Annotated in this window: 394 protein-coding genes, 2 tRNA genes, 1 other RNA gene, 3 pseudogenes and 2 riboswitches (2 of these 402 only partly in view); of the genes and pseudogenes, 183 read left to right on the plus strand and 217 right to left on the minus strand. The window is 62.9% G+C overall.

What is annotated here, in order from left to right; genetic code table 11:
• The 6 genes from carB to grpE form a co-directional block, all read right to left on the minus strand.
• Window positions 1-612, minus strand: partial view of a carbamoyl-phosphate synthase large subunit gene (carB, locus tag LOY53_RS23255; RefSeq protein WP_099430479.1) — the start only. The gene continues 2,610 nt to the left of window position 1, outside the view; only the first 612 of its 3,222 coding nucleotides appear in the window; the start codon lies at window positions 610-612; its stop codon lies off the left edge, out of view.
• A 106-nt stretch (window positions 613-718) separates the two neighbouring features.
• Window positions 719-1,855, minus strand: coding sequence for a glutamine-hydrolyzing carbamoyl-phosphate synthase small subunit (gene carA / locus LOY53_RS23260; protein WP_258703329.1), 1,137 nt, complete (start codon window positions 1,853-1,855; stop codon window positions 719-721).
• Window positions 1,856-2,178: 323 nt separating this feature from the next.
• On the minus strand, window positions 2,179-2,982 hold the full coding sequence (gene dapB / locus LOY53_RS23265) for a 4-hydroxy-tetrahydrodipicolinate reductase (protein ID WP_027595037.1): 804 nt from the start codon (window positions 2,980-2,982) through the stop codon (window positions 2,179-2,181).
• Window positions 2,983-2,995: 13 nt separating this feature from the next.
• The gene (gene dnaJ, locus LOY53_RS23270) at window positions 2,996-4,126 is read right to left on the minus strand and encodes a molecular chaperone DnaJ (protein ID WP_027595038.1); all 1,131 of its coding nucleotides are present in this window, start codon (window positions 4,124-4,126) and stop codon (window positions 2,996-2,998) included.
• A 197-nt stretch (window positions 4,127-4,323) separates the two neighbouring features.
• Window positions 4,324-6,249, minus strand: a complete 1,926-nt coding sequence (gene dnaK, locus LOY53_RS23275) for a molecular chaperone DnaK (RefSeq protein ID WP_252825898.1) — start codon at window positions 6,247-6,249, stop codon at window positions 4,324-4,326.
• A 101-nt stretch (window positions 6,250-6,350) separates the two neighbouring features.
• Entirely contained in the window at window positions 6,351-6,905 is a 555-nt protein-coding gene (gene grpE / locus LOY53_RS23280; RefSeq protein WP_186683017.1) for a nucleotide exchange factor GrpE, read from the minus strand.
• Between the two features lie 193 nt (window positions 6,906-7,098).
• Here grpE and recN point away from each other — a divergent pair, with 193 nt between their 5' ends.
• A complete protein-coding gene (recN, locus tag LOY53_RS23285; RefSeq protein ID WP_099455350.1) occupies window positions 7,099-8,772 on the plus strand; it encodes a DNA repair protein RecN in 1,674 nt (557 codons plus the stop codon).
• 255 nt (window positions 8,773-9,027) lie between these two features.
• Here the strand turns inward: recN and fur are convergent, their stop codons facing one another.
• A complete protein-coding gene (fur, locus tag LOY53_RS23290) occupies window positions 9,028-9,432 on the minus strand; it encodes a ferric iron uptake transcriptional regulator (protein WP_016391775.1) in 405 nt (134 codons plus the stop codon).
• 97 nt (window positions 9,433-9,529) lie between these two features.
• Between fur and bamE (LOY53_RS23295) the strand changes: the two genes are divergently transcribed.
• Complete coding sequence (bamE, locus tag LOY53_RS23295) at window positions 9,530-10,063, plus strand: outer membrane protein assembly factor BamE (RefSeq protein ID WP_027595043.1); 534 nt, start codon at window positions 9,530-9,532, stop codon at window positions 10,061-10,063.
• Between the two features lie 57 nt (window positions 10,064-10,120).
• Here bamE (LOY53_RS23295) and LOY53_RS23300 read toward each other — a convergent pair whose 3' ends face one another.
• Window positions 10,121-10,555, minus strand: coding sequence for a type II toxin-antitoxin system RatA family toxin (locus tag LOY53_RS23300; protein ID WP_027595044.1), 435 nt, complete (start codon window positions 10,553-10,555; stop codon window positions 10,121-10,123).
• Between the two features lie 163 nt (window positions 10,556-10,718).
• Between LOY53_RS23300 and smpB the strand changes: the two genes are divergently transcribed.
• A complete protein-coding gene (gene smpB / locus LOY53_RS23305) occupies window positions 10,719-11,201 on the plus strand; it encodes an SsrA-binding protein SmpB (protein WP_012312633.1) in 483 nt (160 codons plus the stop codon).
• Between the two features lie 117 nt (window positions 11,202-11,318).
• Here the strand turns inward: smpB and LOY53_RS23310 are convergent, their stop codons facing one another.
• Window positions 11,319-12,086 carry an FCD domain-containing protein gene (locus LOY53_RS23310; protein ID WP_258703330.1) on the minus strand — a complete coding sequence of 256 codons (768 nt, stop codon included), beginning with the start codon at window positions 12,084-12,086 and terminating at the stop codon, window positions 11,319-11,321.
• A gap of 254 nt (window positions 12,087-12,340) precedes the next feature.
• Here LOY53_RS23310 and LOY53_RS23315 point away from each other — a divergent pair, with 254 nt between their 5' ends.
• The 3 genes from LOY53_RS23315 (at window position 12,341) to LOY53_RS23325 (ending at window position 18,108) form a co-directional block, all read left to right on the plus strand.
• The gene (locus LOY53_RS23315; RefSeq protein ID WP_027595046.1) at window positions 12,341-14,011 is read left to right on the plus strand and encodes a lactate permease LctP family transporter; all 1,671 of its coding nucleotides are present in this window, start codon (window positions 12,341-12,343) and stop codon (window positions 14,009-14,011) included.
• Window positions 14,012-14,074: 63 nt separating this feature from the next.
• On the plus strand, window positions 14,075-15,220 hold the full coding sequence (lldD, locus tag LOY53_RS23320; protein ID WP_258703331.1) for an FMN-dependent L-lactate dehydrogenase LldD: 1,146 nt from the start codon (window positions 14,075-14,077) through the stop codon (window positions 15,218-15,220).
• 77 nt (window positions 15,221-15,297) lie between these two features.
• The gene (locus LOY53_RS23325; RefSeq protein WP_258703332.1) at window positions 15,298-18,108 is read left to right on the plus strand and encodes an FAD-binding and (Fe-S)-binding domain-containing protein; all 2,811 of its coding nucleotides are present in this window, start codon (window positions 15,298-15,300) and stop codon (window positions 18,106-18,108) included.
• 308 nt (window positions 18,109-18,416) lie between these two features.
• Here the strand turns inward: LOY53_RS23325 and LOY53_RS23330 are convergent, their stop codons facing one another.
• The gene (locus tag LOY53_RS23330) at window positions 18,417-18,665 is read right to left on the minus strand and encodes a hypothetical protein (RefSeq protein ID WP_238215330.1); all 249 of its coding nucleotides are present in this window, start codon (window positions 18,663-18,665) and stop codon (window positions 18,417-18,419) included.
• A 421-nt stretch (window positions 18,666-19,086) separates the two neighbouring features.
• On the opposite strand from LOY53_RS23330, the gene LOY53_RS23335 reads away from it, so the two are divergent.
• From LOY53_RS23335 to LOY53_RS23375, 9 genes are all read left to right on the plus strand, one after another.
• Window positions 19,087-19,371: a hypothetical protein gene (locus LOY53_RS23335; protein ID WP_085274245.1), complete on the plus strand. Its 285-nt coding sequence runs from the start codon at window positions 19,087-19,089 to the stop codon at window positions 19,369-19,371.
• A gap of 97 nt (window positions 19,372-19,468) precedes the next feature.
• Window positions 19,469-19,860: a transfer-messenger RNA gene (gene ssrA, locus LOY53_RS23340) on the plus strand.
• Between the two features lie 187 nt (window positions 19,861-20,047).
• Window positions 20,048-21,304 carry an integrase domain-containing protein gene (locus LOY53_RS23345; protein WP_258703333.1) on the plus strand — a complete coding sequence of 419 codons (1,257 nt, stop codon included), beginning with the start codon at window positions 20,048-20,050 and terminating at the stop codon, window positions 21,302-21,304.
• Between the two features lie 949 nt (window positions 21,305-22,253).
• Entirely contained in the window at window positions 22,254-23,234 is a 981-nt protein-coding gene (locus LOY53_RS23350) for an integrase domain-containing protein (protein ID WP_258703334.1), read from the plus strand.
• Window positions 23,231-23,530, plus strand: coding sequence for a hypothetical protein (locus LOY53_RS23355; RefSeq protein WP_258703335.1), 300 nt, complete (start codon window positions 23,231-23,233; stop codon window positions 23,528-23,530). Before LOY53_RS23350 ends, LOY53_RS23355 begins: the two co-directional genes overlap by 4 nt.
• A 90-nt stretch (window positions 23,531-23,620) precedes the next feature.
• A complete protein-coding gene (gene hsdR, locus LOY53_RS23360; RefSeq protein WP_258703336.1) occupies window positions 23,621-25,987 on the plus strand; it encodes an EcoAI/FtnUII family type I restriction enzme subunit R in 2,367 nt (788 codons plus the stop codon).
• An 86-nt stretch (window positions 25,988-26,073) separates the two neighbouring features.
• Complete coding sequence (locus LOY53_RS23365; RefSeq protein ID WP_258703337.1) at window positions 26,074-27,543, plus strand: class I SAM-dependent DNA methyltransferase; 1,470 nt, start codon at window positions 26,074-26,076, stop codon at window positions 27,541-27,543.
• Window positions 27,540-29,861: a restriction endonuclease subunit S gene (locus LOY53_RS23370; RefSeq protein WP_258703338.1), complete on the plus strand. Its 2,322-nt coding sequence runs from the start codon at window positions 27,540-27,542 to the stop codon at window positions 29,859-29,861. The genes LOY53_RS23365 and LOY53_RS23370 overlap by 4 nt, the downstream gene beginning before the upstream one ends.
• Before the next feature lie 360 nt (window positions 29,862-30,221).
• Window positions 30,222-32,075 carry a 3'-5' exonuclease gene (locus LOY53_RS23375; protein WP_258703339.1) on the plus strand — a complete coding sequence of 618 codons (1,854 nt, stop codon included), beginning with the start codon at window positions 30,222-30,224 and terminating at the stop codon, window positions 32,073-32,075.
• Between the two features lie 95 nt (window positions 32,076-32,170).
• On the opposite strand, the gene LOY53_RS23380 is transcribed toward LOY53_RS23375, so the two are convergent.
• The 3 genes from LOY53_RS23380 to LOY53_RS23390 form a co-directional block, all read right to left on the minus strand.
• Complete coding sequence (locus LOY53_RS23380) at window positions 32,171-34,564, minus strand: TonB-dependent siderophore receptor (protein WP_252825914.1); 2,394 nt, start codon at window positions 34,562-34,564, stop codon at window positions 32,171-32,173.
• Window positions 34,565-34,728: 164 nt separating this feature from the next.
• Window positions 34,729-35,196 carry a hypothetical protein gene (locus tag LOY53_RS23385; RefSeq protein WP_099430509.1) on the minus strand — a complete coding sequence of 156 codons (468 nt, stop codon included), beginning with the start codon at window positions 35,194-35,196 and terminating at the stop codon, window positions 34,729-34,731.
• Window positions 35,197-35,303: 107 nt separating this feature from the next.
• Entirely contained in the window at window positions 35,304-36,845 is a 1,542-nt protein-coding gene (locus LOY53_RS23390) for an MFS transporter (RefSeq protein WP_258703340.1), read from the minus strand.
• Between the two features lie 285 nt (window positions 36,846-37,130).
• Between LOY53_RS23390 and LOY53_RS23395 the strand changes: the two genes are divergently transcribed.
• On the plus strand, window positions 37,131-38,003 hold the full coding sequence (locus LOY53_RS23395; RefSeq protein ID WP_252825917.1) for a LysR family transcriptional regulator: 873 nt from the start codon (window positions 37,131-37,133) through the stop codon (window positions 38,001-38,003).
• Window positions 38,004-38,039: 36 nt separating this feature from the next.
• Here the strand turns inward: LOY53_RS23395 and gabP are convergent, their stop codons facing one another.
• The 3 genes from gabP to LOY53_RS23410 form a co-directional block, all read right to left on the minus strand.
• Window positions 38,040-39,440, minus strand: a complete 1,401-nt coding sequence (gabP, locus tag LOY53_RS23400) for a GABA permease (protein ID WP_027595068.1) — start codon at window positions 39,438-39,440, stop codon at window positions 38,040-38,042.
• Between the two features lie 496 nt (window positions 39,441-39,936).
• Window positions 39,937-41,292: a glucarate dehydratase gene (gudD, locus tag LOY53_RS23405; protein WP_258703341.1), complete on the minus strand. Its 1,356-nt coding sequence runs from the start codon at window positions 41,290-41,292 to the stop codon at window positions 39,937-39,939.
• 18 nt (window positions 41,293-41,310) lie between these two features.
• Window positions 41,311-42,663 (minus strand): MFS transporter, encoded by a 1,353-nt coding sequence (locus LOY53_RS23410; protein WP_252825919.1) that lies wholly within the window; start codon window positions 42,661-42,663, stop codon window positions 41,311-41,313.
• 255 nt (window positions 42,664-42,918) lie between these two features.
• On the opposite strand from LOY53_RS23410, the gene LOY53_RS23415 reads away from it, so the two are divergent.
• The gene (locus tag LOY53_RS23415; protein WP_252825921.1) at window positions 42,919-43,620 is read left to right on the plus strand and encodes a FadR/GntR family transcriptional regulator; all 702 of its coding nucleotides are present in this window, start codon (window positions 42,919-42,921) and stop codon (window positions 43,618-43,620) included.
• A 135-nt stretch (window positions 43,621-43,755) separates the two neighbouring features.
• Here the strand turns inward: LOY53_RS23415 and LOY53_RS23420 are convergent, their stop codons facing one another.
• From LOY53_RS23420 to LOY53_RS23440, 5 genes are all read right to left on the minus strand, one after another.
• Entirely contained in the window at window positions 43,756-44,766 is a 1,011-nt protein-coding gene (locus LOY53_RS23420; protein WP_085272362.1) for an NAD(P)-dependent alcohol dehydrogenase, read from the minus strand.
• Window positions 44,767-44,878: 112 nt separating this feature from the next.
• Complete coding sequence (locus LOY53_RS23425) at window positions 44,879-45,469, minus strand: HAD family hydrolase (protein ID WP_027595073.1); 591 nt, start codon at window positions 45,467-45,469, stop codon at window positions 44,879-44,881.
• On the minus strand, window positions 45,466-46,335 hold the full coding sequence (tesB, locus tag LOY53_RS23430; protein WP_033701677.1) for an acyl-CoA thioesterase II: 870 nt from the start codon (window positions 46,333-46,335) through the stop codon (window positions 45,466-45,468). The genes LOY53_RS23425 and tesB overlap by 4 nt, the downstream gene beginning before the upstream one ends.
• 95 nt (window positions 46,336-46,430) lie before the next feature.
• Window positions 46,431-47,000 (minus strand): GNAT family N-acetyltransferase, encoded by a 570-nt coding sequence (locus LOY53_RS23435; protein WP_252825923.1) that lies wholly within the window; start codon window positions 46,998-47,000, stop codon window positions 46,431-46,433.
• The gene (locus LOY53_RS23440; RefSeq protein WP_252825925.1) at window positions 46,997-47,182 is read right to left on the minus strand and encodes a hypothetical protein; all 186 of its coding nucleotides are present in this window, start codon (window positions 47,180-47,182) and stop codon (window positions 46,997-46,999) included. The genes LOY53_RS23435 and LOY53_RS23440 overlap by 4 nt, the downstream gene beginning before the upstream one ends.
• Here LOY53_RS23440 and LOY53_RS23445 point away from each other — a divergent pair.
• From LOY53_RS23445 to LOY53_RS23455, 3 genes are all read left to right on the plus strand, one after another.
• Entirely contained in the window at window positions 47,181-47,867 is a 687-nt protein-coding gene (locus LOY53_RS23445; RefSeq protein ID WP_099455373.1) for a histidine phosphatase family protein, read from the plus strand. The genes LOY53_RS23440 and LOY53_RS23445 overlap by 2 nt on opposite strands.
• A gap of 77 nt (window positions 47,868-47,944) precedes the next feature.
• The gene (locus LOY53_RS23450; protein WP_258703342.1) at window positions 47,945-48,859 is read left to right on the plus strand and encodes a histone deacetylase; all 915 of its coding nucleotides are present in this window, start codon (window positions 47,945-47,947) and stop codon (window positions 48,857-48,859) included.
• A gap of 148 nt (window positions 48,860-49,007) precedes the next feature.
• Window positions 49,008-50,252: a TIGR03862 family flavoprotein gene (locus LOY53_RS23455; protein WP_252825928.1), complete on the plus strand. Its 1,245-nt coding sequence runs from the start codon at window positions 49,008-49,010 to the stop codon at window positions 50,250-50,252.
• A gap of 110 nt (window positions 50,253-50,362) precedes the next feature.
• On the opposite strand, the gene LOY53_RS23460 is transcribed toward LOY53_RS23455, so the two are convergent.
• The 4 genes from LOY53_RS23460 to LOY53_RS23475 form a co-directional block, all read right to left on the minus strand.
• Window positions 50,363-51,694, minus strand: a complete 1,332-nt coding sequence (locus LOY53_RS23460) for a DEAD/DEAH box helicase (RefSeq protein ID WP_258703343.1) — start codon at window positions 51,692-51,694, stop codon at window positions 50,363-50,365.
• 55 nt (window positions 51,695-51,749) lie between these two features.
• A complete protein-coding gene (yedA, locus tag LOY53_RS23465) occupies window positions 51,750-52,670 on the minus strand; it encodes a drug/metabolite exporter YedA (RefSeq protein ID WP_099455376.1) in 921 nt (306 codons plus the stop codon).
• A 467-nt stretch (window positions 52,671-53,137) separates the two neighbouring features.
• Window positions 53,138-53,617, minus strand: coding sequence for an NYN domain-containing protein (locus tag LOY53_RS23470; RefSeq protein ID WP_027595082.1), 480 nt, complete (start codon window positions 53,615-53,617; stop codon window positions 53,138-53,140).
• Between the two features lie 69 nt (window positions 53,618-53,686).
• Window positions 53,687-54,454: a DUF2076 domain-containing protein gene (locus tag LOY53_RS23475; protein ID WP_258703344.1), complete on the minus strand. Its 768-nt coding sequence runs from the start codon at window positions 54,452-54,454 to the stop codon at window positions 53,687-53,689.
• 166 nt (window positions 54,455-54,620) lie between these two features.
• Between LOY53_RS23475 and LOY53_RS23480 the strand changes: the two genes are divergently transcribed.
• Entirely contained in the window at window positions 54,621-55,277 is a 657-nt protein-coding gene (locus LOY53_RS23480; RefSeq protein ID WP_099455378.1) for a YciC family protein, read from the plus strand.
• Between the two features lie 88 nt (window positions 55,278-55,365).
• Window positions 55,366-55,854, plus strand: coding sequence for a hypothetical protein (locus LOY53_RS23485; RefSeq protein WP_099455379.1), 489 nt, complete (start codon window positions 55,366-55,368; stop codon window positions 55,852-55,854).
• A gap of 10 nt (window positions 55,855-55,864) precedes the next feature.
• Here the strand turns inward: LOY53_RS23485 and hrpB are convergent, their stop codons facing one another.
• On the minus strand, window positions 55,865-58,393 hold the full coding sequence (hrpB, locus tag LOY53_RS23490; RefSeq protein ID WP_258703345.1) for an ATP-dependent helicase HrpB: 2,529 nt from the start codon (window positions 58,391-58,393) through the stop codon (window positions 55,865-55,867).
• A 116-nt stretch (window positions 58,394-58,509) separates the two neighbouring features.
• On the opposite strand from hrpB, the gene LOY53_RS23495 reads away from it, so the two are divergent.
• Both LOY53_RS23495 and LOY53_RS23500 read left to right on the plus strand, forming a co-directional pair.
• Window positions 58,510-58,929, plus strand: a complete 420-nt coding sequence (locus LOY53_RS23495) for a hypothetical protein (protein WP_027592641.1) — start codon at window positions 58,510-58,512, stop codon at window positions 58,927-58,929.
• Between the two features lie 24 nt (window positions 58,930-58,953).
• Window positions 58,954-59,823, plus strand: a complete 870-nt coding sequence (locus tag LOY53_RS23500; RefSeq protein WP_027592640.1) for a cation diffusion facilitator family transporter — start codon at window positions 58,954-58,956, stop codon at window positions 59,821-59,823.
• A gap of 215 nt (window positions 59,824-60,038) precedes the next feature.
• Here the strand turns inward: LOY53_RS23500 and LOY53_RS23505 are convergent, their stop codons facing one another.
• Window positions 60,039-60,884 (minus strand): DUF6515 family protein, encoded by an 846-nt coding sequence (locus LOY53_RS23505; protein ID WP_252825932.1) that lies wholly within the window; start codon window positions 60,882-60,884, stop codon window positions 60,039-60,041.
• 397 nt (window positions 60,885-61,281) lie between these two features.
• Between LOY53_RS23505 and LOY53_RS23510 the strand changes: the two genes are divergently transcribed.
• Both LOY53_RS23510 and LOY53_RS23515 read left to right on the plus strand, forming a co-directional pair.
• A complete protein-coding gene (locus tag LOY53_RS23510) occupies window positions 61,282-61,758 on the plus strand; it encodes an Lrp/AsnC family transcriptional regulator (protein WP_003249795.1) in 477 nt (158 codons plus the stop codon).
• A gap of 53 nt (window positions 61,759-61,811) precedes the next feature.
• On the plus strand, window positions 61,812-62,015 hold the full coding sequence (locus tag LOY53_RS23515) for a DUF2788 domain-containing protein (RefSeq protein WP_027592638.1): 204 nt from the start codon (window positions 61,812-61,814) through the stop codon (window positions 62,013-62,015).
• Between the two features lie 234 nt (window positions 62,016-62,249).
• Here the strand turns inward: LOY53_RS23515 and LOY53_RS23520 are convergent, their stop codons facing one another.
• From LOY53_RS23520 to LOY53_RS23530, 3 genes are all read right to left on the minus strand, one after another.
• Window positions 62,250-62,918, minus strand: coding sequence for a pseudouridine synthase (locus LOY53_RS23520; RefSeq protein ID WP_258703346.1), 669 nt, complete (start codon window positions 62,916-62,918; stop codon window positions 62,250-62,252).
• Window positions 62,919-62,924: 6 nt separating this feature from the next.
• Window positions 62,925-64,388, minus strand: a complete 1,464-nt coding sequence (gene amn / locus LOY53_RS23525; protein WP_027592636.1) for an AMP nucleosidase — start codon at window positions 64,386-64,388, stop codon at window positions 62,925-62,927.
• A gap of 71 nt (window positions 64,389-64,459) precedes the next feature.
• Window positions 64,460-66,112 (minus strand): acyl-CoA dehydrogenase family protein, encoded by a 1,653-nt coding sequence (locus tag LOY53_RS23530; protein WP_252825936.1) that lies wholly within the window; start codon window positions 66,110-66,112, stop codon window positions 64,460-64,462.
• A 232-nt stretch (window positions 66,113-66,344) separates the two neighbouring features.
• On the opposite strand from LOY53_RS23530, the gene LOY53_RS23535 reads away from it, so the two are divergent.
• The 3 genes from LOY53_RS23535 to LOY53_RS23545 are packed head-to-tail and all read left to right on the plus strand — an operon-like array spanning window position 66,345 to window position 68,740.
• Entirely contained in the window at window positions 66,345-67,751 is a 1,407-nt protein-coding gene (locus LOY53_RS23535) for a PAAR domain-containing protein (RefSeq protein WP_258703347.1), read from the plus strand.
• Window positions 67,744-68,121 carry a hypothetical protein gene (locus LOY53_RS23540; RefSeq protein ID WP_252825945.1) on the plus strand — a complete coding sequence of 126 codons (378 nt, stop codon included), beginning with the start codon at window positions 67,744-67,746 and terminating at the stop codon, window positions 68,119-68,121. Before LOY53_RS23535 ends, LOY53_RS23540 begins: the two co-directional genes overlap by 8 nt.
• Before the next feature lie 22 nt (window positions 68,122-68,143).
• On the plus strand, window positions 68,144-68,740 hold the full coding sequence (locus tag LOY53_RS23545) for a hypothetical protein (RefSeq protein ID WP_258703348.1): 597 nt from the start codon (window positions 68,144-68,146) through the stop codon (window positions 68,738-68,740).
• Window positions 68,741-69,209: 469 nt separating this feature from the next.
• Here LOY53_RS23545 and LOY53_RS23550 read toward each other — a convergent pair whose 3' ends face one another.
• Window positions 69,210-71,198, minus strand: a complete 1,989-nt coding sequence (locus LOY53_RS23550) for a hybrid sensor histidine kinase/response regulator (protein ID WP_027592632.1) — start codon at window positions 71,196-71,198, stop codon at window positions 69,210-69,212.
• A gap of 265 nt (window positions 71,199-71,463) precedes the next feature.
• Here LOY53_RS23550 and LOY53_RS23555 point away from each other — a divergent pair, with 265 nt between their 5' ends.
• The 4 genes from LOY53_RS23555 (at window position 71,464) to LOY53_RS23570 (ending at window position 74,934) form a co-directional block, all read left to right on the plus strand.
• The gene (locus LOY53_RS23555) at window positions 71,464-72,261 is read left to right on the plus strand and encodes a hydroxymethylpyrimidine/phosphomethylpyrimidine kinase (protein WP_258703349.1); all 798 of its coding nucleotides are present in this window, start codon (window positions 71,464-71,466) and stop codon (window positions 72,259-72,261) included.
• Between the two features lie 14 nt (window positions 72,262-72,275).
• Complete coding sequence (thiE, locus tag LOY53_RS23560) at window positions 72,276-72,899, plus strand: thiamine phosphate synthase (RefSeq protein ID WP_099455386.1); 624 nt, start codon at window positions 72,276-72,278, stop codon at window positions 72,897-72,899.
• A 17-nt stretch (window positions 72,900-72,916) separates the two neighbouring features.
• Window positions 72,917-74,200, plus strand: a complete 1,284-nt coding sequence (hemL, locus tag LOY53_RS23565) for a glutamate-1-semialdehyde 2,1-aminomutase (RefSeq protein ID WP_085272346.1) — start codon at window positions 72,917-72,919, stop codon at window positions 74,198-74,200.
• 188 nt (window positions 74,201-74,388) lie between these two features.
• Complete coding sequence (locus LOY53_RS23570) at window positions 74,389-74,934, plus strand: tetratricopeptide repeat protein (RefSeq protein ID WP_027592628.1); 546 nt, start codon at window positions 74,389-74,391, stop codon at window positions 74,932-74,934.
• Between the two features lie 6 nt (window positions 74,935-74,940).
• On the opposite strand, the gene LOY53_RS23575 is transcribed toward LOY53_RS23570, so the two are convergent.
• A complete protein-coding gene (locus LOY53_RS23575) occupies window positions 74,941-75,267 on the minus strand; it encodes a DUF1820 family protein (RefSeq protein WP_027592627.1) in 327 nt (108 codons plus the stop codon).
• Between the two features lie 250 nt (window positions 75,268-75,517).
• On the opposite strand from LOY53_RS23575, the gene LOY53_RS23580 reads away from it, so the two are divergent.
• From LOY53_RS23580 to lnt, 4 genes are read left to right on the plus strand one after another with little or no spacing between them, the layout of a single operon-like run.
• Complete coding sequence (locus tag LOY53_RS23580) at window positions 75,518-76,516, plus strand: PhoH family protein (RefSeq protein WP_258703350.1); 999 nt, start codon at window positions 75,518-75,520, stop codon at window positions 76,514-76,516.
• Window positions 76,509-76,982: an rRNA maturation RNase YbeY gene (gene ybeY, locus LOY53_RS23585; protein WP_258703351.1), complete on the plus strand. Its 474-nt coding sequence runs from the start codon at window positions 76,509-76,511 to the stop codon at window positions 76,980-76,982. Before LOY53_RS23580 ends, ybeY begins: the two co-directional genes overlap by 8 nt.
• Before the next feature lie 25 nt (window positions 76,983-77,007).
• Window positions 77,008-77,847 carry an HlyC/CorC family transporter gene (locus LOY53_RS23590; RefSeq protein WP_027592624.1) on the plus strand — a complete coding sequence of 280 codons (840 nt, stop codon included), beginning with the start codon at window positions 77,008-77,010 and terminating at the stop codon, window positions 77,845-77,847.
• 8 nt (window positions 77,848-77,855) lie between these two features.
• On the plus strand, window positions 77,856-79,373 hold the full coding sequence (gene lnt, locus LOY53_RS23595; protein ID WP_252825948.1) for an apolipoprotein N-acyltransferase: 1,518 nt from the start codon (window positions 77,856-77,858) through the stop codon (window positions 79,371-79,373).
• A 126-nt stretch (window positions 79,374-79,499) separates the two neighbouring features.
• Here the strand turns inward: lnt and LOY53_RS23600 are convergent, their stop codons facing one another.
• Together LOY53_RS23600 and LOY53_RS23605 are read right to left on the minus strand one after the other, a co-directional pair.
• On the minus strand, window positions 79,500-80,261 hold the full coding sequence (locus tag LOY53_RS23600) for a YdcF family protein (protein ID WP_258703352.1): 762 nt from the start codon (window positions 80,259-80,261) through the stop codon (window positions 79,500-79,502).
• Between the two features lie 132 nt (window positions 80,262-80,393).
• A complete protein-coding gene (locus LOY53_RS23605) occupies window positions 80,394-80,708 on the minus strand; it encodes a hypothetical protein (RefSeq protein WP_027592621.1) in 315 nt (104 codons plus the stop codon).
• Window positions 80,709-80,935: 227 nt separating this feature from the next.
• Between LOY53_RS23605 and leuS the strand changes: the two genes are divergently transcribed.
• From leuS to LOY53_RS23630, 5 genes are all read left to right on the plus strand, one after another.
• Window positions 80,936-83,542, plus strand: coding sequence for a leucine--tRNA ligase (gene leuS / locus LOY53_RS23610; RefSeq protein ID WP_027592620.1), 2,607 nt, complete (start codon window positions 80,936-80,938; stop codon window positions 83,540-83,542).
• A 60-nt stretch (window positions 83,543-83,602) separates the two neighbouring features.
• Complete coding sequence (gene lptE, locus LOY53_RS23615; RefSeq protein ID WP_252825951.1) at window positions 83,603-84,208, plus strand: LPS assembly lipoprotein LptE; 606 nt, start codon at window positions 83,603-83,605, stop codon at window positions 84,206-84,208.
• A 38-nt stretch (window positions 84,209-84,246) separates the two neighbouring features.
• Window positions 84,247-85,284 (plus strand): DNA polymerase III subunit delta, encoded by a 1,038-nt coding sequence (gene holA, locus LOY53_RS23620; protein ID WP_258703353.1) that lies wholly within the window; start codon window positions 84,247-84,249, stop codon window positions 85,282-85,284.
• A gap of 188 nt (window positions 85,285-85,472) precedes the next feature.
• On the plus strand, window positions 85,473-85,637 hold the full coding sequence (arfA, locus tag LOY53_RS23625; protein WP_016501800.1) for an alternative ribosome rescue factor ArfA: 165 nt from the start codon (window positions 85,473-85,475) through the stop codon (window positions 85,635-85,637).
• A 60-nt stretch (window positions 85,638-85,697) separates the two neighbouring features.
• On the plus strand, window positions 85,698-87,017 hold the full coding sequence (locus LOY53_RS23630; protein ID WP_258703354.1) for a lytic murein transglycosylase: 1,320 nt from the start codon (window positions 85,698-85,700) through the stop codon (window positions 87,015-87,017).
• An 83-nt stretch (window positions 87,018-87,100) separates the two neighbouring features.
• Here the strand turns inward: LOY53_RS23630 and LOY53_RS23635 are convergent, their stop codons facing one another.
• From LOY53_RS23635 to LOY53_RS23695, 13 genes are all read right to left on the minus strand, one after another.
• Entirely contained in the window at window positions 87,101-88,039 is a 939-nt protein-coding gene (locus LOY53_RS23635) for an LD-carboxypeptidase (protein WP_258703355.1), read from the minus strand.
• An 86-nt stretch (window positions 88,040-88,125) separates the two neighbouring features.
• Window positions 88,126-89,142 (minus strand): lipoyl synthase, encoded by a 1,017-nt coding sequence (lipA, locus tag LOY53_RS23640; protein ID WP_027592615.1) that lies wholly within the window; start codon window positions 89,140-89,142, stop codon window positions 88,126-88,128.
• A 2-nt stretch (window positions 89,143-89,144) separates the two neighbouring features.
• Window positions 89,145-89,792, minus strand: a complete 648-nt coding sequence (lipB, locus tag LOY53_RS23645; RefSeq protein WP_027592614.1) for a lipoyl(octanoyl) transferase LipB — start codon at window positions 89,790-89,792, stop codon at window positions 89,145-89,147.
• On the minus strand, window positions 89,792-90,067 hold the full coding sequence (locus LOY53_RS23650) for a DUF493 domain-containing protein (RefSeq protein WP_012312556.1): 276 nt from the start codon (window positions 90,065-90,067) through the stop codon (window positions 89,792-89,794). The genes lipB and LOY53_RS23650 overlap by 1 nt, the downstream gene beginning before the upstream one ends.
• Before the next feature lie 75 nt (window positions 90,068-90,142).
• Entirely contained in the window at window positions 90,143-91,303 is a 1,161-nt protein-coding gene (locus LOY53_RS23655) for a D-alanyl-D-alanine carboxypeptidase family protein (protein WP_027592613.1), read from the minus strand.
• Window positions 91,304-91,497: 194 nt separating this feature from the next.
• Window positions 91,498-92,502 (minus strand): septal ring lytic transglycosylase RlpA family protein, encoded by a 1,005-nt coding sequence (locus tag LOY53_RS23660; RefSeq protein WP_027592612.1) that lies wholly within the window; start codon window positions 92,500-92,502, stop codon window positions 91,498-91,500.
• Window positions 92,502-93,512: a lytic murein transglycosylase B gene (gene mltB, locus LOY53_RS23665; protein WP_085272343.1), complete on the minus strand. Its 1,011-nt coding sequence runs from the start codon at window positions 93,510-93,512 to the stop codon at window positions 92,502-92,504. Before mltB ends, LOY53_RS23660 begins: the two co-directional genes overlap by 1 nt.
• 17 nt (window positions 93,513-93,529) lie before the next feature.
• Window positions 93,530-94,633: a rod shape-determining protein RodA gene (rodA, locus tag LOY53_RS23670; protein ID WP_050580719.1), complete on the minus strand. Its 1,104-nt coding sequence runs from the start codon at window positions 94,631-94,633 to the stop codon at window positions 93,530-93,532.
• 38 nt (window positions 94,634-94,671) lie between these two features.
• Window positions 94,672-96,561 (minus strand): penicillin-binding protein 2, encoded by a 1,890-nt coding sequence (mrdA, locus tag LOY53_RS23675; protein ID WP_027592609.1) that lies wholly within the window; start codon window positions 96,559-96,561, stop codon window positions 94,672-94,674.
• A gap of 16 nt (window positions 96,562-96,577) precedes the next feature.
• Window positions 96,578-97,045 (minus strand): 23S rRNA (pseudouridine(1915)-N(3))-methyltransferase RlmH, encoded by a 468-nt coding sequence (gene rlmH / locus LOY53_RS23680; RefSeq protein ID WP_023382530.1) that lies wholly within the window; start codon window positions 97,043-97,045, stop codon window positions 96,578-96,580.
• 9 nt (window positions 97,046-97,054) lie between these two features.
• Window positions 97,055-97,474, minus strand: coding sequence for a ribosome silencing factor (gene rsfS, locus LOY53_RS23685; RefSeq protein ID WP_252825956.1), 420 nt, complete (start codon window positions 97,472-97,474; stop codon window positions 97,055-97,057).
• Between the two features lie 42 nt (window positions 97,475-97,516).
• The gene (gene nadD, locus LOY53_RS23690) at window positions 97,517-98,176 is read right to left on the minus strand and encodes a nicotinate-nucleotide adenylyltransferase (protein ID WP_027592607.1); all 660 of its coding nucleotides are present in this window, start codon (window positions 98,174-98,176) and stop codon (window positions 97,517-97,519) included.
• Window position 98,177: 1 nt separating this feature from the next.
• Window positions 98,178-99,449 (minus strand): glutamate-5-semialdehyde dehydrogenase, encoded by a 1,272-nt coding sequence (locus LOY53_RS23695; RefSeq protein WP_252825958.1) that lies wholly within the window; start codon window positions 99,447-99,449, stop codon window positions 98,178-98,180.
• A 293-nt stretch (window positions 99,450-99,742) separates the two neighbouring features.
• Between LOY53_RS23695 and LOY53_RS23700 the strand changes: the two genes are divergently transcribed.
• Both LOY53_RS23700 and LOY53_RS23705 read left to right on the plus strand, forming a co-directional pair.
• The gene (locus LOY53_RS23700) at window positions 99,743-100,411 is read left to right on the plus strand and encodes a DNA-3-methyladenine glycosylase (RefSeq protein ID WP_258703356.1); all 669 of its coding nucleotides are present in this window, start codon (window positions 99,743-99,745) and stop codon (window positions 100,409-100,411) included.
• Window positions 100,412-100,414: 3 nt separating this feature from the next.
• On the plus strand, window positions 100,415-101,731 hold the full coding sequence (locus LOY53_RS23705; RefSeq protein ID WP_252825960.1) for a bifunctional DedA family/phosphatase PAP2 family protein: 1,317 nt from the start codon (window positions 100,415-100,417) through the stop codon (window positions 101,729-101,731).
• 119 nt (window positions 101,732-101,850) lie between these two features.
• Here the strand turns inward: LOY53_RS23705 and LOY53_RS23710 are convergent, their stop codons facing one another.
• From LOY53_RS23710 to LOY53_RS23720, 3 genes are read right to left on the minus strand one after another with little or no spacing between them, the layout of a single operon-like run.
• The gene (locus tag LOY53_RS23710) at window positions 101,851-102,441 is read right to left on the minus strand and encodes an LON peptidase substrate-binding domain-containing protein (RefSeq protein ID WP_252825961.1); all 591 of its coding nucleotides are present in this window, start codon (window positions 102,439-102,441) and stop codon (window positions 101,851-101,853) included.
• A gap of 9 nt (window positions 102,442-102,450) precedes the next feature.
• Entirely contained in the window at window positions 102,451-103,167 is a 717-nt protein-coding gene (locus LOY53_RS23715; protein WP_027592602.1) for an LrgB family protein, read from the minus strand.
• Window positions 103,164-103,526: a CidA/LrgA family protein gene (locus LOY53_RS23720; RefSeq protein WP_099455399.1), complete on the minus strand. Its 363-nt coding sequence runs from the start codon at window positions 103,524-103,526 to the stop codon at window positions 103,164-103,166. The genes LOY53_RS23715 and LOY53_RS23720 overlap by 4 nt, the downstream gene beginning before the upstream one ends.
• Before the next feature lie 143 nt (window positions 103,527-103,669).
• Between LOY53_RS23720 and LOY53_RS23725 the strand changes: the two genes are divergently transcribed.
• From LOY53_RS23725 to LOY53_RS23765, 9 genes are all read left to right on the plus strand, one after another.
• Window positions 103,670-104,125 carry a MaoC family dehydratase gene (locus LOY53_RS23725; protein WP_027592600.1) on the plus strand — a complete coding sequence of 152 codons (456 nt, stop codon included), beginning with the start codon at window positions 103,670-103,672 and terminating at the stop codon, window positions 104,123-104,125.
• A gap of 134 nt (window positions 104,126-104,259) precedes the next feature.
• On the plus strand, window positions 104,260-105,138 hold the full coding sequence (gene prmA, locus LOY53_RS23730) for a 50S ribosomal protein L11 methyltransferase (protein ID WP_027592599.1): 879 nt from the start codon (window positions 104,260-104,262) through the stop codon (window positions 105,136-105,138).
• A gap of 39 nt (window positions 105,139-105,177) precedes the next feature.
• The gene (locus LOY53_RS23735; RefSeq protein WP_258703357.1) at window positions 105,178-106,590 is read left to right on the plus strand and encodes a DUF3426 domain-containing protein; all 1,413 of its coding nucleotides are present in this window, start codon (window positions 105,178-105,180) and stop codon (window positions 106,588-106,590) included.
• Window positions 106,591-106,764: 174 nt separating this feature from the next.
• Entirely contained in the window at window positions 106,765-107,778 is a 1,014-nt protein-coding gene (gene dusB, locus LOY53_RS23740) for a tRNA dihydrouridine synthase DusB (protein WP_027592597.1), read from the plus strand.
• Window positions 107,775-108,095 (plus strand): DNA-binding transcriptional regulator Fis, encoded by a 321-nt coding sequence (fis, locus tag LOY53_RS23745; protein ID WP_012274390.1) that lies wholly within the window; start codon window positions 107,775-107,777, stop codon window positions 108,093-108,095. Before dusB ends, fis begins: the two co-directional genes overlap by 4 nt.
• Window positions 108,096-108,175: 80 nt before the next feature.
• Window positions 108,176-109,783, plus strand: a complete 1,608-nt coding sequence (purH, locus tag LOY53_RS23750) for a bifunctional phosphoribosylaminoimidazolecarboxamide formyltransferase/IMP cyclohydrolase (protein WP_252825964.1) — start codon at window positions 108,176-108,178, stop codon at window positions 109,781-109,783.
• A gap of 135 nt (window positions 109,784-109,918) precedes the next feature.
• Complete coding sequence (purD, locus tag LOY53_RS23755; RefSeq protein WP_186677431.1) at window positions 109,919-111,214, plus strand: phosphoribosylamine--glycine ligase; 1,296 nt, start codon at window positions 109,919-109,921, stop codon at window positions 111,212-111,214.
• A 135-nt stretch (window positions 111,215-111,349) separates the two neighbouring features.
• A complete protein-coding gene (locus LOY53_RS23760; RefSeq protein WP_252825965.1) occupies window positions 111,350-114,121 on the plus strand; it encodes a hybrid sensor histidine kinase/response regulator in 2,772 nt (923 codons plus the stop codon).
• 53 nt (window positions 114,122-114,174) lie between these two features.
• A complete protein-coding gene (locus LOY53_RS23765) occupies window positions 114,175-114,771 on the plus strand; it encodes a MarC family protein (protein WP_099455402.1) in 597 nt (198 codons plus the stop codon).
• Here the strand turns inward: LOY53_RS23765 and LOY53_RS23770 are convergent.
• The 7 genes from LOY53_RS23770 to cobG form a co-directional block, all read right to left on the minus strand.
• A complete protein-coding gene (locus tag LOY53_RS23770; RefSeq protein WP_258703358.1) occupies window positions 114,749-115,390 on the minus strand; it encodes a hypothetical protein in 642 nt (213 codons plus the stop codon). The genes LOY53_RS23765 and LOY53_RS23770 overlap by 23 nt on opposite strands.
• On the minus strand, window positions 115,377-116,027 hold the full coding sequence (locus LOY53_RS23775) for a hypothetical protein (protein WP_258703359.1): 651 nt from the start codon (window positions 116,025-116,027) through the stop codon (window positions 115,377-115,379). Before LOY53_RS23775 ends, LOY53_RS23770 begins: the two co-directional genes overlap by 14 nt.
• Window positions 116,028-116,090: 63 nt before the next feature.
• A complete protein-coding gene (locus LOY53_RS23780; protein ID WP_252825970.1) occupies window positions 116,091-116,774 on the minus strand; it encodes a hypothetical protein in 684 nt (227 codons plus the stop codon).
• A gap of 100 nt (window positions 116,775-116,874) precedes the next feature.
• Window positions 116,875-118,572 (minus strand): precorrin-3B C(17)-methyltransferase, encoded by a 1,698-nt coding sequence (gene cobJ, locus LOY53_RS23785; RefSeq protein ID WP_258703360.1) that lies wholly within the window; start codon window positions 118,570-118,572, stop codon window positions 116,875-116,877.
• Window positions 118,560-119,294 carry a precorrin-2 C(20)-methyltransferase gene (locus LOY53_RS23790; RefSeq protein WP_027592588.1) on the minus strand — a complete coding sequence of 245 codons (735 nt, stop codon included), beginning with the start codon at window positions 119,292-119,294 and terminating at the stop codon, window positions 118,560-118,562. Before LOY53_RS23790 ends, cobJ begins: the two co-directional genes overlap by 13 nt.
• A complete protein-coding gene (locus tag LOY53_RS23795) occupies window positions 119,291-119,917 on the minus strand; it encodes a precorrin-8X methylmutase (protein WP_027592587.1) in 627 nt (208 codons plus the stop codon). Before LOY53_RS23795 ends, LOY53_RS23790 begins: the two co-directional genes overlap by 4 nt.
• On the minus strand, window positions 119,910-121,241 hold the full coding sequence (cobG, locus tag LOY53_RS23800) for a precorrin-3B synthase (RefSeq protein WP_276534107.1): 1,332 nt from the start codon (window positions 121,239-121,241) through the stop codon (window positions 119,910-119,912). Before cobG ends, LOY53_RS23795 begins: the two co-directional genes overlap by 8 nt.
• Before the next feature lie 132 nt (window positions 121,242-121,373).
• Here cobG and cbiE point away from each other — a divergent pair, with 132 nt between their 5' ends.
• From cbiE to LOY53_RS23885, 17 genes are all read left to right on the plus strand, one after another.
• On the plus strand, window positions 121,374-122,585 hold the full coding sequence (gene cbiE, locus LOY53_RS23805) for a precorrin-6y C5,15-methyltransferase (decarboxylating) subunit CbiE (protein WP_258703361.1): 1,212 nt from the start codon (window positions 121,374-121,376) through the stop codon (window positions 122,583-122,585).
• On the plus strand, window positions 122,578-123,672 hold the full coding sequence (locus tag LOY53_RS23810) for a cobalt-precorrin-5B (C(1))-methyltransferase (RefSeq protein WP_252825973.1): 1,095 nt from the start codon (window positions 122,578-122,580) through the stop codon (window positions 123,670-123,672). The genes cbiE and LOY53_RS23810 overlap by 8 nt, the downstream gene beginning before the upstream one ends.
• Window positions 123,669-124,403: a cobalt-precorrin-6A reductase gene (locus tag LOY53_RS23815; RefSeq protein WP_252825974.1), complete on the plus strand. Its 735-nt coding sequence runs from the start codon at window positions 123,669-123,671 to the stop codon at window positions 124,401-124,403. The genes LOY53_RS23810 and LOY53_RS23815 overlap by 4 nt, the downstream gene beginning before the upstream one ends.
• A gap of 158 nt (window positions 124,404-124,561) precedes the next feature.
• On the plus strand, window positions 124,562-124,999 hold the full coding sequence (locus LOY53_RS23820) for an NfeD family protein (RefSeq protein ID WP_252825975.1): 438 nt from the start codon (window positions 124,562-124,564) through the stop codon (window positions 124,997-124,999).
• A 26-nt stretch (window positions 125,000-125,025) separates the two neighbouring features.
• Window positions 125,026-125,880 (plus strand): SPFH domain-containing protein, encoded by an 855-nt coding sequence (locus LOY53_RS23825; RefSeq protein ID WP_252825976.1) that lies wholly within the window; start codon window positions 125,026-125,028, stop codon window positions 125,878-125,880.
• Between the two features lie 189 nt (window positions 125,881-126,069).
• Complete coding sequence (locus LOY53_RS23830) at window positions 126,070-126,459, plus strand: DUF2946 domain-containing protein (protein WP_085272329.1); 390 nt, start codon at window positions 126,070-126,072, stop codon at window positions 126,457-126,459.
• Window positions 126,460-126,505: 46 nt separating this feature from the next.
• Window positions 126,506-126,991 carry a copper chaperone PCu(A)C gene (locus LOY53_RS23835; protein ID WP_027592577.1) on the plus strand — a complete coding sequence of 162 codons (486 nt, stop codon included), beginning with the start codon at window positions 126,506-126,508 and terminating at the stop codon, window positions 126,989-126,991.
• Window positions 126,992-127,014: 23 nt separating this feature from the next.
• On the plus strand, window positions 127,015-127,446 hold the full coding sequence (locus LOY53_RS23840) for a DUF2946 domain-containing protein (RefSeq protein WP_252825977.1): 432 nt from the start codon (window positions 127,015-127,017) through the stop codon (window positions 127,444-127,446).
• 65 nt (window positions 127,447-127,511) lie between these two features.
• On the plus strand, window positions 127,512-129,578 hold the full coding sequence (locus LOY53_RS23845; protein ID WP_258703362.1) for a TonB-dependent copper receptor: 2,067 nt from the start codon (window positions 127,512-127,514) through the stop codon (window positions 129,576-129,578).
• A 58-nt stretch (window positions 129,579-129,636) separates the two neighbouring features.
• A complete protein-coding gene (locus tag LOY53_RS23850; protein ID WP_252825979.1) occupies window positions 129,637-131,001 on the plus strand; it encodes a PepSY domain-containing protein in 1,365 nt (454 codons plus the stop codon).
• A gap of 129 nt (window positions 131,002-131,130) precedes the next feature.
• The gene (cycA, locus tag LOY53_RS23855) at window positions 131,131-132,537 is read left to right on the plus strand and encodes a D-serine/D-alanine/glycine transporter (protein WP_099455417.1); all 1,407 of its coding nucleotides are present in this window, start codon (window positions 131,131-131,133) and stop codon (window positions 132,535-132,537) included.
• 269 nt (window positions 132,538-132,806) lie between these two features.
• A complete protein-coding gene (gene urtA, locus LOY53_RS23860; protein ID WP_027592572.1) occupies window positions 132,807-134,072 on the plus strand; it encodes an urea ABC transporter substrate-binding protein in 1,266 nt (421 codons plus the stop codon).
• Between the two features lie 130 nt (window positions 134,073-134,202).
• Window positions 134,203-135,690, plus strand: a complete 1,488-nt coding sequence (urtB, locus tag LOY53_RS23865) for an urea ABC transporter permease subunit UrtB (RefSeq protein ID WP_258703363.1) — start codon at window positions 134,203-134,205, stop codon at window positions 135,688-135,690.
• Complete coding sequence (urtC, locus tag LOY53_RS23870) at window positions 135,690-136,769, plus strand: urea ABC transporter permease subunit UrtC (protein ID WP_252825983.1); 1,080 nt, start codon at window positions 135,690-135,692, stop codon at window positions 136,767-136,769. Before urtB ends, urtC begins: the two co-directional genes overlap by 1 nt.
• Entirely contained in the window at window positions 136,766-137,623 is an 858-nt protein-coding gene (gene urtD / locus LOY53_RS23875; protein WP_027592569.1) for an urea ABC transporter ATP-binding protein UrtD, read from the plus strand. Before urtC ends, urtD begins: the two co-directional genes overlap by 4 nt.
• 62 nt (window positions 137,624-137,685) lie before the next feature.
• Window positions 137,686-138,384 (plus strand): urea ABC transporter ATP-binding subunit UrtE, encoded by a 699-nt coding sequence (urtE, locus tag LOY53_RS23880; RefSeq protein ID WP_027592568.1) that lies wholly within the window; start codon window positions 137,686-137,688, stop codon window positions 138,382-138,384.
• Between the two features lie 31 nt (window positions 138,385-138,415).
• Window positions 138,416-138,931 carry a GNAT family N-acetyltransferase gene (locus tag LOY53_RS23885; protein ID WP_252825984.1) on the plus strand — a complete coding sequence of 172 codons (516 nt, stop codon included), beginning with the start codon at window positions 138,416-138,418 and terminating at the stop codon, window positions 138,929-138,931.
• 126 nt (window positions 138,932-139,057) lie between these two features.
• On the opposite strand, the gene LOY53_RS23890 is transcribed toward LOY53_RS23885, so the two are convergent.
• Both LOY53_RS23890 and cbpA read right to left on the minus strand, forming a co-directional pair.
• Window positions 139,058-139,363 (minus strand): chaperone modulator CbpM, encoded by a 306-nt coding sequence (locus LOY53_RS23890; protein ID WP_027592566.1) that lies wholly within the window; start codon window positions 139,361-139,363, stop codon window positions 139,058-139,060.
• A 2-nt stretch (window positions 139,364-139,365) separates the two neighbouring features.
• A complete protein-coding gene (gene cbpA, locus LOY53_RS23895) occupies window positions 139,366-140,322 on the minus strand; it encodes a curved DNA-binding protein (RefSeq protein WP_027592565.1) in 957 nt (318 codons plus the stop codon).
• 164 nt (window positions 140,323-140,486) lie between these two features.
• Here cbpA and LOY53_RS23900 point away from each other — a divergent pair, with 164 nt between their 5' ends.
• Complete coding sequence (locus LOY53_RS23900) at window positions 140,487-141,758, plus strand: Hsp70 family protein (RefSeq protein WP_252825986.1); 1,272 nt, start codon at window positions 140,487-140,489, stop codon at window positions 141,756-141,758.
• 63 nt (window positions 141,759-141,821) lie between these two features.
• On the opposite strand, the gene LOY53_RS23905 is transcribed toward LOY53_RS23900, so the two are convergent.
• From LOY53_RS23905 to LOY53_RS23915, 3 genes are all read right to left on the minus strand, one after another.
• Window positions 141,822-142,829: an AI-2E family transporter gene (locus tag LOY53_RS23905; protein ID WP_027592563.1), complete on the minus strand. Its 1,008-nt coding sequence runs from the start codon at window positions 142,827-142,829 to the stop codon at window positions 141,822-141,824.
• Window positions 142,830-142,900: 71 nt separating this feature from the next.
• Window positions 142,901-143,185: a PsiF family protein gene (locus LOY53_RS23910; RefSeq protein ID WP_027592562.1), complete on the minus strand. Its 285-nt coding sequence runs from the start codon at window positions 143,183-143,185 to the stop codon at window positions 142,901-142,903.
• Between the two features lie 63 nt (window positions 143,186-143,248).
• The gene (locus LOY53_RS23915; RefSeq protein ID WP_252825988.1) at window positions 143,249-144,037 is read right to left on the minus strand and encodes a helix-turn-helix transcriptional regulator; all 789 of its coding nucleotides are present in this window, start codon (window positions 144,035-144,037) and stop codon (window positions 143,249-143,251) included.
• Between the two features lie 189 nt (window positions 144,038-144,226).
• On the opposite strand from LOY53_RS23915, the gene LOY53_RS23920 reads away from it, so the two are divergent.
• The gene (locus LOY53_RS23920; protein ID WP_258703364.1) at window positions 144,227-145,120 is read left to right on the plus strand and encodes a DMT family transporter; all 894 of its coding nucleotides are present in this window, start codon (window positions 144,227-144,229) and stop codon (window positions 145,118-145,120) included.
• On the opposite strand, the gene LOY53_RS23925 is transcribed toward LOY53_RS23920, so the two are convergent.
• Window positions 145,101-145,991 (minus strand): triacylglycerol lipase, encoded by an 891-nt coding sequence (locus LOY53_RS23925; RefSeq protein WP_252825990.1) that lies wholly within the window; start codon window positions 145,989-145,991, stop codon window positions 145,101-145,103. The genes LOY53_RS23920 and LOY53_RS23925 overlap by 20 nt on opposite strands.
• Window positions 145,992-146,114: 123 nt before the next feature.
• Between LOY53_RS23925 and osmE the strand changes: the two genes are divergently transcribed.
• Together osmE and LOY53_RS23935 are read left to right on the plus strand one after the other, a co-directional pair.
• Window positions 146,115-146,456 (plus strand): osmotically-inducible lipoprotein OsmE, encoded by a 342-nt coding sequence (gene osmE, locus LOY53_RS23930; protein WP_027592558.1) that lies wholly within the window; start codon window positions 146,115-146,117, stop codon window positions 146,454-146,456.
• A 48-nt stretch (window positions 146,457-146,504) separates the two neighbouring features.
• Window positions 146,505-147,035, plus strand: coding sequence for a bacterioferritin (locus LOY53_RS23935; RefSeq protein ID WP_027592557.1), 531 nt, complete (start codon window positions 146,505-146,507; stop codon window positions 147,033-147,035).
• A 116-nt stretch (window positions 147,036-147,151) separates the two neighbouring features.
• Here the strand turns inward: LOY53_RS23935 and LOY53_RS23940 are convergent, their stop codons facing one another.
• Window positions 147,152-149,218, minus strand: coding sequence for an AsmA family protein (locus LOY53_RS23940; RefSeq protein WP_252825991.1), 2,067 nt, complete (start codon window positions 149,216-149,218; stop codon window positions 147,152-147,154).
• A gap of 339 nt (window positions 149,219-149,557) precedes the next feature.
• On the opposite strand from LOY53_RS23940, the gene LOY53_RS23945 reads away from it, so the two are divergent.
• The 3 genes from LOY53_RS23945 (at window position 149,558) to LOY53_RS23955 (ending at window position 151,934) form a co-directional block, all read left to right on the plus strand.
• Complete coding sequence (locus tag LOY53_RS23945) at window positions 149,558-149,965, plus strand: hypothetical protein (protein WP_027592555.1); 408 nt, start codon at window positions 149,558-149,560, stop codon at window positions 149,963-149,965.
• 124 nt (window positions 149,966-150,089) lie between these two features.
• A complete protein-coding gene (locus LOY53_RS23950) occupies window positions 150,090-150,722 on the plus strand; it encodes a TetR family transcriptional regulator (protein ID WP_027592554.1) in 633 nt (210 codons plus the stop codon).
• 114 nt (window positions 150,723-150,836) lie between these two features.
• On the plus strand, window positions 150,837-151,934 hold the full coding sequence (locus tag LOY53_RS23955) for an AGE family epimerase/isomerase (RefSeq protein ID WP_258703365.1): 1,098 nt from the start codon (window positions 150,837-150,839) through the stop codon (window positions 151,932-151,934).
• Between the two features lie 99 nt (window positions 151,935-152,033).
• Here LOY53_RS23955 and LOY53_RS23960 read toward each other — a convergent pair whose 3' ends face one another.
• The 6 genes from LOY53_RS23960 to LOY53_RS23985 all read right to left on the minus strand — a co-directional run bounded on the left by LOY53_RS23960 (window position 152,034) and on the right by LOY53_RS23985 (window position 158,504).
• On the minus strand, window positions 152,034-152,801 hold the full coding sequence (locus LOY53_RS23960; RefSeq protein WP_258703366.1) for an SDR family oxidoreductase: 768 nt from the start codon (window positions 152,799-152,801) through the stop codon (window positions 152,034-152,036).
• Between the two features lie 604 nt (window positions 152,802-153,405).
• Complete coding sequence (locus LOY53_RS23965; protein ID WP_027592551.1) at window positions 153,406-154,122, minus strand: ABC transporter ATP-binding protein; 717 nt, start codon at window positions 154,120-154,122, stop codon at window positions 153,406-153,408.
• Complete coding sequence (locus tag LOY53_RS23970; RefSeq protein WP_252825994.1) at window positions 154,119-154,994, minus strand: ABC transporter ATP-binding protein; 876 nt, start codon at window positions 154,992-154,994, stop codon at window positions 154,119-154,121. The genes LOY53_RS23965 and LOY53_RS23970 overlap by 4 nt, the downstream gene beginning before the upstream one ends.
• Entirely contained in the window at window positions 154,991-156,292 is a 1,302-nt protein-coding gene (gene livM / locus LOY53_RS23975) for a high-affinity branched-chain amino acid ABC transporter permease LivM (protein ID WP_258703367.1), read from the minus strand. The genes LOY53_RS23970 and livM overlap by 4 nt, the downstream gene beginning before the upstream one ends.
• A gap of 2 nt (window positions 156,293-156,294) precedes the next feature.
• Window positions 156,295-157,209, minus strand: a complete 915-nt coding sequence (locus LOY53_RS23980) for an ABC transporter permease subunit (RefSeq protein ID WP_016489422.1) — start codon at window positions 157,207-157,209, stop codon at window positions 156,295-156,297.
• A gap of 158 nt (window positions 157,210-157,367) precedes the next feature.
• Window positions 157,368-158,504, minus strand: coding sequence for a branched-chain amino acid ABC transporter substrate-binding protein (locus LOY53_RS23985; RefSeq protein WP_027592548.1), 1,137 nt, complete (start codon window positions 158,502-158,504; stop codon window positions 157,368-157,370).
• Between the two features lie 470 nt (window positions 158,505-158,974).
• Here LOY53_RS23985 and pncB point away from each other — a divergent pair, with 470 nt between their 5' ends.
• Window positions 158,975-160,180, plus strand: a complete 1,206-nt coding sequence (gene pncB / locus LOY53_RS23990) for a nicotinate phosphoribosyltransferase (protein ID WP_085272316.1) — start codon at window positions 158,975-158,977, stop codon at window positions 160,178-160,180.
• A 3-nt stretch (window positions 160,181-160,183) separates the two neighbouring features.
• Entirely contained in the window at window positions 160,184-161,011 is an 828-nt protein-coding gene (nadE, locus tag LOY53_RS23995; protein ID WP_186702388.1) for an ammonia-dependent NAD(+) synthetase, read from the plus strand.
• A 119-nt stretch (window positions 161,012-161,130) separates the two neighbouring features.
• Here the strand turns inward: nadE and azu are convergent, their stop codons facing one another.
• Window positions 161,131-161,580, minus strand: a complete 450-nt coding sequence (gene azu / locus LOY53_RS24000; protein ID WP_027592545.1) for an azurin — start codon at window positions 161,578-161,580, stop codon at window positions 161,131-161,133.
• A 349-nt stretch (window positions 161,581-161,929) separates the two neighbouring features.
• Here azu and LOY53_RS24005 point away from each other — a divergent pair, with 349 nt between their 5' ends.
• Window positions 161,930-162,517: a TIGR00730 family Rossman fold protein gene (locus LOY53_RS24005; RefSeq protein ID WP_252825997.1), complete on the plus strand. Its 588-nt coding sequence runs from the start codon at window positions 161,930-161,932 to the stop codon at window positions 162,515-162,517.
• A 134-nt stretch (window positions 162,518-162,651) separates the two neighbouring features.
• On the opposite strand, the gene LOY53_RS24010 is transcribed toward LOY53_RS24005, so the two are convergent.
• From LOY53_RS24010 to rnr, 8 genes are all read right to left on the minus strand, one after another.
• A complete protein-coding gene (locus tag LOY53_RS24010) occupies window positions 162,652-164,952 on the minus strand; it encodes a YgiQ family radical SAM protein (RefSeq protein WP_099455486.1) in 2,301 nt (766 codons plus the stop codon).
• Window positions 164,953-165,064: 112 nt separating this feature from the next.
• Entirely contained in the window at window positions 165,065-166,462 is a 1,398-nt protein-coding gene (dnaB, locus tag LOY53_RS24015; RefSeq protein WP_027592542.1) for a replicative DNA helicase, read from the minus strand.
• Between the two features lie 113 nt (window positions 166,463-166,575).
• Complete coding sequence (gene rplI, locus LOY53_RS24020) at window positions 166,576-167,022, minus strand: 50S ribosomal protein L9 (RefSeq protein ID WP_012316464.1); 447 nt, start codon at window positions 167,020-167,022, stop codon at window positions 166,576-166,578.
• Between the two features lie 20 nt (window positions 167,023-167,042).
• Entirely contained in the window at window positions 167,043-167,906 is an 864-nt protein-coding gene (locus LOY53_RS24025) for a hypothetical protein (protein WP_085272312.1), read from the minus strand.
• A gap of 33 nt (window positions 167,907-167,939) precedes the next feature.
• A complete protein-coding gene (rpsR, locus tag LOY53_RS24030) occupies window positions 167,940-168,170 on the minus strand; it encodes a 30S ribosomal protein S18 (RefSeq protein ID WP_003249563.1) in 231 nt (76 codons plus the stop codon).
• Window positions 168,171-168,198: 28 nt separating this feature from the next.
• Entirely contained in the window at window positions 168,199-168,624 is a 426-nt protein-coding gene (rpsF, locus tag LOY53_RS24035) for a 30S ribosomal protein S6 (RefSeq protein WP_003249557.1), read from the minus strand.
• 287 nt (window positions 168,625-168,911) lie between these two features.
• Entirely contained in the window at window positions 168,912-169,658 is a 747-nt protein-coding gene (gene rlmB / locus LOY53_RS24040) for a 23S rRNA (guanosine(2251)-2'-O)-methyltransferase RlmB (protein WP_027592540.1), read from the minus strand.
• Window positions 169,655-172,234 carry a ribonuclease R gene (gene rnr / locus LOY53_RS24045; protein WP_085272311.1) on the minus strand — a complete coding sequence of 860 codons (2,580 nt, stop codon included), beginning with the start codon at window positions 172,232-172,234 and terminating at the stop codon, window positions 169,655-169,657. The genes rlmB and rnr overlap by 4 nt, the downstream gene beginning before the upstream one ends.
• Window positions 172,235-172,509: 275 nt before the next feature.
• Between rnr and LOY53_RS24050 the strand changes: the two genes are divergently transcribed.
• The 4 genes from LOY53_RS24050 to LOY53_RS24065 all read left to right on the plus strand — a co-directional run bounded on the left by LOY53_RS24050 (window position 172,510) and on the right by LOY53_RS24065 (window position 175,549).
• Window positions 172,510-172,596 (plus strand) — tRNA-Leu (locus LOY53_RS24050).
• A gap of 88 nt (window positions 172,597-172,684) precedes the next feature.
• Window positions 172,685-172,771, plus strand: a tRNA-Leu gene (locus LOY53_RS24055).
• 199 nt (window positions 172,772-172,970) lie between these two features.
• On the plus strand, window positions 172,971-173,984 hold the full coding sequence (locus LOY53_RS24060) for an extracellular solute-binding protein (protein ID WP_085272310.1): 1,014 nt from the start codon (window positions 172,971-172,973) through the stop codon (window positions 173,982-173,984).
• Window positions 173,984-175,549, plus strand: coding sequence for an iron ABC transporter permease (locus LOY53_RS24065; RefSeq protein WP_252825999.1), 1,566 nt, complete (start codon window positions 173,984-173,986; stop codon window positions 175,547-175,549). Before LOY53_RS24060 ends, LOY53_RS24065 begins: the two co-directional genes overlap by 1 nt.
• A 33-nt stretch (window positions 175,550-175,582) precedes the next feature.
• On the opposite strand, the gene LOY53_RS26965 is transcribed toward LOY53_RS24065, so the two are convergent.
• From LOY53_RS26965 to LOY53_RS24125, 13 genes and pseudogenes are all read right to left on the minus strand, one after another.
• Window positions 175,583-176,467 (minus strand): methyl-accepting chemotaxis protein, encoded by an 885-nt coding sequence (locus LOY53_RS26965; RefSeq protein ID WP_408981383.1) that lies wholly within the window; start codon window positions 176,465-176,467, stop codon window positions 175,583-175,585.
• A gap of 21 nt (window positions 176,468-176,488) precedes the next feature.
• A pseudogene (locus LOY53_RS26970) lies at window positions 176,489-177,181 on the minus strand (methyl-accepting chemotaxis protein); the annotation flags it as partial.
• 517 nt (window positions 177,182-177,698) lie between these two features.
• A complete protein-coding gene (locus LOY53_RS24075) occupies window positions 177,699-178,991 on the minus strand; it encodes an adenylosuccinate synthase (protein WP_027592535.1) in 1,293 nt (430 codons plus the stop codon).
• A gap of 56 nt (window positions 178,992-179,047) precedes the next feature.
• Window positions 179,048-180,235, minus strand: a complete 1,188-nt coding sequence (locus LOY53_RS24080; protein ID WP_027592534.1) for an ATP phosphoribosyltransferase regulatory subunit — start codon at window positions 180,233-180,235, stop codon at window positions 179,048-179,050.
• A 300-nt stretch (window positions 180,236-180,535) separates the two neighbouring features.
• The gene (gene hflC / locus LOY53_RS24085; protein WP_027592533.1) at window positions 180,536-181,405 is read right to left on the minus strand and encodes a protease modulator HflC; all 870 of its coding nucleotides are present in this window, start codon (window positions 181,403-181,405) and stop codon (window positions 180,536-180,538) included.
• Entirely contained in the window at window positions 181,405-182,586 is a 1,182-nt protein-coding gene (gene hflK, locus LOY53_RS24090) for an FtsH protease activity modulator HflK (RefSeq protein ID WP_252826001.1), read from the minus strand. The genes hflC and hflK overlap by 1 nt, the downstream gene beginning before the upstream one ends.
• A 96-nt stretch (window positions 182,587-182,682) precedes the next feature.
• A complete protein-coding gene (gene hflX, locus LOY53_RS24095) occupies window positions 182,683-183,984 on the minus strand; it encodes a ribosome rescue GTPase HflX (protein ID WP_099455491.1) in 1,302 nt (433 codons plus the stop codon).
• Between the two features lie 12 nt (window positions 183,985-183,996).
• Window positions 183,997-184,257 (minus strand): RNA chaperone Hfq, encoded by a 261-nt coding sequence (gene hfq / locus LOY53_RS24100; RefSeq protein ID WP_003258160.1) that lies wholly within the window; start codon window positions 184,255-184,257, stop codon window positions 183,997-183,999.
• A gap of 94 nt (window positions 184,258-184,351) precedes the next feature.
• Window positions 184,352-185,323 (minus strand): tRNA (adenosine(37)-N6)-dimethylallyltransferase MiaA, encoded by a 972-nt coding sequence (gene miaA, locus LOY53_RS24105; protein WP_238215759.1) that lies wholly within the window; start codon window positions 185,321-185,323, stop codon window positions 184,352-184,354.
• A gap of 1 nt (window position 185,324) precedes the next feature.
• Window positions 185,325-187,223, minus strand: coding sequence for a DNA mismatch repair endonuclease MutL (mutL, locus tag LOY53_RS24110; RefSeq protein ID WP_252826002.1), 1,899 nt, complete (start codon window positions 187,221-187,223; stop codon window positions 185,325-185,327).
• Window positions 187,220-188,653 (minus strand): N-acetylmuramoyl-L-alanine amidase, encoded by a 1,434-nt coding sequence (locus LOY53_RS24115; protein ID WP_027592528.1) that lies wholly within the window; start codon window positions 188,651-188,653, stop codon window positions 187,220-187,222. Before LOY53_RS24115 ends, mutL begins: the two co-directional genes overlap by 4 nt.
• 19 nt (window positions 188,654-188,672) lie before the next feature.
• The gene (gene tsaE, locus LOY53_RS24120) at window positions 188,673-189,137 is read right to left on the minus strand and encodes a tRNA (adenosine(37)-N6)-threonylcarbamoyltransferase complex ATPase subunit type 1 TsaE (RefSeq protein WP_085272304.1); all 465 of its coding nucleotides are present in this window, start codon (window positions 189,135-189,137) and stop codon (window positions 188,673-188,675) included.
• Window positions 189,125-189,985: an NAD(P)H-hydrate dehydratase gene (locus LOY53_RS24125; RefSeq protein ID WP_252826003.1), complete on the minus strand. Its 861-nt coding sequence runs from the start codon at window positions 189,983-189,985 to the stop codon at window positions 189,125-189,127. The genes tsaE and LOY53_RS24125 overlap by 13 nt, the downstream gene beginning before the upstream one ends.
• A 64-nt stretch (window positions 189,986-190,049) precedes the next feature.
• Between LOY53_RS24125 and queG the strand changes: the two genes are divergently transcribed.
• Window positions 190,050-191,114, plus strand: coding sequence for a tRNA epoxyqueuosine(34) reductase QueG (gene queG, locus LOY53_RS24130; protein WP_252826004.1), 1,065 nt, complete (start codon window positions 190,050-190,052; stop codon window positions 191,112-191,114).
• 124 nt (window positions 191,115-191,238) lie between these two features.
• On the opposite strand, the gene LOY53_RS24135 is transcribed toward queG, so the two are convergent.
• Together LOY53_RS24135 and orn are read right to left on the minus strand one after the other, a co-directional pair.
• A complete protein-coding gene (locus LOY53_RS24135) occupies window positions 191,239-191,850 on the minus strand; it encodes a trimeric intracellular cation channel family protein (protein WP_027592524.1) in 612 nt (203 codons plus the stop codon).
• A gap of 91 nt (window positions 191,851-191,941) precedes the next feature.
• The gene (gene orn, locus LOY53_RS24140) at window positions 191,942-192,484 is read right to left on the minus strand and encodes an oligoribonuclease (protein ID WP_252826005.1); all 543 of its coding nucleotides are present in this window, start codon (window positions 192,482-192,484) and stop codon (window positions 191,942-191,944) included.
• Between the two features lie 148 nt (window positions 192,485-192,632).
• On the opposite strand from orn, the gene rsgA reads away from it, so the two are divergent.
• Window positions 192,633-193,664, plus strand: a complete 1,032-nt coding sequence (gene rsgA / locus LOY53_RS24145) for a small ribosomal subunit biogenesis GTPase RsgA (RefSeq protein ID WP_027592522.1) — start codon at window positions 192,633-192,635, stop codon at window positions 193,662-193,664.
• A 122-nt stretch (window positions 193,665-193,786) separates the two neighbouring features.
• Window positions 193,787-194,266, plus strand: coding sequence for a molecular chaperone Tir (locus LOY53_RS24150; RefSeq protein WP_099455497.1), 480 nt, complete (start codon window positions 193,787-193,789; stop codon window positions 194,264-194,266).
• Between the two features lie 130 nt (window positions 194,267-194,396).
• Here LOY53_RS24150 and motB read toward each other — a convergent pair whose 3' ends face one another.
• Window positions 194,397-195,425, minus strand: coding sequence for a flagellar motor protein MotB (motB, locus tag LOY53_RS24155; protein ID WP_099455498.1), 1,029 nt, complete (start codon window positions 195,423-195,425; stop codon window positions 194,397-194,399).
• A 3-nt stretch (window positions 195,426-195,428) separates the two neighbouring features.
• Window positions 195,429-196,280: a flagellar motor stator protein MotA gene (gene motA / locus LOY53_RS24160; protein WP_027592519.1), complete on the minus strand. Its 852-nt coding sequence runs from the start codon at window positions 196,278-196,280 to the stop codon at window positions 195,429-195,431.
• Window positions 196,281-196,411: 131 nt separating this feature from the next.
• Between motA and LOY53_RS24165 the strand changes: the two genes are divergently transcribed.
• Genes LOY53_RS24165 through asd form a run of 3 tightly spaced genes read left to right on the plus strand, consistent with a single transcriptional unit; the run spans window position 196,412 to window position 199,674 of the window.
• On the plus strand, window positions 196,412-197,947 hold the full coding sequence (locus LOY53_RS24165; protein WP_258703369.1) for an HDOD domain-containing protein: 1,536 nt from the start codon (window positions 196,412-196,414) through the stop codon (window positions 197,945-197,947).
• A 44-nt stretch (window positions 197,948-197,991) separates the two neighbouring features.
• Complete coding sequence (locus LOY53_RS24170; RefSeq protein ID WP_099455500.1) at window positions 197,992-198,801, plus strand: rhodanese-like domain-containing protein; 810 nt, start codon at window positions 197,992-197,994, stop codon at window positions 198,799-198,801.
• 9 nt (window positions 198,802-198,810) lie between these two features.
• Window positions 198,811-199,674 (plus strand): archaetidylserine decarboxylase, encoded by an 864-nt coding sequence (gene asd, locus LOY53_RS24175; RefSeq protein ID WP_099430587.1) that lies wholly within the window; start codon window positions 198,811-198,813, stop codon window positions 199,672-199,674.
• Between the two features lie 152 nt (window positions 199,675-199,826).
• Here the strand turns inward: asd and serB are convergent, their stop codons facing one another.
• Entirely contained in the window at window positions 199,827-201,041 is a 1,215-nt protein-coding gene (gene serB / locus LOY53_RS24180) for a phosphoserine phosphatase SerB (RefSeq protein WP_027592515.1), read from the minus strand.
• Between the two features lie 135 nt (window positions 201,042-201,176).
• Here serB and LOY53_RS24185 point away from each other — a divergent pair, with 135 nt between their 5' ends.
• A complete protein-coding gene (locus LOY53_RS24185; protein ID WP_252826007.1) occupies window positions 201,177-202,646 on the plus strand; it encodes an AhpA/YtjB family protein in 1,470 nt (489 codons plus the stop codon).
• A 160-nt stretch (window positions 202,647-202,806) separates the two neighbouring features.
• Here LOY53_RS24185 and LOY53_RS24190 read toward each other — a convergent pair whose 3' ends face one another.
• From LOY53_RS24190 to LOY53_RS24230, 9 genes are all read right to left on the minus strand, one after another.
• On the minus strand, window positions 202,807-203,517 hold the full coding sequence (locus tag LOY53_RS24190) for a membrane integrity-associated transporter subunit PqiC (RefSeq protein WP_099430589.1): 711 nt from the start codon (window positions 203,515-203,517) through the stop codon (window positions 202,807-202,809).
• A gap of 173 nt (window positions 203,518-203,690) precedes the next feature.
• The gene (parC, locus tag LOY53_RS24195) at window positions 203,691-205,949 is read right to left on the minus strand and encodes a DNA topoisomerase IV subunit A (RefSeq protein WP_027592512.1); all 2,259 of its coding nucleotides are present in this window, start codon (window positions 205,947-205,949) and stop codon (window positions 203,691-203,693) included.
• A 10-nt stretch (window positions 205,950-205,959) separates the two neighbouring features.
• A complete protein-coding gene (locus LOY53_RS24200; protein ID WP_252826008.1) occupies window positions 205,960-206,478 on the minus strand; it encodes a TIGR02281 family clan AA aspartic protease in 519 nt (172 codons plus the stop codon).
• A complete protein-coding gene (locus tag LOY53_RS24205) occupies window positions 206,475-207,461 on the minus strand; it encodes an esterase-like activity of phytase family protein (protein WP_252826010.1) in 987 nt (328 codons plus the stop codon). The genes LOY53_RS24200 and LOY53_RS24205 overlap by 4 nt, the downstream gene beginning before the upstream one ends.
• Window positions 207,458-209,362, minus strand: coding sequence for a DNA topoisomerase IV subunit B (gene parE / locus LOY53_RS24210; RefSeq protein ID WP_027592509.1), 1,905 nt, complete (start codon window positions 209,360-209,362; stop codon window positions 207,458-207,460). The genes LOY53_RS24205 and parE overlap by 4 nt, the downstream gene beginning before the upstream one ends.
• Window positions 209,363-209,410: 48 nt before the next feature.
• On the minus strand, window positions 209,411-210,019 hold the full coding sequence (locus tag LOY53_RS24215) for a YqiA/YcfP family alpha/beta fold hydrolase (protein WP_258703370.1): 609 nt from the start codon (window positions 210,017-210,019) through the stop codon (window positions 209,411-209,413).
• Window positions 210,020-210,282: 263 nt separating this feature from the next.
• The gene (cpdA, locus tag LOY53_RS24220; RefSeq protein ID WP_258703371.1) at window positions 210,283-211,083 is read right to left on the minus strand and encodes a 3',5'-cyclic-AMP phosphodiesterase; all 801 of its coding nucleotides are present in this window, start codon (window positions 211,081-211,083) and stop codon (window positions 210,283-210,285) included.
• An 85-nt stretch (window positions 211,084-211,168) separates the two neighbouring features.
• Window positions 211,169-211,621: a DUF1249 domain-containing protein gene (locus LOY53_RS24225; RefSeq protein ID WP_027592506.1), complete on the minus strand. Its 453-nt coding sequence runs from the start codon at window positions 211,619-211,621 to the stop codon at window positions 211,169-211,171.
• Window positions 211,612-212,229: an NUDIX domain-containing protein gene (locus tag LOY53_RS24230; RefSeq protein WP_252826016.1), complete on the minus strand. Its 618-nt coding sequence runs from the start codon at window positions 212,227-212,229 to the stop codon at window positions 211,612-211,614. The genes LOY53_RS24225 and LOY53_RS24230 overlap by 10 nt, the downstream gene beginning before the upstream one ends.
• A gap of 185 nt (window positions 212,230-212,414) precedes the next feature.
• On the opposite strand from LOY53_RS24230, the gene LOY53_RS24235 reads away from it, so the two are divergent.
• Window positions 212,415-213,161, plus strand: coding sequence for an RsiV family protein (locus LOY53_RS24235; RefSeq protein ID WP_099430592.1), 747 nt, complete (start codon window positions 212,415-212,417; stop codon window positions 213,159-213,161).
• On the opposite strand, the gene cytX is transcribed toward LOY53_RS24235, so the two are convergent.
• Both cytX and thiC read right to left on the minus strand, forming a co-directional pair.
• Window positions 213,130-214,413, minus strand: coding sequence for a putative hydroxymethylpyrimidine transporter CytX (cytX, locus tag LOY53_RS24240; RefSeq protein WP_027592503.1), 1,284 nt, complete (start codon window positions 214,411-214,413; stop codon window positions 213,130-213,132). The genes LOY53_RS24235 and cytX overlap by 32 nt on opposite strands.
• Before the next feature lie 147 nt (window positions 214,414-214,560).
• Window positions 214,561-216,441, minus strand: coding sequence for a phosphomethylpyrimidine synthase ThiC (thiC, locus tag LOY53_RS24245; RefSeq protein WP_027592502.1), 1,881 nt, complete (start codon window positions 216,439-216,441; stop codon window positions 214,561-214,563).
• A 160-nt stretch (window positions 216,442-216,601) separates the two neighbouring features.
• Window positions 216,602-216,708: riboswitch (TPP riboswitch) on the minus strand.
• A 161-nt stretch (window positions 216,709-216,869) separates the two neighbouring features.
• On the opposite strand from thiC, the gene LOY53_RS24250 reads away from it, so the two are divergent.
• Window positions 216,870-218,306: a TolC family outer membrane protein gene (locus LOY53_RS24250; RefSeq protein ID WP_252826018.1), complete on the plus strand. Its 1,437-nt coding sequence runs from the start codon at window positions 216,870-216,872 to the stop codon at window positions 218,304-218,306.
• Window positions 218,307-218,457: 151 nt separating this feature from the next.
• Here LOY53_RS24250 and waaA read toward each other — a convergent pair whose 3' ends face one another.
• Window positions 218,458-219,729 (minus strand): lipid IV(A) 3-deoxy-D-manno-octulosonic acid transferase, encoded by a 1,272-nt coding sequence (gene waaA, locus LOY53_RS24255; RefSeq protein ID WP_258703372.1) that lies wholly within the window; start codon window positions 219,727-219,729, stop codon window positions 218,458-218,460.
• An 11-nt stretch (window positions 219,730-219,740) separates the two neighbouring features.
• A complete protein-coding gene (locus LOY53_RS24260; protein ID WP_252826020.1) occupies window positions 219,741-220,631 on the minus strand; it encodes a LysR family transcriptional regulator in 891 nt (296 codons plus the stop codon).
• Window positions 220,632-220,716: 85 nt separating this feature from the next.
• On the opposite strand from LOY53_RS24260, the gene LOY53_RS24265 reads away from it, so the two are divergent.
• The 4 genes from LOY53_RS24265 to LOY53_RS24280 all read left to right on the plus strand — a co-directional run bounded on the left by LOY53_RS24265 (window position 220,717) and on the right by LOY53_RS24280 (window position 224,201).
• Window positions 220,717-221,049: a multidrug efflux SMR transporter gene (locus tag LOY53_RS24265; RefSeq protein ID WP_008095055.1), complete on the plus strand. Its 333-nt coding sequence runs from the start codon at window positions 220,717-220,719 to the stop codon at window positions 221,047-221,049.
• Window positions 221,050-221,210: 161 nt separating this feature from the next.
• Window positions 221,211-222,386: an FAD-binding oxidoreductase gene (locus LOY53_RS24270; RefSeq protein ID WP_027592498.1), complete on the plus strand. Its 1,176-nt coding sequence runs from the start codon at window positions 221,211-221,213 to the stop codon at window positions 222,384-222,386.
• Window positions 222,383-223,195 carry an aldo/keto reductase gene (locus LOY53_RS24275; RefSeq protein ID WP_099430597.1) on the plus strand — a complete coding sequence of 271 codons (813 nt, stop codon included), beginning with the start codon at window positions 222,383-222,385 and terminating at the stop codon, window positions 223,193-223,195. The genes LOY53_RS24270 and LOY53_RS24275 overlap by 4 nt, the downstream gene beginning before the upstream one ends.
• Before the next feature lie 37 nt (window positions 223,196-223,232).
• Window positions 223,233-224,201: a metal ABC transporter ATPase gene (locus LOY53_RS24280; RefSeq protein ID WP_258703373.1), complete on the plus strand. Its 969-nt coding sequence runs from the start codon at window positions 223,233-223,235 to the stop codon at window positions 224,199-224,201.
• A gap of 183 nt (window positions 224,202-224,384) precedes the next feature.
• Here LOY53_RS24280 and hldE read toward each other — a convergent pair whose 3' ends face one another.
• The 3 genes from hldE to LOY53_RS24295 form a co-directional block, all read right to left on the minus strand.
• Entirely contained in the window at window positions 224,385-225,806 is a 1,422-nt protein-coding gene (hldE, locus tag LOY53_RS24285; RefSeq protein WP_252826021.1) for a bifunctional D-glycero-beta-D-manno-heptose-7-phosphate kinase/D-glycero-beta-D-manno-heptose 1-phosphate adenylyltransferase HldE, read from the minus strand.
• A gap of 130 nt (window positions 225,807-225,936) precedes the next feature.
• The gene (gene msbA / locus LOY53_RS24290; RefSeq protein WP_027592494.1) at window positions 225,937-227,745 is read right to left on the minus strand and encodes a lipid A export permease/ATP-binding protein MsbA; all 1,809 of its coding nucleotides are present in this window, start codon (window positions 227,743-227,745) and stop codon (window positions 225,937-225,939) included.
• A 15-nt stretch (window positions 227,746-227,760) separates the two neighbouring features.
• The gene (locus tag LOY53_RS24295; RefSeq protein WP_258703374.1) at window positions 227,761-228,936 is read right to left on the minus strand and encodes an O-antigen ligase; all 1,176 of its coding nucleotides are present in this window, start codon (window positions 228,934-228,936) and stop codon (window positions 227,761-227,763) included.
• Between the two features lie 100 nt (window positions 228,937-229,036).
• On the opposite strand from LOY53_RS24295, the gene LOY53_RS24300 reads away from it, so the two are divergent.
• Window positions 229,037-229,642 (plus strand): hypothetical protein, encoded by a 606-nt coding sequence (locus LOY53_RS24300; RefSeq protein WP_027592492.1) that lies wholly within the window; start codon window positions 229,037-229,039, stop codon window positions 229,640-229,642.
• A gap of 3 nt (window positions 229,643-229,645) precedes the next feature.
• Here LOY53_RS24300 and LOY53_RS24305 read toward each other — a convergent pair whose 3' ends face one another.
• From LOY53_RS24305 to putP, 9 genes are all read right to left on the minus strand, one after another.
• Entirely contained in the window at window positions 229,646-230,737 is a 1,092-nt protein-coding gene (locus LOY53_RS24305) for a glycosyltransferase (RefSeq protein ID WP_252826023.1), read from the minus strand.
• Between the two features lie 45 nt (window positions 230,738-230,782).
• Complete coding sequence (locus LOY53_RS24310; protein WP_099455513.1) at window positions 230,783-231,556, minus strand: glycosyltransferase family 2 protein; 774 nt, start codon at window positions 231,554-231,556, stop codon at window positions 230,783-230,785.
• 64 nt (window positions 231,557-231,620) lie between these two features.
• Window positions 231,621-232,577: a glycosyltransferase gene (locus tag LOY53_RS24315; RefSeq protein ID WP_099455514.1), complete on the minus strand. Its 957-nt coding sequence runs from the start codon at window positions 232,575-232,577 to the stop codon at window positions 231,621-231,623.
• Window positions 232,578-232,625: 48 nt separating this feature from the next.
• Window positions 232,626-234,029 (minus strand): PIG-L deacetylase family protein, encoded by a 1,404-nt coding sequence (locus LOY53_RS24320; RefSeq protein WP_258703375.1) that lies wholly within the window; start codon window positions 234,027-234,029, stop codon window positions 232,626-232,628.
• Window positions 234,026-234,922, minus strand: coding sequence for an antimicrobial resistance protein Mig-14 (locus tag LOY53_RS24325; protein ID WP_258703376.1), 897 nt, complete (start codon window positions 234,920-234,922; stop codon window positions 234,026-234,028). The genes LOY53_RS24320 and LOY53_RS24325 overlap by 4 nt, the downstream gene beginning before the upstream one ends.
• Window positions 234,922-236,052 carry a glycosyltransferase gene (locus tag LOY53_RS24330; RefSeq protein WP_258703377.1) on the minus strand — a complete coding sequence of 377 codons (1,131 nt, stop codon included), beginning with the start codon at window positions 236,050-236,052 and terminating at the stop codon, window positions 234,922-234,924. The genes LOY53_RS24325 and LOY53_RS24330 overlap by 1 nt, the downstream gene beginning before the upstream one ends.
• The gene (locus LOY53_RS24335; protein WP_027592485.1) at window positions 236,036-237,793 is read right to left on the minus strand and encodes a carbamoyltransferase; all 1,758 of its coding nucleotides are present in this window, start codon (window positions 237,791-237,793) and stop codon (window positions 236,036-236,038) included. Before LOY53_RS24335 ends, LOY53_RS24330 begins: the two co-directional genes overlap by 17 nt.
• A 202-nt stretch (window positions 237,794-237,995) precedes the next feature.
• Window positions 237,996-238,832 (minus strand): 23S rRNA (adenine(2030)-N(6))-methyltransferase RlmJ, encoded by an 837-nt coding sequence (locus LOY53_RS24340; RefSeq protein WP_027592484.1) that lies wholly within the window; start codon window positions 238,830-238,832, stop codon window positions 237,996-237,998.
• Between the two features lie 106 nt (window positions 238,833-238,938).
• Window positions 238,939-240,417, minus strand: a complete 1,479-nt coding sequence (gene putP / locus LOY53_RS24345) for a sodium/proline symporter PutP (RefSeq protein WP_252826027.1) — start codon at window positions 240,415-240,417, stop codon at window positions 238,939-238,941.
• A gap of 358 nt (window positions 240,418-240,775) precedes the next feature.
• Here putP and putA point away from each other — a divergent pair, with 358 nt between their 5' ends.
• Window positions 240,776-244,729 (plus strand): trifunctional transcriptional regulator/proline dehydrogenase/L-glutamate gamma-semialdehyde dehydrogenase, encoded by a 3,954-nt coding sequence (gene putA / locus LOY53_RS24350; protein ID WP_252826028.1) that lies wholly within the window; start codon window positions 240,776-240,778, stop codon window positions 244,727-244,729.
• An 819-nt stretch (window positions 244,730-245,548) separates the two neighbouring features.
• Here the strand turns inward: putA and LOY53_RS24355 are convergent.
• A complete protein-coding gene (locus tag LOY53_RS24355) occupies window positions 245,549-246,238 on the minus strand; it encodes a hypothetical protein (protein WP_252826029.1) in 690 nt (229 codons plus the stop codon).
• A 237-nt stretch (window positions 246,239-246,475) separates the two neighbouring features.
• Here LOY53_RS24355 and LOY53_RS24360 point away from each other — a divergent pair, with 237 nt between their 5' ends.
• From LOY53_RS24360 to yccS, 7 genes are all read left to right on the plus strand, one after another.
• A complete protein-coding gene (locus LOY53_RS24360) occupies window positions 246,476-248,278 on the plus strand; it encodes an acyl-CoA dehydrogenase (protein ID WP_258703378.1) in 1,803 nt (600 codons plus the stop codon).
• Between the two features lie 32 nt (window positions 248,279-248,310).
• On the plus strand, window positions 248,311-249,753 hold the full coding sequence (locus tag LOY53_RS24365) for a TldD/PmbA family protein (protein ID WP_252826033.1): 1,443 nt from the start codon (window positions 248,311-248,313) through the stop codon (window positions 249,751-249,753).
• Window positions 249,753-251,084, plus strand: coding sequence for a TldD/PmbA family protein (locus tag LOY53_RS24370; RefSeq protein WP_258703379.1), 1,332 nt, complete (start codon window positions 249,753-249,755; stop codon window positions 251,082-251,084). The genes LOY53_RS24365 and LOY53_RS24370 overlap by 1 nt, the downstream gene beginning before the upstream one ends.
• 129 nt (window positions 251,085-251,213) lie before the next feature.
• Window positions 251,214-252,641, plus strand: a complete 1,428-nt coding sequence (mdtD, locus tag LOY53_RS24375; RefSeq protein WP_099430611.1) for a multidrug transporter subunit MdtD — start codon at window positions 251,214-251,216, stop codon at window positions 252,639-252,641.
• 112 nt (window positions 252,642-252,753) lie between these two features.
• On the plus strand, window positions 252,754-254,091 hold the full coding sequence (gene dbpA / locus LOY53_RS24380) for an ATP-dependent RNA helicase DbpA (protein ID WP_258704185.1): 1,338 nt from the start codon (window positions 252,754-252,756) through the stop codon (window positions 254,089-254,091).
• Between the two features lie 147 nt (window positions 254,092-254,238).
• A complete protein-coding gene (locus LOY53_RS24385; RefSeq protein ID WP_099455527.1) occupies window positions 254,239-255,420 on the plus strand; it encodes an NAD(P)/FAD-dependent oxidoreductase in 1,182 nt (393 codons plus the stop codon).
• 82 nt (window positions 255,421-255,502) lie between these two features.
• Window positions 255,503-257,686: a YccS family putative transporter gene (gene yccS / locus LOY53_RS24390; protein ID WP_099455528.1), complete on the plus strand. Its 2,184-nt coding sequence runs from the start codon at window positions 255,503-255,505 to the stop codon at window positions 257,684-257,686.
• An 11-nt stretch (window positions 257,687-257,697) separates the two neighbouring features.
• On the opposite strand, the gene LOY53_RS24395 is transcribed toward yccS, so the two are convergent.
• The gene (locus tag LOY53_RS24395) at window positions 257,698-258,435 is read right to left on the minus strand and encodes an ABC transporter substrate-binding protein (RefSeq protein ID WP_252826037.1); all 738 of its coding nucleotides are present in this window, start codon (window positions 258,433-258,435) and stop codon (window positions 257,698-257,700) included.
• A gap of 220 nt (window positions 258,436-258,655) precedes the next feature.
• On the opposite strand from LOY53_RS24395, the gene LOY53_RS24400 reads away from it, so the two are divergent.
• Entirely contained in the window at window positions 258,656-259,108 is a 453-nt protein-coding gene (locus LOY53_RS24400) for a GNAT family N-acetyltransferase (protein ID WP_252826038.1), read from the plus strand.
• A gap of 29 nt (window positions 259,109-259,137) precedes the next feature.
• Here the strand turns inward: LOY53_RS24400 and LOY53_RS24405 are convergent, their stop codons facing one another.
• The 9 genes from LOY53_RS24405 to tkt all read right to left on the minus strand — a co-directional run bounded on the left by LOY53_RS24405 (window position 259,138) and on the right by tkt (window position 268,636).
• On the minus strand, window positions 259,138-259,434 hold the full coding sequence (locus LOY53_RS24405; protein WP_003249396.1) for a helix-turn-helix domain-containing protein: 297 nt from the start codon (window positions 259,432-259,434) through the stop codon (window positions 259,138-259,140).
• 12 nt (window positions 259,435-259,446) lie between these two features.
• Window positions 259,447-259,947, minus strand: a complete 501-nt coding sequence (locus tag LOY53_RS24410) for a M48 family metallopeptidase (RefSeq protein ID WP_252826040.1) — start codon at window positions 259,945-259,947, stop codon at window positions 259,447-259,449.
• Between the two features lie 39 nt (window positions 259,948-259,986).
• Entirely contained in the window at window positions 259,987-262,116 is a 2,130-nt protein-coding gene (locus LOY53_RS24415; RefSeq protein WP_258703380.1) for a bifunctional diguanylate cyclase/phosphodiesterase, read from the minus strand.
• Window positions 262,117-262,324: 208 nt separating this feature from the next.
• The gene (gene fba, locus LOY53_RS24420; RefSeq protein WP_008093958.1) at window positions 262,325-263,389 is read right to left on the minus strand and encodes a class II fructose-bisphosphate aldolase; all 1,065 of its coding nucleotides are present in this window, start codon (window positions 263,387-263,389) and stop codon (window positions 262,325-262,327) included.
• Between the two features lie 100 nt (window positions 263,390-263,489).
• Window positions 263,490-263,819: an MliC family protein gene (locus tag LOY53_RS24425; RefSeq protein WP_027592466.1), complete on the minus strand. Its 330-nt coding sequence runs from the start codon at window positions 263,817-263,819 to the stop codon at window positions 263,490-263,492.
• A 178-nt stretch (window positions 263,820-263,997) separates the two neighbouring features.
• Window positions 263,998-264,249: a hypothetical protein gene (locus LOY53_RS24430; protein WP_099430618.1), complete on the minus strand. Its 252-nt coding sequence runs from the start codon at window positions 264,247-264,249 to the stop codon at window positions 263,998-264,000.
• Window positions 264,249-265,412 carry a phosphoglycerate kinase gene (locus LOY53_RS24435; protein ID WP_027592464.1) on the minus strand — a complete coding sequence of 388 codons (1,164 nt, stop codon included), beginning with the start codon at window positions 265,410-265,412 and terminating at the stop codon, window positions 264,249-264,251. The genes LOY53_RS24430 and LOY53_RS24435 overlap by 1 nt, the downstream gene beginning before the upstream one ends.
• A gap of 12 nt (window positions 265,413-265,424) precedes the next feature.
• Window positions 265,425-266,486 carry an erythrose-4-phosphate dehydrogenase gene (gene epd / locus LOY53_RS24440; protein WP_027592463.1) on the minus strand — a complete coding sequence of 354 codons (1,062 nt, stop codon included), beginning with the start codon at window positions 266,484-266,486 and terminating at the stop codon, window positions 265,425-265,427.
• Between the two features lie 152 nt (window positions 266,487-266,638).
• Entirely contained in the window at window positions 266,639-268,636 is a 1,998-nt protein-coding gene (tkt, locus tag LOY53_RS24445) for a transketolase (RefSeq protein ID WP_258703381.1), read from the minus strand.
• Window positions 268,637-268,861: 225 nt separating this feature from the next.
• Between tkt and LOY53_RS24450 the strand changes: the two genes are divergently transcribed.
• The 4 genes from LOY53_RS24450 to LOY53_RS24465 all read left to right on the plus strand — a co-directional run bounded on the left by LOY53_RS24450 (window position 268,862) and on the right by LOY53_RS24465 (window position 273,432).
• On the plus strand, window positions 268,862-269,854 hold the full coding sequence (locus tag LOY53_RS24450; protein WP_027592461.1) for a metalloregulator ArsR/SmtB family transcription factor: 993 nt from the start codon (window positions 268,862-268,864) through the stop codon (window positions 269,852-269,854).
• 19 nt (window positions 269,855-269,873) lie between these two features.
• Window positions 269,874-271,064: a methionine adenosyltransferase gene (gene metK / locus LOY53_RS24455; RefSeq protein ID WP_027592460.1), complete on the plus strand. Its 1,191-nt coding sequence runs from the start codon at window positions 269,874-269,876 to the stop codon at window positions 271,062-271,064.
• 143 nt (window positions 271,065-271,207) lie between these two features.
• On the plus strand, window positions 271,208-272,908 hold the full coding sequence (gene ligB / locus LOY53_RS24460; RefSeq protein WP_252826046.1) for an NAD-dependent DNA ligase LigB: 1,701 nt from the start codon (window positions 271,208-271,210) through the stop codon (window positions 272,906-272,908).
• 131 nt (window positions 272,909-273,039) lie between these two features.
• The gene (locus LOY53_RS24465; RefSeq protein ID WP_027592459.1) at window positions 273,040-273,432 is read left to right on the plus strand and encodes a DUF1090 domain-containing protein; all 393 of its coding nucleotides are present in this window, start codon (window positions 273,040-273,042) and stop codon (window positions 273,430-273,432) included.
• Between the two features lie 122 nt (window positions 273,433-273,554).
• On the opposite strand, the gene LOY53_RS24470 is transcribed toward LOY53_RS24465, so the two are convergent.
• Entirely contained in the window at window positions 273,555-274,001 is a 447-nt protein-coding gene (locus tag LOY53_RS24470; protein WP_258703382.1) for a cytochrome c, read from the minus strand.
• A 119-nt stretch (window positions 274,002-274,120) separates the two neighbouring features.
• Here LOY53_RS24470 and LOY53_RS24475 point away from each other — a divergent pair, with 119 nt between their 5' ends.
• Window positions 274,121-275,272 (plus strand): murein transglycosylase A, encoded by a 1,152-nt coding sequence (locus LOY53_RS24475; RefSeq protein ID WP_252826049.1) that lies wholly within the window; start codon window positions 274,121-274,123, stop codon window positions 275,270-275,272.
• Window positions 275,273-275,321: 49 nt separating this feature from the next.
• Here LOY53_RS24475 and LOY53_RS24480 read toward each other — a convergent pair whose 3' ends face one another.
• Window positions 275,322-275,708, minus strand: a complete 387-nt coding sequence (locus tag LOY53_RS24480) for an MAPEG family protein (RefSeq protein ID WP_252826051.1) — start codon at window positions 275,706-275,708, stop codon at window positions 275,322-275,324.
• 28 nt (window positions 275,709-275,736) lie between these two features.
• Window positions 275,737-276,570 (minus strand): EamA family transporter, encoded by an 834-nt coding sequence (locus LOY53_RS24485; RefSeq protein ID WP_099430625.1) that lies wholly within the window; start codon window positions 276,568-276,570, stop codon window positions 275,737-275,739.
• A 264-nt stretch (window positions 276,571-276,834) separates the two neighbouring features.
• Here LOY53_RS24485 and LOY53_RS24490 point away from each other — a divergent pair, with 264 nt between their 5' ends.
• Window positions 276,835-278,070, plus strand: coding sequence for a sodium:proton antiporter (locus LOY53_RS24490; RefSeq protein ID WP_027592454.1), 1,236 nt, complete (start codon window positions 276,835-276,837; stop codon window positions 278,068-278,070).
• A 139-nt stretch (window positions 278,071-278,209) separates the two neighbouring features.
• Here LOY53_RS24490 and LOY53_RS24495 read toward each other — a convergent pair whose 3' ends face one another.
• Window positions 278,210-278,611 carry an acyl-CoA thioesterase gene (locus tag LOY53_RS24495; protein WP_027592453.1) on the minus strand — a complete coding sequence of 134 codons (402 nt, stop codon included), beginning with the start codon at window positions 278,609-278,611 and terminating at the stop codon, window positions 278,210-278,212.
• 179 nt (window positions 278,612-278,790) lie between these two features.
• Window positions 278,791-278,887: riboswitch (S-adenosyl-L-homocysteine riboswitch) on the plus strand.
• A gap of 20 nt (window positions 278,888-278,907) precedes the next feature.
• Between LOY53_RS24495 and ahcY the strand changes: the two genes are divergently transcribed.
• The 5 genes from ahcY (at window position 278,908) to LOY53_RS24520 (ending at window position 285,413) form a co-directional block, all read left to right on the plus strand.
• The gene (ahcY, locus tag LOY53_RS24500) at window positions 278,908-280,317 is read left to right on the plus strand and encodes an adenosylhomocysteinase (protein WP_099455538.1); all 1,410 of its coding nucleotides are present in this window, start codon (window positions 278,908-278,910) and stop codon (window positions 280,315-280,317) included.
• A 137-nt stretch (window positions 280,318-280,454) separates the two neighbouring features.
• Window positions 280,455-281,300, plus strand: a complete 846-nt coding sequence (gene metF, locus LOY53_RS24505; RefSeq protein ID WP_027592451.1) for a methylenetetrahydrofolate reductase [NAD(P)H] — start codon at window positions 280,455-280,457, stop codon at window positions 281,298-281,300.
• A 93-nt stretch (window positions 281,301-281,393) separates the two neighbouring features.
• Entirely contained in the window at window positions 281,394-282,470 is a 1,077-nt protein-coding gene (locus tag LOY53_RS24510) for a hypothetical protein (protein WP_258703383.1), read from the plus strand.
• Between the two features lie 52 nt (window positions 282,471-282,522).
• Complete coding sequence (locus LOY53_RS24515; protein ID WP_252826053.1) at window positions 282,523-283,311, plus strand: ABC transporter substrate-binding protein; 789 nt, start codon at window positions 282,523-282,525, stop codon at window positions 283,309-283,311.
• A 218-nt stretch (window positions 283,312-283,529) separates the two neighbouring features.
• Window positions 283,530-285,413: a DEAD/DEAH box helicase gene (locus LOY53_RS24520; protein WP_099455541.1), complete on the plus strand. Its 1,884-nt coding sequence runs from the start codon at window positions 283,530-283,532 to the stop codon at window positions 285,411-285,413.
• A gap of 138 nt (window positions 285,414-285,551) precedes the next feature.
• Here LOY53_RS24520 and LOY53_RS24525 read toward each other — a convergent pair whose 3' ends face one another.
• The 3 genes from LOY53_RS24525 to LOY53_RS24535 all read right to left on the minus strand — a co-directional run bounded on the left by LOY53_RS24525 (window position 285,552) and on the right by LOY53_RS24535 (window position 288,814).
• Window positions 285,552-286,130, minus strand: a complete 579-nt coding sequence (locus tag LOY53_RS24525; RefSeq protein ID WP_027592446.1) for a YceI family protein — start codon at window positions 286,128-286,130, stop codon at window positions 285,552-285,554.
• Window positions 286,131-286,161: 31 nt separating this feature from the next.
• Window positions 286,162-286,713, minus strand: a complete 552-nt coding sequence (locus tag LOY53_RS24530) for a cytochrome b (protein ID WP_099430628.1) — start codon at window positions 286,711-286,713, stop codon at window positions 286,162-286,164.
• Between the two features lie 223 nt (window positions 286,714-286,936).
• The gene (locus LOY53_RS24535; RefSeq protein WP_252826054.1) at window positions 286,937-288,814 is read right to left on the minus strand and encodes a flavin monoamine oxidase family protein; all 1,878 of its coding nucleotides are present in this window, start codon (window positions 288,812-288,814) and stop codon (window positions 286,937-286,939) included.
• A gap of 209 nt (window positions 288,815-289,023) precedes the next feature.
• On the opposite strand from LOY53_RS24535, the gene LOY53_RS24540 reads away from it, so the two are divergent.
• The 3 genes from LOY53_RS24540 to LOY53_RS24550 all read left to right on the plus strand — a co-directional run bounded on the left by LOY53_RS24540 (window position 289,024) and on the right by LOY53_RS24550 (window position 291,806).
• On the plus strand, window positions 289,024-289,515 hold the full coding sequence (locus LOY53_RS24540) for a hypothetical protein (RefSeq protein WP_252826055.1): 492 nt from the start codon (window positions 289,024-289,026) through the stop codon (window positions 289,513-289,515).
• A gap of 79 nt (window positions 289,516-289,594) precedes the next feature.
• Window positions 289,595-291,001 carry an adenosylmethionine--8-amino-7-oxononanoate transaminase gene (locus tag LOY53_RS24545; protein ID WP_027592442.1) on the plus strand — a complete coding sequence of 469 codons (1,407 nt, stop codon included), beginning with the start codon at window positions 289,595-289,597 and terminating at the stop codon, window positions 290,999-291,001.
• A gap of 85 nt (window positions 291,002-291,086) precedes the next feature.
• Window positions 291,087-291,806 carry a 16S rRNA (uracil(1498)-N(3))-methyltransferase gene (locus LOY53_RS24550; RefSeq protein WP_252826056.1) on the plus strand — a complete coding sequence of 240 codons (720 nt, stop codon included), beginning with the start codon at window positions 291,087-291,089 and terminating at the stop codon, window positions 291,804-291,806.
• Window positions 291,807-291,814: 8 nt separating this feature from the next.
• Here the strand turns inward: LOY53_RS24550 and LOY53_RS24555 are convergent, their stop codons facing one another.
• The 7 genes from LOY53_RS24555 to LOY53_RS24585 form a co-directional block, all read right to left on the minus strand.
• On the minus strand, window positions 291,815-292,432 hold the full coding sequence (locus LOY53_RS24555) for a PAQR family membrane homeostasis protein TrhA (protein ID WP_252826057.1): 618 nt from the start codon (window positions 292,430-292,432) through the stop codon (window positions 291,815-291,817).
• 185 nt (window positions 292,433-292,617) lie between these two features.
• Complete coding sequence (locus tag LOY53_RS24560; RefSeq protein WP_252826058.1) at window positions 292,618-293,091, minus strand: chemotaxis protein CheW; 474 nt, start codon at window positions 293,089-293,091, stop codon at window positions 292,618-292,620.
• A complete protein-coding gene (locus LOY53_RS24565) occupies window positions 293,084-298,027 on the minus strand; it encodes an Hpt domain-containing protein (protein WP_258703384.1) in 4,944 nt (1,647 codons plus the stop codon). The genes LOY53_RS24560 and LOY53_RS24565 overlap by 8 nt, the downstream gene beginning before the upstream one ends.
• Before the next feature lie 9 nt (window positions 298,028-298,036).
• Entirely contained in the window at window positions 298,037-300,061 is a 2,025-nt protein-coding gene (locus tag LOY53_RS24570; protein ID WP_189662490.1) for a methyl-accepting chemotaxis protein, read from the minus strand.
• 47 nt (window positions 300,062-300,108) lie between these two features.
• The gene (locus tag LOY53_RS24575) at window positions 300,109-300,663 is read right to left on the minus strand and encodes a chemotaxis protein CheW (protein WP_027592436.1); all 555 of its coding nucleotides are present in this window, start codon (window positions 300,661-300,663) and stop codon (window positions 300,109-300,111) included.
• Window positions 300,660-301,025: a twitching motility response regulator PilH gene (gene pilH, locus LOY53_RS24580; RefSeq protein WP_099455550.1), complete on the minus strand. Its 366-nt coding sequence runs from the start codon at window positions 301,023-301,025 to the stop codon at window positions 300,660-300,662. The genes LOY53_RS24575 and pilH overlap by 4 nt, the downstream gene beginning before the upstream one ends.
• Before the next feature lie 46 nt (window positions 301,026-301,071).
• Window positions 301,072-301,473 carry a PleD family two-component system response regulator gene (locus LOY53_RS24585; RefSeq protein WP_027592434.1) on the minus strand — a complete coding sequence of 134 codons (402 nt, stop codon included), beginning with the start codon at window positions 301,471-301,473 and terminating at the stop codon, window positions 301,072-301,074.
• Window positions 301,474-301,705: 232 nt separating this feature from the next.
• On the opposite strand from LOY53_RS24585, the gene gshB reads away from it, so the two are divergent.
• The 14 genes from gshB (at window position 301,706) to LOY53_RS24655 (ending at window position 315,733) form a co-directional block, all read left to right on the plus strand.
• Entirely contained in the window at window positions 301,706-302,659 is a 954-nt protein-coding gene (gene gshB, locus LOY53_RS24590; protein ID WP_099430635.1) for a glutathione synthase, read from the plus strand.
• A 91-nt stretch (window positions 302,660-302,750) separates the two neighbouring features.
• Window positions 302,751-303,656 (plus strand): energy transducer TonB, encoded by a 906-nt coding sequence (locus LOY53_RS24595; protein WP_099455551.1) that lies wholly within the window; start codon window positions 302,751-302,753, stop codon window positions 303,654-303,656.
• Between the two features lie 171 nt (window positions 303,657-303,827).
• Window positions 303,828-304,397, plus strand: coding sequence for a YqgE/AlgH family protein (locus tag LOY53_RS24600; protein ID WP_258703385.1), 570 nt, complete (start codon window positions 303,828-303,830; stop codon window positions 304,395-304,397).
• Window positions 304,397-304,822, plus strand: a complete 426-nt coding sequence (gene ruvX, locus LOY53_RS24605) for a Holliday junction resolvase RuvX (protein ID WP_027592430.1) — start codon at window positions 304,397-304,399, stop codon at window positions 304,820-304,822. Before LOY53_RS24600 ends, ruvX begins: the two co-directional genes overlap by 1 nt.
• Window positions 304,823-304,868: 46 nt before the next feature.
• Window positions 304,869-305,387, plus strand: a complete 519-nt coding sequence (pyrR, locus tag LOY53_RS24610) for a bifunctional pyr operon transcriptional regulator/uracil phosphoribosyltransferase PyrR (protein ID WP_027592429.1) — start codon at window positions 304,869-304,871, stop codon at window positions 305,385-305,387.
• Window positions 305,388-305,399: 12 nt separating this feature from the next.
• Window positions 305,400-306,404, plus strand: a complete 1,005-nt coding sequence (locus LOY53_RS24615) for an aspartate carbamoyltransferase catalytic subunit (protein ID WP_027592428.1) — start codon at window positions 305,400-305,402, stop codon at window positions 306,402-306,404.
• Window positions 306,401-307,672 carry a dihydroorotase gene (locus LOY53_RS24620; protein WP_085272269.1) on the plus strand — a complete coding sequence of 424 codons (1,272 nt, stop codon included), beginning with the start codon at window positions 306,401-306,403 and terminating at the stop codon, window positions 307,670-307,672. Before LOY53_RS24615 ends, LOY53_RS24620 begins: the two co-directional genes overlap by 4 nt.
• A 234-nt stretch (window positions 307,673-307,906) precedes the next feature.
• Entirely contained in the window at window positions 307,907-308,437 is a 531-nt protein-coding gene (gene hslV, locus LOY53_RS24625; RefSeq protein ID WP_003249309.1) for an ATP-dependent protease subunit HslV, read from the plus strand.
• Between the two features lie 73 nt (window positions 308,438-308,510).
• Window positions 308,511-309,854, plus strand: coding sequence for an ATP-dependent protease ATPase subunit HslU (gene hslU, locus LOY53_RS24630; protein ID WP_099430637.1), 1,344 nt, complete (start codon window positions 308,511-308,513; stop codon window positions 309,852-309,854).
• Window positions 309,855-310,036: 182 nt separating this feature from the next.
• Window positions 310,037-310,414: a gamma-butyrobetaine hydroxylase-like domain-containing protein gene (locus LOY53_RS24635; RefSeq protein ID WP_099455553.1), complete on the plus strand. Its 378-nt coding sequence runs from the start codon at window positions 310,037-310,039 to the stop codon at window positions 310,412-310,414.
• 352 nt (window positions 310,415-310,766) lie between these two features.
• Window positions 310,767-312,446, plus strand: coding sequence for a class II poly(R)-hydroxyalkanoic acid synthase (phaC, locus tag LOY53_RS24640; RefSeq protein WP_252826061.1), 1,680 nt, complete (start codon window positions 310,767-310,769; stop codon window positions 312,444-312,446).
• Window positions 312,447-312,509: 63 nt separating this feature from the next.
• Window positions 312,510-313,361 carry a poly(3-hydroxyalkanoate) depolymerase gene (gene phaZ, locus LOY53_RS24645; RefSeq protein WP_252826063.1) on the plus strand — a complete coding sequence of 284 codons (852 nt, stop codon included), beginning with the start codon at window positions 312,510-312,512 and terminating at the stop codon, window positions 313,359-313,361.
• Between the two features lie 61 nt (window positions 313,362-313,422).
• Window positions 313,423-315,105 (plus strand): class II poly(R)-hydroxyalkanoic acid synthase, encoded by a 1,683-nt coding sequence (phaC, locus tag LOY53_RS24650; protein ID WP_252826065.1) that lies wholly within the window; start codon window positions 313,423-313,425, stop codon window positions 315,103-315,105.
• A 13-nt stretch (window positions 315,106-315,118) separates the two neighbouring features.
• Window positions 315,119-315,733 (plus strand): TetR/AcrR family transcriptional regulator, encoded by a 615-nt coding sequence (locus LOY53_RS24655; RefSeq protein ID WP_027592421.1) that lies wholly within the window; start codon window positions 315,119-315,121, stop codon window positions 315,731-315,733.
• A gap of 144 nt (window positions 315,734-315,877) precedes the next feature.
• Here LOY53_RS24655 and LOY53_RS24660 read toward each other — a convergent pair whose 3' ends face one another.
• Complete coding sequence (locus LOY53_RS24660) at window positions 315,878-316,666, minus strand: phasin family protein (RefSeq protein WP_252826066.1); 789 nt, start codon at window positions 316,664-316,666, stop codon at window positions 315,878-315,880.
• 10 nt (window positions 316,667-316,676) lie between these two features.
• Window positions 316,677-317,096, minus strand: a complete 420-nt coding sequence (locus LOY53_RS24665) for a phasin family protein (RefSeq protein ID WP_027592419.1) — start codon at window positions 317,094-317,096, stop codon at window positions 316,677-316,679.
• A gap of 187 nt (window positions 317,097-317,283) precedes the next feature.
• On the opposite strand from LOY53_RS24665, the gene LOY53_RS24670 reads away from it, so the two are divergent.
• The gene (locus tag LOY53_RS24670; RefSeq protein ID WP_258703386.1) at window positions 317,284-322,041 is read left to right on the plus strand and encodes a dermonecrotic toxin domain-containing protein; all 4,758 of its coding nucleotides are present in this window, start codon (window positions 317,284-317,286) and stop codon (window positions 322,039-322,041) included.
• A 28-nt stretch (window positions 322,042-322,069) separates the two neighbouring features.
• On the opposite strand, the gene LOY53_RS24675 is transcribed toward LOY53_RS24670, so the two are convergent.
• Complete coding sequence (locus LOY53_RS24675; protein ID WP_027592417.1) at window positions 322,070-322,345, minus strand: polyhydroxyalkanoic acid system family protein; 276 nt, start codon at window positions 322,343-322,345, stop codon at window positions 322,070-322,072.
• 124 nt (window positions 322,346-322,469) lie between these two features.
• Here LOY53_RS24675 and ubiE point away from each other — a divergent pair, with 124 nt between their 5' ends.
• The 12 genes and pseudogenes from ubiE to LOY53_RS24730 all read left to right on the plus strand — a co-directional run bounded on the left by ubiE (window position 322,470) and on the right by LOY53_RS24730 (window position 332,687).
• A complete protein-coding gene (gene ubiE / locus LOY53_RS24680; protein ID WP_012312396.1) occupies window positions 322,470-323,240 on the plus strand; it encodes a bifunctional demethylmenaquinone methyltransferase/2-methoxy-6-polyprenyl-1,4-benzoquinol methylase UbiE in 771 nt (256 codons plus the stop codon).
• On the plus strand, window positions 323,240-323,863 hold the full coding sequence (locus LOY53_RS24685; RefSeq protein WP_099455558.1) for an SCP2 domain-containing protein: 624 nt from the start codon (window positions 323,240-323,242) through the stop codon (window positions 323,861-323,863). Before ubiE ends, LOY53_RS24685 begins: the two co-directional genes overlap by 1 nt.
• Entirely contained in the window at window positions 323,860-325,479 is a 1,620-nt protein-coding gene (gene ubiB, locus LOY53_RS24690) for a ubiquinone biosynthesis regulatory protein kinase UbiB (RefSeq protein ID WP_027592415.1), read from the plus strand. Before LOY53_RS24685 ends, ubiB begins: the two co-directional genes overlap by 4 nt.
• Before the next feature lie 72 nt (window positions 325,480-325,551).
• Window positions 325,552-325,944, plus strand: coding sequence for a phosphoribosyl-AMP cyclohydrolase (hisI, locus tag LOY53_RS24695; protein WP_027592414.1), 393 nt, complete (start codon window positions 325,552-325,554; stop codon window positions 325,942-325,944).
• Between the two features lies 1 nt (window position 325,945).
• Window positions 325,946-326,281, plus strand: coding sequence for a phosphoribosyl-ATP diphosphatase (locus LOY53_RS24700; protein WP_099430647.1), 336 nt, complete (start codon window positions 325,946-325,948; stop codon window positions 326,279-326,281).
• A 25-nt stretch (window positions 326,282-326,306) separates the two neighbouring features.
• A complete protein-coding gene (locus LOY53_RS24705; protein WP_258703387.1) occupies window positions 326,307-326,582 on the plus strand; it encodes a twin-arginine translocase TatA/TatE family subunit in 276 nt (91 codons plus the stop codon).
• A gap of 3 nt (window positions 326,583-326,585) precedes the next feature.
• The gene (gene tatB / locus LOY53_RS24710; protein ID WP_027592412.1) at window positions 326,586-326,972 is read left to right on the plus strand and encodes a Sec-independent protein translocase protein TatB; all 387 of its coding nucleotides are present in this window, start codon (window positions 326,586-326,588) and stop codon (window positions 326,970-326,972) included.
• Entirely contained in the window at window positions 326,969-327,757 is a 789-nt protein-coding gene (gene tatC, locus LOY53_RS24715) for a twin-arginine translocase subunit TatC (RefSeq protein ID WP_027592411.1), read from the plus strand. The genes tatB and tatC overlap by 4 nt, the downstream gene beginning before the upstream one ends.
• Window positions 327,754-328,461, plus strand: a complete 708-nt coding sequence (locus LOY53_RS24720) for a 16S rRNA (uracil(1498)-N(3))-methyltransferase (protein WP_252826073.1) — start codon at window positions 327,754-327,756, stop codon at window positions 328,459-328,461. The genes tatC and LOY53_RS24720 overlap by 4 nt, the downstream gene beginning before the upstream one ends.
• Window positions 328,462-328,563: 102 nt before the next feature.
• Window positions 328,564-329,625, plus strand: a pseudogene (locus LOY53_RS26975) (methyl-accepting chemotaxis protein); the annotation flags it as partial.
• A gap of 141 nt (window positions 329,626-329,766) precedes the next feature.
• On the plus strand, window positions 329,767-330,480 hold the full coding sequence (locus tag LOY53_RS26980) for a methyl-accepting chemotaxis protein (protein WP_408981384.1): 714 nt from the start codon (window positions 329,767-329,769) through the stop codon (window positions 330,478-330,480).
• A gap of 263 nt (window positions 330,481-330,743) precedes the next feature.
• Window positions 330,744-332,687, plus strand: a complete 1,944-nt coding sequence (locus tag LOY53_RS24730) for a methyl-accepting chemotaxis protein (RefSeq protein ID WP_252826077.1) — start codon at window positions 330,744-330,746, stop codon at window positions 332,685-332,687.
• 129 nt (window positions 332,688-332,816) lie between these two features.
• Here LOY53_RS24730 and LOY53_RS24735 read toward each other — a convergent pair whose 3' ends face one another.
• The 7 genes from LOY53_RS24735 to pip all read right to left on the minus strand — a co-directional run bounded on the left by LOY53_RS24735 (window position 332,817) and on the right by pip (window position 341,612).
• On the minus strand, window positions 332,817-333,551 hold the full coding sequence (locus LOY53_RS24735; RefSeq protein WP_027592407.1) for an amino acid ABC transporter ATP-binding protein: 735 nt from the start codon (window positions 333,549-333,551) through the stop codon (window positions 332,817-332,819).
• Window positions 333,544-334,506: an amino acid ABC transporter permease gene (locus tag LOY53_RS24740; RefSeq protein ID WP_027592406.1), complete on the minus strand. Its 963-nt coding sequence runs from the start codon at window positions 334,504-334,506 to the stop codon at window positions 333,544-333,546. Before LOY53_RS24740 ends, LOY53_RS24735 begins: the two co-directional genes overlap by 8 nt.
• A gap of 78 nt (window positions 334,507-334,584) precedes the next feature.
• Window positions 334,585-335,382 (minus strand): transporter substrate-binding domain-containing protein, encoded by a 798-nt coding sequence (locus LOY53_RS24745; protein WP_099455914.1) that lies wholly within the window; start codon window positions 335,380-335,382, stop codon window positions 334,585-334,587.
• 271 nt (window positions 335,383-335,653) lie between these two features.
• A complete protein-coding gene (gene mdoH, locus LOY53_RS24750; RefSeq protein WP_252826078.1) occupies window positions 335,654-338,227 on the minus strand; it encodes a glucans biosynthesis glucosyltransferase MdoH in 2,574 nt (857 codons plus the stop codon).
• On the minus strand, window positions 338,220-339,944 hold the full coding sequence (locus tag LOY53_RS24755; protein WP_309475936.1) for a glucan biosynthesis protein G: 1,725 nt from the start codon (window positions 339,942-339,944) through the stop codon (window positions 338,220-338,222). The genes mdoH and LOY53_RS24755 overlap by 8 nt, the downstream gene beginning before the upstream one ends.
• 262 nt (window positions 339,945-340,206) lie before the next feature.
• Window positions 340,207-340,644, minus strand: a complete 438-nt coding sequence (gene dtd, locus LOY53_RS24760) for a D-aminoacyl-tRNA deacylase (protein WP_186677192.1) — start codon at window positions 340,642-340,644, stop codon at window positions 340,207-340,209.
• Entirely contained in the window at window positions 340,641-341,612 is a 972-nt protein-coding gene (pip, locus tag LOY53_RS24765) for a prolyl aminopeptidase (protein WP_099455566.1), read from the minus strand. Before pip ends, dtd begins: the two co-directional genes overlap by 4 nt.
• A 206-nt stretch (window positions 341,613-341,818) precedes the next feature.
• Between pip and LOY53_RS24770 the strand changes: the two genes are divergently transcribed.
• Window positions 341,819-347,383, plus strand: a complete 5,565-nt coding sequence (locus tag LOY53_RS24770; protein WP_258703390.1) for a dermonecrotic toxin domain-containing protein — start codon at window positions 341,819-341,821, stop codon at window positions 347,381-347,383.
• A gap of 95 nt (window positions 347,384-347,478) precedes the next feature.
• Window positions 347,479-353,136, plus strand: a complete 5,658-nt coding sequence (locus tag LOY53_RS24775; protein WP_258703391.1) for an NEL domain-containing protein — start codon at window positions 347,479-347,481, stop codon at window positions 353,134-353,136.
• A 38-nt stretch (window positions 353,137-353,174) separates the two neighbouring features.
• Here the strand turns inward: LOY53_RS24775 and hutG are convergent, their stop codons facing one another.
• The 7 genes from hutG to hutC form a co-directional block, all read right to left on the minus strand.
• Complete coding sequence (hutG, locus tag LOY53_RS24780) at window positions 353,175-353,978, minus strand: N-formylglutamate deformylase (protein ID WP_252826085.1); 804 nt, start codon at window positions 353,976-353,978, stop codon at window positions 353,175-353,177.
• Window positions 353,979-353,988: 10 nt separating this feature from the next.
• Entirely contained in the window at window positions 353,989-355,194 is a 1,206-nt protein-coding gene (gene hutI / locus LOY53_RS24785) for an imidazolonepropionase (protein WP_252826087.1), read from the minus strand.
• Window positions 355,195-355,210: 16 nt separating this feature from the next.
• The gene (locus LOY53_RS24790; RefSeq protein ID WP_252826088.1) at window positions 355,211-356,614 is read right to left on the minus strand and encodes an amino acid permease; all 1,404 of its coding nucleotides are present in this window, start codon (window positions 356,612-356,614) and stop codon (window positions 355,211-355,213) included.
• Between the two features lie 151 nt (window positions 356,615-356,765).
• Window positions 356,766-358,298, minus strand: coding sequence for a histidine ammonia-lyase (gene hutH / locus LOY53_RS24795; RefSeq protein WP_027592396.1), 1,533 nt, complete (start codon window positions 358,296-358,298; stop codon window positions 356,766-356,768).
• A 69-nt stretch (window positions 358,299-358,367) separates the two neighbouring features.
• Window positions 358,368-360,041 carry a urocanate hydratase gene (gene hutU / locus LOY53_RS24800; protein WP_027592395.1) on the minus strand — a complete coding sequence of 558 codons (1,674 nt, stop codon included), beginning with the start codon at window positions 360,039-360,041 and terminating at the stop codon, window positions 358,368-358,370.
• Window positions 360,042-360,231: 190 nt separating this feature from the next.
• Complete coding sequence (locus LOY53_RS24805; protein WP_252826089.1) at window positions 360,232-360,804, minus strand: HutD family protein; 573 nt, start codon at window positions 360,802-360,804, stop codon at window positions 360,232-360,234.
• Window positions 360,801-361,511, minus strand: a complete 711-nt coding sequence (gene hutC / locus LOY53_RS24810) for a histidine utilization repressor (RefSeq protein ID WP_172960436.1) — start codon at window positions 361,509-361,511, stop codon at window positions 360,801-360,803. The genes LOY53_RS24805 and hutC overlap by 4 nt, the downstream gene beginning before the upstream one ends.
• A gap of 143 nt (window positions 361,512-361,654) precedes the next feature.
• Here hutC and LOY53_RS24815 point away from each other — a divergent pair, with 143 nt between their 5' ends.
• Window positions 361,655-363,019 carry a formimidoylglutamate deiminase gene (locus LOY53_RS24815; RefSeq protein WP_258703392.1) on the plus strand — a complete coding sequence of 455 codons (1,365 nt, stop codon included), beginning with the start codon at window positions 361,655-361,657 and terminating at the stop codon, window positions 363,017-363,019.
• Between the two features lie 113 nt (window positions 363,020-363,132).
• Here LOY53_RS24815 and LOY53_RS24820 read toward each other — a convergent pair whose 3' ends face one another.
• From LOY53_RS24820 to LOY53_RS24840, 5 genes are all read right to left on the minus strand, one after another.
• Window positions 363,133-363,705 carry a lipocalin family protein gene (locus tag LOY53_RS24820; protein WP_099455575.1) on the minus strand — a complete coding sequence of 191 codons (573 nt, stop codon included), beginning with the start codon at window positions 363,703-363,705 and terminating at the stop codon, window positions 363,133-363,135.
• Window positions 363,702-363,956 carry an outer membrane protein assembly factor BamE gene (gene bamE, locus LOY53_RS24825; RefSeq protein ID WP_252826091.1) on the minus strand — a complete coding sequence of 85 codons (255 nt, stop codon included), beginning with the start codon at window positions 363,954-363,956 and terminating at the stop codon, window positions 363,702-363,704. The genes LOY53_RS24820 and bamE (LOY53_RS24825) overlap by 4 nt, the downstream gene beginning before the upstream one ends.
• A 203-nt stretch (window positions 363,957-364,159) precedes the next feature.
• Window positions 364,160-364,756, minus strand: coding sequence for a DUF924 family protein (locus tag LOY53_RS24830; RefSeq protein ID WP_252826092.1), 597 nt, complete (start codon window positions 364,754-364,756; stop codon window positions 364,160-364,162).
• Window positions 364,757-364,759: 3 nt separating this feature from the next.
• Complete coding sequence (locus tag LOY53_RS24835) at window positions 364,760-365,770, minus strand: class 1 fructose-bisphosphatase (RefSeq protein ID WP_027592388.1); 1,011 nt, start codon at window positions 365,768-365,770, stop codon at window positions 364,760-364,762.
• A gap of 268 nt (window positions 365,771-366,038) precedes the next feature.
• Entirely contained in the window at window positions 366,039-368,489 is a 2,451-nt protein-coding gene (locus LOY53_RS24840; RefSeq protein ID WP_027592387.1) for a glycogen/starch/alpha-glucan phosphorylase, read from the minus strand.
• Between the two features lie 198 nt (window positions 368,490-368,687).
• Between LOY53_RS24840 and LOY53_RS24845 the strand changes: the two genes are divergently transcribed.
• Window positions 368,688-369,092, plus strand: coding sequence for a YkgJ family cysteine cluster protein (locus LOY53_RS24845; protein ID WP_252826093.1), 405 nt, complete (start codon window positions 368,688-368,690; stop codon window positions 369,090-369,092).
• Between the two features lie 79 nt (window positions 369,093-369,171).
• Here the strand turns inward: LOY53_RS24845 and LOY53_RS24850 are convergent, their stop codons facing one another.
• The 3 genes from LOY53_RS24850 to thiI form a co-directional block, all read right to left on the minus strand.
• A complete protein-coding gene (locus tag LOY53_RS24850) occupies window positions 369,172-369,693 on the minus strand; it encodes a hypothetical protein (protein WP_258703393.1) in 522 nt (173 codons plus the stop codon).
• An 875-nt stretch (window positions 369,694-370,568) separates the two neighbouring features.
• Window positions 370,569-372,392: a translational GTPase TypA gene (gene typA / locus LOY53_RS24855; protein ID WP_027592386.1), complete on the minus strand. Its 1,824-nt coding sequence runs from the start codon at window positions 372,390-372,392 to the stop codon at window positions 370,569-370,571.
• 128 nt (window positions 372,393-372,520) lie between these two features.
• Window positions 372,521-373,975 carry a tRNA uracil 4-sulfurtransferase ThiI gene (gene thiI / locus LOY53_RS24860; protein WP_027592385.1) on the minus strand — a complete coding sequence of 485 codons (1,455 nt, stop codon included), beginning with the start codon at window positions 373,973-373,975 and terminating at the stop codon, window positions 372,521-372,523.
• Between the two features lie 491 nt (window positions 373,976-374,466).
• On the opposite strand from thiI, the gene glnA reads away from it, so the two are divergent.
• From glnA to ntrC, 4 genes are all read left to right on the plus strand, one after another.
• Window positions 374,467-375,873, plus strand: a complete 1,407-nt coding sequence (glnA, locus tag LOY53_RS24865; RefSeq protein WP_008095432.1) for a type I glutamate--ammonia ligase — start codon at window positions 374,467-374,469, stop codon at window positions 375,871-375,873.
• A gap of 150 nt (window positions 375,874-376,023) precedes the next feature.
• Entirely contained in the window at window positions 376,024-376,569 is a 546-nt protein-coding gene (aroQ, locus tag LOY53_RS24870) for a gamma subclass chorismate mutase AroQ (RefSeq protein WP_252826095.1), read from the plus strand.
• Window positions 376,570-376,823: 254 nt separating this feature from the next.
• Entirely contained in the window at window positions 376,824-377,909 is a 1,086-nt protein-coding gene (gene glnL, locus LOY53_RS24875; RefSeq protein WP_027592384.1) for a nitrogen regulation protein NR(II), read from the plus strand.
• Complete coding sequence (gene ntrC, locus LOY53_RS24880; protein ID WP_027592383.1) at window positions 377,906-379,342, plus strand: nitrogen regulation protein NR(I); 1,437 nt, start codon at window positions 377,906-377,908, stop codon at window positions 379,340-379,342. The genes glnL and ntrC overlap by 4 nt, the downstream gene beginning before the upstream one ends.
• Window positions 379,343-379,641: 299 nt before the next feature.
• Here ntrC and LOY53_RS24885 read toward each other — a convergent pair whose 3' ends face one another.
• Window positions 379,642-380,079 carry a hypothetical protein gene (locus tag LOY53_RS24885; protein ID WP_027592382.1) on the minus strand — a complete coding sequence of 146 codons (438 nt, stop codon included), beginning with the start codon at window positions 380,077-380,079 and terminating at the stop codon, window positions 379,642-379,644.
• Here LOY53_RS24885 and trmL point away from each other — a divergent pair.
• Complete coding sequence (gene trmL / locus LOY53_RS24890; protein WP_099455580.1) at window positions 380,078-380,539, plus strand: tRNA (uridine(34)/cytosine(34)/5-carboxymethylaminomethyluridine(34)-2'-O)-methyltransferase TrmL; 462 nt, start codon at window positions 380,078-380,080, stop codon at window positions 380,537-380,539. The two genes, LOY53_RS24885 and trmL, sit on opposite strands and share 2 nt — an antisense overlap.
• Before the next feature lie 125 nt (window positions 380,540-380,664).
• On the opposite strand, the gene secB is transcribed toward trmL, so the two are convergent.
• The 3 genes from secB to LOY53_RS24905 are packed head-to-tail and all read right to left on the minus strand — an operon-like array spanning window position 380,665 to window position 381,859.
• A complete protein-coding gene (gene secB, locus LOY53_RS24895) occupies window positions 380,665-381,150 on the minus strand; it encodes a protein-export chaperone SecB (RefSeq protein ID WP_027592380.1) in 486 nt (161 codons plus the stop codon).
• Window positions 381,151-381,189: 39 nt separating this feature from the next.
• Window positions 381,190-381,444, minus strand: coding sequence for a glutaredoxin 3 (gene grxC, locus LOY53_RS24900; RefSeq protein WP_258703394.1), 255 nt, complete (start codon window positions 381,442-381,444; stop codon window positions 381,190-381,192).
• Window position 381,445: 1 nt separating this feature from the next.
• Complete coding sequence (locus LOY53_RS24905) at window positions 381,446-381,859, minus strand: rhodanese-like domain-containing protein (protein ID WP_027592379.1); 414 nt, start codon at window positions 381,857-381,859, stop codon at window positions 381,446-381,448.
• Between the two features lie 206 nt (window positions 381,860-382,065).
• Here LOY53_RS24905 and gpmI point away from each other — a divergent pair, with 206 nt between their 5' ends.
• The 4 genes from gpmI to LOY53_RS24925 all read left to right on the plus strand — a co-directional run bounded on the left by gpmI (window position 382,066) and on the right by LOY53_RS24925 (window position 387,307).
• Window positions 382,066-383,601, plus strand: a complete 1,536-nt coding sequence (gene gpmI / locus LOY53_RS24910; protein WP_099455581.1) for a 2,3-bisphosphoglycerate-independent phosphoglycerate mutase — start codon at window positions 382,066-382,068, stop codon at window positions 383,599-383,601.
• A gap of 206 nt (window positions 383,602-383,807) precedes the next feature.
• On the plus strand, window positions 383,808-385,112 hold the full coding sequence (locus tag LOY53_RS24915) for a murein hydrolase activator EnvC (RefSeq protein ID WP_258703395.1): 1,305 nt from the start codon (window positions 383,808-383,810) through the stop codon (window positions 385,110-385,112).
• A 102-nt stretch (window positions 385,113-385,214) separates the two neighbouring features.
• On the plus strand, window positions 385,215-386,531 hold the full coding sequence (locus LOY53_RS24920; RefSeq protein WP_027592376.1) for a S41 family peptidase: 1,317 nt from the start codon (window positions 385,215-385,217) through the stop codon (window positions 386,529-386,531).
• A gap of 8 nt (window positions 386,532-386,539) precedes the next feature.
• Window positions 386,540-387,307, plus strand: coding sequence for a divergent polysaccharide deacetylase family protein (locus LOY53_RS24925; protein WP_252826100.1), 768 nt, complete (start codon window positions 386,540-386,542; stop codon window positions 387,305-387,307).
• A gap of 5 nt (window positions 387,308-387,312) precedes the next feature.
• Here LOY53_RS24925 and LOY53_RS24930 read toward each other — a convergent pair whose 3' ends face one another.
• From LOY53_RS24930 to LOY53_RS24935, 3 genes and pseudogenes are all read right to left on the minus strand, one after another.
• Window positions 387,313-391,191, minus strand: coding sequence for a dermonecrotic toxin domain-containing protein (locus LOY53_RS24930; RefSeq protein WP_309475946.1), 3,879 nt, complete (start codon window positions 391,189-391,191; stop codon window positions 387,313-387,315).
• On the minus strand, window positions 391,098-391,967 hold the full coding sequence (locus LOY53_RS26745) for a hypothetical protein (RefSeq protein ID WP_309475937.1): 870 nt from the start codon (window positions 391,965-391,967) through the stop codon (window positions 391,098-391,100). Before LOY53_RS26745 ends, LOY53_RS24930 begins: the two co-directional genes overlap by 94 nt.
• Before the next feature lie 261 nt (window positions 391,968-392,228).
• Window positions 392,229-394,231: pseudogene (locus LOY53_RS24935) on the minus strand (BCCT family transporter).
• Window positions 394,232-394,709: 478 nt separating this feature from the next.
• Here LOY53_RS24935 and betI point away from each other — a divergent pair.
• The 6 genes from betI to selO all read left to right on the plus strand — a co-directional run bounded on the left by betI (window position 394,710) and on the right by selO (window position 405,639).
• Complete coding sequence (betI, locus tag LOY53_RS24940) at window positions 394,710-395,366, plus strand: transcriptional regulator BetI (protein ID WP_027592372.1); 657 nt, start codon at window positions 394,710-394,712, stop codon at window positions 395,364-395,366.
• Between the two features lie 38 nt (window positions 395,367-395,404).
• On the plus strand, window positions 395,405-396,877 hold the full coding sequence (gene betB, locus LOY53_RS24945) for a betaine-aldehyde dehydrogenase (RefSeq protein ID WP_258703397.1): 1,473 nt from the start codon (window positions 395,405-395,407) through the stop codon (window positions 396,875-396,877).
• A gap of 76 nt (window positions 396,878-396,953) precedes the next feature.
• The gene (gene betA / locus LOY53_RS24950) at window positions 396,954-398,651 is read left to right on the plus strand and encodes a choline dehydrogenase (RefSeq protein WP_099430670.1); all 1,698 of its coding nucleotides are present in this window, start codon (window positions 396,954-396,956) and stop codon (window positions 398,649-398,651) included.
• 250 nt (window positions 398,652-398,901) lie between these two features.
• Entirely contained in the window at window positions 398,902-400,644 is a 1,743-nt protein-coding gene (locus LOY53_RS24955; protein WP_027592369.1) for a potassium/proton antiporter, read from the plus strand.
• Between the two features lie 36 nt (window positions 400,645-400,680).
• On the plus strand, window positions 400,681-403,998 hold the full coding sequence (gene mscK / locus LOY53_RS24960) for a mechanosensitive channel MscK (RefSeq protein ID WP_099430671.1): 3,318 nt from the start codon (window positions 400,681-400,683) through the stop codon (window positions 403,996-403,998).
• A gap of 180 nt (window positions 403,999-404,178) precedes the next feature.
• Window positions 404,179-405,639 (plus strand): protein adenylyltransferase SelO, encoded by a 1,461-nt coding sequence (gene selO / locus LOY53_RS24965; RefSeq protein WP_258703398.1) that lies wholly within the window; start codon window positions 404,179-404,181, stop codon window positions 405,637-405,639.
• A 193-nt stretch (window positions 405,640-405,832) separates the two neighbouring features.
• Here the strand turns inward: selO and LOY53_RS24970 are convergent, their stop codons facing one another.
• Both LOY53_RS24970 and LOY53_RS24975 read right to left on the minus strand, forming a co-directional pair.
• A complete protein-coding gene (locus LOY53_RS24970; RefSeq protein WP_258703399.1) occupies window positions 405,833-406,606 on the minus strand; it encodes a ParA family protein in 774 nt (257 codons plus the stop codon).
• Window positions 406,607-406,716: 110 nt separating this feature from the next.
• The gene (locus LOY53_RS24975; RefSeq protein ID WP_099455590.1) at window positions 406,717-407,616 is read right to left on the minus strand and encodes a LysR family transcriptional regulator; all 900 of its coding nucleotides are present in this window, start codon (window positions 407,614-407,616) and stop codon (window positions 406,717-406,719) included.
• Window positions 407,617-407,781: 165 nt separating this feature from the next.
• Between LOY53_RS24975 and LOY53_RS24980 the strand changes: the two genes are divergently transcribed.
• Complete coding sequence (locus LOY53_RS24980; protein WP_252827364.1) at window positions 407,782-408,969, plus strand: MFS transporter; 1,188 nt, start codon at window positions 407,782-407,784, stop codon at window positions 408,967-408,969.
• A gap of 13 nt (window positions 408,970-408,982) precedes the next feature.
• Here the strand turns inward: LOY53_RS24980 and gspM are convergent, their stop codons facing one another.
• From gspM to pilM, 24 genes are all read right to left on the minus strand, one after another.
• A complete protein-coding gene (gene gspM, locus LOY53_RS24985) occupies window positions 408,983-409,453 on the minus strand; it encodes a type II secretion system protein GspM (RefSeq protein ID WP_252826110.1) in 471 nt (156 codons plus the stop codon).
• Window positions 409,450-410,562 carry a type II secretion system protein GspL gene (gene gspL, locus LOY53_RS24990; RefSeq protein ID WP_252826111.1) on the minus strand — a complete coding sequence of 371 codons (1,113 nt, stop codon included), beginning with the start codon at window positions 410,560-410,562 and terminating at the stop codon, window positions 409,450-409,452. The genes gspM and gspL overlap by 4 nt, the downstream gene beginning before the upstream one ends.
• Entirely contained in the window at window positions 410,555-411,412 is an 858-nt protein-coding gene (locus LOY53_RS24995) for a general secretion pathway protein GspK (RefSeq protein ID WP_252826112.1), read from the minus strand. Before LOY53_RS24995 ends, gspL begins: the two co-directional genes overlap by 8 nt.
• Window positions 411,409-411,993: a type II secretion system minor pseudopilin GspJ gene (gene gspJ, locus LOY53_RS25000; RefSeq protein ID WP_258703400.1), complete on the minus strand. Its 585-nt coding sequence runs from the start codon at window positions 411,991-411,993 to the stop codon at window positions 411,409-411,411. Before gspJ ends, LOY53_RS24995 begins: the two co-directional genes overlap by 4 nt.
• Window positions 411,980-412,363, minus strand: a complete 384-nt coding sequence (gene gspI / locus LOY53_RS25005; protein WP_252826114.1) for a type II secretion system minor pseudopilin GspI — start codon at window positions 412,361-412,363, stop codon at window positions 411,980-411,982. The genes gspJ and gspI overlap by 14 nt, the downstream gene beginning before the upstream one ends.
• The gene (gene gspH / locus LOY53_RS25010) at window positions 412,341-412,805 is read right to left on the minus strand and encodes a type II secretion system minor pseudopilin GspH (RefSeq protein WP_252826115.1); all 465 of its coding nucleotides are present in this window, start codon (window positions 412,803-412,805) and stop codon (window positions 412,341-412,343) included. The genes gspI and gspH overlap by 23 nt, the downstream gene beginning before the upstream one ends.
• Window positions 412,802-413,248 carry a type II secretion system major pseudopilin GspG gene (gene gspG / locus LOY53_RS25015; protein ID WP_258703401.1) on the minus strand — a complete coding sequence of 149 codons (447 nt, stop codon included), beginning with the start codon at window positions 413,246-413,248 and terminating at the stop codon, window positions 412,802-412,804. Before gspG ends, gspH begins: the two co-directional genes overlap by 4 nt.
• Before the next feature lies 1 nt (window position 413,249).
• Window positions 413,250-414,455, minus strand: coding sequence for a type II secretion system inner membrane protein GspF (gene gspF, locus LOY53_RS25020; protein ID WP_258703402.1), 1,206 nt, complete (start codon window positions 414,453-414,455; stop codon window positions 413,250-413,252).
• 2 nt (window positions 414,456-414,457) lie between these two features.
• A complete protein-coding gene (gene gspE, locus LOY53_RS25025; protein WP_258703403.1) occupies window positions 414,458-415,921 on the minus strand; it encodes a type II secretion system ATPase GspE in 1,464 nt (487 codons plus the stop codon).
• A complete protein-coding gene (gene gspD, locus LOY53_RS25030; protein WP_252826119.1) occupies window positions 415,918-417,759 on the minus strand; it encodes a type II secretion system secretin GspD in 1,842 nt (613 codons plus the stop codon). Before gspD ends, gspE begins: the two co-directional genes overlap by 4 nt.
• On the minus strand, window positions 417,756-418,253 hold the full coding sequence (locus LOY53_RS25035; RefSeq protein WP_258703404.1) for a hypothetical protein: 498 nt from the start codon (window positions 418,251-418,253) through the stop codon (window positions 417,756-417,758). The genes gspD and LOY53_RS25035 overlap by 4 nt, the downstream gene beginning before the upstream one ends.
• Window positions 418,254-418,257: 4 nt before the next feature.
• Window positions 418,258-418,740 carry a cytochrome b gene (locus tag LOY53_RS25040; RefSeq protein ID WP_258703405.1) on the minus strand — a complete coding sequence of 161 codons (483 nt, stop codon included), beginning with the start codon at window positions 418,738-418,740 and terminating at the stop codon, window positions 418,258-418,260.
• Between the two features lie 84 nt (window positions 418,741-418,824).
• Entirely contained in the window at window positions 418,825-420,291 is a 1,467-nt protein-coding gene (gene gbpA, locus LOY53_RS25045; protein WP_258703406.1) for an N-acetylglucosamine-binding protein GbpA, read from the minus strand.
• Between the two features lie 130 nt (window positions 420,292-420,421).
• Window positions 420,422-420,769: a YgiW/YdeI family stress tolerance OB fold protein gene (locus LOY53_RS25050; protein WP_252826123.1), complete on the minus strand. Its 348-nt coding sequence runs from the start codon at window positions 420,767-420,769 to the stop codon at window positions 420,422-420,424.
• 113 nt (window positions 420,770-420,882) lie between these two features.
• The gene (gene hemE / locus LOY53_RS25055; RefSeq protein WP_099455606.1) at window positions 420,883-421,947 is read right to left on the minus strand and encodes a uroporphyrinogen decarboxylase; all 1,065 of its coding nucleotides are present in this window, start codon (window positions 421,945-421,947) and stop codon (window positions 420,883-420,885) included.
• Window positions 421,948-422,098: 151 nt separating this feature from the next.
• Window positions 422,099-423,517: an FAD-dependent oxidoreductase gene (locus LOY53_RS25060; protein ID WP_099430676.1), complete on the minus strand. Its 1,419-nt coding sequence runs from the start codon at window positions 423,515-423,517 to the stop codon at window positions 422,099-422,101.
• A 123-nt stretch (window positions 423,518-423,640) separates the two neighbouring features.
• Window positions 423,641-428,086, minus strand: a complete 4,446-nt coding sequence (gene gltB / locus LOY53_RS25065) for a glutamate synthase large subunit (protein WP_252826124.1) — start codon at window positions 428,084-428,086, stop codon at window positions 423,641-423,643.
• Window positions 428,087-428,458: 372 nt separating this feature from the next.
• On the minus strand, window positions 428,459-430,084 hold the full coding sequence (locus LOY53_RS25070) for an AAA family ATPase (protein WP_252826125.1): 1,626 nt from the start codon (window positions 430,082-430,084) through the stop codon (window positions 428,459-428,461).
• Window positions 430,085-430,099: 15 nt separating this feature from the next.
• Window positions 430,100-431,197: a 3-dehydroquinate synthase gene (gene aroB / locus LOY53_RS25075; protein WP_099455610.1), complete on the minus strand. Its 1,098-nt coding sequence runs from the start codon at window positions 431,195-431,197 to the stop codon at window positions 430,100-430,102.
• A gap of 96 nt (window positions 431,198-431,293) precedes the next feature.
• Entirely contained in the window at window positions 431,294-431,812 is a 519-nt protein-coding gene (gene aroK / locus LOY53_RS25080; protein ID WP_027592357.1) for a shikimate kinase AroK, read from the minus strand.
• Between the two features lie 4 nt (window positions 431,813-431,816).
• On the minus strand, window positions 431,817-433,085 hold the full coding sequence (locus tag LOY53_RS25085; RefSeq protein ID WP_252826126.1) for a type IV pilus secretin PilQ: 1,269 nt from the start codon (window positions 433,083-433,085) through the stop codon (window positions 431,817-431,819).
• Window positions 433,009-433,992, minus strand: coding sequence for a pilus assembly protein PilP (locus LOY53_RS25090; protein WP_252826127.1), 984 nt, complete (start codon window positions 433,990-433,992; stop codon window positions 433,009-433,011). The genes LOY53_RS25085 and LOY53_RS25090 overlap by 77 nt, the downstream gene beginning before the upstream one ends.
• Window positions 433,993-434,021: 29 nt before the next feature.
• Entirely contained in the window at window positions 434,022-434,558 is a 537-nt protein-coding gene (locus LOY53_RS25095; RefSeq protein ID WP_252826128.1) for a PilN domain-containing protein, read from the minus strand.
• A complete protein-coding gene (gene pilM / locus LOY53_RS25100) occupies window positions 434,555-435,418 on the minus strand; it encodes a type IV pilus biogenesis protein PilM (RefSeq protein WP_252826129.1) in 864 nt (287 codons plus the stop codon). The genes LOY53_RS25095 and pilM overlap by 4 nt, the downstream gene beginning before the upstream one ends.
• Before the next feature lie 181 nt (window positions 435,419-435,599).
• Here pilM and LOY53_RS25105 point away from each other — a divergent pair, with 181 nt between their 5' ends.
• On the plus strand, window positions 435,600-438,050 hold the full coding sequence (locus LOY53_RS25105; RefSeq protein ID WP_371918104.1) for a penicillin-binding protein 1A: 2,451 nt from the start codon (window positions 435,600-435,602) through the stop codon (window positions 438,048-438,050).
• 903 nt (window positions 438,051-438,953) lie between these two features.
• Here LOY53_RS25105 and LOY53_RS25110 read toward each other — a convergent pair.
• The 3 genes from LOY53_RS25110 to rpmE all read right to left on the minus strand — a co-directional run bounded on the left by LOY53_RS25110 (window position 438,954) and on the right by rpmE (window position 441,440).
• Complete coding sequence (locus tag LOY53_RS25110; RefSeq protein WP_027592351.1) at window positions 438,954-440,222, minus strand: malic enzyme-like NAD(P)-binding protein; 1,269 nt, start codon at window positions 440,220-440,222, stop codon at window positions 438,954-438,956.
• 178 nt (window positions 440,223-440,400) lie between these two features.
• Window positions 440,401-441,222 carry a thermonuclease family protein gene (locus tag LOY53_RS25115; protein WP_099455614.1) on the minus strand — a complete coding sequence of 274 codons (822 nt, stop codon included), beginning with the start codon at window positions 441,220-441,222 and terminating at the stop codon, window positions 440,401-440,403.
• Between the two features lie 2 nt (window positions 441,223-441,224).
• Entirely contained in the window at window positions 441,225-441,440 is a 216-nt protein-coding gene (gene rpmE / locus LOY53_RS25120) for a 50S ribosomal protein L31 (protein ID WP_027592349.1), read from the minus strand.
• A 168-nt stretch (window positions 441,441-441,608) separates the two neighbouring features.
• On the opposite strand from rpmE, the gene LOY53_RS25125 reads away from it, so the two are divergent.
• The 3 genes from LOY53_RS25125 to LOY53_RS25135 all read left to right on the plus strand — a co-directional run bounded on the left by LOY53_RS25125 (window position 441,609) and on the right by LOY53_RS25135 (window position 446,378).
• Complete coding sequence (locus LOY53_RS25125; RefSeq protein ID WP_252826130.1) at window positions 441,609-443,828, plus strand: primosomal protein N'; 2,220 nt, start codon at window positions 441,609-441,611, stop codon at window positions 443,826-443,828.
• Window positions 443,829-443,941: 113 nt separating this feature from the next.
• A complete protein-coding gene (gene argS, locus LOY53_RS25130) occupies window positions 443,942-445,678 on the plus strand; it encodes an arginine--tRNA ligase (RefSeq protein ID WP_099430684.1) in 1,737 nt (578 codons plus the stop codon).
• Window position 445,679: 1 nt separating this feature from the next.
• Complete coding sequence (locus LOY53_RS25135) at window positions 445,680-446,378, plus strand: SPOR domain-containing protein (protein WP_027592346.1); 699 nt, start codon at window positions 445,680-445,682, stop codon at window positions 446,376-446,378.
• A 111-nt stretch (window positions 446,379-446,489) separates the two neighbouring features.
• Here the strand turns inward: LOY53_RS25135 and LOY53_RS25140 are convergent, their stop codons facing one another.
• Window positions 446,490-446,909, minus strand: coding sequence for a TM2 domain-containing protein (locus LOY53_RS25140; protein WP_085272247.1), 420 nt, complete (start codon window positions 446,907-446,909; stop codon window positions 446,490-446,492).
• Between the two features lie 167 nt (window positions 446,910-447,076).
• Between LOY53_RS25140 and LOY53_RS25145 the strand changes: the two genes are divergently transcribed.
• On the plus strand, window positions 447,077-447,703 hold the full coding sequence (locus LOY53_RS25145; protein ID WP_027592344.1) for a C40 family peptidase: 627 nt from the start codon (window positions 447,077-447,079) through the stop codon (window positions 447,701-447,703).
• Window positions 447,704-447,815: 112 nt separating this feature from the next.
• Here the strand turns inward: LOY53_RS25145 and LOY53_RS25150 are convergent, their stop codons facing one another.
• Window positions 447,816-448,805 carry a type IV pilus twitching motility protein PilT gene (locus LOY53_RS25150; protein ID WP_252826131.1) on the minus strand — a complete coding sequence of 330 codons (990 nt, stop codon included), beginning with the start codon at window positions 448,803-448,805 and terminating at the stop codon, window positions 447,816-447,818.
• Between the two features lie 65 nt (window positions 448,806-448,870).
• Here LOY53_RS25150 and LOY53_RS25155 point away from each other — a divergent pair, with 65 nt between their 5' ends.
• The 9 genes from LOY53_RS25155 to LOY53_RS25195 all read left to right on the plus strand — a co-directional run bounded on the left by LOY53_RS25155 (window position 448,871) and on the right by LOY53_RS25195 (window position 455,456).
• Entirely contained in the window at window positions 448,871-449,557 is a 687-nt protein-coding gene (locus tag LOY53_RS25155; RefSeq protein WP_099455618.1) for a YggS family pyridoxal phosphate-dependent enzyme, read from the plus strand.
• Between the two features lie 38 nt (window positions 449,558-449,595).
• Window positions 449,596-450,414 (plus strand): pyrroline-5-carboxylate reductase, encoded by an 819-nt coding sequence (proC, locus tag LOY53_RS25160; protein WP_252826132.1) that lies wholly within the window; start codon window positions 449,596-449,598, stop codon window positions 450,412-450,414.
• A 10-nt stretch (window positions 450,415-450,424) separates the two neighbouring features.
• On the plus strand, window positions 450,425-451,015 hold the full coding sequence (locus tag LOY53_RS25165; protein ID WP_027592340.1) for a YggT family protein: 591 nt from the start codon (window positions 450,425-450,427) through the stop codon (window positions 451,013-451,015).
• Window positions 451,016-451,118: 103 nt separating this feature from the next.
• Window positions 451,119-452,258, plus strand: a complete 1,140-nt coding sequence (locus LOY53_RS25170; protein ID WP_099430689.1) for a homoserine O-acetyltransferase — start codon at window positions 451,119-451,121, stop codon at window positions 452,256-452,258.
• A gap of 7 nt (window positions 452,259-452,265) precedes the next feature.
• Entirely contained in the window at window positions 452,266-452,886 is a 621-nt protein-coding gene (gene metW, locus LOY53_RS25175; protein ID WP_008092977.1) for a methionine biosynthesis protein MetW, read from the plus strand.
• A 22-nt stretch (window positions 452,887-452,908) separates the two neighbouring features.
• The gene (locus tag LOY53_RS25180; RefSeq protein WP_252826133.1) at window positions 452,909-453,343 is read left to right on the plus strand and encodes a DUF4426 domain-containing protein; all 435 of its coding nucleotides are present in this window, start codon (window positions 452,909-452,911) and stop codon (window positions 453,341-453,343) included.
• A complete protein-coding gene (rdgB, locus tag LOY53_RS25185) occupies window positions 453,340-453,936 on the plus strand; it encodes an RdgB/HAM1 family non-canonical purine NTP pyrophosphatase (protein WP_099430691.1) in 597 nt (198 codons plus the stop codon). Before LOY53_RS25180 ends, rdgB begins: the two co-directional genes overlap by 4 nt.
• The gene (hemW, locus tag LOY53_RS25190; protein ID WP_258703407.1) at window positions 453,933-455,120 is read left to right on the plus strand and encodes a radical SAM family heme chaperone HemW; all 1,188 of its coding nucleotides are present in this window, start codon (window positions 453,933-453,935) and stop codon (window positions 455,118-455,120) included. The genes rdgB and hemW overlap by 4 nt, the downstream gene beginning before the upstream one ends.
• 9 nt (window positions 455,121-455,129) lie before the next feature.
• Window positions 455,130-455,456: a DUF3392 domain-containing protein gene (locus LOY53_RS25195; protein ID WP_258703408.1), complete on the plus strand. Its 327-nt coding sequence runs from the start codon at window positions 455,130-455,132 to the stop codon at window positions 455,454-455,456.
• A 630-nt stretch (window positions 455,457-456,086) separates the two neighbouring features.
• Here LOY53_RS25195 and trmB read toward each other — a convergent pair.
• The 4 genes from trmB to LOY53_RS25215 all read right to left on the minus strand — a co-directional run bounded on the left by trmB (window position 456,087) and on the right by LOY53_RS25215 (window position 458,342).
• On the minus strand, window positions 456,087-456,809 hold the full coding sequence (trmB, locus tag LOY53_RS25200) for a tRNA (guanosine(46)-N7)-methyltransferase TrmB (protein WP_027592334.1): 723 nt from the start codon (window positions 456,807-456,809) through the stop codon (window positions 456,087-456,089).
• Between the two features lie 9 nt (window positions 456,810-456,818).
• On the minus strand, window positions 456,819-457,613 hold the full coding sequence (locus LOY53_RS25205; protein WP_027592333.1) for a thiazole synthase: 795 nt from the start codon (window positions 457,611-457,613) through the stop codon (window positions 456,819-456,821).
• A gap of 54 nt (window positions 457,614-457,667) precedes the next feature.
• On the minus strand, window positions 457,668-457,868 hold the full coding sequence (gene thiS / locus LOY53_RS25210; RefSeq protein ID WP_033693942.1) for a sulfur carrier protein ThiS: 201 nt from the start codon (window positions 457,866-457,868) through the stop codon (window positions 457,668-457,670).
• A gap of 102 nt (window positions 457,869-457,970) precedes the next feature.
• Window positions 457,971-458,342, minus strand: a complete 372-nt coding sequence (locus tag LOY53_RS25215) for a DUF423 domain-containing protein (RefSeq protein WP_099455624.1) — start codon at window positions 458,340-458,342, stop codon at window positions 457,971-457,973.
• A 64-nt stretch (window positions 458,343-458,406) separates the two neighbouring features.
• Between LOY53_RS25215 and mtgA the strand changes: the two genes are divergently transcribed.
• Complete coding sequence (mtgA, locus tag LOY53_RS25220) at window positions 458,407-459,117, plus strand: monofunctional biosynthetic peptidoglycan transglycosylase (protein WP_099430693.1); 711 nt, start codon at window positions 458,407-458,409, stop codon at window positions 459,115-459,117.
• 171 nt (window positions 459,118-459,288) lie between these two features.
• On the opposite strand, the gene rpoH is transcribed toward mtgA, so the two are convergent.
• The 3 genes from rpoH to ftsE all read right to left on the minus strand — a co-directional run.
• A complete protein-coding gene (rpoH, locus tag LOY53_RS25225) occupies window positions 459,289-460,143 on the minus strand; it encodes an RNA polymerase sigma factor RpoH (RefSeq protein ID WP_023378197.1) in 855 nt (284 codons plus the stop codon).
• Between the two features lie 113 nt (window positions 460,144-460,256).
• Complete coding sequence (gene ftsX, locus LOY53_RS25230) at window positions 460,257-461,279, minus strand: permease-like cell division protein FtsX (RefSeq protein WP_085272240.1); 1,023 nt, start codon at window positions 461,277-461,279, stop codon at window positions 460,257-460,259.
• Window positions 461,276-461,373, minus strand: partial view of a cell division ATP-binding protein FtsE gene (gene ftsE, locus LOY53_RS25235; RefSeq protein WP_027592328.1) — the 3' portion only. It continues 574 nt past the right edge of the window; 98 of the gene's 672 nt are visible here — the last part of the coding sequence; its start codon lies off the right edge, out of view — the gene reads right to left on this strand; it ends in the stop codon at window positions 461,276-461,278. The genes ftsX and ftsE overlap by 4 nt, the downstream gene beginning before the upstream one ends.

A 461,373-nucleotide genomic window follows, 5' to 3' on the forward strand; every position in this document is an offset into this window, starting at 1 on the left:
CAGCTCTTTGGTCGGCGACAGGTCCAGACCACGGGCGCAGATTTCTTCGAATTCTTCACGGTTGTAGGCGATACCACCACCGGTGCCGCCCATGGTGAACGACGGGCGGATGATGCACGGGAAGCCGAGCTTCTCGAGGACCGCATTGGCCTCTTCCATGCTGTGGGCGATACCGGAGCGCGGGCACTCCAGGCCGATGTCCTTCATCGCCTTGTCAAAGCGCGAGCGGTCTTCTGCCTTGTCGATGGTGTCGGCGTTGGCGCCGATCATCTCTACGCCGAACTTTTCCAGAACGCCATGGCGCTCCAGGTCCAGGGCGCAGTTCAGCGCGGTCTGGCCACCCATGGTCGGCAGCACCGCGTCTGGGCGCTCTTTTTCGATGATCTTGGCCACCGACTGCCATTTGATCGGCTCGATGTAGGTGGCGTCGGCCATGTCCGGGTCGGTCATGATGGTGGCCGGGTTGGAGTTCACCAGGATGACGCGGAAACCTTCCTCGCGCAGGGCTTTGCAAGCCTGGGCGCCGGAGTAGTCGAATTCGCAGGCCTGGCCGATCACGATCGGGCCAGCGCCGAGAATCAGGATGCTTTTGATGTCTGTACGTTTTGGCATGGTTGTCACTCAAATCCGCGGGTCAGTCGGCAAGCCGTCTTGAACAATCTGGGTCAGGCGCTTCCGGGCGCGGCGCAAGCCGGCCCGGGGCCTTGATGCAGGATGCTCAGCGGCGCTTGGCCATGGCATCGGTGAAACGATCGAACAGTGGCGCGACGTCAGTCGGGCCTGGGCTCGCTTCAGGGTGGCCCTGGAAGCTGAACGCGCTCTTGTCGGTGCGCTCGATACCCTGCAGGGTGCCGTCGAACAGCGACTTGTGGATGGCGCGGACGTTGCCCGGCAGGGTGGCTTCGTCGACGGCGAAACCGTGGTTCTGGCTGGTGATCATGACCACGCCGGTGTCCAGGTCCTGGACCGGGTGGTTGGCACCGTGGTGGCCGTGGCCCATCTTGACGGTCTTGGCGCCGGAGGCCAGGGCCAGCAGCTGGTGGCCGAGGCAGATGCCGAACACCGGGATCTCGGTTTCAAGGATTTCCTTGATTGCCTGGATCGCGTAGTCGCAAGGCTCCGGATCACCAGGGCCGTTGGACAGGAACACGCCATCGGGGTTGAGCGCTAGCACTTCGCTGGCCGGGGTCTGGGCAGGCACCACGGTCACGCGGCAGCCACGGGCCACCAGCATGCGCAGGATGTTCAGCTTGACGCCGTAGTCGAAGGCGACCACGTGGTACGGCAGCTCGGAGGCTTCGATGGTTGGATGGCTGTCGGTTTTCAGTTCCCACACGCTGGAGCGCCACTCGTAGCGCTCTTTGGTGGAGACGACCTTGGCCAGGTCCATGCCCTTGAGGCCTGGGAAGGCGCGGGCGGCGGCGATGGCGGCTTCTTCGCTGATGTTGTCACCGGCGAGGATGCAGCCGTTCTGAGCGCCCTTTTCACGCAGGATACGGGTCAGGCGACGGGTGTCGATGCCAGCGATGGCGACGACGTTGTTGGCCTTGAGGTAGTCCGGCAGCGACTGGGTGTTACGCCAGTTGCTGGCCAGCAGCGGCAGGTCACGGATGACCAGGCCGGCAGACCAGACACGGTTCGACTCGGCGTCTTCCGGGGTAGTACCGGTGTTGCCGATGTGCGGATAGGTCAGGGTAACGATTTGCTGGGCGTAGGAAGGGTCTGTAAGGATTTCCTGGTAGCCGGTCATAGCGGTGTTGAACACCACCTCACCAACGGTCTGACCGTCGGCACCGATGGCTTCACCGCGAAAAATACTGCCGTCGGCAAGGGCGAGTATGGCTGGCTTTGTCAAGAAGACCTCCCGTAAATCAAGCATGAAAGGGCGATCGCAGGTTGCAAAAAAGCGGAGTGACGTATGGACACGTCACCCCGCTTTCATGTGCTGAATTCAATTCGCTGCGCGCTTTTAGTGGACACACTAAAGCTGTAGCTTACAGAAAAGTGCTTTTTGGGTCTACCGTATATGTGCCTCTAAAACACATGATTGCGACAGGGGGTGCCTTGCACCCCATCGCCGGCAAGCCGGCTCCCACCAGTCAGCACCAACCCGAAGGCTTGCACTCCCCTGTGGGAGCCGGCTTGCCGGCGATTGGGCCATCAGCAACACAGTAAGGATCAGTGCAGCCCCAGAACGTCCTGCATGTCGTACAGGCCTGGCTCGCGCCCGTCCAGCCACAGCGCGGCACGTACCGCACCCTTGGCGAACGTCATGCGGCTCGACGCTTTGTGGGTGATCTCCAGGCGCTCGCCTTCAGCAGCGAACAGCACGGTGTGGTCACCCACCACATCACCGGCACGCACGGTGGCGAAGCCGATGGTCTTACGATCACGCGCGCCGGTCTGGCCTTCACGGCCATACACCGCCACTTCCTGCAGGTTACGGCCCAACGCATTGGCAACCACTTCGCCCATGCGCAGCGCAGTACCCGACGGCGCATCGACCTTGTGACGGTGGTGCGCTTCGATGATCTCGATGTCGACATCATCACCCAGCACCCGCGCCGCCATGTCCAGCAGCTTGAGGCTGAGGTTGACGCCCACACTGAAGTTGGCAGCGAACACGATCGGGATTTCCTTGCCCGCGTCAGCCAGCAATTGCTTCTCTTCGACGCTGAAACCAGTGGTGCCGATGATCATCGCCTTGCCGTGCTTGCGGCAGAAGGCCAGGTTCTTCAGGGTTACCGAAGGGTGGGTGAAGTCGATCAGCACATCGAATTCGTCGGCAACCTTGGCCAGGTCATCGGACAGCAGCACGCCGATCCGACCGAGGGCCGCCAGCTCACCTGCATCAGCCCCGACCAGCGAGCTGTCAGGGCGATCGATCGCCGCCGTCAGCCCGGCTCCCGGCGTTTGCTGCACGGCCTCGATGAGGGTCTTGCCCATCCGCCCTGCTGCACCCATCACTGCAATACGTCGCATCGCTATTTCCTTGTCAGAGATCGCCGAAGAAGCGCTTTACACCGTCGAACCAGCCACTGGCCTTGGGCGAATGGGAGCTGTCGCCTTCCAGCGAATCACGCAGCTCTTCGAGCAACTCGCGCTGGCGACGGCTGAGGTTGACCGGGGTTTCCACAGCTACACGGCACAGCAGGTCACCGGCACCGCCACCGCGCACCGGCGCAACACCCTTGCCACGCAAGCGGAACTGCTTGCCGGTCTGGGTACCTTCCGGAATCTTCAGCTTCACGCGGCCATCGAGGGTTGGCACTTCCAGCTCGCCACCCAGCGCTGCATCGGTATAGCTGATCGGCACTTCGCAGTACAGGTGCTTGCCATCACGCTGGAAGATCTCGTGCTCACGCACGTTGATCACCACGTACAGGTCGCCAGTCGGGCCACCGTGGGTGCCAGCCTCGCCTTCGCCCGACAGGCGAATGCGGTCGCCGGTGTCGACACCTGCCGGCACCTTGACCGACAGCGTCTTGTATTCCTCGACACGGCCTTCGCCATGGCACGAATTGCATGGGTCGGTAATGATCTTGCCCTGGCCATGGCAGCGGGGGCAGGTCTGCTGCACCGAGAAGAAGCCTTGCTGCATACGTACTTGGCCAATACCGCCGCACGTCGGGCAGGTCGACGGGGTCGAGCCCTTCTTCGCGCCAGAACCGTCGCAAGGCGTGCAATTGACCAGCGTCGGCACGCGGATACTGACCGTGGTGCCACGCACCGCTTCTTCCAGGTTCAGCTCCAGGGTGTAGCGCAGGTCGCTGCCACGCTGGGCACCACCACGACCACCGCCACGGCCGCCGCCGCCACCGAAGAAGTCACTGAACACATCACCAAAGATGTCGGAGAAGTTGGCGCCGCCGAAGCCTGCACCACCGCCGCCCATGCTTGGGTCGACGCCGGCGTGGCCGTACTGGTCGAACGCCGCGCGCTTGCTGGCGTCAGACAGCACTTCGTAGGCCTCGTTGGCCTCCTTGAACTTGTCTTCCGACTCTTTGTCGCCTGGGTTGCGGTCCGGGTGGAACTTCATCGCCAGGCGGCGATAGGCCTTTTTCAGGTCAGCTTCACTGGCGCCGCGCTCGACACCCAGGACCTCATAATAATCACGCTTGGACATAGGTCATTTGCACCTTGTTGGGCGTTCGGCATCTGCGCCGCGCCATCAGCACCCGCCCAAACACCACGAATGGCCCTGACAGATGCTGTAAAAATTCTCGAATTCCAGATACGCCAACGCGGGAGCAAGCCCCCGCGCGGCGACATCCTACCAGCTCACCGACAACCGCCGGTGAGCTGGCCGACAACATGCAACGATTACTTCTTGTCGTCGCCTTTTACTTCTTCGAACTCGGCGTCAACCACGTCATCGTGCTTGGCTTCCGGCTCGGCCTGCTGCGCGCCGCCCTGAGGCTGTTCGGCCGACTGCTCGGCGTACATCTTCTGGGCAACCGGTGCCGACACCTTGGACAGCTCTTCGACCTTGGCGTCGATCGCAGCCTTGTCGTCGCCTTTCACAGCGGCTTCCAGGGCAACGACGGCAGCTTCGATGGCAGCTTTTTCTTCAGCGGTGACCTTGTCACCTGCATCAGCGACCATCTTGCGGGTCGAGTGAACCAGCGCGTCACCCTGGTTACGGGCACCGGCCAGCTCTTCGAACTTGCGGTCTTCCTCGGCGTTGGCCTCGGCATCACGCACCATTTTCTCGATTTCATCGTCGGACAGGCCGGAGTTGGCCTTGATCACGATCGACTGGGTCTTGCCGGTGGCCTTGTCTTTCGCGCCAACGTGCAGGATGCCGTTGGCGTCGATGTCGAAGGTCACTTCGATCTGCGGAACACCACGCGGTGCTGGCGGGATGTCAGCCAGGTCGAACTTGCCCAGCGACTTGTTCTGCGAAGCTTGCTTACGCTCGCCCTGCAGCACGTGAATGGTCACTGCGCCCTGGTTGTCGTCGGCCGTCGAGAACACCTGCGACTTCTTGGTCGGGATGGTGGTGTTTTTCTCGATCAGCGCGGTCATCACGCCACCCATGGTTTCGATACCCAGGGTCAGCGGGCTGACGTCCAGCAGCAGAACGTCTTTGACGTCACCGGCCAGAACGGCACCCTGGATAGCAGCGCCCATGGCGACGGCTTCGTCCGGGTTGACGTCCTTACGTGCTTCCTTGCCGAAGAAGTCAGCAACGGTTTTCTGTACCAGCGGCATACGGGTCTGGCCGCCGACCAGGATCACGTCGTCGATCTTGCTGGCGTCGATGCCGGCGTCTTTCAGCGCGATGCGGCAAGGCTCGATGGTGCGCTGCACCAGCTCTTCTACCAGCGACTCCAGCTTGGCACGGGAGATCTTCACGTTCAGGTGCTTAGGACCGGTGGCGTCTGCAGTGATGTACGGCAGGTTGACGTCGGTCGACTGAGCGGAAGACAGCTCGATCTTGGCTTTTTCCGCGGCTTCTTTCAGACGCTGCATGGCCAGAGGGTCGCCCTTCAGGTTCATGCCGGACTCTTTCTTGAACTCTTCGACCAGGTAGTCGATCAGCAGCATGTCGAAGTCTTCGCCACCCAGGAAGGTGTCACCGTTGGTCGCCAGTACTTCGAACTGGTGCTCACCGTCGACTTCGGCGATTTCGATGACCGAAACGTCGAAGGTACCGCCACCCAGGTCATAAACGATGACAGTGTGGTCGCCCTTGGCCTTGTCCATGCCGTACGCCAGTGCAGCAGCGGTCGGCTCGTTGATGATGCGCTTGACGTCCAGACCGGCGATGCGGCCGGCGTCTTTGGTAGCCTGGCGCTGGCTGTCGTTGAAGTAGGCCGGAACGGTGATGACCGCTTCGGTGACAGGCTCGCCGAGGTAGTCTTCGGCGGTCTTCTTCATTTTCTTCAGCACTTCGGCGCTGATTTGCGGCGGTGCCATTTTCTGGCCGTTGACTTCAACCCAGGCGTCACCGTTGTCGGCCTTGGCGATCTTGTACGGAACCAGCTGAATGTCTTTTTGCACGACTTGCTCTTCGAAGCGGCGGCCAATCAGGCGCTTCACTGCGAACAGGGTGTTGTGCGGGTTGGTGACAGCCTGGCGCTTGGCCGACTGACCCACCAGGATTTCGCCATCGTTGGCGTACGCCACGATCGAAGGGGTAGTACGCGCACCCTCGGCGTTTTCGATGACTTTGACGTTACCGTTTTCCAGGATGGAGACGCACGAGTTGGTGGTCCCCAGGTCGATACCGATGATTTTACCCATGTTAACTCTCCCGAAACTTGAATTTGGTAGCAGCGACTACTTTGGCCAACTGCGGTAATACTTGAAGGCTTGACACCTAGATGGGGTTGCCCCGGCGGATTTCAAGCCTGTTCATTGATCGAAGGCTGAGCTGCGCTTGGCGCCTTGCTGACCACCACCATGGCGGGGCGCAGCAGGCGGCCGTTGAGCAGGTAGCCTTTCTGGAACACGTTCAACACGCTGTTCGGCTCTACTTCGCCGTTTTCCTGCATGGCCATGGCCTGGTGGTGCTCTGGATTGAACGGCTCACCATGCGGATCGACGACTTCGAGGTTGTAGCGCTTGAGGGTGTCCTGGAACATCTTGAGGGTCAGCTTGACGCCTTCACGGATGGCCTTGACCTGCTCATCTTCGTCACTGGAATGCGTCAGGGCCAGTTCCAGGCTGTCGATCACTGGCAGCAGGTCGCTGGAGAACTTCTCCAGGGCGAACTTGTGGGCCTTCTCGACATCCTGCTCGGCGCGACGGCGCACGTTCTGCAAATCGGCAACAGCGCGCAGCGACTGATCCTTGGCGGCGGCCAGCTGTTCCTCGAGCTCCAGAACACGGGCGCCGACAGCATCTGCACCGGTTTCTTCGACGTTAAGGTCTTTCTCATTCAGCTGTTCGTCAGCCATTGGGTCTCTCCTGCGCAAATTTCTGGATTACGAGCCAGGCTCGCCTTTGTTGTCGGCTATATGGGGCCGGAAAAACCAGCTTCAAGGGGCAGCGTGGTTTTCCGGCCCACATGAGAATCTGTGAGCGGGCATTGTCAGGGTGGAAAAAAGTACTGTATAAATAACCAGACCTGAACCTTCGGGAGCCGCCCCCATGCTGGTGCACCTGTCCATTCACAACTACGCCATCGTCGAACACCTCGACCTCGAGCTTGCCCGCGGCATGTCCGTCATCACCGGCGAGACCGGCGCAGGCAAATCGATCATGCTCGACGCCCTCGGCCTGGCCCTCGGCGACCGCGCAGACAGCGGCGTGGTGCGCCCCGGTGCAGACAAGGCGGACATCCTCGCCACCTTCGACCTGGCAGACATCCCCGAAGCCCGCACCTGGCTGGCCGAGCGTGACCTGGACAACGACGGCCCGTGCATCCTGCGCCGCGTGATCACCGCCGAAGGCCGCAGCCGTGGCTACATCAACGGCACGCCCTGCCCACTCAGCGACCTCAAATCGCTCGGCGAACTGCTGATCGACATCCACAGCCAGCACGAGCACCAGTCGCTGCTCAAAACCGACACCCATCGGCGCCTGCTGGACGAATACGCCGGCGCCATCGACCTGGCCCGCCAGGTGCAACTGGCCGCCAAGCGCTGGAACCAGACCCGCCTGGAGCTGGAGCGCCTTTCCAATTCCGGTGACGAGCAACGCGCCCGCCACCAACTGCTTAGCTACCAGCTCGAGGAGCTGGACAACCTCGGCCTGGGCGAAAACGAGCTGGTACAGCTGGAGCAGGAACACAAAAACCTGACCAATGCCGAAGCCCTGTTCGGCATCTGCCGCCAGGTCATCGACCAGTGCAGCGAGAGCGACTCGGGCAACGTGCTCAGCGCCCTCACCTCCAGCCTCAATCGGCTGGGCGCCGCCACCAACTCACCCAAGGCGCTGGGCGAAGCCGCCAACCTGATTGCCAGCGCGCAGATTCAGGTCGAAGAAGCCGTGGGCGAGCTCAACCGCTTCCTGGATCACTTCGACGCCGACCCCATGCGCCTGCAGGCCCTGGAAGAGCGCCTCGACACTATCTACACCCTGGCCCGCAAACACCGCGTGCACCCCACCGAACTGCCGCATCTGCAGCAGCGCTTGATGGAAGAGCTGGAAGGCTTGAACGCCAGCGACGAATCGATCGAGCGCCTGGGCGAAGAGCTGGCCGCCTATGCCCAGCACTATAAAGAGCGGGCTCGCGAGCTGAGCGCCTTGCGCCAGCAGGCCGCGCAACAGTTGGCGGTCGCGGTCGAGCAAGAAGTCCAACGCCTGGGTATGCCGGGTGGTCGCTTCTGCATCGAGCTTACCCCCAACGAAGGCAACGACCTGTCGCCGCACGGCCTCGAGCAGATCGAACTGCTGGTGAGCGCCAACCCCGGCCAGCCACTCAAAGGCCTGGCCAAAGTCGCGTCGGGTGGCGAGCTGTCACGCATCAGCCTGGCGATCCAGGTGATCACTGCACAGACCTCGCGCATCCCCACTCTGGTGTTTGACGAAGTCGACGTCGGCATCGGCGGCCCCACCGCCGAGATCGTCGGCCAACTGCTGCGCCGGCTGGGTGACCGCGGCCAGGTACTGACCGTAACCCATCTGCCGCAGGTCGCGGCACAAGGGCATCACCACCTGTTCGTGCACAAGGTGCGCCACAGCGACACCACCCACACGGCGGTGGCCAGCCTGGGTAAACGCGAACGGGTCGAGGAAGTGGCGCGCATGCTGGGCGGCATCGACCTGACCAAGGAATCACTGGCACATGCACGCAAGATGGTAGTCAGCGGCAAGGCTTAATGACTGGCCTATGCATTAGCTGCTTAATGGACTGGCCTACGCCTCACCTGCTTAATGACTGACCTATGCGTTACCTGCTTAATGACTGGCCTACGCATTACCTGTAGGAGCAGCCTTGTGCTGCGAAGAGGCCGGTGGCAGCGGCACAGCCCTACTGTGTTTTCACCGGCCTCTTCGCAGCACAAGGCTGCTCCTACACCAAAAGCACAAAGGCGACCCGAAGGTCGCCTTTGCTATTTATAACGATCGAAATCGTTACTTTTTCTTACGCACATAGAGGACCAGGTTGTGGTCCACCAGCTCGTAGCCATGCTCGGCCACGATCTCGCGCTGACGCCGCTCGATTTCAGCATCCATGAACTCGATGACTTCACTGGTCTCCACGTTGACCATGTGGTCGTGGTGACCGCCATCCGCCAGTTCGAAGACCGCATGACCGCCGTCGAAGTTGTGGCGAACCACCAGACCCGCCGCTTCGAACTGGGTCAGCACGCGGTAGACGGTGGCCAGGCCGACGTCCTCACCAGCTTCCATCAAGGCCTTGTAGACATCCTCGGCACTCATGTGACGCTGCTCGGTAGAATCGAGCATCTGAAGGATCTTTACTCGAGGCAGGGTAACCTTGAGACCGGCTTTGCGTAATTCGCTATTTTCAACCATGGTCAGCTTTCTCGCCGATGCTGCTTCGCAGCTTCTCTTAATACGGGTATGATCGGGGTTTACGTTGTCCAGCCAAGATAGTGGAAGTCGCCCACCGATGCAAAACACCAAGCTCTTGCTAACCAGCCTCACCCTAGTGGGACTGCTCGCACTCGCCGGTTGCTCGTTTCCCGGGGTTTACAAAATCGACATCCAGCAGGGCAATGTCGTCACGCAGGACATGATAGACCAATTACGCCCGGGAATGACCCGACGGCAAGTAAGGTTTATCATGGGCAACCCCCTGATTCAGGACACGTTCAACACCAACCGTTGGGACTACCTGTACAGCCTGCAGCCTGGTGGCGGAAAACGCCAGCAAGAGCGCATGAGCATTTTCTTCAACGAAAGCGACCAGTTGGTCAGCCTGTCTGGCGACTTCATGCCAGGCGTGAGCCGCGACCAGGAAATCCTCGGTGGCAGCAGCGACACCACGGTCAGCCCGGCGACCCAGCCAGAGCAGGCCACGCCGCAGCCTGAAGAGAAACCGGCCAAACCCGGTTCGGTGGAAGAATCCATCCAGCGCGAGATCGACACCATCGAGACCACTCCGGTCCCGACGCCGGCACCGCTGGAAACCTCCCCGCAGTAAGCGCGGCGGTCATAAAAAAGCCCGGGCCTTGGCCCGGGCTTTTTTATGCGCCACGACTCAGCTATTGAGCTGCTTGGCGCGCTGGCAGAAGGCATCTACCAAGGTGTTGGCGGCCTGATTGAACAGCGGCCCCAACGTGGCCCGCACCAGCGGCCCGGCATAATCGAAGGACAAGTCCAGGCTGATCTTGCAGGCCTTCTCGCCCAGCGGTTTGAACACCCACACACCGTGCAGCTGGGAGAACGGCCCCTCTTCCAGGTTCATTTCGATGGACTGCCCAGGCACCAGCACATTGCGCGTGACGAAATGCTGGCTCATGCCACCTTTGGCAACCTCCAGCTTGGCGCGCATGTGCGTGTCACTGGCCTCGATGACCGTCGATGCCGAGCACCACGGCAAGAATTGCGGGTAGCTGGCCACGTCATTGACCAGATCGTAAAGCGCCTGGGCGGGATACGGCAGCAGGGCGGAGCGTTGAATATGGGTAGTCATCCAGGCGTCACTTCCAAGGCTGGGTGGCGGCGCTTCGCAGCGTGCCAAAAGCAGGTTCTGTACCTACGACAGGGCCTGTATTGTCCGGTATTCATTGCGGTGGCTCAAGCACACCGAAATCCCATAGCCGACCACGCATCGAGTTGCCTATAATGCCGCCCCTATGGCTAAACAAAAGAAACATCCGACCGGGACCATCGCGCAAAACAAGAAAGCGCGACACGATTACTTCATCGAACACAAGTTCGAGGCCGGGCTGGTCCTGTCCGGTTGGGAAGTAAAGAGCCTGCGGGCCGGCAAGGCGCACCTGACCGACAGCTACGTGCTGCTCAAGGATGGCGAAGCCTGGCTGTTCGGCAGCCACATCACCCCGCTGACCACGGCCAGCACCCACGTCATCGCCGACCCTATCCGCTCACGCAAGCTGCTGCTGAACAAGCGCGAGCTCGAGCGGGTGGAAGCGGCCGTGGCGCAAAAAGGCTACACCTGTGTGGCCTTGGCGCTGTACTGGAGCAAGCACCTGATCAAGTGCGAGATCGCGCTTGGCAAGGGCAAGAAGGAATTCGACAAGCGCGACACCGTGCGCGAACGCGATTCCAACCGCGAGCTGCAGCGTGCCGTGCGTAACAAGGGCAAGGAAGACTAGATCTTCTTTAGCCTGTTCGGGCCTCTTCGCGGGGCAAGCCCGCTCCCACAGGCTTCTGCACATAGCCTGTGGGAGCGGGCTTGCCCCGCGAAGAGGCCCGTGCTGCAAACGCAAACTTCAGCGCCCGCTGCGCCGCTCCGCCCGCGCCACGCGCTGGGCCTCTTCGTGCGCCTCCTCCAGCACCTCCTGCACATACAAAATGTGCCGGCTGGAAACCTCCCGCGCATCCTCCGCCCTGCCCTCGACAATCGCCAGGTACAGCTCCCGGTGCTGACTGATCAGCATGTCCCGCGTTTCAGTCCTCTGCTGATACATCCCACCGATATTGGTCACCACGTTCCGCTTTAGCAGGTCAAACAAGCCGCGGATGGTATGCAGCAAAACCGCGTTATGGCTGGCCTCGGCTATCGCCAAATGGAAGCGCGCATCGGCCGCGCCCTCCTCTGCCCGGGTCACTTCGTCAACGCGGGTGTAGCAGTCCTGCAGCGTGTCAAAAGCCTCTTTCAGCCGTGCACGGTCAGGCTCGGTCGCGCGCTGGGCCGCGTAATACGCGCAGGACGCCTCGAGGGTATGGCGAAATTCGAGCAGGTCGCGCTGCGCTTCAGGGCTGTGCTCAAGCAACTGCAACAGCGGGTCGCTGAACGTCGACCCCAGCGATTCAGCGACAAAGTTGCCACCGCCCTGGCGGCTGATCAGCAGCCCCTTGGCCACCAGCTTCTGAATCGCCTCACGCAGTGACGGGCGCGACACACCGAACTGCTCGGCCAGAACGCGCTCAGCCGGCAAGCGCTGGCCCGAGCTCAGCGTGCCTTCGAGAATCATCCCTTCCAACCGATCGACGATGTCGTCGGACAGGCGCCGTTGGCGGACCTGATCAAAAACCATCACATGCTCTCCACAAACCCCCGGCAGATTTCAGGGGGCCCTATTCTCGCCGATCCGCGCCGCACGCACACCCATCACCCTGGGTTTTTCCAAGGCCATCAGACGCCCGCTCATCGGCACGCGACCAAAGTTTTGTGTCGGACAAATTGACACACCCACGACAGCGCTTTTAACCTAGCGCCCAGACATTGTAAATTGGTCTTACCAATTATCCAATGCCAGTGCTGACCAACAACAATTAGGGGTCACCCCATATGCAAACCTGGCAACAACTCTATAGCCCGCTTGGTAGTCTTGGCCTGTCCGCACTGGCGGCGGTCATCCCTATCGTGTTCTTCTTCCTCGCCCTCGCCGTGTTCCGCCTCAAAGGCCACGTCGCCGGCAGCATCACCCTCGCGCTGTCGATCCTGGTGGCGATCTTCGCCTTCCAGATGCCTGTCGACATGGCCTTCGCCGCCGCGGGTTATGGCTTCCTCTACGGCCTCTGGCCGATTGCCTGGATCATCGTTGCCGCGGTGTTCCTGTACAAACTCACGGTCAAGAGCGGCCAGTTCGAAGTGATCCGCAGCTCGGTGCTGTCGATCACCGACGACCAGCGCCTGCAAGTGTTGCTGATCGGCTTCTGCTTCGGTGCCTTCCTCGAAGGCGCGGCCGGCTTCGGCGCCCCGGTGGCCATCACTGCCGCACTGCTGGTGGGCCTAGGCTTCAACCCGCTGTACGCCGCCGGCCTGTGCCTGATCGCCAACACCGCGCCGGTCGCCTTCGGCGCGCTGGGCATCCCGATCATCGTGGCCGGCCAGGTCACCGGCATCGACGCCTTCCACATTGGCGCCATGACCGGCCGCCAACTGCCACTGCTGTCGCTGTTCGTGCCGTTCTGGCTGGTGTTCATGATGGACGGCCTGCGCGGCGTGAAAGAAACCTGGCCCGCCGCCCTGGTCGCCGGCCTGAGCTTCGCCGTCACCCAGTACTTCACCTCGAACTTCATCGGCCCAGAGCTGCCGGACATCACCTCGGCCCTGGCCAGCCTGATCTGCCTGACCCTATTCCTCAAAGTCTGGCAGCCCAAGCGTTCGTTCGCACAAGCCAAGGGCAGCGTCGGCGCCGCCGTCGTGCAATCCGGCGGCAGCCAGCCAAGCCCTTACAGCTTCGGCGAGATCTTCAAGGCCTGGTCGCCGTTCCTGATCCTCACCGTGCTGGTCACTATCTGGACCTTGAAGCCATTCAAGGCCGCATTCGCGCCAGGCGGTGCGATGTACAACTTCGTGTTCAACTTCGCCATCCCGCACCTTGACCAACTGGTGATCAAGACCGCGCCGATCGTTGCCGCGCCGACCGCCATGCCAGCGGTGTTCAAGCTCGACCCGATCTCCGCCACCGGCACCGCGATCTTCCTCTCGGCGCTGATCTCCATGGCAGTGCTCAAGATCAACTTCAAAACTGGTCTGACCACTTTCAAAGAGACGTTCTGGGAACTGCGCTGGCCCATCCTGTCGATCGGCATGGTGCTGGCCTTCGCCTTCGTCACCAACTACTCGGGCATGTCCTCGACCATGGCCCTGGTCCTGGCCGGCACCGGCGCCGCGTTCCCGTTCTTCTCGCCGTTCCTCGGCTGGCTGGGCGTATTCCTGACCGGCTCGGACACCTCGTCCAACGCCCTGTTCAGCTCGCTGCAAGCCACCACCGCACACCAGATCGGGGTCAACGACACCCTGCTGGTGGCCGCCAACACCAGCGGCGGCGTGACCGGCAAGATGATCTCGCCACAATCCATTGCCGTGGCCTGCGCCGCCACCGGCCTGGTGGGCAAGGAATCCGACCTGTTCCGCTTCACCGTCAAGCACAGCCTGTTCTTCGCCACCATCGTGGGCCTGATCACCCTGATCCAGGCTTACTGGCTGACCGGCATGCTGGTTCATCACTAAAGTGAAAGGGGCCGGGCGCCACGCTGCGCCCGGCAATCCCCTCAAGCAACGCTGCGAGAATCCATGATCATTTCCGCCTCTACCGACTATCGCGCCGCGGCCCAACGCAAGCTGCCCCCCTTCCTCTTCCACTACGCCGACGGCGGCGCTTACGCTGAGCACACGCTGCGCCACAACGTCTCGGACCTGGCCAGCATCGCCCTGCGCCAGCGCGTGTTGAAGAACATGTCCGAGCTCAGCCTGGAAACCCAGCTGTTCGACGAAACCCTGAGCATGCCCGTGGCCCTGGCCCCGGTCGGCCTGACCGGCATGTACGCCCGCCGTGGCGAAGTCCAGGCCGCACGCGCCGCTGCGGCCCACGGCATCCCGTTCACCATGTCGACAGTGTCGGTGTGCCCGATCGAGGAAGTCGCCCCGGCCATCAACCGGCCGATGTGGTTCCAGCTGTACGTGCTCAAGGACCGCGGCTTCATGCGCAATGCGCTGGAGCGGGCCAAGGCAGCCGGGGTCAAGACCCTGGTGTTCACCGTCGACATGCCCGTACCCGGCGCCCGCTACCGCGACGCCCACTCCGGCATGAGCGGCAAAAACGGGCCGATGCGCCGTGTGCTACAAGCCATGACCCACCCTGAATGGGCGTGGGACGTCGGCGTGATGGGCCGCCCGCACGACCTCGGCAACATCTCCAAATACCGTGGCAACCCCACAGGCCTAGCCGACTACATCGGCTGGCTGGGCAACAACTTCGACCCGTCGATCTCCTGGAAAGACCTGGAGTGGATCCGCGACTTCTGGGAAGGCCCGATGATCATCAAGGGCATCCTGGATGCCGACGATGCCCGCGACGCGGTCAAGTTCGGTGCTGACGGCATCGTCGTGTCCAACCACGGCGGCCGCCAGCTCGACGGCGTGTTGTCCAGCGCCCGCGCCCTGCCGGCAATTGCCGACGCGGTGAAAGGCGACCTGAAGATCCTCGCCGACTCCGGCATCCGCAGCGGCCTCGACGTGGTGCGCATGATCGCCATGGGCGCCGACACCGTGCTGATCGGCCGCGCCTTCCTCTGGGCCCTCGCCGTGCATGGCGAAGCTGGGGTGAAGAACCTGCTCGAACTGTTCGAGAAAGAAATGCGCGTGGCCATGGTGCTGACCGGTACCAAGTCGATCAGCGAGATCACCCGCGACTCGCTGGTCCGCGAACTGGGCGCCTGAACGCGCCCCCACGAAACACCGCCTGATTGACCGGGGCACGCGGCGCACCAGACGCCGTGGCCCCGCGAGGAGATTGCATGAGCCTGCCCGCTGCGTTCCTGCGTGATGTCGAGCGCCTGATACCTGCCGAACGCCGTTTCGATGACCCGACCTCCACCCTGGCCTTTGGCACCGATGCCAGCTTCTATCGGCTGATCCCCAAGCTGGTGGTGCGCGTCGAGTCTGAAGACGAAGTGGTCGGCCTGCTGCAGCTGGCCCAGCGCGAGCGTGTGCCGGTGACCTTCCGCGCTGCCGGCACCAGCCTGTCTGGGCAGGCCATCAGCGACTCGGTACTGATTGTGCTCGGCGACAACTGGAACGGCCGTGAGATTCGCGGCCAAGGTGAGCAAATTCGCTTGCAGCCCGGCGTCATCGGCGCCCAGGCCAACGCTTGGCTGGCCCCCTACGGCCGCAAGATCGGCCCAGACCCCGCCTCGATCAACGCCTGCAAAATCGGCGGCATCGTCGCCAACAACGCCAGCGGCATGTGCTGCGGCACTGCGCAAAACACCTATCACACCCTCGCGGGCCTGCGCTTGGTACTGGCCGACGGCACCCGCCTGGACAGCGAAGACCCGGCCAGCGTCGCGGCCTTCGAGCACAGCCATGCCGACCTGCTGGAAGCCCTGGCCCGCCTGGGCCGCGAAACCCGCGCCAACACCGAACTGGCAGACCGCATCCGCCACAAGTACCGGCTGAAGAACACCACCGGCCTGTCGCTCAATGCGCTGGTGGACTACGACCAGCCACTCGATATCCTGCAGCACTTGCTGGTCGGGTCTGAAGGCACGCTGGGCTTCATCAGCGCCGTCACCTACGACACCGTGCCCGACCACCCGCACAAGGCCAGCGCACTGCTGGTGTTCCCCAGCGTCGAGAGCTGCTGCCGCGCGGTAACCGTGCTCAAGCGCCAGCCCGTTTCCGCCGTCGAACTGCTCGACCGCCGCAGCCTGCGCTCGGTGCAAAACATGCCCGGCATGCCCCTGTGGGTAAAAGGCCTGTCAGACAATGCCTGCGCGCTGCTGATCGAATCCCGCGCCGCCAGCCAGACGCTGCTGCACGAACAACTGCACCACGTGATGGCATCGATTGCCGACTACCCCCTGGAGCAGAAGGTCGAGTTCAGCGAAGACCCAGCGGTGTACAACCAGCTGTGGAAAATCCGCAAAGACACCTTCCCCGCCGTCGGCGCCGTGCGCCAGACCGGCACAACAGTGATCATCGAAGACGTGACCTTCCCCGTCGAGCAACTGGCCGAGGGCGTCAACCGCCTGATCCAGCTGTTCGACAAGCACCGCTACGACGAGGCGATCATTTTCGGCCATGCCCTCGAGGGCAACCTGCACTTCGTCTTCACCCAGGGCTTCAACAGCGCCGATGAAGTCGCGCGTTACCAAGCCTTCATGGACGACGTGGCACAGCTGGTGGCCGTGGAGTTCGGTGGCTCGTTGAAGGCCGAGCACGGCACCGGGCGCAACATGGCGCCGTTCGTAGAACTGGAGTGGGGCCATGACGCCTACCAGTTGATGTGGGCACTCAAACGCCTGCTCGACCCCAATGGCATCCTCAACCCCGACGTAGTGTTGAGCATCGATCCAGACATCCACCTGAAAAACCTCAAGCCCCTGCCGGCTGCCGACGAAATCGTCGACAAGTGCATCGAGTGCGGCTTCTGCGAACCCGTGTGCCCCTCCAAAGGCCTGACCCTCAGCCCACGCCAGCGCATCGTCATGTGGCGTGATATCCAGGCCAAAAAGCGCGCCGGCGTCGATACCCGCGAACTGCTCAAGACCTACCAATACCAAGGCCTCGACACCTGCGCCGCCACCGGCCTGTGCGCCCAGCGCTGCCCGGTCGGCATCAACACCGGCGAGCTGGTGAAGAAGCTGCGCAGCCAGGCCGCCGAACACGAAAAAACCGCCGACTGGCTGGCCGACCATTTCCACACGGCCTTGAGTGGCGCCCGCCTGACCCTCACCGCCGCCAACACCGCCCGCAAACTGCTCGGCGCCCCACGCCTAAGCCGCCTGACCGCATCGCTGAGCAACGCCAGCAACGGCCGGCTACCCCAATGGACGCCCGCCATGCCCCAGCCGCTGCGCGCCATCGACTTCGGCCCAGCGAGCAACGACGCCCGCCCCCGCGTCGTGTACCTGGCCGCCTGCGTCTCGCGCGTGATGGGCCCCGCCTATGCCGACCGCGAACAAAGCTCGCTGCTGGACAAGACCCGCGCCCTGCTGGAAAAAGCCGGTTACCAAGTCGTGTTCCCCGACAACGCCGACAGCCTCTGCTGCGGCCAACCGTTCGCCTCCAAAGGTTACCCAGAGCAGGCCGAGCACAAACGCCAAGAACTGATCAACGCCCTGCTGCACGCCAGCCGCGGCGGCCTCGACCCGATCTACTGCGACACCAGCCCATGCACCCTGCGCCTGGTGCAAGACCTGGGCGACACCCGCCTGGACCTGTACGACCCCGTGCGCTTCATCCGCACCCACCTGCTGGACAAACTGGAGTTCACCCCCCAAGACGAGCCGGTGGCCGTGCACGTGACCTGCAGCACCCAGCACCTGGGCGAAAGCCAAGCGCTGATCGACCTGGCGCGGCGTTGCAGCAACCAGGTGGTGATCCCGGAAGGTATTCACTGCTGCGGGTTTGCCGGTGATAAAGGCTTCACCACGCCAGAGCTCAATGCCCACGCGCTGCGCAGCCTGAAGGGTGCGGTGCAGTATTGCAGCGAAGGCATTTCCACCAGCCGCACTTGCGAAATCGGGTTGTCGAGCCACAGCGGCATCGACTATCACGGCCTGGTGTACCTGGTAGACCGCGTCACCCGCCCACGCACAATCTAAAAGCGGGTGCGGCCATTGTAGAAGGGGGCTGCTGCGCAGCCCATCGCAGGCAAGCCAGCTCCTACAAGGGCTGTGCAGCTCTCAAGACCCGTGCTACCCCTGTAGGAGCTGGCTTGCCTGCGAAGGGTCGCGCAGCGACCCCAATGGCCTCAACCGACTAACACCAGGGCTCGCGCGCCTGCCAACGCCCTGCTCATCTACTTCTACCTCAGGACTAACACTGCCCTTGAGAGCTGCACGCCCCCTGTAGGAGCTGGCTTGCCTGCGAAGGGTCGCGCAGCGACCCCACTGGCCTCAACTGACTAACATCATGGCTCGCGCCCCAACACCAGCTCAGCCAACGCCCTGCTCATCTGCACGTTATGCACCGAATTGACCAGCATGCCGATACCCGGCTCACCGGCATTGCCGCAAATGTATTCGTCCAAGGTGTCTTCAATCCCGCGCATCAGCTGAATGGCGTACAGCAACGCCTCCGGTGAAGGGACCTTGTTGTCGATGGTATAGAACGAACGTGGCGACGTTTGGCTGGGTGGATCAGGAACAATCTTCTTCATATTTCTCTCTCGTTTGATTGCATGAGGCCCCACCCATTCCCTCTCACAGGAATAGGTGGCAGCTGTACGCGGGGTGAGAGACCGGCCAAACAAGGAGGAAAACCGGCCAGGCACAAGGCCTGCCCGCGCACAGCTACCATGACGGTAAATCTCTTGAATGGAACGGGCTCTCACACCCGATCGCCAAACCTCAGCGACCCAGGGAAACTAGCCCCAACGCCCATCATCGACAACAGAGAAACCGCTGCAGCGCCAGTAGGATAATTCCCAAACCCATCCACCACGAAGCATTTAGTTTCAAGTTCAGAATCCCCCTACAGCCGCATCATATCGCCCTGCCAGCATCCCGATTGAACCCACGCCAAATCTGCGTAGTCCACTTAACAGGCCCACCTTCCAGAGGCCTTAGAAGGAGACACCCATGAAAGGTACCGCGCTATCGGCCCTGTTCGCGGCCGCCACCTTGTTGGCATCGCCGGTGTTTGCCGCCGACGACCTCTGCACCACCAACCTGCAAAAGATCGATGACAGCATGGCCACCGCCGGCGCCACCTCCGAAGGCCTGGACAAAGCCCTGACCGAGCACGTCGACAAAGCCAAGGCCGCGCAGGCCTCGGGCGACACCAAAGAATGCATCGCCATCACCAGCAAAGTGCTGGAGCGCCTGGAAAAAACCGAAAAAGGCAGCGGCGGCAGCGGTTCGTGACCCCTGGTGCGGGCGACCGGACCAGTTGTCGACGTCGCCCGCGCAATGGCGTATACTCGCCTCACGTGCCGTAAGGTGCGTTAGCTAGAGCTAGTGTGGGGCCGATTAGGATTCGACGCCGGTAGCGAAACTCTAGGTGCATGCCGAGTTGGTAACAGAACTCGTAAATCCACTGTTGCAACTTTCTATAGTTGCCAATGACGAAAACTACGAGGGTTACGCTCTCGCTGCGTAAGCAGCTGAGCCCGCTCTCCTGGTAGCTTCGGCTCCAGCAATCATCAGGGGATGCCTGTAAACCCGAAATGATTGTCATACAGAACAGGATCGTCGTGTAGCACGTTGGGGGCAAAGCGACTAAAACTTACCCAACTCATCCAAAGCACCCTGCCCGTCGGGCGGCTGCGGATTAAATCAGTAGACACGGCTAAGCATGTAGTACCGACAGCGGAGTACTGGCGGACGGGGGTTCAAATCCCCCCGGCTCCACCAAATGATCAAACAAAGACGTCCACGTACGTCTTTTTTTGTGCCTGAAATCCAGTAAATACGCGGCATCCAGCGCTTTTGCGGTCTTTCAAGAGCTTTTGAGTTCCAGCCATTCGGGTATTCCCGGTGGTATTCCAGCCTACCTGGGGCTAATCTTGGGAATACCAAAAGGTGTCAGGGAGCTCATCGTATGTGCGCTCAAACAGCTCGTCTCTCCGACCGCCAGCTCAAGGCAGTCAAGCCCAAAGACAAGGACTATGTCCTCACGGATGGCGACGGCCTCCAGCTCCGAGTTCGGGTCAACCGCTCGATGCAGTGGAATTTCAACTACAGGCACCCGGTCACCAAAAATCGAATCAACATGGCGCTCGGCTCCTACCCCGAGGTCTCTCTGGCGCAAGCTCGGCGGAAAGCGGTTGATGCTAGGGAAGTACTTGCGCAGGGGATCGACCCCAAAGCTCAGCGCAATGATCTCGCGCAGGCCAAGCTAGCCGAGACGGAACATACGTTCGAAAAAGTAGCTAGCGCCTGGTTCGAGCTGAAAAAGGACTCGGTCACGCCGGCCTATGCCGAAGACATCTGGCGCTCACTCACGCTGCACGTTTTTCCGAGCATGAGATCGACACCGATCTCGGAAGTCAGTGCACCGATGGTGATCAAGATCCTTCGACCGATCGAGGCCAAAGGCAGCTTGGAAACCGTGAAACGGCTTAGCCAGCGCCTCAACGAGATCATGACCTACGGTGTCAATTCGGGAATGATCTTCGCGAACCCGCTCAGCGGGATTCGAGCGGTGTTCAAGAAACCGAAGAAAGAAAACATGGCGGCGCTTCCTCCCGAGGAGCTTCCTGAGCTCATGCTGGAAATTGCGAACGCCAGCATCAAACGCACGACCCGCTGCCTGATCGAATGGCAGTTGCACACGATGACTCGCCCCGCCGAGGCGGCGACTACTCGCTGGGCAGACATCGACTTTGAAAGGCGTGTCTGGACTATCCCTCCGGAGCGGATGAAGAAGCGCCGACCACATAGCATCCCGTTGAGTGATCACGCTGTCGCACTGCTGGAGTCACTGAAGACTCACAGCGGCCATCGCGAATACGTCTTCCCAGCAGACAGAAATCCGCGCACCCACGCCAATAGCCAAACGGCCAACATGGCGTTGAAACGCATGGGCTTCCAGGACCGCTTGGTCAGTCACGGCATGCGCTCTATGGCCAGCACCATCTTAAATGAACATGGGTGGGACCCCGAGCTAATCGAAGTGGCACTGGCGCACGTCGACAAGGATGAGGTGCGCAGCGCCTACAACCGAGCCGACTACATCGAGCGCCGGCGCCCGATGATGGCTTGGTGGAGTGAGTACATCCAGAAGGCCGCCACCGGCAGCCTGCTTGCCTCAGCTTACGGCCAAGTTAGAGACAAGAACGTGGTACCGATTCGCTAGCTCTGTACGGCGCAAGAACGGCAGCAGCAACAACTGAACGTCAAGATTCGGGGCAAGCAACCTCGCTCATCCGCTTCTCAGCACGGGTCCTTCCAAACAGGGCTGCAAAGCCGCCCTGTTTGGAAGGACCTCACTTTGAAGAGCTAAAAGCGAACACGTTGTCCAGGATTTACCACGGAAATCCAGCGGTGGATAACCGCTCTTAAAGTCCAAAGCGGCGCTGAGTTTCGAACCTTGACCGCGTTTATCCACAGGCGTAGAACTGGCCGTGCAAACGCTGTCGATGACAGCAACCCAGGTGGCCCGAGCCTTGAAGGTCACGCCGCTCTTGCGGTGGTTCTCCCCTAAATGGCGATTCGCATCCGGCAGCTCGCCCGATCACCTCCCCGGTGATGGATGCCTACTTCAGATCATGGCCCTCGTGCGCCAGATGACACTTCCTACTTCGCTGCCCTGCAGCAACCTATCCGCTTGGCCGAATCTTGCGCCAACCTGCGCCCGTCTCTTTCTGTGGAAAGAGACGGGCGCTTCTAACACTGCTGCAGCCCTGATCGCATAAGGCTTTGCGGCAATCCCCCTCGTGACAACCGGCGTGACAAACGCCGTTGTCACCAGCAACAGCGCTGTAGATGATGGTGCCGCAGATCACGGAATGGACTGCACCTGACTGACAGTCAGGCATGCCCCGGTCATCGCACCGCTGCGTTCACCCGACTCAGGATCTTCAGGCGCTGGTCTCGTCAGCCAGTGCTGCCTCCACCCGCCCACCGGTAACGGTGCTCAGGAGGCCAGATCATGAGATGCCCTTGCTCCCGGTCGTAAGGAGCCGCCAGTCCTGCGTTAGAGGACACCCCACAGGTCGCAGGGGCCTTGATCCCTGATAACACTCAGCATTCTTGGCGGGATGACGTGGGGCAAGGATCGGAGATCGGATGATGAGGTGACTGACATGGCAATGGTGGGTAGACGCGATGGTCGTAATTTTGGTTACGGCAGGCAATTGAGTTACGCGGGGCCGCAGGCGCTGAAAGACATGTTTGGCGGCGGCCACTACGGCACGGTGAAAGCGCACAGTGATCGGTGGTTGGCATTCGTGAAGTGGTGCCGCTCGGAACAAGGGCCGGGTATCAATGATGCGCGGCAGATTGATCGGAAGGTGTTGGCCTATTACGCAGCGTATCTGCGCGACATGGTTAAGCGCGGTGATCTCTCCGTCAGCACCGCGCAAAATCGACTATCCAGCGTTAACAGGACTATGGCGGCGCTTCGCGGTGACCAGTGCGTGAAGTTGCCCAGTCCGAGTAAGGCGTTGGGCATGCAACGCAGCGGAGTTCGAGACTCAGCGCCGCAGGGTCAAGACCGCAAACAGGTTAAGCAGATTGTCGATGTGCTTTGCAGTCAGCATCAGGTACGGGCCGCCGCAATAGTCCTGTTGGCAAGAGCCACCGGCATGCGCTTGCGTGAGGCCATCTTGGCTGACCTGCCACGGCTAAGCCGTGAGGCTAACGACCTGGGCTGGATTAACATCCAGGATGGCACCAAAGGCGGCCGAGCTGGTGCCTCAGCGCCACGATGGATTGCCGTGGACCACCATGTTCAAGACGCACTTGGGTTTGCACGGCAGGTGTCGCCTGCGAGTAGCCGCAACCTGATTGCGCCAGACGAAAGCTATCTGAATGTTCTGCAGGAAATCGTCCGCCCAGCGTGGGACGTGCTGCATGCACACAAGCTCAAAGGCTTCCATGAGCTACGAGCGGCGTATGCATGTGAACGCTATGAGCAAATCACCCAACACCGCGCGCCTATCAATGGCGGCCACTGTTGTCAGGTAGATAGGAACCTTGATCGTGAGGCCCGGAAGCAAATCAGCTACGAGTTGGGGCACGGTCGGATCGATGTGGTCTCTGCCTACGTTGGAGGGCGGACATGAGTAAGCCATTCGACATGGAACTGTTCTTGGCTGGAGTGCTGACGGGATCGCACGCAACCCATCAACGCCATGTGCGACAGGCGAAAATCATCCAGACTGAAATAGCAGAGCGCTGGCAGCGAGAAACGCCTTGGGCCTGGCAGAGAAAGCATTTGGTTTGGTTTCTCGATCAACGCCTGAAAGAGCGAAGTGGAGCGTCACACTATTACTATCTACTGACCGTACGGCTTCTCGTCCGACGATTAGAAAAGCCATGGGTTTTCAACCGCTGTCAGGGCAGACGCAGGCCTGACTGACGATCCTGAGAATGCCGGCCCTCAATACTGGCAGCATGCCTCCAGCCCTTCTGATAAAGTTCGCAGCACGTCATAGGGACACAGTGAGCCATGGACAAGAAATCACTTTCCGAGCGGGACATCTGCAGTAAGTACATCTCCCCTGCCATCCAGCAAGCTGGCTGGGACATGCTCAAGCAGGTGCGCGAGGAAGTTTATTTCACCAAAGGCCGCATTATCGTGCGGGGCAAGCTTCACAGTCGCGGCGAAGCGAGCCGTGCAGATTTCATTCTCTACCATCAAGCCAACCTGCCTATCGCTGTAATCGAGGCGAAGGATAACAACCACTCTGTTGGCTCCGGCATGCAGCAGGCTCTTCGCTATGCAGAGGCGCTGGATGTACCGTTCGTATTCTCCAGCAATGGCGATGCCTTCCTGTTCCATGATCGCAGTGGTACGGGCAGCAAGGTAGAAACGGACCTCCCCATGGATCAATTCCCTAGTCCTATCGAGCTTTGGCAGCGCTACTGCCAATGGAAAGGGCTGGATACTGCGGTTCAACACAAGATCGTAGCGCCATACTACGACGACGGCTCCGGGCGCATGCCGCGCTATTACCAAACGAACGCCATTAACCGCACCGTTGAGGCGGTAGCGCGCGGGCAGGACCGTATCCTGATGGTGATGGCCACAGGCACTGGCAAAACCTACACCGCCTTTCAAATCATCTGGCGACTGTGGAAATCAAAACAGAAAAAGAGAATTCTGTTCCTTGCTGACCGCAACATTCTTGTCGACCAGACGAAGAACAACGACTTCAAACCCTTTGGCCAAGCGATGACCAAAATCGCCAAACGCCAGATCGACACCTCTTATGAGATCTACCTATCGCTCTATCAGGCCGTCACTGGCACTGACGAAGAGATGAACATCTACAAGCAGTTCTCCCGCGACTTCTTCGACTTGATCGTGATCGACGAGTGTCACCGTGGCAGCGCTGCCGAGGATTCCGCCTGGCGCGAAATTCTCGACTATTTCTCCAGCGCCACCCATGTCGGCCTAACCGCCACACCAAAGGAAACCAAAGAGGTGTCAAGCATCACCTACTTCGGTGAGCCGGTGTACAGCTACACCCTCAAACAGGGCATCGAGGACGGTTTTCTTGCGCCATATAAAGTGGTGCGCATCGACTTCGACAAAGACTTGCAAGGCTGGCGCCCACCCAAGGGCATGCTCGACAAGAACGGCGAACTGATCGAAGACCGCATCTACAACCTGAAGGACATGGATCGCAGCCTGGTCATCGAGGCGCGGACTCAACTGGTCGCGCAGAAGGTCACCGAGTTCCTCAAGGCCTCAGACCCATTCCAGAAAACAATCGTCTTCTGCGACGACATCAATCACGCCGAACGCATGCGCCAAGCCTTGGTCAACCTCAACCCGGAGCGCGTGGCTGAGAACCGCAAGTACGTCATGCGCATTACCGGCGATGACCAGGAGGGCAAAGCCGAACTGGACAACTTCATCAACCCGGAAATGCGCTACCCGGTCATCGCCACCACCAGCAAACTAATGACCACCGGCGTAGATGCGCAGACCTGCAAGCTGATCGTGCTCGACCAGCACATCAAATCTATGACCGAGTTCAAGCAGATCATCGGTCGTGGCACCCGCATCAACGAGGAATTCGGTAAGTACTGGTTCACCATAATGGATTTCAAAAAGGCCACCGAGCTGTTTGCCGACCCGGCCTTCGACGGAGACCCAGTGGTGATCTACGCCCCAGAGATCGATGACTCCCCCGTACCGCCAGATGAGCCAATAGCCGATCAAGAAGGCTCCAGCGCTGGCAACGATAACGAGGGTGATGAACCAGATTTCACCGGCGAGGATGAAGGTAAAAAACGCATCCGGTATATCATCAACAACGTACCAGTCTATGTCGTCGCTGAACGGGTGCAGTACTACGGTCCTGATGGCCGGCTGATCACCGAGTCACTGCATGATTACACCCGTACCTGCGTACAAAAGCAGTTCGCCTCATTGGATGACTTCCTCCGGCGCTGGGGCGATGCCGAGCAAAAGAAAGTCATCATCGAGGAGATGGCCATCCAAGGCGTAATTTGGGAGGCGTTGGCCGAAGAAGTAGAAAAGAAACAAGGCAAGCAGCTCGATCCGTTCGACCTGATCTGCCACGTAGCCTTCGATCAGCCTGCCTTATCACGCCGTGAGCGAGCCGAGCAGGTAAAAAAGCGCAACTATTTCGCCAAGTATTCAGGCGCAGCCCGCCAGGTGTTGGAGGCGCTACTGGATAAATACGCCGATACCGGGATCGAGCATATCGAGGACATCAAAATCCTTCAGCTTGACCCTTTCAGCCAGATCGGCGCACCTATCGAGCTGGTCAAAGCCTTTGGCGGCAAAGCGGGGTACACCAAGGCGATTCATGAATTGGAGGGTGAGCTTTACGCAAGCTAGGGCTAAGCACCGACGACATGACAAAGCAGTCTCCTCCACGATCCGGTAGAATCTTGCCCCCCCGCGTTACGTGTTGAGAGACCTTCATGTCCATTAGCTCCACCATCAAGTCCATCCAGGACATCATGCGCAAAGACGTTGGCGTAGACGGCGACGCCCAGCGCATTGGCCAGCTAGTGTGGCTGTTGTTCCTGAAGATCTTTGATGACCGCGAGCTTGAATGGGAGCTAATGGACGACAACTACCGATCGCCCATTCCCGAGAGCTGCCGCTGGCGCACTTGGGCGGCTGACCCGGAAGGTATGACCGGCGATGCGCTGAAGGACTTTATTGACAACAACCTGTTTCCCCAGTTGCAGAACCTGCACGAGTACAGCAACACACCGTCAGCCTTCGTAGTACGCAGCGTATTTGAAGACGCATACAACTACATGAAATCCGGCCAGCTGCTGCGCCAGGTGATCAACAAGATTCAGGAAGGTGTGGACTTCAACAAAGCCCAAGAACGCCATGAGTTCGGCAACCTCTACGAGCAATTGCTGCGCGACCTGCAGAACGCCGGTAACGCCGGTGAGTTCTACACCCCGCGTCCGGTCACCGAATTCATGGTGCGCATGGTCGATCCCAAGCTGGATGAGAAGGTCATGGACCCGGCCTGCGGCACTGGCGGCTTTTTAACCTGCGCCATCGAGCACAAACGCAGCCGCTATGTAAAAACCGCCGAGGACGAACGCACCCTGCAGGCCAGCATCTTCGGCGTGGAAAAGAAGCCGCTGCCGCACCTGCTGGCAACCACCAATATGATCCTGCACGGCATCGAAGTGCCAAGCCAGATCCGCCACGACAACACCCTGAGCAAACCGCTGATCAGTTGGGGCCCGAGCGAACGCGTGCACTGCATCGTCGCCAACCCGCCGTTCGGCGGCATGGAAGAAGACGGCATCGAAACCAACTTCCCCGCAGCCTTCCGCACCCGCGAAACCGCCGACCTGTTTCTGGTGCTGATCATGCAGCTGCTCAAAGACGGTGGCCGCGCCGCCGTGGTACTGCCCGATGGTTTTCTGTTTGGCGAAGGCATCAAAAGCCGCATAAAGGAAAAGCTGCTCACCGAGTGCAACCTGCACACCATCGTTCGCCTGCCCAACGGCGTGTTCAACCCCTACACCGGCATCAAAACCAACCTGCTGTTCTTCACCAAGGGCACGCCGACCAAACAGGTGTGGTTCTACGAACACCAGTATCCGGCCGGAGTGAAGAATTACTCCAAGACCCGCCCCATGCGCATCGAAGAGTTCTCAGTGGAAGAGGCCTGGTGGGGCAGCGAGGCCGATGGCTTTGCCGCACGGGTGGAGAACGAATTTGCCTGGCAGGTCAGCCTCGAAGAGCTGCAAGCGCGCAACTGGAACCTGGACTGCAAAAACCCGCATATCGGAGAACAAATCAACCACGACCCGGACGAACTGCTGCGCAACTACGCCACGCTGCAAGGCGAGATCAGCGACCTGCGCGACCAGCTTAAGGCCGTGCTGGCTGAAGCCCTGGAGCGCGAGGTATGACGACGCTGCTTACCGATAACCTGCCACTGCTGGCTGGTGCGCCAAACGGTATAAAAAAGCTGCGTGAACTGATTCTGGAACTGGCGGTGCGCGGCAAGTTGGTGCCGCAAGATCCAAGTGATGAGCCGGCCAGTGAGTTGCTCAAGCGCATTGCCGAGGAAAAGGCACGGTTGGTGGCTGAGGGCAAGATCAGGAAACAGAAGGCGCTGTCTGAAAGAGATGCCGAAGATCCAGCATTTGAGCTGCCAGCGGGCTGGGCGTGGGCTCGACTTGCTGATGTTGTGAATGTTCTTAATGGTAGGGCCTACAAGAAAGAAGAGCTGCTAGACGCAGGTACGCCCGTCCTGCGAGTTGGGAATCTATTTACATCCAATCATTGGTATTACTCGACCCTCACCCTTGAAGAGGATAAGTACTGCAATCCGGGAGACTTACTGTTTGCTTGGTCTGCATCCTTCGGACCATTCATTTGGCATGGTGAGCGCTCAATCTATCACTACCACATCTGGAAGCTCGATTTTTACGCCAAAGGTCAGCTCAGCAAGCATTACCTATACAACTATTTGCTGGAGCAAACGCAAGATATCAAGGCTGCTGGCCATGGCGTATCTATGGTCCACATGACCAAAGAGAAAATGGAAAAGCTGGTAGTGCCAGTGCCCCCGCTCGCCGAACAAGAACGCATCGTCGCCAAAGTCGATGATCTGATGGCCCTGTGCGACCGCCTGGAAGCCCAGCAAGCCGAGTCCGAAAGCGCCCGCGCCCAACTGGTGCAAGTGCTGCTCGACGGCCTTACTCAAACAAGCGACGCCATCGAATTCGCCATCAACTGGCAGCGCCTGGCTGAAAACTTCCAGTCCCTGTTCACCACTGAGACCAGCATCGAAACCCTCAGAAAAAATCTGTTGCAATTAGCTATGATGGGCAAGCTAGTACAGCAAAATCCCTACGATGAGCGGGCTTTCGAAACGCTCAAGCGGGTCGAGGAAAAGAATCAACTAGCCGCGAATTCCTGCAAATCAAAAAAAACAAAACAGACAACTGAAGCAACCCCAGAAATTGCCTCATTTGATCTGCCTAACGGCTGGACGATAGCAAGCGTTGCTCAAGTTGGTGAAATCAAACTTGGGCGTCAACGATCCCCGAAGGATCACTTTGGCGAGCACATGACACCCTATCTACGCGTAGCCAACGTCAAAGAAAACGCGCTCGACTTGTCAGACGTTAAAGAGATGAACTTCACCCCCGCAGAGCAGGAAATCTTTCGGTTACAACCCGGAGACATCCTTTTAAACGAAGGGCAGAGCAAAGAGTTGGTAGGCCGCCCAGCACTATTTAATGGAGAAATACCTGGAGCTTGCTTTCAAAACACATTACTGCGCTTCCGAGTATACGAATGCGTAACACCAATATATGCATTGCGATATTTTCAATCGTGTATGCACAGCGGTCGTTTTCAACAGGCGGCACAGCAGACCACAAATATTGCTCACTTAAGCGCATCGAGACTTGCAGCGATTGAATTCCCTTTACCCCCTCTTCCAGAACAACATCGTATCGTCGCCAAAGTCGACCAACTCATTGGCTTCTGCGACCAACTCAAAATGCGCCTAAACCAGGCGCGCCAGTTGAACGACCATCTGGCCAACAAGCTGGTCGAAAGTGCGCTTGTCGAAAATACTCAGCAAGCTCTCGTTACCCTGGATCGACAAGTAGCCCGCACCTTGCTCGCCGCAGAAATCACTCATCAGTTGCATAGCCAACACACCTTCGGCCAACGCAAACTGCAGAAAGTTATTTACTTAGTCGAACATACAGCCAGGCTCGCCGCTATCCAAGGTAACTACCTGCGTGACGCCGCTGGCCCCCACGATCGCCATCTGATGAATAAGGTTGAAGGCGAGCTGCAAAACCATCAGTGGTACGAACGCATTGAGCGCGAGACTGTTGGCCATGCTTACCGCCCGCTTTCCCAAGCAGGGCAGCATCGGCAGGCATATATCAGCGCCTGGTCGGTCATTGAGAGGGCCACCATTGAACAGGTCATCGAGCTAATGCGGGACTGGGATACGGATCGTTGCGAAATGACTGTGACGCTCTATGCCGCCTGGAACGATTTTATCCTCGAAGGTCGCCCAGTTACCGATGAAGCCATCGTGGACGAAGTCATGCATAGCTGGAACGTCACCAAGCTGCGCTTCGGCAAAAACCAATGGTTCGCGGTACTCGCAGAGATGAAAAAGCACAAAATGCTAATGCCCAGCGGCTTTGGCAAGCGCACCGAAGGCGGCATGCGCAGCTTGCCCGGTTTTGAATAAGATTAATCTTTTCGCCAGTCTCTGCAGAATAACAAACCGAGGCATATCGCTAATTTCAGCTTGCCTCGGCATTCCAATCGGTATTCCAAAGAAATTTATTAACCAATATATTTCAGAAAAATCAAAGAGTTAATGGCTCAGCTCAAGTTACCCCGGCTCAAGAAAAATGTGACACGCCCCACGACTCTCTTTTTTCGCACCGAGTTTCCAGCTCTTTGTTCGCGCTGCTTCCCCTGGTATCTCGCCCAGTGAACCTACCGTATCCCCCAAAAAAACCCACGCCCCCCTCACCTTTTTCATTGCACCCCGCAGCTATAAATCCTACCGTGCATGTCGTTTTTGGATATGGAGGCTAAGGATATGGCCCAACTCTTCCCCGCACTCAGTGCCTGCCGCTTCGACGCCCCAGGCGAAAAACGACTCGCCGAACGACTCGAAAAAAAGCTCTCAGACGACTGGTTGTGCTGGTTCAACGTGCCAGTCGGGCCAAAAGGCCTGCAACCTGATTTCGTCCTCTTGCACCCCAATATCGGGCTGCTAGTGCTTGAGGTCAAAGACTGGAAAATCACTTCGCTGATCTCGATGACGGCCAGCGATGTAAAAAAATACGATGACGGCCAGGAAAAAACCGTTATCAACCCGCTGGCCCAAGCCCGCAAAAATGCCTTTGAAACGGTCCAGGCATTGGAAAAAGACAGCGCCTTAACCCAAGGTGTTGGGGCTTACCGGCCTGGCAAGCTCATCATGCCGTACAGCTGGGGGGTGGTCCTCACCGAGATCACCCGCAAAGAGTTCGATGCAAAGAAGCTCGGCGCAGCGATGGAAGGCACGCGGGTAATCTGCAAAGACGAAATGTTTGAAACTGCAGACAGCACGGTATTCGAACAGCAGGTGTGCAAGATGCTCGTACATCAGTTCCCGGTGCACTTGCAGCCGGAGCAAATTGACCGAGTGCGCTACCATCTGTTTCCCGAGATTCGGTTAAACCCGGCACGTGCTCAGTTCGGGTTGTTCAGTGAACAAGATGCTCCCCTTCCCAGCCTGCTTAAGGTGATGGACCTTCAGCAAGAGCAGCTGGCACGTTCCATGGGTGATGGCCATCGGGTGATCCACGGTGTCGCCGGTAGCGGTAAAACCATGATCTTGGTCTATCGCTGCTTGTACCTAGCTCGCGTAGCTACCAAACCGGTTTTGGTCTTGTGCTTCAACAAAACGCTTGCCGCGCGTTTGAGCCAAGTACTGCAGCAGCACCGTCAGGACCACAAGGTAACGATCATGGGCTTCCATGCCTGGTGCCACGGTTTACTGACCCATGCAAAGCTAAGTCTTCCTGAAATGAAAGGGGCGAAGTTCGTTCAAGCATTGGAAGAAGAAGTGCTTCGGCACATGGAAAGCGGCGCCCTAGCCCCAGAGCAATACGCCGCCATCCTCATTGACGAAGGGCACGACTTTAAACCCGAGTGGTTTCGCTTGGTCGTCCATCAGGTGGATCGCGAGCGTGAAGACCTGTTGGTACTGTATGACGACGCTCAAGCCATCTATCGCGGCAAGACGACGGGCACGGCCAAAATGGCGTTCAGCTTTGCCAGCGTAGGCATCAAGGCCTCTGGCCGGACCACAGTGCTGCGTACCAATTACCGCAACACCTTAGAAGTACTCTCGGTGGCCCATGCATTCTCCAAGGATCTGCTGAGCGCACGTGATGCCGAAGACGATCATGTACCGGTGCTTGCACCTCAAAGTGCGGGGCGTCGGGGTGAGATGCCACAGCTTTTAAGCTTCTCTCAGCCAGCTCAAGAAGCACAGTGCCTGGCGATGAGGTTAAGGGCAGAACATGAAAACGGCAGAGCCTGGGAAGACATGGCGGTGATTTACCGACATACCAGTCAAGCCAGCTGGGTTGAGGAGGCGCTGAAAGCGGCAGGTATTCCTTACACCAGTGCCAGGGTGATCTCTCAGCGTACAAAGCTCTATGCCGAAAACTCGGTAAAAGTCGTCAGCATGCATTCCAGCAAAGGGCTGGAGTTTGGTTTTGTGATGATCCCGCGCCTGCATGAAATGCCAGGAAAAGGTGAGGATGAGGCCGACGAGATGCGCTTGCTGTACGTAGCGATGACACGGGCAGTTGATCGCCTGGTGATGAGCCATCAAGGCCAGTCGGGTTTCACCGAGCGCCTTGGGGAGGCGGTGGCCCAGGTAAAAGCCAGCCTTTAGGCCGCTGCTTAAATCAGTGCCCTATTCACCATGCGTGAAGGAGCCAACGTAGGTGCCCGCCATATAGCGGGCACCTCACAATCCAGCCCCCCGCCTTACCAGCTATAACTCAACTTAGCCGTAACCTCCCGCCCCGGGTTGTAATAATTCGCCGTCCCCGACCCCACCACATGCTGCTCATCAAACAGATTGCTCACATTCAGCGCAAGGTCGGTCCCCTTGGCAATCTTGTAATTCAAAGCCGCATCAAACAGCGTGGTGCCATCGCTTTTCTTGGTATTGGCCGCATCCATGTAATACCCGCCCACATACCGCGCCCCCAGCCCAACGCTCACGTCAGTATCAGGAATGCTGTAGTAGCTCCAAAGCGAAGCAGAATGCTTCGGCGCCGTGGTGAATTCCTTACCCTTCAGCGACGAGCCGTCATACAACGACCCACGCAGCACTTCAGACTCCATATACGAATAAGCCCCGATCACGCTGATGTCTTGCGTCACCTGCGCCTTGGCTTCCAGGTCCAGGCCGCGCACGCGAGACTCACCCACCGTCTGCTGCTCGATGATGCCGCTCGGCAACACCACGGCAATGGTGACGTTCTCCTGCGTCAGGTCATAAATGGCTGCAGAGAACAACGCATCCATCCCCATGGGCGAATACTTAACGCCCACTTCGTACTGCCGGCCCGTTTGCGGGGTAACGCCAACCTGTGGCGGTGAAACGGATTCCACCATGCTCACATAGGTCGACACTTCATCGTTGACGATGTAGGTCAACGCGCCGCGGTAAGAGGTTTCGGAGAAGCTGTCGTTTTCACTCGAGGCGCCGCCGATGTACTCCTTGCTGGACAGGTCCATGGAGTCGTTACGCACACCGGCGGTAGCAATGACGCGGTCGTAGAACGACAGGTTCTGCTGCAGGAAAACAGCCTTGGTCGTGGCGTCGTTCTTTTTGCGGGTATACGGCGAGATATCGCCCGGCACGCCGGTGAAGATTGGGTTGGCGATATCGATGGAAGGCGCCAGGCCGTAGACGGAGCTTTGCTTGGTGGTGGAGTCGAGGTACTCCACACCCACCAGGGTGCTGCTGTCGATGTGCTCGAACTGGGCATCGTATTGCAGCATCAGGTTGCCGTTGAGTTGGTCGGCATCGCTGTCGGTACCAAACACGTAGCGTGGGATCGTGGTGCCAACACGCGTAGGGCTGTCGCTCAGGTAGGCGTAGCCGAAGTCATCGCTCAGCTCGCTGTAACGTAGGTTGCTGCGCAGCACGAAGCCGTTGTCGAAGTCGTGGGTGATGTTGCCGCTGAGGCTGGTGCGCTCGACGTTGTGGAAGTTGTAGCTGGGCTCACCGTAAAAATCGCTGCGGTCGTATTCCTTGTCCAGCGGGTAGCCACCGCTGTTGGGCGAGCTGTCAGTTTTCAGGTAGTCCAGGATCACGGTGGCCGAGGTGTAGTCGGTCGGCGCCCAGGTTAGGCCACCCATCACGAAGCGGTTGTCGTCTTGCGAGTGGTCGTACTCGCGGTCGCTGTTCTGCATCTTGGCGGTGAAGCGGCCGGCGACGGTTTTTTCGTCGTTCAGCGCATCGCCAACATCGATGCCGGTCTCGGCATGGTCGTAGGAGCCGTAAGTGACGTAGCCCTGGCCGAACTGCTCGAAGCGGGGCTGTTTGGTCACGAAGTTCACCGAGCCACCGGGGTCGGCCGGGCCGAACAGGGTGGAGTTGGCGCCGCGCAAAATTTCGATGCGCTCGTAGGCGTAGGGGTCTTCGCGCACACCGCGCATCGAGCTTAAGGTCAGACCGTCGCGGTAGGTGGTGGCCTGGAAGCCGCGGATCTGGAAGTAGTCGTTGCGGTCGTCCGAGCCGTAGAAGTCGCTGATGACGCCTGGGGTGTAGAGCAGGGCCTCTTCGGTGGTGCTGACGCTGCGCTGCTCCATCTCCTTGCGGGTAACCACCGACACGGACGCGGGCGTGTTGAGGATGCTGGTCGCGACTTTGCCACCCACCCACAGCTCTTTAGCGACCACCGAGTCGGCGTCGTCGTCAGCACTGGCTTTGACCTTGGCATTGATGATGACGGGCGCCAGGCGATAGTCCTCGGTCGCGCCCAGTTCGAGCGGGCCGGCAGGCTTGGTTTGCGGAATGATCAGGTAGGCATTCGGGCCTTGCTGCTCTGGCTGCAACTCGGTGCCCTGCAACAATGACGACAGTGCTGCCGGCGTCTCGAGCGTGCCTTGGACACCTTGGGTCGTGCGGTTGCCGATGCTCTGCGCATCGTAGGACAGGCTGATGCCCGCCTGGCGCGCAAAGCGGTCGAGCGCCGGCGCCAGCGGGCCACCCGGGATGTTCCACTGCTGCAGCTGGTTGGTGTGATCAGAGGCCAAGGGTTGCGCAAGCGACGGCAAGGCATAGCTGCTGACAACCAGGCCCAAGAAGGCGCCGTGCAGGGCACGATTCAAGGGGTGGCGCTGTGGAACCGGGGTCGAACTCATTTTCTCGCTCCGTGGGGTGCTGGCAGACTGGCCTGTATTCCGGCCTTCTCTACAGGCCGAACGAGAATGAGAAAACACCTCATTTATTTTCAGGTTTCTGCGCAGAACACGTCACACGCGCGCTATTGAGCCTCCCACACCGCCGTCCAGGCTTACCGTGCGCCCTATTCCTGCGTTGAATGTGCCCCGTCGTCGCGGTCATTCAACTTCAGAATGTGCGCTTTGATGGAAGTACCCGCCAGGCTGACGAACGTCATATAAAAGTCCTTACCCAGATGCAGCAATGGCGAGCCTTTCAAGGATTCGGCGGCAGCCTTTATTGCAAATACCCCGAACTGTTCCGAGATGATTTCGACGCTGCGCGCACGCTTGGAGGGCTCGTCATAGGGCTTCTGATACCAGGTGGCGATTTGGTAGTCGACATCTTCTCGTTCAAACACCGCATACACATGGCTGACCAGGGCTATGCTGGTTTCGCGAATCAAGCCAGGGTCGACATTGTGTTGTTCAAGCAGCGCTTCGATGGGCTGGTTCATGACAAACAGCAGGTCTGCATTCGTATAACCGGGCATCGGAGGGAACACGCCGGGAGGCAGTTCGATGGTTGGGGCAGGTACGTCGTCATTGTGCATGTGAAGCTCCTTCTTCAGCCTGAATTGGCGCGCAGTCAATGACATTTGCCAATTGAATTAGTTGCGCGTCAAGAAGAAACAATCGCATTGCGCCCGCGACCTCATCACTAGCCTTCGATTAAACGTGCATCCTGCAGGGCCGGCAGGGGTCGGCTCAGTAACACGCCGACCAGCACCGCGAACAGCAGCGCCGCCACGCCTGCCACTTGCAACACGGCTTCAAACCCTCCGATGAAGGCCTGGCGGGCCAAAGGCGCGACTGCCTCACGCAGGCCAGGGTCCAGCACGGCTAAAGCCGCCTGCAGGTCGCCCGCAGCAACGCGCGTGGCCATCGTGGCAACCTCGTCCAAATGCGCGGGCGCCACGGCGGCCATGGCGTCGTGCAGCAGTTGGCCACTGCGGGCCGCCAGCACGCCGCCGAGCACTCCGATGGCCAACACGATCGCGCCGAAGCGCGTGGTGGTGCTCAGCCCTGAGGCCATGCCGGTACGCTCACGGGGCACGCAGGCCATGATGTTTTTCTGCGTATCGCCATTGAGCAGCCCTGCCCCCGCGCCCAGCACCACGCTGGCCAGGGCAAAAGCGCTGTAACCGCCGTAGCCAGCGGCCCAGGCACACAGCAGGTTGCCCGCGCCCACCAGCAACAGGCCGAGGGCGAACACCTGGGCCGGGCTCAAGTGAGCCGCCAGGCGCATGCCCAGGCGGGGTGTCAGCAGCATGGCCACGGCGAACGGCAGCATCCCCGCCCCTGCCGCCAGGGCCGAAAGCTGCAGGCCGTTTTGCAGGTAGAGCGGCAGCAGGGTCATCATCACCTGGGCGCAGGCCGCATAGCCAAACATGCCCAACAGGGCACCCACGAAACGCCCGCTGCGCATCAGCCGCAGGTCGATCATCGGCCTTGCCTGGCTGCGTTCGACCATGATGAACAGGCCGAACAGGAATGCGCTGATCAGCAGCCGCGCCAGGGTCTGGGCGCTGCCCCAACCGACTTGGTTGGCGTCGATCATTGCCCAGATCAGGTAGCCCAGGCTGCCTGCGAAGGTCAGGCTACCCCAAGGGTCGAGGCGTGCTGCGGCGCTGTCGCGGGACGGCTCGACGCTGCGCAGTACCATCACGGCCAGCACCGCGACCAATGGCAGGTTGATGTAGAAGATCCAGCGCCAGCCCAGCGTGCTGGCGATCACCCCGCCGAGCAGCGGCGCGAAGGTGATGGTAGCGCCCATGCAGGCACCCCAGAAGGCCCAGGCGCGCAGGCGTTCCTGGGGTTCGTGGAAGCGGTGGCCGATGGCGGCGAGTGCTGAGGTCAGCAGCATGGCAGCGCCGATGCCCTTGGCCGCTCTGGCCAGGTTGAGGAACATTAAGCTGGGGGCTGCGCCGCAGGCCAGCGAGGCGATGCCGAACACGGCCAGGCCGATCAGCAGCAGGCGGCGTCGGCCAAAGCGGTCGGCCAGGCTGCCGGCTGGCAGCAGGCAGGCGGCGAAGGCCAGCAGGTAGGCGCTGACCACCCATTCGATATCGGCGAACGCGCCGGACAAATCGCGGGCGATGCTGGGCAGGCTGACGGCGACGATGTTGGTGTCGAGGATGATCAGGGCGCAGACCAGTGAGGCGGTGAGCAGGGTGAAGCGCGGGGAAGCAGGCGTGGGCATGGCAAGGCTCCGAAGGCTGGCTGGGTCTTTGGGGCCGCTGCGCGCCCCTTCGCAGCACAAGGCTGCTCCTACAGGTGCAGCGCATGCCTTGGGTGCTGCGCTGCACCTGTAGGAGCAGCCTTGTGCTGCGAAGGGGCGCGCAGCGGCCCCGGCAATATCACTCACAGCACCGATACCTTTGCCGCCATGGCACCAGCCTTGTAGTGTTGTCTTCACCCTAACGCCATCAGCCCCACGGCTTGTTAGCCGCAGTGGCCCGCGTCATTAGCTTGCAGGTAACACCGCATGGAAATCCGCCATTTCCGCTACTTCCTCTGCGTCGCCCAGCACGGCCATTTCACCCGTGCCGCAGAACAGTTGGGCATCGCTCCGCCTACCCTCAGCCGGCAGATCCAGGACATGGAACGCGAGCTGGGCGTGCGCCTGTTCGAGCGCAGCCAACGCGAGGTGAACCTCACCGCTGCAGGCCAGGCGTTGCTGATCGAAGCCGAACAGGCCGTACGCCAATTCGATGCCGCGCAACTGGGCGCGCAGCGTGCAGGGCGCGGCGAAAGCGGGCGTATCGAAATGGGCTATGTGGCCTCTGCCGCGTATTCGGGCATGCTGCAGCGGCAGGTGACCGGCTTCAGCGAAAGCCACCCGGACGTACGCCTGAACATCCGCGAGCTGCCCATGGTGGAGTTGCCTGGACAGGTGCGCGATGGCCTGCTCGACCTCGCCTACGTGCGCTCGCCAATGGAGCTGCCGGAAGAACTGGAAGCCATCGCCCTGCACCAGGAAGGTTTCGTTCTCGCCCTGCCTGCCAACTCGCGGATCAATGAGTTGCCACAGATCCCTGCATCCCGCCTGGCCAATGAGACCTTCATCCTCCCCGAGCAGATTTCCGGCACGCTCGAGGTCTCGGCACAAGGTGGTTTCGTGCCACGGCTCGGCCCGCAACCTGGGAGCCTGGTCGCGGTCATCACGTTGGTTTCGTTGGGCCAGGGCATTGCCGTGGTGCCGGAGTCGGTCGTGCAGCGCATCAGCCTGGCGCAGGTGAATTACCGGCGCATTGCCGATTGCCAGGCCAGCTCATGGCTGAGCCTGATTCATCGGCGTTTCGAAAAGGCCCCTGCGGTGATCAGGTACATCGAGATGATGCGCTGCCCTGCGCAGTAAAAGTCTCACCAGGGGTGAGACTTTTGGCTTGGACGATTAAGCCGATCCCCTCACCGACCGCGCCGCCACTGCCTGCGTATGCCCACGCGATGTGACTATCCCCAGGAAGGAAATCACAATCGCCAGGCCCAGTGTCGAGCTCACTTCCACCCGGTGCTCAGGTGTATACATCATCACCGCCAGCGCCGCGGCGATGAAGATGATCACCGCCCAGGTCAGCCATGGGAACAGCCACATACGGAACTTCAGTTCGGCGTTCTCGCGCTCCAGGCGGCGTCGCATGCGCAGCTGGGAGATGGCGATGACCATGTACACCAGCAAGGCGATGGCGCCAGAGCTGGCCAGCAGGAACTCGAACACGCCTTTGGGCGCGAAGTAGTTGAGGATGGCGATGGCCGCGCCAATCAGGGTGCTGCCAAATACCGCCGAGCGCGGCACGCCGACCTTGGAGGTCTTGTTCAGGAAGGCCGGTGCGTCACCGCGCTTGGCCAGCGAATACATCATCCGCGAGGCAATGTAGATCGACGAGTTCATGCAGCTGGTAACAGCCACCAGCACCACCAGGTCGACCATGAAGGCTGCGTTGGGGATGTTCATGATCTCCAGCGCACGCTGGTAGGAGCCCACCACCGCCAATTGCGGATCGTTCCACGGCACCACCGAGATGATCACGAAGATCGACAGGATGTAGAAGGTGCTGATCCGCCAGATCACCGAGCGCGTAGCCTTGGCGATGTTGCGTGACGGGTCGCTGGATTCGGAGGCGGCGATGGTCACGGCCTCGGTACCGATGAAGCTGAACATCACGGTGATGAAGGCACCGATGACGGCAGACCAGCCCTTGGGCGCGAAACCGCCGTGCTCAGCGACCAACGTGCTCAAACCGCTGACTTCTCGGTTTGGCAGCCAACCCATCAAGGCCGCGAAGCCCAGGCCGATGAAGCCGAGGATGGCGGTGACCTTGAGAATCGCGAACCAGAACTCGAACTCACCGTACTTGGCCACGCTGAACAGGTTGGTACCTGCCAACAGCAGCACCGAGGCCAGTGCGAAGATCCAGCTGTCCACCTGCGGGAACCAGGCGTTCAGTACATGCCCCGCCGCCAGTGCCTCGATGGGGATGACCAACACCCAGAACCACCAGTACAACCAGCCAATGGTGTAGCCAGCCCAGCGGCCAATGGCCTGGTCGGCGTAGGTGGAGAAGGACCCGGTATCAGGGTGCGCGACGGCCATTTCGCCGAGCATGCGCATGACCAGCACCACCAGGGTGCCGGCCACGAAGTAAGAAATTAGGGTGGCTGGCCCGGCCGCGGCAATCGCGTGCCCGGAGCCTACGAATAGTCCTGCACCGATAATGCCCGCGATGGACAACATCGTTACATGACGTGGCTTGAAACCTTGTGCAAGGTTGCCATCAGATCCCACGGTGTTCATTGATCTTGTTCTCTTTTTGCTGACACAAGGAAGGACGGGGGGCAGGCGTAGGCGAACATTATCTCCTAGAGAGTCCATCGGAATGACACATCACTCACGCGCTGTTGTTGGCCTTTTGCACGCATTCAGAGCAACGCACCAGCAGAATTCGAGGTCCATTTAAGCCCCGTAAGGCGTAGGAAAATTACACGAGAACGTCCCGCAGGTGTGCGATCACGACAACGCTTTTCCATTCCCGCCAGATGTCGCGATTGGCATGTCCAAACGCGCCATCGGGCCGTCTGAAGCTATCGTTTTTCATTTGGGTGTGCATCGCCCTGCAACGCTAGCTGCATCGTCAGGGCTCGGATTCTTGCACTGTAGGAGCAGCCTTGTGCTGCGAAGAGGCCGGTAAACACAGCAAAGATTCACTGTGTGCTCACCGGCCTCTTCGCAGCACAAGGCTGCTCCTACAGAGAGGGTGTGTTGGGCGCTTGGGCAGCGCGCTAGAAAGGGCTCAGCGCACCAGGCAAGGGCGCTTGTTGTCGAACTGCCAGCCCGGTATCAGAAACTGCATCGCCACGCTGTCATCCCGCGCCCCGAGGCCCATGTTGCGGTAGCACTCGTGCGCCTTGGCCAGCTGGTCTTCATCGATCTCCACACCCAACCCAGGCCGCGCCGGCACGCGCACATGGCCGTCGACGATACGCAGCGGCTCACGCGTCAGGCGCTGGCCGTCCTGCCAGATCCAGTGGGTGTCGATGGCGGTGATTTCACCCGGCGCGGCGGCAGCCACCTGGGTGAACATGGCCAGGGAGATGTCGAAGTGGTTGTTGGAATGCGAGCCCCAGGTCAGCCCCCAGTCATTGCACATCTGCGCCACGCGAACCGAGCCCTGCAAGGTCCAGAAGTGCGGGTCGGCCAGCGGGATGTCCACCGATTGCAGCTGGATCGCATGGCCCATCTGCCGCCAGTCGGTGGCGATCATGTTGGTGGCAGTAGGCAGCCCCGTGGCACGACGGAACTCGGCCATCACCTCGCGGCCCGAGTAGCCGTTTTCGGCGCCGCAGGGGTCTTCGGCATAGGCCAGTACGTCGTGCTTGTCACGGCACAGGGCGATGGCCTCTTTAAGCGACCAGGCGCCGTTCGGGTCGAGGGTGATGCGCGCATCGGGGAAGCGTTCGGCCAAAGCGGTCACTGCCTCCATCTCTTCCTCACCGCGCAGTACGCCACCCTTGAGCTTGAAGTCACTGAAGCCATAGCGCTGCCTGGCGGCTTCGGCCAGGCACACGACCGCGTCCGGGGTCAGGGCCTTCTCGTGGCGCAGGCGGAACCAGTCATCGTCCGCCTCCGCTTCGCTGCGGTAGGCCAGGTCGGTCTGCTGGCGGTCGCCGATGTAGAACAGGTAACCGAGCATCTTCACCGCCTCGCGCTGCTGTCCTTCGCCGAGCAGTGCGGCCATGGGCACGTTCAGGTGCTGGCCAAGCAGGTCGAGCAATGCAGATTCGATGGCTGTCACTGCGTGCACGGTGATGCGCAGGTCGAAAGTCTGCAGGCCGCGGCCGCCGGCATCGCGGTTGGCGAAGGCCTGGCGCATGGCGTTGAGCACGCGCTGGTAATGGCCGATGGGCTGGCCTACGACCAAGCTGCGGGCATCTTCCAAGGTCTGGCGAATTTTCTCGCCACCCGGCACCTCGCCCAGGCCAGTGTTGCCAGCGCTGTCGCGCAGCACTACCACGTTGCGGGTGAAGTACGGGCCATGGGCGCCACTGAGGTTGAGCAGCATGCTGTCGTGGCCAGCCACCGGGATCACGCGCAAATCGGTGACCAAGGGGGTGGTGGTGTGAACGGCGGGAGTCGTCTGCATGTTCATGGTTTTATCTCGCAGTCATCAGTGGGTCTGGCCCAGGGCCGAAGGCGCCTTGAGCTCATCGGAAGGAGCGCCCTTGGGGCGAGTGCGTACGAAGAACACGGCGATGGCTGCCAGCACCGACGTCACCGCCAGGCCATACAAGCCGCCCTGGATCGAGCCGGTCTGCTGCTCGAGCAGGCCGAAGGTGGTGGGGGCCACGAAACCGCCGAGGTTGCCGACCGAGTTGATCAGGGCAATCACTGCCGCCGCGATGCGGGCGTCCAGGTAGCCCTGAGGGATCGGCCAGAACAGCGACGAGGCCGACTTGAAACCGATGGCGGCAAAACAGATGGCGACAAAGGCGAACACCGGCCCACCGGTGGTGGACATGAACATGCCGATGGCGGCGACCACCAGCGCGGCGGCTACCCAGGCCTGCTGGAACTTCCAGCGTACCGAGCCGGACGCGAAGGCGTACATCGCCAGGATCGAGATCAGCCAGGGGATCGAGTTGAAGAAGCCAACCTGCAGGTCGCTGAGGTCGCCCATGCGCTTGATGATGCTCGGCAGCCAGAAGGTCGCGGCATAAATGGTCAGCTGGATGCAGAAGTAGATCAGGCAGAACAGCACGATCTGGCGGTCTTTGAGCAGGCTCCAGGCCGAGGTCTTGACGCTACCGACAGCCTCCCGCTCACGCTGCTCGCGGTCGATGGTGTGCACCAGCGCATCCTGCTCGGCCTGGCTCAGCCACTTGGCATCCTGCGGCTTGGAGTCGAGCCAGAAGAACACGAAGAAGCACAGCGTTACCGAGGCCATGCCTTCGATGAACAGCATCCACTGCCAGCCATGCAGGCCAAGGCCCTGGATTTGCATCAAGGCCCCGGCCAGCGGGCCGGAGATCAGCGACGCCAGCGCCGAACCACTGAGAAAAATCGCAATCGCCTTGCCGCGCTCGGCGCCGGGCAACCAACGGGTGAAGTAGTAGATCACCCCAGGGAAGAACCCGGCCTCGGCGACGCCCAACAAAAACCGCAGCACATAGAACTGGGTTTCGGTCTGGACAAAGGCCATGGCCGTGGCTACCAACCCCCAGGTGAACATGATGCGGGTCAGCCACAGCCGGGCGCCGACCCGCTGCAGGAGCATGTTCGAGGGCACTTCGAACAGTGCGTAGCCGATGAAGAACAGCCCGGCGCCAAACCCATAGGCAGCGGCACTGATGCCCAGGTCGCTTTCCAGGTGTGGGCGGACGAAGCCGATGTTGACGCGGTCGAGGTAGTTGACGATGAACATGATGACGAACAGCGGTAGGACGTGGCGCTTGACCTTGGCCACGGCACTGGCCAGAGCGTCGCCATCATTCCCGGCAGACGGAGCGAGGGTGTCGTTCACTTGCGGATCTCCCACTAGTTGTTTTTATGCGGGTTGTCTGACATGACAGTGGGGTGGAGCATATGCCCCGCGCAGTTGTACGACAATATCGATAAAGTCGACAAAAGCTCAAAATACAAGCTGTAAAAATGAGTATTAGCTGCGAACGTGCAAAAACAACCACGCACGAGGTGGTCTTCTCGATCAGAAAAATCAGCGGAAAATATTTTTGTGTTTTAACTTGTCGTACAAGCTATCGATACCACGGAGCACACCATGGACTCAGCACACACCCGTGTGCGCGGCCACAGCCGCGCCCACGACCTGGTCTCCAGCCTGACGCAGCAGATTTTGCTGGGCACCTTCAAGCCAGGCGACAAGTTGCCCTCGGAAAACACCCTGGTGCGTGAACATGGGGTCAGCCGCACCGTGGTGCGCGAAGCCTTGTCCAAGCTGCAGGCCTCAGGGCTGGTGGAGCCCCGTCACGGGATCGGTACCTTTGTGATAGAGCGCCAGCCCCAGGCAGGGCTGCGCGTTGGCGCCGAAAACGCCGCCAGCGTACGCGACCTGCTGGAGCTGCGCATCGGCCTGGAAGGCCAGGCCGCCGCCCTCGCCGCAGTGCGCCGCGACGACGGGCACGTGGCACGCATGCGCCAGGCGCTGGACGACTATCAAGATTTGGCGGCCGCTGGCGACAGCTGCATCGAGGCCGACCGGCGCTTTCACCTGCTGATCGCCGAGGCCACCGGCAACCTGTATTTCAGCGAAATGATGGCCCAGCTCGGCAGCGGCCTGATCCCCCGCAACCGCATGGCCCTGGCCGAACGCGCCGGCGCCAAGCTGGCCAGGCATGCGTACCTGGCCAATTTGGAGCATGAGGCGATACTCAATGCCATCCGCCGCCAGGACCCGGATGCGGCACGGGCGGCGATGTGCCTGCACCTGTCCAACAGCCGCGACAGATTACTGCCCGACTAGGGGCCGCGATGCGGCCCATTCGCGGGCAAGCCCGCTCCCACCCGAACCGTATAGCCTCCAAGGCTAGCGCCGCACCTGTGGGAGCTGGCTTGCCAGCGATGAGGCCGGACAAGGCAATCGCACTCACGGGTGCGATTACCAGGTCAGGCAGATCTTGCCGAAATGCCGGTTGCTCTCTTGGTAGCGGAACGCGTCGACGATCTGCTCCAGTTCAAAGTGCTTGTCCACCACCGGCCGCAGGCCATTGGCATCGATCGCCCGCACCATCGCCTGCTGCTGCGCACGGCTGCCGACCAGCACGCCCTGCAGGCGGATTTGCCGCACCAGTGCCTGAACCAACGGCAACTGCCCCGCTACCCCGGTGAGAATGCCGATCAACGACACATGCCCGCCGATGCGCGTGGCAATCATCGACTGCTCCAGGGTCGCCGGCCCGCCCACTTCGATCACATGGTCGACCCCGCGGTTGTGGGTCAGCTCACGCACCTTCTCACCCCAGGCCGGGGTGCTCTTGTAGTTGATCAGGTGGTCGGCGCCGAGGGCCTTGAGGCGCTCGAGCTTGGCATCGCTGGAGGAGGTCGCAATCACCGTGGCACCCGCCAGCTTGGCGAACTGCAAGGCGAAGATCGACACCCCGCCCGTGCCCTGCACCAGCACGGTATCGCCGGGCTTGAGGTGGTCATCGCTCATCAAGGCACGCCAGGCCGTCAGCCCTGCGGTGGTCAGCGTGGCTGCCTCGGCGTGGCTGTAACCCTTGGGCGCCAGGGTGAAGGCCGTGGCGCGGGCAGTGACCTGTTCACGGGCGTAGCCGTCGAGGCCATCGCCCGGCACCCGGGCAAACCCTTCGACATTGGCCTGGCCGTCGAGCCAATCCGGGAAGAAAGTGCTGACGACGTTGTCGCCGACCTGGAACTCGCTGACACCCGGCCCCACTGCCGTGACTTCGCCGGCACCGTCGGCCATGGGGATACGCCGCTCGCTCGGCCCCCACATGCCGCTGACCACGGCGAAGTCGTGGTAGTTGAGGGAACTGGCGTGCAGACGCACAGTGATTTCGCCGGCCTGTGGCGCAGGCGCCTCGCAGGTGCCGACCTGGACGTTGTCGTAGCCGCCGCCAGGTTGGACGTAGATGGCCTTGCTGCTCATGGCTGGGTCTCCATTCAGGGAAAAACTGCGGTTCAGCATAGCCACTGCAGGCTGCCTCCTCCCGTATGGGAGCGGGTTTACCCGCGAAGAGGCCCGCACGGCCAACAAAAAATCAGCCAAGCATCGCGCGCAACGCTCGGCAATCCGCCGCATGCCAATCCACCAGATGCGGCCAGGGGTTATCCGGCAAGTTGACCAATACGGTACGCGCCCCGGCCGCACGCCCACAATCCAGGTCAAAGCGATAGTCACCCACCATGACCAGCTCGCTCGGCGCCACACCCCACGCCTCTGCAATCTTCAGCAGGCCATCCGGGCTAGGCTTGGGTTCGGCCTCATCACGGCCAAGCACATGTTCCACCGGGAAGCAGTCAGCCAGGCCGATGGCCTCCAGGGTGACATGCGCCAACTCCCGGGCATTGCGGGTCAGGATCGCCAGCCGGCAGCCACGCCCGGCCAGTTCGCGCACCAACTCCACCGCCCCCGTCGCGGCCGTCGAAGCCAGCGCCAGGTCGCGTTCATGCTCCAGCAGCCAGGCGTGCTTGGCCGCCGCTTGCGCCGCCGGCAAGGCCGCCAGGTGGGTCAGGATGTCGTCTTCAGGCGGTATCTCCAGCGCTTCGCGAATCGCCGCAAAGTCATGCACCGCCACGGTCAGGGTGCCGTCCATGTCGAACACCCAGTTACGTACCTCGCCCAGGCTCATGCCCAATCCTTGCGATGGCGAATCAGGCCTTCCTGGCACGACGACGCCACCAGTTGCCCGGCCTGGTTGAAGATGCTGCCACGGCAGAAGCCACGGGCATTGCCGGCCCATGGGCTGTCGGTGGCGTACAGTAACCACTCGTCGGCACGCAGGTTGCCATGGAACCACAGCGAATGATCGAGGCTGGCGATCTGCATGTCGCGCTGCCACACCGATTTGCCATGGGGCAGCAAGGCGGTGGTCAGCAGGCCGAAGTCCGAGGCGTAAGCCAGCAGGTACTTGTGCAGCGCAGGCACGTCCGGCAGGTTGCCGTCGGCACGGAACCAGGCGTACTTAACCGGGTCGCCGGGCTTGGGGTTAAACGGGTCACGCTCGGTCACCGGGCGGATCTCGATCGGCTTGGCGCACAGCACCTTGTCGCGGATGCGCTCAGGCAGGTGCTCAGCCATGGCACTGGCCAGTTCGACTTCGCTGGGCAGGTTTTCCGGGCCGACCACATCGGGCATCTGCGCCTGGTGCTCGAAGCCCTCTTCGTCGTACTGGAACGACGCGCTGCAAGTGAAGATGGTGTGGCCCTTCTGGATCGCCGTCACCCGCCGGGTGCTGAAGCTGCCGCCGTCACGCACGCGGTCTACCGAATAGACCACCGGCAAACTGGCATCGCCAGGGCGCAGAAAGTAACCGTGCAGCGAATGCACATGGCGCGCATCTTCGACCGTCTGGCTCGCCGCCGACAATGACTGGCCCAGCACTTGCCCGCCGTACAACTGGCGGAAGCCCAGGTCCTGGCTGCGTCCACGGAACAGGTTCTCCTCGATGGACTCGAGGCTCAACAGGTCGACCAGGTCGTCCAACACATGACTCATCGGGGGTTCTCCTAGCAAGGCAACACGGCTCTACAGCGCTTTCATGAAGGCGAATGATACAGGGTTTGTCATTCGCACCGCGCATGCCCATCCATTCAGCCGCGCAGGGTCTGCTCCCAGTGTGCGCGGTCGATGCGGTACAGCACATGAGGGCGCAACGGGTGGCCGGCAGGCAGGCGCGGGTGTTCGAAACTGCCGCTCGGGTCATGCTGCATGCCGATGGCCTGCATCACTTTCTGCGAGGGCAAGTTGCTCTCGCTAGTGAACGATACCACCTCGTCCAGGCGCAATTGGGCGAAGGCACAACGCAGGCAGGTCCAGGCCGCTTCACTGGCAAACCCCAAGCCCCAGTGGCGACGCGCCAGGCGCCAGCCGATTTCTACTGCGGGCGCAAAATCGGCATCGAAGCTGACGTTCAGCAGCCCGGTCATGCCGATGAAGGCGCCGCTGTCTTTGCGCTCCAGCGCCCACAGGCCAAAGCCATGCTCATTGAAATGGCCACGGATACGCCCGATCAGTGCGGCCGCCTCCAGGCGCGTCAGGGGCGCCGGAAAATACTGCATCACGTGCGGGTCGGCGCACAGCGCGGCGAACTCGCGCAGGTCGTCGTCGTGCCATTGGCGCAGCACCAGCCGTGCGCTTTCCAGGTGAAGAATCGGGGTCATCGGGCGTGCTCCGGTTTTGCTGTCTTGCAGTTTACAGCGTAGGCGCGGGCGACCGTTTCACTCAAGCGGCAGCGCCTGAATGCATTTTTCACAATGCCTTCACCACCACCCGACAGGCCGCTCACCAGAATGTCGCCAGCCACGACCACACCCGGCGCGGCCATGCCATCGGAGTCACGCATGCTATCGAGCAATACCCTAGGCCACCCTGCCATCCACGCCCGACGTAAGCGACGTTTGTCACGCAAGGCCCTCGGTGCCGCTCTGGGCCTGTGCATGGTCGTGGCGGCGTTGACCACCTGGCTGGCGACGAGGACGCACATCGTGGACCTTGGCAACGAGCAACAGTTGAGTGACAGCGGCCTGCTGCAGGATTGGGCCGAAGGCGCAGTGATCGTGATGATCCGCCATGCCGAACGCTGCGACAGCGCACCCGGGCCGTGCCTGGATGACCCCACCGGCATCACCGTGGCCGGTACCCAGGCGGCCACCCGCGTCGGCCAGGGTTTGCACACGCTGGGCTTAAGCAATGCCGATGTGCTGAGCAGCCCTAAAGTGCGGACTCGCCAGACCGCGCACTTCATTCTAGGCCAGGCCGTGCCGAGCGCTGCCTGGCTGGAGAGCTGCGACAACCAGTTCGCCGAAGAAGCCCTGGCGCGCAAGCGCCCTGGGCACAACCTGGTGTTGGTGACCCACAACGGTTGCATCGACCACTTCCAGCGCCAGCAGCGGGTGGTGGGCGGGGAGCGGGAAAGCGGCTACGCCAGTGCGCTGTTCGTGTCGGTCGACGGCAACGGCAAGGCGCGGATTCTCGGGCGCTTGAACGAGCCGGATTGGCAGCGAGTACTGGCCAGCACCGGCAAATGACACGCTAATATCACAAGCCGGTTGCACGGCGCCCCACAACTGGCAAGATCAGCACTGGCCCCGATTGCGAACCGACCATGCCGTTGCCGCTGATCTACCACGATGACTACAGCCCGGAATTCCCCGCCGAGCACCGCTTCCCGATGGACAAGTTTCGCTTGCTGCGCGACCACCTGGTCGACAGCGGCCTGACCCGTGACCAGGACCTGTTGCGCCCGCAAATCTGCCCCAACGACATCCTTGCCCTGGCCCACGACCGAAGCTACATCGAACGCTACATGAGCGGCGACCTGTCCCGCGAGGACCAGCGTCGCCTCGGCCTGCCCTGGAGCGATGCGCTGGCCCGGCGCACCGTGCGCGCCGTGGGCGGTTCGCTGCTGAGCGCCGAGCTGGCCCTGCAGCATGGCATCGCCTGCCACTTGGCCGGCGGCACCCACCACGCCCATTACGACCACCCAGCAGGCTTTTGCATCTTCAACGACCTGGCCGTGATCAGCCGCTACCTGCTGGAAGCCGGGCGGGTGCACCGGGTGCTGATCTTCGACTGCGACGTGCACCAGGGCGACGGCACCGCGCGAATTCTGCACGACATCCCCGACGCAATTACCGTGTCCCTGCACTGTGAACAGAACTTCCCGGCCCGCAAGGCCCAGAGCGACTGGGACATCCCCCTGCCCCGTGGCATGGGCGACGCGGCCTACCTCAAGGTGGTCGATGACGCCCTCAACTACCTGTTGCCGCTCTACCAGCCAGACCTGGTGCTGTACGACGCCGGCGTCGATGTGCACAAGGACGATGCCCTGGGCTACCTGCAGCTGACCGATGAGGGCCTGGCGGCACGCGACGAATTGGTGATGCGCCAGTGCCTGGGCCGCGACATCCCGGTGGTGGGCGTGATCGGTGGCGGCTACAGCAAGGACCGCGTGGCCCTGGCACGGCGCCACGGCATCCTGCACCACAGCGCGGCGCGGGTCATAGGTTGTTCACAATGACTGTGGAACCGCCTGTGGATAAGCTGCTGGAAAGCGGCTGCAGCCCTTTAGCTACGCCACTTGTAGAGTATTGATCATTTTTTGATCAGTGCTTCCGCCTACCGGCCTGCGCTAGAATGCGCGCTCTTTTCCACAGCCTGCCGCCCCCATGCCCGATCTACACCACTGCACCCCTCCCCTTGTCGCCGTCATCGGTGGCGGCCCTGCCGGCCTGATGGCCGCCGAAGCGCTGGCCCAGGCGGGCTTGGCGGTCGAGGTGTTCGATGCCATGCCCTCGGTCGGCCGCAAGTTCCTGCTGGCTGGTGTCGGCGGCATGAACATCACCCATTCCGAGCCCTACCCGGCCTTTGTCGCACGCTACGCCGAACGCCAGGGCGAGATTGACGGCCTGCTGCGCGGCTTCGATGCCGACGCGCTGCGCCAGTGGATTCACGGCCTGGGCATCGAAACCTTCGTTGGTACCTCGGGCCGGGTCTTCCCGCGCGACATGAAGGCCGCGCCCTTGCTGCGCGCCTGGCTCAAGCGCCTGCGCGACAGCGGTGTAGTTATCCACACCCGTCATCGCTGGCTGGGCTGGCATGACGATGGCAGCCTGCGGATCGCTTATCCACAGGGTGAACGCCAGGTGCACGCGGCCGCTGTGGTGCTGGCGCTGGGTGGGGGTAGCTGGGCGCGCCTGGGTTCGGACGGTGCGTGGCAGCCGCTGCTGGCTGAGCGGGCTGTGGATATCTCGCCCTTGCAGCCGAGCAACTGTGGGTTTGAAGTCGAAGCCTGGAGCACCTTGCTCAAAGACAAGTTTGCCGGCGCACCGCTGAAGAATATTGCCCTGAGCGTGCCCGGCAGCCTGCCGCGCAAAGGTGAGTTCATCCTCACTGCGCAAGGTGTCGAAGGCAGCCTGGTGTATGCCTGGTCGGCGCCGGTGCGTGAGGCCATCACGCGGGAGGGCCGAGGTGTGCTGCTGCTCGACCTGCTGCCGGACAAGGCTGTGGATAACATCGCACGGGCATTGGCCAAGCCACGCGGCTCGCGCTCCATGGCCAAGCACCTGCACAGCCAGTTGGGCATCGATGGGGTCAAGGCGGCGTTGTTACGGGAGCTGACCGATCAGGCCACGTTCGCCGATCCACAGGCGCTGGCACGGGCCATCAAGGCGTTGCCGATCACCTTGGTGCGTACCCGGCCGCTGGATGAGGCCATCAGCAGTGCTGGCGGCGTGCGTTTCGAGGGGCTGAGCGAGGGGTTGATGGTCAAGGCATTGCCGGGGGTATTTTGTGCCGGCGAGATGCTGGACTGGGAGGCGCCGACCGGGGGGTATTTACTGACGGCGTGTTTTGCCAGCGGGCTGCGCGCCGGGCGGGCGGCGGCGCAATGGGTGACGGCGGGGGCGGCCTGATAGATCGCCGGGGCTGCTGCGCAGCCCATCGCCGGCAAGCCAGCTCCTACAGGAGCGGCGTTTGCTGTACCTGTGGGAGCCGGCTTGCCGGCGATGGGGCTAGTAGGCCTTCAAGGCTTACGCTTACGCGGCCCACCATTGAAGCTCGGCACCTTACGCACCGCTTTCACTGACGGCGCCGGGCTCGCCGCCTCGGCACTGTCCATCCAGCGCCCCAAACCACGCTTCGCGCTGTTCTCTTTCGGCTTTTTAGGCTTCTTCGGCTTCTTGATCACCTGGCCACTGGCATCGGTTATCGGCACGCGGTGCTCTGGGATAAAGTCCGGCTCTTCATGCCGCGGCAAGGTCTGGCGGATCAATGTCTCGATCGATGCCAGCATCTGCACTTCGTCGGCACACACCAGCGAAATCGCCTCCCCTTTGTTGCCGGCGCGGCCAGTACGGCCAATGCGGTGCACATAGTCTTCGGCGACGATCGGTAGGTCGAGGTTGACCACCAGCGGCAGGTCGTCGATATCCAGCCCGCGTGCGGCAACATCAGTCGCCACCAACACCTGGATCTCACGGGCCTTGAAGGTATCCAGCGCACGTTGGCGCGTGGCCTGCGGGCGATCGCCATGGATGCCGTCGGCGTTGATACCCTCGCTCAACAAGCGCTCCACCAACTGGTCGACACCGTTGCGGGTCTTGGCAAACACCAGCACCTGGCTCCAGCGCTGCTTGCGCAGCAAATGGCAGAACAGGTCGGCCTTGCGCTTTTTGTCCACAGGCACCAACCACTGTTTGACCGTGTTGGCGGCGGCATTGCGTGGGCTGACTTCAATGCTCAGCGGGTCGTTCAGGGCCAGGCCGGCGAGGACCCGGATCTGGTCCGAGAAGGTCGCGGAAAACAGCAAGGTCTGGCGCTTGCGTGGCAGCGCGGCGTACACCGACTGCAGCTCTTCGGCAAAACCCAGGTCGAGCATGCGGTCGGCTTCGTCGAGCACCAGGGTTTGCACCTGGTTGAACTTCACCGCGTTCTGCCGGAACAGGTCGAGCAAGCGGCCCGGGGTGGCCACCAGCAGGTCGACGCCACGGCGCAGGCGCATCATCTGCGGGTTAATGCTCACCCCGCCGTACACCGCATAGGTGCTCAGCGGCAGGTTCTCGGCATACTCGCGCACATTGTTGTGCACCTGCTCGGCCAGCTCGCGGGTCGGTACCAGCACCAGCGCGCGGATCGAGTTGCTGGCAACCTTCTCACCTTCCAGCGCCAGGCGCTGCAGCACCGGCAGGGCGAAGCCTGCGGTCTTGCCGGTACCGGTCTGGGCCGCAGCCATCAGGTCGCGGCCGGCCAGCACGGCGGGGATGGCCTGGGCCTGGACCGGGGTCGGGGTGGTGTAGTCCAGCTGCTGCAGGGTACGCAGCAAGGGTTCGATCAGGCCGAGTTTGGCGAAATTCATGGCAATACCGTCAGGGGGTTCAGCGAAGGCGGCAAGTTTACCGCAACACCCCCGTCTACTTGCAGATTTCGCCCTTCAACGGTTGCACAGGCGCGGGTGCCTTGCGCCACTGAGGCAGGCCGATCAGCACCACTGCGCCAATGATCACCGCCATGGCCACGCATTCTTCGGCGCCGATCTGTTCGCCGGCGAAGACGATCCCCAACAGCACCGCCACCGCCGGGTTGACGTAGGCATAGCTGGTAGCCGCCGCCGGGCGCACATGCTTGAGCAGGTACATGTAGGCACTGAACGCCAGGATCGAGCCGAAGAACACCAGGTAGGCCAGCGCGCCCCAACCGGCAGCGGTGGGCATCTGGGTCATGCGCTCGCCCGACAGCACACTGCCGAGCAGCAACACAGCACCGCCCACCAGCATTTCGGCGGCACTGGCCATCGGCCCCTGCGGCAGCGGCAAGCTTTTGCTCCATACCGAACCAAATGCCCACGACGCCGCCGCGAACAGAATCAGTGCCGCGCCAATCGGGCTGGCCTGCAAGTTGGAGCCGAGGTTGAGCAGTGCGATACCGGCCAGCCCGAGGCCGATCCCCGCCCATTCGAGCCGCGAGTTGCGGTGGCCGAACAGCAGGCCGAAGACCAGGGTGAACAGCGGCACCGTCGCTACCGCCAAAGCCGCCACCCCGGACGCCACACCGGCGTGTTCGGCCACGGTCACACCGCCGTTACCACAGCTGAGCAACAGAAAGCCGATTGCCCCTGCGGCCCGCCATTGCGGCCAGGTCGGCGCCGGCACACCGCGCCAGCGCAAAAAGCCATACAACAGGCCCCCGGCGATCAGAAAGCGCACGCCTGCCATGAGCATCGGTGGCCACGATTCGACGCCGATGCGAATGAACAGGTAGGTGGACCCCCAGACCAGGTACAGGGCCATGAAGGCACCGATGAGCAGGAGTGGGAAGCGGCGGGAGGCAGGCATGGCTAAGTACTCGAAATCCGTTTACGGGTGACTTAGTTTAGAAAGGTCACTGCGTAAACTTAAGTTACAAAACCGGAATAAATGAGCGACACACTTGGTGGGGGTACGTTGAGGTTGTGGGTAGGCCTGGGTGGTTGGCTTGAGGTTTTTGGGGTGGTTGAGATCGAGCGCCGCCCGCGCGGCGCTTCGCAGCACAAGGCTGCTCCTACATCTGTTTCGGGCCAGTCAGGCCTGTGGTATCTGCGCGCGACCGCCTTGTTTACCGGACTCGATATCGCGCCATGCCCCGGGGGCCCGCGCGCCAATGCCCCAAGAATAACTGGCCCAAAACAGATGTAGGAGCAGCCTTGTGCTGCGAAGCGCCGCGCGGGCGGCGCTCGATCTCCCAGGCGCTAAAAACCTAACGCCATGCCCCTCTTCGCCCTGACGCCATCAACACCGCTCCACCTCGCGCCCCGACCCCGCGCTCAATGCCGCAACAACAACCGTCCCTCAATAGGCACATAACGGCTCGCAGCACGGATCAGTGACATCGCCGTAAGCCCAGGCACGCCATACACCACCGCTTCGGCACCATGGCGCTGGATAACCCGCTCCAGCAACAAATCGAAGTCGCCATCACCGGAGGCCAACACCACCTGGTCCACGCGGCTGGCGGCGTCGATCACATCCAGGGTGATGCCCACATCCCAGTCACCTTTGGCCGAGCCGTCGCTACGCTGGATGTACGGTTTAAGGCGTACCTCGAACCCGAGGTTACGCAAGATCTGCTGGAACTGCTGTTGCTTGCTGTCACCGCGATCGATGGCATAGGCCACGGCTTCGACGATCTGCCCTTCACGGCTGACCTCGGCCCACAACGCGGCGTAGTTGAAATGGCAGCCATGCGCCTGGCGCACGGTGTAGTAGAGGTTCTGCACGTCGGCGAACAACGCGATCTTTTTCACGGGAACCTCATGGTCTGATGGAACCGGGGCTGCCGTGCAGCCCCAAATGCCAGCAGTATGCCAGACCCGTCAGACGTAGGAATCGTCGTCGGAGAAGAACCCACCGTCACCACTGCCGTAGTCGGTATCAGCGTAACCGCCCTGGTCATTGCCCCAACCGCCGTTGTCGGCCACCTGCTGCTGCCCGCCCTGGTCGTTCCAGCCGCCGCTGTCGCTGGCCGGTGTCGGCTCTTCCTTGATCACTTCCACCACTTCCTCTGGCTGCGAGTTGTGGTTGAACAGGCTGCTGATCCCTTGGGCCAGCAACACCCCGCCGGCCACGCCGGCAGCGGTCTGCATCGCACCGCCGAGGAAGCTGCTGGCGCCCCCTCGCGCCGGCGCTGCGCCAAAGCCAGCTTGCTGCTGTTGCTGCGGTTGCTGCGGGCTAAAGCCCGGCGCCGACGGTTCACGCCAGCCACCCCCGCCAGCAACGGGCGCCGAGGGGCGCTGCGGTTGCACGGCCGGTGGCGTGTTACGCCCACCCGAACCAAAGATGCTCGACAGAAAACCACCGCCACCGTTGCTGGTGGGGCTGCTGTTACCGGCGCGGCTGGCTTCTACCTGTGCGCGAGCTTGCTGGAGCTCCGCCTCCAGTTGCTTGTTCTGCTCGTCAAGGCGCTTGATCGCGGCTTCTTGAACGAGGATCGCCTGGGCCATGTAGTAAGGCGCTGCCGGCTGCTGACGCACATGCGCTTCGATGCACGCCTGGGCCTGCGCGTCACGCGGCTGGCTCGGGTCTTCCGCCTGCTTGATGCGGCCGAACAGGCTATCGATCAGGGTTTGTTCTTCAGTGTTCATGAAGCTACCTCATGGGGAAGCGGGACAACGGACAGCGTCAAAGATGGGGCGTTCAGGCACTGGATTCAATCACCTCGGCGGTGAAACTTTTTTCAGCAAGTGACAGCTACACGCCTGCTTTGGGCTAAAGTACACCCCTGCTTTTACTGCCATGCGATGTTGACCGATGAATCCGCTGAGCGTTCTGCGCGACTCCCTGTACTTCTTCCGCCGCCACCTGCCGAACATCCTCCCGCTGTGCCTGCCGCTGGTGGTGCTCGAAGCCTTGCTCACCCAGCTGCTGTACCGGCAAATGGGCGACCAGGCGTCGCCGGCCTACGGCATGCTGGTCAGCTTGCTGTTGTACCCGCTGTACAGCGCGGCGCTGATCCTTTACCTCGACACCCGCAGCAATGGCCAGGAGATCGCCAAGCGCGACCTGTTTGCCCGGGCCGTGCAACTGTGGCCGCAGCTGGCCCTGCTGATTCTCATCAGCTCCCTGCTGATCATGGCGGGCTTGGCGTTGTTCATCTTCCCGGGCGTGTGGATCATGATCAACCTGGTGTTCGCCGAGTACCTGCTGGTACTGCGGGGCCTGCCAGTGGTGCAGTCGATGCGCGAAAGTGCGCGGATGACCACCGGCAACTTCCTGCGCATCATGATTTGCGTGCTGGCGGTGCTGGCGCCGATCTGGCTGATCGACGGGCTGCTGCTGATGGCTTTCCCAGCGCCGTCCCCCGGCATGGAACTGGCCATGGACAGCCTCAGCGGCTTCTTGCAGCTGTTCAGCACCGTGGTGCTGTACCGCCTGTTCATGCTGCTGGAGTCTCCTGCCAGCAGCTGAGAACAGCGCCGTGAAAAGGTTCACGGTGCCCCCACCTGCCATGCCTGTCTACCGTGCGTGCTTCTTCAATTGAATTCGAGAAAGCACCATGGACGAAGACATTCAAGCGAGCCACGCCAAGTCGTTCCGCGGCAAACTGTACATGCAGTCGGGCGGCCGCAATATTCCGCTGCGGTTGAGCCGCAACAGCGACAATCCCACCTGGGGCACACCCGAAGAGGACTGGCTGCAAGTTGGAGGACGAGAAGACTCGCCAACTGTGGACTTCCATTTCGACTCCCAGACCGAGGATCGACTGCATTATCACCTCTGCATTCCATGGTATCCGCGCACCAAGAAACTGGGCGTTAGCCGCAACGGCTACCTCGGGTTCTACTGGAACGCCGAGGTCACCGACTTCTGGAAAGTCGAACCCTTGCAAATGACCGAGGACGGCCTCGTTTGCTATCTACGTGACCACAGGGGCCACCGGGTTGGCGCGCTGCACAATGATCCGCATTTCAACGGGGACCGGATTGCATTTCTCAACGTAGAGGAAGGCGTGGTCGCCACCTTCCTGCTCAAGCAGCTCGGTTGAAGGCAGTAGGTCAGGTACCTCGCGGTTTGGCCCGCGCCGTGGCCTCGGCCACCAGCGGGTCATCCGGCCAATAGTGCTTGGGATACCGGCCCTTGAGGTCCTTCTTCACTTCGGCATAGGTCGTGCGCCAGAAGTTGGCCAGATCTTGGGTCACTTGCACGGGCCGGCGTGCTGGCGATAGCAGGTGCAACTTGACCTGCTGTCGCCCTTGGGCGATGCGTGGCGTGTCTGCCAGACCAAACAGCTCCTGCAGGCGCACGGCGAGGATGGGCGGGTTTTCGCTGTAGTCCAGCCGTATGTGCGAGCCGGACGGCACGGCCAGGTGTGCCGGCGCCCATTCGTCCAGGCGCTGCGGCAAGGGCCATGGCAACAGGTTGCGCAGCATCGACGACAGGTCCAGCGCGGCAAAATGGCTCAAGCGGGACACCTTGCCCAGGTAGGGTTGCAGCCAGCCTTCCAAGTTCGCCAGCAGGGCTTCGTCGCTCAAGTCTGGCCATTCACTTTGCCCGGTCTTGTCCAGGTCCAGCTGACGTAACAACGCCACCCGCGCCTGCCACTGGCGTAACTCGGGCGTCCAGGTCAGCAGGTTCAAGCCTTTACGCCGTACCAGGCCGAGCAGGGCCCTGGCGCGGGCGTCGTCGTCCAGGCCAGGCAACGGCTCGCGGCTGAGCACTAGCTCGCCGACCTTAATCTGGCGCTCGGCGCACAGCACCTGCTCGCGGTCGTCCCAGTCGAGGATATCAATACGCTCGACCTGCTCGGCCAGCACGTCGTCCAGCAGTGCGGGGTCGAACTCGGCAGCCAGGTAAATGCGTTCTTCCCGCTGGCCTTGGCGGCTGCCCAGGTCGGCAACCACCAGCCAGGGGCACTTCATCAGCGCATCGACCTCGGCGAACAGGGCCGCGCGGCCATTGGCCAGGCGATACTCGGCACCGCCCTCGCGGCGCTGCTGGGCAACCCGGTCTGGGTAGGCCAGTGCCAACAGTGCGCCCAACCAGCGTGGATGATCAGGGTCGGCAACCCCAGCGCCTGCCTTGCCACGCAGCAGCCCACGGTACTGGCGGGCCAGCTGCCGCGCACGCTGCACGCCGCCCTGCCCGCCTCGCGCTGTTTTGCTTTCACCGCTGATCAGCGCCAGCCGGCTGTGCAGGTCGGCGCCACCCCCGCGCTGGATATCACGCTCACCCAACAAGGCCGCGACATCACAGGCCATGGCCGCCAAGCCTAGATCCTGCCCGCGCAGCAGCAAATGGGCGATACGTGGGTGGGCCGGCAGTTCGGCCATGGCCTGGCCGTGCTCGCTGAGGTTGTCGCGGCTGCCCGCCTTGAATGCACTGAGCCGTGCCAACAGGTCCTGGGCCTGGGAGAACGCCGCTGCGGGCGGCCGGTCCAGCCAGCGCAGTTGATCAGGGGTGACGCCCCACCGGGCCAGTTGCAAGGCCAGGCCGGCGAGGTCGGCCTGGAGGATTTCTGCGCTGCCATGCGCCGCCAATTGGTCATGCTGGGCCTCGGACCACAGCCGGTAGCACACCCCCGGCTCCAGGCGTCCAGCCCGGCCGGCGCGCTGGGTGGCGCTGGCGCGCGAGATACGCTGGGTGTCGAGCCGCGTCATGCCGCTGCCGGGGTCGAAGCGCGGCACCCGTGCCAAGCCGGTATCAACCACCACGCGCACACCGTCGATGGTCAGGCTGGTTTCGGCGATGTTGGTCGCCAGCACCACTTTGCGCTTGCCGGCAGGGGCCGGGTCGATCGCCGCACGCTGGGCATTGAGGTCGAGCTCGCCGTGCAATGGGCAAAGCAGGATGTCGGAACGTTCGCCCAGCATGTCCTGAAGGCTCTGATGAACGCGGCGGATTTCGGCCTGGCCGGGCAGGAATACCAGCACGCTGCCGGTCTGGTCCGCCAGCGCCTGGAGCACGCAATCGACGACCCGCGGCTCGATGAACTCGCCCGGCTGGAACGGCCGACCCCAGCGGATATCCACCGGGTACATGCGGCCTTCGCTGCTGACCACCGGCGCATCGTCGAGCAGCCGCGACAGCCGCTCGCCCTCCAGCGTCGCCGACATCAGCAAGATTTTCAGGGGCGGCTCGTCACGTAGCAGTTCACGCCCATTGAGGCTCAAGGCCAGGGCCAGGTCAGCGTCCAGGCTGCGTTCGTGGAACTCGTCGAAGATCAACAGCCCCACGCCATCCAGCGCGGGGTCTGCCTGCAAGCGGCGTGTGAGGATACCCTCGGTGACCACCTCGATGCGGGTCTTCGGCCCGACCTTGCTGTCCAGGCGAATGCGGTAGCCCACGGTCTCCCCGACCTTTTCACCCAGCTCGCTGGCCAGCCTTTCGGCCGCCGCGCGGGCGGCCAGGCGGCGTGGCTCGAGCATCACGATGGTTTGCCCGGCCAGCCACGGCGCGTCCAGCAATGCCAAGGGCACACGGGTGGTCTTGCCGGCGCCGGGCGGTGCTTCGAGCACGGCTTCGTCGCGGTTTTCCAGGGCCTGGCGCAAGGCGGGCAAAACAGTATCGATCGGTAATGAAATCATGGTGGTCCTCGAACAGTCGGGCGAGTATAACGGCGAACCCAGCCTGCTCTATCATGGTCTTAGCATCAGGTGCTGGCGCTTCGCTTGCCCTGCTGAATACCTTTTCGGAGATTTACATGCGTATCCCATCCCGTGTCATCGGCGGCGCCCTCATCGTCACCTTGCTGACCCAGCTGACGGCCTGCGGCACGCTGTTCTACCCAGACCGCCGCGGCCAGATCGACGGCAAGATCGACCCCGTGGTCGCCGCCATGGATGCCATCGGCATTCTCTTCTACGTGATCCCCGGGCTGATCGCCTTCGGCATCGACTTTGCCACCGGCGCCATCTACTACCCGGGTGGCCGCACAGCTCAGGTCGCCCCAGAGAAACTGCGCGAAGCGGTAAGCCCGGACGGCAAGGTCGACAACCTCAAGCTGCAGGCCATTCTTGAAAGCGAACTGGGCCAGCGCCTGCCGCTGAACGACCCGCGGCTGATCCAGCACCGTGGTAGCGTCGAGCAACTGGCCGCCTACCAGTTGGTACCGGCTGCCTGACCCAGACAAGGACATCGCCCCGGCATGATCACCCCGGCTGAACACCAGCGCCTGCTGCGCCTGGCCACCCGCGCGTCACTGGCGGTGGCCAGCATCCTGGTCGTGAGCAAGGCGCTGGCCTGGTGGCTGAGCGGCTCGGTCAGCCTGTTGGCCGGGTTGACCGATTCGGCACTGGACGCTGTCGCCTCGTTTCTCAACTTGCTCGCCGTGCATTACGCCCTGCGCCCGGCCGATGATGACCATCGGTTTGGCCACGGCAAGGCCGAGGCCTTGGCGGGTATGGCCCAGGCGCTGTTCATCGCAGTCAGCGCAGTGCTGATCGGGGTACAGGCGGTCGAACGCCTGCAAACCCCACAACCCTTGGGTGACACGGGCGTCGGCATCGCGGTCATGCTGCTTTCACTGGCCTTGACCGTTGCCTTGCTGGCGTTGCAGCACAAGGTCATACGCCTGACCGGCTCCACTGCGGTGCGGGCCGACTCCCTGCACTACCGCTCAGACCTGCTGCTGAACGGCAGCATCTTGCTGGCTTTGCTGCTGACCCAATTTGGCTGGTCGCAACTGGATGCCCTGTTCGGCTTGGGCATTGCCTTCTACATTCTCTGGAGTGCGCTGCAGATCGCGCGGGAAAGCACCGCCATCCTGATGGACAAGGAGCTGCCGGGCGATGTGGGCGAGGCCATGTCCGCCCTGGTGCTGGCCATCCCTGGCGTGAAGGGGGTGCATGATGTGCGTACACGGGTTTCGGGCAACCAATGGTTCGTGCAGTTGCACCTGGAGTTACCGGGCGAGCTGGCGCTGCATGAGGCGCACAGTCTGTGCGTGGCGGCATCGGAGGTGATTCGCCAGCGTTATCCACAGGCGGATGTGATGGTGCACGCGGACCCGGTGTAATCCTGTCCGGCCCTATCGCCGGCAAGCCGGCTCCCACCCGAACTGTGTAGCCTCGAAGGCTAGCGCCGCACCTGTGGGAGCTGGCTTGCCAGCGATGAGGCCGGCACAAGCACCACAAGACAGTTGCTCCCACAGGAAAACCCAGGCCTTGAGCACTGCACAGTTCTGTGGGAGCCGGCTTGCCGGCGATAGGGCCGGATCATTCAGCGACAATTTCAGTTGATGCTGTAACCCCGCCCGCTGAAACAGGCCCCCAGCGCACGCCGGTAGGTATCGGTCACATTCAAAGGGGGTGCATAGGCCGCTGTCGCCGGGTCAAAGCCTGACTGGCTCACCGCCCAACGGTGGCACTGGTAGCGGTCCTGTTCCTGCTGTTCCTGGCCCTGGCCATACATCGGATAAGCCACCACGTCGTAGCCGCCAACTGCGGGTGGCACAGGCGCGGGTGCAGCCATCGGCGGGTTGACCACCACATACTCGCGGCTATCCGCCAGGTACTGGTAATAGGTATCGGCCACCAGGAAGAACAGCGCCCCACCCAGCCACACCTCACGGGCATACGCCGGCAGGTACTCCACCCGCGCACCATAAGGCGGTGCCACGACGATGTAACTGCCGCCGTGCGGTCGATACCAATAGCCGCCCGAATAGAAGTAGTCGTGCCCGCGGTAAGGCACCTTCCAGTAGCGATCCGGGAAGCGGTCGATGGTCTGCCCTGGGCGATACTGCGGCCCTGGCCCCCAGCCATTGCCATGGCCGTCCGGGCGCCCCTGCCAGTCACCGCCCGGCCGCTGCCCCGGCCCACCGGCTTGCCAATAGCGGTTATCGCCATTGTGCCGGGGGATGTCCTGGTAATAACCCTGGCGCGGGGGCTGCGTCTGGCGTACTTCGTCGCGCGAGTTGAGCGGGGAGCGGCCTGCGGCAGCGCCGTTCGGGTCCTGTGGCCCGTTGCCGCCATGGCCCCCGCCATGCCCCTCATCAGGCCCCTGCGCCACAGCGCCAAGGCTGATGCTCAACGTAACCAAACCAACACCTGCCCACTGCCAGATGCGCGACTTCATGGTGCCCCTCTCGATCAAAATGACTGCAGCCGCTGCCAGTCTACCGCGCCGTCCACACCGGCAACTTAAAATCGCGGACATGAAAAAAGGGAGGCCATTGGGCCTCCCTTTGGGAATTGTCGTCCGTGCTCGGCACTTGTGGCGCCGGCTCACCTCACGCCGTCTTCTGGACGGTGTGTAGCCCGGGGGCCTGGCGGATCCTGTTGGATGGCTGGGCCGCGACCGCTCGCCTAGAGCGCGTCGCCGTGGACTGATGTCCGGGCAGTGATTCTGTGGATAAAGATACCGGGCAGCGGGCGACAGAGGATTGCGAAGATTGCTCAGATAAATAGCACTTGCGCAATTTTTCACCTTAGATTGATAATTCACCGCAATCTGAACAGAAAAGGCATATTCCATGAGCAAACTTGACCGCTACGACCTGAGCATCCTCGCCGAACTGCAGCGCGATGCGCGCATTTCCAACCAGGAGCTGGCCGAACGCATCGGCTTGTCGCCTTCGCCGTGCTCGCGTCGGGTCAAACAACTTGAGGACGACGGCTACATCTCGCGCCAGGTTGCCCTGCTCGATCGCAAGAAGCTGGGGTTGAGCCTGACCGCCTATGTCCTGATCGGCATGGACCGCCACACCCCAGAGCGCTTCGAGACCTTCGAGGCCGCCATCCGCAACTTGCCCCAGGTGCTTGAATGCAGCCTGGTCACCGGTATGGACGCCGACTACCAGCTCAAGGTGGTGGTACCGGACATGGACCACTATCAGAAATTGCTACTCGGCAGCCTGACCCGTATCGAAGGCGTCACCAGCGTGCGTTCGAGCTTCGTGCTCAACCAGGTACTGGCCAGTACCGAGCTTCCATTGACCCACCTGCGTTGAATACTTCATCGCCCGGCGTATGATCGAGCGCTCAGCCTGCCTGGAGAACACTGATGGATCCCGCCGTATTCGAAGAATGGATGATGATCATCCTCGTCACCGTGTTGATCGGTTTCATGGGCTTTATCGTCTGGGACCTGGCGAAAAAGTCCAAGGCCGGGCGGTTTGGCACCCTGATCCTGTTCTTCGTCCTGGGGCTTGGGGTACTGGCCTTTATCATCAAGAGCGTGGTGGTGGCGTTTCTGGAAGGGGTGTAACAGCCGGGCATGGGCCAGGGACCTGTGGGAGCTGGCTTGCCAGCGATCACCGGCGAAGCCGGTGCCATACACCCCAGCGCCTGCATCGCCGGCAAGCCGGCTCCCACCCGAACTATGTAGCCTGCAAGTCTAGCGCCGCACCTGTGGGAGCTGGCTTGCCAGCGATGAGGCCGGAACAAGCACCACAAGACAGTTGCTCCCACAGAGACTTGAGCAGGCTTCGAGGTTTCCCCGTTATCTCGGCAGTTTGGCTGGGACTTCGCGCCAACAGCCTTGGTCCAGGCCGTCCAGCGTCCAGTCGCCAATCCGCACCCGCACCAGGCGCAAGGTCGGCAACCCCACCGCCGCCGTCATCCGCCGCACCTGGCGGTTGCGCCCTTCGCGAATCACCAGCTCCAGCCAATGGGTCGGCACGCTCTTGCGAAAACGTACCGGTGGGTTGCGCGGCCACAGTTCAGGTTCCTCCAGGCGGCGGGCCTCGGCCGGCAAGGTTGGGCCGTCATTGAGCGTCACCCCCTCGCGCAGGCGTTGCAGCTGCTCGTCGCTCGGCTCACCTTCCACTTGTACCCAGTAGGTCTTGGCCAGCTTGTGCTTGGGGTCGGCGATGCGCGCCTGCAGGCCGCCATGGTTGGTCAGCAGTAGCAGGCCTTCACTGTCGCGGTCCAGGCGCCCGGCCGGGTAGACGCCCGGGATGTCGATGAAGTCCTTGAGGGTCGCGCGCCCTTCGCCATCGCTGAACTGGGTCAGCACGTCGAACGGTTTGTTGAACAGGATCAGGCGTGGCTCGGCCGGCGGCGCTTTGGGCTGGCGACGCGGGTCGGCAGGCCGCGCTTTGGGCTGGCGACGCGGGTCGGCAGGCCGCGCCTGAGGGCGGCGCGGCTTGTTACGGGGTGGCAGGGGCATGGATCCTCAGCGGAACGGCGGCTCATCGAAGCTGCGCAGTTTACGCGAGTGCAACGAATTGAGCTCGGTACGTAGCAGGTCGAGGGCGGCAATGCCGATCTTCAAATGCTGGCTGACCGCCCGGTTGTAGAACGCGTTGGCCGAGCCCGGCAGCTTGATCTCGCTGTGCAGCGGCTTGTCGGAGACACACAGCAACGTGCCGTACGGCACCCGCAAGCGGTAGCCTTGGGCGGCAATGGTGCCACTCTCCATGTCCACCGCCACCGCACGTGACAGGTTGATCAATGGCCGCTCCTGGGCCCAGCGCAGTTCCCAGTTACGGTCGTCATAGGTCAACACGGTGCCGGTGCGCAGACGCTTTTTCAGCTGTTCGCCGCGCTCGCCGGTCACCTGTGCTGCCGCCTCCTGCAAGGCCATCTGCACCTCGGCCAGGGCCGGGATCGGAATGTTTGGCGGCACCACACGGTCAAGAATGCCGTCGCGCCGCATGTACGCATGCGCCAGCACATAGTCACCGATGGTCTGCGACTGACGCAGGCCGCCGCAGTGGCCGATCATCAGCCAGCAGTGCGGGCGCAGCACGGCCAGGTGGTCGGTGATGTTCTTGGCATTGGAAGGGCCGACGCCGATGTTGACCAAGGTCACGCCGTCGCCATCGGCGGCGATCAGGTGGTAGGCCGGCATCTGGTAACGGTGCCAGACCACGCTGGCCACCAGGGCCTGGGTTTCGCCATGGTCCATACCCTTTTCGATCACCACGTTGCCCGGCAGCACCATGCGCACGAAACGCGGGTCGTCACGCAGTTGCTCAAGGCCATGGCTGATGAACTGGTCGACATAGCGGTGGTAGTTGGTCAGCAAAATCCACGGCTGTACATGCCGCCAATCACTGCCGGTGTAGTGCACCAGGCGACGCAGCGAGAAGTCGACACGCGCGGCATCGAACAGCGCCAGCGGCAGGGTTTCGGTGCTGTCCCAGTCGTACAGGCCATCGGCGATGTTGTCGGTGGCTGCCGACAAGTCAGTGCTGGGGAACACCCGCGCCAGCTGGGCGGCGGTGATGCCGCTGCCGGCCAGTTCGTCGCCCTGATCAACCACGTACGGGTACGGGATGTTCTGCTCGCTCACACCCACTTCCACTGTCACGGTGTAGTCGTGCATGAGCGGGCGCAGTTGCTCGAGCAGATAGCCACGGAACGCGGCTGGCTGGGTGACGGTGACGCTGTAGGTGCCGGCGACCTGGACCTTGGCGTAGGCACGCGTGGTGGCCGCGACCTCCCCCTGGCTGTAATAGGTCAGGCGCAGCGCGGGATAACGGAACAGCCCGCGCTCGTCGGCATCGGGCTCGGTTCGGTCCTTGAGGTAGCGCTTGAGGGCTTGGCTGAGGGCACCGGTGGCCTGTTCATGCAGGGCCGCCAGACGGTCGACGGCCTGTTCTGGGGTATCAACGACTACAAAAGCGTGGCTCACACTGTGCTTCCTGTCTGGACATGCATGTGGACCATCTTGCCTGCCTTCGTGGGTAAATACACCCCCATTGATCAGTCTTGCCAGACCGGCGTGGCCCTTGCCACCAGCGCCTGCACATCCACACCCCGCGGCAGCGCGCCATAGGCCCGACCCCCACCGGCAAGGCGGCTGCCGATGAACGCGTCGCTGACCACCGCATTACCCGCCTCCAGCAGCAGCTTGGCCTGCAGCGCCAGTGCAATGTCCTCGGTCAGCTGACGGGCGCGGTACTGGATGTCGGTGGTGTCGGCGAACGCCCCCTTGAGGTTGCCAATGTGCGCAGCCAGCCGTGGGTCGCCATGGCCATCACCCAGCTCGGCGAACAGCGCGTCCAGCACCCCCGGCTCCTTGGACAGCGCCCGCAACACATCCAGGCACTGCACATTGCCCGAGCCTTCCCAGGTCGAGTTGACCGGTGCTTCGCGGTACAACCGCGGCAGGATGCTGTCTTCGACGTACCCGGCCCCGCCCAGGCATTCGGCGGCCTCGTTGATCATTGCCGGGGCACGCTTGCAGATCCAGTACTTGCCCACCGCTGTGACCAGCCGGGCAAAATGCGCCTGCTGCGGGTCATCAAGCTGCTCCAGGGCCTGCCCCATGCGCAGGCTCAAGGCCAGCGCCGCCTCGCTCTCCAGCGCCAGGTCGGCCAGCACGTTTTGCATCAGCGGCTGCTCGTTCAATACCCGGCCGCCGACCTTGCGGAACGCGCAATGATGGGCGGCCTGGGTGAGGGCCTGGCGCATCAGGGCACTGGAGCCGACCATGCAGTCGAAACGGGTCATGGCGACCATCTCGATAATGGTCGGCACACCCCGCCCTTCTTCACCCACCATCCACGCCAGGGCGCCCCGAAACTCGACTTCACTGGACGCATTGGAGCTGTTGCCCAGCTTGTTTTTCAAGCGCTGGATATAGAACTGGTTGCGGTTGTCATCCGGGCGATGGCGGGGCAACAGGAAGCAGCTCAGGCCTTTTTCGGTCTGGGCCAGGGTAAGAAAGGCATCGCACATCGGCGCCGAGCAAAACCACTTGTGCCCGACCAGTTCATACGCCTGGCCTGGGCCCGGCGCACCGACCGGGTAGGCGCGCGTGGTGTTGGCACGCACGTCGGTGCCGCCCTGCTTCTCAGTCATGGCCATGCCCAGGGTAACCCCGGCCTTGTGCCGGTCCCCGACGTTGCGCGGGTCATATTCGCAGGCCAGGATTTTCGGCAGCCAGTACTCGGCCAGTTCGGGCTGAAGGCGCAGCGCCGGCACGGCGGCGAAGGTCATGGTCAGCGGGCAGCCAGTGCCAGCTTCGGCCTGGCTGTGCAGGTAGGTCATCGAAGCCCGCGCTACGTGGGCACCGGCGCGGGGTTCTGCCCATGGCAACGAGGGCAGTCCATGTTCGACCGCGGTGCGCATCAGCTCGTGATAGGCCGGGTGAAACTCGACCAGGTCTATACGGTGGCCATAACGGTCGTGGCTGCTGAATTCCGGCTTGTACGCGTTGGCCAAGAAGCCCGCAGCCATCAGCGGCCCACCGGCCAAGGCACCGTAGGCATCGATCCGCGACTCGGCCCAGCCAGCGCCAAAACGCCGCGACCACTCCTGCAAGGGTTGGTCAAGGCGGTACAGGTTGGCGCCGTCGAGGGACGGCGGCTGGTTGGTGACTTCGTGGGTTTCAGCGTACTGGTGCAGGTTCATTGGCAGCTCCTGGATCCGTGCAGGCCTGAAAGTCCCAGTGAAGCACTCCCTGGGGGTCAGTCAAAGTGACAAAAATGACTAATCGGGATGGCATTTGGCTGCGGCGGTGATTATCGGACGACATCCAAATCTGCATTTCGTGTAGGAGATTTCCTAAACCATTCTTCCAGTGAAATGGGCGGTTTCCAGAGTGCTAGGTTCCGGCTTCCACCCTTTTAGGAAGCGTCGAACCATGAGCCAGCGTATGAACATCCTTGGCAAAGGCCAGGGACTCGACGGCGACCAGACCACCACAGGCGCCCTCTGTATCGCCGGCCAGGCACGTGGGCGTGTACACGGGAGCGGCTGGCTGCTGGTGGGCGACAAAACAACACCCTGCCCACTCTGCGGTAACGAAGGGACCATCGTTGAAGGTGAACATCGATGGAAGCAGGACGGGATACCGACCGCCGTGGATGGCGCACTGGTCCAGTGCGGCTGCCCCATAGGCAGCAATCGATTGGTTGCGCGGGCACCCAATGGGCCGACCCCGCGCAGAGCGCCCGCACCTGCGACCATCTATGAGGCACAGCCACAGGCCCAAACGAGTAACCCGACGCGCAGTAGCTACCGACCTGAGGGGTTTCAGCCCTCGCCCGCTACGCAAGCCATGGAACCTGGCTTTTATATCCTCCCGCGCTGCATGACCTACCAGGAAGTCCTGGCAGAGCTCGGCGCGCCACAGGCCAACTTGCCGCGTTCAATCCTGGAACGGCTGAACCCGACGTATCAGAGTGGCTTCAAGGCAGGCGAAATCTTTGTCATCGGCGACGGCCAGAGGCGCCCGGTGTGCACCCGTGAAGAGCTACAGGTGATGAGTGCGGCGAAGCAGGCACGGGAAGCGTTGGCGAGCCTGACACCAGAAGAAGCCGATTTCATGATGCGTCATCAGGCCGAGATTGCCGGTCTGCTCAGTGATGTGAGCCTGGCGATGGGTGTGAGCGAGGCGATGGTTGCCAAGTCGATGGATGAACTCAGCACCATTTTGCAAAAAATCGAACATCTTCATAAAGACCAATTCTTCAAGCACGGGCATCTTCGGCACCCTGAGTTCTTTGCAGAACGTCAAAAGCTGTTCACGCAATTGAGTGCGAACTTGAAAGCGACCGTTCTGAACAAACGCCTCAACCTCGGAAACTATCAAAGTCTGCGGCGGGACTTGGGAATCTCGTCGAGAAGCTTGGTGCACCACTGGAGCAAGGCGGGAGGACCTACACATATCCCTGGCTACGCGACACATTTGGATAAGCTGGCCAAGATGGCCAAATATTTGAAAACAGGTGGACGTATAGGGATTACCATTGGTGGCATCGGCTCGGCAATTAAAGTCTCTGAAGTATGTAAAGAGGGAAACTCCAAAGCTTGCGAAAAAGTCAAAGTTACTGAGGCAAGTAATTTCTCTGGCGGCTTAGCTGGCGGCTGGGCGGCCGGCAAAATATCAGTCAGAGTCTCTGCGAATGTTTGCTGGAGATTCGGACCTGGGACTCTCGCATGTGGAGTAGTAATCACTGGCGCAGGTGCCTTGGCTGGCAGCGTCGCCGGCATGGAATATGGTGAAAAACTAGGCGAATTAGTCTTCGAGGTCTTTGCAGATGATTGAGCACCTTGACTTAAAACTAAGACTATTCTTGCTAGCAACACCTGCATGCCTAATTTTGATCGGCCTTGCTACTGATGTTCATATCGCCTGCTCTCGCCAATATAAAGAGATGACTTCGGCACTCCAACGGAGTGCGTGCCTTCCATTTGCGACCGGCATATGGGGGGAGAAAAAGATTGGCTCCAGAGTGCTAGTAATTTCTGTAATCGCTGGCGCCATCGGATCACCAAACTCAAGTATTCGCAGAGGGATTATGGATGAGCGAGACTACCTACAATTCCCTAAGAAGCTAAAAAGCAAAATACTTTTTTCATCATCATTGAACATCATCGGCATCATCTGGATAGCCGTAAATTTCCTCATCGAATAGCCTATCTGAGAGACCACCCCTTATGACCTCAGCCCAGAAGCACCATCCCGAATCGCCAACCACCTCACACCCACAAGAAACACAACTCTATATCATTTCCATTTCAAAACTCATAATCATGGCTTCTTTATCAATGGGCCTGTACCTTTACTACTGGTACTATCGACACTGGTTACTCATCAGAGGTCAGCATGGCCTCAGACTCATCCCGCTGCTTTGTACAATTTTCGGCGCTGTAACAATCTACTTCCTAATGAAAAAAATCGTCGCGCGCTGCACTCAAGCGAACCGGCCTGTAGAAGGTAGTGCGGTCGGTGTCACTCTGATGTTTTACGCACCCATCCTGATGATAGTGGGCTGGGAATTCTATATATCCGAAAAGTTATTCGATAGCCTGCCACTCTCAGCTTTCACCCTAATCCCGATTATGCTCACACTCCTCTACACCACCTTTTTCTCGGTGGCAATGGTACAGATACAGCAATCAGTCAATGTTTGTGAGGGTGATGCGTGTGGGTTTGAAAATTCAAAAATAACTTGGGCAAATGTTCTATGGCTGATTGTCTGCTGGATGCCCATTACCGCTCTTTTTGGCTATTTGTCGGCTTACGTACCATGAATGCAGTAACCCGCGCTGCCTAGCCTTGGCTGAGGCGTATCATCCAGCAACGCCTTGGCCATGGCTCCTGTGCAGATGCGTAGGAAGAGGCTGGAGTTGTTGTAGGTCGCGGGTGCAAGTCTTGAGAATGCATCAGGGCTGATAGGTGCTCGCCACAACACATTCAGCGCCTATGAGATCGAGCGCCGCCCGCGCGGCGCATCGCGAGCAACGCTCGCTCCTACGTTTGTTTCGGGCCAGTAACGCCTGTGGCAGGCGCGCGCGACCGCCTGGTGTGTACGACGCGATATAGAGCCATGCGCCAAGGCGTACGCGCGCAAAACCCACAGGAATAATTGGCCCGAAACAAACGTAGGAGCGAGCGTTGCTCGCGATGCGCCGCGCGGGCGGCGCTCGATTTCCCAGGCGCTATACCTCCCGTGGCGGGCGCCTGTCAGCCCCAAACGCGTCCTGCCCGCTATCGATACACCTAGAAGGAGCGACGCGTCTGCTGAGAGTGCGGAGGCAACTGCACCTGCGATATCGCGACTTTCATCGTCAACTCGAACCGGCTCCCCAACCCGCGCGTAGATTCATGCGACAGCGTGGCCCCCAGCAACTCGCCCATCTGCCTGCAAATCGACAAGCCGATGCCCAGCCCGCCATAACGCCGGGTCATAGAACCATCAACCTGGAAAAAACGCTGATAAAGCGTGGCCTGGTCGAGATCATCAAAGCCGATGCCACTGTCACTGACCGTGAAGGTAAGCGCCAGGTTGTCCGGCCCCAAACGCTGACCGCGCACCTGCAGCATGACCCCGCCCTGATCGGTGAACTTCAGGCCGTTGTCCAGCAGGCAACCCAGGCAACGGGCCAGTTTTTGCGCATCGGACAGCAGCGCGTCTGGCAGATCGGCAGGTATGTCCAGGCTCAGGTACAACCCTTTGCCCAGCGCCTGGCCAGCGTGTGCGGCTCGCAAGCCTTGCAGCATGTTACGCAGGCTGAAGGGCGCGGCCTGCACACGCAAGCGGCCGCCCTGCAGCTCGGAGAGGGTGAGGATGTCGTCGACCATGTCCATCATGCTCTGCGCCGACGTGACCGCTGTGCGATGGTACTGGGCCATTTCGGCCTCCATCGGCAGGGTGTGCATCAATTCAAGCGAGCCGATCACACCATTCATCGGGGTGCGCAGTTCATGGGTGACCGTGGCCAGGAACTCGTCCTTCAAGCGGTTGCTCCTGGCCAGTTGCAGGTTCAACTGCTCCAGGGTTCGACCGGTTTCACGCAGGGTCTGCGCCTGTTGCTCGCGCAGGCTGTTGATACGGTCGGCCAGCGCCAGCGACAGCAGCGCCACCTCCAGCGCCGAGCCCAACTGGCTGGCATACATCGTGATAAACACGTTCGGCAAGTAACCCAACACCATCAAGGTGTTGACCAGCCCGCCCAGCAAAAACGCCGACCAGGCGATGATGAACCAGCGCGCCACCCGCAAACCGCGCGACCAGGCATACACGCCAGCGGCAAAGATGCTGACGGTGAACAGCAACGCCAGCACGGTGGCCATGCGCAGGGCGATGCCATACGGCATGCTCACGGCCAGTACCATCACCAGCCCACCGCCCAGCATCAGCAGTTGCAACAACCGGTCGAAGCCACGGCTGATCTTGCCCAATTGCAGAAAATGCCGGGCGAACTGGCAGCCGAACAAACCGGCAGCGCCAATGAACAAGGGCGTCGAGGCATTCGCCCACCAGGGGCTGTCCGGCCAGAAGTAGGCGACCCCCGCACCGTTCACCGAAACCTGATAAAGACCGAACGAGGCGATGTAGAGGATGTAGTAGAGGTAGCTGACATCCCGCACGCTGAGGTAGATGAACAGGTTGTACACCAGCATCACCAGCAACACGCCGTAGATCATGCCCAATACGTACAGGCGCGTGGGCTGGTCCTCCATGTAGGCCTCGGCCGACCATAGCGCCAGCGGCGCCTGCACCGAACCCTGGCTGTGCAAGCGCAAGTAGACGGTGGTCGCCTGGCCTGGGGGCAGCGGCAACTCGAACAGGTAGTTGTTCTGCCGGATCTGCCGGCTGGCGTAGGGCAAGGCGTCGCCCGTGCGCTGGGCCAGGCGGTAAGTACCGGTGCTGTCGGGCAGGTACAACTCGAGGTGATCCAGGGGTGGGTAGGCCAGTTCCAGCAGCCATTGGCGGGGGGTGGCAGTGGCCGACGGCAGGTAACGCAGGTCGATCTTCAACCAGAACACCGACGTGGAATAACCAGCGTTCAACACAGGCTCGTGATGGGCCCGAAAGTGGTTGGCGAACGTGGGCTCACTGACTTGGGCAATGCTGGTACTGCCATCAGGGTCTTCGAAGACCTGAAGGGTTTCGCCCAGCGGAAGATGGCGGGTAGCGTCGTCGAAGTCGACCGCAACGGCCAGCACGGGCAACAAGCCCAGAAGCACAATCAGCAAATAGCGCATACAGCCCCAGCATGGCCTGTCCGGTCGCGTCGCGGTTGCCTCCCATCCGTTTGAGACGACGTAATCCGGCAGAACCCGTTTGTCGAGTTATCCGAGCACTCTAGCATAGCTTTCCTACCTGGCAATCGGCCATCCCGAATTACGGCCAAAAGGCTCTAAATCAATACTTTCAGCAGAACAACACACCTGAATCTGACCAGTCGATCAGCAAAACTCGTTTGTAGGACGATCCCCACAAATGGGTTTGGTGGTAAGCTCGCCGCCCATGAATACCTACAGCTCCCGCCCCGTTGTCCTCTGTCTCTCCGGCCACGACCCCAGTGGCGGCGCCGGCTTGCAGGCAGATATCGAAGCCCTGATCGCCCAAGGCTGTCACGCCGCACCCGCGGTGACCGCCCTGACCGTCCAGGATACCGTCAATGTTTCCGACTTCCGCGTGCTCGACCGCGAGTGGGTGCTGGCCCAGGCCAACGCCGTGCTGGCTGACTCCACGGTAGCGGCCGTCAAGCTGGGCATGCTCGGTTCGATCGACATGGTCGACACCGTCGCCGAACTGCTTGCCGCCCACCCGCACCTGCCGCTGGTCTGCGACCCGGTCCTGCGTGCCGGTGGCGGTGGCCGCCTGGGCAAGGACGAAGTGGGTTACGCCGTGCGCGAACGCCTGCTGCCGCTGGCGACCATCGCCACGCCGAACCTGCCGGAAGCGCGCATTCTCGCCGAGCTGCCTGAAGGCACTGCCGACGAGTGTGCCGAGAAACTGTTGCCGTTCTGTAGACACCTGTTGATTACCGGGGGTCACGGCGACGAAGACGAAATCCACAACCGCCTGTACAGCCGCGATGGCCAACGCCTGACCTGGACCTGCCAACGCCTGCCGGGCAGCTACCACGGTTCCGGCTGCACCCTGGCCAGCGCCCTGGCCGGTCGACTGGCCCTGGGCGAAGCACTGCAAAGCGCTGTGCGCAGTGCCCTGGAATACACCTGGCGCACCCTGCGTGACGCCGAGCAACTGGGCAAGGGCCAGTACGTGCCGCGCCGCCTGCCCCTGGATTTCTGCTCCTGATACGAGGCTTTCAGATGAAGCTACGCGGTCTGTACGCAATCACCGACAGCCAGCTGCTCGCCGGCCGTTTTCTGTCCCATGTCGAAGCGGCCCTGGACGGCGGGGTGCGACTGTTGCAGTACCGCGACAAGAGTGACGACGCCGCGCGTCGCCTGCGCGAAGCCGAAGCCTTGAAGCAACTGTGCGAGCGCTACGACACCCAGCTGATCATCAACGACGACGCCGAACTGGCCGCACGCCTGGGTGTCGGCGTGCACCTGGGCCAGACCGACGGCCCGCTGACCCCGGCCCGTGCGCTGCTGGGCCGCGACGCCATCATCGGCTCGACCTGCCACGCGCAGCTCGACCTGGCCCGCCAGGCCGCCAGCGAAGGCGCCAGCTACGTGGCCTTCGGTCGCTTTTTCAACTCCGTGACCAAGCCGGGCGCACCGGCCGCCAGCCTCGACCTGCTGGAACAGGCCCGCGCCCAGGTCAAGCTGCCGATCGCCGTGATCGGCGGCGTCACCCTCGACAACGCTGCCCCGTTGGTCGCCCATGGCGCCGACCTGCTGGCGGTGATCCACGGCCTGTTTGGTACCGATAGCGCGCAGGAAGTCACCCGCCGCGCCCGTGCCTTCAACGCCCTGTTCGCTTCCTGATTTCGAGAGAAGATCCCATGTCCCGTTCCGAAACCCTGTTCGCCCAAGCCCAGAAGCACATCCCGGGCGGCGTCAACTCGCCTGTCCGCGCGTTCAAGAGCGTTGGCGGCACGCCGTTGTTCTTCAAGCACGCCGAAGGCGCCTACGTCGTTGACGAAGACGACAAGCGCTACGTCGACTACGTGGGTTCCTGGGGCCCGATGATCCTCGGCCACGGCCACCCTGAAGTGCTCGATGCGGTGCGCAACCAGCTGCAACACGGCCTGTCCTACGGCGCCCCTACCGCCATGGAAACCGAGATGGCCGACCTGGTCTGCTCGCTCGTGCCGTCGATGGAAATGGTCCGCATGGTCAGCTCCGGCACCGAAGCCACCATGAGCGCCATCCGCCTGGCCCGTGGCTACACCGGCCGCGACGCCATCATCAAGTTTGAAGGCTGCTACCACGGCCACTCCGACAGCCTGCTGGTAAAAGCCGGCTCGGGCCTGCTGACCCAAGGCGTGCCAAGCTCGGCGGGCGTGCCGGCGGACTTCGCCAAACACACCCTGACCCTGCCGTTCAACGACATTGCCGCGGTCGAAAAAACCCTGGCTGACGTCGGCCAGACCGTGGCGTGCATCATTGTCGAGCCGGTCGCCGGCAACATGAACTGCGTACCGCCAGCCCCGGGCTTCCTCGAAGGCCTGCGCGAGCAGTGCGACAAGCACGGCGTGGTGTTGATCTTCGACGAAGTGATGACCGGCTTCCGCGTCTCCCTGGGCGGCGCTCAAGGCTACTATGGCATCACCCCTGACCTGTCGACCTTCGGCAAGATCGTCGGCGGCGGCATGCCGGTCGGCTGCTTCGGCGGCAAGCGCGAGATCATGGGCTGCATCGCCCCGCTGGGCCCGGTCTACCAGGCCGGTACCCTGTCGGGCAACCCGCTGGCCATGGCCGCCGGCCTGACCACGCTGAAACTGATCAGCCGCCCAGGCTTCCACGCCGAACTGACCGATTTCACCAGCCGCATGCTTGATGGCCTGCAACAGCGTGCCGATGCTGCTGGCGTACCGTTCGTCACCACGCAGGCGGGTGCCATGTTCGGCCTGTACTTCAGCGGCGCCGATGACATCGTCACCTTCGACGACGTGATGGCCAGCGATGCGGATCGCTTCAAGCGCTTCTTCCACCTGATGCTCGACGGTGGCGTGTACCTGGCGCCGAGTGCGTTCGAGGCGGGCTTCACCTCCATCGCCCATGGCGACAAGGAGCTGCAGATCACCCTGGATGCCGCTGAAAAGGCCTTTGCTGCACTGAAGTAAACCGCCACATTTGCCCCTGTAGGAGCGCCCTTGCAGCCCTTTCGCGAAGTAAGGCCGCTCCTACACAATCAGCTGACTTCCCCAACCCGACAGAATTTCGCGTAAAACTTTGTAAGGTTGGCGCTGCTTATCCCATAATGTGCCACCAGAGACATTGGCCGCAGCTTTGCAGAGGTAAGTCGATCCCCATGAACCGCACCGGCCGCGCCCTGACCCTGGGCTGCCTGTTGCTTCTACAGCCCCTGCTGGCCCTGGCGGAGGGTGGTAACTCATTGCTGATTCCAGCGACGAGCCGCTGCACCCTGAATGTTCAGCCAGAAGACCTCGCCAATGCCCTCAAGGCCTGCGAGCAGACGGCGACGACGGGGGATGCCCAGGCGCAGTTCGAACTGGGCGAGTACTACTACACCCAGACGCCCAAAGACCTGAACAAGGCCCTGAACTGGTTTCAGCAGGCCTCGTTGCAAGGCCACGCCCAGGCCCAATACCGGCTTGGCGCCATGTTCTTCCGCGGCGAAGGGGTCAAAGCCAATAACGTGCAGGCCTACATTCTGCTGAAGATGGCGGCGGTCAACGGCGCCGAAGACGCGCTGGACATGGCCGACGAAGTGACCGAGCAGATGCCCCGCGACGAGCTGGAACACGCGACCCAGGTGCTCGGCCAGATCTTCCGCAAGTACCTGCTTGAACTGCAGAACGCCGAAGGGCGCTCGCCGTTCTCGCCACTTCCCTGAAACGCCCTACTTCTCTGGCATCGGCATGGGGAACGGCATCACATTGCCGCCGCCCTTGGCCTCGCTGATCTTCGCCGTGCCCAAGCGCTCGACCTCGTCGATGCGCACGATCGAATGCATCGGCACGAAGCTGCGGATCACGCCCTCGAACTGGCTCTTGAGCTTCTCTTCGCTGGGGTCGACCACCACCTGGGTGCGCTCGCCGAAGACGAACTCCTCGATTTCCAGGAAGCCCCACAGGTCGCTCTGGTAGATCTGCTTGGCATACATCTCGAAGACCTGCCCCTGGTTGAGGAAGATCACTTTATAGATGGCGGGTTCGCGTTTGCTCATGGTTGGCGGGATAACACATGCGTAAGAAAAGGTGCGCATCATAGCAGTGCCGGCCTATTCGCGGGTAAACCCGCTCCCACAGGCTCTCCACCGCCCTTGAAACCTGTGCAGTACCTGTGGGAGCGGGTTCACCCGCGAATAGGCCAGAACAGGCCCTACATACCGTTGAACGTTTCAGTGCTTTCGCCACTGCCATTCAAGGGTTATTCTTGAGCTCACACCCATTGCCGTCGGGCGGCTAAAAACGACCTTGAACGCACCCATAGAACCTCATCGTTTCATCCTCGAACCTTTCGAGGCCCACCGTTTCGCCAACTTGTGCGGCCAGTTCGACGAGCACTTGCGCCTCATCGAGCAACGCCTGGCCATCGAGATCCGCAACCGCGGCAATCAGTTCGAACTGATCGGCGAACCCAAGACCACCTCCGCTGCCGAGCAACTGCTGCGCCGCCTCTACCGAGAGGCCAAGGCCACCGACTTGTCGCCAGAAACGGTCCACCTGTACCTGCAGGAATCGACCGTCGAGAACATCGACAACCCGGCGGTCAACGAGGTCAGCGTCTCGTTGCGCACGCGCAAGGGCAACATTCGCCCGCGCGGCGCCAATCAGCAGCGGTACGTCAAGGAAATCCTGGCCAACGACATCAACTTCGGCATCGGCCCGGCCGGTACCGGCAAGACGTACCTGGCCGTGGCCTGTGCCGTGGATGCCTTGGAGCGCGAGCAAGTGCGCCGCATCCTGCTGGTACGCCCGGCAGTCGAAGCGGGCGAAAAGCTCGGTTTCCTGCCCGGTGACCTGGCACAGAAGATCGACCCGTACCTGCGCCCGCTGTACGACGCCCTGTACGAAATGCTCGGCTTCGAACACGTGGCCAAGCTGATCGAACGCCAGGTGATCGAGATCGCCCCGCTGGCCTATATGCGTGGCCGTACCCTGAACAACAGCTTCATCATCCTCGACGAAAGCCAAAACACCACGCTCGAGCAGATGAAAATGTTCCTCACCCGCATCGGCTTCGGCTCGACGGCGGTGATCACCGGTGACATCACCCAGGTCGACCTGCCCCGTGGCACGAAGTCGGGCCTGGCGCACGTGATCGAGGTGCTCCGGGACGTTCCGGGTATCAGCTTTACCCATTTCCAACCCAAAGATGTGGTTCGTCACCCACTGGTGCAACGCATCGTCGAGGCCTACGACCGCTTCGAAGGCCGTCAGGCCAAGCCAGAGGCACCCGGCAAAGATGCTTGAACTTGACCTGCAACGGGCCACGGACGCCACCGCCCCTGACGATGCTGCCTTCCGCCGCTGGTGCGAGCTGGCCCTGCGCCAGCGCAGCGCCGACTCGGAGATGACCATCCGCCTGGTCGACGAAGCCGAAGGCCGCGAGCTGAACCACACCTACCGGCACAAGGACTACGCGACCAATGTGCTGTCGTTCCCGGCCGACGTGCCTGATGACCTGCTCGATATCCCCTTGCTGGGCGACCTGGTGATCTGCGTGGCGGTGGTCGAGCGCGAAGCCGCCGAACAGGGCAAAACCCTGGAGGCCCACTGGGCGCACCTGGTCATCCACGGCTGCCTGCACCTGCTCGGCTACGACCACATCGATGATGAGGAAGCCGAGGAAATGGAAGCGTTGGAACGAGAATTGCTGGCAGAACTGGGTCACCCTGATCCGTATGCCGACGATGAAGACGAAACCATCACACACTGATACTGCAAGGATCACGAGAACCGCCATGAGCGAAGATCGATCGAGCAACGGGCAAAAGTCCTGGCTGGGTAAACTGACCCAGGCTTTTGCCCATGAGCCGAAAAACCGCCAGGAGCTCCTTGAGCTGCTGCGCGAAGCCCATCAGAACAAGCTGCTCGACAGCGAAGCGCTGACCATCGTTGAAGGCGCCATCCAGGTTGCTGACCTGCAGGTGCGCGACATCATGGTACCGCGCTCGCAAATGATCAGCATCAAGGCCAGCCAGTCGCCTCGCGAGTTCTTGCCGGCGGTGATCGACGCCGCGCACTCGCGTTACCCGGTGATCGGCGAAAGCCACGATGATGTGCTGGGCATCCTGCTCGCCAAGGACCTGCTGCCGCTGATCCTCAAAGAGAACGGCGACAGCTTCAACATCAAGGACCTGCTGCGCCCGGCCACCTTCGTGCCGGAGTCCAAGCGCCTGAACGTGCTGCTGCGCGAGTTCCGCGCCAACCATAACCACATGGCCGTCGTCATCGACGAATACGGCGGTGTGGCAGGCCTGGTGACCATCGAGGATGTGCTCGAACAGATCGTTGGTGACATCGAAGACGAACACGACGTCGAGGAAGACAGCTACATCAAGCCGCTGCCCAGCGGCGACTTCCTGGTCAAGGCGCTGACCCCGATCGAGAACTTCAACGAGTTCTTCGACAGCACCTTCTCCGATGACGAATTCGACACCGTGGGCGGCCTGGTGATGAGCGCGTTCGGGCACCTGCCCAAGCGCAACGAAACCACCGAGATCGGTGCCTACAAGTTCCGCATTCTCAATGCCGACAGCCGGCGGATTCACCTGCTGCGCCTGACACCGATCACCCGCTAAGGACAATCATGCGTTGGATCACCCGCCCCGGCTGGCCCGGTAACCTGCTGGCCATGGCGGCCGGCGCTTCCACCCTCCTGGCCCTGGCGCCGTTCAACATCTGGCCACTGGCCCTGTTGTCCATCGCCCTGCTTTACCTTGGCCTGCGCGAGCTCAGCCCGCGCCAGGCCATGGGCCGCGGCTGGTGTTTCGGCTTTGGCCTGTACGGCGCCGGCACCTGGTGGATCTACGTCAGCATGAACACCTACGGCGGCGCTTCGCCGCTGCTGGCGATCCTGCTGCTGCTGGCGTTCTTCGCCGCCCTTGCCTGGTTCTTCGCCCTGCCCACGTGGCTGTGGGCGCGCTGGCTGCGGCGCAACGAGGCGCCGCTGGCCGATGCCTTGTGCTTCGCTGCCCTGTGGCTGTTGCAAGAGGCCTTCCGGGGCTGGTTCTTGACCGGCTTCCCCTGGCTTTATGCGGGCTACAGCCAGCTCGATGGCCCCTTGGCGGGCTTGGCGCCGCTAGGCGGCGTGTGGCTGATTTCCTTCACCCTGGCGCTTAGCGCTGCCTTGCTGTGCAACCTGCATCGGCTACGCGCCCGGCCCTCGTTCCTGGCCGTCGCCGGCGTGCTGCTGCTCGCCCCGTGGGTACTGGGCATGGCCCTCAAGGGGCACGCCTGGACCAAGCCTGCGGGTGATCCACTCAAGGTGGCCGCCATCCAAGGCAACGTCGAGCAGGAGGTGAAATGGGACCCCGCGCACATCGACGCGCAGCTGGCGCTGTACCGCGACATGACCTTCACCTCGAAGCCCGTAGACCTGCTGATCTGGCCCGAAACCGCGGTGCCGGTGCTCAAGGACCAGGCCCAGGGCTACATCGACGTGATGGGCCGCTTTGCCGCCGAGCGGCATTCGGCGTTGATCACCGGCGTCCCCGTACGTGAGGTGGTGCACCACCAGCGCCGCTATTACAACGGCATCACCGTGACCGGCGAAGGCGACGGCACCTACCTCAAGCAGAAACTGGTGCCGTTTGGCGAGTACGTGCCGCTGCAGGACATGCTGCGTGGCGCGATCGAGTTCTTCAACCTGCCCATGTCGGACTTTGCCCGGGGCCCCGAAGACCAGCCGCTGTTGCAGGCCAAGGGTTACCAGATCGCGCCGTACATCTGCTACGAAGTGGTCTATCCCGAGTTCGCGGCGAGCCTGGCGGCGCGCAGCGACCTGCTGCTGACCATCAGCAACGACACCTGGTTCGGCACCTCCATCGGCCCCCTGCAACACCTGCAGATGGCGCAGATGCGGGCACTGGAAGCTGGCCGCTGGATGATCCGCGCCACCAACAACGGCATAACCGCGCTGATCGACCCGTTCGGGCGTATTACCACGCAAATTCCGCAGTTCCAGCAGGCGGTGCTGTATGGCGAGGTGGTGCCGATGCAGCAATTGACGCCTTACCTGCAGTGGCGCTCGTGGCCGCTGGCGATCCTCTGTGTGCTGTTGCTGGGCTGGGCGTTGCTGGCCGGGCGCATCGCCAAGACCGTTTGAGTTCTCCTGCACCGGCCTCTTCGCGGGTAAACCCGCTCCCACAGGATCTCCACTGGCCTCGACGACAGTGGAGACCCTGTGGGAGCGGGCTTGCCCCGCGAAGAGGCCGGCACAGGCAACCTAGATTCAATAGAACACCCGATACCCCACCAACCCCACCGCCTCATTCAGCAACTGCCCGCTCTGCCACATCGCCCGGCTCTCTGGCAGCAACCCGGCAAACGGCCGGGCATGATCACGCCCCAGGAACCCCATCGGCGCTGGCACCACCTCGAACCCCGCCTGCTCAAAGCTGAAACGCGAACGCTGCATGTGCCAGGCCTGGGTCACCACCACCACGCGACGAATACCCAGCGGCTGCAGAATATCCGCCGTGAACCGCGCATTTTCCCAGGTGGTACGGCTGCCCTCCTCTTGCCACTTCACCTCGACGCCAAAGTCTTCACGCAAGCGATCGGCCATCAACCGCGCCTCGCTCGGCGGCGTGCCGTAGTGCAAGCCACCGCTGGTCAGCACCGGCAACCCCGAAGCCTTGGCCAGCCGCGCAGCAAAGCGCATGCGCTCAAGGGCCGTTGCCGTAGGCTGGTCATCCCCACCCCAGGCCGGGTCGCCGCGCTCACGCCCGGCACCTAGCACGACGATGGCATCCGCCCTCCCGGCAAGGCCCGCCCACTCGCTGACCTGCAAAGGCGGTTCGGTTTCCAGCAACCGTGCCGACTCCTGCACCACCAGGGGCAAACTCATCAGCCACAGGCCACCCAGCCCCACTGCAAAGCACAGCGCCGCCAGCCGCGGGCGGCGGGTACGCAGCCACCAGGCGGCCAGCAGCAACAGCAACAGGACGCCCGGCGGCATCAGCCATTGTTTGATGAAGAATCGAATGGGCATCGGCTACACCTCCATGGAAGGCGTGCAGCCTAAGAGGATCGACGCCGGGCAACAAGTGTGCGGCCGGCGACGATCGTGAGAAGTGTATTGAAGAACCGGCGCGCGATGGCCTGCGCCTGGCGTCCTGAACGGCTAACGATGCGGCAGCGTCCTGGATCTCGCCGTGCTGGCGGGGCGTTTCTTGTCCTTGAGCCAGATGATCTTGGCCGATGTCGGCTCCGCTTGCGGGTAACTGCCGGCACAGGCATTTTGGCGCTCCGGAAGGGATTCCAGGTAGGCCTTGATCACTTCGAACTCTGCGTGGCTAAGGCCGCGCAACTCCAGCTCGGCTGGACTCTCGTCGCGCAATCGTACCGACGTCCGGGCAACTTCCAATGCCAGGCCAAGGCGGTCGATCAGGCGTTCGTAAAGCTCCGGTTTGATTGCGGGTAGCTGCGTCTCTCCCATCCGTTCACCTCATTGAAGATAAAAATATCTCCCCCCACACCTGAGCTTAGCGTCACTCTAAAAAGCAGCCGTTTGCCGCGACCAGCGGGCATTCGCAATCAAGGTTTCCCACGATGCGCAGCGCTGCTGTATGCTACGGCGTTCACTCTAAACGACACCGGAGTACCGGTTGCAGCGAGGTTCCGCTGCCTGGAACAAGGTCTCTTCTCTCTCAGCCAAAAGTAGCCATGCACGAACAATACACGCCCCGTGATATCGAAGCCGCCGCCCAGAACTTCTGGGACGAGCAACAATCGTTCGCTGTTACCGAACAGCCAGGCAAAGACACCTACTATTGCCTATCGATGTTCCCGTACCCGAGCGGCAAGCTACACATGGGCCACGTGCGCAACTACACCATCGGTGACGTGATTGCCCGCTACCAGCGCATGCTGGGCAAAAACGTCCTGCAGCCGATGGGCTGGGACGCCTTCGGTATGCCCGCAGAAAACGCGGCGATGAAAAACAACGTCGCCCCGGCCAAGTGGACGTACGAAAACATCGACTACATGAAGACCCAGCTCAAGAGCCTGGGCCTGGCCATCGACTGGGCACGTGAAGTCACCACCTGCAAGCCGGACTACTACCGCTGGGAACAGTGGCTGTTCACCCGCCTGTTCGAAAAGGGCGTCATCTACCGTAAGAACGGTACCGTGAACTGGGACCCGGCCGACCAGACCGTACTCGCCAACGAGCAGGTCATCGACGGCCGCGGCTGGCGTTCGGGCGCGCTGATCGAAAAGCGCGAAATCCCGATGTACTACTTCCGCATCACCGACTACGCCGACGAGCTGCTCGAGAGCCTCGACGAGCTGCCGGGCTGGCCTGAACAGGTCAAGACCATGCAGCGTAACTGGATCGGCAAGTCGCGCGGCATGGAAGTCCAGTTCCCGTTCGACCAGGCCAGCATTGGCCACGAAGGCGCCCTGAAGGTCTTCACCACCCGTCCTGACACGCTGATGGGCGCCACCTACGTCGCCGTCGCCGCCGAACACCCGCTGGCCACCCAGGCTGCCCAAGGCAACCCGGCGCTGCAGGCGTTCATCGACGAGTGCAAGAGCGGCAGCGTCGCCGAGGCCGACATGGCCACCCAGGAGAAGAAGGGCATGCCCACTTCCCTGCTGGTCGAACACCCGCTGACCGGCGAGAAGCTGCCGGTCTGGGTCGCCAACTACGTGCTGATGCACTACGGTGATGGCGCCGTGATGGCCGTGCCGGCCCACGACGAGCGCGACTTCGAATTCGCCCACAAGTACAACCTGCCGGTCAAAGCCGTGGTGCGCACCAGCGCTGGCGATGAAGTCGGCAACGAGTGGCAGGCTGCCTACGGCGAGCATGGCCAACTGATCAACTCCGGCGAGTTTGACGGCCTGGACTTCGCCGGCGCCTTCGACGCCATCGAAGCCGCCCTGATCCGCAAGGAACTCGGCAAGTCGCGCACCCAGTTCCGCCTGCGCGACTGGGGCATCAGCCGTCAGCGTTACTGGGGCTGCCCGATCCCGATTATCCACTGCCCGTCCTGCGGCGACGTGCCGGTGCCGGAAGACCAGCTGCCGGTCACCCTGCCCGAAAACGTGGTACCGGACGGCGCCGGCTCGCCGCTGGCACGCATGCCCGAGTTCTACGAATGCACCTGCCCGAAATGCGGCACGGCGGCCAAGCGCGAAACCGACACCATGGACACCTTCGTCGAGTCGTCCTGGTACTTCGCCCGCTACGCCTCGCCAAACTACGACCAAGGCCTGGTCGACCCTAAAGCCGCCAACCACTGGCTGCCGGTCGACCAGTACATCGGCGGTATCGAGCACGCGATCCTGCACCTGCTGTACGCGCGCTTCTTCCACAAGCTGATGCGTGACGAAGGCCTGGTCACCTCGAACGAGCCGTTCAAGAACCTGCTGACGCAGGGCATGGTGGTCGCCGAGACCTACTACCGCGTTGCCAGCAACGGCGGCAAGGACTGGTTCAACCCGGCCGACGTCGAGATCGAACGTGACGCCAAGGCCAAGATCATTGGCGCCCGCCTGAAGACCGACGGCCTGCCGGTGGAAATCGGCGGCACCGAGAAGATGTCGAAGTCGAAGAACAACGGCGTCGACCCGCAATCGATGATCGAAGCCTACGGCGCCGATACCTGCCGCCTGTTCATGATGTTCGCATCGCCGCCCGACATGAGCCTGGAGTGGTCCGATTCCGGCGTCGAAGGCGCAAGCCGCTTCCTGCGTCGTGTCTGGCGCCTGGCCCAAGGCCACGTCAGCCAGGGCCTGCCGGGCAAGCTGGACGTCGCCACGCTGGACGACGCGCAAAAGGTCATCCGCCGCGCCATCCACGCCGCGATCAAGCAGGCCAGCACCGACGTGGGCCAGTACCACAAGTTCAACACCGCCATCGCCCAGGTGATGACCGTGATGAACGTCCTGGAAAAGGCCCCGCAAGCCACCGAACAGGACCGTGCCCTGCTGCAGGAAGGCCTTGAAGCCGTCACCCTGCTGCTGGCGCCGATCACCCCGCACATCTCCCACGAACTGTGGAAGGCGCTGGGCCACGACCAGGCGGTCATCGATGCTGGCTGGCCAGCCGTCGACGAGAGCGCACTGGTACAGGACAGCATCGTCCTGGTGGTGCAGGTCAACGGCAAGCTGCGTGGCCAGGTCGAAATGCCGGCCGCCGCCAGCCGCGAAGAAATCGAAGCCGCCGCCCGCAGCAACGAGAATGTCCTGCGCTTCATCGATGGCCTGACCATTCGCAAGGTCATCGTGGTACCGGGCAAGCTGGTCAACATCGTCGCCAATTGATGGCACGCCCGCCCGCAGGTTCTGCGGGCGGGCGGTACAGGCCCAAGAGGGAGCAACAACATGATCAAACGCAATCTGCTGGTAATCGGCCTGGCCGTCGTGCTCAGCGCCTGCGGTTTCCAGCTGCGTGGCACCGGCACCACCGAGCTGAGCGTCAAAGAGATGGACGTCAGCGCGCGCAATGCCTATGGCGAAACCGTGACCCAGCTGCGTCAGGTTCTGGAGCGTAACGGCGTCAACCTGCACGCGGGCGCGCCTTACCGCCTGGTGCTGACCAACGAGCAGGAAAACGAACGCGCCGCGACCTACACCGGTGGCAGCCGCTCGGCCGAGTACGAGCTGACCACGGTACTGAACTACAGCATCCAGGGCCTGAACAACCTGGAACTGCTCAGCGACAAACTGGAAGTGCGCAAGGTCTACGTGCGTGACGGTTCCAACATCACCGGCTCCGAGCAGGAAGCCAAACGGGCACGTGAAGAAATGCGCCGCGACCTGGTCAACGCCATGGTCGTACGCCTGCAGATGCTGACCCCGACGCAACTCGACGAACTGCAGCGTAAAGCCGACGAACGCGCCCAGGCTGAAGCCGCCGCGCTGGAAGCCGCTCGCCGTCAGCAGGCGGAAACGCCTCAGCAGTCGCCACTGGAAGTTCCGGGCAACTAAGCCCGTGCGGGGCACCTTAGGTGCCCCGCCTGTTTCCGATGAAACTCGCCCCCGCCCAACTCAACAAGCACCTGCAAGGCGCCCTGGCACCGGTTTACGTGGTCAGCGGCGACGATCCATTGCTGTGCCAGGAAGCCGCTGACGCCATCCGCAGCGTCGCACGCCAACAAGGCTTCGACGAACGCCAGGTGTTCAGCGCCGACGCCAATTTCGACTGGGGCACCTTGCTCCAGGCGGGCGCCAGCCTGTCCCTGTTCGCCCAGCGCCGCCTGCTGGAACTGCGCTTGCCCTCCGGCAAGCCCGGTGACAAGGGTGCTGCCGCCTTGATGGAATACTGCGCCAGGCCGGCCGAAGACACGCTGCTGCTGATCAGCCTGCCCAAGCTCGACGGCAGCGCGCAGAAGACCAAGTGGGGCAAGGCCCTGATCGAAGGCGCCCATTGCCAGTTCATCCAGATCTGGCCGGTGGATGCGCACCAGTTGCCGCAGTGGATCAACCAGCGGCTGTCGCAGGCAGGCCTTTCGGCTCAACGCGATGCCGTGGACCTGATCGCCGCCCGGGTCGAAGGCAACCTGCTGGCTGCCGCCCAGGAAATCGAAAAACTCAAGCTGCTGGCCGACGGTAACCAGATCACCGTCGAGACCGTACAGGCGGCGGTCGCCGACAGCGCCCGCTTCGATGTCTTCGGCCTGGTCGATGCCATTCTCAATGGCGAAGCCGCGCACGCCCTGCGCATGCTTGAAGGCCTGCGCGGCGAAGGCGTGGAGCCGCCGGTGATTCTGTGGGCATTGGCGCGCGAACTGCGCCAACTGGCAGGGCTGGCCCAGCAGTTCAGCCAGGGTGTACCGCTGGACAAGGCCTTCAGCCAAGCGCGGCCACCGGTGTGGGATAAACGCCGCCCACTGGTCAGCAAAGCCCTGCAGCGCCTCTCGGCGCAACGCTGGGCCCAGCTGTTGCAGGATGCTCAGCGGATCGATGCGCAGATCAAGGGGCAGGCCGAGGGTTCGCCCTGGACTGGGCTGGCACGGCTGTCGCTGCTGATGGCCGGGCAGCGGCTAGCGCTGCCTTCCGAGTAATAGTCAAAGCCGCTATCGCCGGCAAGCCGGCTCCCACAGGTAAATCACAGGCCTTGAAGGCGGTGCCGTACCTGTGGGAGCCGGCTTGCCGGCGATAGGGCCTTCGAATCATATACACAATCAATTGGCCCTCACCCATCGACAGGCCTACAGTGCGCCCCGAAAGCCACCCACCGGGAATCCGCACCATGAGCAAAAAACCGAAGAAGCACGGGCCCAACAAGGCCAAGTCGATCGTCGCCCAGCCACTGTTCCGCTGCCGCCAGGAACAACCGGACAAGGGCAAAGGCAGCTACCGCCGCGAAGCCTTCCAATCGAGAGATTGGGAGGCTTCTTACTTTTTGGCGGCATGAAAGCATCGAAAGCGCAGGCATGGTATGGTCGTCACCTGACCTGAAATTCTGGATCTGTGCATGCTCCTCAGCCTTCTCCCCCGTTGGAAATCCCGCCAGCTGATCGCGGCCTCCAGCTTCATCCTGCTCGTCGCCTGCGCGGAAAAACCCACCGCCGCCGATGCCTTGCCGCTGGCACCTGCCCAGCCCGCCCCGGTGGTGAACGTGCCTGGTGCAACACCCGACACCAGCGCTACTGAGATCCAGCCCCTGCAAACCTTCGCGCAATGGCAGGCCGGCTTCCGCCAACAAGCCTTGCAGGCTGGCATTTCGCCAAACACTTTCGACCGTGCATTCCTCGGTGTCACCCCCGACATGGATGTGATCAAGGCCGACCGCAGCCAGCCAGAATTCACCCGACCGGTGTGGGAATACCTGGAAGGCGCACTGTCGCCACTGCGCGTGCGCAACGGCAAGAAGCTGATGGAGCAGAATGCAGAACTGTTGAACCGCATCGAACAGCGCTATGGCGTGGACCGCCAAGTGCTGGTTTCGGTCTGGGGCATGGAGAGCAACTTCGGCCAGTTCCAGGGCAGCAAGTCGGTCATTCGCTCACTGGCGACCCTGGCCTACGAAGGCCGCCGCCCCCAATTCGCTCAAGACCAGCTGATCGCCGCCCTGCAAATCCTGCAGAACGGTGATATCCAGCCAGAGGCCATGCGTGGCTCGTGGGCTGGCGCCATGGGCCAGACCCAGTTCATCCCGACCACTTACAACACCCATGCAGTGGATTTCGACGGTGATGGCCGCCGGGATATCTGGAACAGCACCCCCGATGCTCTGGCCTCCACAGCGCACTACCTGCAGAGCTCTGGCTGGAAACGCGGCCAGCCTTGGGGCTTTGAAGTGCAAGTACCGGCCGGGTTCGACTTCTGGCTGGCCGACGGGTCGCTGCGCAAGCCGGTGAGCGAGTGGCTGCAACTGGGCGTGAAGCTGCCAGCCGGTACTCAGCTGCCCGCCAACAGCAATCAGCTGTCTGCCGCCCTGCTGCTGCCTGCAGGTGCGCGCGGCCCGGCGTTCCTGGTGCTGGACAACTTCCGCGCCATCCTCAAGTACAACAACTCGTCGTCCTATGCACTGGCCGTAAGCCTGCTGGGTGACCGGTTCTCGGGCTGGGGCTTCATTGCCGGCAGTTGGCCGAAAGAGGACCTGCCTTTGAGCCGCAGCGAGCGCATGGAGCTGCAACACCTGCTCAATGCCAGCGGGCATGACGCGGGCAATGCCGATGGCATCATTGGCGCCAACACCCGCAAGGCCATTCGCAATGCCCAGCAGGGGTTGGGATGGCCCGCGGATGGGTATCCAACCCATAAGCTGCTCGAGAGCCTGCGCCAGCAGTAATACCCTTGCGGCCATTCGCAGGTGAACCCGCTCCTGTAGGAGCTGGCTTGCCTGCGATGGGCCGCAAAGCGGCCCCGACGCCCTCAGCCTATAAACAAATCCTGCTGCAACACCAGCCTCATCTCCCCACTGTCCAGCACCACCTCAGCCCCCAGCGGCAAGCACACGTTCGGATCACAATGCCCACTGCGCCACCCGGCCAGCACCGGCACGCCCAGCGGCCCGAAAATGTCCTGCAGCAGCGGCGTCAACGCCGCCACGGTGATCCCGGCAAAATCCCCCACCAGCACCCCCTTCACCCCGGCAAGCTTGCCCGCCAGGCGCAACTGGGTCAGCAAACGATCCACCCTGAACAACGGCTCGTTGACGTCTTCGATAAACAGGATGCAGCCCTGCGTATCGATCTCTGCCACCGTTCCCAGGGTCGCCCCCAGCATCGACAGGTTGCCCCCCAGCAAACGCCCGTGGGCAACCCCCGGCACCACGCAGCTCAACGCAAAGTCGGCGGGATGCGCGATCGCATCCCCCGCCCCCACCTGCCCAATCAGCTGCGCCAGCAGCGACGACTCGGTCGGCTCGAGTTTGGCGCCCAACAGGTCGGCATTCAGCATCGCCCCATGAAAGGTCAGTAACCCGGTTTTGCGCTGGATAGCCGTGTGCAGCGCGGTGATGTCGCTGTAGCCGATCAACGGCTTGGGGTTGCAACGGATCAGGTCAAAGTCGAGGCTGTCGAGCAGGCGCATGCTGCCATAGCCGCCGCGCATGCACAGGATGGCGTCGATGGCCGGGTCGGCAAAAGCATCGTGCAGGTCCTGCAGCCGTTGCTGATCGGGCCCTGCCAGGTAGCCCTGCGCCTGTTCAACGCCCGGGTAGATACGGCAGCGGTAGCCACGCTCGGTGAACCACTGGCTGGCCTTTTGCGCATCCAGCCGCGCCGGCCCGGCCGGGGCGACGATGGCAAAGCAGGCGTTCTCCCCCAGGGCAGCGGGCAGTCGGGACTCAAAGGTTTCAGCGCAATTCATCGCAACTCCTTGCAGTACAGGGCACACAAACAAAAATGCCGATGCCGCCTTTCGGCGCGCATCGGCACGGGTGCTTCAGACCAGGCTCAGAGCTTGATCTTGGCTTCGTGAGCCTGCTGGTCAGCGTGGTACGAAGAACGCACCAGCGGGCCGGAAGCCACGTTCTTGAAGCCCATCTTGTAGCCTTCTTCGGCGAACCAAGCGAAGGTGTCCGGGTGCACGAAACGCTGTACCGGCAAGTGGCTGCGCGACGGCTGCAGGTACTGGCCGAGGGTCAGCATGTCGATGTCATGCTCGCGCATGCGGTGCATCACTTCGATGACTTCTTCGTCGGTCTCGCCCAGGCCGAGCATCAGGCCCGATTTGGTCGGTACGTGCGGGACCATCTGCTTGAACTTCTGCAGCAGGTCCAGCGACCAGTCGTAGTCCGACCCCGGACGCGCGGCCTTGTACAGGCGCGGTACGGTTTCCAGGTTGTGGTTGAAGACATCCGGCGGCTCTTGCGCGGTGATCTCCAGGGCCACGTCCATACGGCCACGGTAGTCCGGGACCAGGGTTTCCAGTTGCACACCCGGCGACAAGGCGCGGATCTCGCGGATGCAGTCGGCAAAGTGCTGGGCACCGCCATCACGCAGGTCGTCGCGGTCCACCGAAGTGATCACCACGTACTTCAGGCGCAGGTCGGCGATGGCGACGGCGAGGTTCTTCGGCTCATCGAGGTCCAGTGGCTTCGGTCGGCCGTGGCCAACGTCGCAGAATGGGCAACGACGGGTGCAGATGTCACCCATGATCATGAAGGTCGCGGTACCGCCCGAGAAGCACTCGCCCAGGTTCGGGCAAGAGGCCTCTTCGCAGACGCTGTGCAGCTTGTGCTTGCGCAGCAGTTGCTTGATGCGGTCTACCTCGGGTGAGACCGGGATGCGCACGCGGATCCAGTCGGGCTTTTTCGGCAGTTCATCGGTAGGGATGATCTTTACCGGGATGCGCGCGACCTTGTCGGCACCACGCAGTTTGACCCCAGCTTCCACCTTCTTCGGCGCTGGGCGCGGGGTGGCATCCTGGGTAGGTATCAGGTTCGGCACGGCTTCTTGCACAGTTGTCATATTCAGTCGATTCCGCCCGTGAGGGTCGTCTGCTCAGCGTAGTCGAGGTGCTTGACCAGCTGTCCGCGCAGCCTTGTCCTGACCTCGTTGAGTTCGATCGGGCCTGCCAGATCGCGTAGCTGGGTCATGGCCAGCCCCGCATAACCGCAGGGGTTGATTCGGCGGAATGGCGCAAGGTCCATGTCCACGTTCAGGGCAAGGCCGTGGAACGAACGGCCGTTGCGGATTCGCAGGCCGAGGGAGGCGATTTTCGCTCCATCGACATAGACACCCGGGGCGTCGGGCTTGGCCGCCGCCTGGACATCGTAACTGGCAAGCAGGTCGATCAGGGTCTGCTCGATACGGCTGACCAGCTCACGTACCCCAAAACCCAGCCGCCGCACATCCAGCAGCAGGTAGGCCACCAGTTGCCCGGGGCCATGGTAGGTCACCTGGCCACCGCGGTCGGTCTGCACCACCGGGATATCACCCGGAATCAGCAGGTGCTCGGCCTTGCCGGCCTGGCCCTGGGTGAAGACCGAGGGGTGTTCGACCAGCCAGATTTCATCCTGGCTGTCGGGCCCTCGCTGCTCGGTAAAGCGACGCATGGCTTCCAGCACCGGTTCATAGGGCTGCAGGCCAAGATCGCGAAAACCGAGACAGGCGGACATCAGAGCACCATTTTCACGATGCCGGTAGCGCGCAGGGCGCTGTTGATATCGTGCAGCTGGTTCTCGCTCTCGGCAACGATGTGCAGTTGCACCGTGGTGTACTTGCCTTCCTTGCTCTGGCGCTCGGCCAGCGTGGCGAGGTCGACCTTGGCGTGTTTGCTGAGGACTTCGATGACCATGTCCTTGAAACCGACAACGGTATCGCCGATGACCTTGATCGGGTAGTCGGCGCAGGGGAATTCGATTTTGTGCGACTTGACGTCAGGTTCGCTCATAGCGGAAACGGCCTCGTAAGCCGTGGCAACAACAACGCTCCCGCCTGAACAGCGGGAGCGTGGCAGGTCACGTTATCAGTTGAACAACCCGTAGAAGAATAGACGGATGCTATCCCACATACGGCGGAAGAAACCACCTTCCTCGACGCCATCGAGGGCGATCAGGTCGGCGCTGTGAACCACGTTCTCGTCCAGTTTGACTTCCACTTTGCCGATCACGTCACCTTTGGCGATCGGTGCGGTGAGCTGCGGGTTCATGGTCATCGAAGCCTGAAGGCGCTTCAATTGGCCTTTAGGCATAGTCATGGTCAGGTCGTTGGCCAGGCCAGCTTTAACCTGGCTGGTGGCGCCCTTCCAGACTGGAGCCTGGGTCAGCTCGGTGCCTTTCTGATAGAAGGTCTGAGTTTCGAAGAAGCGGAAGCCGTAGGTCAGCAGCTTCTGGGTCTCGGCAGCACGGGACTGCTCGCTGTTGGTGCCGAACACTACGGCGATCAGGCGCTGGCCGTCACGTACGGCCGAAGCCACCATGCAGTAACCGGCTTCGTCGGTGTGGCCAGTTTTCAGGCCGTCGACGGTCTTGTCACGCCACAGCAGCAGGTTGCGGTTCGGCTGTTTGATGTTGTTCCAGAAGAACTCTTTCTGCGAGTAAATCGCATAGTGGGCCGGGTCGACGTCGATGATCGCGCGCGCCAGCAGGGCCATGTCGTGCGCCGAGGAGTAGTGCTCGGGGTTCGGCAGGCCGGTCGGGTTCATGAAGTGGCTGTTGGACATGCCCAGGTCAGCGGCCGTCTTGTTCATCATGTCGGCGAAGGCGTCTTCGCTGCCGGCAATGTGCTCGGCCAGAGCGACGGACGCATCGTTACCCGACTGGATGATGATGCCGTGCAGCAGGTCGCTGACAGTCACCTGGCTGCCGACCTTGATGAACATGCGCGAACCGCCGGTACGCCAGGCGTTTTCGCTGACGGTGACCGGGTCGTTTTCACCGATCTGGCCGCGGCGAATGTCCAGGGTGGCGATGTAGGCGGTCATCAGCTTGGTCAAGCTGGCTGGCGGCAGGCGCTCGTCACCGTTGTTCTCGACCAGCACGTTGCCGCTGGACGCGTCCATGAGTACGTAGGACTTGGCTGCCAGTTGCGGTGGTGCCGGCATCATCTGCTCTGCCGCGAAAGCAGCAGGCGTGATCATCAGCAGTACGGGCAGGCAAAGTCGTTTGGCAAGGTTGGTGATGTTCATCCGTCTCTCGAAAATCGCTAATGGTCTGAGATGTTGCCTGGGCCACATCGTGTGCCCAGCGCCAGTCAGTCTAGTTTTTAAGGCCTTGGGCCAAGCCCGCACACTGCGGCTTTATGTCGCTGCGGGCAAAAGCGGACATTGTACATGCCCGCGCCCGTCAATTCATGACAAAACCGACAGTTTGGCCGGTGCGGTCAGTCAGCTGTGACCAGCTTCGCCTGCCCCAAGTTCGCCAGGCGAATGCTGTTCTGCGCCTGCTGGATCTCGCCCTGGCTGCTGATCGGCCCCAAACGCACGCGGTGCAGGGTTTGCTGGTTACGCACGATGGAGCTGATGAACACCGGCGCGCTGACCATGGTGCTCAGTTTCGAACGCAGCAGTTCAGCAGCGTCCGGGTTGGCGAAGGCGCCCACCTGCAAGAAGCTGCCGCCGTTGCCTGCCGGCACATTGTTGCCGCCGACTTGAACGGGCACTACGGGGGCTGCGTGCTGCTGGGGTGGCGGGGTCCACTGCTCGACTCGGCCGGTGCTGGCCGGGATCGACTGGGTCTGAGCAACCTGGGGCTCCTTCAGCACCAACGGTGGCTGCTGGCCGCGCTGGGCCCACCATTGTTGCGGGTCGATACCTTCGACGCGCACATGCGCAGTGCCGATTTCGGCGTAGCCGAGCTTCTTCGCCGCCGCGTAGGACAGGTCGATGATACGGTCGGAGTAGAACGGGCCACGGTCGTTGACCCGCAGGACCACGCTGCGGCCGTTGGCCAGGTTGGTCACCCGCACATAGGCCGGCAGCGGCAAGGTCTTGTGCGCCGCGCTCATGCCGTACAGGTCATAAAGCTCGCCGTTGGCCGTGTTCTGCCCGTGAAACTTGGTGCCATACCACGACGCGGTACCCTCGGCGCGGTAGTTGCGCGAGTCCTGCATCGGGTAGTAGGTCTTGCCCAGTACCGTGTAGGGGTTGGCCTTGTAGTTGCCGGTGTGCACGGTTGGCGTGGCGTCGGGGATCTTGTTGACGTCCACGTCCCACCACGGCGCACCGTCCTTGTGGGCACGGTTGATGTCCAGGCCGGGCTGGGCGCGGACTGTATTACCGCTTTTCTGGGTAGTGGTCGGGCGGCTGGAAGAGCAGCTGACCAACAGCATGCCGACAGTCATGCAGGTCAGCAGCTTGAAGGTAGTGGCAGAGATGATTGCGCGCATTACTTGACGCCCCGTGCTTGGACCAGCTGTTCCGAAAGCTGATGCACCGCCATGGCGTACATCACGCTGCGGTTGTAGCGAGTGATCGCGTAGAAGTTCTTCAGGCCCATCCAGTACTCGGGGCCGTTTTCGCCTTCCAGGCGGAAGGCGGTGACCGGCAGATCATCGCGCAGCGCATCATGACTCGACCAGCCCAGCGCCCGCAACTCCCCGACAGTCTTCACCGGCTCGATACCGGTGGTCAGGCCTTCATCAACCCGCTCGCCCTGCACCCTGGCGCGGCTGACCACGCCTTCGCCGGCCACCCAGCCATGGCGCTTGAAGTAGCTGGCTACGCTGCCGATGGCATCGTCCGGGTTGTTCCAGATATTGATGTGGCCATCGCCGTCGAAGTCCACGGCATAGTTGCGGAAGCTGCTCGGCATGAACTGCGGCAAGCCCATTGCCCCCGCATAGGAGCCTTTGAGCGTGAGCGGGTCAAGCTGCTCGGCACGGGCCAGCAGCAGGAACTCGCGCAACTCCTTGCGGAAGAACTCGGCCCGCGGCGGGTAGTCGAAGCCCAGCGTCGAGAGGGCGTCGATGACCCGGTAATTGCCGGTATTGCGACCGAAAAAGGTCTCTACGCCGATGATCGCGACGATAACTTGCGCCGGCACACCGTATTCCTGCTCGGCCCGCGCCAACACCGCTTCGTGCTGGCGCCAGAAGTCCACACCGCGGGCGATACGCGCGTCGGTGATGAACATCGGCCGGTAGTCCTTCCACGGCTTGACCCGTTCGGCCGGCCGCGAAATGGCATCGAGAATTGACTGTTTACGCTGGACCTCACGGAACACGCCCATCAGCTGCTCGCTGGCAAAGCCGTAGTCGCGGGTCATTTCGCCAACGAACTCGGCCACTTGGGGCGAGCCTTCGTAGTCGCCGGCATGGGCCAGCTGGACAGCGCCGAACAGGCCCACCGCGCCGATCCACGGCGCACAACGGGCAGCCCAGTTACGCACTGCTTGCATGAAATTCTTCACCTTATTCAAACCTGTGCGATCCATTTACGGTGCGTATGGATCGACATCAGAACGCCAAACGCTGACAGCAGCGTCACCAACGAAGTTCCGCCATAGCTGATGAAGGGCAGCGGCACGCCCACCACGGGCAGAAGGCCGCTGACCATACCGATATTGACGAACACGTATACAAAGAAGGTCATCGTCAAGCTGCCCGCCAGCAGCTTGCCGAACAGGGTCTGCGCCTGGGCCGTGATCATCAGGCCGCGACCAATCAGCAGCAGGTAGACGATCAGCAGCAGGCAGATGCCGACCAGGCCGAACTCCTCACCGAGCACGGCGATGATGAAGTCGGTGTGGCTCTCGGGCAAAAAGTCCAGGTGCGACTGGGTACCCAGCAGCCAGCCCTTGCCGAATACCCCGCCCGAACCGATCGCAGCCTTGGACTGGATGATGTTCCAGCCGGTGCCCAAGGGGTCGCTTTCCGGGTCGAGGAAGGTCAGCACGCGCTGCTTCTGGTAGTCGTGCATGACGAAGAACCACATGGCCACTGCCACCGGCACCGCCGCCGCCACCACACTGACAATCCAGCGCCAGCGCAGCCCGCCCATGAACAGCACGAATGCACCGGAGGCCAGAATCAACAGCGCCGTGCCCAGGTCGGGCTGGCGAACGATGAGGATGAACGGCACGCCGATCAGCACCAGGCTGATCGCCACATGCTTGAGGTGTGGCGGCAAGGTGCGCTTGGACAGGTACCAGGCGATGGTCGCCGGCATGATGATCTTGAGAAATTCCGAGGGCTGGAAGCGAATCACCCCGGGGATGTTGATCCACCGGGTGGCACCCATGGCGTTGTGGCCCATCACGTCCACCACCACCAGCAACAGCACCCCGGTGACGTAGGCCAATGGCACCCAGCGCGCCATGAACCGCGGCTCCAGCTGGGCGATGACGAACATCGACACCAGGCCGATGCCGAACGAAGTCGCCTGCTTGAGCAGCAGATCCCAGTTCTTGCCACTGGCCGAATACAGCACGAACAGGCTGCCGGCCGCGAGGGTCAGGAGGATGACCAGCAAGGGGCCATCGATATGGATGCGCTGCAGGAAGCTGGCGCGCCGACGCATCACATCCTCGCTGGAGAGCATGCGATCGAAATTGTTCATCACAGGGCCGATTCCTGGGTAACGGTGGCGGGAGCGAACTCGGACTTGAGCCGGCCGTGCTCATCGAGCAACCAGGCGTCCATGATCTGGCGCACCACGGGTGCGGCGACGCCAGAGCCGGATTCGCCGTTCTCGACCATCACCGACACCACGATCTTCGGGTCGTCGGCCGGGGCGAAGGCGACGAACAGGGCGTGGTCGCGGTGGCGTTCCTGAAGTTTGTTGCGGTCGTATTTCTCGCCTTGCTTGATCGCCACCACCTGGGCAGTACCGCTCTTGCCGGCGATGCGGTACTGGGCACCAGCAGCAGCCTTGCGCGCGGTACCACGGGCGTTGTGCATCACCTGCTCCATGCCGTGGGTCACCTTGGCCCAGTCCGACTTGTCACGCAGGATGATGTTTTCCATCGGGTTCTCGTCCACCGGCGGTTGCCCTTCGATGGTCTTGGCCAGGTGCGGGCGGTTCCACACGCCTTTGTTGGCGATCAACGCGGTGGCCTGGGCCAGCTGCAGCGGCGTCGCCTGCATGTAGCCCTGGCCGATCCCGAGAATCAGGGTTTCGCCGGGGAACCAGGCCTGGCGGCGGGTGGCACGCTTCCATTCGCGAGACGGCATCAGGCCGGCGGACTCTTCGAACATGTCGAGCGAAACCCGCTGGCCGATGCCGAACTTGTTCATATAGCTGGACAAGCGATCGATGCCCATCTTGTGGGCAAGGTCGTAAAAGTAGGTGTCGTTGGAGCGCATGATCGCGGTATCCAGGTCGACCCAGCCATCGCCTGAGCGGTTCCAGTTACGGTATTTGTGATCGTAGTTGGGCAGCTGGTAATAGCCCGGGTCGAATACCCGGCTGCCGGCATTGACCACGCCACTGTCCAAACCGGCGATGGCCACCGCTGGCTTGATGGTCGAGCCAGGCGGGTAAAGCCCGCGCAGTACGCGGTTGAACAAGGGCCGGTCGATCGAATCCCGCAGCTCGGCATAGGCCTTGAAGCTGATGCCGGTGACGAACAGGTTAGGGTCGAAGCTTGGCTGGCTGACCATCGCCAGCACTTCGCCGGTACGCGGGTCGAGCGCCACCACCGCGCCACGACGGCCACCCAAGGCGGCCTCGGCGGCTTCCTGCAGCTTGATGTCGAGGCTCAGGACAATGTCCTTGCCAGGCTTGGGGTCGGTACGCTTGAGCACCCGCAGCACGCGGCCTCGGGCGTTGGTCTCGACTTCCTCGTAACCGACCTGGCCGTGCAACGCATCTTCGTAGAAACGCTCGATACCAGTCTTGCCGATATGGTGCGTACCGCTGTAGTTCACAGGGTCGAGGGTTTTCAGCTCTTTCTCGTTGATGCGCCCGACATACCCCACCGAATGCGCAAAATGCGCACCTTGTGGGTAATGCCGCACCAACTGCGCGACCACTTCCACGCCGGGCAGGCGGAACTGGTTCACCGCTACCCGGGCGATCTGCTCTTCGCTCAGTTCGAACAGGATGGGCACCGGCTCGAACGGCCGACGGCCCTGGCGCATGCGCTTCTCGAAGAGGGCGCGGTCGTCGTCAGTCAGCTCCAGCACTTCGACGATATTGTCCAGCACTTCCTGCCAGTTACCCGCACGTTCACGGGTCATGGACAGGCTGAAGCTGGGCCGGTTATCGGCGATGATCACCCCATTGCGGTCGAAGATCAGCCCACGGGTCGGCGGGATCGGCTGCACATGCACCCGGTTGTTCTCCGACAGCGTCGAGTGATAGTCGTACTGGATGATCTGCAGGTAATACAGCCGCGCGATCAAAACGCAGATAAGCAGCATGATCGCCACCGCGCCGACCACGACGCGGTTACGCACCAGGCGGGCGTCTTTCTCGTGGTCCTTGAGACGGATCGGCTGCGACATCGGACTGCTTACAGGCTCATTTGTGGTAAGGATGCCCGGACAACACGGTCCAGGCGCGATAGATCTGCTCGCCGATGAGTATCCTTACCAACGGGTGCGGCAACGTCAGCGGCGACAGCGACCAGCGTTGCTCGGCGCGTGCGCAAACCTCAGGCGCCAGCCCTTCCGGGCCGCCCACCATCAAATTCACCGTGCGCGCATCCAGGCGCCAGCGGTCCAGCTCGGTCGCCAACTGCTCGGTACTCCAAGGCTTGCCATGGACCTCGAGGGTGACGATGCGTTCCCCAGGCTGAACCTTGCTCAGCATGGCTTCGCCCTCCTGACGGATCAGGCGAGCGACGTCGGCATTCTTGCCACGGGTATTCAGCGGGATTTCCACCAGCTCAAGCGACAGCTCCGGGGGCAGGCGCTTGGCATATTCATGCCAACCGTCCTCGACCCACTTGGGCATGCGCGAGCCGACCGCGATCAGGCGCAGACGCACGACGCTTCCTTATTCCCGGTCTTTGAGCTTGTCGGAGTACTCGTGGGCATGGTCCGGGCTGTGGTGCTTGCCATCGGCGGCACGGCTTTGCTCGGCACCCTGCCACAGACGCTCCAGGTCGTAGAACTGGCGGGCAGCGGCGGTCATCATGTGCACGATGACATCGTTCAGGTCCAGCAGCACCCAGTCGCTGTCGCCCTTGCCTTCTTCACCCAGGGGTTGAGCACCCTTGGCCTTGACGGCTTCACGGACCTTTTCGGCCATCGCGTTGATCTGGCGGTTGGAGGTACCGGTGGCAATGATCATGAAGTCGGTCAGGCTGTGCTTTTCACGCACGTCGATGACCTGGATATCCTGGGCCTTGACGTCTTCCAGCGCTGCCTTGGTCACTTGGACCAGTTCTTCGCCGTAAATTTTCTGCTTGGTCATATAAAACTCGTTCAACTTGTTGGATGAGGTGCCGGAGCACCGTCAGTTAGGCACACGATACAGTTCGTGTGCCTCGATGTAGGCCAGTACGGCGTCCGGCACCAGGAACCTCACCGATTTGCCGCTGGCCAGCAGCTGTCGGATCTGTGTAGCCGACACCGCAAGCGGTGTCTGCCAGACGAACGAAATATTTCCCGCCGGGCCGGACATGGCGGTGGGATCGCTCTCGGAGCGCGCAGCCAACAGGTTGCGCAGCTCGTCAGGGGGTTCAACGTCGGCATCCGGGCGTTGCAGCACCAGGATGTGACAGTGTTGCAGCAGCTCTTCCCAGCGGTGCCAGGCGGGCAGGCCACAAAAGGCATCCCAACCCAACACCAGGAACAGCTGGTCGTCAGCGCCCAATTCGGCGCGGATCGACTCCAGGGTGTCGATGGTGTACGACGGCTTGTCGCGGGCAAGCTCGCGGGCATCCACGCTCAGGCAGGCGACGCCCTGCACGGCGCTGCGCACCATGGCCAAGCGATCTTGCGCGGCCACTTGCGGGGTGTCGCGGTGCGGCGGCCGGGCATTGGGCAACAGGCGCAACTCGTCCAACGCCATCAACTCGGCCACTTCCAGCGCGCTGCGCAGGTGGCCGATGTGAACGGGGTCGAAGGTGCCGCCTAGAATGCCGATGCGCCGGACTGCCTGGGCCTTGCTCAACTCAGCAGGACTCCTGGCCGCGTAGCTGGCCGTCGCCGATCACCACGTACTTCTCGCAGGTCAGGCCTTCCAGGCCAACCGGGCCGCGGGCATGCAGCTTGTCGGTGGAGATACCGATCTCCGCGCCCAGGCCGTACTCGAAACCGTCGGCGAAGCAGGTTGGGGTATTGAGCATCACCGACGCCGAGTCGACCTCTGCCATGAACTGGCGGGCCTGGCCCTGGTGCTCGGTGATGATCGAATCGGTGTGGTGCGAGCCATAGTGATTGATGTGTTCGATGGCCTGGTCCAGATCATCCACTACACGAATCGACAGGATCGCATCCAGGTATTCGGTGTGCCAGTCGTCTTCGCTGGCCGGTTTGGCCTCGATGAGCGCACGCGTGCGCTCACAGCCACGCAGCTCGACGCCCTTTTCCTGGAAACGGCGGGCCATTTCCGGCAGGAAGCGCTCGGCCACACGCTGGTCGACCAGCAGGGTTTCCATGGCGCCACAGATGCCGTAGCGGTAGGTTTTGGCGTTAAAGGCGACGCGCCAGGCCTTGTCCAGGTCGGCATGCTCGCTGACGTAGACATGGCAGATGCCGTCCAGGTGCTTGATGACCGGCACCCGCGCATCGCGGCTGATACGTTCGATCAGGCCACGGCCACCGCGCGGCACGATCACATCGACGAACTCGGGCATGCTGATCAGCGCGCCCACGGCTTCGCGATCGGTGGTCTCGACCACTTGCACTACCGCGGCCGGCAGGCCGGCCTCGGCCAGGCCACGCTGGATGCAGGTGGCGATGGCACGGTTGGAGTGGATGGCCTCGGAGCCACCACGCAAGATGGTCGCATTGCCGGACTTCAGGCACAGGCTGGCGGCATCGATGGTCACGTTCGGGCGCGATTCGTAGATGATCCCGATCACCCCCAGGGGTGCACGCATCTTGCCGACCTGAATACCCGATGGGCGGTAGCTCATGTCGCGGATGGCGCCGACCGGGTCCGGCAGGCTGGCCACCTGGCGCAGGCCCGTGATCATGCCGTCGATACGCGCGGGGGTCAGCGCCAGGCGGTCGAGCAGTGCGGGCTCCAGGCCATTGGCACGGCCTGCGGCGAGGTCCAGCGCGTTGGCGGCGGTCAACTCGGCGCGGGCAGCGTCCAGTGCATCGGCAGCCGCTTGCAGGGCGCGGTTCTTCTGCGCGGTGCTGGCACGGCCGATCACCCGGGAAGCCTGGCGAGCAGCGCGACCCAAACGGGTCATGTAGTCAAGAACGGACTCAGTCATGGGTTCGGTGTCTTGGCGAAGGGGAAATCGGCTGATTATAACTGTCGCGCAGGTATACGCCCAGCGGCGGGTGGCGGATGGTAGAAAATGGTGGGCTTGGCTTGGTTTTTAGCACCCGGCAGGTCGGGCGCCGCATGCGCGGCGCCCGATCTCCCAGGCGCAAAATCCCCCAAGACGAACACCTCTCAGCCCCCAAAGAAACATACAGATACCATTCAACCACCCACCCGGTTCAGCCTCGATTAAGCCATTCATTGCTATCATCCAGGCCTTTGAAGCCACGAACAGCCAGCATGCCAGCCCTGCCCGACCGCTTTTTCGACCGTGACGCCCAAACCCTGGCCAAGGAGCTGCTGGGCAAGGTCATCCGCCATCGCCAGGGCGACCTGTGGCTGGCCGCGCGCATCATCGAGACCGAGGCCTACTACCTGACCGACAAAGGCAGCCATGCCTCGCTCGGGTATACGGAAAAGCGCAAGGCCCTGTTCCTCGACGGCGGGCACATCTACATGTACTACGCCCGCGGTGGCGACTCGTTGAACTTCAGCGCCCATGGCCCGGGCAATGCGGTGCTAATCAAGTCCGCCTACCCTTGGCAGGATGACCTTTCGAACGCCAACAGCCTGGCGCAGATGCAACTGAACAACCCCGACGCCAGCGGCAACCTGCGCCCCGCCGAGCGGCTGTGCGCAGGCCAGACCCTGTTATGCCGTGCACTGGGCCTGAAAGTGCCGCGCTGGGACGCGCAGCGGTTCGACCATGAGCACCTGTACGTCGACGACTGCGGCATCGCCGTGCCACGGGTGATCCAGGCTGCGCGCCTGGGCATCCCGCAGGGCCGCGACGAGCACCTGCCATACCGCTTCGTCGATGCCGAATACGCCCGCTTCTGTACACGGAACCCGCTGCGACGCGGCCAAGTCGAAGGCCGAGACTTCTTCATTCATCAACAAGGAAACTGACACATGGGCCAATGGCTCGACAGCCTGACCGGCTGGCTAAGCGCCAACCCCCAGTGGCTTGGCCTGGCGATTTTCCTGGTGGCCTGCATCGAATGCCTGGCCATTGCCGGCATCATCGTGCCCGGCACCGTGCTGCTGTTCGCGGTCGCCGTGCTGGCCGGCAGCGGCACCTTCAGCCTGGGCGAAACGCTGTTGCTGGGTTTTCTCGGTGGCTTGCTGGGTGATGCACTGTCGTACACCGTCGGCAAGTATTTCCACCAGAACATCCGCCGCCTGCCACTGCTGCGCAATCACCCGGAATGGATCGGCAGCGCCGAAACCTACTTCCAGCGTTATGGCATCGCCAGCTTGTTGGTCGGGCGCTTCATCGGGCCGCTGCGGCCCATGCTGCCGATGGTCGCTGGCATGTTCGACATGCCGTTGCCGCGCTTCATCGCCGTCAGCCTGGTGGCAGGCGCCGGCTGGTCGGTTGCCTACCTGCTGCCTGGCTGGGCCACGGGCGCCGCCATGCGCCTGCCTTTACCGGAAGGCTTCTGGCTGGATGCGGGCATCCTTGCCGGTGCGTTGGCGGTGCTCATCGGCCTGAGCCTGAACAGCAGCATCCGCGATCAACGCCACGGCACTCGGCTGATCGCCGGCTTGAGCTTCGCGGCCCTGGCCGGGGTATTCCTGGGCTGGCCGTACCTGCACGAATTCGATCAGGGCGTGATGACACTGGTGCAGGAACACCGCAGCCAAGTCATCGACGGCACCGTGGTGCTGGTGACACGGCTGGGTGATTTTCGCACGCAGTTTTTCCTCGGTGGGCTGCTGACCGGCCTGCTGCTGCTCGCCCAACAATGGCGCCATGCACTGTTTGCGGGCGGCGCATTGATGGGTACGGCGATTGCCAATGGCACGCTCAAGTGGCTGTTCGCCCGCGCGCGGCCCGAGGTGCTGACCGACCCACTGACCAGCTACAGCATGCCCAGCGGCCACAGTTCGGCGTCTTTTGCGTTCTTTTTGGTAATGGCGGTGCTGGCAGGGCGTGGCCAGCCGCCGCGGATGCGCCTGACCTGGGTACTGCTGGGGTGCATTCCTGCCTTGGCGATTGCGTTGTCGCGGGTTTACCTGGGGGCGCACTGGCCGACCGATATTCTGGCCGGCGCCTTGCTGGCGTGCTGCGTCTGCGCGGTTAGCCTGACCTTGGTGCAGCATCGCCAGCCGCTTCCAGCGCTGCCGCTGCGGGTGTGGTGGCTGGTGCTGCCGGCGTGTATCGCGCTGCTGGCGTTTTTTGCCATGCACGCGCTGCCGCAGGCTTTGGAACGGTATCAGTATTGATGTTGCCTGTTCTGGCCTCTTCGCGGGGCAAGCCCGCTCCCACAGGCAGTCTGCAATGCACCACACCTGTGGGAGCGGGCTTGCCCCGCGAAGAGGCCACAACAAGCCACAGTGATCAGTCAGGCAAACAACTCACCCTGAATCCGCTCCAACAGCCTTTGAATCTCTTCCAGCCGCAACTGCGGCGAGTCTATGCTCAGCAGGTCCAGCTTGTCCTCTTCCATAAACGGCAGCAGATACGCCAGCTGATTGGCCAACGCCTGCTGCCCATCCACCGGCCGCGGCATGTCCAGCGCCTCGACCATCGGGTGCTCACCCAGGGCAACCAGCAACGCCAGCAGGTCTTCGTCCGCCTCGCCCAAGGGGCTATCAGCAAGCTCTGGCAACCACTGCACCTGCCCGACCAGTAACTGGTCCTTCTGCACCTCGGTATGCTCCAGGTTGAAACGCCGCACCCCTTCGACACGGATACCCAGCAAGCCGTTATCCTGCTGCACGAAGTCGCGGATCATCGCCTCGCAACCGATCGAAGCAACCACCGGTGGCGCCTTGCCAACCTGCTCCCCTTCCAGGATGCACACCACCCCAAAGCCCTCGCCCTGCTTCATGCAGCGGCCAATCATGTCCAGGTAGCGCGCCTCGAAAATCTGCAAATCGAGGAAGCACCCCGGAAACAGCACGGTATTGAGGGGAAACAGCGGTAGCGTCATCACAACTCCTCAAGCCACCAGGCTGACCGCCAGCGGTAGGAACACCGCCGTGGCCACCCCCATCAGGCTCATCGCCAGCGCGGCGAAAGCGCCGCATTCATCACTTTCCTGCAGGGCCACCGAAGTGCCCACCGCATGCGCGGTCACGCCCAGCGACATGCCGCGCGCCTCAGGGCTGTGCACACCAAGGCGGGTCAACAGCGCCGGGCCGAAGATCGCGCCGATGACCCCGGTGATCAGCACGAACACCGCAGCCAGCGCCGCCACACCACCAATCTGCTCGGCCACCAGCATGGCGATCGGCGAAGTCACCGACTTCGGCGCCATGGTCATCAGGATCATGTGCTCGGCGCCGAACCACCAACCCAGCAGCAGGCAGCACACGGTGGCGAACAGGCCTCCGATTACCAGCGTAGTAAATGTCGGCCAGAACAGTTGGCGAATACGCCGCAGGTTGAGATAGAGCGGCACGGCCAGGGCCACGGTGGCAGGCCCCAGGAGCGTGTTCATGATCTCGGTGCGCTGGCGGTACTCGCTGTAGTCGATGCCGCACACCAGCAGCACGCCGATCACCAGCAGCATCGACACCAGTACCGGCTGCAGGAAGATCCAGCGGGTTTTCTCATAGCCCGCAAGCACGACCTGATAGGCCCCCAGGGTAATGCCGATGCCAAACAAAGGATGGTGGATGACTGCATCGAGCGCGCCTTGCCAGTCGAGCATCATGGCTGCTCCTCGCGCTTGCCTTGGCGGTGGATGAGCTTCTGCATCAACACGCCGACGAACACCAGGGTCAGCAGGCACGAAATGAACAGTGCACCGGCAATCGCCCAGAAGTCCGCGGCGATGTCCTTGGCATACACCATTACCCCCACCGCCGGCGGCACCAGCAGCAGTGGCAGGTAGCGCAGCAGGCTGCTGGCCGCCTCATTGAGGGGTTTGCCGACCTCTCCCCTGGCCATCAGGAAGCACAGCAACAGCAACAGGCCGATGATCGGCCCCGGCAAAAACGGCACAAACAGGTGATTGATCGCCGTACCCAGCAGTTGAAACAGCACCAGCCAGGTCAAACCACGCAACAGCATAAGCACCTCCCTCGGGCATGGCGGCCATTATAAGCACGCTAAGGGTATAAGCCGATAATCGCCGAAAAACGCGCAACTTGACTGAAACGGTGGGTCGTGCTGATCTTGCACCTTCGTACCAACTTACAACCTGGAGAGTCGCGATGCCCTATGTACCGGTTACAGAGCTTTCGCAGTACGTTGGCAAGGAACTGGGCCGTTCTGCCTGGCTGAAAATCGACCAGCAACGCATTAACCTGTTTGCCGAAGCCACAGGCGATTTTCAGTTCATCCATGTCGACCCGGAGAAGGCGGCGAAAACACCGTTTGGCTGCACGATCGCCCATGGTTTCCTGACGTTGTCGCTTATCCCCACGCTGATGGAGGACATCCTGGTCCTGCCGCAAGGGTTGAAGATGGTCGTGAACTACGGGTTGGACAGCGTGCGGTTCATTCAACCGGTCAAGGTCGACAGCCAGGTGCGGCTGAAGATCGATCTCGCCGAAGTGCTTGAGAAAAAACCCGGTCAGTGGCTGCTCAAGGCAATCGCCACGCTGGAAATCGAAGGGGAAGAGAAGCCTGCTTATATAGCCGAGTCCCTGTCGCTCTGTTTTGTCTGAGTGATCGCCGGGGCGCTGTGCGCCCCATTCGCGGCAGGCCCCCGATACAATCCACAAACTCCGCGCACTCGCGTAAACTGCCAGCCTTCGCGCAGCCTCGGGCTGCCCCTGTCGATTTACCAAAGGTGCCCGCCATGCCCTGGCTGCAAGTACGCCTGGCCATCAGCCCGGAACAAGCCGAAACCTACGAAGACGCCCTGCTTGAAGTCGGCGCCGTCTCGGTCACGTTCGTGGACGCAGAAGATCAGCCGATCTTCGAACCCGACCTCAACACCACACCGCTGTGGTCGCACACTCACCTGCTGGCCCTGTTCGAGGCCGATGCCGAGCCCGAGCAGGTGTTCGCCCATGTCCGCCTGCTGACCGGCGCCGAACTGCCCGAGCACCAGGCTGAAGTGATCGAAGATCAGGACTGGGAGCGCAGCTGGATGGACAACTTCCAGCCCATGCGCTTCGGCCGTCGCCTGTGGATCGTGCCAAGCTGGCACGAAGCGCCGGACAAGGACGCGGTAAACTTGCTGCTCGACCCGGGCCTGGCGTTCGGCACCGGTACCCACCCGACCACCGCCCTGTGCCTGGAATGGCTCGACGGCCAGCAACTCGAAGGCACCCAGGTGCTGGACTTTGGCTGCGGCTCGGGGATTCTGGCCATTGCCGCCCTGCTGCTGGGCGCGCGCGAAGCGGTCGGTACCGACATCGACGTGCAGGCCATTGAAGCCTCGCGCGACAATGCCCAGCGCAATGGCATCGCCGACGAGAAGCTGGCGCTGTACCTGCCCGAGCACATGCCGGCCATGCAAGCCGACGTACTGGTCGCCAACATCCTGGCCGGCCCGCTGGTCTCGCTGGCGCCGCAGTTGTCTGGCCTGGTCCGCCCTGGTGGCCTGCTGGCCCTCTCGGGCATCCTTGCCGAACAAGGCGATGAAGTGGCCGCTGCTTACGCCGCCGACTTCGAGCTGGACCCGATCGCCGTACGCGATGGTTGGGTGCGCATCAGTGGTCGCCGCCGTTAAGCGCGCTAGAATAACTTTTGTACAACCCCGGATCGCCGCATGACCGACAGTTTCGTCACCCAGTGCCCGCATTGCCAGACCAGCTTTCGCGTCACCCATCACCAGTTGAGTGTGGCGCGCGGCGTGGTGCGGTGCGGCCATTGCCTGCAGGTGTTCAACGCTGCAAAGCAACTGCTGGAGCAGAACCGCGCCGGTGATGCCAGCGTGCCTGTGGAACCTAAGGTGCCCGTGGCGCCAGTGGTACCCGTCGCACCCGCAGCGCTTGCCGAGCCGATTGCCGAGCCTGCGGTCACGCCCGATCCCCCCGCCAGCGAACGCCCAGCGCCCCCTGAGGACGACTGGGCGCTCACGGCCCAGGCCCTGGATGAACTGGACCTGGACCAAGAGCTGGCCCGCCTTGAACGTCGTGGCGAACCTGCCGCCGCTCGCCCGCCCAGCGCGGACAACGGTTTGCAGGCCCGCCGTGAAGAACATCAGCCAGACGCCCATACCGATGAGCTGTTTGGCAACGCCACCGACGACCGCTTCGAGCCTGAACAGGCGCCTGAACCTGCACCCACGCTACTGACACAGCACGCGCTGGAACAGGAAGCGTTCGAGCAGGAGTCACTGGACCTGGAGCCCGCCCCGGGCGATCGCACCGAACCGACCCTGGGCGGCCACCTGGACCTGGACATCGACGACGAGCCCCCCGTACGGCGGGACATCGAGGCCGACGAGCACCATGCATTCGTCAGCGAGCACTTCGCTGCCAGCCACGATCCAGCCCCGGAAAAGGGCCTCAGCGCGCGCGACGATGACGAACTGGACCTGCACCTGTCGGCCCACGACGACGACCCTGTAGAGCCGTTGCCCGGTGAACGCCTGGAGCCTGGCCTGTCCAGCAAGCCCGAGCGTGCGCCGCGCAAGGAACCGCTGGTCGACGTGGTCGACGACCCGCTGCAACTGGGCTGGGAAAAGCCCAAGCCCAACTGGGGCAAGCGCTTGCTGTGGGGCTTCCTGACGCTGCTGGCTGCAGGCCTGCTGGCGTTCCAGTACGTGTGGTTCCATTTCGATGAAATGGCCCGCCAGGACCAGTACCGGCCGATCTTCCAGCAGGTATGCCCGCTGTTCGGCTGCGAAGTGCCGACCCGCGTCGACATCGCCCGCATCAAGAGCAGCAACCTGGTGGTGCGCAGCCACCCTGACTTCAAGGGTGCGCTGATCGTTGATGCGATCATCTACAACCGCGCCCCCTTCGCCCAGCCGTTCCCGCTGCTCGAGCTGCGTTTCGCCGACCTCAATGGCCAACTGATCGCCAGCCGGCGCTTTAAGCCCAGCGAGTACCTTTCCGGCGAACTGGCCGGGCGCGGCGAGATGCCCAGCCAGACCCCGATACACATCGCCCTGGACATCCTCGACCCGGGCCCCAAGGCCGTGAACTACAGCCTGAGCTTCCGCTCGCCGGAGTAATCGGCTGATCCTGGGGGCACTTTGTGCCCCCACCCTCGCCTACCCACACCAAAAGTCATAAGCCGACAACTGTTCAGATTTTATCCAAATCCATCTTTATCCGGTCACCGAGAGCGGGTATCATGCCCACCCTTTTTCGAACTCCAAGATTCGGCCCCACAACAGGGATCACCTATGTCGGCGGTACGCATCGGCCCATACACACTGCGAAACAACCTGATCCTCGCCCCCATGGCCGGGGTCACGGACCAGCCTTTCCGAACACTTTGCAAGCGCCTGGGCGCAGGCATGGTGGTGTCGGAGATGGTGTCCAGCGACATGAGCCTGTGGAACAGCCGCAAGTCGAGCCTGCGCCGCATTCACGAAGGCGATCCCGAGCCGCGCTCGGTGCAGATCGCCGGCGGGGATGCCCAGATGATGGCAGCGGCGGCAAAGGCCAACGTCGAAGCGGGTGCCCAGATCATCGACATCAACATGGGCTGCCCGGCAAAAAAAGTCTGCAACAAAGCTGCAGGCTCTGCTTTATTGAGAGATGAAGCCTTGGTCAGCGAGATTCTCCACGCCGTGGTAGGCGCCGTGGACGTCCCGGTGACGCTGAAGATCCGCACGGGGTGGGATCGGGCGAACAAGAACGGCCTGAATGTGGCGAAGATCGCTGAACAGGCCGGCATCCAGGCGCTAGCGGTGCATGGCCGCACACGCGCCGACCTGTACACAGGCGAAGCCGAATACGACACCATCGCTGCCATCAAGCAGGCGGTGTCTATCCCGGTATTTGCCAACGGCGATATCACCTCGCCAGAAAAGGCCCGGGCGGTACTGGACGCCACCGGGGTCGATGGCCTGTTGATCGGCCGCGCTGCCCAAGGGCGGCCCTGGATCTTTCGCGAGATCGAGCATTACCTGCGGACCGGCGAACAGTTGCCGGCCCCGCAGCTGGACGAAGTGGAACGCATCCTGCTAGAGCACCTGGCCGCGCTGCATGCCTTCTATGGCGATGTCATGGGCGTACGTATCGCCCGCAAGCACGTTGGCTGGTACCTGGCAACACGACCCGGCGGCAAGGAGTTTCGCTCCCGGTTCAATGCTTTGGAAGACACACAAGCGCAGTGCGCCAACGTTCGCGCGTTTTTCAGTGAACGTCGACAGAGCCTTGAGACAGAGGACGGACAAGGGGTGGCCGCATGACGATGATGACCGAGACATTTGTGAGTGGAACAACGCCCGTGAGCGACAACGCCAACCTGAAACAGCACCTCAACACGCCGAGCGAAGAGGGCCAGACCCTTCGCGACAGCGTCGAGAAGGCGCTGCACAACTACTTCGCCCACCTGGAAGGCGCGACCGTCACGGACGTGTACAACCTGGTGCTCTCCGAAGTCGAGGCGCCCCTGCTTGAAAGCGTGATGAACTACGTGAAGGGCAACCAGACCAAGGCCAGCGAGATGCTCGGACTCAACCGAGGCACCCTGCGCAAGAAGCTCAAGCAGTACGACTTGTTGTAAGCCAGAATCCCAATCAGAAAAGGCGGCTCCCTGAACAGAGGCGCCTTTTTTGCTGACTCCACCGCGTTATGGAATCCGAAATGACCGACCAGACTACCCGCCTGCCGATCCGCCGCGCCCTGATCAGCGTCTCCGACAAGACCGGTATCCTCGAATTCGCCCGTGAGCTGCAGCAGCTCGGTGTCGAGATCCTGTCCACCGGCGGCACCTACAAGCTGCTCAAGGATAACGGCGTGAACGCGGTGGAAGTGGCCGACTACACCGGCTTCGCCGAAATGATGGATGGCCGGGTCAAGACCCTGCACCCGAAAATCCACGGTGGCATTCTGGGCCGTCGCGGCATCGACGACGCCATCATGAACGAGCACGGCATCAAGCCGATCGACCTGGTCGCCGTCAACCTGTATCCCTTCGAAGCCACCATCTCCAAGCCAGGCTGTGACCTGCCGACCGCGATCGAGAACATCGACATCGGCGGCCCGACCATGGTCCGCTCCGCTGCCAAAAACCACAAAGACGTTGCCATCGTGGTCAATGCCAGCGACTACGCCAGCGTCCTCGACGGCCTGAAAGCCGGCGGCCTGACCTACGCCCAGCGCTTCGACCTGATGCTCAAGGCGTTCGAACACACCGCCGCCTATGACGGCATGATCGCCAACTACATGGGCACCATCGACCAGGCCAAGGACACCCTGAGCACTGAAGCACGCAGCGAATTCCCGCGCACCTTCAACAGCCAGTTCGTCAAAGCCCAGGAAATGCGCTACGGCGAGAACCCGCACCAAAGCGCGGCGTTCTACGTCGAAGCCAAGAAGGGTGAAGCCAGCATCTCCACCGCCATCCAGCTGCAAGGCAAGGAACTGTCGTTCAACAACGTGGCCGACACCGACGCTGCGCTGGAGTGCGTGAAGAGCTTCGTCAAACCTGCCTGCGTCATCGTCAAGCACGCCAACCCGTGCGGCGTGGCCGTGGTACCGGAAGACGAAGGCGGCATCCGCAAGGCCTACGACCTGGCCTACGCCACCGACACCGAGTCGGCCTTTGGCGGCATCATCGCCTTCAACCGCGAGCTCGATGGCGAAACCGCCAAGGCCATCGTCGAACGCCAGTTCGTCGAAGTGATCATCGCCCCGAAAATCTCCCAGGCCGCCCGCGAGGTGGTCGCCGCCAAGCAGAACGTTCGCCTGCTGGAATGCGGCGAATGGCCAGCTGAGCGTGCAGCCGGCTGGGACTTCAAGCGCGTCAACGGTGGTTTGCTGGTGCAGAGCCGCGATATCGGCATGATCACCGCCGATGACCTGAAAATCGTTACCAAGCGTGCCCCGACCGAGCAAGAAATCCACGACCTGGTGTTTGCCTGGAAAGTGGCCAAGTTCGTCAAGTCCAACGCCATCGTCTACGCCAAGCAGCGCCAGACCATCGGCGTCGGCGCCGGCCAGATGAGCCGCGTCAACTCCGCTCGCATTGCTGCAATCAAGGCCGAACATGCTGGCCTGCAGGTTCAAGGCGCGGTCATGGCGTCGGATGCGTTCTTCCCGTTCCGTGACGGCATCGACAATGCGGCTAAAGTGGGTATCAGCGCCGTGATTCAGCCAGGTGGTTCGATGCGTGATGCCGAAGTCATCGCCGCAGCCGACGAAGCCGGCATCGCGATGGTGTTCACCGGTATGCGCCACTTCCGCCACTAATCAAGATGGCCGGCCGTACCTCGGCCCCTGTGGGAGCGGGTTCACCCGCGAATGCGGCGGTAAACCCAGCATCGCATTCGCGGGTGAACCCGCTCCCACAGCGGGCGAAGTACGCCGCCAAACAGAGGTTTTGACATGAAAGTTTTGATCATCGGCAGCGGCGGCCGTGAGCACGCCCTGGCCTGGAAAGTCGCCCAAGACCCACGCGTCGAGAAAGTCTTCGTTGCCCCAGGCAACGCTGGCACCGCCACTGAAGCCAAGTGCGAAAACGTCGCCATCGACGTCAACGCCCTGGAGCAACTGGCCGACTTCGCCGAACAGAACGTGCAACTGACCATCGTCGGCCCTGAAGCGCCACTGGTCGCTGGTGTCGTCGACCTGTTCCGCAGCCGTAACCTGGACTGCTTCGGGCCCACCAAAGGCGCCGCACAGCTTGAAGGCTCCAAGGCCTTCACCAAGGATTTCCTGGCGCGTCACAAGATCCCGACCGCCGACTACCAGAATTTCACCGAAATCGAGCCTGCCCTGGCCTACCTGCAGGAAAAGGGTGCGCCGATCGTGATCAAGGCCGACGGCCTGGCTGCGGGCAAAGGCGTGATCGTCGCCATGACCCTGCAGGAAGCCGAAGACGCCGTGCGTGACATGCTGGCCGGCAACGCCTTTGGCGATGCGGGTTCGCGTGTGGTCATCGAAGAGTTCCTGGACGGCGAAGAAGCCAGCTTCATCGTCATGGTCGACGGCCACAACGTGCTGCCAATGGCCACCAGCCAGGACCACAAGCGCGTCGGCGACGCCGACACCGGCCCAAACACCGGTGGCATGGGCGCCTACTCGCCTGCCCCAGTCGTGACCGCCGACGTGCACCAGCGCGTGATGGACCAAGTCATCTGGCCGACCGTGCGCGGCATGGCCGAGGAAGGCAACGTCTACACCGGCTTCCTTTATGCCGGCCTGATGATCGACAAGGCGGGCAACCCCAAGGTCATCGAGTTCAACTGCCGCTTCGGTGACCCGGAAACCCAACCGGTCATGTTGCGCCTGGAGTCGAGCCTGGTGCTGCTGATCGAAGCCGCCTTCGCCAAGGCCCTGGACAAGGTTGAAGCCCAGTGGGACCCACGGCCGAGCCTGGGCGTCGTGCTGGCTGCCGGTGGCTATCCGGGCGACTATGCCAAAGGTGACGCGATCAGCGGCCTGGACGCAGCCGCCAAGCTCGAAGGCAAGGTGTTCCATGCCGGTACCACCCTGAAAGACGGCCAAGTGGTTACCGCCGGCGGCCGTGTGCTCTGCGCCACCGCCCTGGGCCAAACCGTCGAAGCCGCTCAGCAGCAGGCCTACCGCCTGGCAGAGCAGGTTAAGTGGGACGGCAGCTTCTACCGTACCGACATCGGCTACCGGGCCATTGCCCGCGAGCGCGGTGAACACCAGCAGTAACCTTTACCGAAGCGCCGTGACGCCTTGCGCCCACGGCCTTCGGCTCGTCGACAGGGCCCTTTCTGGGCCTTGCCTTCGACTTGGCGCGCCGCGCATAGTTAGTATCCGGCACATCGGCTAAGAAGGGATTTCGTAGTGCGTCGGCTTCGGATTGCCACAGCTCTGATCGTCAGCTTGCTGACCCTGCTCTGCCTGCTCCCGGCTTCGGCCGAAGAAGGCGGAGGCTGGTCCGTTCTGCTCGACGAACAGGCCAACCTGCAATTAAGCGACGTGCGCTCCGATCGCTACCGCAACCAGTTCAGCCCGCTGCTGCTCAGCGACCTGGATGCCGCCCCTGCCGAACAAGCCCTGTGGCTGCACTATCGCCTGGAACCCGGCGATCAGGAGCAACTGCTACGGGTGTTTGCCCCAGACCTGTCAGGCCTGGACCTCTACGCCCTCGAGGGCGACAAATTACTGCGTCAGCTGCACCACGGGCGCCAGGCCGGCAATGCCAGCCCGACCCTGCGCGGCAGCGACCATGTGCTGCCATTGCCTAACAGCCGGCAGCCGCTGGACATCTACCTGCGCCTGGTGTCCGAGCACCAACTGCGCCCGGCCATCAACCTTGAGCCCGCGGCCGTGGCCGCTTCCGACCAGACCCAACCGCTGCTGTTCGGCATGCTGTTCGGCGGCCTGGTGATGCTGATCCTGCACAACCTGATCCGCTTCCTCTATGGCCGCTCCACCACCACGTTGATTTTGGCGCTCTACCACGGCCTGATGCTGCTCAGCGGGTTGATCCTGCTCAACCTCAGCGGCCCCTGGTGGCACGTGTGGCACAGTGCGCAAACGCCAGCGGCCTACCTCACCCTGGTCCTTGCAGGCCTGGCTGGCCTGTATTTCACCCTGCATTTCTTCTCGCCGTGCCATTCGCCGCGGCTCAACCGCCTGTTGCAGGGCGAGATGCTGGTGGCTGCGGTCAGCGGCCTGGTGCTGCTGTTCGTCGACACCTTGCCACTCAACCTGATGACCTATGCCCTGCTGGCCCTGGGCAGCGTCAGCATGCTGCTGGTCAGCGCCTATCACTGGTACAAGGGCTACGCGCCCGCACGCCTGTTCACCCTTGCCATGGGGGTCTACAACCTTGGCGGCCTGGTGCTGTTGCCGGCGCTTCTGGGCCTGACCCGCACGTCGACGCCGTGGCTGCTGTGCGTGCTCATGGGCTTGACCGTCATTTGCGGCCTGCTGCTTAACCTGGCCGTCAGCGAACGCCTGCGACGCATGAGCGAAGAGCGCTTCAGCGCCAGCCGCGCCCTGGCCGCCAGCGATGCCGAGATCAACGCCAAGGCCGAGTTCCTGGCCAAGATCAGCCACGAAATCCGCACACCCATGAACGGCGTGCTGGGCATGACCGAGCTGCTGCTCGGCACGCCGCTGTCGGTCAAACAGCGCGACTACGTGCAGACCATCCACAGCGCCGGCAACGAGCTGCTGACGCTGATCAACGAGATTCTCGACATCTCCAAGCTTGAGTCCCGGCAGATCGAACTGGACGATGTGCAGTTCGACCTCAATGCATTGATCGAGGACTGCCTGAACATCTTCCGGGCCAAGGCCGAACAGCAGAACATCGAGCTGATCAGCTTCACCCAGCCACAAGTGCCTCGCGTGATCAGTGGCGACCCAACGCGCCTGCGCCAGGCACTGTCGAGCCTGCTGGAAAATGCCCTGAAAAACACCGACCAGGGGGAGATCCTACTGGTGGTGGCACTCGACCAACGTGGCGAAGCGCCGCGTTTGCGCATTGCCGTGCAGGACAGCGGCGAACCGTTGCCCGCCGCCGAGCGCGAAGCCTTGTTGCAAGCCGAGCTGCACAGCCATCACTTCCTTTCCAGCAACAAGCTTGGCGGCCACCTCGGGCTGGTCATCGCCAAGCAGTTGATCGGCCTGATGCAGGGCGAATTCGGCATCAAGAGCAGCAGCGGCATGGGCAACACCCTGTGGCTGACCCTGCCGCTGGACCCTTCGCGCCTGGAACAACCGCCCGCCGACCTCGATGGCCCATTGCGCGACGCGCGGGTACTGGTGGTGGACGACAACGACACCTGCCGCAAGGTGCTGGTGCAGCAGTGCAGCGCCTGGGGCATGAATGTCAGCGCGGTGCCTTCCGGCAAAGAAGCGCTGGCATTGCTGCGCACCAAGGCGCACCTGCGCGACTACTTCGATGCCGTGCTGCTGGACCAGAACATGCCTGGCATGACGGGCATGCAATTGGCGGCCAAGATCAAGGAAGACCCTAGCCTTAACCACGACATCCTGGTGGTAATGCTCACGGGCATCAGCAACGCGCCGAGCAAGGTCATCGCACGCAATGCCGGGGTCAAGCGGATACTCGCCAAACCGGTGGCAGGCTATACGCTGAAGACCACACTGGCCGAAGAGCTGGCCCAACGCGGCCGTGAGCAAGCGGTGCCGGCCACCCCTCCCGGTGTGCCGCAGGCACTGGACCTGCCCCGCGACTTCCGTGTGCTGGTCGCCGAGGACAACAGTATCTCGACCAAAGTGATCCGCGGCATGCTCGGCAAGCTCAACCTCGAGCCAGACACGGCCTGCAATGGTGAAGAAGCGTTGCAAGCCATGAAGGCGCAGCGCTATGACCTGGTGCTGATGGATTGCGAAATGCCCGTGCTGGATGGCTTCTCGGCCACCCAGCAACTGCGCGCATGGGAAGCCGCGCACCAGCGCCCACGTACGCCCGTGGTGGCGCTGACCGCGCACATCCTTGCCGAGCATAAGGAGCGCGCCAAGTTGGCGGGCATGGATGGGCACATGGCCAAACCGGTGGAGTTGTCGCAATTGCGCGAGCTGATCCAGTATTGGGCGAATCACCGGGAAGCCAAGACGGATCCGGCGCCTATCCCGTAAGCAATGCCGACGATGCATCGACAGGCACCCACCGCAGCCGAGGATCCCAACCCATGCTCCATGAGTTGTTCAGTGTCTACCTGAAGATGCTCGTGCTCTACAGCCCATTCTTCGTGCTGTCGTGCTTCATCAGCCTGACCCGCGGCCATTCCAGCAAGGAACGCAAGCAACTGGCCTGGAAGGTTGCCTTCGCCGCCCTGGTCGCCAGCGTGCTGTTGTACCTGTTCGGCCGGGCGATCTTCGGCATTTTCGGCATCACCGCCGACGCCTTCCGCATCGGTGCCGGCAGCGTGCTGTTCATCTCGGCGTTGGGCATGGCGCAGGGCAAACCGGCGGTGCAGGCCGACAACGTTCAGCAGGACGTGACCATCGTGCCCTTGACCATCCCCTTGACCGTCGGCCCCGGCACCATCGGTGCCCTGTTGGTGATGGGCGTGGGCCAGCCGCATTGGGACGACAAGTTGCTGGCCATCGCCAGTATCGCGCTGGCCAGCTTCACCGTGGGCCTGGTGCTGTACCTCTCGCACGGCATTGAGCGGATTCTCGGCGACCAGGGCCTGCAGATCGTCAGCCGTTTGATGGGGCTGTTTGTCTGTGCCCTGGCGGCGCAGATCATCTTTACCGGGATCAAGGGCTACCTGGTGCCCTAAAGTCGGCCTTCTTGATTTCCTCCAGCGCGATTTTCACCAGCGCACGTTCCACCCCGCTGCGACGCTCTTGGTCGAACAGGCGCGTATTGAACCGCACCAGCTCTGCCATCACGCGCATGTTGCGGCGCTCACGAAACAGAAAACCAGCCGTGAAGGCAGCGCGGCCGCCAGCCTCGTGATACAGCACAATGTCTACGTAGTTGGCACTTACGGGCGCACAGGACATCAGCTGAAACTTCCCCTGTTCACTGCTGCGCTTTTCAAAATGCAGCAACGGTATGTCGTTGTTCTTCAACTTCTCCAACGCCAGTGCCATGTAGGTTGAATGGCTATCCCCCGCGACCGCATCGATCGCACTCAGCACTTGATCGACTACCACCACGCGCTGAGGGTCAGGCCAGTGGACCTCTTCTGCGGTCTTCGCATCCCACCCAAGAAACATCAGCTTCTTGCGGTAGTAGTGGTATTGATCCTTGGCAGCTTCCTCTTTCATGTCCGTCAAGGTCACGGTCTCAGCCCACAACGCGGCAAGCTTGATGGCATTGCGCTGCCGAAGACTGACCCCAGGAATGAATGAAACCAGGCTTGCGCCGACTACGTCGACTTCATGTGCTTGCATGGTCGTTCTCCGGTGTGAGTAGGCCCAGGTTCCTGATGTGTACCGCTCGCTGCTTGCGCTCAAGCAAGTCATGCAGGTCTTTGCGATTGGCTTCAGTCACGAAATCACCCAGCGTTGCACCGCTGGCGCGCAGGTCGATGCCGTCACCTGAAGGCAACGGGGTCTTGCACGCCACGCCACACAGGTCCAGAACAGCACCGGGCAGCAACACGCCCAACTCTTGAACGACTTGAGTGGTATTGTCCTGCGTGGCCTGGGTAAACGGCCTCACGTATTGCTGCACCTCATCGTGTGAAAGCGTGTTGATGGCCGCCTTTAAATGGCCTGTCAGGTTGGGGTGTCGAGACTGCAAATAGTCGATGGGGCCGTCCGCTGGGGCTCGCGTGGTGCCGTCATGCATACGCAGGTGATCACTGTGGCTCAACGTAATGATCCAACCACGCTCTTGCAGGGCCTTTCGATAGTCGCTGTACCAGAGCCTGTAGCGGGCAAAACGTGAACCGTTCAATTTGTCCGCACGCAGTTGGGCAAACAGTACCGAGTCCAACGCATATTGCAGGGCGGGCTGAGCCGTATCGTCGTCGACCAACAAGGCCGTGCCGCCAACGAGCCACAAGGAATAGGCTTCCTTACTCATCGGGTTTCCTCGCATTTCAAACACGCAGAGAGAAGTACGGGGCTCGAAAGGCCCCGTTCAATGTCAGAAGTCTTGTTCGGTGGCCGCCTTGATGGCCCTGTCGATCAACCGCTTCTCGATCGCTGCACGCACCTCGGCGGTGTAGACCACTTCGTTGAAGCTGAGTACGGCTGAACCGCAGTAGCGGTCCTTGCTCGAACTCTTCCATTCGAACACCGTAGTATTCAGGTCGTTTTCGCTCGGCGAGGCACTGAACGCGTTGACCAGCATGAACAGCTCACCCTCGGGGGTTTCGATGCATGCCCCCAGCCCCGTGGTCGCAACCGGATTACCTTTGAGGTTTTGCTGGAAGATCTTCTGCGCTTCCTCGATATTGCCCAGCGCATTGATGGCATCACCAGCCAGCTTAGCCATGGCTTCGCCCACTGGCCCACCGAGCAGTGCTTTACCCGCGGCACTGGCGACCTTGAAGGCAATCGGGCCCAGGGTCAGCGAACGGCTAGTGTCATAGTCGCGCTCGTAGGAACGTTTGCCCGCAACCCAACCCACGGTGCGCATGGTTTCCAGGAACTTGTTGAACCAGGCTTCGGACTCACCGTCGCGGTTATACAGTTTGGAGGCCACGAGAGACGAAAACTGGAAGGTGGTTTTGGCATCGCGCCGGCTTTGCGCCGACATGCCTGCGCTGAGCGCCAGCAGCGATTGTTCGACAACAGCCAAGCTGCGGTTAGTGCTTTCTTCGGTCATGTGCAGAATCCTTGAAGGCCCCCGACGGGTATCGTCGAGGGGCCTTCACCCTATGCTGCAAACGACCGGGGTACAGGCATGAACGGGTTCCCTCGGCGCCTCACCCGGCGGTCGGGTACCAACGCGGCGTGTACACCCACTGGGTGCCATCGGCTTTGGCGAACTGACAGGTCGTGGAAGAACCCAGCAAGACCATGGTGCGCATGTCGACCATTTCTGGCACCAGTTCGGCCAGGGAGACCACCTTGAGTGTCTGCCCTGGCCTACCGATGTCGCGGCCAAGGACTACAGGTGTGTTCCCATCGCGGTGCTGTCGCACGATCTCCAGCGCACGCCCCAGCTGCCAAGGCCGCGAGCGGGAAATCGGGTTGTAGAACGCCAGGACCAGGTCGGCCTGGGCCGCCAGGTCCAGGCGATGCTCGATGACCGACCACGGCTTGAGGTTGTCCGACAGCGACATCACGCAGAAGTCGTGCCCCAGCGGTGCCCCCGCCTGGGCGGCGGTGGCCAGCGACGCCGAAACACCCGGCAGGATCTCCAGATCGACCCGCTGCCAGGCCGGGTCGCTGGAGGCGTGCAGTGCTTCGAGCACGGCGGCGGCCATGGCGAAGACACCCGGGTCACCCGACGACACCACCACCACCGAGCGCCCTTGTGCAGCAAGCTCGAAAGCATGGCGAGCACGCTGCATCTCTTCGCGGTTGTCGGTGCAATGCTGCACTTGGTCTGCACGGAACGGCCCGGCCATGCGCACGTAGGTTTCGTAGCCGAGGATGTCCTGGGCGCGTGCCAGCTCTGCCTTGACCGCCGGCACCATCAACTCGGCAGCGCCAGGGCCGAGGCCGATCACCGCCAAGCGGCCACGGCGGCGGCCAATCAGCTCGGCATCCACCGGTGCCGAAGCCACTGCGATGACGGCATTGGCCTGCTCGATCAACTGCGCGTCAGGCAGCGCCTGGGCCACCATGCCACGCAGGTCGCCAGGCTTGACCGCGAAACGCAGCGCCACACCAAGCGCCTGCGCCGCCTCGTGCAAGGCGGCATCGGCCATGGCGTGCTCGCTCGCCAGCAGGCAGGCCAACGACTGCTCGGCAATGCCCGCGTCATTTAGCGCTGCGCGAATGCCCTGCAGGTCAGCAGTATCGACGCCCACCACCACCGAACGTGGGTGGATCAGCAACTCGTCCCAGCTGCTCGCGCGTGCCTGATGGCCGACATGAATCGTGCGCCGGGCCAATTCGCTGGCAGGCAACTGCGCCTTATCCAGCCACGGCGCATCCCCTTCGACGCGCACCGTCTCGCCGGCCAACAGGTCGGAGACAAAGCGCTTGCCTTGCTCGATATCCGCCAGCGCATAGCCCTGTGGCGGGTTCAGCAGGCAGGTGCCGAAACGCAGCTCGCCACTGGTGGTGATCGCAGCCGCCACGCCCAGTGCCTCGCCAATCTCGCGCGCCATCACGTTCACACCACTCAAGCCACCGAGCAGCGGCACGACTGCGCTGCCATCCTCAGCCACCGCCAGTACGGGCGGCTCGACGCCTTTCTCGCTGAGCACGCTGGCCAAGCTGCGGATGACGATACCGGCGGCGCACAGGGCGATGATCGGGGTGTCCTGCTGATACAGCGTGCGCAGGGTGTCGCCAAACGAGGCGTACGCTTGATCGGCGCCCTCGACACGGCCACTCAGGCCATGAATCACCGCCTGTGGATAACGCTGCTGAATACGCTGCGCCGTGGCCAGGCTGCCTGGGCCCAAGATGACGATTGCCGGTGCCTGGTGCATGCTCATCCCTGCCATTTTTCACCCGGCACGATGATCAGCGAAAAGTACGGCGACGACAGGGGGTCGACGTCCGCCAGCGGCACGATCTTCTGGTTGGCCATGGTCGCGCGCTCGACATACAGCGCACGCTCGTCCAGGCCGAGCTCGGCCAGCACGTCACGCACCTTGGGGAAGTTGCGGCCCAGCTTCATGATCACCGCGGCGTCAGCATCGGCCAGGCGCCGCTTGAGCTCCTCGGCCGGCAGCACGCCCGACAGCACTGACAGGCTCTGGTTGCGGTACACCAACGGCGCGCCGAGCACCGAGGCGCCCCCGAGCATCGAGCAGACGCCAGGAATCACCTCAGCCTCATAGCGCTGCGCCAGGCGGTCATGCAGGTACATGTAGGAGCCGTAGAAGAACGGGTCGCCCTCGCAGATCACCGCCACATCGCGGCCGGCGTCCAGGTGCTCGGCAACCTGCACGCTGGCTTCATCATAGAAGTCGCTGATCACCTGTTCATAGGACAGCGGTGCCGGCAGGGCCTCGGTGGTGACCGGGTAGACCAGCGGCAGCAAGGTCTGCTCTGGCTGCAGGTGCGCCTCGATGATGCCAAACGCATTGCCGCGCTTGCCCTTGGCCACGAAGTAGCCAACCACCGGCGCCTCGCGCAACAGGCGCAGCGCCTTGACGGTGATCAGTTCAGGGTCGCCGGGGCCTACGCCCAGGCCGAGCAGACGTCCACGTGGCGCCATCATTCCACCTCCGTGGCAAGGGCGTTGACTGCGGCGGCGGCCATCGCGCTACCGCCCAGGCGGCCTTGCATGATCACGAACGGCACGCCACGGCTGTCGGCGGCGAGCATCGCCTTGGATTCGGCCGCACCGACGAAACCGACCGGGAAGCCGAGGATGAGCGCAGGCTTGGGTGCGCCGGCGTCGATCATCTCCAGCAGGTAGAACAGCGCGGTCGGGGCGTTGCCGATCACCACCACGCTGCCTTCCAGGTACGGCCGCCACAGCTCCAGGGCCACGGCGGAACGGGTATTGCCGGCGTCTTTGGCCAGGCCAGGCACGCTCGGGTCGCGCAAGGTGCAGACCACTTTGTTGTCGGCGGGCAGGCGCGCGCGGGTGATGCCTTCGGCGACCATGTGCGCATCGCAGAGGATCGGCGCGCCCTTGGCCAGGGCTTCACGGCCGGCGCGGCCGGCCCCTTCGGAGAACTGCAGGCCGTCGATAGCTTCGACCATGCCGCAGGCATGGATCACGCGCACGGCGAGCTTTTCGAGGTCTGCGGGTATCCGCTCGAGTCGGGCTTCCTCACGGATGATACGGAAGGAATTGCGATAGATCTCCTGACCATCGCGGATGTAGTCAATCATCAAGGTGCTCCGTCGGCAGGTCGAGCATGGCGCCTGCTTCGTTCAAGGTGAGGTCGATGCCACGCAGGGCGCCGAAGCCCGGCAGGCGCGCATCGCGCATATACAGGTCGTAACGGCCCGGTGAACGGGCCAGCAAGGTGGCCGGGGCAACATGGGCCACGGCGCAGGATCGGGGGCAACCGGAGAGGTGCACGCTGCCCGGCACGCCAGGGCCCAGCAGCGCGGCCAAGGCCACGGCATCGGCCTTGGTCTCGCCCTGTGCCTTGGCGCAGCCACTGCTGCCGGTGCAGGCGCTGATGCGGGCCAGTGGCTCATGGCAGTGGCACAGCAGGCCCAGCGTGGACAACTCGCCCTGGGCTTGCGTGATCTGGTCCGGGTCGAGATTGGTCAGCACCAGGCTTTGCCAAGGGCTCAGGCGCAGGCTGCCGTCGCCCAGGTGCCGGGCGATGCGCGCGGCACCCCGCAGCATCTCGGGGGTCAAGCGGCCCTGCGGCGGAGCAACGCCCAGGGCGAGACCGTGGGCTTGTGGCAACACACCCAGCCACTCGGGCTGGCGCGTCGGGCGGCGCCATTCAAGCACGGCGGCATCGCGGCGGATGTCCAGGCCGAGCCCTTCGACGAACGACGCGGGGGAACAGCATTCGAGCAGCTGGCGCATGCGCGACTGGTCCACAGCGGCCAGGTCAAGGAAGCGCTCCAGCACCGCGCGCACCAGAGCAAGGCCCTGCTCCACCGGCACCGCCCCGAGCACCTGGCCATCGGCGGGGCAGCCCGCCAGGCCAAACGCCAGCCACGTCCGCTGCTCGATAGGCAGCGCCGAGAGCCACAGGTCATGCGGGTGCTCAAGCATCGCCAAGCCTTCGCCGGCATCCAGTAGCACGGCGAACTTCGCCGACAACTGGTGAAACCGCGGTGTGCCTTCCAGCAGGTCGAGGATCTGCCCCGCCAGCGGCCGGGCATCCAGCAACATGGCGGGGTCATGCCCGGCCAGCGGGCTGAGCATCAGGTTGCGCACATCGTCACCGGCGGCTTCGCGCGGGCCCAGGCCCGCCGCGAGCAGCCTGGCGACCAGGCCCTGGTGGTCGCTGCCAATACCGCGAATCTGCAGGTTGCCGCGGTTGGTTGCCTCGATCACGCCACCGGCAAAGCGCTCGGCAGCCTCGGCCACGGCATCGGCCTGGTCGGCCAGCAGCAGGCCACCCGGCAGCTTGATGCGGCAAATCCCGCCATCACGGGCACTGACGATGCGCCACAACCCCGGGCAGGCCGAGGGGCGAGGTGAAACGTCGGGGGCTTGGGCCTGCTTCAAAGGGGTGTCCGGCAATCTGTGAAAGTGCGCTTGAGTGTAGAAGGCGCGGTATTATGCCTGCTTTGTCCGGCGGCATGAAAAGCCGGTGGTCGAGCTTATCGTTTACCCGGGGCGCGAAGCGGCCTCAGAAATGGCGGATTGAAACACATGGCACCCTGGCTGACAGTAGTAGGCATCGGCGAAGACGGCTTCAATGGCCTTGGCAAGCAGGCCCGGCGTGCCCTGCTGGGCGCTTCGCGGATCTTCGGCAGCTCGCGCCAACTGGCTTTACTGCCGCGCTGTGTGGTCGGCGAGCGGCTGCTTTGGCCAACCCCTTTCTCTTTGGCGCCCGTGCTGGCCCAGCGCGGCGAACCGGTCTGCGTGTTGGCCAGCGGCGACCCGATGTTCTTCGGCGTCGGTGCCAGCCTGGCGCGCCAGGTGTCCGCCAGCGAGATGCAGGTGCTGTCGATGCCGTCCTCGTGTGCACTGGCCGCCGCCCGCCTCGGCTGGCCGCTGCAGGACGTGCTGGTGGTGTCGGTGGTCGCCCGGCCGCTGGCGGCGCTCAATGCACACCTGCACAGCGGCGCCCGCCTGCTAGTACTGAGCAACGACGGTGACAGCCCCGCAGCAATCGCCGCACAACTGTGCGAGCGTGGCTTCGGGCCGAGCCGCCTGCGTGTGTTCGAACACCTGGGTGGCACCGATGAACGCGCACTGGCCGGCACCGCCCAGGACTGGCCTCACACCCAGGTTGCAGCGCTCAACCTGGTGGCCATCGAATGCCTCGCCGCGCCCGATGCCCCGCGCCTGCCGCGGGTCGCCGGGCTGCCGGACAGCGCCTTCCAGCACGACGGCCAACTGACCAAGCGCGATGTCCGCGCCATCACCCTGGCCCGCCTCGCCCCCCTGCCCGGCGAGCTGCTGTGGGACGTGGGCGCCGGCTGCGGCTCGATCGGCATCGAGTGGATGCGCGCCCACCCCGCCTGCCGAGCGCTGGCCATCGAGGCCGACGCAGGGCGCCAGGGGTTTATCGAGCACAATCGCGATGCGCTGGGCGTGCCCGGCCTGCAACTGGTCCGTGGCAAGGCGCCTGAAGCCTTGGCAGGGCTTGAGCAGCCCGACGCGGTCTTCATTGGCGGCGGGGTAACGCGTGAAGGCGTGCTCGACCTGTGCTGGCAGCGGCTGCGCCCCGGCGGACGACTGGTGGCCAACGCGGTCACCCTGCAAAGCGAACTGGCTCTGGCGCACTTTCGCGAGCGACACGGTGGTGAACTGACCCGTATTCATGTTGCCCATGCGCAGCCGCTGGGCACGTTCGACACCTGGCGCCAGGCACTGCCAATCACCTTGCTCGATGTGGTGAAGCCCCTCGATGCGTGAAGAAACCCACGAGCAGCCCGCGCCCCTGCGCAGCGGCCTGACCACCGGCAGCTGCGCCACCGCCACCAGCCTCGCGGCGGCGCGTCTGCTGCTGACCGGCGTCTGCAGCGACGCCGTGAGCATCACCCTGCCCAAGGGCAAGGTCGTGCAGATGCGCCTGGAGTTTTGCCGCCGTGACGGCGAAAGCGCCGAAGCCGGCACGCTCAAGGACGCCGGCGACGACCCCGACGTAACCCATGGTGCCCTGCTGTTCAGCCAGGTCCGCCTGCTGGCAGAGCCCGGCATCCGCTTCGTCGCAGGCCAAGGCGTCGGCACCGTGACACGCCCGGGGCTGGTGCTGGCAGTGGGCGAACCGGCGATCAACCCAGTGCCCCGGCGCATGATGGGCGAACACCTGCAACGCCTGGCTGACGAGTGCGCCTACCGCGGCGGTTTCGAAGTCACGGTCAATGTTCAGGGCGGTGAACAGCTGGCACTGAAAACCATGAACCCGCGCCTGGGCATCCTCGGCGGGCTGTCGATTCTGGGCACTAGCGGTATCGTCAGGCCGTTTTCCTGCGCGGCCTACATCGCCTCGATCCATCAGGGCATCGACGTCGCCCACACCAACGGCTACACGCACATCGCCGCCTGCACCGGCAACGCCAGCGAAGACACCATGCGCCGGGTTTACGGCCTGCCGGAAATCGCCCTGATCGAGATGGGCGACTTCGTCGGCGCCGTGCTCAAGCACCTGCGCAAGGTGCCGGTACCACGCCTGAGCCTGTGCGGGGGGTTCGGCAAGATCAGCAAGCTGGCGGCCGGGCACATGGACCTGCACAGCCGCCACTCAAGCATCGACCTGCCGCAGTTGGCCGGCTGGGCGGCGAATATCGGCGCCGACGCAAACCTTCAGGCCGCGATCATCGCCGCCAACACCAGCCAGCAAGCCCTGGCGCTGGCGCATGCTGCAGGCATCGCCCTGGGCGACGCCGTCTGCGCGCACGCGCTGGCCTTCGCTCGCAGCGTGGTGCCGCCGCAGGTGCAGGTAGAGGTGTTCGCCATCGACCGCCAAGGCGGCATCGTCGGCCAGGCAGGTGTGCAATGAGCGCGCGCATCCTGCTGCTGGGCGGCGTTACCGAGGCCCTGGCCATCGCCCGCCAGTTGGGCCCGCAGCACGTCTACAGCCTCGCGGGCATCGGCCGCGTACCACAGGACCTGACCTGCCAGGTGCGCGTCGGTGGCTATGGCGGTGCTGAAGGCCTTGCCCAATACCTGCGCGAGGCGGGCATTACCCTGCTGATCGATGCCACCCACCCTTATGCCGCACAGATCAGCCGCAACGCCGCCCTCGCTTCACGTAGCGCAGGTATCCCCTGCTGGGCGCTGCGCCGCCCCGCCTGGCAGGCACAGCCGGGTGACGATTGGCGCGAAGTGGACGACTGGGCGGGGCTGATCGAGGCGCTCGCGCCATTCCGGCGGCCGCTGTTCACCCTGGGCCGCGAGCCGCTGCAACACCTGGCAGAGATCCCGCCGGACCAGTTCTGGTCCTTGCGCGCACTGGAGGCCTGCCCCGGTAATGAACGTTGCGAGATCATCGGTGCCCGGGGACCATTTCGCATTGAAGACGAACGGAACCTTTTTGAAACGCGAGGTATTGATGTGCTCATCAGCAAGAACAGCGGCAGCCTAGCGACAGAGCCGAAGCTTGAGGTGGCGAGAGAACTTGGGGTTCCCGTATTGATTCTGAAGCGTCCAGCTCTGCCTGATGTGGACCGCGAGTATGCCTCTGGAGAAGCGTTGATGGCTGCAGTCCAAGCAGAGCGAGAAGCGATGTAGGCCTTCGGAAAGACCGCAAGTTGCTTTGGCGCCCACCGTACGCACGCCCGGCCCCGAAAATCGGCCTGTTCCTACATCAAACTTCATTCTGTCTGAATAGCCTTTAGCCTAACCGCTGCCTTAGACTTCAGCCCTCTCCCCCGGAAGGCTTCACTCATATGGACATGCAATGGTGGATCTGGCTGGTCTTCGGTATCGCGCTGATCCTGCTCGAACTGGTCCTGCCCACGTTCTTCATTCTCTGGTTCGGCATCGGCGCCGTGCTGGTTTCGCTCATCTCGCTCGCCGCGCCCAGCTTGCAACTGGATATGCAGATGCTGCTGTGGGTGCTGCTTTCTTCAGTCACCACTGCGCTGTGGTTCAAGGTGTTTCGAAACAAGAAGCCAGATGTGCGCTGGACAGCCGACAGCGTGATTGGCGAAGTCGGCCTGCTAACCGCCAGCGTTTCCGAATTCCAGAAAGGCCGCGTGCGTTTCCAGAAGCCAATCCTCGGCAACGAAGAATGGGTATGCGTCGCCGACACTGACATCCCGTCCGGCGAGCGCGTACGCCTTACCGCCATCGAAGGGAACACCGCCCGCGTCATCCGGGCCTGAATCCGTACTAAAAGGAAGTTCGTATCATGACCAGCCTTATCGTCGTGGGCGCCCTCGCCCTGTTCGTCCTGATCACCGTGTTCAAGGGGGTGCGTATCGTGCCTCAGGGCGAAGAGTGGATCGTCGAGCGCCTGGGCCGCTACAACAACACACTCAAGCCCGGCCTGAACATCGTCATTCCTTACGTGGACGTGGTCGCCTACCGCCTGCCCACCAAAGACATCATCCTCGATGTGCAAGAGCAGGAAATCATCACCAAAGACAACGCGGTGATCGTCGCCAATGCCCTGTGCTTCGCCAAAGTAGTCGACCCACAGAAGGCCTCCTACGGCGTGCAGAACTTCTCCTTCGCTGTCACCAGCCTGACCATGACCTCGCTGCGTGCCATCGTCGGGGCCATGGACCTGGACGAGGCCCTGTCCAGCCGTGAGCAGATCAAAGCACGCCTGCGCGAAGCGATGTCCGAGCAGACCGAAGACTGGGGCGTGACTGTGCGCTCGGTAGAAATCCAGGACATCAAGCCGTCACAGAACATGCAACTGGCCATGGAGCGCCAGGCCGCCGCCGAGCGTGAGCGTAAAGCCGACGTGACCCGCGCCGAAGGTGCCAAACAGGCCGCGATCCTCGAGGCAGAAGCGCGCCTGCAATCGGCCAAGCTGGACGCCGAGGCGCAAATCAACCTGGCCGAGGCTTCGGCGCGGGCGATTTCGCTGGTCAAGGACGCGGTGGGTAACGAGACCGTGCCGGCCATGTACTTGCTGGGCGAACGGTACATCGGCGCGATGGAGAACCTGGCCAGCAGCGACAATGCCAAAGTCGTGGTGCTGCCGGCTGACCTGCAGGAAACCGTGCGCGGCTTGATGGGCCGCAACAAGGCTTGAGAATGCCGGGGCCGCTCTGCGGCCATTCGCGGGGCTGTACGCTGCACTTGTGGGAGCGGGCTTGCCCCGCGAATGGGCTGCAGAGCAGCCCCAGAAACCCCCGCCAACTGCGTCACTTCACCGCACCCCACCTTTTTTACCTATACTGCGCCTTACAATAGCCACCACGATTCCTGACCGGATCTCTCCATGCCCCCACGTCGGCACATTGCCTGGATAGCCTGCCTAGCAGTGCTGTTCAACCTGCTGGCCATGCCGCTGTCCTCTGCCGCGCCCAAGGGCCCGGCCGAGCAGTTGCTGTGGGGGGCGTTCTGTTCCAGCATGGCCAACAAGGCCAAGGTCGACGTCCAGGCCCTGGCCAAGATCGACCTCGGCCCGCAGAGCGATGACAGCGCGAGCATGATGAACTGCTGGTGTTGCTCCGGTGCCGCCCCGCTGCTGGCCTTGCCGGGCTATCCGCCACAGCTGCATAACCCGCCGCCCCTGCACGCCGGGCACTCGCCGCAGCTTGCCGATTACCAACCCACGCCGCGCCAGCTATGGCCCGCGCTCAACCCCCGCGCCTCCCCTTTGGTCTGAGTTGCTCACGCTGTCTGCCTGAACCTGAACAGATCGGAGACTCACCATGCTCAAGCACGCTCTCGTCGTGGCTGCCCTGCTGCTGCCCAGCGCCTTCGCCACTGCCCACGAATACACCGTGGGCGACCTGCACATCGCGCACCCCTGGTCGCTGCAACTGCCACCGAATGCACCCAACGTCGCCGCGTATTTCGTCGTGCACAACAATGGCCAGGCGGATGATCGCCTGCTCAGTGTCGACAGCCCTATCAGCGACGACGCCCAATTGCACGAGCACGCCATGACGGCCAGCGGCACCATGAAGATGCAGCAGGTGCCCAACGTGGTAGTGCCCGCTGGCAAGGAGGTGACCTTCGCCCCCAGCGCCTACCACGTGATGCTGATGCAGCCGAAAGACCGCAGCCTGCTCACCGACGGCAAGCGTTTCCCGCTGACCCTGCATTTTGAAAAAGCCGGTGACGTCACCGTCGAAGTCGCTGTGCAGAAAGAGGCGCCCTCGGGAACGCCCCAGGCCCACGAACACGCGCACTGACCATTAGCTGACAGGCACTCGCCATGAGCCTGCCGCGCAACAGCCTCAGCCGTACCACCCGCCCTGAACGCAGGCGCGTCGGTGGCGGATGGCTGAGCCTGTTCGCCATGTGGATGATCTTCATCGGACCGCTGATTTCCCAGTCGATGCCGATGGATCACCACGCCGGCATGAACATGCCGATGGACATGTCGATGCCCACCGGGCATCAGCATGGCGCCGCCCCCCATCACGGCCACGGTGACGATGGCCAATTGCATGTGATGTGGGAAAAGTGCGGTTACTGCAGCCTGCTGTTCAACTGCCCCGCACTGCCACAAACCCTCAGCCCGCTCAGTGCCAGCATCGTAGTACCCACCACCCACCTTACTGCCGCCACGCACCAGGGGCATGCCCGGCAGGCTGTATTCCCTGGCGCACGCAGCCGCGCACCGCCTTCCTCGATCAGCGTCTGAAACCCATTGTTCGCACGGAGCCAGGAGGCTTCGCGCCCACTCATGACTGATCGACTGGAATCATTATGTCCGGCTGCACCCCTGTTTTTGCCCTGTCCCTGCGTGGGGCCATCGCCGCCGTATGCGGTTCGCTGCTCGCGCCCGTGGCCCTGGCCAGCGACCTCGGCCACGCTGACCACGCGCACGACGCACCCGAGTTGAGCCCGACGGTGATCACTGCCGTGGCGCCCAGCTCGCCGCTGACCGTGGTCACCAACCCGAAAGACCCTCGCCAGCCGGTACCGGCCAGCGACGGGGCCGACTACCTCAAGACCATCCCCGGCTTCTCGGCCATCCGCTCCGGCGGCACCAACGGCGACCCGGTATTGCGCGGCATGTTCGGTTCACGCCTGAACATCCTCACCAATGGCGGCGTCATGCTGGGCGCCTGCCCCAACCGCATGGATGCCCCCACCTCGTACATCTCCCCAGAAACCTACGACCGCCTGACCGTGATCAAAGGCCCGCAAAGCGTGATCTGGGGGCCTGGCGGTTCGGCCGGCACCATCCTCTTCGAGCGTGAGCCCGAACAGTTCGGCACCCTCGGCAGCCGCGTCAACGCAAGCCTGTTGGCCGGCTCCAATGGCCGCTTCGACAAAGTGCTGGACGCCGCCGCAGGCAACAGCCAGGCCTACGCCCGCTTCGTCGGCAACCAGTCGCGCTCGGACGACTACCACGCCGGCAACGATGACACCGTGCCCTCGCGCTGGGACAAGTGGAACGGCGATGTGACCCTTGGCTGGACCCCCGACCAGGACACCCTGCTGGAACTCACCGCGGGCAAGGGCGATGGCGAAGCACGCTATGCCGGGCGCGGCATGGACGGCTCGCAGTTCAAGCGTGAAAGCCTTGGGCTGCGCTTCGAGAAGTCCAACCTCGGCGAGGTGCTCGACAAGGTCGAGGCACAGGTCTACTACAACTACGCCGACCACGTGATGGACAACTACAGCCTGCGCACGCCCTCGGGCAGCGGCATGATGGGCATGCCGATGGTCAGCAACGTCGACCGCCGTACGATGGGCGCCAGGGTCAAGGCGACCTGGCGCTGGGCCGACGTGCAACTGGTCAGCGGTATCGATGCGCAGACCAACGAACACCGCAAGCGCGGCGGCATGGGCGTCGATGCGCACAAAGGTCAGGCCTGGACCAAGGATGCCGATTTCCACAACTACGGTGCCTTCAGTGAGCTGACCTGGTACGTCAGTGACGAGGACCGGCTGATCACCGGCGCCCGCCTGGACCGCGCCTCGGCCCGCGACTTCCGCAAAGGCAGCGCCACCGAAGGCGACACCCGCGCAGACACCCTGCCCAGCGGTTTCGTCCGTTACGAACATGACCTGGCGGCCATCCCCGCCACCACCTACGTCGGCCTCGGCCACGCCCAGCGCTTCCCCGACTACTGGGAGCTGTTCTCGCCCAAGTTGGCGCCAGCCGGCGCAGCCAACGCCTTCGACGGCATCAAGCCAGAAAAGACCACCCAGCTCGACTTCGGCATCCAGTACCGCGACGCCCGCCTCGAAGCCTGGGCCTCGGGTTATGTCGGGCAAATCCGTGACTACATCCTGTTCGACTACCGCACTGGCATGATGGGCATGAGCACGTCCCAGGCCCAGAACATCGACGCCCGCATCATGGGCGGCGAAGTGGGCGCGGCTTACAAGCTCAGCGAAAACTGGAAGGCCGACGCTACCCTGGCCTACGCTTGGGGCAAGAACAGCAGTGATGGCAAAGCGCTACCTCAAATGCCGCCCCTGGAAAGCCGCCTGGGCCTGACCTACAGCCGCGACGTCTGGAGTGTGGGTGCACTGTGGCGGCTGGTGGCCGCGCAAAACCGCATCGCCGAGAACCAAGGCAACGTGGTCGGCAAGGACTACGAAAAGAGCGCGGGCTTTGGTGTGTTCTCGCTCAATGGTGCCTACAAGGTGAACAACAACCTCAAGCTCAGCGCAGGGGTCGACAACCTGTTCGACAACACCTACGCCGAGCACTTGAACCTGGCCGGGAACGCCGGGTTCGGCTACCCGGCCACAGATCCACAGCCGGTGAACGAGCCAGGCAGGACCTTCTGGACCAAGGTCGATTTCAGCTTCTGACAACAACAACGGGCGCGGCCACGGTCGCGCCCCTCACCTGGTCAAACAGGAGGTTCCCATGCGCGGAACACGCATCTCTTTCTACAACCTGGCCTGGCGTTGGCACTTTTACGCGGGGCTGTTCGTCGCCCCGTTCATGATCCTGCTGGCGCTCACCGGGATCATCTACCTGTTCAAGCCGCAGCTCGACCCGCTGCTGTACCGCGACCTGATGGTGGTCGAAGCCGGCCATCACCGACAGGCCGCGGATGTGATGCTGGCCGAGGTACGCCAGGCGTATCCGCAAGGCCATGTGGGGCAGTACCTGCCGCCCCTGAATGGCGAACGTAGCGCGCAGTTCGTGGTGCATGACGGCGGCCGTGAACTGAACGTGTTCGTCGACCCCTACAGCGGCAAACTGCTCGGTGCGCAGGACGGCAAGCAGAACCTGCAAGCGATAGCCCGTGCCTTGCACGGCGAGTTGATGGTCGGCACGGTCGGTGACCGCCTGGTGGAGCTGGCGGCAGGCTGGGGCATCGTGCTGGTGGTGTCCGGCCTGTACCTCTGGTGGCCACGTGGGCGCAACAGCGCGGGCGTGCTGTGGCCGCGTTTTTCCGCACGCGGTCGGCTGCTGTGGCGTGACCTGCATGCAGTGACGGGGTTTTGGGGCTCGGCCCTGCTGCTGCTGATGCTGCTCAGTGGCATGACCTGGACTGGCCTGTGGGGCAAGCAATACGCCGATCTGTGGAACCGCTTCCCGGCCGCGATGTGGAACGACGTACCCAAGTCCGATCAGCAGGCAGGTGAGCTCAACAGCGCCCATCGCCAGACCGTGCCCTGGGCAATGGAAAACACCCCCATGCCGCAGTCCGGCGCCCATGCCGAACATGCCGGGCATCACATGATGTCGAATGCCCCGGCAGCGCCGCAGGTGAGCCTGCAGCAGGTCGAGGACATCGCCACTGCGCGCCAGGTCGAACCGGGCTACAGCATTACCTTGCCGACCACGGCCGACGGCGTGTTCACCGTTGCGGTATTCGCCGATGACCCGCGCAACGATGCCACCCTGCATGTCGACCAGTACACCGGCAAGGTGCTGGCCGACGTGCGCTGGCAGGATTACAGCCCGGTTGCGCGTGCCACCGAGCTGGGCGTGATGCTGCATGAGGGCAAGATGTTTGGGGCGTTCAACCAGGTCATCATTCTGCTGGTGTGCCTGATGATCTTGCTGGGTTCGGTCAGTGGCCTGGTGATGTGGTGGAAACGCCGGCCGGCTGGCGGCCTGGGAGTGCCGCCGCTGCGCCATGACCTGCCGCGCTGGAAAACGGCGGTTGGGGTGATGGTGGTGTTGGGGGTGATGTTCCCGCTGGTGGGGGTGTCGATGGTGGTGATGTGGCTGGTCGATAGCCTGGTGGTGCGGCGCAGGGTAATGGCCAGCGCCTGAGGACTAGGGGCTGCTTTGCAGCCCCCTGCACCGCAAAGGTCGTGTCGATCTGTCGCGCCCCGAATTGGGACGCCCGTGTTAGCCTACTCGGCTTTCACAAAAAGACTGACCCTCAATGGAATGCAGCCAATGACCCGGACCTCTTCCCCGCCCGCTGAAGAGCAGCATCTGCAGCGCAACCTGACCAACCGTCACATTCAGCTCATCGCCATCGGTGGCGCGATCGGCACCGGCCTGTTCATGGGCTCGGGCAAGACCATCAGCCTCGCCGGCCCGTCGATCATCTTCGTCTACATGATCATCGGCTTCATGCTGTTCTTCGTCATGCGCGCCATGGGCGAATTGCTGCTGTCGAACCTCAACTACAAGTCGTTCATCGACTTCTCGGCCGACCTGCTCGGCCCCTGGGCCGGCTACTTCACTGGCTGGACCTACTGGTTCTGCTGGGTAGTCACCGGTATTGCCGACGTGGTCGCGATCGCCGCCTACACGCAATTCTGGTTCCCCGACCTGCCGCAGTGGATACCCGCGCTGACCTGCGTGGCGGTGCTGCTGTCGCTGAACCTGGTTACCGTGAAGATGTTCGGCGAGCTCGAGTTCTGGTTCGCGCTGATCAAGATCGTCGCCATCCTCGGCCTGGTCGCCACCGGCCTGTACATGGTCATCAGCGGCTTCGAATCGCCGAGCGGGCGCACCGCGCAACTGGCCAACCTGTGGAATGACGGCGGTATGTTCCCCAATGGCCTGATGGGCTTCTTCGCCGGGTTCCAGATTGCCGTGTTCGCCTTCGTCGGTATCGAGCTGGTCGGCACCACCGCCGCGGAAGCGAAGAACCCCGAACGCACCTTGCCACGGGCGATCAACTCGATCCCGATCCGTATCATCGTGTTCTACGTGCTGGCACTGATCGCGATCATGGCCGTGACCCCGTGGCGCGATGTGGTGCCGGGCAAGAGCCCATTCGTCGAACTGTTCGTGCTGGCCGGCCTGCCAGCGGCGGCCAGCATCATCAACTTCGTGGTGCTGACCTCGGCCGCCTCGTCGGCCAACAGTGGCGTGTTCTCTACCAGCCGCATGCTGTTCGGCCTCGCCCAGGAAGGCGATGCACCCCGCGCGTTCGAGAAGCTGTCGCGGCGCGCCGTGCCGGCCAACGGCCTGTACTTTTCCTGCACCTGCCTGCTGTTGGGCGCGGTGCTGATCTACCTGGTGCCCGATGTGGTCGAGGCGTTCACCCTGGTCACCACGGTGTCGGCGGTGCTGTTCATGTTCGTCTGGACGCTGATCCTGCTGTCGTACCTTAGCTACCGCAAACGCCGCGCCGCGCTGCACCAGGCGTCGAAGTACAAAATGCCCGGCGGGCGCTTCATGTGCTACGTGTGCCTGGTGTTCTTTGCCGGCATTCTGGTGCTGCTCAGCCTGGAAGACGACACCCGCGCAGCGCTGCTGGTGACGCCGATCTGGTTCGTGCTGCTGGCAGTGACCTACCAGGGTGTGCGCAGTAAGCGCCATCCGCGCACGGCGGTGCGCAACAGCTGATGCCGCATGGGGCTGCTTTGCAGCCCATCGCAGGCAAGCCAGCTCCTACAGACGACCGCGATCTCTTGTAGGAGCTGGCTTGCCTGCGATGGGCCGCACAGCGGCCCCAATCCTGTGCACATCACTGTCCCGGGCACCAACCTGGACCTCGCTAACGCCCCAACACCTCGCACACCCCCTCTATTACGCACCTTCCGCCACTCGGCACACCCCTTGCAACGCCCCTCCCGCTTGGCCAACACCATAAAAAATCTCAGCGGAGAGAGCACATGAAGCGTCGCAGTCTGATCAAGGCCTTTACCCTCAGCGCATCGATTGCGGCGATGGGTCTTAGCTGGAGCATCCAGGCCGCCGAGACCATCAAGGTCGGCATCCTGCATTCGCTGTCCGGGACCATGGCCATTTCCGAAACGTCGCTCAAGGACATGGCGCTGATGACCATCGACCAGATCAACGCCAAGGGCGGTGTGAACGGCAAGATGCTCGAAGCGGTGGTGGTCGACCCAGCGTCCAACTGGCCACTGTTCGCCGAAAAGAGCCGCCAGCTGCTGACCCAGGACAAGGTCGCCGTGGTGTTCGGCTGCTGGACCTCGGTATCGCGCAAATCGGTGCTGCCGGTGTTCGAGGAGCTCAACGGCCTGCTGTTCTACCCGGTGCAGTACGAAGGCGAAGAGATGTCGCCGAACGTGTTCTACACCGGCGCCGCGCCTAACCAGCAGGCCATTCCCGCCGTGGAATACGTGATGAGCGAAGAAGGCGGCAGCGCCAAGCGCTTCTTCCTGCTGGGCACCGACTACGTCTACCCGCGCACCACCAATAAGATCCTGCGCGCCTTCCTGCACAGCAAGGGCGTGGCCGACAAGGACATCGAAGAGGTCTACACCCCGTTCGGCCACGCCGATTACCAAACCATCGTCGCCAACATCAAAAAGTTCTCCGCGGGTGGCAAGACAGCGGTCATCTCCACCGTCAACGGCGACTCCAACGTGCCGTTCTACAAAGAGCTGGCCAACCAAGGCCTGAAGGCCACCGACGTGCCCGTGGTGGCCTTCTCGGTGGGTGAGGAAGAACTGCGCGGCATCGACACCAAGCCGCTGGTGGGCCACCTGGCCGCGTGGAACTACTTCGAGTCGGTGGATAACCCGGTCAACCAGAAGTTCGTCGCCGACTGGAAGGCCTACGCCAAGGCCAAGAACCTGCCGGGCGCCGACAAGGCGGTGACCAACGACCCGATGGAAGCCACTTATGTGGGCATCCACATGTGGGCGCAGGCGGCTGAGAAAGCCAAGTCCACCGATGTCGACAAGGTGCGCGAGGCACTGGCTGGCCAGAGCTTCCAGGCGCCGTCCGGTTTCACCCTGACCATGGACAAGACCAACCACCACCTGCACAAGCCGGTGATGATCGGCGAGATCCAAGATGACGGGCAGTTCAGCGTGGTCTGGGAAACCGAGCAGCCGCTGCGGGCGCAGCCTTGGAGCCCGTTCATCCCGGGCAACGACAAACGCCCTGACTATGCGGTGAAAGGTAACTGAGTGCACTGGGGCTGCTTTGCAGCCCATTCGCTGGCAAGCCAGCTCCCACAGGGTCCCGAGAACAGCACCAGACCTGTGGGAGCGGGCTTGCTCCGCGAAGAATCCACCGCCGATTTCCAGGATTACCCGCATGCTCAGACTCCTGCTCACCCTGCTGCTCCTGCTGCCCCTGGCAACCCAGGCCAGCGAGGGCGAATTCTTCCTCACCGCCAAGCCCGCCGAGCAAGCCCGCCTGCTCGAAGGCTGGGCAGCCCAACCCGATGCCGCGCGCCTGCCGCTGCTGGAAAACCTGCGCCAAGGCCGCATCGCCGAGGGCGACACCCGCAAGGTGCGCCTGAACAACCGCCTGCGCAGCCTGATCGACAACGCCCTGGCCAGCCACCAGTTGCTCAGTGACAACAGCGACACTCGCCTGGCCGCCGCCCAGCAACTGCAAAAGAGCGCGCAACCCGCACAGATGGCCTTCCTCGACCGGCGCTTTGCCGGCGAACCGGACGCAGCGGTACACGCAGCCCTGGGCCTGGCCCTGGCCAACCTGCAACTGGGTGCCAGCGAACCTGCCGTACGCCTGGCCGCCGTGCGCTTGCTGGGCGAGACCGGCGACCCGGTCGCCCGTACGCGCCTGGAAGCGCTGCTGCAGCCCGGCGTCGAAAGCGACGCCGCCGTGCGCACGGCCGCTGAAACCAGCCTTGCCCAGGTCAAACGCAAGCTCATGGTCGGCGAACTGCTCGGCCAAGCCTTCAGCGGCCTGTCGCTGGGTTCGATCCTGCTGCTGGCAGCCCTGGGCCTGGCGATTACCTTCGGCCTGCTCGGGGTGATCAACATGGCCCATGGCGAGATGCTCATGCTCGGGGCCTACAGCACCTACATGGTCCAGGTGCTGCTGCAGCGTTACGCCCCCGGCGCGATCGAGTTCTACCCACTGATCGCCCTGCCCGTGGCCTTCGCCGCCAGCGCCGGGGTCGGCATGGCGCTGGAGCGCACGGTGATCCGTCACCTTTACGGCCGCCCACTGGAAACCTTGTTGGCGACCTGGGGGATCAGCCTGATTCTGATCCAGGCCATCCGCCTGCTGTTCGGCGCGCAGAACGTCGAAGTCAGCAACCCGGCGTGGTTATCCGGGGGTGTTCAACTGCTGCCCAACCTGGTGCTGCCGTACAACCGGCTGGTGATCATCGGCTTCGCCCTCGCCGTGGTGTTGCTCACCTGGCTGCTGCTCAACCGCACGCGGCTTGGCCTGAACGTGCGCGCAGTGACCCAGAACCGCAACATGGCCGCCTGCTGTGGCGTGTCCACCGGGCGCGTCGACATGCTCGCCTTTGGCCTAGGGTCGGGCATCGCCGGGCTGGGTGGCGTGGCCTTGAGCCAGGTCGGCAACGTTGGCCCGGACCTTGGCCAAAGCTACATCATCGACTCGTTCCTGGTGGTGGTGCTCGGCGGTGTCGGGCAACTGGCCGGAAGCCTCTGGGCCGCCTTCGGTCTCGGCATCGCCAACAAGCTGCTGGAGCCGCAGATCGGCGCGGTGCTTGGCAAGATCCTTATCCTTGCGTTGATCATTCTGTTCATTCAGAAGCGCCCGCAAGGCCTGTTCGCCCTCAAGGGACGGGTAATCGACTGATGAACCAGCCACTGCTTGTCACCGCTTCGCAAAAAGCCGGGCCGCGCCTGTCGCTGGCCATCGGCGCAGTCGTCGTCCTGCTGTTGCTGGCCCTGCCGCTGCTGTCGTTGTTGCCGGCGGACCATGCCCTGCAGGTTTCGGCCTACACCCTGACACTGGTCGGCAAGATCCTCTGCTATGCCATCGTCGCCCTGGCCTTGGACCTGGTCTGGGGCTATGCCGGGCTGCTGTCGCTGGGCCACGGTCTGTTCTTCGCCCTCGGCGGCTACGCCATGGGCATGTACCTGATGCGCCAGGCCGCCGGGGACGGGCTGCCGGGTTTCATGACCTTTCTGTCGTGGACCGAACTGCCTTGGTACTGGGCCGGTACTCAGCATTTTGCCTGGGCACTATGCCTGGTGGTGCTGGCGCCGGGCCTGCTGGCGCTGCTGTTCGGCTTTTTCGCCTTCCGTTCGCGGATCAAGGGCGTGTACTTCTCGATCATGACCCAGGCCCTGACCTTTGCCGGCATGCTGCTGTTCTTCCGCAACGAAACCGGGTTTGGCGGCAACAACGGCTTCACCAGCTTCCGCACCATCCTGGGCTTCGACATCGCCGCGCAAGGCACCCGTGCGGTGCTGTTCCTGCTCACTGTCGGCCTGCTGTTGGCCAGCCTGTACCTGTGTTGGCGCCTGACCCAAAGTAAATTCGGCCGCCTGCTCACCGCCGTGCGCGACGCCGAAAACCGCCTGATGTTCTGCGGCTACGACCCACGCGGTTTCAAGCTGCTGGTGTGGGTGCTGAGCGCCGTGCTGTGCGGCCTTGCCGGTGCGCTGTACGTGCCTCAGGTGGGCATCATCAACCCCAGCGAGATGTCGCCGACCAACTCCATCGAAGCCGCCGTGTGGGTCGCCCTTGGCGGGCGTGGCACGTTGATTGGCCCGCTGCTCGGCGCTGGCCTGGTCAACGGCATGAAGAGCTGGTTCACCGTGGCCTTCCCGGAGTTCTGGCTGTTCTTCCTCGGTGCGCTGTTCATTCTCGTCACCCTGTACCTGCCCAAGGGCGTGGTCGGTCTGTTGAAGAAAAGGAGCCAACCATGAGAGGCGTGCCCCCTGTGCATCCAGAATTCATGCTTGAACCGGTGTTCGACAACCTCGGCGCCGGCCGCGACGCCATCGGCCTGGGCAGCCGCCGTACAGCGGGCCTGGACACCCGCCATGGCACGGTGCTGAGCCTGGAAGACATCAGCGTCAGCTTCGATGGTTTCAAGGCCCTCAACGCGCTCAACCTGTACATCGGCGTCGGTGAACTGCGCTGCATCATTGGCCCCAACGGTGCCGGCAAGACCACGATGATGGACGTGATCACCGGCAAGACCCGCCCCGACACCGGCAGCGCGTTCTTTGGCGACACCCTCGACCTGACCCGCATGAGCGAATACCAGATCGCCCAGGCCGGCATCGGCCGCAAGTTCCAGAAGCCGACGGTGTTCGAAGCACTGACCGTGTTCGAGAACCTGGAGCTGGCCCTGAAGACCGACAAATCGGTGTGGGCCAGCCTGGCCGCGCGGCTGAGTGGTGAGCAACAGCAGCGCATCGACGAGGTGCTCGCCACCTTGCGCCTGCAATCCCTGGCGCAGCGCCAGGCGGGGCTGCTGTCCCACGGCCAGAAGCAGTTTCTGGAGATCGGCATGTTGCTGGTGCAAGAACCACAACTGCTGCTGCTCGATGAACCGGTGGCCGGCATGACCGACGCCGAGACCGAGTTCACCGCCGAACTGTTCAAGGGCCTGGCCGGCAAGCATTCGCTGATGGTGGTGGAGCACGACATGGGGTTTGTCGGGAGCATTGCCGACCATGTGACCGTGCTGCACCAAGGTAGCGTGCTGGCGGAGGGGTCGCTGGAGCAGGTGCAGGCGGATGAGCGCGTGGTCGAGGTGTACCTGGGCCGATGATTCAAACAGCCTGCCCCGCGAAGAGGCCGGTGCAGCCACAACAAGAAACTCAGGGACATGACATGCTCAAAATCGACACCCTGCACCAATACTACGGCGGCAGCCACATCCTGCGCGGCCTGTCCTTCGAGGCCAAGGTCGGCGAAGTCACCTGCCTGCTGGGCCGCAACGGCGTGGGCAAGACCACCCTGCTGCGTTGCCTGATGGGCCTGGTCGCCGCCCGCGAAGGCAGCGTCGAATGGGAGGGCAAGCCGATCACCACGCTCAAGCCCCAGCAACGGGTCCACGCCGGCATCGCCTACGTGCCCCAAGGCCGGGAAATCTTCCCGCGCCTGACCGTGGAAGAGAACCTGCTGATGGGCCTGTCGCGCTTTCCCGCCCGCGAGGCCCGCGAAGTGCCCGCCTTCATCTACGAGCTGTTCCCGGTACTGGAACAGATGAAACAGCGCCGCGGCGGCGACTTGTCCGGGGGCCAGCAGCAACAACTGGCCATTGGCCGTGCCCTGGCCAGCCGCCCGCGCCTGCTGATTCTCGACGAGCCCACCGAAGGCATCCAGCCCTCGGTGATCAAGGAAATCGGCGCGGTCATCCGGCGCCTGGCCGAGCGTGGCGACATGGCCATCCTGCTGGTCGAGCAGTTCTACGACTTTGCCGAGGAACTGGCCGATCAGTACCTGGTGATGGCGCGTGGCGAGATCATCCAGCGTGGGCGCGGGGAAAACATGCAAGCCGAGGGTGTGCGCGGGCTGGTAACCATTTAATCTGCGCCCATCGACCTTGTGAGACGCTGCAATGAGCCACGAAATCCGAGACGCCTTGCCCGCCGACGTGCCGGGCATCCTCGACATTTACAACGACGCCGTGCGCAACACCACGGCGATCTGGAACGAAACCCCGGTGGACCTGGCCAACCGCCAGGCCTGGTTCGAGGCCCGTGCGCAACAGGGCTACCCGATCCTGGTGGCGGTGGATGAGACCGGCGTGCTGGGGTATGCATCGTTCGGCGACTGGCGGCCGTTCGAGGGTTTTCGCCATACCGTCGAGCACTCGGTGTATATCCGTGGCGACCAGCGCGGCAAGGGTTTGGGGCCGCTGTTGATGGCCGCCTTGATCGAGCGTGCGCGGCGCTGTGGCAAGCACGTGATGGTGGCAGCGATCGAAAGTGGCAATGCGGCGTCGGTACGCCTGCATGAGCGGCTGGGGTTCGTGGTGACCGGGCAGATGCCGCAGGTGGGGGTGAAGTTTGGCCGCTGGCTGGACCTGACCTTCATGCAACTGGTGCTGAACCTGGGTGCCGATCCAACCTGAGATTGATGTTGGCTGTACTGGCCTTTTCGCGGGTGAACCCGCTCCCACAGGGACCATGCAGGGCCTGAGGCCAGTACCGTACTTGTGGGAGCGGGTTCACCCGCGAAGAGGCCGGGCCAGCAACCTTCACATCTGGATAAACCTGCCCAACCGCTGCTTCAGCATGCTGTTCTCACTGCGCAACTGCTGCACTTCCTGCAGCAGCTCCAGCGCCAGCGCCACGCCTTCCCACTCCAGCTCCAACTCTTGGTGCAGCTTCGCCGCACGCTTGGCCAACAGCGGCGCCTGATCGTCGAACAACCAATCCTCGGGCGTTCGCCCAGAGGGTTCGACGATGCCGTGTTCGACAATTTCGATCACGTAGTCGGCCGTAATATCGGCCTCCTGGCAGAGGGTGCGCATGTCCAGTTGAACGATCAAGGTGCTGCTCATGATCACTTACTCCATTGTGCCCTCGGGTTGAACGCGGCCTTCTCGGAAAGCTTGGCCCACAGTTCACGGGTAGACTCGTCGGATGCCGTCGGCATCACCACTTTGAGCTGCGCGTAGAGGTTGCCGCGCTCGCCCTGCTTGTTGGCCAGGCCCTTGCCCGGTACCCGCAGGCGTTGGCCGCTCTGGCTGTCGGGGCGGATGGTCAGGTTGATCTTGCCGTCCAGGGTCGGCACCGCCACCTTGGTGCCCAGCGCAGCCTCCCACGGTGCCAATGGCACGGTGATGATCAAGTCATGACCTTCGACATCGAACAGCGGATGCGGTGCCATGCGGATGGTCAGGAACAGGTCGCCATTGGGCCCACCGCCACTGCCCGGCGCACCCTGGCCCTTGAGGCGAATGCGCTCGCCGTCGGTCACCCCGGCAGGGATCTTGACGTTCAGGGTCTTGGTGGTGAACCCGGTGCGCTGCCCGGCGGCATTGGTTTGCGGCACCTGGAAGCTGATCTGCTTGGATTCCTTGCTCAGGGTCTCCTCAAGGAAAACCGCCAGTTCCAGCTCCACGTCCTGCCCTCGCCTGCCTGCACTGCGCTGTTGCCGGGCGCCACCAAAGGGGTTGCCCCCGCGGGCGCCAAAAATCGAGCTGAAGAAGTCGGAGAAGTCGCCGCCTTCGAAACCACCGCCAGCACCACCGCCCCGGTTTTCCCAGCCCGGTGGCGCCTGGAACGGCCGGCCATGCTGGCCGCCGTACTTGCGGATTTCGTCGAATTCGGCACGTTTCTGCGCGTCGCCCAGCACTTCGTAGGCCTCGTTGGCCTCTTTGAACTTGTCCTCGGCGTCGCGCTCCTTGCTGACATCGGGGTGATACTTGCGCGCCAGCTTGCGGTACGCGGCCTTGATCGCCTTGTCATCCGCCGTGGGCTCTACGCCGAGTATCTTGTAATAGTCTTTGAAGTCCATCTGTGGATCACCAATGTGAAATTGCGTGTTGCAACTGAAGATAGGGGTCAAGCATAGCCTTTCAAGGCCCACTTGGGATTGCTGCATGGCAGACGACTGGTCTTGATTCTCTTGCCAACTGGCATAAACTGCGCGGCCGTTTTGCCTCCGGAAGCCCTTTTCCCATGTCTGACGTATCCCCGGCCCGCGCCCTGGGCATCGACTTTGGCACCTCTAACTCCACGGTCGGCTGGCACCGCCCTGGTACTGAGTCGCTGATCGCCCTGGAAGACGGCAAGATCACCCTGCCTTCGGTGGTCTTCTTCAACATCGAGGAGCGTCGCCCGGTGTATGGTCGCCTGGCGTTGCACGAGTACCTGGAAGGCTACGAAGGCCGCCTGATGCGCTCGCTCAAGAGCCTGCTCGGCTCCAAGCTGATCAAGCACGACACCAGCGTGCTGGGCAGCGCCCTGCCGTTCAAGGACCTGTTGGGCATGTTTATCGGCGAGCTGAAAAAGCGCGCCGAAACCGCCGCCGAGCGCAGCTTCGACCAGGTGGTGCTGGGCCGTCCGGTGTTTTTCGTCGATGAAGACCCGGCCGCCGACCAGGAGGCCGAGGACACCTTGGCCGACGTGGCACGCAAGATCGGTTTCAAGGACGTGTCGTTCCAGTACGAACCGATTGCCGCAGCCTTCGACTACGAGTCGAGCATCAGCCGTGAAGAGCTGGTACTGATCGTCGATATCGGCGGTGGTACCTCCGACTTTACCCTGATCCGCCTGTCGCCCGAGCGCCACCTGGTGGCCGAACGCCAAAGCGACATTCTCGCCACCGGCGGCGTGCACATTGGCGGTACCGACTTCGACAAGCAACTGAGCCTGCAGGGCGTGATGCCGCTGTTCGGCTATGGCAGCCGGATGAAGAGCGGCGCACTGATGCCGACCAGCTATCACCTCAACCTGGCCACCTGGCACACCATCAACGCCCTGTATTCGCAGAAGTCGCAGCTGGCCTTGGGCAACATGCGCTACGACATCGAAGACACCCTGGGCATCGACCGCCTGTTCAAGCTGATCGAACAACGCGCCGGCCACTGGCTGGCGATGGAAGTGGAAGCCAGCAAGATCGAGCTGACCGAGCACGACAGCCGCCATATCGACCTGCGTCGGGTAGAGCCGGAGCTGACAGCGGAACTGACCCGTGCCGTGTTCGAAGCGGCGATCGACGGCCTGCTGGAGCGCGTGCGCGGCAGCGTCAGCGAGCTGCTGAACAAGGCGGGCGTCAGCGAAGGGCAGGTGGATACCGTGTTCTTCACCGGGGGTTCGAGCGGGATCCCGGCGCTGCGTAACAGCGTGGCGGCGATGCTGCCCAACGCCCGGCATGTGGAAGGCAACATCTTCGGCAGCATTGGTAGCGGGTTGGCGATTGAGGCGCGTAAGCGCTACGGGACAGCCTGAGGTTTACTCTACCGCCTGAACTGGCCTCTTCGCGGGGCAAGCCCGCGAAGAGGCCCGTACGGGTTAAACCAGCTCCACCCGCCGCAGCTCACTCTTCAGGTAGGCATAGTAGATCGGCCCCGCCACCACCCCCGGCAAGCCGAAGGCCGCCTCGAACACCAGCATCGCCAGCAACAGTTCCCACGACTTGGCACTGATCTGCCCGCCGACGATCCGCGCGTTGAGGAAATACTCGACCTTGTGGATAACGATCAGATAGCCCAACGCCGCCAGCGCCACCCAGATCGACAACGACAACCCGACGATAGTGATCAGGGTGTTGGACATCAGGTTGCCAATCACCGGCAGCAGCCCGAGCAGGAAGGTCAGCACGATCAGCGTCTTGGTCAGCGGCAGGTGCACACCGAACAGCGGCAGCACCACGGCCAGGAAGATGCCGGTGAAGGTGGTGTTGAGCAGCGAAATCTTGATCTGCGCGAAGACAATGTTACGAAACGCCTGCACCAGCAGGTTCAGGCGTTCGAACAGCGCTGCCGCCAACGGCTTGCGCCGCGAGATGTCAGGGATGCGCTGCAGGGCAACGATGGCGCCGAGGATCATGCCGATCAGCAAGGTGACGAACATGTGCGCCATGCCCTTGCCCACCAGTTGCAGCTCACCCAGGTGGCTCTTGAGCCAGTCACCGATGGCCACTTTGAACTCGGCGGCACTGGCCGGCAGGTAGCCTTCGATGAACGGCGGCAACTGCCCACGGGCCCGCTCGACCAGGGCCATGAACTTGTCCAGCGAAGCCCCGGGGTTTTCTGCCTCGTGCAGCAGGAAGCTGAACGCGCCGGCAATCAGCAAGGTCAAGGTGGTGACGACCAACGTGCCGAGCAGGGCCACGGCCAGCCAACGCGCACGTTGCCCGGCGATCAGCGGCTGCAGCCGTGGCGTCAGCATGTTGACCAGTTCGAACACCAGCAAACCGGCTAACAGGCTCGGCAGCAACTTCAGGGGCAACGCCAGCAGCAGGCCGGCAAACACGATGATCCAGCTGGCCAGGGTGACCTGGCGGGGGGTGAAAGTCATACAGCCTCAGGGGCAGACAACGGAAAAGACCCGCAGTCTGCCAGCCTTCGTCCTACAGGCATAGGCGCAGGTCATTTCTTCTTCAGGCAGTCGCTCATGAACGCTTTGCGCTCATCACCCTTGAGTGCCTTGGTGCTGGCGTCGGCGTTGCAGGTCTTCATCTTTTCCTGCTGGGTGGCAGGCACGCTCTTCTTCAGGCAGTTGCTCATGAACGCCTTGCGTTCATCGCCCTTGAGCGCTTTGGCGGTGGCGTCGGCATTGCACGAGGTCATCTTTTCCTGCTGCGCGGTGGCGGCGAACCCTTGCGCGCTGAACAACACAGCCAACACCAGCAGTGGCATTTGCAACAGCTTCATGGAGTGGTCTCCCTGTTTCCGCGCCCGATGCGCGGTGGTGCCACTGAGTGTAGACAAGAATTTTTACAGCTCAGCCCGCGACTGGCGCCGGTACTGCTCCGGCGTGCAGTGGGCCTGGCGCTGGAACATGGCGATGAAGGCCGAGCCGCTGCTGTAGCCAAGGTCGAAGGCAATGGCCTGAATCGGCAAGCCCGCTTCCAGCGCCTCGATGGCGCGTAAAAAGCGCAGGCGTAGGCGCCATTCGCCGAAACTGATGCCCAGTTCGCGAAGAAACTGGCGGGCCAGGGTACGTTCGCTGACATGCACCTGCGCGGCCCAGTCGGCCAGCGGGCGGTTGTCACCCGGGGCGTGGCTCAAGGCGTCGAGCACCTGGCCCAAGCCCTCGCTGCGGGCGAAAGGCAGGTAGCAGGTTTGGGTCGGGGCCAGCAGCAACTGGTCGAGCAGTACCTGCACCAGGCGCTGGTCGCGTTCATCTTGCGCCACCTTCAGGTCACGCCGGGCGAAGTCGCCAAGGATGGCTTTGAGGATGTCGCTGATGACCAGGCTGCACGGTTGTTGCGGCAGGTCGGCGCACAGGCTGCGCGCCAGGTAGACCGAGCGGTAGACGATGGCCTGGGGGTTGTAACAGCCATGCTCGGTGCCCGGCGGCACCCAGACGGCGTACTGCGGCGGCGAGAGAAAGCGCTGGCCTTCGACGTCCAGGTGCATGACGCCGTGGGCCGCGTAGTTCAGTTGGCCCCAGGTGTGGCGGTGTGGCGCGCTGTGGGTGTCGGCGCCAAATTCGTCATGGCGGAAGTACACCGGCGCCGGGAGTAGGTCGAAACCGGGGATGTCGAGGTATTTGCGCGGCATGCTGTCTGCTTCAAAGGGTGGGTTGTCTGGATACAAGTATAGGCTTGCGGACAGACAGCGGATAATAGCGGGCTATCGGGGCCTGCTGCACAGGCCTTCGCGGGCAAGCCCGCTCCTACAGGTACAGCGCTGCCTACAAACTGCGCGCTGCAAAGCAGGCCCAACCTTGCCAAACCGAGTAACCGCGACATGAACTACACCTTCCCCCTCCTCGCCATCCTCATCTGGGCCGGCAACACCGTCGTCACCAAGCTGTCGGCCGGTGCCATCCACCCTGCCGAGATCGGCTTCTATCGCTGGCTGCTGGCCGGCCTGCTGTTTACCCCCTTCCTGCTACCGGCCGTGTGGCGCAACCGCGCCGCCATCCGCCCGTACCTGGGCAAAGTCTTCGTCCTTGGCGTGCTGGGCATGGCCCTGTACCAGAGCCTGGCGTACTTCGCCGCCAGCATCACCAGCGCCACCAACATGGGCATCATTCTCTCGCTGATGCCGTTGATGTCGCTGGCCCTGTCCATCGCCTGGCTCGGCCAGCGCCTGACCTTCGGCGCCTTGATCGGCGCCCTGGTGTCGTTTTTCGGCGTGCTCGAGGTGGTCTCCGCCGGCCACCCCGGGGCGCTGTTGGAACAGGGCCTGAACGGCGGCGACCTGCTGATGCTGGTGGCCACCCTGGCCTACGCGCTGTACAGCTTCCTGCTGAAGAAATGGCAATTGCGCCTGCCGCCCTTGCAGCTGCTGTACCTGCAGGTGCTGGTGGCTATCATCGTGCTGCTGCCGTTGTTCCTGCTGTCGGACAAGACCGGCCTGAACGCCCACAACGTCGGCCTGGTGCTGTACGCCTGCGTGCTGGCTTCGATGATCGCGCCGCTGGTATGGATGCAGGCCGTGCACCGCCTGGGGCCAAGCCGTACCACGCTGTTCTTCAACCTGCTGCCGCTGGTCACCGCGCTGATCGCCGCCGTGGTGCTGGATGAACAACTGGCCCGCTATCACCTGATCGGCGGCCTGCTGACCCTGGCCGGGGTGATCCTTGCCGAACGCTGGACCACACCGGTGCGCCGCCGCGTCATAGCCCCGCAGCCTTGAGCCGGGCCGCGTGTTCGGTGAACAGCCGCACCGGTTCGGCGCCCTTGCCGACTGCCCCCAGCGACTGGTTGACGATGTCCAGGTGATCGAGCGGGTAGTCATCGCCGATCACCTGCCCCAGGTGCGCGCTAAAGCGCCCGACCATGCCGTCGCAGTGGCCCTTTTCCTTGACGAAGCTGCGGGCGAACAAGCGGCAGAAGCGGTTGCTGCCGTCAAAACGGTTGCGCCCTTGGTCAGTCAGGCCAGGCTGCAAGGTGCCTGACCAGGAGTAGTAGCGCACGCCGTTGACCTGCGCGGGCCCTTCACCGCCCCAGGTGTCGGGCAGGCCCTGTGGATAAGCCTGGTTGAACAGCGCCACCCCGGCGCTGGTCAGCGACTGGTGCGAGGCATGTACATCGATGGGCAGCGGGTCGCGCCGCCAGCCGGTTTCCAGCCACACCAGCAGCACTGCCACGCCATGCAGCACGGCCTTGAGAATGCGCCCTTGGGGTGAATCGCCCGGCGCAGTGCGTTCCAGGTGGTCAGCCAGTTCGGAGCCATGGTTGGGCCCCGCCACCGACGTCACCGAAGCCACCCGGTCGGGCCGTTTGGCGGCCGCATAGCGCGCATCCAAGGCGCCTTGGCTGTGGCCGATGAGGTTGACCTTGGCCGCGCCGCTGCGCTGGCAGATGTCTTCGATGATCGCCAGCAACTGCTCGCCGCGCACTTCGCTGGAATGCAACGGCGACACCTGCACGGCATGCACCTGCGCGCCGCCCTTGCGCAAGGCCGGCACGATTCCGAACCAGTAGGGATAAAGCAGTACCCGCACGAAACCGAGCATGCCCGGCACCAGCACCACAGGGTATCGCGTAGCCAGTTCCTGCCCCATTGCCCTGCCCCTCTCCGTGGACGACGGCCCACACTACAGCGGCTTCGATGACCATCGCAATCGAACTCCTGGCGCGCCGTGCGGTTCCAAACCAGAACAGACCCTTGAGCAAGGAGCGGGACCATGTACAAGCAGACCCTGGCAATCCTTCTGGCCAGTGCAACCCTGGCCGCCTGCGGCAGCCGCCCGGAAAACCCGGTGGATTACGTCACCTATCGCGACGAGCCGCTGGTCAAGCAGGTCGAGCACGGCATGACCATGCAGAAGGTCATTGCCATCGGCGGCAGCCCGTCGAACGTGATCGACTTGCCGCACGGGGGCACCTGCAACGACTACATCCTCAACCGCGACGGCAAACAGCAGCCCTACTACGTGCGTTTCGACGCCACCGGGCATGTCGACGCCAAGGGCTTCAAGACGTGCAAACAACGACAAGAGGACAGCGACGCCGTCCACGGCGCGTGAGCCTTCGTTACCACTTGACCCCCCGTCCTGATTCGTTTGGAGATAACCATGAGCAACGTTGAACTGACCGATGTGAAAACCCTGCGCGAACGTGCCCGTCAGCACGTGGAACAAGGCGCGGTGACCGAGGGTTACCACGCCGACCGTACCGAGATCCTGCGCCTGCTCAATGAGTCGCTGGCCACCGAGCTGGTCTGCGTGCTGCGTTACAAGCGCCACTACTTCATGGCCAGCGGCATCAAGGCCAGCGTTGCGGCCGAAGAGTTTCTGGAGCATGCCAACCAGGAAGCCGAGCATGCTGACAAGCTGGCCGAGCGGATTGTCCAACTGGGTGGCGAGCCGGACTTCAACCCGGACAACCTGACCAAGAACTCCCATGCCCAGTACGTGGCAGGTAGCAACTTGAAAGAAATGGTGCTGGAAGACCTGGTGGCCGAGCGCATTGCGATCGACAGCTACCGCGAGATCATTCAGTACATTGGTGATAGCGACCCGACCACGCGCCGTATTTTTGAAGACATTTTGGCGCAGGAAGAAGAGCACGCGGACGATATGTCTGATCTGTTGCAAGGGTTGTAATCGTACGGGGCTGCGTTGCAGCCCATTCGCGGCACAAGGCCGCTCCTACAGGAGATCGCATTCCCCTGTAGGAGCGGCCTTGTGCCGCGAATGGGCCGCAAAGCGGCCCCCTTCACTCATTTCTTGCCTTTCACCTCAGTCGGCGCCTTGCCCGCCCTCATCTGCTGCAACAACGGCGTGCACTGATTAGGCTCATCCCCACTGCTCGGCGCGATCAATGCCAGCAACCCCGCCGCCGGCCCCGCGACCACCCCTAGCGCCACCATCCCCGCGCCACGCAACGCCAATGGCACTGCCTGCACCCCGGCACTGGGCTTGGCAAACGGCCCGCGCACGTATAAAGGCGAACGCAGCGAGAACAGCCGCAGCCCTTTCGACTCCGGGGTGATCTTCAGGTCAAGCTGCTCGCTGGCAAAGTTCGCCGTGCCGTTGATGTAGATGATCGCGTTCTCGGTATCGAAGATGAACAGGCGTGTCGTCGCCAGCCCGTCCTTGATGCCGACATCGGCCGCCGCGCAGTTGATCTGCACGTCCTCGTCACCGAACAACTTGCCAATCACGTAGTTGCCCACGTTCAGCCCGGCGATTTCCATCAGGCTGCGGCTCACCGCACCATCGTTGATCAACATGCGCAGGTCGCCATTGGCCGTGCCCAGCAGTGCCGCCACCGAGTTACCGCGGCCGGTGATGTCGGCATCGCCGTTCAGCTCGCCAAAACTGGTCTGCATCGGTGCGAAGGTGGGGAACAGTTGCTTGAGCTTGAAGCCCCGCGCAGTCAGCTGTGCCCGGCCTTGCAAGGGTACGCTGCGGCCATCCAGGCGGATCCTGGACGCCAGGTTGCCGCCGGCCACGCCAAAGCGCAGCGGTGCCATGCGCAGCAGGCCGTCTTCGAGAATCACGTGGGCAGACAGGTCGTTGAACGGCAATTGCTCACTGTGGACGATGCGCTTGCCGGCAAATTCGACGTCGGCGTCCATGGCGCGCCAGCGGTCGGTGCGAAACTCCTCCACCGGCAGCACTTTGCCCGTCGGCTGCTTGCTGGCTCCGCCGCGGGCTTTCTGCTCGGCGTTGGAATCGGCACCGATCAGCGGCGCCAGGTCCTTGAACAAGAGCTGGTTGGAGACCAGCTTGCCGGAGAGTTTGGGCCGTGGCTGGCTGGCCACGAAGGCCAGGTCGCCGTGGATGTCGCTGTCGCCGATCTTGCCGTTGAACCCTTGGTAATTGAACGTGGCGCCTTGCTCGGCATGCAGGTTGGCGCTGAGGTGGCCATCGGTGGCATAAGCTGGGGTGTCCGGCAGGGTCACGCCGGTCAATGGGTAAAGGTTGCCCAGGCTATTGCCGGACAGGCGCAGGCGCAGGTCGAGCGCGCCGAGGTTGCGCGGGTCAGTCAGGGTACCGGCAAGCACTACGTGTGTATCCGCGATGCGCACATCGGCCTGCAACGGGAACGGTTGGCTGGCATCCTGCAGCGCCAGCAGGCCACCGATCTTGCCGGTGCCGGACACTGGCTGGCCCTTGTAGCGGCCTTGGGCCTTGAAGCCGAAAGCGTAGTCCTGGGCGCCGCCGGTTTTCTCGGCACGCGCCTTGCCGACGATGTCGCTGAACGGGATCGGCTTGCCCAGCGGGTCGACCTGCACCTTCATGCTGGTCTTCAGGGTCTGGTCATCGAGGCTGACGTTGCCTTGGTCAAAACCGATGGCCCCGATGTCCAACTCCCATTTCGAGGGTTGCGCGTTTTCGTCTTTGGGGCCGAAGTCAAAGGTCCAGTTAGCGCGTCCGTCGGCCAGGCGAGTGAGGCTGGCCGTCGGTTTAGTCAGGTTGATGCGGGGGATGACAATCTGCTGGAACACCAGCGGCAGCGGCGCCAGGCGGAATTCCACACGCTCGAGGCCAACCATTTTCGGCTCCTTGAGCCAATCGGGGTTGCCCAGGGTAAGGTCCTCGGCAATGAAGTGCGGCCAGGGCACCCACGCGCGCCAACCACCTTCTTCAGGTTCGGTGCGCCACTGCACGGCAAGGTTGCCATTGATCGCGAACGGCCGGTGCAGGGCTTCGGATACCTTCTCGTTGAGCAACGGCTTGACGCGGTTCCAGTCGAAGGTGGCGATTACCACCACCAGTATCGCCACGAGGGTCAACAGGGTGGCAAGGGTCCAGACGAGGATTCTGGCGGGTCGCGTCATTGCGTGATTCTCCTGACGGCATGGCACAAAGCGGGCGCCGATGGCACTCATTAACTCGGACTGATGAAAACCCGCTGGGTTTTATCCGTGGCGCCATGATAGCGAAGTTTTTCCTGGCTTCTTGTTCAGCATTTGCGCTCGGCAAAGGCGTTACCCTGGCCCTAGAGCGTGAAGCCAAAAAGCCATCAACCACCTCAAGACACCTGCACTAGAGCCTTCACCAGCCTCTATCAATGCTGTCGATTGTTACCATTATCCTTATGAACTTTTCTCTGGCGTTCCCGGGCGTAGCATTGGCTCCGTACCCACTTTCCAGCCCCCCAGAGGAGCACCGAAATCATGAAACGCCACCTGCTGACCCTGACCCTGTCCCTGCTTGCTGCCAACGCGTTTGCCCTGCCGGCCGCTGAACAGCACCTGACCGCCGAATCGCGTTCCAGCGCCGCAGAAATCGCCCAGCCTCTGAAAACCGTTGCCGAAGGCGGCTCCGATCGCCTGATCGAACGCACTGGCCGTGTAGCCGAAGGCGGCTCCGATCGCTTGATCGAACGCACTGGCCGTGTAGCCGAAGGCGGCTCTGATCGCCTGATCGAACGCACTGGCCGGGTTGCCGAAGGTGGCTCCGATCGCCTGATCGAGCGTGCTGGCCAAGTCGCCGAAGGCGGTGCCGACCGTTTGATCGAACGCAGTGGCCGCGTAGCTGAAGGTGGCTCGGATCGCCTGGTTGAACTCAGCCGTGTGAGCTGATCGCCATGGCCGAAAAGAACAACCTGCAGCACATTGCCTGCTCACCTCCAAGCCCGGTCCATTGACCGGGCTTCGTTTTTTTAACTAGAGTGCCCAGCCTCGACCGACACAGAATCCTGCCCCCATGCTGCCGCGCGCCGAACAGAAGCTACAGACCCGCCAGGCCCTGCTCGATGCCGCCTGCCAGCTCATGGAGAGTGGCCGTGGTTTCGGCAGCATCAGCCTGCGCGAAGTGGCGAAAACGGCGGGTATCGTACCGACCGGTTTCTACCGGCATTTCCCCGACATGGACGCACTGGGCCTGGCCCTGGTGGCCGAGGTCGATACCACCTTCCGCCAGACCATCCGCCTGGTGCGCCAGAACGAATTCGAATTTGGTGGCATTACCGATGCCTCGGTACGCATCTTCCTCGACGTGGTCGCCGCCCACCGCGCCCAGTTCCTGTTCCTGGCCCGTGAACAATACGGGGGCTCGCAGGCGGTCCGCCAGGCGATTGCCCGCCTGCGCCAGGACATCAGCGACGACCTGGCCACCGACCTGGCACGCATGAAGCGCTGGCAGCACCTGGACGCTGCGGCACTGGCGGTGATGGCCGACCTGGTGGTGAAGACCGTGTTTGCCACCCTGCCGGAACTGATCGACAGCCCCGACGCGGGTTATCCACAGGCCCTGACCGCGCAGGAAAAGATCACCCAGCAGCTGCGCTTCATCTTCGTCGGCGCACGCCATTGGCAAGGCTTGGGTAACCCGAGCTGATCTGTTGGCTACACGGGCCTCTTCGCGGGCAAGCCCGCGAAGAGGCCCGTGTAAACAACCCAAAACCCCAGTTCTGCTACCATGGCGCACTGCCCGATTGTGACGAGCGCTTTCATGTCCGACCCCCGCCCCACTCCGCCCGAACTGGCCCGCTTCAACCAGCACTTCGCCGAGCGTATCGTGCCGCTGTGGCAAGGCCCGGGCTGGAACGACGAAATGGCCCTGCCCTTCGAAGCCCTGGACGCCCAGCACCGGCCATTGCCCGTGCAACGCTACCGGGCGATGGCCTGCGCTCGCCAGCTGTACCTGTTCAGCAGCCGCATCGAGCAACCCGGCGCGGCAGCGCGAGCGGCGGCGTTGTTCCGTTCGTTGCAGCGGCATTTTCACGATGCCGAGCACGGTGGCTGGTTCTACAGCGTCGATGCCGAAGGCAAGCCGCTGGACCGCCGCAAAGACCTCTACACCCATGCGTTCATCGTGTTTGCCTGCGCCCATTACTGGGGCAAGGTTCGCGAGAGCCTGGTGGAGGCTGCACTGAACGCTGCGCTGGAAATCGTCAGCGAGCAGTTCGCCCGCGACGACGGCCTATACGAAGCCAGCCTGGGTGAAGACTGGTCCGACCTGGGCAGCGGCCCGCTGCAGAATCCGCAGATGCACCTGGCCGAAGCGTTCCTGCAAGTGCTTGCCGTGCGTGAGGATGAAGGCGTGCAGCAGGCCCTGCTGCACCTGTGCGAAGCCCTGCAGGCGCAGTTCATCGAACCGCAGCATGGCCTGATGCTGGAAAAGCCAAACGGCGCTGTGGATAACTGGTTCGAGCCGGGTCATCAGTTCGAGTGGTTCTACCTACTCGATACCTCGCCCCTGCTACGTGGCACGCCCCTGCATGGCTCCATTGCCCGCGCCTTCGAATACGCCGAGCAGTACGGGGTTAAAGATTCAGCGGTGCTGTCGATGCTGGCGGTGGACGGCAAGGTGCTCGATGCCACCCAGCGGATCTGGGCCCAGGCGGAGTACCTGCGGGCGCTGGCGTTGCGGTCAGAGAATGAGGCGAAACTGGCTGCGCAGTTGCAGGCGATGGAGCAGCGGTTCCTGCATGACGGCGGCTGGTATGAGTGCCGAGATGGCGAGGGTGCGGTTAGCCGGCATGACATGCCTTCGACTACGCCCTATCACCTGGCGACCTGCCTGGAAGGCCTGCAGCGCCTGAGCTGACGCATTCGCGGGGCAAGCCCGCTCCCACAGGATTACCGCTGTGCTCAACTGAGCGGGAAATCTGTGGGAGCGGGCTTGCCCTGCGAAGAGGCCTTCGGACTAACCTTTGACCGACCGGTCGATCGAGAACCCTGCCCAGTCCTGACTCACCGGCATCAGCTCCAGGCTGTTGATGTTGATGTGCGCCGGCTGGTTGAGAATCCAGAAGATGGTCTCGGCGATATCCTGCGGCTGGATCGGCTCGGCACCTGCGTAGGTGGCGTCGTACTTGGCCTGGTCGCCACCGAAACGCACCAGCGAGAACTCGCTCTCGCACAGCCCCGGCTCGATGTTGCTGACGCGCACGCCCGTGCCGCGCAGGTCGCAACGCAGGCTCAGCGAGAACTGCCCAACGAACGCCTTGGTGCCGCCATACACGTTGCTGCCCGGGTACGGGTAATTGCCCGCCACCGAGCCGACGTTGAGGATCGACGCACCACGCCCGTGGGCGATCAACCGGGGCAGCAGCAGGCGCGTGGTGTACATCAGGCCCTTGATGTTGGTGTCGACCATGGTTTCCCAGTCGTCCAGGCTGCAGTTCTGCGCCGCATCCACGCCCAGGGCCAGGCCAGCGTTGTTGACCAGGCCACGCAGTTTATCGAACCCAGGCGGCAGGTTACCGATGGCCGCCTCCATGGCGTTGCGGTCGCGCACATCGAGCACCAGGCCGTGCACCTCGGTTTGGCCTGACAGTTCTGCGCAGAGCGCATCCAGGCGCTCCTTGCGGCGACCGGTGAGGATCAGCTTCCAGCCGGCCTGTGCAAAACGTCGGGCGGTGGCCTCGCCGAAACCGGAAGTCGCGCCAGTGATGAATACGGTGGACGTCATGCTGTGTTCCTCGCTGTGGATTATTTTCGGCAGGGTTTGCAGCATGCCTTCGTACCACGCAGGCAGCAAGCCATTGAAGCCATTGGTCAAAAAATGATCATACCTGCCAAAGCCGCGTAGCAGAGGGCCTCGCGCCAGCTATGCGCACGTTATCCACAAGGCTTTCCCCACGGATTGGGGGCAACTTGTCGAGTTCGCGGAACCCTTTCAGCGATCCACGGTCGGTGGATATCTCTGAGGTGATGGCGCAAGGCTTTCAACCATGCCGCTTGCAGCGGTCTGTCCAAGGTTTTTGCACAGACTTACCCACAGGTTTTACAAGGCCTCGAACGCTGCACCCTGTGAGTAAAAAACCGTGAAAAATCATCCACAAGGGCAAAGCGATCAAAAAATGATCAACGCCCTGCAAGGCTTGATAACAAAGGCCTGTAGCGAGGTGCACCCATGTTTTCCACAGGCGGTTCCACATTATCCGTGGGTAAAACAAGGCTGTGGAAACAATGGCTTGCGAAGGGTTTTTGGAGAGGCTGAAGAAGGGTGTGCGACAAGTTGTCCACATTCGGCTTGAAGCACTGGGGCCACTATGCGGCCCCAGTGTTGCCACTCAGTGCCCGCCCAAATAGGCGCTGCGCACTTCCTCGTTCACCAACAACTCCTGGCCGGTGCCCGTCATGCGGATCTGCCCGTTGACCATCACATACGCCCGGTCCGACAACTTCAGCGCATGGTTGGCGTTCTGCTCAACGAGGAAGATGGTCATCCCCGTCTTGGCCAACTCACGCAAGGTGGCGAAGATCTGCTTGACCACGATCGGCGCCAGCCCCAGCGAGGGCTCATCGAGCAGCAACAGCTTCGGCCGGCTCATCAGCGCGCGGGCGATGGCGAGCATCTGCTGCTCGCCCCCCGACATGGTCATGGCCCGCTGGGTGCGCCGCTCCTTCAGCCGCGGGAACAGCTCGTACATCCGCTCCATGTCCTCCTTGGCGTATTTGTCGCCAATCGGGATGGTGCCCATCATCAGGTTTTCCTCGACCGTCATGTCGGGGAACACCCGCCGCCCTTCGGGAGACTGAGCAATGCCGTTGGAAGCGATATAGTGGGACGACTTGCGGGTGATGTCTGTCCCCCGGTAAACGATGTGCCCGGAAGACGCGCGCGGCTGGCCGAAAATCGACATCAGCAAGGTCGACTTGCCGGCACCGTTGGCACCGATCAGGCTCACCGTCTCGCCTTCGTTGATGTGCATCGACACCTTCTTCAGGGCCTGGATCGGCCCGTAGAACACATCCAGCTCCTTCAGCTCGAGAATGGGTGCACTCATACCAGTTCCTCTTCGTCTGCACCCAGGTAGGCGGCAATCACCGTCGGGTTGTTGCGGATTTCCTGTGGCGCGCCTTCGGCGATCACGTTGCCATGGTCAAGCACGACGATATGGTCGGAAATGCTCATGACCATGCCCATGTCGTGTTCGATCAGCACCACGGTGATGTCGTGCTCGTCACGCAGCACGCGGATCATGCCACTGAGCGCCTCGGTTTCCTGCGGGTTGAGGCCGGCAGCCGGTTCGTCCAGGCAGATGATCTTCGGCCGCGTGCACATGGCCCGGGCGATTTCCAGGCGACGCTGCTGGCCATAAGACAACTCACCGGCCAAGCGGTTGGCGCAATCGACCAGGTCGACCACTTCCAGCCAATAGAACGCATGGTCGAGGGCATCGCTCTCGGCCTTGCGGTAGGCCTTGGTGTTGAGCACCCCGGCCAGCAGGTTGCGGTTGACCCACATGTGCTGGGCCACCAACAGGTTCTCCACCACCGACATTTCCTTGAACAGGCGAATGTTCTGGAAGGTTCGGGCGAGGCCGGCGCGGTTCACCAAGTGAGTGCCGCCGAACATCTTGTAGTACAGGCGGTTGGCAAAGCGCGCGGGCGAAACGAAGTCCGCCGCCTGGAAGCGTTCGCCGAGCAACTGGATGACGTTGGTCTGGCTGCCGCGCACGTTCAGTTCGATACGCCCGCCGCTGGCTTTGTAGAAGCCGGTCAGGCAGTTGAACACCGTGGTCTTGCCCGCACCGTTGGGGCCGATCAGCGCGAAGATCTGGTTGCGCCGTACCTTGAGGCTCACGTCACTCAGCGCCTTGATGCCGCCAAACTGCATCATCAGGTTGTCGACCGACAGAATGATATCGTCGTTCATGGCGCCACTCCTTTACGCGGGACCACACCGGTACGGCTGATGCGGATCAGCCCACGCGGTCGCCAGATCATCATCAACACCATCAATACGCCAAACAGCAGCACGCGGTATTCGGAGAAGCTGCGCAGCAGCTCTGGCGCCACGGTCAGCACGAACGCTGCGATCACCACACCGACGGTCGAGCCCATGCCACCCAACACGACGATGGCGAGGATCAGCGCCGACTCGAAGAAGGTGAACGACGACGGGTTGACGAAGCCCTGGTACGTGGCGAAGAACACACCCGCCAGGCCTGCAGTGGAGGCCCCCAGGGTGAACGCAGAGAGCTTGACCAGCACGTGGTTCAGGCCCATCGAGCGGCAGGCGATCTCGTCTTCACGCAGGGCCTCCCAGGCGCGGCCGACCGGCATGCGGGTCAACCGGTGCTTGATGTACAGCACTGCCAACACCACCAGGAACAGCACAGCGTAGATGAACACGAACTTCAGGTTGGCGTTGTAATCGATGCCAAGAAACTCATGGATCGGCACCCCACCGTCCTTGGCCCGGCGGCCAAATTCAAGGCCAAAGAAGGTCGGCGAAGGCGCCGGCATGCCGTTCGGGCCGCCGGTGAACGACAGCCAGTTGTTCAGCACCAGGCGGATGATCTCGCCAAAGCCCAGGGTCACGATCGCCAGGTAGTCACCGTGCATGCGTAACACCGGGAAGCCGAGTATGCACCCCGCCAGCGACGCCGCGATGGCCGCCAGCGGCAGCACGCTCCAGAAGCCCAGGCCCAGGTACTGGTAGCCCAGCGCCAGGCCATAGGCGCCGATGGCGTAGAACGCCACGTAACCCAGGTCGAGCAGGCCCGCCAGGCCGACCACGATGTTCAGGCCAAGGCCCAGCAGCACGTAGATCAGGCCGAGGATGACCACGGTCAGCAGGTACTTGTTAGCAAAGATTGGGAAGACGATGGCAATCACCACCAGCGCCGGGATGATGTAGCGCAGCCGCGACTTGTAGTCCGGCGCATTCACATGCACGCCCGAGCCGCCGTTGTCGAAGCCTTGGAGCATGCGCCGCCCGGCGCCTGTCTGCAGGTACAGGCTGAGCAGGAAGCGCCCGACCATTACCCCGCCAACCAGCCACGCCACGCGGCGGGGTTCGGCATTGAAGCTGTAGCCGTCGAGCACCACGCCGACGACCGGGCCAAAGACAATGAGCGCCAGCAGGCCGGCGACGATGGTCTCCAGCAGGCTGCGTTTGAGGTCGAAACCATGGGTTTCGGAAACAGGGGCAGTTTTGGCAGTGGACATGTTCACACCTTAGCCACGAGCGGGCGACCCAGCAGGCCTTGGGGACGGAAGATGAGGATCATCACCAGCAGCGAGAAGCTGAATACGTCCTTGTAGTCGGAGTTGATCAGGCCAGAGAACAGCGACTCGGAGATGCCGAGGATGATGCCGCCGAGCATGGCCCCCGGTAGCGAACCGATGCCGCCCAATACCGCCGCCGTGAACGCCTTGATGCCGATGATGAAGCCGGCATAGAAGTCGAAGGTGCCGTAGTTCATGGTGATCAGCACACCCGCCAGTGCGGCCATGACTGCACCGATGACGAATACGTAGGAAATCACCCGATCGGTGTTGATGCCCAGGATCGAAGCCATCTTGCGATCTTGCTGCGTGGCGCGGCACATGCGGCCGAGCTTGGTGTACTTGATCACATAGGTCAGCAGGCCCATGCCGACGAATGCGGCAATCAGGATGAAGATCTTGGTGTAGGTCAATTGCACGAAGCCGGTGCCGACTTCTACCCGCAAGGCACCTTCAAGCAGGGTTGGCACGCCTTGCTGGCGGGCGCCCTGGCTGATCTGTGCATAGTTTTGCAGGATCAGCGAGATGCCGATGGCACTGATCAGCGGTGCCAGACGGGTGGAGTTGCGCAGGGGTTTGTAGGCGATGCGTTCGATGGTGAAGCCATAGACGCCCGTGACGACGACGGTGAACAACAGCGTGCCCAGCATCAGAAGCGGGAACGATTCGACGCCGAAATAGGCCAGCAATGCCAGGCTGATCGCCGCGAGGTACGCGGAAATCATATACACCTCGCCGTGCGCGAAGTTGATCATGCCGATGATGCCATAGACCATTGTGTAGCCGATGGCGATCAGGCCATAGACCGACCCGAGGGTCAGGCCATTGACCAGTTGCTGCAGAAAAATACCATCCATAACGCAATCTCACCTGATTGAGATTGCACGAGCGCCTACCACGGCGGGCCCTGAATGCAGCGGCCCTCGCAGCGCAGAACTGTGCAGATCTACGGATAAAGACAGGTACCGCGGGGGCTGCAGCCCGGGGCAGTAAGCACCCGGGCCGGTAGCCGTTATTATTTTTGTTTTTCCAGCTGGTGGTATTTACCGTCTTTGTCCCACTGGTAGACCACGTAGTCGGAGACGGTCAGGTCGCCCTTGCTGTCCCATTTCTTCTCGCCCATGACGGTCTTGACCGGGTTGGCCTTGAGCCATTTGGCGGCGTCTTCGCCTTTGTTCGACTTGGCACCGTTGAACGCGGCGGCAAGCGCCTGCAGCGAGGCATAGGCGTACAGGGTGTAGCCTTCAGGCTCGGTACCGTTCTTGCGGAACTCTTCCACCACGGCCTTGCTGTCCGGCAGCAGGCGTGGGTCGGCGCCGAAGGTCATGTACACGCCATCGACGTACTGCGCGCCACCCGCCGTGGACACCAGTTCGTCGGTGACGATGCCGTCATCGGACATGAACTTGACGTCCTTCAGGCCTTGTTCACGCAGCTGGCGTACCAGTGGGCCGGCTTCCGGGTGCAGGCCACCGAAATAGACCACGTCGGCGCCGGTGGAGCGGATCTTGGTGACCACGGCGCTGAAGTCTTTCTCGCCGCGGGTCAGGCCTTCGTACAGCACAGGCTTCACGCCACGCTTCTCGAGCTGCGCCTTGGTGGCATCGGCCAGGCCTTGGCCGTAGGTGTCCTTGTCGTGCAGTACGGCCACCTTCTTGCCTTTGAGCACATCGACGATGTAGTCACCGGCAACGATGCCCTGCTGGTCGTCACGGCCACACATGCGGAACATCGCGGAAAGGCCGCGCTCGGTCACCTGCGGGTTGGTCGAGCCTGGGGTGATGGCGATCACACCGGCTTCGTCGTACACCTCGGAAGCAGGGATGGTGTTGGAGGAGCAGAAGTGGCCGACCACCCCTGCCACTTTGTCCTGGTCGACCAGGCGGTTGGCCACGGCCACGGCTTGCTTCGGTTCGCAGGCGTCATCCCCTTTCACCAGGACGATCTTCTCGCCGTTGACCCCACCTTCGGCGTTGATCTTGTCGGCTGCCGCCTGGGCACCTTTCATGTACTGCTCGCCAAACGCTGCGTTGGCACCGGTCATCGGGCCTGCGACGCCGATCTTGATGTCGGCCTGAACATACGAAGAAATACCCAGTGCCGTAGCGACGGCCAGAGCCAGGAAACCTTTCTTGTAAAACGTCTGCGACATGAGGTGGTGCTCCTAGAGTTTTTTTTGGTTGGCACTACAACTTCTCAACCCTGTGCTCAGAGCAAGGGCCGTGCCATTGGTTTTGTATTCCGGGAAATCACACAGCAAGGGTGGCTGGCAGGCGACCGACGGCCTTTTCTTTATTGAGCGTGCAACCGTCTGCCGCGCGGCAGGCGCCACCACACGTACAGACAAGGAGCAACCGTGGAGTGCCATCATTGCAACCCTGGCAAGTGTTTACGTGCAACCGCCCTGTAACAGCCGACGTCACCGAAGTGCACACCGCTGGTGCGCGACTGCTACAGGCAGCACCGTTTCAAGGCTAGCGGGCGCACGGAAAAACACCTCTGTTTTGGCCGTTATGCCGGCTAGATGGGAGCGGCTTGCCCGCGAATGGGCCGCAGCCGAAACATGAAAATGCAAAAGGCTGGCACAATGGCCGCCATTCGCCGCTTCCGGAGCCACCCTTGATGAGCGAGAGCGCATTCGCCGAGCGCATCGTGCACAACCTGCTCGACACCGACTTCTACAAACTCACCATGATGCAGGGTGTGCTGCACAACTACCCGGACGCCGACGTGGAATGGGAGTTTCGCTGCCGCAACGGCGAAGACCTGCGCCCCTACCTCGGCGAGATCCGCAACCAGCTCGAACTGTTAAGCGACCTGACCCTGGATGAAGGCCAACTGGGCTTTCTGGAACGTATCAGCTTTCTCAAGCCAGACTTCCTGCGGTTTCTGCGCCTGTTCCGCTTCAACCTGCGCTACGTGCGCATCGGCATCGAAAACGATCAACTGTTTCTACGCCTGCGTGGTCCCTGGCTGCACGTGATCCTGTTTGAAGTGCCCTTGTTGGCCATCATCAGCGAAGTGCGCAACCGCCACCTGCACCCACACATGCGCTTGGCCGAAGCCCGCGACCAGCTGTACCGCAAGTTCGACTGGCTGCGCGCGCACGCCAGTGACGACGAGCTGGCCGACCTGCAGGTGGCCGATTTCGGCACCCGCCGGCGGTTTTCCAGCCGTGTTCAGGAAGAGGTGGTACGGGTGCTGCGTGATGACTTCCCGGCCCGTTTCGTGGGCACCAGCAACGTCGACCTGGCATGGAAACTGGATATCAAGCCGCTGGGCACCATGGCCCACGAATGGATCATGGCTCACCAACAGCTCGGCCCGCGCTTGATCGACAGCCAGAGCGCCGCACTGGACTGCTGGGTACGCGAGTACCGCGGCCTGCTGGGCATCGCCCTGACCGACTGCATCACCATGGACGCCTTCCTCGGCGATTTCGATTTGTACTTCGCCAAGCTGTTCGACGGCCTGCGCCACGATTCGGGCGAGCCAGTGGCCTGGGCGGAAAAAGCCATCGTCCATTACCAGAAGCTGGGTATCGACCCGATGACCAAGACCCTGGTGTTTTCCGACGGCCTCAACCTGACCCGTTCGCTGGAAATCTTCCGTGCCCTGCGCGGCCGCATCAACGTCAGTTTCGGCATCGGCACCAACCTGACCTGCGACATACCGGGTGTGGCGCCGATGAACATCGTGCTTAAAATGACCGACTGCAATGGCTCGCCGGTGGCGAAAATCTCTGACGAGGCGGCCAAGACCCAGTGCCGCGACGAGAACTTCGTTGCCTACATGCGCCACGTTTTCAAAATCCCCAGCAAGGAGTAACCCATGCAAGCCGTTCAGCGAGAGATTGCCCAAGCGCTCAAGGTGCAGCCACCGTTCGCCGATGCCGCCGCGCTCGACAACGAAGTGGCTCGGCGCGTGGCGTTCATCAAGGAGTGCCTGGCCAATGCCCGGCTCAAGACGCTGGTATTGGGCATCAGTGGCGGTGTCGACTCACTGACCGCTGCCCTGCTTGCCCAGCGCGCGATCAACGAGCTGCGTGCCGAAACCGGCGATAAGGCCTACACCTTCATTGCCGTGCGCTTGCCCTATCAGGTGCAGCATGACGAGCATGACGCCCAGGCGTGCCTTGACGTGATCAAGGCCGATGAGGTGCACACCGTCGACATTGCCCCGGCAGTAAAGGCGTTGGCAGCTGAGGTGGTGGAACTGAAAAACGGCTCGCCGACGCTGGTGGACTTCGTTGTCGGCAACGTCAAGGCGCGTACCCGCATGGTCGCCCAATACACCATCGCCGGCGCCCGTGCAGGCCTGGTGATCGGCACTGACCATGCCGCCGAAGCGGTAATGGGCTTCTTTACCAAGTTTGGTGATGGTGCCTGCGACCTGGCCCCGCTGAGCGGGCTGGTGAAAAACCAGGTACGGGCCATTGCGCGCCGCTTTGGTGCGCCGGAATCGCTGGTGGAGAAGGTGCCGACAGCAGACCTGGAAGACCTTGAGCCGGGCAAGCCGGACGAGGCGTCACATGGCGTGACGTATCAGCAGATCGATGCGTTCCTGCAGGGGCAGCCGGTTGATCAGGCAGCGTTCGATATAATCGTAGCGACCTACCGCAAGACCCAGCACAAGCGCGAACTGCCGTTCGCGCCTTGAGGGCCTGGGGCCGCTTTGCGCCCCATTCGCAGCGCAAGGCTGCTCCTACAAGCGAATGCAATCGCTTGTAGGAGCAGCTTTGCGCTGCGAATGGAGGGCAAAGCCCTCCCCTAACTCAATTACTTGACGACAACCTTGCCCTTCATCATCGAGATGTGGCCCGGGAAGGTGCAGAAGAAGCTGTAGTCGCCACCGGCTTCCAGCTTGGACGTGTCGAACTTCACTTCGGTTTCTTTCTCAGGCGCACCGATCATCGCGGTGTGGGCGATGATGTTGGCGTTGTCTTCTTTCAGGTAGCCCTTCTCGATGCCCTGGCTCATGCCTTCGGTGGCAATCGCCTGCATGTCAGCAGTCTTGCTGATCACCAGGTTATGGCCCATGACGTTCTTCGGCAGGTTGCCGGAGTGGGTCAGTTTGACGGTGAACTCCTTGCAGCTCTTGTCGACGGTGAATTCCTTGGTGGTATAGGACATCTGGTCCGTCGATTCGACAGTCACCGAGCATTCGGCTGCGAAGACAGAGGCGCTGGCGAGGGTCAGCAGGGATACCGCTACAGCTTTCGCAAACATCATGAATCTCCTTGGCAGGGTTTTATCAATTGCGAGACTGCCTGAAACCGTTCAGCCCCTTTCTGATATGGGTCAAGGGGGTGTCAAGTGGCCAGCCAGTAGAATTGTTCAATGGATTGTATACAACCAATCTAAGGGCACATCATGCCCTTTTATTGGAGGATGGGACAACCTCTCATTTAGGAGCAATACCAAATGCGCATTTCCAGCTTCATGAACAGCCTGCTTGCCGCCTATGCCCAGGGTGCCACGGGTGCTGTCTGCGAATTCTCCCGGCCGGAATGACACCGGCCTTGGAACTGCCAGGCATGCGCCGTACCCTGTCATTCTGAGTGATTGGAGATGAGCAATGCTTGTACGTTCCGTGTGTGTCTTCTGCGGCGCCAGCATCGGCGCCAACCCTGCTTACCGTGAAGCGGCCGTCGCCCTTGGCCAGGCCATTGCCCGGCGCGGTCTGACCCTGGTTTATGGTGGCGGCGCTGTGGGCTTGATGGGCGTCGTGGCCGACGCTGCCATGGCTGCGGGAGGCGAAGTGGTCGGGATCATCCCGCAAAGCCTGCTGGACGCCGAGGTGGGCCACAAGGGCCTGAGCCGCCTGGAGGTGGTCGATGGCATGCACGCGCGCAAGGCGCGCATGGCCGAACTCAGCGATGCCTTCATCGCGCTGCCGGGTGGGCTGGGTACGCTGGAGGAGTTGTTCGAGGTGTGGACGTGGGGGCAACTGGGCTATCACGCCAAGCCGCTGGGCCTGCTCGATGTGAATGGCTTTTATGAAAAGCTGGGCGGGTTCCTTGACCATATCGTCGAGGAAGGTTTCGTGCGGCCGCAGCATCGGGCGATGTTGCTGCTGGGGCAGCAGGCGGATGCATTGCTGGATGGGATGAATGAATTCGTCGCGCCGGTGGCGCCGAAGTGGGTCGACAAGCAGCCGGATTGAACTGAAAGGGGCTGCTTTGCAGCCCATCGCAGGCAAGCCAGCTCCTACAGATACAATGCAGCATTCAAGGCCTGCGCTGTACCTGTAGGAGCTGGCTTGCCTGCGATGGGCCGCAACGCGGCCCCCTTCAAGCCTCAGCGCGGAATAACGGGCTGACGCGGCTTCTTACCCTTGCCGCCACCCTTGGCCGCTTCCTTGCGCTCCTTGGCCGCCTGCTGGTTGCGGGCAAATGCCTCGGCCTTGGCCTTCTCACGCTTGTCCCACGGCTTGCTGCCATCGCTGCCACGCGGTGGCAGGCCGGTGTGCTGGGTCAGGATCTTCTGCTCCTTGCCCACCTTGTGGCTGCCAGCCGGCGTCGAGTTCTTGCGGCGGGCGCTCTGGTAGCTGTCGGACTGCGGCTGGTGCAGCGGAATCAGCTGGTGCTTGCCTGGCCCGATCAAATCGGCACGGCCCATGCGCTCCAGCGCCTCACGCAGCATCGGCCAGCCCTTCGGATCGTGATAGCGCAAGAACGCCTTGTGCAGACGGCGCTGCTCCTCGCTCTTGACGATCTCCACGCCTTCGCTCTTGTAGGTCACCTTGCGCAGCGGGTTCTTGCCCGAGTGGTACATGGCCGTGGCCGACGCCATGGGCGACGGGTAGAAGGCCTGCACCTGGTCGGCGCGGAAGCCGTTGCCCTTGAGCCACAGGGCCAGGTTCATCATGTCTTCGTCGGTGGTGCCTGGGTGGGCAGCGATGAAGTACGGGATCAGGTACTGCTCCTTGCCCGCCTCTTTCGAGAACTTCTCGAACATGCGCTTGAAGCGGTCATAGGTGCCGATGCCCGGCTTCATCATCTTGTCCAGCGGGCCACGCTCGGTGTGCTCCGGGGCAATCTTCAGGTAGCCGCCCACGTGGTGGGTGACCAGCTCCTTGACGTACTCCGGCGACTCGACCGCCAGGTCGTAACGCAGGCCCGAGGCGATCAGGATCTTCTTCACACCCGGCAAGGCACGCGCCTTGCGGTACAGCTCGATCAACGAGCTGTGGTCGGTGTTGAGGTTTTCACAGATACCCGGGAACACGCACGACGGCTTGCGGCAGTGCTTCTCGATCTCGTGGCTCTTGCAGGCGATGCGGTACATGTTGGCGGTCGGGCCGCCAAGGTCGGAAACCACGCCGGTGAAGCCCGGCACCTTGTCACGCATCTCCTCGATCTCGTGCAGGATCGATTCGTGGGAGCGGTTCTGGATGATCCGCCCTTCGTGCTCGGTGATCGAGCAGAAGGTGCAGCCACCGAAGCAGCCACGCATGATGTTCACCGAGAAGCGGATCATCTCGTACGCCGGGATGCGCTCTTTGCCATAGGCCGGGTGCGGAATACGTGCGTAAGGCATGCCAAACACGTAGTCCATCTCTTCGGTAGTCATGGGGATGGGTGGCGGGTTGAACCACACGTCCACTTCGCCATGCTTCTGCACCAGGGCGCGGGCGTTGCCTGGGTTGGTTTCCAAGTGCAGCACGCGGTTGGCGTGGGCATACAGCACGGGGTCGTTACGCACCTTCTCGAACGACGGCAGGCGGATCACCGACTTGTCGCGGGTCATGCCCGGGCTGTCGAGAATCTGCACCACCTTGGCTTCGTTCGGGTCTTCCACGTCACCTTTGGCTTGCTCGATGGCACACGCCTGGGTGTCTTGGGTGTTGACGTAGGGGTTGATGATCTTGTCGACGCGGCCAGGGCGGTCGATGCGGGTGGAGTCGATCTCGAACCAGCCCTGCGGCGTGTCACGGCGCACGAACGCGGTGCCGCGCACGTCGGTGATGTGTTCGATGCTCTCACCCTGGGACAGGCGCTGGGCGACTTCGACAATGGCCCGCTCGGCGTTGCCGTACAGCAGGATGTCGGCGCTGGCGTCGATCAGGATCGAATGGCGGACCTTGTCCTGCCAGTAATCATAATGGGCGATGCGGCGCAGCGAGGCCTCGATGCCACCGAGCACGATCGGCACGTGCTTGTAGGCTTCCTTGCAACGCTGGCTGTACACCAGGCTGGCGCGGTCCGGGCGCTTGCCGGCCATGCCGCCTGGGGTGTAGGCGTCGTCGGAACGGATCTTCTTGTCCGCGGTGTAGCGGTTGATCATCGAGTCCATGTTGCCGGCCGCGACGCCGAAGAACAGGTTCGGCTCGCCCAGCTTCATGAAGTCGTCTTTGGACTGCCAGTTTGGCTGGGCGATGATGCCCACGCGGAAGCCCTGGGCTTCCAGCAGACGGCCGATGATGGCCATGCCGAACGACGCGTGGTCGACGTAGGCGTCCCCGGTCACGATGATGATGTCGCAGGAATCCCAGCCGAGCTGATCCATCTCCTCCCTGCTCATGGGCAGGAACGGTGCTGGCCCGAAGCATTCGGCCCAGTACTTGGGATAGTCGTAGAGTGGTTTGGCTGCTTGCATGTCAGTGACCGGTTCTGGTGTTCAGGGAAATCGCGGGCGCGGAATATAGCACAAATTTTGATCAAATCCGACGGCAGAGGTCGGATTCATCTGCAATACGCAAACCCTGCGCTTATTCGTCGTCGTCGAAGTTGTACATGCCCGGCGCGAGGTTCTCGAAGCGGGTGTACTTGCCGATGAAGGCCAGGCGGATGAAGCCGATGGGGCCGTTACGCTGTTTACCGATGATGATCTCGGCAATGCCCTTGTGCTCGGTTTCCGGGTGATACACCTCGTCGCGGTAGACGAACATGATCACGTCGGCGTCCTGCTCGATTGCACCCGATTCACGCAAGTCGGAGTTCACCGGGCGCTTGTTCGGCCGCTGTTCCAGGGAGCGGTTCAGCTGCGACAGGGCGATCACCGGGCAGTTGAATTCCTTGGCCAGGGCCTTGAGCGAGCGGGAGATCTCGGAAATCTCGTTGGTCCGGTTGTCGCCGGCAGAACCCGGGATCTGCATCAGCTGCAGGTAGTCGACCATGATCATGCCAATTTCACCGTGCTCACGCGCCAGGCGGCGGGTACGCGCACGCATTTCCGATGGGCTGATGCCGGCGGTATCGTCGATGAACAGCTTGCGGTCGTTGAGCAGGTTGACCGCCGAGGTCAGGCGCGGCCAGTCGTCGTCGTCCAGCTGGCCGGAACGGACCTTGGTCTGGTCGATGCGCCCGAGGGACGAGAGCATACGCATGATCAGCGATTCGCCTGGCATCTCGAGGGAGAACACCAGCACCGCCTTGTCGCTGCGCAGCACGGCGTTTTCCACCAGGTTCATGGCGAAGGTGGTCTTACCCATCGATGGACGGCCGGCGACGATGATCAGGTCGGCTGCCTGCAAGCCACTGGTCTTCTCGTCCAGGTCGGTATACCCGGTGGAGATACCCGTGATATCGCTGTCGGAGTTGAACAGCGTGTCGATCCGGTCGATGGCCTTGGTCAACAGCTCGTTGACCCCTACCGGGCCACCGGTCTTCGGCCGGGCCTCGGCGATCTGGAAGATCTGCCGCTCGGCGTCGTCGAGGATCTCTTCGGCGTTGCGCCCTTGCGGGTTGAACGCGTTGTCGGCGATGTCGGTGCTGATGCTGATCAGCTGACGCAACGTGGCCCGCTCGCGAATGATCGCGGCGTAGGCCTTGATGTTGGCCACCGACGGGGTGTTCTTGGCCAGCTCCGCCAGGTAGGCCAGGCCGCCGACTTGCGACGACACGCCCTCCTTGTCCAACTGCTCGTGCAACGTGACCACATCGAACGGATGGTTCAGGTCGACCAGCTTGTGGATGGCGCGGAAGATCAGGCGGTGGTCATGCCGATAGAAATCGCCATCCGACACCTGATCCAGTACCCGCTCCCAGGCGTTGTTGTCCAGCATCAGGCCACCGAGCACAGCCTGTTCGGCCTCGATGGAATGCGGCGGCACCTTCAGGGATGCGGTTTGCAGGTCAAGCTGTTCGGAGGTGGTGATCTCGTTCATGGCCACGAATAAATTCTGGGGGACGAAAAAGACAAAGGGCACGGCCTGTGAAAGACAGGACCGTGCCCGATGTTAACCGGCTGGGCCGCGTGCGGCCAGCCAGTCAGCGCAGCTTAGGCAGCTACGACGACCACACGTACGGTGGCTTCAACGTCGCTGTGCAGGTGCACGGCTACGTCGTATTCGCCAACCTGACGGATGGTGCCGTTCGGCAGACGAACTTCAGCTTTGGCCACTTCAACGCCGGAGGCGGTCAGGGCGTCAGCGATGTCGTGGGTGCCGATCGAACCGAACAGCTTGCCTTCGTCGCCAGCGGTGGCAGTGATGGTCACTTCCAGCTCGGCCAGTTGGGCAGCGCGGCTTTCAGCCGACGATTTACGGTCAGCAGCTGCTTTTTCCAGCTCGGCGCGACGCTCTTCGAACGCAGCCAGGTTGGCGGCGTTGGCAACGGTGGCCTTGCCGAATGGCAGCAGGAAGTTACGGCCGTAACCAGCCTTAACTTTTACTTTGTCGCCCAGGTTGCCCAGGTTAGCGACTTTTTCCAGCAGGATCAGTTCCATTTGGTAAAACCTCTTAACTTTTAACCTTCACCGTTCGCGGAGTCATTCCCCTCAGGGGACTTGCGACCGCGAAAATCAATCAGGCTGTCGACAATGGCCAAAACCACGAGCAACGGATAAATCAGCTGCATGATCAGCGGCAGCGTCACGTACATGCCCACCAGCCAGAAACCGGCCAATCGGCCCTGTGCCACCAGCCCATGCATCAAGGCGATGCCGGCCAGGACGAGCACCAGGCTGGACGCAGAGGCCAGGACGATGAACTGCGGCCCGATGAACGGACCCAGCACCATCATGGCCACCAAAGCCAGCATGGTTACCCGCGGCAACTTCAAGGCGCGAAACTCGCGACCGAAGCCTCCAGGGTTGTACAACGCAGCCTGCCAATAACGCGCCAGCATCAAAGCCAGCACGCTGAACAGCTGCAGCATCACCGCCGTTGAAGCGACCAGCACAGGGCCGATCAGCTCACCGGGGATCACCGGCTTGCCTTCGATTTGTGGCAGGGCTTGTACAAGCGCCTTGGCCAACACCTCGAAGGTTTCACGCAGTACCGTGTCCAGGATGAGGCTGTAAACCAGCCCCAACACAACACTGAACATCAACACCCGGCTCCAGGAATGCCCGGCACGCAACAAGGCGGCCAGCCCCAGCGTCCCCAACAGCACCAGCAAGGTACTGGGGTCGCCAAAGGCCCAGATGGCCACCGCGGGCAAAAGCCCAAACGCGATGACCGTTGAAGCATCCTTGAACCCGCGCCGCAGAAGCACGAGGCTTCCGGCAGCGGCACTCAACCAGAACAACAGCGGTAACACTGCACTGATGACCACCACCAGGGTGGCCTGCACACGACCGCGCATGATGAAATCAGCTAACGCTCGCATGCTTATCCCTTACTGCTTGTCGACGACCCGGTCTCAGCGGCCGTGGCTGTCGGTGTAGGGCAGCAGGGCCAGGAAGCGGGCGCGCTTGATAGCGGTAGCCAGCTGACGCTGATAACGAGCTTTGGTACCGGTGATACGGCTTGGAACGATCTTGCCGGTTTCGGATACGTAAGCTTTCAGGGTGTTGAGATCTTTGAAGTCGATCTCTTTCACGTCTTCAGCAGTGAAGCGGCAGAATTTACGACGACGGAAGAAACGTGCCATGTAATAGGCTCCTCAAAAGGTCCGTGGATTACTCGTCAGCGTTATCGCTGGAGTCGCTGTCATTGCTGTCATCGCCTTCGGCGGAGTCAGCATGCTCAGGACGCTCACGACGCTCACGGCGCTCGCTGCGGTTCTCTTCTGCCTTCAGCATCTCGGACTGACCGGTTACGGCTTCGTCGCGACGGATGACCAGGTTACGGATCACGGCATCGTTGTAGCGGAAGTTGTCTTCCAGCTCGGCCAGGGCCTTGCCGGTGCACTCAACGTTCAGCATCACGTAGTGAGCCTTGTGAACATTGTTGATTGCGTAGGCCAGTTGACGACGGCCCCAGTCTTCCAGGCGGTGGATTTTGCCACCATCTTCTTCGATCAGCTTGGTGTAACGCTCAACCATGCCGCCGACTTGCTCGCTCTGGTCCGGGTGAACCAGAAAGATGATTTCGTAATGACGCATGAATGCTCCTTACGGGTTAGTAGTCTGCCAGAACGCTGGTCAGACAAGGAGTGAATGACACTGTATGTCTTGCCATGGAGGGGAGGCACATGAGCGCCTGCCAGCTCGGCAAGGGGCGCAATTGTAGAGAAGGCGGGGCGGACAAGCAAGGTAATTGGCGATTATTTGAACAGCCAGAAACACATTAGCCTGCACTGTCCGCTTCGCGGGTAAACCCGCTCCTACAGGGATCTCACCGGACCCTGTGGGAGCGGGCTTGCCCGCAAAGAGGCCCGCGCAGGTATGAATCAGCGCTTGGCTTGACGCTGGCGCACTGCCTCGAACAAGCAAACACCGGTCGCCACCGAAACGTTCAGGCTGCTGACGCTACCGCCCATCGGCAACTTGACCAGGAAATCGCAATGCTCCCGGGTCAGGCGGCGCATGCCCTTGCCTTCTGCCCCCATGATCATCACCAGCGGCCCGGTCAGGTCCTGCTGGTAGATCTCCTGCTCGGCCTCACCGGCCGTGCCGACCACCCACAGGCCACGCTGCTGAAGCTTTTCAAGCGTGCGCGCCAGGTTGGTCACGGCCACCAACGGAATCACTTCCGCAGCGCCGCAGGCCACCTTGCGCACCACCGGCGTCAGGGTCGCGGACTTGTCCTTGGGCACCACCACCGCCGTGGCACCGGCGGCATCGGCGGTGCGCAGGCAGGCGCCGAGGTTGTGCGGGTCGGTGACGCCGTCCAGGACCAGGATCAGCGGTGGCGTTTCGGTGCGCTCGAGCAACTCCTCGAGCATCAACTCACCCCACACCTGGCTCGGGCTGACCTCGGCGACCACACCCTGGTGCACACCTTCGACCCAGGCATCCAGTTCGCGGCGCTCGGCCTGGCCGACCGCTACGCGGTTTTCTGCGGCCAGCTCCAGCAGCTTCTGCAGGCGCGGTTCGCTGCGCCCTTCCGACAGCCAGACCTGCTTGACCCGCTTGGGGTGGTGCTGCAACAACGCCTGCACGGCGTGTACGCCGTAGATCTTTTCCAGCTGACTCATGACTTGCTCTTGCTCTTGCGGGGCGCACCGGACTTCGGCGGGCCTTTGCGATGCTTGGTCGGCTTGCCGGATGGCTTGCCACCCTTCTCCGACTTGCTGCCGGCACTGCTGCGAGCGTCGGTCATCAACGCCTTCTTCATCTCGCGGCTCTTGCGCACTTCAGCGTTGCGCTGCACGGCATCTTTAGGGAAGTAAGCCTCGGACGCCTCGCTCTTGCGGCTGCGCGGCTTGGGCGTGGCTTTCGCCTCGGTGGCCGGTTGCGGCTGCTCGGGCTTGCCGTCTGCGGACGCTGCGGCGCCACGCTGCTTGCGACCGATCGGCCCGCTGAGGGTCTTCTCGGAGACTTCGAAGTCGATCTTGCGCTCGTCCAGGTCGACGCGCATAACCTTGACTTCGATCGTGTCGCCCAGGCGGAAGCTACGCCCGGTACGCTCGCCGGACAGGCGATGATGAACCGGGTCGAAGTGGTAGTAGTCGCCCGGCAGCGCACTGACGTGCACCAGGCCTTCTACGTAGATGTCCGTCAGCTCGACGAACAAGCCGAAACCGGTCACCGCGGTAATCACACCCGGGAAGGTCTCGCCTACGCGGTCCTTCATGAACTCGCACTTGAGCCAGTTGACCACATCGCGCGTTGCCTCGTCGGCACGGCGTTCGGTCATCGAGCACTGCTCGCCGAGCTGCTCGAGGGTGTTCTCGTCGTACGGGTAGATGCGCGCCTTGGGAATGCTCATGGCGCCAGCACGCTTGACGTGCGGGGTATCCACCTTGGAGCGGATGATGCTGCGGATGGCACGGTGCACCAGCAGGTCCGGGTAACGACGAATCGGCGAGGTGAAGTGGGTGTAAGCCTCGTAATTCAGGCCGAAGTGGCCGTTGTTGTCGGTGCTGTACACCGCCTGGCTCAGCGAGCGCAGCATCACGGTCTGGATCAGGTGGAAGTCTGGGCGCTCGGAAATGCTCGCCAGCAGGGCCTGGTAGTCCTTCGGCGACGGGTCCTTGCCCTTGTGCAGCGACAAGCCCAGTTCACCGAGAAAGGCGCGCAGTTTTTCCAGGCGCTCCGGCGGCGGGCCATCGTGCACGCGGTACAGCGCCGGCACGCCGTGCTTCTGCAGGAACTCGGCGGTGGCCACGTTGGCCGCCAGCATGCATTCCTCGATCAGCTTGTGGGCATCGTTGCGCACGGTCGGGCGGATCTCGGCGATCTTGCGTTGGTCGCCAAAGATGATGCGGGTTTCTTGGGTCTCGAAGTCGATCGCGCCGCGGGTGTGGCGCGCGTCCAGCAGCACCTTGTAGAGCGCGTAGAGGCTCTTCAGGTCCGGCAGGACTTCCTTGTACTCCTCGCGCAGCGCCTTCCCTTCACGGGTGCGGGCATGCTCGAGCATGCTGCTGACTTTGTTGTAGGTCAGGCGGGCATGGGAGTGGATCACGCCTTCGTAGAACTGGTAGTCGACCATCTGGCCGGCTTTGTTGATGGTCATTTCGCAGACCATGGCCAGGCGATCGACGTGCGGGTTCAGCGAGCACAGGCCGTTGGACAGCTCTTCGGGGAGCATCGGCACCACGCGCTCGGGGAAGTACACCGAGTTGCCACGCTGCTGGGCCTCGACGTCCAGGGCAGAACCCAGGCGCACGTAGCTGGAAACGTCGGCAATCGCCACGTACAGGCGCCAGCCACCGGAGAACAGGCGCAGCTTGCCCAGCGGCTCGCAATACACCGCATCGTCGAAGTCACGGGCATCTTCGCCGTCGATGGTGACGAAAGGCAGGTGGCGCAGGTCAATGCGCTTTTCCTTGTCCTTCTCTTCCACTTCGGAGCGGAACTTGCGCGCCTCCTTGACCACGTCATCGGGCCAGACGTGCGGAATGTCGTAGCTGCGCAGGGCAACGTCGATTTCCATGCCCGGCGCCATGTAGTTGCCGATCACTTCGATCACATCGCCTTGCGGCTGGAAGCGCGGGGTGGGCCAGTGCGTGATCTTGATCTCGACGAACTGGCCGATCTTGGCGCCGCCATTGCGACCGGCGGTCACCAGCACTTCCTGCTGGATCTTCGGGTTGTCCGGCGTCACGTAGCCGATACCGCCCTCTTCGAAGTAACGCCCGACCACGCTTTCATGCGCGCGGGAGATGACTTCTACCAATACACCTTCACGGCGGCCACGGCGGTCGGTGCCGGACACACGCGCCAGGGCGCGGTCGCCATCGAATACCAGGCGCATCTGCGAAGGGCTGAGGAACAGGTCGTCGCTCTTGTCATCAGGGATGAGGAAGCCAAAACCGTCGCGGTGGCCGGAAATGCGGCCACAGATAAGGTCCAGCTTATCTACCGGGGCATAGGTGCCACGCCGGGTATAGATAAGCTGGCCGTCGCGCTCCATGGCACGCAGGCGGCGGCGCAGGGCTTCAATCTGGTCTTCCTCGTACAGACCGAATTCTGCCGCCAGCTCCTCGCGGGCGGCCGGCTCGCCACGATCGGCAAGACGCTGGAGGATCAGCTCACGGCTGGGGATAGGGTTGTCGTATTTTTCCGCTTCGCGAGCGGCCTCGGGATCGAGGGATTGCCAATCGGCCATCAGAAGGGGTTCACCTTGGGGTATATAGATAGGAATTCTGGCATAGGCGTATTGAAACCGGAAATGACAGCCTTGGACAGCCCCCCGGCGATGAGCCGAGGAAGGTGTAATAGGGCTGAAGAATCAACAAGTTGAAAAATTTGAAATTTTTTTTGATCAGGGGGTTTACAGCCCTCAGGACCGTCCGTATAGTGCGCACCACAACGACGGACAGACGACGTTGTAGTTGAGATGAAACGCGATGTAAAGCATCATGTGACCTCGACGAAATGTGTGCCCAGGTGGCGGAATTGGTAGACGCGCTGGTTTCAGGTATCAGTGACTTAACGGTCGTGGAAGTTCGAGTCTTCTCCTGGGCACCAAGTATTATCAAGTAATAGATGACCAAGGATCTATTACTACTGTGTGAAAGCGAACGATAGTCGCCTTCACCAGCTGATGTAAAGCTTTGCCCAGGTGGCGGAATTGGTAGACGCGCTGGTTTCAGGTATCAGTGACTTAACGGTCGTGGAAGTTCGAGTCTTCTCCTGGGCACCATATAAAAACCCACTAGCTTGCTAGTGGGTTTTTTCTTGCCTGCGTTTTTTGCTCCACCCGCTACGCCCTCCCCTCCGGCCAAAAAATTCAGCTGCTCGACGATCGTCTGCCCATGAATTTCTTGTCACACGGCCACTTGAGAAACGATTTCGTTTACCATTGTTTCCAAATATGTAGCCGTAAGCGAGGAAGTACCCGCATGACGATCCGTCCGCAACCGCTGATGCGCACCCTGGCCGCCGCTGTATTGAGCCTGGTGATCGGCGCCCCGGCCGCCATGGCAGACGCCCCGGTCACACTGACCATGTACAACGGCCAGCACAAGGAAATCGGCGAGGCCATCGCCAAGGCCTATGAGGCCAAGACCGGCATTCACATCAATATCCGCAAGGGCAGCAGCAACCAGCTGGCCAGCCAGATCATCGAAGAAGGCGAGCGCTCGCCGGCCGACATCATCTATACCGAAGAGTCGCCACCCCTGAACAACCTGGGCGAGCTGGGCCTACTGGCGAAAATCGACGACGCCACCCTGAACATGCTGCCCAAAGAATACGTAGCCGCCAACGGCACGTGGATGGGCGTCACCGCGCGTACCCGCGTGGTGGTGTTCAACCCGAAAAAGATCGATGAGAAAGACTTGCCGCAATCGGTCATGGACTTCGCCGACCCTGAATGGGATGGCCGTGTCGGTTTCGTGCCGACCAGTGGCGCCTTCCAAGAACAGGCTGTAGCCATCCTCAAGATGCACGGGCGTGATGCGGCCGAAGAGTGGCTGACCGGCCTTAAGGCCTTCGGCAAGACCTACACCAACAACATGGTCGCCCTGAAGGCTGTTGAAAAAGGCGAAGTCGCCGCCGTACTGGTGAACAACTACTACTGGTATGCCCTGGAGCGTGAGCGCGGCAAGCTGGATTCCAAGCTGTATTACCTGGCCGACGGCGATGCAGGTGGCCTGGTAACCATCTCCGGCGCCGCCGCGGTCAAGGCCAGCAAGCACCCGAAAGAAGCCCAGGCCCTGCTCAACTGGATGGCCAGCGAAGAAGGCCAGCGTGTGATCACCCAGACCACTGCCGAGTATCCGCTGCACAAGGGCATGGTTTCTGACCGTGGCCTGAAGCCCTTTGAAGACCTGCGCCCACCGAAGATCTCCCCGGCCGACCTTGGCAATGCCGAAGAAGCCCTGGAACTTGAACGTGAGGTCGGTCTGCTCTGATGACTGCCGCCCTGTCCGAGCCGGCGCCGGTACGTTTCGTGCCGCGCCGCAAGCGCCCCTCGATCTGGGTGGTGCTGCCTGTGCTGTTCCTGGTGGCAATGAGTTTGCTGCCACTGGCGTATGTCGCCCTCAAAGCCTGGGAAGCAGGCTGGCGAGAAGCCCTGCACCTGCTGTGGCGCCCGTTCGTCTGGGGCCTGATGCGCAACACCTTGATGCTGATGTTCGGGGTGACGCTGGTGTGCATGGTGGTCGGCCTGGCCCTGGCCTGGCTGCTCGAACGCAGCAACCTGGCGGGGCGTCGCCTGTGGGGCGTGGTGCTGTGCCTGCCGTTTGCAGTGCCATCATTCGTCAGCAGCTTCACCTGGGTGTCGCTGAGCTCGGACTTCGAAGGCCTTGGCGGGGCCATTCTGGTCATGGCCTTGTCCAAGTATCCGCTGGTGTTCCTGCCGGTGGCAGCCACCCTGCGCAACGTCGACACCTCGCTTGAAGAGTCGGCGCGTACGCTGGGGTGCAGCCGTTGGGGCGTGTTCATCAAGGTGACCTTGCCGTTGCTGTGGCCCTCGATGCTGGGCGGCGCCCTGCTGATTGCCCTGCACATGCTGGTGGAATTTGGCGCACTGTCGATCCTCGGCCTGCAGACCTTCACCACGGCGATCTACCAGCAGTTCGAACTGGAATTCAGCAACGCCAACGCGGCGATGCTTTCGGCCGTGCTGCTGGCGCTGTGCATGATCATGTTGTGGCTGGAACTGCGCGTGCGTGGCAAGGCCCGCCACGTTCGTATCGGCCAAGGCGTTGCGCGCCGCGCACAGCCTGTGCACCTGCGCGGCTGGGCGCCCTTGGCGCAGCTGTTCTGCGTAGGCCTGGCGGTGCTGGGCAGCGGCATTCCGCTGGCCATGCTCGGTTATTGGCTGAGTGTTGGCTCGTCGGCGGCGTTCCCGGTCGCCGAAATCTCCAAGGCACTGCTCACGTCGTTGTCGGTGTCGCTTGGCGGCGCAGGGTTCTGTGTGTTGCTGGCATTGCCGATCAGCTTCCTGGTGGTGCGCTACAAGGGCCGCCTGGCGATCTGGGCTGAGCGCCTGCCGTACCTGCTGCATGCCCTGCCGGGCCTGGTGATCGCGCTGACGCTGGTATTCTTCGCCCTGCACTACGTGCCTGCGATGTACCAGACCACTGCGCTGTTGCTGCTGGCCTACGCACTGCTGTTCCTGCCGCTGGCCCAGGCGCCGGTACGCACCGCCTTGAACAAGGCTTCGCCGACGCTCGAAGAGGCTGCCCGCACCCTGGGCGCGAGCAGCTTCACCGCGTTCTGCCGGGTGACCTTGCCGATCATCTTCCCGGCCCTGGCCGCGGCCTTCGCCCTGGTGTTCCTCGATGCCATGAAAGAGCTGACGGCCACACTGCTGCTGAGCCCGACCGGCATGACCACCCTGGCCACTGAGGTCTGGGCCCATACCGCCAACGTCGAGTTCGCGGCAGCGGCGCCATATGCGGCACTGCTAATCGTGGTATCGGGGTTGCCGGTGTACCTGCTGACCACACGGATGTACCTCAACAAGGCGTGAGTTTTGTAGGAGCGCCCCCCCTCAAAGGGGGCGTTACGCCCTGAACTGCCCCAGGCTGGCCCGCAGTTGCGCTGCCAGGTCATCCAGTACCTTGCTGCTGGCCGTGGTCTGCATCACCACTTCAGCCGAGCGTTCGGCCTGGGCGTGGATGGTCTCCACCCGGCCGCGCACCGCTTGCGCGCCGTGCGCTTGCTGTTCGGCCGCGCGGGTAGCCAGCCCGATCGCTGCATGCACTTGCTCGACCGCCGCCTGCACCGACTGCTGGCGGCGCTCGTTCTCGCGCAACACCAACAACCCTTCGCTGGCCTTGAGCCCTGCCTGACTGATAGTGGCAACGGCCTCCTTAGCACCTTTCTGCAGCGCAGCAATATGCGCCTGGATATCCCCGGTCGAGCTTTGCGTCTTGCTCGCCAACGCGCGCACTTCATCAGCCACCACGGCAAAGCCGCGCCCCGTCTCGCCAGCACGCGCCGCCTCGATGGCCGCATTCAATGCCAACAGGTTGGTCTGTTCGGCAATGCCGTGGATCACTGTCAGCACCACCTCGATCTGCTCACTCTGCTTGGCCAGCCGTTCGATCACATGCGAGCCGGTTTCCACCTGCCCTGCCAAGCTTTCGATCAGGCCGGCGAGCTGGGTCGAAGTCCGGCTGTTCTCCTCCGTGGCCTGGCGAATATCCACCACTTGTTGCAAGGCGGACTGCATGGCATGGCTCTCGGCTTGGGCTTCGTCGGCCATGCTCGACAGGTCACGCAGGCTGGCGGCCACTTCATCGCGCTGCAGCGCAGCCGCGGCGTCAGCACCGGCATTGCGCTGGGCCATGGCGCCAATCTCGACACCCGTACGCTGCGCCACCTCACCGGCCTCGCGGACGATGGGCTGCAACTTGTCGACGAAACGGTTGACCGCCGAGGCCATGTCACCGATCTCGTCGCGACTGTCGAGGGTCACGCGCTTGGTCAGGTCACCCTCACCGGCAGCCAGGTCGTTCAGGGCGGTGATCAACAGGCGCAGCTTGCTGAGCACCCGTCGACCAAGCACCAACGCGACTACCAGCAACACGCCAAGGCCCACCAACACCAGGCCCAGGCCAATACGCCAGCGCAGCTCGGCAGCAGCTTCACGCACCGTCTGCGCGGTATTGGCCTGCATCGCGGTGGCACTGCTCTGGGCAGTCTCCAGGCGTTCGCGCAGGGTCTTGCCGCTGTCGGCGGCGGCGGCCCCGAGGCTGTCACCCACCAGCTGCTCACCACTGGCGATCAAGGCGGCGAAGCGCTGGTCAAGGGCCGCGAGCTCCTGATCGACGCCAGCCGTGGAAACGCCCATCAGCACCTTGCCGATCTCCGCACCATTGGGGTTGATCGACGCTTCGACGAAATACACCGCCGGATCGCGGCGAGCCGCATCGATCACCTTGTCCAGCGCCCGCTCGCCCTGCCCCTTTTCCATCAACGCCTGGTTGATCGGGTTTTGCCGGTTGAGGTAGCGGGTCAGGTGCTGGCCCTGGGCGTCGTCGTAGACCACGAACAGCACGTTGGGATTGCGCTGAGCGCGACGGGCGAAGTCAGAGAGCACCGGCACATCGTTGTCCCAGATAGCCCGCGGGGCGACCGAGGCCAGCAGTTCGGCCATGTCGTTGGCAGAATCCTTGAGGTTCTTTTCCAGCGTGGTGCGCAGTTGCTGCTGCTCGCTTTGCAGGCGTGTCGACAACCCTGCGCTCAAACGCTGACGGGTGCTGCTAGACAGGCTATCGAGCCCCGAACGCACATCCTGCCCGGCCTGCTCCAGCTCGCTGGCCAGCTTGCGGCTGTCATTGCCCAATCGCTCACCCAGGTCGGCCTCCAGCGCGGTGACCGTGCTTCGGGTCAGCGCAACGGCCACCAGCACCTGCACCAAAAGAGCGATACCAAGGGCAACAAACACAGGCCGCAAAAGGCGGCTTCGTAACAGTGAGAGGATGGCAGACACGGTGTAACCCTCGTGTTTTCTGGCGCCACTATTTTGATGGCAACTACAGAAACTTCTTACAGCAAGGGTTATGCCGGGAACAGCAGGGATATGTGCCAAGGTCTAGCAAGGTGCAGGCCTACAAATGAAAACGCCGCGACCCCTTTCAGGGCCGCGGCGTCAGATCAGCCGTAAAAGCGGATCAGGCGAACGGATGACGCAGCACGATGGTCTCGTTGCGGTCCGGGCCGGTGGAGATGATGTCGATCGGCGCACCGACCAGCTCCTCGATGCGCTTGATGTAAGCGCGAGCAGCTTCTGGCAGCGCTTCCAGGGTCTTGGCACCCAGGGTCGACTCGCTCCAGCCTGGCATCTCTTCGTACACCGGCTCCAGGCCGATGTAGCTGTCGGCGTCGGAAGGGGCGTCGATGACCGCACCGTTCTCGTTCTTGTAGCCAACGCAGATGTTGATGGTTTCCAGGCCGTCCAGTACGTCCAGCTTGGTCAGGCAGATGCCCGAGATGCTGTTGACGTCGATGGCGCGACGCAGGATAACGGCATCGAACCAGCCGCAACGACGGGCACGGCCGGTGGTCGAACCGAACTCGTGACCACGCTTGGCCAGGGTAGCGCCGGTTTCATCGAACAGTTCGGTCGGGAACGGGCCGGAACCTACGCGCGTGGTGTAGGCCTTGGTGATACCCAGGATGTAGTCCAGGTACATCGGGCCAACGCCGGAACCGGTGGAGATACCGCCGGCAGTGGTGTTGGAGCTGGTGACGTACGGGTAGGTACCGTGGTCGATGTCCAGCAGCGAGCCCTGGGCACCTTCGAACATGATGTCCTTGCCGGCGCGACGCAGGTTATGCAGCTCGGCGGTGACGTCGAGCATCATCGGCTTGAGCTGCTCGGCGTAGGCCATGCACTCGTCCAGGGTCTGCTGGAAGTCGATGGCCGGCTCTTTGTAATAGTTCACCAGCTGGAAGTTGTGGTAGTCCAGCAGCTCACCGAGCTTGGCAGCGAAACGCTCACGGTGGAACAGGTCGCCAACGCGCAGGCCCCGGCGTGCGACTTTGTCTTCGTACGCTGGGCCGATACCACGGCCGGTGGTGCCGATCTTGGCTTCGCCACGGGCTTTCTCGCGGGCCTGGTCCAGGGCCACGTGGTACGACAGGATCAGCGGAGCAGCCGGGCTGATGCGCAGGCGCTCACGCACCGGTACGCCCTTCTCTTCCAGCTTGGTGATTTCACGCATCAGGGCATCTGGAGCAACGACCACGCCGTTGCCGATCAGGCACTGAACGCCTTCACGCAGGATGCCGGACGGAATCAGGTGCAAAACGGTTTTTTCACCGTTGATCACCAGGGTGTGGCCCGCGTTGTGGCCACCCTGGTAGCGCACTACGGCGGCAGCATGTTCGGTCAGCAGATCGACGATCTTGCCTTTGCCCTCATCACCCCATTGGGTGCCCAGGACGACGACATTCTTACCCATTACATTGGTCCTCATTCACGCAAACTTGGTTGCCGGCCTTTTGCCGACGCAGAAACTCAATGGGTCAGCGGCAGTACCTGCCAGCGCCCGTCTTGCTGAATCAATTGCCGATCACAATCCGCCTCGAGAGCAGCACTCAACGGCTGGCCAGGCAAAGCCTGAACCACACGCTGGCCCTCGCTGCGCAACTGGCAGACCTGCTGCCAGAGGGCCGCGTCACCACTGTCGGGCATCCAGATGCCGCCAGTTGGCAATACGACCTCCGCTCGCCCCAGTGTGACCAGGGTCTTCAAATCCGTGGAGAAACCAGTGGCCGGGCGTGCCCGGCCGAAATCAGCGCCGATATCGTCATAACGGCCGCCCTGGGCGATCGATTGACCTTCGCCCGGCACGAACACGGCGAACACCACACCGGTGTGGTAGTGGTAGCCACGCAGCTCGCCGAGGTCGAAGTACAACGGCAGGTCTGGGTAGCGCGACGCCAGGCGATCAGCGATCGCCAAGAGGTCGTCCAGCGCCGCCAGCACACTGGCCGGGGCACGGCCCAGGCGCACGCGGGCTTCGGCCAGCACTTCACGGCCACCACACAGCTCGACCAGAGCGCGCAGCATGTTGCCCAGGTCTTTCGGCAGGTCGGCGGTCAGTGCCTGTACTTCGTCGACCGACTTGCGCTGCAGGGCGTCGAACAGCTGCTGCTCGACCGCGCCGGACAGGCCAGCGGCACGCGCCAAGCCACGGTAGATACCGACATGGCCGAGGTCCATGTGCACGTCGGCGACATCCGTCAGTTGCAGCGTGGCGAGCATCAGGCTGATGACTTCGACATCGCTGGTGGGGCTGGCATCGCCGTACAACTCGGCACCGAGTTGGATCGGGCTGCGCGAGGTGGACAGCGCACGCGGCTGAGCATGCAGCACGCTGCCGGCATAGCACAGGCGGCTCGGGCCTTCACGGCGCAGGGTATGGGCGTCGATACGCGCCACCTGCGGGGTGAAGTCGGCGCGGAAGCCCATCAGGCGACCGGACTGCGGGTCGACCACCTTGAAGGTGCGCTGATCCAGGTCCTGGCCGGCGCCGGTCAACAGCGACTCCAGGTACTCGATATGCGGGGTGACGACCAGTTCGTAGCCCCAACTCTGGAACAGGTCCAACACCTGGCGACGCGCGATCTCGATGCGCGCAGCCTCAGGTGGCAGTACTTCCTCGATGCCATCTGGCAGCAGCCAGCGGTCTACCGTTGCCATTACGCCATTTCCCCTCTGGTCCGGGCGGCCTGCCTGTGGCGAGCCGTCAGTAAAGCAGGTATCGCGCACAGCAGCGGGCAGCACTGATCCCAGCGCAGCCACCGTACCCAATACCCTCGAATTGCCTTGCGCGCTGACCAAACCGTCAACTGGCGGCTTGCCAATCAACCTTGCAGACGCAAAAAAGCCGGGAAATTTCCCGGCTGCCTCATCATACACCCCTTTTCATTCAGGATGCACCCCGCCTGGTGTTTTAGCTGCCAGGCGGGGCGGAGCCCCAATGAAAACGGGCTCAGAGCATCAAGGCTTGCTCTTGTCCAGGAAGCGGAAGAACTCGTTCTTCGGGTCCAGGACCAGCACGTCGCTCTTGTTCGAGAAGCTCTCGCGGTACGCCTGCAGGCTACGGTTGAACGCATAGAAATCAGCGTCCTGGCTGTAGGCCTTGGCGTAGATGGCAGCCGCCTGGGCGTCGCCGTCACCGCGGGTTTCTTCAGCTTCACGATAGGCTTCGGCCAGCAGTACACGGCGCTGACGATCGGCATCCGCACGGATACCTTCGGCCAGCTCGTTACCTTTGGCGCGATGCTCGCGGGCTTCACGCTCACGCTCGGTGCTCATGCGATCGAACACGCTGCGGTTAACTTCCTTCGGCAGGTCGATGGCCTTGACGCGCACATCGATGACCTCGATACCCAGCTCTTTGTTAGCCATGCGGTTCAGCGAAGCGGTGATGTCAGCCATCAGCGCGTCACGTTCACCGGAAACCACCTCGTGCAGGGTACGCTTACCGAACTGGTCACGCAGGCCGCTTTCCAGACGACGCGACAGACGCTCATCGGCGATCTGCTTGAGGCCGGAAGTGGCGGTGTAGAAGCGCTCGGCATCCTTGACGCGCCACTTGGCGTAGGCGTCGACCATGACCGCTTTCTTCTCCAGGGTCAGGAACCGCTGGGTCGGAGCATCAAGGGTCATCAGGCGGGCGTCGAACTTGCGCACCTGGTTCACGTAAGGAACCTTCACATGCAGGCCTGGCTGAACATCAGCCTGAACCACACGGCCGAATTGCAGCAATACGGCACGTTCGGTCTGCGACACGATGTAGAAGCAGTTCCAGGCCACGACGGCCAGCACCACAGCGGCGATCAGGGCGATCAGCGATCTATTGCTCATCAGCGGCTCTCCCTAGTGCGCGGCGGCTGTTGTTGCTGTTGCAGGTCCTGCGCCGCACGCGCGGCCGCATCGTTGACCGACGCAGATACACCACTGGCCGGTGCGGACGTGTTGCGGCTGCCTTCGACCATCTTGTCCAGTGGCAGGTAGAGCAGGTTGTTCTGCCCGTCCTTGGTAGCCACCATGACCTTGCTCGAGTTGCTGTAGACCTCTTGCATGGTTTCCAGGTACAGACGCTGACGGGTGATGTCCGGCGCCTTGTGATACTCGGTCACCAACTTGCTGAAGCGGTCGGCCTCACCCTTGGCGCGAGCGATCACTTCATCGCGGTAACCGTTGGCGTCCTCGATGATGCGCTGGGCCTGACCACGGGCTTCTGGCACCACGCCATTGGCGTAGGACTCGGCCTGGTTGCGGGCACGCTGCTCATCTTCGCGAGCACGGATCACGTCGTCGAAGGCTTCCTGCACTTCACGCGGGGCTGCCGCGCTCTGTACGTTGACCTGGGTGACGGTGATACCGGTACGGTAGTTGTCGAGGAAGCGCTGCAGGCGTTCGCGGATATCCACGGCCATTTGCTCACGGCCTTCGGTCAGCACTTGGTCCATGGAGGTGGAACCCACCACATGGCGCAGGGCACTGTCGGTCGCATGCTGCAGGCTCACCTCTGGCTGGTCGACGTTGAGCACGAAGTCCTGCAGGTTGGTGATCTTGTACTGGACGGTCAGCGGTACCTCGACGATGTTCTCGTCTTCGGTCAGCATCTGCCCCTGCTTGGTGTAGGCACGCTCACGCGTGACGTTTTCCATGTACTTGCGATCGATGGGCGGGAAGTAGATGTTCAGGCCGGGACCGACCGTCTCATAGTACTTGCCGAAGCGCAGCACTACGGCCTGCTCCTGCTCGTCGACCACGTACACGGCGCTGTACAGCCAGATGGCAGCCAACACCGCCAGGCCGATGCCCAGCAGGCCGTAGCCGCCACCCTTGCCGACATTGCGGTCACCGCCGCCACGTTTCTTGCCGCTGCCGAACATGCCGTTCAGGCTGTCCTGCAGTTTGCGGAAGGCCTCGTCCAGATCCGGCGGGCCTTTTTTATCGCCACCACCGCCGCCGCCACCACGGCGACCGCCCCAGGGATCCTGATTGTTCGAGTTGCCACCCGGCTCGTTCCAAGCCATAGCGCTCTCCATCTGATAAAGCAAAGACGCGCCCACGGCGCGCCGTCCAATGCTACAGAATGCCTGTCACTGCTGCCCGGCGACCTCGACGAGCATTTATTGCAAAGTGTGTTGCTCGACAAACATTTGCGGCTCCATGCCTTCGCGGCTGACCAGACGATTCAACTCGACCTTGGGCAGTCGCACGCTCAGCAGGCTGCGCCCTTCTTCATCATGCTCTTCACTCTGCACGGCACCCAGGGCAAAGAATTGCGCGCGCAAGCGGGCAAAACGCTGCTCCAGGCACAGGGTACCGACAAACAGATCATCCCCCAGCAACTCGGCAATCGCCTGGCCAACCAGCTCCAGGCCACGCCCATCGCGTGCCGATACCCAGACCCGCTCCGGCTTGCCATCGGCATCGCGCTGGATCTGCGGCTCGACATCTTCGAGCAGGTCGAGTTTGTTATAGACCTCAAGGATCGGCAAGCCTTCGGCACCGATCTCGCCCAATACCGCCAACACCTGCTCGATCTGCTCCATGCGGTCTGGCTCATGCGCGTCGATCACATGCAGCAGCAGGTCAGAGTTGCTCGACTCTTCGAGCGTAGCCCGAAAAGCCTCGACCAGCTTGTGCGGCAGGTGACGAATGAAGCCGACGGTGTCGGCCAGCACGATCGGCCCAAGGTCGTTCAGCTCGAGCCGGCGCAAGGTCGGGTCGAGGGTGGCGAAGAGCTGATCGGCGGCGTAGACCTCGGATTGGGTCAGGGCGTTGAACAGGGTGGACTTGCCGGCGTTGGTGTAACCCACCAGCGAAACCGACGGGATCTCGGCGCGGCGCCGGCCGCGACGGGCCTGCTCGCGCTGGCTGCGCACCTTCTCTAGGCGTGCCTTGATCTGACGCAGGCGCACCCGCAGCAGGCGGCGGTCGGTTTCAAGCTGAGTTTCACCCGGGCCGCGCAGGCCGATACCGCCTTTTTGCCGCTCAAGGTGAGTCCAGCCGCGTACCAGTCGCGTGCTCATGTGCTCGAGCTGGGCCAGTTCGACCTGCAGCTTGCCTTCATGGGTACGCGCCCGCTGGGCGAAGATATCCAGGATCAGCCCGGTGCGATCCAGCACGCGACACTCGAAGACACGTTCGAGGTTGCGTTCCTGGCTGGGCGTGAGGGTGTGATTGAAAATCACCAGATCGACCTCATCGGCTTTGACTTGGTCGCGTAGCTCTTCGACCTTGCCGCTGCCAATCAGGTATTTGGCCGTAGGCTGATGCCGTGAAATGGTCACCAGCGAGACGATGTCCGCCCCGGCCGACAATGCCAACTCCTGAAACTCCTGCGGGTCTTCGCGCGCCTCAGGGTTCTGACCTTCCAAGTGAACGAGCAACGCCCGTTCACCACCACCGTGGCGCTCAAAGAACAATGCAGGCTCCTATCAGGCGTTGCCTGGCTCGCTGTCACCGTGTTCGGAATCGGACGGGCTTGGCAGGCGAACCGGACGTGCAGGAACCACGGTCGAAATAGCGTGCTTGTAGACCATCTGGCTGACAGTGTTCTTCAGCAGCACAACGAACTGGTCGAAAGATTCGATCGAGCCCTGCAGCTTGATCCCGTTGACCAGGTAGATGGAAACCGGAACCTTTTCTTTTCTCAAAGTGTTCAAGTAAGGGTCTTGTAGCGAATGCCCTTTTGACATATGCCGCACTCCTGTAAGGATAAATAATAGAAAATCAAGAAAATCGATAAATTAGGCCGCCCCTTCGCAAGAATAGACGGCAATTAGCAGGGACTCAGCTCAATATGGAGACGCTTCCCAGGTATTTCAAGGTGCGGGACAGATTGTCGCAGGCAAGGCTGTCAAGCCAGTGCACGTCAGACCAACCGCGCAACCAGGTGAACTGCCGCTTGGCCAGCTGGCGAGTGGCAATGATACCGCGTTCTCGCATCTCATTCTCACTTAGCCTGCCGTCGAGGTAGTCCCAGACTTGCCTGTACCCCACTGCCCGTATAGACGGCAACCCGGCGTGCAAGTCACTTCTGGCTCGCAGCGATCGGACCTCGTCGATGAAGCCCTGTTCCAACATCTGCGAAAATCGTAACGCAATTCGCTGATGCAAAATGTGACGATCTGTAGGAGCGATCGCCAAACTCGCGACAGTATAGGGCAAATGTCCGCCAGCGCCTGCGTCTGCGCCGCGACTTTCCGCGAATTGACGCTGGCGATGAGCCGTCATGCTCTCGCCGCTCACCCGGTAAACCTCAAGCGCACGGATCAGCCGCTGGGGGTCATTCGGATGGATGCGCGCCGCCGACTCAGGGTCCACTTCGGCCAACTGGCGGTGCAGCTCGACCAGGCCTAGCTCCCGGGCCTGCGCTTCGAGTTCGGCACGCACGCTGGCGTCGGCCGGCGGCATGTCAGCCAAGCCATCGATCAAGGCCTTGTAATACAGCATGGTGCCACCCACCAGCAGCGGGATCTTGCCCCGTGCGGTGATTTCCGCCATGGCTTGCAAGGCATCGGTGCAAAAGTGCGCGGCAGAGTAGCTTTCGGCCGGGTCGAGAATGTCGATCAGCCGGTGCGGGTGCGCGGCCAGCAGTTCCTTGGAAGGCTTGGCGGTACCGATGTCCATGCCACGGTAGACCAGCGCCGAGTCGACACTGATCAACTCGCAGGGCAGGACCTTGGTCAGCTCGATGGCAAGGTCAGTCTTGCCGGCCGCCGTCGGACCCATGAGAAATATTGCTGGGGGCTTGCCGCTCATGTCATCGACCGCGCAGGAAAAGTTTGTCCAGGTCGTCCAGGCCCATTTGGGTCCAGGTCGGTCGGCCGTGGTTGCACTGGCCGCTGCGCTCGGTGCTTTCCATGTCGCGCAGCAGTGCGTTCATCTCAGGGATGGCCAAGCGCCGGTTGGCGCGCACGGCGCCGTGGCAGGCCATGGTGCCGAGCAGTTCGTTGAGGTGCGCCTGAATGCGGTCACTGGTGCCGTATTCCATCAGGTCGGCGAGCACATCCTGCACGAGGCGGTTGGCCTCGGCTTGCTTGAGCAACGCCGGGATCTGCCGGATCGCCAAGGTCTCCGGGCCCAGGCGCTGCAACTCGAAGCCCAGGCGTTGGAACCATTGGGCGTGCTCTTCGGCGCAGTCAGCTTCGCGCTGGCTCAAGGCCAACGACTCAGGCACCAGCAGCGGCTGACCGCTCAGGCCTTCGCTGGCCATGGCCACCTTGAGCCGCTCGTACATGATCCGCTCATGCGCAGCGTGCATGTCCACCAACACCAGGCCGACAGCATTCTCGGCCAAGATGTAGATGCCCTTGAGCTGAGCCAGGGCATAACCCAGCGGTGGAATGTCACCCTGGCTTTCCGGCAGCGACGAAGGCGCAGCCGCGCCATCGTTCAGCGGCTTGTAGAACTCGCGATAGACCGCTTGCGACTCGGCGGCCGGCAGTGGCTGCGACGGACGCGGGCTGTACTGGGACTGATAGCCCGAGCCACTGCCACCATTGGAAATCGAAAACTGCGGCGCACGAGGCTGCTCAAGCACCGGCGAGGCCAGGCGCATCTCGCCTTGAGGGCCAAATTCACCGGCCTGCTGACCACTGGGGCGGACGATGTCGGCAGCCGCAGCGGGCGCAGCCAACTGGTCCTCGGGGCGCACGTCGGCCAGGGCGCGGTGCAAGGTGCCATACAGGAAGTCATGCACCGAACGCCCTTCACGGAAGCGCACTTCGTGCTTGGTCGGGTGCACGTTGACGTCCACGCCGTTGGGCTCGAGTTCGAGGAACAGCACAAAGGTTGGGTGCCGGCCATTGAACAGCACGTCGCGGTACGCCTGGCGCACGGCGTGGGCGACCAGCTTGTCGCGCACTGCCCGGCCATTGACGAAGAAGTACTGCAGGTCGGCCTGGCTCCGCGAGAATGTCGGCAGCCCCACCCAGCCCCACAAACGCAGGCCGTTGCGCTCGACATCGATGGGCAGCGCCTGCTCCATGAAGCCCGGCCCGCAGATAGCGCCGACGCGCCGCGCACGTGCGGTTTCATCGTGGGCCTCATGCAGGCTGAGGATGCTCTTGCCGTTATGGCGCAGGTGGAAGCCGACATCGAAGCGGGCCAGGGCCAGGCGACGGATAACTTCCTGCAGGTGATCGAATTCGGTTTTCTCGGCCTTGAGGAACTTGCGCCGGGCCGGGGTATTGAAGAACAGGTCACGCACTTCCACTGAGGTACCGACCGGGTGCGCAGCCGGTTGCACGCGCGGGGTCATGTCGCGGCCTTCGGTCTCGACCTGCCAGGCTTCGCTGGCATTGGCCGTGCGTGACGTCAGGGTCAGGCGCGCCACCGAGCTGATCGAGGCCAGGGCCTCGCCGCGGAAACCCAGGCTCAGTACGCCTTCGAGGTCTTCCAGTTCTCGGATCTTGCTGGTGGCGTGACGGGCCAGCGCCAGCGGCAGGTCATCGGCAGAAATCCCGCCGCCATCGTCACGTACCCGAAGCAGCTTGACGCCGCCCTGCTCGACTTCGACATCGATGCGCCGGGCACCGGAGTCGAGGCTGTTTTCCAGCAACTCCTTGGCCACGGAGGCCGGGCGCTCGACCACCTCCCCCGCAGCAATCTGGTTAGCCAGCCGCGGGCTGAGCAGCTGGATGCGTGAACCACCACTCATTGCTGCGAAGCCAGGGTAGTGGCCGGCACGTCGAGACGCTGGCCGACTTTCAGCTCATCGGTCTTGAGGCTGTTTGTGCTGCGCAGGCTGGCCACGCTGACCTGATAGCGCACCGCGAGCATGGCCAGGGTCTCACCTGGGCGCACCGTGTGTTCACGTGGGCCGGCCGCAATTTTGCCGGTGTCGCGCAGCCAGGCAATGTAAGTGCCCGGCGGTGGGTTTTGCTGGAAGAACTGGCGCACGCCGGTATGGATCGAGCGGGCCAGGGCCTGCTGATGGCTGCGGGTGGCCAGCTTGGCGGCTTCGTTGGCGTTGGAGATAAACCCGGTTTCAACGAGGATCGACGGGATATCCGGCGACTTGAGCACCATAAAGCCTGCCTGCTCCACACGCTGCTTGTGCAGCGAGGTGATGCGGCCCATGTTGCCCAACACCTTCTGGCCCACATTGAGGCTGGAGCTGAGCGTGGCGGTCATCGACAGGTCGAGCAACACGCCTGCAAGCATACGGTCCTTGTCGTCGAGGCTGACGTTGCCGGCGCCGCCGATCAGGTCGGAGCGGTTTTCCGTGTCGGCCAGCCAGCGTGCGGTCTCGGACGTGGCGCCACGGTCGGACAATGCAAAGACCGAGGCACCGAAGGCGGCCTTGGACGGCGCGGCGTCAGCGTGGATCGAGACGAACAGGTCGGCACCCTTCTTACGGGCGATTTCGGTGCGTTTGCGCAGCGGGATGAAGTAGTCACCGGTGCGGGTCAGCTCGGCGCGGAAGCCTTTTTCGCTGTTGATCTGGCGCTGCAACTCCTGAGCGATCTGCAGGACGATGTCTTTTTCATGCTGGCCGCGCGAGCCGGAAGCGCCCGGGTCTTCGCCGCCATGGCCGGCGTCGATCGCGACCACGATGTCACGTTTGCCGCTGGGCACCGGTGGCAGCTTGATGGCCGGCTGGGCCGGGCTGACCGGCACCGCAGGCGTGGTCACCGGCGTTTGCACTGGCGTCGGCGGCGGAGGCGGTGTACTGGCAGCGACTGCGTCGGCTTCCTGGTCGTAAAGGTCGACCACCAGGCGGTTACCGTACTGGGCATTGGGCGCCAAGGTGAAGCTCTTGGGCGTGACCGACTTTTTCAGGTCGACCACCACACGCAGGTCGGTAGGCGTACGCTGGGCCGAACGCACGCTGCTGATCGGCGTGTTGGACGTCGCTACGTTCAACGGCGCGGCCAGGGTCGCACCATTGATGTCGATGACCAGGCGGTCTGGCGCGCTGAGGGTGAAGACGCTGTGCTGCACGGGGCCAGACAGGTCGAAGACCAGCCGCGTGTTGTCCGGCGCGCGCCACAGGCGCATGCTCTTGACTTGAGTGACGGCCAGAGCGTCAACGGTCACCGTTGTCAGCAGCAGCCCAACGATGGCGACCAGTGCGCGTATGCGCATACCTACCCCACTTACAGTTTTAGTGTTTGCCCAGTGCAACGCACCAAGCCTCGCCGCGAGCCCCCTGCGGCGAAAGGTTCAGCGAGCGTCCGCTCGCTTGGGGGCTTATGGTAATGGTCAGGTCAGGCTTTGGCAAAACGCCCGCACCCTTTTGTGGCCACTCGAACAGGCACAGCGCATCGCCCTCGAAGTAGTCACGTATGCCCATGTACTCCAGCTCCTCCGGATCGACCAGGCGATACAGGTCGAAATGGAAAGCACGCACCTCACCCATCTCGTACGGTTCGACCACGGTAAAGGTCGGGCTCTTGACTGCACCAGTATGGCCCAAGCCACGGATCAGGCCACGCGAGAGCGTGGTCTTGCCCGCCCCCAGGTCACCTTCGAGAAAAATCACGCCATGACCGCCGGTCACTTCGGCAAGCCGCGCACCAAACGCGACCATGGCCGCTTCATCGGCCAGAAACAGGTTTAAGCCAGACACGCAGAATGCTCCTCCAACAACTCACGAATGACCGGCGCCAGATCACTGGCTGCCAGGCCTCTACCTTTGACGCCCAGGCGCTCGCCCGCACAGGCATGCAGCCACGCCCCCAAGCAGGCGGCCTCCCAGGCCCCCAAGCCTTGAGCCAGCAGCGCCGCCAGCACGCCGGTCAACACATCGCCCAGACCAGCGCCGGCCATGGCCGGGTGCCCACGGTCACACCGCGCCAGCTGCCCGCTCGGGTCGGCCACCAGGGTACCGGCGCCCTTCAGCACGCAGACGCTGGCATAGCGGCGGGCTAGCTTGCGCGCAGCACCTGGGCGGTCGGCTTGCACGGCCTCGGTGGAAATCCCCAGCAACCGCGCCGCCTCACCCGGGTGCGGGGTGAGGATGCTGCCGCTGGGCAGGGCCAGGGGCGTGCGCGCCAGCAGGTTCAAGGCATCGGCATCCCAGACCTGCGGTTGCTCAGCGTTGGCCACTGCCGACAACAGGCTACGGCCCCACGCCGCCTGCCCCAGCCCCGGGCCGACCACCAGCACCGAGGCACGCTCCAGCACGCCCATCAGCTGATTGGCCGAGCTCACGCCCAGGCACATGGCTTCCGGCAGGCGGGCCAGGCTTGCGCCGACATGTTCAGGCCGCGTCGCCACACTGATCAACCCGGCACCACAGCGCAGCGCGGCTTCGGCACTCAGTAGCACCGCACCGCCCGTACCGAGGTCGCCGCCAACCACCAGCACATGGCCGAAGTCACTTTTATGGGCATGCGCAGGCCTTGCCGGCAGGTGCGCGACGGTCACGCTGCTGAGCAGTTGCGGGGCATGAGCGGGTTGTTTGGTCTGGGGCATGGGGTCAAAGGCTCCAATGTCTGGCAGAATTATACGCACCTGAGCCCGTATTGCCTGCCCATCCATGTCCGCTTGCACACTTGACCTCGCCGCCCTGGCCCAATCCATCAAGATCTGGGGCCAAGAACTCGGTTTTGCCCATGTCGGCATTGCCGGGGTGGACCTTGGCGAGCACGAAAAGCACCTGCAGCGCTGGCTAGACGCCGGCTATCAGGGCGAGATGGAATACCTGGCCGCTCACGATGGCAAACGCGCACACCCCGACCAGTTGATCCCCGGCACGGTACGGGTGGTCTCGCTGCGCATGGATTACTTGCCCGGCGACACGCAGATGGCGCAACGCCTGGCCCAGCCGGAAAAGGCCTACGTGTCGCGTTACGCCCTTGGCCGCGACTACCACAAGCTGGTGCGCAAGCGCGTGCAGCACCTGGCCGATCGCATCCAGGAAGCCATCGGCCCGTTCGGCTACCGAGCCTTCGTCGACAGCGCCCCGGTGCTGGAAAAGGCGATTGCCGAGCAAGCCGGGTTGGGCTGGATCGGCAAGAACACCCTGCTGCTCAACCGCAAGGCCGGCAGCTACTTCTTTTTGGCCGAGCTGTTCGTCGACTTGCCGTTGCCGGTGGACGACGCGCACACCAGCGAGCACTGCGGGCGTTGCGAGGCGTGCCTGGACATCTGCCCGACCAAAGCCTTTGTCGGGCCGTATGTGCTGGATGCCCGGCGCTGTATTTCCTACCTGACCATCGAGCTCAAAGGGGCGATCCCCGTCGAGTTGCGCTCGATGATGGGCAACCGGGTGTTTGGTTGCGACGACTGCCAGATCGTCTGCCCGTGGAACCGCTTTGCCCGGCCCACACAGGAGCATGACTTCCAGCCCCGGCATGGGTTGGAAAATGCCGCGCTGGCCGAGATGTTCTTGTGGGACGAGAAGACCTTCCTGCGCAAGACCGAAGGCGGGCCGTTGCGGCGCGCGGGTTATGAGCGCTGGTTGCGTAACCTGGCCGTGGGGTTAGGCAATGCGCCTTCGACGATCCCGGTGATCGAGGCCCTGAAGGCACGGCGCGAGGATGCCTCGGCGCTGGTGCGCGAGCATGTGGAGTGGGCGCTGGAACGGCACGGTATCCAGTAGCCACGCCATCCCTGTGGGAGCGGGTTCACCCGCGAACACCGGCAGAGCCGGTGCCCTACGCCGCGGTGCCTGCTTCGCGGGTAAACCCGCTCCCACAGTGACCGCGTCGCACCTGAAGGCGGCTCTATTGCTGGTCGTTGTAGTGGAACTTGGGCATTTCCCAGTGGAACCGGATCGCCAGCAAGCGCAGCAGAAACCCGCCAAACAAGGTCAGCAACATGGCCTGCTCTGCTGGTAACTGGAAGTGCACACACCCCAGATAGAACCACGCCGCCGCGAACGACACACTGGCATACAGCTCACGACGGAACACCAGCGGGATGTCGTTACAGAAGATATCGCGCAAGATCCCCCCGAATACCCCGGTGATCACGCCGCTGATCGACGCCACCAGCATGCCCTGCCCCATCTCCAGCGCCGTCATGCAACCGATCAAGGTAAAGGCCACCAACCCCAGGGCGTCTAGCACCAGGAACATCGAGCGCAAGCGGCGCATCATGGGGGCGATGAAAATCGTCAGCAGTGCCGCGCAACTGGTCAGCACCAGGTACTCGGGGTGCTTGACCCAGGTCAGCGGGTAATGCCCGAGCAGCACGTCGCGTACCGAGCCGCCACCCAGGGCCGTGACGCAGGCAATCAGCACCACGCCGAACCAGTCCATGCCGCGGCGGCCGGCAGACAACGCGCCGGTCATGGCTTCAGCGGTGATGGCAATGAGGTAGAGCATCAACAACATGGTGCGAGTCCGTGCGAGAAAGGCGCGCAGTCTAACCAGTTGCCCAGGGCACCAAAAGAGGGCACAGACACAATATCTGCGCCCTCACGCTTCACACCTTGATGAAGTGCTCGCGGTAATGGCGCAGTTCGGCAATCGACTCGCGGATATCGTCCAGCGCCAAGTGGGTGCCACCCTTCTTGAAACTGTCGCGCACATTCGGCGCCCAGCGTGCGGCCAGCTCTTTAAGGGTCGAGACGTCGAGGTTGCGGTAGTGGAAGTAGTTTTCCAGGTTGCGCATGTGGCGATACAGGAACCGGCGGTCCTGGCAGATGCTGTTGCCGCAGATCGGCGACTTGCCTTTGGGCACCCATTGCTCGAGGAAGGCGATGGTCTGGGCCTCGGCCTCGGCCATGCTGACCTTGCTCTCGCGCACGCGCTGGGTCAGGCCCGAGTTGCCGTGGGTACGGGTATTCCATTCGTCCATGCGCGCCAGCACTTCGTCACTGTGGTGAATGGCGATCACCGGGCCTTCGGCCAGGGTGTTCAGATCGCTGTCGGTGACAATCGTGGCCATCTCGATGATGACGTCGCTGTCCGGATCCAGGCCGGTCATTTCCAGGTCGATCCAGATCAGGTTCTGTGGGTTTTGCATGCAGGGGCTCCTCGTATAGGCCGTCATAGTAGCCTAGCGAGTGCGGCGGGCGCATGTGCGGCGCGCGGTGCAAAGGTAAGCAGAATGGTCGAGCGCCCGGCGTGCTAAACTGCCTGCCGTTTTCAATCTGTCCCAGCACGGAATCTTCATGGCCAAACGCCAGCTCAATCGTCGCCAAAACTGGCGTATCGAAAAAATCCAGAACGAGCGCGCCGCTCGCGCCGCCAAACGCGAGCAGCACACGCTGCAGGAGCTGGAAGGCGGCGACCTGGGGCCAGAGCAACTGGGCCTGGTGATCGCGCACTTTGGGGTGCAGGTCGAAGTCGAGGCCCAGGACGGCGACGTAGCTGGGCAGATCTTCCGCTGCCACCTGCGGGCCAACCTGCCTGCGCTAGTCACCGGCGACCGCGTGGTCTGGCGGGCGGGCAACCAAGGCATCGGCGTTATCGTCGCGCAGATGCCGCGCAGCACCGAGCTGTGCCGGCCAAACAACCACGGCCAGCTCAAGCCGGTGGCGGCCAACGTAGACCTGATCGTGATCGTCTTCGCGCCAGCCCCCGAGCCCCACCCGAACCTGATCGACCGCTACCTGGTAGCCGCCGAACACGCAGGCATCCGCCCGTTGCTGCTGCTGAACAAGGCCGACCTGATCAACGACGAGAACGCCCCGGCGTTGCAGGCGCTACTCGAGGTCTATCGCGACCTCGGCTACCCGCTGCTGGAGGTTTCGGCCCACCAGGGTGACGGCATGCAGCGCCTGCAGCAGATGCTGGACGGGCACATCAGCGTGTTCGTCGGCCAGTCGGGCGTGGGCAAGTCGTCGCTGGTCAACAGCCTGCTGCCCGCTGCCGACACCCGCGTCGGCGACCTGTCTGAATGGTCGGGCCAAGGCACGCACACCACCACCACCGCGCGCCTGTACCACTTCCCCAACGGCGGCGACCTGATCGACTCGCCGGGTATTCGCGAGTTCGGCCTGGGCCATGTCAGCCGCGATGACGTGGAAGGGGGGTTCATCGAGTTCCGCGACCTGTTCGGCACCTGCCGCTTCCGCGACTGCAAGCATGACCGCGAGCCGGGCTGTGCGCTGCTCAAGGCGCTGGACGAAGGCCGGATCAAGCAGCAACGCATGAACAGCTACCGCTCGATCATCGCCAGCCTGCCAGAAGACAGCTACTAACCCGCCTGATCTGTAGGAAATATTACCGGAGCGCGTAAGACCGCTCCGGTTTTAGCGTCGTCTATTGCCCCTTCTCCTGCTTTCGCTGATGGTCATGGCTTCTATCAGGGAGGGCAACTGCCATGCCGGTTCTTATCAGCTACCGCCACGAAGAGCGGCTCGACGCGTTCATCCTCAATGAGCGCCTGCTGCTCGAAGGCATTCCCACCCAGCTGGTGCAATACGACAGCGATGGGCAAACCCGCGATGACCTCTATGGCAGTTTCTGCCAGCAGATGAGCGATGCCACCCATTGGGTCGGCGTGTTGCCGGCCAGCGTCGGCGAACAATGGTGGACTGCCTGGCTGCTGGGGGCTGCGGCAATGGGCTGCCGCCGGGTGAGTTTCTACCGCAAAGGGCCAGGCACACTGCCTGAATGCCTGGGCAAATGGCCGATCATGCGCGAGCGCCCACACATCGACCTGTTCGTGCGTGCGTATCACGATGAACGCACGTTCGAGCGGGCCATGTCATTGCCGCCAGGGCGAGGATTGGGGGCTGACCGGGATAATGCCGACTACTTTCATGCCGACCTCAAGGCCAAGATCCGCCGGGGGTTTTGAATGCACTGGGGCCGCTACGCGCCCCATCGCCGGCAAGCCGGCTCCCACAGATAGGGTGTGGGCCTGAGCTTCGCACAACCCCTGTGGGAGCTGGCTTGCCAGCGATGGGCCGCAGAGCGGCCCCAGTCACTTACTGCTCCTTGGCTTCGTCCATCTTCAGCGTGCCATCCTCGAAGATGTTCAGCTTCTGGCGCAGCTCGCGTGGCTGCATCGGTGCTTGCTCAGCGCCTGGCACAGCAGGCGCCGAAGACGCCCCTGGCGCGGCGCCGGCAGGCGGTGCTGGCTGGGCTGGTGGCGCTTCGGGCGCGGCCTGCTCACCTTCGATGTCACGCTGGGCCTTCTTGGTCAGCACGATGATGTCGATACGCCGGTTGACCGGGTTGAACGGGTTCTTGCGGTCGAACAACGACGACGACGCATAACCCACCACCCGGGCCACTTGCCCATCCGGATAGCCACCGGCAACCAGCGCACGCCGCGCCGCGTTGGCGCGGTTGGCCGACAACTCCCAGTTACCGAACTCACCGGTGCCGGCGAACGGCTTGGCATCGGTGTGGCCGCTGACGCTGATCTTGTTCGGCACCGCCTTGATGGTGTCGGCCATGGCCAGCAGGATGTCTTCGAAATACGGCTGCAAACGCGCACTGCCGAGGTCGAACATCGGCCGGTTCTCGGCATCCATGATCTGGATACGCAAACCGTCCTGGGTGATCTCAAACAGGATCTGGTCCTTGAACTTCTGCAGTTGCGGGTTTTCTTCTACCTTGTTCTGCAGCTCCTGCAGCAGCAGCTCAAGGCGCTCGCGCTCGACCTGTTCGGCCATGGTCTCGACCTGGTCCTTGTTCAGCTGAACCGTGGACTCCTGTGTCGGCTCGGTCTTCACCTCAGGGTTGATGGTCTTTTCCGGCGCCATCTCGGGCGAGCCGCCCAAGTCGATCACGTAGGGCGTGCCACTTTCGGAGAAGCCGATCGGGTCCTGGAAGTAACCGGCAATGGCGATTTTCTGCTCGGGGGTGGCTGTGGATAACAGCCACAGCACCAGGAAAAACGCCATCATCGCCGTGGCGAAGTCGGCAAAGGCGATTTTCCAGGCGCCGCCATGATGGCCGCCGCCGAAGCGCTTGACGCGCTTGATGATGATCGGCTGATTGTTTTCCATGACTCAGCGACCGCGAACCGCTTGTTCCAGCTCGGCAAAACTTGGGCGGTGTTTCGGGTAGAGCACCTTGCGCCCGAATTCCACAGCCAGGGATGGCGGCATGCCAGAAGCCGACGCGACCAGCGAGGCCTTGATCGACTCATAAAGGTTGAGCTCTTCCTTGGCATCGTGCTCCAGACACTTGGCCAAGGGGCCGAAGAAGCCATAGGCCGCCAAGATACCGAAGAACGTACCGACCAGCGCCGCACCGACGTGCATGCCGATGGCCGCCTGGTCGCCGTCGCCGAGCGAGGCCATGGTCACCACGATACCCAGTACCGCCGCAACGATACCGAAGCCGGGCATGCCGTCGGCAATGCCGGTCACCGCATGGGAGGGGTGTTCGAGCTCTTCCTTCATGCTCAGCAGCTCCATGTCGAACAAGCCTTCGAGCTCGTGCGGGGCCATGTTGCCGGTCGACATGATGCGCAAGTAGTCGCAGACGAACGCCGTCATGCGCTCATCCGCCAGCACGGTGGGGTACTTGGCGAAGATCGGGCTGGCTGCGGCGTCCTCGATATCACTCTCGATGGCCATCATGCCTTCACGACGGCTCTTGTTGAGGATCTCGTACACCAGGCCCAGCACTTCCAGGTAGAAGGCATGGGAGAAGCGCGAGCCGAACATCTTCATCGACTTCTTGATGACGTGCATGGTCATGTGGCCAGGGTTGGCCTGCAAGAATGCACCGAAGGCCGCACCGCCGATGATCAGTACTTCGAACGGCTGGATCAGCGCCGCAATCTTGCCGTGGGAGAGCACGTATCCGCCGAGCACGCTCGCGAATACGACGATGATGCCGATAATTTTAGCCATAGGTTCAAAGCACTTGCTGTCGTGGTCGGGGTATGAGACTGGGAGCTTTAAAACTCTTCTTCTACTTATCGGCAGAACTGCGCCAGACTATAGCCACTCAAAGCGAAAAGCCAGTTCGGACTGATGTCAAAATGCCAATTGAAACCAAGGTGCCCGCTCAGCCGCCGCGTACGTTAGAGGCCTGGGTAAAGCTGCTGGAGAGTGTCCGCATCCCCGTGCCGAAGCACAGTCACGACCGGGTAATCGCTGCCATCAATGACAGCCGCCGCTCGCTGCGCGATATCGCCGAACTGATGCAGGACAGCCCGGCATTGGTGCTTTCCGTGATGCGTGAGGCCAATCACCCGACCAACGCCAGCCAGGCCGAGCCTGCCGAGAGCCTGGAAATCGCCCTTAACCGGCTGGGCCTGGCTCGCACCGAGCAGTTGCTCAAGCGCCTGCCCTCCGTGCCCGTCGAAGAAATCCCGCCAGTGCTCAGCCAGTTCCAACTGATCAGCCAGCACGCTTCGCAGCAGGCCAGCGGCTTGTTCGCCAGCCGCCTGGCACGGCTGTGGCAGGAAATTCACTGGGGCAGCCTGCTGTTCCTGTCACCCCTGTGGCCGCTGGCACTGGCCTACCCCAAGCTGCTCGACACCTGGGAGCTGCGGGTTATCCACAAGGGCGAGGATGCCGCCCAGGTTGAGGAAGAGCTGTTTGGCGTGCGCATCATGGCGCTGTGCCAGACCATGGCGGAGTACTGGCGCCTGCCGCAGTGGGTAACCCAGGGTTACCGCTTGCTGCTGGAAGAACGCGAACAACTGGCCCAGGTGCTGAGCATCGCCCGCGACGAAGACCTGCTCAGCCAGCAACACCGCCTGGATGACGAGCCCGGCCTGCGCCGCTGGTTCAACCAGCCGGCTAACACCGTGCTGCTGGCCAACAACCTGGCGCTGGCGGCGCAGGTGGGCTGGGACAACCCGCACCTGCTACGTTGGCAGCTGCTGACAGCGCTCTACCTGCAAACCTCGCTGGAAGACGTTCAGCAGCAAGTGCACCAGCAGGCTGCGGCCAGCGCCCGCCGCCACGCCAGGCATGCCCTGTTCCACCCGGCTGAAGCACTGATCTGGCCCTGGCACCAGCGCCGCCCGCACCCGGACATGCTGGCCCCACCGCCGCCCAGTAGCGACGACCTGGCGCGCTGGCGCAAGCTGTGCCAGGACCTGTTGGCCCAGCCCAGCCCGTTCACCAATACCGTGCACCTGGCCACCCAGGCTCGCGAAGCCCTGCTGGCCTGCGGCATGCAACGCATCTTGCTGTTGAGCCTGGACAAGGCCAGCGACTACCTGCGCGTGCAACAGACCGCCGGCTTGCCCAAAGAAACCGGGGCCCTGGCCCTGCAAGTGCCGCAAAACAAACTGCTGCAAAAGTTAATGGCCCAGGCGGGACAGCTGCGCATCACCCCAGAAAACCACAGCCAGTTCTCGGCCCTGCTGCCCGCCCCGCTGCGTGCCCTGTTCCGCAGCGAGCACGTGCTGCTGCGCTCGCTGGCGGTAAACGATCAGGTGCTGATGCTGATGGTGGCCGACCAGGGCTGCCGGCCATTGGCCGATATCAGCGTGCAAGCCTTTGGTAAAACCGCGCAATGCATCGAGCGCGCGCTGTCGGTGTTTGCCAACCGCAAGGGCTGAGCCTTGCGCTACAATCGCCCCTCTTTCCACACTGGAGACCGTGGATGACTGACTTTTCCGGCCTGCCCCTGGTGATCGAAGCCGCAGACCTGCTGCCGCGCCTGGATTCGCCACAGCTGATCCTGGTCGACCTGAGCAGCGCCAACCGCTATGTCAGCGGCCATATCCCCGGCGCACGCTTCGTCGAGGGCAAGCGCACCCAGCTGGGCCAGCCACCTGCCCCCGGCCTGGTACCGGCCTTGGGCGACCTGGAAAAACTGTTCAGTGAACTCGGCCACCGCAATGATGCCGTCTATGTGGTGTATGACGATGAAGGCGGCGGCTGGGCCGGGCGCTTCATCTGGTTGCTCGACGTGATCGGCCACAAGGCCTACCACTACCTCAATGGTGGTATCCAGGCCTGGCCGGCAGACACGCTGGTGACCGACGTACCGGCACCGGCTAACACGCCCGTACGCTTGCACGTGCATGGCGAGCCAACCGCCACCCGCGAATACCTGCAAAGCCGCCTGGGCGCCGATGACCTGGTCATCTGGGATGCCCGCGGCCCGCAGGAATACAGCGGCGAGAAGGTTCTGGCGGCCAAAGGGGGTCATATCCCCGGCGCGATCAACTTCGAGTGGACCGCCGGCATGGACCTCAATGACCACCTGCGCATCCGCCAGGACATCGCCGACGTCCTCGAAAAGCTGGGCATCACCCCCGACAAGGAAGTGATCACCCACTGCCAGACCCACCGCCGCTCCGGTTTCACCTACCTGGTGGCCAAATCCCTCGGCTACCCACGCGTCAAGGCCTACGCCGGCTCGTGGAGCGAATGGGGCAACCACCCGGACACGCCTGTAGAAGTCTAAGGAACCTGCATGAAATCCCGTTTGTTCATCATCAGCCAGTACCTGCTGCCGCACCACCTGCTGTCGCGGCTGGCCGGCTGCATCGCCGAGTGCCGTGCACGCTGGTTCAAAAACGCCTTCACCGCCTGGTTTGCCAAGCGCTACCAGGTGAACATGTCCGAGGCCCTGGTCGAAGACCTGAGCGCTTACGAACACTTCAACGCCTTCTTCACCCGTGCCCTGAAGCCCGGCGCCCGTCCGCTGGACGAAACGCCCGGTGCCATCCTGTGCCCGGCCGACGGCGCGGTCAGCCAGCTTGGCCCGATCGAGCACGGCCGTATCTTCCAGGCCAAGGGCCACGGTTTCAGCGCGCAAGAGCTGCTGGGCGGCGATCCGGCAATGGCTGCGCCGTTCATGGGTGGTGAATTTGCCACCATCTACCTGTCGCCGAAGGACTACCATCGCGTGCACATGCCGCTGGCCGGTACCCTGCGCGAGATGGTGTATGTGCCGGGCCGCCTGTTCTCGGTGAACCAGACCACTGCGGAAAACGTCCCCGAGCTGTTTGCCCGTAACGAGCGTGTGGTGTGCCTGTTCGACACCGAGCGTGGGCCGATGGCCGTGGTGCTGGTGGGTGCGATGATTGTCGCTTCGATCGAAACGGTCTGGGCCGGCTTGGTAACCCCGCCCAAGCGTGAGCTGAAGACCTTCCGTTACGACGAAGGCAGCCGCGCGCCGATCCACTTGGAAAAAGGCGCCGAACTGGGCCGCTTCAAACTGGGTTCGACCGCCATCGTGCTGTTCGGGCCAGAGCAGGTGAAGTGGGCAGAAAGCCTGGGTGCCGGGTCGGCGGTGCGCATGGGGCAGCTACTGGCAGCGCCTGCCGAAGCCTGAGGCCAGCAGGTACACATGCCCCTGTAGGAGCAGCCTTGTGCTGCGATGTGGCCAGCGAAGACAGCTAAATATTCGCCGCTTCGCCGGCCTCTTCGCAGCACAAGGCTGCTGCTACAGACATCAGGGCTGCAACGCAGCCCCAAAATCTCGAATCAGCCGCGCGCGTCGCGGTCTCGCAGCCCCAGCAGGTACAGCACACCGTCCAACCCCAGGGTCGAAATCGCCTGCTTGGCCGATTGACGTACCAGCGGCTTGGCGCGGAACGCCACGCCCAGGCCCGCCAGCGACAGCATCGGCAGGTCATTGGCGCCATCACCCACGGCGATGGTCTGGTCCAGTTGCAAGCCCTCTTCGCGGGCCAACTGCTGCAGCAGCTCGGCCTTGCGCTGCGCATCGACGATAGGCTCAACGGCCACGCCAGTCACCTTGCCATCGACCACTTCCAGCTCGTTGGCGAACACGTAATCGATGCCCAGGCGCGCCTGCACCTGACGGGCGAAATACGTAAAGCCACCCGACAGGATCGCAGTCTTGTAGCCCAGGCGCTTGAGCTCGGCGAACAGGTTCTCGGCACCTTCGGTCAGGCGCAGCGAGGCACCGATCTCATCCAGCACGCCCACGTCCAGGCCCTTGAGCAACGCCATGCGCTCTTTGAAGCTGGCGCGGAAGTCGAGCTCACCGCGCATGGCCCGCTCGGTGATCGCAGCTACTTGCTCGCCGACGCCGGCGGCCTTGGCCAGTTCGTCGATGACCTCGGCCTCGATCAAGGTCGAGTCCATGTCGAACACCGCCAGGCGGCGGTTGCGACGGAACAGGTCGTCCTTCTGGAAGGCGATGTCGATGCTCAGCGCTTCAGCCAGGGCAAAGAAGTCTGCACGCAAGGCCTGGGCATCGCTCGGCTCGCCGCGCACGGAAATCTCGACGGCCGCCTTGCCCTTCTCGGTGTCGGCATCCAGGCCCACACGGGCAGACAGGCGCTCGATGCGCTCAATGGTCAGGCCGTACTGGCTGATGACCGCGCTGACCCGTTGCAGCTGCTCTGGGGTGATCTTGCGGCTGAGCAGGGTGACGATATGACGCGCCTCCCCGTGGCCATCGGCCCAATGCTGGTAATCGGCCTCGGAAATCGGCGTGTAACGTGCCTGCAGATTCAGTTCATGGGCCTTGGCCTGCACGCTTTGCAGCAGATTGGTGGCCACTTCGTTGTCCGGAATATCGACCAGAATGCCGAACGACAAGGTGCCGTGCATGACCGCCAGGCCGATGTCGAGGATGTTCACACCACCCTGCAGCAGGACGCCGGTGATGGCCGCGGTGAGACCGGGACGGTCTTCACCTGTGATGTTGATCAGGACGATTTCGCGCAAGACCGGACTCCGACTTCGATGAAAAATGCGCATTCTACCGATTTTCCGTGACCATCGGGCACGAACGATACTTTGCCGAAAAAACCGGGGTCGCTATACTGCCCCTCACTTTTATGCCATTAAGAGCCGAGCTCTGTGAACCGGCCCACCCCCGTCAAGCCAGACAACTTCTTCCTGATGATCTATCGTGCCCTGAGTCAACGTCGCGTCCCTCTGGCGCTGCGCATCGCCTTCACCAACATTTTCCTGGTGGCGCTGGCGCTGGTCATCTATGCCTGCGTGATGGGCCTGCAGTTCAAGCAGGCCATGCACGAGCAGGCGGATGCGCTCGGCCAGAGCCTGACCACGCAGACGGCCACGTCGGCCACGGAGCTGTTGGTGTCCAACGACATCCTCAGCCTCAACGTGCTGCTGGGTAACCTGGTGAAAAACCCATTGGTGGCCCATGCGGCGATCTACAGCGTGGACAACCGCATCCTCGCCGAAGCTGGCCAGCGCCCGCGCAACAGCCTGCTGGGCGAGGCCGAAGGCCTGTACCAGACCAAGATCACCTTCCAGGACGTCACCGCCGGGCAGCTGCGCATCAGCCTGGACATGGGCCAGTTCCAGCAGCCAATGCTGATCAGCCTGCAGAGCATGGGCATCCTCGCCGCCATCCTGCTGGCCCTGGCACTGAGCCTGAGCCTGCGCCAGGCCCGCCATATCACCCTGCCGCTGCTGCAGCTGCGAGTCTGGCTGCGCGACCCGCACCCCTACACCCCGGCCACCGACCGTCAGGACGAGATCGGAGACATCGCTCGCCAGTTGCACACTCGCCTGGCCCCGCCGCCACCGCCTGAACCCGAGCCAGAGCCGGAAGACGAGGACGACGAAGACACCTTCGACGACCTGCACGAGGCCGCCCCTGCGCCCAAGGCTGCACCGCGCGCCAAGGCTGTCGCCCAGGCAGACGACGAGGACGATGAAGCCTTCGCCGGGTTGCTCGACAACGAGGACAGCGCGCCGAAGGCGGTGCCGTTCGAGTCTGACGAGCCGCAAAACAGTGCTGTGCTGGCCGTGCAGCTCGGCTCGCAAGAGCAACTGCGCCGCCTGCCGCGCACGCGCCTGACCGAGTTGCTAGAGCGCTACCGCGACTGCCTGGAGCATGCCGCCTCGCTGTATGAGGGCGAAACCCACACGCTCAACGACGGCAGCACCCTGGTGCTGTTCCACAGCCGCGACTGTGGCGAGGACTACCTGACCAATGCGATCTGCTGTGGCGAGCTGCTGCGCGCACTGGGCCATGCCTTGCAGATCGAAGTCGCAGACAGTGGCATTACCCTGCAACTGCAGCTAGGCCTGGCCCTGGGTAACGACCTGCACGGGCTGGAGCTGGTCGACCTGCTGATGGCTGAAAAAGCTCAGGATGCCCTGGCGCTGTCGCAGCACAGCCGCAACCTGTTGCTGGTGGAGCGTCAGATCAGCGACGACGCACTGATTCGTCAGCGCGCGCGGATCCGCCCGATTGCCAGCCCGGAGGGCGCATGCTGCGTGGAGCGGCTGATGGAGCCCTATCCTTCGATGCTGGAACGGCAACTGGCGCGGATGCACGAGCGCCGAGCCTGATTGTAGGAGCAGCCTTGTGCTGCGAAGGGGCCGGGGCTGGCAATGCATCTTTGTTGCCAGGACTGGCCCCTTCGCAGCACAAGGCTGCTCCTACAGAGATCACCTAGCAGATACGAAAAAGCCCGCACATGTGCGGGCTTTTTCGTATCTGGCGGAACCGTCAGAACCGATAGACTTCCATATCGGTACGAATTGGCGAAGCCATCGGAATCTTGGATTTCTCCGGCGCCTTCTTCACCTGTACCGGTGCAGCTGGCTTTTTCGGCGTTTCTTCGGCAATGGCAGGCTGATTGGCCAACGGTTTGACCGCCGTGCTCAATTGCTCAGCCAGCTTTTGCAGCAATTGCCCTTGGGCCTGCACCTGCGACGCCTCGCTACCTTCGTGCTGCTGCTCGAGGTGAACGATGCGGTTGTCGCGCACATGGCCACGACGGTCGAGCAGACGCCATTGGGCATCGAGAATCGCCGGCTGGTCCTTGCCAGAATCCAGGCGGGTAATCGACAGCAAGACTTGCACGTCCGGGCTGAAACCAGCGGTTGCCGGTGCCAGGACCACGCGCTGGCTGTCCAGGCGCCAGGCCAGCTGGCGAACCAGCAACTGGTCAATGTCCGACGAGAGGCTGCCCGCCCAACGACCGTCGGTCGCCGAACTCAGGCTGCCATCGGCCTGACGCTGCAGGAACGTCTCGCGTTGCAGGTAATCGGCAACCGACACCGGGCCGAGCACCACGGCCATGCCCGCGCTTTGCGACGGCTGGCCAGGATCACCGCTGTCGAGCTGGTACAAGGCAACCGGCTGATGCATGCTGCATCCGCCCAGCCCCAAAAGGCCCGTCATCAACAGCGCAAATGGAAGGCGCAGAAGTTTCATCATCCCATCCAGGCGGTCGCCACAGGCAGACCGCAGTGATACTCATGTAGATTCAATCGGGCACACGGCTACGCCGGCACCGCAGGGGCCATATCATCCGCGAAATAGCTGTCCGACTCCAGCATTTCTGCCTGGAACGGCGCTGAAATTGCCGTTCCAGACATTTCACCGGGTTACGCCGGACCTTCCACCTGCAACCCATCGACACGCTGGAAGCCGCGTGGCAGCTTGCTGCCGCGCCGGCCCCGTTCGCCCTTGTAGTGCTCCAGGTCGTCCGCTTTCAGAGATAGGGTACGCTTGCCGGCTTGCAATACAAGGGTCGCCCCTTCGGCCATCACCGCCAGGTCGGTGACAAATTCTTCACGGCTGGCCACCCGATCACCGGGCACGCCGATGATCTTGTTGCCCTTGCCTTTACCCAGTTGCGGCAAGTCGCTGACCTTGAACACCAGCAGCCGGCCCTCGGTGGTTACCGCCGCCAGCCAATCCTGCTCGCGGTTGGCCACGGGGCGTGGCGTCATCACTTTTGCCCCGTTGGGCAAGCTGAGCAGGCCCTTGCCGGCCTTGTTCTTGGCCTGCAGGTCTTCACCCTTGACCACGAACCCGTAGCCGGCGTCCGACGCCACCACATACAGGGCGTCATCGTCAGGCAACAGCACACACTCGAAGGTTGCCCCAGGTGGCGGTGTCAGGCGGCCGGTCAGCGGCTCGCCCTGCCCGCGGGCCGACGGCAGGGTATGTGCGGCCACCGAATAGCTGCGGCCCGTGGAGTCGATCAGCACGGCAAACTGGTTGGAGCGCCCGGCAGCGGCGGCCTTGAAGCCATCGCCCGCCTTGTACGAGAGGCCGGTGGCATCGATGTCGTGGCCCTTGGCGCAACGCACCCAGCCCTTTTCCGACAGCACGACGGTGACCGGCTCGGTCGGCATCAGCTCGTTTTCCGACAGCGCCTTGGCCTCAGCACGCTCAACGATTGGCGAACGGCGGTCATCGCCATAGGTTTCGGCGTCCTTGATCAGCTCGGTGCGCACCAGCTTGCGCAGCTTGGCATCGCTGCCGAGCAGGGCCAGCAGCTTGGCTTGCTCTTTGAGCAGTTCGTCCTGCTCGCCGCGAATCTTCATTTCTTCAAGGCGCGCCAGCTGACGCAGGCGGGTCTCGAGGATGTAGTCGGCCTGGATTTCAGTCAGTTGGAAGCGGTCGATCAACGCCTGCTTGGGATGCTCCTCGGTGCGGATGATGTGAATCACTTCATCCAGGTTGAGGAAGGCCGTCAACAAGCCCTCAAGCAGGTGCAGGCGACGCTCAACCTTGTCCAGGCGGTGTTGCAGCCGGCGACGGACGGTAGTGGTACGGAACTCCAGCCACTCCAGCAACAGGGCGCGCAGGTTCTTCAGCTGCGGCCGGCCGTCGAGGCCGATGATGTTGACGTTGACCCGGTAACTGCTTTCCAAGTCGGTGGTGGCGAACAAATGCTGCATCAGTTCGTCGGCATCCACCCGGTTGGAGCGCGGGATGATGACAATGCGGCACGGGTTCTCGTGGTCCGACTCGTCACGCAGGTCGGCCACCATCGGCAGCTTCTTGGCCTGCATCTGGGCGGCAATCTGCTCCAGTACCTTGGCCCCGGAGACCTGGTGCGGCAGTGCGGTGACCACCACATCGCCATCTTCTACACGATAAACGGCGCGCATGCGGATCGAGCCGCGGCCAGTTTCGTAGATCTTCAGGATCTCGGCGCGCGGGGTGATGATCTCTGCTTCGGTCGGGTAGTCCGGGCCCTGGATGTGCTCGCACAGCTGCTCGATCGTGGCCTTGGGCTCGTCGAGCAAACGGACGCAGGCACTGGCCACTTCACGCAGGTTGTGCGGCGGCACGTCGGTGGCCATGCCCACGGCGATACCGGTGGTGCCGTTGAGCAGGATGTTGGGCAGGCGCGCTGGCAATACCGCGGGCTCCTGCAGGGTACCGTCGAAGTTCGGCACCCAGTCCACGGTGCCTTGGCCCACTTCGTTGAGCAGCACTTCGGCGTAGCGCGACAGCCTTGCTTCGGTATAACGCATGGCGGCGAACGACTTCGGATCGTCGGGCGCACCCCAGTTACCCTGGCCATCGACCAGGGTGTAGCGGTAACTGAACGGCTGCGCCATCAACACCATGGCTTCGTAGCAGGCCGAGTCGCCGTGGGGGTGGAACTTGCCGAGCACGTCGCCGACGGTACGCGCCGACTTCTTGTGCTTGGCATCGGCATCGAGCCCCAACTCGCTCATGGCGTAGACGATGCGTCGCTGCACCGGCTTCAGGCCGTCGCCGATGTGCGGCAGGGCCCGGTCCATGATCACGTACATGGAGTAGTTGAGGTAGGCCTGTTCGGTGAAGTCCGCCAGCGAGCGGCGTTCGACGCCGTCGAGGCTGAGTTCCAGTGAGTCGCTCATGCGGGCCTCGTCATTTCAGGTTCTGGCGCAGCAGCATGGTGCCGCCGCGCTGGGTAAATTCAAGTTGTTTCAGGGCGCTCATGCCGAGCAGCACGGTCTGCCCGTCCAGGCCTGGCACCACGGTGGCACGCACGTCCTGCAGGCGGATATCACCCAGCTGCAGGGTATCCAGGCGCGTGCGGTAACCTTCGGTGCGGCCGTTTGCGGTACTGAGCAGCACCGGGCTGCCGCGCGCAAGCGCCAGCGTGCGGGCCAAGGCCTCGGGTATCGCCACGTCGGTCGCCCCGGTGTCGAGCATGAAATGCACGGCCTGGCCATTGATCGCGCCATCCACCACGAAGTGCCCCTGGCCATTGCTCAGCAGGCGCACCTCGATAAAGCCTTCGCCACGTGAAGACTGCACCTGGGCATTAGGGTTGCGCTGGCTGTCTTCCCATTGGCCAAAATAACGCGTGGCAAGGAACAACGCCGCCGCCCAGGCGACGATCATCAGTAGCTTGCCGGCACGCTTGCCCGGAGCCTGGCTCATGGCTTGGCGCTCCAGCCGCCGGCGGGTGCGTCAAAGCGCCAGACGATCGGGCGTGCCTCGCTATCGGCGCGCACGCCATTGTTGTTGTCCAGGCCAATCCAGGCGCCTTTGGCATCGATTACCAGCGCTTCTGCCAGGCCGTACGGCTGATCGTACCGGCGCGATTCCACCAGCGCATCGGCAGCGAACGACCAGCAACGCTCGACCACGCCGCTGTCCGCGTCGCGGCGACAAATGCGGTAGGCATTACGCTCAAGGGTGTACAGCTTGCCCTCGAACCAGGCCAGGTCGGCAAAATCACGCGACAGCGCCCGGGGGTTGGGCATCTGCGGCGGCTGCATCTCGACGCCAGCCTCGCTCAGCAGCACGCAACTGCGCCCGCAGGTCCACACCGACTGCTGACGTTCGATCGCCACCAACCCCCGGCGCTCGCGCTCGGCGGCCAGCCAGATGCGGTCACCCGCCGGGTTGATCGCCAGGCCTTCGAACAAGGCATTGAAGTTAAGCAGCATGCCACTGGCCCGCGCCTGTCGAACCATGGCCGGGTCGATCTTCAACCAGTCCGGCTCACCCTCGAGCGGGATGCGCAACACGCCAGCATGCGCCTCGCTGACCAGGTAGAGGCTACCGGCCTGGTCACAGGTGATGCCTTCAAAATCCAGCTCGCCACCGCGCACATAGGACGCCGCCCAGTTGCGCGACTTCAGCCCCCACGGCAAGCCGCTCTCGGGGACGGGCGGCGGGGTGAAGGTCAGCGGTTGCGCACGCCACACCGCGCTTTGCTGATCGAAGCGATAGACCCGGTCATCGTCACGGTCGGACACCCCCCACAACGCCCCCCGGCACTGCACCAACCCAGACAAGTTGCCGCCGCGCATTCCTTCGACGGGGTATTCGGCAGTCATCTTCAACTGCGGCCAGTCGCCCGCCACGCTCGGCAAGGTAACCAGTGCAAGGCAAGCGGCGAGAAACAGCCGAATCAAACCATGACCTCGGCAAGGTTACCTTTGGTTTCCAGCCAGCTCTTGCGGTCGCCGGCGCGCTTCTTGGCCAGCAGTTTGTCCATCAACTCGCAGGTGGCCTGCACATCGTCCAGCGTCAGCTGCACCAGGCGCCGGGTGTTCGGGTCCATGGTGGTTTCGCGCAGCTGTGGCGGGTTCATTTCACCCAGCCCCTTGAATCGCGTGACTTGCGGCTTGCCGCGCTTCTTCTCGGCCACCAGGCGATCGAGGATGCCGTCGCGCTCGGCTTCGTCCAGGGCGTAGTAAATTTCTTTGCCGAGGTCGATGCGGTACAGCGGCGGCATGGCCACGTAGACATGGCCGGCCTCCACCAGTGGGCGGAAATGCTGCACGAACAGTGCGCACAGCAGCGTGGCAATGTGCAAGCCGTCGGAGTCGGCGTCGGCGAGAATGCAGATTTTGCCGTAGCGCAGCTGCGACAGGTCGGCAGCCCCCGGGTCGACACCGATGGCCACAGCAATGTTGTGCACTTCCTGGCTGGCCAGGACTTCGCCACCGTCCACTTCCCAGGTGTTGAGGATCTTCCCGCGTAGCGGCAGGATCGCCTGGAACTCTTTGTCTCGCGCCTGCTTGGCCGAACCACCGGCAGAGTCACCCTCGACCAGGAACAGCTCGGCGCGCATCGGGTCCTGGCCTGCGCAATCCGCCAGTTTGCCCGGCAGCGCCGGGCCTTGGGTGATGCGCTTGCGTTCGACCTTCTTGCTGGCCTTGAGACGACGGCCGGCGTTGCTGATGGCCAGTTCAGCCAATTGCATGCCCAGCTCGGGGTGGGCATTGAGCCACAGGCTGAATGCGTCCTTGACCACACCGGAAACGAAGGCGGCCGCCTCACGGGACGACAGGCGCTCTTTGGTCTGCCCGGAGAACTGCGGCTCCTGCATCTTCATCGACAGCACGAAGGTGATGCGTTCCCAGACGTCTTCAGGCGCCAGCTTGACCCCGCGGGGCAGCAAGTTGCGGAACTCGCAGAACTCGCGCATGGCATCCAGCAGGCCTTGGCGCAGGCCGTTGACATGGGTGCCGCCCTGGGCGGTGGGGATCAGGTTGACGTAGCTTTCCTGTACGCTGTCGCCGCCTTCAGGCAGCCACAGCAAGGCCCAGTCCACGGCCTCCTTGTTACCGGCCAGGCTGCCGCAGAACGGCTCGTCGGGCAGGCGCAGGTACTCGCTGACCGAGTCGACCAGGTAGGAACGCAGGCCATCCTCGTAGTGCCACTCGACCTTCTCGCCGCTGCCTTTGTCCTCGAAGCTGACCAGCAGGCCCGGGCACAGCACGGCCTTGGCCTTGAGCACGTGCTTGAGGCGGCTGATGGAGAATTTCGGCGAATCGAAGTACTTCGGGTCGGGGCTGAAGTACACGCTGGTGCCGGTGTTGCGCTTGCCGACCGAGCCCACCACTTCCAGCTCGCTGGCCTTGAAGCCATCGGCGAAGGTCATCTGGTACTCGTTGCCGTCACGCTTGACGCGCACGCGCACCTGGGTCGACAGGGCATTGACCACCGAGATACCCACGCCGTGCAGGCCACCGGAGAACTGGTAGTTCTTGTTGGAGAACTTGCCGCCGGCGTGCAGCTTGGTCAGGATCAGCTCGACCCCGGACACGCCTTCTTCGGGGTGGATGTCCACCGGCATGCCGCGGCCATCGTCGCTGACTTCCAGCGAGTGGTCGGCGTGGAGGATGACCTGCACCGAACGGGCGTGACCGGCCAGGGCTTCGTCGACACTGTTGTCGATGACTTCCTGGGCCAAGTGGTTCGGTCGGCTGGTGTCGGTGTACATGCCCGGTCGCTTGCGGACCGGATCAAGGCCCGAGAGGACTTCGATGGCGTCTGCGTTATAGGCGCTAGCGCTGGGATTGGCCATGGGGTCTCGTCGTCAGTCAGGTGAATGCAAAAGTGCTGGGTACAAAGCTCAGAGCACGGAAAAGTCGAGCGCCGCATACGCGCTCGGGGCAATCCCGGCAAAGGCCAGCAGTGCCGGAAGGCGCTCGACAAAGCCCTGGAAGCTGTGGTCGCCACCGGCCTGGATGCGCAATGCACACGCTCGGTAATAGCGCTCGGCGTGGCGATAATCCAAGGTTTCGTCAGCGGTCTGCAACCACACTTGGTAGCGGTTGGCATCCTCGGGGGCTGGCACTTCCAGCTCGGCCAGGGCCTGCACGTGATCGTGGGTCAGTTCCCAGGCCTCATCGGTGTAAAGGTTGCGCTGGGTGCCAAGGTAGCCATCGAACAACCTGTGGGGTGCCACCGCTGGGTTGATCAGCAAGGCCTTGAGGCCGTGGCGCTCTGCCAGATAGGTGGCATAGTAGCCGCCGAGCGAACTGCCGACCAGCAAGGGCGCACCCAGTTCGGCGATGGCGCCCTGCAATTGGGCGATGGCCTGGCGTGGGTGATGGTGCAACGCCGGCACACGCAATTGGTCGGACAAGCCCAACAGCTGCATGACTGCCTCGAGCTGGCGCGCCTTCTTGGACAGCGGCGAGCTGTTGAAGCCATGGATATAGAGGATGGAACCCGACATGCTGCCCCCGGAATCTGCGGCGTCGCGCCCTTGTTGCGGGCGCAGGGACGCGCAGTGTAGCGCGTTCGCCGGGTTTTGACGCAGTGAGGGGGATTTCGCAACACTTTCTTCAGGCACTTGCGGGCATTCAAGGGGCGCTTTCCTTGTAGGAGCAGCCTTGTGCTGCGAAGAGGCCGGTGGCAAGACCCAAGATCTGTGTTTTTGCAGCTGGCCTCTTCGCAGCACAAGGCTGCTCCTACAAGAAAGATGTATTGCCTGAAACCTCAATAGCCCGGGCTGTCGAAGTCCAGTTTCACCTCGAAGTCCCGCGCCCGCTCCACGCCGGTTTCCAACCGCCCGTCGGCATGCAAGCGCAACCAGCGATAGCCAGGCTGCTCTTCGCTCACCTTGAAGTCCTCGCTTTGCGCCGCGAACTGAATGCAGGTCGACGGCGTGGCCATCAAGCGCAGCCCATCGCGCATTTCATCCCAGCTCTGATGCACATGCCCCCAGAGCAACGCTCGCACCTGTGGATAACGTTCGACGATGGCGAACAGTGCCTGGGCATTGCGCAACCCGATGGGCGCGATCCAGGCGCAGCCGATGTCCACCGGCTGATGGTGAAAGCACACCAGGCAATGGCGCTCACCGGCCTGTTTCAAGGCTGATTCCAGCGCGGCCAGTTGGTCGTCTTCAAGAAAACCGTGGGTAGCACCGTGCACGGCCGTATTGAGCATGACAACGCGCCATGCGCCAATGTCGGTTACCGCCTGCACCAGCTCCGGCGCTACCTGCGCCATTACCTGCGCCTCGTCATGGTTGCCCGGCAACCAGCGGGTGGGCACGGCAAACGGTGCGGTCAGCTCACGGAACGCCTCATAGGAGGCCACGCTGGCATCCTGGGACAGATCGCCGGTGCACAGCAGCAAATCGATGGGCAGCTGCTCGCGGCGCACTTGGGCGACCACATGGCGCAGGCTGTCACGGGTGTTCAGGCCAAGCAGGGTGCCGGCCGGGTCGGCGAACAAGTGGGCATCGGTGAGTTGCACCACATGCACGGGGCGGGTTGGGTCTAGGTGCGGCAACGGCCGTCTCCTCGAACGGATTCAGCACGAATTATGGCTGCGCAACGGTTGCGAGCAAACACCCGAAACCGACGCGCATCACATTTCAGCGAACACTTGCCAGTTCATGACCGCAGGCCAGGCAATGGCTCAGCCATTCGCCGAGGAACAGGTTGAGCTGCGCTTTTTCGTCCGGCTGGTGCATACCCGCATTCGGATAAGGGTAAATGCTGCGCAAGCGCCGGGCATGCTCGGCGCTGACTACCTCGGCCATGCGTGCATCGTGGTACACCTGCACCTCAAGGTGCGGCACCGGCAGCCACGGCAAGCTGTGCTCCTGGCGCACGTGCAGGGTGGTGGTATAAGGGCAGGCCAGCACGACATCGAGCACCAGCACACCAAGCATCTGGTCGCCCTGGGTCATGCCGATGCGACGCGAGCTCTGGGTAGTGCGCATGTCTGGTAACAAACGCATCAGCCGGGCGTAATTGGCCTCGCAGGCTGCTTGCAGCCCGACCAGGTCAACCCGATATCGCTCGCGCAGCAGGTTCACTTCCACATACCTCGAACTTCGTCTCTGTTAAGCGCCAGCCATTGCAGGCCGATGATCGTCGCGGCGTTGCAGATACGGCCGTCACGCACGGCCTGCAAGGCATCCTCGAACGACCACACGCGCACGCGAATGTCTTCGCCCTCTTCTTCCAGGCCATGCAGGCCGCCCGCGCCTTCGCTGATGCAGCGCCCCAAAAACAGGTGGACGAATTCGTCACTGCCACCGGGCGATGGGAAGTAGCGGGTCATTGGCCACAAAGCGCTGAACGTAAGCCCAGCCTCTTCTTCTGCCTCGCGGTGTGCGACCTCTTCAGGTTGCTCGTCCTTGTCGATCAGCCCGGCGACCATCTCGATCAGCCAAGGGTTGGCGACCTTGTCGAGCGCACCGACACGAAACTGCTCGATCAGCACCACCTCGTCACGCTGTGGATCGTAGGGCAATACACAAACCGCATCGTGGCGCACGAACAGTTCGCGGCTGATCTCGCGGCCCATGCCCCCGGCGAACAGTTCATGGCGCAGGCGAAGCTTGTCGAGCTTATAAAAGCCCTGGAAGCAATTGGCCCGCTCGATGATCTCGAAGCCCTTGGGCACTGAATTCAACGCGTCTGACATGGAAATCCTCATGACCTCAAATACTGCATCGCGCCATCCTACTCCGCACTTTGGCGCGTTTCACCCCTTTCCGGCAACCGTTCGCGCAGTCGGGACAGCGCGCCTTCTGTCTGTTAGCTTAGTGGCGAACTGACGGTCGCGCCGACGGTCAAAGGCCGACTTTTCCCTGTTCTGCAAGGATCATCATGACACTTGTCAAACTGACTTCCGTGGCTGTGCTGGCACTGGCCCTGGGTGCCTGCCAGAGCCTGTTCACGCCCAACTACCGGGCCCCGCTCGAGGTCAAGCGTGACGCCTGGGAGCACGTCAAACCCGGCTGCAGCGAAAGCGACTGCCCGCTGGTGAACATCGACACCATTCACTTCCCGGCCCAGCCCAAGCTCGACGCCATCGTCGAACAGCGCCTGCTGCAGCTGACCGAAGACAACCAGCACGGCGCCGCGCCAACCACCCTGCAGGCGTATGAGCAGCAGTACCTGGCCAGCGCCGACAAGCGCAACAGCAGCTATTTGCAAGCCAAGGTACGCGAACAGCATGACGGGCTGGTGATCATCGAACTGTCCAGCTACCTGGACAGCGGTGGCGCCCATGGCATGCCAGGGCGCGGCTTCATCAACTATTCGCGCAAGCTGGACAAGGTACTGACCCTGCAGGACATGCTGGTGCCCGGCCAGGAAGAGACCTTCTGGAAGACCGTCGAAGAGTCGCACCGCGCGTGGATGATCAGCGTCGGCATGGACAAGGACGCCGACTTCGTCAAGACCTGGCCCTTCAAGCGGTCGCCGCACATCGCCCTGACGTACGGCGCGGTGGTGGTCAAGTATGAGGTCTATGCCATCGCGCCCTACTCCATGGGCCACGTCGAGCTGAAGATCCCCTACCCGCGCCTGAACGGCGTGATCAAGCCCGAGCTGTTTCCCGGCCGCGGCTGAAGCTCAGTAGCGCATGCAGCACACCTGCCAGCACTAGCGCCGGCAGGGTTGCGCCCAGGTCCGGTGCTTGCGCGGCAATCAGGTGATAAGCCGCCACACCCACGGCCCAGGCCAGCAACGCCTGCCAGTGCAAACCATCGACCTGTGACGGCAGGCGGCGGTGACGGATCACGTAGTGGTCCATCAGCACCACGCCGAACAGCGGCGCAAATACCGAACCGATCAGCAGCAAGAAGTTTTCGTACTGGGCCAGTGGCGCGAACAGCGCGATCAGGGTGCACAGCACACCAATGGCCAGCGCCAGGTGCTCGACTTTCAGGCGTACCAGCACGCCGGTGGAAACGGCGGCCGAATGGATGTCGGCAAAGGCTTTTTCCGACTCGTCCAGCAGAATCAACAGCAACGGAATACCCAGCCCAGCACCTGCCAAGGCCAGCAGCAAGGCATTGGCTTCGCCGCTGGGGGCAAAGGCCAAGGTGTAGGCGACGCCCAGGCTCATCAGCCAGGTATTGCCGATGAAGTAGCCCAGCACGGTACCGCCGAACACACGCTTGCCACTGCGGGCAAACCGCGAGTAGTCGGCGATCAGCGGCAACCACGATAGCGGCATGGCGATGACGATGTCGAAGCCGACGGCCAGCGACATCGAGCCGTCACCGGCGCGTTGCCACAGGTCGGCCAGGTCGGCTTTGGCGAACAGGTTCCAGGTCAGCCACAGGCACGCGCCCAACAGCACCCAGATGCCCCACGTGCGCAACACCTTGCGCACGAACGCCAGCGGCCCGCTGACTGCAAGCAGGGTCGCCAGGGCGCCGAAGCACAGGGTCCAGAGCATAGGGCTGTTCCACGCACTGCCTTCACCGAACGTACGCGCGCCGAGCAGGCTGGCCGCGTCGCGCATGACGATGATCTCGAACGCCCCCCAACCCACCAGCTGCAGCAGGTTGAGCACTGCCGGCAAGCGGGCGCCATGGCTGCCCAGGCTGAGCCGCAGGGTACCCATGGCCGACAGGCCGGTGTCGCTGCCGATGACGCCAGCCGCCCCGAGTAACAGCACGCCCACACCGGTGCCAAGGGCGATGGCCAGCACCGCGCTGGCAAGGCCCATGCCTGGGGCGAGCATGGCGCCAACTTGCAGCACCATCAAGCCGATGCCGAGGGAGAACCACAGAGAGAACAGGTCGCCGAAGCCGAAGATGCGTTGGCTGGTGGGGACCGGGTGGTCCGGGGAAAAATGGCTGGGGGTGGTCATTGTTGTGATCGCCGCAGAGATTGAGATGAACAGGCATCCAACGGTGGGAGCGGGCTTGCCCCGCGAAGGCGTCTGGCCTGCCAATCGCGCTGGCCCAGCTGACGCTTTCGCGGGGCAAGCCCGCTCCCACGGTGGTGACGGATTGCCTTACACTTTTTTGTACAACTGGCTGCCTTCCTGGCGGAATCGCTCGGCCTGCTCACGCATGCCTTCTTCAACCGTCACGTCCACGGCTTCGATCTTGGCGGCGTACTCACGTACTTCCTGGGTGATTTTCATCGAGCAGAACTTCGGCCCGCACATCGAGCAGAAGTGCGCGACCTTGGCCGATTCCTTAGGCAAGGTTTCGTCGTGGTACGCGCGGGCGGTGTCCGGGTCGAGGCCCAGGTTGAACTGGTCTTCCCAGCGGAACTCGAAACGCGCCTTGGACAAGGCGTTGTCACGAATCTGCGCGCCTGGGTGGCCTTTGGCAAGGTCGGCGGCATGGGCGGCGATCTTGTAGGTGATGATGCCGGTCTTGACGTCATCCTTGTTCGGCAGGCCCAGGTGTTCCTTGGGCGTCACGTAGCACAGCATGGCGCAACCAAACCAGCCGATCATCGCCGCGCCGATACCGGAGGTGATGTGGTCGTAACCCGGCGCAATGTCGGTGGTCAGCGGGCCAAGGGTGTAGAACGGCGCCTCGTCGCAGCATTCGAGCTGCTTGTCCATGTTCTCCTTGATCAACTGCATCGGCACGTGGCCCGGGCCTTCGATCATGCACTGCACGTCGTGCTTCCAGGCGATCTTGGTCAGCTCGCCGAGGGTTTCCAGCTCACCGAACTGCGCAGCATCGTTGGCGTCGGCAATCGAGCCCGGACGCAGGCCGTCGCCCAGCGAGAAGCTGACGTCGTAGGCCTTCATGATCTCGCAGATTTCGTCGAAGTGGGTGTACAGGAAGTTTTCCTGGTGATGCGCCAGGCACCACTTGGCCATGATCGAGCCGCCCCGGCTGACGATGCCGGTAACGCGCTTGGCGGTCAGCGGCACATAGCGCAGCAGCACACCGGCGTGGATGGTGAAGTAGTCCACGCCCTGCTCGGCCTGCTCGATCAGGGTGTCGCGGAACAGCTCCCAGGTCAGGTCTTCAGCGACACCGCCGACTTTTTCCAGGGCCTGGTAGATCGGCACGGTACCGATCGGCACGGGCGAGTTACGGATGATCCACTCGCGGGTTTCGTGAATGTGCTTGCCGGTGGACAGGTCCATGACCGTGTCCGAACCCCAGCGAATCCCCCAGGTCAGCTTGGCCACTTCTTCCTCGATCGAGGAGCCCAGGGCGCTGTTGCCGATGTTGCCGTTGATCTTCACCAGGAAGTTGCGGCCGATGATCATCGGCTCCAACTCGGTGTGGTTGATGTTGGCCGGGATGATCGCGCGGCCGCGGGCGATTTCTTCGCGGACGAACTCGGGGGTGATTTCTTTCGGGATGTTGGCGCCGAAGCTGTGGCCCGCGTGCTGCTGGTCAAGCAGGCCGGCGGCGCGGGCTTCCTGCAGCTTCATGTTCTCGCGGATGGCAACGTATTCCATCTCGGCGGTGATGATGCCCTGGCGGGCATAGTGCATCTGCGAGACGTTGACGCCCGCCTTGGCGCGGCGCGGGTTGCGCACGTGGTTGAAGCGCAGCTTGGCCAGCTCTGCATCGTTCAGGCGCTGTTGGCCGAAGTCGGAACTCAAGCCGCCCAGGCGCTCGGTGTCGCCACGCGCGTCGATCCAGGCCGAACGCACGTCGGCCAGGCCTTTGCGCACGTCGATGATGACGTTAGGGTCGGTGTAGGGGCCAGAAGTGTCGTAGACCAGCACCGGGGCGTTGGTCTCGCCGCCGAAATCGGTAGGGGTGTCGTGCAGGCTGATTTCGCGCATGGGCACCCGGATGTCCGGGCGGGAGCCTTCGACATAGACCTTGCGCGAACGGGGGAACGGTTGCACGGATTGCTGATCGACTTGTGCCGATTCGCTGAGGTTGATCGTTTTTTCTTGTTTGCTCATCACGGGCTCTCCAGACAGCTTCCTAGCGGATGGAATGTCGGGGAGAACCTGAAAGACGCGGACGCACCCCTTTACGGGTGTGCAGTGCCGGATACATGGGGGTGCCGTGAGCTGCTTGCAGCTGAGACATTCCCGGACCTGGCACAAGAGGCTCCCCGGGAAGGCGAGCAATCTTGTTCCCTACGCAGGCGCTAACCTGATCAGGTTCAACGGGATCCGCAACTTTGCGATCTCAGCCTTTGCTTCAAGGCACCCCGACAAGAACATGCGCAGTCTAGACTGGAGTGGTCGGCAAAGCCAAGCGGGTAAATACGGGTGATGATGAAAGGCGCACTGGGCGATTGTTGCCGGGGGCGCATGGCACTACACTGGCCCATCGCTCGATACTCAACAGTTCAGTAATTATATTTCGTACAAGGATTGCCTCTATGCTGCGCAAACTCTCACTGGCGATAGCCGTGTCTTGTGCGTCCAACGGAATGGCCTGGGCAGCAGAAATGCCCATGACGGTTAAAACCGACCTGGTCAGCGTCTACCAGGAAGCGGTCGACAACAACGCCGATCTTGCGGCAGCCCGCGCCGATTATGGCGCCCGCCGCGAAGTCGTTCCGCAGGCCCGCGCCGGCCTGCTGCCGAACCTGTCGGCGGGTGCCGAGATGATGAACACTCGCACCAAGCTCGACGAGCCGTCCCTCACCGCCAACCGCAGCGGCAACGCCTGGAGCGCCACCCTGGCGCAGCCGGTGTTCCGTGCCGACCGCTGGTTCCAGTTGCAGGCGGCCGAGGCGGTCAACGAACAGGCGGCGCTGGAATTGTCTGCCACTGAGCAGAACCTGATCCTGCAGACCGCGCAAAACTACTTTGCCGTGCTCCGGGCCCAGGATAACCTGGCCGCGACCAAGGCCGAGGAATCCGCCTTCAAGCGCCAGCTTGACCAGTCCAACGAACGTTTCGATGTGGGCCTTTCCGACAAGACTGACGTCTTGCAGTCCCAGGCCAGCTACGACACGGCCCGAGCCAACCGGATCATCGCCGAGCGCCAGGTGCAGGATGCCTTCGAGGCGCTGGTGACGTTGACCAATCGCGAATACTCGTCGATCCAAGGTGTGGTCCACACCCTGCCGATCCAGGTGCCTATGCCCAATGACGCCAAGTCCTGGGTAGAAACCGCTGCCCGCCAGAACCTCAACCTGCTGGCGACCAACTACGCCGTCGATGCCGCCGAAGAAACCCTGCGCCAGCGCAAGGCCGGCCATGCCCCAACCGTGGATGCGGTCGCCAAATACCAGAAAGGCGATAACGACAGCTTGGGCTTCACCAACTCGCCCGCGCAGCCAAACGTGCGTTACGGCAGTGATGTGGAACAGACCAGCATCGGCCTGCAACTGAACATCCCGATCTACAGCGGCGGCCTGACCAGCTCGCAAGTGCGCGAGGCTTACCAGCGCTTGAGCCAGAGCGAACAACAGCGCGAAAGCCTGCGCCGCCAGGTGGTGGAAAACACCCGCAACCTGCACCGCGCGGTAAACACCGATGTGGAACAGGTGCAGGCACGCAAACAGTCGATCATTTCCAACCAGAGCGCGCTCGAAGCCACCGAAATCGGCTACCAGGTCGGTACCCGTAACATCGTCGACGTGCTCGACGCCCAGCGCCAGCTGTACACCTCGGTGCGTGATTACAACAACAGCCGCTATGACTACATTCTCGACAACCTGAGCCTGAAGCAGGCCGCGGGAACCCTGAGCCCGCAAGACCTGCAAGACCTCGGGCGCTACCTGAAGCCTGACTACAACCCGGACAAGGACTTCCTGCCACCGGACCTGGCGGCGGCGGCGGCGAAGAACTTCGAGCGCAGGCCCTGAGCTAGGAGGGACACTTCACAGGCCGGGTTGTTTTTGATGGCCCTATCGCTGGCAAGCCAGCTCCCACAGGCTCTTCACTGGCCTCAAGCCATGTACAGTCCCTGTGGGAGCTGGCGTGCCAGCGATAGGGCCAGGAAAACCAATGCAGGCGTCAGCGGATAAGCGCGCCCAGCCCATCCAGTAAGCGCTGCAATGCCCCTTGGTTTGCCCGCATCACCGCCCTGCCCGCCTCGCCCATGCGCTGACGATCCTGCGGCAACTCGATCAACCGCCGCACCGCCTCGGCCAGCCCGTCGGCATCTTCGATCTGCTGCAACGCCCCGGCGTCCTTCAGCATCGCGCTGATCTCCAGGAAGTTGAACACATGCGGCCCCATGATCACCGGCAAAGCCAGTGCTGCGGGCTCGAGCGGGTTGTGGCCGCCGGTGGCGACCAGGCTGCCGCCGACGAAGGCGATGTCGGCCAAGGCATAGAGGAACAGCAACTCGCCCATGGTATCGCCAAGCAGCACGCGGGCCTGGTCATCGACCGGGGTGCCGGCAGAGCGGCGCACGGTGGTGAACTGCTCGCTGCACAGGGCATGCACTGCATCGAACCGCTCCGGGTGGCGTGGCACCAGGATCAGCAGCGCATCGCCATGCACCTGCAGCAGCTTCTGATGTGCTTGCAGGATCAGCGCGTCCTCACCTTCATGGGTGCTGGCGGCAATCCATACCGGGCGCTGGCTGGCGCCCCATTGCTCGCGCAGCGCCTTGGCGCGCGGCAGCAACTGGTCATCGACCTTCAGGTCGAACTTGATCGAACCGGTCACCTGCACGCATTCAGGGCTCGCGCCCAGGTCGCGAAAACGTTGCGCTTCGGTTTCGGTCTGTACCGCGATCAGGTTCATCTCGGCGAGCATCGGCCGGGTCAACTTGGCAAAACGCCCATAACCACGGGCCGAGCGCTCGGACAACCGCGCATTGGCCAGCGCCACCGGGATGCCACGCTTGGCACACTGGTGAATGTGATTCGGCCACAGCTCGGTTTCCATGATGATGCCCAGCTTAGGCTGCACATGGTCGAGAAAACGCCCGGCCGCCCACGGCAGGTCGTAGGGCAGGTAGCAATGCTGCACACGCGGTTCATCGGCGAACATCGCACGAATGCGCTCGGACCCGGTCGGGGTCATGCAGGTAAGCGTGATCGGCAGGCCTGGGTAGGCCTTCAGCAGCGCCCGTACCATGGGCGCGGCGGCAATGCTTTCGCCCACCGACACCGCATGCACCCAAATGCCGCCCTGGCGCATGGGCGGCAGGCTGAAGGCAAAGCGCTCGCCGATGCGCTGGCCATAGGCCGGTGCCTTGCGCGCCCGCAGGAACAGGCGCAGCGCAACCAGTGGCAGGCCCAAGTGAAACAGCAAGGTATAAAGAGTTCTGTTCATGGCGGCGAAGTTTACCCGATCGCGCGCAGGTGCACTGCAAAGCGCTCGGCCAGCCATTGCGCAGCCGGCCCAAGTGGCTCGTCACGGCGCCAGGCCAGTTCTACGACCAGTGCCGGCGGCCGCCACTCGCTGGCGAGCTCGACCATGTGCGCCTGGTAAGTGGGGTACTGGACTACGTGCCGGGGCAACCACGCCCAGCCCAGGCCGCGCATCAGCAGCTCGGCCATGGCGTAGAAGCTGTCGGCACGCCAGACCTGCGGGCTAATCGCCTCGCCGCCGGGGTAGCCACTCTGTTGCGGGGTGATCAATAGCTGGCGATGGCGTGCCAACTGCTGGCGGTTGACCTTGGCCTGCTGCGCCAGTGGATGGCCGACCGCGCACACCGTGACCATTTCCACACTGCCCAAGGCACGACGCTCCAGCGATGCCGGCATGCTTTCGTGATGAAAGAACAGGCCAAGGTCGGCACGCCGCTCCACCAGCTTGCGCGCCACATCGCCCTGGGCGCCGCTGGCCAGTTGCACTTCCAGGTACGGGTAGCGGCTGGCCAGTTCATCGAGGCTGTCGATCACCGGTTGATAGGGCATGGCCTCGTCCTGGGCGACACGCAGCAAGGCTTCCTGCCCACGCATCAGGGCCAGGGCACGGCCGTCGAGGCGCTCGCATTGGCGCAGCAGCTCGCGGGCGTCCTCCAGCAGCGCGGTACCGTTTTCGGTCAACTTGGGCTGGCGGCCGCTGCTGCGGTCGAACAGGGTCACGCCCAGGTCGGCTTCAAGCATGGCGATTGCAGTGCTGATTGCCGACTGCGCCTTGCGCTGCTCACGGGCAACGGCGGAGAACGAGCGCAGCTCGACGACGCGGACGAAGGTGCGCAGTTGATCGAGGTTCCAGTGTTCCGCCATCAACCTATCTCCCATGGTGATAGGTAATGACTTTACCGCATCCAGGTGGCGTCTAGAATGCCAGACCAGTCACCGGAGAATTGCCATGAACGCCTACACCTACCTCGCTATTGCCATCTGCGCCGAAGTCATCGCCACTGCCTCCATGAAAGCAGTGAAGGGCCTGAGCACGCCGTTGCCATTGCTGTTGATGGTGGTCGGTTATGGCATTGCCTTCTGGATGCTGACCCTGGTGGTGCGCAGCATTCCGGTGGGTATTGCTTATGCCATCTGGTCGGGGCTGGGGATTGTGCTGATCAGCGTGGCAGCGCTGGTGATCTATGGGCAGAAGCTGGATGTGCCCGCAATGCTGGGCATGGCGATGATCGTTGGCGGGGTGGTTGTGATTCAGCTGTTTTCGAAAACTGCCGGGCATTGATGCAACCTGAATTGGCCTCATCGCCGGCAAGCCGGCTCCCACAGGGGTAGCATTGGCCTCTGACTCAACGCCGTACCTGTGGGAGCCGGCTTGCCGGCGATAGGGCCGTCTCAGGTATAGCCTGTATACTTGCCAGCTGTCCCAGTCTTCGAGGTACCGCCATGCCAACCGCCATTTCCACTGACGTGCTGATCGTCGGCGCCGGGGTCGCAGGCCTCTGGCTCAATGCCCGGTTGCGCCGCCAGGGCTATTCGACCGTGCTGGTGGAACGCGCCAGCCTGGGTGGCGAGCAGACCATCAAGTCCCAGGGCATCATCCACGGCGGCACCAAGTACGCCCTGCACGGCGCCCTGACCGGCGCCTCGGAAGCGATCGCCGACATGCCGCGACGCTGGCGCGAGGCCTTGGCGGGCGATGGCGAGCTGCCGCTGGGCAAGACCCGCCTGCTGTCCGACGCGCACTACCTCTGGTCCCCCGGCACCCTGGCCGGCAACCTCACCAGCTTCTTCGCCAGCAAGGCCGTGCGCGGCCGCGTCGATCAGGTTAAGGGTGAGCAACTGCCACCCGCCCTGCAGGACCGCGACTTCAAGGGCAAGGTCTATCGCCTGGCCGAGTTGGTCATCGACGTGCCCAGCCTGCTGGCCAACCTGGCCGAGCTGGCCGGCGACAGCCTGCTCGCCGGCGAACGTATCGAACCCCTGCGTGACGGCGATGAGCTAGTTGGCCTGCGCGTGGACGACCGTGAAATCCGTGCGCAACGTATCGTGCTCAGCGCCGGCGCCGGCACCGAAGACGTGCTGCACGCCTTGGGCCTGAGCCAGCCGGCCATGCAACGTCGCCCGTTGCACATGGTCATGGCCAAGGGGCCGAACCTCAAGCCGCTGTATGCACACTGCCTGGGCGGCGGGCCCAAGCCACGGGTCACCATCACCACCCACCCGGCGGCGGATGGCCAGTGGGTCTGGTACCTCGGCGGCGACCTGGCCGAGGCCGATGGCGTAGCGCGTGAGCCTGCCGCGCAGATTGCCGCGGCGCAAAAGGAAATCGGCAACCTGCTGCCGTGGGTCGACCAAAGCCAGATTCGCTGGGCCACCCTGCGCGTCGACCGTGCCGAACCGGCACAGTCGGGCCTGGTACGCCCGGACAACGCGTTTATTGCCGACCAGCAACGCCTGCTGGTGGGCTGGCCGACCAAGTTGGCGCTGGCCCCGGACTTCAGCGACCGGGTAATCGCCAAGCTTGAGCGCGACGGCATACGCCCCAGTGCGCAAGCCGACCTCTCTGGCCTGCCACGCCCTGCGCTGGGCGTGCCTGCTTGGGAGCAACTGCTGCCATGAGCCTGCCGACCCTGCACGACTTCCATCGCCCCCTGGGCAGCACCGGCCTCACGGTTTCGCCCCTGGGCCTGGGCACGGTCAAGTTGGGCCGCGACCAAGGCGTGAAGTACCCGACCGGTTTCACCATCCCCGGCGATGACGAGGCCCGCATGCTGCTGGCCCAGGCGCGCGAACTGGGGATCAACCTGATCGACACCGCCCCGGCCTATGGCCGCAGCGAAGAGCGCCTTGGCCCGCTGCTGCGCGGCCAGCGTGATGAGTGGGTGATCGTCAGCAAGGTCGGCGAAGAGTTCGACAACGGCCACTCCCACTTCGACTTCAGCGCCGCCCATACCCGCCGCTCGGTCGAACGCAGCCTGCGCCTGCTGGAAACCGACCACATCGAACTGGTGCTGGTGCATTCCGACGGTAATGACTTGGCCATCCTCGAACAGCAAGAGGTCTACCAGACACTGGCCGCCCTCAAGCAGGAAGGCAAGATCCTCGGCTACGGGCTGTCCGGCAAGACCGTCGCTGGCGGCCTCAAAGCCCTGGAACAGGGCGACTGCGCCATGGTCACCTACAACCTGAACGAGCAGGCAGAACGCCCAGTGCTGGACTACGCTGCCGAGCACGGCAAGGCGATCCTGGTTAAAAAAGCCTTGGCCAGCGGGCACATCTGCCTGGCACCTGGGGTTGACCCGGTGCAGGCCAGTTTCGAGCTGCTGTTCTCCCACCCGGGCGTCAGCAGTGCTATCGTCGGCACCATCAATCCGTTGCACCTGGCCCATAACGTGGCCACCGTAGCCCGAATTCTGGGCCAGCATTGAGCCGCCCTCGCGGGCGTCCGACAGGAGGAGGAACCTCGTGCCGCGTACGCTGATCCGCAAGAACCCGAGCAACTTCAAGACACTGCCGCTGCATGTCGAGGCTAGCGCCGAAGGCCTGGTCTACCAGAGCATCGGCATGCCGCTGAACTTCGCCCAGACCCAACAGCGGCGCAGGGCCATCCAGTTGCCCGACACACAGCGTTTCGTGGCCGAGCTGGCCAACCTGGGCGTTTCGGTACGCCTGACCCTGCATTGGCAAAACCGTGATTACTGGGTACTGGTGCGCCAACGGCGCCAGGACCGTGGCGACGTGGTGCTGAAGCTGATTTCAGGCTACGTCCCCGCTCAAGAGCTCAACTTGCCGCTGCACACCGCTGTCCAGGAAGTGGCCGAGGAGTGTTTGCTGGAAACACCGGAAGGCTGGCTGGGCGGGCGCTTCAACGACACCTGGCTACCGGCGCCCTACGCCGCCGCACTGCACTACCGCGAAGCGCTGCCTTTTGTGCTGACGCCGGAGTCTGGCGCGGCACGGCCGGTGCATTGCGGCAAGCTGATGCTGCTGGAGCGACCACGGGCTTACGTGCACCTGCCGACCGCCTCGTTGCAGCTGATCTATGACATGCGCCTGCAGGTACCCAAGGACGCCAAAAAACTCAGCTTGTTCCATGTCGACGAACGCCTGGAAGGTGACCAGTTGGTGGCCCGGCTGAATCGCAAGCGCCCTGACCTGTACCTGATGCCATTGGAAGAAGGCCGACCGTTGGCCGAACTCTATACGCTGAAAAAGGACGAGCTGGTGCCGGCGAGCACACGCGGGCTTTACCTGGCGGAGAGCTTTGCCCGGCAGGAAGGCTGGGTGGTCACCGATGAGCGGATTCGCTGGCGGGATTGGGTGAAGCAGCAGGGCTTGGTGGAGGCCAAGCCAGGGCGGGCTTCACACCTGCAGCGGTTTGGCGACAAGGCACGGGCGCTGCTAGCGCGGGCGCGGACTTCGCTTAACAAATAAATTCACACGCGCGCCTGTAGGAGCAGCCTTGTGCTGCGAAGAGGCCGGTGACAGCACCCTCAATCTATGGTGCTTTCACCGGCCTCTTCGCAGCACAAGGCTGCTCCTACAATGACCGCGCATTGCACAGGTACAAGGACCGCGCATTGTGCGGGTACAACAAAGGCGCAGTGCGCAGGCACATCAATGCTTGCGGATCTTCTCGACAATCGCCGTGGTCGAGCTGTTTTCAACCAGCCCGAGCACTTTCACGGTCCCGCCATAGGCCTTGACGATATCGGCGCCGACCACCTGGTCGATACCATAGTCGCCGCCTTTGACCAGCACATCCGGCTTCACCTGGCTCAGCAGGTTTTCCGGCGTACCTTCCGGGAAGCTGATCACCCAATCTACCGCGCCCAGCCCCGCCAGTACCGCCATGCGGCGGTCGACGCTGTTGATTGGGCGGCCAGGCCCCTTCAGACGGCTGACCGACGCATCGTCGTTGACCGCGACGATCAGCCGATCGCCCTGGGCCCGCGCCTGCTCCAGGTAGGTGACGTGGCCGGCATGCAGAATATCGAAGCAGCCGTTGGTGAAGACGATTTTCTCCTTGTGCGCACGCGCATCATCGATCGCCAGCAACAGTTGCTCCAGGCCCAGCACACCGCGCTCGGAACCTTCTTCGCGCTGGATCGCCCGGCGCAGCTCAGGCGCGCTGATTGCCGCCGTGCCCAGTTTGCCCACCACGATGCCCGCAGCCAGATTGGCCAAGGCAACCGCGTGTGGCAGTTCTTCACCGGCCGCGATGGCTGCCGCCAGGGTAGAGATCACGGTATCGCCGGCACCGGTCACATCGAACACTTCACGCGCCCGGGCCGGCAAGTGCAATGCGGGTTGGCCGGTACGCAGCAGGGTCATGCCATGCTCGCCACGGGTGACCAGCAAGGCGCCCAGGTCGAGGTCCAGCAGCAGCTGCAGGCCCTTGGCGACCAGCTCCGCCTCATCGGCGCAACGGCCGACGATGGCTTCGAACTCGCTGAGGTTCGGGGTAATCAGGCTGGCACCGCGGTAGATGGAAAAATCCTTGCCCTTGGGGTCGGCCAACACCGGAATGCCCTTGGCACGTGCGGCCTGGATCAGGCTCTGGTGGTTTTTCAACGCACCTTTGCCGTAGTCGGACAACACCAACACCTTGACGCCATCGAGCAGGCTGTCGACCTCCGCGCCCAACGACAGCGGGTCGGTGGCGAACGGTTCTTCGAAGTCGATACGCAGCAGTTGCTGGTGGCGGCTCATGACCCGCAACTTGACGATGGTCGGCTGGTGCGCGATGCGTTGGAACACCGAGCGCACGCCCGCTGCTTGCAGGCTGTTGGCCAGGCTGTCGGCGGCCTCGTCCTGGCCGGTGACACCGATCAGCGACGCCGGCGCGCCCAGGGCGGCGATGTTCAAGGCAACGTTGGCCGCGCCGCCGGGGCGATCCTCGATCTGATCGACCTTGACCACCGGGACTGGCGCTTCAGGCGAGATACGCGAAGTACCGCCATGCCAGTAGCGGTCGAGCATGACATCGCCGACCACCAGTACCGGGGCTTGATCGAAACGCGGCATGGACAACTTCATGGGCAACCCATATGAAAATAATGAACAGGGGCAGGATATTAGCACAGGGTAAGCGACGGCTTTATGGCCAGATCGGGCCCTTGAAAATTCCGGTGACAATCGGGGCCGGCGAGGCCCCGATCAAAGAGGTTCAGGTGATATCGGCCTTGGCCGGCTCATCCAGCCCCATCGCATGCAGGCGGGCATAATGGCCATTCGCCTGAAGCAACTCGGCATGGGTACCGCGCTCTACTAAGCGGCCCTGGTCCATCACCAGAATCAGGTCGGCCTTCTCGATGGTCGACAGGCGGTGGGCGATGACCAAGGTGGTCCGCCCTTCCATCACGTGATCCAGTGCGGCCTGGATATGCCGCTCGGACTCGGTATCCAGTGCCGAGGTTGCCTCGTCGAGGATCAGCAATGGCGCGTCCTTAAGCAACGCCCGGGCAATCGCCAGACGCTGGCGCTGGCCGCCGGACAGCAACACGCCGTTCTCGCCAACCTCGGTATCGAAGCCCTTCGGCAGCTTGTCGACGAACTCCTTGGCATAGGCATCGGCAGCCGCCGCCTCGATGTCCTCGCGCGGTGCACCGGCCAGGTCGCCATAGGCGATGTTGTTGGCGACCGTGTCATTGAACAAGGTGACGTGCTGGGTGACCTGAGACACATGACGACGCAAATTACGCAGGCGATAGTTCTCGATCTCCTCGCCATCGAGCAAAATCTGCCCTTTGTCGTGGTGATAGAAGCGCGGAATCAACGCCGCCAGGGTCGACTTGCCACTGCCGGAGCGGCCTACCAAGGCAATCATCTGCCCCGGCTCGGCGACGAAGCTGATGTCGCTCAGCACCTCACGGTCGGTGCCGGGGTAGGTGAAGCTGAGGTTGCGCACTTCCAGACGGCCTTCCACCTGCGCCTTCTCGAGGGTGCCTGTGTCTACCTCGGGCTCTTCGTCGAGCTGCTCGAAAATGCTTTCTGCACCGGCAAGGCCTTTCTGGATGGTCGAGCTGACTTCGGACAGCTGGCGGATCGGTTTCGGCAGCAGGCCAGCCGCAGTGATGTAGGCCACCAGGTCACCGGCGGTCGAGTCACCACGGAGGTACAGTACCAGGAACATCAAGGCCGCCATGGCGGTGTAGATCACCAACTGCAGCATCGGCGTGTACAGCGAGCCGGTCTTGGTCATGCGCAGTTGCTTGTCGGTATTACTTTGGCTCGCGCGGCCAAAACGCTGCTGTTCGTAAGCCTCGCCGCCGAAGCTGCGCACCACGCGATAGCCCTGGATGGTCTCGGACGCCACGTGGGTTACGTCGCCCATGGCCACCTGGATCTTTTTGCTCTGCTTGCGGAATTTCTTGCTGGCAACGCTCACCATCACCGCAATCACCGGCAGGATGGCAACCATCACCAAGGTCAGGTGCCAGTTCATCCACAACAGGTAGGCAAACAGGAAGACCACCGTCAGGCCTTCGCGGATCACGACCTTGATCGCGTCGGTCGCAGCGCCGGTGACCATGGTCACGTTGAAGGTGATACGCGAGATCAGATGCCCCGAGTTGTGGTTGTCGAAGTAGCGGTTGGGCAACACCAGCAACTTGTTGAACAACTCGACACGCAGGTCATGCACCAGGCACAGGGAAACCTTGGCCAGGAAGTAGTTGCCCAGAAACGAACCCAACCCCTGCCAGGCCGCGATCAGGATGATCAGCAACGGCACCGCCTGCAGCAGCTGCAGGTCGCGCAGGTAAGGCACGGTAGGGAACAACACGGCTTGCGGATTGCTCAGGCCATCGACGAAATACTTGAGGATCCCGGCCAGCATCGGCTGGGTCGAGGCGAAGATCACGAAACCGACGATGCTCAGCAGGAAAATGCCGGCATAGGGTTTCACGTAGCTCAGCAGCCGGAAGTAGATCTTCAGGCTGGAGGTATGCTCCGCGGTTCGCGGTGTTTCGGCCATCATCGAGCTCGCTGTTCAGGTTGAACCGGAAATTTTACCACAGGCGTCATTTTCGGCACGCCCCCAAGGCAACATCATGGCCAGGCCGACCGGCAGCCAGCTGATGAACCACTCTGCACGCGGTGTACCGGTAAGGCTGGCGGCATCGAACTGCATGGCCAGGGTCGAGTAGACCCAGAAGCACAGCAGGATCTTGCCGAACAGCGTGCCGCGTGCCCGGACGATTTCCGCCAGGGTGTACAGCCACACGGCCACCCACAGCAGCATGCCGGGCAGGCCCATTTCCACGGCAACGTGGGTGAACATGTTGTGGGTATGGTCGAAGTGCATACCCACGGCGCTCACATCGTACGCCGCGCCCAGCCCCAGCCCTGTCCAAGGGTGGGCGGCGATCATGCTCAGCACCGCATGGAAAATCTCCGGGCGGTACGAAGAGCCGCGCTGGGCGATCAGGCTGTACAGGGTGTAGAAGGCCGCAGCGGTGGCGATCATGGCGAGGATGGCGAACAGCCGGCTGTGGCGGTCGCGGAACCACAGCGGGGCCAGCACCACGGTGACAACCAGGGCCAGCACCGCGCCACGGCTCTGGCTAAGCACCGCGAAGGCCCCCAGGCAGGCCAGCGCCACCAGCCAGGCCAACTGCAGGCCGCGATGACGCGGCGGCTGGTAAAGCAGCAGCAGCGCGGCAGCGCCAATCACATAAGCGCCCAGGATCGGGTGCGAAATCTCGCCGATCCCTCCCAGCCTTGCTGGCAGCGGGTTGCCCTGCACACCATAGAAGTTGATGATCGAGATCAGCGCGGCAAGGCCCAGCAAGCCGCTGCCAAACGCCAACAAATGGCTAATTCGCCGCTGACCACGCTGCGCCAACAGCGGGAATGCCATCAGAAATACCAGGATATAAATCAGCCGCTTGATTTCGCGCCCGGGTTCCTCAGACGGCGACCAGGCCAAACTGATCCCGCTCCAGGCCAGCAACAGCAGCACGCTCGCCCACAAGGCCGGCTGACGCCGCCAAGCCTCGGCCAGCACCTGCCGGGCAGACCACGCCAACAGCAACGTCGGCAACCACAAGAACAGCACCAGCCCTTGCTGATACAGCTTATTGCTGGGCGCCAGCGCAATCGCCGCCAAGAACCAGACCAGACCCAATCCTAACCAGGCGCGCGCCCAGTTTTTTTCATACAACATCCTTTCCCCCGATGAATCAAAGACACCATCCATGGTGCTACCGCATTATTTTCGGCATTATTGCCGGTCATTTTGCTCGCCAGACGACAAGGCCCTATTCATGCAATGCTCCCGGCTCACCCAGGTCGAATTCGATCAGCTGACACTAGGCGCACAGGTGCTAGAGGCAGACAGCCATGGCGCCAAAGTCTACCTGCTCGAGAATGGTAATTTCCTCAAGGTTTTTCGTCGCAAGCGACTGATTTCATCTGCGCTGCTGCGCCCCTACTCCCAGCGCTTCGTCGATAACGCCGCGCGCCTGGCGCAATTGGGTATCCCTACCCTTGAGGTGATCAGCCAGCACAAGCTTGACCTGCCCGGCAGAACGGCGGTGCTGTACCGCCCGCTGCCTGGGCGCACGCTGCTGCAGATGTCGCGCGATGCTGACTTCAGCTGGGACACTTACCTGCCGCGGTTGATCGAGTTGATCCGCCAACTGCACCGCAGCGGTGTCTACTTCCGCTCGTTGCACCTGGGCAATGTCGTGGTCACCCCCGACCAGCGCCTGGGCCTGATCGACGTGGCCGACATGCGCTTCCTGCGCCCACCGCTGTCTGCACGCATGATTCGGCGCAACGTGCAGCACATGGTGAACTACATTCAGCGGGAGAACCTGGGTGACCGGTTCCCCCTCGCCGACTTCGAGGCCGCCCTGCTGGCCCGCTGACACTCAACCGCGCAGCAGGCTTTGCGACCCGTTCTGGAACGCCTGCCAGGCCTGCTCCGGCGCCAATGCCTGGCGTTGCCGGGCAGCCAGGGCGGTGGCGCCAGGCACGCTGCAGCGTTCTATCGCCTCAGCCCAGGCAGACTGATCGGCAATGGGCAGGTAGCCACCGGTGTCCAGCAACTGCTCACGGAAGACCAACAGGTCGCTGCAGACCACCGGCACATCGGCCATCACCGCCTCTTGCACGACCAACCCCAGGCCTTCTGACCGCGAAGGCACCAGTAGCCAGTCAAACGCGCGGTAGAGCTGCTGCAAGTCTTCACGGTGACCGCACAGGTGCACACGCCCGGCCAGGCCCAACGCGTCGATGCGCGCTTGCAGCACGGCATGCAAGGGGCCTTCACCGATGATTGCCAGTTGCAGATCAGGCTTGTGGACAGCGGCCTTGGCAAACGCCTCGATCAGCATTTCAAAGCCTTTGCTCTCGACCAGCCGCCCCACTGCACCCAACACCTGCCCATTGCCGGGCTGCAACGCCAGCGCTTGCCGGGCCTGCTCGCGGCTCAACAGCGGCTCGACGAACGCCCGTGGGTCCAGCGCCATGCGCAGGGTCTGTACGGGCCTGCCGAGATCACGCTCAAGGGCTTCGGCAAGCGTATGGGAAACCGCCGCAATGCTCAGGCGCTCGGCGGGCAGCGTGCGCAACAAGCGGATGTCGCTTGCCGTCAGCCGTGTCTTGCCATGGAACAGCACCTTGGCGCGTACATGGGGAATCTGCTGCAACAGCGGCAGCACCAGCCTGGCGACACCGACACCATCGAGCAGCACGATTTCGGCCTGGGCCTCGGCCAGCGCCCTGCGCAGACGCATGCGCAGCCACGGGCGCAGCAGGCGCCACAAGTGCCGGCCCTTGAGCGCACGCGGTGGCATATGCCACTCCCGGGTCGAACCGAGCCCACAGCAAAGCCCGCTGCCTAGCAGCAGCCAATTGCTGATCCTGGCATCGGGGCCCGCATGAGAAAGCACCTGTCGATGAACCTTGTGGATGGACATGTACGGCGAACCGCCTGCCCACATCATATTGACGATGTTCATGGGGTTAGCGCCCCTCTCCCGCTCAAGTCAGGTGGGACTGCGACTTCATTGAACAAAAATGGTGATACCCATGCCGATTACGGCACCCGCCACCAGCGTCAATGCCAGCTTTACTCGATCACGTTGACGACGTTTGGCCTTGCGCTCTACTTCTACCGGCAAGGTCACGTGATTACCAAATCCTGTGTGCAATACTGCATCACCCTCCAAGGTGACCGCTGTCAGATTTAACTCTGAATAGCGACGGGAAAGCGCCTTTTCTCCAGCATAGGCGGCAAATGGCGCACAGCGCTGATAATCGCTCAGTCGACGCAGGCCGGGGTTGAGCGAAAACGCTTGCCAGTCGGCCTTCTCGGACAGCAATGGATAGCACGGCACGCCCGCGATCACCTGGCGATCGCCCAGGTGGATGTAGGGGCTGTGCACGGCCAGGTCGTGGGCATGGCTGCGCAGCCACACCTGCAGCAGGTTGGGGCTGACCTCCAGGATGGCCCGGGAGTCTTCGACAAAGCCCTGCCGATAGAAATGCCAGTCATCCTCGCAGTGGAAGATGTAGGGCGTCTTGACGTGACTGTAAGCCAGGTCGATCGACGGCAGCTGGCCCAGTTTTGGCCGGTTGACGAACACCGTGCAGTGCGGTTTCCAGTGCTCCGGCACTGCCCCATGCACGGCCTCGTCACCTGAATCTTCGGTGATGAAGACTTCGCGAATGGGCGCGGTGTTGTAGCGATCGAAACTCTCAAGGGTATCTTTGAGCAGATCGAACCGCCCACAACTTGTCACGACCAGCGTGACGTCACTCTCATTTGAAAAGCGCACCGGACTCCCTCCGCATTGCGACAATCGACTTCCAGCGCCCGCTCCGTAGGCACGAAAGCTCTTTTTAAATACCCAGCTTCAGGCGTAGCCGCTGCCAGGCAGACAACGGCGGATGAGGCCTGAGCGCAGGGCGCATGTGGTCGACGATGCTACGTCCAACTTCACCGAAACTGAAACGGGAAACCGCCAGATGGCGGCCATTTTCTGCAATCCGCTGTGCCAGCGCAGGGTCGGCCCGCAAACGGCCAAGCTTTTCCTGGAGGGTCGGAATGCTGTCGTAGAACACCACGTTGTGCATGTCTTGCAGGCCCAGGGCGCGGTTTTCTTCCTCGCCCTGGTCGAACGCCAGCAACACACAGCCACAGGCCATGGCTTCGAAGTTCTTGATCATGTACTCGCCCATGCCGACGTCGGCACTGACGAAGAAACGAATACGGTTGAGCGTGTTGCAGTAGTCCTCGCCCGACTTGGTGCGGGTCACTACCAGGTTCTCGACCCGCCCCAACTCGTCCAGCAGCGCCTTGCGCCCACTGTAGGCAACGCTGTTGGTGCTGCCCACGAACGCCAGTTCGATGTCGCGCTCACGCCCTTGATCGGTCAGCAGCCGCTCATCGTAGCCCTTGGGCACGAATACCGCGTCGAAGCCTTCCTGGCGCAGGCGCTCACTGACCATGTAGCCCGAACTGATCACCCGCGCCCACGGCAGCTTGCGGTAATGCGCGCTGAACTTGCCGGTGTACTTGCAGGGGATGTAGTTCTGGTAGGCGTCGTGCTCGAGGATGACCAGGTTTGGCACCGTCTGGATGAACGCCACCTGGCGGATCTCCTGCTTGAAGCGCAGGAAGAACACGATGCGGTCATAACGCTCCACCTGCACTTCACGCTTGAAGTAGCGGCGCAGGTTACGCTGGTCTTCACTGGTCAGCCAGCGCAGGTCACATTCGCAGTTGGCCGCGACGCCATCGTACAGGCGGTCGAGGATCGCCCGCTGTTCCTTCTGCACCAGAAATAAGACTTTCATTGCGTTCCTTGGGCGCTCAGCGCCATCGCGGTCAACCAGGGGGCGCGCCTACAGCTCACGCCGCCAGAACAGTTCATGTCGGCGCACGGCCTTGCGGAAGAATTCGTTCTCGCCATAGGGCGATGGCCGGCGCCCGGCCAGCCAGCGTTGCAACAGCCGGCGCAGGCGGCGCTTGAACGGCGCCGGGGGCTGCAGGTCGTGCATCATGCCCAGGGCCATGGCCTTGTCGTGTTGGGTCGGCAGGCCCAGCACCAGCGCGCACGGCGCCCACGGCTGGTCGGCACTGAGTTGTGGCGGCAACGCCACACCGTCGCCGCTGTCACCCATCGGCCAGCGGTCGTTGTCATGCAGGTGGTTGGCGTAGCACAGCAATGTTTGCGGCTGCCACTCCAGGCCCTGCAAGGCTTCCAGTACGGCCGCCTGAGCACAGATATGATCGGGGTGCGGGTCGAGTTGCGGGTGCGGCATGACCAGCACTTCGGGCTTGGCCATGGCCAGCAACGCGCGCAGGTCGGCCAGCAGGTTGTGCCAGGTCGGCGCACCATCACTGTCGGCGGGCAGCACGAAGGGATTGAACTGGCGGAACGGGCGGATATCGGCCATGTCGGCTTCGCGTGAAGCGGCCGGCACATCCGGCGCGGCCTGCATGGCTGGCAGTTGCAGACAGAAGTAGCCCAACTGCACACAGCGCGATTCCGGCACCCCCGCCCAGCGCGGCACGGCAATGCTGTCCCAAGCACGCAAACGCCCTTTGAGGCGCGCCGCCTCGGCCTTGCCCAGGCCCATCTGTTGATAGTGCTCGGCTTCGATTTCGCCGGCAGTCAGGGTGACTACCCAGGTTTCGTCGGCTTGGCTGTACAGGCCATAAGCTGCCAGCTCAGCGTCATCGGCATGGGGCGCAATGACCATCACGCGACGGCGCTGCAACTCGACGCTGGGGGTTATCCACAGGCGCGGCTCGCCTTGCAGCCGGCAATGGCGACCCCGCATACGCAGCGTACCGGCCTGGAGCGGCGCGGCCAGGCCGGTCAGGTTGAGGAAGCGAACCCCGTCGACACCGCGCTCGAACGCCTGCCGATCCGTCAGCTCATCCGCCAACAGCTCCACCCGTGGGTCGAGAAACCGCCCCAACCAGGTGCTCTTTACCCGCAGCTCCAGGACCAGGGTTTCGTCGCCTTGCAGCGCTGCGTCGGCCTTCAACAGGCCGTTTTGCAGACTGGCCGAGGCTGCACGGGCCTGCTCACCGAAGTTGTAGGCATAGTCCTCGGTGGGCGCGTAGAACAGGTGGTCCGCGAACCAGGCCTCGTGTGCGGCCCACACCAGCGGCAGCAGCAACAGCGGCAGCCACCACCAGGTGAAGACCCCCAACGCGATCAGCGCGAGCAGGCCTGTAAGCAAGCCCAGGCGCTTGTTGCGCCGGTGGCGCTTGAGCAACTGCTGCTTGCGGCTCACGCCTGGAACACCGGTACAGGGTTGCACCAGCGGTCCTTGTACTCGCGGTCGGCGCGACCGAACGAGAACCGCAGCGGTTTGTTACGCGCCCGAGCGTCTTCCCAGGCCGCCTGGGTATTCAGGAAGCTCAGCACGCTACCGGGGCTGAACGCCTTGGTTTCAGGGTCGACACCGCCGTTGACGTACTCGACGCTGATCCACTCGGGCGCTTCGACGCGATACACCAACTGAATCGCGATGGGCTTGTCGTCGAGCAACAGCACCGAACCGATCAACAGCTCGCGCAAACGCTCGAGCACCTCGTCAATGCGCTCGGCACCGGTGGCCGGGAAGCCCCAGCGACGCTGGAACAGGTCACGGTACATAGCGGCAACCTGGCCGGCGTCAAAGTCACTGATCGGCCGCACCACCCCGCCCGCTTCTTCCAGCAAACGCAACTCGCGGCGCTGGTTGTAGCGAAACTTCTTCGACAGGTCCTCGTGGGCACGGGCCATGGCCAACTGCTCGGTCTGCGCCTTGAGCCCTGTGAAGCGGCCCTGGTTCAGCTCGGACAGGTAACGCGCGGCATGGCGCAATGGCGCGCCAGCATCGGCGGCGGCCGGCAGGATGATCTCGGCGTTACCGAGGTCGAACAGGCCTTTCTTGCCCGCGCGTTTGAGCACGTCCTTGGACAGCGCCAGGTGGCGCCCCCACGTCGGGATCGCTGCCTTCAGCTCGCCGCCTTGCAGCCAACCCAGGTAGCGCACGGGAATTTGCGCCAGCTCGGCCAACTGCTCGACCACCAGCGGGTGCGTAGCCACGCTGCCGCCAAAACGTGCCCAAGCCTCGGCATACGCCTTGGCGTCGATGACTTGCCAGCCGCGTTCGCGGAAGGCTTGGATATGATTGAGCATCACGCCTGCGCCACCAGGGCACGCACCTGCGGCAACTGCCAGAAGGCCTCGCGCACCGCCGGGTCAGAGAAGCGCTGGTGCAAGCGTTGCAGCATGTGCTCGGCGCACGCTTCACGCTGCTGCTCATCCAGCGTGGCCATGTGCTTCAGGCCTTGGGCTAGCTGCGCAGCGTCACCGAGCGGGAACAGCACACCCACACCTTCGACCACTTCGCGGGCACCGCCGCAGGCCGTGGCCAGCACCGGTACGCCCGCGACCATGGCTTCGAGCAGGACCATGCCGAACGGCTCGTGGTCCGAACTCAAGGCGAACACATCGAACGCGGTGAAATAGCGGCGGGCATCCGGCACCTGGCCGAGGAAGTCCACCTGCCCGGCGATACCCAGCTCGGCAGCCAGTGCCTTGAGCTCGGCTTCCAGGCGACCTTTGCCCAGTATCGCCAGGCGAGCGCCAGCAGGCAGCCCCGGCAGCGCTTGGGCAAAACCGCGCAGCAGCGTGGCCTGGTCCTTGTCCGGGTGCAGGCGGCCGACGTTGCCGACGATCCACGCCTGAGGGTCGAGGCCAAGTGCCTCGCGCGCCGCGTCCGGAGGCACCAATGCAGCCTGCAGGGCCTCGATGTCGATGCGGTTATACAGGGTCTGGATACGGTCGGCCGGCCATGCGGGCAGGCAGCGGCGCATGTCGTCCCGCACCGCATCGGAAACGCCGAGCAGGCTCAGGCGCTTGCTGAACAGGTTGGCAAACAGCCGCCGCCCTTTGCGCTGATAGTCGCCAAAGGCGTGGTGAACACCGATCACCGGCAGGCCAGTGCCCAACAAGGCGACATAGATCGGTTTGAACCGGTGGGCGATGCAGAAACTGAAATGGCGCTCAGCCGCGATCCGCCGTAAAGCACGGATGGCGCCAAGCTTCAGCCCACGCACGGCCTTGGAGCTGAACTCCAGGAACAGCACCTCGTCCGACGCGCAGCCGGCCGCGACCTGCGGGTCGGCGGCGCCGGTGAGAAACACCGTGGTGACCTGGTAGCCACGCCCCTGAAACAGGCTGGCGTACTGACGGGCACAGTCCAGAAACGGCCCGTCATAGCCATGGCAGAACTGCAGGATGCGCGGTTCAGAGCGGCTGGTCATACGCGGCCGCGCCGTCCTTCACTACCAGGATGTCTTCCATGATCAGGTACTGCAGGTCCGAGCCGAAGAACATGTTCAGGGCATCGGTCGGCGAGCAGATCATCGGCTCACCCCGGCGGTTCAGCGAGGTGTTCAGCGACACGCCGTTGCCGGTCAGGTTTTCCAGCGCCTTCATCATGTCGTAGTAACGCGGGTTGTATTCGCGCTTGAGCACCTGGGCACGCGAAGTGCCGTCCTCGTGGACCACCTCCGGTACGCGGGTTTTCCACTCTTCAGCCACTTCGAAGGTGAAGGTCATGAACGGCGCCGGGTGATCGACCTTGATCATCTGCGGGGCGACGGTGTCGAGCATCGATGGGCAGAAAGGTCTCCAGCGCTCGCGGAACTTGATCTGGTGGTTGATGCGGTCAGCTACGCCTTCGACGCTCGGGCAGCCGATGATCGAACGACCACCCAGGGCGCGCGGGCCGAATTCCATGCGGCCCTGGAACCAGGCTACCGGGTTGCCGTCGACCATGATCTTGGCAATCTGCTCGGGCATGTTGTCGAGCTTGCGCCACTTCGGCTGGTCCGGGTGACGGGCACAGGCGGCGATCACGTCCTCGTTGGAGTACGACGGGCCGAGGTAGACGTGTTCCATCTTCTCGACCGGCACGCCACGGGCATGCGACACATAGGCTGCGGCGCCCACCGCAGTACCGGCATCACCGGAAGCAGGCTGAACGAACAGCTCCTTCACATCCGGGCGAGCAATGATCTTCTGGTTGAGCTTGACGTTCAGCGCACAGCCGCCGGCAAAGGCCAGCTTGCCGGTCTGCTTCAAGGTATCGCCCAGGTAATGGTCGATCATTTGCAGGGCCAGCTTCTCGAACAGCGCCTGCATGCTGGCGGCGTAGTGGATGTACGGCTCGTCGGCGATATCGCCTTCGCGCTTGGGGCCCAGCCACTCGATCAGCTTCGGCGAGAAGTAGAAACCCTTGCCCTTCTCTTTATAGCGGCGCAGGCCGATGACGTTGGCGTATTCGGTGTTGATTACCAGCTCGCCGTTCTCGAAGCTGGCCAGGCGCGAGAAGTCATATTTGCTGGCGTCGCCGTACGGCGCCATGCCCATGACCTTGAACTCGCCGTCGAGCATTTCGAAACCAAGGAACTCAGTGATCGCGCCATACAGGCCGCCCAGGGAGTCCGGGTCGAAGAACTCCTTGATCTTGTGGATCTTGCCGTTTTCGCCATAGCCGAAGAAGGTCGTGGCGTACTCGCCCTTACCGTCGATACCCAGGATCGCGGTCTTTTCCTTGAAACCCGAGCAGTGGTAGGCGCTGGAGGCGTGAGCCAGGTGGTGCTCGACCGGTTCGATCTTGACCTTTTTCGGGTCGAAGCCCAGTTGCTCCAGGCACCAGACGATCTTCTTGCGGTAGCGCTTGTAGCGACGGTTGCCCATCAGGATCGCGTCGAGGGCGCGGTCCGGGGCATACCAGTAGCGCTTGGCATAGTGCCAGCGGGCCTTGCCGAACAGGCTGATCGGGGCGAACGGAATGGCTACCACGTCGACGTCGGATGGCTTGATGCCTGCCTGTTCCAGGCAGAACTTCGCCGACTCGTAGGGCATGCGGTTCTTCGCATGCTTGTCACGCACGAAGCGCTCTTCTTCGGCGGCGGCAATCAGCTTGCCGTCAATGTACAGGGCCGCGGAAGGGTCATGGCTAAGGGCGCCGGACAGGCCAAGAATCGTCAATGCCAAGGGATTAGCCTCTTCTTTCGGTAGAGATGCGCCAGCGGCCTCGTGGGCGGATGGCGGCTAAAGGGCGAGATTATAACGCAAACAATTCCAACTGGCCCTATCGCCGGCAAGCCGGCTCCCACAGGTACGGCGCAGCCCCTAAGAGCAGCGCCGTACCTGTGGGAGCCGACTTGCCGGCGATAGGGCCAGCTGGGGAACCGCTCTACTCGGCGATCAGCCAGTCCATCCGGTAGCTGCCCGCCGTCTGTGCCAGCTCCTTGGCGAGCCAGGGCAGCAGCTCCTTCAGCTCTTCCTCCAGCCCCCACGGCGGGTTGGCAATGGCCAGGCCAGAGCCGTTGAGCCCCTGCGGGCTGTCCTGGTGGTGCACATACAACTCGACGCGCAGCAACTTGGGCGCGCCAGTGCTGGTGAGGTCCTGATAGAAGCGGGTCAGCGAGCGCTGGTCCTTGATCGGGTACCAGATGGCCGCGACGGTCTGGCGCATGCGGCCGATCGCCTCTTTCATCGAAGTGGTGCAGCGCTTGAGCTCATCGGCCTGCTCGAACGGCGGGTCGATCAGCATGATCGCGCGTTTTTCCTGCACCGGCAGCAAGGCGCGCGGCACATGCCAGCCCTCGCCCAGGTGAACAAAGACGCGTGGGTCTTTCTTCATGTTTTCTTTGAGCAGCGGCCCGTCTTCGGGGTGCTTCTCGTTGAGCAGGGCGCGGTCCTGCTGACGCATCAGGCGGCGGGCCAGCTCTGGCGAACCTGGGTAGTAGCGCAATTCGCCATCGGCATTGAGGCGCTTGATGATGCGCAGGTAATCGCCTGCCATGGCCGGCAGGTCGTCGCGGTTCCACAACCGGGCAACGCCTTCGAGGTATTCACCGGTGCGGGTCGCCTGGTCGCCCTGCAAGTCATACAGACCAAGGCCTGCGTGGGTATCGATATAGGCGAACGGCTGTTCCTTGCGCGACATCAGGGCGATGAGGCGGGTCAACACGATGTGTTTGAGGACGTCGGCGTGGTTGCCGGCGTGGAAGGCGTGACGATAGTTCATGGCAACTCCTGCGGGGGTGGCAAGTTTACCTTGCCTTGCAGGCGGAGTCAGGCCTGGCTGTCGATCGGCGGCGCCTGCTTCGCGGGCGCCGCCTGTTCAACGGGTATTACTTGTCAGCGTGATACGCCGCATCAGCCGTTTCGAAGCGCTGAATCATCGCCGTCGACGGGCTACCCAGCTTGCTCACCACGAAGATGGCGATGCTGGCGAAGAGGAAGCCTGGAATGATTTCGTACAGCCCAAGGGTGTCGAATTGCTTCCACAGGATCACGGTCAATGCACCCACCACGATACCGGCAAGGGCGCCGTTACGGGTCATGCCTTTCCACAGTACCGAGATCAGCACTACCGGACCAAAGGCGGCACCGAAGCCCGCCCAGGCGTAGGCCACCAGGCCCAGCACGCGGTTTTCCGGGTTGGCTGCCATGGCGATGGCAATCAGGGCAACCGCCAGCACCATCAGACGACCGACCCACACCAGCTCACGCTGCGAAGCGCCCTTGCGCAGGAAGGCTTTGTAGAAGTCTTCGGTCAAGGCACTGGAGCACACCAGCAGCTGGCAGCTCAGGGTACTCATCACCGCCGCCAGGATGGCCGACAGCAGCACACCCGCGATCCATGGGTTGAACAGGATCTTCGCCAGCTCGATGAACACACGCTCGCGGTTCTCGGTGACCGGGCCTGCAAGGTCAGGGTTGGCCGAGAAGTAGGCGATGCCGAAGAAGCCCACGGCACAGGTACCGGCCAGGCACAGGATCATCCAGGTCATGGAAATGCGACGGGCCTTGGCGATCGACTTGACCGAGTCAGCGGCCATGAAGCGCGCCAGGATGTGCGGCTGGCCGAAGTAACCCAGGCCCCAACCCATCAGCGAGATGATGCCGATGAAGGTTGCACCTTTGAGCATGTCGAAGTTCGCCGGGTTCTGCGCTTCGATAGCCAGGAAGGTGGTGTCGAAACCACCGGTCGAGATCAGCACGATCACCGGGGTGAGGATCAGCGCGAAAATCATCAGCGAAGCCTGCACGGTGTCGGTCCAGCTCACCGCCAGGAAGCCACCGACGAAGGTGTAGGCGATGGTGGCGGCAGCGCCGGCCCACAGCGCCGTCTCGTACGGCATGCCGAAGGTGCTTTCGAACAGACGCGCACCAGCGACGATGCCCGACGCGCAATAGATGGTGAAGAACACCAAAATGACGATGGCCGAGATGATCCGCAGCAGGCCACTCTGGTCTTCGAAACGGCTGGAGAAGTAGTCCGGCAGCGTCAAGGCATCGCCGTTGTGCTCGGTCTGCACCCGCAGGCGACCCGCAACGAACAGCCAGTTCAGGTAGGCGCCTACGGTCAGGCCGATGGCGATCCAGGCTTCGGAAAGGCCGGAGAAGTAGATGGCGCCCGGCAGGCCCATCAACAGCCAGCCGCTCATGTCCGAAGCACCGGCAGAGAGCGCGGTGACCACGCTGCCCAGGCTGCGACCGCCCAGGATGTAGTCGGAAAGGTTATTGGTGGCGCGATAGGCAGCGAAGCCGATCAGTACCATTGCGGCGATGTAGATCACGAAGGTGATCGTTAGTGGATTGCCCATGCGTGTGCCCTGGCGTTTGTTTTTATCTCTTGCGAACTGGCAGTCAAGCCGGTTGCACCCAGGCGGCGAATGCTATGCAACAACGGGAAGCAGGTGCAACCATTTTTCAGTTACCAGTTGCACCCACTCGGTCATTTTCAGTAAATGCCGCTTTTTTGCTCCCTTTTGGAGCAAAAACCGTGCTTTTCAGAAGAAAGCGCACCGCAAACGCCCCTTTTTAGTGTGTGGAAAAATGCTTCGGACGAGTTGCACCTCTTACACAAAAAATTAGGGTTGCACCTGGTTGCACCCGAAATGTCCTACAAGATACTCTTGGCGTCAGCTTAGGCCACAGCCGTGGCAATAACGAGGATAAGAAATGGCGACGACCACCCTTGGGGTCAAACTCGATGACCCTACCCGTGAGCGACTCAAAGCAGCTGCGCAGTCCATCGACCGCACGCCGCATTGGTTGATCAAGCAAGCGATCTTCAATTACCTGGAGAAGCTCGAGGGTGGTGCCACCCTGACCGAACTCAACGGTCATGCCAGCAACCTGGTCGACGATGCTGGCGAAGTCCAACCGGACCATGCTCACCAATGCTTCCTCGAATTCGCCGAGAGCATCCTGCCGCAATCGGTACTGCGCTCGGCCATCACCGCCGCTTACCGCCGCCCCGAGCAGGAAGTCATTCCGATGCTGCTGGAGCAGGCTCGCTTGAGCGCGCCACTGGCAGAGGCCACCAACAAACTGGCGGCCGGCATCGCCGAAAAACTGCGCAACCAGAAGAGCGCTGGCGGCCGCGCAGGCATCGTCCAGGGCCTGCTGCAAGAGTTCTCGCTGTCATCCCAGGAAGGCGTGGCACTGATGTGCCTGGCCGAAGCCTTGCTGCGCATCCCAGACAAAGGCACCCGCGATGCGCTGATCCGCGACAAGATCAGCACCGGCAACTGGCAGCCGCACCTGGGCAACAGCCCATCGCTGTTCGTCAACGCCGCCACCTGGGGCCTGCTGCTGACCGGCAAGCTGGTGTCCACCCATAACGAATCCGGCCTCACCTCCTCGCTTACCCGCATCATCGGCAAAAGCGGCGAGCCGATGATCCGCAAGGGCGTCGACATGGCCATGCGCCTGATGGGCGAGCAGTTCGTTACCGGTGAAACCATCGCCGAAGCCCTGGCCAACGCCAGCCGTTTCGAGGCCAAGGGCTTCCGTTATTCCTACGACATGCTTGGTGAAGCCGCCCTGACCGAGCACGACGCGCAGAAGTACCTGGCGTCCTACGAGCAAGCGATCCACTCGATCGGCAAAGCCTCGCATGGCCGCGGCATCTATGAAGGCCCGGGCATCTCGATCAAGCTGTCGGCCCTGCACCCGCGCTACAGCCGCGCCCAGTACGAGCGCGTGATGGAAGAGCTGTACCCGCGCCTGCTGTCGCTGACCCTGCTGGCCAAGCAATACGATATCGGCCTGAACATCGACGCCGAAGAAGCCGACCGCCTGGAGCTGTCGCTCGACCTGCTCGAACGCCTGTGCTTCGAACCCTCGCTGGCAGGCTGGAACGGTATTGGCTTCGTCATCCAGGCCTACCAGAAGCGCTGCCCGTATGTGATCGACTACGTGATCGACCTGGCCAAGCGCAGCCGCCACCGCCTGATGATCCGCCTGGTGAAAGGCGCCTACTGGGACAGCGAAATCAAGCGCGCCCAGGTCGAAGGCCTGGAAGGCTACCCGGTCTACACCCGCAAGGTGTACACCGATGTGTCCTACGTCGCCTGCGCACGCAAACTGCTGGCCGTACCCGAAGCCATCTACCCGCAGTTCGCCACCCACAACGCCCACACCCTGTCGGCCATCTACCACATCGCCGGTCAGAACTATTACCCCGGCCAGTACGAATTCCAGTGCCTTCACGGCATGGGTGAGCCGCTGTACGAGCAAGTGGTCGGCAAGATTTCCGACGGCAAGCTGAACCGTCCGTGCCGCGTCTATGCACCGGTCGGCACCCACGAAACCCTGCTTGCGTACCTGGTTCGTCGGCTGCTGGAAAACGGCGCCAACACCTCGTTCGTCAACCGCATCGCCGACCACTCGATCTCCATCCAGGAATTGGTTGCCGACCCGGTCGCCAGCATCGAGCGCATGGCCACCCAGGAAGGCGGCATCGGCCTGCCACACCCGCGCATCCCTTTGCCGCGTGACCTGTACGGCACTGAGCGGGCCAACTCGGCCGGTATCGACATGGCCAACGAACACCGCCTGGCGTCGCTGTCCTGCGCCATGCTGGCCACTGCCCACAACGACTGGAAAGCCACCCCGCTGCTGGCCTGCGCCGCCAGCGAATCGGCTGCTGTGCCGGTGCTGAACCCAGCCGACCACCGCGATGTGGTCGGCCACGTCCAGGAAGCCACGGTTGCCGACGTCGACAACGCCATCCAGTGCGCCCTCAACGCCGCACCGATCTGGCAGGCCACCCCACCCGCCGAGCGTGCTGCGATCCTTGAGCGCACCGCCGACCTGATGGAGGCCGAGATCCAGCCGCTGATGGGCCTGCTCATCCGCGAGGCCGGTAAAACCTTCGCCAACGCCATCGCCGAAGTGCGCGAGGCCGTGGACTTCCTGCGCTACTACGCGGTGCAAGCCCGCAACGACTTCAGCAATGACGCCCACCGCCCATTGGGCCCAGTGGTGTGCATCAGCCCATGGAACTTCCCGCTGGCAATCTTCAGCGGCCAGGTCGCCGCTGCACTCGCCGCGGGCAACCCGGTACTGGCCAAGCCCGCCGAGCAAACCCCGCTGATTGCCGCCCAGGCCGTGCGCCTGCTGCTGGAAGCTGGCATTCCGGAAGGCGTCCTGCAACTGCTGCCAGGCCGCGGCGAGACTGTCGGTGCCGGCCTGGTTGGTGACGAGCGCGTCAAAGGCGTGATGTTCACCGGCTCCACCGAAGTGGCCCGCCTGCTGCAACGTAACGTCGCCGGCCGTCTGGACAACCAGGGCCGCCCGATTCCGCTGATCGCCGAAACCGGCGGCCAGAACGCGATGATCGTCGACTCCTCGGCCCTGACCGAGCAGGTGGTGATCGACGTGGTGTCCTCGGCCTTCGACAGCGCCGGCCAGCGCTGCTCGGCACTGCGCGTGCTGTGCCTGCAGGAAGATTCCGCCGACCGCGTGATCGAGATGCTCAAGGGTGCCATGGCCGAAAGCCGCCTGGGCAACCCGGACCGCCTGGCCGTGGACATCGGCCCGGTGATTGATGCCGAAGCCAAGGCCGGCATCGAGAAGCACATCCAGGGCATGCGCGAAAAAGGCCGCTCGGTCTACCAGGTTGCCATCGCCGATGCGGCCGAGGTCAAGCGCGGCACCTTCGTCATGCCAACCCTGATCGAGCTGGACAGCTTCGACGAGCTCAAACGCGAGATCTTCGGCCCGGTGCTGCACGTGGTGCGCTACAACCGCCGCAACCTCGACCAACTGATCGAGCAGATCAACAATTCTGGTTACGGCCTGACCCTCGGCGTGCACACCCGTATCGACGAGACCATCGCCAAAGTCGTAGAAACCGCCAACGCCGGCAACATGTACGTCAACCGCAACATCGTTGGTGCAGTGGTTGGCGTGCAACCGTTCGGTGGTGAAGGCCTGTCCGGTACCGGCCCGAAAGCCGGTGGCCCGCTGTACCTGTACCGCCTGCTGTCGACCCGTCCCGCCGACGCCATTGGCCGTCACTTCCAGCAGCAGGATGGCGAAGGCACGCCTGACCGCACCCTGCACGAGCAACTGATCAAACCGCTGCACAGCCTCAAGGCCTGGGCCGAGAGTAACCAGCAGGCCGACCTGGCTGCGCTGTGCAGCCAATTTGCCGGCCAGTCGCAGAGCGGCATCGCCCGCCTGCTGCCAGGCCCAACCGGCGAGCGCAACAGCTACACCATCCTGCCGCGCGAACATGTGCTGTGCCTGGCGGACAACGAAGCCGACCTGCTGGCGCAGTTTGCTGCCGTGCTGGCGGTTGGCAGCTCGGCGGTATGGGCTGACGGCGAACCGGGCAAAGCCCTGCGCGCCCGCCTGCCGAAAGAGCTGCAGGCCAAGGTCAAGCTGGTGGCTGATTGGAATAAGGATGAGGTGGCGTTCGACGCCGTGATCCACCATGGCGATTCGGACCAACTGCGTAGCGTGTGCCAACAAGTGGCCAAGCGTGCCGGGGCGATCGTCGGTGTGCACGGGCTGTCCAGCGGCGACCACCAGATTGCGCTGGAGCGCTTGGTGATCGAGCGGGCGGTGAGTGTGAATACTGCTGCTGCGGGGGGTAATGCGAGCCTGATGACCATTGGTTGATGGCTGAGGGTCGTTAATGAAGAAGGAGAGCTTTGGCTCTCCTTTTTTTATGGGGTTTATTTAGAGTTTGAGTGTGTGGTTGGGCTGCCAGGTGCCTGGCTTGGTTTCTTCAGTGCGGCGTAGATCGAGCGCCGCCCGCGCGGCGCTTCGCAGCACAAGGCTGCTCCTACATCTGTTTCGGGCCAGTCTCGCTTGTACCAGCGCGCGCGACCCGTTGTCGCCCGCCTCAATACCACGTCGGATGAACAAGGCGGTCGCGCGCCAATATCACAGGCTTCATTGGCACAAAACAAATGTAGGAGCAGCCTTGTGCTGCGAAGCGCCGCGCGGGCGGCGCTCGATTTCATAGGCGCAGAAAGAGGAATGGCAGGCACCTTTATGCCCTAAGTCCTTCACGTGCGCCTTCGCCAGAGCCACCAAAGACTCCAGACTTTAGCCCCCTCAGATGCAACGACAAGGGTCAACCAAATCCACGTGCTGGTATCAGGCAATAGCAAAATCAAGGAAAACGATGGAATTATAAAAAAATGCGAAAAGGAAATTGAATACCAGCCAAGTAGACTCCGGAGACTCTTCCCAAGCAAAGCAATATACTGCTGGCCACAAGGGATATCTGGACGACTAGCCCCATCCAAATCATCAACTCAAGCCCTCCCCCCCACTGCTCCATGTTTGCAAGGGCAGAATTGAGGTCACTCAGAAAGGGTGTCACACCTCTATTCAAGCTACTGAATACCACGAAAGAAATATAAAAAGCATCCATACCACCCCAAAACAAACCGACCAATCGCGTTGACCTTCTCAAACCCATGCCCCAGGTCATTTGTGTTTGAACTCATATTCTTCGTTTGCGACTACTGGCCGCCAATGCCATGAAGCCCCTGACACATCCCAGGCATCATCAGCCTCCACATAAATTTGCGTGACTGTACGCTCCATACCGAATCTATGGATTGCAGAAGAAAACGCAAAGTTTCGCTCCTCAGTGTCAAGCGGCACCCACTCCTGAATTACCGTTCGCGTCGTATTCGCATAATCTTTCCCTGACGACAAGAAGGCTCGACCTTCATCGCCTCTCGACACCAGAAAATTCGCAACAAAGGCAGCACTCGAAGCACGTTTATTAACACGTATAGACGTTATCTTCCATTTACCCGGACCACTCACCTCAGAGACCGTGTTAATCAAAAAATCGCCAGCATTTTGCCTGCTACAAATTCTCGCATACCGATTCTCTTCGGTATTTATCGGCTTGAATGGTTCATCTTTAATCAGCATCCACGCACCTGACGCAACCGGCCTGAGTGCTCTATCAATTTGATCGTTCATGAGGCTAACCGAGCTGTAATACAGACCACACTCCTTTAAGAGCTCGGTTACACCACGCACCTCCCGAACATTACCTCTACTTTTCAAGTTATCTCTAATTAATGAGACCGCAAAGAATGGATCTTCGACCTTGTACAGATCCTCTTTCCTGACATCCGTCCAGCGAGCAATCTTTTCCATTGCCAATCCTCTATTCCAAAGACTGACATTTACAGGATTCAACACAAGATACCCGCATGGCAACGTCCGAAAATATTGTGGGGAATTTCCTTGTTTTGCATGGAAAAAAAGATCTCAACGGATGCCAGACCGCTAGGTCTCATTGCACTTTCTAAACCCATATCACCCAAACCTATTAACCTCCCCCCACTCCACCCGATTCCTTACACTCGCAGCATCCCGCTAAGGACCGCCCCCATGCCCGAGACCCTGCTCAGCCCCCGCAACCTCGCCTTCGAACTCTACGAAGTCCTCGACGCCGAAGCCCTCACCCAGCGCCCACGCTTCGCCGAGCACAGCCGCGAAACCTTCGACGCGGCGCTGACCACCGCCCGCACCATCGCCGAAAAGTACTTTGCCCCGCACAACCGCAAGGCCGACGAAAACGAGCCGCGCTATGTCGACGGCCGCGCAGAGCTGATCGCCGAGGTGAAGCCCGCCGTCGACGCCTTCCTTGAGGCGGGCTTCCTCAATGCCAACAGGGACTTCGAGGTCGGCGGCATGCAGTTGCCCAGCCTGGTCTCACAAGCCTGCTTCGCGCACTTCCAGGCCGCCAACGCTGGCACCACGGCCTACCCGTTCCTGACCATGGGCGCGGCCAACCTGATCGAAAGCTTCGGCACCGACGAACAAAAACGCCTGTTCCTGCAGCCGATGATCAACGGCCGCTACTTCGGCACCATGGCGTTGACCGAGCCGCATGCGGGCTCGTCCCTGGCCGATATCCGCACCCGCGCCGAACCCGCTGGCGATGGCAGCTACCGGCTCAAGGGCAACAAGATCTTCATCTCTGGCGGCGACCACGAGCTGTCGGAAAACATCGTGCACATGGTGCTGGCCAAGCTGCCGGATGCGCCTCCCGGAGTGAAGGGCATCTCGCTGTTCATCGTGCCCAAGTACCGGGTGAACCCGGATGGCAGCCGTGGCGAGCGTAACGATGTGCTGCTGGCTGGCCTGTTCCACAAGATGGGTTGGCGCGGCACCACCTCGACGGCGTTGAACTTCGGCGACAACGGCCAGTGCATCGGCTACCTGGTCGGCCAACCGCATCAGGGCCTGGCCTGCATGTTCCAGATGATGAACGAGGCGCGCATCGGCGTTGGCATGGGCGCGGTGATGCTCGGTTATGCCGGCTATCTGTATTCGCTGGACTACGCGCGCCAGCGGCCACAAGGGCGGTTGCCAGACAACAAGGACCCGCACAGCCCTGCCGTGCCGATCATCGGGCATACCGACGTCAAGCGCATGCTGCTGACGCAGAAGGCTTACGTTGAAGGCGCCTTCGACCTTGGCCTGTACGCCGCACGCCTGTTCGACGACACCCAGACAGCCGACGACGAGAGCGCCCGGCAACACGCCCAGGCACTGCTCGACCTGTTGACCCCGATCGTCAAGTCCTGGCCATCGGCCTTCTGCCTCAAAGCCAACGAGTTAGCGATCCAGGTCCTCGGCGGCCATGGCTACACCCGCGAATACCCCGTTGAGCAGTATTACCGCGACAACCGCCTGAACCCGATTCACGAGGGCACTGAAGGTATACAGTCGCTCGACCTGCTCGGCCGCAAGCTTGCGCAAAACGGCGGCGCCGGGCTCAAGCAACTGATCCGCCTGATCGCCAGCACAGCCGAGCGCGCCAGCCACCACCCTGGCCTCGACACCCTGCGCCAGCCGCTGGAGCAGTTGGTCAATCGCCTGCAAGCCGTCACCCTTGCCCTGCTGGGTGACATGGCCCAGGGCAACGTCAGCACCGCCCTGGCCAACTCGGCCCTGTACCTCAAGGCCTTCGGCCACTGCGTGGTCGGCTGGCGCTGGCTGGAACAGGCGATCCACGCCGAGCTTGGCCTGCTCAAAGGCAACGCCGCCGACCGCGACTTCTACCTCGGCAAGCTGCAGGCCGCGCGTTATTTCCTAACCTGGGAAGTACCAGGCTGCCATAATGAGCTGGCATTGCTCGAGGCGCGCGATGGCACTTGCCTCGTCATGCAGGACGAGTGGTTCTAAGGGGGAGCCACCGTGTACACGGAGGCTTTCGCATGTTCGATTCCAGCGCCCTGTTGCGCCAGCGCTTTGCTGGGCTACGCAGCACGGCCGAGTTGTTTTCCCTGCGTCATGTGAAGCAGTCGTACCAGGCATTGTCTGTGCGTCGCAATGTGGCCGAGCCGCCGTTTTTCAGCCAGGACGAGGGCGCCATGCTCACCGTGCGGGTCAACGGCGTTGAGGCCTATGCGGCCACCGCCGACCTGTCCCAACAAGGCTTGCAGCAGGCGCTCGAACGCGCCGAAGCGCTGGCCCGGCAGATCGCCAGGCATAGCCTGCTGGACCTGCGCGACCAACCGGTGACCAGCGCACGCCACGACCATGTCTCGCCCAACTTCGACCAGCCACTGCCCAACCTTGCCGATTGCCTGGGCCTGCTCGCCGCCGAGTCGGCCAGCGTGCCCCAGGACAGCCGCCTGGTGGATTGGCAGGCCGGCCTGGACATCACCCTGGTCGAACAGACCTACCTCAACTCCGCCGGCGCCGAGCTGCGCCACGCCCAGCGCTTCCTGTTCCCAGGCCTGAGCGTGACGGCCAGTGACGGCCAAGACAGCCAGAGCCGCAGCCTGGGCCGGGACAACTTCGGCCAGCAGGGCGGCTTCGAGGTCATCGAGCGCTGTGGCCTGATCGGCGCCGCTCGGCGGGTCGCCGACGAGGCGCTGCAACTGCTGTTGGCGCCCAATACGCCCAGCGGCCCACGTGACCTGCTGCTGATGCCCGACCAGATGATGCTGCAGATTCACGAGTCCATCGGCCACCCGCTGGAGATGGACCGCATTCTCGGCGACGAGCGCAACTACGCCGGCACCAGTTTCGTCAACGCCAGTGACTTCGGCCACCTGCAATACGGCTCGAAGCTGCTCAACGTGACCTTCGACCCGACCATCGGCGAAGAACTCGCCAGCTACAGCTACGACGATGACGGCACCCAGGCCAGCAAGCAGTTCCTGATCCGCGATGGCTTGTTGCTGCGCCCGTTGGGCGGTGCCCTGTCGCAGTTCCGCTCCGGCCTGGACGGCGTGGCCAACAGCCGCGCCTGTGGCTGGAACCGCGCACCGATCGACCGCATGGCCAACCTCAACATCGAGCCGGGCGACCGCTCGCTGGCGCAGTTGGTCAAGGGCATCGAGCACGGCATCCTGATGCGCACCAACCGCTCCTGGTCCATCGACGATGCCCGCAACAAGTTCCAGTTCGGCTGCGAGTGGGGCCAACTGATCGAAAACGGCGAGCTCAAGGGCATCGTCAAGAACCCTAACTACCGCGGCATCTCGGCGCAGTTCTGGTGCAACTTGTCCGCGGTCGGCGACGCCAGCACCTTCCAGGTGCTCGGTACGCCCAACTGCGGCAAAGGCGAGCCCAACCAGGTGGTGCGGGTTGGCCATGCTTCGCCGGCCTGCGTGTTCAGCCAGATCGATGTCTTCGGAGGCGACGCCTGATGAGCGCCACACCCCAACACCGTTTCGAGAGCCTGCTTGGCGCCCTGCGCGATGCCCTGCAGCCGGGCGAACAGTTCACCTTCGGCTACAACGCCGAGCAGTCGCAGTTCGTGCGCTTCAACCACGCCAAGGTGCGCCAGGCCGGCGAGGTGAGCCAGGCCAGTGTGCAGCTGCGCCTGATCTGTGATGGCCGCCAGGCCGAGCAGTTGATCACCTTGGGCGATGATGCCGTGCTGGACCGCGCGCGCCTGGCCGATGCCCTGGGCCAACTGCGCCAGACCCTGCCCCTGCTGGCCGTCGACCCCTACCTGCGCCTGGACGAAACCCCGTGGAACAGCCACAGCCAGCAAGACCACACGCTACCGGAACTGGATGAAGTGCTGGCCTTGATCGAGCGGGAAGCCGGCGACCTGGACCTGGTCGGCATCTACGCCGCCGGGCCGATCTGTCGCGGCTTCGCCAGCTCGTTCGGGGCCTTTGGCTGGCACCAGGCCAACAGTTTCAACATGGACTGGAGCCTGTTTCACAGCAACGGCCAGGCCGTGAAAGCCAACTATGCCGGGCAGGCCTGGAGCGCTGACGAGTTCGTCGCGCGCCTGCGCCAGGCCCGCGATCAACTGGCGTTCCTGGGCCGCCCCGCCATCACCTTGAAACCGGGCAGTTACCGCGCCTACCTGGCGCCAGCGGCCATGGACGAGATCGCCGGTATGCTGTGCTGGGGCGGGTTTTCTGCGCAGGCCCTGGCCACTGGCAACAGCGCCCTGCAGCGCCTGTATAACGGCGATGCCCAGCTGAGCCCGCTGGTCAGTTTCGACGAGCAGGTCAGCGGTTCGCTGAGCCCGGCGTTTTCGGATGAGGGGTCACCCCGCCTCGATGTGCCGCTGATCCAGCAAGGCCAAGCCGTGCAGCGCCTGATCAGCGCACGCAGTGCGGCCGAGTTCGCGCTGGTGGCGAATGGCGCCGACAGCTACGAGTCGCCCTGCGCCTTGAGCCTGGCGGCGGGCAACCTGGCCAGTGAAGCAATCCTCGAACGGCTGGGCACCGGGCTGTATATCAGCAACCTGTGGTACCTGAACTACTCGGACCTGCCAGCAGCACGCATGACCGGCCTGACCCGTTTTGCCACTTTCTGGGTGGAGAATGGCCAGATTCAGGGGCCGGTAAGTACCATGCGCTTCGATGACAGCCTGTACAGTTTGCTGGGCAGCCAGCTGGAGGACCTGACCCGCGAGCGCGAGATGATCCTGTCTACCAGTACCTATGGACAGCGCAGTACTGGGTCGAGTCATTTGCCAGGGGCGCTGGTCAAAGGCCTGACCCTGACATTGTGATAGGCATTACCGGCCCTTTCGCGGGGCAAGCCCGCTCCCACAGCGATGTCACCCTATTCGAGGGCGGTGGAGATCCTGTGGGAACGGGCGTGCTCCGCGAAGAGGCCGGCACTGACAAACGAGGACGTCATGCCCGAACGCACCCCGCTAGACCCCGTCACCGCCCGCTGGATCCCCTGGGTCGTGGCCATCGCTTTCTTCATGCAGTCCCTGGACGGCACCATTCTCAACACCGCGCTGCCGGCCATGGCCCGCTCGCTGGAAGAGGACCCGCTGCGCATGCAAGGCGTAATCATCGCCTACATGCTCACCGTGGCCTTGCTGATTCCCGCCTCCGGCTGGATCGCCGACCGCTTTGGCACCAAACGCATCTTCTTCAGCGCAATCCTGTTATTCAGCTTCGGCTCGCTGTTGTGCGCCGCCGCCAACAGCCTGGGCTTTCTGATCCTGGCACGCGTCGTTCAAGGCCTGGGCGGTGCGTTGATGCTGCCGGTAGGGCGGCTAGTGGTGCTGCGCGCCTACCCCCGCACCGAGCTGGTGCGGATCATGAGCTTCATCACCATCCCCGGCCTGCTCGGCCCCCTGCTCGGCCCAACGGTCGGTGGCTGGCTGGTGGAAATCCTCAGCTGGCACTGGATCTTCCTGCTCAACCTGCCGGTCGGTGCCATCGGCTGTTATGCCGTGTGGAAGTTCATCCCTGACCTGCGCGGCGCCGAGCGCACCAGCTTCGATGGCCCGGGCTTCCTCTTGTTCGGCGCGGCGATGGTGCTGATCACCATCGCCATGGAAGGCTTGGGCGAGTTGCACTTGCCGCACTTGCGGGTGATGTTGCTGCTGTTCGCTGGCATGGCCTGCCTGGCCGCCTACTGGCTGCGGGCCGGGCGCGATCCCGAGCCGCTGTTCTCGCCCAGCCTGTTCCGCGTGCGCACCTTTGCCATCGGCATCCTCGGCAACCTGTTCGCGCGCCTGGGCAGCGGCGCCCTGCCCTTCCTCGTACCCTTGCTGCTGCAGGTGGCACTGGGCTATTCGCCAGCCCAGGCAGGCATGAGCATGATCCCGCTGGCTGCAGCGGCGATGCTGGCCAAGTCCATCGCCCGGCCGCTGATCGAGCGTTTCGGCTACCGCATCATCCTCACCGGCAATACCCTGCTGCTGGGCCTGCTGCTGGCCAGCCTCGGCCTGGTCGACGAGCAGACGCCCTACGCCGTGCTGCTGATACAGCTGGGCCTGCTCGGCGCCGTCAACTCCATGCAGTTCACGGCCATGAACACGGTGACCCTGATCGACCTCGACGATGCCAGCGCCAGCAGTGGCAACAGCCTGCTGTCGGTGGTCGCGCAACTGGCGCTGAGCCTGGGTGTGGCTTGCGCCGGTGCATTGCTGGGCGGCTTCACGGCGGCCGGCAGCGCCGAGGGGGTGGAAAGCACCTTGGGCGCCTTCCAGCTGACCTTTGTGACCATCGGCATCATGGCCATGCTGGCTGCGGCGATCTTCCTGCAACTGGCGCCGACAGACGGAAGGCGTGCCCGTCGTCCGGAACAACACATGGAGTCGTAGGGCGAATGGCCATGAGGCTGGTAGACTGTGCGGCATTTTTCGCTTCGCCACACAGGCCCGCCTCGTGACCACCGAATCCACCGCCTTTGCCACCCTGCCGCTGTCCGCCGCCATGCTGGCCAACCTGGACGCCCTCGGCTATGCCTCGATGACGCCGATCCAGGCCCAGAGCCTGCCGGTCATCCTCAAGGGCCAGGACCTGATCGCCCAGGCCAAGACCGGCAGCGGCAAGACCGCTGCGTTCGGCATCGGCCTGCTGAACCCGATCAACCCGCGCTACTTCGGTTGCCAGGCGCTGGTCCTGTGCCCGACCCGCGAGCTCGCCGACCAGGTCGCCAAAGAGTTGCGCCGGCTGGCCCGCGCCGAAGACAACATCAAGATCCTGACCCTCTGCGGCGGCGTTTCGCTCGGCCCCCAGATCGCGTCGCTGGAGCACGGTGCGCACATCATCGTCGGCACCCCGGGGCGCATCCAGCAGCATCTGGATAAAGGCACCCTGGTACTCGACGGGCTCAACACGCTGATCCTCGACGAAGCCGACCGCATGCTCGACATGGGCTTTTTCGACGCCATCGCCAGCATCATCGGCAAGACCCCAGCCCGCCGCCAGACCCTGCTGTTCTCGGCCACCTACCCCTCTGGCATCAAGCAGCTTGCCGCAGACTTCATGCGCAACCCGCAGCAGGTCAAGGTCGAAAGCCTGCACACCGACAACCAGATCGAACAACGCTTCATCGAAATCGACGCGCAACAGCGCCTCGAAGCGGTGACCCGCGTGCTCGGCCACTATCGCCCGCAATCGTGCGTGGCGTTCTGCTTCACCAAGCAGCAGTGCGAAGACGTGGTCGCCCACCTCACGGCCAAAGGCATCGTCGCCCAGGCCCTGCACGGTGACCTCGAACAGCGCGACCGCGACCAAGTGCTGGCCATGTTCGCCAACCGCAGCAGCTCGGTGCTGGTGGCGACCGACGTAGCCGCGCGCGGCCTGGACATCGACGGCCTGGACATGGTGCTCAACGTCGAGCTGGCGCGTGACGCCGAGATCCATGTGCACCGTGTCGGCCGTACCGGCCGTGCCGGTGAGAAGGGCGTTGCGGTCAGCCTGGTGGCCCCGGCCGAAGGCCACCGCGCCCAGGCCATCGAAGCGCTGCAGAAGAGCCCGCTGCGCTGGGACCAGCTGGACAGCCTGAAAAATAAAGGTGGCGAGCCGCTGCTGCCGGTGATGAGCACCTTGTGCATCGCTGCCGGGCGCAAGGACAAACTGCGCCCGGGTGACATCCTCGGCGCATTGACCGGCGATGCCGGCATCCCGGGCAAGCAGGTGGGCAAGATCGCCATCTTCGATTTCCAGGCCTTCGTGGCGGTGGAACGGGCACTCGCCAAGCAGGCGATGCAGCGCCTGAACAGCGGCAAGATCAAGGGCCGCGTTCTCAAAGTCCGCATTCTCTGATGATTTTTTGGGGCTGCTCTGCAGCCCTTTGCAGGCAAGCCAGCGCCTACAGGGGCCGCGACAGCCAGAAAAAGGCGCGGTCCCTGTAGGAGCTGGCTTGCCTGCGAAGGGCCGCACAGCGGCCCCAGCTACCAATGAGGTAACACCGTGCACACCACCGACGTGATCATCCTCGGCGCCGGCGCCGCCGGCCTGATGTGCGCCCAGCTCAGCGCCCGCCGTGGCCGCCGGGTACTGCTGCTCGACCACGCCAACAAGCCAGGCAAGAAAATCTTGATGTCCGGCGGCGGGCGCTGCAACTTCACCAACATGTACACTGAGCCTGCCAACTTCCTTTCGCACAACGCGCACTTCTGCAAGTCGGCGCTGGCCCGCTACACCCAGTGGGACTTCATCGAGCTGGTGGCCAAGCACGGCGTGCCGTATCACGAGAAGAAGCTCGGGCAGCTGTTCTGCGACAACAAGGCCAGCGACATCCTCAACATGCTCCTGGCCGAGTGCGACGAGGCCGGTGCCGAGTTGCGCATGGACACCAGCATCTCGCACATCGAGAAAACCGAAAACGGCTACCTGCTGCAAACCAGTGCCGGGCAGTTCGCCTGCCAGTCGCTGGTGATCGCCACCGGCGGCCTGTCGATCCCGACCCTGGGTGCTACCGGTTTCGGCTACCAGGTGGCGCGCCAGTTCGGCCATACCCTGCTGCCGACCCGCGCCGGTCTGGTGCCCTTCACTATCACCGAGCCCCAACTCAAGGCACTGTGCACTGAACTGTCGGGCACCTCGCTAGACTGCACGGCCAGCTGCAACGGCACCAGTTTCCGCGAGAACCTGCTGTTTACCCACCGCGGCCTGAGCGGCCCGGCGATTCTGCAGATCTCCTCGTTCTGGGAGGCCGGCGACACGGTGGAGATCAACCTGCTGCCGGACCGCGATGCACTGACCTGGCTGCAACAGCAGCAGGCCGAGCGCGCCAACGCGGAACTGAAGACGGTGCTCGGCGAGGTGTTCACCCGCAAGCTGGCCAACCTGTTGGCCGAGCAGTGGTTCGAATCGAAGCCGATGAAGCAGTACACCCCGGCAGAACTGGCCCAGATCGCCGAGAAACTGGCAGCCTGGCAGGTGGTACCGGCTGGCACCGAGGGCTATCGCACCGCCGAAGTGACGCTGGGCGGCGTGGACACCCGCGAGGTGTCGTCCAAGACCATGGAGTCGCTCAAAGCCCCGGGGCTGTACTTCATTGGCGAAGTGCTGGATGTCACTGGCCACTTGGGCGGTTTCAATTTCCAGTGGGCATGGGCATCGGCTAACGCTGCGGCGCAGTTCGTGTAGAGTAGAATCCATTCAGCAGCACGGAACGCTTCTTGCTGGTCCGTGCGGCACTGTATTCATTCGATCACAGCCCAAGGCCATCATGTCATCGAGCTCGTTCCGTCAGTCACTGCGTCGCCTGTGGGGCCAAGACAAGTTCAGCTACAGCATTCGGGTTACGGTCGCCCTTACCGGCAGCATGGCCTTGTGCTGGTACCAGGATGAAATGGCCCTGCTGATCCCACTGTTCCTGGGCATCATCGCCAGCGCCCTGGCCGAGACCGACGACAGCTGGCAAGGCCGCCTCAGCGCGCTGGCGGTAACCCTGGTGTGTTTTGCCATCGCCGCGCTGTCGGTCGAGTTACTGTTCCCCTACCCCTGGATCTTCGCCGGCGCCCTGGCCCTGGCGGCCTTCGGCCTGACCATGCTCGGTGCACTGGGCGAGCGCTATGGTGCGATCGCTTCAGCCACGCTGATTCTGTCGGTGTACACCATGATCGGCGTGGACCAACGCGGCGGCCAGGTGAATGACTTCTGGCACGAGCCGATGCTGCTGGTGGCGGGCGCGGCCTGGTACGGCCTGCTGTCGGTGCTGTGGCAAGCGTTGTTCTCCAATCAGCCGGTGCAGCAAAGCCTGGCCAAGCTGTTTTTCGAGCTGGGGCGCTACCTCAAGCTCAAGGCCAACCTGTTCGAACCCATCCGCAACCTCGACCTGGAGGCCCGCCGCCTGGAACTGGCCCAGCAAAATGGCAAGGTGGTTGCGGCGCTCAACGCCGCCAAGGAAATCATCCTGCACCGGGTCGGCAACAGCCAGCCAAATTCCAAGGTCAGCCGTTACCTGAAGCTGTACTTCCTGGCCCAAGACATCCACGAGCGCGTCAGCGCCTCGCATTACCCGTACAACGCGCTGGCCGAAGCGTTCTTCCACAGCGACGTGATGTTCCGCTGCCAGCGCCTGCTGCGCCATCAAGGCTCCGCCTGCCAAGACTTGGCGCGCTCGATCCGCCTGCGCCAGCCGTTCGTGCTCGACAGCCGGTTTGCCGACACTCTAGAAGACCTCAACGCCTCGCTGGAGCACTTGCGCAACCAGAACAACCCGGCCTGGCGTAGCCTGCTGCGGTCGTTGCGGGCGCTGGCGGCCAACCTTGCCACCCTGGACCGCCTGCTGGGCGCCGCCAGCAACCCCGACAGCCTGGCCGATGCCAGTGACAGCAGCCTACTCGACCGTTCGCCACGCTCGCTCAAGGATGTGTTGAGCCGCCTGCGCACCCAGCTCACGCCGACCTCGCTGCTGTTCCGCCACGCCCTGCGCTTGTCGCTGGCACTGTCGATCGGCTACGGCATGGTGCATTTGATTCACCCGACCCAGGGCTACTGGATCATCCTCACCACGCTGTTCGTCTGCCAGCCCAACTACGGCGCGACCCGGCGCAAGCTGGTGCAGCGGGTGTTCGGCACGGCCATCGGTTTGACGGTTGGCTGGGCCCTGTTCGACCTGTTCCCCAGCCCGATCATCCAGTCGATGTTCGCCGTGGTCGCCGGGGTGGTGTTCTTCGTCAACCGCACCACCCGGTACACCTTGGCAACCGCAGCGATCACCTTGATGGTGCTGTTCTGCTTCAACCAGATCGGCGACGGCTACGGCCTGTTCCTGCCGCGCCTATTCGATACCCTGGTGGGCAGCCTGATCGCCATTCTGGCGGTGTTCCTGTTCCTGCCCGACTGGCAAGGCCGGCGCTTGAACAAGGCGCTGGCCAACACCTTGGCCTGCGCCAGCGTGTACCTGCGCCAGATCATGCAGCAGTATGCCCACGGCAAACGCGACGACCTCGCCTACCGCCTGGCCCGCCGCAATGCCCACAACGCCGATGCGGCGCTGTCGACCACGCTGGCCAACATGCTCATGGAGCCGGGGCACTTCCGCAAGGAAGCGGACGTTGGCTTCCGTTTCCTGGTGTTGTCGCACACGCTGCTCAGCTACCTCTCCGGGCTTGGCGCGCACCGCGACACCGCCTTGCCGGCGGAGGTGCAGGAGCTGTTGATCGAGGGCGCGGGGCAAAGCCTGGCCAACAGCTTGGATGAGATCGCCAATGGCCTGGCGGCGCGGCTACCGGTGGCGATCCACAGTGATGCCGAAGAAGCGCTGGCCAACGACCTGGAACAGATGCCGGAAGAGCTGGATGAGCACCAGCGGTTGGTGCAGACCCAGCTGGCACTGATTTGCAGGCAGTTGGGGCCATTGCGCACGCTGGCAGCGCACCTGGTCAAGGAAAGCGCTCCGGCCTGATTTTTTATCGCTCAAAAGCCATGCTGGCGTAACAAGCGCGCATAACTGCCATCAGCTTTCATCGCCGCAATCGCCTGCTCGAACCGTTCGACAATCTGCTGGTGTTGCGGGTGTTTCAGGCTGACCAGAATATGCAGGCTGTTCTGCGCCAGTGGCGGGTCGATCAGTTCCACACCATCACGCACCGCCTGCGGCTCGCGCTGCAGGTTGTAACGGGCCACGTATTCATCTTCTACCGCCAGGCTCACCCGGCCTGCCGCCAACATGCGCACGGCTGACGAGAAGTTGCGCACAGGCACCTTGTGCAAGCGGGTGTCGCCGTCGAAATCGGGCGAGTAGGCATAGTCGCGCACCACGGCAATGCTGTACGGGTACAAATCGGCAGCATGCTGATAGTCAAACGCCTCGCCCTTGCGCTTGAGCAAGCGGATGCGGTTAGTCAGGTAGGCGTCGGAAAACTGCCCAATGCGCGCACGCGCGTCGTTGCGCCAGGCATTGATCAGCACGTCGTAACGCCCTTCGCTGACGCCCATCAAGGCCCGCGCCCAGGGCACTTCTTCGAACGCGCTGGTGTATCCGGCTCGGGCCAGCGCAGTGGTGACGATGCTGGTCGCCAAACCGCCGCCGGGCATGCTGGTGTCGGTAAACGGTGGCCAGTTGTCCGCCACAAGCCGCAGCTTGCCGTGACCCTGGGCGGGCGAGGCCAGCATCACTGCCAGCAACCCCAGAACACAAAGCAGTGGCCGCATGCTCAAGTCCTTTCGCAATGGAGGGCACACACTGTGTAGGCGGTCTTCACCACAACTGCCGCTGAGCGTACACAAAGCTGCGGCCGAAGGCAGCGGACAATAGTGTCATTTTGCCTCTATTTTGGCCGAAGGCTGCATGACACCGCCTGCAGCAATCAGCCACTCGTCGATAGCCTTGGGATTTGCGATGATCGGCGGATCATTCAAGGAGTTCGTGCCCATGTCCATCGACTGGCTTTGCAAGCACCACACTGATCTCGGCAAGGAGCAGCTCTATGCCATCCTGCAATTGCGCACTGAAGTGTTCGTGGTCGAGCAACGCTGCAGCTACCAGGAAGTCGATGGCCAGGACCTGACCGGCGACACCCTGCACCTGATGGCCTGGCAAGACGACAAGCTGGTGGCCTACCTGCGCCTGCTCGACCCGCAATCCCAAGGGGGCGATGTGGTCATCGGCCGCGTGGTCACGTCACCTGCGGCGCGCGGGCTCAAACTGGGGCATGCGTTGCTGCTCAAAGGGCTGGAGGCGGCGGAGCATTGCTGGCCGGGGACGCCGGTGTATCTGTCGGCACAGGCACATCTGCAAGGGTTTTATGCAGGGCATGGGTTTGAGGCGGTGGGTGAGGAATACCTTGAGGATGACATTGCGCATATTGGTATGCGTAAAGGCTGAAAAAGCCAGGGGGCACTTTGCCCCCCGCATCACGGATACCCCAGCACTTCGCGGATCTGCCGCAAATGCCGAATGATCCACTGCTTGTCGATCGCGCCCCAGTCATGAATGCGGTAATGCCCGGCATGATTGCGCGCGCCCTCCTGCTGCTCGAACTCACAGACGATGTCCAGGTCGGCCAGGGCGGCGATGGTGTCCTGGGCCGTGCGGCGTGGCATGCCGGTGGCCTCCATCAGCGCCGGCACGCTGGTCGCGGTCTGGCTGTCGATCAGCCAGGCCACGTATAGGCGGCGGTAGAAGCTGCTCTTGGTCTTGCTCACTTCCATGCTGCGTGGTCCTTAACAGTTGCCCGGCAGCTCCCGATAGGTCAGGTAGACGCGCAGGTCGAATTCCAGTTGATGGTAGTCCGGCTCCATGTGCTGACAGAGCTGGTAGAACGCCTTGTTATGGTCGCGCTCACGCAGGTGCGCCAACTCGTGCACCACGATCATGCGCAAAAACTGCGGCGCGGCCTCCTTGAACAAAGCGGCGATGCGGATTTCCTTCTTCGCCTTGAGCTTGCCACCCTGCACCCGGGATACCGCCGTGTTCAGCCCCAACGCACGGTGGGTCAGGTCCAGGCGGTTGTCGAACACTACTTTGTCCAGGTTGGGCGCACTGCGCAGGTACTGCTGCCGCAACGCCTGGGCATAACCGTACAGCGCCTTGTCGCTCTGCACGTCATGGCGGTCGGGGTAGCGACGCTGCAGGTACTCGCCCAGGCGGTCGCTGTCGATCATCTGCCGCACCTGCTCTTGCAGGTGCGGCGGGTAGGCTTGCAAGTAACGTAATACGGTCATGGCAGTGCATTCGGCGTGACGAAGGGCGATTCTAGCCAATCATGGCCGAGGCCAGGAGAAAATCGCCGGGAAGCCGCTGGCATCCGCTGCAGTCATGGGGTGTGCCACCAGAAAACCCTGCACGTAGGCGCAACCGTTTGCCTTCAGCCACGCAGCCTGGGCCGGGGTTTCCACGCCTTCGGCGATCACTGTGATGCGGTAGTCGGCGCACAGGCTCACCACGCTGCGCACCAGTGCGGCGTCCACGGCAGAGTCCGGCAGGCGTGCCACCAGGTGGCGGTCCAACTTCAGGGTATCGATCGGCAAGTCCCGCAGCATGCGCAACGAGCAGTCACCTGCGCCAAAATCATCCAGCGCCACCCGCACGCCCAGCTCACGCAGGCGGTGTATCTGCTTCACCGCCGCGTCGATGTTGTACATCAGCGACGTCTCCGCCACCTCGACTTCGAGCTGCGCGGGGTCCAACTGATAGTCCAGGATCACCCGTTGCAGCTCCTCGACCAGGCCCGGCATGACGAACTGAGCACGGCTCAGGCTGATACCCAGCACCAGGTCGCGGGGGAAACGATCGCACCAGGCCTGGCGCTGCGCTGCCCCCTGGCGGTAGATCCAACTGGCCAAACGGTTGATCAGCCGGGCCTCTTCCAGCAGGGGTATGAACAGCCCCGGCGGCACATCGCCAACGCTGGGGTGCTGCCAGCGCAACAACGCTTCGAAACCACGCAAGTGGCCATCGGCGAAGCCAACCTGGGGTTGATACACCAGGCTGAAGTCCTGCTGTTCGATCGCTGCGCGCACACCGTCTTCAAGCATCAACCGTGAACGAGCGCGGCCATTGAGCTCGTGGTCATAGAAGCGGTATTGCTGGCGGCCAGCCTGCTTGGCCGCGTACATCGCCGCATCGGCTGCGCGCAGCAGGCCCTCGACGGTGGCGCCGCAGTCGGGGTAGGTGGCAATACCGATGCTGACCCCAAGGCACACATCCAGCCCTTCCACCTGCTGGCTGATGGCGATGCGCTCGAGCAAGCGCTCGGCGTAACGCCCGGCCTGCTCGGGGTAAGGCAAGCTGTCGAACAACGCCGTGAACTCATCACCGCCCATCCGTGCCAGCAGCGCTTCGCTGCCCAGGCAGTCCTTGATCTGCTCGGCAACCCAGCGCAGCACGCGATCACCCGCTTCATGGCCCAACGAGTCGTTGATCCGCTTGAAGCCATCCAGGTCCATGTACATCAGCGCCTGCGCCTTGTCCGAGCGCTCGTTGCGCAGCAGCACGCCCTCGGCGGCCTGGTAGAAACCGCGGCGGTTGAGCAGGCCGGTCAGCGGGTCGGTCACCGCCTGGTACTCGAGCTGTTGGTGGAGGTTGCGCACCACCGACATGTCCAACACCGTCACCACCATCGCCTGCTGATCGGCTGGCAAGGGGGCACACGACAGCGCGACCGGTACCAGCTCGCCCGCCAGGGTGCGTAACTGGGCATCGTGCACACGGAAGATCTGCCGCCCCAAGTAGGCCTGGTAGAAATCCGACTCACTCCACAGGTTGGCGTTGGTCATTTGCACCAGGTCAAGCAACTGGGCGCCCTGCAACTGCTCCACTGGCGCTGCCAGCAAGCGTGAAATGGCTGGGTTGGCGAAACTGATGGTGCCGGCGGCATTCACCACCAGAATTCCTTCGGCGGCGTTTTCCAGAATCGAAGCGTTGAACGCCCGGGCCGTTTCCAGCTCGCGGGTCAGTTGCTGCAACATGCGCCGGTTGCGTTGCTGATCGAGCAGGGCCTGGACCTTGGGCTTGAGAATCTGCGGGTCGAAGGGTTTGAACATGTAGTCCACCGCGCCACTGGCGTACCCCTTCAGCACAGCAGCATCGGACTGTTCGTTAGCGGTAAGGAAGATGATCGGGGTCAGCCGCGTGCGCTGGCTGCCGCGCATCAGCCGGGCGACTTCGAAGCCGTCCATTTCCGGCATCTGTACATCCAGCAAAACCAAGTCGACGTCGTGTTCGAGCAAGGCACTCAGGGCTTCCACCCCCGAACTTGCGGTCAACACTTGCCAATCCTGCCGGGCCAGCAATGCCCGCATACTGATGAGGTTCTCGGGGTAATCATCTACCACCAGTAGAACCGAGCTGCCACCATCCCGTGGCTGTGGTTGAGGGTGAGCGCCATCCATGCTGCTTCTCTATTGTGTGACCGACTTCAAATCACGATTGGATCCGATAAGTACTCTAGACCCGGGCCTGTAACTCGCAATGCAATCAGAACGCTATCAGTGCATAAACTGTACGGTAGCCGACTAACGGTTGCTCTGCCGTGAATACACGTTATCGCAGGCATAAAAAAACCCGCATCTCTGCGGGTTTTTCAGTACTACCAGCGAATCAATTGACCTTGGCGGCCAATTCACCTTTCAGGTAACGCTGGAACATGCCTTCCAGGGAGATCGGCTTGATCTTGGAGGCATTGCCGGCGGTGCCGAAGGCTTCGTAACGGGCGATGCACACGTCACGCATGGCTTTGACGGTTTCACCGAAGAACTTGCGCGGGTCGAACTCGCTTGGGTTCTGGGCCATCAGGCGACGCATGGCACCGGTAGAGGCCAGGCGCAGGTCGGTGTCGATGTTGACCTTGCGCACGCCGTGCTTGATGCCTTCGACGATTTCTTCAACCGGTACGCCGTAGGTTTCTTTGATGTCGCCGCCGTACTGGTTGATGATCGCCAGCCACTCTTGCGGTACCGAAGAGGAACCGTGCATCACCAGGTGGGTGTTAGGGATGCGCTTGTGGATTTCCTTGATGCGGTCGATCGCCAGCACGTCACCGGTCGGTGGCTTGGTGAACTTGTAGGCGCCGTGGCTGGTGCCGATGGCGATGGCCAGGGCATCGACCTGGGTCTTCTTGACGAAGTCGGCGGCTTCTTCCGGGTCGGTCAGCATCTGGCTGTGATCCAGCACGCCTTCAGCGCCGATACCGTCTTCTTCACCGGCCATGCCGGTTTCCAGCGAACCCAGGCAGCCCAGCTCGCCTTCTACCGAAACGCCGCAGGCGTGTGCCATGGCAACGGTCTGCTGAGTAACGCGGACGTTGTACTCGTAGTCGGTTGGGGTTTTGCCGTCTTCACCCAGCGAGCCGTCCATCATGACCGAGCTGAAGCCCAGCTGGATCGAACGCTGGCACACGTCAGGGCTGGTGCCGTGGTCCTGGTGCATGCACACCGGGATGTGCGGGAACTCTTCGATCGCAGCCAGGATCAGGTGGCGCAGGAAGGGTGCACCGGCGTACTTACGGGCACCTGCCGAAGCCTGCACGATGACCGGAGAGTCGGTCTTGTCGGCGGCTTCCATGATTGCGCGCATTTGCTCGAGGTTGTTGACGTTGAAAGCTGGAACGCCGTAACCGAACTCGGCGGCGTGGTCCAGCATCTGGCGCATGCTAATGAGTGCCATTGTGTATCTCTCTCCCGACAAGCGTCGTTTGTTTCGTGCAAGCCTGCCGCAGGGGCGGTTGCTGTTCAAGTAGTGTGGGCCACCTGGGCGGCCCGGCCAGTCACGGTGCCTTGCAGCCCCGCCCTATCAGATCGTTGGTTGCCACCCAGTACACCAGGCCTTCTTCGCCTTTGGTGTGGAAGGCCAGCACGCCATCGCTGTACATCGCGCCCGACGCGCTCGGCTCGGATTTGAGCCGGTAGACCTGGTCGCCGCCGCCAAGGCGTACGTCGACCGAATCTTGTTGTGCATCCGCGAAGCGCCACAGCACTTCAGTCTGGGTGTCACAGACCCAACGGGTCCAGTTGTCTGCCGGGGCGGGTTGCGCCGGCTGCAGCAGTGAGCATCCTGCCAGTGTCGCCAGGGCCGCTATGGCCATAAGCGCTTTCATCGCATTACTCCGCTAAGGGCTGCTTTGCAGCCCATCGCCGGCAAGCCGGCTCCCACAGGTACCGTATCACCCTAAGGGCATGTGCAAGGCCTGTTGGAGCTGGCTTGCCGGCGATGGGCCGGACAGCGGCCCCAGTGTTGAAGACCTTCAAACCCAGCTTAGGTGCCCGAGAACCCGATCAAGGGCAACCAGGCGCCTTGTGCTGGTGGTCTTCGTCGTACTTTTCCAGGCCATCCGGACCCAGGCGCTTGTTGATGACCGGTACGGTCTCAGCCTGCCACTCAGACTGGTAGCAGCCGCCCTTGGGCGACCGCGACGCGGCTTCATCCGAAGACGGGCTGCTGGAGCACGCGCTCAGCATCCCGGCCAGAATCATCACAGGCAATTGCTTGACCATCAGGTCGCTCCCTTTGCCAAGCGCCAACGTCATCAGGCCTTGGCCCGCTCTTCCAGAATTGCCACAGCCGGCAGGACCTTGCCCTCGACGAACTCGAGGAACGCGCCACCACCGGTAGAAATGTAGGAGATATCGGCGCCAACGCCATATTTGTCGATCGCCGCCAGGGTGTCACCACCGCCCGCGATGGAGAATGCGGCGCTTTCGGCGATGGCTTTGGCCAGCACTTTGGTGCCGTTGCCGAACTGGTCGAACTCGAACACGCCAACCGGGCCGTTCCACAGAATGGTCTGCGACGACTTCAGCAGCTCGGCGAAGTTAGCAGCGGTCTGCGGGCCGATGTCCAGGATCATGTCGTCAGCGGCAACGTCGGCAATGGCCTTGACGGTCGCTTCGGCGCTTTCGGCGAATTCCTTGGCAACCACCACGTCGACCGGCAGCGGTACGTTGACCTTGGCAGCGATGGCCTTGGCGGTGTCGACCAAGTCAGGCTCGTACAGCGATTTGCCGACGGGGTGGCCAGCGGCCGCCAGGAAGGTGTTGGCGATGCCACCACCGACGATCAGCAGGTCGCAAACGGTGCTCAGGCTGTTCAGCACGTCGAGCTTGGTCGACACCTTGGAGCCAGCGACGATGGCCGCCATCGGCTTGGCCGGGGCTTTCAGCGCCTTGCCCAGGGCATCCAGCTCGGCGGCCAGCAGTGGGCCGGCAGCGGCGACTTTGGCGAACTTGGCCACGCCATGGGTCGAACCTTCGGCGCGGTGGGCAGTGCCGAACGCGTCCATCACGAACACGTCGCACAGGGCAGCGTATTTCTGCGCCAGTTCGTCGGCGTTCTTTTTCTCGCCCTTGTTGAAGCGCACGTTCTCGAACAGCACCAGGTCACCGGCCTTGACCTCGACACCTTCCAGGTAGTCGGCGATCAGCGGCACGTCACGGCCCAGGGCTTTGCTCAAGTAGTCGGCGACCGGCTTGAGGCTGTTCTCGGCGGAGAATTCACCTTCGGTCGGGCGGCCCAGGTGCGAGCAGACCATTACCGCTGCACCCTTCTCCAGGGCCAGCTTGATGGTCGGCAGCGCTGCCAGGATACGCGCGTCGCTGGCTACCACACCGTCCTTCACAGGCACGTTGAGGTCTTCGCGGATCAGTACGCGTTTACCTTGCAGGTCGAGGTCGGTCATCTTCAACACGGTCATGAATGCAGTCCTTCAGGGCTGTTTGTTGCGGGTTGGTTGAACGACGTGCAGATAGTGTTCGGCAACGTCGAGCATACGGTTGGCGAACCCCCATTCGTTGTCGAACCAAGCCAGCAGGTTTACCAGGCGGGGGCCGGAAACACGGGTCTGGCTGGCATCGACGATCGCCGAATGCGGGTCGTGGTTGAAATCACAGCTGGCGTGAGGCAGCTCGGTATAGGCCAGCAATCCTTTGAGCGGGCCCTCCAGCGCTGCCTCGCGCAGCACCCGGTTGACCTCGGCGGCGCTGGTGTCGCGGGCGGTCTGCAGCGTGATGTCCAGGCATGAGACGTTGACGGTCGGCACGCGCACCGCTTTGGCCTGAATTCGCCCGGCAAGTTCCGGCAGCAGCCGCTCGATGCCGCGCGCAAGGCCAGTGGACACCGGGATCACCGACTGGAACGCAGAGCGCGTACGGCGTAGGTCTTCGTGGTGGTAAGCGTCGATCACCGGCTGGTCGTTCATCGCCGAGTGGATGGTGGTGATCTGCACGTATTCGATGCCGAACGCCTGGTCCAGCACGCGTAACAGCGGCACGCCGCAGTTGGTGGTGCAGGACGCGTTGGACACCAGGCGTTCGCTGCCGGTCAGGCATGCCTGGTTGATGCCATAGACCACCGTGGCATCCACGTCCGCCTCGCTGGCCATGGGCTGCGAGAACAGCACCCGTGGCGCGCCGGCATCTAGAAAACGCTGGCCATCGGCGCGGGTGTTGTAGGCGCCGGAGCACTCCAGCACCAGGTCGATGTCCAGGGCGGCCCAGTCGATGCCTTCCGGTGTGGCGCTGCGCATCACCTTCACGCAGTCGCCGTTAATATGCAGACAGTCGCCGTCGACCCTCACTTCACCGGGGAAACGCCCGTGGGTGGAGTCGAAGCGTGTCAGGTACTCGAGGCTGGCCTGATCGGCCAGGTCGTTCAACGCAACAATCTCGAAACCGGCCTTCGCCCCCCGCTCGAACAACGCGCGCAGGACACAGCGGCCGATGCGGCCATAACCGTTGAGTGCAACTTTGTAGGGACGCGGGTGGGGCATAGGTGGCTCTTGAAATCCGTCGGTTGAAAGGGGCCGCCATACGGCCCATTCGCGGCACAAGGCCGCTCCCACAAGGTACTGCGGCGTATGCAGATCCTGTGGGAGCGGCCTTGTGCCGCGAACGAGGGCCAAAGGCCCTCGCTTTGCCTGTATCAGTCTTCCAGCAGCTCTTCGGCGGTGCCCAGGATGTTCTCCAGGGTGAAGCCGAATTCTTCGAACAGTGCAGAGGCCGGGGCCGACTCACCGTAGGTGGTCATGCCGATGATACGGCCTTCCAGGCCGACGTACTTGTACCAGAAGTCGGCGTGGGCAGCTTCGATGGCGATGCGCGCACCCACTTCCAGTGGCAGTACAGACTGCTTGTAGGCAGCGTCCTGGGCGTCGAACACGCTGGTGCACGGCATGGAAACCACGCGGACCTTGCGGCCTTGCTCGCTCAGCTTGTCGAAGGCCTGAACCGCCAGGCCCACTTCGGAACCGGTGGCGATCAGGATCAGCTCTGGCTCGCCAGCACAGTCCTTGAGGATGTAGCCACCACGGCTGATGTCAGCGATCTGCTGGGCGTCACGGTCCTGATGCTGCAGGTTCTGACGCGAGAAGATCAGCGCCGATGGGCCGTCTTTGCGCTCCAGGGCGTTTTTCCAGGACACGGCAGATTCGACCGCGTCAGCTGGGCGCCAGGTGTCCAGGTTCGGCGTGCTGCGCAGGCTGGTCAGTTGCTCGATCGGCTGGTGAGTCGGGCCGTCTTCGCCCAGGCCGATGGAGTCGTGGGTGTAGACGTGGATCACGCGCTGCTTCATCAGGGCCGACATGCGCACTGCGTTGCGGGCGTATTCCATGAACATCAGGAAGGTCGCGCCGTAAGGCACCAGGCCGCCGTGCAGGGCAACGCCGTTCATGATCGCGGTCATGCCGAACTCGCGCACGCCGTAGTACACGTAGTTGCCGTTGGCGTCATGGGCTTCGACGCCCTTACAGCCTTTCCACAGGGTCAGGTTGGAACCGGCCAGGTCAGCCGAACCGCCGAGGAACTCGGGCAGCAGCGGGCCGAAGGCGTTCAGGGCATTCTGGCTGGCCTTGCGGCTGGCAATGGTCTCGCCTTTGGCAGCGACTTCGTTGATGTAGGCCTGGGCCTTCTCGGAGAAGTCGGCCGGCAGCTCGCCACTGTCACGGCGCTTGAACTCGGCAGCCAGCTCTGGATACGCCTTGGCGTAGGCGTCGAAGCGCTGGTTCCACTCGGCTTCAGCCTTGGCACCGGCGGCCTTGGCATCCCACTCGGCATAGATGTCGGCCGGGATTTCGAACGGGCCGTGGTTCCAATTCAGTTCTTTGCGGGCCAGGGCGATTTCGTCGTTGCCCAGCGGTGCGCCGTGGCAGTCTTCCTTGCCCTGCTTGTTCGGCGAACCGAAGCCGATGATGGTCTTGCAGCAGATCAGGGTCGGCTGCTCGCTTTTGCGTGCAGTCTCGATCGCGGTCTTGATCTCGTCGGCGTCATGGCCGTCGACGTTGCGGATCACCTGCCAGTTGTAGGCTTCGAAACGCTTCGGCGTGTCGTCGGTGAACCAGCCTTCGACTTCGCCGTCGATGGAGATGCCGTTGTCGTCATAGAAGGCAATCAGCTTGCCCAGGCCCAGGGTGCCGGCCAAAGCGGCGACTTCGTGGGAGATACCTTCCATCATGCAGCCGTCGCCGAGGAACACGTAGGTGTTGTGGTCGACGATGTTGTGGCCTTCACGGTTGAACTGTGCGCCCAGGACTTTTTCCGCCAGGGCGAAGCCCACGGCGTTGGCCAGGCCTTGGCCCAGTGGGCCGGTGGTGGTCTCTACGCCTGGGGTGTAGCCGTATTCCGGGTGGCCCGGGGTACGGCTGTGCAGCTGGCGGAAGGCCTTGAGGTCGTCGATAGACAGGTCGTAGCCGGTCAGGTGCAGCAGCGAGTAGATCAGCATCGAGCCGTGGCCGTTGGACAGCACGAAGCGGTCACGGTCGGCGAAGCTTGGGTTGCTCGGGTTGTGCTTCAGGTAGTCACGCCAAAGCACTTCGGCGATATCCGCCATGCCCATAGGGGCACCTGGGTGGCCGCTGTTAGCCTTTTGCACGGCATCCATGCTGAGGGCACGAATGGCGTTGGCACGTTCACGACGGCTGGGCATCGCTGATCTCCTGGGGCTGAAAGGTTGTGATACGAAAAAAGGCGGCCATTTTCGCCCACTGGGGGGCTGGGGGCAAACATTTAAGCGTCAAGCGGCACGCTTTAAGCGGCAAGGTGCATGCAAGCATGGGCTGGGGCCGCTCTATCCTTGCAGCTCATCGCCAATATCAAAACTTTTTGATATTGGCCTTGCGGGTGCCACGATGCCTGTCTAGACTGCCGCCCCATGAACCTCCGTGCGCAATCGATCCCTCAGCGAAGCGACACCCTGGCCGCCCTGTGCAAAGCCAGTGGCGACGCGCTGCGCCTGAATGTTTTGCGCGCATTGGCCAGCGATTCGTTTGGCGTGCTCGAACTGGCGCAAATCTTCGACATCGGCCAGTCCGGCATGAGCCATCACCTGAAGGTGCTGGCCCAGGCCGAGCTGGTGGCGACCCGGCGCGAGGGCAACGCGATTTTCTACCGCCGCGCCCTGCCCGACAGCCTACGCCTGGGCGGGCGTCTGCACACGGCGTTGCTCGAAGAAGTCGACGACCTGACCTTGCCACCTGCGGTGCAGGCGCGCATCGCCCAGGTACAGCAACGCCGCGCAGCCACCAGCCAGGACTTTTTCCTGCGCGTGGAAGAAAAATTCCGCGCCCAGCAAGACCTGATCGCCGGCCTGCCGCAGTACCGCGAAAGCCTGCTGGCGCTGCTCGACAAGCTGAACTTCGCGCCCACTGCCAGCGCCCTGGAAGTAGGCCCCGGCGACGGCGGCTTCCTGCCAGACCTGGCACGGCGCTTCGCCACGGTGACTGCCCTGGACAACAGCCCGACCATGCTCGAGCTGGCCCGCCAGGTCTGCCAGCGTGAGCGCCTGGACAACGTGAACCTGCAGTTGGCCGATGCACTGAATGCAACGGATGTGGCAGCCGACTGCGTTGTGCTGAACATGGTGCTGCACCATTTCAGCGACCCGGCCCTGGCCCTGCGCCAGCTGGCCAAACGGGTGAAAGCGGGCGGCAGCCTGCTGGTCACCGAGCTGTGCAGCCATGACCAGGGGTGGGCGCGCGATGCCTGCGGCGACCTCTGGCTGGGCTTCGAACAGGACGACCTGGCCCGTTGGGCCAATAGTGCCGGGCTGGTCCCCGGGGACAGCCTCTATGTGGGCTTGCGCAACGGTTTCCAGATACAGGTCCGCCATTTTCAGCGGGCGACTGGCGACATACACCATCGGTAAATTTTAGGAACCCTTCGAGATGAGCGAATACTCCCTTTTCACCTCCGAGTCCGTGTCCGAAGGGCATCCGGACAAGATCGCCGACCAGATTTCGGACGCTGTCCTTGATGCCATCATCGCTCAGGACAAATACGCCCGCGTGGCCTGCGAAACCTTGGTCAAGACCGGTGTCGCCATCATCGCAGGCGAAGTGTCCACGTCCGCCTGGGTCGACCTCGAAGAACTGGTACGTAAAGTCATCATCGACATCGGCTACAACAGCTCCGACGTCGGCTTCGACGGCGCCACCTGCGCGGTGATGAACATCATCGGCAAGCAGTCCGTGGACATCGCCCAGGGCGTCGACCGCTCCAAGCCGGAAGACCAGGGCGCTGGCGACCAGGGCCTGATGTTCGGTTACGCCAGCAACGAAACCGACGTGCTGATGCCAGCACCGATCTGCTTCTCGCACCGTCTGGTCGAGCGCCAGGCCGAAGCGCGCAAGTCGCGCCTGCTGCCGTGGCTGCGCCCGGACGCCAAGTCGCAGGTCACCTGCCGTTACGAAAATGGCAAGGTAGTCGGCATCGACGCGGTGGTCCTGTCGACCCAGCACAACCCTGAGGTCTCGCAAAAAGACCTGCAGGAAGCGGTGATGGAGCTGATCGTCAAGCACACCCTGCCGGCCGAACTGCTGCACAAAGATACCCAGTACCACATCAACCCGACCGGCAACTTCATCATCGGTGGCCCGGTGGGTGACTGTGGCCTGACCGGCCGCAAGATCATCGTCGACTCCTACGGCGGCATGGCCCGCCACGGTGGTGGCGCGTTCTCCGGCAAGGACCCGTCCAAGGTCGACCGTTCCGCCGCCTACGCCGGTCGCTACGTGGCCAAGAACATCGTCGCCGCCGGCCTGGCCGAGCGTTGCGAGATCCAGGTGTCCTACGCCATTGGCGTGGCTCAACCAACCTCCATCTCGATCAACACCTTCGGTACCGGCAAGGTCTCCGACGACAAGATCGTCCAGCTGGTGCGCGAGTGCTTCGACCTGCGTCCGTACGCGATCACCAAGATGCTCGACCTGCTCCACCCGATGTACCAGGAAACCGCTGCCTACGGCCACTTCGGCCGTACCCCGCAGCAGAAGACGGTCGGCGACGACACCTTCACCACCTTCACCTGGGAACGCACCGACCGCGCCCAGTCGCTGCGTGACGCTGCCGGCCTGTAAGTTTCCTACAGCGCTGGACGAAAGCCCCTGCCGAGCAATCGGCAGGGGCTTTTTTGTGACATATCGGCTGACAACTGTTCACGGCAATCGGCACCCAGCCTGCCTAGGCTGAGGGTTCCCACCCGCCATGCAGGATGCTGGCCATGCCGTTCATGCTGTTGTTCGCACTGCTGCTATCGCTACATGCCTCGCTGGCGCACGCCAGCCCCTGCCCCGACTGGGACGCCAAACAGGTCGACGCCGAGGTCACCCACCTGCGCAACACGATTGCCCAATGGGACGACAACTACCATCGCCTGGGCATCGCCCAGGTGGCAGATGAACTGTATGACCAGAGCCAGCAACGCCTGGAACACTGGCAGCAATGCTTCGGCCTGTTGGCGCAACCCACGCCACTGGCCACGGCGCGCGGCCCGATTACCCACCCCGTCCCGCATACCGGCGTCGACAAGCTGGGCGACGAGCAGGCCGTCGGCCGCTGGATGGCCGGCAAGGCTGGCCTATGGGTGCAGCCGAAGGTCGATGGGGTGGCGGTGTCCTTGCTCTACCGACAGGGGCAACTCGTACAGCTGCTGAGCCGGGGTGACGGGGCCCAGGGGCACGACTGGAGCCGCCACATCCCGCGCCTCGATTCCATTACCCGGCAACTGCCCCAGGCCCTTGACCTGGTGTTGCAGGGTGAACTGTATCTGCGCCTGGACCAGCACGTGCAAGCCCAGGCGGGCAGCGCCAAGGCACGGGGCACCGTGGCAGGGCTGCTCGCCCGCAAGCAGCTCAGCGCTGAACAAGGCACCAGCATCGGCCTGTTCGTCTGGGATTGGCCACAGGGCCCCAGCAGCCAGGCCGAGCGCCTCTCGCAGCTGGCACAACTGGGCTTCCCCGACAGCCAGCGCTACAGCGTTGCCATCGACGCCACCGCCGATGCCGCACACTGGCGCCTGCACTGGTACCGCTCGCCCCTGCCCTTCGCCACCGATGGCGTCATCCTGCGCCAGAGCAGTCGGCCACCCGCCGAGCGTTGGCAGGCCAAGCCGCCCTATTGGCTGGCAGCCTGGAAATACCCCTACGCCCAAGCCTTGGCAGAGGTGCGTGAGGTACGCTTCCGGGTCGGTCGCACGGGCAGGGTCACGCCGGTGCTGCGCCTGCACCCGGTCAAACTGGACGACCGGCTGATCACACAGGTCAGCCTGGGCTCACTGGCACGCTGGCAGCGCCTCGACATTGCCCCCGGTGATCAGGTGGCAATCAGCCTGGCCGGCCTGGCCATTCCCCGTTTCGAGCACGTGGTGCACCGCGCAGTCTGGCGCCAGCCGGTGGAGGCGCCGCAACCGGGGCACTATCACCCTCATAGCTGCTGGCACGCAGACGACGGTTGCAACGAGCAGTTCATTGCGCGGCTTACGTGGCTCAGTGGCAAGCAGGGGCTGGCAATGCCGCGCACCGGGCCAGGTACCTGGCAGCGCCTGGTCGAGGCAGGGTTGGTTACTTCGATGACGGATTGGCTGCAACTCGATGCTCAGCGCCTGGGCCAGGTACCGGGTATCAGTGACGCCACCGCCACCCAGTTGCTGCACGCCTTCGAAGGCGCCCGATCACAGCCCTTCTCCCGCTGGCTACGCGCGCTTGGCGCACCCGCCCCCGGCGGCATGCAGCTCGACGGTGACTGGGCAGAGCTGTCCTCGCGCACGGCCGGTGACTGGCACGCCATGCCGGGTATCGGCGCGGTGCGCGCGCGCCAGCTTGAAGCGTTTTTTACGGCCAACGAAACTCAAGCCATCGCGACACAGTTAAACGAGGCAGGCGTAAACGCGTTCCAAACCCGCAATAAACCGCTCGCGCAATGATTTTTTACCAAATCACATGTAGGGAAAGTCTGAGTTTCAGCCAGAAAAAACCAACAAGGGTTTCTAAATAGGAAAAACCAAGGCAGGATTTCTCCCAACTTTTCTGCCCCGCCCCGTTCAGGAGGCTTTTCATGAAACGTATTTCGACTCTTTTCTTGCTCGCAACACTGGGTCTGGCTGCTGGCGCCGTGCAGGCTGCCGAGCCGGACGCCGGCCTGACGGGCTGCGCGGCCAAACGCAGCGCCATCGAGAACCAACTGAAGATTGCCCGCGAACACGGCAACAGTGACCAGGTCGCGGGGCTCGAGCAGGCACTGGAAGGTGCAAAAAACTGTACAGAAACTAGCCTGCGCAAAGAGCGTGAACAAAAGGTGCTCGATGCGCGCCATGAAGTCGCGCAGCGCGAAAAAGACCTGAAGAAAGCCGAAAAGAAAGGCGATGCTGAAAAGATAAACAAGCGTAAAGACAAACTCGCCGAGTCGCGCAAAGAACTGCAGGAAGCGGTCGACGAACTCGACCGCTGAGGTGCTGCGTCCGTGAGCGCCTTATCGCCGGCAAGCCGGCTCCCACAGGTACTCCACTGCTCTCAAGGGCTGTGTGTTTCCTGTGGGAGCCGGCTTGCCGGCGATAAGGCCCTCACAGGCGATCAATGATTGCGGAATTCGGTATGGCAAGCCTTGCACGCAGCCTCGACCCTGTCCATCGGCCCCTTCAACTGCGCCGCCTCCAGCGGCTGGCCCCGGGTAGCATCGACCAATTCACCGGTCACGCCCTCCAGTTGCCGGGCAAGTTCATGGAAACGCGCTTGACGCTCCCACACCTCCGCTCGCGCGCTGCTTTCACCGCCATCTCGCGCTTGGGGGAAGTGCTGCCACGGCTGGTGCGACAGGCTGTCGAGCTTCACAGCCCCTTCGGAGAACTTCACCCCGTCGAACGGCAAACGGCCGCGCAACATGCCCCCCAGGTCCTCGCTGGTCTTGAGCATGTCCTTGAAGATGACCTTGCGCTTGCCCAGCGGCGAGTTCGGGTCCACACGGTCACAGGCACTCAGGGCAAGGGCTGCGAGCAGAACAACGGTCAATCGCTTGAACATCACGGTCACTACGGCCTACGAGAATGGGCGGCCAGTATCGCTGGCCAAGGGCCAAAGACCAATAGCCACATAAAAAACAGGGGCGAATCTTCATGTTCGCCCATGACAGGAATCCCCCTATGAAATCTGCCCTGCGCCACCTGGCCTGGACACTCCCCGCGCTGGCCCTGCTGGCCGGCTGCAACGGCGGCGAGAACGCCAAACCTGAGCCCCATGCCATTGCCACCTATGCCAGTGCCACCTGGCAGGACTTGCCCAGCGTCAGCGACACCGACCTGGTTGCCGGCTTCCACGCGTGGCGCAATGGCTGTGAAAAACTCAAGCGCGACGCCGTCTGGGCCGCCACCTGCGAGGCCGCTGCCAGCGTGCCAGACGATGCCCTGCAAATACGCGCCTTCCTGCAGCAAAACCTTCAGGTCTATGGCCTGCGCTCGGCCGAGAACAACGCCAACGGCCTGATCACCGGCTACTACGAGCCGGTCTACCCCGGCAGCCTGAAACCGACCGAAACCAACCACGTAGCGGTGTACGGCGTGCCCGACGACATGATCGTGGTCGACCTCGCCAGCGTGTACCCAGAGCTCAAGGGCAAGCGCCTGCGCGGGCGCCTCGATGGCCGCGTGCTCAAGCCTTACGACACGGCCGAAGTCATCAACCGTGAGGGCGTAAAAGCCCCAGTGCTGGCCTGGCTGACCGATCCGATGGACTTGCAGTTCCTGCAGATCCAGGGTTCGGGCCGGGTACAACTGGAAGATGGCCGCCAGTTGCGCCTGGGCTACGCCGACCAAAATGGCCACCCCTACCGGCCGATCGGGCGCTGGCTGGTGGAACAGGGCCAGTTGAAGAAGGAAGACGTGAGCATGGGCAGTATTCATGCCTGGGCCCAGGCCAACCCGCAGCGGGTGCCAGAGCTGCTGGCGAGCAACCCCAGCTACGTGTTTTTCAGCACCCGCCCCGACAGTAACGAAGGCCCGCGTGGCTCGCTCAACGTGCCACTGACGGCCGGCTACAGCGTGGCGATCGACCGCAAGGTGATTCCGTTGGGCAGCCTGCTCTGGCTATCCACTACGCGCCCGGATGGTACCCCTGTTGTGCGGCCGGTAGGGGCTCAGGATACCGGGGGGGCCATTGCCGGTGAGGTACGTGCAGACCTGTTCTGGGGGACTGGGCCAGAAGCAGGTGAGCTGGCCGGGAACATGAAGCAGCAAGGGCAGATCTGGATGCTGTGGCCTAAAGGCAAACCGCTGCCTGAAGTACCGAAAGTGCCTTGATCGGGGCTGGGCGCTTCGCGGGCAAGCCCGCGAAGAAGCCAACTCGGTTTCAGACGGAAACCCCGAAAAACGCCACGATCAACGCCAACCCGGCAAACCACACCACTGACCGCAATGCCGCCCAGTCCGCCAGGTAGCAGATGATGTAGAGCAACCGGCTGGTGATGTACATCACGCCCAGCACGTCCTGCGTCACTTGCTCGGCATTACCGACGATATCGGCCACCAGCACGGCCGCCGCAAACGCCGGAAACGCTTCGTAGCTATTCTGCTGCGCCGCATGGGCTCGGCGTGGCAGGCCCGATAGCGTGTCCAGGAAGGCACGCGGATCGTGATTGTCCTTGAGGCCGAAGCGGCCACTGCTCACTTTGGCGATCAATGCACAAAGCGGCGGCAATACCAGGGCAATCAGGATGCACCACAGGGCAACGGTCATGGACAGCACTCCTTGTTCAATCGAAAGGTTAGAGCTTCATTACCAGCATGCCTGCCAGCACCAGCCCGCAAGCTAGGAGTCTTGGCCCGCCAAAAGGTTCTTTGAGGTAGCGCATACCCAACAGCACCACCAGGATCACACTCAATTCCCGCAGCGCCGCCGCCTCGGCCACCGACCCCAGGTGCATGGCCCACAGCACCAGGGCGTAACTGAACAGCACGCAAAGCCCCACGGCCAACCCCAGCCGCCATTGGGTTCGCCAGAACAGTACGAACGGTGCCCGGCGCGCCACACTGGCCAGCAGCGGGAAAGGCCAGGCACTGAGCAAGGTCAGCCATACCAGGTAGTCCCAAGGCTTGCCCCACAGCCGCACCGCCTGGCCGTCGAACCAGGTGTAGCAACCAATGCACAGGCCAATCAGCGCCACCACGGGCAACATCGACCAAGGCAGCCGATCGCCACCGCCCCCCTGCCACAGCAGGCACGCCATGCCACACGGAATGAGCAGGATGCCGATGATCTGCTGCTGGCTCAGCGATTCCCCGGCGAAGGCCAGGGTCAAGCCCAGCACCACCAGCGGCGACAGCCCGCGCATCAGAGGATAGACCAGCCCCAGGTCACCCACCCGATAGGCCTGGATCAGCAGATAACGGTACAACTGCTCGGCCAGCGCCGAGGCGATCAACCAGGGCCAGATTTCGGCAGGAGGCACCTCGACAAAGGCCACGGCCAGCACGGCGAAAGCCAGCGCGACCGTGTCCATGCTGGCAATCACCAACAAGCGCTCGCCGCTGAATTTGATCAGGGTGTTCCAAGTCGCATGCAGGAGGGCGGCGACCAGTACCAAGGAAGTTGCCAACACGCCTTCAGGTCCTTGTGACGTTATTGAGGCATGAATATATCGCCTTCAGTCTGGTGTGCGTATGTCGGAAGATTTTCAGCGCTTACGAGATCGAGCGCCGCGCGGGCGGCGCTCGATCTCAAAACCATCGCACAACTCAAGCCCCACACATGAACGATTCCAACAATTCCGGTCAAAGGTGTGCCCCGAAGCCCTCGCCAGGTCATCAAAGAACTGCCCGAGTCATTCGGGTACGACTTGGAAGCCACTGTTACAGGATTTGGGATGCTTGAATTAGTTGCCGCGTTTATCTGTCTCACCACCCTTCTCACCTACGTCAACTACCGCTTCATCGGCCTGCCACCCGCCATTGGCGTGATGGTCACGGCATTGCTGTTCTCGTTGATGCTGCAAGGGCTTAGCCTGATTGGCTTCCCTGGCCTCGAAGAGCGCGTCGAAGGCCTGATGAACCAGATCGACTTCAACGATTTGCTGATGCACTGGATGCTGGCATTCCTGCTGTTCGCCGGCGCCTTGCACGTCAACCTCTCGGACCTGCGCAGCTATCGCTGGCCGATCGGCCTGCTGGCGACCATCGGCGTACTGATCGCCACCGTGGTGATCGGCTACCTGTCGCACTGGGTGTTCGCGATGTTCGGCTGGCAGGTTCCGCTGATCTACTGCCTGCTGTTCGGCGCGCTGATTTCGCCCACGGACCCGATTGCCGTGCTCGGCGCATTGCGGACCGCCAATGCCTCCAAGCCGCTGAAAACCACCATCGTCGGCGAATCGCTGTTCAACGACGGCACCGCGGTCGTGGTGTTCACCGTGCTGCTGGGCATCATTCAGCTCGGCGAAACCCCCAGTGCCTATGACACGGCGGTGCTGTTCGCCCGCGAGGCCATTGGCGGCGTGGTGTTCGGCGGCGTGATCGGCTACGCCACCTACCGCATGATCAAGAGCGTCGAGCAGTATCAGGTCGAGGTCATGCTGACCCTGGCGCTGGTCATCGGTGGCTCGGCAATGTGCTACGAACTGCACGTTTCTGCTCCGATCGCCATGGTGGTCGCCGGCCTGATCATCGGCAACATGGGGCGCAACCTGGCGATGAACGACATGACCCGTCGCTACATGGACGGTTTCTGGGAGTTGATCGATGACATGCTCAACGCCCTGCTGTTCGCGCTGATCGGCCTTGAGCTTCTGCTGCTGCCGTTCAACTGGATGCACCTGGCAGCCGGCGGTGTGCTGGCACTGGCGGTCCTGTTGTCGCGGCTGCTTACCGTGGCCCCGGCAATCTTGCTGCTGCGCCGCTGGCGGAGTGTGCCGAAAGGCACCGTGCGGGTACTGACCTGGGGCGGCCTGCGTGGCGGTGTGTCGGTAGCGCTGGCACTGTCGCTGCCGCTGGGTGAGGAACGTGACCTGCTGCTGTCGATCACCTACATCGTGGTGCTGTCGTCGATCCTGGTGCAGGGGCTGAGCATCGGGCGGGTGGTGCGCAAGGTTAGCGCCCAACCCTGAAAACAAGGGGGCCGCTTTGCGGCCCTTTCGCCGGCAAGCCGACTCCCACAGGGCTTTGCGAAGGCCTTGTGGCTGCAATGCGCCTAACCTGTGGGAGCCGGCTTGCCGGCGATGGGGCTGCTGCGCAGCCCCCAGCAATCTACTCCACGGCGCTGTCCGGGAACTGGTCCTGGACGTATTTGATCTCGGTGCGCCCGTGAGCCGCGGGCATACCATCTTCGCCGAGGTTGACGAACACCATCTTGTCGACGGTCAGGATGCTCTTGCGGGTGATCTTGTTGCGCACTTCGCACTTGAGGGTAATCGAGGTGCGGCCGAATTCAGTGGCGGTGATGCCCAGTTCGATGATGTCGCCCTGGCGTGAGGCACTGACGAAGTTGATCTCCGACATGTACTTGGTCACCACACGCTGGTTGCCCAGCTGGACGATGGCGTAAATCGCCGCTTCTTCATCGATCCAGCGCAACAGGCTGCCACCGAACAGGGTGCCATTGGGGTTGAGGTCTTCGGGTTTTACCCATTTGCGGGTGTGAAAGTTCATCGGTACTCCTAACCTGCTTGGCTAACGTGCATTCATGATGGCAGAGCGGCCGCCGCCGCTCCATTGAACATCGACTATCGTCTCGATTAATCGACAGAAAACCTTGGGCGAAGGTCCCTGTCGCGGCTATAATCCTGCCGCTTCACTTGGCCACCCGCAGCGGCGGCCATGCCCGCCACCTGTCCGAGGGGCGCTGCAGCAGGCTAGGCCTGTCAGGCTCGGATGGGGCGTTGTCCGCTCCTGCGGACGCTCAACGCACAACGGCGCCCATTCGCACACTACGAATGGAGGCTCTCATGAGCGCTGTAAACACGCCTGCTGGTTTTACCGATTTCAAAGTCGCTGACATCTCCCTGGCTGCCTGGGGCCGTCGCGAAACCATCATCGCCGAATCGGAAATGCCTGCACTGATGGGCCTGCGTCGCAAGTACCTCGCCGAGCAACCGCTCAAGGGTGCGAAGATTCTGGGCTGCATCCACATGACCATTCAGACTGCCGTGCTGATCGAAACCCTGGTTGCCCTGGGTGCCGAAGTGCGCTGGTCGTCCTGCAACATCTTCTCCACCCAAGACCAGGCCGCTGCCTCCATCGCTGCCGCCGGTATCCCGGTGTTCGCCTGGAAAGGCGAAACCGAGGAAGAGTACGAGTGGTGCCTGGAGCAGACCATCCTCAAGGATGGCCAGCCATGGGACGCCAACATGATCCTCGACGACGGCGGCGACCTGACCGAACTGCTGCACAAGAAGTACCCAGCCGTTCTGGACCGCGTCCACGGTGTCACCGAAGAGACCACCACCGGCGTGCACCGCCTGCTGGACATGCTGGCCAAGGGCGAACTGAAAGTCCCGGCGATCAACGTCAACGACTCGGTCACCAAGAGCAAGAACGACAACAAGTACGGCTGCCGTCACAGCCTGAACGACGCCATCAAGCGTGGCACCGACCACCTGCTGTCGGGCAAGCAAGCCCTGGTGATCGGCTACGGTGACGTGGGCAAGGGTTCGGCCCAGTCCCTGCGCCAGGAAGGCATGATCGTCAAGGTCACCGAAGTTGACCCGATCTGCGCCATGCAGGCCTGCATGGACGGCTTCGAGCTGGTCTCGCCGTTCATCGACGGTATCAACGATGGCACCGAAGCCAGCATCGACAAAGCCCTGCTGGGCAAGATCGACCTGATCGTCACCACCACCGGTAACGTCAACGTCTGCGACGCCAACATGCTCAAGGCCCTGAAGAAGCGTGCCGTGGTCTGCAACATCGGCCACTTCGACAACGAGATCGACACCGCCTTCATGCGCAAGAACTGGGCCTGGGAAGAGGTCAAGCCGCAGGTGCACAAGATCCACCGCACCGGCGCTGGCAGCTTCGACCCGCAAAACGACGACTACCTGATCCTGCTGGCCGAAGGCCGTCTGGTGAACCTGGGCAACGCCACCGGTCACCCAAGCCGCATCATGGACGGTTCGTTCGCCAACCAGGTGCTGGCACAGATCTTCCTGTTCGAGCAGAAGTACGCCGACCTGTCGGCCGAGAAGAAAGCCGAACGCCTGACCGTAGAAGTGCTGCCCAAGAAGCTCGACGAAGAAGTGGCCCTGGAAATGGTCCGCGGCTTCGGCGGCGTGGTCACCCAGCTGACCCAGCAGCAAGCCGACTACATCGGCGTGACTGTCGAAGGCCCGTTCAAGCCACACGCGTACCGCTACTAAGCGGCAAGCGCCCGGCGGCATGCCGGCGGGCGCTTGTAGTCGTTTAATCTTGATCGATGCCCAAGCCAGGCCGGCCCCCACCGCCCTGGCTTTTACTTGCAGCGTGCGGCTCATGGCTTGCAGCTGAGGAAACAGAGATGTCACAAGAACGCCGCTACAGTTTCGAATTCTTCCCGACCAAGACCGATGCCGGTCACGAAAAGCTGATGGGCGTTGCCCGCCAGCTGGCCACCTACAACCCCGATTTCTTCTCCTGCACCTACGGTGCCGGCGGCTCTACCCGCGACCGCACACTGAACACCGTGCTGCAGCTGGAGAGCGAAGTGAAAGTGCCTGCCGCACCGCACCTGTCGTGTGTCGGCGACACCAAAGAAGAGCTGCGCGCCCTGCTTGCCGAGTACAAGGCCGCAGGCATCAAGCGCATCGTCGCCCTGCGCGGCGACCTGCCTTCCGGCATGGGCATGGCCAGCGGCGAGCTGCGCTATGCCAGCGACCTGGTCGAATTCATCCGCCAGGAAACCGGTGATCACTTCCACCTGGAAGTGGCGGCCTACCCCGAGATGCACCCCCAGGCCCGCAACTTCGAGATCGACCTGGCCAACTTCGTGCACAAGGTCAAGGCCGGTGCCGACAGCGCCATCACCCAGTACTTCTTCAACGCCGACAGCTATTTCTACTTTGTCGAGCGTGCGCAGAAACTGGGCGTCGATATCCCAGTGGTACCCGGCATCATGCCAATTACCAACTACAGCAAGCTGGCCCGGTTCTCCGACGCCTGCGGCGCCGAGATCCCGCGCTGGATCCGCAAGCAGCTGGAAGCCTATGGCGACGACACCGCCAGCATCCAGGCTTTCGGCGAAGAAGTGATCACCCGCATGTGTGAACAACTGCTGCAAGGCGGCGCACCGGGCCTGCACTTCTATACCTTGAACCAGGCCGAAGCGAGCCTGGCGATCTGGAATAACCTGAAGCTGCCTCGCTGAAACTTTTTGGCATTATCTGTTTAAGAAATGATTAAGGCTTTGGTCATAGACTAAGGCCTTATTTATTTTCGGGTTAAACAGGTCTTGCCTGACATGCAGCATCCCCAGCCATCGCGCCCTCAGCTCGTCTACCTGGCTTTCGGCCCGGCCACCTACCATCAGGAAGCCTGCTTCAGCATCGTCAGTGCCCTTGCCCACCTGGACGTGTCGGCAGGCGAGGCGCTGGATATTCAGGTCTACACCGACAACCCGGCGCCCTATGCCAAGCTGCCGGTCACGCTGCACCTGCTCGACGACGCCACGCGCGAGGCGTGGAATGCCCCGCATGGTTATCACTTTCGCAGCAAGCACGTGCTGCTGCGTCAAGTGCTGACGCAGCATGCAATGGCGGTGCTGATCGATACCGACACGTTCTTCCGTCAGTCACCGATGCGGCTGTTCCAGCGCGTCGCGCCTGGCCATCTGCTGTGCAACGCCATCGGCGGGCGCTACGGCGCCAACCAGAAATGCCTGTTGTACAAGAACCTGCTGTCCGTCCTCCAGGCCCAGGGCCTGGCCGATTGCCAGATGCCCTTGATCAACTCGGGCGTGATCGGGCTCACCGCCGAAGACGCGCAGGCACTGGACCACTCCATCGCCATGATGGACGAATTCTACCCACTGGCCCGCGAGGCCTACACCCTCGAAGAGTTCTGCCTGGCCGTGGCGGCCTACCGCAAACTGCAGCTGGCCGAGTGCACCGACGTCATCCACCACTACTGGAGCCGCAAGGCCCAGTTCCGCGCCAAGATCCAGGCCTGGCTGCGCAAACACGGCGATGCGCCGCTGTGTGAAGCCGCGTTGGCCGATGTTGCGCGGGTCAACGATCAACTGCCGCGGCCGCCGACCCTGCACCGGCTGGGCTACAAGGCGTTGAGCCTGACCCTGCCCAGCCATGAGCGGCAATTTGCCCGCGAATTGCTGTATGGCAGCTACCCCTACCCCAACGAGTTCGACCGGGCCTGTGCATCGGCTTGGTGGGACAAAGCTCTGGAGAACTTCAATGCGCGCAACGGCTGCATCCAGCCTGAACAGCTGCGCCAGTGCCTGCGTCACCCTGGCCTGCGCCTGTCGCTCGGGGAACAGCGCAAGGCTATCGAAGCGCACCTGCTCAGGTCGGCGCAGGCCTGAACAGCCGCCGCTTCACTGGCCTTGAGCAGGCCGAGCGCGTAATCTGCGGCCCATGTTCGCCACCACCCGCCTGTTCTGGATCCTGCTGCTCGCCTGCCTGAGCCCGTTGGCTCTGGCCGAACGCCTGCGCCTGGTGTCCGACGACTGGGCACCGTATGTGTACCAGCAAGACGGCCAACCCCGGGGCATCGACTACGAAGTGACCACCCAGGTATTCAGGCGCCTGGGGGTAGAAGTGGAATGGCAGTTCCTGCCCTGGAAGCGCTGCCTGGCGATGATCGAGCAAGGGCTGGCCGACGGTATTGTGGATATCTTTCAGTTCGACACGCGCAAGCCCTATCTGGTCTACCCAGCGGAGCCCATGTCGGATGTCGAGTTCGTGCTGTTTCAGGCCCGCCCCCGCCGCCATGCCGTCAATGGGCTGGACGACCTTGCGGGGCTGACCGTCGGCACATCGCCCGGCTACACCTACGGCGCCGCATTCAACGATTCGCCGCGTTTTCGCCGCGAAGCAGCCCCTACCCATGAAGCCAACTTCGGCAAACTGCTGCTGGGGCGGATCGATTTGCTGATTACCGACCGCAGGGTCGGGCGCTACCTGATGCGCCAGCTGGGCCTTGAACAACGCATCGAAGAGCTGCCCTGGATGGTCAGCCGACAGACGCAATACCTGGGGTTGACCCGCAAACCCGGGCGAGAAGCACTGGCCCAGGCGTTCTCCGAAGAGTTGCAACGCTTCAAGCAGGAACCCGCTTACGCCGCCATCAGCCACCGCTACATAGGCGACATCGGAAACATTCTCAACGCCGTTGAGCAGCAGGAAAGCAGCACGTCGCGATAGCTCTGTTATACTCGGGCCTTCCCGCCAGGCTTACGCCCGGACGCTCGGCCTAGCAACAGGCATCCCGATCGGCAACGACGCACCATCGCGTCAGCCCTCCGCTTCCTGGATGTGCAGTGAAAGCCAAGCTGGACCGGACGCGATCGCATCTCACCGATGCCCGTCGCGCCAGGCAGAACATCCCAACGGGCCCAGCCCACACGAGAACAGGATTGCCCATGTCCTTTGCTTCCCTCGGTCTCTCCGAGGCTCTTGTCCGCGCTATCGAGGCTGCGGGCTATACCCAGCCGACTCCGGTGCAACAGCGGGCTGTTCCCGCCGTGTTGCAAGGCCGTGATCTGATGGTCGCCGCCCAGACAGGTACTGGTAAAACCGGCGGTTTCGCCTTGCCGATCCTCGAGCGCCTGTTCCCGGGTGGCCACCCTGACAAGTCGCAGCGCCATGGCCCGCGCCAGCCTCGCGTACTGGTCCTGACTCCGACCCGCGAACTGGCCGCCCAGGTGCATGACAGCTTCAAGGTCTATGCCCGTGATCTGCCGCTGGTCAGCGCCTGTATCTTCGGCGGTGTCGGCATGAACCCACAAATCCAGGCCATCGCCAAAGGTGTCGATGTACTGGTCGCGTGCCCTGGCCGCCTGCTTGACCTGGCTGGCCAAGGCAAGGTCGACCTGGCCCACGTCGAAATTCTGGTCCTCGACGAAGCCGACCGCATGCTCGACATGGGCTTCATCCATGACGTGAAGAAGGTCCTTGCCCGCCTGCCGGCCAAACGCCAGAACCTGCTGTTCTCGGCCACCTTCTCCAAGGACATCACCGACCTGGCCGACAAGCTCCTGCATAACCCGGAGCGTATCGAGGTCACCCCACCGAACACCACGGTCGAGCGCATCGAGCAGCGCATCTACCGCCTGCCCGCCAGCCACAAGCGTGCGCTGCTGGCACACCTGATCACCCAGGGTGCCTGGGAACAGGTGCTGGTCTTCACCCGTACCAAGCATGGCGCCAACCGCCTGGCCGAGTACCTGGAAAAGCACGGCCTGACCGCCGCCGCGATCCACGGCAACAAGAGCCAGAACGCCCGCACCAAAGCCCTGGCCGACTTCAAGGCCAACGCCGTACGGGTACTGGTTGCCACCGACATCGCCGCCCGCGGCCTGGACATCGACCAGTTGCCCCACGTGGTCAACTTCGAGCTGCCCAATGTCGAGGAGGACTACGTCCACCGTATCGGCCGTACGGGCCGTGCCGGCCGTTCGGGTGAGGCCATTTCCCTGGTCGCGCCTGATGAAGAGAAGCTGCTCAAGAGCATCGAGCGGGTCACCAAGCAGAAGATTGCTGACGGCGACCTGATGGGCTTCGACGCAAGCCAGGTCGAGGCCGAGAAGCCGGAAGTGCGCGAACGCCCGCAAAACACCGGCCGTGGCGGTCGCAACCAGCCACGCGGCGAAGGCGGCAAAGACGCCAACGGCGGCCGCAAAGACAAAGGCAAGGACAAGGGCAAGACCCGGCAGCACGCTGCCGAGAAGCCTGCCGAGAAGGAAAAGGCGGGCGACAAGCCGCAACAGCGCAAGCCGCGTGACAACAAGCCACGCCAGCAGCAAGCCAGCCAGAACAGCACACCGAAAGCACCGGCCGACCGTGCCCCGGACGAGTTCCTGGATGACGAAGTCGACAACTTCGGCAACCGCGCTGACTACGTCAGCCCGTACCAGGGTAAAAACCAGGGGCGTAACCGCCGTCCTGGCGGTGGCACTGGCGCAGGTCAAAGCCAGGGCCAAGGTGCGGCTCCACGCAACAACAACGGCGGCCAACCTCGCACAGGTGGCCAGCCACGCAGCGCCAGCGGCGAGAAACGCCCACCGCGCAACAACGCGGGCGGCGGTGCACGCCGTGACAACAACGGCGGTGGTCGCGGTCGCCCGGCGCGCGATGATGCTGCGCGCCAGGAACCTGCAGTCCGCAGCTCGCGTGAGCCGCAGAACCAGCCAGTGATCATCCGCAAGGAATCCAAGCTCGATCGTTACCCAACGCCTGAGCAACTGGACGATCTGCCAAGCCGCCCACGCGGCGAGCGACCTGCGCTGCTGACGCGCAATCGCTGATTGTAAAAAACTGGGGCCGCTGCGCGGCCCTTTCGCGACACAAGGCCGCTCCTACAGAAGAATGCGTTTCTCTGTAGCAGCGGCCTTGTGTCGCGAAAGGGCTGCGTAGCGGCCCCAGCGGTTTCAGCTATAACGCAATTACTTCTGCTTCACGCCTTCAAGGCTGATATCCAGGTCCAGGGTCTGCGAAGTTGCGCCTGGGCCTTTGATGCCGAAGTCGTTCAGGTTCAGCGTGGTGGTGGCGTTGAAGCCAGCACGTTCGCCGCCCCATGGGTCCTTGCCTTCACCGTTGAAGGTGGCCTTGAAGGTGACCGGCTTGGTCACGCCGTGCAGGGTCAAGTCACCGGTCACGTCGGCAGTCTTCTCACCGGTCGATTTGACGGCGGTCGACACGAACTTGGCGTCCGGGTACTTCTTCACGTCCAGGAAGTCTTTGCTGGCGATGTGCTTGTCACGCTCGGCATGGTTCGACCACAGGCTGGCAGTCTTCAGGTCAACGTTGATCTTGCTCGCTTCAGGCTTGGCGCTGTCCCAGCTGAAGTTGCCGTCGAAGTCCTTGAAGGTACCGTGAATGAAGCTGTAGCCCAGGTGGCTGATCTTCCAGTCGACGAACGCGTGCTGGCCTTCCTTGTCGATCTTGTAGTCAGCGGCCATGGCCTGGCCAGCGGAGAACAGTGCAGTACCGAGCGCCAGAGCGGCAAAAGTCTTTTTCAACATCCTTTCTATTCCTTGCAATTGAGGTTGAGAGTCAAGCTTTGCGGCCCAGCATACGGATCAGGGTCGCGTCACGGTCTATGAAGTGGTGTTTCAGTGCTGCCAGGCCATGCAGCACGGCAAAAATCACCAGGCCCCAGGCTAGCCAGAGATGAATCACCCCAGCCAGGTCCGCCTGATCGGGCAGGTCGCTGACCAGAGCCGGTACTTCGAACAAGCCGAATACCGGAATACCGACGCCGTCGGCAGTGGAGATCAAGTAACCGGCGATCATCACCGCGAACAGCCCAACATACAGTGCCAGATGGCCCAGCTTAGCGGCCACGCGGGTGAGTGCCCCGTGGTTGGCCGGTGCCGGCGGTGGCGGGCTGATGAAACGCCAGAGTACGCGCAGCAGCATCACTGCCAGCAGCACCAGGCCGATGCTTTTGTGCAGGTCAGGGCCCGACTTGCGCCAAGGGTCGTAGTAATCCAGGCCGACCATCCACAGCCCCAGGCCAAACAGGCCGAAGACTGCCAGCGCGACACCCCAGTGCAGGATGATGCTGACCACGCCGTAGCGAGAAGGTGAATTGCGCAGTTGCATGTTGGCGTGTTTCCCCGTGAAAGCTGTGCACAGACTAACGCGTAACGTATCGAATAAAAGCGGAAAAAATTGCTGCGGATTATCGAGAAATCCGATGGATATTGTGAAAGCTTCCTATTAAGGAAACATTAACGATAGTCGGTGAGTTCAGGGTTGCCAGTGCCGGCCTCTTCGCAGCACAAGGCTGCTCCTACAGGAGGAAGAGGCCGGCACTGTCGATCAATCAACCCGCCTTGGCCTGGGTATTGGCCACTGGCTTCTTCGCGGGCTCTGATTTGACCGTGGCCTTTTTCGCTTCAACAGGCTTGTGCGCCTGTTTTGCCGCCGGCTTGTGTGCCGGGGCATGCTTGGCAGGGGCGGCTTTGGTCGCGGCAGGCTTGGCAGCAGCAGGTTTGGCCGCGGCTTCCTTGGCCACAGGCGCCGGCGCAACCGGCACTGGAGCGACCGGTGCCGGGGCCACTTCGTCGGCCTTGGCAATCGGCTGGGCTTTCACCTCAGGCTTGTCAGCCCCACCCAACAGGCGCTTGAAGAAACCTGGCTTGTCCTGCTTGGCCTCTTCTTTCACCGGCTCGGCCTTGGCAGGGGCTTTTTCCACCTTGTCGCCCTTTTCAGCCTTGTCGGAAGCACCACCGAACAGGTTGGAGAAGAACCCGCCCTTGTCTTTGGCCGCTGCGGCGCCTGCCGCGGCTGCCGCCACAGGCACGGCCTTGGCCGGGTCGAACGACTTGCCGGCCAGCAGGTCCTGCACCTGGCCTGCCGCGCGTTGGCCGCTGCGCAGGGCGCCTTCCAAGGTGCCTGGGTAGAGCGCGTCAGTGTGCTCACCGGCGAAGCTGATGCGCTGCACCGGGCGCTCCCACAGGCGCCAGTACTTGCTGATCTGCCCTGGGCCGTAGGCCAGGTAGGCGCCACCGGTGCCGGCGTCAGTGCTGTAGCGTTTGACTTCGTAGCCGGTGAACGAACCGCGGGCCTGTGGATAAAACGCATGCAGGCGGATAAGCACCTGGTCGACCATCTGCTTGTCGCCAAATGCCTGCAGCAGGCGGGCGTTGTCGCCGGACAGGTTGATCACCACGTTGGCCCCGCCCTTCAGCGCCGGCTCGATCCACAGCATGCCCAAACCTGCGTTACTGAAGATTTCGCCGGACATACGGGCCCGGCTTTCCCACACTGGCTTGTTGAACTTGAGCATCAGCTGGTCGCGCCAGCCATAGTTGGTGCCCTTGAGCGCGGCCAGGTGCTGGCTGTCCAGGCCCGGGGTCATCTGGATCTTGGCCAGGGCGCGCAGCGGCACAGCCATGACCAGGTAATCGGCCTGGTAGCCCACGCTGCCAACCTTGACGGTGACGCCGTCTTTGTCCTGCACGATGGCAGTGACCGGCGAGCTGGTCTTGATGGTCTTCAGCTGTTTGACAAACGCCTGGGCCAACACCGGGCTGCCACCGGGCAGGCGCGCGGCACGCAGATCGCGGTCGCTGACACCACGGTAAACGCGGTTCTGCTGAGCGAAATACAACAGCGACAGGCGCGACGGCTCATCGTAACGGCTACGGATCTGCTGGTTGACCAGCTGACGCGCGGTGGCCGGCAGTTGCAGCTTGTCGAGCCAGGAAGACACGTTGATCTGATCGAGGGCGAACAGCGTGCTGGTCGCCTGGGGGTTCAGCGGGTCGTCGATCGAACGGGCCAGGTCGTCGAGGGTTTTCTCATAGCGCTTGAGCGCCTCGGCAGTAGCCGGCTGCTTGGTGGCAAGGTCCGTCGCACTGAAGTACTCACCGTCGATCAGATAGCCCGGCGTACGCACGAACTCGGGCGCTGGCAGTGTTTCAAGTTTGAAACGGTCGAGGTACTGGTTGAGCACCGGCTGTGCCTTGGCGTTGCCGATCCACTCACTGGTGGCCAGGCCCGAGCGACCGCCCATGCCCGACTTGGCCTCCAGCAGCGTCACCTGCCAGCCCTTGCTCTGCAGCTCATAGGCTGCAGTGAGGCCCGCAAGGCCCCCACCCACCACGATAGCCGTAGGTGTTTTGTCCTTTGCCAGCGCGGCACCGCTGGACACACCAATCAATACCAACGCGCACAGGCGCACCCAAGCAGCAGCCATGTTGGCGAACTCCGAGTCAGACGTTACAGAAAAATAGGGAGGCAGGAATGCCCCGAGGCGATGCGTTAAGAATACGTCAGCTCTGCCAACCCTGCCAGCACGGCGACATCAAGTCCTTTTGGCAACTGACATTTTTGCCAGTAGCCGTGTCACACGCATGCAGGCGATGCTGGCGACAATGGCCAAGAGCCCGCCAGGAGGGCCTGCACATGATCTTCGAGGAGCGCTTCATACATGTCGAACGACAGTTTCTGTGGCACAAGCAGACACTGTGCACGGCATCTGGCCTTAGCATTCGCTCCAACAGCACGTCTTGGACAGGCTTTCACGAAGCGTTCAAGGGCGAAGACGGCACGGAACTGGTGATTGGCGAACACAGCGATGTGGAGATCACCTTCTCCCAGGAGGTCGAGTGTTTACGGCTGGAATACTACGTAGTCAGCGACTTTCTCTGTGACGACCTGCACATGCTGTTCGATACCGAGAACTATGACTACGACCTGGTCGCGCCAGCCCCCCGCAACTTCTACTGGCTCACCATCGAGGGCAGCGGCTTCACCGACCTTCTGCCCGGCCCTATCTCCACGCTGCCCTATCACCAGGTCATCGACGGCCCCTTCCGGCGCCTGACCATCTCCACCTCGCAGGCCGGCACGGTGCACATTCGCAAGCTCGAATGGACCGGTACCCGACGACATTGACCGCCAGCGGTTGTGGTGCCCTCCAGCTTTGCTTAGGCTTACGCGGTCCAAGCCAGCAGCAAAGCCAGGAGAAGTACCCATGGGCCTCAACGATCAGTGGATGCAACGTGACCTCAAGGTCCTGTGGCACCCCTGCACCCAGATGAAAGACCACGAGCAACTGCCGCTGATCCCGATCAAGCGTGGTGAAGGCGTGTGGCTGGAGGACTTCGAAGGCAAGCGCTACCTGGACGCCGTGAGCAGTTGGTGGGTCAACGTGTTCGGCCATGCCAACCCGCGCATCAACCAGCGCATCAAGGACCAGGTCGACCAGCTGGAGCACGTGATCCTGGCCGGTTTCAGCCACCAGCCGGTGATCGAGCTGTCCGAGCGCCTGGTCGCTATGACCCCGGCCGGGCTGGACCGGGTGTTCTACGCCGACAACGGCTCGTCCTGCATCGAAGTCGCGTTGAAGATGAGCTTCCATTACTGGCAGAACATCGGCAAACCCGAGAAAAAGCGTTTCGTTACCCTGACCAACAGTTACCACGGCGAAACCATTGCCGCGATGTCGGTAGGTGATGTGCCGCTGTTCACCGAAACCTACAAGGCGCTGCTGCTCGACACCATCAAGGTGCCCAGCCCCGATTGCTACCTGCGCCCTGAGGGCATGGGCTGGGAAGAACACTCGCGCAACCTGTTCCAGGCCATGGAACAAACCCTGGCCGAGCACCACGCCACCATCAGCGCGGTGATCATCGAGCCGCTGATTCAGGGCGCGGGCGGCATGCGCATGTACCACCCGGTTTACCTGAAGCTGCTGCGCGAAGCGTGTGACCGCTACGGCGTGCACCTGATCCACGACGAAATCGCCGTTGGCTTCGGCCGCACCGGGACGATGTTCGCCTGCGAACAGGCCGGCATCCGCCCAGACTTCCTGTGCCTGTCCAAGGCACTGACCGGGGGCTACCTGCCGCTGGCCGCATGCCTGACCACCGACACCGTGTACCAGGCCTTCTACGACGACTACCCGACCCTGCGCGCGTTCCTCCACTCGCACAGCTACACCGGCAACCCGCTGGCCTGCGCCGCAGCGCTGGCGACCCTGGATATCTTCGAACAGGACAACGTGATCGAGGCCAACAAGGCCTTGTCCGTGCGCATGGCCACGGCCACCGCGCACTTGGCCGACCATGCGCATGTCGCCGAAATCCGCCAGACCGGCATGGCCCTGGCCATCGAGATGGTCCAGGACAAAGCCGGCAAGGTCGCCTACCCCTGGCAGGAGCGCCGTGGCCTGAAGGTCTTTGAGCACGCCCTGACCCGCGGCGCACTGCTGCGCCCACTGGGCAGCGTGGTGTACTTCCTGCCGCCGTATGTGATCACGCCCGAGCAGATCGACTTCCTCGCCGAGGTGGCCAGCGAAGGCATCGACATCGCCACCCGCGACAGCGTCAGCGTTGCCGTACCGGCCAACTTCCACCCCGACTTCCGCGACCCGGGCTAGGCCCGAAAGCCCGCCGCCGACCCTGTGGGAGCGGGTGAACCCGCTCCCACAGGGTCACATGATCCCTTTTCGTCCGAGCTGAACCATGAGACTGTCCCGCTTCTTCATCGACGCCCCCCTGAGCCTCGGCGAGCATGACCTGCCCGAATCCCAGGCCCATTACATCGGCCGCGTGCTGCGCATGGCCCCCGGTGACGCCGTGCAACTGTTCGACGGCAGCGGCCAGGAATACCGTGGCCAGTTGCTCGAAGTCGGCAAGAAAACCGTGCGCGTGACGCTGGACCAGGCCCTGGCCGGCCAAGCCGAATCGCCGCTGCACATCCACCTTGGCCAGGGCCTGTCCCGTGGCGAGCGCATGGATTGGGCCATTCAAAAGGCCACCGAACTGGGCGCCAATGAAATCACCCCGATCGTCAGCGAGCGCTGTGAAGTGCGCCTCAAGGACGAACGCGCCGACAAGCGCCTGGCCCACTGGCGCCAAGTGGCTATCAGTGCCTGTGAACAGTGCGGCCGGTCGAGCCTGCCCGTGATCCACCCGCCGGTGACGCTGGCCGAATGGATCAAAACCACCGAAGCCGATCTGAAACTGGTCCTGCACCCGGTGGCCGAACCACTGACCAGCCACGACACACCGTCACGCCTGGCCTTCCTGATCGGCCCAGAAGGCGGCCTTAACGACGCTGAAGTCGACCAGGCCAAGGCTGCCGGCTTCCACGCCGCGCGCCTTGGCCCACGCGTGCTGCGCACCGAAACCGCGCCAGTGGTGGCACTGTCGGTAGCACAACAGTTGTGGGGCGACTTTTAAGCCTGCACCTAACGCACGTAGAACGACACGGCGATGAAGTGCATCAGGCTGCCGGCGATCACGAACAGGTGCCAGATGCCGTGCCAGTGGCGAAAGCGGCTGTCGAAGGCAAAGAAGATGATGCCCACCGTGTAGAACACCCCGCCGGCCGCCAACCAGGCGAAGCCGGCGGTACCGAGGCTGCGCAGCAGCGGGTTGACCGCCACCAGGACAATCCAGCCCATCACCGCATAGATGATGATCGACAGCACCCGCGCCTCGGAGCGGGGCTTGATCTCCTGCAGCATGCCGATCACCGCCAGCCCCCAGACCACCCCGAACAAACTCCAGCCCCAAGGCCCGCGTAAGCTGACCAGGCAGAATGGGGTGTAGCTGCCGGCGATCAGCAGGTAGATCGACAGGTGATCGAGCTTGCGCATGATCACCTTCGCCCGCCCACGCGTGCTGTGGTAGAGGGTGGACGTGCTGTAGAGCAGCAGCAGCGTGCCGCCGTAGATGGAGAAACTGACGATCTTCCAGGGGTCGCCCTGCAGGCCCGCGACGACGATCAGCCAGATGGCACCGATGCAGGCCAGGATGGCGCCGACCAAGTGGGTCCAGGCGTTGAAGCGTTCACCGTAATACATGCAAACACAGACCTCCTGTGAGGGGCTGGGTTCCAAAAACCTGCGCGGTCCTCTGGTAATTCAACCCTTTGTAGGAGCAGCCTTGTGCTGCGAAGAGGCCAGTGATTACACAGTAGATCTGCGCAGCGTTTTGCGGCCTCTTCGCAGCGCAAGGCTGCTCCTACAGGGACCGCGCTATCCGCAGCCTATCCTGCGACAGGTTGCAGTTCCGCGTCACGCACCAGCCGTTCCAAGGCCACCAGGTCCGGCACCCGCGCCACCTGCTCGCCCACCTGCACCGCCGCCAGCTCCAGGCTGCCCAGCGCCACATCCACATAATTGAGCTGGCTGTCGAGCTTGCACGAGCGTGGGATGTCCTGCAGCAGCACCGCCAGGTAGCGCAGCCCGGTATCGCCAAGGGCATTGAGCACCACGATGCGCGCGCGCTCGCCACACGGGGTTTCGCCGCCGCATGCGGCCTCGAACCCGATCAGTGGCAAACGCTGCTTGCGCCAGTCGATCCAGCCCAGGTGCCAAGCGGGCTCGCCACGCTGGCACACCAGGTTGCGCTGGCCGAACAGTTCGGCCACGGCGACATTGGGCAAGACCAAGGTACGGTCGCCCAAGGGCAACAACAGGCCGGTAAGGCTGCTGCGCTGGCCCGAGATCAGTTCAAGCATGGGCTTGGCTCCAGTGGGCGATGCTCTGCAACAACACAGACTCTTGGTAAGGCTTGCCCAGGTATTCGTTGACACCAATGGCCATGGCCCGGTCGCGGTGCTTCTGCCCGGTGCGCGAGGTGATCATGATGATTGGCAAATGCTTCAGGCGCTCGTCACGGCGTATGCGCGTGGCCACCTCGAAACCGTCCATGCGTGGCATCTCGATGTCCAGCAGCAACACATCCGGCCGATGCTCTTCCAGCTGCGCCATGGCATCGACCCCGTCCTTGGCGGTGAGCACGCTCATGCCATGACGCTCCAGCAGCCGGCTGGTGACCTTGCGCACGGTGACCGAATCGTCCACCACCATCACCAGCAGTGACCGCCGCGGCGCCGGGCCGAACAATTGCCGCTGGGCATCGCCGCCGCCCGGCAAGCGCGCCAGGCGCCGTTGCTGGCCACGCAACTGGCCCAGCAGGTCGAGAATCAACACAACGCGGCCGTCGCCCAGCAAGGTCGCGCCGGACAACCCGGCGACTGCGGCGAATTGCGGGCCGAGGCTCTTCACCACGATTTCCCGGCTGGGTGAGAGGCTGTCAGCCTGGATGGCGAACGACTGTTCCTGAGAGTGCACCAGCAGCACCGGCAGCGGCACGCTTTGCCCAAGCAGGCTGGGCCGTGGCTGGCCTTGCAGTAATTCACCCAGGTAACGCAGGTCGTAGGTGTGGCCTGCGTAGACGTAACGCGGGGCATCCAGTTGGTAGCAGGCCGCCAGCTCCGCAGGCGGCACGCGGACAATGCCTTCGATGGTATTGAGCGGGATCGCGTACTGGTCCTCGCCCAGGTGCACCATCAGCGCGCGGTTGATCGACACCGTGAACGGCAGGCGGATCAAAAAGCGTGCGCCCTTGCCCTGGGCCGACTCGATGGTCATCGAGCCACCCAGCTGCTTGACCTCTTCGTGCACCACGTCCATGCCCAGGCCACGCCCGGAAATCTGGGTGATCTTCTCGGCAGTGGAAAAACCGGGGCGCAGAATGAACTGCAAGACCTCGTGATCACTCAAGTGCGCCTGCGGGTCCAACAGGCCACGCTTGATCGCTTTGCGCCGCACGGCCTCCAAGGGTACGCCGGCGCCATCGTCGGTCATCTCGATGACGATGTCGGCACCTTCGTGCAACAGGTTCAGGTGAATCGTGCCGTGCTCCGGCTTGCCGGCAGCCAGGCGCGCTTCGCGGCTTTCCAGGCCATGGTCGACGGCGTTGCGCAGCATGTGCTCCAAGGGCGCCACCATGCGTTCGAGCACGCTGCGGTCCAGCTCACCTTCGGCGTTGCCCACCACCAGTTCAACCTGCTTGCCCAGCTCGCTGGCCACCTGCCGCACCACACGCTGTAAACGCGGCACCAAGCGTTCGAAGGGCACCATCAGGGTCGCGGTCAGGCCTTCTTGCAACTGGCTGTTCACCCGCGCCTGCTGCTGCAACAGGCCGTAGGCTTCCTGGGCACGCTGGGCCAGGGTTTCCTTCAGGTCGAGCAGGTCGGAAGCCGACTCGAACAGGGCCCGCGACAGCTGCTGCAGCTGCGAGTGGCGGTCCATTTCAAGGGGGTCGAAATCGTCGTAGGCGTCGCTCTCGAACGGCTGCCGGCTGGAAATCCGCCCCTGTGTCTCGACATCCAGGCGCAGCAGCTGGTCACGCATGCGCTCCAGGGTGGTTTCCATCTCGTTGAGTGTGAACTGGGCGTCGTTGACCTGCTGCTCGATGCGGCCACGGATCACCGAATGCTCACCGGCCAGGTTGCCCAGGTCGTCGAGCAGTTCGGCATCGACCTTGACCATGTCACCGGCCGCTCGCTCCGGCGCGGCAGCAGGCACTTCGAGGGCCGAAGCCTCGACAGCACCTTGGCCAGCCGCGCTGTCGGTCAGCGCCGCACTGCTGAAGTTGCGGATGTAATCGATCAGCGCCGTGGCGGCATGCAGCGGCTGCCCCAGGCGCACCGCATCGAGCATGTGCGCCAGGCGGTCATGGCAATTTTGCAACAAAGCGAACAACGGCGGGCTCGGTGGCAGGCGGCCGGCAGCGAGCAGTTCGTAAAGAAATTCCAGCTCGTGGGCCAGGTCGCCGATGGCGGCGATCTCGACCATGCGTGCGCCGCCTTTGAGGGTATGCAGGTCACGCAGCAGGTTTTCCACCTCGACACTGCTGCGCGGGTCGGCCTGCCAGCGCGCCAGGGCCGCAGCGGCGCTTTCGACGATGTCCGAGCTTTCTTCCAAGAAGACTTCCAGCAGCTCCTTGTCGCCTGGGCTCTCAGGCTCTTCAGTCAACGGCTCGCTCGCTGGCGGCAGCGCCAGGTTGCGCGACAGCCCCAGGCCAAGGTCCATGTCGGGGTGCAACGGGGTGACCGTATCAATGCCCACAAGGCCCGTGGCCTCAGGTGCCAAGGCCTGCGCCAAGAGGCTGCGCAAGCTGTCGATCAGCGCCGGCCGGGGCGAAATCTCCTGCCCGGCGGCCACCTCGTCGAGCATGTCCAGCAGCGCTTCATGGCCTGCCTGCGCCTGGGCGAAAAAGCGTGCGTCGGCGGCCAGGCTGCCCTCTTCCACGGCACCATAGACGTCGAGCAGGGCCTCGCAGACATCGTCCATCTGCCACAGATCAGCCAGGTGCGCCGCATGGCCCAGGCTGGTCAGCTCATCGAGCAAGGTGTCCAGCGCCTGGCGCTGCCCCGGCTGCTCTTGCCAGCGCGACAGCAACGACTCGGCGTCGAGCAGAATGTCCATGGCCTGGGCCAGGAAGCTGGCGGTCAATTGCGGGTCGCGCTTGTTGCGGCGCGCATGCTGCGGGTCTTCATGCAGGGTGGCCAGGCGCACATCCACCGCCTGGCCCACTTGTTCGATCAACTCGGCGGCACCCGGGATGGCCGCCAGCGGCGTGCTGTCCAGCTGTGCCAGGCCCAGGTGGAACAATGAACGCCCGGCCTCCAGCCATTCGATCTCCGCCACTTGCAGGGGCAACTGGTGGCCCTTGTACTCACGCGCCAGGCGGTCGAAGGCGGTGGCCAGCTCGGCGACGGGCATCACGCCTGCCATGGCGGCGCTGCCCTTGAGCGTATGCAGCGCACGTTGCAGGCTATCGCTGACCGGCGTGTCGTGGCCGTCGGCGCCCTGCAAGAATGCCTCGAGGCTGGCCAGGTGGCCGTGCGCCTCGCTGCGGAAGATGTCCAGCAGGTGCGGATCAAGGCCATCCACCTCAGCAGCGGGTGGCGCATCGTTTTCGGCCAGAGCATGCAGATGCCCGGCCAGTTGCTCGATTTCGGTCAGTTGCGGTAACTGCCCGGCGGCAAAATCAGCCAACAGGTCAGGCAGGTGGACGAACACTTGCTGCAAGGCGACCACCCCTTCCGGGGTAAGCACGCTTCGGCCTTCGAGCATTCGATTGAGCAGGTGCTCCGCGCCCCAGGCCAGCTCGGCCACCGCCTCGGCATGCACCATGCGCCCGCTGCCCTTGAGCGTATGCAGCGCCCGGCGCACTTCCAGCAGTGCCTCGCGCTGCTGGTTGTCGGCGCGCCAGCGCAGCCAGTGGCGCTCGATTTCCGGCAGCAGTTCACCGGCCTCGTCGAGGAACACGTCGCGCAGCTCGTCGTCGATGCCATCGCCGTTGTCTTGTTGGGCGAAGCCGGTTTCGCTGACCGTGCAGGCCACGCCCAGTGCCGCCAGGCTGGCACGCGCCATCTCGATGAAGGGCTGCGCATCGGCAAGCGGGTCGGCCACCCGCCATTGCAGGTAGCATTCGGCTGCGCTCAGGGCATCGGCCAGGTGCGCCAGCTCATCGGCTGGCGGCTCGACGTCCAGGTGCTGCAACCAGCGTTGCACGTAGCTGGCGCAACCGGCAAACACGTCGGCAGGGCCCGGCAGCATCAGCATTGCCAGCGCCCCGCGCACTTGCTGCAGCAGCCCAGGCAGCGGCTGCAGGCGCTGCCGGGGCCAGTCGGACTCCAGGCAATCACCAATCAAGTCCTTGGCCTGCTGCAGGACGGCCAGCGACTCGCTCAGCACTAACTGGCGGATCTCGGTCAGGTCCGAGCCCGGCATCCCGCCCTGCCCGCTTTCTTCCAGCGGGCCGACCATGCCATTGAGGGTCGCCTCCACATACAAAAGGGCGCCCGCCACATCCATCAATACCGCGTCATCCACCGAGCCCTCGCCGGGGGCCAAGGCCTGCAGCGCCAGTACCTGGTCGATAATCACCCGCCGCGGCTGCTGGAAGCCCAGCACCGCCAGGGTGTCGGCGACATGGCGCAACGGTGCGAGCAGGGCTTCGGACTGTTCGCTGTGCTGGCGGTCGCCGCGCACGAACTGGTCCAGGCGTTCCTTGATGCGCATCAGGTCGTCGCACAGGGCGCTTACCACCGAGCGCAGGGCATCGCGGCCGGGCCCGGCCTGCATCTGTTCCCGCCAGTTGCCCAGCGACAGGTCAAGGTTGGCCAGGTCATCGGAGCCGGCAAAGCGCTGGGCAGTGCCACTGATGAGGCTGGCCTGGGCCAGGGGCTCCACACCGCGGCAGGCGCGCAGCTGGTTGAGCAACGGCAGCATCACCAAGGGCAGGTCGTGGCGCGCGCCGCGCAGCCGTTCCAGGTACGACGGCAGTTGCTCCAGGCCACGGAACAGCGCCCCCAGGCAGTCGCCGCGTGGGCTGACCTGGCCGTCGGCCAAGGCCCGGGCGAACAGCTCCAGTTCTTCAGCCAGACGCGTCGCACCGCGCAACTCGAGCATGCGCAGGCAACCGTGCACCTGGTGCAGGTTGTCGACCACGAACGCCAGCATGGACAGATCGCCCGGCTCGCCAGCAAAGCGCTCCAGGGCCTGTCGCGCCTGGCCCAGGCAGTCGAGGATGGCGGCCTTGGTCCAGGCCAGCGCTACCGTTTCGTGGCGCTCGGGGCTTACAGCGGCAGAAGCCATGGGCATTCCTCAGCGCGGCTCGGCAGGTGCCGGCAGGGTGAAACCAGAAACAGACCGGCGCATCTCGCTGGCCATACGTGCCAGATGGCGGATGCTGTCGGCAGTGGCGCCGGACCCGGCAGACGTCTGCGCGGTGATCTGCTGGATAACGGCCATGGTGTGGGAGATCTGCCCGGCAGAAGACGTCTGCAACTGGGCCGCGTCGGAAATACTGTGGATCAGCTCGGCCAGGTTCTGCGACACCCCTTCGATCTCCGCCAGCGCTACCCCGGCATCCTGGGCCAGGCGCGCGCCGCGCACCACTTCGGCGGTGGTCTGCTCCATGGAGATCACCGCCTCGTTGGTATCGGCCTGAATGGTGCGCACCAGCGCCTCGATCTGCCGCGTGGCCGACGACGAACGCTCGGCCAGGCGCTGCACTTCGTCGGCAACCACCGCAAAGCCCCGCCCGGCTTCACCGGCCAGCGAGGCTTGGATCGCAGCGTTGAGGGCCAGGATGTTGGTCTGGTCGGCAATGTCGTCGATCAGGCTAACGATGTCGCCGATCTCCTGGGACGACTCACCCAGGCGCTTGATCCGCTTGGCGGTGTCCTGGATTTGTTCGCGAATGTTGTCCATGCCGTTGATGGTGTTGTGCACCACCTCGTTGCCCTTGTTGGCGATCGCCACCGAGCGCTCGGCCACCTTGGCCGACTCATAGGCATGCGCCGACACCCGGTCGATCGATTCGACCATGTCGCCCACCGCCTCGGACGCCTCGCTGATTTGCGCGGCCTGGTGCTCGGATGCCTTGGCCAGCTGACGCGCGGTGTTCTGCGTGTCCTGCACCGCAGCGGCCACTTGCACGGCGCTGTGGTTGATGGTGGCGACCAGGTCGCGCAGTTGGTCCACGGAGTAGTTGATCGAGTCGGCAATGGCCCCGGTGAAGTCTTCGGTGACCGACACGGTGACAGTCAGGTCGCCATCGGCCAGCTCTTCGATCTCGTCGAGCAGGCGCATGATCGCCTGCTGGTTGCGTTCGTTCTTCTCCGCGGTCTCGCGCAGTTGCCGGTTGGTGGTGCGCACCATGACCAGGCCAATGAGGATGATCGAGGCCAGCGCCAGCAGGCCCAGGACGTAGCCGCCGACCGTGTCCAGGGTACGCCCGCCGGCCAGGTTCTCGAAGCCGTTGGCCAGGTGCGAGGCCTCGTCGAGCAGGGTTTGCGACAGGCTGAAGATGTTGCCCGCAGCTTCACGCACGCGGAACAGTTCGGGCGATGTTTCGAGGATTTCGTCCACCGAGCCGGCCACGAATTGGAACAGCTCGGCGATTTCAGCCAGCCGCGCCCGGGCATCGGCGTCCTCGACGCGGGTTACCTGCAGCGCGGGGTTGCCGTTGAGCATGCCCTCCAGCACCTGACCAAAACGCCCGGCATCGCGGCCGAAGGCATCGGCGGCCTGGGCCGCGGTGTCGTCACCGGCCAGCACCGTGTTGACCGAACCGAGGATGCGCTCAGCCAGCAGCAACTGGCGCTGGGCGACGACCACCTGGTTGGCCGGGGCGCCGCTTTGCAGCAGGATTTCGACCACCTTTTCGTATTCGACCTGCAACTGCGGCACGGTCTCGGCAAGCGTCGCGGCCACCTGGTGCAGCGACAATACCGTCTGCTCGCTGGCTAAAATGGTATCAGTGTTCTTGCGCAGGTTTTCCCAGTCCTGGCGGACGGCTTCCATCTCATCGCGCACCGTGGCCGGTGCCGCTGGCAGACCGGTGGACGTGTCGCCTTCGCGCAGGTAGCTCCAGCGTCGCTCGAAATCGTTGCGCGCATCCGACAGCAGCTTGAACGCCAAGGCCTTGCCCGTCGCCGCCTCGGTGGCGTTCTTGGCAATCCGCTGGGACAGCACGCGAAGCTCACCGGCATGGCCGATGTACTGTTTGTCGTAGTTGGACTGGGTGCTCAGGTAGGCGAAATTGGCGAACAACAGGATGATCGACAGAATCAGCACCAAAAACAGCACGGTGATCTGCGCGATGCTGCGCGTACGCGGAGCCATGGGCGTTGCGGTAGCGCTGGTGGCAGGCTTGTTCACGTTCGCAGGTCCTATAACGCCACATCAAGAAAGCCCGGCGCCTGGGCCAGGGCGAAGGGGCTGAAGATTGCCCAGTTGCGTTCACGCGGGAAGTGCCCCTGAACAAAGCGGGCGGCCGCGCGGATCAACGGCTGCGGGGGCGACAGTTCCAGGCTGCTCAGGGCAAAGTGCTGCAGCCCCAGTACTTCGTCCACCAGCAGGCCGACGAACAGGTCCTCATGGTCCAGCACCAGCACCCGCCGCTGCTTGCCGGGGGCGGCCGGGCCAAGCCCGAAGAAGCTGCTCAGGTCCATTACCGGCAGCAACCGCCCGCGCAAGTTGGCGACCCCGCAGACCCAGGGCTGAACCCCAGGAACACGGCTGCTGCGCGGTTCGCGCAGCACTTCGGCCACTTCGCCCATGGGCGCGACGAACCACTGCCCGGCGATCCGAAAGCCGATCCCGCTCCACTGTTGCAGGCGGGTATCCTGCGGCGGCTGGTCCGCCACCAGCAGGCGGCAGCGCCGGTCAATGTCCAGCAGCAACTCGAAGGCGGTCAGCGACGCGCCATGAGGGCGGGTGGTCAAGCCCCCAGCACTTCTTTGAGCTTGGCGATCAGTGCGTCTTCTTCGACCGGTTTGGTCAGGAAGTCGCGGGCGCCCTGGCGCGTCGCCCAGATACGGTCGGTTTCCTGGTCCTTGGTGGTTACCACGATCACCGGAATGGCGCTGGTTTCCTTGTCCTTGCTCAGCTGGCGAGTGGCCTGGAAGCCGTTCATGCCGGGCATGACGATGTCCATCAGCACCGCGTCGGGCTTTTCCTGACGGGCCAGGGCCACGCCATCGCCACCGTTGTTGGCCTTGAGCACCTGGTAGCCGTGCTTTTCCAGCCATTCGGTCAATCTGTACATCTCTGTCGGCGAGTCGTCGACAATCAGAACTCGGGCCATGCTGTTTCCCCATCAGGAAAGTAAGACCGCGCCATGGCGGACGGGGTCAGGGTGCGTGTTGTTGGTGTTCGGCAAAACCAGGCACATGGGCCCTGATCGCCTCGAGCAGTTCTTCTTTGCTGAATGGCTTGGTGAGGAACTGGTCGGAGCCCACCACCCGCCCGCGGGCCTTGTCGAACAGGCCGTCGCGCGACGACAGGAGGATCACCGGTATGTCCTTGAAAGCGCTGTTGTGCTTGATCACGGCGCAGGTCTGGTAACCGTCCAGGCGCGGCATCAGCACATCGACGAAGATGATGCGTGGCTGGTGATCGACGATCTTGGCCAGGGCATCGAAACCATCGCTGGCGGTAATTACCTCGCAACCCGCTTCGCCGAGCAACATCTGCGCGGTACGGCGGATCGTGCGTGAGTCGTCGATCACCATGACCTTCAGGGGTTGTTCCATCACTTGGGCTACCGTCGCTGCTCAGGCCAGAATTGCTGGGGCCGCGTTGCGACCCTTTCGCGACACAAGGCCGCTCCTACAGGTTTGCGCAGCATTGTGCCTCGCATTTTTAGCACACTCCGGGTGGCCATTCCATCTGCTGCGCCCCTTGACCATCGGCGCTCCCGGCGCCACCCTGAGCCACTTTTCTTTCGATCCATCGCGGCTGCGCGCCGCCAAGAGGAACCACCCCATGAGCGTTCGCCTCGGCATTGTCATGGACCCCATCGCGTCCATCTCCTACAAGAAGGACAGCTCGCTGGCCATGCTGCTGGCCGCCCAGGCACGCGGCTGGAGCCTGTTCTACATGGAACAGCGCGACCTGTACCAGGCCGAAGGCAAGGCCCGTGCACGCATGCGCCCACTAAACGTGTTCGCCGACCCGGCGCGCTGGTTCGAGCTGGGCGACGAGCAGGACAGCCCCCTGGCCGAGCTGGACGTGATCCTGATGCGCAAGGACCCGCCGTTCGACATGGAGTTCGTCTACAGCACCTACCTGCTGGAGCAGGCCGAGGCCGAAGGCGTGCTGGTGGTCAACCGCCCGCAAAGCCTGCGCGACTGCAACGAAAAACTGTTCGCCACGTTGTTCCCACAGTGCACGCCACCAACCCTGGTCAGCCGCCGCCCAGACATCATTCGCGAATTCGCGGCCAAGCATGGCGACGTGATTCTCAAGCCGCTGGACGGCATGGGCGGCACCTCGATCTTCCGCCACCGGGTCGGTGACCCCAACCTCTCGGTGATCCTCGAAACCCTGACCGCCCTGGGCGCGCAGCAGATCATGGCGCAGGCCTACCTGCCAGCGATCAAGGACGGCGACAAGCGCATCTTGATGATCGACGGCGAGCCGGTCGACTACTGCCTGGCGCGCATCCCGGCCAGTGGCGAAACCCGTGGCAACCTGGCCGCCGGTGGCCGCGGCGAAGCGCGCCCGCTGACCGAACGTGACCGCTGGATCGCCGCCCAGGTCGGCCCGACCCTGCGCGCGAAAGGGCTGCTGTTCGTTGGCCTGGACGTGATTGGCGAACACCTCACCGAAATCAACGTCACCAGCCCGACCTGTATTCGCGAGATCGACAACGCCTTCAACACCGACATCGGCGGGCAATTGATGGACGCCATTGATCGCCAGCTGAAGGCGCGCTGACCGGCAACGCGCGGCACAATCGCGGAGTGGGGTATGATGCGGGTCCTTTTTACTTGGCCTGCTGCCCCGCCCCGCGGTTGCTGGATACCTGATGACGCTGCCCGCTGACATCCCCTCCGACCTGCTGCCACCGCGCGTTCGCGCGGTGGACCGGCTCGGCTTTACCCTGTTCCTGGCTGCCCTGGTGCACCTGGCGCTGATCCTTGGCGTCGGTTTTACCGTGGTCAAGCCGGCTGAAATCCGCCATACCATGGACATCACCCTGGCCACCTTCAAAAGCGAGAAAGCGCCCGAGAAGGCCGATTTCCAGGCTCAGGACAACCAGCAAGGCAGCGGCACCCTGGAGAAGAAGGCGGTGCCCAAGACCACCGAAGTCGCCCCCTTCCAGGACAGCAAGATCAACAAGGTCACGCCACCGCCTGCGGCCAAGCCCGAGGTCGCACCGCCGCCCACGCCTGAGAAATCGGCCGTGGTGACCAAGGCCGCCAAGCCTCACAAAGTCGAGCCCAAGCCCAAGGAAAGCAAGGCGCAACCAAAGCCTGCAACGCCCACGCCTGATTTTGACAGCTCGCAGTTGTCCAGCCAGATCGCCAGCCTTGAGGCAGAGCTGTCCAATGAACAGCAGCTGTATGCCAAACGCCCGCGCATCCACCGCCTCAACGCCGCCTCGACCATGCGCGACAAGGGCGCCTGGTACAAGGAAGAATGGCGCAAGAAGGTCGAGCGGGTGGGCAACCTCAATTACCCTGACGAAGCGCGACGCCAGCAGATCTACGGCAACTTGCGCATGATGGTCTCGATCAACCGCGATGGCTCGCTGTACGAAGTGCTGGTGCTGGAATCGTCCGGGCAACCGGTGCTGGACCAGGCGGCGCAACGTATTGTCAGGCTGGCGGCGCCGTTTGCGCCGTTTACCGGGGACCTGGCGGAATTCGACCGGTTGGAGATCATCCGTACCTGGCGCTTTGCGCGTGGGGACCGGTTGTCCAGTAACTGATTTGCTGGCTGTACTGGCCTCTGTGGGAGCGGGTTTACCCGCGAAAGCGTTCGATAAGGCAACATAATTGCCTGATCTGACGCATTCGCGGGTAAACCCGCTCCCACAGGGATCAAGTAAGCCCTGCAGAGCACCTTGTCAGCCTCGCCACCTGGCGCCACACTATCCCCCATGAAAACCCTCGCCCCGAGCTACCTCAAGCATCAGTTCCTGATCGCCATGCCGCACATGGCCGATCCGAACTTTGCCCAGACCCTCACGTACATCGTCGAGCACAACGCCAATGGCGCCATGGGCCTGGTGGTCAACCGACCGCAGGAGCTCAGCCTGGCCGACATCCTCGAACAGTTGCGCCCAGACGATGAACCCCCGGCCAGCACCCTGCACGTGCCGATCTACCAGGGCGGGCCGGTGCAAACCGATCGCGGCTTCGTGCTGCACTCCAGCGAATGCACCTACCAGGCCACCGTCGAACTGCGGGGCCTGTCGCTGTCCACCTCGCAGGACGTGTTGTTTGCCATTGCCGAGGGCGTGGGGCCGCAAAACAGCCTGATTACCCTGGGCTACGCGGGCTGGGAAGCCGGCCAACTGGAAGCCGAACTGGCCGACAATGCCTGGCTCAACTGCCCGTTCGACCCCGAAATCATCTTCGGCCTCGCCAGCGACCAGCGCCTGAACGCCGCCGCCGCCAGCCTGGGCATCAACCTCAGCCTGCTGACCAGCCAGGCGGGCCACGCCTGATGGCCGAGCTACGCCTGCTGCTGGGCTTTGACTACGGCACCAAACAGATCGGGGTGGCGGTTGGCCAGGTCATCACTGGCCAGGCCCGCGAGCTGTGCACCCTGAAAGCGCAGAACGGCGTGCCCGACTGGGCCCAGGTGGAAAAACTGGTCGCTGAATGGAAACCCGACGCCATCGTCGTCGGCCTGCCGCTGAACATGGACGGCACCCCCAGCGAGATGAGCGCGCGCGCCGAGAAATTCGCCCGGCGCCTGAACGGCCGCTTCAACCTGCCCGTGCACACCCACGACGAACGCCTGACCACCTTCGAGGCTAAAGGCGAACGCCTGACCCGTGGTGGCCAGCGCGGCAGCTACCGCGACAACCCGGTCGACGCCATTGCCGCCGCCCTGCTGCTGCAAGGCTGGCTGGAGGCCAATACCTGATCATCTTTGCCGCCGGGCAGAGCCGGCGGCCCCCGAGGAGCACGCAATGAGCCTACCCAATCCCGCCGATCTGATCCGGCAGATGGCTGTCGACCTTCGCGCCCACCTGGCCCGCCGTGCTATCACCGAGCCGCGCTTCATCGGCATCCGCACGGGCGGCGTCTGGGTCGCCCAGGCCCTGCAGGAAGAAATGGGCGATACCAGCCCCATGGGCACCCTGGACGTGTCGTTCTACCGTGATGACTTCAGCCAGAACGGCCTGCACCCGCAAGTACGCCCGTCCGAGCTGCCGTTCGAAATCGAAGGCCAGCACCTGGTCCTGATCGACGACGTCCTGATGAGCGGTCGCACCATCCGTGCCGCGCTCAACGAGCTGTTCGATTACGGCCGCCCGGCCAGCGTCACCCTGGTCTGCCTGCTCGACCTGGATGCCGGCGAGCTGCCGATTCGCCCCAATGTGCTGGGTGCCACCCTGTCGCTGGCAGCCCATGAACGGGTAAAATTGACCGGACCCGCACCGCTCGCCCTCGAGCGCCAGGACCTCGCCTCCGCTTCCGCCCTTTAAGAGTCCCCCGCGATGACGCCAATCGACGCCAAGCGCCCGCTGCAGCTCAATGATCAGGGCCAGCTGCGCCACTTTCTCTCGCTCGACGGTTTGCCCCGCGAACTGCTGACCGAGATCCTCGACACCGCCGACTCCTTCCTGGAAGTCGGTGCCCGGGCCGTGAAAAAAGTCCCGTTGCTGCGCGGCAAGACCGTCTGCAACGTGTTCTTCGAGAACTCGACCCGTACCCGCACCACTTTCGAACTGGCCGCGCAGCGCCTCTCTGCCGACGTGATCAGCCTCAATGTGTCGACCTCCTCGACCAGCAAAGGCGAAACCCTGTTCGACACCCTGCGCAACCTGGAGGCCATGGCTGCCGACATGTTCGTCGTGCGCCACTCCGATTCGGGCGCCGCGCACTTCATCGCTGAACACGTGTGCCCCGATGTGGCCGTGATCAACGGTGGCGATGGCCGCCATGCGCACCCGACCCAAGGCATGCTCGACATGCTGACCATCCGTCGGCACAAGGGCAGCTTCGAGAACCTGTCTGTCGCCATCGTCGGCGATATCCTGCATTCGCGCGTGGCGCGCTCCGACATGCTGGCGCTCAAGGCGCTGGGCTGCCCGGACATCCGCGTAATCGGCCCGAAAACCCTGATCCCGATCGGCATCGAGCAATACGGCGTAAAGGTCTACACCGACCTCGCCGAAGGCCTGAAAGACGTCGACGTGGTGATCATGCTGCGCCTGCAGCGTGAGCGCATGGCCGGTGGCCTGCTGCCCAGCGAGGGCGAGTTCTACCGCCTGTTCGGCCTGACCACCGCACGCCTGGCCGGTGCCAAGCCCGATGCCATCGTCATGCACCCTGGCCCGATCAACCGCGGTGTGGAGATCGAATCGGCAGTGGCCGACGGCAAGCACTCGGTGATCCTCAACCAGGTGACGTACGGCATCGCCGTGCGCATGGCCGTGCTGTCCATGGCCATGAGCGGGCAAAACGCGCAACGCCAACTCGACCAGGAGAACGCCCTGTGAGCATCAGTATTCTTGGCGCCCGGGTCATCGACCCTAACAGCGGCCTGGACCAGATCACCGACCTGCACCTGGACGGCGGCCGCATTGCCGCCATCGGCGCAGCGCCGGCCGGCTTCAGCGCCAGCCGCACGATCCAGGCCGATGGCCTGATTGCAGCGCCTGGCCTGGTCGACCTCGACGTCGCCCTGCGCGAGCCGGGCTACAGCCGCAAAGGCAACATCGCCAGCGAAACCCGCGCCGCCGTGGCCGGCGGTGTGACCAGCCTGTGCTGCCCGCCGCAGACCAAACCGGTGCTGGACACCTCGGCCGTGGCCGAGCTGATCCTCGACCGTGCCCGCGAAGCCGGCAACAGCAAGGTCTACCCGATCGGCGCCCTGACCAAGGGCCTGGAAGGCGAGCAACTGGCCGAGCTGGTGGCCCTGCGCGACACCGGTTGCGTGGCCTTCGGCAATGGCCTGCAGCAAATCCCCAACAACCGTACCCTGGCCCGTGCCCTGGAGTACGCCGCCACCTTCGACCTGACCGTGGTGTTCCACTCCCAGGACCGCGACCTGTCTCAGGGTGGCCTGGCCCATGAAGGCGCCATGGCCAGTTTCCTCGGCCTGCCGGGCATCCCGGAGACTGCCGAGACCGTGGCCTTGGCGCGCAACTTGCTGCTGGTCGAACAGAGCGGCGTGCGGGCGCACTTCACCCAGATCACCAGCGCCCGCGGCGCGCGCTTGATTGCCCAGGCCCAGGAACTGGGCCTGCCAGTGACCGCCGACGTGGCGCTGTACCAGCTGATTCTCACCGATGAGTCGCTGCGCGAGTTTTCCAGCCTCTACCACGTGCAGCCACCGCTGCGCACCGCCGCCGACCGCGACGGCCTGCGCGCAGCCGTCAAGTCGGGGGTGATCCAGGCGATCTCCAGCCATCACCAACCGCACGAGCGCGATGCCAAGCTGGCGCCGTTCGGTGCCACGGAGCCGGGTATCAGCAGTGTCGAAGTGCTGCTGCCACTGGCCATGACCCTGGTCGAAGACGGCCTGCTCGACCTGCCGACCTTGCTGGCACGCCTGACCAGCGGCCCGGCTGCCGCCATGCGCCTGCCGGCGGGTGAACTGAAGGTAGGTGGCGCGGCGGACCTGGTGCTGTTCGACCCGAAAGCCTCGACCGTTGCTGGCGAGCAATGGCTGTCCCGTGGCGAGAACTGCCCGTTCATCGGCCACTGCCTGCCTGGCGCCGTGCGTTATACCTTGGTCGATGGGCACGTCTGCCACGAGGCCTGAGTAACCCCAGGGGCCGCTCTGCGGCCCATTCGCGGGGCAAGCCCGCTGCCACAGGACGTTCGCAATCATCGAGGCAAGCGGAGAACCAGTGGGAGCGGGCTTGCCCCGCGAATGAGCCAGCACAAATGTGCCCGCCAAGCTCAACCGCTCATCCCCCAAGGTTGAAATCCTTCCCCCCACCCCCATATGAGTCTGCATCAGGCACTTTCGCCCCGCTGCGTGGAGACTCTCCCCTTGACCACCATCGTTTCTGTCCGCCGTAACGGCAAAGTCGTCATGGGCGGCGACGGCCAGGTTTCCCTCGGCAACACCGTGATGAAAGGCAACGCCAAAAAGGTCCGTCGCCTGTACCACGGCCAGGTCATTGCAGGCTTCGCCGGTGCCACCGCCGATGCCTTCACCCTGTTTGAACGCTTTGAAGGCCAACTGGAGAAACACCAAGGCCACCTGGTCCGTGCCGCCGTCGAGCTGGCCAAGGAATGGCGTACCGACCGCTCCCTGAGCCGCCTGGAGGCCATGCTGGCCGTGGCCAACAAGGATGCCTCCTTGATCATTACCGGTAACGGCGATGTGGTCGAACCCGAAGACGGCCTGATCGCCATGGGTTCCGGTGGCGCCTACGCCCAGGCCGCCGCCCGCGCCCTGCTGAACAAGACCGACCTCTCGGCCCGCGAAATTGCCGAGACCGCGCTGAACATCGCCGGTGACATCTGCGTATTCACCAACCACAACCTGACCATCGAGGAGCAGGACCTGGCCGACTGATCAGTTGTTTTGGCGTCCCGCCCAGGGCGGGACTTTTCCACACTGATTGCTCTGCTCGAGGACCATTTTCATCATGTCCATGACCCCCCGCGAAATCGTTCACGAACTCAACCGCCACATCATCGGCCAGGACGACGCCAAGCGCGCCGTGGCCATCGCCCTGCGCAACCGCTGGCGGCGCATGCAGCTGCCGACCGAGCTGCGTGCCGAGGTGACCCCGAAAAACATCCTGATGATCGGCCCGACCGGTGTCGGCAAGACCGAAATCGCTCGTCGCCTGGCCAAGCTGGCCAACGCGCCGTTCATCAAGGTCGAAGCGACCAAGTTCACCGAAGTCGGCTACGTCGGCCGTGATGTCGAATCGATCATCCGTGACCTGGCCGATGCCGCGCTGAAGATGCTCCGCGAGCAGGAAATCATCCGCGTGCGCCACCGCGCCGAAGACGCCGCCGAAGACCGCATCCTCGATGCCCTGTTGCCGCAGGCGCGGGTCACCAGCTTCAGCGAAGAAGCCGCGCAGACCAGCAGCGATTCCAACACCCGACAGCTGTTCCGCAAGCGTCTGCGCGAAGGCCAGCTGGACGACAAGGAAATCGAGATCGAAGTGGCTGACGCCGTAGGTGTCGAAATCGCCGCGCCGCCCGGCATGGAAGAGATGACCAACCAGCTGCAGAGCCTGTTCGCCAACATGGGCAAGGGCAAGCGCAAGGCGCGCAAGCTCAAGGTCAAAGAAGCGCTGAAGATGGTCCGCGAAGAAGAAGCGGGCCGCCTGGTCAACGAAGAAGAGCTCAAGGCCAAGGCCCTGGAAGCTGTTGAACAGCACGGTATCGTGTTCATCGACGAAATCGACAAAGTGGCCAAGCGTGGCAATGTCGGCGGCGCCGATGTGTCCCGCGAGGGTGTCCAGCGCGACCTGCTGCCGTTGATCGAAGGCTGCACCGTCAACACCAAGCTGGGCATGGTCAAGACCGACCACATCCTGTTCATTGCTTCGGGTGCGTTCCACCTGAGCAAGCCAAGCGACCTGGTGCCTGAGCTGCAGGGTCGTCTGCCGATCCGTGTCGAACTCAAGGCACTGACCCCAGAAGACTTCGAGCGCATCCTGCAGGAGCCGCACGCTTCGCTGACCGAGCAGTACCAGGCACTGCTGAAAACCGAAGGTTTGAACATCGAGTTCCTTACCGACGGTATCAAGCGCCTGGCCGAGATCGCCTACCAGGTCAACGAGAAAACCGAGAACATCGGTGCCCGCCGCCTGCACACCCTGCTCGAGCGCCTGCTCGAAGAGGTGTCGTTCAGTGCCGGTGACCTGGCCAGCACCCACGATGAAACGCCGATCCAGATCGATGCGGGCTATGTGAACAGCCACCTGGGTGAGCTGGCGCAGAACGAAGACCTGTCGCGCTATATCCTGTAAGACCGTATGGGGCCGCTTTGCGGCCCATTCGCGGCACAAGGCCGCTCCTACACTGAATGCAGCGGTGTACCTGTAGGAGCGGCCTTGTGCCGCGAATGGGCTGCAAAGCAGCCCCAATCAAGCTTGAATCCCTCCCTCAGAAGCTGGAAGCTTGCAGCATCAGCTCCCGAGAGATTCAGCCCATGGCCCGCCTGCCCACCGCCATCAACCTGCACAAAGCCTCCAAGACCTTGAGCCTTACCTACGGCCCCAACGAGGTCTACCACCTGCCCGCCGAATTCCTGCGCGTGCACTCCCCTTCCGCCGAGGTCCAGGGCCACGGCAACCCCATCCTGCAAGTTGGCAAGGTCAACGTCGGCCTCGTCGGCCTCGAGCCCGCCGGCCAATATGCACTGAAATTGACCTTCGACGACGGCCATGACAGCGGCCTGTTCACCTGGGAGTACCTCGAGCAACTGTGCCTGCGCCAGAAAGAGCTATGGGCCGAGTACCTCGACGATCTGCACAAGGCCGGAAAATCCCGCGATCCGGCCGAATCGGTCGTGAAACTCATGCTCTAGCGCAAGCCCTCGAACGTTTAGAGCGCATTTTCTAATCTCATCTGCTTGAATGCCCTACAGACAGCTCAGTGACGGGCTGTCTTGCGCATTACATGAAAGTCGGGTAACCAATGGAGCTGGCAAGTTCCCTGCATCGCCTTGAAGGCAATCAGGGCCTGGCCGGTATGTAGAGGTCGCGAGCGAAAGCAGGCTGTCTTCACACGCAGAATTCCCCGCAGCTCATCGCCGAATGCATCCGGCCCGCAGCACCGCTGTTCCTTATCACTGGTCACCCGAGTAGCAGTACCGGGCTCTGGACTGTGCAAGCGCCACAGGCAACCGGTACTCGTCTCTGGACAACGGAGCGTCGCAGATGAGTAACAAGAACAACGATGAGTTGCAGCGGCAGGCCTCGGAGAACACCCTGGGGCTGAACCCGGTCATCGGCATCCGCCGCAAGGACCTGTTGAGTTCGGCACGCACCGTGCTGCGCCAGGCCGTGCGCCAACCTTTGCACAGCGCCAAGCACGTGGCGCACTTCGGCCTGGAGCTGAAGAACGTGCTGCTGGGCAAATCCAGCCTCACCCCCGAGAGCGACGACCGCCGCTTCAACGACCCGGCCTGGAGCAACAACCCCCTTTACCGCCGCTACCTGCAAACCTACCTGGCCTGGCGCAAGGAGCTGCAGGAGTGGATCGGCAACAGCGACCTGTCACCCCAGGACATCAGCCGCGGGCAGTTCGTCATCAACCTGATGACCGAGGCCATGGCGCCGACCAACACCTTGTCCAACCCGGCAGCGGTCAAGCGCTTCTTCGAAACCGGTGGCAAAAGCCTGCTCGATGGCCTGTCCAACCTGGCCAAGGACGTGGTCAACAACGGTGGCATGCCCAGCCAGGTGAACATGGACGCCTTCGAAGTGGGCAAGAACCTGGGCACCAGCGACGGCGCCGTGGTGTTCCGCAACGACGTGCTGGAGCTGATCCAGTACAGCCCGATCACCGAACAGGTGCATGCGCGGCCACTGCTGGTGGTGCCGCCGCAGATCAACAAGTTCTACGTGTTCGACCTGAGCCCGGAAAAAAGCCTGGCGCGCTTCTGCCTGCGCTCACAACAGCAGACCTTCATCATCAGCTGGCGCAACCCGACCAAGGCCCAGCGCGAATGGGGCCTGTCGACCTACATCGATGCGCTCAAGGAAGCGGTCGACGCCGTGCTGGCGATTACCGGCAGCAAAGACCTGAACATGCTCGGCGCCTGCTCTGGCGGCATCACCTGCACCGCGCTGGTGGGGCATTACGCCGCCCTCGGCGAAAAGAAGGTCAATGCCCTGACCCTGCTGGTCAGCGTGCTGGACACCACCATGGACACCCAGGTCGCGCTGTTCGTCGATGAACAGACCCTCGAAGCCGCCAAGCGCCACTCCTACCAGGCCGGCGTGCTCGAAGGCAGCGAGATGGCCAAGGTGTTTGCCTGGATGCGCCCCAACGACCTGATCTGGAACTACTGGGTCAACAACTACCTGCTGGGCAATGAGCCGCCGGTGTTCGACATCCTGTTCTGGAACAACGACACCACGCGCCTGCCGGCTGGTTTCCATGGCGACCTGATCGAAATGTTCAAAAACAACCCACTGACCCGCCCCGGTGCACTGGAAGTGTGCGGCACGCCGATCGACCTGAAGCAGGTCACCTGCGACATCTACAGCCTCGCCGGCACCAACGACCACATCACCCCGTGGCCGTCCTGCTACCGCTCGGCGCACCTGTTTGGCGGCAAGATCGAGTTCGTGCTGTCCAACAGCGGCCACATCCAGAGCATCCTCAACCCACCGGGCAACCCCAAGGCGCGCTTCATGACCGGCGCCGATCGCCCGGGCGACCCCGTGGCCTGGCAGGAGAACGCGACCAAGCATGCCGACTCCTGGTGGCTGCACTGGCAGAACTGGCTGGGCGAACGTGCCGGCGACCTGAAAAAAGCGCCAACCCGGCTGGGCAACCGCGCCTATGCCGCTGGCGAGGCATCTCCGGGCACCTACGTTCACGAACGTTGAGTTGCAGCGCCGTGGCCACCTGCGGGTGGGCCACGGTGTTCACTTCACCACAGAGCCACGCGCATGCCGTCACCCTATATCTTCAGGACCGTCGAACTGGACAACCAGTCCATCCGCACTGCCGTGCGCCCGGGCAAGCCGCACCTGACGCCGCTGCTGATCTTCAACGGCATTGGCGCCAACCTGGAGCTGGTGTTTCCGTTCATCGAAGCGCTGGACCCAGACCTGGAAGTCATCGCCTTCGACGTACCGGGCGTAGGCGGCTCGTCGACGCCACGCCAGCCCTATCGCTTTCCGGGGCTGGCCAAGCTCACGGCACGCATGCTCGACTACCTCGACTACGGCCAGGTGAATGTGATCGGTGTGTCCTGGGGTGGCGCCCTGGCGCAGCAGTTTGCCCACGACTACCCCGAGCGCTGCAAGAAGCTGGTACTGGCCGCCACGGCCGCCGGCGCGGTGATGGTGCCGGGCAAGCCCAAGGTGCTGTGGATGATGGCCAGCCCTCGGCGCTACATCCAGCCTTCGCATGTCATCCGCATCGCCCCGCTGATCTACGGCGGTGGCTTTCGCCGCGACCCAGACCTGGCCATGCGACACGCGGCCAAGGTGCGCTCCGGCGGCAAGCTGGGCTATTACTGGCAACTGTTCGCCGGGTTTGGCTGGACCAGCATTCACTGGCTGCACAAGATCCAGCAGCCCACCCTGGTACTGGCTGGCGATGACGACCCGTTGATCCCGCTGATCAACATGCGCCTGCTGGCCTGGCGGATTCCCAATGCCCAGCTACACATTATCGACGACGGCCATCTGTTTCTGATCACCCGGGCCGAGGCCGTCGCCCCGATCATCATGAAGTTCCTCCAGCAAGAGCGTCAGCGCGCGGTCATGCATCCGCGCCCGGCTTCGGGCGTGTAGGGGTGGGTTCGCCCGCGACGGGGCCAGCAGGCGCCAAGGGTCAAGACGAGGGAGTGTTGCCATGAAAGAAAAACCGGCCAAAGGAACGCCAACGCTTCCCGCCACCAGCATGAACGTGCAGAACGCCATCCTCGGCCTGCGCGGGCGCGACCTGATTTCCACGCTGCGCAGTGTCGGCCGTCATGGCTTGCGCAACCCGCTGCATACCGCCCGCCACCTGCTGGCCCTGAGCGGGCAGCTGGGCCGCGTGATGCTCGGCGACACCCCTTACCAGCCGAGCCCGCGAGATACCCGCTTCAGCGACCCGACCTGGAGCCAGAACCCGTTCTACCGACGCGGCCTGCAAGCCTACCTGGCCTGGCAAAAGCAGACCCGCCTGTGGATCGACGAAAGTCACCTGGACGACGATGACCGCGCCCGCGCGCAGTTTCTGTTCACCCTGATCAACGACGCCCTGGCGCCCAGCAATTCGCTGCTCAACCCACTGGCCGTGAAGGAGCTGCTCAACACCGGCGGGCAAAGCCTGGTGCGTGGCGTGGCGCACCTGCTCGACGACTTGCGCCATAACGATGGCTTGCCCCGCCAGGTGGACGAACGCGCCTTCGAGGTGGGTGGCAACGTCGCGGCAACCCCCGGCGCCGTGGTGTTTCGCAACGAACTGCTGGAGCTGATCCAGTACCAGCCGATGAGCGAGAAACAGCACGCCCGCCCACTGCTGGTGGTGCCGCCGCAGATCAACAAGTTCTATATCTTCGACCTCAGCTCGACCAACAGCTTTGTCCAGTACATGCTCAAGAACGGCCTGCAGGTGTTCATGGTCAGTTGGCGCAACCCCGACCCACGGCACCGCGAGTGGGGGCTGTCGAGCTACGTTCAGGCCCTGGAAGAGGCGCTCAACGCGTGCCGCAGCATCAGTGGCAACCGCGACCCCAACCTGATGGGCGCCTGCGCTGGCGGCCTGACCATGGCAGCGCTGCAAGGCCACCTGCAAGCCAAGCATCAGTTGCGCCGAGTGCGCAGCGCCACCTACCTGGTCAGCTTGCTGGACAGCAAGTTCGAGAGCCCCGCCAGCCTGTTCGCCGACGAGCAGACGATCGAGGCGGCCAAGCGCCGCTCGTACCAACGCGGCGTGCTGGACGGCGCCGAAGTGGCGCGGATCTTCGCCTGGATGCGGCCCAATGACTTGATCTGGAACTACTGGGTCAACAACTACCTGCTCGGCAAGACCCCGCCCGCCTTCGACATCCTCTACTGGAACGCCGACAGCACACGCCTGCCGGCGGCGCTGCATGGCGACCTGCTGGACTTCTTCAAGCACAACCCGCTGACCCACCCGGCAGGCCTTGAGGTGTGTGGCACGCCCATCGACCTTCAGCAGGTCGACCTCGACAGTTTCACCGTGGCCGGCAGCAACGACCACATCACCCCGTGGGATGCCGTGTACCGCTCAGCCATGCTGCTGGGCGGCGACCGACGCTTCGTGCTGGCCAACAGCGGGCATATCCAGAGCATCATCAACCCACCTGGCAACCCCAAGGCCTACTACCTGGCCAACCCCAAGCTGTCCAGCGACCCGCGTGCCTGGTTCCACGACGCGCAGCGCAGCGAAGGCAGCTGGTGGCCTTTGTGGCTGGAGTGGGTCACCCCGCGCTCCGGCCCGCTGAAAGCACCACGCACCACGCTTGGCAATGCCACCTATCCGCCGCTGGGCCCTGCGCCAGGCACCTATGTCCTGACCCGATGAGCACACCGCCCGGATGAAGACCCGCGACCGTATCCTTGAATGCGCCCTGCAGCTGTTCAACCAGCAAGGCGAACCGAATGTCTCGACCTTGGAGATCGCCAACGAACTGGGCATCAGCCCGGGCAACCTGTACTACCACTTCCATGGCAAGGAACCGGTGGTGCTGGGCCTGTTCGAGCGTTTCGAAGAAGCGCTGATGCCGCTGCTCGACCCACCGCTTGAAGTGCGCCTGGAGGCCGAGGACTACTGGTTGTTCCTGCACCTGATCGTCGAGCGCATGGCCCAGTACCGCTTCCTGTTCCAGGACCTGTCCAACCTGACCGGGCGCCTGCCGAAGCTGGCCCGCGGCATGCGCAGCTTGATCAACGCACTGAAGCGAACCCTTGCCGCGTTGCTGGCCAGCCTCAAGGGCCAGGGGCAAGTGGTGAGCGAAACCCAGGCGTTGGGGCAGTTGGTGGAGCAGATCACCCTGACACTGATGTTCTCGCTGGATTACCAGCGCGTGCTGGGGCGGGAGGGAGATGTGGGGATCGTGGTGTACCAGGTGATGATGCTGGTGGCGCCGCATCTGCAGGCCCAGGCCCGGGCGGCGGCGGAGCAGTTGGCGGTGCGGTATCTGGAGGGGTAGTCTGCTGGACTGGTGTGAGCAACTGTCTTGTGGTGCTTGTTCCGGCCTCATCGCTGGCAAGCCAGCTCCCACAGGTACGGCGCTAGCCTTGGAGGCTGCACAGTTCGGGTGGGAGCGGGGTTGCCCGCGAAAAAGGCGACGCGGTTAGATCAGGGTACCGGTGCCGGTCGCTGCCGACGGCGTGCTGCTGGCCGGTGCCGCGCTTGGCGCTGGGGCTGCAGCAGTTGCAGTAGCAGCCGGTGCCGCACTGGCCGCAGGTGCTGCCGGTTTGGCGGCTGCCGGTTTGGCCGGGGCCTTCTTCACTGCCGGTTTCTTCGCCGCTGCAGGTTTGGCCGCAACAGGCTTGGCAGCGGGTTTGGCCGCAGGCTTGGCAGCAGCGGTTTTCGCAGCAGGTTTTGCCGCAGGTTTTGCCGCAGCCGCTTTGGCCGCCGGCTTGGCTGCTGCGGTTTTCGCAGCAGGTTTGGCAGGCGCCTTGGCCAGTGGCTTGGCAGCAGCCTTGCTCGCAGCCGCCTTGGAGATCGGCGTGACCGAAGCACCGGTCAGTTTCTCGATCTGCTTGGTCAGGCTGTCCACTTGCTGGTGCAGCGCCTTGATCTCATTGCGGCTTGGTACGCCCAGGCGCGAGATGGCGCTGTTCAGGCGCTTGTCGAAGGCTTCTTCAAGCTCGCTCCACTTGCCCAGCGCGCGATCCTTCACGCCGGATACGCGCGACGTGGTCGACGCCTTGGCGCTATCAGCCACGTCTTCGGCGGTCTTCTTCGCCTGCTTCTCGGCCTTCTCGCCGTCCTTCACCAGCGTATCGAACAGCTTCGGGCCGTCCTGGTCGATCTTCGAATAGATCCCCAGGCCCGCCAGCCAGATCTTGCGGGAGTACTTCTCGATCCCGCCGACCCAGGAGCTGCTTTCTTTGTCGGAATTCTTTTTGCCAGCCATCCTGCTCTCCTTATGGTTTGTGCGCGACGCGCTCAAGCAGCTCGTGCAGCTGTTCAAGCTTGATGGACAACGCCTCAACGTCATGTTTAGACGGAATGCCAAGGCGATTCAAGGCGCGACCAACCCGTGCGTCGAAAGCTTTTTCGATCTTGTCGAGTTGAACTTCGACCTTGCCGCGTACGCGGCTGACTTCCTGGGTCGCTTCATCCAGCTGGTTATTGGCCGCATCGAGCTCTTTGTCGATGCGCTTCTTGCCACGTTTTTCAACGCCTTCGCCGGCTTTGACCAGCTCGTTGAAATACTCGGAACCTTCCTGACCGACGCGGGCATAGGCGCCGATACCTGCCAGCCAGATCTTGCGCGCATAACCGCGCACTTCGCCCAGGGTGCCTGGAGCGTCGTCCTTTTTCTTCACATTCACTTTGGCCATGCTCTGTACCTCATGCTCATGAGTGGAGAGGAACTGCCCATGGAGGTTGGGCTTGAGCATAAGGTAGGGAAGAAAATTAGAAACCTCACCCTAAGCTCACGCGGCATAGGGGGCCAAACATGTACCGCCGCCACCGCAGGCATCGGCGCTAGCGTGCGAGCATTCCCGCCACCAGAGCTCACACCTCATGCCTGCGTCCCCGCCGCTGCAACCCACCACGTTCAAGCAACGGGTAGCCAGCCAATTCGCCCAACGCCCCACGCTGCGCGAAGTGGTTGCCAAGGCCGGCTTGACCATCCTGGCCAATCGCTACCCCTGGATCACCCGCAACCACCCTCAGTTGCAGTCCCTCGAGCCCTTCACGCTCATCCACGGCGCAGGCAAGCAACCGGCACAGGCCTCCCTGGTAAACACGCTGCTCGACCATTTTCTGACGGGCAAAGGCATGGCCCTCACGCACACAGACGTGCTCAGCATTGCGCCGCCCCTGCCCTTTCTGCCGCAGGCGGCAGGTGTCGGCCCGAACGCCCAGCCCGAAGTCAGCCTGAACATGGACAACCTCAACCGCGACTTCGATGAACTGCTGGCGGCCCTGACCGAAGCCTTTCAGCAGGCGCAGATTGGTTTCTGGGCTGCAAGCGATGCCACATCGGGCCTGTCCCATGTGCACAGGTTGGCGCAGACCTTGAAAGCCGCCCTGCTGCATGGGGTGGAGCGGCAGGGCTTGTCCGAACCGGCGAAAACCGTGCTGTATGGCGTGATCAACGGCACGGTCAGCGCGCTGTCGATCAACCGGCTGCAGGTCACCCTCGATGAGCACGCACCCCAGGCCTTGCCCGACCTGTTGATCATCGCTGAGCCCAGGCGGGTGCTGTGGTGCAAACCTTCAGGCGCGGTACGCAGCTACGTTGACCTTGCGGCCTTCGCCGACGCCCTTCGCGACGCACTGGCGCAGCAGTATCAATTCGACACGCTGCGCTGGGCACAGCAACCACTGGACGAAGACCCTTTCGCCTTCCAGTCCACTGAAATACTCAATGGCACCCTCGACAGGGTCGGCCGCCTGCGGTTGTCCACGCTCACCGGCGTTCACGCGCTTGAGGAGGCCTTCAGCACCTTGAGCGACCCTTCGTCCCATTTCCTGGACCTGCCCCTGCCAAGCACCGAGCAGCCACTGCTGAACCTGCCCACCTGGCTGAACCAAGCAGACAGCACCGGCCAGCTGCTGTACGCCGAAGCCCTGCTTGAGCTCGCCGCCAGCCAGGCCCACGCCCAGGGCAGGACGTCGTTCGACACGATAGAAACCCTGGGCCGCTATGCCGCTCGCCGGCTGCGCGAACAGATGCGCGCGGACTTCCCAGCCGAAACACCGCAAGACCCCGACCAGCTGCTCGTGCAGATCTCGGTGGTGGTACCGCTGTCGTCGTCCGGCCCCGCGCAATTGAACTACCTGAAAAGCATGACCCTGACTGAACTGGCCATTGCACGCCTGCACACGGGTAGCGACGAAGTGGCGTCCGGCCTGCTCGACACCCACGCACGGCCTCTGGGCAGCTGGCTGAACCTGGATTACGTCAACCGCTTGATCTCGACCGTGGATGTCGGCGGGCATTACCCCGCTTATGTCGCCCACCAACTGCAGGATGCCACGCTCAAGGCCAGCCGCCTCCAGCGCCATGCCACGGAATGGCGCAGCACCCTGCAGTTCGCCGCGCTCAGGGCCAGGATCGAAGCCAAGCTCAGCGCACAGGCCTGCCAGGCAATCGTCGATTTCTGCCGTGCCAATCAGGCGTCACCTGATGCGCTCAGCATTGCGCCGCTGGCGTTTCTGCCTGCACCGGGTGCCTCCGAAGGCAACACGGTGCACGGCATGTTCCTGATCAAGGTAAAGGCCAACCAGCGCTGGGTCCTGTATCGCCCCCTGTTCGCGGATGACGCCGTGGCGGAGTTTGCCAGCCTGGACAGGCTGATGGCGCAGATACGGGCTGATCAGGCGTTGCAGCAACAGCTGCTGGCCTGGATGGATGAGGATGCAGAAAGCATCTACCAGCACGGCGGATTCGAACGTCCGCACCTGCATAGCCGCCTGTCGGCCCTGGCGCACTTGATTGGCACGCAGTCGGCGTTGGTGGACACCCTGGTGGAACGCCTCAGGGTCCCTGTTACAGCCGTTCACGCCCCTTGGCTCGAAGATCTGGACAACCACCTCTACAACGCACGCATCCAGACAATGCTACTGCTGGCCTCCCGGCAGAGCCGCTCGAATGCGCAACAGCGCTGGGCCTTGATCGTGCAGTGCGGCTGGGTCGTGTTCAACACGGTCACGCCCCTGCTGCGTGGCCCTGCGGCCATGCTGGCCTGGCTGGTCGCCGCCGTGGCAACGCTCAAGGATGACCTGCCCGCCCTGTCCGATGGCAGCGCGGAAGAACAAGCCTTGGCAGCGGCAGATGTGCTGGCCAACCTGGCCCTGTTGCTGATGCAGGGCCCCACCGCCCCAACGCATGCGGGCGTCAGCTCGGCAGCGGTGGATGCCATGGCCCTGGAAGGCCCCGCGCGCAGAGCACCCTCCACGCCGGTAACCGTTGAGCCACCCAAGACAGCGGACTGGGTCGAACCCCATCAGGCGCAACGTCCCGGCCACGTCAGTATGAGCCGTTGGCACAACAGCCAGCGGGTGGGCAATTTGCCCTCCCACGCCCGCCAGCGCCTGGGTGAACTGCGCGCAGGCGTTTCCCTGCAAGGCCATGCCGCTGAAACACAAGGCCGCCTACGCGGGTTGTACAAGGTGCAAGAGCGGCTCTACGTGAACCTGCAGGACGTGGCCTACGAGGTGCAGGAAACCTGGGGCGGAATCCAGGTCATCGGCCCGGACACCAGCCAGGGCGAATGGCACACACGTTGGGGCGGCGCGCCCGACGGCTACTACATTGTCGGGCGCGAACGCAGCAAAGGCCCTTGGCTGCGGCGCTGGAATGACGAATGGGTCCTGGACCTGCACTTGGCCGGCGGCATGCCTAAAACCCGAGAAGCCGTGACCGCGCAGAATCGCCAGCACTACGATGCGCTGCAAGCGACCGGTCAAGCCAACCAGGACAAACTGACCCAGCTCGAACCCTTGATGGAGCGCAACCGCATCGAGCTTGAAGCCTTTGACGACGAGGCGGCCGCGTTCAGCCTGGCGTTCAATGCGTTGCCCAAACCCGACGTCAAGGCACTTCCACCGGCGCTCCGAGTGCAGCGCCAGGCAGTGCTGGAAATGCGCAGGCAGCACCTACCGCAGATCGCCGCGGGGTCGCTGTACCTGGAGAAGCAGGCCAGCTTGCTGCATGCCAACGCCGACCTCTACCGGCAGATGCTCGAGCCTCGCTACCTGAAGTACGACCGTTCGGGCGCCACTGCACGCCGGTTCAGCAACTGGACAGAAGCCGCCATCGACAATGACATGCTGCTGGTGCGGCGCCTGCTCGAACTGGTCGACCACGAACACTTGCAGGAGCAATCCGTGGGCTTGCGTGGGGTGCCAGACAGTGATGAGCAGAGGGGCCGACACGCTGTATTTCGCGAATCGACCCGAGACGCACTGAAGGTCAGCCGCCGCCTGCTCGTGGTCAGCGAGCGGCTGGATAAAACGCTTTCCGACGTGCTCAGCGATACCCGGGTCGCCTACCCGGACAAGAAAGCCAAGATCGAACGCGCCATCAAGCTGCGCCCTTACTCGTCGTTGATCGTCCGCGCACAGATTGTCAGCGACCTGGCTTACCTGACACTGGACAAGCCCCTGCTCACTGCCGAAGCGGCCATTGACCTGCTGCCTTTGCAAAACAGCCTGAGCGACACGGACCTGTCAGCAGCGCTGTGGAACCACGATGGCGTTGCCTCTGCCAACCTGCCTGCCGACCAACACGCGGAGGTGCTGGGCAACGCCCTGCGCGTTTACCGGGCCGTCATCGGCAGGGCCCGGTACATGCAATCGTTCACCGCACCTGCCGTGGACACCACGATGCTGCAGGCCTACATCGAGGCGATGACGGGCCTGGAGCGCCTGGCAGAAACCGACTTGAGCACCGCCTTGATGAATGCCGAACAGGGCACATCGCCCCCTGCGCGACAGCTGACCCACCGCGTCAGGGCGGGCAAACGCACCTTGATCCGAACCTCCCGGGGGCGCTCGGTGCTGGTCGAGCGGGACCTGCAAGGCGATCATGCCGTTCAGCGCAACCCCGCCAACGAGCAACCAGAGGGCGCCTACGAGCGGCGCAATGGCCAATGGTTCGAAGTCCCAGGCGATGACCGCCCCGCCGCGCAAGACACCGCACAGCTGCGCAGTCGCGCGCAACACCTGCTGGCGCACGTGAATGACCGGGTCGCGCTGGCAGCGCGCTACGCGAACGAGCCGAACAGCCTGGCCGACCTCATGGACTGGCAGATCGAGGACATGCGCCAGGTCGAGCAGCACGTGAGCGCCGCCGATGACCGGGCGTCCGAAGGCCTGGCTAGCCAACTACGCGATGCCATCACCTCGCTGAACAGCGAGAAACGCCGACTGCTCACCGACGCCTATCTCAACACCCGTCACCCGGACAGCAGTGCGTTACGTTACCTGTATCAGCAACAGCGGATCGAGATCGCCCTGAGCACATCGCGTAAGCCGCTGCGCACTGCCAACGACTACCTGGACGTCTACCAGATCAAGGACGTGCAGGAGCCCAATGCGGTGCTGTGGGAGGCTCACTTCCACTACCGCAGCGCCGACGCGGCGCCCCGCGCCTTCGTCAAAGGCCACCTGAAGCACTGGGAGCCGCGCCCCACGCGTGCCAGCAGGGCCGAAAAGGCGCGCGAGGTCAGCCTTGAGCACGCCCATACAGCGGCTGAACGGATCGACATCTACCGCGGCGACCTGCGCCTGGACCAGATAGAAGGCATCATCCCGTTTCCGGCCCACTGACGGGCCGGTCAACGGCACGGCCCTGGTGTCAGGCCAGGGCCTTGTCCAGCGCCCGCTCGATCTCGCTCTTGATGCTAGCGCCCATGATCGACAGCATCATGCCGAGCTTAAGCTCGACGCGGATGGTGTCTTCGCCAATCTGCACGCTGCCGTTGGCGCCGCTGCGCGCGACGTCGACGCGGTCGCCGTTCCAGGTGGCCTTGAGGTCATATTCGCGGCTGAGTTTTTCTACCAGCGCCTCGGCCTTGGCGCGGGCAGCCTCGCGGCCGAGGGAATGTTTGCGTTCGACGCTGATCTGGGTCATGCGGGTGATCCTGGGTATGAAGACATAATCCGCATTATGCCCGCCCCTGCCCCCTGGCACACCCCGCCAAGACAAATCCGCCCGTTCGCCCTAGAATGGCGGTAATTTTTTCCGGTGAAGCGATATGAACGACCAGCGCAAAGGCGAACACGCCGAACCCACCACCCATTTTGGCTACCAGGACGTCCCGGAGAGCCAAAAGGCGAAGAAAGTCGCCGAGGTGTTCCACTCCGTGGCCGCCAAGTACGACCTGATGAACGACGTGCTTTCCGGCGGCATGCACCGCCTGTGGAAGCGCTTCACCATCGAGCTGTCAGGCGTGCGCAGCGGCAACCGCGTGCTGGACATCGCCGGCGGTACCGGTGACCTGGCCGCCAAGTTCTCGCGCCTTGTAGGCCCGACCGGGCAAGTAGTGCTCGCCGACATCAACGATTCGATGCTCAAGGTCGGCCGTGACCGCCTGCTCGACCGTGGTGTGGCCGGCAACATCGAGTTCGTCCAGGCCGACGCCGAGAAGCTGCCGTTCCCGGACAACCACTTCGACTGCGTGACCATCGCCTTCGGCCTGCGCAACGTCACCCACAAAGACGAAGCCATTCGCTCGATGCTGCGCGTGCTCAAGCCCGGTGGCCGCCTGTTGATCCTGGAATTCTCCAAGCCGACCAACAAGCTGATGTCCAAGGCCTATGACGCCTACTCGTTCGCCTTCATGCCACTGGCCGGCAAGCTGATCACCAACGACTCGGAAAGCTACCGCTACCTGGCCGAATCGATCCGCATGCACCCCGACCAGGAAACCCTCAAGGCCATGATGGTCGACGCCGGCTTCGACCGCGTCACCTACCACAACATGACCAGCGGTATCGTCGCCGTGCACCGGGGAATCAAGCCCTGATGCTGCTGGCCGGGCTGCTCGCCAGCGTCGAACATGGCCTGAACCGCGTCCTGCGCATGGACAGCACGGCGCTGCCGCGGCTGGCCGCGCTCGAAGGCAAGGTCATCGAGATCGATTGCCGTCAGCCGGCCCTGCAGGTGTTCATCCTGCCCGATGAAGACGGCCTGATGCTGGCCGCGCATTGGGAGGGCGAAGTCGACTGCAGCTTGCGCGCCCCTGCTGGCAGCCTGGCGCAACTGGCGCTGGCCAAGGACAAGACCGCCGTGCTGCACAGCCCGCAGGTCGAACTGCATGGCGACAGTGCAGTGTTGCTCGACCTGTTCGGCGTGTTGCAAGACCTCGAACTGGACTGGGAGCACGAGCTGCAGCGCTGGCTCGGCCCGGTGGCCACTGCATTGCTGGCCGGCCACCTCCGCCTGCGCGCGCGCTGGACCCGCCAGGGCCTGACACGTTTCAGCCAGAACCTCTCCGAGTACCTGGCCGAAGAGTCGCGCACCCTGGTGGGCAAACGCGAAGCCGAAGCCGCCTTCAGCGAGCTCGACGCCCTGAAGGTCGATATAGAACGCCTCGAGGCGCGCCTGCAGCGCCTCTCCCGATCCCTTGATACCAGCGATAACGCATGAAGCTGCTCGCCGTCCGCCGTCTCTTTCGCATCCAGCGTGTGGTGATCCGCTACCGTCTCGATGACCTGTTGTTCGACCTGCCCCTGCCCTGGTGGCTGATGAGCCTGCGCCTGCTGATGCCTTGGCGCTGGCTGCCGCGCAAGCCCTCCGCGCTCAGCCGCGGTGCGCGCCTGCGCCTGGCGCTGCAGGACCTGGGGCCGATTTTCATCAAGTTCGGCCAGCTGTTGTCCACCCGCCGCGACCTGCTGCCCACCGACATCGCCGACGAACTGATGGGGCTGCAAGACCGCGTGCCGCCGTTCGACCCGAAACAGGCCGTGGCGTTGATCGAAGAACAGCTCGGCGCCAAGGTTGGCGAGGTCTTCAGCCGTTTCGACGTCGAACCACTGGCCTCGGCCTCGGTGGCCCAGGTACACGCCGCCCGCCTGAAAAGCGGCGAAGAAGTCGTGGTCAAGGTGGTCCGCCCGGGCCTCAAGCCGGTGATCGCTCAAGACCTGGCCTGGTTGTTCCTGATCGCCAAGGGCGCCGAGCGGGTCTCTGCCGACGCCCGCCGCCTGCACCCGGTGGAGGTGGTCAACGATTACGAAAAGACCATCTACGACGAACTCGACCTGCTTCGCGAGGCGGCCAACGCCAGCCAGCTGCGGCGCAACTTCGAAGGCTCCGAGCTGATGTACGTGCCCCAGGTGTACTGGGACCTGTGCCGGCCCAAGGTGCTGGTGATGGAGCGCATCTACGGCGTGCCGGTTACTGACATGGCGACCCTGGCCGACCAGCGCACCGACATGAAGCTGCTGGCCGAACGGGGTGTGGAGGTGTTCTTCACCCAGGTGTTCCGCGACAGCTTCTTCCATGCCGACATGCACCCCGGCAACATCTTCGTCAGCACGGTCAAGCCGTGGAGCCCGCAGTACATTGCCATCGACTGCGGCATCGTCGGCAGCCTCACGTCGGAAGACCAGGATTACCTGGCGCGCAACCTGTTTGCCTTCTTCAAGCGTGACTACCGCCGCGTTGCTCAACTGCACATCGATTCGGGTTGGGTGCCGGCGCACACCAAGGTCAACGAATTCGAGGCGGCGATCCGCACCGTGTGCGAGCCGATCTTCGAAAAGCCGCTCAAAGACATCTCCTTTGGCCAGGTGCTAATGCGCCTGTTCCAGACTGCCCGACGCTTCAACATGGAAGTCCAGCCTCAACTGGTGCTGCTGCAGAAGACCTTGCTCAACATCGAAGGCCTGGGCCGTCAGCTCTACCCGGACCTGGACCTGTGGAGCACCGCCAAGCCGTTCCTGGAACGCTGGATGCGCGAGCGCTACAGCCCCAAGGCCATGGTCGGCAACCTGTACAGCCAGGCCGAGCAGCTGCCGCACCTGGCCGGCATGACCCGCGACCTGCTTGAACGCCTGTCGCAACCGCACTTGCACGACCCGCAGCTGCCGGAGCGCCGCCGCCAGGGCGACCGCTGGGCGCTGCGCCTGCTGGGCGCCGGCTTGCTCGGGGGTGGCGCGGTGCTGGCCGCCGGCGCCGCCGAGGCCGCCAGCCTGGCCGCCCCAGCCGCTTGGCCAGCCTGGCTGATGCTGGCCGCCGGCCTTTACCTGATCGTGCGCCAATAGCCAGCCGGCCCGCTGGCTGGCACACTAGCGCAAAGGGCCCGGCACAGGAGCGGGCCCGTTTTGGAGTGGACGATGAAAGACTGGCTGGACGAGATCAAGTGGAACAGCGATGGCCTGGTACCGGCCATTGCCCAGGACCACAAGACCGGACGCGTGCTGATGATGGCCTGGATGAACCGCGAGTCCCTGGCCCTGACCGCCGCCGAGCAACGCGCCATTTACTGGTCGCGCTCGCGTGGCAAGCTGTGGCGCAAGGGCGAGGAATCCGGCCATGTGCAAAAACTGCACGAAATGCGCCTGGACTGTGATGCCGACGTGATCATCCTGATGGTCGAGCAACTGGGCCATATCGCCTGCCATACCGGCCGCGAAAGCTGCTTCTACCGCGTCTTCGAAGACGGCCAGTGGAAAACCGTCGACCCGGTCCTGAAGGACCCGGACGCCATCTATAGCGCAGGACACTGACATGAGCGACACCCTCAACCGCCTGGCCGAAGTGCTGGAACAACGCAAGCACGCGGCACCCGACAGCTCCTACGTGGCAAGCCTGCATCACAAGGGCTTGAACAAGATCCTCGAAAAGCTCGGCGAAGAGTCCATCGAAACGATCATCGCCGCCAAGGACGCCGCTGTCAGCAAGGATTACAGCGATGTCATCTATGAAACCGCCGACCTGTGGTTTCATAGCTTGGTCATGCTCAGCGCGTTGGGGCAACACCCACAGGCCGTGCTCGATGAACTGGAGCGCCGTTTCGGGCTTTCCGGGCATGACGAGAAGGCTGCGCGTCAACCTTCCGCCTGACTGTATAGAATTTTAGGAGAGCAACATGGGTATCTTTGACTGGAAACATTGGATTGTCCTGCTGGTCGTCGTCGTTTTGGTGTTCGGCACCAAGAAGCTGAAAAACTTCGGCAGCGACCTTGGCGAGTCGATCAAAGGCTTCCGCAAGGCCATGAACGACGAAGAAAACAAGCCGGCCGAGCAGACCCCGCCGCCTGCCCAGCCCGTGCCACCGGTGCAGAACAACACTGCACAACAGCCCCAGGGCCACACCATCGAAGGCCAGGCCCAGCCGGTCCAAGAGCCGCAGCGGAAAGACTGACCCATGTTCGGCATCAGTTTCAGTGAGTTGCTGCTGGTAGGCCTCGTCGCCTTGCTGGTGCTCGGCCCCGAGCGCTTGCCCGGCGCCGCGCGCACGGCAGGGCTGTGGATCGGCCGCCTCAAGCGCAGCTTCAACAGCATCAAGATGGAAGTCGAGCGCGAGATCGGCGCTGACGATATCCGTCGCCAGCTGCACAACGAGCACATCCTGCAGATGGAAGAGCAAGCCCGGCGCATCCTCAACCCCCAGACGCCACCGGTGCAGCCCCCTGTCACCACGGCCACGGTGCAGCCGCCCGCTGGGCTCGAAGCCACGCCAGACGCCACGCCGGCCGCCCCGACAGCGCCAGCCGCCCCCTCTGAACCGCCACAACCGCCGCGAGCCCCATGAGCGAAAATCCGGAACACGACCAGCCCATGCCGCTGGTCTCGCACCTGACCGAACTGCGCACCCGCCTGTTGCGCTGTGTCGCCGTCATCTTCCTGATCTTTGCCGGGTTGTTCTCCTTCGCCCAGCAGATCTACACCTTGGTGTCCGCGCCGCTGCGCGACCACCTGCCGGCCAATGCAACGATGATCGCCACCGACGTGGCCTCGCCGTTCCTCACGCCGTTCAAGCTGACCATGATCGTTTCGCTGTTCCTGGCGATCCCGTTCATCCTGCAGCAGATCTGGGGCTTTATCGCACCTGGGCTGTATCGCCACGAAAAACGCATCGCCATACCGCTGCTGGTGTCGAGCATCTTCCTGTTCTACGCCGGCATGGCCTTCGCCTATTTCCTGGTGTTCCCGCTGATATTCGGCTTCTTCGCCAGCGCCACACCCGAGGGCGTGTCGATGATGACCGACATCGCCAGCTACCTCGACTTCGTCATGACCCTATTCTTCGCCTTTGGCGTCGCCTTCGAGATCCCGGTGGCCGTGGTGCTGCTGGTGTGGATCGGCGTGGTCGACGTGAAATACCTGAAGAAGGTCCGTCCCTACGTGATCATCGGCTGCTTCGTGGTCGGCATGGTCCTGACCCCGCCAGACATCTTCTCGCAGACCCTGCTGGCCGTGCCCATGTGGCTGTTGTTCGAGGTCGGCGTGCTGTGTGGCAGCCTGATCCGCAAGCGCGGCGCGCACGATGAAGCGGCCAACGATCACAACGACCAGCCACCAGCGACGCAGCCGTGAACCTGCTGCTACTTGAAGAAGCCGATTTCATCGCGGCCGACCGCGTGGTGCTGGCCGACCGGCGTTTCACCCACATGCAGGAGATCCACAAGGTCGCGGTGGGCGATAGCCTGCGCGTCGGCCAGGTCAACGGCTTGATGGGCCGCGCCACCGTGGTGCGCCTGGAAGGCCATGAGGCAGAACTGCACGTCGGCTTCGACCAGCCACCGCCCGCCAAGCTGCCGCTGACCCTGGTGCTGGCCGTGCCGCGGCCAAAAATGCTGCGCCGGCTGTTCCAGACCATCGCCACACTGGGTGTACCGCGCCTGATCCTGGTGAACAGCTACAAGGTCGAGAAGAGCTTCTGGCAAACGCCATTTCTGAACCCCGACAGCATTCGTGAAAACCTCATCCTGGGCCTGGAGCAGGCACGCGACACGGTGCTGCCCGAGGTGATCATCGAGAAGCGCTTCAAGCCTTTCGTCGAAGACCGCCTGCCCGCCATTGCCGAAGGCACGCTGGGCCTGGTGGGCCACCCGGGCCCCTACCCCGCCTGCCCGCGCGCCGTCGATCAAACGGTTACCCTGGCCATTGGCCCCGAAGGCGGCTGGATCCCCTACGAAGTCGAGCTGCTGGGCAAGGCTGGCCTTGCCCCGGTGCAACTGGGCGAGCGCATTTTGCGCGTGGAGACTGCCGTCACCGCGCTGCTGTCGCGCATTTTCTGACGCATCAGTCAGTCTTTTCCCCCCATCAAGTTTCTCTCTCCCAGGCCGATGCCTTGGCAACACAATAATTATCCGTGCTGCCAAGTTACCGGAGAGTCGAACATGTACCGATGGTTAGCCCACTCGCTGGGGAACGTAAGCGTCAATCGCAAGCTAGGGCTGGGCTTTGGCCTGGTATTGCTCCTGACCCTGGCCATTACCCTGACCGGCTGGCACGGCCTGGACAGCGTCATCGACCGCGGTGACAAGCTGGGCAATATTTCGGTGATCCAGCAGTACACCCAGGAACTGCGCATCGCGCGCCAGCATTACCAGCGCAACCGGGATGACGCCGCTGTCGCCGAGCTGGAAAAGGCCCTGGCCAACCTCGATCACCAGGTGACGTTGATGCTGGGCCAGATCGACCACCCTGCCGACCGTCAGCACCTCGAACAACAACGCGAGGCGGTGCGCATTTACCAACAAGCGTTCAACGACCTGAAGCAGGCCGGCCAGCGCCGCGAGGCCAGCCGTAGTGTGCTCGGCGACAGTGCCGACAAGGCCGTCGAGCTGGTCGGCCGCGTGCAGCAGGGCCTGCTGAGAGGGGGCGACATCGCGCAGTACCAGCATGCGGTCGAGGTGAGCGCACTGCTGCAACAGGCGCGCTTCCAGGTCCGCGGTTACACCTACAGCGGCAACGCCGAGTTTCAGCAGACCGCACTGAAGGCCATCGACGCAGCCCTGGCCGAACTCAAGGCACTGCCCGCCAAGGTGCCCGCAGAGCATGCCGCCAGCCTCGACGACGCCGCTACCGCCATGGCCGGCTACCGTGATGCGGTCAACCAGTTCAGCAACGCGCAGACGGCCAGCGAGCAAGCGCTGCAACACATGGCTGACCAAGGCACGGTGTTGCTGCAAGCCAGCCAGGCGATGACCACGTCGCAAACTGCAGTGCGCGACGCTGGCGCTACCCAGGCCAAAACCCTGCTCGCCGCCGCCACCGCCTTGGCCTTGGCCCTGGGCCTGCTGGCGGCCTGGGCGATCACCCGGCAGATCATCATCCCGCTGCGCCAGACCCTGAGTGCTGCCGAGCGCGTGGCCAATGGCGACCTGAGCCAAGACCTGCAGGTGCAGCGCCGCGACGAGCTGGGCCAGCTGCAGGCCAGCATGCAGCGCATGACCCAAGGCTTGCGCGAACTGATCGGCGGCATCGGCGACGGCGTCACACAGATCGCCAGCGCTGCCGAAGAGCTGTCGGCGGTCACCGAGCAGACCAGCGCTGGGGTGAACAACCAGAAGGTCGAAACCGACCAGGTGGCGACGGCCATGAACCAAATGACCGCCACCGTGCACGAGGTGGCGCGTAGCGCCGAGCAGGCCTCGGAAGCGGCCCTGATGGCCGACCAGCAGGCCCGCGAGGGCGACCGGGTGGTAGGTGAAGCGGTGGCGCAGATCGAACGCCTGGCCTGCGAAGTGGCCAACTCCAGCGAAGCGATGAACCAGCTCAAGGCCGAGAGCGACAAGATCGGCAGCGTCCTCGATGTGATCAAGTCGGTGGCCCAGCAGACCAACTTACTGGCCCTTAACGCGGCAATCGAAGCGGCACGCGCAGGTGAAGCCGGGCGGGGCTTTGCCGTGGTGGCCGACGAAGTGCGCAGCCTGGCCCAGCGCACGCAACAATCGACCGAAGAAATCGAAGAGTTGATTGCCGGCCTGCAAAGCGGCACCCAGCGCGTGGCCAGCGTGATGGACAATAGCCGCCAGCTGACCGACAGCAGCGTCGAACTGACCCGCCGCGCGGGCGGCTCGCTGGAGACCATCACCCGGACGGTGTCGTCGATCCAGGCAATGAACCAGCAAATTGCCACGGCGGCAGAGGAACAGACGGCCGTGGCCGAGGAGATCAACCGCAGCGTGATGAATGTGCGGGACATCTCTGACCAGACGTCGGCGGCCAGTGAAGAGACGGCCAGTTCCAGTGTCGAGTTGGCGCGGTTGGGTACGCACCTGCAAGGGCTGGTGGGACGCTTCCAGCTCTGATCAGCGGTTTTCGGCGCGTGTGCCGGCCTCTTCGCGGGTGAACCCGCTCCCACAGGTACAGCGCTACCCTCAAAGCCAGCGCAAAGCCTGTGGGAGCGGGTTTACCCGCGAAGAGGCCGGTACAGGCAGAGCCTTCCTACCAGTTACAGCGAAATTTCCTACCTGATTTTCAGGTCAAGTCCTACGCCTCCGCTGCCGATGGGCAGGAGTGTCATGCCGGCATTGTGCCTGCACGACCTCTCTCAAATGGACGGAGAATCACCATGCTCGGTTACCTTAACCGCAGGCTCGGCAACATCGGTGTCGGCGCCAAGCTCGCCCTCGGCTTCGCCGTGGTCTTGCTGCTTACCCTGGCCACCACCCTCAGCGGTTGGCGCGCGCTGGATGGCGCCATCAGCCGTTCGGAACAACTCAGCGAAATCGGCCTGATCAACGACCTGGTCAAAGACCTTCGCGCAGAGCGCATCACCTACCGCGTGCTCAGTGATGACGCCAGCAAGTCGCGTATCGTGCGCATCCTTGATCAGCTGGAAGGCATGCTGACTACCCTGCAGCAGCGCAGCAACGTCGATGATTCACGCCAGATGCTCACCCAGAAACTGCAGCTGCTGCAGCGTGTGCGCGACGACTTCACTGAACTGCAACGCCTGGTCGGCCAACGCCAAGCGCGGCGCGACGCGATGCAGGCACAGGAACAGAAACTCAACGACGTCATTGATGAGCTGCAGACCCAGGCCCTGCTGAAGATGCCCGACGATAGCCGGCAAAGCGGCATACTGGGCCTGATGGACACCCTTAGCCGTCACGTCGACGTTGCCAACCAGCAGAGCCTGGTGCCGGCCTATACCTTCTCGCCCGTCGAAGACTTCGCCAAGGTCGGTGATGCCGCCCTGAATGCCGCCGACACCAGCCTGGGGCAGTTACTCAAGGACCTTGCGCCCTTGGGCCTGTCGCGCACATTGACCGAACAACCCGGCACCGAACTGGCCAACTACCGCGCCAGCCTGGACCAGTACCGCAGCGTCGCTATACGGGTCGAGCAGTTGCAAGGCAACATGGAAAAGATGGGCGATGAGCTCAGCGCCGTCAGCGTGGAACTGGGCGAGCGCAAAGTCGAACAACGCGACAGCGAGGCCCTGGCCGCCCGCTCGTTGCTGACCAGCGTGGCCGTACTGGCGCTGCTGGTCGGCGTGCTCGCCGCCTGGCTGATCACCTTGCAGATCACCCAACCGCTGCGCCAGACGCTGACCTTGGCCGCCCGTATCGCCAAGGGCGACCTGAGCCAGGTCGAGCCGGTACTGCGCCGCGACGAGATGGGCCAGTTGCAGTCCAGCATGCGCGACATGACCTTGAGCCTGCGCGAGCTGATCGGCGGCATCGACCAGGGCGTCGGCCACCTGTCGCAGGCGGCCTCACAGCTGGCGGCCAGCAGCGAAGACACCAAGCTGCGCATCAGCCAGCAACGCGAAGAAACCGACCAGGTGGCCACCGCCATGAACCAGATGAGCGCGACCGTGCAGGAAGTCGCGCAAAATGCCGAGCAGGCCTCCATGGCCGCGACCAACGCCGACCAGCAGGCGCAGATGGGCGATCAGGTGGTGGCCGAAGCCATCGGCCGCATCGAGCAACTGGCCGGGCAGATGGACCATTGCCTGGCGGCCATGCAGCACCTGGCGGGCGAGAGCCAACGGATTGGCAGCATCCTAGACGTGATCAAATCGGTGTCCGAACAGACCAACCTGCTTGCCTTGAACGCGGCGATCGAAGCGGCAAGGGCCGGTGAAGCCGGGCGTGGCTTTGCCGTGGTGGCCGATGAGGTGCGGGGTTTGGCCCAGCGCACCTCTACGGCAACCGAAGAGATTGGGCAGCTGATCGACAGCCTGCACAACGGTACTGACGAAGTGAACCGTTTACTGGACAGCAGCAAAAGCCTGACCGAGCAGAGCGTGGAGCTGAGCCGCAAGGCCGGGCATGCGCTGGGGCAGATCACCGACACGGTGTCGAGTATCCAGGGCATGAACCAGCAGATCGCCACGGCCAGTGAAGAACAGAGCGTGGTGGCCGAGCAGATCAACCGCAGTGTGCTGAATGTGCGCGATGTGTCGGACCAGACCAGCGCGGCCAGTGAACAGACAGCGGCTTCGAGCGGGGAGCTGGAGCAGTTGGGGCGGCAGTTGCGGGGGATGGTAGGGCGGTTCAGCCTTTAAAACTGCTTGTGTTCATGCGCCTCCCTGTAGGAGCAGCCTTGTGCTGCGAAGAGGCCGGTAGACTACCCGTGATCTTCGCAGCGCTTACCGGCCTCTTCGCAGCACAAGGCTGCTCCTACAGGGCGGTCGTTACAGCACCTGACGCAGAAACGCCTGCGCCCGCGGGTCCTTCGGTGCATCGAAGAACTGCGCCGGCGAGGCATCTTCCAGCAACTTGCCATGGTCGAAGAACAGCACCCGGTCCGCCACTTCGCGGGCAAAGCCCATTTCGTGGGTGACGCAGACCATGGTCATGCCTTCCTGGGCCAGGGTCTTCATCACGTCCAGCACTTCACCGACCATTTCCGGGTCGAGCGCCGAGGTAGGCTCGTCGAACAGCATCACCTTCGGCTCCATCGCCAAGGCGCGGGCGATCGCCACCCGCTGCTGCTGGCCGCCAGAGAGGCGCGACGGGTACTCGTTGGCTTTCTGCGAAATACCTACTTTTTCCAGCAGCGCACGGGCCTTGGCCTCGCGCTCGGCCTTGCCGCGCTTGCGCACGACTTTTTGCGCCAAGCACAGGTTTTCCAGCACGGTCATGTGCGGGAACAGGTTGAAATGCTGGAACACCATGCCGACTTCGCGGCGGTAGGCGTTGATGTCGGTCTTCGGGTCGGCCAGTTGCAAGCCGTCGATGGCGACAACGCCTTCGTCGAAATGCTCCAGGCCGTTGAGGCAGCGCAGGAAGGTCGACTTGCCCGACCCCGAGGGGCCAAGCACCACCACCACTTCGGCCTTGGCCACGCGCGTGGTGACGTTGTCCACCGCACGCACGACGTGGCCGCGGGTGTCGAAGACTTTTACCAGATCACGGACTTCAATCACTTTGCGCAAGCCTCCGCTCGAGCCGGCTGGCCAAATGCGACAGCGGCAGGTTGATCAGCAGGTACAGGCCTGCCACGCAGAACCAGATCTCGAACGTCGAGAACGAGGTGGTGATGGCCTCGCGGCCACTCTTGGTCAGTTCGGTGATGGCGATCACCGACACCAGCGAGGTGTCCTTGACCAGGCTGATGAACTGGCCGGCCAAGGGCGGCAGCACACGCTTGAAGGCCTGGGGCAGGATCACGTGGCGCATCGACTGGCTGGCGTTCAAGCCCAGCGAGCGGGCCGCCTCGTTCTGGCCGCGGGCAATCGACTGCACGCCGGCACGCACGATCTCGGCGACATAGGCGCCGGTGAACAGCGCCAACGCAGCCACCCCGGCGAACTCGCGGGACAGGTTGAGCACAGTGCCGATGAAGAAGTAGAAGATGAAGATCTGTACCAGCAGTGGTGTGCCGCGCACCAGTTCGACGTAGACGGTCGACAGGTCACGCAGGGTCGGGTTGTTCGACAGCCGGCACAGGCCCGCGAACAGGCCAATCACCAGGCCCAGGGCACCGGACACCACCGACAGCCACAACGTGGTCCACAGCCCCCACGCCAACGGGCCGGCCGCCCAGTGGCGGGTCACGCCGATCTGGTCGCCCTCAGCAACATCATCGCCACGGCTCAGCAGCAGGCTGTTGCTGTCGACGTCGAGCACCTGCTCGGCGCCCCCTTCTTCTTTCAGCGTTACGCGGGCAGTGTCACCGGAAACGACGATGTCCTGCACGGTGCCATAGCCGGCCGCGCGCTGGGCTTCTTCGGCCTGGTAGGCAAAATATTGCGGTACGCGGTTCCAGCGCCACTCGTAAGACATCATCGAGGTGGCCAGGTACAGGCTGACCGCCAGGCCCACCAACACCAGCGCGGTCAGCGCGTGCCAGGGCCACTGGGCTTTTTTGTGTTTGATCACGTGGGGTACTTCCGTAAATGCGAACGCGCAGGGTTTGCCTGCGCGTTGGGGTCAAAGGCTGGGCTTGTGGCCTGGGCCTTATTCCATTTCCTTCAGCCAGTCCTTGTTCTTGAACCACTTGTCGTGGATACGATCGTAGGTCCCGTCATGCTTGATCTGGTGCAGGAAGTTGTTGATGAAGTTGATGCTGTCGTAGTCGCCCTTCTTCAGGCCGAACGCCAGTGGCTCGTAGGTGAAGGGTTCTTCGAGGAACAGCAGCTTGCCAGCGCCGGCCTTTTCCACCGCCACCACGTTGTACGGGGCATCGTAGACGAAGGCATCGGCCTTGCCGTTGACCACGTCCATCACCGCTTCCTGCTCGTTGTCATAGCCGTGGTACTTGGCTTTGCCGATCAGCTTCTTGGAAACCATCTCGCCGGTGGTGCCGAGCTTGGAGGTGATGCGGTACTTCTCGTTGTTCAGGTCTTTGTAGGTCTTGATCTCGCCTGCCAGCTCCTTGCGGATCAGCAGGGTCTGGCCGACCACGATGAAGGGTTCGCTGAAGTTCAGGCGCAGGTTGCGTTCCTGGGTCAGGGTCATGCCGCTGCCGATCATGTCGAACTTGTCGGTCAGCAGGGCTGGGATGATGCCGTCATAGGCGGTGGAGACTGTCTCCAGCTTGACGCCCATGGACTTGGCCATGGCCTTGAGGATATCGACTTCGAAGCCGATGATCTCGCCACGCTTGTTGGTCATCTGGAACGGCATGTAGGTAGGGTCCATGCCCACTTTCAGGGTGCCGCGCTTGACCGCGTCTTCGATGGCGCCAGCCTGGGCTGCCGAGACCGCGACCAGGGCGGTGACACCGACCAGCAGTCGCGAAAGGTATTTCTTGATCATCACCAAGTCCCCTAGCAAGAAAAGAAGCAAATCTTATTGTTGGCACGGCCGTACGGCCGAAGCGTTCTATCGGAGAGGGATGCTAACGCATGGCGGCCCGGGGACCTAGAGCTGGGGGGACTTTGTTGGCCAAAATCGAGTAGAGGGGGATATTGCTGGCGAGGGCTGCGCCCTCGTTCGCGGCACAAGGCCGCTCCTACAGGATATGCATGCCTCTGTAGGAGCGGCCTTGTGCCGCGAATGGGCCGCAAAGCGGCCCCGGGGTCTATCAGGCGCCGACGAGTGCCGGTTGGCCTTCATTCTCCGGATGCAACGGCAACAACGGCGAATGTGGGTCGTTGTCGATCGACGCACGCCACACATCGATCCACGCCGCGTTGTGCCCGGCCCAGACCTGCTCATGCAGGCGCGACAAGGCAACCGGGTCGCTGAGCAAAGCCAGGCGGGTGCTAAGGTCGAGCCCTTGCGGGCCCACTTCCAGCGCCTTGGCCACACGCTCGGCACGCAGCGCTTCGATCGGCGCTGCCTGGCCATGGCGAGCCGTCGCCATGGCGCAGGCCAGGGCGTTCTGCCGTGGGTCGACCACTGCCCGCACGAAGCCGTCATGCAGGGCATGCCAGCGGTTCTCGTGGGTGTACTGGTCGGTTGCCAGCAGCTCTTGCGGCGTGGCGTATTCCTCAGGGATCAGGAACAGCTTCTCGTCCTTGGCCGCCAGGCCCAGGCGGGTACGGCTGGAAATCACCGACACCGGGATCGACAGCACCAGCGAACCCACGATCGGCGCCAGCCACCACAGGAAGCTCGGGTTCAGCCAGGCCACCAGCGCTGCCCAGGCAAAGCCCAGCAGGGTTTGCGGACCATGGCGGCGCACGGCTTCGCTCCACGGCGTGGAGTCGTCGTCACGCTGCGGCGAGTTCCAGGTCGCGGCCCAGCCGAGGAACGCGGCCAGCACGAAGCGGGTGTGGAAGATCATGCGCACCGGCGCCAGCAGCATGGAGAACAGCATCTCCATCAGCATCGACAGGGTGACCTTGATGCGCCCGCCAAACTCGACTGCGCCCTTGGCCCAGATCAGGATGATGCTGAGCAGCTTGGGCAGGAACAGCAGCACGATGGTGGTGGAGAACAGCGCGACGGCCTTCTCCGGGTGCCATTGCGGCCACAGCGGGTAAAGCTGGTACGGCTCGATGAAATACTGCGGCTCCATCAAGGTGTTGGTCGCCAGCAGCGCCGTCGACAGCACCAGGAAGAAGAACCACAACGGCGCCGACAGGTACGACATCACGCCGGTGAGGAACACCGCACGGTGCACCGGGTGCATGCCCTTGACCAGGAACAGGCGGAAGTTCATCAAGTTGCCGTGGCACCAGCGGCGGTCGCGCTTGAGCTCGTCGAGCAGGTTCGGCGGCAGCTCTTCGTAACTGCCCGGCAGGTCGTAGGCAATCCACACGCCCCAACCGGCACGGCGCATCAACGCGGCTTCGACGAAGTCGTGGGAGAGGATCGCACCGGCGAACGCGCCCTTGCCCGGCAACGGCGCCAAAGCGCAGTGCTCGATAAACGGCTTCATGCGGATGATCGCGTTGTGGCCCCAGTAGTGCGACTCGCCCAGCTGCCAGAAGTGCAGGCCGGCGGTGAACAGCGGGCCATACACGCGGGTGGCGAACTGCTGCATGCGCGCATACAGGGTGTCCATGCCCGACGCCTTGGGCGCGGTCTGGATGATGCCGGCGTCCGGGTTGGCCTCCATCAGGCGCACCAGGCTGCTCAGGCACTCGCCGCTCATGACGCTGTCGGCGTCGAGCACGACCATGTACTTGTACTCGCCACCCCAGCGACGGCAGAAGTCGTCGAGGTTGCCGCTCTTGCGCTTCACCCGGCGCCGACGGCGGCGGTAGAAGATGCGGCCAAAGCCTTTGGTCTCGCGGCACACGTCCAGCCAGGCCTGTTGCTCGGCCACGGCAATGTCGGTGTCGTTGGTGTCGCTGAGCACGAAGAAGTCGAAACGGTCGAGGTTGCCGCTGGCGGCCACCGATTCGAACGTTGCCCGCAGGCCGGCGAACACGCGCGGCACATCTTCGTTGCAAATCGGCATGACCAGCGCGGTACGTGCCTCGGGTGCGATCGGCTCATTGCCGGCACTGCTGCCGGAAATGCGGTACTTGTCGCGCCCGGTGAGCAGCTCGAGGAAGCCCATCAACGCGGTCCAGAAGCCCGCCGACACCCAGCAGAACAGGATGCCGAAGAGAATCAGGATAGACGTCTGCAAGGCATACGGCCAGACCTGCACGACGGTATCCCACAGCGGCTGGTTGACCACCTCGTCGAGGTCGACGAACGACCAGCCCTGGTACGGCAGGATGCCCTTCATGTACCAGCCGGCGACGATGGTCTGGCCGATCATCAGGGTCAGCAGGATATAACGGCGGATCGAGCCAACCGTGCGCCAGCGAGCCTTGGGCAGCTCACGCTGCTCTGGCTGCGGCGCGTTGGTGCGCCCGGTCATGCGGCGCCACATGCGGATCAGCACGTTGGTGCGCCAAGGCTCGGGCACGACACGGGTGCGCTTGATCGGCGGCGCGATTTTCAGGCACAGCCGGCCGCTGCCGTCGACGCCGAGCATTTCGGCGTCTTCGAGTTCGGCGGCGCTGCCCACGGTCAACCGCGGGCCCACCGAAGCCTGCACGGCCTCGGCGGCGTTGGCGGCCGGGTTGGCCGCCAGGCGTTGGTGCAGCTCACTGAACGAGGTGCAGCTGGCGAGTTCCGCGCGCTGCTCATCGCTCAGTGGGAGGTGGGCCAGGTATTCGCCAAGCGATTCTGGCCTTGCGCTTGAGTTACTCATCGGCAGGCAACTGATAGGTCCAGGTCTCGGTCAGCACTTTTTCGGTGGTGGCCGGGGTACCGTTGGTGGACGCCGCATCGGCGGCAGGTTGTTCGGCCTTGGCGTCTTTCTCGGCCTTGGCATGCTTGGCAGCGGCCCTGTCCTGCTTGGCGTCCTTGGCAGCAGGCTTGGCAGGCTCGACAGGCACGTCGCGCACCAGCGCAGCGCGCATTTCCGTCGATTTGTTGGCTTCCTTGACCTTCAACCGCAGGGTCAGGCGCCAGCCTTTGCTCTCTGGGTTATAGCGCAGGTTGTTCTCGACCACTTCGGCGTTGTCGCCGACGCTGACCTGGCTACGTACCGCGGCGTCTTCCGGCAGGGCAGCCAGGTTGGCACCGGCGAAGTCGACGATGAACGCCACGCTGCCGTCAGGCTGACGGATCAGGTTGGACTGTTTGACGTCGCCCGTGGAACGCAGGGTCTGGGTGACCGAGGCCAGGTCCTGGGCCTGGAACTGGGCTTCCTGGATGGTCCAGTGCAGCCGGTAGTCGTACTCGAACGGCTTGCCTGGCTCCGGCAGGGTCTCCGGGCTCCAGAAGGCCACGATGTTGTCGTTGGTCTCGTCGGCAGTCGGGATCTCGACCAGGTCGACGGTGCCCTTGCCCCAGTCACCTTTTGGCTCGATCCAGGCGCTTGGGCGCTTCTGGTAGTTGTCATCGAGGTCTTCATAGTCCTTGAAGTCGCGATGACGCTGCATCAGGCCGAAACCACGCGGGTTCTCGACGCTGAAGTTGCTCACGGCCAGGTGTTTCGGGTTGTTCAGCGGGCGCCACAGCCACTCGCCGTTGCCGGCATGGATCGACAGGCCTTCGGAGTCGTGCAAGGCCGGGCGGTAGTTCATGACCCGGGAAGGCTGGTTAGGGCCAAACAGGTACATGCTGGTGAGCGGCGCGATGCCCAGGCGGCTGACGTGGTCACGCAGGTAGACCCGCGACTTGACGTCGACCACGGTGTCGCTGCCCGGACGCAGGGTCAGCTTGTAGGCACCGGTGGAGCGCGGCGAGTCCAGCAGGGCGTAGATCACCAAGTGCTTGTCGGTAGCCTTCGGCTTCTCGACCCAGAACTCGGTGAACCGCGGGAACTCCTCGCCCGACGGCAGCGCGGTGTCGATGGCCAGGCCACGGGCCGACAGGCCGTACACATGGCCCTTGCCGACCACGCGGAAATAGCTGGCGCCAAGCAGGGTCATGATCTCGTCCTGCTTGTCAGCCTTGTTGATCGGGTAAAGCACGCGGAAACCGGCATAGCCCAGGTTCTTGGTGGTTTCCGGGTCGTGCGGCACGTCACCGAACTCGAAGCGGCTCGGGTCGTACTTGATTTCTTCGACCTTGGTGGCGGTGACTTCGTTGATTTTCACCGGGGTGTCGAAGTGCATGCCCTGGTGGTAGAACGACAGCTTGAAGGGGGTCTTGTCCTTGGACCACTCTGCCTTTTCCTGCAGGAAGTGAATCTTCTGGTAGTCGGCGAACTTCATGTCGCGGAACACCGCAGGCAGATTGCTCTTCGGTGCTTCGTACTTCTGGCCGGCCAGATCCTTTGCCTTGGCTGCAACATCGTCAAGATTGAATGCCCACAGCTGGCCCGCGTTCATCAGGCCGACCAGTGCCACACTGGCCATCAGGGCCTTACGTAGCCGAATGCCGGGGATTCTTGATGCTTTATGGGGACTAACAATCACGAGCAACCCTCGCCGAAAACAGATCATGAAACCAACGGCCAGCGACTAATGCCGGGTTGGCGAGCACTGTTCGGACCCCGTGAGGGCGTAATGATTCCCCAAACGGATCCAGACAATGCTCGAGTCAGAGTGAAACGAACCTGCGAACGCAGGTCCATGCAGCGCGCGATTATCCAGCAGGTCGCGTGACAACGCATCAGGCTGGACTAACTATTTATCGTACAAAACCCCTTGTTCTCCTACAAACAAGGGGTTTTTGACCTCATATTTGTAACATAAATGTTACAGGGCCATCATTGACCAGGTGCACCTGCATGTCCGCACCGAAGCGCCCACTGGCCACCTCGGCGTGCTGGCCCTTCGCTTGCGCTAAAAGATAGTCGAACAACTCGGCACCGAGGGCAGGCGGTGCCGCCGTCGAGAAGCCCGGGCGCATGCCGCTGCGCGTGTCCGCCGCCAAGGTGAACTGCGACACCAGCAGCAAACCGCCCCCGACATCCTTGAGCGACAGGTTCATCTTGCCCTGCTCGTCGCTGAACACACGATAGTTAAGCAGCTTGTGCAACAGCTTATCGGCATGTTCCCGGGTATCTTCAGGTTCGACGGCCACCAGCACCAGCAGGCCCTGGTCGACGGCGCCGACGATCTCGCCGGCCACCTCTACCCGCGCGCCACGCACGCGTTGCAACAGCCCCTTCATGCTTCTTCCAGGGGCAGGTCGAGCAAACGCCGGGCCATCTGGTCGGCGGCGCGCACCAGGGCATCGGTGATGCCGGGCTCGGAGGCCGCATGGCCGGCATCGCGAATGACTTTCAGCTCACTGTTGGGCCAGGCCTGGTGCAGCGCCCAGGCGTTGTCCAGCGGGCAGATCACGTCGTAACGGCCGTGCACGATCACCGCCGGCAGGTGGGCGATCTTGGGCATGTCGCGGATCAGCTGGTCCGGCTTGAGAAACGCATTGTTCATGAAATAGTGGCATTCGATGCGGGCAATCGACAGCGCCCGCTGCGGCTCAGAGAAGCGGTCGACCACCAACGGGTTGGGGCGCAGCGTGGCCGTACGGCCCTCCCAGGTGGACCAGGCCTTGGCGGCGTGCATCTGGGCGATCTGGTCGTTGCCGGTCAGGCGCTTGTGGAAGGCCTTGACCAGGTCGCCACGCTCTTCTGGCGGGATCGGCGCAATGTAGTCCTGCCAGTAATCGGGGAACAGGCGGCTGGCGCCTTCCTGATAGAACCATTCGATTTCCTGCGGGCGGCACAGGAAGATGCCGCGCAGGATCAGGCCATGCACCCGCTCGGGGTGGGTCTGGGCGTAGGCCAGGGCCAGGGTCGAGCCCCACGAGCCGCCAAACAGCACCCACTTGTCGATGCCCAGGTGCTTGCGAATGCGTTCCAGGTCTTCGACCAGGTGCCAGGTGGTGTTGTTCTCCAGGCTCGCGTGGGGCGTGGAGCGGCCACAGCCGCGCTGATCGAAGGTGATGATGCGGTACAGGTTGGGGTCGAAGTAGCAACGGCTCTGCGCGTCGCAACCGGCGCCCGGGCCACCGTGGATGAATACCACGGGCAAACCTTCCGGCGAGCCACTTTCGTCGACATACAGCACATGCGGCGCTTCCACGGCCAGATCGTGCCGGGCGTAGGGTTTGATCTGCGGGTAGAGGGTCTGCATTGCGCACTCCGTGTGAGGATTAAGTCTGCCGTTGGGCATCATAAACCTGAATTGCGCTTTGAGCATGTCCTGTTGCCATCCTTCACCCGATCAGGCCTACGAGGCGGATGGCGGCGCCCGTCAGCCCGGCAAAAACACATAACTACCTCAGTGGCCCCGGCCTGCTGAACATACTTGCGAGCCCACCCAAGCTTGGAGGCTCTTGTATGAACCCGTCTTCCCCTACCCCCTCGAGCAACCCGCCTTTGCACGCCGCACGGATAGGCCACGCCACCCCGCCATGGCTGAAGGCTGCCTCCAGCGAGGTGTACCAGTCGCTACGCGACGTGCAGGGCAAGGTACCGCCGTGGTTTGCAGCAGCGCTGCAGGATCAACCAGACATCGCACGCGCGCTGGCTCAAGAACATGCCCTGCACCGCAGCCACGCGGCGCAGGTCCAGGCGCTGTTCGCCTCGCTGCCAGACCTGCACGCCTTTGCCAGCGAGCAACTCACGCAGGCCATCAAGGCACGCTTCGACCTGGATGTTGAGGTGTCCAGCACCTACCTGGTCGATGCCAGGCTGATCCAGACCGAACACGCAATCGATGCCCGACAAGCCGTCGACCGGGCAACCCGGTCGCTCCTGCAATGGGCATTGCACAATTTTGATGCTGACGCGTGCGCAGCGGATGGCATGGATGCGCCGCAGGCCTTGCTGAAAAAGTCGGTGGTGCTGGACCACCGGCGCTTCATGGGCACCGTGCCCTTGACCAATACCGTGGCGATTCCCGCCCACGCGTTCGCCGAACTGTGCCGTACCTTGGACATCGGCGGGCGCTATCACCAGCAGGTCTATGACATTTACTACCCCGCGCCGACCGGCGACCAAGGGCCCCATGAGGCGGCCCTGCAGGTGTACGAAACACTCGCCCGTGCCGAGCGATCCGCGTTCAGGCAAAGCCTGCACAGTGCCTGGTTGCAGGGGCATATCAGCCAGGCCCTTTATGACGCGGCACTGGCCGCCCCGCTGGATGTGCCTCTGCCGCACACCGGCAGCCCACTCACGTTCAGCCTGCTGACATTGTGGGAGGTCGAAATGGTCGGCATGGCAGTGCTGCAGTTGCAGCCCGACAGTAGCTCACAAAACGCCAGGGTCGCACTGTACAACCCCGACGACCCGCACACCCCGCTGAAGGAATACGCCTCTTTCGACGCACTGGAAGCCGCGCTGCGCGACGCGCTCCAACTGGACATCCATTACCTGGACAACTGCCTGGCGGCCCGGGACAAACCGTCGATCCAGCAAAAGCTTCAGGACCGGTTGACCCCCATGGGCTGGAGCACCCGCGGCCTGCATGAGCGGGTCGCAGCCCCACAGGCAACGCTCGAACCCGTACCACACAAGGCCAGGTACTCGTTTCTAGGAACCCTGGTGACACAAAAGGTGGCCCGTCATGAAAAGGACGCCCTCTTCCAGGCCGTCCCCACCTGGGCTGTCGACCTGCTGTCTGCCAAGCGTCACCGAGAGGCCATCGCCGGGAAAGTACTGACCACGCTGAACATCGCCGGTTTTTTCGTCCCCGGCCTTGGCGAAGCGATGCTCGCAGTGTGCATCGCGCAGCTGGGTTACGAAGTCTATGAGGGTATCGAAAGCTGGAGCAACGACGACAGGGAGCAAGCCCACCGCTACCTGATCGATGTGATGGAAAACACCGCCACCCTGGCTGCCTGGGCGGCGGCGGGCTATGTCGTGAAGGAAGGGATCGGTGCTGTGCTGGCAGGTAAGCCAGAGGCCCCCGTGCTTGAAATCCCCGAAGTGGATACCCCTTCTTACATCGAGGAACTTGAAGAAGTCGATTTGCCGAACGGCGATACCCGATTGTGGAAGCCCGACCTTGCCCCCTTCGCCCACGATACGCCCTTGCCCGCGGGCCTTGAGCCGGATGAAACCGGGCTGTATACCCATGCTGGCAAGCGTTGGCTGATGCTCGAGGGCCAGCTGTATACCGTGAAGCAAACCCCGCCGAGCAATGCCTACCGGATCGAACACCCGCGCAGGCCCCAGGCCTACACACCTGCCTTGCAGCACAACGGCGCCGGCGCCTGGCTGCACGAGCTGGACAGGCCCCTGACGTGGCAAGGCATGGCGCTGTTCCGGCGGGCCGGGCACCTTTCTGCGGCGTTCGATGACGCAACAGCAACACGAATCCTGCAGGCCTGCGGCATCGATGAAGCGGTCTTGCGCCGGTCGCTGACTGAAAACCAACGCCTGCCCGCGCTGCTGGAAGATACCTTGGCCCGCTTCAACCTGGACCAGCAGATCGGGCAATTGCCTGCGGACGCTGAGCCCGGCCTGCCAGGTGCCGAGTTCGAGGCCCGCTATCGCCAGCTACCTGCCCCCCAGGCCCCTGGCGCCAGTGTGATCCAGCACGTTTATCCACAGCTTCCCAACGCCATCACCCAGGAGTTGTTGCGCAACGCCAACCCGCTTGAGCTGCAACAGTTAGTAGCCGGGCGAGTGCCCCTGCGCATTGGGCAAGAGATCCACCTTTATCAGGCGAACGTCCGGCTTACGCGTGCGTATGAAGGGGTGTATCTGCAGAGCCTGCGCAACTGGGACTCCGATCAACTGGTCGTGCAGATGCTCGGGCAACTGCCCGGCTGGCCAGCCGATATCAGCCTCGTGCTTGAACAGCGCCAGCACTCACCTATCCAGCTCACGCGTCTCGGGCCGCCGGACGGGCCAGGCCGAACCACGATCGTCAGCGCCAGAGCAGGCTATATCGTGCTGGGCAATGACCACCCGGATGCACGGGTTGTCGCGCACAACGCCCTGTACGGCGCACTGTTCGAGGTTCTGACTGCCGCTCAACGCGAAACGCTGGGTATCGTCGATGAGCAAGGCCTCAGGCACTTGGTTCAACAAGCGCCGCCCATGCCACGTTCGGCCCTGCGCAAGGTGCTCGGCATGCAAGCCGTGCGCCCAGGCTTCCGCTCGCCACTGCGCCTGGCCGATGGTCGGCTGGGCTACCCCCTCGGCGGCATGCGCCCCCGCGCCGCGAGCATTTCACGGCACACCTTGCTGAGTTCGATCAGGCAGATAGGCCAACACGCCCCCAACCCCCGGCCTGCCGAGCAGATTCTCACCGCGCTGGAGCACAGTGCCCTCACCCGCGCCGAGATCGAAGACAGGCTCAACACCTTGCTGGAACAACGCGATGAGCTGCACAGCCGGCTGGACGACTGGCGACAGATAGCGGCGCTGACGCCTCGTCAGGCCCCGGATGATTTAGAGCGGGTGTTGAATGCAGTCGCTCAGCATTGGTACGAACGCGCCCTCCTCACAGCCAACGACATCGCGCCGCCCCTTCGCCTGGAACGCCTGTCGCTGGAAAATTTCCCGCTCAACCTGCCGGAATTCTTCACGGCCAACGTCACTGACCTACAACTAATCGAAACAGCCCCCGAACACTTTGCCGGCTGGAGCCACCACGCCCCCCACCTCAATGGCCTGCTGCGACAGTTCGCAAACCTGCGGTCGCTGGAGATCAGCCGCGCCTACCGGCCTGAGGCCTTGCCTTCGCCGTTTCAGTTCAGCCTGCCGGTGATTGCCCAGCACCTGCCCGCGCTCGAATCGCTGAACCTGACCCATCAGAACCTCTCGCTGTCCTCGACCGACATCGATAGCCTGGCCGGGCTCACTCACTTGCGCCGGCTGGACCTGAGCGGCAACCGCTTGTCCGAGCAGTATCCGCCGCGTTTCAACGAACTGTCACTCGACTACCTGGGCCTGGACAACCTGGCGTTGGACCACTGGCCAGAGGGGGTGGGGTTCAACGCCGTGACCCAAATACGTCGCATTGGGCTGCGCAATAATCAGATCACGATGCTGCCACGCTTCCTGCTGGACAACCGAATCCACCTCGCCGATCACGCCGTGCTCTCACTGCAGGGCAATGCCCTGTTCGAGGACGACCTGCTGCGCGTGATGATGAGCGAAGATGGCCGCGCCTCCCGCTTCGAGGTGGACCGCAGCGAAGCCTTCAGCGCCCGCCTGGCCCTGCAGCTGCAACGTCGCCAGCAGTTACGCACTATCATCGACGACTACGTGAACGCCTCCAGCTCAAACGCGCCGGTCAGCCAGGCCGTGATGGCCACCCGGACCCGTGTGGCAACGGCGTTGAACGAGTTCTGGCATTACCAGGAGATCGGGCTGACGCGGGCAGCCCTGCGCCTGAACGACATTGCGCTCGAGCATTTCCCCAGGCTGTTGCCGGCATTTTTCACCGAACAGGTGCATAACCTTGCCCTTGAGCGGGTAAGCGGCTCTACCGCCCAGCTCGACGGGCTGTTCCGCCAGTTCCCGCGGGTGACGCGCCTGTCTGTCGATGCTTACCAGGAGGCAGAGCAGACACTGCCTTCGGCCCTGCTGCGCCTGCCCGGGCTGACTGACATTGCCTTGCGCAACGCTGGCCTGGTGATCGACCAGCAGGTGATCAATACGCTGGGGCGCCTGCCCACGCTCAATTCGTTGGACCTCACTGGCAACCGCATGGGGCTGATCACACAGGCACCGGCAACGCTGCAAACGCTACGCCGCCTCGACCTGAACGCCATGGCCCTGGACCAATGGCCGAGCTGGGTGGACAGCCTGCTGCCGTTGGAGCTGTTGGACCTCAGCGAGAACCGCCTCACCGAATTGCCTGCGCACATCCTGGCCAACCTCGACAACAACTTCCCCATCAGCTCGATCTTGCTGTTCAGCAACCCGCTGAGCGACGAAGCCGTCATGCGCGCTCGTGCGTCCTCGGATAGCCAGCACAGCTTTACCTTTGGCATCGACCTGTCAGACAGCATGAGCGAATCCTCGACAGAAGGCGCGATGGCCGGCCACTTCCACTTACCCTTCCTAGACCCGGCTGCCGATGCCCCCAGCCTGCAGGACTGGCTGCTCGCCTCGGACGTCGAAAACGAGGCCCTGAGAGATTGCTGGGACGCCCTCCAGGCTTCGGGCAATGCCGGGAACCTTCTGGCGCTGGTAGGCCGCCTGCGCAATGCCGCCCCTTACCAGAATGGCAAGAGCCGTGTGGCGTTCTGCGCGCGGGTGCGCAAGGTGCTGGTGAGTGCTGTGGTCAACCCGGACGACCTTGCGCTGTTCAACCATCAGGCCAATGAGGCACTGCTGCAGGAAAACGGCGACCAGACTTGCCACGACGGCGCCTTGCTGGTGTTCCAGAATATCGAGCTGTATATCGCCAACCAGCGTTTGCAGTTCGATGCGGCAGATACCGAAGGCAACCTCTATCGGGAACTGCGCCGTTTGTATCGCCTGCAGGCACTGGATGAGATCGCCAAGAGCGAGACTGCCCGCCGGGATGAAGCAGAGGTGCGCCTCACCTACCGACGCGAGCTGAATACCCCGCTTGACCTGGGCCAACCCGAAGACACCCTGCGTTACGCAATCAGCGCCAGCATCGATGAGTTGGCGCATGCCGAGCTGCAGGTCCAGCGCGGCGAGCTTGGCGAGGATTTCCTGAATTTTGCGGCCGCCAACGCTCGGTGGGTCCAACATTTGCGCCAGGCCTACGCCGGTCGCTTTGCTGAAATCGAGCAAAGCTACCAGGCTCAGGTAGCGGACCTGCCGGATCAGTTTCCGGACAGGCCCCTCGATACCCTTACCGAGGAATTCACGGCTCTGGAGCGAAGCAAGCAAGCGCGCGAGGCACGCCTGATCCGCGAACTCACCGCGTTCGCCAACCCAGACCGCAGGCCACGTTCCTCGACTGAGTAGCCCCCACCTGGCAACCGCCGCAGGTAACTAACTACCACTTGGCGATAAGCCCCCGAAGACAGACTCCGACACTGACCAATCAATCGGAGTCTCTCATGCCTGCCATCATTGCCCCTGCCGGAATCGTCGGCGGCGACGCCATTAACCCCGCCTACTCACTGATCACAGGGCTCGTCCCCGATTGGTTCAAGGCACTGCCAGCGCACCAGTACGCGGCCTTGCGCAGTGCTACCCAGCAGCCTTTGGACTGGTATGAACAGGCATGCCTGCAGATGCCGGAGACCGTGGCGACCTTTCACGCCGAGCATGCCCATTTCCGCTGGCTCGAATCCCAGAAGCAACACGCCTTGGGGCAACTGACCACCCTTGAAGCCTTCGCCGAACCCCTGCTCAAAACAGCCATCACACAGCGTTTTGGGCTGGAGGTGGACGTTCGCCGGGCCGTCCTGTTCCACCCCAAGCTTGCGGACACGCCCTGGTCTTTCGCGAACCTGTCAAAAGACCCAGCAGTGGAGGCCGCCGCCGCCGTGCGCCGAGCCACCCAACCCTTGCTGACCGCCGCGCTGCAAAACTTCGTGGCTGGCGACACTCAGGCTGGGGGGATGGACCTGAGACGCATGAAAGCAGTCATCTACGACCCCGCCAATGAGGACCACACGCTGGCGATCGCCCCCCATGAATTCGCCGCACTGTGCCGGGAACTGGACCTGGGCGGGCAGTACCAGAAAACCCTCGAAGCCGTGTTCAACCCCGCCTCTTCGGCCGACCAGGCGCCGGGGGCAGCCGCCTTCAATCAGCTCGGCCTGCTCAAACGGTGCGAAAGCTCGACGCTGAAGCTGCATACCTGCGTGGCGTACATGAAAAAGCACATCAGTGAACGCACGTACGGTTTGCTGCTGGACGTTGCGGATAACAAGCGCGTTGTGCGAGACGGCAGCCCGCTGCTGAGCCGTAACCTGCAACTGCGGGATGTCGACCTGACCGGCGTGGTGGCCATCGGCCCGTCGGACGACCAGGGCGGCCTGCGCGGGCCCTTCACTGTCTACATTCCGGAAGACCCGGTGTGCGCTCTCAAGGAGTACGCCTCCACGCTCGACTTCGTCAGCGACTTACGCAACCGAATGTTCAGCCGAGGCTACTTGGACTTCTTCCGTGGCCTGGTGGCCGATGAGCAAGCCGACGCCCTGTTCGCCACCCTTACCGATCGCCTCTATCCGCTGGTGTGGGCCGAGGGCGGGCAACTGAAGGTTCGCCGCCCGCATCGGCAGGCCAAGCTGCACGTGCGCATGCACGACTACAGCCAGCCGTTCCTGACCGAGTTCACCCTGCGCAAGGTTCGAAAACTGCGAACGGATGCGCTTTACCATGGCGTACCGACTGCTGTAATGGACGAAAAGGCACTGGAAGCGCGCCTCGCGTATTTCGCCGGTGGCGTGTTGCAGGCGCTGAACATCGGCGCCTTCTTCGTACCCGTTCTGGGCCAGGTGATGATGGTCGTGACCACCGTTCAGCTGGCCTATGAAAGTTACGAGGGTATCGAAAGCTGGAGCCGGGGCGAGCGCGAGCAGGCCTTTGGTTACCTCATGGACGTGGTCGAGAACGTCGCCTTGTTCGCCGCACTCGGCGCCGCCGGTGCCGGTGCTGGCACCACGCCCGCCCTCGAGCGGATACCGGTCGAAACCCCATCGTTCATCGAAGAGCTGCAAAGCGTTACCTTGGCCAATGGCAAGACACGCCTGATCAAAACCGATATCACGCCCTTTGCCCATGACATCCTGTTGCCTGCCGGCTTGAAACCTGACGCGTTCGGCCTCTATCACTACCAGGGCAAGACTTGGCTGGCGTTGGAAGACCGCGTCTATTCAGTCAAGACCTCGCCAGGCAATCCACCCCAACAGCGCATTGAGCACCCGACCAAAGCCATCAGCTACGAGCCCCTGCTGCGCCATAACGAAGCCGGTGCCTGGCAGCATGAGTTCGAGCGCCCGCGCCAATGGCAGGGTCATACGCTGTTCCGACGCTTGGGGCCTTCGGCCAGCGGGTTCTCCGAAGAAACCGCCCGACGCATCCTTGCCGTCAGCGATACCCATGAATCCGTCCTGCGCCAGGTACTGATCGAAAACCAGCGCCCGCCAGCATTGCTGGAAGACACCCTGCGCCGCTTCAGCCTGGACCATGAGGTGTCACAGGACTTGGCCGGCACAGACGCGAACACACGCATCACTGCCTTTCAAGCGCGCTACCAGACACCGCCCGTCGATCAGGCCCCCAGCACCCAGACCATTACCCGCCGCTACCCCGCGCTGCCCGTTGGTATCGCAGACGAGTTGGCGCGCCATGCCAGCCCAGCGGAGCTGGAGCAGTTGCTGGCGGGCAAGGTCCCGTTGCGTCTGGCTCAAGAAATCCATACCTACCAACAGCAGGTACGCCTGGCGCGTGCCTACGAGGGGCTCTACCTCGACAATGTGAACAACCCGGACACCGACAGGCTTGTTTTGCACAGTGTGGCGCGTTTGCCTGGCTGGGCTGACGAAATCCGCATCGAGCTCCGCCAAAGCAGGTTCACCGGCCCCTTGATCGATCAGGTAGGCGCGCCAGACGGGCTTGTTCGCAAAGTGCTGACCCAACACGCCGATGGCTACCAGACCTACGATGGCGAAGGGCACGAACTGCATGGGCGCGACACGCTCTACTCGGCCATCTTGCATGCATTGCCCGACGCGAACCGAGCAGCGCTGGGCTTTCCCAATACCTGGGAAGGCCCAGCGCTCAAGCAACGCGTACAGCAGTTACCGTTACTGCCACGGCCCGAGTTGCGCAAGGTGCTCCACATGCAACCGGCCAAACCAAGCGCAAACTCGCCCATGCGCCTCGCCGACGGACGAGTGGGCTACCCATTGAGCGGCCGCGGCACGCTCGCCAGCACAGTTTTGAGGGAAGACCTGCTGTATCTGATTCGGCTGCTGGCGCTTGAGCAAGACGCGCAGAGCGCCGAAGCGGTACTGGCCGCCCTGGAAAGCGCAGGGCTGTCACGCGTGCAGATCAGCGAGCGCTTGAATGAGCTGATCGCCGAACGTGATGCCCTGGACCAGAGCCTGACCGCCTGGAGCGACGCGGCCCTTGATCTGCCTGACCTGCACAGGCGCCTGAACAGCCGAACCCGCATTCAGGACGCGCTATGGCAGCATTGGCAGGCCACCCACCTACCGGAAATTGGACGGGGCGCTGCCACACTACGCCTGGAGCGCATCCTGCTGATCGACTACCCCGCACAGCTGCCCGCCTTTTTCGAGCAACGCATCGTGCGTTTGCAGCTGGTTGATTACCAAGGTACCGGTCTGATGACCTCGCAAACCCTGGGCGCGAACATCGGCCCGGAACTGCAGGCGGTAGACAACTTCCTGCAACGCTTCCGGCACCTCACATCCCTGGAAGTCAGCAGCCCTCAAGGGCTCACCTACAGCACCTTGAACCTGCAACCCCGGCAGGCGTTTGCGACACTGCGCGAGCTGCGGCTGCACGACACACGCCTGGGCCTGAGTGGCGGTTACATCGCAGGGTTGAGTGACCGCTTTCCGAACCTGGAGGTGCTCGACCTGAGCGGCAGCCCGATCAACTACTTCGAGGACACGCCGAACATCGGCAATGTCCGTTTACATTATCTCGGCCTGGACCGCACGGGCCTGGTGGATTGGCCTGCCTGGCTAAACAGCCAATCGCTCACTACGATCGATCATCTCTCCCTGCGTGACAACGCGCTGACCAGCGTGCCCGACGAACTCGCCCTTGCACCACGAACTGCACAGCCACGTGGGCGCATATCCTTGCAAGGTAACCTGCTGTCGCGCCAGGCCATTCTGACGCTGTTGGCTGATCAGGCACCCGATGCCAGGCACTTCGAACTGGCATTCGACACCCCTCCCAATATTCAGCAAAGTGCCCAGGCCTACAGGCGGGATCAACAGGAGGTGCTGGCCATCTTCGACAACTGGGCCAATGCCTCAAGCTCGTCCAACCCCGTGAGCGAACAGGCAACCGCAGCCAGAAGGCAAATCGGCGAGGCATGGCTCGCATTCATGCGCGCTGACTTCCTGGGGACCACGGGCCCGCTGCAGTTAACCGACATTTCGCTGAGTAACTTCCCACCGCAATTTCCGCCGCACCTGTACGCCCGCGTGCGCGAACTACAGCTGCTGCGCATGACCGCCACCCGCGAGCAGCTCAATAGGCTCCTGGGGCACTTCACACAACTGGAGGCACTCACCCTCGATGGCCAGGTTGCACCGACTGGCGCGCTTCCCAACGTGTTAGAAGCCTTACCGGACCTGCACCATCTGACAATCCGTATAGAGGGTGGTCAGATCGATGACGACGCCATGGCAATGTTCGCGCGCATGCCCCAGTTGCAATCGCTCAATCTGGAAGGCAACCGCCTGGCCGCTTCTTTCGACAATGAGAACCTGCAAACCCTGAGCGATCACCTGACTCGGCTCACCTTGGCCAACACCGGCCTGCACACGTGGCCAGCGTGGGTGGAGACCCTTCTGCCCCTGGACACTCTGGACCTCGACGATAACCAGATCGTCAACCTGCCGGACAACATCCTGTACAACCCTCGCAATGACCATGCGCACACGGAAATATCCCTGCGTGGCAACCCGCTAAGCGATTTCACGATGTCCCGCGCCCATGGCTCTGAAGCGCGTAACAGGTCGTACAGTTTTCTGATGGATCTGCCCGACGAAATTCTTCAGGAGCATTGGCGCGAACGTCACGACTCGGACAGCGAGTCCGATGACAGTGACGATGATGACAGCGTCAGTTCCGGCGACCATGGCCATGCCCACAGCCCCGCCCTGGAACCTGAAATGGATGCCCCCGACGTCGATGACTGGCTCATGGCGAGCGTGGAGGAAAACGAAGCGCACCGCACGGTGTGGGAGACGCTGCAACAGGGCGGCGAAGCGCCGGCATTGCTCGAACTGGTAGGCCGCCTGGCGCACACGGCCTCGTATCGCACACTGGCCACCCGCGCCGATTTTGTCGCGCGCGTCTGGCGCATTCTGGAGGTCGCCGGCAACAGCGCCGAGGAACGTGCATTGTTCAATGGCATGGCCCACGCGGGCGTCGAGCGCAATGGTCAAGGGCTATACCAGACCTGCCACGACGGCGCCTGGCTGGTGTTCAACCAAATGGAGATCAAGGTCTTCACCGAACAGGCACTCAAGGCGCTGCCCGAGCAGTCTCGCGGACAGGCGCTGTATCGCCTGGTACTGCGCCTATATCGGCTGGAGGCCGTTGAAACCATCGCCCGCGAACGGGCCGGTACCAGGGACGAGGCCGAAGTGCGCATGGCCTACAAGCTGAACCTGGCGGAGGCTTTGGAGCTGCCGCTGGCACCGAAGAAGATGCTCTACCAGGCCTGCGCCAACGTCAGCCCCGCAGAGCTGGATGCTGCTCGCGCGCAGGTACTTGCAGATGAAAGTGGCGACCCGTTCCTGACATTTGCCGCCCGGCAGGATGCCTGGGTCGACTACCTGCGGGAAACCTATGCGGAGCGTTTCGCCGTATTGGAGCAAGACTACCAACAGCGCGTGCTGGATGCGCCAGATGAAACACGGGAGCCCGGCGGTGCCAGCCCGACCCTGGAAGCACTGGCGCCGCTGTTCGAACGCCTGAAGCTCGAATACGAACAGAAGGTCGCCCACATGATACGCGAACTGACCATCGCCGAAAGCTACAGGTACGCTTGACGCCCGTTGAGCGCCGCGCCGCGCCGCTCGACATCCGCTTACCTTCCGTAGCGCTCCCGGCCCCAGGCCAGCAGTGTCTCAAGCAGCGCGCGCAGCACTGCTTGAGTCGGCTGCGCCAGGTCTTCGCGGTACGCGAAGGGCTCCACTTCTTCCATGTAGGTGCTCTGCGCCAGTTCCAGCTGCACAGCATGAATGTGCTCGTCCGGGTTACCGTAATGCCGGGTGATATGCCCGCCTTTGAAACGCCCGTTCAGCACATGGCTATAACCCTGTGCCTCAGCGCACGCCCCCTGCAGCCGCTCGGCCAGCTTGGCATCGCAACTGGCGCCGTTGAAGGTGCCCAGGTTGAAGTCCGGCAGCTTGCCGTCGAACAGGTGCGGGATCAGCGAGCGGATCGAGTGGGCATCCCACAGCAAGGCGTAGCCGAACGCCTCGCGCAGGCGCGCCAGCTCGCGCTGGATCGTCTCGTGATACGGCCGCCAGATCTGTTCCAGGTAGGCCTTGCGCTCGTCCGCGGAGGGTTCCTTGCCGTGTTTGAACAGCGGCTCACCCTCGAACAGCGTGGCCGGGTACAGCCCTGTGGTGGCCCCGGCGTACAGCGGCGTGTCGTCATCCGGGCGGTTCAGGTCGATGACGAAGCGTGAATACTCCGCCGCCACCACGCTAGCACCCAGCTCACGGGCGAAAGCGTACAGGCGCGGGATGTGCCAGTCGGTGTCCGGCAGGCTCTGCGCCTGGTCGACCAAGCCCTCGCGCACGGCCTGGGTCAAGCCCAGCCCAGCGTGAGGCATGCTGATCAGCAGGGGTAGGCGGCCCTGGTGAAAACTCAGTACCTTGTCCATTGCGCCTCGCTCAATTGGAAATTTCATGGCCCCCGCGCACCACGCGCTTGGGCAGGTCGCCGCCGAGCCAGTAGGCCAGATCGGCAGGGCGTTCGATGTGCCAGGCGACGAAGTCGGCCACCTTGCCCACTTCAAGCGAGCCGTGGCTGTCGCCCAGGCCGAGGGCCGTAGCGGCATGGGTGGTCACGCCGGCCAGTGCTTCTTCCGGGGTCATGCGGAACAGCGTGCAGCCCATGTTCAGCATCAGGCGCAGCGACAACCCTGGCGAGGTGCCGGGGTTGAGGTCACTGGCCAGGGCAATGTTCACCCCGTGGCGGCGCAAGGCTTCCATCGGCGGCAACTGGGTCTCGCGCAGGAAGTAGAAGGCGCCCGGCAGCAGCACGGCGACAGTGCCGGCCGCAGCCATGGCGATGGCGTCTTCCTCGGTCATGAATTCCAGGTGGTCGGCCGACAGCGCCTGGTAGCGCGCAGCCAAACTGGAGCCGTGCAGCGACGACAGCTGTTCGGCATGCAGTTTGACCGGCAGGCCCAGTTCACGCGCTTTGATGAATACCCGCTCGACCTGGGCCGGGGAGAACGCCAGGTGTTCGCAGAAGGCATCCACGGCATCCACCAGGCCCTCTGCAGCCAAGGCCGGCAGCATCTCGTCGCAGATGTGGGTGATGTAGTCGTCGGCCCGGCCAGCGTACTCCGGCGGCAGGGCATGGGCCGCCAGGCAGGTGGCGCGCACCGACAGCGGCAATTCGTCGGCCAGGCGCCGGGCCACGCGCAGCATCTTGCGCTCGTTGGCCAGGTCCAGGCCGTAGCCGGACTTGACCTCGAGCGTGGTCACACCATCGCGCATCAACGCCTGAACCCGCTGGCGAGCACTGGCGAACAGCTCATCCTCGCTGGCCGCGCGGGTGGCCCGCACGGTGCTGGCGATGCCGCCGCCTTGCGCCGCGATTTCGGCATAGCTCACGCCTTGCAGGCGCTGCTCGAACTCGCCGCTGCGGTTGCCACCGAACACGGCGTGGGTGTGGCAGTCGATCAGGCCAGGGGTGACCCAGGCATAGCCCAGGTCCACCGTACGCTCAGCCTCGACCGGCCGCAGCTCGCTGCGTGGGCCGATCCATTCGATCAGCCCGGCGCAGGTGACGATCGCCGCGTCCTCAATGATCGCGTAACGGCCGTCCACCATGGTTGCCGCATGGCAGTGCTGCCAGAGGGTTCTCATTTGCAAATCTCCTGTACTAGCGGTGCAGCTCGGCCGGCACCTGGGCCGCCTTGCCCTGCCCTGGCCGCGGCTTGCACCACAGCAGGTAGGACGCCACCAGGAACACCACCCAGACGACACCGACCAGCAACGCGGCCTGGGTATCCGGGAAGTAACCGAGCACGCCAAAGATGAACACCATGAACGCGATGGCCATGGCGGGGCCATAGGGCCAGAACGGTACCGGGAACGCGAGCTGCGCGGCTTCTTCGCGGCTCATGCTGCGGCGCATGGCGACCTGGGTGACCAGGATCATCAGCCACACCCACACAGTGGCGAAGGTGGCGATCGAAGCGATCAGCAGGAACACGTTCTCGGGGATCAGGTAGTTGAGCAATACCCCCACCAGCAGCGCCGCGCCCATGACCACCACGGTCATCCACGGCACGCCGTGCTTGGACAGCTTGCTGAAACCACGCGGGGCATGGCCTTGCTGGGCCAGGCCATACATCATGCGGCCGGCGCCGAAGATGTCGCTGTTGATGGCCGAAATCGCAGCGGAAATCACCACCACGTTGAGCACTGCCGCTGCCGAACCGATCCCCAGGTTGCTGAAGATCTGCACGAACGGGCTGCCTTCGCTGCCGATCTGCGGCCACGGGTACAGGCACATCAGCACGAACAGGGTCAGCACGTAGAACAGCAGGATGCGCAGTGGCACGGCATTGATGGCCTTGGGGATGACCCGTTGTGGGTCCTTGGCCTCACCGGCGGTCACGCCGATGATTTCGATACCGCCAAAGGCAAACATGACCACCGCGAAGGAGGCGATCAGGCCGCCGACACCGTTAGGCATGAAGCCGCCATGCTCGACCAGGTTGCTCAAGCCGACGGCATGCCCGGTGCCCACCTGGCTGAAGCCGAAGGCCATGATGCCGAGGCCGGCGAGGATCATCGCGACGATCGCGCCGACCTTGAGCAGCGACAGCCAGAATTCCATTTCGCCGAACACTTTGACGTTGCACAGGTTCAGGCCGCCAATCAGGAAGACGATGCCCAGCACCCAGATCCAGCGGGCCACTTCAGGGAACCAGAAGCCCATGTAGATACCGAAGGCGGTCACGTCGGCGATGGCGACGATGACCATTTCGAAGGCGTAGGTCCAGCCGAGGATGAAGCCGGCCATGGGGCCGAGGTAGGTCGTGGCGTAGTGGCCAAAGGACCCGGCGACCGGGTTGTGCACGGCCATCTCGCCGAGGGCGCGCATGACCATGAACACGGCGGCGCCGCCGATCAGGTAGGCCAGCAGCACGGCGGGGCCGGCCATCTGGATGGCAGAGGCGGAACCGTAGAAAAGCCCGGTACCGATAGCGGAGCCGAGCGCCATGAAACGGATGTGCCGGGCCGATAGCCCGCGCTTGAGACCTTGAGCTTGTTGCATGTCACGTCCTAATTTTGTTTTTGTGGTCGTGAGATCGAGGGGGGCTGCTGTGCAGCCCTTTCGCAGCGCAAGGCTGCTCCTACAGGGAAAGCGTCGCCGTTGTAGGAGCAGCCTTGTGCTGCGAATGGGCCGCAACGCGGCCCCAAAGGCATTACAGGCTAGGCAGAACCCCAGCCGGCAGCAGCCCGGTCAGGCTGCCCTTGGCCAGCAGTTCGACGGCCTTCTCGATATCCGGCGCAAAGAACCGGTCGCGGTCATAGTGCGGCACTTCGCTGCGCAGCGCCTGACGCGCCTGCTCCAGCTTGGCGGAGGTCTTCAGCCCTTTGCGCAGGTCCAGGCCCTGGCAGGCGCCCAGCCATTCGATGGCCAGCACGCCACGGGTGTTTTCGGCCATTTCCCACAGGCGCTTGCCCGCCGCCGGGGCCATCGACACGTGGTCTTCCTGGTTGGCCGAGGTGGGCAGGCTGTCGACGCTGTGCGGGTGCGACAGCGCCTTGTTCTCGCTGGCCAGCGCAGCAGCGGTGACCTGGGCGATCATGAAGCCGGAGTTGACCCCACCGTTTTCCACCAGGAACGGCGGCAGTTGGGACATGTGCTTGTCCATCATCAGCGAAATGCGGCGCTCGCTCAGCGAGCCGATTTCGGCAATGGCCAGGGCCAGGTTGTCAGCGGCCATGGCCACCGGCTCAGCGTGGAAGTTACCGCCCGAGATCACGTCACCTTCAGCCGCGAACACCAGCGGGTTGTCGGACACGGCGTTGGCTTCGATGCCCAGCACTTCGGCAGCCTGGCGTAGCTGGGTCAGGCAAGCGCCCATGACCTGTGGCTGGCAGCGCAGCGAGTACGGATCCTGGACCTTGTCGCAGTTCTTGTGCGATTGCGAGACTTCGCTGGTTTCACCCAGCAGGTCGCGGAAGCACGCGGCGGTGTCGATCTGGCCACGCTGGCCACGCACGGCATGCACCCGTGCATCGAACGGCGAACGCGAGCCCAGCGCCGCTTCCACGGTCAGGCCACCGCAGGCAATGGCGGCGGCATACAGGTCTTCGGCGTAGAACAGCCCGCGCAAGGCGTAGGCCGAGGACGCCTGGGTGCCGTTGAGCAGGGCCAAGCCCTCTTTGGCGGCCAGGGTCAGAGGTTCCAGGCCAGCAACGGCCAGGGCTTCGGTGGCCGACAGCCACTGGCCCTTGTAGCGCGCCTTGCCTTCGCCGAGCAGCACCAGCGACATGTGCGCCAGCGGTGCCAGGTCGCCGGAAGCACCGACCGAGCCTTTGAGCGGGATGTGTGGGTAGACTTCGGCGTTGACCAGGGCGATCAGTGCATCGATCACCTTACGGCGGATGCCGGAGAAACCACGGCTGAGGCTGTTGATCTTGAGCACCATGATCAAGCGCACCAGGTCGTCATCCAGCGGCGCGCCGATGCCGGCGGCGTGGGACAGCACCAGCGAGCGCTGCAGGTTTTCCAGGTCGTGGCTGGCAATGCGGGTCGAGGCCAGCAGGCCGAAACCGGTGTTGATGCCGTAGGCGGTGCGGTCTTCGGCAAGAATCTGTTCGACGCAGGCAACGCTGTCGTTGATCGGCTGGTCGGCGCTGGCATCCAGGCGCAGGCGCACGGGTGCGGCGTGGATCGCGCGCAGCTGGGCCAGGGTCAGGGTGCCAGGCTTAAGGGTCAGTTCGGTCACTTCGCTACTCCATTCTGTCGGGGCCCGCAGGCCCCTTCTTGTTGTTCAGTATCACTCAAAGTGCAGCGATCAGCCCGTGATCATTGGCAGGTCGAGGCCTTGCTCTTTGGCGCAATCGACGGCGATGTCGTAGCCGGCGTCGGCATGGCGCATAACGCCGGTGCCTGGGTCGTTGGTCAGCACGCGGGCGATGCGCTCGGCGGCTTCATCGGTACCGTCGCAGACGATGACCATACCCGAGTGCTGCGAGAAGCCCATGCCTACGCCGCCGCCGTGGTGCAGCGACACCCAGGTGGCGCCGCTGGCGGTGTTGAGCAGGGCATTGAGCAGCGGCCAGTCGGAGACGGCGTCGGAGCCGTCACGCATGGCTTCGGTTTCGCGGTTGGGGCTCGATACCGAACCGGAGTCCAGGTGGTCGCGGCCAATCACGATCGGCGCCGACAGCTCGCCGCTGCGGACCATTTCGTTGAACGCCAGGCCCAGCTTGGCGCGCAGGCCCAGGCCGACCCAGCAGATTCGCGCTGGCAGGCCCTGGAAGCTGATGCGCTCGCGGGCCATGTCCAGCCAGCGGTGCAGGTGGGCGTCGTCGGGGATCAGTTCTTTGACCTTGGCGTCGGTCTTGTAGATGTCATCGGCTTCGCCAGACAGCGCGGCCCAGCGGAACGGGCCTACGCCGCGGCAGAACAGCGGGCGGATGTAGGCCGGTACGAAGCCTGGGAAGTCAAAGGCGTTGGCCACGCCCTCTTCTTTGGCCATCTGGCGAATGTTGTTGCCGTAGTCGAAGGTCGGGATGCCCTGCTTTTGGAAGTCGAGCATGGCCTGTACGTGTACGGCCATGGACTGTTTGGCGGCCTTGACCACCGCAGCCGGTTCGGTCTGCGCGCGGTCGCGGTACTGCTCCCAGGTCCAGCCGGCCGGCAGGTAGCCGTTGAGCGGGTCGTGGGCGCTGGTCTGGTCGGTGACCATGTCCGGACGCACGCCACGCTTGACCAGCTCAGGCAGGATTTCAGCGGCGTTACCGTGCAAGGCGATAGAGATGGCCTTGCCTTCGGCGGTGTACTTGGCGATGCGCGCCAGGGCGTCGTCGAGGTCGTTGGCCTGCTCGTCGACGTAGCGGGTTTCCAGACGGAAATCGATGCGGCTCTGCTGGCATTCGATGTTCAGCGAGCACGCGCCGGCCAGGGTCGCGGCCAGTGGCTGGGCGCCGCCCATGCCGCCGAGGCCTGCGGTCAGTACCCACTTGCCTTTGAGACTGCCACCGTAGTGCTGGCGGCCGGCCTCGACGAAGGTTTCGTAGGTGCCCTGGACGATGCCCTGGCTGCCGATGTAGATCCAGCTGCCGGCGGTCATCTGGCCGTACATGGCCAGGCCCTTGGCATCCAGTTCGTTGAAGTGTTCCCAGTTGGCCCAGTGCGGCACCAGGTTGGAGTTGGCGATCAGTACGCGGGGGGCGTTGCTGTGGGTCTTGAACACGCCGACCGGCTTGCCCGACTGCACCAGCAGGGTTTCGTCGTCTTCCAGGCGGGTCAGGGTCTCGACGATCTTGTCGTAGCAGGCCCAGTTGCGGGCAGCGCGACCAATACCACCGTAGACCACCAGTTCTTTAGGGTTTTCGGCGACCTGCGGATCGAGGTTGTTCATCAGCATGCGCAGTGGCGCTTCGGTCAGCCAGCTTTTGGCGGTCAGCTTGTTGCCACGTGGGGCACGGATTTCAACGTCACGGTATTTGTTGTTGTCGGTCACGGGAAGGGTCCTCTGCGGTCGTCCGCGGGCAGGTGTGTCGTGGTCAATATACAAACACACCTTTACTTGTATGTACAAGCATGGACAACCAAATTTTTCCTTCCAGAATGCAAAGGGGCCGCTGCGCGACCCAATCGCCGGCAAGCCGGCGATTGGGCTGCACAGCAGCCCCAGTTACACGGCAATGAGATCAGTGCGCTGTCAGCTCGATCAGGCAAATACGCCCCTGAACCTCCAGCCCCAGCAATTCATCGTTACCCTCAAGCCGCAGGCAGTCATACAACCCCAGCCGCTGCATCTCACGCCCCGCCATTGCCACTTCGACCTGGCTACTGGCCGCAAACAACAACAGCGTCGACGCCGAGCTGAACAGCCGGTGGGTACCATCGAACCACTGCAACCGCGCCCGATAGCGCTGCGGCGAATAGATCAGGTTGAAATCACGAATCGCCCCACCTAGCAGCTTGCAACTGACCTGGCTCTCGCCGGCAAACGCAAAGGCATCGAACGGCAACAGCGGCCGACTGGCCTGGCCATCGACCAACAGGCGCATGCCATCGCCCTGCAGCACGGTGATGATCCGCTGGTAACCGGCGAACGACGAGAATCCGCCTGACTCTTCGATATCGGCAATCGACAAACGCCAGCCGAACCCGTCGAGGCCCTCGCCGCTGTCGCGGGTGATTTCCTCGGTGAAGCCCCCGCCGTTCTTCCACGGCATGCGCGGGTACCCCTGCGCACGCAACACCTGCATCTGGCTCATTTGCTGAAACGTCCTTCAAGGCGATGACGGGAACCGGGGTGGATCAACCGCGCAGCGGTGACCGGCTGGCGACCGGACCAGGTGCGGCGGCGAATCAGCAGGCATGGCTCGCCCCGCTCGATCTGCAGCAGCTGGCACTCGTGCGGCTCGGCCAGGATCGCCTCGACCACGTGCTCACCCTCGGTCAACGGCGCGACCTGGGACAAGTAGGCGTAAGGCGTCTGCCGGGTGAAATCCTGCTTGAGGTAATCAGGGGCGATCGCTGCGTTGACGTAGCGGTCCTCGATTTGCACAGGGATACCATTCTCGTAGTGCACGATCAGCGAATGGAACACCCGCTGGCCTTCGCGCATGTCCAGCGCCAGGGCGCGCTCGGAGCCGGCCGCTTCTTCGGTAAGGGTGATCACCTGGCAGCTATGCTGGTGGCCACGCCCGGCAATTTCGTCGGCGATGTTGTTGACCTCGAACAGCGCCGAGCGGCTCTTGGGCTCGGCGACGAACGTGCCGACCCCTTGCATGCGCACCAGCAAGCCTTCGGCCGTGAGCTCACGCAGGGCGCGGTTGATGGTCATGCGGCTGAAGCCCAGTTGGCTGACCAGTTCGCTTTCCGAAGGGACCCGGTGATGAGGCGGCCAGCTGCCGTTGTCGATGTGCTGGATGATCATCTGTTTGACCCGCGCGTACAGCGGCGCCGGGCCCTCGCCCATCTGGGCAACCAGCGCGGAGACAGGAGGTGTCGGCACGGCGTTGGATCCTTGTGCGATTGAATGAGCGGTAGCTTGCCGCAGTTTACCCGGCAGGCAAACGCCTGTATATGTATATACAAGTTAACAATAACAGGATTTCACCGATGTCCGCCTACTTCGCCGAACGTGCCCTGCTGCCCAATGGGTGGGCCAGCAATGTCCGAATCGAGGTCGCCAGTGATGGCAACGTGGCCCGTATCGAGCCCGATGCTTCGGCCGAAGGCGCCGAACGGCTGTCCGGCCCGCTGCTGCCGGGCATGCCCAACCTGCATTCCCATGCGTTTCAACGCGCCATGGCGGGGCTGGCGGAAGTGGCGGGTAACCCCAACGACAGCTTCTGGACCTGGCGTGACTTGATGTACCGATTGGTGGGCCAGATCACCCCGGAGCAACTGCAGGTCATCGCGCGTCAGCTGTATATCGAGATGCTCAAGGCTGGCTACACCTCGGTGGCCGAGTTCCACTACGTCCACCACGACCAGGCTGGCAAGGCCTACGCTGACCCTGCCGAACTGTCCCGGCGCATCAGCGCGGCGGCAGCCAGCAGCGGCATCGGCCTGACCCTGCTGCCAGTGCTCTACAGCCACGCCGGCTTCGGCGGCCAGGCTCCGAACGAAGGGCAACGGCGGTTCATCAACTCCACCGAGCAGTACCTGCGCCTGCAGGCACAACTCGCCCCCCTGCTGGCCGCGCAGCCGGCACAGCAGCTGGGCCTGTGCTTCCACTCGCTACGGGCGGTCACGCCAGGGCAGATCGCCCATGTGCTGGAGGCTGGCAGCCCGCACAGCCCGGTGCATATCCACATTGCCGAACAACAGAAGGAAGTCGACGACTGCCTGGCCTGGAGCGGCCGCCGCCCGCTGCAGTGGCTGTACGAACATGTCGACGTGAACGCGCGCTGGTGCCTGGTGCATGCCACCCATGCCGAAGCCGATGAAGTTACCGCCATGGCCCGCAGCGGCGCGGTGGCAGGCCTGTGCCTGACCACCGAGGCCAACCTGGGCGACGGTATCTTCCCGGCGGTGGATTACCTGGCACAAGGTGGGCGCATGGGCATTGGCTCGGACAGCCATGTGTCGCTCAGCGTGGTGGAGGAGCTGCGTTGGCTGGAGTATGGCCAGCGGCTACGCGATCAACGGCGCAACCGGTTGCACCGCAGCGACCAACCGATGGTCGGCCGCACGCTGTATGACGCGGCCTTGAGCGGCGGCGCCCAGGCGCTTGGCCAAGCGGTCGGCGAGTTGGCAGTGGGCAAGCGAGCCGACTGGCTGGTGCTCGACGGGCAGGACCCGTACATCGCCACGGCAAAGGGCGATGCGATTCTCAACCGTTGGCTGTTCGCGGGCGGCGATCGCCAGGTGCGCGATGTGATGGTCAACGGGCAATGGGTAGTGCGCCAGGGGCGCCATGCGCAGGAAGAGGAAAGCGCGCGGGCGTTCGTCGAGGTTCTGCGTCAACTGCTGAATTGAGGGTAGGCGCAGCCTTGTGCTGCGAAGAGGCCGGTATTTCTCCAACATTTGCTGAATGCCTACCGGCCTCTTCGCAGCACGAGGCTGCTCCTACACGCACAGCGTGAATGGCATCAATGAGACTTGACGATCTGCTGGTCAGCCGTGCGCCAGATCAGTCGGCTGGTGTCATACCCCTGCTGCCGCGCCTTGGCCAGCAAGCTCTCGCGCTGCCAGGCTGGCAGGCTCGGTGTGCGGGACAGGATCCACAGGTATTTGCGGTCCGGGCTGCCGACGATCGCCGTGTGGTAGCGGTCGTCCACGTACAGAATCCAGTACTCGCCTTTGGCCACACCCGGCACCAGGCGCGTGAACCAGTTATCGAACTCAACCCAAAGCTTGTCGGTATGCCCCGGCTCCTGGATGCTGGCATGCCCCTCGGCGCGCAGCCATTCATCACCGATCGTGCGGCAGCGATTGAGCACGCCAAACGTGCCGTCCTGCTTGAGGTTGTAATGCGCCTCGGACTGCTCGCAGCCCTCCTGGTAACGCATCGGCAGGCGCGCCAGCTCGTACCATTTGCCCTGGTAGCGCTTGAGGTCGACATTGCCGGCGGTTTTCGGCGCCAGCGGGTCATGTGCAGACGTGGCGCAGCCGCCCAGCAGCATCACCAGGCACAACCCCAGTAGCAGGTGGACACGCCTCATTTGAGGCCCTGCCCTGAATACATCAGCACCTTGTCGGCCGCGTATTGCACGCTGATAAAGCTCATCTCGTCCCCCCAGGTACAGCTGCTCATGCCCAGTGCGCCAGAGCACTCGGTGGGCGTGCCGAGCAGTTGCTCGACCTCGGCCTTGTTCATACCGGCCTTGAGCTTGGAATAGTTTTCCTGGTTGATCTTGCTGCACGCGGTCAGAACGACGCACAAGGACAACAGGGCGAGGGAACGCAACGACATGAAGGACACTCCTGAACAGGGGATACAGGCGAGTGGCCTGCAGTGACCTTCGACGGGAAAATCCCTCCCTGGTTCCCTGCCCTCCCCCCTTTTCACCTACACCATTGGTCGGCTGGCCGAGGGCAGGCACAAAAAAACCGCGCCTGCAGATGCACGCGCGGTTTTTGTGTCGCGACAGGCCTGCGCAGCAGGCCCAGCGGCAATCAGAACCTGGAGCCAGGTTCCAGCAAAAAGTCCATCTCTTCGCTGGTGCTCGGCCGCTCCAGCATCAGGTTGCGGTGCGGGAAGCGCCCGAACCGGGCAATCACCCGCTGGTGCTGCTCGGCGTAGTCGAGGAACCCCTCGAACAACCGGCGATTGGCCTCAGGTTGCTCGTCCAGCAGCACTTGGTAACGCTCGACGCACAGGTTTTGCCAGTCCAGCACCTCGGCATGCTCCAGCACCAGCAGCACGAACACCCGCTGGATCGGCAGCAACTGGTAATCCCAGCCTTTTTGCAGGCCCTGCATGGCCACCACCTGGGCACGCCGGTCGCCCTCGAAGGCACGCGGCGTGTCGCGGTAGATCATGCGAGGCAGCTGGTCCAGCAGGATCAGCAGGCCGAGCCAGCCTTGCGGGCTCTGTTGCCACTCTTCGAGCCCGCCCGCCAGGGCGTGCTCGACCAAGTCGCCAAACAGCGCCTGGGCCTCGGCATCGTGATGCTTGCCGAACCACAGCGTGCTCTTCTCGTCAGCCACGGCCTGGGGACTGGTGCCCCAACCGAACCACCACTCCAGCAACGGCTGCCAAGGTGCGAGCATGACTTACTCCTTGTGATACGCGGTGACGCGCTCGACCTCTTCCTTCGAGCCGAGGATGACCGACACGCGCTGGTGCAGGCTCTCTGGCTTGATGTCGAGGATACGATCGTAACCATTGGTGGATGCGCCGCCAGCCTGCTCGATGATGAACGACATCGGGTTGGCTTCGTACATCAGGCGCAGCTTGCCCGGCTTGCTCGGGTCGCGAGCGTCACGCGGGTACATGAACAGACCGCCACGGGTCAGGATGCGGTGCACGTCGGCGACCATCGAGGCGATCCAACGCATGTTGTAGTTCTTTTTCAGCGGACCGGTTTCACCGGCCAGCAGTTCGTCCACGTAACGCTGTACCGGGGCTTCCCAGTGGCGCTGGTTGGACATGTTGATGGCGAATTCGGCGGTGGTGGCCGGTACCTGGATGTTTTCGTGGGTCAGGACGAAGCTGCCCAGTTCGCGGTCCAGGGTGAAACCTTTGACGCCATTGCCCAGGGTCAGGATCAGCATGGTCTGCGGGCCGTAGATGGCATAACCGGCAGCAACCTGCTCGGTGCCTGGCTGCAGGAACGCTTCTTCGTTGAGGCTTTCGTTCTGGCTCAGGTACTGGTTAGGGCAACGCAGAACCGAGAAGATGGTGCCGACCGAAACGTTAACGTCGATGTTCGACGAGCCGTCCAGCGGGTCGAAGACCAGCAGGTAGGCGCCTTTCGGGTATTTGCCCGGGATCTGGTAGGCGTTGTCCATTTCTTCGGACGCCATGCCGGCCAGGTGGCCGCCCCACTCGTTGGCCTCCAGCAGGATGTCGTTGGAGATAACGTCCAGCTTCTTCTGTACTTCGCCTTGCACGTTTTCGGTGCCCATGCTGCCCAGTACGCCGCCCAGGGCGCCTTTGGACACGTGGTGGCTGATCTCTTTGCACGCGCGCGCCACCACTTCGATCAGGAAGCGCAGATCGGCAGGGGTATTGTTGCTGCGGGTCTGCTCAATCAGATAGCGACTCAGGGTAACGCGGGACATGTATGGCTCCGAAATGGAAAGGGGGAGAAAAACCCCCGCAGTTTACAGGGAGAGTGCGATGCTAGCGAGTGATGAGACTCGCCTGGGCTGTCTGACGGCACAATAGGTCGGTAGTTCAGCCTTTGCCAGGCCGGCTGTCGACTGGGGCTGGTGTGCGCCCCATTCGCGGGCAAGCCCGCTCCCACAGGTTTTGCGCAGCCTTCAAGGCAACGCAAAACCTGTGGGAGCGGGCTTGCCCCGCGAATGGGCCGCACCGCGGCCCCAATGCTCAATCCAGTGCCTTCCAGATCTCGCCCGCATACTCCCGGATGGTCCGGTCCGACGAGAACCAGCCCATCTTTGCCGTATTCAGCACCGCCATCCGCCACCATTCCTGCGGCGTATGCCACAGCTCCTCGACCCGCCGCTGAGCATCCCAGTAGGCATCGAAATCGGCGCACACCAGGAAGCGGTCATAGGCCACCAGCCCATCGATCAACCCGGTATAGCGCGATGGGTCATCAGGCGAGAACACCCCGCTGCGAATCGACTGAAGCACGTCGTTCAAGCGGCTCGACTCGGCAATTGCCACACTGGCGCCAAAATCCCCCGCTCGCCGCCGCGCCTCGACCTGCTGCGCCGTCAGGCCAAAGATGAACATGTTGTCGGCCCCCACGTGCTCGCACATCTCGACGTTGGCGCCGTCCAGTGTGCCGATGGTCAACGCGCCATTGAGGCCGAACTTCATATTGCTGGTACCCGATGCTTCATAGCCGGCCGTGGAGATCTGCTCGGACAGGTCCGCCGCCGGGATGATGCTTTCGGCCAGGCTGACGTTGTAGTTGGGCAGGAACACCACCTTGAGCAGGCCGCGCACGGTCGGGTCGTTGTTCACCACCCGGGCGATGTCGTTGGCCAATTTGATGATCAGCTTGGCCTGGTGATAGCTGGCCGCAGCCTTGCCGGCGAAAATTTTCACCCTCGGCACCCAGTTGGTGCCCGGGTCGTTGCGTATGGCCTGGTACAAGGCCACGGTGTGCAACAGGTTGAGCAGTTGGCGCTTGTATTCGTGGATGCGCTTGACCTGCACATCGAACAGCGCCTCCGGGTTGACCGTCACGCCGATACGGTCCTGGATGATGCTGGCCAGGGCGCGTTTGCTGTGCAGGCGCTGGGCGGCGAATTGCTTGCGGAAGCTGCTCTTGTCGGCAAACGGCACCAGGTTGGCGAGCAACCCTTCCGGGTCATCCTTGAGCTCCGGGCCGAGCGCCTCGACCAGCATTTCGGTCAATTGCGGGTTGGACTGGTACAGCCAGCGCCGGAACGTGATGCCGTTGGTCTTGTTGTTGATCCGCTGTGGGTAAAGCTTGTGCAGCTCGGCGAACACCGTGCTCTTCATCAACTTGCTGTGCAGTGCCGATACGCCGTTGACGCTGTGCGACCCCAGAAACGCCAGGTTGCCCATGCGTACCCGGCGGCCGTTTTCTTCTTCGATCAACGACACCGCCCGCAGCACGTCGAAGTCGTGCAGGCCTTTCGCGCGCAGGGCGTCGATATGGTAGGCGTTGATCAGGTAGATAATCTGCATGTGCCGCGGCAGCATGCGCTCCATCAACGCCACCGGCCAGGTTTCCAGCGCCTCAGGCAGCAGGGTGTGGTTGGTGTAGGCCAGGGTGCCGACGGTCAGCTCCCAGGCCTTTTCCCACGGGATTTCATGCTGGTCGACCAGCAGGCGCATCAACTCGGCCACGGCAATCGACGGGTGCGTGTCGTTGAGCTGGATGGCCGCCGCATCGGGCAGGTTGAGCAAGTCCTTGTGCATGTTCAGGTGGCGCCGCAGCAGGTCCTGCAGCGAGGCCGAAACGAAGAAGTATTCCTGGCGCAGGCGCAGCTCCTGGCCGGCTTCGGTGCTGTCGGCCGGGTAGAGAACCCGCGAGATGCTCTCGGCACGGGCCACTTCGGCGACCGCGCCCAGGTGGTCACCGGCGTTGAAACGCTCCAGGTGCAGCTCTTCCAGCGCCCGGGCACGCCACAGGCGCAAGGTGTTGACGCTGGCGCCACGCCAGCCGACCACCGGCGTGTCATAGGCCACCGCCCGTACCGTCTCGCCTGGCCACCAGACTTGCCGTTGCTGGCCGTGGGTGTCTTGCACCGTTTCGACGCTGCCGCCGAAACTGATCGGGTAGATCACCTCGGCGCGTTCGAACTCCCAGGGGTTGCCAAAATCCAGCCAGTTTTCCGTCTGCTCCTGCTGCCAGCCGTCGACCACCGCCTGGCGAAACAGGCCGTGCTCGTAGCGGATGCCGTAGCCGTGGGCGGCGATGCCCAGGGTCGACATGCTTTCCATAAAGCAAGCGGCGAGCCGCCCCAGGCCACCGTTGCCCAGCGCCGCATCCGGCTCGAGCAGGCGGATACGCTCCAGGTCGACGTCCAGGCCATCGAGGGCTTCACGGGCGATGTCCAGCAAGCCAAGGTTGCTCAGGCTGTCGTACAGCAGCCGCCCGATGAGAAATTCCAGAGAAAGGTAATACACCCGCTTTTGACTGCGCCGGTAGGCCTGACGGGTGTGATCCATCCAGTGATCGACCATGTGATCACGCGCGGCCAGGGCAATGGCTTCGAACCAGTCATGGTCGAAGGCATGCTCGGGGTCCTTGCCGACCGCGTAGGTCAGCTTATCCAGTACAGCGGCGCGAAAATCGGCCACCTCGGCGTCACGTGCTTTGGGTTCCTGGGACATGCGGCATCCTCGGGCAAGTTGACGAATACGGAGGGAGAGTGAAGAGACTAGACCCTTCGACAGGGACTTACCGTTCCTGTTCGCAGTTTTCATGCCTGAACACTGAATCAGCACCATGAATCAGGCAAAAGGTTGTTCACAAATTGAACAACTCCGGTATCATCGCGCGCCCCAAGCCCGTGATTCACCCCCATAACGATGAAAACGACCCTGATCGCCGCCGCCGAAGTCGACCGCCTGGAGACTTGGCAGCGCTATGCCAGCCACATGTGCGGTGGCTGCCACTCGACCTGTTGCACCCTGCCGGTGGAGGTGAAGATCAAGGATCTGATCCGCATTGGCGTGGTAGACGAGTTCGAAAAAGACGAACCGCCCAAAAACGTAGCCAAACGCCTGCAGAAGGAAGGCATCATCGAACGCTTCAACCAGAAGTCAGGCATTTTCACCCTGACCCGGATGAGCAACGATGACTGCATGTACCTGGATCGTAAGAGCCGGCTGTGCACCATTTATGACAAGCGCCCGGACACCTGCCGCAACCACCCCAAGGTCGGGCCGCGGCCGGGGTATTGTGCCTACAAGCCGAAGGCAGTAATACGTTGACTGATTGCCTGCGGGTCTCCACTCGCAGGCTTGCCAACTAAAGCCGGACAAGGCGTTTCAATACTTGCGGATAAACGCTCTAATTTCCAATACGCCCTTGGAAAAGCTCACGCCGATAGCGCACAACCGTAGCCAACGCGACTGCAGCCACCCCAATCGACGTGAGCACCATGAGAAAGACTTTGAAATTGATGGATTCATTATTCCAAGCAATCACTTGCTGATTGAATCGATCATCATAGAGGACACGCCCGTACAGGGTCGAAAGCCCACGCACCACACTACCACCCTCCTGCCGCTCAACAGTGAGCAGAACCTTTGAGTTGATCCGGAGCCCCGACTGCTCGTACAACTCCCAGTACGTGTATATAGGCTTACCCTCGCGCTTACCGTCCAGTTTGTAAGCAACGCTAAAATGCACTAACGACCGATTATGCTCCCAACTGTTCGGATGGCCGGACACTCGCCCTTCAATGATTATCAGCTTAGCTACATCAGGTGCCGTGTACTCCTTCAACTGACTGACATATAGCGCAACAAACACGACCATCGTGATAACGACAATCGAGAGTAACTTAACCCGCGCAAGAGGATGGGACACCCTTAACAACTCAATAAATCCTGATATTGAATGCACCCACCCCTCCACAAACGCTCATTAAAGTATAGTCTTCCTACACCTATCAGTGATACCTGTCCACCCCGAAACTATTTCCTCCAGGCTCAATGATTTGTATAGGGCCAATATCGACACTCCACCCTGGCGACTCAGGCAACGGAAAGATAAGAGGACCGCCGCCTCCACTGATCCCTTCAATGTACCCACCCCCGCCGCCCCCAACAATTTCGTATTGATGGAGAGGTTCACTTCCAAGTGCAACACTCTGCGAATCCGGGTCCCACCGTTGATACAAATTATTAGCCACGTCGGAATTCAACATTCCCAGCGCGTTAGCGCCTACACCTACTGCAGTGAAAACGCCCGCGACAGACCCAGCACCGGCAAGCAAGGTAATTCCGCCGACAATTCCAGCAACATTTACAACCAGGCTTAGCACATCGCCGTTCTCAAAGGTCTGATCGGTACGGTACTGAGCGGTAATTTTCAGGAGCACGGTGGTTGCGGCAAGCGTATTTGTTTTTATGTTGAGGAGGGGAGTAAAGCCAGCAAAAAACTAGACCATTAAAAGGTCCTCGCACACTTGGAAGGTATGCTCACGTGAGCCTCCCCCCACAGCCTCGACGCGCTGAAATATCAATCACTTCAACGATCGCAAACCTCATCTATTTTGCAACCCCGCTCACTGGCACATCAGAAACTAGAAGCGCACAATTAATTCAGATTATGCTTACTCATAAAATAGAGGCAGCGCACCGGAGAAATATAAATCGGACCTTACTTACGAGCATGCATACGGCAAAAAAAAACGCCCCCGGCCTTTCGACCGGGGGCGTTTTCATTCAGCCACAGCTAAATCAGCTGTTCTTGGCTTTCTTGGCAGCGCGGGTACGCTCGCTTTCGTCCAGGATCTTCTTGCGAAGACGGATGGACTTCGGCGTGACTTCGCACAGCTCGTCTTCCTGGATGTATTCCAGAGCCTGTTCCAGGGTGAAGCGAACAGGCGGAACCAAGGCGATGACTTCGTCTTTACCCGAAGCACGCATGTTGTCGAGCTTCTTGCCCTTGGTAGGGTTGACGCCCAGGTCGTTGTCGCGGCTGTTCTGGCCGATGATCTGACCGTTGTAGATCTCTTGACCGTGCTCGACAAACAGCTTGCCACGCGCCTGGAGGGTTTCCAGCGAGTAGGTCAGCGCCTTGCCGGTTTCGACCGAAACCAGTACGCCGTTCTGACGGCCGGACATGTGGCCGGACTTCACGGTGTCGTAGCGATCGAAGATCGAAGTCAGGATGCCCGCACCGTTGGTCAGGGTCAGGAACTGGTTACGGAAACCGATCAGACCACGCGCCGGGATGTTGTATTCCAGGCGTACACGGCCCTTGCCATCCGGAACCATGTTGGTCAGGTCGCCTTTACGCAGACCCATCTCTTCCATGACCTTGCCCTGGGCTTCTTCAGGGATGTCGATGGTGACGTTTTCGAACGGTTCCTGCTTAACGCCGTCCACTTCGCGGATGATCACTTCTGGGCGGCCCAGGGCCAGCTCGAAGCCTTCGCGACGCATGGTTTCGATCAGTACCGAGAGGTGCAGCTCACCACGGCCCGAGACTTTGAACTTGTCTGGGGAGTCGGTTTCTTCAACGCGCAGGGCAACGTTGTACAGCAGCTCTTTGTCCAGACGGTCCTTGATGTTACGGCTGGTGACGAACTTGCCTTCCTTGCCGCAGAACGGCGAGTCGTTGACCTGGAAGGTCATCGAAACGGTAGGCTCGTCAACGGTCAGCGGCTTCATCGCCTCAACGGCAGTCGGGTCGCACAGGGTGTCGGAGATGAACAGCTCGTCGAAACCGCTGATGCAGACGATGTCGCCAGCTTGGGCTTCTTCGACATCGACGCGGTGCAGGCCGTGGTGGCCCATCAGCTTGAGGATACGGCCGTTACGCTTCTTGCCGTCGGCGTCGATAGCGACAACCGGGGTGTTCGGCTTGATGCGACCACGGGCAATACGGCCAACACCGATCACACCCAGGAAGCTGTTGTAGTCCAGAGCGGAGATCTGCATCTGGAACGGGCCGTCACGGTCAACAGCTGGCGCTGGAACGTGGTCAATGACCGCCTGGTACAGGGCAGTCATGTCTTCGCCCATTTCGGTGTGGTCCAGACCGGCGATGCCGTTCAGGGCCGAGGCGTAGACGACTTTGAAGTCCAGCTGTTCGTCGGTGGCACCGAGGTTGTCGAACAGGTCGAAGATCTGGTCCAGAACCCAGTCAGGACGCGCGCCCGGACGGTCAACCTTGTTGATCACGACGATTGGCTTCAGGCCAGCTTCGAAGGCCTTTTTGGTCACGAAGCGGGTTTGCGGCATCGGGCCGTCTTGAGCGTCGACCAGCAGCAGCACGGAGTCGACCATCGACATTACACGCTCAACCTCGCCACCGAAGTCGGCGTGGCCGGGGGTGTCGACGATGTTGATGTGGTAGCCGTTCCAGTTGATGGCGGTGTTTTTCGCCAGAATGGTAATACCGCGCTCTTTTTCCTGGTCGTTGGAGTCCATGACGCGCTCGTCGTTGAGCTCGTTACGCTCCAGAGTGCCGGACTGACGCAGGAGTTTGTCGACCAACGTGGTTTTACCATGGTCAACGTGGGCGATGATGGCGATGTTACGCAGATTTTCGATCACAAGTGTATCTCGATCAGAGGATTCGGTTGCCGCCTAGTCTAGGCGACCAATATGTAAGGTATAAGGCTCAGCAGGCCCGGTGGTCGGGAGGGCGATGGCGGATGCTGCCGCCATACAGCCCTGGCGTCTTATGCCGGACGATAAACACGCACATTGGCATGTCCCTCACTGAGCAGGTGGTGTGCGTGCAGTCGGCTCATCACACCCTTGTCGCAATACAGCAGGTACTGGCGTGTTTCATCCAGCTGCTTGAAGCGACTATTAATTGCATAAAATGGCATCACCTGGACTTCGATGCCCTCGATCACCAGGGGTTCGTCTTCCTGGGCATCGGGGTGACGGATGTCGATGACGATCTGGCCAGGCAGCGCTTCGCGCACTTCTTCCACCTCGACGTCCTTGCCCAACTCGTCGATCACGTGGTCGATCGAGATGAACTTGGCGCGTTCGAGGGCGCGCTCCAGCACGGCCATGTCGAATTGCTTCTCTTCATGCTCCATGCGGTGACGCTTGGCGTGGGTGGTCGGGTTTACCGAGATCACGCCGCAGTATTCAGGCATGTGCTTGGCGAAGTCGGCGGTGCCGATTTCGGTGGCCTGGTCGATGATGTCCTGCTTGTGGCTGGCCAGCAGCGGGCGCAGCACCAGCTTGTCGGTCGCCGAGTCGATGATCGACAGGTTCGGCAGGGTCTGGCTGGAGACCTGGGAAATCGCCTCGCCGGTGACCAGCGCGTCGATCTGCAGGCGGTCGGCCATATGGGCGGCGCCGCGCAACATCATGCGCTTGAGGGTCACGCCCATGTAGCTGTTGTCGACCTTGTTGAGGATCTCGCCGACCACTTCTTCGAACGGCACGCTGATGAACAGCACGCGCTGGCTGCTGCCGTACTTTTTCCACAGGTAGTGGGCAACTTCCATCACCCCCAGTTCGTGGGCACGGCCGCCGAGGTTGAAGAAGCAGAAGTGGGTCATCAGGCCACGGCGCATCATCTGGTAGGCCGCCACGGTGGAGTCGAAGCCACCGGACATCAGTACCAGGGTTTGCTCCAGAGCGCCCAGCGGATAGCCGCCGATGCCCTGATGCTGGTTGTGGATCACGTACAGGCGCTGGTTGCGAATTTCGATGCGCACCAGGACTTCCGGGTTCTTCAGCTCGATGCCGGCGGCGCCGCACTGCTGACGCAGCTGGCTGCCGACGTAGCGGTCGACGTCCATCGACGTGAAGTCATGGTGGCCGCCGCGCTTGCAGCGTACGGCGAAATGCTTGCCCGCCAGCAGGTGACCGAAGTGCTGCTTGCACTTCTCGACGATGTCGTCGAAGTCGCCGAGCGGGTATTCCTCGACCTGCAGGAAGTGGGTGATACCCGGCGTGCAGGTGAGGCGCTCGATCATCTCGCGCTGGACCTTCTCGTCTTCGACGCGGGTGACCACTTCGAGATTGTCCCAGACACCATCGACCGCGAGCTCAGGATCCAGATCCTTGAGCACGTTGCGGATGTTCTTGCCGAGCTGACGGATGAAGCGCTTGCGCACCGGCCGGCTCTTGATGGTGATTTCTGGGAAGACTTTGACGATAAGTTTCATTGGTTAACAGCGCGCGCAGGGCCTGCCGAAAATGAGGGGCGCGAATTATATCGGAAATTGCTCAGGATTTGACCAACTTTTGATCAGAAGCTTTGAGATAAATGCCAGGCCGGGGTTTTGGGGCGCCTGTTACGGCCCTTTCGCGGGTAAACCCGCTCCTACAGGGGATTGCTCAGTCTTCGAAATCCCTGCGGTCCCTGTGGGAGCGGGTTGACCCGCGAAGAGGCCCTCAAAGAAAGCACAACACTAAGCGCGTGCACACTATTGGTGCACCTATCCTAATAACCGCATCTTAAGGGTGCACTTTTCCCCGCTACCCTGTCGCCAGATGCCCGCAAACGCCCTCTTTTATCCCGCCCTCGCCATTTTCGGGCACTGGCATGCAATTTGCTCCCTTGTGAGGCAGGTAAGCTTGGCCGACTATCCGCGCCCGGCAACACCCTTTTTCCAGGGCAGCGGCCCACCGCGCTCTAGACCATCCGGAGGACAACATGTCGAAGTCGGTTCAACTCATCAAAGATCATGACGTCAAGTGGATTGATCTGCGTTTCACGGACACCAAAGGCATTCAGCACCACGTGACCATGCCGGCGCGTGATGGCCTGGACGAAGATTTCTTCGAAGTCGGCAAGATGTTCGACGGTTCCTCCATCGCTGGCTGGAAAGGCATCGAAGCTTCCGACATGATCCTGATGCCGGTCGATGACACCGCCGTGCTGGACCCGTTCACCGAAGAGCCGACCCTGATCATCACCTGCGACATCGTCGACCCGTCGAGCATGCAGGGCTACGATCGCGACCCACGCGGCATCGCCAAGCGCGCCGAAGAGTACCTGAAGAGCACCGGCATCGGTGACACCGTATTCGCCGGCCCAGAGCCTGAGTTCTTCATCTTCGACGAAGTGAAGTTCCAGTCGGACATCTCCGGCTCGATGTTCAAGATCTTCTCCGAGCAAGGCTCGTGGATGACTGGCGCTGACGTGGAAGGCGGCAACAAAGGCCACCGTCCTGGCGTCAAAGGCGGCTACTTCCCAGTTCCGCCGTTCGACCACGACCACGAAATCCGTACTGCCATGTGCAACGCACTGGAAGAAATGGGTCAGACCGTTGAAGTTCACCACCACGAAGTGGCGACTGCCGGCCAGAACGAAATCGGCGTCAAGTTCAACACCCTGGTGAAGAAGGCTGACGAAGTACAGGCCCTGAAGTACGTCGTGCACAACGTTGCCGACGCCTACGGCCGTACCGCCACCTTCATGCCGAAGCCACTGTACGGCGACAACGGCTCGGGCATGCACGTGCACATGTCGATCTGGAAAGACGGCAAGAACACCTTCTCGGGTGAAGGCTATGCCGGCCTGTCCGACACCGCCCTGTACTTCATCGGCGGTATCATCAAGCACGGTAAGGCCCTGAACGGCTTCACCAACCCGTCGACCAACTCCTACAAGCGTCTGGTTCCAGGCTTCGAAGCCCCGGTGATGCTGGCCTACTCGGCGCGCAACCGTTCCGCCTCGATCCGTATTCCGTACGTCGGCAGCCCGAAAGCCCGCCGTATCGAAGCGCGCTTCCCGGACCCATCGGCCAACCCGTACCTGGCCTTCGCGGCCCTGCTGATGGCTGGCCTGGACGGCATCCAGAACAAGATCCACCCAGGCGATGCTGCCGACAAGAACCTGTACGACCTGCCGCCTGAAGAGGCGAAAGACATCCCGCAAGTCTGCGGCAGCCTGAAAGAGGCCTTGGAAGAGCTGGATAAAGGCCGTGCGTTCCTGACCAAGGGCGGCGTGTTCTCCGACGACTTCATCGATGCCTTCATCGAGCTGAAGAGCGAAGAAGAGATCAAAGTCCGTACCTTCGTGCACCCGCTGGAATACGAGCTGTACTACAGCTGCTGATCTGATCGGCGCCTGGCGCCGATGACGTGATCAAGACGGCCTCCTTTGGGAGGCCGTTTTTATTTTCGCACATGCGAATCAGACGCCCCCTACAAGCAAACCCCGGTCGAGTGCGCACACTCAGCTCTCCACGCCAATAAGGAGAACACCATGCGCCTTGCCCTCCCCGCACTACCCTGCCTCTCACTCGCCCTGCTCGGCTGCAGCGCTTCCACACCCTACGAAGCTGAATTCGCCCCACTGCTTGCCAACATCGAATACCGCTTGGACTTGGCCACCTCAGTCGCCCTGCACAAGTATGATCACAACCTGCCGGTAGAGGCGCCCGCGCGCGAGCAACAGGTCATCACCCAAGTGCGCCAACAGGTTGCCGACCATGACCTCAGCCCTGATCGCGCCGCTGCCTTCTTCAGTGACCAGATCGAAGCCAACAAACTCGTCCAATACGCCCTGCTTGACCGCTGGACCACGCTGGGGCAAAGGCCGTCAGCCGAACCTCTGGACCTGGTTGATCAACTGCGTCCGCGCCTGGACAAACTGCAGGCCACCCTGTTGTTCGAACTGGGCCGCTTTGACCGGCAGCCCCCGACCGACTGCGCTCGCAAGCTCGCTGACGCGCTGAACAGCCGGACCAATGACCCGCTACGCCACCTTGCCATGGTTCGCGCTACCGGGCAGCTGTGCCCTAAACGCTGAATACAGCAATGCTCTATATTGGTGCATAACTGCCAAGAGTGCTCTGCCCTGCGGCCCAAAACAGGTCGCAGCGAGCGCTCGAACAGCGCTTTCTGATCCGAATCAGCGCAAATTCAGGGCTTTCTCAGGTTAATCCGCTTCTTTTCGGAGCCTTGGTTTGTTTCTTGCATTTTCCTGGCATCAGCGGATCCACAGCGCGCCCGGCTCTGGCCACCTAGTGCCAGGCAAGCGCCAAAAGAGGTCAACGACGCCTTATGACCATCAGCGATGCACAGCACCGTCTGCTTCTGGACAACCTGACCACCGCCACGCTCCTGCTGAACGCCGAGCTGCGCCTGGAATACATGAACCCGGCGGCAGAAATGCTGTTGGCCGTCAGTGGCCAGCGCAGCCATGGGCAGTTCATCAGCGAGCTGTTCACCGAGTCGACCGAGGCGCTCAGCTCGCTGCGCCAGGCGGTTGAACAGGCGCACCCGTTCACCAAGCGCGAGGCGCAACTGACCTCGCTGACTGGGCAGACCATCACCGTCGACTACGCTGTCACGCCGATTCTGCACCAGGGCCAGACCCTGCTGCTGCTCGAGGTGCACCCGCGCGATCGGCTGCTGCGCATCACCAAGGAAGAAGCCCAGCTGAGCAAGCAGGAAACCACCAAGATGCTGGTGCGTGGCCTGGCCCACGAGATCAAGAACCCGCTCGGTGGCATCCGCGGCGCGGCGCAGCTGTTGGCCCGCGAGCTGCCTGAAGAGGGCCTGCGCGACTACACCAACGTGATCATCGAAGAGGCCGACCGCCTGCGCAACCTGGTCGACCGCATGCTGGGCTCGAACAAACTGCCCTCGCTGGCGATGACCAATATCCACGAAGTGCTGGAGCGGGTCTGCAGCCTGGTGGACGCCGAAAGTCAGGGCTGCATCACGTTGGTGCGCGACTATGACCCAAGCCTGCCGGATGTGCTGATCGACCGTGAGCAGATGATCCAGGCGGTGCTGAACATCGTGCGCAACGCCATGCAGGCGATCAGCTCGCAGAACGAACTGCGCCTGGGCCGCATCACCCTGCGCAGCCGTGCGCTGCGCCAGTTCACCATCGGCCATGTGCGCCACCGGCTGGTGGCACGCGTCGAGATCATCGACAACGGCCCGGGCATCCCGTCGGAACTGCAAGACACCCTTTTCTATCCCATGGTCAGCGGGCGCCCGGACGGTACCGGGCTGGGCCTGGCCATCACCCAGAACATCATCAGCCAGCACCAGGGCCTGATCGAGTGTGAAAGCCACGCGGGCCATACCGCCTTCTCGATCTACCTGCCTCTGGAACAAGGAGCCACCGCCTCATGAGCCGAAGTGAAACCGTATGGATCGTCGACGATGATCGCTCCATCCGCTGGGTCCTGGAAAAAGCCCTGCAACAGGAAGGCATGACCACCCAGAGCTTCGACAGCGCTGATGGCGTGATGGGCCGCCTGGCCCGCCAGCAACCGGATGTGATCATTTCCGACATCCGCATGCCGGGCACCAGCGGCCTTGACCTGCTGGCCCAGATCCGCGAACAGCACCCGCGCCTGCCGGTCATCATCATGACCGCCCACTCCGACCTCGACAGCGCTGTGGCGTCTTACCAGGGCGGCGCCTTCGAGTACCTGCCCAAGCCGTTCGACGTGGACGAGGCGGTGTCGCTGGTCAAGCGCGCCAACCAGCATGCTCAGGAGCAGCAAGGCCTCGATGTGCCACAAGCCCTGGCCCGCACACCAGAGATCATCGGCGAAGCGCCGGCGATGCAGGAGGTGTTCCGCGCCATCGGTCGCCTGAGCCACTCCAACATCACGGTACTGATCAACGGTGAGTCCGGCACCGGCAAAGAGCTGGTGGCGCATGCGTTGCACCGCCATAGCCCGCGTGCGGCGTCACCGTTCATTGCCCTGAACATGGCAGCCATCCCCAAAGACCTGATGGAGTCCGAGCTGTTCGGCCACGAGAAAGGCGCCTTCACCGGTGCGGCCAACCTGCGCCGCGGCCGCTTCGAGCAAGCCGACGGCGGTACGTTGTTCCTCGACGAGATCGGCGACATGCCCGCCGACACCCAAACCCGCCTGCTGCGGGTGCTGGCCGATGGCGAGTTCTACCGGGTGGGTGGCCACGTGCCGGTCAAGGTGGATGTGCGCATCATTGCCGCCACCCACCAGAACCTGGAGTCGTTGGTGCAGGCTGGCAAGTTCCGCGAGGACTTGTTCCACCGGCTCAATGTGATCCGCATCCACATTCCGCGCCTGGCCGACCGCCGCGAAGATATCCCTGCGCTCGCCCGCCACTTCCTCGCACGGGCCGCGCAAGAGCTGGCGGTGGAGCCAAAACTGCTGAAGCCGGAGACCGAAGAGTTCATCCGCAACCTGCCGTGGCCGGGCAACGTGCGGCAGATGGAAAACACCTGCCGCTGGATCACCGTGATGGCGTCCAGCCGTGAAGTGCTGATCGGTGACTTGCCACCCGAGTTGCTGAACCTGCCGCAGGACGCCGCCCCCGTGACCAACTGGGAACAGGCGCTGCGCCAGTGGGCGGACCAGGCGCTGGCCCGTGGCCAATCGAACCTGCTCGACAGTGCGGTGCCCAGTTTCGAACGGATCATGATCGAGACCGCCCTCAAGCACACGGCGGGGCGGCGTCGGGATGCGGCGTTGTTGCTGGGCTGGGGGCGCAATACCTTGACGCGCAAGATCAAGGAGCTGGGGATGAATGTCGCCGGCGGAGATGAAGACGACAGCGAAGACCATTGAGTTGTACGCAGATCATTAAATACGGGGCCGCTTTAGAGCGGCCCTTTTTATTTCCGCCGCCATGCACCGATCCTGTGCCCTCTGCACCGCACGAAGGCACAAAAACCCTCAAAACCTGGCAAAAAAGCCCTGAAAGCCAATGTTTCCGGGTTTTGCAAAACTGGCACGCCCCCTGCAATAAGTCCTGTATCTCCCGTTTCGGGGTCCTCGGTACAGGCAGGCCGGGAAAACCCCTCTTTTATTTGCAGTAGCGCAAGTTTTGGGGACCCTGGTACAGGCAGGCCGGGACATCCCCTCTTTTATTCGTGCAGCCTCACCTGTACACGCCAACGCCCAGCGTCCTCTGCACCGGCCCACTCGCCGTGCAGGGGGCGCGCGGCCACCACCGTCAGCAACAGCCCCTCCTCGCTTTTCTGCACACGCCAACCTACGGGTTTGCCCTGCAGGCTCAATTGCCCCCGCTGGGCCTTGCCCTGGGCCTCGAACAGCACGGCTACCGTCCCCTCGACGTTCTCGCCATGCAGCTTCGGCTCTTCGTTGAACCACAGGTCGAGCCCGTCCTGCACCACCTCGACCTGCTCCAGCACCCGCTCATCGGGGGTGGTCAGGCGGCCGATCATCAAGCCCACCATCAGGCCAACAATGGCCAGCGATAGCATCACCCGTGGGAAGGCCTTCGAACGAAGGTCCGGTTCAGGGGTAGAATGCTCGTCATCTTCACGCCTGGAGCCGTGCATGTTTCACGTCATCCTTTTTCAACCAGAAATTCCGCCGAATACCGGCAACATCATTCGCCTCTGCGCCAACAGCGGTTGCCACCTGCACCTGATCGAGCCCATCAGCTTCGAACTGGATGACAAGCGCCTGCGCAGGGCGGGGCTGGACTACCACGAGTATGCCACGCTCAAGCGCCACGAGAGCCTGGCCGGATGCCTGGAAAGCCTGGGTAACCCCCGGCTGTTCGCCTTCACCACCAAGGGCTCGCACCCCTTCCATGAAGTGGCTTACCAGCCGGGCGACGCCTTCCTGTTTGGCCCCGAAAGCCGCGGCTTGCCAGCCGACGTGCTGGACAGCCTGCCGGCCGAGCAGCGCTTGCGCCTGCCGATGCGGCCGGGGTGCCGCAGCCTGAACCTGTCCAATACCGTGGCGGTGACGGTGTATGAGGCCTGGCGGCAGAACGGGTTTGCCGGAAGCTGATGCATTGGCAGGAACGGCCTCTTCGCGGGGCAAGCCCGCTCCCACAATGTGGACTGCCCCGCGAAGAGGCCAGAACAGGCAATAAAAAAGCGCCCCGAGAGGCGCCTTTCTGAAACCGGCAGCTATTACTGAACGGTCGGCGTCTCGCCCGCTTCCTGCATACGCTGCAGCTCTTGCGCGTACAGGGCGTCGAAGTTGACCGGCGACAGCATCAGCGCTGGGAACGAACCGCGGGTGACCAGGCTGTCCAGGGTCTCACGGGCGTACGGGAACAGGATGTTCGGGCAGAACGCGCCGAGGGTGTGGCTCATCGACGAAGCGTCGAGGTTGGCGATCAGGAAGATGCCGGCCTGCTGCACTTCAGCGATGAAGGCCACTTCGTCACCGTTCTTGACGGTCACCGACAGGGTCAGCACCACTTCATGGAAGTCGCCTTCCAGGGCTTTCTGCTTGGTGTTCAGGTCCAGGGCAACGCTCGGCTCCCACTGCTGGCGGAAGATCTGCGGGCTTTTCGGGGCCTCGAACGACAGGTCACGCACGTAGATGCGCTGCAGGGAGAACTGAGGGCTGTTGTCTTCGGCAGCTGCGCCGTTGGTCTGTTGGTCAGTCATGGCAGATCCTTATCCTAATGTTTTTGAATGCAGTGCAAATCAGGCCGCCAGCAGCGCGTCGAGCTTGCCGGCGCGCTCCAGGGCATAGAGGTCATCGCATCCACCGACATGGGTGCCACCGATCCAGATCTGCGGCACCGACGTACGGCCGGCCTTCTGGCTCATTTCGGCGCGAACCTGCGGTTTGCCGTCGACCTTGATTTCCTCGAACGCAACGCCCTTGCTCTCGAGCAGGTATTTGGCGCGCATGCAGTAGGGGCAGTAGTCGCTGGAATAAACGATGACGGGCTTCATATCACTTCACCAGGGGCAGGTTATCGGCTTTCCAGCTGGATACGCCACCGCTCAGCTTGGCGGCGTTGTAACCAGCCTTGAGCAGCTCGCGGCAGAGCGTGCCGGACTGCTGGCCCATCGCATCGACGATGATCAGGGTCTTCTCTTTGTGCTTTTCCAGCTCGGCCATACGGCTGACCAGCTTGTCCTGCGGGATGTTCACGGCACCGACGATGTGGCCCGCGGAATATTCCTTGGCGGTGCGGATGTCGATGACCAGGGCCTTGTCAGCGTTGACCAGGGCAGTCAACTGGCCATTGCTCAGGCTCTGGCCGCCACGGCGGACTTCATTGATGAGCAGCAGGACCAGCAGAACAACGAAGATCGCAACCAGGATGTAGTGATCTGTCGCGAATTGAATCAGGTGAGCAACCATCAGCGGTGTTCCAGGCGATTGAAAATGCCGGCCAGTATACACAGCCCCCCATGACCACCAAAGCCCGACTGGCCGGCCAGAAAAGCAGCTTTGCCCTGGCGCGGTGGCTGCGCTGGTCGGGGGATGGGACGAATATTCGCCGTTGATGGCGCATTTGCCCTAAAATGCGTGTCTTTATCATCTTTGAACAACCGTGAGTTTGATTGATGACGAGTACGCCCAAACCCCTGGTCCTGATCATCCTGGATGGCTTCGGCCACAGCGAAAGCCCCGAATACAACGCCATCTATGCCGCCAACACACCGGTCTATGACCGCCTGCGCGCCAGTCAGCCGCATGGCTTGATCTCCGGTTCAGGCATGGATGTCGGCCTGCCAGACGGGCAGATGGGCAACTCCGAAGTCGGCCACATGAACCTCGGTGCCGGCCGCGTCGTTTACCAGGACTTCACCCGGGTCACCAAGGCTATTCGTGATGGCGAGTTCTTCAGCAACCCGGTACTCACCGGCGCGGTAGACAAGGCTGTCGGTGCCGGCAAGGCCGTGCACATCCTCGGTTTGCTGTCCGACGGCGGCGTGCACAGCCACCAGGACCACCTGATCGCCATGGCCGAACTGGCCGCACAGCGTGGCGCCGAAAAAATCTACCTGCACGCCTTCCTCGACGGCCGCGACACGCCGCCGCGCAGCGCCAAGTCGTCCATCGAGCTGCTCGACGAGACCTTCGCCAAGCTGGGCAAGGGCCGCATCGCCAGCCTCATCGGCCGCTACTTCGCCATGGACCGCGACAACCGTTGGGACCGCGTTGCCGCGGCCTACAACCTGATCGTCGACAGCGTTGCCGACTACACCGCAGACACCGCCCTGGCTGGCCTTGAAGCCGCCTACGCCCGTGAAGAAAACGACGAGTTCGTCAAAGCCACGCGCATTGGCGAGGCGGTCAAGGTCGAAGACGGCGACGCGGTGATCTTCATGAACTTCCGCGCCGACCGCGCCCGCGAACTGTCGCGTGCCTTCGTCGAGCCGGACTTCAACGAATTCCCACGTGCGCGCCTGCCGAAGATGGCGGCCTACATCGGCCTGACCCAGTATTCGGCAAAAATCCCGGCGCCAGCAGCCTTTGCACCGTCCAGCCTGGACAACGTGCTGGGCGAATACCTGGCCAAGAACGGCAAGACCCAGCTGCGCATCGCCGAGACCGAAAAGTACGCGCACGTCACGTTCTTCTTCTCGGGCGGCCGTGAAGAGCCGTTCGAAGGCGAAGAGCGCATCCTGATCCCGTCGCCGAAGGTCGCCACCTACGACCTGCAACCGGAAATGAACGCGCCGGAAGTCACCGACCGCATCGTCGAAGCCATCGAGCAACAGCGTTTCGACGTGATCATCGTCAACTACGCCAACGGCGACATGGTCGGCCACACCGGCGTGTTCGAGGCTGCGGTCAAGGCCGTCGAAGCGCTGGACACCTGTGTCGGGCGTATCGTCGAGGCGCTGGATAAAGTCGACGGTGAAGCGCTGATCACCGCCGACCACGGCAACGTCGAGCAAATGGAAGACGCCTGCACCGGCCAAGCGCACACCGCGCACACCACCGAGCCTGTGCCGTTCATCTATGTGGGCAAGCGCAAGGTCAAGGTCCGCGAAGGCGGCGTGCTGGCCGACGTGGCGCCGACCATGCTGAAACTGCTGGGGCTGGAAAAGCCTGTGGAAATGACCGGGACGTCGATCCTGATCGACGCCTGAGTTGCCTTCATTCGCAGCACAAGGCTGCTCCTACAGTGGCCTGCGCACCGCCTGTAGGAGCAGCCTTGCGCTGCGAATGGGCCGCAAAGCGGCCCCAGATTCAAGGTTTCCAGACAAACGCCTCGCCGCATCTGCCGCGAGGCGTTTTTTTTGCAGGCTCGCGCGGGCATACTAGGCCAGTCTCCATCCCTGGTACGCCCAACCCCATGCTCCGCGCCCTGATCCTACTCGCCCTGTCTTGCCTGCTCAGCCCGGCATTTGCCGATGAGCGCGCACAGACCCAGCAACAACTGGACGCCACCCGCCAGGACATCGCCGAGCTCAAGAAGATGCTGGGCAAGCTCCAGGAAGAGAAATCCGGCGTGCAGAAAGACCTCAAGTCCACCGAGACCGACATCGGCAATCTCGAGAAACAGGTGGAGGCCCTGCAACAAGAACTAAAAAAGACCGAGGGCGAGCTGGAGCGCCTTGATACCGAGAAAAAAAAACTCCAGACCGCCCGCGTTGAACAACAACGGCTGATTGCCATCCAGGCCCGCTCCGCCTACCAGAACGGCCGCGAGGAATACCTCAAGCTGCTGCTCAACCAGCAGAACCCCGAGAAATTCGCGCGCACCCTCACCTATTACGATTACCTGAGCAAGGCGCGCCTGGAGCAACTGCGCACCTTCAACGAGACCCTGCGCCAGTTGGCCAACGTCGAACAGGACATCGCCCGCCAGCAAGAGCAACTGCTGGCCCAGCGCGCCGACCTCGACAGCCGCCGCCAGGCTCTCGAGACTGAGCGCAGCAAGCGCCAGCAAGTACTGGCCAAGCTCAACAACGACATGAAAGACCGCGACCAGAAGCTGCAGGCCCGCGAGCAGGACCAGGCCGACCTTGGCAAAGTACTCAAGACCATCGAGGAAACCCTGGCACGCCAGGCCCGCGAGGCAGAGGAAGCGCGCAAGAAAGCCCTGCTGGCCCAGCAAGAGGCGGAAAAACGCCGCCAGCAGGAAGCCCTGACCGCCGCCGCTGCGCGCGAAGAAGCCCGCGAGCCGGTCGAGCCACCGAAAAAAGCCCGCACCACTCTGGGCCCGATGGTTTCCAGCGATGGCGCCAACTACGGCGGCGCTTTTTCTGCTGCACGGGGCAAACTTCCGTGGCCCGTCAATGGTCGATTGCTGGCACGCTTCGGCGATGCACGCGGCAGTGACGCCCGGGCCAAATGGGACGGGGTGATGATCAGCGCCAACCCAGGCACGCAAGTACGCGCCGTACACGGCGGCCGTGTGGTGTTTGCCGACTGGTTGCGCGGTGCTGGACTTCTGGTCATTCTCGACCATGGTAATGGTTACCTGAGCCTGTACGGCCACAACCAGAGCCTGCTCAAGAGCGCCGGTGACATCGTCAAAGCTGGCGAAGCCATCTCCACCGTGGGTGACAGCGGTGGCCAGGACAGCGCAGGCTTGTACTTCGCCATCCGCCAGCAGGGCCGGCCTACCGACCCGTCGCAATGGTGCAGAGGCTAGGGTTTGTCCGAAAAACAACCCAGTTCACCTTTTTACGGCGTAGCCTGAATGCTGCGCCGATGCTCCTCACGGAGCACCTTCAGGATCAGGAGTTCGTTCGACATGCTGCACTCGCCTCGTCTCACCCAGCTGGCCCTGTCCATCGCCCTGGCGGTCGGCGCGCCCCTGGCCATTGCCGCAGAGCCGGCCAAGCCAGCAGCGGTGCCAGCTACCGAGGTGACGGCCAAGGCGCCGCTGCCGCTGGAGGAGCTGCGCACCTTCGCCGAGGTCATGGACCGCATCAAGGCCGCTTACGTTGAGCCGGTGGACGACAAGACCCTGCTGGAAAACGCCATCAAGGGCATGCTCAGTAACCTTGACCCGCACTCGGCCTACCTCGGCCCCGAGGACTTCCAAGAGCTGCAAGAGAGCACCAGCGGCGAATTCGGTGGCCTGGGTATCGAAGTGGGCCAGGAAGACGGCTTCATCAAGGTGGTCTCGCCCATCGATGACACCCCCGCCTCCCGGGCCGGCGTGCAGGCGGGTGACCTGATCGTCAAGATCAACGGCGCCCCGACCCGCGGCCAGACCATGACCGAAGCCGTGGACAAGATGCGCGGCAAGGTCGGCGAAAAAATCACCCTGACCCTGGTCCGCGATGGCGGCAACCCGTTCGACGTGACCCTCGCCCGCGCGGTGATCCAGGTCAAGAGCGTGAAAAGCCAGCTGCTGGAAAACGACTACGGCTACATCCGCATCACCCAGTTCCAGGTCAAGACCGGCGACGAGGTGGGCAAGGCCCTGGCCAAGCTGCGCAAGGACAACGGCAAGAAGCTGCGCGGGGTGGTGCTCGACCTGCGCAACAACCCCGGCGGCGTGCTGCAGTCGGCGGTCGAAGTGGCCGACCACTTCCTGACCAAGGGCCTGATCGTCTACACCAAGGGCCGTATCGCCAATTCCGAACTGCGCTTCTCTGCCGACCCGGCCGACGCCAGCGAAGGCGTGCCATTGGTGGTGCTGATCAACGGCGGCAGCGCCTCGGCGTCGGAAATCGTCGCCGGCGCCCTGCAAGACCAGAAGCGCGCCGTGCTGATGGGCACCGACAGCTTCGGCAAAGGCTCGGTGCAAACCGTGCTGCCGCTGGCCAACGACCGCGCCCTGAAGCTCACCACCGCGCTGTACTACACCCCCAACGGCCGCTCGATCCAAGCCCAGGGCATCGTGCCGGATATCGAAGTGCGCCCGGCCAAACTCACTGCCGAAATCGATACCGACAACTTCAAGGAAGCCGACCTGCAGGGCCACCTGGGCAATGGCAACGGCGGCGCCGAGCGCCCGACCGGCAGCAGCAAGCGCAAGGAACGCCCGCAGGACGATGACTTCCAGCTGAGCCAGGCCCTGAGCCTGCTCAAGGGCTTGAACATCACCTCGGGTAAATGATCGCGCCCATGCGGTATCTGCTGTGTCTGCTGTGCTACCTGCTGGTCGGCGTCGCCCAAGCGGCGCCGGCCAGCAAGGCCTACATGAGCATCATCATCGACGACCTGGGCCAAAGCACCGAGCGTGACAGCCGCACGCTCGCCCTGCCCGGCCCGGTCACCCTGGCAATCATGCCCGACACCCCGCACGCCAGCGATTTCGCACGCCAGGCGCATAAAGCCCACAAGACGGTGATCCTGCACATGCCCATGGACCCGGCTACCGGCCCCTATGCCTGGCACCCAGGGCTACCGCTGCCCGAACTGGCCAGCCGGCTCGACGCGGCCTTGGCCAAGGTGCCGTACGCGGCCGGCATCAACAACCACATGGGCAGCCGCATGACCGCCCAACGCGAAGCCATGACCTGGCTGATGGGCGAACTGCAGCGCCGCCACTTGTTCTTCGTCGACAGCCGCACCAGTGCCGCCACGGTGGCCGCCGCCGAAGCTCAGGCGCAAGATGTGGCACACGTTTCGCGTGATGTGTTCCTGGATGACGTGCGCACCCCCGAAGCCATTGCCGGGCAACTGCAACTGGGTGTCGCGATGGCCCGCAAGCAAGGCTCGGCCGTGTTGATCGGCCACCCCTACCCGCAGACCCTCGAAGTGCTGGCACGAGAAATCCCGCGCCTGAGAAGCCAGGGCGTTGAGCTGATCGGGCTCAAGCAGATGATTGCCGAGCGCGGCAACCAGGCCATGCCTGCCCATGGCAAACATGGCCGGTACAGCAACCGCTGAACGCCTCAATCGAACGGTATGATGCCGCGCGCCTGTTCCAGGGTGAGTTTGCCTCTGTGCACCCGCTGGGTTGAGCCTTCCTCACGCCCACTCAAGCGACGCTGGCTCCAGGTTTTCAAATGGCCCAACGTGAAGTCACGCGCCAGCGCGTCGGCGGCAGGCATGTGGAAGTGTGCGGCCCACAACGGCCGGCCTGATGCGGCACCTGGTTGCGCCAGACGCATGATCTTGTACTCATCGAAGGTGCTGCCATTGGCCATGACCTGACGCGGGGCGACGTACTCCACCTTGATCAGGTTCTGTTCATGCAGGAAACGTAACGCTGCGGCGCTGGGGTAGCGGGTGTCGGTGTACAGCATGGTCAGCTTGAGGTTTTTTTCTGACCGCATCTGGTCCGAGGCAACCTCCAGGCGCCGTATGAGGGCGGCGTTGGCGCCCTCCTCGCCCAATGACGTCGCCGCTTGCCCCAGCTTGTCTATCTGAAGATCAAACAGGCGCACAAGCAGTGTTCCCTTAAGGTCATTCACCACGTATTCGTTGGCCTTCAAGAGAAGTTGATCGTTCTCCTCCAGCAGCGCCTGCACCCTAAACGCCGGATCAGTCGAGGCAACCTCAGGTGCGGCCGGCGCTGGGTCGCGGCTTCGCTCATGCCATTGGCCGTCCCTCCAGTCAAAGGTGGCCAACACCGCGTCACTGAACGGATCACGCACCTGATACACCGCCTGACCATCGGCATCGAGCTCTTTTTTTCCGATCAATATCTGCCCTTCCGCGTTACGCACTGCCCGCTGCGGCTCGCTGGAGATTATGTAAGGCAAGCGCGCGTCAGGCGCACGGGCACCCTCCTGCTCCTTGATCAACGCGACCAACCTACGCCCTGCATCACACTTGAGCTTCTCCAACTCCGTCCGGTAGCGGTCCAGCATCGAAATGTCGATCAACGCCCCACCCGTTTCGCGAATTCGCAAGCAGTTGACCAGCGCAGCTGCGTATTCGTCCCATGCCTCCTGCAAGATGGTGATACGGTCCTCGAGCGGTAGGTTGGCGAAGTCGAGTTCACCATGGGCACCCCCCGCGTTGCGCAATGACATCCCCGACAGCTCTTCCCGGAATAGATTGATTGTGCGCTGACCATCGATGCTATCCAGGTGTAAAGCCAAATCGGCAAGGTTCAACACTTGATGGAAACGGAACTGAACCGTGCTGAACGTACGCTTGGCAATAAATGCATCAACGGTGAGGTTTTGCGGTTCGGAGGCATTGCTGATGATCACCTCGCCTGGCACATCGACCAATAGCTCGTCGAGATGTTCGAATGCAGCCAGCATGCGATCCTGAAGCGCCACGACGCCCTCAAGCTTGCGGCGAAAAGCCTGATAGGCTTCAAGCACTTGTTGCACAGGCCGCCCATGAAGGCGCTGTTGCATACTGGTCAGCTCCTGGTAATCCGCCAAATCCCAGAGCTCATTGAAGATGAAATCGCTGTTGCGGATCAGGCTGAGCTGAACCTCACGCCGCTGCTCTGTCAGCCCCGCTTCCACCCCCGCTCGCCGTTCGCGGGCATATTTGGGTTCGAACATGGTCTCGATCGTGCGAAGAATCTCCTGGCAGTCCCGAACGACCTCTTCAACCTGCTTTACCGCTTCAATGCGCCTGCTACGAATTTGCACATCCCATTCGGCTTGACGCGCTTCGTACCGGCCAATCATTTCCCTGGACGCGGCCTGCTCGCTGTCTGTGGTGGCCAGCCCCAGCTTGGCCCGCTCTGTTTCCAACAATTCACCCAGCTTTGTGACCTTTTCTCGCAAAACCGGAATGCTGAAGCCGGCCTCGGCAAAGCGGAGCGTCGCTGCTCTGACCTGCGCATTAAGTTTGGCAACCGTAGCGTGGAGCTTGTGGAAGCGATCGGCGATGTTCTCGCGTGTGTTTCGCCTCATCCCGCCAGCGAGACGAAGTGAACCATCGATACGCCAAGCGCCTTGTACATAGCTCAACCATGGGCCGTAGCCGCCCTTGCCATCGACCACCCTTACACTGCCGTTGACCACTGCCACCCGATAAGCATCGGCGTCCATGGCCGCGTACAGGCGCCCGTCGACCTGATACAGCCCTGCTGTCTCGCCCGTGACCTGCAATGCCGAGTCGGGTAGCGACACACCCGTACGCATGGCGCGCAGTGCATGCCGCTGCTCAGGCGCAAGCCAATTGAACCCTTGATTGCCACGCCATGAGAGATCCAACCGGCGTTGCGGCAGCGCTGCGAGCTCACCGATCCCCGCTGCGCCTGCGTCAGAGGGGACCACCGAGACCTCGGCAAAAGCCCCTCGCTGCGGGGCAGGCCCATCGAACGCCGAAATGTCGGGAGGTGTTCCGATCGTGGCGGGGTGCGGAGCAGGTTGCCGCGCATGCAGCAATACCATGCTCAAGTTCAGCAACAGGTCTGAAACCGCGGCGGGCCGGTCGAACTCGCCGCCCTGCTCAAGCGCCAGCAGGTCATTCTCCAAAGAGCTGATCAGTTGCACCAGCCACGCCACGCTGGCCACCGGGCCACGCAGCGCCAACGACACCACATCGAACAGCAGCCAGGCGCCTTGGGACAGGGTTTCCCACCGTCGCTCGGCATTCGAGGTGGATTGCATGTCCGCTAGTTCAATAAGCAGATCACGGTTGGCGTTGTACAACCTTTCATTGATAGCGGTGGTCCAGAAGACCGGCTCGATAACAGGCGGCTCGGGGCGCTCGGGCAGACTGGACGGGTCGATGCCAATGCTGGTGACGTGCGGCTCATTGAACCCGCCATCGTCGTAAATATGGCGGACCTGCGGGTTTAGCCAGTCCAAAATACTCGCTTGCAGCAGCGTGGACTCCTGGATGTGAGCGAGTAACGCGGCCAGGGTTGAATACTCACGAAGGGTGTCCTGCGGGTATAAAGGCCGATACAGCAGCACCAGCTCAGGCTTGGCACAGAACAGCACATACATGCCGCGAACGAGGTCCTGTTGGCGGGAATGCGGCTGGCGTCGGAAGGTCAGCGGCATCAGCGTCATACGGGGTGTTTGCGGGTCGAGATGGCCTGCACAGAAATCAATGACGCATTGCAGCCCAGCCTCCGTGATCTTGCCATCGAGCTTGGCACCCAATGCGCTGAAGCGCAGAGCGTTGCGCCACTCACGGGCGAAGCGCCGGACGCGCTGTGCACGCTGCAATGGGTCGTCCAATTGACGGGCGACATAGACCGGATAGTTGCCACCGACATCGATCTGGCTCACCAATCGACCGGCAGCATCGGCATCCAGCCAGGCTGGGGCAGCAGAACCGTCGGCGCGCCGAATGCGCCGGATCGAGGCATTGCTGAGCGTTCCGAGGTTGCCAATGGCGAACTCCGTCAGCGTCTTGCTGCCTTCGAACGCCACCGGCTCGCCACCGCCTGCGCCCGTTCCTGCGCCTCCCGGAATACCCAGCGCCACGAAGAATTCGATCAGCAGGTCATCCGGGGAGATAGCCTGCGCGTGAGCGGATTGCATCTGTTCAGTGAGCCGCTGGCGGGTGTAATCCTTGAGGCTAAGGATGCCATCCATGGCGGCAACCCCTTCGGCGTCGAGCTGATCGACTGCCAGCTGCAACAGGCCCGCACGGTAGGCCACGCTATCGCTTCCAGAGCTGGTCGACAAAGCCGGTGGGGGCCTGACCGCCGGGGTATCGTCCGGGTAGCTGTCGAACCACTGCGCAGGGTCACTGATCTGGGCGAACAGTTGCTCCAGCGCGGCGACATCTTCCAGGCGGCGGTAGCTCACGCTGTCCACCTGAGTGAACAGCGTTTCCAGCAACGCCGACACCTGCTGTGCGAATACATTGCCCTCAACCGGATAAAGCCGCCAGGACATGGCATCGAAGCTGTAGCGTTGCGCCAGATCATCACGCAGGGCCAAGGCAAAAGCGGCCAGCGAGGCAAAGCCGCGCACCAGAGCACCACCTGCCGCTCATCCCACTCACCTGTTACCAGCAAATGGCTAAGCAATTGTTCCGATTCACGCAAACCCTGGGTCAGCTGGACCTGCACGAAGCTCGCCGTGGGCTGGTCGGCACCGCCGCGGATCAGGCCGCGAATGCAGGCCTGCTCTTGGGCATCCAGGCCTTGCAAGGGTAGACCGCGCAACAGGGCCGTGCTCAACAGCAACTGCAGCCAATGGTCACGGCTTTTACCGGTACTCCCGGCACTCGCCCAGAAGCCGAGCTGCGCCTCGCAAAAATGCTGCGGCAGTTGCTCGATCAGGTCATTGAGCGGTTCGCTCAGGCCGCTGAGCTGGCGGGTGTCGAGCACGTTGTGGGAGCCGGCGAAGCGGTGAGGATCAACAAGGCCGAGGTTATGATGGCGACCTTCGACAGGCTCCAGATCGAGAAAGCGCGACTCGAGCATGGCCTGCAGTACACGATCGACCAAAGGTTGAGTGGACCAGTAGGGTGTGGACGGGTCCGGGCTGTCCAGTGTGAGCGCATCGGCAGACAGCAATGCAGGCTGTACCGAGGCCAGCCATGGCAGCTCTGCCAGCAATAACGTGAGCAATTGGTCGCTGACGACCTGGCGTAGCGTGGGGCGGGCGGCGAACTGCCGGGCAGCGGCTCGCTTGAAATCGAATGTCGATGCGTCCGAGGGGGTCATACGAAGGCACTCCAGGTAAATGAGCTGGAAGCCTGTCGCGAGCGCTCTGCCCCCTGGTGCTACTTATTGCAGGGCAAAAAAAGGTTCTTCACGTGATGTTGGGGAAGTGTGGCTGCCAAGTGCTTGTCTTGGGTTTTGTGGTGGTGCGCAAATCGAGCGCCGCCCGCGCGGCGCTCGATCTCAAAGGCGCCTAAGATCCAGCGACAAGCCCCCCCCCCAAAAAAAAACCCTGCTGTTCAGCAGGGCCCTTTTTCGCAACGATCAGCTGTACACACGCCCCAGCAGCTGGCGATGGCTCTCGAACTGGTCGAGTACATCACGCACGATCTGCTCCGGCGCGAAGCCCATCAGGTCGTATTCCTGGCTGCCATCGTGCAGGTACACCTCGGCGCGGTAGAAGCGCTGTTGCACTTCCGGCTCACCCTCGACTGGCGCCTCGCTTGGCGCGGCCAGGTAGCCGTCCAGGCTCACTTCATAGACGAAGGGGTTGCCCTCTTCCATCATCACCCGCAGGCCCATCATGTTGCGCGACTGGCCCACACGGGTTTCAACCTCGAAGCCCAGGGTGCGCAGCTGCTCGGCCGCTTCTTTCAGGGCCGGGCTGACCTGCTTGTCCATGAAGCGCTGCACCACGGCCTGGGTCGGCTGCAGTTCCAGCTGGGTCAGGCGCTCGCTGAAGCCGCGGCGGCCACGGGCGGCCAGTTCGGCACGCTCCTGCTCCACCGCAACGTCCTGCTTCATGGCCTTGTACAAACCGAACATGAACAGCACCAGCACCACCGAGAACGGCAGCCCAGCCAGCACCACCATGGTCTGCATGGCTTCAAAGTTGCCGGCGAACAGCAAACCGATGGTGACCAGGGTGATGATCACCGACCAGAACACCACCATCCAGTGCGGGGCGTCTTCGTCCACCTTGCCGCCTTTGCACGACAGGTTGGCCATCATCACCGCGCCCGAATCGGCTGGGGTGAGGAACAGCACGAAGCCGACGAACACCGCCACACCGATCACGATCTTGGCGGCCGGGAAGTATTCCAGCAGCTGGTAGATCGACATCGACGGCTGCTCGAGGGCCGTCTTGCCCAGCTCCACGGCGCCCTGGTTGATCACCAGGTCCAGCGCGGTGTTGCCGAAGATAGACAGCCAGGCCAGGGTGAAGCCCAGTGGGATCAGCAACACGCCCATGACCAACTGGCGCACGGTACGGCCCTTGGAGATACGGGCAATGAACATGCCGACGAACGGGCCCCAGGAAATCCACCAGGCCCAGTAGAACACGGTCCACAGGCCCAACCAGCGCTCGGACTTGCCCGCTTCGCCTTCGTAGACGTACAGGTCGAAGGTCTTCAGCACGATGCCATTGAGGTAGTCGCCAACGTTCTGCACGAAGCCATTGAGCAGGTGCAAGGTCTCGCCGCCCAGCAGCACGAAAATCAGCAGGCCGCTGAACAGGATGATGTTCAGGTTGGACAGACGGCGGATGCCGTTTTCCACGCCCGACACTGCGGCCACGGTAGCAACGCCGGCCATGACCAGGATGACCACCAGCAGGTTGGTCTTGTTGTGGTCCATGCCGAACAGGTATTCAAGGCCCGAAGACACCTGCATCGAGCCGATCCCCAGGTTGGTGACCAGGCCCAGCAGGGTGACGAACATGCCGAAGATGTCCACAGCATTGCCGGCAGCGCCCTTGACCCAACGCTCACCCACCAGCGGATACAGCGCCGAGCGCAGTGCCAGCGGCTGGTTGTGGCGGTAGGCGAAGTAACCCACGGCCAGGCCGACCAGGGCGTAGATCGCCCAGCCGTGCAGGCCCCAGTGCAGGAAGGTCAGCTGCAGGCCCTGGCGCGCGGCTTCGAGGCTGGCAGGCGTGCCTTCCGGTGGGTTGAAATAGTGGTCCAGCGGCTCGGAAGCGCCGAAGTACAGCAGTGAAATACCGATACCGGACGAAAACAGCATGCCGGCCCAGGCGCCGTAGCTGAAGTCGGGTTGGTCATCCTTGCCGCCAAGCTTGAGCTTGCCGTAGTCGGAGAACGCCAGGTAAACGACGAATACCAGGTATCCGCAGATCACCAGCATGTAGTACCAGCCGAAAGTGCGTGTCAGCCACTTCTGGGCCACACCCAGCACTTGGCCTGCGGTTTCGGGTACAGCGATAAGCAAGGCAGTCAACGCAAGGATCAGCAACGCCGAGGTGTAGAACACGACGCTATTGACCCGGACCCTCTCGGCGGGGGTTTGGTAAGGGAGGCAGAACTCATTGCACGAATGCTCCGGGCAGTACGGCTGTGGAGGCTAATCAGTGTTTTCCCGAGCAATTGGTGGAATACCCCCACTGCGTCAGGTGTTATAAAAGCACCCTGGAAACCGTGATCCCGAATCGATACGTTGCAAAAAAACAGACAGGTGGTCTGCAAAAAACGCCGCATCCAACACCGTGGTGCGCGCATTCGTCACAGAGCACCCCGCCCGCTCCAAGGGCCTGCCGCAGGTCGATGACCGTTCGGCAGAATCTGCATTTCGCATCGCACATGCCCGTCAACGCCTTGTATTCCGGGGGTTACGCGATTTCCTGGGGTGTCAATCCGTGCGCTCGAAACAGCCTGAAAAACTGTCAATGGCACAAATTGTCGCAGAGCTTATTCTTTATTGATTGAACGTTCAATCAAAACAAAATAGACTGGCCTTCGCCGAGTCAGCCGCTTGTCGTCTGCTTGTCAGGCCTGAGGAGAATGCAAGATGCCCAAGGTCGGTATGCAACCCATCCGCCGCCAGCAATTGATCGAAGCCACCCTGCTAGCGGTCGATCAGGTGGGGCTGGGAGATGCCAGCATTGCGCTCATTGCCCGTTTGGCCGGCGTGTCGAACGGCATCATCAGTCACTACTTTCGGGACAAGAACGGCCTGATTGCAGCGACGATGGGTTACATCATGAACATGCTCAACGAAGGCGTTGCAGCACGGCGCCAGGCACTGACGGACGACAGCCCGCGTGCCCACCTGAAAGTGATCATCGAGGGCAACTTCGATGCCAGCCAGGTGAACGGCCCGGCAATGAAAACCTGGTTGGCCTTCTGGGCGTCCAGCATGCACCAGCCCGATTTGCACAGGTTGCAGCGGATCAACGATCACCGCTTGTACTCCAACCTATGCTGTCAGTTCCGCCGCGTCCTGCCGCTTTACCATGCGCGCAAGGCAGCCCGCGGGCTGGCGGCCCTGATCGACGGCCTATGGCTGCGTGGCGCGTTGTCGGGAGATGCTTTCGACACCGACCAGGCGATACGAATCGCTTACGAATACATGGATCTACAACTGGCTAAACAGCAGTCCCTGGGCACAACCGACCAGGCTTCTGAACCACCGCGCACGGCCGTTGCCAACCCGGCAGGAGCGTGACGCGCTAGCCAACCACACACTGCACTTGCGAGGACACTATGGCCCGTTTCGGAACGCAAAAACTCTACATTGATGGTGGTTATGTCGACGCTGGCAGCGATGCCACCTTCGAGGCCATCAACCCGGCCAATGGCGAAGTCCTCGCGCACGTGCAACGTGCCACTCAGGCCGACGTCGAAAAAGCCGTTGAAAGCGCCGAGCGTGGCCAGAAAGTCTGGGCTGCGATGACCGCCATGCAGCGTTCGCGCATCCTGCGCCGCGCCGTCGACATCCTGCGCGAGCGCAACGATGAGCTGGCTCAGCTGGAAACCCTGGACACCGGCAAGTCGTACTCCGAAACCCGCTACGTCGACATCGTCACCGGCGCCGACGTGCTGGAGTACTACGCAGGCCTGGTGCCGGCCATCGAAGGCGAGCAGATCCCACTGCGTGAAAGCTCCTTCGTCTACACCCGCCGCGAGCCGCTGGGCGTGACTGTCGGTATCGGCGCATGGAACTACCCGATCCAGATCGCCCTGTGGAAATCCGCCCCAGCCCTGGCCGCTGGCAACGCGATGATCTTCAAGCCGTCGGAAGTCACCTCGCTGACCACCCTGAAACTGGCCGAGATCTACACCGAAGCCGGCCTGCCTGATGGCGTGTTCAACGTGCTGACAGGCAGCGGCCGCGAAGTCGGCACCTGGCTGACCGAGCACCCGCGCATCGAAAAAGTCTCCTTCACCGGCGGCACCACCACCGGCAAGAAAGTCATGGCCAGCGCCTCGAGCTCCTCGCTCAAGGAAGTGACCATGGAACTGGGCGGCAAGTCGCCACTGATCATCTGCGCCGACGCCGACCTGGACAAGGCCGCCGACATCGCGATGATGGCCAACTTCTATAGCTCCGGCCAGGTGTGCACCAACGGCACCCGCGTGTTCATCCCTGCCGAGCTGAAAGCGGCCTTCGAAGCCAAGATCGCCGAGCGCGTTGCCCGCATCCGTGCTGGCAACCCGGAAGATGAAAACACCAACTTCGGCCCACTGGTCAGCTTCCAGCACATGGAAAGCGTGCTGGGTTACATCGCCAAGGGTAAAGAAGAAGGTGCCCGCGTGCTGTGCGGTGGCGAGCGCCTGACCGAAGGTGACTTCGCCAAGGGTGCCTTCGTGGCCCCGACCGTGTTCACCGACTGCACCGACGACATGACCATTGTCAAAGAAGAAATCTTCGGCCCGGTGATGAGCATCCTCAGCTACGAGACCGAAGAAGAAGTCATCCGCCGCGCCAACGACACCGAATACGGCCTGGCCGCGGGCGTGTGCACCAACGACATCACCCGTGCCCACCGCATCATCCACAAGCTCGAAGCCGGCATCTGCTGGATCAACGCCTGGGGTGAATCGCCGGCCGAAATGCCGGTCGGTGGCTACAAGCAGTCGGGCGTTGGCCGTGAAAACGGTATCAGCTCGCTGGTTCAATACACGCGCATCAAGTCGGTCCAGGTCGAGCTGGGCGGCTACACCTCGGTTTTCTAAACCGCGTGTAGTCACGCCCGTGCCAGCGCGCACGGGCGTTCCCGCTCCCTGATCACCGCCAAACGAGGGTACTTCAATGTCCCAAGAATTCGATTACATCATCGTCGGCGCAGGTTCCGCCGGTAACACCCTGGCCACCCGCCTGACCGAAGACGCCAGCGTCACCGTGCTGCTGCTGGAAGCCGGTGGCCCCGACTACCGCTTCGACTTCCGCACCCAGATGCCAGCCGCCCTGGCCTTCCCGCTGCAGGGCCGCCGCTACAACTGGGCCTACGAGACAGACCCAGAGCCACACATGGACGGCCGCCGCATGGAATGTGGCCGCGGCAAGGGCCTGGGTGGCTCTTCGCTGATCAACGGCATGTGCTACATCCGCGGTAACGCCATGGACTTCGACGGCTGGGCAGAACTGCCAGGCCTGGAAGACTGGACCTACCTGGACTGCCTGCCGTACTTCCGCAAAGCGGAAACCCGCGACATCGGCCCTAACGACTACCACGGTGGCGAAGGCCCGGTCAGCGTCGCCACGCCCAAGGCTGGCAACAACCCGCTGTTCCACGCCATGGTCGAGGCCGGCGTGCAAGCCGGTTACCCGCGCACCGAAGACCTCAACGGCTACCAGCAGGAAGGCTTCGGCCCGATGGACCGTTCGGTGACCAAGAACGGCCGCCGTTCCAGCACCGCGCGCGGCTACCTGGACCAGGCCAAGAAGCGCCCGAACCTGACCATCGTCACCCATGCCCTGAGTGACCGTGTGCTGTTCGACGGCAAGCGTGCCGTGGGCGTGACCTACCTGGTCGGCGACAGCGAAGAGCGCGTCGAAGCCCGTGCCCGCAAGGAAGTCATCGTCAGCTCCGGCGCCATCGCTTCGCCGCAACTGCTGCAGCGCTCCGGCGTCGGCCCGCGCGCCCTGCTGGAAAGCCTCGACATCCCGGTCGTGCATGACCTGCCGGGCGTTGGCGAAAACCTGCAGGACCACCTCGAGCTGTACCTGCAGTACGCTTGCACCCAGCCGGTGTCGCTGTACCCGTCGCTGCTGTGGTGGAACCAACCGGCCATCGGCGCCGAGTGGCTGTTCAATGGCACCGGCATCGGCGCCAGCAACCAGTTCGAGGCCGGTGGTTTCATCCGCACCCGCCCTGAATTCGAGTGGCCGAACATCCAGTACCACTTCCTGCCGGTCGCGATTAACTACAACGGCTCCAATGGCGTGAAGGAACATGGCTTCCAGGCGCACATGGGTTCGATGCGTTCGCCAAGCCGTGGGCGCATCCAGGCCAAGTCGAAAGACCCACGCCAGCACCCAAGCATCCTGTTCAACTACATGGCCACCGAGCAGGACTGGCAAGAGTTCCGCGACGGCATCCGCCTGACCCGCGAAATCATGGCCCAGCCGGCGCTGGACCCCTACCGTGGTCGCGAGATCAGCCCGGGCGCCGACGTACAAACCGACGAGCAACTGGACAAGTTCATCCGCGAGCACGCCGAAACCGCCTTCCACCCGTCCTGCTCGTGCAAGATGGGCACCGACGACATGGCAGTGGTCGATGGTGAAGGCCGCGTGCATGGCATGCAGGGCCTGCGTGTGGTCGATGCGTCGATCATGCCGATCATCATCACCGGCAACCTCAACGCCACCACGATCATGATCGCCGAGAAAATCTCGGACAAGATCCGCAACCGCAAGCCATTGCCGCGCAGCACGGCCAAGTACTACGTGGCCAACGGTGCGCCGGTCAAAGGCAAGCCGATGCGTGAAGTGAAGCAAGGCTGATTGCCCTGGGGCCGCTTTGCGGCCCATTCGCAGCACAAGGCTGCTCCTACCGGCGAACGCGCTCCCTTGTAGGAGCAGCTTTACGCTGCGAAGAGGCCCACCCAGGCAACACAAGAGAAGGCACCCATCGCGGTGCCTTTTTTTCATCTGCAGAAACGCTTTACATGCTGCCAATTCATCAGGTTAGAATCGATTGGCACGCGACTTGCCAGTCAAGCCCCCTTCCCGCGATATCCCGGAGTACCTGCCTTTGGATGCCAGCACCATCAACAGCCTGTTTCTGATCGGCGCATTGCTGGTGGGTGCAAGTATCCTGGTCAGTTCGCTGTCCTCTCGCCTGGGCATCCCTATTCTGGTCATCATTCTCGCCGTCGGCATGGTCGCCGGCGTGGACGGTGGCGGCATCATCTTCAACAACTACCCGACCGCCTACCTGGTGGGCAACCTGGCACTGGCGGTGATCCTCCTCGACGGCGGCCTGCGCACCCGCGTGGCCAGCTTCCGCGTGGCGTTGTGGCCGGCGTTGTCGCTGGCCACGGTCGGGGTGATGATCACCACCGCCCTCACTGGCCTGGTAGCGGCGTGGCTGTTCAACCTGAGCCTGATCCAGGGCCTGCTGATCGGCGCCATTGTCGGCTCCACCGACGCCGCGGCGGTGTTCTCGCTGCTGGGTGGCAAAGGCCTGAACGAGCGGGTCACCGCTACGCTTGAGATCGAGTCGGGCAGCAACGACCCGATGGCAGTGTTCCTCACCGTCACCCTGATCGACATGATCGCCAGCGGCCAGACCGGCCTGCACTGGAGCCTGCTGACCCACCTGCTGCGCGAATTCGGCATCGGTGGCCTGCTGGGCCTGGGCGGCGGCTGGCTGATGCTGCAGCTGGTCAACCGCATCAACCTGGCCGGTGGCCTGTACCCGATCCTGGTGGTGGCGGGCGGCCTGGTGGTGTTTTCGCTGACCAACGCCCTGCATGGCAGCGGCTTCCTCGCCGTGTACCTGTGCGGCTTGGTATTGGGCAACAAACCGATCCGCAGCCGCCACGGCATCCTGCACATGCTCGACGGCATGGCCTGGCTGGCGCAGATCGGCATGTTCCTGGTGCTGGGCCTGTTGGTCACGCCGCATGACCTGCTGCCGATCGCCCTGCCGGCCCTGGGCCTGGCACTGTGGATGATCCTCATTGCACGCCCGCTGTCGGTGGTCGCCGCGCTGCTGCCATTCAAGGCCTTCCATGGCCGCGAGAAGGGCTTTATTTCCTGGGTCGGCCTGCGCGGCGCGGTACCGATCATTCTGGCGGTGTTCCCGCTGATGGCCGGGCTGCCGGATGCGCAGCTGTTCTTCAACCTGGCGTTCTTCATCGTGCTGGTGTCGCTGCTGGTGCAGGGCACCAGCCTGCCGTGGATGGCCAAGCTGCTGAAGGTCACGGTACCGCCAGACCCGGCGCCGATCTCCCGCTCAGCGCTGGAAGTGCACATCACTAGCGAGTGGGAGCTGTTCGTCTACCGCCTGGGCGCCGAAAAATGGTGCATCGGCGCGGCCCTGCGCGAGCTGAAGATGCCCGAAGGCACGCGGATTGCCGCACTGTTCCGTGGCGAACAACTGCTGCACCCGTCGGGCAGTACGGTGCTTGAAGTGGGCGACATGCTCTGCGTGATCGGCCACGAACATAACCTGCCCGCGCTGGGCAAGCTGTTCAGCCAGGCGCCGCAACGCGGCCTCGACCTGCGCTTCTTCGGCGACTTCGTGCTCGAAGGCGATGCCGAACTGGGCGCCGTGGCCGCACTTTATGGCCTGAAACTCGACGGCCTGGACGCGAAAATGCCGCTTGCGCAGTTCATCCGACAAAAGGTCGGAGGCGCTCCAGTAGTAGGTGACCAGGTCGAATGGCATGGGACGATCTGGACCGTGGCGACCATGGACGGGAACAATGTCCAGAAAGTGGGCGTCAGATTCCCCGAAGGAACGCGACCCGGACCAGGATTGTTCCTCTAAACTCCGTTTCTGCCTGATCCACAATGTAGTCTGCCTATGTCCCTGCGCGTGTACCTTCGCACAGCCCTGCTCGGGCTGTGCTTGTCCCTCTCGTTCGCGGCCACCGCGAACGCCGCGGCCGAAGCGCCGACCACCGCCAGCATCCAGCACAGCCTCGACAAGATCGCCGAGCGCAAGCTGCCCGAGGCCGATCAGAAGGCCCTGCAGCAGGTGCTCGAACAAACCCTGAGCCTGCTGGCCACCAAGGAAGACAACGAGCGCAAGTTGGCCGCGTTGAAGCAACAGCTGGCCGGCGCACCGAAAGAAACCAGCGACAGCCAAAAAGAATTGGCCCGGCTCAAGGAAAGCAAGCCGCAGCCTGTCGCCCAGCGCTATGCCACCCTCTCGGTGCCTCAGCTGGAGCAACTGCTCAGCGAGCGCAGCACCCTGCAAGGCGAGCTGCAAAAGGCGCTGTCCGAAGCCAACAGCCTGATCATCAATTCCCAGACCCGCCCAGAGCGCGCCCAGGCCGAGATCAGCAACAGCCAGGCCCGCTCCCAGCAAATCAACAACGCCCTCAAATCTGGCAAGGACAATGGCAAGGCGCTCAACGCCGACCAGCGCAACCAGCTCAGTGCCGAGCTCGCTTCGCTCAACGCGCTGACCCTGCTGCGCCGCCAGGAGCTGGCCGGTAATAGCCTGCTGCAAGACCTTGGCAATGCCCGCCACGACTTGCTGATCGAGCGCGCCGCACGCCTGGAGCAGGAGATCCAGGACCTGCAGACGCTGATCAACGACAAGCGCCTGGCCCAATCCCAGGAAGCGGTCACCCAGCAGTCGATCGAAGCCCAGAAGGCCGGCGGCAGCAGCCTGTTGGCCACTGAAAGCACGATCAACCTCAAACTGTCCGACTACCTGCTGAAAAGCACCGACCGCCTCAACGAGCTGACCCAGCAAAACCTGCGCACCAAACAGCAGCTCGACAGCCTGACCCAGGCCGACCAGGCCCTGGACGAGCAGATCAACGTGCTCAAGGGCAGCCTGCTGCTGTCCAAGATCCTCTACAAGCAGAAGCAGACCCTGCCGCACTTGAAGGTCGATCGCGACCTCGCCGACCAGATCGCCGACACCCGCCTTTACCAGTTCGAGATCAACCAGCAGCGCGAGCAGATGAGCAGCCCGGTCACCTACGTCGACAAGCTGCTGGCCAACCAGCCGCCGGAAGACGTCACCCCGCAACTGCGCAAGGCCCTGCTGGAAGTGGCGATCACCCGCACCGACCTGCTGGAGCGCCTGAACCGCGAGCTGTCGGCGCTGCTCAACGAATCGATCACCTTGCAGCTCAACCAGAAGCAATTGCTGGGCACGGCCCAGGGCCTGCGCACCACCCTCGACGAGCAGATGTTCTGGATCCCCAGCAACAAGCCACTGGACTGGGACTGGCTACGCTATGTGCCGGAGCGCTTTGCCAGCCAGGTCGCCGACCTGCCCTGGGGTTCTGGCCTCAAGGAGCTGGCCGATGGTTTGAGCCAGCGCCCGCTGCTGTTCCTGCCGCTGCTACTGGTGATTGGCGCCCTGTTGTGGCGGCGCAAATACCTCTACCTGCGCTTGAGCAAGGTCCACCAGGACATCGGCCACTTCCGCCGGGACAGCCAGTGGCACACGCCCCAGGCCATCCTGATCAACATTCTGTTGGCGATGCCGGTAAGCCTGGGCCTGGCCCTGTGCAGCTATGCCCTGCAGATCGACGCCCGCGGGCAAAACGCCAACCTCGGCGCGGCGCTGTGGCAGTTGGCCCAGGCCTGGCTGGTGTTCTACACCGCCTACCGCATCCTCGCCCCTGGCGGCGTGGCAGAAGTGCACTTCCGCTGGCACAAGCCGCAGGTCGAATTCCTCCGGGGCTGGGTGCGCAGGCTGGGCACCGTTGTGCTGGCACTGGTCGGCGTGGTGGCGGTTGCCGAGCACCAGCCTTCGGCACTGGCCGATGATGTACTCGGCATCGGCGTGGTGCTGACCTGCTACGCGCTGATGGCCTGGCTGCTCAGCCGCCTGCTGCTGAGCAGCCCGGCACACCGCGACACGTCGCTGTTCCGCAAGGCCGTCGGCGTGGCGTTCACCGCCCTGCCGATCGCTTTGTTCGTGGCAGTGTGCTTCGGCTACTACTACACCGCGCTGAAGCTGACCGACCGGCTGATCTACACCCTGTACCTGCTGCTGTTCTGGCTGGTGATCGAAGCGGCGTTCGTGCGGGGCCTGTCGGTGGCAGCACGGCGCCTGGCCTACCAGCGCGCCCTGAGCAAACGTGCAGCGGCCAAAGAAGGGCTGGATGGCGAAGTCATCACCGAAGAGCCGACGCTGGACATCGAACAGGTCAACCAACAGTCGCTGCGCCTGATCCGCCTGGCCTTGCTGGGTGGCTTCATTGCCGGCCTGTACTGGGTGTGGTCGGACCTGATCTCGGTGTTCGCCTACCTCAACAACTTCACCCTGTACGAATACACCAGTGGCACCGGCACCGCCGCCAGCATGGTGCCCATCAGCCTGGGCGACCTGCTCGGCGCGCTGGTGATCGTTGGCATCACCTTCGCCCTGGCCGGCAACTTGCCGGGCTTGCTCGAGGTGCTGGTGCTGTCACGCCTGAACCTGGCCCAGGGCAGCGCCTACGCCACCACCACGCTGCTCTCGTACACCATCGTCGGTATCGGCATCGTCAGTACCCTGTCGACCCTCGGCGTGAGCTGGGACAAGCTGCAGTGGCTGGTAGCGGCCTTGTCGGTTGGCCTGGGCTTCGGCATGCAGGAGATTTTCGCCAACTTCATCTCCGGCATCATGATCCTGTTCGAGCGCCCGGTGCGCATCGGCGACACCATCACCATTGGCAACCTGTCCGGCACGGTGAGCAAGATCCGCATCCGCGCCACCACCATCACCGACTTCGACCGCAAGGACATCATCGTCCCCAACAAGACCTTCATCACCGGCCAGTTGATCAACTGGTCGCTGACCGACACGGTCACCCGGGTGACCTTGAAGCTGGGCATCGACTACGGCTCCGACCTCGACCTGGTGCGCGACCTGCTGCTCAAGGGCGCCCATGAGAACCCGCGGGTGCTCAAGGACCCGGAGCCGATCGTGTACTTCCTTAACTTCGGCGAAAGCTCGCTGGACCATGAACTGCGCATGCACGTGCGGGACCTGGGCGACCGTAACCCGACGCTGGACGAGATCAACCGGTACATCAATCGCGAGTTCAAGGCGCATAACATCAAGATCTCGGTACGCCAGGTCGAGGTGTTCCTGATGGATCAGAAGGGTGGCAAGCAGCAGTTGATTCCGCTGGAGCAGCCGAAATCGGATGGCACTGAAGCGGTATAAAGGGGCTCGAATACCGTATTCTGTTCTGAATCCTTGCGAGGGCTACGCCCTCGATCGCAGGCAAGCCAGCGCCTACTGGGGCTGCGCTAGCCCAAAGCTCAGCGCTGATCCGGTAGGAGCTGGCTTGCCTGCGATGGGCCGCGAAGCGGCCCCCTTGGCACCGATTTCCAGGAGCAACCCGTGAAAGCCCTCGACCAACTCAGCTTCGACAACCGCTTCGCCCGCCTGGGCGATGCGTTCTCCACCCAGGTCCTGCCCGAACCTATCGCAGACCCGCGCCTGGTGGTGGCAAGCGAGTCGGCCATGGCCCTGCTCGACCTCGACCCCGCGCAAGCCGACTTGCCGGTGTTCGCCGAGTTGTTCAGCGGCCACAAGCTCTGGGAAGAGGCCGACCCACGCGCGATGGTCTACTCCGGCCACCAGTTCGGCTCGTACAACCCGCGCCTGGGCGACGGCCGTGGCCTGTTGCTGGCCGAAGTGCTGAACAACGCGGGCCAACATTGGGACCTGCACCTCAAAGGCGCTGGCCAGACCCCGTATTCGCGCATGGGCGACGGCCGCGCCGTGCTGCGCTCGTCGATCCGCGAGTTTCTCGCCTCCGAAGCCCTGCACGCGCTGGGCATCCCGACCAGCCGGGCGTTGTGCGTGATCGGTTCGAGCACCGCGGTTTGGCGTGAAAGCCGCGAAAGCGCGGCCATGCTCACGCGGCTGGCACAGAGCCATGTGCGCTTCGGCCATTTCGAGTACTTCTACTACACCCGCCAGCCCGAGCAACAGCGCGTGCTGATCGACCATGTGCTGGAACAGCACTACCCCGAATGCCGCAAGGCCGAACAGCCCTATCTGGCCATGTTCCGTACGATCGTCGAGCGCAACGCCGAGCTGATTGCCCGCTGGCAAGCCTATGGCTTCTGCCACGGGGTGATGAACACCGACAACATGTCGATCCTCGGCATCACCTTCGATTTCGGCCCCTTTGCCTTCCTCGACGACTTCGACGCCAACTTCATCTGCAACCACTCTGACGACCGTGGCCGCTACAGCTACAGCAACCAGGTGCCTATCGCCCACTGGAACCTCAGTGCGCTGGCCCAGGCGCTGACCACGGTGATCGAGGTGGAACCGCTGAAAGAGGCGCTGGAGCTGTTCTTGCCGTTGTACCAGGCGCATTACCTGGACCTCATGCGTCGGCGCCTGGGCCTGACGACCGCCGAGGATGAAGACCTCGCCCTGGTCGAGCGGCTGCTGCAATGCATGCAAAAGGGCGGCGTGGACTACACCCTGTTCTTCCGCAAGCTGGGTGAACTGCCGATCGCCGAGGCGCTGAAGGTCGTCCGCGACGACTTCATCGACCTGCTGGCCTTCGATGCCTGGGGCGCGGACTACCTTGCCCGCTGCGCGCGTGAGGCCGGCAACGGCGAAGGGCGGCGTGAACGCATGCATGCGGTGAACCCGCTGTACGTGCTGCGCAACTACCTGGCGCAGAAGGCCATCGAAGCGGCCGAGGCCGGCGATTACAGTGAAGTGCGACGGCTGCACCAGGTGCTGAGCCGGCCGTTCGAGGAGCAGGCCGGAATGCAGGCATACGCCCAGCGGCCGCCGGAGTGGGGCAAGCACCTGGAAATCAGCTGTTCATCGTGATGCCTGGAAGGTGTTTGCCTTGAGGTTTTCTGTGCCTGTAAGACCGAGTCGGACCAACAAGGCGGTCGCGCGCCAATATCACAGGCCTCACTGGCCCGAAACAGATGTAGGAGCAGCCTTGTGCTGCGAAGCGCCGCGCGGGCGGCGCTCGATCTCTGCCCCACCACAAAGACCACGCCCTACCCTTGAACCCCTAAGCGTTTTCTTCCAACAACGAATGCAACGCCACAAACTGCTGGGTCAGCTTGTGCCGTGGTTCCAGGTGAATCAGCGGCAAGCTGGCGTGGTGCGACTCGCGCATCTTCACCGAACTGCCCAGGTACACCGGTAGCACCGGCAGGCCTTCGGCCAGCAGTTCGTCGAGCATCTGCTGGGGCAGGCTGGCGCGGGACTGGAACTGGTTGACCACGATGCCCTCGACCAGCAGGTCCTCATTGTGGTCATCTTTGAGCTCTTCGATTTCCGCCAACAAGCCGTACAGAGCCTGGCGCGAGAAGCTGTCGCAATCGAAGGGGATGAGCACGCGATCGGCTGCGATAAGCGCAGAAACCGCATAAAAATTCAGCGCCGGCGGCGTATCGATGTAGATCCGTTCGTAATCCTCGTCCAACTCGTCGAGCAACTTACGCAGCTTGTTGATCTTGTGCTTGGCCTCAAGCTTGGGCTGCAAGTCAGCCAGCTCGGCGGTGGCCGTCACCACGTGCAGGTTGTCGAATGGCGTTTCGTAGATATCGACCTTGTTCTTCTTGCTGAAGGGCCCGCTGGACAGGCTCTGCTTGAAGAAATCGGCGATCCCCATGGGGATATCATCACCCGTCAGGCCGGTGAGGTACTGAGTCGAGTTTGCCTGGGCATCCAGGTCGATCAACAAGGTCCGGTAACCTTCGCTGGCACTGACCGCCGCCAGGTTACAGGCGATGCTCGACTTGCCCACACCACCTTTCTGATTGAACACCACGCGCCGCATGAGAGACCTCCGTGTATCAACGAATGCCCGAGTATGTGGTGGCTCGCCAGCTAAGGCCAGCGGCAATTGTCGGGTGATGATGGCGAACTGATCACGATGCCCGGGCGCCACTACGAAGGCTTCGTGACCTGCCCGGTCAACAGCTCGGCAAACGCCCTGGCCATCGCTGAGCTGCCGTGTTCGCGCTGCACCAGCCATACCGCCGTCATCGCGCCTTCATCCAGCAAGGTGCGGTACACCACGCCCTCGATGCGCATGCGCTGGAACGAGGCCGGCAATACCGAAACCCCTAGCCCCGCCGACACCAGGCCGATGATGGTCATCGCCTCCCCCGCCTCCTGGGCGAAATGCGGGCTGAACCCAGCGTGCCGCGCCAGGCTGAGCAATTGCGCATGCAGCCCGCTGCCATAGCTGCGCGGAAAGAACACGAACGGCTCATGCGCCAGGGAGGCCATGTGCACCCCCTGCTCCGTGCCCACGGCCAAGGGGTGCGAGGCATTGATAACGGCCACCAGCGGCTCGCGAAACAGCTCGGTCGCCACCAGGCCCTCCGGCAACGGCATGGGCCGCATCAGCCCCACCTCGATGGACTCGTCAAACACCGCTTCAGCCACATCACGGCTGCTCAACTCCTTGAGGTTCAGGTGCACGGCCGGGAAGCGCTGGCGAAAAGCATGAATGGCCTTGGGGATTTTTGACGTGAACGGTGCCGATGACGTGAAGCCGATCTTCATCTCGCCGAGCTCCCCCAACTGGGCGCGCCGGGCCACATCGGCCGCTTTCTCGACCTGCGCCAGCACCTGGCGTGCTTCCTCCAAGAACAACCGCCCCGCCTCGCTCAGTTCGACCCGACGATTGGTACGGTCGAACAAGCGGGCACCCAGCTCTTGCTCCAGCGCCTGGATTTGCTGGCTCAAAGGAGGCTGTGAAATGCCCAACTGCTGGGCCGCGCGGCCAAAGTGCAGCTCTTCTGCCACAGCAATGAAGTAACGCAGATGGCGCAGTTCCATGATCGGCTCCAAACAAGTCGTAAAACGTCTTAAATAGGTCGAACAATATATTGGATCTAATCATTAGCCAGCTATATGCTTTTTTCATTGCGCCAGAGGTACCCGCCCGTGAAAACTGCTGTAGCTCCCCTTCCCGTCGACCCAGAACCTGCCCCCCTTAACGAAATGTGGATCGAGAAAGGCACCCCCGCCTTCATGAAGACCGTGCTGGCCCTGTTCAGCGGCGGCTTCGCCACCTTCGCCCTGCTGTACTGCGTGCAACCGATGATGCCCCTGCTGTCGCAGGAGTTTTCCATCAACGCGGCACAGAGCAGCCTGGTGTTGTCGGTCTCGACTGCCATGCTGGCGTTCGGCCTGTTGATCACCGGGCCGATCTCCGACCGCATCGGGCGCAAGCCGGTGATGGTGTTTGCGCTGGTCTGCGCGGCCCTGTCGACCTTGGCCAGCGCGGTGATGCCGACCTGGGAAGCGGTATTGGCGACACGTGCACTGGTCGGCCTGTCGTTAAGCGGCCTGGCGGCGGTGGCCATGACTTACCTGAGCGAAGAAATCCACCCGCAGCACATCGGCCTGGCCATGGGCCTGTACATCGGCGGCAATGCCATCGGCGGCATGTGCGGGCGTCTCATCACCGGGGTACTGATCGACTTCGTCAGCTGGCACACAGCGATGCTGACCATCGGCGGCCTGGCACTGGTCGCGGCGCTGGTGTTCTGGAAGGTACTGCCTGAATCACGCAACTTCCGCCCACAAGCCGTGAACCCACGTAGTCTGCTGGACGGCTTCGTCATGCACTTCAAGGACGCCGGGTTGCCTTGGCTGTTCCTTGAGGCATTCCTGCTGATGGGCGCCTTCGTCACGCTGTTCAACTACATCGGCTACCGCCTGCTGGCAGGGCCTTACCACATGAACCAGGCGCTGGTCGGCTTGTTGTCGGTGGTGTACCTGTCGGGTATCTACAGCTCTGCGCAGGTCGGCGCACTGGCTGACAAGCTGGGGCGGCGCAAGGTGTTCTGGGTCAGTATCGTGGTGATGGCGGGCGGCTTGCTGATGACCTTGGCCAGCCCGCTGGTGATGGTGATTCTCGGCATGCTGGTGTTCACCTTTGGCTTCTTCGGTGCCCACTCGGTGGCCAGCAGCTGGATCGGGCGGCGGGCGTTGAAGGCCAAGGGCCAGGCTTCGTCGCTGTACCTGTTCTGCTACTACGCAGGGTCCAGTGTCGCGGGGACCGCGGGGGGGGTGTTCTGGCATCAATGGGGCTGGAACGGGATCGGCCTGTTCATTGGCAGCCTGCTGGCGGTGGCGTTGCTGGTGGCGTTGCACCTGAGCCGCCTTCCCGCCAAGACAGCCTGATCATCGCCTCGCTTCAGGCCTCGCTCAATGCCAGCGCAAAGCGGGCCTGAAGCCACTCACCGTCTACGTGCAGCTGGATGTTGCGCACGCCACCGGTGTCTCGGCCCAGGCTGTGCAACCAACTGAACACCGCAGCAGGCGGGCCTTGCAGACTGATATCCACCTGCTCCGCCCGGGTTTCCAGCGCGGTGATGGAAAGCCCGGCCACACGAGCGCTCTCGCTCAGGCTGGCGGGGGTAAGCCGCTCGACCGAGCCTTGCGAACGCACCGGCACCCGCGAGACACGCTGCAGTTGCGCGCCCAGCGCCTGCGCTCGCAGCAGTTTTTGCTCAGCCTGCTGCAGGCGGGCCTGGGCAGGTAGCCAAGCGAGTTGCCAGACCGCGATAAACGCGAGGCCCCACAGCGCAGCGTGCAATGACGTGCGCCGGCCAGCCGGTAACTGCTGCCATTGGCGCACCCATACCGATTCCTGCCAGCGTTTCATTCGGCCTCCTGCCACGAGAGCGCAGCCCGTACGCCGTGTTCAGCCTGGCTGGCATGCTCCACCAGCAACCCGGGAACCCGTTCGCGAAGGCGCTCCAGGTCACCAAAGCCTTGCGCAGCAACGTCCATGCGCCAGCTGCCAGCGGGGTCTGATTCGGCCCGTTCGAGGGTGACATTCCCGGCGGCGACCAGGTGCTCGGCAAACCACGCCAACCGCTCCACAGCGGTCGCGGGCAGGGTCCGCTGTTCAAGAGCAACGATGCGCGCCGCCAGATCAGGCCCCACTGGCTGATCGGGCGCCCAACGCTGAAACGCCATGACGTTTTCGGCCTGCTGCTGTGTTGCACGCTGCAAAACCCATTCGGCACGCAGATAATCGGCAATGCTGGCCATCAGCACGATCAGCGCCAGCCCTGCCGCCAACCCATGCCAGCGTGGGCCCTTGCGCCGTCGACGCAAAGCGCCCTGGCGCAGGTCGATCGCGCCCGCACGCCCTTGCACCAGGGTAGCCAGGGCGCTGGGGACCGGGTGGTTGCACAGCGGCATGCCCGGGTGGTGTGTTTCGGCCATCCAGGCCATGCGCGGGAGCTGACGCGCCAGTAACTGAGCGGCATCGGCTCTGACCGCCAGACGTGCGCAGCCACCGCCGCCGAGCAGCCATCGCCCCCCGAACCACAGCGCGCACGCTTCATTGCCTCCCAGCAGGTCGGCGTCGACATGCACAGCAACGGGGTCAATGCCCTGCGCCTGCAACAGCGACAGCAGCTGCTGAAAACCTTCCAGCGCCAGCATCAAAACCCTTCTGCAGCCCTGCTCATCCGCTGCCCCGAATGCCAGGTGCGAGGTTTCCAGCGGGGATGCCAGCTGTTCTTCGGCGGCATAGGCCAGCGACTCGCGTCGAGGGCGCTTGCCAGGCACTGGCCCGATCACACAGCACCCGGCCATTTCCATCGGCACGATCACCACCACCGCCGCACCTGGCAGCGCTGCCGGTAGGTCGCCCAGTTGCGTTCGCTGCTCCAGGCCCTGCGCCGTGCGCACAATCACTGGCCACGAGGTATCGGCTGCGGCCATACCCTCGGCCAGCAGAAACAGGAAAACTTCACTCATCTGGCCGTAGCTCCGGCTGTGCAGAAAAAACACGACGCACCACCCGAACCTGGTCGGTGTTCAGGTCGATTTCCACGTCGCTGTAGAGGTACATGTGCTTGTTGCCCAGCACGGCCTGGACCTCCAGGCGGAACCATCGGCTGGCTGTTGTCAGGCCATGGTTTTGAATGCCAAGGCCGATGAGTTCGGGCAGCGCCAAGAAGCGCTGGACGCTGGGGTACCCCGCGGCGGGGCGCACATCCACCAGGCGCTGTGCAACCGATAACTCCACCCCCTCCAGTGCTCCGAGCATGCGCGCCGAGGCCGTGTTGACGTTGAGCGCTGCCCGAGGTGGCAGCGCCACTACCCAGGGCTGCAAACGCGTCATCATCTCGCCGCTGACACCCGGTAGTGCCCGCAACTGGGTAGGGTCGAGCAGCGGCTGGCCGGCCAGTGCGTCCAGCGCGGGTGGCTCGATCTGCAATGAATGGCAGAGGCGCTGCCACCGTTTGAGCAGGACCGGGTCGAGTGTTTTCCCCGCAGTCAGTGCAGCCAGGTTAAACCGCCCAGAGAGGTCTTCCAGGCGCAGTTGCACGCGCCCTTCTTGGACATCCAGCGTTTGGTTTCGCGCCCAGGGCTGGCCGCCATGGGTCACCTGCAGCAGGGTGTCACGCTGCTGCTTCAATTCAAGCAAGGCGAGGCGCTCTCCGGCCTGTGCGAGCTGTTGCAGGCGTGATGCCTCGATTTGCTGACGGATGCCCCCGATCAGCCCCTGGTGGCTGCGCAACATGCCGGCAACCATCAGGGTCAGCAGGGCCATGACCAGCAACACCGTGATCAACGCCACGCCGCGCTGTCGCGCCCGGTTCACAGGCTGCTCCCCGCCAGCGGCAGCACGCGGCGTATCCCTTGCAAACGCTGGGTCGACAGGGTGATTTCGAGGGCTTGGGGTGGATGCACCTGGCCCGGCGGCCAGCTGGTTTGCCACCCAGCGCCGTTAGCGTGTAGCCGCCAACGCAATTCGACGACCCCTTCGAGCAGCCGCTGAGGCTGCCCCACGCCGTGTTCCAGCGTGCGACGTTGACGCCACAGCACGCCGCCAGCCAGCCAGTATTCGACCACTCTCAGGTCGCTGCGTGGCAATGGCTGGCTGTCGCGCGCTGCCCCTAGCAGCCAGCCTACCCGCTGCTGTTCCAACTGCACGCTGTAGCCTGCGCGCCTGCTCTTTGGCGCAGGCCAGTAGCTCTGCAGGGCATCACGCTGCAGCACACTCATGGCCCGGCCCAAGGCCCGTAGTTCATCGGCTTGCGCCTGACGTACGCTATCGGCCCGCACCAGTGCGTCCAGCAGCAGGCTGCTGCCGGTCGCGAGCAAGGCAAAGATGGCCAGCGCCAACAGCAGCTCCAGCAAGGTAAAACCCTGCTGGCCACGGGCACCGTCACTGCGCAGCATCGCCAGCCTCCAGCCAGCCCGTGGCCAGCTGCAGGGGCTGCGGGTCAGCGGCCAGACCCACGCGCACGTCAACTTCGACAAGACCCGCTTGAGCCAGGCGCCGCCTCGACTCGGCCACGACCCAACTGCGCTGGTCGAAACTGACTTCCAGCGTGCGGCGCCCAACAGCCGATGGCGCCTGCAAGCGTAATTCGGTCAAGTGATTGTCGGCGATCCAGCTGGCGAACAACCGATCACGCCCCCCTTGCGACTGCGCCAGCACATGCTGGCTGGCAGAGGTCACTGCCGCGGCCAGCACGGCGAACACCGACAATGCCACCAGCACTTCCAACAGGGTGAAACCACGTTCAGCGTTCGAGCCAGGGGTCATTGAGGCCATCGCTCGTGAGGGAGGCAAGGCGCACGCCCGCCTCATGAAAGTGCAATGAAAACGGGGTGTATTCATCGGTGCTGGCAAATACCAGTTGCGCGCCGCTGGCTGGCCCGAGAAGCGCCACCGCCACGCCGTCGATTTCCAACTGCAGGTCCAGCTCGATGGCGCGCCGCTGGCCCGCCGCCGCCCACACCGGCCCCGCGCGCAGCATCAATTGGTAGCCATGGGGATCGATGCGTAGCCCCAGTGCTTGCCCTTCGAGCACCGCTTGCTGCCTGGCATGCTGCACCACTTGCAGGAGCAGGCCGGCTTCTCGATAGGCCAGCCGTTGCCGATCCCCCCCACCCGCCAGCCCTGCCATGCCCAAGGCAATGCCTGCCAGCAGCATCACCAGCAACAGCTCAAGCAAGGTAAAGCCCCGCGAGCGGCGCAATGTCATTCGGCCCAGTTTCCGATATCCGCATCCCTGTCTTCGCCGCCCGGTTGGCTGTCGGCGTCCAGCGAGTACAGGTCATAGCCCTGTCCGGAGCGCGTGCCGGGGTTGGCGTACTGATAGGGGGCACCCCAAGGGTCGGACGCAGCAGTCTTGAGGTAGCCTTGCGCATTCCACTGGCGTGGCAGCGGGGCCACGGTCGGGCGTTTGACCAGCGCTTGCAGGCCTTGGGCTGTGGTCGGGTAGCGCCCGTTGTCCAGGCGGTAGATTTCCAGCGCAGTGGAGATGGACTGTATATCGGTGCGCGCTGCCGTGAGCTTGGCGTGATCCGGGCGGCTCATGACATTGGGCAGCACCAGCGCCCCCAGTACGCCCAGGATGATGACCACGACCATGATTTCGATAAGTGTGAAGCCGCGTTGCAAACGCCGTGTAGAGCCAAGGGGCATGTCAGTTGACCAGTTGATTGAGGTTGAGAATGGGCAGCAGGATGGCCAGTACGATGAACAGCACGATGCCACCCATCACCAGCAGCATCAGCGGCTCACACAGGCTCACCAGTAGCGAGATCCGCCCGGCGAGTTGTTTTTCCTGAAGGTCGGCGGCGCGTTCGAGCATGCTTTCAAGTTCGCCTGCCCGTTCGCCGCTGGCGATCATGTGCAGCATCAGCGCAGGCAACGCCTCGCTGCGCGCCAGGCTGCTGGCCAGGGTCGCGCCTTCGGCGACCTCGCGGGCGGCCGTTTGCAAACGCTCACGCAACACCAGGTTGCCGACCACGCCGGCGCCGATGCTCATGGCCTCGACCAGCACCACGCCGCTTCTGCCCAAAATCGCCAGGGTGCTGACGAAACGCGCGGCGTCACTGGTGCGAACCAGCTCCGCAAAACCCGGCACCCGCAGCGCAATCGCATGCCAGTGCCGTCGCCTTGCGGGTGCACGAAGCGCCAGCACAACCGCCGCTGCAAGCACCAGCAGCAGCACCACGGCCAGCACGCCATAGCGACCGGTCGCGTCGCTGAGGGCAATTAGTATTTGAGTTGCCAGGGGCAGTTGGGCATGGTCGCGGGCAAACGCCTGCACCACGTCAGGCACCACGTAGCCCAGCAGAAAGCCTACGACCAGCAGCGATACGATCATCAGGATCAGCGGGTAGACCATCGCCAGCTGGACTTTCTGGCGCAGAGCCTGCTGGTTCTCGCCATGCCCGGCCAGGCGTTCGAGCACGCCGGCCAGGTCACCCGAACGTTCGGCCGCCGCGACCGTTGCGCGATACACCACCGGGAAGGCCGAGGGGTAGCGCGCCAGCGCGTCGGCCAAGGTATTACCTTCAGCCACACGCTCGGCCACCCCCAGCATTACCTGCCTGACCTGACGCTGGTGCTTCTGCACCGCCACTGCGTGCAGGGCCTCGGTCAACGGCATGCCCGCCTGCAGCAAGGTCGCCAGTTGCCGGGTCAACAGGCAACGACGCGCGAGGTTCAAGCGGTTGCTGCGGCGCACTGACGCAAAGGGCGATGGCCGTTGCGCCTCGATCGTCAATACCACCATCCCCTGCTCGCGCAGTTGCTGCCGCGCCTGGCGCGCACTGGTGGCGTCCAACGTGCCGCGCTGGCGGGCGCCGGCAGCGCTCTGGGCTTGATAACGGAAAACGGCCATGCTCAGTCCTGGCCCGTCACGCGCAGCAGTTCCTCGACGCTGGTCTGGCCAAGGCAAACACGCTCGACGCCATGCTGGAACAGGCTCGGTGTATCGCTGCGGATCAGCTCACGCATGTGCGCCTGCGAGGCACGCCCGTGAATGGCCTGAGCCAGTGCGGGGTTGACCACGACCATCTCGTGCAAGGCCACGCGCCCGCTGTAGCCCAACTGGCACTCAATACACCCTGCGGCCTTATACAGTTGCGTGGGTAACGTCGCGGGGTTGCCCAGGGCATTCGCCGTAGCGTCGTCCACTGCGTAGGCGACCTTGCAGTGCGGGCACAGCACCCGCACCAGCCGCTGGGCCATGACACCGGCAAGGGAAGACGCCAGCAGGCAGGTATCCACGCCCATGTCCGCCAAACGGGTAATGGCCCCCAAGGCGCTGTTGGTGTGCAGGGTCGAGAGCACCAGGTGCCCTGTCAGTGAGGCCTGCACGGCGATATCGGCGGTTTCCCGGTCGCGGATCTCACCCACCATGACCACGTCCGGGTCCTGGCGAAGAATGGCCCGCAACCCGCGAGAAAAGGTCATCTCGACCTTGGTGTTGACCTGCGTCTGGCCAATGCCGGGCAGGTGATATTCGATGGGGTCCTCGACGGTGAGGATGTTGCGCGACGTCTGGTTGAGCACCGAGAGCGCCGTGTAAAGCGTGGTGGTCTTGCCGGAGCCGGTCGGCCCGGTCACCAGGAAAATGCCGTGGGGTTTTTCCAGCATGCCCAAAAACCCACGGCGCACCGACGCCTGCATCTGCATGTGTTCCACGTCCAGGCGCACCGCCTGTTTGTCCAGCAAGCGCAGCACTACCCGCTCACCATGGGCAGCGGGCAAGGTCGACACCCGCACATCCACTTCATGGCCTGCCAGGCGCAGGCTGATGCGACCGTCCTGCGGCACACGCTTTTCGGCAATGTCCAGGCGAGCCATGACCTTGATTCGCGATACCAGCAACGCGGCCAGCGCCCTTGGTGGCGTCAGCACTTCACGCATGACCCCATCGATGCGCATGCGCACGCGCAACTGCTGCTCGAAGGTTTCCAGGTGAATGTCCGAGGCGCGCGACCTGACGGCTTCGCTGAGCAACGCATTGAGCAAGCGGATGATCGGCGCGTCGTCCTGTTGATCGAGCAGGTCGCTGGTCTGCGGCAACGCCTCAGCCAGGCGGGTCAGGTCGATTTGCTGGTCGAGCCCCTGGATCACCGTCTGCGCCGCATCCTGCGCGCCGCCGTAGCAAAGGGCGAGCTGCGCGGCAAACTCGCCTTCATCCACCAGGCGCAACGGCCAGTGGTTGCCCACCAGGCGCAACGCCTCTGACAGCGCATCCAGCGATGCGTTATCGCGCATCAGCAAAGCGGGCTCGGCGGCCTGTTCGGCCAGGAGGATGCCGTGGCGCCGGGCGAAGTGGAACGGCAACAACTCACTCACAAGCCGGCCTCCTCGACAGTGGGCAGGCGGCGGACATCGAACAGGCGCTGAGGGTCTTGCGGCACGTTCGAAGGGTCGGCTGCACGCACGTCGTCATACGCCCGGCGCCCAGCTTCGATCAGCTCAGCCTCACCACGCAAAATGGTTGGCCGCAGGAATACCATCAGGTTGGTCTTTTCCTGGGTGTCCCGGGTCCAGCGAAACAACCCGCCCAGCCACGGTATGCGGCTAAGCAGAGGGACACCACGCTGCTCGGTACGTACGCTGTCCTTGATCAAACCGCCAATCACGATGATCTCGCCATCGGCGGCGAGGATGGTGCTCTTGAGCGTTCGCTTGTTGGTGATCAGGTCACCCTCGACCGTGCTCGGCGCCAGTTCGGAGCTTTCCTGCTCGACTTCCAGGCGCAGGCTGCGGCCTTCATTGATGTGCGGGCGGACCTTCAGGCTGATGCCGATGTCCTTGCGTTCGACGGTGGTGAACGGGTTGTCCGCGCCGCTGCCCGCAGTGGTGTAGGAGCCGGTCTTGAAGGGCACGTTCTGGCCCACCAGGATGTGTGCCTCCTGGTTGTCCAGGGTCAGCAGGCTTGGGGTTGAGAGCAGATTGCTCCGGCTATTGCTGGCCAGCGCGGAGACCAGCAGCCCGAAGCGGTCGGAGCCTATCGCCAGCGCCGCGCCACTGGGCAAGGCCTTCTCCGGCCCCAACAGGTTCGCCAATGAGGTACCGCTGTCAGGGAAGGTCACCCCGCCCTTCAAGCTCCCGGTGTCGACGCCCCATTGCAGCCCCAAGGCCTCGTTGATGTCGCCACTGACCTCGACGATTGCTGCATGTATCAACACCTGTGCACGGGGCTGATCCAGCTGCTGGATAATCTGTACCACGCTACCCAAGGTCTGAGGCTCGCCCAACAACACCAAAGCATTCTGGCTGGTATCGGCCTTGACCATGGCCCCTGCCGCCAGCGGCTGGCCCAACGTTTGCGTGCCCGCCTTGCCATCCAGGCGCTTGCCGACTTCACCCAGCACCTCGGCCAATTGCTCGGCGTTGCCATGCTGAAGGCGCACCACCCGCCAGTTTTGCGATGACGCAGGCGCAGGGGCATCGAGGTCTTTGGTCAGTTGCGCCAGGCGTTGGCGAGCCTTTGCCGGGCCGAGAATCAACAGACGATTGCCACGCGGGTCGAGCAGCACCCGAACGCCGCTGTCCGAGCCGCCCGCAGACGCTTCGACCACCGGCAGCACGTCACTGGCCTGGGCGGTGCGCAGGGTCACCAACTCGTAGTCGTGCCGCTGGCCGCTGTCGAGTTGCACAACCAAGGCTTGCAGGCGATCGAGGTTGGCAGCCGAATCGGTAACCACCAGGGCATTGGCTGAACTGGACGGGCCGATGTAACCGTTGCTCGATACCAACGGCCGCAGCAGCCCGGCCAGGTCGGCGGCAATGCTGCCGGAGAGGGTGAATACCCGTGTGGTGAATGCCGAAGGGATCGCATCGACCTGTTGGTTGGCCCAGGCCTTGGCTTCACTGGCCGGCAGCACCAACAGCCGATCACCGTCGTTGACTGCAGCAAAACCTTGGGCATTGAGCACGGAGTAAAACAGCCGTCGAATGCCCTCGCGGTCATGCGCTTGATTGGACAGTACCGTGATACGGCCTTGAACACGCGGGTCGAGCACGATCGTCTGGTCGAGGATCGCCCCTACCTCGCGCACCACATCACGCACATCGGCGTCGCTCATTGCCAACTGCCAGGTAGGCTCATCAGCCAAGATCAGCGGGCTGGCCAGGGTCATGCAGGCACCGAACGTCGCAACGCGCAGGTATCGTTTGAAAGTCATTGCACCTCCCGCAACAAGCGGGGTGAATCAGCAGCGACCCGGCCGGGGGTGGCCGTGTTGCCAGTGGGATGGAAGAGCGTGGAGTGGGTGCCAGAAAGCGGTACGACTTCTTCACGGCCATCGACCCAGAGCGTGATGGAACGCACATCGATGCGCCTTAGCACACTGCCGCCCGCAAGCCTGTCGCCAACCCGGTGCACGCCTTCGCCCTCGCGGCTAGCCACCAGCGCCCAGGCATCACCGCGGCTGGAAACAAAGCACGCCTTGAGCACGATGCCGGCTTGGTTCGAGGACTGCTGGCCAGGTGCACTGAAACCAAATGCCAGCGCCAGCGCTACAGTGGACAAGGTCTGCTCCGGTGCAGGTGGCGGGGTTGTCGCCCGCGCCTGCACAGCAGAAGCGTCGATACCTGGGCGCGCCATCTCACGCACGCCCAGAAGGGTCACAGCCACCAGCAGCAGAGCAATCCAGGGCAGGTAGGAAGAGCGTTTCATGGGTTCAAGGCAACATTCGACGCAATACGCGCCGCCCGCTTAGCTCATGGAAAACCACTGCACCGACGTGCAGCAACACGCCCAGTGCCAACAGTGAACTCGCCGCGATGTGCAACTTGGACCACGCAGCCAGCCAGAACCAATCGCTCAACAGGGGTGCCAAGGTGAACCAGCCAAATACGTCGATTGGCCCGTCCATCATCAGCACGCCGGACAACAGCACCACGGCCGTCACCCAATAAAGACCTTCATGGACCAGGTGGGCGATCAACTGCCCGGTGGGGTCATCATGTACAGCGCCTGGCCTGGGTTTAAACAGGCGAACCAGCCAGCGCACCAGGAACAGGGGAATGAAAAGGGTCGTCAGGCTGACGTTGACGAAGCCAACGAGGCTGGCGGTAGTGGGCTCAACATCGAAAATTGCAACGTAAAAGCCACTGACCAGCGCCCAAACAATCACCACGGCAGAGACCCAGTGCAACAGCACCTGCTGCCAACAATACTTGTGTTCATGCATTGAAAGTACCCAGGCTGGCCTGGCAGCCCATCACGGGCTGCCAGGCCAGCTCCTTTATCGCTTGATCCAGGCGTCTTGCCCGTGGCTGCCTACACCAGGCTCATATTGCGTGGCACTTTCCGAATAGGTCTTGAACCAGCCTTCGTAGGGGAACGGCTTGCACTCGAAGACTTCGCCCGTCTTGGGCTGCAGGACTCGCGTGCCGGCCTTATAGCTGGCGATAGACTGCGGGAATTCGAAGTCGTAGCCTTCGCTGCCTGCGGCTTTCAACTGAACCGTGCGCTCTTCCTGCAGCAGTACGCGACCGCTTTTGTTGACGCCTACGACCTTGAGCAGGTGCTCGCCTGCGGTACTTTCGACCGGTACTGCAACTGGGCTGGTAGTGGCATCGACGTCCTGCTCAACGAAGCCGACCTGCTGATTGGCGGCGTCAAACAGGCGAGTAGTGAGCAGCAACTGACGGTTGGTCATGACGCTGAAGTCCAGGATGGTCTTGCCGTCGGTCAGGGTATAGTCAGGCTTGAGACCATGCAGGTGAAGGTAGCTATCGTCCACCGGTGTCCCTTCGATCTCCAGTTGATAGCTCGTGATTTCGGTTTCTGGTTTGGCATAGATGTTATTGATGCCCGGCATCGGCTTGATGTTGCCTTCGCTACCGATTCGGCCGGCTTGTACTAGGTTCTGAGTCTCATTGATGCGCTTGGCGAGCTTGAGCGACCAGTTATCCTTTTTGGCCTCCTCGGCATGTTCGATGTCAATGCTGACGCTGTACTGCGGGCTTTCCGACGTACCCACGAAGGCTCGGGCCTTGACTTTGTCGCCGATCTGCAAATTCCGATTTGGATTGATGCTGCCTACTTGCGGCCATTCTGGCGCGGGTCCGCCCTCGGCCTGGATATCCACGTCCATGACGTCATGGAAAGCAGCTGCGGTGTCGTCAATGGTCCAGAGACCCAGAATAACGTGATGCCCGGTGCGGTCAGCCGGCAGCGTGCACTGATGCTTTTCAAGGGCCGGGCCTGTCATGGGCTGGCCTTCTCCCCGAGCAGGTTTGCCTTGGCCATCGACCTCACAGAATGGCGTTAACTCGAATGCCTCGCGGCTCAACGCCACGTTCGGATTCCAGTCGGGTTTGGTGATGAAGTATTCCCACTTAGTGGTTTTATGCCCAACTGCGTAGTACCAGTCGAACGCGACTTGCCTATCTCGAATGGGCGTCAAATGCCAACGGCCGGCCGTTTGCTCATCGAGCAGGGCAAAACTGGAGAGCTCACCGCTCGCAATCTTACCGTCGGCGGGCCCGCGTTGCGGGAAGCCTTTAGGCCCTTCACCGACAGATTGCGGCTCGTACATGGCTGGACCACAGCCACTGTTCAAGCCCGATTGACAGGCGTACGCGCGAGAGGGTGGGTTAGAGGTATAGCCATGGGCATTGGCCACTTGCACATGCAGGCCAGCCCCAGCAATAGCCACCCACACACTGCTGACGACGAGTGTTCGCAGGTTGTTTCTTGTAATCATCAGGCACTCCGGACGCTTGGTAGAGCAATCAGGAGCGGCAACTCCCGACAGACGTGCCAAAGTCTAAAGACGCGTCCGGCACCGATATGTAGGATTAAGCTAGCGAACTAGTCAGTTTGTTCTTGCTGATTCAGTTAACAATTTCTACCAGGTCGACATCCACTTCCCGGCTCATCAGGTGTTTTTCCACCTCACCGGTGAGTTTGACCTTGGTCTTTTCATTGAACGGAGTAGCCGGCAAGTCTTCATTGTCGATCTCGACGGTAATCGTGCCGCTGTTATCCTTGAACTCGTACTTGTCGTCGTTGTTGATCTTCTTGGTCACATACCCCTGCAGCACCACCGGCGTGTCATCGGCAGCGTCCTTGGCAGCGGCCACGGTGGTCACCGGTTGGGCGCCCGGGCCGGTGTAGCCCGCTGCCACTGCGGCGGTGCTGAACAAAGGGGCGAGGATCAGGGCGAGGTAACGGGTTTTCATAAGATCAGGTCCTGTTTCGGTTTCGATGGGACCAGATTAACGACGATCGCTGAATTGAAACTTAATACAAAAAACCCGGCATCAAGGCCGGGTTTTTTGTGCAGTGCATCAAATCACTGGTGGTATTGCGCTGACAACTCGTGCACGGCATTGATGAACGCACCGGCGTGCGCGGGGTCGACTTCCGGGGTAATACCGTGCCCCAGGTTGAACACATGGCCGGTACCCTTGCCATAGCTGGCCAGGATACGCGCCACTTCCTTGCGGATGGCTTCGGGCTTGGCGTACAGCACGGTCGGGTCCATGTTGCCTTGCAGCGCAACCTTGTCGCCGACACGGCGGCGGGCATCGCCGATCTCGCAGGTCCAGTCCAGGCCCAGTGCATCGGCACCGGCTTCAGCGATGCTTTCCAGCCACATGCCGCCGTTTTTGGTGAACAGAATGACCGGCACCTTGCGCCCGTCGTGCTCGCGGATCAGCCCGCTGACGATCTTGCGCATGTAGGCCAGGGAAAACTCTTGGTACGCCGCCGCCGACAGGTTGCCGCCCCAGGTGTCGAAGATCTGCACGGCCTGGGCACCGGCCAGAATCTGGCCGTTGAGGTAACTGGTGACCGACTGGGCCAGCTTGTCCAGCAACAGGTGCAGGGCTTGCGGGTTGTCGTAGGCCATGGCCTTGGTCTTGCGGAAGTCCTTGGACGAACCGCCTTCGACCATGTAAGTGGCCAAGGTCCATGGGCTGCCCGAGAAGCCGATCAGCGGTACACGGCCGTTGAGCTCGCGACGGATGGTGCTGACGGCATCCATCACATAGCCCAGGTCTTTCTGCGGATCAGGGATCGGCAGTGCCTCGATATCGGCCGGGGTGCTGATCACTTTCTTGAAGCGCGGGCCTTCGCCGGTTTCGAAGTACAGGCCAAGGCCCATGGCATCGGGGATGGTGAGGATGTCCGAGAACAGGATCGCCGCGTCCAGTGGGTAGCGGTCCAGCGGCTGCAGGGTGACCTCGCAGGCGAACTGCGGGTTCATGCACAGGCTCATGAAGTCACCGGCCTTGGCACGGCTGGCGCGGTACTCCGGCAGGTAACGGCCAGCCTGGCGCATCATCCAGACCGGGGTGACGTCTACGGGTTGCTTGAGCAGTGCACGCAGGAAACGATCGTTCTTCAGGGCAGTCATGTCGGCATCCGGCAAAAAAGTGCGGGCATTTTCTCAGACGCCAGCACAAAAGGCACGGCCAAGGCCATGCGTTTTGTCTATTGGGTGCCTTGGATCAAGCAATTTTGTATACAAAACGCCAAAGGGGCTGCTTTGCAGCCCCAGCATTCAATCAGACTTCCAGGTAGTCCAGGATACCTTCGGCAGCGGTGCGGCCTTCGAAAATAGCGGTTACCACCAGGTCCGAACCACGCACCATGTCGCCGCCGGCGAAGATTTTCGGGTTGCTGGTCTGGTGCTTGAACTTGCCTTTTTCCGGTGCCACCACGCGGCCCTGGCTGTCCATCTGGATACCATGCTGCTCGAACCACGGCGCCGGGCTCGGGCGGAAACCGAAGGCGATCACCACGGCGTCGGCCGGCAGGATCTCTTCAGAACCTGGGATCGGCTCAGGGCTGCGGCGACCACGGGCATCCGGCTCGCCGAGACGGGTCTCGACCACCTTCACACCTTCGACCTTGTCTTCACCGACAATGGCGATCGGCTGGCGGTTGTAGAGGAACTTCACGCCCTCTTCCTTAGCGTTCTTCACCTCTTTGCGCGAACCCGGCATGTTGGCCTCGTCACGACGATAAGCACAGGTCACCGACTTGGCGCCCTGGCGGATCGAGGTGCGGTTGCAGTCCATCGCGGTGTCACCACCGCCCAGCACCACGACCTTCTTGCCCTGCATATCGACGAAGTCTTCCGGCGACTTCTCGAAGCCCAGGTTGCGGTTGACGTTGGCGATCAGGAAGTCCAGCGCGTCATGCACGCCCGGCAGGTCCTCGCCCGGGAAGCCGCCCTTCATGTAGGTGTAAGTGCCCATGCCCATGAACACCGCGTCGTATTCGGCCAGCAGCTGCTCCATGGTGATGTCGGTGCCCACCTCGGTGTTCAGGCGGAACTCGATGCCCATGCCGGTGAAGACCTCGCGGCGGTTGCTCAGCACGGTCTTTTCCAGCTTGAACTCGGGGATACCGAAGGTCAGCAGGCCACCGATTTCCGGGTTCTTGTCGAACACCACCGGGGTTACGCCGGCGCGCACCAGCACGTCGGCACAGCCCAGGCCCGCCGGGCCCGCGCCGATGATGGCAACACGCTTGCCAGTCGGCTTGACCTTGGACATGTCTGGGCGCCAGCCCATGGCGAAAGCGGTGTCGGTGATGTACTTCTCCACCGAGCCAATGGTCACCGCGCCAAAACCGTCGTTCAGGGTGCAGGCACCCTCGCACAGGCGGTCCTGCGGGCAAACACGGCCGCACACTTCAGGCAGGGTGTTGGTTTGGTGCGACAGTTCTGCCGCCGCCAGGATGTTGCCCTCGGACACCAGCTTCAACCAGTTAGGGATGAAGTTGTGCACCGGGCACTTCCATTCGCAATACGGGTTACCGCAGCCCAGGCAACGGTGCGCCTGCTCCACGGACTGCTGCGGCTTGAAGGGTTCGTAGATCTCGACGAACTCTTTCTTGCGCTGGCGCAGCAGCTTTTTCTTTGGGTCTTTACGCCCCACTTCGATGAACTGGAAGTCGTTGCTCAGACGTTCAGCCATTTTTCAAAACCTCTTTACCGCAGTCGCAAGCTACAAGCCGCAAGCTGCAAGTCGATCACTTGGGTCCGGCAAACCTCGCACTGCGATTACTCGCAGCTTGAGGCTTGCCACTTGCAGCTGTTGTTACTGCGGGTTGGCACGGGTGCTGGACAGCAGTTGCTTGAGGTTGGCCGCCTTCGGCTTGACCAGCCAGAAGCGCCGCACATAGTCGTCCAGGTTCTCGAAGAGCTCACGCCCCCACTCGCTGCCGGTCTCGTCCACGTATTCGCCAAGGACGCGCGCCAGGTGGCTGCGGTACGCCTCCATCGCTTCACCACTGATGCGCTGGATTTCCACCAGTTCATGGTTGAGCTTGTCGACGAAGCTGTTGTCCATGTCGAGCACGTAGGCGAAGCCGCCGGTCATGCCAGAGCCGAAGTTGTAACCGGTCTTGCCCAGGACGCAGACAAAGCCGCCGGTCATGTATTCACAGCAGTGATCGCCAGTGCCCTCGACAACAGCGTGGGCGCCAGAGTTACGCACAGCGAAGCGCTCGCCCGCAGTACCGGCGGCGAACAGCTTGCCGCCAGTGGCACCGTACAGGCAGGTGTTTCCGACGATGGCGCTGTGCTGGGTTTCGAACGGGCTGCCGGCAGGTGGCACGATGGTGACCTTGCCACCGGTCATGCCTTTGCCGACGTAGTCGTTGGCATCGCCTTCCAGGTGCAGGTTCAGGCCACCGGCGTTCCACACGCCGAAGCTCTGGCCCGCCGTGCCCTTGAAGCGGAAGGTGATCGGCGCAGCGGCCATGCCCTGGTTGCCGTGCAAGCGGGCGATCTCACCCGAGATGCGCGCACCGATGGAGCGGTCGCAGTTGCAGATGTCGAGGCTGAACTCGCCACCGGACTGGTCGCGGATCGCCGGCATGGCCATTTCGACCATCTTCTCGGCCAGCTCGCCCTTGTCGAACGGCGGGTTCTTGTCGACTTCGCAGAACTGCGGCTTGTCCGCCGGAATGTGCGAACTGCCCAGCAGCGGCGACAGGTCCAGGTACTGCTGGCGCTCGGTGTCGCCTGGCAGGATGTCGAGCAGGTCGGTACGGCCGATCAGCTCGCCCAGGCTGCGCACACCCAGTTTGGCCAGCCACTCGCGGGTCTCTTCGGCGACGAAGGTGAAGAAGTTGATCACCATGTCGACGGTGCCGATGTAGTGGTCCTTGCGCAGCTTGTCGTTCTGGGTGGCGACGCCGGTGGCGCAGTTGTTCAGGTGGCAGATGCGCAGGTATTTGCAGCCCAGGGCGATCATCGGCGCGGTGCCGAAGCCGAAGCTCTCGGCGCCGAGGATGGCCGCCTTGATCACGTCGAGGCCGGTTTTCAGGCCACCGTCAGTCTGCACCCGCACTTTGCCGCGCAGGTCGTTGCCGCGCAGGGTCTGGTGGGTTTCGGCAAGGCCGAGCTCCCACGGTGCGCCCGCGTACTTGATGGAGGTCAGTGGCGAAGCACCGGTACCGCCGTCGTAGCCCGAGATGGTGATCAGGTCGGCGTAGGCCTTGGCCACGCCCGCAGCGATGGTACCAACGCCTGCTTCAGCCACCAGCTTGACCGAGACCAGCGCCTGCGGGTTGACCTGCTTGAGGTCGTAGATCAGCTGGGCCAGGTCTTCGATCGAGTAGATGTCGTGGTGCGGTGGTGGCGAGATCAGGGTCACGCCTGGTACCGCGTAGCGCAGCTTGGCGATCAGGCCGTTGACCTTACCGCCTGGCAGTTGGCCGCCCTCACCCGGCTTGGCGCCCTGGGCTACCTTGATCTGCAGCACTTCGGCGTTGACCAGGTATTCCGGGGTCACGCCAAAGCGGCCGGTGGCCACCTGCTTGATCTTGGAGCTGCGCACGGTGCCGTAGCGCGACGGGTCTTCACCGCCCTCGCCCGAGTTGGAACGCGCGCCCAGGCGGTTCATGGCTTCGGCCAGCGCCTCGTGGGCTTCTGGCGACAAGGCACCCAGCGATATACCAGCGGAATCGAAGCGCTTGAGGATGGCCTCCAACGGTTCGATCTGCTCGATCGCCAGCGGCTGATCGGCCACTTTGACCTTCAGCAGGTCGCGGATCATCGACACCGGGCGCTGGTCGACCAGCGAGGTGTATTCCTTGAATTTGGCGTAGTCGCCCTGCTGCACAGCGGCCTGCAGGGTGTTGACCACATCCGGGTTGTAGGCGTGGTATTCGCCACCGTGGACGAATTTGAGCAGGCCACCTTGCTGGATCGGCTTGCGCGCACTCCAGGCTTCGGCGGCGAGTAGCTTCTGGTCGCTTTCCAGGTCTTCGAAACGCGCACCCTTGATGCGGCTCGACACGCCCTTGAAGCTCAGGCCGACCACGTCCTCGGCCAAGCCGATGGCTTCGAACAGCTGTGCACCCCGGTACGAAGCGATGGTGGAGATGCCCATCTTCGACAGGATCTTCAGCAGGCCCTTGGAGATGCCTTTGCGGTAATACTTGAACACCTCGTCCAGATCGCCCAGCACTTCGCCGGTACGGATCAGGTCGGCCAGCACTTCATAAGCCAGGTACGGGTAAACAGCCGAGGCACCGAAGCCCAGCAGCACAGCAAAGTGGTGCGGGTCACGGGCGGTAGCGGTTTCGACCAGGATGTTGCTGTCGCACCGCAGGCCCTGCTCGGTCAGGCGGTGGTGTACGGCACCCACGGCAAGCGAAGCGTGCACCGGCAACTTGCCCGGGGCGATATAACGGTCGCTCAGCACCAGCTGGGTCTTGCCGCTGCGCACCGCTTCTTCGGCCTGGTCGGCGATGTTGCGGATGGCCGCTTCCAGGCCGACGCCTTGCTCGTAGTTGAGGTCGATCAGTTGGCGGTCGAAGCCTTCGCGCTCCAGGTTCATCAGCGAGCGCCACTTGGCAGGCGAGATGACCGGCGAGCTGAGGATGACCCGCGAGGCGTGCTCCGGGGACTCCTGGAAGATGTTGCGCTCGGCGCCCAGGCAGATCTCCAGCGACATGACGATCGCTTCACGCAGCGGGTCGATCGGCGGGTTGGTGACCTGCGCGAACTGCTGGCGGAAGAAGTCATACGGCGAACGCACGCGCTGCGACAGCACAGCCATCGGCGTGTCGTCACCCATCGAGCCGACCGCTTCCTGGCCCTGCTCACCCAGCGGGCGCAGCACCTGGTCACGCTCTTCGAAGGTGACCTGGAACATCTTCATGTATTGCTTGAGCTGGTCAGCATCGTAGCTGGCCGCGCCCTGGTCGTCGGTCAAGGTCGCCTGGATACGCGTGGCGTGCTGACGCAGCCAGCGCTTGTACGGGTGGCGCGACTTCAGACGGTTGTCGATGGCGTCGGTGTCGAGGATCTGGCCGGTTTCGGTGTCCACGGCGAAGATCTGGCCCGGGCCGACACGGCCCTTGGCGATGACGTCTTCCGGCTTGTAGTCCCATACGCCGATTTCCGACGCGATGGTGATGTAGCCATTGGTGGTGGTCACCCAACGCGCCGGGCGCAGGCCGTTACGGTCGAGCAGGCACACCGCGTGGCGGCCTTCGGTCATGACGATGCCGGCCGGGCCATCCCACGGCTCCATGTGCATGGAGTTGTATTCGTAGAAGGCGCGCAGGTCGGCGTCCATGGTCTCGACGTTCTGCCAGGCCGGCGGTACCAGCATGCGCACGCCGCGGAACAGGTCGATGCCACCGGTGACCATCAGCTCGAGCATGTTGTCCATGCTCGACGAGTCGGAGCCCACGCGGTTGACCAGCGGGCCGAGCTCTTCAAGGTCTGGGATCTGGTCATTGGCGAACTTGGTGCGACGGGCCATGGCCCAGTTGCGGTTGCCAGTGATGGTGTTGATCTCGCCGTTGTGGGCGAGGAAGCGGAACGGCTGCGCCAGCGGCCATTTCGGCAGGGTGTTGGTGGAGAAGCGCTGGTGGAACACGCAGATCGCGGTCTGCAGGCGCTCGTCACCCAGGTCTGGATAGAACGCCGCGAGATCGCGCGGCATCATCAGGCCTTTGTAGATGATGGTCTTGTGCGAGAAGCTGCAGATGTAGTGGTCGGTGTCGTGGGCGTTGGCCACGGACGAGCGACGACGGGCACTGAACAGCTTGATGGCGAATTCCTGATCGCTCAGGCCTTCACCGCCGATGAACACCTGTTCGATCTGCGGCAGGCGCTCCAGCGCCAGGCGACCCAGCACGCGGGTGTCGATTGGGACCTTGCGCCAGCCGACCAGCTTGAGGCCAGCGGCGAGGATCTCGCGGTCCATGTTGGCGCGGGCGGCTTCTGCTTTGACCGAGTCCTGGTTGAAGAACACCATGCCGACGGCGTACTGCTTGGGCAGCTCGACGGCAAACTGTTCCTGGGCCACGGCCCGCAGGAATTGATCGGGCTTCTGCATGAGCAGACCGCAACCGTCACCGGTTTTGCCGTCGGCGTTGATACCGCCGCGGTGGGTCATGCACGTCAGTGCCTGCATGGCGGTTTGCAGAAGGTGGTGACTTGGCTCGCCCGTCATATGGGCGATCAGGCCAAAACCACAGTTGTCCTTGAATTCTTCGGGATGGTACAGACCTGTTTTCATAGACACTTTCTCACCAGGTTCACCTCTCAACGGAGGCAAATCTCTTTTTTAACAACCACTTACCATCCACGCCGATCAAACGCCAGCTTTTTTGCGGTGGTCATGGAAAACCATTGTTGCACAGCGACAGCGATGCCCACAAATTTTCATGTCTCACCATTGAAAATTTATGTCGCAAATTTGAATGTTTTTGCGCCATGCGCCGTGATAGCGGCTTGGCTCGAGTCTGAAGCGTTTCAGCCATGACTGCAAGAGAGGCTTGTGGCCGGCAGCCTGGGACAGAAAAGCCTGCCGCGCTCGGGCGCAGCAGGCTAGTCGAAAGCTAGAATTCGCTCAGCAACTGGGCGGCGGGGTGGTGCCGCCCGGCAGGTATCAGCGGGCCGTGGCCAGCTCTTGTTGGACGCTGGCGACGGTACGTGGCCAAGGTTTACCAGCCTGGACCTTCGCTGGCAAGTTCTTGATTGCCGCAACCGCTGCATCACGGTTGGCGAAGCTGCCGTAAGTCACGACATACAGCGGCTTGCCCTGCAGGTTTTTCTTGAAGTAGCGATAGTCGCCACCCTGGGCTTTGACGAACGCCTGGGCCGAGGCTTCGGAGCTGGTGCCGAGGATCTGCACCACGTAATTGCCCGGTTTCTGGCCTGCATACCAGCCACCACCGCTGCTGCCGGTAGCCGCAGGCTTCTCGACAGGCTTGGCGGCTGGCTTGGCTGAGGCGACCTGGGTTGGCGCAGGTACAGGTTTGGCGGGTGCAACCGGTTTTGCAGGCTGGGTTGCGACCGGTTTTGGCGCAGGCGCAACCGGCTGAACCGGTGCACTGGCAGTCGGCTTCGACAGCGTCGGGGCCGGGCCGGCAGGCACGCCTTGCGGCGGCGCGATGGTGGTCACGGTCGGCGGGTTGCCAGGCTGCAGCGCGGTATTGCCGGCCGGGCTGCCCTCTTCGCCATCCCCCATGCCAGCGGCCTGGGCCAATGGTTCGCGCATCACCGGCTGCGACTGCCCTACCAGCGGCAGTGGCATCGGCTGCGACGAGCCGGAGAACTCGATGGCCGGGTTGCCATTATTGGCCTGGGCGGCGCCCGGCTGGCCTTCACCTAATGGCAACTGAGCCTGGGCGGCCGGCGCCTCGGCAGGTGCCTTGTCGCCTTTCTTGGGCATGAGAACCGCGGCAGCAACGGCGACCACGACCACAGCGGACAGCGCGAGCACATGTTTCTTAGGCATTTTCAACCCCATGGATGGTCGCTTGGCCGTCGAACGGCTGGCGATCATGGCTTCGATCAAAGTGTCACGGGCGACCTGGTTGATTGTGCCAGGCCAACCGTCGGAGTGTTCATGGATATCGACGATCTGTTCGCGGGTGAACACCTCGATGCCCCGGCCGGCGCCATCCAGACGCTGCTCCAGGTACTCGCGGGTCTCCTCCTCGCTGTAGGGGGCGAGCTCGATAACGTGGAAACGCTCTTCCTCGATACTCAGCTCATCCAACCCGGCAATCAGCGACGGCTCACCGAACAGGAACACGTGCGGGCGCCCTTCCGGAACACCCGCCGCCAGCTCCAGCAACGCTTGGAGTGCCGACTCGTCGAGTTGTTCCGCATCGTCCACCAGCAAATAGACTTCCTGCCCGGTCAGCGCCAGTTGCACCACCTTCGACAGTATGGCCTGGACCTCAGGCTGGGCGACCTCAAGCGACTGCGCGACCTGGGCGAGCACGCTGGCCGCATCGCTGGCGCCGCGGGCAGAAACCACCACGCTCTGCACCGATTGCTTGTTGGTACTGGCCACCAGGGCCTGGCGCAGCAAGGTCTTGCCGCTGCCCAAGGGGCCGGTGACCACCAGCATCAGCTGGCTGTAACGGGCCAGGTGATGCAGCTGGCCCAGCACAGGCTTGCGCTGTGCCGGGAAGAATTTGAAGCCGGGCACGCGGGGCGCGAACGGATCGTGGCTCAACTGGTAATGGTCGAGAAAGGCCTCATCGGCATGCAAACTGGTCATTGCGCTGTCACAACCTCAAAGCTGGGCCACGATCGCGCGGTAATCCGCCGACAGCGTGGCCTGAAGAATCTCTTTCGGATAGTCGTCGGTGATCACGGCCTCGCCCATCCGGCGCAACAGCACCAGACGCAGACGCCCGTCGAGCACCTTCTTGTCGACCGCCATGTGCTCCATGAAATGCGCCGGGGTCATTTCCTGTGGTGGCACCACCGGCAAACCTGCATCCTGCAACAGGCGGATTCCGCGATCGCGCTCGGCCTGGTCGATCCAGCCGAGTCGCATGGACATTTCCAGGGCCATCACCGTGCCCGCCGACACGGCTTCGCCGTGCAGCCAGACGCCGTAGCCCATATGGGTTTCGATGGCATGGCCGAAGGTATGCCCAAGGTTCAGGGTCGCCCGCACGCCAGATTCGCGCTCATCGGCACCGACCACCGCAGCCTTGGCTGCACAGGAACGGCGGATGGCTTCGGTCAGGGCCGTGGCGTCCAGGGCACGCAGGGCCTGCATATTGTCCTCAAGCCAAGCGAGGAACGGCTTGTCGCAGATCAGGCCGTACTTGATCACTTCGGCCAGGCCTGCGGACAGCTCACGCGCCGGCAGGGTCTTGAGGCTAGTGGTGTCGATCAGCACCGCGTTGGGCTGATAGAAGGCACCGACCATGTTCTTGCCCAGGGGGTGGTTGATGCCGGTCTTGCCGCCAACCGAGGAGTCGACCTGGGACAACAGGGTGGTCGGCACCTGGATGAAATCGACGCCGCGCTGGTAGCAGGCAGCGGCAAAGCCAGCCATGTCGCCAATCACACCGCCGCCAAGGGCCACCACGGTGGTACGACGGTCGTGCCGGGCAGTGAGCAGGCCATCGAAGATCAATTGCAGCGTTTCCCAGTTCTTGTGGGCTTCGCCGTCAGGCAACACCACGGGCAGCACCGAATAGGCACCCAGGGTCTTGGCCAGGCGTTCGAGGTACAGAGGCGCGACGGTTACGTTGGAAACGATGGCGACCTGCCGCCCGGCAATGTGCGGCGCCAGCAACTCGGGCTGGTCCAGCAGGCCTTCGCCAATGTAGATCGGGTAGCTACGCTCGCCCAGGTCGACCTTTAGTGTCTGCATGTATCCCCACAATGTACTTGGGCGCGGCGCCGCTTGGGCGGCGCACGCGGTAAGTTGAACCTCGCCTCGGCGCTGGTGGCCGAGAATAGTCCCGGCTTATCGGGGCGGCAACTGCTGCAAGCGTTCGAGAATATCGATCACCACCATGCGCGGCGGCCGCTCGTCGGTTTCAACGACCAGGTCGGCGATCTCGCGGTAGAGCGGATCACGCGCTTCGAGCAGGGCGCGAAGGGTCGCTTCCGGGTTGGCGGTACGCAACAGGGGGCGATTACGATCACGTGCGGTGCGACCGACCTGCTGCTCCACCGAAGCATGCAAGTAGATCACCCGGCCGCCCTGGCGCAACGCCTGACGGTTGGCATCGCGCATTACCGCGCCGCCGCCGGTGGCCAGGACCACGCCGTCGAGCCCGCAGAGCTCGGCGATCATCGCCTGTTCACGGTCACGGAAGCCCGGCTCGCCTTCCTTGTCGAAGATCCACGGGATGTTGGCGCCGCATCGCAGTTCGATTTCCTTGTCGGAATCTTTGAACAGCAGGCGCAGCTCTTTGGCCAATAGGCGTCCAATGGTGCTTTTACCAGCGCCCATTGGCCCCACAAGTATCAAATTTCGCACAGAATCAACGACTCACAGCAATCGCCTGGTCACTCATGATACGCGGAGTCAGGAAGACCAGCAGCTCGGATTTTTTCTCTTGTAATACATCGCGTCGAAACAGCCGCCCAACATACGGCAGATCGCCGAAAAATGGCACCTTGTCGACCACATTGTTTTGCGTGGTCGAGTAGACGCCACCGATCACGATCGTCTCGCCGTCCGCCACGCGAACCTTGGCATTGACCTCGTTCTTGCGGATCGGCGGTACGTTGTTCAAGGCATTGACGTAATCAGGTTCGTCCTTGGTCACCCTGACCGTCATGATGACCTTGTTGTCCGGGGTAATCTGCGGGGTGACTTCAAGCGACAGGGACGCTTCGCGAAACGACACGGACGTGGCGCCGCTCTTGCTGGTTTCCTGGTAAGGCACCTCGGTACCCTTGAGGATCCTGGCCGTTTCCTTGTCGGCCGTGACCACCTTGGGCTGCGAGATAATTTCGCCATTGCCGCTCTTTTCCATGGCGCTGAGCTCAAGGTCTAGCAAGATGCCGCCACGCAGCAGGCCCAGGCCAACACTGGAGCCGGCACGTTCCACCCCAAGGTCGACGAACAGCTCCTTGCCTGGCCTTACGTTCTCACCGTACAAGGGCCCACCCCAACGCACCCCAAGGCTCTTTTCGTAGTCGACATTGGCCTCGACGATACGTGCCTCAATTGCCACCTGACGCACCGGCACATCCAGCTGCGCCACGAGGTGGCGCAGCTCGGCAAGGCGGTCAGCCGGCTGGTAGGCCACCAGGGTATTGGTGCGCGCATCAACGCTCAAACTGCCGCGCCCGGTGAGGATGCCGTCGTCCGCCAGGGTTGCCAGCAACAGCTCCGCGAGCTCGGAGGCTACGGCATGGTGGATCGGCATCAGTTCACGCTGCAGCGGTTGCAATTGCGCATCCAGTGCCTGGCCTAGTCGGGCATCGAGCGATTGCCCAGCAAGCTCCGCCGCCGGCGCCACCAACAGCACGTTGCCCTCCTCGCGGCGGGCCAGGCCCTTGCTGCGCAGTACCAGGTCCAGCGCCTGCTCCCAGGGCACATCCTGAAGCCGCAAGGTGATATTGCCCTGCACCGAATCGCTGGCGACCAGGTTCACGCCGGCATGGTCTGCCAGCACCTGCAATACGGCGCGTACCTGCACATCCTGAAAGTTCAGCGACAGTGGCTCACCCCGAGTGGGCACTGCCGTCGCTAGCGGGATCGACAAGACGAACGCCGCCGCCCCTATCCATAGCCTTTTCATCCTTGTCCATGACCTCCTTGTCTAGGGGTTTTCGGAGGGTGAGTACGGCTGTGCGCTCATGCCATGCACGCGCCACGAACCACCGCTCGCGCACGTCGACACGCTGCTCGTCGATGTGCACGACAACACCCTCATCGCGCCCGAGCCGGTCGCCCAGGCGCACGCGATACAACTGGCCTGCAGACAACAACAGCGCTTCATGCGCGCCACCTTGCGCCAGGCTCCCAACCATTTCCAACTGCGCCAAAGGCACACGGCCCAATTCGCCAGGTGCCACGCTCGCCGGGGCTGCGGAGAACAGATCGACCAACGGCGGCACGGTCACTGCCCGAGCGGGCAAATGCGCCAATGACTCAACGGCCGGCGCCGCTGCATCGGCATGATGCACGTGAACCCTTAGACGCAAGCGCAACAGCCCTGGCCGCCCATCGACTTCGTTTATGCTCACGTCACCGACACGCAGCAGCCGCAGTTGGCCAAGCCATTCGTCCAACCACAGGCGCAGCGCTGCATACCGGCCCACCACCTGAACATCGAGGGGGATGGTTCGGTAGTGCGCCTGCTCCACCGCCTCATGCACATCGAGCCGCTCGAACAGCAAGCCAAATTCATGCCCTGAGGCGGCAAGCGAATCGAGCAGGTCACTCATGCCCTCGCCTGCGGCCAGACGCCACCGGGCAACCTGCAGCGCCTGCTGTGCGGCGGCCAGCGCATCGCGCATGCGTGCCAGCTCCCGCACCTGGGCTGCCTTGGCCGAATGCTCCTCGCTCAACCGCTCATGCTGCGCATTCACTTGCCCTTGGGCGTGCCGCAACTCCGGCAGGCGCAGCCCACACCCCAGCGCCAGTACCAACACACCCAGACCGGCTGAAGCGCCCCACCTGAAGCAAGCGGAACGTTCGGCCATGCCTTGCCAGCTCACCCACCAGGCTGCATTCACGACCAAAACGCCGACACACGCGCTGTCAGAACAAACTCATCGCCCGAAGGCAGGTGCTTCACATGCTTGAGTTCCAGGCCTTGCAGTACAGCGGACCGCTCGAGGTCGCGCATGAACTGAGCGACCACGGCACCGGACGCGGCCTGGCCGGTCACCTGCAAACGACCGCCTGTCAACGTGAGTTCAGTGAGCTGCAGACCAGCAGGCAACGCTGCCTCCAGGTCGCTAAGCAACGCGGGGAATACACCTTGATCGGCACGCAGGCTGGCCAACACCGCAGCGTGTGATTGGGCAGCATCAAGGGCGGCACGCACTTCAGCGTGCTGCTCCAATTGTTCATCTAACAGCGCAACGGCGGATTGACGGCTAACAGTGCTCAACCTTTGCTGATGCGCGCGTTGGCGAGCCAGTTGATCGATCAGCATCACGGCACACAGCGCGAGCGCCGCACTGCCAAGCAACATCCACTGAAAGCGCCGAAGCAATGACCGACGTTGCCGCTCGCGCCAGGGCAAAAGGTTCAGACGCATCATGGCTGCATGCCTCCGAGCGCCAAGGCGCATGCCAAGAGCATCTCGCCCCCACCAGGCTCCAACCCCACAATAGAAGGCAGGGGCCGACAGGGCAGCTTCACCTCTGCACTCAGGTTATCCAGCCACGCTTGCTCGATCGGTGAACTGCCGGCGACCAGCACGCATTCCAGTTGACTGTCGTCGCCCAAAAGCGCCGGCCATTGGCCAAATGCTTGGCCAAGGTGCACTTCGCGGCGCTGCGCGGGCATGCCCTGCCGCCAACAGTGCAGCGTCGCGCCCTGCGCTTCGATGCGCAGCAATGCCGAACCCGCAAGCGCACCCTGCGGCAACATCCGCCGCAACGCGATACTGTCGACCTCCATCGCTTCGGCCTGCAGCCCAGCCGCTTCAAGCAGCGCTTCAACGGGCTCCAGCGCACGCTGGCGACAGGCAGCCACCATGACATCCTGGCAATCGGCCTGGGCCTTGGACGTCCCGAGGGTCTGAAAGTCCAGCGCCAGATCATCAAGCGGAAATGGAAACAGGTGATCCGCATCAGCCAGCAGTTGCGCCTCGATATCAGCTTCACTCAGGCCAGCCGGCAGTTGGCACACCTTGCAGATCACCTGATTTGCCGGCAGCGCCACCGCGACGCGGCGCTGCCGACTACCGCTGCGCCTGCAGGCACGGCGCAACGCAGCCACTAGCCGGGCAGGGTCGGTCGCCCAGTCAGCCCCACTGTACGGTTCATACGGCTCGTGCGCCCAGGCCGCGACCTGGCAACGCCCCTTGCGTCGCTGCAGCTGCACAATCCGAACGGAGTCGGGGGCAATTTCCACCCCCAAGAGTGAACCGGCATCCATGCCGAAACGTCCAAGCATCGCTGTTCCTTTGCTGTATGCCGCAAACCCGCGTCAGCGCTAGGCCTCAGCGGCCAAACGGTTCGACGGGCCACCTGGCCGGTCACCCGGCAAGGCGAAAAAATGCTTATAATGCCCAGCGTTTTTGGTCCGCCGGACCCGTACGCAATTCACTTATCAACCTGGACGCCCAAAAGCCTTGATACGTCTGCTGAAGTTCTTCTGGTGGTCTTCCGTCGCAGTCATTAGCGCGCTCGTACTCGGTGTGAGCGGTGCGTTTCTGTATCTTAGCCCTAGCCTGCCCTCGGTCGAGTCCCTCAGAAGCATCCAGTTGCAGATCCCCCTCAGGGTGTACAGCAGCGACGGCAAGCTGATTGCCGAATTCGGCGAAATGCGCCGCTCGCCGATCCGTTTCGCGGAAATCCCCCCACAATTCATCCAGGCGCTTCTGTCAGCCGAGGACGACAATTTCCTCAACCACTACGGTGTTGACCCCAGCAGCCTCATGCGCGCCGCGACTCAGCTGGTAAAAACCGGCCATATCCAGACGGGCGGCAGCACCATCACCATGCAGGTGGCGAAGAACTTCTTCCTCACCAGCGAGCGCAGCTTTTCGCGCAAGACCAACGAGATTCTGCTGGCCCTGCAGATCGAGCGTGAGCTGACCAAGGACGAAATCCTTGAGCTGTACGTGAACAAGATCTACCTGGGCAACCGGGCGTACGGCATCGATGCCGCCGCACAGGTCTATTACGGCAAGTCGATCCGCGACGTGAGCCTGGCGCAAATGGCGATGATCGCCGGCCTGCCCAAGGCACCTTCGCGCTTCAACCCGCTGGCCAACCCGGTGCGCGCAAAAGAGCGTCGCGACTGGATTCTTGGCCGCATGTACAAGCTCGGCAAGATTGACCAGGCCAGCTACCAGGCCGCCCTGGCCGAGCCGCTCAACGCCAGCTACCACGTGCCGACACCTGAGGTGAATGCGCCGTACGTTGCCGAGATGGCCCGCGCCGAGATGGTCGGGCGTTATGGCAGCGATGCCTACACCGAGGGCTTCCGCGTCACCACCACGGTGCCGAGCGACATGCAGGAGATGGCCAACAAAGCCATTCTCACGGGCCTTTCCGATTACGATGAACGCCACGGCTACCGCGGCCCCGAGGCACGCTTCCCGGGCAAGACCCACGCGGCCTGGCTGCTGGAGCTGAGCAAGCAGCGCACCCTGGGCGGCCTTGAGCCGGCCATCGTCACCCAGGTCGACAAGACTGACCTCAAGGTGCTGACCCGAAGCGGCCAGGAAGAAACCGTCGCCTGGGACACCATGAAGTGGGCGCGTCCGTTCCTCAATAGCAATTCCCAGGGCCGCGCACCGCAAAGCCCCGCCGATGTTGCCCAGGTAGGTGACTTGGTGCGCCTGCAGCGCCTGGACGACGGTAAGCTGAAGTTCAGCCAGGTGCCGGGCGCACAAAGCGCGCTGGTCACCCTCGACCCTTACAACGGCGCTATTCGTGCCCTGGTAGGCGGCTTCTCGTTCGAGCAAAGCAACTACAACCGTGCCATGCAGGCCAAGCGCCAACCTGGCTCGAGCTTCAAGCCCTTCATCTATAGCGCGGCGCTCGACAGCGGCTACACCGCGGCCAGCCTGGTCAACGATGCACCGATCGTGTTCGTCGATGAGTACCTGGACAAGGTCTGGCGGCCGAAGAACGACACCAACACCTTCCTCGGCCCGATCCGCATGCGCGAGGCGCTGTACAAGTCGCGCAACCTGGTATCGATCCGCCTGCTGCAGGCCATGGGCGTCGACCGCACCATCGACTACATCGCCAAGTTCGGCTTCAACAAGCAGGACTTGCCGCGCAACCTGTCGCTGGCACTGGGCACCGCAACCCTCACACCGATGGAAATCGCCACGGGTTGGAGCACCTTTGCCAACGGCGGCTACAAGATCACCCCGTACTTGATCGACCGCATCGAGAGCCGTAGCGGCGAGACCCTGTTCACTGCCAACCCGCCCCGCGTGCCTCAAGGCGCCCAGGACCAGGCAGGCCTTGCCGCGCCAGAGCAGCCGATCAGCACCGCAGCCATGCCGGGCGAGGCGCCGGCCGCCTTTGGCCAGGTCACGCCAGCTCCGCAAACGCCGGCAGTGGCGGAACAGATCATCGACGGCCGCACCACGTACATCCTCACCAGCATGCTGCAGGATGTAATCAAACGGGGCACTGGCCGCCGTGCGCTGGCCCTGGGCCGCACGGACCTGGCCGGCAAGACCGGTACCACCAACGAGTCCAAGGATGCCTGGTTCTCCGGCTACAACGCCGATTACGTGACCACGGTATGGGTCGGCTTCGACCAACCCGAGACCCTGGGCCGCCGCGAGTACGGGGGCACTGCGGCGCTGCCGATCTGGATGAGTTTCATGGGCGCCGCCCTCAAGGACAAACCCAACCACGTACCGGCTGAGCCGGAAGGCATCCTCAGCCTGCGTGTCGACCCGGTCAGCGGCCGCGCGGCCTCGCCGGGTACGCCGAACGCCTACTTCGAGCTGTTCAAGGCCGAAGACTCGCCACCGTCGGGGGATGAACTGGGCAACGGCGCGGCACCGGGAAGCCCGCTGCCAGCAGACGAAGCAGCGCCGATGGACCTGTTCTGATCGGAGATAGGGATCTCATCCGAGATTGACGTACGCCGTATCAGTGCTTATATTTGGCACTTCGAAGCGACTGACCGGATGAGATTGAGCGCTTCCCAGCGGCCTAGGCCGTAATCGCGCAAGGCGGTTCGCAAGTGGTGTCCGGATCTGCTTTAAGCAACAGAAGAAGACGCCTCGAGCGTCTTTTTTTGTGCCCGAAGCTTCAACGCCTAGTCGCTGTCGGTTGCTGCAAGTACACCTTGCTGCAAAGCAGGGTGAACAGCATGCGCCCCCTCAATACGGGACCACCCTGCTCACCTTGATGGTAAGCACTTTCGACAACCTGCCTAAGCTCCTGCCACTGCTTTTGACCCCTGTTGCGCGCCGTACTTCGAAGAACACATGGTACGGCCCCTGTGGGTCTTCCACGAGTATCGAGTAGCACCAATTCCGCCCCGTGGCTGTTTCATAGACTCGCACTCCTGACGCCTGCAAACCCTCGATTACACCCCTGAGCCTGAAAGAGAGACGGTAACGAACCAAACGAAATGTTCGCTCCTGACGACCATCGCGAATAATCGGACCTACCAGGGGCTGGGCCTTAGGATCATATGCCTTACTGAAACAGTGGTTAGAAAAAGTCACTCTCACCCGCAGCTGCCGATTGGCTCGCTCACTGTGAAACATGAAGGTGAAAGGCTCAAGGTGAGCAAAATGAAAGACCTGACCACAGATGGTAAGGGAGGGGAAATAGGCTGGCACAACAGATCCTTTGGAAAGCTATCCGATCACGTTATGCACCATATTGATTGATACTCCTCGGCAAGAGCTGGGGGCACACTCAAAACAGAAACGTCTGACACCCCATTACACGAAAAAGCCCCGACTCTCACGAGCCGGGGCTTTTTGTACTTACGACCAGAATCAGCCGTTGAACACTTCATCCACGCTGTTCAGCGGGTAGTGCTTCGGATACGGCAGGGTCGCCACACCGGACTCGATAGCAGCCTTGGCGACAGCATCGGAAACAACGGTGATCAGGCGGGCATCCAGAGGCTTCGGAATGATGTACTCACGGCCGAATTCCAGGCCTTCGACGCCGTAGGCTTCGCAAACTTCCTTAGGAACCGGCAGCTTGGCCAGGTCTTTCAGGGCGATGGCGGCGGCAATCTTCATTTCTTCGTTGATGCGCTTGGCACGTACGTCCAGGGCGCCACGGAAGATGAAGGGGAAGCCCAGTACGTTGTTGACCTGGTTCGGGTAGTCGGAACGACCGGTGGCCATGATCACATCGTTACGGGTGGCGTGAGCCAGCTCTGGGGAGATTTCCGGATCGGGGTTCGAGCAAGCGAACACGATCGGGTTGGCCGCCATCGACTTCAGGCCTTCTGCGCTCAGCAGGTTCGGGCCGGACAGGCCAACGAACACGTCAGCACCGTTCAAGGCATCAGCCAGGGTGCGCTTGTCGGTCGCGTGGGCGAACTGCGCCTTGTACTGGTTCAGGTCGTCGCGGCCAGCGTGGATCACGCCGCTGCGGTCGATCATGTAGATGTTCTCGACCTTGGCACCCATGCTGACCAGCAGCTTCATGCAGGAGATGGCGGCAGCGCCAGCACCCAGGCAAACGATCTTGGCTTCTTCCAGCTTCTTGCCGGCGATTTCCAGGGCGTTGATCATGCCGGCCGCGGTGACGATCGCGGTACCGTGCTGGTCATCGTGGAAGACCGGGATGTCGCACTGCTCGATCAGGGTGCGCTCGATTTCGAAGCACTCTGGAGCCTTGATGTCTTCGAGGTTGATACCACCGAAGGTGATCGAAATGCGGCGAACGGTGTCGATGAAAGCTTGCGGGCTTTCCGACTCGACTTCGATGTCGAACACGTCGATGCCAGCGAAACGCTTGAACAGAACACCCTTGCCTTCCATGACCGGCTTCGAGGCCAGTGGGCCGAGGTCGCCCAGACCGAGGATGGCAGTACCATCCGAAATCACCGCAACCAGGTTGCCTTTACCGGTGTATTTGTAGGCCAGCTCTGGATCACGGCCGATTTCGCGCACGGGTTCTGCAACACCTGGGCTGTAGGCCAGGGCGAGGTCACGGGCGGTGGCGGTGGGCTTCGAGAGCTCGACGCTCAGTTTCCCCGGACGAGGTTGAGCGTGGTATTCGAGAGCGGCGGTTTTCAGGTCTGACATGGTGGGCATTCCGCTATTTACTGTTCTGACGGACCGCCGAGGATACGCAAAGAGCCGGGGAGTCACAAGACTGGTCGGTCACTTGTGTCAAGGCCTTTAGCCTACGACTTTACGCTATAACCCACGGGGCATACGAATCACAGTGTGTACAATCTAATACCGAAATGTCTACATCTTTTCAGCCTGAAATGCGTTCTAACATGCTCGGATCGGTCAATGGCAACACCCAGCGTCGCTGCCCAGGCTTAAGGCCGCCCTTGCGGGAACGATCCAGCACCCAGCCACGCGCCTCGACTTGGCGCCCTTTGAGATTATCGAAGAAGCTGGCCGGGAAGTTGCGTTGCAGACGAGCGGGAACCTGCAGCACCACCGTGCTATCCAGGGTCAGCCAGACGCCGCCGCGGTTACGTTCAACCGCCTCGATTCGGCCACCGATGACAGCGAACCCAGACTGCCTGACATCCCGTGCGCGCAGTACCGGGGAGCTGCGCCACAGCCCGACACCCGCCTTGCGCGCCGCTTGCTCGGCCAATTGCTGGCACCCCACCAGGCGCACATTGGGGGCAACGGCAACGCGGTAGCCGAGCCCCTCGCTGAGCAGTTGTGCTTCTAGATTGTTGCCAGTGCGGCCGTATATGTGCGCCAGTGTGCGGCCGTATTTGTCTTTGCCCTCGATGCCCTGCACCAGCCCTACACGCCCGTCACTGGCTTTGACCAGGGCTTGCAAGCGCCGCTTGGCCGCCTCGGCATAGGGCTCGCTGGTCCGCCCTTTGCGACCAATCTCCGGGGCGTTGATGCCGATCATGCGCACGCTGCGGCCGTCGGTCAGGCGCAAGGTATCGCCATCCACCACCTGCCGCACTGCTACCTGCTGAGGATTGGCCGGCAGCGGGCAGAACGCCAGGGCAGGCAGATGCCAAATCGCGCCCACAAAAAAAGCGCCCACAAGGGGCGCTTTTTTTTGCAACAGCGCGAAACCCGAGGGATTCGCCATGCGCATTATTACTTCTTGGCACCGAACATGCCGAAGCGATCGGCAAACTTCTGTACGCGACCACCGGTGTCCAGGACTTTCTGCTTACCGGTGTAGAACGGGTGGCACAGGTTGCAAACGTCGATCGACAGGGTGCTACCCAGGGTCGAACGGCTTTCAAACTTGTTGCCGCAGCTGCAGGTGACTGCAACTACTTCGTAGTTCGGATGAATATTTGCTTTCATGGTCACTTCCTCGAGCTGCGTGCCGCCACCCAACACCAATTGTTGAATACCGCACGTAATTAGGCGGCGAATAATACCAGAGCCCAGCCTCAGCGCAAGTTGTCGCTTGCACCGACTGTCGTCTGCTAGGCTCGCCAGTCTTTGAAATGCCCTTGCGAGACCTTCCGCGTGTCCGACGTCATCCTGCGCCTTGCCCTGCCCTCCCCGCTGCGTCGCCTGTTCGACTACAGGGCGCCGGCGAGCATGGCGCGCCAGCCCCTCACACCGGGCATGCGCATTCGTGTGCCATTCGGGCGCCGCGAGATGATCGGCGTGCTGGTGGAGGTGTGCGACCAGAGCGAAGTGCCCGCCGACAAGCTCAAGCCGGCCATTGCGCTGCTCGACCCGGTGTCGCCGCTGCCGCCGGCCCTGTTCAAGCTGTGCCTGTGGACGGCCCAGTACTATCAGCACAGCCTGGGCGACACCCTGAGCTGGGCGCTGCCGACCCTGCTGCGTCAGGGCGAACTGGCCGAGATGCGCCAGGAACGCTTCTGGCACGTCGCCGCCGATGCCCGCCACGATGACCCTCGCATCGCCCGCGCACCGCGCCAGCGCGATGCCCTGAAAACCCTGGCGCAGCACCCACATGGCGTGGCCCACAGCCTGCTGGGCAAGCTCAACCTGAACAAAGACAGCCTCGACCTGCTGCTGGCCAAGGAACTGGTCACCGTCGAAGTACGCCGCCACCTGCCGACGCCGCGCCACGAGCACTGGCTGGCGCAGCCCGAACTGCCCCTCAACGAAGAGCAGCGCAACGCCTTCGATGCCGTGTGCCTGGGCCTTGGCAGTTTCAACGCGTTTCTGCTGGCCGGGGTTACCGGCAGCGGCAAGACCGAGGTCTACCTGCAGTTGATCCGCGAAACACTGGAGGCCGGCAAGCAGGCACTGGTGCTGATCCCGGAAATCAACCTCGGCCCGCAGACCCTGGCGCGCTTCGAGCAACGCTTCAACGCCCGCATCGCCTTGCTGCACTCGGCGGTTGGCGACCGCGAACGGCTGGATGCCTGGCTGGCAGCCCGTGACGGCGAGGCCGACATCATCATCGGCACCCGCTCGGCGCTGTTCACGCCGATGAAAAACCCCGGCCTGATCATCATCGACGAAGAGCACGACGGCTCTTATAAACAGCAGGAAGGCCTGCGTTACCACGCCCGCGACCTGGCCCTGGTGCGCGCCCACCAGGAGAACATCCCGATCCTGCTCGGCTCGGCCACGCCGTCGCTGGAAACCCTGCACAACGCCCAGACCGGCCGCTACACCTTGCTGCGCATGAACCAACGCGCCGGCGGTGCGCGCCCGCCACGCATGCTGCGCCTGGACGTGAAAAGCCTGCCGCTGGACAGTGGCATCAGCGGCCCACTGCAGCAGGCCATCCGCCAGACCCTGGAAGCAGGCCAGCAAGTGCTGGTGTTCCTCAACCGCCGCGGCTTTGCCCCGACGTTGCTGTGCCACGATTGCGGCTGGTTGTCCGAATGCCCTCGCTGCGATGCGCGCATGACCGTGCACCAGCGTTCCGGCGTGCTGCGTTGCCACCACTGCGGCTATGACGAACGCCTGCCGCACCAGTGCCCGCAGTGCAACCATGTCGACTTGCGCCCGGTGGGCGCAGGCACCGAGCGCGCCGAAGAGCGCCTTAAGGTGCTGTTCCCGGACTACCCGATCCTGCGCGTGGACCGCGATAGCACGGCGCGTAAAGACGCCATGCACAACCTGTTCGGCACCATCCAGCGTGGCCAGCCGAGCATCCTGGTGGGCACCCAGATGCTCGCCAAGGGGCACCACTTCCCACGCGTGACCCTGGTGGCCATCCTCGACGCCGACGGCGGGCTGTTCTCCGGCGACTTCCGCGCCAGTGAGCGCATGGCGCAATTGATCGTGCAGGTTGCTGGGCGTGCCGGGCGCGCCGAAGAGCCCGGCAAGGTGATCATCCAGACCCACTTGGCCGACCACCCCTTGCTGGTCCAGCTGACCGAACAAGGCTATTTCGCCTTCGCCGAGCAAGCCCTGGACGAGCGCCGCGCCGCCGGCCTGCCGCCTTTTTCGCACCTGGCCTTGTTGCGCGCCGAAGCGCACAAACCGGGCCAGGCCGAAGGCTTCCTCGACGAAGCCTGCAGCGCAGCAGAGCGCCTGGTGGCCGAACAGCGCCTGCCGGGCATTGAACTGTTGGGCCCGGTACCGGCTCCCATGGAGCGCCGAGCGGGCCGCTTCCGCGCCCAATTATTGATACAGGCCAACACCCGGGCACCCCTGCATCGACTGATCAGCGCCTGGTTGCTAGTGTTGGAGCAAATGCCGAGCGGCCGACAGGTTCGCTGGTCGCTGGACGTGGACCCGGTAGACCTCTACTGACACCCTGAGCCTTGGCAAAGGTTGGCAACCCGCTCCCGGCAACGGATAATGCCCAGTTTTTCCACCTGCGCATCGAAGCGCTCCACCGCGCTTGCGGTCGAAAAGAGAACCCCATGAAAGACACCATTCGCCAGCTGATCCAGCAAGCCCTCACCCAACTCGTCACCGACGGTGTGCTGCCTGAAGGGCTATCGCCGGCGATCCAGGTGGAAAACGCCCGGGACAAGACCCACGGCGACTTCGCCAGCAACATCGCGATGATGCTGGCCAAGCCTGCCGGCATGAAGCCGCGCGACCTGGCCGAAAAACTGATCAACGCGCTGCCCGCCAGCGACGACATCAGCAAGGTCGAGATTGCCGGCCCAGGCTTCCTCAACTTCTTCCAGAACACCAGCGCCCTGGCCGACCGCCTGGACGCCGCCCTGGCCGACGGCCACTTGGGCGTGCGCAAGGCAGGGGCTGCCGAGAAGGTGGTGATCGACCTGTCGGCGCCGAACCTGGCCAAGGAAATGCACGTTGGCCACCTGCGCTCGACCATCATCGGTGACAGCGTCGCCCGTGTGCTGGAATTCCTCGGCGACCAGGTCATCCGCCAGAACCACGTAGGCGACTGGGGCACCCAGTTCGGCATGCTGATGGCCTACCTGCAGGAAAACCCGATTACCAGCGACGAGCTGTCGGACCTGGAGAACTTCTACCGCGCCGCGAAGAAACGCTTCGACGAGTCCGAAGAATTCGCCACCCGCGCCCGCGGCCTGGTGGTCAAGCTGCAGGCCGGCGACCCTGAGTGCCTGGCCCTGTGGACACGTTTCAAGGACATTTCCCTGTCCCACTGCCAGAAAACCTACGAGCTGCTCAACGTCAAGCTGACCATGGCCGACGTCATGGGCGAAAGCGCCTACAACGATGACCTGGCCAACGTAGTCAGCGACCTCAAGGCCAAGGGCCTGCTGGTCGAGGACCAGGGTGCGCAGTGCGTGTTCCTCGAAGAATTCAAGAACAGCGAAGGCGAACCCCTGCCGGTGATCGTGCAGAAGGCCGACGGTGGCTACCTGTACGCCACCACCGACCTGGCCGCCGTGCGCTACCGCAGCAATGTGCTCAAGGCCGACCGTGCCCTGTACTTCGTCGACCAGCGCCAGGCCCTGCACTTCAACCAGGTGTTCGAAGTGGCCCGCCGTGCAGGCTTCGTCGGCCACCCGATGCAAATGGAACACATGGGCTTCGGCACCATGAACGGCGCCGACGGCCGCCCGTTCAAGACCCGTGACGGCGGCACCGTGAAGCTGATCGACCTGCTCACCGAGGCCAAGGAGCGTGCCTACGCCCTGGTCAAGGAGAAGAACCCGAGCCTGGCCGAAGACGATCTGCGCCACATCGGTGAAGTGGTCGGGATCGGCGCAGTGAAGTACGCCGACCTGTCCAAGCACCGCACCAGCGACTACAGCTTCAACTTCGAGCTGATGCTCAACTTCGAAGGCAACACCGCGCCGTACCTGCTGTATGCCTACACCCGCGTGGCGGGCGTGTTCCGCAAGCTGGGCAAGGGCTTCGACGAGGTCGACGGCAAGATCGTGCTGCAGGCCGAGAAGGAACTGGACCTCGCCGCGCGCCTGGCGCAATTCGGCGAAGTGCTTAACAGCGTGGCCGACAAGGGCACACCGCACGTGCTGTGCAGCTACCTGTACGACCTGGCTGGCCTGTTCTCGAGCTTCTACGAGAACTGCCCGATCCTCGCCGCCGAAACCCCGGAGCAGCAACAGAGCCGCCTGCGCCTGGCTGCCCTGACCGGTCGCACCCTCAAGCAAGGTCTGGAACTGCTCGGCCTGGAAACCCTGGAGCGCATGTAAGTTGGCTGCCAAGAAAAAACCTGCTCCAAAACGCGGCGCCAGCCGCCAACAGGCGCCGGCCAAGCAGCCGATCCCGGGTTGGGTATGGCTGGCAGTCGGGTTGACCGTGGGCGCTTTCATCGTCTTTTTGATGAAGCTCGAGCCAGGCGGTGCGGACATCAAGCGCACCAAGCCTGAACAACAAAAACCGGAAAAGGTGGCCGAAGCCAGCAAGACCACCCCGGCCACCCCGCAGCAGCCGGTGAAGCCGAAGTATGACTTCTACACCCTGCTGCCGGAGTCCGAGGTCATCGTGCCGCCGGAAGCCGTGCCAGAGAAGACGCCACCGGTGCCTGCCCAGCCAGTGACCCCGGTCACCCCGGCAGAAGCAGCGAAGATCGACACGGCACGCGCCCAGGCCGCCTTGCTGGGCCAGACGCCACCTCCGGCACCGCCGGTAATCAAGCCTGCGGCCACCACGCAGTTCTTCCTGCAGGCCGGCTCGTTCCGCAAGCAGGCGGATGCCGACAAGGTCCGCGCGCAGATCATCCTGCTCGGCCAGTCGGTGAAGGTGGAGTCGGGGACGGTCAAGGATGAAACCTGGTACCGCGTACTGGTCGGCCCGTTCAGCAACCGCGAACAACTGACCGGGGCGCAGAAACAGCTTGCCGGCGCAGGCTTCAGCAACCTGCTGCTGCAACAGCGCCAGACCCGCCAGTAAAACTCGATAGGCGCAGCCTTGTGCTGCGAAGAGGCCGGTGCAAACACCAAGGATGTTAGGTGTTTGTACCGGCCTCTTCGCAGCACAAGGCTGCTCCTACACGATCAGCAATCAGCGACGATCGCTGTTGGCTTCGGAAATCTGACTGTTCAGGGTCCAGAAGTCGTACAGCACGCCGACCAGGAACAGGCCGCCCGTGAAGAAGTAGATGATCGCGGTGATCCACTTGCCCTGGTACAGGCGATGCAGGCCAAAAATGCCCAGGAAGGTCAGCAGAATCCAGGCGATGTTGTAGTCGATCCGACCGGACCGGAAGCGCAGGTCCGCCTCCTTGTCCATCGCCGGGATCAGAAACAGGTCGATCAGCCAGCCGATGCCCAGCAGGCCCAGGGTAAAGAACCAGATCGTCCCAGTGATTGGCTTGCCGTAGTAGAAACGGTGCGAGCCGGTGAAGCCGAAAATCCACAACAAGTAGCCGATGACCTTGCTGTGGGTGTCGTGAAGCGGCTCACCCTGTTGATAACTGTTCATTCATAGCCCTCGTGGGTTATCCGAAAATTTTCTAAGAAAAGATGTGACTTTCTCGTCGCAGGCCGACGTATGGCACCCTGCCAATCGACCAACGGATCAGAAATTGATCAAAAAGCTGTTATAAAGTTGCGCGCCTAACACATAACTATTCATAAAGAGCTTCATCTATGCCGCCTTTACTCAAGACATGGCTGACCCTCTGTCTATTATTGCCCCTGGCCGCCCACGCCACCAATCGTGAGCAACGACTTCCCAATGGTTTTACCGGCTATACCACCAATGCCTCGGTGAAACACGCGCCTGCCAAGCACACCACGCTGCGCGCACGCCCAAGCAACGCGGCCAGCAGCCGCGGGCTGCCGGTTGCCTCCATGTCGCCGAAGCAGAGCAGCGATGTGCTCAGCCGTGCGGTCAATGTGCTCGGTACGCCTTATGTCTGGGGCGGCAGCAGCCCGAAAAAGGGCTTTGACTGCAGCGGCCTGGTGAAATACGCCTTCAATGATGTGGCCGATGTCGACCTGCCACGCACCTCCAATGCCATGGCCCAGGGCCACGGCGTGAAGGTGGCGAAGGGCGACCTCAAGCCTGGCGACCTGATCTTCTTCAACATCAAGAGCCGACGGGTCAACCACGTTGCCATCTACCTGGGCAACGACCGCTTCATCCATGCCCCGCGTCGCGGCAAGCGGGTGAGCATCGACACCCTCAGCAAGCCTTACTGGCAGAAGCACTATGTCGTGGCCAAGCGGGTGTTGCCGAAAGAACAGCAGCAGCTGGCCCTGGCCAAGCGCTGATCGAGCCTCGACCACGGCTCTGGTAGGAGCAGCCTTGTGCTGCGAAGAGGCCAGTGAAAACACAGCGGATCGTCGCTGACGTCACCGGCCTCTTCGCAGCACAAGGCTGCTCCTACACCCATCCCATTACTTCCAGCCTTTGCATCGCCCCTTCCATCGTCCGCATCCCCTCCGCCGCCCCCGTCTGCATCACCGAACTCAGCTGCGCCATCCGCCCTTCGCGAATCAGGTTACGCACTGCCGTGTTAGCCACCAACACCTCCCGCGCCGCCACCCGCCCGCCGCCCACGCGCTTGACCAGCACTTGCGCCACCACCACGCGCAGCGACTCGGCCAGCATCGCCCGCACCAGGGGCTTTTCCTCGGCGGCAAACACCTCCACCAGCCGGTCGATGCTGCCCGCAGCCGAGCGCGTGTGCACGGTTGCCAGCACCAAGTGCCCCGTTTCAGCCGCCCGTAATGCCAAGCGAATCGTCTCCAGGTCGCGCAACTCGCCGATCATGATCACATCCGGGTCCTGACGCAGCGCACTGCGCAGCCCTTGCGCAAACCCGCGGCAATCGCGGCCCATCTCGCGCTGGTTGACCAGGCTCCGTTGGCTGCTATGGATAACTTCCACAGGGTCTTCAAGGGTGATGATATGCAGTGGCCGCTCGTGGTTGAGCTGATCGAGCAGCGCCGCCAAGGTACTGGACTTGCCACTGCCGGTGGGCCCGCCCACCAGAATCAGGCCATCGGAACACTGCGCAACAGCTTGAAACACTTCCACAAGGTCGAGCTCGTCCAGTGTCGCAATGCGTCTGGGTATCAGGCGAAAGGTCGCCGCAACCCCATTCAACTGGCGGAACAGGTTCAGGCGAAAACGGCCTAACGCTGGCAGCGCCAACGCAAGGTCCAGCTCATCCCCCTGCGCCCATTGCCGGCAAGCGTCATCGCCCAGCAAGGGCGCCATGGCATCACTCAACGCCGCTGCCGTCAGCGGCGGCAGGTCCATGCGTTGCAGCTCGCCATCCAGGCGCAGCATCGGTACCTGGCCCGCGGCCAGGTGCAGGTCCGAAGCCCGCGCATCCACAGCACGGGCCAACAGGTCGGTCACATCCATGAGACTCCCCAAAGGCGATCAAGCAGGTAGAATGCCGCAGACCCTTTCGCCGCCGGCATCGATCCATGTCCACCATAGCAGACAACCTATCCGCCCTTGCCGCCCGCATCGCCAGCGCCGCCCAGGCCGCTGGGCGAGACCCGGCCAGCATCCAGTTGCTGGCTGTGAGCAAAACCAAGCCTGCCAGCGCCATCCGTGAAATCTACGCCGCTGGCGTACGCGATGTCGGCGAAAACTACCTGCAGGAAGCCCTGACCAAGCAGGAAGCGTTGCGCGACCTGCCCTTGATCTGGCACTTCATCGGCCCCATTCAGTCGAACAAGACCAAAGCCATTGCCGAGCATTTCGACTGGGTACATTCCGTGGACCGCCTGAAGATCGCCCAACGCCTCTCGGAACAGCGCCCTGCAGCACTGGCACCGCTGAACATCTGCCTGCAGGTGAATGTCAGTGGCGAAGACAGCAAGTCCGGCTGCGCACCGGCCGACCTGCCAGCGCTGGCCGAGGCCGTCGCGAAACTGCCCAATCTGCGCCTGCGCGGGTTGATGGCCATCCCGGAGCCCACCGATGACCGCGCCGCCCAAGAGGCCGCTTTTGCCAGCCTGCGCACCTTGCAGCAGCGCCTAGGCCTTGGCCTGGACACCTTGTCCATGGGCATGAGCCACGACCTGGAGGCGGCGATTGCCCAGGGAGCGACCTGGGTACGTATCGGCACCGCCCTGTTCGGTGCCCGCGACTACGGGCCCGTCTGATTCCATGCTTTACTCACTCTTTCCCACAAGGACCTGACATGAGCAAGACACGTATTGCCTTTATCGGCGCCGGCAACATGGCCGCCAGCCTGATCGGCGGCCTGCGTGCCCAGGGCCTGGAGGCTTCGCAGATCCGCGCCAGCGACCCGGGCGCCGAGACCCGTAACCGCATCCAGGCCGAGCACGGCATCGAAACCTTCGAAGACAATGCCCAGGCAATCGCTGGCGCCGACGTGATCGTGCTGGCGGTCAAGCCGCAAGTCATGAAGGCCGTTTGCCAAGCCCTGCAAGCTCACCTGCAGGAAGGCCAGCTGATTGTTTCCATCGCCGCCGGTATCACCTGCGCCAGCCTGCAGAGCTGGGTAGGCCCACGCCCGGTGGTGCGCTGCATGCCCAACACGCCAGCGCTGCTGCGCCAAGGCGTCAGCGGCCTGTACGCCACCCAAGAAGTCAACGCCGAACAGCGGCAACAGGCCGAACAGCTGCTGTCTGCCGTGGGCACTGCCCTGTGGCTGGACCAAGAGCAGCAACTGGACGCAGTGACCGCCGTCTCCGGCAGCGGGCCGGCGTACTTCTTCCTGCTGATCGAAGCGATGACTGCCGCAGGCGAAAAGCTCGGCCTGCCTCGCGAAACCGCCTCCCAGCTGACCCTGCAGACCGCGCTGGGCGCGGCGCGCATGGCCGTGGCCAGCGATGTCGACGCTGCCGAGCTGCGCCGCCGCGTCACCTCGCCAGCCGGCACCACTGAAGCTGCGATCACGTCGTTCCAGGCCAACGGCTTCGAAGCCATCGTCGAGCAAGCGCTGCAGGCCGCAGCGACGCGCTCCGCCGAGCTGGCCGAACAACTGGGCAAATAAGGAGCTTTAGATGAATGCACTGTCTGGCGCCGCGATCTTCGTGGTGCAAACCCTGGTCAGCCTGTACTTGGTGATCGTCCTGCTGCGCTTCGTGCTGCAACTGGTCAAGGCCAACTTCTACAACCCACTGTGCCAGTTCGCGGTACGCGCCACCCAGCCGCTGCTCAAGCCGATTCGCCGGGTGATCCCCAGCGTTGGCGGCCTGGACACCTCGTCGCTGCTGCTGGCGGTGGTCATTCAGGCGCTGCTGATGGGCTTCGTGCTGATGGTCACCTACGGCACCTTCGGTGACGTGCTGCACCTGCTGATGTGGGCCATCATCGGCATCACCTCGCTGTTCCTGAAGATCTTCTGGGTGGCGATGATCGTCATGGTGATCGTCTCCTGGGTCGCGCCCAACAGCCACAACCCGGCGGCGGAGCTGGCCTACCAGATCAGCGAACCGGTGCTGGCACCGTTCCGCCGCCTGGTGCCTAACCTGGGCGGCATGGACATCTCGCCCATCTTCGCCTTCCTGGCGATCCAGGTGATCCAGTCGTTCGTCATGCCGCCGCTGGCTGCCTATGCCGGCATGCCTCAAGAACTGTGGCGGATGATCTGATCCAACGCCCTTGAACATCGACGCCCCCCTGCGGCAAGCCTTTGCTTGCCGCAGGGGGTAGCGCTCTTTAGACTTACGCCTCCGTCAAGCGTGAGCAGGGTCGATGTCCACTGTCCTTCCCGAAGATTCCGTCGGTCTGGTTACACCGCAAACAGCCCGGTTCGAAGAACCGCTGGCCCTGGCCTGTGGCCGCTCGCTGGCCAGCTACGAGCTGGTCTACGAGACCTATGGCACCCTGAACGCCAGCGCCAGCAATGCCGTGCTGATCTGCCATGCCTTGTCCGGCCACCACCATGCCGCCGGCTACCATGCCGCCACCGACCGCAAGCCGGGCTGGTGGGACAGCTGCATCGGTCCCGGCAAGCCAATCGACACCAACCGTTTCTTCGTGGTCAGCCTGAACAACCTCGGCGGCTGCAATGGCAGTACTGGCCCGAGCAGCCTCAACCCGGCTACCGGCAAGCCCTATGGCGCCGACTTCCCGGTGCTGACCGTGGAAGACTGGGTGCACAGCCAGGCACGCCTGGCTGACCGCCTGGGCATTGGCCAGTGGGCGGCCATCGTGGGCGGCAGCCTTGGCGGCATGCAGGCGCTGCAATGGACCATCACCTACCCGGACCGCGTGCGGCACTGCGTCGATATCGCCTCGGCGCCCAAGCTCTCGGCACAGAACATTGCCTTCAACGAAGTAGCGCGCCAAGCCATCCTCACCGACCCGGAGTTCCACGGCGGTTCCTTCCAGGACCAGGGCGTGATCCCCAAGCGCGGGCTGATGCTGGCGCGCATGGTGGGCCATATCACCTACCTGTCCGATGATTCGATGGGTGAAAAATTCGGCCGTGAGCTGAAGAGCGACAAGCTCAACTACGACTTCCACAGCGTCGAATTCCAGGTCGAAAGCTACCTGCGCTATCAGGGCGAGGAGTTTTCCGGCCGTTTCGACGCCAACACCTACCTGCTGATGACCAAGGCCCTGGACTACTTCGACCCGGCCGCGGCCCACGGTGGCGACCTTGCCGCCACCCTGGCCTCGGTCACGGCAGACTACTGCATCATGTCGTTCACCACCGACTGGCGCTTCTCGCCTGCCCGTTCACGCGAGATCGTCGATGCGTTGATGGCCGCGCGCAAAAACGTGTGTTACCTGGAGATCGACTCACCGTATGGGCACGATGCCTTCCTGATCCCCACACCTCGCTACATGCAGGGTTTCTCGAACTACATGAACCGCATCGCCATCTGAGGACAGCATGAGAGCCGATCTGGAAATCATCCACGACTGGATTCCCGCCGGCAGCCGGGTACTCGACCTGGGCTGCGGCAGTGGCGAACTGCTGGCCTCGCTGCGTGACCGCAAGCAGGTCACCGGTTACGGCCTGGAGATCGACGCCGACAATATCGCCGCGTGCGTGGCCAAGGGCGTCAACGTCATCGAGCAGGACCTGGACAAGGGCCTGGGCAACTTTGCCAGCAACAGTTTCGATGTGGTGATCATGACCCAGGCCCTGCAGGCCGTGGAGTACCCCGACCGCATCCTCGACGAGATGCTGCGCGTGGGCCGTCAGTGCATCATCACCTTCCCCAACTTCGGCCACTGGCGCTGCCGCTGGTACCTGGCGACCAAAGGCCGCATGCCGGTTTCGGACTTCATGCCGTATACCTGGTACAACACGCCGAACATCCACTTCTGCACCTTCGCCGACTTTGAAGAACTGTGCCACGAGCGCCACGCCAAGGTCCTCGACCGCCTGGCTGTCGACCACTTGCACCGTAATGGGTGGGGCGGCCGGCTATGGCCTAATCTTCTAGGTGAGATCGGCATCTATCGCGTCAGCAGCCCTGGCCTGCAGGAGCACCAGCTCGCGGTCTGACGCCCACCGGAGGAATCGCACCATGCGTCGCCTAGCCCTGTTCCTGATCAGCCTGTGCCTGGCCCTGCCTGTACTGGCTGCCGATGCCGCCCGTCCCGAGCGCAAGGAAGTGTTTGGCGACGTGACGGTACACTACAGCGCGTTCACCTCGAGCATGCTGACGCCGGAGGTGGCCGCGGTCACGGGCCTGGTGCGCAGCAAGAACCAGGGCGTGCTCAACATTGCCGTGATCAAGGCCAGCAAGCCGGCCTTGGCGGTCGTCAGCGGCACGGTGAAAGACCTGACCGGGCGCAGCAGCCCGTTGTCCTTCAAGCAGATCACCGAACAGGGCGCGATTTACTACATCGCCCAGTTCAAGATCGAACAGCCAGAAACCGTGACCTTCGACATCAATGTCGAAACCGGCGGCATCAGTCACTCTCTCAGCTTCAACCAGGAAGTGTTCCCAGGCGAATGATGAATTTCCAGCAACTCGTATTGGCCAGCCACAATGCCGGCAAACTCAAGGAACTCCAGGCCATGCTTGGCGCGTCCGTACAGCTGCGCTCGATCGGTGAATTCAGCCAGGTCGAGCCAGAGGAAACCGGCCTGTCGTTCGTCGAAAACGCCATTCTCAAGGCACGCAATGCCGCGCGCATCTCTGGCCTGCCAGCACTGGCCGATGACTCGGGCCTGGCCGTGGATTACCTCGGCGGCGCGCCGGGTATCTATTCTGCTCGCTATGCCGATGGCAAGGGTGACGCGGCAAACAACGCCAAGCTGCTCGACGCCCTGAAAGACGTGCCCGAGGCCGAGCGCGGCGCCCAGTTCGTCTGCGTGCTGGCGCTGGTGCGTCACGCCGACGACCCGCTGCCGATCCTGTGCGAAGGCCTGTGGCATGGGCGCATTATGTTCGAGGCCAGCGGTGAGCACGGCTTTGGCTACGACCCGCTGTTCTGGGTGCCAGAGCGCAATTGCTCGAGCGCGGACCTCGCCCCTGTCGACAAGAACCAGCTCAGCCACCGCGCCCGCGCCATGGTCCTGCTGCGTCAACGCCTGGGCCTGGCATGATCGAAACGTTGTCCATCCAACCGTACCCGGCGGGTGCGGCTGGTTTCGCCGTGCTGCCGCCCTTGGCGTTGTACATCCACATCCCGTGGTGCGTACGCAAATGCCCTTATTGCGACTTCAACTCCCACGCGGCGGGCCCAGAGCTGCCTGAAGAGGCTTATGTCGACGCCCTGCTGACCGACCTCGATCAAGAACTGGCAGCCGTACAAGGCCGCCCGATCAGCTCGATCTTCTTCGGTGGCGGCACGCCGAGCCTGTTCAGTGCCAACGCCCTTGGGCGGCTGCTGCGTGGCGTTGAACAACGCATACCGTTCGCGCCGGACATCGAAATCACCCTGGAGGCCAACCCCGGTACGTTCGAGCAAGAGAAGTTCAAGGCGTACCGGCAGACGGGCATCAATCGCCTGTCCATCGGCGTGCAGAGCTTCCAGCCCGCCAAGCTGGAGGCGCTCGGGCGTATCCACAACGGCGACGAAGCGATCCGCGCCGCCGACATGGCGCGCGCCGCCGGGTTCGACAACTTCAACATGGACTTGATGCACGGCCTGCCCGACCAGTCGCTGGACGACGCGCTGGGTGACGTGCGCCAGGCCATCGCCCTAGGGCCGACCCACTTGTCGTGGTACCAGCTGACCGTAGAGCCGAACACGGTGTTCTGGAACCAGCCGCCCGAGCTGCCGGAAGACGACATCCTCTGGGATATCCAGGAGGCCGGCCAAAGCCTGATGGCCGAGCACGGCTACCGCCAATACGAAGTATCGGCGTATGCCCAGCCAGGCCGTGCTGCCAAGCACAACCTCAACTACTGGCGCTTCGGTGATTTCATCGGCATCGGCGCGGGGGCCCACGGCAAGCTGACCTTCGCCGACGGGCGCATCCTGCGCACCTGGAAAACCCGCCTGCCCAAGGACTACCTGAACCTGGCCAAACCGTTCAAGGCTGGCGAAAAGCGGCTGCCGGTGGACGAGCTGCCCTTCGAGTTCCTGATGAACGCCTTGCGCCTTACCGATGGCGTCGAAGCCGAACTGTTCACCCAGCGCACCGGCCTGCCGCTGGCGCAACTGGCCGAGGCCCGTCGCGCGGCCGAACAAAAGGGCCTTTTGCAGGTCGAACCGGATCGATTGGTGGCCACGCCGCGCGGCCAGTTGTTCCTCAATGACCTGCTGCAGTATTTCTTGACCTAAGGATGACCCATGGATCTGGTACTTGATCTGCTTGCAACGGCTTCCCGCTGGAGCCGCAGCAACCTGTCGGAGATTTCGCTGGCCTTGGTAGGCTGCCTACTGGTGCTGTTCGGCACCGATATCAAAGCCACGGTGGAACAACGCCTGGGCAGCCTGGCTGGCGCCCTGCGCGTGCCGTTCATAGCCCTGCTGGTGATGATTGGCAGCGGTGCAGCGCTGATCTATGCCACGCCGTGGGTGGTGAAGGGGTTGGGCCAGTTCAATAATTATGCGTTGGCACCGGTGCTGCTGGTGGTGCTGGTGTTGATCGGCGTGGTGGCTGATCGGCGGGGGTAAGGCACCCTAAAAGCTGCCCCGGAAACCAGGGCAGCCCGACCACTCGGCTATCCCTTAGAGGGAATCGTCGAAGTGGTCACGCATGAAATCCCTGGCGGACTTGAGTACAAACAAGATCCGAATGAGTTTCCATACGCGGCTCAGCGCATCAAGCAAACGCTTCATATGCCTTGGCCTCCGTGTTGGCGGGCCAATCTTCCAGCACCTAACCGGTACTTCGATGCCTTCGAAAACTATGTGGAGAGTTTTCAGTGAAGTGGCCAGGTGAATGACCCTTCGAGAGGACGCTCACCGGCACGGTTCTCAGGCCGTGTCGAAGGGGTCGCAAAGCAGAATTCTTCTATCACCCAACCCGTCACTGAGTTAATCCACACAGGAGCAGCGCGATGATACGTGGAATATCCATCCGAGGCTGTTAACCACTTAGACACACGTGATGCTGGATATTTCTGATCATTGACGCACCAATTCAGGCTGCCTATGATCACTCCAATGTGGAGAGTTTTCAGTGAAGCTCTAAGCGAAGGATACTCAGTCCTTTCGCTTGCATAAAAAAACCGCTTTTCTAAGCGGTTTTTTTTCGCCTGCACTTTTGTAGGCATAAGCGATTTGAAAGGCCAAATCAGCCAATCAATCCACCTTCTCGAACTTCAAATCCCAAACCCCATGCCCCAAGCGCTCACCACGGCGCTCGAACTTGGTGATCGGCCGCTCTTGCGGACGTGGCACATACGCGCCATCCGCCGCCTGGTTACGGTAACCGGGCGCAGCGCTCATCACTTCCAGCATGTATTCGGCATACGGTTCCCAGTCGGTCGCCATGTGGAACACGCCACCCGGCTTGAGCTTGCGGCGTACCAGCTCTGCGAATTCCAGCTGCACGATGCGGCGCTTGTGATGGCGCGCCTTGTGCCAAGGGTCCGGGAAGAACAGCATCAAACGGTCGAGGCTGTTGTCGGCCACGCAGCGGTTGAGCACTTCGATGGCATCGCAGTCATACACCCGCAGGTTCTTCAGCCCTTGGGTCAGCACGCCATTGAGCAGCGCGCCAACACCCGGACGGTGCACTTCGACACCGATGAAGTCCTGCTCAGGCGCGGCAGCGGCCATCTCCAACAGGGAGTGGCCCATGCCGAAACCGATCTCCAGGGTGCGCGGCGCCGAACGGCCGAACACCTGGTCGTAATCCACCGGGCTGTCGGCCAGGGGCAGGATGAACAGGGGACCACCCTGGTCCAGGCCGCGTTGCTGGCCTTCAGTCATGCGCCCGGCGCGCATCACGAAGCTCTTGATACGGCGGTGTGGGCGCTCTTCGCCTTCGGCGGTGATCGGCGTTTCTTGCGATTCAGTCATCAGGAGCTCTTACTTGATCAGACCATCCAGCGGCGAAGAGGCGCTGGCATAGAGTTTCTTCGGCATGCGGCCGGCCAGGTAGGCCAGGCGACCTGCCACAATGGCGTGCTTCATGGCTTCAGCCATCAACACCGGTTGCTGGGCATGGGCGATGGCCGAGTTCATCAGCACCGCCTCGCAGCCCATTTCCATGGCGATGGTGGCGTCGGAGGCAGTACCCACGCCAGCATCGACCAGCACCGGCACCTTGGATTCTTCGAGGATGATCTGCAGGTTGTAGGGGTTGCAGATGCCAAGGCCGGTACCGATCAGGCCTGCCAGCGGCATGACCGCAATACAGCCCGCTTCGGCCAGCTGACGGGCGATGATCGGGTCGTCGCTGGTGTAGACCATCACGTCGAAACCGTCCTTGACCAACACTTCGGCGGCCTTGAGGGTTTCGATCACGTTGGGGAACAAGGTTTTCTGGTCAGCCAGCACTTCCAGCTTGACCAGGTTGTGGCCATCCAGCAGTTCACGGGCCAGCCGGCAAGTGCGCACGGCTTCGACAGCGTCGTAGCAGCCCGCAGTGTTCGGCAAGATGGTGTAACGGTCGGGTGGCAGCACGTCGAGCAGGTTCGGCTCGCCCGGGTTCTGACCGATGTTGGTACGGCGCACAGCGACGGTGACGATCTCGGCACCCGAGGCCTCGATGGCCAGGCGGGTTTCTTCCATGTCACGGTATTTGCCGGTGCCGACCAGCAGGCGCGACTGGAAAGTGCGCCCGGCCAGGGTAAAGGGCTTATCGCTACGAACGTTGCTCATCGTTGTTCCTCGGGAAAAGGTTACTGGGCTTGCGTGTGAACCGCCGAGCCGCTATCAGCCGCCGCCGATGGCGTGGACCACTTCGACCTGATCGCCTTCGTTCAGCGCAGTGCTGTCGTGCTGGCTACGCGGCACGATATCCAGGTTGAGTTCCACTGCTACCCGGCGCCCGGTGAGGTCCAGGCGCGTCAGCAGGGCCGCGACGCTTTCGCCAGCGGGCAGTTCGTAAGGTTCACCGTTCAGTTGAATGCGCATGCGCACGGCCACCATTGTGCTTTGGGGCCCGCATTCTAGCGCCGAACACCCCGTTTACCCAAGGGCGGTGCACGCCATTAGTCGCGATTGTGGACCACTCGGTCAGCCCAGCCGCCAGGCTGCCAGGCCCAGGCACAGCCACCCGGCGAGGAAGCACAGGCCGCCAAAGGGCGTGATGATGCCGAGCTTGCTCACGCCTGTCAGGGTCAGCAGGTACAGGCTACCGGAGAACAGCAGGATACCCAGCGCGAACAGACCGCCGGCCCAGCCCACCAGTCGCCCTGGCAAATGCGCTGCCAGCACGGCGACACCGAAAATCGCCAGGGCATGCACCAACTGATAGGTCACGCCGGTGTGGAAGATGGCCAGGTAGTCTGACGTCAGGCGGTTTTTCAGCCCATGCGCGGCGAAAGCGCCCAGGGCCACACCGGTAAAGCCGAAAAAGGCGGCAAGCATGAGGAAGCTGCGAAGCATGGGACGACTCCTTGTATCGGGTCTGTATAATGGCCCGTTCCACCCGCCCGGCCAAGCCATCGACATGCTGCCATCCCTTATCCGCCGCCTCACTCGCGCCCTGCTCTGGTTCGCTGCCGGCAGTATCGTATTGGTGCTGGTGTTTCGTTGGGTGCCGCCCCCTGGCACGGCGTTGATGGCCGAGCGCAAGGTCGAGTCCTGGCTGAATGGCGAGCCCATCGACCTGCAGCGCGACTGGGAACCGTGGGATAACATCTCCGATGAGCTCAAGGTCGCAGTCATTGCCGGTGAGGACCAGAAGTTCGCTACCCATTGGGGTTTTGACATCCCGGCTATTCAGGCAGCGCTGGCTTACAACGAACGCGGCGGCAACATTCGCGGGGCCAGCACGCTGACCCAGCAGGTGGCCAAGAACCTGTTCCTGTGGTCGGGCCGCAGTTGGTTCCGCAAAGGCCTGGAAGCCTGGTTTACGGCGCTGATCGAGCTGTTCTGGTCGAAGGAGCGCATCCTCGAGGTCTACCTGAACAGCGCTGAATGGGGCAATGGCGTGTTCGGCGCCCAGGCGGCGGCGCGCTACCACTTCGGGGTCGACGCCAGCCGGCTCAATCGGCAACAGGCCGCGCAACTGGCTGCGGTGTTGCCCAGCCCGATCAAATGGAGCGCCAGCCGGCCCAGCGCCTATGTGGCCAGTCGAGCCGGGTGGATTCGGCGGCAGATGAGCCAGTTGGGTGGGCCTAGCTACCTGATGCAGCTGGATGCTTCGCGCAGGCTTTGAATCATCGATGGGCTTTGCGGGCCCTTTCGCAGCACAAGGCTGCTCCTACAGGTCCGGCGCTGTACCTGTAGGAGCAGCCTTGTGCTGCGAAAGGGCCCGCAAAGCCAACACAAACAAAAAAGCCGCCAACCCTCTTCAGGCCAGCGGCTTTTAAGTACAGCCCAACGTGAATCACACCGTGATCAACGCCTTGACCTTGTTCATCGCATTCTTTTCCAGCTGACGAATACGCTCAGCCGACACGCTGTACTTGTCAGCCAACTCATGCAAAGTCGCCTTCTCTTCCGCCAACCAGCGCTGGTAGAGAATGTCACGGCTGCGCTCGTCCAGGCCTTGCAGCGCTTCATGCAGGTTGCTGGTGGAGTTGTCGCTCCAGTCGGCATCCTCAAGCTGTACAGCCGGGTCGTAGCGGTGGTCTTCCAGGTAATGCGCAGGCGACTGGAACGCGCTGTCATCATCGGCTTCCGCCGCTGGGTCAAAGGCCATGTCCTGACCACTCAGGCGGCTTTCCATCTCGCGCACTTCGCGCGGTTCGACGCCCAGGCTCTCTGCCACGCGATGAACTTCATCGTTGTTCAGCCAGGCCAGACGCTTCTTCTGGCTGCGCAGATTGAAGAACAGTTTGCGCTGGGCCTTGGTGGTCGCCACCTTGACGATGCGCCAGTTGCGCAGGATGAATTCGTGGATTTCGGCCTTGATCCAGTGCACGGCAAAGGACACCAGGCGCACGCCCATCTCTGGGTTGAAGCGTTTGACGGCCTTCATCAGGCCGACGTTGCCTTCCTGGATCAGGTCAGCCTGGGCCAGGCCGTAGCCTGCATAGCTACGGGCGATGTGTACGACGAAACGCAGGTGGGCCATCACCATTTGCCGAGCGGCCTCGAGATCCTGCTCGTAATAGAGACGCTCGGCCAGATCACGCTCCTGCTCGACCGTCAGCAGCGGGATGCTGTTGACCGTGTGCACATAGGCTTCCAGGTTTGCACCGGGCACCAGGGCATAGGCAGGTTGCAACGATGTGGTCATTCAAGAACCTCCGACTTACTAGACTCGCGCCTTGTGGGCGCTGCCAACATTGACCGGAAACCGGTAAACAAGTTCCCAAAACGGTAATAAAGTCAATGCTGGCACGGGAAAAACTATCGTGGCGCCAGCTCGTTCAAATGGCGAGCGACCGCGATCCATGCACCGATATACCCCAACAGTACCGCTCCGATCAAGAGCGACAGACCATCGGACGCCGGCACCCCACCCAGGGCGAAGTCACTGCCATACAGCCCGGAGAGCCCGACGACCGCCTGGTTCAGCCAGTTCAGGCCAAATGCCAGGATGCCCCAGGCCAACAGCCCCGCGCCCAGGCCATACAAGGCGCCCATGTACAGGAAAGGCCGGCGTACATAGCTATCGGTGCCGCCGACCAGCTTGATCACTTCGATCTCGGTACGGCGGTTTTCAATATGTAGACGAATTGTGTTACCGATTACTAACAGCAGCGCAGAAATCAGCATGACAGCCAGGCCGAAGACAAAGCGATCGCCCAGTTTCAGGATTGCCGCCAGGCGCTCGACCCAGACCAGGTCCAGCTGTGCCACTTCGACCTTTGGCAGCTCCGACAGGCGCTGACGCAAGGCTTCAAGTGCTGGCTTGTCGACCTCGGTCGGGGTCACTACCACCACGCCAGGCAACGGGTTCTCGGGGAGCTCGCGCAACGCTTCCCCCAGGCCGGACTGCTGCTGGAACTCTTCCAGCGCCTGGTCACGGCTGACATACAGCGCGTCGGCCACCCCGGGCATGTGCTTGATCTCGTCGCGCAGCGCTTCACCTTCCTTGCTGCCAGCGTCGAGCTTGAGGTACAGCGAAATCTGCGCGGCGCGCTGCCAGGAGCCGCCGAGCTTTTCGACGTTCTTCAGCAGCAACGACAGGCCCATGGGCATGCTCAACGCCACTGCCATTACCAGGCAGGTGAAGAAGCTGCCGATCGGCTGCTTGCCGAGGCGACGCAAGCTATCGGCCATGCTCGCGCGGTGGCTTTCCAGCCAGGCGTGCAGCAGTGTGCGGAAGTCTGGGCCGTCATCGTCGTCGCGCTTTTTCTTCGCCGGTTGCGGGTCCGCGGGTTTCGGCGCAACCCGTTCGGAAACCTTCGGCGTACGTGTAGTGCTCATTGCCCGGCCTCCCCATCGCCGATCAGACGGCCGCGCTGCAGGGTCAGCATGCGATGCCGCATGCGCGCGATCAGTGCCAGGTCGTGGCTGGCGA

This window comes from Pseudomonas sp. B21-031, from assembly GCF_024748985.1.
In the GTDB taxonomy this organism is placed as follows: Bacteria; Pseudomonadota; Gammaproteobacteria; order Pseudomonadales; family Pseudomonadaceae; genus Aquipseudomonas; species Aquipseudomonas kermanshahensis.

Bases quoted from the DNA above. Each gene is read 5' to 3' on its own strand.
- LOY53_RS23705 (WP_252825960.1), top strand. From the start codon at position 100,415: ATGGGCCAATGGCTCGACAGCCTGACCGGCTGGCTAAGCGCCAACCCC.
- LOY53_RS23935 (WP_027592557.1), top strand. From the start codon at position 146,505: ATGAGCAACGTTGAACTGACCGATGTGAAAACCCTGCGCGAACGTGCC.
- aroB (WP_099455610.1), bottom strand. From the start codon at position 431,197: ATGCAGACACTAAAGGTCGACCTGGGCGAGCGTAGCTACCCGATCTAC.
- LOY53_RS23460 (WP_258703343.1), bottom strand. From the start codon at position 51,694: ATGAATTTCGCCAAACTCGGCCTGATCGAACCCTTGCTGCGTACCCTG.
- LOY53_RS23945 (WP_027592555.1), top strand. From the start codon at position 149,558: ATGAAACGCCACCTGCTGACCCTGACCCTGTCCCTGCTTGCTGCCAAC.
- LOY53_RS23325 (WP_258703332.1), top strand. From the start codon at position 15,298: ATGAGCCTGCCCGCTGCGTTCCTGCGTGATGTCGAGCGCCTGATACCT.
- LOY53_RS26745 (WP_309475937.1), bottom strand. From the start codon at position 391,967: ATGACCCCCTCGGACGCATCGACATTCGATTTCAAGCGAGCCGCTGCC.
- LOY53_RS23510 (WP_003249795.1), top strand. From the start codon at position 61,282: ATGAGCAAACTTGACCGCTACGACCTGAGCATCCTCGCCGAACTGCAG.
- yedA (WP_099455376.1), bottom strand. From the start codon at position 52,670: ATGCCTGCCTCCCGCCGCTTCCCACTCCTGCTCATCGGTGCCTTCATG.
- putP (WP_252826027.1), bottom strand. From the start codon at position 240,417: ATGGGCAATCCACTAACGATCACCTTCGTGATCTACATCGCCGCAATG.
- LOY53_RS25070 (WP_252826125.1), bottom strand. From the start codon at position 430,084: ATGACCAGTTTGCATGCCGATGAGGCCTTTCTCGACCATTACCAGTTG.
- waaA (WP_258703372.1), bottom strand. From the start codon at position 219,729: ATGAACAGAACTCTTTATACCTTGCTGTTTCACTTGGGCCTGCCACTG.
- LOY53_RS23355 (WP_258703335.1), top strand. From the start codon at position 23,231: ATGAGTAAGCCATTCGACATGGAACTGTTCTTGGCTGGAGTGCTGACG.
- LOY53_RS23835 (WP_027592577.1), top strand. From the start codon at position 126,506: ATGCTCAAGCACGCTCTCGTCGTGGCTGCCCTGCTGCTGCCCAGCGCC.
- LOY53_RS24190 (WP_099430589.1), bottom strand. From the start codon at position 203,517: ATGAAACTTCTGCGCCTTCCATTTGCGCTGTTGATGACGGGCCTTTTG.
- LOY53_RS25035 (WP_258703404.1), bottom strand. From the start codon at position 418,253: ATGAAACGCTCTTCCTACCTGCCCTGGATTGCTCTGCTGCTGGTGGCT.
- LOY53_RS23540 (WP_252825945.1), top strand. From the start codon at position 67,744: ATGATTGAGCACCTTGACTTAAAACTAAGACTATTCTTGCTAGCAACA.
- LOY53_RS25085 (WP_252826126.1), bottom strand. From the start codon at position 433,085: ATGAAAAGGCTATGGATAGGGGCGGCGGCGTTCGTCTTGTCGATCCCG.
- LOY53_RS23365 (WP_258703337.1), top strand. From the start codon at position 26,074: ATGTCCATTAGCTCCACCATCAAGTCCATCCAGGACATCATGCGCAAA.
- LOY53_RS25140 (WP_085272247.1), bottom strand. From the start codon at position 446,909: ATGAACAGTTATCAACAGGGTGAGCCGCTTCACGACACCCACAGCAAG.
- LOY53_RS23960 (WP_258703366.1), bottom strand. From the start codon at position 152,801: ATGACGTCCACCGTATTCATCACTGGCGCGACTTCCGGTTTCGGCGAG.
- dnaK (WP_252825898.1), bottom strand. From the start codon at position 6,249: ATGGGTAAAATCATCGGTATCGACCTGGGGACCACCAACTCGTGCGTC.
- LOY53_RS24840 (WP_027592387.1), bottom strand. From the start codon at position 368,489: ATGTCCCAGGAACCCAAAGCACGTGACGCCGAGGTGGCCGATTTTCGC.
- fis (WP_012274390.1), top strand. From the start codon at position 107,775: ATGACGATGATGACCGAGACATTTGTGAGTGGAACAACGCCCGTGAGC.
- LOY53_RS24565 (WP_258703384.1), bottom strand. From the start codon at position 298,027: ATGGCTTCTGCCGCTGTAAGCCCCGAGCGCCACGAAACGGTAGCGCTG.
- LOY53_RS24235 (WP_099430592.1), top strand. From the start codon at position 212,415: ATGACACTTGTCAAACTGACTTCCGTGGCTGTGCTGGCACTGGCCCTG.
- LOY53_RS23825 (WP_252825976.1), top strand. From the start codon at position 125,026: ATGACCAGCCTTATCGTCGTGGGCGCCCTCGCCCTGTTCGTCCTGATC.
- LOY53_RS24540 (WP_252826055.1), top strand. From the start codon at position 289,024: ATGATCTTCGAGGAGCGCTTCATACATGTCGAACGACAGTTTCTGTGG.
- rpoH (WP_023378197.1), bottom strand. From the start codon at position 460,143: ATGACCACATCGTTGCAACCTGCCTATGCCCTGGTGCCCGGTGCAAAC.
- LOY53_RS23770 (WP_258703358.1), bottom strand. From the start codon at position 115,390: ATGCAAGCACATGAAGTCGACGTAGTCGGCGCAAGCCTGGTTTCATTC.
- mdoH (WP_252826078.1), bottom strand. From the start codon at position 338,227: ATGAGTAACTCAAGCGCAAGGCCAGAATCGCTTGGCGAATACCTGGCC.
- LOY53_RS24170 (WP_099455500.1), top strand. From the start codon at position 197,992: ATGACTGACTTTTCCGGCCTGCCCCTGGTGATCGAAGCCGCAGACCTG.
- LOY53_RS24635 (WP_099455553.1), top strand. From the start codon at position 310,037: ATGGCCCGCCTGCCCACCGCCATCAACCTGCACAAAGCCTCCAAGACC.
- LOY53_RS24830 (WP_252826092.1), bottom strand. From the start codon at position 364,756: ATGCTCGCACCTTGGCAGCCGTTGCTGGAGTGGTGGTTCGGTTGGGGC.
- LOY53_RS23790 (WP_027592588.1), bottom strand. From the start codon at position 119,294: ATGATGGCGCCACGTGGACGTCTGCTCGGCCTGGGCGTAGGCCCCGGC.
- LOY53_RS23950 (WP_027592554.1), top strand. From the start codon at position 150,090: ATGCTGCCGCGCGCCGAACAGAAGCTACAGACCCGCCAGGCCCTGCTC.
- bamE (WP_252826091.1), bottom strand. From the start codon at position 363,956: ATGTCGTTGCGTTCCCTCGCCCTGTTGTCCTTGTGCGTCGTTCTGACC.
- LOY53_RS24885 (WP_027592382.1), bottom strand. From the start codon at position 380,079: ATGCACGGCTCCAGGCGTGAAGATGACGAGCATTCTACCCCTGAACCG.
- dnaJ (WP_027595038.1), bottom strand. From the start codon at position 4,126: ATGTCCAAGCGTGATTATTATGAGGTCCTGGGTGTCGAGCGCGGCGCC.
- LOY53_RS25150 (WP_252826131.1), bottom strand. From the start codon at position 448,805: ATGGATGTGACCGACCTGTTGGCCCGTGCTGTGGATGCGCGGGCTTCG.
- LOY53_RS23840 (WP_252825977.1), top strand. From the start codon at position 127,015: ATGAGCCTGCCGCGCAACAGCCTCAGCCGTACCACCCGCCCTGAACGC.
- rlmB (WP_027592540.1), bottom strand. From the start codon at position 169,658: ATGAGTCAGCTGGAAAAGATCTACGGCGTACACGCCGTGCAGGCGTTG.
- LOY53_RS26980 (WP_408981384.1), top strand. From the start codon at position 329,767: ATGAACCAAATGACCGCCACCGTGCACGAGGTGGCGCGTAGCGCCGAG.
- LOY53_RS25195 (WP_258703408.1), top strand. From the start codon at position 455,130: ATGGATCTGGTACTTGATCTGCTTGCAACGGCTTCCCGCTGGAGCCGC.
- LOY53_RS23765 (WP_099455402.1), top strand. From the start codon at position 114,175: ATGCTCCATGAGTTGTTCAGTGTCTACCTGAAGATGCTCGTGCTCTAC.
- LOY53_RS23660 (WP_027592612.1), bottom strand. From the start codon at position 92,502: ATGCGCGCAATCATCTCTGCCACTACCTTCAAGCTGCTGACCTGCATG.
- LOY53_RS24400 (WP_252826038.1), top strand. From the start codon at position 258,656: ATGTCCATCGACTGGCTTTGCAAGCACCACACTGATCTCGGCAAGGAG.
- gabP (WP_027595068.1), bottom strand. From the start codon at position 39,440: ATGAACACCGTGGGATCTGATGGCAACCTTGCACAAGGTTTCAAGCCA.
- betA (WP_099430670.1), top strand. From the start codon at position 396,954: ATGTCCCAAGAATTCGATTACATCATCGTCGGCGCAGGTTCCGCCGGT.
- mutL (WP_252826002.1), bottom strand. From the start codon at position 187,223: ATGAGTGGTGGTTCACGCATCCAGCTGCTCAGCCCGCGGCTGGCTAAC.
- LOY53_RS25050 (WP_252826123.1), bottom strand. From the start codon at position 420,769: ATGAAAACCCGTTACCTCGCCCTGATCCTCGCCCCTTTGTTCAGCACC.
- mrdA (WP_027592609.1), bottom strand. From the start codon at position 96,561: ATGTCGCAGCCGATCCGTCTCAAGGACCACGAGAAAGACGCCCGCCTG.
- LOY53_RS24595 (WP_099455551.1), top strand. From the start codon at position 302,751: ATGACGCTGCCCGCTGACATCCCCTCCGACCTGCTGCCACCGCGCGTT.
- LOY53_RS24475 (WP_252826049.1), top strand. From the start codon at position 274,121: ATGAAATCTGCCCTGCGCCACCTGGCCTGGACACTCCCCGCGCTGGCC.
- phaC (WP_252826061.1), top strand. From the start codon at position 310,767: ATGAGTAACAAGAACAACGATGAGTTGCAGCGGCAGGCCTCGGAGAAC.
- gltB (WP_252826124.1), bottom strand. From the start codon at position 428,086: ATGAAAACAGGTCTGTACCATCCCGAAGAATTCAAGGACAACTGTGGT.
- LOY53_RS23445 (WP_099455373.1), top strand. From the start codon at position 47,181: ATGCTATCGAGCAATACCCTAGGCCACCCTGCCATCCACGCCCGACGT.
- LOY53_RS24515 (WP_252826053.1), top strand. From the start codon at position 282,523: ATGTTCGCCACCACCCGCCTGTTCTGGATCCTGCTGCTCGCCTGCCTG.
- urtA (WP_027592572.1), top strand. From the start codon at position 132,807: ATGAAGCGTCGCAGTCTGATCAAGGCCTTTACCCTCAGCGCATCGATT.
- LOY53_RS24525 (WP_027592446.1), bottom strand. From the start codon at position 286,130: ATGTTGAAAAAGACTTTTGCCGCTCTGGCGCTCGGTACTGCACTGTTC.
- tkt (WP_258703381.1), bottom strand. From the start codon at position 268,636: ATGCCCAGCCGTCGTGAACGTGCCAACGCCATTCGTGCCCTCAGCATG.
- LOY53_RS23450 (WP_258703342.1), top strand. From the start codon at position 47,945: ATGCCGTTGCCGCTGATCTACCACGATGACTACAGCCCGGAATTCCCC.
- hfq (WP_003258160.1), bottom strand. From the start codon at position 184,257: ATGTCAAAAGGGCATTCGCTACAAGACCCTTACTTGAACACTTTGAGA.
- mscK (WP_099430671.1), top strand. From the start codon at position 400,681: ATGTCCCTGCGCGTGTACCTTCGCACAGCCCTGCTCGGGCTGTGCTTG.
- LOY53_RS23970 (WP_252825994.1), bottom strand. From the start codon at position 154,994: ATGAACGACGATATCATTCTGTCGGTCGACAACCTGATGATGCAGTTT.
- gudD (WP_258703341.1), bottom strand. From the start codon at position 41,292: ATGAACATGCAGACGACTCCCGCCGTTCACACCACCACCCCCTTGGTC.
- gspD (WP_252826119.1), bottom strand. From the start codon at position 417,759: ATGACTTTCAAACGATACCTGCGCGTTGCGACGTTCGGTGCCTGCATG.
- LOY53_RS24555 (WP_252826057.1), bottom strand. From the start codon at position 292,432: ATGTATTACGGTGAACGCTTCAACGCCTGGACCCACTTGGTCGGCGCC.
- LOY53_RS24790 (WP_252826088.1), bottom strand. From the start codon at position 356,614: ATGCAACAAGCTCAAGGTCTCAAGCGCGGGCTATCGGCCCGGCACATC.
- LOY53_RS23605 (WP_027592621.1), bottom strand. From the start codon at position 80,708: ATGGGAGAGACGCAGCTACCCGCAATCAAACCGGAGCTTTACGAACGC.
- LOY53_RS23345 (WP_258703333.1), top strand. From the start codon at position 20,048: ATGTGCGCTCAAACAGCTCGTCTCTCCGACCGCCAGCTCAAGGCAGTC.
- urtC (WP_252825983.1), top strand. From the start codon at position 135,690: ATGAACCAGCCACTGCTTGTCACCGCTTCGCAAAAAGCCGGGCCGCGC.
- LOY53_RS24340 (WP_027592484.1), bottom strand. From the start codon at position 238,832: ATGAACTATCGTCACGCCTTCCACGCCGGCAACCACGCCGACGTCCTC.
- LOY53_RS24325 (WP_258703376.1), bottom strand. From the start codon at position 234,922: ATGCTCAATCATATCCAAGCCTTCCGCGAACGCGGCTGGCAAGTCATC.
- tesB (WP_033701677.1), bottom strand. From the start codon at position 46,335: ATGAGTCATGTGTTGGACGACCTGGTCGACCTGTTGAGCCTCGAGTCC.
- urtB (WP_258703363.1), top strand. From the start codon at position 134,203: ATGCTCAGACTCCTGCTCACCCTGCTGCTCCTGCTGCCCCTGGCAACC.
- LOY53_RS23335 (WP_085274245.1), top strand. From the start codon at position 19,087: ATGAAAGGTACCGCGCTATCGGCCCTGTTCGCGGCCGCCACCTTGTTG.
- LOY53_RS24815 (WP_258703392.1), top strand. From the start codon at position 361,655: ATGTCCGCCTACTTCGCCGAACGTGCCCTGCTGCCCAATGGGTGGGCC.
- LOY53_RS23795 (WP_027592587.1), bottom strand. From the start codon at position 119,917: ATGATTGACTACATCCGCGATGGTCAGGAGATCTATCGCAATTCCTTC.
- ruvX (WP_027592430.1), top strand. From the start codon at position 304,397: ATGGCCGAGCTACGCCTGCTGCTGGGCTTTGACTACGGCACCAAACAG.
- LOY53_RS23655 (WP_027592613.1), bottom strand. From the start codon at position 91,303: ATGAACATCACCAACCTTGCCAAACGACTTTGCCTGCCCGTACTGCTG.
- LOY53_RS23925 (WP_252825990.1), bottom strand. From the start codon at position 145,991: ATGGGGCAGGAACTGGCTACGCGATACCCTGTGGTGCTGGTGCCGGGC.
- LOY53_RS23650 (WP_012312556.1), bottom strand. From the start codon at position 90,067: ATGAGCGAACCTGACGTCAAGTCGCACAAAATCGAATTCCCCTGCGCC.
- LOY53_RS24360 (WP_258703378.1), top strand. From the start codon at position 246,476: ATGCCCGAGACCCTGCTCAGCCCCCGCAACCTCGCCTTCGAACTCTAC.
- arfA (WP_016501800.1), top strand. From the start codon at position 85,473: ATGAGCAAAAAACCGAAGAAGCACGGGCCCAACAAGGCCAAGTCGATC.
- metF (WP_027592451.1), top strand. From the start codon at position 280,455: ATGTCACAAGAACGCCGCTACAGTTTCGAATTCTTCCCGACCAAGACC.
- hslU (WP_099430637.1), top strand. From the start codon at position 308,511: ATGTCCATGACCCCCCGCGAAATCGTTCACGAACTCAACCGCCACATC.
- LOY53_RS23845 (WP_258703362.1), top strand. From the start codon at position 127,512: ATGTCCGGCTGCACCCCTGTTTTTGCCCTGTCCCTGCGTGGGGCCATC.
- LOY53_RS23425 (WP_027595073.1), bottom strand. From the start codon at position 45,469: ATGAGCCTGGGCGAGGTACGTAACTGGGTGTTCGACATGGACGGCACC.
- hflK (WP_252826001.1), bottom strand. From the start codon at position 182,586: ATGGCTTGGAACGAGCCGGGTGGCAACTCGAACAATCAGGATCCCTGG.
- LOY53_RS23300 (WP_027595044.1), bottom strand. From the start codon at position 10,555: ATGACTACCCATATTCAACGCTCCGCCCTGCTGCCGTATCCCGCCCAG.
- LOY53_RS24080 (WP_027592534.1), bottom strand. From the start codon at position 180,235: ATGGCAACGGTAGACCGCTGGCTGCTGCCAGATGGCATCGAGGAAGTA.
- hldE (WP_252826021.1), bottom strand. From the start codon at position 225,806: ATGAAGTTGTCCATGCCGCGTTTCGATCAAGCCCCGGTACTGGTGGTC.
- gspI (WP_252826114.1), bottom strand. From the start codon at position 412,363: ATGACCCCTGGCTCGAACGCTGAACGTGGTTTCACCCTGTTGGAAGTG.
- LOY53_RS24905 (WP_027592379.1), bottom strand. From the start codon at position 381,859: ATGGTTGCTCACCTGATTCAATTCGCGACAGATCACTACATCCTGGTT.
- hsdR (WP_258703336.1), top strand. From the start codon at position 23,621: ATGGACAAGAAATCACTTTCCGAGCGGGACATCTGCAGTAAGTACATC.
- LOY53_RS24410 (WP_252826040.1), bottom strand. From the start codon at position 259,947: ATGACCGTATTACGTTACTTGCAAGCCTACCCGCCGCACCTGCAAGAG.
- LOY53_RS24560 (WP_252826058.1), bottom strand. From the start codon at position 293,091: ATGCTTGAACTGATCTCGGGCCAGCGCAGCAGCCTTACCGGCCTGTTG.
- motA (WP_027592519.1), bottom strand. From the start codon at position 196,280: ATGGCTAAAATTATCGGCATCATCGTCGTATTCGCGAGCGTGCTCGGC.
- LOY53_RS24670 (WP_258703386.1), top strand. From the start codon at position 317,284: ATGCCTGCGTCCCCGCCGCTGCAACCCACCACGTTCAAGCAACGGGTA.
- metK (WP_027592460.1), top strand. From the start codon at position 269,874: ATGAGCGAATACTCCCTTTTCACCTCCGAGTCCGTGTCCGAAGGGCAT.
- dusB (WP_027592597.1), top strand. From the start codon at position 106,765: ATGTCGGCGGTACGCATCGGCCCATACACACTGCGAAACAACCTGATC.
- LOY53_RS24135 (WP_027592524.1), bottom strand. From the start codon at position 191,850: ATGTTGTTGATGCTCTACCTCATTGCCATCACCGCTGAAGCCATGACC.
- hutI (WP_252826087.1), bottom strand. From the start codon at position 355,194: ATGAGAACCCTCTGGCAGCACTGCCATGCGGCAACCATGGTGGACGGC.
- LOY53_RS25205 (WP_027592333.1), bottom strand. From the start codon at position 457,613: ATGAGCAACGTTCGTAGCGATAAGCCCTTTACCCTGGCCGGGCGCACT.
- LOY53_RS23600 (WP_258703352.1), bottom strand. From the start codon at position 80,261: ATGCCCATTCGATTCTTCATCAAACAATGGCTGATGCCGCCGGGCGTC.
- LOY53_RS23415 (WP_252825921.1), top strand. From the start codon at position 42,919: ATGGACTCAGCACACACCCGTGTGCGCGGCCACAGCCGCGCCCACGAC.
- LOY53_RS24435 (WP_027592464.1), bottom strand. From the start codon at position 265,412: ATGACCGTGTTGAAGATGACCGACCTCGACCTGCAAGGTAAACGCGTA.
- LOY53_RS23910 (WP_027592562.1), bottom strand. From the start codon at position 143,185: ATGAAGCTGTTGCAAATGCCACTGCTGGTGTTGGCTGTGTTGTTCAGC.
- LOY53_RS23715 (WP_027592602.1), bottom strand. From the start codon at position 103,167: ATGATGCTCGACTGGCAAGGCGCGCTCGATGCAGTCATCCACCATCCT.
- LOY53_RS23630 (WP_258703354.1), top strand. From the start codon at position 85,698: ATGCTCCTCAGCCTTCTCCCCCGTTGGAAATCCCGCCAGCTGATCGCG.
- LOY53_RS24125 (WP_252826003.1), bottom strand. From the start codon at position 189,985: ATGCCCCAGACCAAACAACCCGCTCATGCCCCGCAACTGCTCAGCAGC.
- LOY53_RS24570 (WP_189662490.1), bottom strand. From the start codon at position 300,061: ATGGCTCCGCGTACGCGCAGCATCGCGCAGATCACCGTGCTGTTTTTG.
- LOY53_RS24510 (WP_258703383.1), top strand. From the start codon at position 281,394: ATGCAGCATCCCCAGCCATCGCGCCCTCAGCTCGTCTACCTGGCTTTC.
- livM (WP_258703367.1), bottom strand. From the start codon at position 156,292: ATGTCCACTGCCAAAACTGCCCCTGTTTCCGAAACCCATGGTTTCGAC.
- LOY53_RS24930 (WP_309475946.1), bottom strand. From the start codon at position 391,191: ATGTCCTGGCGGCTTTATCCGGTTGAGGGCAATGTATTCGCACAGCAG.
- rsgA (WP_027592522.1), top strand. From the start codon at position 192,633: ATGGCCAAACGCCAGCTCAATCGTCGCCAAAACTGGCGTATCGAAAAA.
- LOY53_RS23725 (WP_027592600.1), top strand. From the start codon at position 103,670: ATGCCCTATGTACCGGTTACAGAGCTTTCGCAGTACGTTGGCAAGGAA.
- LOY53_RS23535 (WP_258703347.1), top strand. From the start codon at position 66,345: ATGAGCCAGCGTATGAACATCCTTGGCAAAGGCCAGGGACTCGACGGC.
- lipB (WP_027592614.1), bottom strand. From the start codon at position 89,792: ATGTCCGCCTGTCTCGGTTTTCGCGATCTTGGCCTGCAGCCCTATGAA.
- LOY53_RS24425 (WP_027592466.1), bottom strand. From the start codon at position 263,819: ATGAAAGCGCTTATGGCCATAGCGGCCCTGGCGACACTGGCAGGATGC.
- cycA (WP_099455417.1), top strand. From the start codon at position 131,131: ATGACCCGGACCTCTTCCCCGCCCGCTGAAGAGCAGCATCTGCAGCGC.
- proC (WP_252826132.1), top strand. From the start codon at position 449,596: ATGAGCAAGACACGTATTGCCTTTATCGGCGCCGGCAACATGGCCGCC.
- LOY53_RS24665 (WP_027592419.1), bottom strand. From the start codon at position 317,096: ATGGCCAAAGTGAATGTGAAGAAAAAGGACGACGCTCCAGGCACCCTG.
- argS (WP_099430684.1), top strand. From the start codon at position 443,942: ATGAAAGACACCATTCGCCAGCTGATCCAGCAAGCCCTCACCCAACTC.
- LOY53_RS25115 (WP_099455614.1), bottom strand. From the start codon at position 441,222: ATGCGCATGGCGAATCCCTCGGGTTTCGCGCTGTTGCAAAAAAAAGCG.
- LOY53_RS24520 (WP_099455541.1), top strand. From the start codon at position 283,530: ATGTCCTTTGCTTCCCTCGGTCTCTCCGAGGCTCTTGTCCGCGCTATC.
- LOY53_RS25170 (WP_099430689.1), top strand. From the start codon at position 451,119: ATGTCCACTGTCCTTCCCGAAGATTCCGTCGGTCTGGTTACACCGCAA.
- fur (WP_016391775.1), bottom strand. From the start codon at position 9,432: ATGGTTGAAAATAGCGAATTACGCAAAGCCGGTCTCAAGGTTACCCTG.
- LOY53_RS24915 (WP_258703395.1), top strand. From the start codon at position 383,808: ATGCTCCGCGCCCTGATCCTACTCGCCCTGTCTTGCCTGCTCAGCCCG.
- LOY53_RS25090 (WP_252826127.1), bottom strand. From the start codon at position 433,992: ATGGCCGAACGTTCCGCTTGCTTCAGGTGGGGCGCTTCAGCCGGTCTG.
- LOY53_RS23810 (WP_252825973.1), top strand. From the start codon at position 122,578: ATGCGTGAAGAAACCCACGAGCAGCCCGCGCCCCTGCGCAGCGGCCTG.
- rodA (WP_050580719.1), bottom strand. From the start codon at position 94,633: ATGCGTCGGCGCGCCAGCTTCCTGCAGCGCATCCATATCGATGGCCCC.
- LOY53_RS23635 (WP_258703355.1), bottom strand. From the start codon at position 88,039: ATGAATTGCGCTGAAACCTTTGAGTCCCGACTGCCCGCTGCCCTGGGG.
- LOY53_RS23330 (WP_238215330.1), bottom strand. From the start codon at position 18,665: ATGAAGAAGATTGTTCCTGATCCACCCAGCCAAACGTCGCCACGTTCG.
- lipA (WP_027592615.1), bottom strand. From the start codon at position 89,142: ATGACAACTGTGCAAGAAGCCGTGCCGAACCTGATACCTACCCAGGAT.
- fba (WP_008093958.1), bottom strand. From the start codon at position 263,389: ATGGCACTCATTAGCATGCGCCAGATGCTGGACCACGCCGCCGAGTTC.
- LOY53_RS24430 (WP_099430618.1), bottom strand. From the start codon at position 264,249: ATGACGTTGGCGCTTGGCAAAGGGAGCGACCTGATGGTCAAGCAATTG.
- LOY53_RS23775 (WP_258703359.1), bottom strand. From the start codon at position 116,027: ATGAGTAAGGAAGCCTATTCCTTGTGGCTCGTTGGCGGCACGGCCTTG.
- LOY53_RS24655 (WP_027592421.1), top strand. From the start codon at position 315,119: ATGAAGACCCGCGACCGTATCCTTGAATGCGCCCTGCAGCTGTTCAAC.
- LOY53_RS23475 (WP_258703344.1), bottom strand. From the start codon at position 54,454: ATGAACACTGAAGAACAAACCCTGATCGATAGCCTGTTCGGCCGCATC.
- thiC (WP_027592502.1), bottom strand. From the start codon at position 216,441: ATGAGCAAACAAGAAAAAACGATCAACCTCAGCGAATCGGCACAAGTC.
- LOY53_RS24775 (WP_258703391.1), top strand. From the start codon at position 347,479: ATGCCTGCCATCATTGCCCCTGCCGGAATCGTCGGCGGCGACGCCATT.
- tatB (WP_027592412.1), top strand. From the start codon at position 326,586: ATGTTCGGCATCAGTTTCAGTGAGTTGCTGCTGGTAGGCCTCGTCGCC.
- putA (WP_252826028.1), top strand. From the start codon at position 240,776: ATGGCGACGACCACCCTTGGGGTCAAACTCGATGACCCTACCCGTGAG.
- msbA (WP_027592494.1), bottom strand. From the start codon at position 227,745: ATGGCCGAAACACCGCGAACCGCGGAGCATACCTCCAGCCTGAAGATC.
- LOY53_RS23495 (WP_027592641.1), top strand. From the start codon at position 58,510: ATGCGTATCCCATCCCGTGTCATCGGCGGCGCCCTCATCGTCACCTTG.
- secB (WP_027592380.1), bottom strand. From the start codon at position 381,150: ATGACTGACCAACAGACCAACGGCGCAGCTGCCGAAGACAACAGCCCT.
- LOY53_RS24305 (WP_252826023.1), bottom strand. From the start codon at position 230,737: ATGAACATCGTCAATATGATGTGGGCAGGCGGTTCGCCGTACATGTCC.
- LOY53_RS23820 (WP_252825975.1), top strand. From the start codon at position 124,562: ATGGACATGCAATGGTGGATCTGGCTGGTCTTCGGTATCGCGCTGATC.
- grpE (WP_186683017.1), bottom strand. From the start codon at position 6,905: ATGGCTGACGAACAGCTGAATGAGAAAGACCTTAACGTCGAAGAAACC.
- trmL (WP_099455580.1), top strand. From the start codon at position 380,078: ATGTTTCACGTCATCCTTTTTCAACCAGAAATTCCGCCGAATACCGGC.
- LOY53_RS23440 (WP_252825925.1), bottom strand. From the start codon at position 47,182: ATGCGTGACTCCGATGGCATGGCCGCGCCGGGTGTGGTCGTGGCTGGC.
- thiE (WP_099455386.1), top strand. From the start codon at position 72,276: ATGAAGCTACGCGGTCTGTACGCAATCACCGACAGCCAGCTGCTCGCC.
- LOY53_RS24970 (WP_258703399.1), bottom strand. From the start codon at position 406,606: ATGCGGCGCGTGGTGTTCAATCAGAAAGGTGGTGTGGGCAAGTCGAGC.
- queG (WP_252826004.1), top strand. From the start codon at position 190,050: ATGTCCGCTTGCACACTTGACCTCGCCGCCCTGGCCCAATCCATCAAG.
- LOY53_RS23575 (WP_027592627.1), bottom strand. From the start codon at position 75,267: ATGAGCAAACGCGAACCCGCCATCTATAAAGTGATCTTCCTCAACCAG.
- LOY53_RS23480 (WP_099455378.1), top strand. From the start codon at position 54,621: ATGAATCCGCTGAGCGTTCTGCGCGACTCCCTGTACTTCTTCCGCCGC.
- LOY53_RS24805 (WP_252826089.1), bottom strand. From the start codon at position 360,804: ATGAGCCAGATGCAGGTGTTGCGTGCGCAGGGGTACCCGCGCATGCCG.
- LOY53_RS23315 (WP_027595046.1), top strand. From the start codon at position 12,341: ATGCAAACCTGGCAACAACTCTATAGCCCGCTTGGTAGTCTTGGCCTG.
- lldD (WP_258703331.1), top strand. From the start codon at position 14,075: ATGATCATTTCCGCCTCTACCGACTATCGCGCCGCGGCCCAACGCAAG.
- phaC (WP_252826065.1), top strand. From the start codon at position 313,423: ATGAAAGAAAAACCGGCCAAAGGAACGCCAACGCTTCCCGCCACCAGC.
- LOY53_RS23780 (WP_252825970.1), bottom strand. From the start codon at position 116,774: ATGACCGAAGAAAGCACTAACCGCAGCTTGGCTGTTGTCGAACAATCG.
- LOY53_RS23900 (WP_252825986.1), top strand. From the start codon at position 140,487: ATGTCTGACGTATCCCCGGCCCGCGCCCTGGGCATCGACTTTGGCACC.
- LOY53_RS23375 (WP_258703339.1), top strand. From the start codon at position 30,222: ATGGCCCAACTCTTCCCCGCACTCAGTGCCTGCCGCTTCGACGCCCCA.
- miaA (WP_238215759.1), bottom strand. From the start codon at position 185,323: ATGAGCGGCAAGCCCCCAGCAATATTTCTCATGGGTCCGACGGCGGCC.
- LOY53_RS24010 (WP_099455486.1), bottom strand. From the start codon at position 164,952: ATGCAAGCAGCCAAACCACTCTACGACTATCCCAAGTACTGGGCCGAA.
- LOY53_RS24615 (WP_027592428.1), top strand. From the start codon at position 305,400: ATGACGCCAATCGACGCCAAGCGCCCGCTGCAGCTCAATGATCAGGGC.
- LOY53_RS25155 (WP_099455618.1), top strand. From the start codon at position 448,871: ATGTCCACCATAGCAGACAACCTATCCGCCCTTGCCGCCCGCATCGCC.
- LOY53_RS23920 (WP_258703364.1), top strand. From the start codon at position 144,227: ATGAACTACACCTTCCCCCTCCTCGCCATCCTCATCTGGGCCGGCAAC.
- LOY53_RS23350 (WP_258703334.1), top strand. From the start codon at position 22,254: ATGGCAATGGTGGGTAGACGCGATGGTCGTAATTTTGGTTACGGCAGG.
- LOY53_RS24265 (WP_008095055.1), top strand. From the start codon at position 220,717: ATGAACGCCTACACCTACCTCGCTATTGCCATCTGCGCCGAAGTCATC.
- ubiE (WP_012312396.1), top strand. From the start codon at position 322,470: ATGAACGACCAGCGCAAAGGCGAACACGCCGAACCCACCACCCATTTT.
- LOY53_RS23395 (WP_252825917.1), top strand. From the start codon at position 37,131: ATGGAAATCCGCCATTTCCGCTACTTCCTCTGCGTCGCCCAGCACGGC.
- LOY53_RS24405 (WP_003249396.1), bottom strand. From the start codon at position 259,434: ATGGAAGTGAGCAAGACCAAGAGCAGCTTCTACCGCCGCCTATACGTG.
- LOY53_RS24770 (WP_258703390.1), top strand. From the start codon at position 341,819: ATGAACCCGTCTTCCCCTACCCCCTCGAGCAACCCGCCTTTGCACGCC.
- LOY53_RS23530 (WP_252825936.1), bottom strand. From the start codon at position 66,112: ATGAACCTGCACCAGTACGCTGAAACCCACGAAGTCACCAACCAGCCG.
- LOY53_RS23380 (WP_252825914.1), bottom strand. From the start codon at position 34,564: ATGAGTTCGACCCCGGTTCCACAGCGCCACCCCTTGAATCGTGCCCTG.
- LOY53_RS24835 (WP_027592388.1), bottom strand. From the start codon at position 365,770: ATGTCCCGCGTTACCCTGAGTCGCTATCTGATTGAGCAGACCCGCAGC.
- LOY53_RS23390 (WP_258703340.1), bottom strand. From the start codon at position 36,845: ATGCCCACGCCTGCTTCCCCGCGCTTCACCCTGCTCACCGCCTCACTG.
- rsfS (WP_252825956.1), bottom strand. From the start codon at position 97,474: ATGACCAAGCAGAAAATTTACGGCGAAGAACTGGTCCAAGTGACCAAG.
- LOY53_RS24820 (WP_099455575.1), bottom strand. From the start codon at position 363,705: ATGAGGCGTGTCCACCTGCTACTGGGGTTGTGCCTGGTGATGCTGCTG.
- LOY53_RS23815 (WP_252825974.1), top strand. From the start codon at position 123,669: ATGAGCGCGCGCATCCTGCTGCTGGGCGGCGTTACCGAGGCCCTGGCC.
- LOY53_RS24215 (WP_258703370.1), bottom strand. From the start codon at position 210,019: ATGTCGGGTTCCATCCTCTATATCCATGGCTTCAACAGCTCGCCGCTG.
- betB (WP_258703397.1), top strand. From the start codon at position 395,405: ATGGCCCGTTTCGGAACGCAAAAACTCTACATTGATGGTGGTTATGTC.
- pncB (WP_085272316.1), top strand. From the start codon at position 158,975: ATGAGCGAGAGCGCATTCGCCGAGCGCATCGTGCACAACCTGCTCGAC.
- cytX (WP_027592503.1), bottom strand. From the start codon at position 214,413: ATGACCACCCCCAGCCATTTTTCCCCGGACCACCCGGTCCCCACCAGC.
- gspH (WP_252826115.1), bottom strand. From the start codon at position 412,805: ATGACATTGCGCCGCTCGCGGGGCTTTACCTTGCTTGAGCTGTTGCTG.
- LOY53_RS24060 (WP_085272310.1), top strand. From the start codon at position 172,971: ATGACGATCCGTCCGCAACCGCTGATGCGCACCCTGGCCGCCGCTGTA.
- LOY53_RS24585 (WP_027592434.1), bottom strand. From the start codon at position 301,473: ATGGAACAACCCCTGAAGGTCATGGTGATCGACGACTCACGCACGATC.
- dbpA (WP_258704185.1), top strand. From the start codon at position 252,754: ATGCTGGCCAACCTGGACGCCCTCGGCTATGCCTCGATGACGCCGATC.
- LOY53_RS24920 (WP_027592376.1), top strand. From the start codon at position 385,215: ATGCTGCACTCGCCTCGTCTCACCCAGCTGGCCCTGTCCATCGCCCTG.
- ntrC (WP_027592383.1), top strand. From the start codon at position 377,906: ATGAGCCGAAGTGAAACCGTATGGATCGTCGACGATGATCGCTCCATC.
- gpmI (WP_099455581.1), top strand. From the start codon at position 382,066: ATGACGAGTACGCCCAAACCCCTGGTCCTGATCATCCTGGATGGCTTC.
- LOY53_RS24330 (WP_258703377.1), bottom strand. From the start codon at position 236,052: ATGACCAGCCGCTCTGAACCGCGCATCCTGCAGTTCTGCCATGGCTAT.
- LOY53_RS25095 (WP_252826128.1), bottom strand. From the start codon at position 434,558: ATGATGCGTCTGAACCTTTTGCCCTGGCGCGAGCGGCAACGTCGGTCA.
- LOY53_RS24415 (WP_258703380.1), bottom strand. From the start codon at position 262,116: ATGGATGGCGCTCACCCTCAACCACAGCCACGGGATGGTGGCAGCTCG.
- pip (WP_099455566.1), bottom strand. From the start codon at position 341,612: ATGCAGACCCTCTACCCGCAGATCAAACCCTACGCCCGGCACGATCTG.
- hemW (WP_258703407.1), top strand. From the start codon at position 453,933: ATGATCGAAACGTTGTCCATCCAACCGTACCCGGCGGGTGCGGCTGGT.
- orn (WP_252826005.1), bottom strand. From the start codon at position 192,484: ATGCAAAACCCACAGAACCTGATCTGGATCGACCTGGAAATGACCGGC.
- mtgA (WP_099430693.1), top strand. From the start codon at position 458,407: ATGCTGCCATCCCTTATCCGCCGCCTCACTCGCGCCCTGCTCTGGTTC.
- LOY53_RS24075 (WP_027592535.1), bottom strand. From the start codon at position 178,991: ATGGGTAAGAATGTCGTCGTCCTGGGCACCCAATGGGGTGATGAGGGC.
- rnr (WP_085272311.1), bottom strand. From the start codon at position 172,234: ATGGCCGATTGGCAATCCCTCGATCCCGAGGCCGCTCGCGAAGCGGAA.
- LOY53_RS24705 (WP_258703387.1), top strand. From the start codon at position 326,307: ATGGGTATCTTTGACTGGAAACATTGGATTGTCCTGCTGGTCGTCGTC.
- LOY53_RS23555 (WP_258703349.1), top strand. From the start codon at position 71,464: ATGAATACCTACAGCTCCCGCCCCGTTGTCCTCTGTCTCTCCGGCCAC.
- hutG (WP_252826085.1), bottom strand. From the start codon at position 353,978: ATGGACAAGGTACTGAGTTTTCACCAGGGCCGCCTACCCCTGCTGATC.
- LOY53_RS25180 (WP_252826133.1), top strand. From the start codon at position 452,909: ATGCGTCGCCTAGCCCTGTTCCTGATCAGCCTGTGCCTGGCCCTGCCT.
- asd (WP_099430587.1), top strand. From the start codon at position 198,811: ATGAAATCCCGTTTGTTCATCATCAGCCAGTACCTGCTGCCGCACCAC.
- LOY53_RS23695 (WP_252825958.1), bottom strand. From the start codon at position 99,449: ATGACTGAGTCCGTTCTTGACTACATGACCCGTTTGGGTCGCGCTGCT.
- LOY53_RS24295 (WP_258703374.1), bottom strand. From the start codon at position 228,936: ATGTTGTATGAAAAAAACTGGGCGCGCGCCTGGTTAGGATTGGGTCTG.
- bamE (WP_027595043.1), top strand. From the start codon at position 9,530: ATGCAAAACACCAAGCTCTTGCTAACCAGCCTCACCCTAGTGGGACTG.
- osmE (WP_027592558.1), top strand. From the start codon at position 146,115: ATGTACAAGCAGACCCTGGCAATCCTTCTGGCCAGTGCAACCCTGGCC.
- hutC (WP_172960436.1), bottom strand. From the start codon at position 361,511: ATGGGCGAGGGCCCGGCGCCGCTGTACGCGCGGGTCAAACAGATGATC.
- LOY53_RS24730 (WP_252826077.1), top strand. From the start codon at position 330,744: ATGCTCGGTTACCTTAACCGCAGGCTCGGCAACATCGGTGTCGGCGCC.
- pilH (WP_099455550.1), bottom strand. From the start codon at position 301,025: ATGGCCCGAGTTCTGATTGTCGACGACTCGCCGACAGAGATGTACAGA.
- dapB (WP_027595037.1), bottom strand. From the start codon at position 2,982: ATGCGACGTATTGCAGTGATGGGTGCAGCAGGGCGGATGGGCAAGACC.
- purH (WP_252825964.1), top strand. From the start codon at position 108,176: ATGACCGACCAGACTACCCGCCTGCCGATCCGCCGCGCCCTGATCAGC.
- nadE (WP_186702388.1), top strand. From the start codon at position 160,184: ATGCAAGCCGTTCAGCGAGAGATTGCCCAAGCGCTCAAGGTGCAGCCA.
- LOY53_RS23955 (WP_258703365.1), top strand. From the start codon at position 150,837: ATGTCCGACCCCCGCCCCACTCCGCCCGAACTGGCCCGCTTCAACCAG.
- grxC (WP_258703394.1), bottom strand. From the start codon at position 381,444: ATGAAGCCCGTCATCGTTTATTCCAGCGACTACTGCCCCTACTGCATG.
- LOY53_RS23940 (WP_252825991.1), bottom strand. From the start codon at position 149,218: ATGACGCGACCCGCCAGAATCCTCGTCTGGACCCTTGCCACCCTGTTG.
- gspG (WP_258703401.1), bottom strand. From the start codon at position 413,248: ATGCCCCTTGGCTCTACACGGCGTTTGCAACGCGGCTTCACACTTATC.
- LOY53_RS24315 (WP_099455514.1), bottom strand. From the start codon at position 232,577: ATGAAAGTCTTATTTCTGGTGCAGAAGGAACAGCGGGCGATCCTCGAC.
- LOY53_RS24370 (WP_258703379.1), top strand. From the start codon at position 249,753: ATGAGCGCCACACCCCAACACCGTTTCGAGAGCCTGCTTGGCGCCCTG.
- LOY53_RS26965 (WP_408981383.1), bottom strand. From the start codon at position 176,467: ATGGCCTCGGCGGTCAACCGTTTCGTCGACAAGTTGCAGCCCATCGTC.
- urtE (WP_027592568.1), top strand. From the start codon at position 137,686: ATGCTCAAAATCGACACCCTGCACCAATACTACGGCGGCAGCCACATC.
- LOY53_RS23515 (WP_027592638.1), top strand. From the start codon at position 61,812: ATGGATCCCGCCGTATTCGAAGAATGGATGATGATCATCCTCGTCACC.
- purD (WP_186677431.1), top strand. From the start codon at position 109,919: ATGAAAGTTTTGATCATCGGCAGCGGCGGCCGTGAGCACGCCCTGGCC.
- pyrR (WP_027592429.1), top strand. From the start codon at position 304,869: ATGAGCCTACCCAATCCCGCCGATCTGATCCGGCAGATGGCTGTCGAC.
- LOY53_RS23700 (WP_258703356.1), top strand. From the start codon at position 99,743: ATGCCAGCCCTGCCCGACCGCTTTTTCGACCGTGACGCCCAAACCCTG.
- LOY53_RS24685 (WP_099455558.1), top strand. From the start codon at position 323,240: ATGCTGCTGGCCGGGCTGCTCGCCAGCGTCGAACATGGCCTGAACCGC.
- holA (WP_258703353.1), top strand. From the start codon at position 84,247: ATGAAACTCGCCCCCGCCCAACTCAACAAGCACCTGCAAGGCGCCCTG.
- LOY53_RS25215 (WP_099455624.1), bottom strand. From the start codon at position 458,342: ATGCTTCGCAGCTTCCTCATGCTTGCCGCCTTTTTCGGCTTTACCGGT.
- LOY53_RS24535 (WP_252826054.1), bottom strand. From the start codon at position 288,814: ATGGCTGCTGCTTGGGTGCGCCTGTGCGCGTTGGTATTGATTGGTGTG.
- LOY53_RS24700 (WP_099430647.1), top strand. From the start codon at position 325,946: ATGAGCGACACCCTCAACCGCCTGGCCGAAGTGCTGGAACAACGCAAG.
- LOY53_RS23550 (WP_027592632.1), bottom strand. From the start codon at position 71,198: ATGCGCTATTTGCTGATTGTGCTTCTGGGCTTGTTGCCCGTGCTGGCC.
- LOY53_RS24530 (WP_099430628.1), bottom strand. From the start codon at position 286,713: ATGCAACTGCGCAATTCACCTTCTCGCTACGGCGTGGTCAGCATCATC.
- hflC (WP_027592533.1), bottom strand. From the start codon at position 181,405: ATGAGCAATAGATCGCTGATCGCCCTGATCGCCGCTGTGGTGCTGGCC.
- cbpA (WP_027592565.1), bottom strand. From the start codon at position 140,322: ATGGACTTCAAAGACTATTACAAGATACTCGGCGTAGAGCCCACGGCG.
- LOY53_RS24600 (WP_258703385.1), top strand. From the start codon at position 303,828: ATGAAAACCCTCGCCCCGAGCTACCTCAAGCATCAGTTCCTGATCGCC.
- LOY53_RS23850 (WP_252825979.1), top strand. From the start codon at position 129,637: ATGCGCGGAACACGCATCTCTTTCTACAACCTGGCCTGGCGTTGGCAC.
- LOY53_RS24365 (WP_252826033.1), top strand. From the start codon at position 248,311: ATGTTCGATTCCAGCGCCCTGTTGCGCCAGCGCTTTGCTGGGCTACGC.
- LOY53_RS24845 (WP_252826093.1), top strand. From the start codon at position 368,688: ATGAAAACGACCCTGATCGCCGCCGCCGAAGTCGACCGCCTGGAGACT.
- LOY53_RS24065 (WP_252825999.1), top strand. From the start codon at position 173,984: ATGACTGCCGCCCTGTCCGAGCCGGCGCCGGTACGTTTCGTGCCGCGC.
- rpsF (WP_003249557.1), bottom strand. From the start codon at position 168,624: ATGCGTCATTACGAAATCATCTTTCTGGTTCACCCGGACCAGAGCGAG.
- LOY53_RS24005 (WP_252825997.1), top strand. From the start codon at position 161,930: ATGCTTGTACGTTCCGTGTGTGTCTTCTGCGGCGCCAGCATCGGCGCC.
- thiI (WP_027592385.1), bottom strand. From the start codon at position 373,975: ATGAAACTTATCGTCAAAGTCTTCCCAGAAATCACCATCAAGAGCCGG.
- LOY53_RS23545 (WP_258703348.1), top strand. From the start codon at position 68,144: ATGACCTCAGCCCAGAAGCACCATCCCGAATCGCCAACCACCTCACAC.
- LOY53_RS24450 (WP_027592461.1), top strand. From the start codon at position 268,862: ATGAACCTCCGTGCGCAATCGATCCCTCAGCGAAGCGACACCCTGGCC.
- leuS (WP_027592620.1), top strand. From the start codon at position 80,936: ATGCACGAACAATACACGCCCCGTGATATCGAAGCCGCCGCCCAGAAC.
- LOY53_RS25165 (WP_027592340.1), top strand. From the start codon at position 450,425: ATGAATGCACTGTCTGGCGCCGCGATCTTCGTGGTGCAAACCCTGGTC.
- gspJ (WP_258703400.1), bottom strand. From the start codon at position 411,993: ATGCTGCGCAGTGACGGTGCCCGTGGCCAGCAGGGTTTTACCTTGCTG.
- ubiB (WP_027592415.1), top strand. From the start codon at position 323,860: ATGAAGCTGCTCGCCGTCCGCCGTCTCTTTCGCATCCAGCGTGTGGTG.
- LOY53_RS23435 (WP_252825923.1), bottom strand. From the start codon at position 47,000: ATGACCCCGATTCTTCACCTGGAAAGCGCACGGCTGGTGCTGCGCCAA.
- hisI (WP_027592414.1), top strand. From the start codon at position 325,552: ATGAAAGACTGGCTGGACGAGATCAAGTGGAACAGCGATGGCCTGGTA.
- LOY53_RS23420 (WP_085272362.1), bottom strand. From the start codon at position 44,766: ATGAGCAGCAAGGCCATCTACGTCCAACCTGGCGGCGGCTACGACAAC.
- dtd (WP_186677192.1), bottom strand. From the start codon at position 340,644: ATGAAGGGGCTGTTGCAACGCGTGCGTGGCGCGCGGGTAGAGGTGGCC.
- ligB (WP_252826046.1), top strand. From the start codon at position 271,208: ATGCCGTTCATGCTGTTGTTCGCACTGCTGCTATCGCTACATGCCTCG.
- LOY53_RS24470 (WP_258703382.1), bottom strand. From the start codon at position 274,001: ATGTTCAAGCGATTGACCGTTGTTCTGCTCGCAGCCCTTGCCCTGAGT.
- glnL (WP_027592384.1), top strand. From the start codon at position 376,824: ATGACCATCAGCGATGCACAGCACCGTCTGCTTCTGGACAACCTGACC.
- LOY53_RS24395 (WP_252826037.1), bottom strand. From the start codon at position 258,435: ATGCGGCCACTGCTTTGTGTTCTGGGGTTGCTGGCAGTGATGCTGGCC.
- parE (WP_027592509.1), bottom strand. From the start codon at position 209,362: ATGGCCAATCCCAGCGCTAGCGCCTATAACGCAGACGCCATCGAAGTC.
- LOY53_RS24230 (WP_252826016.1), bottom strand. From the start codon at position 212,229: ATGTCAGACGCGTTGAATTCAGTGCCCAAGGGCTTCGAGATCATCGAG.
- rdgB (WP_099430691.1), top strand. From the start codon at position 453,340: ATGATGAATTTCCAGCAACTCGTATTGGCCAGCCACAATGCCGGCAAA.
- gspM (WP_252826110.1), bottom strand. From the start codon at position 409,453: ATGAAACGCTGGCAGGAATCGGTATGGGTGCGCCAATGGCAGCAGTTA.
- LOY53_RS23520 (WP_258703346.1), bottom strand. From the start codon at position 62,918: ATGCCCCTGCCACCCCGTAACAAGCCGCGCCGCCCTCAGGCGCGGCCT.
- LOY53_RS24300 (WP_027592492.1), top strand. From the start codon at position 229,037: ATGCAATGCTCCCGGCTCACCCAGGTCGAATTCGATCAGCTGACACTA.
- trmB (WP_027592334.1), bottom strand. From the start codon at position 456,809: ATGACTGAATCGCAAGAAACGCCGATCACCGCCGAAGGCGAAGAGCGC.
- ybeY (WP_258703351.1), top strand. From the start codon at position 76,509: ATGCTTGAACTTGACCTGCAACGGGCCACGGACGCCACCGCCCCTGAC.
- gspL (WP_252826111.1), bottom strand. From the start codon at position 410,562: ATGAGTGAAGTTTTCCTGTTTCTGCTGGCCGAGGGTATGGCCGCAGCC.
- LOY53_RS24250 (WP_252826018.1), top strand. From the start codon at position 216,870: ATGCTGCGCAAACTCTCACTGGCGATAGCCGTGTCTTGTGCGTCCAAC.
- LOY53_RS24465 (WP_027592459.1), top strand. From the start codon at position 273,040: ATGAAACGTATTTCGACTCTTTTCTTGCTCGCAACACTGGGTCTGGCT.
- rplI (WP_012316464.1), bottom strand. From the start codon at position 167,022: ATGGAACTGATCCTGCTGGAAAAAGTCGCTAACCTGGGCAACCTGGGC.
- LOY53_RS24545 (WP_027592442.1), top strand. From the start codon at position 289,595: ATGGGCCTCAACGATCAGTGGATGCAACGTGACCTCAAGGTCCTGTGG.
- LOY53_RS25110 (WP_027592351.1), bottom strand. From the start codon at position 440,222: ATGTCAGACCTGAAAACCGCCGCTCTCGAATACCACGCTCAACCTCGT.
- ahcY (WP_099455538.1), top strand. From the start codon at position 278,908: ATGAGCGCTGTAAACACGCCTGCTGGTTTTACCGATTTCAAAGTCGCT.
- LOY53_RS23830 (WP_085272329.1), top strand. From the start codon at position 126,070: ATGCCCCCACGTCGGCACATTGCCTGGATAGCCTGCCTAGCAGTGCTG.
- LOY53_RS23890 (WP_027592566.1), bottom strand. From the start codon at position 139,363: ATGAGCAGCACCTTGATCGTTCAACTGGACATGCGCACCCTCTGCCAG.
- LOY53_RS24260 (WP_252826020.1), bottom strand. From the start codon at position 220,631: ATGGCGGAACACTGGAACCTCGATCAACTGCGCACCTTCGTCCGCGTC.
- urtD (WP_027592569.1), top strand. From the start codon at position 136,766: ATGAGAGGCGTGCCCCCTGTGCATCCAGAATTCATGCTTGAACCGGTG.
- epd (WP_027592463.1), bottom strand. From the start codon at position 266,486: ATGCCCCACCCGCGTCCCTACAAAGTTGCACTCAACGGTTATGGCCGC.
- LOY53_RS23985 (WP_027592548.1), bottom strand. From the start codon at position 158,504: ATGTCGCAGACGTTTTACAAGAAAGGTTTCCTGGCTCTGGCCGTCGCT.
- motB (WP_099455498.1), bottom strand. From the start codon at position 195,425: ATGGAAAACAATCAGCCGATCATCATCAAGCGCGTCAAGCGCTTCGGC.
- LOY53_RS24275 (WP_099430597.1), top strand. From the start codon at position 222,383: ATGAGCCTGCCGACCCTGCACGACTTCCATCGCCCCCTGGGCAGCACC.
- lptE (WP_252825951.1), top strand. From the start codon at position 83,603: ATGATCAAACGCAATCTGCTGGTAATCGGCCTGGCCGTCGTGCTCAGC.
- LOY53_RS24925 (WP_252826100.1), top strand. From the start codon at position 386,540: ATGCGGTATCTGCTGTGTCTGCTGTGCTACCTGCTGGTCGGCGTCGCC.
- metW (WP_008092977.1), top strand. From the start codon at position 452,266: ATGAGAGCCGATCTGGAAATCATCCACGACTGGATTCCCGCCGGCAGC.
- LOY53_RS23505 (WP_252825932.1), bottom strand. From the start codon at position 60,884: ATGAAGTCGCGCATCTGGCAGTGGGCAGGTGTTGGTTTGGTTACGTTG.
- LOY53_RS24675 (WP_027592417.1), bottom strand. From the start codon at position 322,345: ATGACCCAGATCAGCGTCGAACGCAAACATTCCCTCGGCCGCGAGGCT.
- LOY53_RS24660 (WP_252826066.1), bottom strand. From the start codon at position 316,666: ATGGCTGGCAAAAAGAATTCCGACAAAGAAAGCAGCTCCTGGGTCGGC.
- aroQ (WP_252826095.1), top strand. From the start codon at position 376,024: ATGCGCCTTGCCCTCCCCGCACTACCCTGCCTCTCACTCGCCCTGCTC.
- rpsR (WP_003249563.1), bottom strand. From the start codon at position 168,170: ATGGCACGTTTCTTCCGTCGTCGTAAATTCTGCCGCTTCACTGCTGAA.
- LOY53_RS23500 (WP_027592640.1), top strand. From the start codon at position 58,954: ATGATCACCCCGGCTGAACACCAGCGCCTGCTGCGCCTGGCCACCCGC.
- LOY53_RS25060 (WP_099430676.1), bottom strand. From the start codon at position 423,517: ATGGCTGAACGTCTGAGCAACGACTTCCAGTTCATCGAAGTGGGGCGT.
- LOY53_RS23905 (WP_027592563.1), bottom strand. From the start codon at position 142,829: ATGACTTTCACCCCCCGCCAGGTCACCCTGGCCAGCTGGATCATCGTG.
- LOY53_RS24975 (WP_099455590.1), bottom strand. From the start codon at position 407,616: ATGGAACTGCGCCATCTGCGTTACTTCATTGCTGTGGCAGAAGAGCTG.
- LOY53_RS23370 (WP_258703338.1), top strand. From the start codon at position 27,540: ATGACGACGCTGCTTACCGATAACCTGCCACTGCTGGCTGGTGCGCCA.
- LOY53_RS23735 (WP_258703357.1), top strand. From the start codon at position 105,178: ATGACCGACAGTTTCGTCACCCAGTGCCCGCATTGCCAGACCAGCTTT.
- hemL (WP_085272346.1), top strand. From the start codon at position 72,917: ATGTCCCGTTCCGAAACCCTGTTCGCCCAAGCCCAGAAGCACATCCCG.
- LOY53_RS24480 (WP_252826051.1), bottom strand. From the start codon at position 275,708: ATGACCGTTGCCCTGTGGTGCATCCTGATTGCCCTGGTATTGCCGCCG.
- glnA (WP_008095432.1), top strand. From the start codon at position 374,467: ATGTCGAAGTCGGTTCAACTCATCAAAGATCATGACGTCAAGTGGATT.
- LOY53_RS24165 (WP_258703369.1), top strand. From the start codon at position 196,412: ATGCCAATTGAAACCAAGGTGCCCGCTCAGCCGCCGCGTACGTTAGAG.
- ftsX (WP_085272240.1), bottom strand. From the start codon at position 461,279: ATGAGCACTACACGTACGCCGAAGGTTTCCGAACGGGTTGCGCCGAAA.
- LOY53_RS24490 (WP_027592454.1), top strand. From the start codon at position 276,835: ATGCTTGAATTAGTTGCCGCGTTTATCTGTCTCACCACCCTTCTCACC.
- LOY53_RS24495 (WP_027592453.1), bottom strand. From the start codon at position 278,611: ATGAACTTTCACACCCGCAAATGGGTAAAACCCGAAGACCTCAACCCC.
- phaZ (WP_252826063.1), top strand. From the start codon at position 312,510: ATGCCGTCACCCTATATCTTCAGGACCGTCGAACTGGACAACCAGTCC.
- LOY53_RS24270 (WP_027592498.1), top strand. From the start codon at position 221,211: ATGCCAACCGCCATTTCCACTGACGTGCTGATCGTCGGCGCCGGGGTC.
- yccS (WP_099455528.1), top strand. From the start codon at position 255,503: ATGTCATCGAGCTCGTTCCGTCAGTCACTGCGTCGCCTGTGGGGCCAA.
- rpmE (WP_027592349.1), bottom strand. From the start codon at position 441,440: ATGAAAGCAAATATTCATCCGAACTACGAAGTAGTTGCAGTCACCTGC.
- LOY53_RS23485 (WP_099455379.1), top strand. From the start codon at position 55,366: ATGGACGAAGACATTCAAGCGAGCCACGCCAAGTCGTTCCGCGGCAAA.
- LOY53_RS23885 (WP_252825984.1), top strand. From the start codon at position 138,416: ATGAGCCACGAAATCCGAGACGCCTTGCCCGCCGACGTGCCGGGCATC.
- azu (WP_027592545.1), bottom strand. From the start codon at position 161,580: ATGTTTGCGAAAGCTGTAGCGGTATCCCTGCTGACCCTCGCCAGCGCC.
- LOY53_RS23310 (WP_258703330.1), bottom strand. From the start codon at position 12,086: ATGGTTTTTGATCAGGTCCGCCAACGGCGCCTGTCCGACGACATCGTC.
- recN (WP_099455350.1), top strand. From the start codon at position 7,099: ATGCTGGTGCACCTGTCCATTCACAACTACGCCATCGTCGAACACCTC.
- mdtD (WP_099430611.1), top strand. From the start codon at position 251,214: ATGCCCGAACGCACCCCGCTAGACCCCGTCACCGCCCGCTGGATCCCC.
- LOY53_RS23570 (WP_027592628.1), top strand. From the start codon at position 74,389: ATGAACCGCACCGGCCGCGCCCTGACCCTGGGCTGCCTGTTGCTTCTA.
- hemE (WP_099455606.1), bottom strand. From the start codon at position 421,947: ATGACTGCCCTGAAGAACGATCGTTTCCTGCGTGCACTGCTCAAGCAA.
- pilM (WP_252826129.1), bottom strand. From the start codon at position 435,418: ATGCTTGGACGTTTCGGCATGGATGCCGGTTCACTCTTGGGGGTGGAA.
- LOY53_RS24150 (WP_099455497.1), top strand. From the start codon at position 193,787: ATGCCGGTTCTTATCAGCTACCGCCACGAAGAGCGGCTCGACGCGTTC.
- gshB (WP_099430635.1), top strand. From the start codon at position 301,706: ATGAGCGTTCGCCTCGGCATTGTCATGGACCCCATCGCGTCCATCTCC.
- gspF (WP_258703402.1), bottom strand. From the start codon at position 414,455: ATGGCCGTTTTCCGTTATCAAGCCCAGAGCGCTGCCGGCGCCCGCCAG.
- tatC (WP_027592411.1), top strand. From the start codon at position 326,969: ATGAGCGAAAATCCGGAACACGACCAGCCCATGCCGCTGGTCTCGCAC.
- cobJ (WP_258703360.1), bottom strand. From the start codon at position 118,572: ATGGCAGGGATGAGCATGCACCAGGCACCGGCAATCGTCATCTTGGGC.
- mltB (WP_085272343.1), bottom strand. From the start codon at position 93,512: ATGCAAGCAGTGCGTAACTGGGCTGCCCGTTGTGCGCCGTGGATCGGC.
- smpB (WP_012312633.1), top strand. From the start codon at position 10,719: ATGGCTAAACAAAAGAAACATCCGACCGGGACCATCGCGCAAAACAAG.
- thiS (WP_033693942.1), bottom strand. From the start codon at position 457,868: ATGCGCATTCAACTGAACGGTGAACCTTACGAACTGCCCGCTGGCGAA.
- LOY53_RS23710 (WP_252825961.1), bottom strand. From the start codon at position 102,441: ATGACGCTACCGCTGTTTCCCCTCAATACCGTGCTGTTTCCGGGGTGC.
- cbiE (WP_258703361.1), top strand. From the start codon at position 121,374: ATGGCACCCTGGCTGACAGTAGTAGGCATCGGCGAAGACGGCTTCAAT.
- gbpA (WP_258703406.1), bottom strand. From the start codon at position 420,291: ATGATTACAAGAAACAACCTGCGAACACTCGTCGTCAGCAGTGTGTGG.
- LOY53_RS24025 (WP_085272312.1), bottom strand. From the start codon at position 167,906: ATGCGAGCGTTAGCTGATTTCATCATGCGCGGTCGTGTGCAGGCCACC.
- LOY53_RS24550 (WP_252826056.1), top strand. From the start codon at position 291,087: ATGAGACTGTCCCGCTTCTTCATCGACGCCCCCCTGAGCCTCGGCGAG.
- parC (WP_027592512.1), bottom strand. From the start codon at position 205,949: ATGAGCGACTCACTGGAACTCAGCCTCGACGGCGTCGAACGCCGCTCG.
- LOY53_RS24355 (WP_252826029.1), bottom strand. From the start codon at position 246,238: ATGGAAAAGATTGCTCGCTGGACGGATGTCAGGAAAGAGGATCTGTAC.
- LOY53_RS23965 (WP_027592551.1), bottom strand. From the start codon at position 154,122: ATGAGTGCACCCATTCTCGAGCTGAAGGAGCTGGATGTGTTCTACGGG.
- betI (WP_027592372.1), top strand. From the start codon at position 394,710: ATGCCCAAGGTCGGTATGCAACCCATCCGCCGCCAGCAATTGATCGAA.
- LOY53_RS24115 (WP_027592528.1), bottom strand. From the start codon at position 188,653: ATGCGCATACGCGCACTGGTCGCCATCGTTGGGCTGCTGCTGACAACG.
- LOY53_RS23915 (WP_252825988.1), bottom strand. From the start codon at position 144,037: ATGCCGCGCAAATACCTCGACATCCCCGGTTTCGACCTACTCCCGGCG.
- prmA (WP_027592599.1), top strand. From the start codon at position 104,260: ATGCCCTGGCTGCAAGTACGCCTGGCCATCAGCCCGGAACAAGCCGAA.
- LOY53_RS24980 (WP_252827364.1), top strand. From the start codon at position 407,782: ATGTGGATCGAGAAAGGCACCCCCGCCTTCATGAAGACCGTGCTGGCC.
- LOY53_RS23385 (WP_099430509.1), bottom strand. From the start codon at position 35,196: ATGCACAATGACGACGTACCTGCCCCAACCATCGAACTGCCTCCCGGC.
- LOY53_RS23980 (WP_016489422.1), bottom strand. From the start codon at position 157,209: ATGGATGGTATTTTTCTGCAGCAACTGGTCAATGGCCTGACCCTCGGG.
- LOY53_RS23455 (WP_252825928.1), top strand. From the start codon at position 49,008: ATGCCCGATCTACACCACTGCACCCCTCCCCTTGTCGCCGTCATCGGT.
- lnt (WP_252825948.1), top strand. From the start codon at position 77,856: ATGCGTTGGATCACCCGCCCCGGCTGGCCCGGTAACCTGCTGGCCATG.
- hrpB (WP_258703345.1), bottom strand. From the start codon at position 58,393: ATGATTTCATTACCGATCGATACTGTTTTGCCCGCCTTGCGCCAGGCC.
- LOY53_RS23720 (WP_099455399.1), bottom strand. From the start codon at position 103,526: ATGCTGTTGCGTGGTTTGACCTGGCTGGTGCTGTTTCAACTGCTGGGT.
- LOY53_RS24200 (WP_252826008.1), bottom strand. From the start codon at position 206,478: ATGAGCCAGGCTCCGGGCAAGCGTGCCGGCAAGCTACTGATGATCGTC.
- dnaB (WP_027592542.1), bottom strand. From the start codon at position 166,462: ATGAACGAGATCACCACCTCCGAACAGCTTGACCTGCAAACCGCATCC.
- LOY53_RS23590 (WP_027592624.1), top strand. From the start codon at position 77,008: ATGAGCGAAGATCGATCGAGCAACGGGCAAAAGTCCTGGCTGGGTAAA.
- LOY53_RS25145 (WP_027592344.1), top strand. From the start codon at position 447,077: ATGCCGCCTTTACTCAAGACATGGCTGACCCTCTGTCTATTATTGCCC.